The sequence below is a fragment of the Streptomyces sp. NPDC057280 genome (assembly GCF_042668605.1).
In the GTDB taxonomy this organism is placed as follows: domain Bacteria; phylum Actinomycetota; class Actinomycetes; order Streptomycetales; family Streptomycetaceae; genus Streptomyces.
Genome location: NZ_JBHUYR010000002.1, coordinates 57,672 through 513,042 on the forward strand (window position 1 = coordinate 57,672; position 455,371 = coordinate 513,042).

General features: G+C 71.2%; 399 protein-coding genes, 9 tRNA genes and 2 pseudogenes (2 of these 410 only partly in view). 214 read left to right on the forward strand and 196 right to left on the reverse strand.

Going from position 1 to position 455,371, the window contains the following annotated elements; translation table 11 throughout:
• A protein-coding gene (locus ACFUO4_RS10870) for a PHB depolymerase family esterase (protein WP_079309954.1) crosses the window boundary here: on the forward strand, positions 1-556 show its 3' portion. It extends 410 nt beyond the left edge of the window; 556 of the gene's 966 nt are visible here — the last part of the coding sequence; its start codon lies beyond the left edge, outside the window; the stop codon is at positions 554-556.
• Between the two features lie 46 nt (positions 557-602).
• Positions 603-2,159 (forward strand): D-alanyl-D-alanine carboxypeptidase/D-alanyl-D-alanine-endopeptidase, encoded by a 1,557-nt coding sequence (gene dacB, locus ACFUO4_RS10875; RefSeq protein WP_383482524.1) that lies wholly within the window; start codon positions 603-605, stop codon positions 2,157-2,159.
• Positions 2,160-2,183: 24 nt separating this feature from the next.
• On the opposite strand, the gene ACFUO4_RS10880 is transcribed toward dacB, so the two are convergent.
• The 6 genes from ACFUO4_RS10880 to ACFUO4_RS10905 are packed head-to-tail and all read right to left on the reverse strand — an operon-like array spanning position 2,184 to position 11,472.
• Positions 2,184-5,084, reverse strand: a complete 2,901-nt coding sequence (locus ACFUO4_RS10880; RefSeq protein ID WP_383482527.1) for a glycoside hydrolase family 3 C-terminal domain-containing protein — start codon at positions 5,082-5,084, stop codon at positions 2,184-2,186.
• Positions 5,085-5,140: 56 nt separating this feature from the next.
• On the reverse strand, positions 5,141-6,151 hold the full coding sequence (locus tag ACFUO4_RS10885; RefSeq protein ID WP_383482530.1) for a LacI family DNA-binding transcriptional regulator: 1,011 nt from the start codon (positions 6,149-6,151) through the stop codon (positions 5,141-5,143).
• Positions 6,151-8,400 (reverse strand): alpha-xylosidase, encoded by a 2,250-nt coding sequence (gene yicI / locus ACFUO4_RS10890; protein ID WP_383482533.1) that lies wholly within the window; start codon positions 8,398-8,400, stop codon positions 6,151-6,153. Before yicI ends, ACFUO4_RS10885 begins: the two co-directional genes overlap by 1 nt.
• An 11-nt stretch (positions 8,401-8,411) precedes the next feature.
• Entirely contained in the window at positions 8,412-9,236 is an 825-nt protein-coding gene (locus ACFUO4_RS10895; protein WP_079309958.1) for a carbohydrate ABC transporter permease, read from the reverse strand.
• Positions 9,233-10,180: a carbohydrate ABC transporter permease gene (locus ACFUO4_RS10900; protein ID WP_079309959.1), complete on the reverse strand. Its 948-nt coding sequence runs from the start codon at positions 10,178-10,180 to the stop codon at positions 9,233-9,235. Before ACFUO4_RS10900 ends, ACFUO4_RS10895 begins: the two co-directional genes overlap by 4 nt.
• Positions 10,177-11,472, reverse strand: a complete 1,296-nt coding sequence (locus ACFUO4_RS10905) for an extracellular solute-binding protein (RefSeq protein ID WP_383482537.1) — start codon at positions 11,470-11,472, stop codon at positions 10,177-10,179. Before ACFUO4_RS10905 ends, ACFUO4_RS10900 begins: the two co-directional genes overlap by 4 nt.
• A 190-nt stretch (positions 11,473-11,662) precedes the next feature.
• Here ACFUO4_RS10905 and ACFUO4_RS10910 point away from each other — a divergent pair, with 190 nt between their 5' ends.
• Complete coding sequence (locus ACFUO4_RS10910; RefSeq protein WP_383482540.1) at positions 11,663-13,033, forward strand: cytochrome P450; 1,371 nt, start codon at positions 11,663-11,665, stop codon at positions 13,031-13,033.
• An 82-nt stretch (positions 13,034-13,115) separates the two neighbouring features.
• Here ACFUO4_RS10910 and ACFUO4_RS10915 read toward each other — a convergent pair whose 3' ends face one another.
• Entirely contained in the window at positions 13,116-14,372 is a 1,257-nt protein-coding gene (locus ACFUO4_RS10915) for an MFS transporter (protein ID WP_383482543.1), read from the reverse strand.
• 102 nt (positions 14,373-14,474) lie between these two features.
• Between ACFUO4_RS10915 and ACFUO4_RS10920 the strand changes: the two genes are divergently transcribed.
• From ACFUO4_RS10920 to ACFUO4_RS10940, 5 genes are all read left to right on the forward strand, one after another.
• The gene (locus ACFUO4_RS10920; RefSeq protein WP_383482546.1) at positions 14,475-15,446 is read left to right on the forward strand and encodes a LysR family transcriptional regulator; all 972 of its coding nucleotides are present in this window, start codon (positions 14,475-14,477) and stop codon (positions 15,444-15,446) included.
• A gap of 151 nt (positions 15,447-15,597) precedes the next feature.
• Positions 15,598-16,716: a hypothetical protein gene (locus ACFUO4_RS10925; RefSeq protein WP_383482549.1), complete on the forward strand. Its 1,119-nt coding sequence runs from the start codon at positions 15,598-15,600 to the stop codon at positions 16,714-16,716.
• On the forward strand, positions 16,716-18,908 hold the full coding sequence (locus ACFUO4_RS10930; RefSeq protein ID WP_383482552.1) for a bifunctional polysaccharide deacetylase/glycosyltransferase family 2 protein: 2,193 nt from the start codon (positions 16,716-16,718) through the stop codon (positions 18,906-18,908). The genes ACFUO4_RS10925 and ACFUO4_RS10930 overlap by 1 nt, the downstream gene beginning before the upstream one ends.
• Positions 18,905-20,152, forward strand: a complete 1,248-nt coding sequence (locus ACFUO4_RS10935; protein WP_383482555.1) for an acyltransferase — start codon at positions 18,905-18,907, stop codon at positions 20,150-20,152. Before ACFUO4_RS10930 ends, ACFUO4_RS10935 begins: the two co-directional genes overlap by 4 nt.
• A 260-nt stretch (positions 20,153-20,412) precedes the next feature.
• Positions 20,413-22,752 carry a proprotein convertase P-domain-containing protein gene (locus ACFUO4_RS10940; protein ID WP_383482559.1) on the forward strand — a complete coding sequence of 780 codons (2,340 nt, stop codon included), beginning with the start codon at positions 20,413-20,415 and terminating at the stop codon, positions 22,750-22,752.
• Positions 22,753-22,816: 64 nt separating this feature from the next.
• On the opposite strand, the gene ACFUO4_RS10945 is transcribed toward ACFUO4_RS10940, so the two are convergent.
• From ACFUO4_RS10945 to ACFUO4_RS10965, 5 genes are all read right to left on the reverse strand, one after another.
• Positions 22,817-23,359 carry a GNAT family N-acetyltransferase gene (locus ACFUO4_RS10945; RefSeq protein ID WP_383482562.1) on the reverse strand — a complete coding sequence of 181 codons (543 nt, stop codon included), beginning with the start codon at positions 23,357-23,359 and terminating at the stop codon, positions 22,817-22,819.
• A 138-nt stretch (positions 23,360-23,497) separates the two neighbouring features.
• Entirely contained in the window at positions 23,498-24,262 is a 765-nt protein-coding gene (locus ACFUO4_RS10950; protein ID WP_383482565.1) for a hypothetical protein, read from the reverse strand.
• A 351-nt stretch (positions 24,263-24,613) separates the two neighbouring features.
• Positions 24,614-24,847, reverse strand: a complete 234-nt coding sequence (locus tag ACFUO4_RS10955; protein ID WP_059192123.1) for a helix-turn-helix transcriptional regulator — start codon at positions 24,845-24,847, stop codon at positions 24,614-24,616.
• Positions 24,847-25,461: a DUF2975 domain-containing protein gene (locus tag ACFUO4_RS10960; RefSeq protein ID WP_079309968.1), complete on the reverse strand. Its 615-nt coding sequence runs from the start codon at positions 25,459-25,461 to the stop codon at positions 24,847-24,849. Before ACFUO4_RS10960 ends, ACFUO4_RS10955 begins: the two co-directional genes overlap by 1 nt.
• Before the next feature lie 134 nt (positions 25,462-25,595).
• Positions 25,596-27,992: a proprotein convertase P-domain-containing protein gene (locus ACFUO4_RS10965; protein ID WP_383482570.1), complete on the reverse strand. Its 2,397-nt coding sequence runs from the start codon at positions 27,990-27,992 to the stop codon at positions 25,596-25,598.
• 466 nt (positions 27,993-28,458) lie between these two features.
• Between ACFUO4_RS10965 and ACFUO4_RS10970 the strand changes: the two genes are divergently transcribed.
• The 4 genes from ACFUO4_RS10970 to ACFUO4_RS10985 all read left to right on the forward strand — a co-directional run bounded on the left by ACFUO4_RS10970 (position 28,459) and on the right by ACFUO4_RS10985 (position 31,455).
• A complete protein-coding gene (locus tag ACFUO4_RS10970) occupies positions 28,459-29,112 on the forward strand; it encodes a hypothetical protein (RefSeq protein WP_383482573.1) in 654 nt (217 codons plus the stop codon).
• A complete protein-coding gene (locus ACFUO4_RS10975) occupies positions 29,097-29,399 on the forward strand; it encodes a hypothetical protein (RefSeq protein WP_079309971.1) in 303 nt (100 codons plus the stop codon). The genes ACFUO4_RS10970 and ACFUO4_RS10975 overlap by 16 nt, the downstream gene beginning before the upstream one ends.
• A 65-nt stretch (positions 29,400-29,464) precedes the next feature.
• Positions 29,465-30,856, forward strand: coding sequence for a hypothetical protein (locus ACFUO4_RS10980; RefSeq protein WP_383482576.1), 1,392 nt, complete (start codon positions 29,465-29,467; stop codon positions 30,854-30,856).
• Positions 30,857-30,861: 5 nt separating this feature from the next.
• Positions 30,862-31,455, forward strand: a complete 594-nt coding sequence (locus tag ACFUO4_RS10985) for a hypothetical protein (RefSeq protein WP_383482579.1) — start codon at positions 30,862-30,864, stop codon at positions 31,453-31,455.
• Here ACFUO4_RS10985 and ACFUO4_RS10990 read toward each other — a convergent pair.
• Together ACFUO4_RS10990 and ACFUO4_RS10995 are read right to left on the reverse strand one after the other, a co-directional pair.
• Positions 31,438-31,968, reverse strand: a complete 531-nt coding sequence (locus ACFUO4_RS10990; protein WP_079309974.1) for a hypothetical protein — start codon at positions 31,966-31,968, stop codon at positions 31,438-31,440. The two genes, ACFUO4_RS10985 and ACFUO4_RS10990, sit on opposite strands and share 18 nt — an antisense overlap.
• 49 nt (positions 31,969-32,017) lie before the next feature.
• Entirely contained in the window at positions 32,018-32,677 is a 660-nt protein-coding gene (locus ACFUO4_RS10995) for a hypothetical protein (protein WP_383482582.1), read from the reverse strand.
• Between the two features lie 187 nt (positions 32,678-32,864).
• Here ACFUO4_RS10995 and ACFUO4_RS11000 point away from each other — a divergent pair, with 187 nt between their 5' ends.
• The 3 genes from ACFUO4_RS11000 (at position 32,865) to ACFUO4_RS11010 (ending at position 36,653) form a co-directional block, all read left to right on the forward strand.
• Positions 32,865-33,800 (forward strand): hypothetical protein, encoded by a 936-nt coding sequence (locus ACFUO4_RS11000; protein ID WP_383482585.1) that lies wholly within the window; start codon positions 32,865-32,867, stop codon positions 33,798-33,800.
• A 194-nt stretch (positions 33,801-33,994) separates the two neighbouring features.
• Positions 33,995-35,377 carry a nitrate/nitrite transporter gene (locus tag ACFUO4_RS11005; protein WP_383482588.1) on the forward strand — a complete coding sequence of 461 codons (1,383 nt, stop codon included), beginning with the start codon at positions 33,995-33,997 and terminating at the stop codon, positions 35,375-35,377.
• A 121-nt stretch (positions 35,378-35,498) separates the two neighbouring features.
• Positions 35,499-36,653, forward strand: a complete 1,155-nt coding sequence (locus tag ACFUO4_RS11010) for a uroporphyrinogen-III synthase (RefSeq protein ID WP_383482590.1) — start codon at positions 35,499-35,501, stop codon at positions 36,651-36,653.
• 74 nt (positions 36,654-36,727) lie between these two features.
• Here ACFUO4_RS11010 and ACFUO4_RS11015 read toward each other — a convergent pair whose 3' ends face one another.
• The gene (locus ACFUO4_RS11015; RefSeq protein ID WP_383482593.1) at positions 36,728-37,216 is read right to left on the reverse strand and encodes a DUF1772 domain-containing protein; all 489 of its coding nucleotides are present in this window, start codon (positions 37,214-37,216) and stop codon (positions 36,728-36,730) included.
• Between the two features lie 185 nt (positions 37,217-37,401).
• Here ACFUO4_RS11015 and ACFUO4_RS11020 point away from each other — a divergent pair, with 185 nt between their 5' ends.
• The 6 genes from ACFUO4_RS11020 to ACFUO4_RS11045 all read left to right on the forward strand — a co-directional run bounded on the left by ACFUO4_RS11020 (position 37,402) and on the right by ACFUO4_RS11045 (position 44,706).
• On the forward strand, positions 37,402-37,983 hold the full coding sequence (locus ACFUO4_RS11020) for a CGNR zinc finger domain-containing protein (protein ID WP_383482596.1): 582 nt from the start codon (positions 37,402-37,404) through the stop codon (positions 37,981-37,983).
• Positions 37,984-38,323: 340 nt separating this feature from the next.
• Positions 38,324-38,845 (forward strand): sigma-70 family RNA polymerase sigma factor, encoded by a 522-nt coding sequence (locus ACFUO4_RS11025; RefSeq protein ID WP_010039908.1) that lies wholly within the window; start codon positions 38,324-38,326, stop codon positions 38,843-38,845.
• Entirely contained in the window at positions 38,845-39,669 is an 825-nt protein-coding gene (locus tag ACFUO4_RS11030; RefSeq protein ID WP_079309821.1) for a zf-HC2 domain-containing protein, read from the forward strand. The genes ACFUO4_RS11025 and ACFUO4_RS11030 overlap by 1 nt, the downstream gene beginning before the upstream one ends.
• Before the next feature lie 83 nt (positions 39,670-39,752).
• The gene (locus tag ACFUO4_RS11035; RefSeq protein ID WP_383482599.1) at positions 39,753-42,110 is read left to right on the forward strand and encodes a HelD family protein; all 2,358 of its coding nucleotides are present in this window, start codon (positions 39,753-39,755) and stop codon (positions 42,108-42,110) included.
• 516 nt (positions 42,111-42,626) lie between these two features.
• A complete protein-coding gene (locus ACFUO4_RS11040; protein ID WP_079309823.1) occupies positions 42,627-44,042 on the forward strand; it encodes an NAD-dependent malic enzyme in 1,416 nt (471 codons plus the stop codon).
• Positions 44,043-44,424: 382 nt separating this feature from the next.
• Positions 44,425-44,706 carry an HU family DNA-binding protein gene (locus tag ACFUO4_RS11045; RefSeq protein WP_007382399.1) on the forward strand — a complete coding sequence of 94 codons (282 nt, stop codon included), beginning with the start codon at positions 44,425-44,427 and terminating at the stop codon, positions 44,704-44,706.
• Positions 44,707-44,832: 126 nt separating this feature from the next.
• Here the strand turns inward: ACFUO4_RS11045 and murA are convergent, their stop codons facing one another.
• Positions 44,833-46,179, reverse strand: coding sequence for a UDP-N-acetylglucosamine 1-carboxyvinyltransferase (murA, locus tag ACFUO4_RS11050; RefSeq protein WP_059192109.1), 1,347 nt, complete (start codon positions 46,177-46,179; stop codon positions 44,833-44,835).
• Between the two features lie 252 nt (positions 46,180-46,431).
• Between murA and ACFUO4_RS11055 the strand changes: the two genes are divergently transcribed.
• The 9 genes from ACFUO4_RS11055 to ACFUO4_RS11095 all read left to right on the forward strand — a co-directional run bounded on the left by ACFUO4_RS11055 (position 46,432) and on the right by ACFUO4_RS11095 (position 55,993).
• Positions 46,432-47,004 carry a YqgE/AlgH family protein gene (locus ACFUO4_RS11055; RefSeq protein ID WP_059192108.1) on the forward strand — a complete coding sequence of 191 codons (573 nt, stop codon included), beginning with the start codon at positions 46,432-46,434 and terminating at the stop codon, positions 47,002-47,004.
• A 29-nt stretch (positions 47,005-47,033) separates the two neighbouring features.
• Positions 47,034-47,321: a DUF3039 domain-containing protein gene (locus ACFUO4_RS11060; protein WP_079309856.1), complete on the forward strand. Its 288-nt coding sequence runs from the start codon at positions 47,034-47,036 to the stop codon at positions 47,319-47,321.
• Positions 47,322-47,504: 183 nt separating this feature from the next.
• Positions 47,505-47,726, forward strand: coding sequence for a hypothetical protein (locus tag ACFUO4_RS11065; RefSeq protein ID WP_128112204.1), 222 nt, complete (start codon positions 47,505-47,507; stop codon positions 47,724-47,726).
• Positions 47,727-47,741: 15 nt separating this feature from the next.
• A complete protein-coding gene (locus tag ACFUO4_RS11070) occupies positions 47,742-49,352 on the forward strand; it encodes a beta-N-acetylhexosaminidase (protein WP_383482604.1) in 1,611 nt (536 codons plus the stop codon).
• A 235-nt stretch (positions 49,353-49,587) separates the two neighbouring features.
• Positions 49,588-50,481 carry a xanthine dehydrogenase family protein subunit M gene (locus ACFUO4_RS11075; protein WP_079309825.1) on the forward strand — a complete coding sequence of 298 codons (894 nt, stop codon included), beginning with the start codon at positions 49,588-49,590 and terminating at the stop codon, positions 50,479-50,481.
• On the forward strand, positions 50,478-52,115 hold the full coding sequence (locus ACFUO4_RS11080; protein ID WP_383482609.1) for a 2Fe-2S iron-sulfur cluster-binding protein: 1,638 nt from the start codon (positions 50,478-50,480) through the stop codon (positions 52,113-52,115). The genes ACFUO4_RS11075 and ACFUO4_RS11080 overlap by 4 nt, the downstream gene beginning before the upstream one ends.
• Positions 52,112-54,421: a xanthine dehydrogenase family protein molybdopterin-binding subunit gene (locus tag ACFUO4_RS11085; protein WP_383482613.1), complete on the forward strand. Its 2,310-nt coding sequence runs from the start codon at positions 52,112-52,114 to the stop codon at positions 54,419-54,421. Before ACFUO4_RS11080 ends, ACFUO4_RS11085 begins: the two co-directional genes overlap by 4 nt.
• A complete protein-coding gene (locus tag ACFUO4_RS11090; RefSeq protein WP_383482616.1) occupies positions 54,418-54,540 on the forward strand; it encodes a hypothetical protein in 123 nt (40 codons plus the stop codon). The genes ACFUO4_RS11085 and ACFUO4_RS11090 overlap by 4 nt, the downstream gene beginning before the upstream one ends.
• Positions 54,541-54,814: 274 nt before the next feature.
• Positions 54,815-55,993, forward strand: a complete 1,179-nt coding sequence (locus ACFUO4_RS11095) for an SUKH-4 family immunity protein (protein ID WP_383482619.1) — start codon at positions 54,815-54,817, stop codon at positions 55,991-55,993.
• A 25-nt stretch (positions 55,994-56,018) separates the two neighbouring features.
• On the opposite strand, the gene ACFUO4_RS11100 is transcribed toward ACFUO4_RS11095, so the two are convergent.
• Together ACFUO4_RS11100 and ACFUO4_RS11105 are read right to left on the reverse strand one after the other, a co-directional pair.
• Complete coding sequence (locus ACFUO4_RS11100; RefSeq protein ID WP_383482622.1) at positions 56,019-56,672, reverse strand: hypothetical protein; 654 nt, start codon at positions 56,670-56,672, stop codon at positions 56,019-56,021.
• 3 nt (positions 56,673-56,675) lie between these two features.
• Complete coding sequence (locus tag ACFUO4_RS11105; RefSeq protein WP_079309828.1) at positions 56,676-58,172, reverse strand: sialidase family protein; 1,497 nt, start codon at positions 58,170-58,172, stop codon at positions 56,676-56,678.
• Positions 58,173-58,463: 291 nt separating this feature from the next.
• Here ACFUO4_RS11105 and ACFUO4_RS11110 point away from each other — a divergent pair, with 291 nt between their 5' ends.
• A complete protein-coding gene (locus ACFUO4_RS11110) occupies positions 58,464-58,847 on the forward strand; it encodes a hypothetical protein (protein WP_079309829.1) in 384 nt (127 codons plus the stop codon).
• A 65-nt stretch (positions 58,848-58,912) separates the two neighbouring features.
• Here ACFUO4_RS11110 and ACFUO4_RS11115 read toward each other — a convergent pair.
• Positions 58,913-58,984 (reverse strand) — tRNA-Cys (locus tag ACFUO4_RS11115).
• Positions 58,985-59,203: 219 nt separating this feature from the next.
• On the opposite strand from ACFUO4_RS11115, the gene ACFUO4_RS11120 reads away from it, so the two are divergent.
• The 6 genes from ACFUO4_RS11120 (at position 59,204) to ACFUO4_RS11145 (ending at position 65,191) form a co-directional block, all read left to right on the forward strand.
• Entirely contained in the window at positions 59,204-60,661 is a 1,458-nt protein-coding gene (locus ACFUO4_RS11120; RefSeq protein WP_383482624.1) for an MFS transporter, read from the forward strand.
• 33 nt (positions 60,662-60,694) lie between these two features.
• Entirely contained in the window at positions 60,695-60,892 is a 198-nt protein-coding gene (locus ACFUO4_RS11125; protein ID WP_079309830.1) for a hypothetical protein, read from the forward strand.
• Positions 60,892-61,260, forward strand: coding sequence for a type II toxin-antitoxin system death-on-curing family toxin (locus ACFUO4_RS11130; protein ID WP_383482628.1), 369 nt, complete (start codon positions 60,892-60,894; stop codon positions 61,258-61,260). Before ACFUO4_RS11125 ends, ACFUO4_RS11130 begins: the two co-directional genes overlap by 1 nt.
• Positions 61,261-61,466: 206 nt before the next feature.
• Entirely contained in the window at positions 61,467-63,254 is a 1,788-nt protein-coding gene (locus ACFUO4_RS11135; RefSeq protein WP_383482631.1) for a DEAD/DEAH box helicase, read from the forward strand.
• Positions 63,255-63,586: 332 nt separating this feature from the next.
• Positions 63,587-64,228: an IclR family transcriptional regulator gene (locus ACFUO4_RS11140; RefSeq protein WP_126272349.1), complete on the forward strand. Its 642-nt coding sequence runs from the start codon at positions 63,587-63,589 to the stop codon at positions 64,226-64,228.
• 171 nt (positions 64,229-64,399) lie between these two features.
• Positions 64,400-65,191 carry a PDZ domain-containing protein gene (locus ACFUO4_RS11145; protein WP_383482636.1) on the forward strand — a complete coding sequence of 264 codons (792 nt, stop codon included), beginning with the start codon at positions 64,400-64,402 and terminating at the stop codon, positions 65,189-65,191.
• Here the strand turns inward: ACFUO4_RS11145 and ACFUO4_RS11150 are convergent.
• The 7 genes from ACFUO4_RS11150 to ACFUO4_RS11180 all read right to left on the reverse strand — a co-directional run bounded on the left by ACFUO4_RS11150 (position 65,188) and on the right by ACFUO4_RS11180 (position 70,205).
• Positions 65,188-65,370 carry a hypothetical protein gene (locus tag ACFUO4_RS11150; protein ID WP_383482638.1) on the reverse strand — a complete coding sequence of 61 codons (183 nt, stop codon included), beginning with the start codon at positions 65,368-65,370 and terminating at the stop codon, positions 65,188-65,190. The genes ACFUO4_RS11145 and ACFUO4_RS11150 overlap by 4 nt on opposite strands.
• An 11-nt stretch (positions 65,371-65,381) precedes the next feature.
• The gene (locus ACFUO4_RS11155; RefSeq protein WP_383482641.1) at positions 65,382-65,963 is read right to left on the reverse strand and encodes an ArsR/SmtB family transcription factor; all 582 of its coding nucleotides are present in this window, start codon (positions 65,961-65,963) and stop codon (positions 65,382-65,384) included.
• Positions 65,964-66,043: 80 nt separating this feature from the next.
• The gene (locus ACFUO4_RS11160) at positions 66,044-67,006 is read right to left on the reverse strand and encodes a glycine betaine ABC transporter substrate-binding protein (protein ID WP_383482644.1); all 963 of its coding nucleotides are present in this window, start codon (positions 67,004-67,006) and stop codon (positions 66,044-66,046) included.
• The gene (locus ACFUO4_RS11165) at positions 67,003-67,824 is read right to left on the reverse strand and encodes an ABC transporter permease (protein ID WP_079309837.1); all 822 of its coding nucleotides are present in this window, start codon (positions 67,822-67,824) and stop codon (positions 67,003-67,005) included. The genes ACFUO4_RS11160 and ACFUO4_RS11165 overlap by 4 nt, the downstream gene beginning before the upstream one ends.
• Positions 67,821-69,065: a betaine/proline/choline family ABC transporter ATP-binding protein gene (locus ACFUO4_RS11170; RefSeq protein WP_383482647.1), complete on the reverse strand. Its 1,245-nt coding sequence runs from the start codon at positions 69,063-69,065 to the stop codon at positions 67,821-67,823. The genes ACFUO4_RS11165 and ACFUO4_RS11170 overlap by 4 nt, the downstream gene beginning before the upstream one ends.
• Positions 69,058-69,705, reverse strand: coding sequence for an ABC transporter permease (locus tag ACFUO4_RS11175; protein WP_079309839.1), 648 nt, complete (start codon positions 69,703-69,705; stop codon positions 69,058-69,060). Before ACFUO4_RS11175 ends, ACFUO4_RS11170 begins: the two co-directional genes overlap by 8 nt.
• Positions 69,706-69,725: 20 nt before the next feature.
• A complete protein-coding gene (locus ACFUO4_RS11180) occupies positions 69,726-70,205 on the reverse strand; it encodes an Lrp/AsnC family transcriptional regulator (protein WP_079309840.1) in 480 nt (159 codons plus the stop codon).
• Positions 70,206-70,332: 127 nt separating this feature from the next.
• Between ACFUO4_RS11180 and hppD the strand changes: the two genes are divergently transcribed.
• The 5 genes from hppD (at position 70,333) to nthA (ending at position 73,759) form a co-directional block, all read left to right on the forward strand.
• Entirely contained in the window at positions 70,333-71,478 is a 1,146-nt protein-coding gene (gene hppD, locus ACFUO4_RS11185) for a 4-hydroxyphenylpyruvate dioxygenase (RefSeq protein WP_383482651.1), read from the forward strand.
• Between the two features lie 188 nt (positions 71,479-71,666).
• Complete coding sequence (locus tag ACFUO4_RS11190; protein ID WP_383482654.1) at positions 71,667-72,521, forward strand: Teichoic acid biosynthesis protein C (Precursor); 855 nt, start codon at positions 71,667-71,669, stop codon at positions 72,519-72,521.
• Positions 72,522-72,620: 99 nt separating this feature from the next.
• Positions 72,621-72,902 (forward strand): SH3-like domain-containing protein, encoded by a 282-nt coding sequence (locus ACFUO4_RS11195; RefSeq protein ID WP_079309842.1) that lies wholly within the window; start codon positions 72,621-72,623, stop codon positions 72,900-72,902.
• Positions 72,895-73,188, forward strand: coding sequence for an SH3-like domain-containing protein (locus tag ACFUO4_RS11200; RefSeq protein ID WP_126272338.1), 294 nt, complete (start codon positions 72,895-72,897; stop codon positions 73,186-73,188). Before ACFUO4_RS11195 ends, ACFUO4_RS11200 begins: the two co-directional genes overlap by 8 nt.
• Positions 73,178-73,759 (forward strand): nitrile hydratase subunit alpha, encoded by a 582-nt coding sequence (gene nthA / locus ACFUO4_RS11205; protein WP_383482658.1) that lies wholly within the window; start codon positions 73,178-73,180, stop codon positions 73,757-73,759. Before ACFUO4_RS11200 ends, nthA begins: the two co-directional genes overlap by 11 nt.
• On the opposite strand, the gene ACFUO4_RS11210 is transcribed toward nthA, so the two are convergent.
• Entirely contained in the window at positions 73,722-75,155 is a 1,434-nt protein-coding gene (locus ACFUO4_RS11210) for a tetratricopeptide repeat protein (RefSeq protein WP_383482661.1), read from the reverse strand. The two genes, nthA and ACFUO4_RS11210, sit on opposite strands and share 38 nt — an antisense overlap.
• 92 nt (positions 75,156-75,247) lie before the next feature.
• Between ACFUO4_RS11210 and ACFUO4_RS11215 the strand changes: the two genes are divergently transcribed.
• A complete protein-coding gene (locus ACFUO4_RS11215) occupies positions 75,248-76,654 on the forward strand; it encodes an FAD-binding oxidoreductase (protein WP_383482664.1) in 1,407 nt (468 codons plus the stop codon).
• A gap of 17 nt (positions 76,655-76,671) precedes the next feature.
• On the opposite strand, the gene ACFUO4_RS11220 is transcribed toward ACFUO4_RS11215, so the two are convergent.
• Positions 76,672-77,085: an SsgA family sporulation/cell division regulator gene (locus tag ACFUO4_RS11220; protein WP_079309846.1), complete on the reverse strand. Its 414-nt coding sequence runs from the start codon at positions 77,083-77,085 to the stop codon at positions 76,672-76,674.
• Between the two features lie 225 nt (positions 77,086-77,310).
• On the opposite strand from ACFUO4_RS11220, the gene ACFUO4_RS11225 reads away from it, so the two are divergent.
• Together ACFUO4_RS11225 and ACFUO4_RS11230 are read left to right on the forward strand one after the other, a co-directional pair.
• Positions 77,311-79,299, forward strand: coding sequence for an RDD family protein (locus ACFUO4_RS11225; RefSeq protein ID WP_383482667.1), 1,989 nt, complete (start codon positions 77,311-77,313; stop codon positions 79,297-79,299).
• 89 nt (positions 79,300-79,388) lie between these two features.
• A complete protein-coding gene (locus ACFUO4_RS11230; protein WP_383482670.1) occupies positions 79,389-80,024 on the forward strand; it encodes an RDD family protein in 636 nt (211 codons plus the stop codon).
• A 29-nt stretch (positions 80,025-80,053) separates the two neighbouring features.
• On the opposite strand, the gene ACFUO4_RS11235 is transcribed toward ACFUO4_RS11230, so the two are convergent.
• The gene (locus ACFUO4_RS11235) at positions 80,054-80,332 is read right to left on the reverse strand and encodes a hypothetical protein (RefSeq protein WP_079309849.1); all 279 of its coding nucleotides are present in this window, start codon (positions 80,330-80,332) and stop codon (positions 80,054-80,056) included.
• A 404-nt stretch (positions 80,333-80,736) separates the two neighbouring features.
• On the opposite strand from ACFUO4_RS11235, the gene ACFUO4_RS11240 reads away from it, so the two are divergent.
• Positions 80,737-83,079 carry an immune inhibitor A domain-containing protein gene (locus ACFUO4_RS11240; RefSeq protein WP_383482673.1) on the forward strand — a complete coding sequence of 781 codons (2,343 nt, stop codon included), beginning with the start codon at positions 80,737-80,739 and terminating at the stop codon, positions 83,077-83,079.
• A gap of 122 nt (positions 83,080-83,201) precedes the next feature.
• Positions 83,202-83,549 carry a hypothetical protein gene (locus ACFUO4_RS11245; RefSeq protein WP_383482676.1) on the forward strand — a complete coding sequence of 116 codons (348 nt, stop codon included), beginning with the start codon at positions 83,202-83,204 and terminating at the stop codon, positions 83,547-83,549.
• 8 nt (positions 83,550-83,557) lie between these two features.
• Here ACFUO4_RS11245 and ACFUO4_RS11250 read toward each other — a convergent pair whose 3' ends face one another.
• The gene (locus ACFUO4_RS11250; RefSeq protein WP_079309851.1) at positions 83,558-84,148 is read right to left on the reverse strand and encodes an isochorismatase family protein; all 591 of its coding nucleotides are present in this window, start codon (positions 84,146-84,148) and stop codon (positions 83,558-83,560) included.
• 122 nt (positions 84,149-84,270) lie between these two features.
• Entirely contained in the window at positions 84,271-85,620 is a 1,350-nt protein-coding gene (locus ACFUO4_RS11255; protein WP_079309852.1) for a nicotinate phosphoribosyltransferase, read from the reverse strand.
• 58 nt (positions 85,621-85,678) lie between these two features.
• Here ACFUO4_RS11255 and clpS point away from each other — a divergent pair, with 58 nt between their 5' ends.
• The 8 genes from clpS to ACFUO4_RS11295 all read left to right on the forward strand — a co-directional run bounded on the left by clpS (position 85,679) and on the right by ACFUO4_RS11295 (position 91,523).
• Positions 85,679-85,996, forward strand: a complete 318-nt coding sequence (gene clpS, locus ACFUO4_RS11260) for an ATP-dependent Clp protease adapter ClpS (RefSeq protein WP_059192073.1) — start codon at positions 85,679-85,681, stop codon at positions 85,994-85,996.
• Between the two features lie 11 nt (positions 85,997-86,007).
• Entirely contained in the window at positions 86,008-86,610 is a 603-nt protein-coding gene (locus ACFUO4_RS11265) for a DUF2017 domain-containing protein (RefSeq protein WP_383482681.1), read from the forward strand.
• 324 nt (positions 86,611-86,934) lie between these two features.
• The gene (locus ACFUO4_RS11270) at positions 86,935-88,374 is read left to right on the forward strand and encodes an amino acid permease (RefSeq protein WP_079309853.1); all 1,440 of its coding nucleotides are present in this window, start codon (positions 86,935-86,937) and stop codon (positions 88,372-88,374) included.
• A gap of 133 nt (positions 88,375-88,507) precedes the next feature.
• Complete coding sequence (locus ACFUO4_RS11275; RefSeq protein WP_079309854.1) at positions 88,508-88,930, forward strand: Mov34/MPN/PAD-1 family protein; 423 nt, start codon at positions 88,508-88,510, stop codon at positions 88,928-88,930.
• A gap of 40 nt (positions 88,931-88,970) precedes the next feature.
• The gene (locus tag ACFUO4_RS11280; protein WP_383482686.1) at positions 88,971-89,993 is read left to right on the forward strand and encodes a LacI family DNA-binding transcriptional regulator; all 1,023 of its coding nucleotides are present in this window, start codon (positions 88,971-88,973) and stop codon (positions 89,991-89,993) included.
• Between the two features lie 88 nt (positions 89,994-90,081).
• Positions 90,082-90,177, forward strand: coding sequence for a putative leader peptide (locus tag ACFUO4_RS11285; RefSeq protein ID WP_324612360.1), 96 nt, complete (start codon positions 90,082-90,084; stop codon positions 90,175-90,177).
• A gap of 110 nt (positions 90,178-90,287) precedes the next feature.
• A complete protein-coding gene (locus ACFUO4_RS11290; RefSeq protein ID WP_059192069.1) occupies positions 90,288-90,566 on the forward strand; it encodes a MoaD/ThiS family protein in 279 nt (92 codons plus the stop codon).
• Positions 90,567-90,572: 6 nt separating this feature from the next.
• Positions 90,573-91,523, forward strand: coding sequence for a PLP-dependent cysteine synthase family protein (locus ACFUO4_RS11295; protein ID WP_383482690.1), 951 nt, complete (start codon positions 90,573-90,575; stop codon positions 91,521-91,523).
• A 4-nt stretch (positions 91,524-91,527) separates the two neighbouring features.
• On the opposite strand, the gene ACFUO4_RS11300 is transcribed toward ACFUO4_RS11295, so the two are convergent.
• Positions 91,528-91,983, reverse strand: coding sequence for a type II toxin-antitoxin system PemK/MazF family toxin (locus ACFUO4_RS11300; RefSeq protein ID WP_383482694.1), 456 nt, complete (start codon positions 91,981-91,983; stop codon positions 91,528-91,530).
• 259 nt (positions 91,984-92,242) lie between these two features.
• Between ACFUO4_RS11300 and ACFUO4_RS11305 the strand changes: the two genes are divergently transcribed.
• Positions 92,243-92,995, forward strand: coding sequence for an MBL fold metallo-hydrolase (locus tag ACFUO4_RS11305; protein WP_079310462.1), 753 nt, complete (start codon positions 92,243-92,245; stop codon positions 92,993-92,995).
• Positions 92,996-93,061: 66 nt separating this feature from the next.
• On the opposite strand, the gene ACFUO4_RS11310 is transcribed toward ACFUO4_RS11305, so the two are convergent.
• Both ACFUO4_RS11310 and ACFUO4_RS11315 read right to left on the reverse strand, forming a co-directional pair.
• The gene (locus ACFUO4_RS11310; protein WP_383482698.1) at positions 93,062-94,309 is read right to left on the reverse strand and encodes a PTS transporter subunit EIIC; all 1,248 of its coding nucleotides are present in this window, start codon (positions 94,307-94,309) and stop codon (positions 93,062-93,064) included.
• Between the two features lie 138 nt (positions 94,310-94,447).
• Complete coding sequence (locus ACFUO4_RS11315; protein WP_383482701.1) at positions 94,448-95,743, reverse strand: PTS transporter subunit EIIC; 1,296 nt, start codon at positions 95,741-95,743, stop codon at positions 94,448-94,450.
• Positions 95,744-95,870: 127 nt separating this feature from the next.
• On the opposite strand from ACFUO4_RS11315, the gene ACFUO4_RS11320 reads away from it, so the two are divergent.
• From ACFUO4_RS11320 to rdgB, 4 genes are all read left to right on the forward strand, one after another.
• Complete coding sequence (locus tag ACFUO4_RS11320; protein WP_055553187.1) at positions 95,871-96,104, forward strand: glucose PTS transporter subunit EIIB; 234 nt, start codon at positions 95,871-95,873, stop codon at positions 96,102-96,104.
• 82 nt (positions 96,105-96,186) lie between these two features.
• Complete coding sequence (gene rph / locus ACFUO4_RS11325) at positions 96,187-96,924, forward strand: ribonuclease PH (RefSeq protein ID WP_383482704.1); 738 nt, start codon at positions 96,187-96,189, stop codon at positions 96,922-96,924.
• Positions 96,925-97,068: 144 nt separating this feature from the next.
• Positions 97,069-97,479: a hypothetical protein gene (locus tag ACFUO4_RS11330; protein ID WP_079310466.1), complete on the forward strand. Its 411-nt coding sequence runs from the start codon at positions 97,069-97,071 to the stop codon at positions 97,477-97,479.
• A gap of 51 nt (positions 97,480-97,530) precedes the next feature.
• Positions 97,531-98,133, forward strand: a complete 603-nt coding sequence (rdgB, locus tag ACFUO4_RS11335) for an RdgB/HAM1 family non-canonical purine NTP pyrophosphatase (protein WP_383482708.1) — start codon at positions 97,531-97,533, stop codon at positions 98,131-98,133.
• 50 nt (positions 98,134-98,183) lie between these two features.
• On the opposite strand, the gene ACFUO4_RS11340 is transcribed toward rdgB, so the two are convergent.
• Both ACFUO4_RS11340 and ACFUO4_RS11345 read right to left on the reverse strand, forming a co-directional pair.
• Positions 98,184-98,267 (reverse strand) — tRNA-Leu (locus tag ACFUO4_RS11340).
• 45 nt (positions 98,268-98,312) lie between these two features.
• Positions 98,313-98,657, reverse strand: a pseudogene (locus ACFUO4_RS11345) (HNH endonuclease); the annotation flags it as partial.
• A 141-nt stretch (positions 98,658-98,798) separates the two neighbouring features.
• On the opposite strand from ACFUO4_RS11345, the gene ACFUO4_RS11350 reads away from it, so the two are divergent.
• On the forward strand, positions 98,799-99,311 hold the full coding sequence (locus tag ACFUO4_RS11350) for a GNAT family N-acetyltransferase (protein WP_383482711.1): 513 nt from the start codon (positions 98,799-98,801) through the stop codon (positions 99,309-99,311).
• On the opposite strand, the gene bcp is transcribed toward ACFUO4_RS11350, so the two are convergent.
• Positions 99,286-99,759, reverse strand: coding sequence for a thioredoxin-dependent thiol peroxidase (gene bcp / locus ACFUO4_RS11355; protein ID WP_079310469.1), 474 nt, complete (start codon positions 99,757-99,759; stop codon positions 99,286-99,288). The two genes, ACFUO4_RS11350 and bcp, sit on opposite strands and share 26 nt — an antisense overlap.
• A 103-nt stretch (positions 99,760-99,862) precedes the next feature.
• Here bcp and ACFUO4_RS11360 point away from each other — a divergent pair, with 103 nt between their 5' ends.
• The 3 genes from ACFUO4_RS11360 to sugE all read left to right on the forward strand — a co-directional run bounded on the left by ACFUO4_RS11360 (position 99,863) and on the right by sugE (position 101,084).
• Positions 99,863-100,195 carry a DUF3618 domain-containing protein gene (locus ACFUO4_RS11360; RefSeq protein ID WP_079310470.1) on the forward strand — a complete coding sequence of 111 codons (333 nt, stop codon included), beginning with the start codon at positions 99,863-99,865 and terminating at the stop codon, positions 100,193-100,195.
• A 98-nt stretch (positions 100,196-100,293) separates the two neighbouring features.
• Positions 100,294-100,596 (forward strand): co-chaperone GroES, encoded by a 303-nt coding sequence (locus ACFUO4_RS11365; protein WP_228046803.1) that lies wholly within the window; start codon positions 100,294-100,296, stop codon positions 100,594-100,596.
• Between the two features lie 167 nt (positions 100,597-100,763).
• On the forward strand, positions 100,764-101,084 hold the full coding sequence (gene sugE / locus ACFUO4_RS11370) for a quaternary ammonium compound efflux SMR transporter SugE (RefSeq protein ID WP_059192051.1): 321 nt from the start codon (positions 100,764-100,766) through the stop codon (positions 101,082-101,084).
• Positions 101,085-101,127: 43 nt separating this feature from the next.
• Here sugE and ACFUO4_RS11375 read toward each other — a convergent pair whose 3' ends face one another.
• Positions 101,128-103,506 carry a transglycosylase domain-containing protein gene (locus ACFUO4_RS11375; RefSeq protein WP_383485610.1) on the reverse strand — a complete coding sequence of 793 codons (2,379 nt, stop codon included), beginning with the start codon at positions 103,504-103,506 and terminating at the stop codon, positions 101,128-101,130.
• Between the two features lie 225 nt (positions 103,507-103,731).
• Here ACFUO4_RS11375 and ACFUO4_RS11380 point away from each other — a divergent pair, with 225 nt between their 5' ends.
• Genes ACFUO4_RS11380 through ACFUO4_RS11395 form a run of 4 tightly spaced genes read left to right on the forward strand, consistent with a single transcriptional unit; the run spans position 103,732 to position 107,310 of the window.
• Entirely contained in the window at positions 103,732-104,532 is an 801-nt protein-coding gene (locus ACFUO4_RS11380) for an ABC-2 family transporter protein (protein ID WP_079310471.1), read from the forward strand.
• Between the two features lie 58 nt (positions 104,533-104,590).
• A complete protein-coding gene (locus tag ACFUO4_RS11385) occupies positions 104,591-105,394 on the forward strand; it encodes an ABC transporter permease (RefSeq protein ID WP_383485614.1) in 804 nt (267 codons plus the stop codon).
• Between the two features lie 6 nt (positions 105,395-105,400).
• The gene (locus ACFUO4_RS11390) at positions 105,401-106,408 is read left to right on the forward strand and encodes an ATP-binding cassette domain-containing protein (protein ID WP_383482714.1); all 1,008 of its coding nucleotides are present in this window, start codon (positions 105,401-105,403) and stop codon (positions 106,406-106,408) included.
• A gap of 32 nt (positions 106,409-106,440) precedes the next feature.
• Positions 106,441-107,310: a DUF1707 domain-containing protein gene (locus tag ACFUO4_RS11395; protein WP_383482717.1), complete on the forward strand. Its 870-nt coding sequence runs from the start codon at positions 106,441-106,443 to the stop codon at positions 107,308-107,310.
• A 9-nt stretch (positions 107,311-107,319) separates the two neighbouring features.
• Here ACFUO4_RS11395 and ACFUO4_RS11400 read toward each other — a convergent pair whose 3' ends face one another.
• Positions 107,320-108,657 carry an SGNH/GDSL hydrolase family protein gene (locus tag ACFUO4_RS11400; RefSeq protein ID WP_079310473.1) on the reverse strand — a complete coding sequence of 446 codons (1,338 nt, stop codon included), beginning with the start codon at positions 108,655-108,657 and terminating at the stop codon, positions 107,320-107,322.
• Between the two features lie 229 nt (positions 108,658-108,886).
• Between ACFUO4_RS11400 and ACFUO4_RS11405 the strand changes: the two genes are divergently transcribed.
• The gene (locus ACFUO4_RS11405) at positions 108,887-110,257 is read left to right on the forward strand and encodes a DUF445 domain-containing protein (protein ID WP_383482721.1); all 1,371 of its coding nucleotides are present in this window, start codon (positions 108,887-108,889) and stop codon (positions 110,255-110,257) included.
• Between the two features lie 54 nt (positions 110,258-110,311).
• Positions 110,312-111,805 carry an MFS transporter gene (locus ACFUO4_RS11410; protein WP_383482724.1) on the forward strand — a complete coding sequence of 498 codons (1,494 nt, stop codon included), beginning with the start codon at positions 110,312-110,314 and terminating at the stop codon, positions 111,803-111,805.
• Here ACFUO4_RS11410 and ACFUO4_RS11415 read toward each other — a convergent pair.
• Both ACFUO4_RS11415 and ACFUO4_RS11420 read right to left on the reverse strand, forming a co-directional pair.
• Positions 111,802-112,470 (reverse strand): hypothetical protein, encoded by a 669-nt coding sequence (locus ACFUO4_RS11415; protein ID WP_383482727.1) that lies wholly within the window; start codon positions 112,468-112,470, stop codon positions 111,802-111,804. The two genes, ACFUO4_RS11410 and ACFUO4_RS11415, sit on opposite strands and share 4 nt — an antisense overlap.
• Before the next feature lie 20 nt (positions 112,471-112,490).
• On the reverse strand, positions 112,491-112,793 hold the full coding sequence (locus ACFUO4_RS11420; RefSeq protein ID WP_079310476.1) for a hypothetical protein: 303 nt from the start codon (positions 112,791-112,793) through the stop codon (positions 112,491-112,493).
• Between the two features lie 165 nt (positions 112,794-112,958).
• On the opposite strand from ACFUO4_RS11420, the gene ACFUO4_RS11425 reads away from it, so the two are divergent.
• The gene (locus ACFUO4_RS11425) at positions 112,959-113,381 is read left to right on the forward strand and encodes an Hsp20 family protein (RefSeq protein ID WP_179143457.1); all 423 of its coding nucleotides are present in this window, start codon (positions 112,959-112,961) and stop codon (positions 113,379-113,381) included.
• A gap of 64 nt (positions 113,382-113,445) precedes the next feature.
• Positions 113,446-113,889 carry a DUF2267 domain-containing protein gene (locus tag ACFUO4_RS11430; protein WP_383485617.1) on the forward strand — a complete coding sequence of 148 codons (444 nt, stop codon included), beginning with the start codon at positions 113,446-113,448 and terminating at the stop codon, positions 113,887-113,889.
• Positions 113,890-113,905: 16 nt separating this feature from the next.
• On the opposite strand, the gene ACFUO4_RS11435 is transcribed toward ACFUO4_RS11430, so the two are convergent.
• Positions 113,906-114,397: a hypothetical protein gene (locus tag ACFUO4_RS11435; protein ID WP_383482732.1), complete on the reverse strand. Its 492-nt coding sequence runs from the start codon at positions 114,395-114,397 to the stop codon at positions 113,906-113,908.
• Between the two features lie 1,013 nt (positions 114,398-115,410).
• Between ACFUO4_RS11435 and ACFUO4_RS11440 the strand changes: the two genes are divergently transcribed.
• Entirely contained in the window at positions 115,411-116,262 is an 852-nt protein-coding gene (locus ACFUO4_RS11440) for a helix-turn-helix domain-containing protein (protein WP_383482735.1), read from the forward strand.
• A 20-nt stretch (positions 116,263-116,282) separates the two neighbouring features.
• Positions 116,283-116,849, forward strand: coding sequence for a class IV adenylate cyclase (cyaB, locus tag ACFUO4_RS11445; RefSeq protein ID WP_383482738.1), 567 nt, complete (start codon positions 116,283-116,285; stop codon positions 116,847-116,849).
• 75 nt (positions 116,850-116,924) lie between these two features.
• On the opposite strand, the gene ACFUO4_RS11450 is transcribed toward cyaB, so the two are convergent.
• Positions 116,925-117,422, reverse strand: a complete 498-nt coding sequence (locus tag ACFUO4_RS11450; RefSeq protein ID WP_383482741.1) for a peptidylprolyl isomerase — start codon at positions 117,420-117,422, stop codon at positions 116,925-116,927.
• Positions 117,423-117,561: 139 nt separating this feature from the next.
• A complete protein-coding gene (locus tag ACFUO4_RS11455) occupies positions 117,562-118,569 on the reverse strand; it encodes a hypothetical protein (RefSeq protein WP_383482743.1) in 1,008 nt (335 codons plus the stop codon).
• A gap of 321 nt (positions 118,570-118,890) precedes the next feature.
• Between ACFUO4_RS11455 and ACFUO4_RS11460 the strand changes: the two genes are divergently transcribed.
• Genes ACFUO4_RS11460 through ACFUO4_RS11475 form a run of 4 tightly spaced genes read left to right on the forward strand, consistent with a single transcriptional unit; the run spans position 118,891 to position 123,348 of the window.
• Positions 118,891-119,580: a hypothetical protein gene (locus tag ACFUO4_RS11460; RefSeq protein ID WP_383482746.1), complete on the forward strand. Its 690-nt coding sequence runs from the start codon at positions 118,891-118,893 to the stop codon at positions 119,578-119,580.
• A gap of 19 nt (positions 119,581-119,599) precedes the next feature.
• Entirely contained in the window at positions 119,600-121,030 is a 1,431-nt protein-coding gene (locus tag ACFUO4_RS11465) for a hypothetical protein (RefSeq protein WP_383482749.1), read from the forward strand.
• Positions 121,027-122,844 (forward strand): DEAD/DEAH box helicase, encoded by a 1,818-nt coding sequence (locus ACFUO4_RS11470; protein ID WP_383482752.1) that lies wholly within the window; start codon positions 121,027-121,029, stop codon positions 122,842-122,844. The genes ACFUO4_RS11465 and ACFUO4_RS11470 overlap by 4 nt, the downstream gene beginning before the upstream one ends.
• A 54-nt stretch (positions 122,845-122,898) precedes the next feature.
• On the forward strand, positions 122,899-123,348 hold the full coding sequence (locus tag ACFUO4_RS11475) for a very short patch repair endonuclease (protein WP_383482754.1): 450 nt from the start codon (positions 122,899-122,901) through the stop codon (positions 123,346-123,348).
• On the opposite strand, the gene ACFUO4_RS11480 is transcribed toward ACFUO4_RS11475, so the two are convergent.
• The gene (locus ACFUO4_RS11480; protein WP_383482756.1) at positions 123,328-124,629 is read right to left on the reverse strand and encodes a DNA cytosine methyltransferase; all 1,302 of its coding nucleotides are present in this window, start codon (positions 124,627-124,629) and stop codon (positions 123,328-123,330) included. The genes ACFUO4_RS11475 and ACFUO4_RS11480 overlap by 21 nt on opposite strands.
• Positions 124,630-125,261: 632 nt before the next feature.
• Here ACFUO4_RS11480 and ACFUO4_RS11485 point away from each other — a divergent pair.
• Positions 125,262-125,882, forward strand: coding sequence for a TOPRIM nucleotidyl transferase/hydrolase domain-containing protein (locus tag ACFUO4_RS11485; RefSeq protein ID WP_383482759.1), 621 nt, complete (start codon positions 125,262-125,264; stop codon positions 125,880-125,882).
• Positions 125,883-125,964: 82 nt separating this feature from the next.
• On the opposite strand, the gene ACFUO4_RS11490 is transcribed toward ACFUO4_RS11485, so the two are convergent.
• The 3 genes from ACFUO4_RS11490 to ACFUO4_RS11500 form a co-directional block, all read right to left on the reverse strand.
• Positions 125,965-126,984 (reverse strand): SEC-C domain-containing protein, encoded by a 1,020-nt coding sequence (locus ACFUO4_RS11490; protein ID WP_383482762.1) that lies wholly within the window; start codon positions 126,982-126,984, stop codon positions 125,965-125,967.
• A gap of 86 nt (positions 126,985-127,070) precedes the next feature.
• On the reverse strand, positions 127,071-128,543 hold the full coding sequence (locus tag ACFUO4_RS11495; RefSeq protein WP_383482765.1) for a beta-1,6-galactanase: 1,473 nt from the start codon (positions 128,541-128,543) through the stop codon (positions 127,071-127,073).
• A 212-nt stretch (positions 128,544-128,755) separates the two neighbouring features.
• Positions 128,756-129,190 carry a DUF3592 domain-containing protein gene (locus tag ACFUO4_RS11500; protein ID WP_383482768.1) on the reverse strand — a complete coding sequence of 145 codons (435 nt, stop codon included), beginning with the start codon at positions 129,188-129,190 and terminating at the stop codon, positions 128,756-128,758.
• Positions 129,191-129,337: 147 nt separating this feature from the next.
• Between ACFUO4_RS11500 and ACFUO4_RS11505 the strand changes: the two genes are divergently transcribed.
• Complete coding sequence (locus ACFUO4_RS11505) at positions 129,338-130,123, forward strand: class E sortase (RefSeq protein ID WP_383482771.1); 786 nt, start codon at positions 129,338-129,340, stop codon at positions 130,121-130,123.
• Between the two features lie 15 nt (positions 130,124-130,138).
• Here the strand turns inward: ACFUO4_RS11505 and ACFUO4_RS11510 are convergent, their stop codons facing one another.
• Positions 130,139-131,539 (reverse strand): MFS transporter, encoded by a 1,401-nt coding sequence (locus tag ACFUO4_RS11510; protein WP_383482774.1) that lies wholly within the window; start codon positions 131,537-131,539, stop codon positions 130,139-130,141.
• Between the two features lie 69 nt (positions 131,540-131,608).
• Between ACFUO4_RS11510 and ACFUO4_RS11515 the strand changes: the two genes are divergently transcribed.
• From ACFUO4_RS11515 to ACFUO4_RS11530, 4 genes are all read left to right on the forward strand, one after another.
• Complete coding sequence (locus tag ACFUO4_RS11515; protein WP_079310495.1) at positions 131,609-132,136, forward strand: helix-turn-helix domain-containing protein; 528 nt, start codon at positions 131,609-131,611, stop codon at positions 132,134-132,136.
• A gap of 46 nt (positions 132,137-132,182) precedes the next feature.
• Positions 132,183-132,491 carry a DUF6412 domain-containing protein gene (locus ACFUO4_RS11520; RefSeq protein ID WP_383482777.1) on the forward strand — a complete coding sequence of 103 codons (309 nt, stop codon included), beginning with the start codon at positions 132,183-132,185 and terminating at the stop codon, positions 132,489-132,491.
• A 102-nt stretch (positions 132,492-132,593) separates the two neighbouring features.
• Positions 132,594-133,280: a YidC/Oxa1 family membrane protein insertase gene (locus tag ACFUO4_RS11525; RefSeq protein ID WP_383482780.1), complete on the forward strand. Its 687-nt coding sequence runs from the start codon at positions 132,594-132,596 to the stop codon at positions 133,278-133,280.
• A gap of 131 nt (positions 133,281-133,411) precedes the next feature.
• Positions 133,412-134,269 (forward strand): fumarylacetoacetate hydrolase family protein, encoded by an 858-nt coding sequence (locus ACFUO4_RS11530; RefSeq protein WP_079313107.1) that lies wholly within the window; start codon positions 133,412-133,414, stop codon positions 134,267-134,269.
• 78 nt (positions 134,270-134,347) lie between these two features.
• On the opposite strand, the gene ACFUO4_RS11535 is transcribed toward ACFUO4_RS11530, so the two are convergent.
• Together ACFUO4_RS11535 and ACFUO4_RS11540 are read right to left on the reverse strand one after the other, a co-directional pair.
• Complete coding sequence (locus ACFUO4_RS11535; RefSeq protein WP_079313103.1) at positions 134,348-134,857, reverse strand: heme-degrading domain-containing protein; 510 nt, start codon at positions 134,855-134,857, stop codon at positions 134,348-134,350.
• On the reverse strand, positions 134,854-135,975 hold the full coding sequence (locus ACFUO4_RS11540) for a Gfo/Idh/MocA family oxidoreductase (RefSeq protein ID WP_383482784.1): 1,122 nt from the start codon (positions 135,973-135,975) through the stop codon (positions 134,854-134,856). The genes ACFUO4_RS11535 and ACFUO4_RS11540 overlap by 4 nt, the downstream gene beginning before the upstream one ends.
• Positions 135,976-136,023: 48 nt before the next feature.
• On the opposite strand from ACFUO4_RS11540, the gene ACFUO4_RS11545 reads away from it, so the two are divergent.
• From ACFUO4_RS11545 to ACFUO4_RS11565, 5 genes are all read left to right on the forward strand, one after another.
• Entirely contained in the window at positions 136,024-137,109 is a 1,086-nt protein-coding gene (locus tag ACFUO4_RS11545; protein ID WP_383482787.1) for an ROK family protein, read from the forward strand.
• A 145-nt stretch (positions 137,110-137,254) separates the two neighbouring features.
• Positions 137,255-138,007: a hypothetical protein gene (locus ACFUO4_RS11550; protein ID WP_383482790.1), complete on the forward strand. Its 753-nt coding sequence runs from the start codon at positions 137,255-137,257 to the stop codon at positions 138,005-138,007.
• A gap of 127 nt (positions 138,008-138,134) precedes the next feature.
• On the forward strand, positions 138,135-138,914 hold the full coding sequence (locus ACFUO4_RS11555; RefSeq protein WP_059192018.1) for an HAD-IIA family hydrolase: 780 nt from the start codon (positions 138,135-138,137) through the stop codon (positions 138,912-138,914).
• Positions 138,915-139,018: 104 nt separating this feature from the next.
• Entirely contained in the window at positions 139,019-139,561 is a 543-nt protein-coding gene (locus ACFUO4_RS11560; protein ID WP_383482794.1) for a hypothetical protein, read from the forward strand.
• Positions 139,562-139,567: 6 nt separating this feature from the next.
• Entirely contained in the window at positions 139,568-140,248 is a 681-nt protein-coding gene (locus ACFUO4_RS11565) for a class F sortase (protein ID WP_079312931.1), read from the forward strand.
• Positions 140,249-140,512: 264 nt separating this feature from the next.
• Here ACFUO4_RS11565 and ACFUO4_RS11570 read toward each other — a convergent pair whose 3' ends face one another.
• Entirely contained in the window at positions 140,513-141,319 is an 807-nt protein-coding gene (locus ACFUO4_RS11570; protein WP_383482798.1) for a GAF and ANTAR domain-containing protein, read from the reverse strand.
• A gap of 164 nt (positions 141,320-141,483) precedes the next feature.
• Between ACFUO4_RS11570 and ACFUO4_RS11575 the strand changes: the two genes are divergently transcribed.
• Positions 141,484-142,503, forward strand: a complete 1,020-nt coding sequence (locus ACFUO4_RS11575; protein WP_079312935.1) for a glycoside hydrolase family 6 protein — start codon at positions 141,484-141,486, stop codon at positions 142,501-142,503.
• A 60-nt stretch (positions 142,504-142,563) separates the two neighbouring features.
• Here ACFUO4_RS11575 and ACFUO4_RS11580 read toward each other — a convergent pair whose 3' ends face one another.
• From ACFUO4_RS11580 to ACFUO4_RS11590, 3 genes are all read right to left on the reverse strand, one after another.
• Entirely contained in the window at positions 142,564-144,501 is a 1,938-nt protein-coding gene (locus ACFUO4_RS11580; RefSeq protein WP_383482802.1) for a galactose oxidase-like domain-containing protein, read from the reverse strand.
• Positions 144,498-146,510 (reverse strand): glycosyltransferase family 2 protein, encoded by a 2,013-nt coding sequence (locus ACFUO4_RS11585; RefSeq protein WP_383482806.1) that lies wholly within the window; start codon positions 146,508-146,510, stop codon positions 144,498-144,500. The genes ACFUO4_RS11580 and ACFUO4_RS11585 overlap by 4 nt, the downstream gene beginning before the upstream one ends.
• Before the next feature lie 528 nt (positions 146,511-147,038).
• Positions 147,039-147,112: transfer RNA gene (locus ACFUO4_RS11590), tRNA-Lys, on the reverse strand.
• Between the two features lie 187 nt (positions 147,113-147,299).
• On the opposite strand from ACFUO4_RS11590, the gene ACFUO4_RS11595 reads away from it, so the two are divergent.
• From ACFUO4_RS11595 to ACFUO4_RS11615, 5 genes are all read left to right on the forward strand, one after another.
• Positions 147,300-148,607, forward strand: coding sequence for a peptidoglycan-binding protein (locus ACFUO4_RS11595; protein ID WP_383482809.1), 1,308 nt, complete (start codon positions 147,300-147,302; stop codon positions 148,605-148,607).
• Between the two features lie 190 nt (positions 148,608-148,797).
• On the forward strand, positions 148,798-149,934 hold the full coding sequence (locus ACFUO4_RS11600) for an SPFH domain-containing protein (RefSeq protein WP_383482812.1): 1,137 nt from the start codon (positions 148,798-148,800) through the stop codon (positions 149,932-149,934).
• Between the two features lie 147 nt (positions 149,935-150,081).
• Positions 150,082-150,687, forward strand: a complete 606-nt coding sequence (locus ACFUO4_RS11605) for a lytic polysaccharide monooxygenase (RefSeq protein WP_079313087.1) — start codon at positions 150,082-150,084, stop codon at positions 150,685-150,687.
• A gap of 111 nt (positions 150,688-150,798) precedes the next feature.
• Positions 150,799-151,320, forward strand: a complete 522-nt coding sequence (locus ACFUO4_RS11610) for a hypothetical protein (protein WP_383482815.1) — start codon at positions 150,799-150,801, stop codon at positions 151,318-151,320.
• A 43-nt stretch (positions 151,321-151,363) separates the two neighbouring features.
• Positions 151,364-153,031 carry an AMP-binding protein gene (locus ACFUO4_RS11615; protein ID WP_383482818.1) on the forward strand — a complete coding sequence of 556 codons (1,668 nt, stop codon included), beginning with the start codon at positions 151,364-151,366 and terminating at the stop codon, positions 153,029-153,031.
• Between the two features lie 125 nt (positions 153,032-153,156).
• Here the strand turns inward: ACFUO4_RS11615 and ACFUO4_RS11620 are convergent.
• The 6 genes from ACFUO4_RS11620 to ehuB all read right to left on the reverse strand — a co-directional run bounded on the left by ACFUO4_RS11620 (position 153,157) and on the right by ehuB (position 157,369).
• Positions 153,157-153,230 (reverse strand) — tRNA-Lys (locus ACFUO4_RS11620).
• 99 nt (positions 153,231-153,329) lie between these two features.
• Positions 153,330-154,088 (reverse strand): IclR family transcriptional regulator, encoded by a 759-nt coding sequence (locus tag ACFUO4_RS11625; protein ID WP_383482821.1) that lies wholly within the window; start codon positions 154,086-154,088, stop codon positions 153,330-153,332.
• A gap of 219 nt (positions 154,089-154,307) precedes the next feature.
• Positions 154,308-155,093, reverse strand: a complete 786-nt coding sequence (gene ehuA / locus ACFUO4_RS11630) for an ectoine/hydroxyectoine ABC transporter ATP-binding protein EhuA (RefSeq protein ID WP_079306220.1) — start codon at positions 155,091-155,093, stop codon at positions 154,308-154,310.
• A complete protein-coding gene (ehuD, locus tag ACFUO4_RS11635; RefSeq protein WP_383482826.1) occupies positions 155,083-155,733 on the reverse strand; it encodes an ectoine/hydroxyectoine ABC transporter permease subunit EhuD in 651 nt (216 codons plus the stop codon). Before ehuD ends, ehuA begins: the two co-directional genes overlap by 11 nt.
• Entirely contained in the window at positions 155,730-156,467 is a 738-nt protein-coding gene (ehuC, locus tag ACFUO4_RS11640) for an ectoine/hydroxyectoine ABC transporter permease subunit EhuC (protein ID WP_079306224.1), read from the reverse strand. The genes ehuD and ehuC overlap by 4 nt, the downstream gene beginning before the upstream one ends.
• Complete coding sequence (gene ehuB, locus ACFUO4_RS11645) at positions 156,464-157,369, reverse strand: ectoine/hydroxyectoine ABC transporter substrate-binding protein EhuB (RefSeq protein WP_383482830.1); 906 nt, start codon at positions 157,367-157,369, stop codon at positions 156,464-156,466. Before ehuB ends, ehuC begins: the two co-directional genes overlap by 4 nt.
• 47 nt (positions 157,370-157,416) lie before the next feature.
• Here ehuB and ACFUO4_RS11650 point away from each other — a divergent pair, with 47 nt between their 5' ends.
• Positions 157,417-157,911 (forward strand): DUF3830 family protein, encoded by a 495-nt coding sequence (locus ACFUO4_RS11650; protein ID WP_079306228.1) that lies wholly within the window; start codon positions 157,417-157,419, stop codon positions 157,909-157,911.
• Here ACFUO4_RS11650 and ACFUO4_RS11655 read toward each other — a convergent pair.
• Together ACFUO4_RS11655 and ACFUO4_RS11660 are read right to left on the reverse strand one after the other, a co-directional pair.
• Positions 157,892-159,277 carry an amidase gene (locus ACFUO4_RS11655; protein WP_383482833.1) on the reverse strand — a complete coding sequence of 462 codons (1,386 nt, stop codon included), beginning with the start codon at positions 159,275-159,277 and terminating at the stop codon, positions 157,892-157,894. The genes ACFUO4_RS11650 and ACFUO4_RS11655 overlap by 20 nt on opposite strands.
• Positions 159,278-159,290: 13 nt before the next feature.
• Positions 159,291-160,238 carry a D-2-hydroxyacid dehydrogenase gene (locus ACFUO4_RS11660; RefSeq protein ID WP_383482836.1) on the reverse strand — a complete coding sequence of 316 codons (948 nt, stop codon included), beginning with the start codon at positions 160,236-160,238 and terminating at the stop codon, positions 159,291-159,293.
• 132 nt (positions 160,239-160,370) lie between these two features.
• Here ACFUO4_RS11660 and ACFUO4_RS11665 point away from each other — a divergent pair, with 132 nt between their 5' ends.
• The 3 genes from ACFUO4_RS11665 to ACFUO4_RS11675 all read left to right on the forward strand — a co-directional run bounded on the left by ACFUO4_RS11665 (position 160,371) and on the right by ACFUO4_RS11675 (position 163,085).
• On the forward strand, positions 160,371-161,168 hold the full coding sequence (locus ACFUO4_RS11665; protein ID WP_383485620.1) for a decarboxylase: 798 nt from the start codon (positions 160,371-160,373) through the stop codon (positions 161,166-161,168).
• Positions 161,165-161,896, forward strand: a complete 732-nt coding sequence (locus ACFUO4_RS11670; RefSeq protein ID WP_079306234.1) for a decarboxylase — start codon at positions 161,165-161,167, stop codon at positions 161,894-161,896. Before ACFUO4_RS11665 ends, ACFUO4_RS11670 begins: the two co-directional genes overlap by 4 nt.
• A 100-nt stretch (positions 161,897-161,996) precedes the next feature.
• Positions 161,997-163,085, forward strand: a complete 1,089-nt coding sequence (locus ACFUO4_RS11675) for an LLM class flavin-dependent oxidoreductase (protein ID WP_383482839.1) — start codon at positions 161,997-161,999, stop codon at positions 163,083-163,085.
• Here ACFUO4_RS11675 and ACFUO4_RS11680 read toward each other — a convergent pair.
• Positions 163,064-164,881 (reverse strand): putative bifunctional diguanylate cyclase/phosphodiesterase, encoded by a 1,818-nt coding sequence (locus ACFUO4_RS11680; protein ID WP_383482842.1) that lies wholly within the window; start codon positions 164,879-164,881, stop codon positions 163,064-163,066. The two genes, ACFUO4_RS11675 and ACFUO4_RS11680, sit on opposite strands and share 22 nt — an antisense overlap.
• Positions 164,882-165,193: 312 nt before the next feature.
• Between ACFUO4_RS11680 and ACFUO4_RS11685 the strand changes: the two genes are divergently transcribed.
• Positions 165,194-166,438: a M6 family metalloprotease domain-containing protein gene (locus tag ACFUO4_RS11685; protein ID WP_079306240.1), complete on the forward strand. Its 1,245-nt coding sequence runs from the start codon at positions 165,194-165,196 to the stop codon at positions 166,436-166,438.
• 59 nt (positions 166,439-166,497) lie between these two features.
• Here ACFUO4_RS11685 and ACFUO4_RS11690 read toward each other — a convergent pair.
• From ACFUO4_RS11690 to ACFUO4_RS11720, 7 genes are all read right to left on the reverse strand, one after another.
• Positions 166,498-166,571: transfer RNA gene (locus ACFUO4_RS11690), tRNA-Lys, on the reverse strand.
• The gene (locus tag ACFUO4_RS11695) at positions 166,562-167,158 is read right to left on the reverse strand and encodes a bifunctional DNA primase/polymerase (protein WP_079306242.1); all 597 of its coding nucleotides are present in this window, start codon (positions 167,156-167,158) and stop codon (positions 166,562-166,564) included. Before ACFUO4_RS11695 ends, ACFUO4_RS11690 begins: the two co-directional genes overlap by 10 nt.
• 117 nt (positions 167,159-167,275) lie before the next feature.
• Positions 167,276-167,653: a hypothetical protein gene (locus ACFUO4_RS11700; RefSeq protein ID WP_079306244.1), complete on the reverse strand. Its 378-nt coding sequence runs from the start codon at positions 167,651-167,653 to the stop codon at positions 167,276-167,278.
• A gap of 92 nt (positions 167,654-167,745) precedes the next feature.
• Complete coding sequence (locus ACFUO4_RS11705) at positions 167,746-169,089, reverse strand: AAA domain-containing protein (protein ID WP_079306246.1); 1,344 nt, start codon at positions 169,087-169,089, stop codon at positions 167,746-167,748.
• Positions 169,086-170,672 carry a hypothetical protein gene (locus ACFUO4_RS11710; protein WP_383482847.1) on the reverse strand — a complete coding sequence of 529 codons (1,587 nt, stop codon included), beginning with the start codon at positions 170,670-170,672 and terminating at the stop codon, positions 169,086-169,088. The genes ACFUO4_RS11705 and ACFUO4_RS11710 overlap by 4 nt, the downstream gene beginning before the upstream one ends.
• Entirely contained in the window at positions 170,663-171,799 is a 1,137-nt protein-coding gene (locus ACFUO4_RS11715) for a hypothetical protein (protein WP_128111973.1), read from the reverse strand. The genes ACFUO4_RS11710 and ACFUO4_RS11715 overlap by 10 nt, the downstream gene beginning before the upstream one ends.
• Positions 171,750-172,892 carry a phosphatase PAP2 family protein gene (locus tag ACFUO4_RS11720; RefSeq protein ID WP_383482850.1) on the reverse strand — a complete coding sequence of 381 codons (1,143 nt, stop codon included), beginning with the start codon at positions 172,890-172,892 and terminating at the stop codon, positions 171,750-171,752. Before ACFUO4_RS11720 ends, ACFUO4_RS11715 begins: the two co-directional genes overlap by 50 nt.
• Positions 172,893-172,895: 3 nt before the next feature.
• Here ACFUO4_RS11720 and ACFUO4_RS11725 point away from each other — a divergent pair, with 3 nt between their 5' ends.
• Positions 172,896-173,492, forward strand: coding sequence for a histidine phosphatase family protein (locus tag ACFUO4_RS11725; RefSeq protein ID WP_383482853.1), 597 nt, complete (start codon positions 172,896-172,898; stop codon positions 173,490-173,492).
• A gap of 8 nt (positions 173,493-173,500) precedes the next feature.
• Here the strand turns inward: ACFUO4_RS11725 and ACFUO4_RS11730 are convergent, their stop codons facing one another.
• Positions 173,501-174,955, reverse strand: coding sequence for a hypothetical protein (locus ACFUO4_RS11730; protein ID WP_383482856.1), 1,455 nt, complete (start codon positions 174,953-174,955; stop codon positions 173,501-173,503).
• 296 nt (positions 174,956-175,251) lie between these two features.
• Here ACFUO4_RS11730 and ACFUO4_RS11735 point away from each other — a divergent pair, with 296 nt between their 5' ends.
• Both ACFUO4_RS11735 and ACFUO4_RS11740 read left to right on the forward strand, forming a co-directional pair.
• Positions 175,252-175,665 carry a hypothetical protein gene (locus ACFUO4_RS11735; protein WP_179143260.1) on the forward strand — a complete coding sequence of 138 codons (414 nt, stop codon included), beginning with the start codon at positions 175,252-175,254 and terminating at the stop codon, positions 175,663-175,665.
• A 56-nt stretch (positions 175,666-175,721) separates the two neighbouring features.
• Positions 175,722-176,591 (forward strand): spermidine synthase, encoded by an 870-nt coding sequence (locus tag ACFUO4_RS11740; RefSeq protein WP_383482859.1) that lies wholly within the window; start codon positions 175,722-175,724, stop codon positions 176,589-176,591.
• A 10-nt stretch (positions 176,592-176,601) separates the two neighbouring features.
• On the opposite strand, the gene ACFUO4_RS11745 is transcribed toward ACFUO4_RS11740, so the two are convergent.
• On the reverse strand, positions 176,602-177,114 hold the full coding sequence (locus tag ACFUO4_RS11745; RefSeq protein ID WP_079306260.1) for a hypothetical protein: 513 nt from the start codon (positions 177,112-177,114) through the stop codon (positions 176,602-176,604).
• 98 nt (positions 177,115-177,212) lie between these two features.
• Here ACFUO4_RS11745 and ACFUO4_RS11750 point away from each other — a divergent pair, with 98 nt between their 5' ends.
• The 3 genes from ACFUO4_RS11750 to ACFUO4_RS11760 all read left to right on the forward strand — a co-directional run bounded on the left by ACFUO4_RS11750 (position 177,213) and on the right by ACFUO4_RS11760 (position 180,858).
• Positions 177,213-177,902: a response regulator transcription factor gene (locus tag ACFUO4_RS11750; RefSeq protein WP_059191983.1), complete on the forward strand. Its 690-nt coding sequence runs from the start codon at positions 177,213-177,215 to the stop codon at positions 177,900-177,902.
• Complete coding sequence (locus ACFUO4_RS11755; protein WP_383482863.1) at positions 177,899-179,296, forward strand: ATP-binding protein; 1,398 nt, start codon at positions 177,899-177,901, stop codon at positions 179,294-179,296. The genes ACFUO4_RS11750 and ACFUO4_RS11755 overlap by 4 nt, the downstream gene beginning before the upstream one ends.
• Before the next feature lie 107 nt (positions 179,297-179,403).
• Positions 179,404-180,858 (forward strand): cellulose binding domain-containing protein, encoded by a 1,455-nt coding sequence (locus ACFUO4_RS11760; RefSeq protein ID WP_383482866.1) that lies wholly within the window; start codon positions 179,404-179,406, stop codon positions 180,856-180,858.
• An 82-nt stretch (positions 180,859-180,940) separates the two neighbouring features.
• Here the strand turns inward: ACFUO4_RS11760 and ACFUO4_RS11765 are convergent, their stop codons facing one another.
• From ACFUO4_RS11765 to ACFUO4_RS11780, 4 genes are all read right to left on the reverse strand, one after another.
• Positions 180,941-182,377: a GH1 family beta-glucosidase gene (locus tag ACFUO4_RS11765; protein ID WP_383482869.1), complete on the reverse strand. Its 1,437-nt coding sequence runs from the start codon at positions 182,375-182,377 to the stop codon at positions 180,941-180,943.
• A gap of 100 nt (positions 182,378-182,477) precedes the next feature.
• Positions 182,478-183,374 (reverse strand): carbohydrate ABC transporter permease, encoded by an 897-nt coding sequence (locus ACFUO4_RS11770; protein WP_059191979.1) that lies wholly within the window; start codon positions 183,372-183,374, stop codon positions 182,478-182,480.
• Between the two features lie 11 nt (positions 183,375-183,385).
• Positions 183,386-184,396, reverse strand: coding sequence for a carbohydrate ABC transporter permease (locus ACFUO4_RS11775; protein WP_059191978.1), 1,011 nt, complete (start codon positions 184,394-184,396; stop codon positions 183,386-183,388).
• A 5-nt stretch (positions 184,397-184,401) separates the two neighbouring features.
• Positions 184,402-185,718: an ABC transporter substrate-binding protein gene (locus ACFUO4_RS11780; RefSeq protein ID WP_079306266.1), complete on the reverse strand. Its 1,317-nt coding sequence runs from the start codon at positions 185,716-185,718 to the stop codon at positions 184,402-184,404.
• A gap of 533 nt (positions 185,719-186,251) precedes the next feature.
• Between ACFUO4_RS11780 and ACFUO4_RS11785 the strand changes: the two genes are divergently transcribed.
• Positions 186,252-187,307, forward strand: a complete 1,056-nt coding sequence (locus tag ACFUO4_RS11785; protein WP_383482874.1) for a LacI family DNA-binding transcriptional regulator — start codon at positions 186,252-186,254, stop codon at positions 187,305-187,307.
• Between the two features lie 190 nt (positions 187,308-187,497).
• On the opposite strand, the gene ACFUO4_RS11790 is transcribed toward ACFUO4_RS11785, so the two are convergent.
• Both ACFUO4_RS11790 and ACFUO4_RS11795 read right to left on the reverse strand, forming a co-directional pair.
• Complete coding sequence (locus ACFUO4_RS11790; RefSeq protein WP_079306272.1) at positions 187,498-188,016, reverse strand: GNAT family N-acetyltransferase; 519 nt, start codon at positions 188,014-188,016, stop codon at positions 187,498-187,500.
• A 58-nt stretch (positions 188,017-188,074) separates the two neighbouring features.
• The gene (locus ACFUO4_RS11795) at positions 188,075-188,659 is read right to left on the reverse strand and encodes a TetR family transcriptional regulator (protein ID WP_383482878.1); all 585 of its coding nucleotides are present in this window, start codon (positions 188,657-188,659) and stop codon (positions 188,075-188,077) included.
• Between the two features lie 87 nt (positions 188,660-188,746).
• Between ACFUO4_RS11795 and ACFUO4_RS11800 the strand changes: the two genes are divergently transcribed.
• On the forward strand, positions 188,747-189,160 hold the full coding sequence (locus ACFUO4_RS11800) for a nuclear transport factor 2 family protein (RefSeq protein WP_383482881.1): 414 nt from the start codon (positions 188,747-188,749) through the stop codon (positions 189,158-189,160).
• Between the two features lie 31 nt (positions 189,161-189,191).
• On the opposite strand, the gene ACFUO4_RS11805 is transcribed toward ACFUO4_RS11800, so the two are convergent.
• The 4 genes from ACFUO4_RS11805 to ACFUO4_RS11820 all read right to left on the reverse strand — a co-directional run bounded on the left by ACFUO4_RS11805 (position 189,192) and on the right by ACFUO4_RS11820 (position 192,008).
• Positions 189,192-189,264, reverse strand: a tRNA-His gene (locus ACFUO4_RS11805).
• Between the two features lie 126 nt (positions 189,265-189,390).
• Entirely contained in the window at positions 189,391-189,993 is a 603-nt protein-coding gene (gene orn / locus ACFUO4_RS11810) for an oligoribonuclease (protein ID WP_079306276.1), read from the reverse strand.
• A 132-nt stretch (positions 189,994-190,125) separates the two neighbouring features.
• Positions 190,126-191,319: a helix-turn-helix domain-containing protein gene (locus ACFUO4_RS11815; protein WP_079306278.1), complete on the reverse strand. Its 1,194-nt coding sequence runs from the start codon at positions 191,317-191,319 to the stop codon at positions 190,126-190,128.
• A gap of 377 nt (positions 191,320-191,696) precedes the next feature.
• Positions 191,697-192,008 carry a hypothetical protein gene (locus ACFUO4_RS11820; RefSeq protein ID WP_383482885.1) on the reverse strand — a complete coding sequence of 104 codons (312 nt, stop codon included), beginning with the start codon at positions 192,006-192,008 and terminating at the stop codon, positions 191,697-191,699.
• A 323-nt stretch (positions 192,009-192,331) separates the two neighbouring features.
• Between ACFUO4_RS11820 and ACFUO4_RS11825 the strand changes: the two genes are divergently transcribed.
• On the forward strand, positions 192,332-192,859 hold the full coding sequence (locus tag ACFUO4_RS11825; protein ID WP_079306280.1) for a universal stress protein: 528 nt from the start codon (positions 192,332-192,334) through the stop codon (positions 192,857-192,859).
• A 149-nt stretch (positions 192,860-193,008) separates the two neighbouring features.
• Positions 193,009-193,566, forward strand: coding sequence for a GPR1/FUN34/YaaH family transporter (locus ACFUO4_RS11830; protein ID WP_079306282.1), 558 nt, complete (start codon positions 193,009-193,011; stop codon positions 193,564-193,566).
• Between the two features lie 155 nt (positions 193,567-193,721).
• Here the strand turns inward: ACFUO4_RS11830 and glmS are convergent, their stop codons facing one another.
• The gene (gene glmS / locus ACFUO4_RS11835) at positions 193,722-195,539 is read right to left on the reverse strand and encodes a glutamine--fructose-6-phosphate transaminase (isomerizing) (protein ID WP_079306284.1); all 1,818 of its coding nucleotides are present in this window, start codon (positions 195,537-195,539) and stop codon (positions 193,722-193,724) included.
• 14 nt (positions 195,540-195,553) lie between these two features.
• Positions 195,554-195,811, reverse strand: coding sequence for a hypothetical protein (locus ACFUO4_RS11840; RefSeq protein ID WP_079306286.1), 258 nt, complete (start codon positions 195,809-195,811; stop codon positions 195,554-195,556).
• 186 nt (positions 195,812-195,997) lie between these two features.
• On the opposite strand from ACFUO4_RS11840, the gene ACFUO4_RS11845 reads away from it, so the two are divergent.
• The gene (locus ACFUO4_RS11845) at positions 195,998-197,554 is read left to right on the forward strand and encodes a metallophosphoesterase family protein (RefSeq protein WP_079306288.1); all 1,557 of its coding nucleotides are present in this window, start codon (positions 195,998-196,000) and stop codon (positions 197,552-197,554) included.
• A 17-nt stretch (positions 197,555-197,571) separates the two neighbouring features.
• Here the strand turns inward: ACFUO4_RS11845 and ACFUO4_RS11850 are convergent, their stop codons facing one another.
• Entirely contained in the window at positions 197,572-198,468 is an 897-nt protein-coding gene (locus ACFUO4_RS11850) for a DUF4429 domain-containing protein (protein WP_079306290.1), read from the reverse strand.
• Between the two features lie 134 nt (positions 198,469-198,602).
• Here ACFUO4_RS11850 and ACFUO4_RS11855 point away from each other — a divergent pair, with 134 nt between their 5' ends.
• Positions 198,603-200,204 carry a beta-N-acetylhexosaminidase gene (locus ACFUO4_RS11855; RefSeq protein ID WP_383482892.1) on the forward strand — a complete coding sequence of 534 codons (1,602 nt, stop codon included), beginning with the start codon at positions 198,603-198,605 and terminating at the stop codon, positions 200,202-200,204.
• A 114-nt stretch (positions 200,205-200,318) separates the two neighbouring features.
• On the opposite strand, the gene ACFUO4_RS11860 is transcribed toward ACFUO4_RS11855, so the two are convergent.
• The 10 genes from ACFUO4_RS11860 to ACFUO4_RS11905 all read right to left on the reverse strand — a co-directional run bounded on the left by ACFUO4_RS11860 (position 200,319) and on the right by ACFUO4_RS11905 (position 213,258).
• Entirely contained in the window at positions 200,319-202,091 is a 1,773-nt protein-coding gene (locus tag ACFUO4_RS11860) for an IucA/IucC family protein (protein WP_383482895.1), read from the reverse strand.
• Entirely contained in the window at positions 202,088-202,627 is a 540-nt protein-coding gene (locus ACFUO4_RS11865; RefSeq protein WP_383482898.1) for a GNAT family N-acetyltransferase, read from the reverse strand. Before ACFUO4_RS11865 ends, ACFUO4_RS11860 begins: the two co-directional genes overlap by 4 nt.
• Complete coding sequence (locus ACFUO4_RS11870; protein ID WP_383482901.1) at positions 202,624-203,913, reverse strand: lysine N(6)-hydroxylase/L-ornithine N(5)-oxygenase family protein; 1,290 nt, start codon at positions 203,911-203,913, stop codon at positions 202,624-202,626. The genes ACFUO4_RS11865 and ACFUO4_RS11870 overlap by 4 nt, the downstream gene beginning before the upstream one ends.
• Positions 203,897-205,339 (reverse strand): lysine decarboxylase DesA, encoded by a 1,443-nt coding sequence (desA, locus tag ACFUO4_RS11875; protein WP_383482904.1) that lies wholly within the window; start codon positions 205,337-205,339, stop codon positions 203,897-203,899. Before desA ends, ACFUO4_RS11870 begins: the two co-directional genes overlap by 17 nt.
• A 122-nt stretch (positions 205,340-205,461) precedes the next feature.
• Positions 205,462-206,316, reverse strand: coding sequence for a siderophore-interacting protein (locus ACFUO4_RS11880; protein WP_383482907.1), 855 nt, complete (start codon positions 206,314-206,316; stop codon positions 205,462-205,464).
• Between the two features lie 138 nt (positions 206,317-206,454).
• Positions 206,455-207,474 carry an ABC transporter substrate-binding protein gene (locus ACFUO4_RS11885; protein WP_383482910.1) on the reverse strand — a complete coding sequence of 340 codons (1,020 nt, stop codon included), beginning with the start codon at positions 207,472-207,474 and terminating at the stop codon, positions 206,455-206,457.
• A 134-nt stretch (positions 207,475-207,608) separates the two neighbouring features.
• Complete coding sequence (locus tag ACFUO4_RS11890) at positions 207,609-208,769, reverse strand: acyl-CoA dehydrogenase family protein (RefSeq protein ID WP_383482913.1); 1,161 nt, start codon at positions 208,767-208,769, stop codon at positions 207,609-207,611.
• A gap of 6 nt (positions 208,770-208,775) precedes the next feature.
• Positions 208,776-209,708: a hydroxymethylglutaryl-CoA lyase gene (locus ACFUO4_RS11895; protein ID WP_079306303.1), complete on the reverse strand. Its 933-nt coding sequence runs from the start codon at positions 209,706-209,708 to the stop codon at positions 208,776-208,778.
• On the reverse strand, positions 209,705-211,624 hold the full coding sequence (locus ACFUO4_RS11900; RefSeq protein ID WP_383482916.1) for an acetyl/propionyl/methylcrotonyl-CoA carboxylase subunit alpha: 1,920 nt from the start codon (positions 211,622-211,624) through the stop codon (positions 209,705-209,707). Before ACFUO4_RS11900 ends, ACFUO4_RS11895 begins: the two co-directional genes overlap by 4 nt.
• A gap of 17 nt (positions 211,625-211,641) precedes the next feature.
• Positions 211,642-213,258 carry a carboxyl transferase domain-containing protein gene (locus ACFUO4_RS11905; RefSeq protein WP_383482919.1) on the reverse strand — a complete coding sequence of 539 codons (1,617 nt, stop codon included), beginning with the start codon at positions 213,256-213,258 and terminating at the stop codon, positions 211,642-211,644.
• Positions 213,259-213,353: 95 nt separating this feature from the next.
• On the opposite strand from ACFUO4_RS11905, the gene ACFUO4_RS11910 reads away from it, so the two are divergent.
• The 4 genes from ACFUO4_RS11910 to ACFUO4_RS11925 all read left to right on the forward strand — a co-directional run bounded on the left by ACFUO4_RS11910 (position 213,354) and on the right by ACFUO4_RS11925 (position 217,111).
• Complete coding sequence (locus tag ACFUO4_RS11910) at positions 213,354-213,947, forward strand: TetR/AcrR family transcriptional regulator (RefSeq protein WP_383482922.1); 594 nt, start codon at positions 213,354-213,356, stop codon at positions 213,945-213,947.
• Between the two features lie 118 nt (positions 213,948-214,065).
• Positions 214,066-215,223, forward strand: a complete 1,158-nt coding sequence (locus ACFUO4_RS11915; RefSeq protein WP_383482925.1) for an acyl-CoA dehydrogenase family protein — start codon at positions 214,066-214,068, stop codon at positions 215,221-215,223.
• A 35-nt stretch (positions 215,224-215,258) separates the two neighbouring features.
• Positions 215,259-216,131, forward strand: a complete 873-nt coding sequence (locus tag ACFUO4_RS11920; RefSeq protein ID WP_383482928.1) for an acyl-CoA thioesterase — start codon at positions 215,259-215,261, stop codon at positions 216,129-216,131.
• Between the two features lie 5 nt (positions 216,132-216,136).
• Entirely contained in the window at positions 216,137-217,111 is a 975-nt protein-coding gene (locus ACFUO4_RS11925) for a cation diffusion facilitator family transporter (RefSeq protein ID WP_383482930.1), read from the forward strand.
• A gap of 12 nt (positions 217,112-217,123) precedes the next feature.
• Here ACFUO4_RS11925 and ACFUO4_RS11930 read toward each other — a convergent pair whose 3' ends face one another.
• A complete protein-coding gene (locus tag ACFUO4_RS11930; RefSeq protein ID WP_079306314.1) occupies positions 217,124-217,912 on the reverse strand; it encodes a phosphatase in 789 nt (262 codons plus the stop codon).
• Positions 217,913-217,974: 62 nt separating this feature from the next.
• Positions 217,975-219,765, reverse strand: coding sequence for a helix-turn-helix domain-containing protein (locus ACFUO4_RS11935; protein ID WP_383482934.1), 1,791 nt, complete (start codon positions 219,763-219,765; stop codon positions 217,975-217,977).
• A gap of 191 nt (positions 219,766-219,956) precedes the next feature.
• On the opposite strand from ACFUO4_RS11935, the gene ACFUO4_RS11940 reads away from it, so the two are divergent.
• The 3 genes from ACFUO4_RS11940 to ACFUO4_RS11950 all read left to right on the forward strand — a co-directional run bounded on the left by ACFUO4_RS11940 (position 219,957) and on the right by ACFUO4_RS11950 (position 224,131).
• Positions 219,957-221,414 (forward strand): sodium:solute symporter, encoded by a 1,458-nt coding sequence (locus ACFUO4_RS11940; RefSeq protein ID WP_383482937.1) that lies wholly within the window; start codon positions 219,957-219,959, stop codon positions 221,412-221,414.
• Between the two features lie 66 nt (positions 221,415-221,480).
• Complete coding sequence (speB, locus tag ACFUO4_RS11945) at positions 221,481-222,452, forward strand: agmatinase (protein WP_059191949.1); 972 nt, start codon at positions 221,481-221,483, stop codon at positions 222,450-222,452.
• Complete coding sequence (locus ACFUO4_RS11950; RefSeq protein WP_079306320.1) at positions 222,449-224,131, forward strand: thiamine pyrophosphate-binding protein; 1,683 nt, start codon at positions 222,449-222,451, stop codon at positions 224,129-224,131. The genes speB and ACFUO4_RS11950 overlap by 4 nt, the downstream gene beginning before the upstream one ends.
• Positions 224,132-224,144: 13 nt before the next feature.
• On the opposite strand, the gene ACFUO4_RS11955 is transcribed toward ACFUO4_RS11950, so the two are convergent.
• On the reverse strand, positions 224,145-224,951 hold the full coding sequence (locus tag ACFUO4_RS11955; RefSeq protein WP_383482940.1) for an endonuclease I family protein: 807 nt from the start codon (positions 224,949-224,951) through the stop codon (positions 224,145-224,147).
• A 219-nt stretch (positions 224,952-225,170) separates the two neighbouring features.
• Complete coding sequence (locus tag ACFUO4_RS11960; RefSeq protein ID WP_383482943.1) at positions 225,171-227,336, reverse strand: glycosyltransferase family 39 protein; 2,166 nt, start codon at positions 227,334-227,336, stop codon at positions 225,171-225,173.
• Between the two features lie 132 nt (positions 227,337-227,468).
• Between ACFUO4_RS11960 and ACFUO4_RS11965 the strand changes: the two genes are divergently transcribed.
• From ACFUO4_RS11965 to ACFUO4_RS11985, 5 genes are all read left to right on the forward strand, one after another.
• Positions 227,469-228,311, forward strand: coding sequence for a serine hydrolase (locus ACFUO4_RS11965; protein WP_383482946.1), 843 nt, complete (start codon positions 227,469-227,471; stop codon positions 228,309-228,311).
• Positions 228,312-228,469: 158 nt separating this feature from the next.
• Positions 228,470-229,990, forward strand: coding sequence for a serine hydrolase (locus ACFUO4_RS11970; protein WP_383482949.1), 1,521 nt, complete (start codon positions 228,470-228,472; stop codon positions 229,988-229,990).
• Positions 229,991-230,068: 78 nt separating this feature from the next.
• Positions 230,069-231,118 (forward strand): esterase-like activity of phytase family protein, encoded by a 1,050-nt coding sequence (locus ACFUO4_RS11975; protein WP_383482952.1) that lies wholly within the window; start codon positions 230,069-230,071, stop codon positions 231,116-231,118.
• Between the two features lie 123 nt (positions 231,119-231,241).
• Positions 231,242-234,946, forward strand: a complete 3,705-nt coding sequence (locus tag ACFUO4_RS11980) for an ABC transporter ATP-binding protein (RefSeq protein WP_383482955.1) — start codon at positions 231,242-231,244, stop codon at positions 234,944-234,946.
• A 93-nt stretch (positions 234,947-235,039) separates the two neighbouring features.
• Positions 235,040-235,444, forward strand: a complete 405-nt coding sequence (locus ACFUO4_RS11985) for a hypothetical protein (protein WP_383482957.1) — start codon at positions 235,040-235,042, stop codon at positions 235,442-235,444.
• A 46-nt stretch (positions 235,445-235,490) separates the two neighbouring features.
• On the opposite strand, the gene ACFUO4_RS11990 is transcribed toward ACFUO4_RS11985, so the two are convergent.
• From ACFUO4_RS11990 to ACFUO4_RS12005, 4 genes are all read right to left on the reverse strand, one after another.
• Positions 235,491-236,924, reverse strand: a complete 1,434-nt coding sequence (locus ACFUO4_RS11990; RefSeq protein WP_383482961.1) for a S28 family serine protease — start codon at positions 236,922-236,924, stop codon at positions 235,491-235,493.
• A gap of 95 nt (positions 236,925-237,019) precedes the next feature.
• A complete protein-coding gene (locus tag ACFUO4_RS11995) occupies positions 237,020-237,655 on the reverse strand; it encodes a hypothetical protein (protein WP_383482964.1) in 636 nt (211 codons plus the stop codon).
• Between the two features lie 115 nt (positions 237,656-237,770).
• Complete coding sequence (locus ACFUO4_RS12000; RefSeq protein ID WP_383482967.1) at positions 237,771-239,558, reverse strand: glycoside hydrolase family 3 protein; 1,788 nt, start codon at positions 239,556-239,558, stop codon at positions 237,771-237,773.
• A 384-nt stretch (positions 239,559-239,942) separates the two neighbouring features.
• Positions 239,943-240,860: a LysR family transcriptional regulator gene (locus tag ACFUO4_RS12005; RefSeq protein WP_383482970.1), complete on the reverse strand. Its 918-nt coding sequence runs from the start codon at positions 240,858-240,860 to the stop codon at positions 239,943-239,945.
• A gap of 89 nt (positions 240,861-240,949) precedes the next feature.
• Between ACFUO4_RS12005 and ACFUO4_RS12010 the strand changes: the two genes are divergently transcribed.
• The 3 genes from ACFUO4_RS12010 to ACFUO4_RS12020 all read left to right on the forward strand — a co-directional run bounded on the left by ACFUO4_RS12010 (position 240,950) and on the right by ACFUO4_RS12020 (position 244,485).
• Entirely contained in the window at positions 240,950-242,068 is a 1,119-nt protein-coding gene (locus ACFUO4_RS12010) for an EamA family transporter (RefSeq protein ID WP_383482973.1), read from the forward strand.
• A 543-nt stretch (positions 242,069-242,611) separates the two neighbouring features.
• Entirely contained in the window at positions 242,612-243,853 is a 1,242-nt protein-coding gene (gene aroA, locus ACFUO4_RS12015; RefSeq protein ID WP_383482976.1) for a 3-phosphoshikimate 1-carboxyvinyltransferase, read from the forward strand.
• Positions 243,850-244,485, forward strand: coding sequence for a GNAT family N-acetyltransferase (locus ACFUO4_RS12020; protein WP_383482979.1), 636 nt, complete (start codon positions 243,850-243,852; stop codon positions 244,483-244,485). The genes aroA and ACFUO4_RS12020 overlap by 4 nt, the downstream gene beginning before the upstream one ends.
• A gap of 154 nt (positions 244,486-244,639) precedes the next feature.
• Here the strand turns inward: ACFUO4_RS12020 and ACFUO4_RS12025 are convergent, their stop codons facing one another.
• A complete protein-coding gene (locus ACFUO4_RS12025; protein ID WP_383482982.1) occupies positions 244,640-245,581 on the reverse strand; it encodes a LysR family transcriptional regulator in 942 nt (313 codons plus the stop codon).
• Positions 245,582-245,632: 51 nt separating this feature from the next.
• On the opposite strand from ACFUO4_RS12025, the gene ACFUO4_RS12030 reads away from it, so the two are divergent.
• The gene (locus ACFUO4_RS12030) at positions 245,633-246,196 is read left to right on the forward strand and encodes an RBBP9/YdeN family alpha/beta hydrolase (RefSeq protein ID WP_383482985.1); all 564 of its coding nucleotides are present in this window, start codon (positions 245,633-245,635) and stop codon (positions 246,194-246,196) included.
• Between the two features lie 94 nt (positions 246,197-246,290).
• Here ACFUO4_RS12030 and ACFUO4_RS12035 read toward each other — a convergent pair whose 3' ends face one another.
• The 4 genes from ACFUO4_RS12035 to ACFUO4_RS12050 all read right to left on the reverse strand — a co-directional run bounded on the left by ACFUO4_RS12035 (position 246,291) and on the right by ACFUO4_RS12050 (position 249,738).
• On the reverse strand, positions 246,291-247,556 hold the full coding sequence (locus ACFUO4_RS12035) for an MFS transporter (RefSeq protein WP_079309859.1): 1,266 nt from the start codon (positions 247,554-247,556) through the stop codon (positions 246,291-246,293).
• A gap of 79 nt (positions 247,557-247,635) precedes the next feature.
• Entirely contained in the window at positions 247,636-248,436 is an 801-nt protein-coding gene (locus ACFUO4_RS12040; protein ID WP_383482989.1) for a sugar phosphate isomerase/epimerase family protein, read from the reverse strand.
• Positions 248,437-248,454: 18 nt separating this feature from the next.
• Entirely contained in the window at positions 248,455-249,387 is a 933-nt protein-coding gene (locus ACFUO4_RS12045; protein WP_079309861.1) for a GNAT family N-acetyltransferase, read from the reverse strand.
• Positions 249,388-249,546: 159 nt separating this feature from the next.
• Entirely contained in the window at positions 249,547-249,738 is a 192-nt protein-coding gene (locus ACFUO4_RS12050; RefSeq protein WP_383482992.1) for a DUF4253 domain-containing protein, read from the reverse strand.
• Between the two features lie 217 nt (positions 249,739-249,955).
• On the opposite strand from ACFUO4_RS12050, the gene ACFUO4_RS12055 reads away from it, so the two are divergent.
• Positions 249,956-250,957, forward strand: a complete 1,002-nt coding sequence (locus ACFUO4_RS12055) for a hypothetical protein (protein WP_383482995.1) — start codon at positions 249,956-249,958, stop codon at positions 250,955-250,957.
• A gap of 16 nt (positions 250,958-250,973) precedes the next feature.
• A complete protein-coding gene (locus tag ACFUO4_RS12060; protein ID WP_383482997.1) occupies positions 250,974-251,606 on the forward strand; it encodes a hypothetical protein in 633 nt (210 codons plus the stop codon).
• Here ACFUO4_RS12060 and ACFUO4_RS12065 read toward each other — a convergent pair.
• Both ACFUO4_RS12065 and ACFUO4_RS12070 read right to left on the reverse strand, forming a co-directional pair.
• Entirely contained in the window at positions 251,579-251,773 is a 195-nt protein-coding gene (locus ACFUO4_RS12065; protein ID WP_383483000.1) for a hypothetical protein, read from the reverse strand. The two genes, ACFUO4_RS12060 and ACFUO4_RS12065, sit on opposite strands and share 28 nt — an antisense overlap.
• A 136-nt stretch (positions 251,774-251,909) precedes the next feature.
• On the reverse strand, positions 251,910-252,956 hold the full coding sequence (locus tag ACFUO4_RS12070; protein WP_383483003.1) for a LacI family DNA-binding transcriptional regulator: 1,047 nt from the start codon (positions 252,954-252,956) through the stop codon (positions 251,910-251,912).
• A gap of 366 nt (positions 252,957-253,322) precedes the next feature.
• On the opposite strand from ACFUO4_RS12070, the gene ACFUO4_RS12075 reads away from it, so the two are divergent.
• The 3 genes from ACFUO4_RS12075 to ACFUO4_RS12085 are packed head-to-tail and all read left to right on the forward strand — an operon-like array spanning position 253,323 to position 256,455.
• On the forward strand, positions 253,323-254,474 hold the full coding sequence (locus ACFUO4_RS12075; protein ID WP_383483006.1) for a Gfo/Idh/MocA family protein: 1,152 nt from the start codon (positions 253,323-253,325) through the stop codon (positions 254,472-254,474).
• Positions 254,471-255,625: a dihydrodipicolinate synthase family protein gene (locus ACFUO4_RS12080; RefSeq protein ID WP_383483009.1), complete on the forward strand. Its 1,155-nt coding sequence runs from the start codon at positions 254,471-254,473 to the stop codon at positions 255,623-255,625. The genes ACFUO4_RS12075 and ACFUO4_RS12080 overlap by 4 nt, the downstream gene beginning before the upstream one ends.
• Before the next feature lie 32 nt (positions 255,626-255,657).
• On the forward strand, positions 255,658-256,455 hold the full coding sequence (locus ACFUO4_RS12085; RefSeq protein ID WP_079311902.1) for a sugar phosphate isomerase/epimerase: 798 nt from the start codon (positions 255,658-255,660) through the stop codon (positions 256,453-256,455).
• Between the two features lie 68 nt (positions 256,456-256,523).
• Here the strand turns inward: ACFUO4_RS12085 and ACFUO4_RS12090 are convergent, their stop codons facing one another.
• The 5 genes from ACFUO4_RS12090 to ACFUO4_RS12110 all read right to left on the reverse strand — a co-directional run bounded on the left by ACFUO4_RS12090 (position 256,524) and on the right by ACFUO4_RS12110 (position 265,632).
• Positions 256,524-257,747: a hypothetical protein gene (locus ACFUO4_RS12090; protein ID WP_383483012.1), complete on the reverse strand. Its 1,224-nt coding sequence runs from the start codon at positions 257,745-257,747 to the stop codon at positions 256,524-256,526.
• A complete protein-coding gene (locus ACFUO4_RS12095; protein WP_383483015.1) occupies positions 257,740-258,651 on the reverse strand; it encodes a hypothetical protein in 912 nt (303 codons plus the stop codon). The genes ACFUO4_RS12090 and ACFUO4_RS12095 overlap by 8 nt, the downstream gene beginning before the upstream one ends.
• Positions 258,652-258,715: 64 nt before the next feature.
• Complete coding sequence (gene fxsT / locus ACFUO4_RS12100; protein WP_383483018.1) at positions 258,716-262,681, reverse strand: FxSxx-COOH system tetratricopeptide repeat protein; 3,966 nt, start codon at positions 262,679-262,681, stop codon at positions 258,716-258,718.
• Between the two features lie 16 nt (positions 262,682-262,697).
• Complete coding sequence (fsxC, locus tag ACFUO4_RS12105) at positions 262,698-263,975, reverse strand: FxsC protein (RefSeq protein WP_383483021.1); 1,278 nt, start codon at positions 263,973-263,975, stop codon at positions 262,698-262,700.
• A 265-nt stretch (positions 263,976-264,240) separates the two neighbouring features.
• Entirely contained in the window at positions 264,241-265,632 is a 1,392-nt protein-coding gene (locus tag ACFUO4_RS12110; RefSeq protein WP_383483024.1) for an FxsB family cyclophane-forming radical SAM/SPASM peptide maturase, read from the reverse strand.
• A gap of 112 nt (positions 265,633-265,744) precedes the next feature.
• Between ACFUO4_RS12110 and ACFUO4_RS12115 the strand changes: the two genes are divergently transcribed.
• Positions 265,745-266,839 carry a hypothetical protein gene (locus tag ACFUO4_RS12115; RefSeq protein ID WP_383483027.1) on the forward strand — a complete coding sequence of 365 codons (1,095 nt, stop codon included), beginning with the start codon at positions 265,745-265,747 and terminating at the stop codon, positions 266,837-266,839.
• 169 nt (positions 266,840-267,008) lie between these two features.
• On the opposite strand, the gene rbsD is transcribed toward ACFUO4_RS12115, so the two are convergent.
• The 6 genes from rbsD to ACFUO4_RS12145 form a co-directional block, all read right to left on the reverse strand.
• Positions 267,009-267,398: a D-ribose pyranase gene (rbsD, locus tag ACFUO4_RS12120; protein ID WP_383483030.1), complete on the reverse strand. Its 390-nt coding sequence runs from the start codon at positions 267,396-267,398 to the stop codon at positions 267,009-267,011.
• On the reverse strand, positions 267,395-268,297 hold the full coding sequence (locus ACFUO4_RS12125; RefSeq protein WP_383483033.1) for a ribokinase: 903 nt from the start codon (positions 268,295-268,297) through the stop codon (positions 267,395-267,397). The genes rbsD and ACFUO4_RS12125 overlap by 4 nt, the downstream gene beginning before the upstream one ends.
• 68 nt (positions 268,298-268,365) lie before the next feature.
• Positions 268,366-270,303 (reverse strand): substrate-binding domain-containing protein, encoded by a 1,938-nt coding sequence (locus tag ACFUO4_RS12130; protein WP_383483036.1) that lies wholly within the window; start codon positions 270,301-270,303, stop codon positions 268,366-268,368.
• Positions 270,293-271,816, reverse strand: coding sequence for a sugar ABC transporter ATP-binding protein (locus ACFUO4_RS12135; protein ID WP_383483039.1), 1,524 nt, complete (start codon positions 271,814-271,816; stop codon positions 270,293-270,295). Before ACFUO4_RS12135 ends, ACFUO4_RS12130 begins: the two co-directional genes overlap by 11 nt.
• Positions 271,813-272,850, reverse strand: a complete 1,038-nt coding sequence (locus ACFUO4_RS12140) for a LacI family DNA-binding transcriptional regulator (protein ID WP_383483042.1) — start codon at positions 272,848-272,850, stop codon at positions 271,813-271,815. The genes ACFUO4_RS12135 and ACFUO4_RS12140 overlap by 4 nt, the downstream gene beginning before the upstream one ends.
• A 155-nt stretch (positions 272,851-273,005) precedes the next feature.
• Positions 273,006-273,527 carry a GNAT family N-acetyltransferase gene (locus ACFUO4_RS12145; protein ID WP_383483045.1) on the reverse strand — a complete coding sequence of 174 codons (522 nt, stop codon included), beginning with the start codon at positions 273,525-273,527 and terminating at the stop codon, positions 273,006-273,008.
• Between ACFUO4_RS12145 and ACFUO4_RS12150 the strand changes: the two genes are divergently transcribed.
• A complete protein-coding gene (locus ACFUO4_RS12150; protein ID WP_383483048.1) occupies positions 273,526-274,113 on the forward strand; it encodes a helix-turn-helix domain-containing protein in 588 nt (195 codons plus the stop codon). The genes ACFUO4_RS12145 and ACFUO4_RS12150 overlap by 2 nt on opposite strands.
• Positions 274,110-275,372 (forward strand): MFS transporter, encoded by a 1,263-nt coding sequence (locus tag ACFUO4_RS12155; RefSeq protein ID WP_383483051.1) that lies wholly within the window; start codon positions 274,110-274,112, stop codon positions 275,370-275,372. Before ACFUO4_RS12150 ends, ACFUO4_RS12155 begins: the two co-directional genes overlap by 4 nt.
• Before the next feature lie 264 nt (positions 275,373-275,636).
• Here the strand turns inward: ACFUO4_RS12155 and ACFUO4_RS12160 are convergent, their stop codons facing one another.
• Complete coding sequence (locus tag ACFUO4_RS12160; protein WP_383483054.1) at positions 275,637-279,422, reverse strand: BTAD domain-containing putative transcriptional regulator; 3,786 nt, start codon at positions 279,420-279,422, stop codon at positions 275,637-275,639.
• A 171-nt stretch (positions 279,423-279,593) separates the two neighbouring features.
• Here ACFUO4_RS12160 and ACFUO4_RS12165 point away from each other — a divergent pair, with 171 nt between their 5' ends.
• The 4 genes from ACFUO4_RS12165 to ACFUO4_RS12180 all read left to right on the forward strand — a co-directional run bounded on the left by ACFUO4_RS12165 (position 279,594) and on the right by ACFUO4_RS12180 (position 285,062).
• On the forward strand, positions 279,594-280,295 hold the full coding sequence (locus tag ACFUO4_RS12165) for a hemerythrin domain-containing protein (RefSeq protein ID WP_383483057.1): 702 nt from the start codon (positions 279,594-279,596) through the stop codon (positions 280,293-280,295).
• Positions 280,292-281,266: a pyridoxamine 5'-phosphate oxidase family protein gene (locus ACFUO4_RS12170; RefSeq protein ID WP_383483059.1), complete on the forward strand. Its 975-nt coding sequence runs from the start codon at positions 280,292-280,294 to the stop codon at positions 281,264-281,266. Before ACFUO4_RS12165 ends, ACFUO4_RS12170 begins: the two co-directional genes overlap by 4 nt.
• 55 nt (positions 281,267-281,321) lie before the next feature.
• Complete coding sequence (locus ACFUO4_RS12175) at positions 281,322-283,622, forward strand: ATP-dependent RecD-like DNA helicase (RefSeq protein ID WP_383483062.1); 2,301 nt, start codon at positions 281,322-281,324, stop codon at positions 283,620-283,622.
• A gap of 150 nt (positions 283,623-283,772) precedes the next feature.
• On the forward strand, positions 283,773-285,062 hold the full coding sequence (locus ACFUO4_RS12180) for a citrate synthase (RefSeq protein WP_079311354.1): 1,290 nt from the start codon (positions 283,773-283,775) through the stop codon (positions 285,060-285,062).
• A 591-nt stretch (positions 285,063-285,653) separates the two neighbouring features.
• Here the strand turns inward: ACFUO4_RS12180 and ACFUO4_RS12185 are convergent.
• Both ACFUO4_RS12185 and ACFUO4_RS12190 read right to left on the reverse strand, forming a co-directional pair.
• Complete coding sequence (locus tag ACFUO4_RS12185) at positions 285,654-287,873, reverse strand: heavy metal translocating P-type ATPase (protein WP_383483067.1); 2,220 nt, start codon at positions 287,871-287,873, stop codon at positions 285,654-285,656.
• Between the two features lie 24 nt (positions 287,874-287,897).
• Positions 287,898-288,131, reverse strand: coding sequence for a heavy-metal-associated domain-containing protein (locus ACFUO4_RS12190; protein WP_079311357.1), 234 nt, complete (start codon positions 288,129-288,131; stop codon positions 287,898-287,900).
• Between the two features lie 170 nt (positions 288,132-288,301).
• On the opposite strand from ACFUO4_RS12190, the gene ACFUO4_RS12195 reads away from it, so the two are divergent.
• Together ACFUO4_RS12195 and ACFUO4_RS12200 are read left to right on the forward strand one after the other, a co-directional pair.
• Positions 288,302-289,501, forward strand: a complete 1,200-nt coding sequence (locus ACFUO4_RS12195; RefSeq protein WP_383483070.1) for a cation:proton antiporter — start codon at positions 288,302-288,304, stop codon at positions 289,499-289,501.
• A gap of 46 nt (positions 289,502-289,547) precedes the next feature.
• Positions 289,548-290,591, forward strand: coding sequence for a zinc-dependent alcohol dehydrogenase family protein (locus tag ACFUO4_RS12200; RefSeq protein WP_383483073.1), 1,044 nt, complete (start codon positions 289,548-289,550; stop codon positions 290,589-290,591).
• A gap of 22 nt (positions 290,592-290,613) precedes the next feature.
• Here ACFUO4_RS12200 and ACFUO4_RS12205 read toward each other — a convergent pair.
• The 4 genes and pseudogenes from ACFUO4_RS12205 to ACFUO4_RS12220 form a co-directional block, all read right to left on the reverse strand.
• A pseudogene (locus ACFUO4_RS12205) lies at positions 290,614-291,015 on the reverse strand (GNAT family N-acetyltransferase); the annotation flags it as partial.
• A gap of 27 nt (positions 291,016-291,042) precedes the next feature.
• Positions 291,043-291,243 carry an AlpA family transcriptional regulator gene (locus ACFUO4_RS12210; protein ID WP_059191908.1) on the reverse strand — a complete coding sequence of 67 codons (201 nt, stop codon included), beginning with the start codon at positions 291,241-291,243 and terminating at the stop codon, positions 291,043-291,045.
• Between the two features lie 374 nt (positions 291,244-291,617).
• Entirely contained in the window at positions 291,618-292,451 is an 834-nt protein-coding gene (locus tag ACFUO4_RS12215) for a helix-turn-helix domain-containing protein (protein ID WP_383485625.1), read from the reverse strand.
• Positions 292,452-292,612: 161 nt separating this feature from the next.
• A complete protein-coding gene (locus ACFUO4_RS12220) occupies positions 292,613-293,530 on the reverse strand; it encodes a sugar phosphate isomerase/epimerase (RefSeq protein ID WP_079311376.1) in 918 nt (305 codons plus the stop codon).
• Between the two features lie 161 nt (positions 293,531-293,691).
• Here ACFUO4_RS12220 and iolC point away from each other — a divergent pair, with 161 nt between their 5' ends.
• Genes iolC through mmsA form a run of 5 tightly spaced genes read left to right on the forward strand, consistent with a single transcriptional unit; the run spans position 293,692 to position 299,848 of the window.
• Complete coding sequence (iolC, locus tag ACFUO4_RS12225) at positions 293,692-294,747, forward strand: 5-dehydro-2-deoxygluconokinase (RefSeq protein WP_383483078.1); 1,056 nt, start codon at positions 293,692-293,694, stop codon at positions 294,745-294,747.
• Positions 294,744-295,628 (forward strand): deoxyribose-phosphate aldolase, encoded by an 885-nt coding sequence (locus ACFUO4_RS12230; RefSeq protein ID WP_383483081.1) that lies wholly within the window; start codon positions 294,744-294,746, stop codon positions 295,626-295,628. The genes iolC and ACFUO4_RS12230 overlap by 4 nt, the downstream gene beginning before the upstream one ends.
• 7 nt (positions 295,629-295,635) lie before the next feature.
• Positions 295,636-296,448, forward strand: a complete 813-nt coding sequence (gene iolB, locus ACFUO4_RS12235; protein ID WP_383483084.1) for a 5-deoxy-glucuronate isomerase — start codon at positions 295,636-295,638, stop codon at positions 296,446-296,448.
• Positions 296,445-298,331 carry a 3D-(3,5/4)-trihydroxycyclohexane-1,2-dione acylhydrolase (decyclizing) gene (gene iolD / locus ACFUO4_RS12240; RefSeq protein WP_383483087.1) on the forward strand — a complete coding sequence of 629 codons (1,887 nt, stop codon included), beginning with the start codon at positions 296,445-296,447 and terminating at the stop codon, positions 298,329-298,331. The genes iolB and iolD overlap by 4 nt, the downstream gene beginning before the upstream one ends.
• 14 nt (positions 298,332-298,345) lie before the next feature.
• Positions 298,346-299,848 carry a CoA-acylating methylmalonate-semialdehyde dehydrogenase gene (gene mmsA / locus ACFUO4_RS12245; protein WP_079311364.1) on the forward strand — a complete coding sequence of 501 codons (1,503 nt, stop codon included), beginning with the start codon at positions 298,346-298,348 and terminating at the stop codon, positions 299,846-299,848.
• Positions 299,849-299,897: 49 nt separating this feature from the next.
• On the opposite strand, the gene ACFUO4_RS12250 is transcribed toward mmsA, so the two are convergent.
• Positions 299,898-300,728, reverse strand: a complete 831-nt coding sequence (locus ACFUO4_RS12250; protein WP_383483091.1) for a hypothetical protein — start codon at positions 300,726-300,728, stop codon at positions 299,898-299,900.
• Positions 300,729-301,016: 288 nt separating this feature from the next.
• Here ACFUO4_RS12250 and ACFUO4_RS12255 point away from each other — a divergent pair, with 288 nt between their 5' ends.
• Positions 301,017-302,420 carry an APC family permease gene (locus tag ACFUO4_RS12255; protein WP_079311366.1) on the forward strand — a complete coding sequence of 468 codons (1,404 nt, stop codon included), beginning with the start codon at positions 301,017-301,019 and terminating at the stop codon, positions 302,418-302,420.
• Here the strand turns inward: ACFUO4_RS12255 and ACFUO4_RS12260 are convergent.
• Positions 302,417-303,796, reverse strand: coding sequence for a condensation domain-containing protein (locus ACFUO4_RS12260; protein ID WP_383483095.1), 1,380 nt, complete (start codon positions 303,794-303,796; stop codon positions 302,417-302,419). The two genes, ACFUO4_RS12255 and ACFUO4_RS12260, sit on opposite strands and share 4 nt — an antisense overlap.
• Before the next feature lie 224 nt (positions 303,797-304,020).
• On the opposite strand from ACFUO4_RS12260, the gene ACFUO4_RS12265 reads away from it, so the two are divergent.
• The 4 genes from ACFUO4_RS12265 (at position 304,021) to ACFUO4_RS12280 (ending at position 311,279) form a co-directional block, all read left to right on the forward strand.
• Complete coding sequence (locus ACFUO4_RS12265) at positions 304,021-306,741, forward strand: CocE/NonD family hydrolase (RefSeq protein ID WP_383483098.1); 2,721 nt, start codon at positions 304,021-304,023, stop codon at positions 306,739-306,741.
• Positions 306,738-307,592: an ABC transporter permease gene (locus ACFUO4_RS12270; protein WP_383483101.1), complete on the forward strand. Its 855-nt coding sequence runs from the start codon at positions 306,738-306,740 to the stop codon at positions 307,590-307,592. Before ACFUO4_RS12265 ends, ACFUO4_RS12270 begins: the two co-directional genes overlap by 4 nt.
• Before the next feature lie 147 nt (positions 307,593-307,739).
• Complete coding sequence (locus ACFUO4_RS12275) at positions 307,740-309,260, forward strand: von Willebrand factor type A domain-containing protein (protein WP_383483104.1); 1,521 nt, start codon at positions 307,740-307,742, stop codon at positions 309,258-309,260.
• A 93-nt stretch (positions 309,261-309,353) separates the two neighbouring features.
• Positions 309,354-311,279, forward strand: coding sequence for an AMP-dependent synthetase/ligase (locus ACFUO4_RS12280; protein ID WP_383483107.1), 1,926 nt, complete (start codon positions 309,354-309,356; stop codon positions 311,277-311,279).
• Between the two features lie 67 nt (positions 311,280-311,346).
• Here ACFUO4_RS12280 and ACFUO4_RS12285 read toward each other — a convergent pair whose 3' ends face one another.
• The 3 genes from ACFUO4_RS12285 to ACFUO4_RS12295 form a co-directional block, all read right to left on the reverse strand.
• Entirely contained in the window at positions 311,347-311,742 is a 396-nt protein-coding gene (locus ACFUO4_RS12285; RefSeq protein ID WP_079311377.1) for a rodlin, read from the reverse strand.
• Between the two features lie 135 nt (positions 311,743-311,877).
• On the reverse strand, positions 311,878-312,903 hold the full coding sequence (locus tag ACFUO4_RS12290; RefSeq protein ID WP_383483112.1) for an LCP family protein: 1,026 nt from the start codon (positions 312,901-312,903) through the stop codon (positions 311,878-311,880).
• Between the two features lie 103 nt (positions 312,904-313,006).
• Positions 313,007-313,405 carry a rodlin gene (locus ACFUO4_RS12295; protein WP_079311371.1) on the reverse strand — a complete coding sequence of 133 codons (399 nt, stop codon included), beginning with the start codon at positions 313,403-313,405 and terminating at the stop codon, positions 313,007-313,009.
• Between the two features lie 261 nt (positions 313,406-313,666).
• On the opposite strand from ACFUO4_RS12295, the gene ACFUO4_RS12300 reads away from it, so the two are divergent.
• The 3 genes from ACFUO4_RS12300 (at position 313,667) to ACFUO4_RS12310 (ending at position 315,517) form a co-directional block, all read left to right on the forward strand.
• A complete protein-coding gene (locus tag ACFUO4_RS12300; protein WP_079311372.1) occupies positions 313,667-314,068 on the forward strand; it encodes a rodlin in 402 nt (133 codons plus the stop codon).
• A 247-nt stretch (positions 314,069-314,315) separates the two neighbouring features.
• Positions 314,316-314,543 carry a chaplin ChpD gene (chpD, locus tag ACFUO4_RS12305; RefSeq protein ID WP_079311373.1) on the forward strand — a complete coding sequence of 76 codons (228 nt, stop codon included), beginning with the start codon at positions 314,316-314,318 and terminating at the stop codon, positions 314,541-314,543.
• 107 nt (positions 314,544-314,650) lie between these two features.
• Positions 314,651-315,517: a chaplin gene (locus tag ACFUO4_RS12310; protein WP_383483117.1), complete on the forward strand. Its 867-nt coding sequence runs from the start codon at positions 314,651-314,653 to the stop codon at positions 315,515-315,517.
• A gap of 56 nt (positions 315,518-315,573) precedes the next feature.
• On the opposite strand, the gene ACFUO4_RS12315 is transcribed toward ACFUO4_RS12310, so the two are convergent.
• Positions 315,574-316,827 carry an NAD(P)-binding domain-containing protein gene (locus ACFUO4_RS12315; protein ID WP_383483120.1) on the reverse strand — a complete coding sequence of 418 codons (1,254 nt, stop codon included), beginning with the start codon at positions 316,825-316,827 and terminating at the stop codon, positions 315,574-315,576.
• Positions 316,827-318,101, reverse strand: a complete 1,275-nt coding sequence (locus ACFUO4_RS12320; protein ID WP_383483123.1) for an ATP-grasp domain-containing protein — start codon at positions 318,099-318,101, stop codon at positions 316,827-316,829. Before ACFUO4_RS12320 ends, ACFUO4_RS12315 begins: the two co-directional genes overlap by 1 nt.
• Positions 318,102-318,251: 150 nt before the next feature.
• On the opposite strand from ACFUO4_RS12320, the gene ACFUO4_RS12325 reads away from it, so the two are divergent.
• Complete coding sequence (locus ACFUO4_RS12325; RefSeq protein WP_383483126.1) at positions 318,252-319,517, forward strand: glycoside hydrolase family 26 protein; 1,266 nt, start codon at positions 318,252-318,254, stop codon at positions 319,515-319,517.
• A 30-nt stretch (positions 319,518-319,547) separates the two neighbouring features.
• Here the strand turns inward: ACFUO4_RS12325 and ACFUO4_RS12330 are convergent, their stop codons facing one another.
• The 9 genes from ACFUO4_RS12330 to ACFUO4_RS12370 are packed head-to-tail and all read right to left on the reverse strand — an operon-like array spanning position 319,548 to position 329,971.
• Positions 319,548-320,639 carry a GNAT family N-acetyltransferase gene (locus ACFUO4_RS12330; RefSeq protein ID WP_383483129.1) on the reverse strand — a complete coding sequence of 364 codons (1,092 nt, stop codon included), beginning with the start codon at positions 320,637-320,639 and terminating at the stop codon, positions 319,548-319,550.
• Positions 320,636-321,289, reverse strand: coding sequence for a lipopolysaccharide biosynthesis protein (locus tag ACFUO4_RS12335; protein ID WP_383483132.1), 654 nt, complete (start codon positions 321,287-321,289; stop codon positions 320,636-320,638). Before ACFUO4_RS12335 ends, ACFUO4_RS12330 begins: the two co-directional genes overlap by 4 nt.
• On the reverse strand, positions 321,286-322,431 hold the full coding sequence (locus ACFUO4_RS12340; protein ID WP_383483135.1) for a glycosyltransferase: 1,146 nt from the start codon (positions 322,429-322,431) through the stop codon (positions 321,286-321,288). The genes ACFUO4_RS12335 and ACFUO4_RS12340 overlap by 4 nt, the downstream gene beginning before the upstream one ends.
• Position 322,432: 1 nt before the next feature.
• Positions 322,433-323,173: a polysaccharide deacetylase family protein gene (locus tag ACFUO4_RS12345; protein WP_383483137.1), complete on the reverse strand. Its 741-nt coding sequence runs from the start codon at positions 323,171-323,173 to the stop codon at positions 322,433-322,435.
• Positions 323,157-324,914 (reverse strand): murein biosynthesis integral membrane protein MurJ, encoded by a 1,758-nt coding sequence (gene murJ, locus ACFUO4_RS12350; protein ID WP_383483140.1) that lies wholly within the window; start codon positions 324,912-324,914, stop codon positions 323,157-323,159. The genes ACFUO4_RS12345 and murJ overlap by 17 nt, the downstream gene beginning before the upstream one ends.
• Positions 324,911-326,245 (reverse strand): O-antigen ligase family protein, encoded by a 1,335-nt coding sequence (locus tag ACFUO4_RS12355; RefSeq protein WP_383483143.1) that lies wholly within the window; start codon positions 326,243-326,245, stop codon positions 324,911-324,913. The genes murJ and ACFUO4_RS12355 overlap by 4 nt, the downstream gene beginning before the upstream one ends.
• A gap of 1 nt (position 326,246) precedes the next feature.
• On the reverse strand, positions 326,247-327,671 hold the full coding sequence (locus ACFUO4_RS12360; RefSeq protein WP_383483146.1) for a sugar transferase: 1,425 nt from the start codon (positions 327,669-327,671) through the stop codon (positions 326,247-326,249).
• A complete protein-coding gene (locus tag ACFUO4_RS12365; protein ID WP_383483149.1) occupies positions 327,668-328,837 on the reverse strand; it encodes a glycosyltransferase in 1,170 nt (389 codons plus the stop codon). The genes ACFUO4_RS12360 and ACFUO4_RS12365 overlap by 4 nt, the downstream gene beginning before the upstream one ends.
• Positions 328,838-328,888: 51 nt before the next feature.
• Positions 328,889-329,971 (reverse strand): DUF3344 domain-containing protein, encoded by a 1,083-nt coding sequence (locus ACFUO4_RS12370; protein WP_383483153.1) that lies wholly within the window; start codon positions 329,969-329,971, stop codon positions 328,889-328,891.
• Positions 329,972-330,261: 290 nt separating this feature from the next.
• On the opposite strand from ACFUO4_RS12370, the gene ACFUO4_RS12375 reads away from it, so the two are divergent.
• The 7 genes from ACFUO4_RS12375 (at position 330,262) to ACFUO4_RS12405 (ending at position 335,232) form a co-directional block, all read left to right on the forward strand.
• A complete protein-coding gene (locus ACFUO4_RS12375) occupies positions 330,262-330,501 on the forward strand; it encodes a chaplin (protein WP_194076112.1) in 240 nt (79 codons plus the stop codon).
• 240 nt (positions 330,502-330,741) lie between these two features.
• Complete coding sequence (locus tag ACFUO4_RS12380; protein ID WP_383483157.1) at positions 330,742-331,521, forward strand: hypothetical protein; 780 nt, start codon at positions 330,742-330,744, stop codon at positions 331,519-331,521.
• Between the two features lie 200 nt (positions 331,522-331,721).
• On the forward strand, positions 331,722-332,009 hold the full coding sequence (locus ACFUO4_RS12385; RefSeq protein ID WP_383483160.1) for a hypothetical protein: 288 nt from the start codon (positions 331,722-331,724) through the stop codon (positions 332,007-332,009).
• Between the two features lie 198 nt (positions 332,010-332,207).
• Positions 332,208-332,705 (forward strand): DUF5949 family protein, encoded by a 498-nt coding sequence (locus ACFUO4_RS12390; protein ID WP_383483163.1) that lies wholly within the window; start codon positions 332,208-332,210, stop codon positions 332,703-332,705.
• 382 nt (positions 332,706-333,087) lie between these two features.
• Entirely contained in the window at positions 333,088-333,603 is a 516-nt protein-coding gene (locus ACFUO4_RS12395; protein ID WP_383483166.1) for a hypothetical protein, read from the forward strand.
• 185 nt (positions 333,604-333,788) lie between these two features.
• Positions 333,789-334,382 carry a tyrosinase family oxidase copper chaperone gene (locus ACFUO4_RS12400; RefSeq protein ID WP_383483169.1) on the forward strand — a complete coding sequence of 198 codons (594 nt, stop codon included), beginning with the start codon at positions 333,789-333,791 and terminating at the stop codon, positions 334,380-334,382.
• Positions 334,366-335,232, forward strand: a complete 867-nt coding sequence (locus ACFUO4_RS12405; protein WP_079308430.1) for a tyrosinase family protein — start codon at positions 334,366-334,368, stop codon at positions 335,230-335,232. Before ACFUO4_RS12400 ends, ACFUO4_RS12405 begins: the two co-directional genes overlap by 17 nt.
• Before the next feature lie 115 nt (positions 335,233-335,347).
• On the opposite strand, the gene ACFUO4_RS12410 is transcribed toward ACFUO4_RS12405, so the two are convergent.
• Positions 335,348-335,632, reverse strand: coding sequence for a chaplin (locus tag ACFUO4_RS12410; protein ID WP_079308431.1), 285 nt, complete (start codon positions 335,630-335,632; stop codon positions 335,348-335,350).
• A gap of 181 nt (positions 335,633-335,813) precedes the next feature.
• Here ACFUO4_RS12410 and ACFUO4_RS12415 point away from each other — a divergent pair, with 181 nt between their 5' ends.
• Positions 335,814-336,383, forward strand: a complete 570-nt coding sequence (locus tag ACFUO4_RS12415) for a DUF2087 domain-containing protein (protein ID WP_079308432.1) — start codon at positions 335,814-335,816, stop codon at positions 336,381-336,383.
• A 335-nt stretch (positions 336,384-336,718) separates the two neighbouring features.
• On the opposite strand, the gene ACFUO4_RS12420 is transcribed toward ACFUO4_RS12415, so the two are convergent.
• A tRNA-Arg gene (locus tag ACFUO4_RS12420) sits at positions 336,719-336,791 on the reverse strand.
• Between the two features lie 320 nt (positions 336,792-337,111).
• Between ACFUO4_RS12420 and ACFUO4_RS12425 the strand changes: the two genes are divergently transcribed.
• The 7 genes from ACFUO4_RS12425 to ACFUO4_RS12455 all read left to right on the forward strand — a co-directional run bounded on the left by ACFUO4_RS12425 (position 337,112) and on the right by ACFUO4_RS12455 (position 346,071).
• Positions 337,112-338,719, forward strand: coding sequence for a dynamin family protein (locus tag ACFUO4_RS12425; protein WP_383483173.1), 1,608 nt, complete (start codon positions 337,112-337,114; stop codon positions 338,717-338,719).
• Between the two features lie 3 nt (positions 338,720-338,722).
• Positions 338,723-340,708, forward strand: a complete 1,986-nt coding sequence (locus tag ACFUO4_RS12430) for a GTP-binding protein (RefSeq protein WP_383483176.1) — start codon at positions 338,723-338,725, stop codon at positions 340,706-340,708.
• Between the two features lie 250 nt (positions 340,709-340,958).
• Positions 340,959-341,438: a single-stranded DNA-binding protein gene (locus ACFUO4_RS12435; protein ID WP_079308486.1), complete on the forward strand. Its 480-nt coding sequence runs from the start codon at positions 340,959-340,961 to the stop codon at positions 341,436-341,438.
• A gap of 331 nt (positions 341,439-341,769) precedes the next feature.
• On the forward strand, positions 341,770-343,188 hold the full coding sequence (locus ACFUO4_RS12440) for a Cys-Gln thioester bond-forming surface protein (protein ID WP_383483180.1): 1,419 nt from the start codon (positions 341,770-341,772) through the stop codon (positions 343,186-343,188).
• Positions 343,189-343,321: 133 nt separating this feature from the next.
• Complete coding sequence (gene ettA / locus ACFUO4_RS12445; RefSeq protein WP_079308446.1) at positions 343,322-344,986, forward strand: energy-dependent translational throttle protein EttA; 1,665 nt, start codon at positions 343,322-343,324, stop codon at positions 344,984-344,986.
• A gap of 6 nt (positions 344,987-344,992) precedes the next feature.
• The gene (locus tag ACFUO4_RS12450; RefSeq protein ID WP_383483183.1) at positions 344,993-345,406 is read left to right on the forward strand and encodes an acyl-CoA thioesterase; all 414 of its coding nucleotides are present in this window, start codon (positions 344,993-344,995) and stop codon (positions 345,404-345,406) included.
• On the forward strand, positions 345,403-346,071 hold the full coding sequence (locus ACFUO4_RS12455; RefSeq protein WP_383483185.1) for a hypothetical protein: 669 nt from the start codon (positions 345,403-345,405) through the stop codon (positions 346,069-346,071). Before ACFUO4_RS12450 ends, ACFUO4_RS12455 begins: the two co-directional genes overlap by 4 nt.
• A 55-nt stretch (positions 346,072-346,126) precedes the next feature.
• Here ACFUO4_RS12455 and ACFUO4_RS12460 read toward each other — a convergent pair whose 3' ends face one another.
• The 4 genes from ACFUO4_RS12460 to ACFUO4_RS12475 form a co-directional block, all read right to left on the reverse strand.
• Positions 346,127-347,092: an ABC transporter ATP-binding protein gene (locus tag ACFUO4_RS12460; protein WP_383483188.1), complete on the reverse strand. Its 966-nt coding sequence runs from the start codon at positions 347,090-347,092 to the stop codon at positions 346,127-346,129.
• A gap of 238 nt (positions 347,093-347,330) precedes the next feature.
• Positions 347,331-350,039 carry an FtsX-like permease family protein gene (locus tag ACFUO4_RS12465; protein ID WP_383483191.1) on the reverse strand — a complete coding sequence of 903 codons (2,709 nt, stop codon included), beginning with the start codon at positions 350,037-350,039 and terminating at the stop codon, positions 347,331-347,333.
• A 207-nt stretch (positions 350,040-350,246) separates the two neighbouring features.
• A complete protein-coding gene (locus tag ACFUO4_RS12470) occupies positions 350,247-353,468 on the reverse strand; it encodes an FtsX-like permease family protein (RefSeq protein WP_383483194.1) in 3,222 nt (1,073 codons plus the stop codon).
• Positions 353,469-353,665: 197 nt separating this feature from the next.
• On the reverse strand, positions 353,666-354,070 hold the full coding sequence (locus ACFUO4_RS12475) for a globin (protein ID WP_079308447.1): 405 nt from the start codon (positions 354,068-354,070) through the stop codon (positions 353,666-353,668).
• Between the two features lie 68 nt (positions 354,071-354,138).
• Here ACFUO4_RS12475 and ACFUO4_RS12480 point away from each other — a divergent pair, with 68 nt between their 5' ends.
• Complete coding sequence (locus ACFUO4_RS12480; protein WP_383483198.1) at positions 354,139-355,128, forward strand: methyltransferase domain-containing protein; 990 nt, start codon at positions 354,139-354,141, stop codon at positions 355,126-355,128.
• Positions 355,129-355,137: 9 nt separating this feature from the next.
• Here ACFUO4_RS12480 and ACFUO4_RS12485 read toward each other — a convergent pair whose 3' ends face one another.
• From ACFUO4_RS12485 to ACFUO4_RS12545, 13 genes are all read right to left on the reverse strand, one after another.
• Positions 355,138-356,739 (reverse strand): FHA domain-containing protein, encoded by a 1,602-nt coding sequence (locus tag ACFUO4_RS12485; RefSeq protein ID WP_383483201.1) that lies wholly within the window; start codon positions 356,737-356,739, stop codon positions 355,138-355,140.
• Between the two features lie 59 nt (positions 356,740-356,798).
• Positions 356,799-358,145: a VWA domain-containing protein gene (locus ACFUO4_RS12490; protein WP_383483204.1), complete on the reverse strand. Its 1,347-nt coding sequence runs from the start codon at positions 358,143-358,145 to the stop codon at positions 356,799-356,801.
• Between the two features lie 102 nt (positions 358,146-358,247).
• The gene (locus ACFUO4_RS12495; RefSeq protein ID WP_383483207.1) at positions 358,248-359,579 is read right to left on the reverse strand and encodes a PP2C family serine/threonine-protein phosphatase; all 1,332 of its coding nucleotides are present in this window, start codon (positions 359,577-359,579) and stop codon (positions 358,248-358,250) included.
• A complete protein-coding gene (locus tag ACFUO4_RS12500; RefSeq protein WP_383483210.1) occupies positions 359,580-362,147 on the reverse strand; it encodes a tetratricopeptide repeat protein in 2,568 nt (855 codons plus the stop codon).
• On the reverse strand, positions 362,144-363,484 hold the full coding sequence (locus tag ACFUO4_RS12505; RefSeq protein ID WP_383483213.1) for a hypothetical protein: 1,341 nt from the start codon (positions 363,482-363,484) through the stop codon (positions 362,144-362,146). The genes ACFUO4_RS12500 and ACFUO4_RS12505 overlap by 4 nt, the downstream gene beginning before the upstream one ends.
• 73 nt (positions 363,485-363,557) lie before the next feature.
• Positions 363,558-364,625: a glutamate ABC transporter substrate-binding protein gene (locus ACFUO4_RS12510; RefSeq protein ID WP_079308488.1), complete on the reverse strand. Its 1,068-nt coding sequence runs from the start codon at positions 364,623-364,625 to the stop codon at positions 363,558-363,560.
• A gap of 14 nt (positions 364,626-364,639) precedes the next feature.
• Entirely contained in the window at positions 364,640-366,055 is a 1,416-nt protein-coding gene (locus ACFUO4_RS12515) for a hypothetical protein (RefSeq protein ID WP_383485628.1), read from the reverse strand.
• A gap of 439 nt (positions 366,056-366,494) precedes the next feature.
• Positions 366,495-367,466 (reverse strand): N-acetylglucosamine kinase, encoded by a 972-nt coding sequence (locus ACFUO4_RS12520; RefSeq protein WP_383483217.1) that lies wholly within the window; start codon positions 367,464-367,466, stop codon positions 366,495-366,497.
• Positions 367,457-368,722, reverse strand: a complete 1,266-nt coding sequence (locus tag ACFUO4_RS12525) for a 6-phospho-beta-glucosidase (RefSeq protein WP_383483220.1) — start codon at positions 368,720-368,722, stop codon at positions 367,457-367,459. The genes ACFUO4_RS12520 and ACFUO4_RS12525 overlap by 10 nt, the downstream gene beginning before the upstream one ends.
• A 7-nt stretch (positions 368,723-368,729) precedes the next feature.
• Positions 368,730-369,623: a carbohydrate ABC transporter permease gene (locus ACFUO4_RS12530; protein WP_383483223.1), complete on the reverse strand. Its 894-nt coding sequence runs from the start codon at positions 369,621-369,623 to the stop codon at positions 368,730-368,732.
• A gap of 3 nt (positions 369,624-369,626) precedes the next feature.
• The gene (locus tag ACFUO4_RS12535) at positions 369,627-370,568 is read right to left on the reverse strand and encodes a carbohydrate ABC transporter permease (RefSeq protein WP_383483226.1); all 942 of its coding nucleotides are present in this window, start codon (positions 370,566-370,568) and stop codon (positions 369,627-369,629) included.
• Positions 370,568-371,899, reverse strand: a complete 1,332-nt coding sequence (locus tag ACFUO4_RS12540) for an ABC transporter substrate-binding protein (protein ID WP_079308455.1) — start codon at positions 371,897-371,899, stop codon at positions 370,568-370,570. The genes ACFUO4_RS12535 and ACFUO4_RS12540 overlap by 1 nt, the downstream gene beginning before the upstream one ends.
• Before the next feature lie 43 nt (positions 371,900-371,942).
• Positions 371,943-373,136 (reverse strand): ROK family transcriptional regulator, encoded by a 1,194-nt coding sequence (locus tag ACFUO4_RS12545; protein ID WP_079308456.1) that lies wholly within the window; start codon positions 373,134-373,136, stop codon positions 371,943-371,945.
• Between the two features lie 301 nt (positions 373,137-373,437).
• On the opposite strand from ACFUO4_RS12545, the gene ACFUO4_RS12550 reads away from it, so the two are divergent.
• Both ACFUO4_RS12550 and ACFUO4_RS12555 read left to right on the forward strand, forming a co-directional pair.
• Positions 373,438-374,055, forward strand: a complete 618-nt coding sequence (locus ACFUO4_RS12550) for a hypothetical protein (RefSeq protein WP_383483231.1) — start codon at positions 373,438-373,440, stop codon at positions 374,053-374,055.
• 127 nt (positions 374,056-374,182) lie between these two features.
• A complete protein-coding gene (locus ACFUO4_RS12555) occupies positions 374,183-374,617 on the forward strand; it encodes a hypothetical protein (RefSeq protein ID WP_383483234.1) in 435 nt (144 codons plus the stop codon).
• Between the two features lie 52 nt (positions 374,618-374,669).
• Here ACFUO4_RS12555 and ACFUO4_RS12560 read toward each other — a convergent pair whose 3' ends face one another.
• Positions 374,670-375,764 carry a mechanosensitive ion channel domain-containing protein gene (locus ACFUO4_RS12560; RefSeq protein WP_383483237.1) on the reverse strand — a complete coding sequence of 365 codons (1,095 nt, stop codon included), beginning with the start codon at positions 375,762-375,764 and terminating at the stop codon, positions 374,670-374,672.
• Positions 375,765-376,056: 292 nt separating this feature from the next.
• On the opposite strand from ACFUO4_RS12560, the gene ACFUO4_RS12565 reads away from it, so the two are divergent.
• A complete protein-coding gene (locus ACFUO4_RS12565; RefSeq protein ID WP_079308460.1) occupies positions 376,057-376,593 on the forward strand; it encodes an HNH endonuclease in 537 nt (178 codons plus the stop codon).
• 107 nt (positions 376,594-376,700) lie between these two features.
• Here the strand turns inward: ACFUO4_RS12565 and ACFUO4_RS12570 are convergent, their stop codons facing one another.
• The 3 genes from ACFUO4_RS12570 to ACFUO4_RS12580 are packed head-to-tail and all read right to left on the reverse strand — an operon-like array spanning position 376,701 to position 379,284.
• Entirely contained in the window at positions 376,701-378,071 is a 1,371-nt protein-coding gene (locus tag ACFUO4_RS12570) for an ABC transporter permease (protein ID WP_383483241.1), read from the reverse strand.
• The gene (locus tag ACFUO4_RS12575) at positions 378,068-378,754 is read right to left on the reverse strand and encodes an ABC transporter ATP-binding protein (protein WP_383483244.1); all 687 of its coding nucleotides are present in this window, start codon (positions 378,752-378,754) and stop codon (positions 378,068-378,070) included. Before ACFUO4_RS12575 ends, ACFUO4_RS12570 begins: the two co-directional genes overlap by 4 nt.
• Positions 378,751-379,284, reverse strand: a complete 534-nt coding sequence (locus ACFUO4_RS12580) for a PadR family transcriptional regulator (protein ID WP_383483247.1) — start codon at positions 379,282-379,284, stop codon at positions 378,751-378,753. Before ACFUO4_RS12580 ends, ACFUO4_RS12575 begins: the two co-directional genes overlap by 4 nt.
• 199 nt (positions 379,285-379,483) lie before the next feature.
• On the opposite strand from ACFUO4_RS12580, the gene ACFUO4_RS12585 reads away from it, so the two are divergent.
• The 3 genes from ACFUO4_RS12585 (at position 379,484) to ACFUO4_RS12595 (ending at position 382,107) form a co-directional block, all read left to right on the forward strand.
• Positions 379,484-379,687, forward strand: a complete 204-nt coding sequence (locus tag ACFUO4_RS12585) for a hypothetical protein (RefSeq protein WP_079308461.1) — start codon at positions 379,484-379,486, stop codon at positions 379,685-379,687.
• Entirely contained in the window at positions 379,688-381,760 is a 2,073-nt protein-coding gene (gene malQ, locus ACFUO4_RS12590) for a 4-alpha-glucanotransferase (protein ID WP_383483250.1), read from the forward strand. It begins immediately after the preceding gene.
• Between the two features lie 71 nt (positions 381,761-381,831).
• On the forward strand, positions 381,832-382,107 hold the full coding sequence (locus ACFUO4_RS12595) for a hypothetical protein (protein ID WP_383483253.1): 276 nt from the start codon (positions 381,832-381,834) through the stop codon (positions 382,105-382,107).
• A 177-nt stretch (positions 382,108-382,284) separates the two neighbouring features.
• On the opposite strand, the gene ACFUO4_RS12600 is transcribed toward ACFUO4_RS12595, so the two are convergent.
• Positions 382,285-382,872 (reverse strand): TetR family transcriptional regulator, encoded by a 588-nt coding sequence (locus ACFUO4_RS12600; RefSeq protein ID WP_079308463.1) that lies wholly within the window; start codon positions 382,870-382,872, stop codon positions 382,285-382,287.
• A 153-nt stretch (positions 382,873-383,025) separates the two neighbouring features.
• On the opposite strand from ACFUO4_RS12600, the gene ACFUO4_RS12605 reads away from it, so the two are divergent.
• Entirely contained in the window at positions 383,026-384,507 is a 1,482-nt protein-coding gene (locus ACFUO4_RS12605; RefSeq protein ID WP_383483256.1) for an FAD-dependent monooxygenase, read from the forward strand.
• A gap of 6 nt (positions 384,508-384,513) precedes the next feature.
• On the opposite strand, the gene ACFUO4_RS12610 is transcribed toward ACFUO4_RS12605, so the two are convergent.
• Entirely contained in the window at positions 384,514-385,023 is a 510-nt protein-coding gene (locus ACFUO4_RS12610; RefSeq protein ID WP_383483259.1) for a MarR family winged helix-turn-helix transcriptional regulator, read from the reverse strand.
• A gap of 109 nt (positions 385,024-385,132) precedes the next feature.
• Between ACFUO4_RS12610 and ACFUO4_RS12615 the strand changes: the two genes are divergently transcribed.
• From ACFUO4_RS12615 to ACFUO4_RS12625, 3 genes are read left to right on the forward strand one after another with little or no spacing between them, the layout of a single operon-like run.
• Complete coding sequence (locus tag ACFUO4_RS12615) at positions 385,133-386,077, forward strand: EamA family transporter (RefSeq protein WP_383483262.1); 945 nt, start codon at positions 385,133-385,135, stop codon at positions 386,075-386,077.
• A gap of 35 nt (positions 386,078-386,112) precedes the next feature.
• Positions 386,113-387,024 (forward strand): DMT family transporter, encoded by a 912-nt coding sequence (locus ACFUO4_RS12620; RefSeq protein WP_383483265.1) that lies wholly within the window; start codon positions 386,113-386,115, stop codon positions 387,022-387,024.
• An 18-nt stretch (positions 387,025-387,042) separates the two neighbouring features.
• Positions 387,043-387,945, forward strand: coding sequence for a LysR family transcriptional regulator (locus ACFUO4_RS12625; protein ID WP_383483268.1), 903 nt, complete (start codon positions 387,043-387,045; stop codon positions 387,943-387,945).
• Positions 387,946-388,210: 265 nt separating this feature from the next.
• On the opposite strand, the gene pepN (ACFUO4_RS12630) is transcribed toward ACFUO4_RS12625, so the two are convergent.
• Positions 388,211-390,787, reverse strand: a complete 2,577-nt coding sequence (gene pepN / locus ACFUO4_RS12630) for an aminopeptidase N (RefSeq protein WP_383483271.1) — start codon at positions 390,785-390,787, stop codon at positions 388,211-388,213.
• Between the two features lie 121 nt (positions 390,788-390,908).
• Between pepN (ACFUO4_RS12630) and ACFUO4_RS12635 the strand changes: the two genes are divergently transcribed.
• Positions 390,909-391,388, forward strand: a complete 480-nt coding sequence (locus ACFUO4_RS12635; RefSeq protein ID WP_079308466.1) for a DUF1203 domain-containing protein — start codon at positions 390,909-390,911, stop codon at positions 391,386-391,388.
• Between the two features lie 3 nt (positions 391,389-391,391).
• Here ACFUO4_RS12635 and ACFUO4_RS12640 read toward each other — a convergent pair whose 3' ends face one another.
• The gene (locus ACFUO4_RS12640) at positions 391,392-392,408 is read right to left on the reverse strand and encodes an aspartate-semialdehyde dehydrogenase (RefSeq protein ID WP_383483275.1); all 1,017 of its coding nucleotides are present in this window, start codon (positions 392,406-392,408) and stop codon (positions 391,392-391,394) included.
• A gap of 107 nt (positions 392,409-392,515) precedes the next feature.
• Positions 392,516-394,564, reverse strand: coding sequence for a TerD family protein (locus ACFUO4_RS12645; RefSeq protein WP_383483278.1), 2,049 nt, complete (start codon positions 394,562-394,564; stop codon positions 392,516-392,518).
• 112 nt (positions 394,565-394,676) lie between these two features.
• Between ACFUO4_RS12645 and ACFUO4_RS12650 the strand changes: the two genes are divergently transcribed.
• On the forward strand, positions 394,677-395,216 hold the full coding sequence (locus tag ACFUO4_RS12650) for a sigma-70 family RNA polymerase sigma factor (protein WP_059191817.1): 540 nt from the start codon (positions 394,677-394,679) through the stop codon (positions 395,214-395,216).
• A gap of 1 nt (position 395,217) precedes the next feature.
• On the forward strand, positions 395,218-395,925 hold the full coding sequence (locus tag ACFUO4_RS12655; protein ID WP_383483282.1) for a hypothetical protein: 708 nt from the start codon (positions 395,218-395,220) through the stop codon (positions 395,923-395,925).
• A gap of 51 nt (positions 395,926-395,976) precedes the next feature.
• Here ACFUO4_RS12655 and ACFUO4_RS12660 read toward each other — a convergent pair whose 3' ends face one another.
• Positions 395,977-399,276, reverse strand: coding sequence for a S8 family serine peptidase (locus ACFUO4_RS12660; RefSeq protein ID WP_383483284.1), 3,300 nt, complete (start codon positions 399,274-399,276; stop codon positions 395,977-395,979).
• Between the two features lie 225 nt (positions 399,277-399,501).
• Positions 399,502-400,029, reverse strand: a complete 528-nt coding sequence (locus ACFUO4_RS12665) for a CGNR zinc finger domain-containing protein (protein WP_079308469.1) — start codon at positions 400,027-400,029, stop codon at positions 399,502-399,504.
• Positions 400,030-400,151: 122 nt separating this feature from the next.
• Between ACFUO4_RS12665 and ACFUO4_RS12670 the strand changes: the two genes are divergently transcribed.
• The 7 genes from ACFUO4_RS12670 (at position 400,152) to ACFUO4_RS12700 (ending at position 407,244) form a co-directional block, all read left to right on the forward strand.
• Positions 400,152-400,595: a VOC family protein gene (locus ACFUO4_RS12670; protein ID WP_383483288.1), complete on the forward strand. Its 444-nt coding sequence runs from the start codon at positions 400,152-400,154 to the stop codon at positions 400,593-400,595.
• A gap of 2 nt (positions 400,596-400,597) precedes the next feature.
• Positions 400,598-401,482 carry a pyridoxamine 5'-phosphate oxidase family protein gene (locus ACFUO4_RS12675; protein WP_383483291.1) on the forward strand — a complete coding sequence of 295 codons (885 nt, stop codon included), beginning with the start codon at positions 400,598-400,600 and terminating at the stop codon, positions 401,480-401,482.
• A gap of 9 nt (positions 401,483-401,491) precedes the next feature.
• Positions 401,492-401,935, forward strand: a complete 444-nt coding sequence (locus ACFUO4_RS12680) for an NUDIX hydrolase (RefSeq protein ID WP_079308471.1) — start codon at positions 401,492-401,494, stop codon at positions 401,933-401,935.
• Positions 401,936-402,213: 278 nt separating this feature from the next.
• Complete coding sequence (locus ACFUO4_RS12685) at positions 402,214-403,989, forward strand: TIGR03767 family metallophosphoesterase (RefSeq protein WP_383483295.1); 1,776 nt, start codon at positions 402,214-402,216, stop codon at positions 403,987-403,989.
• Between the two features lie 92 nt (positions 403,990-404,081).
• Complete coding sequence (locus ACFUO4_RS12690; protein ID WP_383483298.1) at positions 404,082-405,206, forward strand: serine hydrolase domain-containing protein; 1,125 nt, start codon at positions 404,082-404,084, stop codon at positions 405,204-405,206.
• 143 nt (positions 405,207-405,349) lie between these two features.
• Complete coding sequence (locus tag ACFUO4_RS12695; RefSeq protein WP_383485631.1) at positions 405,350-406,507, forward strand: glycosyltransferase; 1,158 nt, start codon at positions 405,350-405,352, stop codon at positions 406,505-406,507.
• 74 nt (positions 406,508-406,581) lie between these two features.
• On the forward strand, positions 406,582-407,244 hold the full coding sequence (locus ACFUO4_RS12700; protein ID WP_383483301.1) for a hypothetical protein: 663 nt from the start codon (positions 406,582-406,584) through the stop codon (positions 407,242-407,244).
• An 83-nt stretch (positions 407,245-407,327) separates the two neighbouring features.
• Here the strand turns inward: ACFUO4_RS12700 and ACFUO4_RS12705 are convergent, their stop codons facing one another.
• Both ACFUO4_RS12705 and pepN (ACFUO4_RS12710) read right to left on the reverse strand, forming a co-directional pair.
• Positions 407,328-408,374 carry a hypothetical protein gene (locus tag ACFUO4_RS12705; RefSeq protein ID WP_383483304.1) on the reverse strand — a complete coding sequence of 349 codons (1,047 nt, stop codon included), beginning with the start codon at positions 408,372-408,374 and terminating at the stop codon, positions 407,328-407,330.
• A gap of 228 nt (positions 408,375-408,602) precedes the next feature.
• Complete coding sequence (gene pepN, locus ACFUO4_RS12710; protein WP_383483307.1) at positions 408,603-411,176, reverse strand: aminopeptidase N; 2,574 nt, start codon at positions 411,174-411,176, stop codon at positions 408,603-408,605.
• A gap of 149 nt (positions 411,177-411,325) precedes the next feature.
• Here pepN (ACFUO4_RS12710) and ACFUO4_RS12715 point away from each other — a divergent pair, with 149 nt between their 5' ends.
• Positions 411,326-411,988, forward strand: a complete 663-nt coding sequence (locus ACFUO4_RS12715) for a DsbA family protein (RefSeq protein WP_079308476.1) — start codon at positions 411,326-411,328, stop codon at positions 411,986-411,988.
• 3 nt (positions 411,989-411,991) lie between these two features.
• On the opposite strand, the gene ACFUO4_RS12720 is transcribed toward ACFUO4_RS12715, so the two are convergent.
• From ACFUO4_RS12720 to ACFUO4_RS12730, 3 genes are all read right to left on the reverse strand, one after another.
• Positions 411,992-412,219: a hypothetical protein gene (locus ACFUO4_RS12720; RefSeq protein ID WP_079308477.1), complete on the reverse strand. Its 228-nt coding sequence runs from the start codon at positions 412,217-412,219 to the stop codon at positions 411,992-411,994.
• Between the two features lie 78 nt (positions 412,220-412,297).
• On the reverse strand, positions 412,298-413,716 hold the full coding sequence (locus ACFUO4_RS12725; protein WP_383483312.1) for an FGGY family carbohydrate kinase: 1,419 nt from the start codon (positions 413,714-413,716) through the stop codon (positions 412,298-412,300).
• An 11-nt stretch (positions 413,717-413,727) separates the two neighbouring features.
• Positions 413,728-414,501, reverse strand: coding sequence for a DeoR/GlpR family DNA-binding transcription regulator (locus tag ACFUO4_RS12730; protein WP_383485634.1), 774 nt, complete (start codon positions 414,499-414,501; stop codon positions 413,728-413,730).
• A 155-nt stretch (positions 414,502-414,656) separates the two neighbouring features.
• Here ACFUO4_RS12730 and ACFUO4_RS12735 point away from each other — a divergent pair, with 155 nt between their 5' ends.
• Genes ACFUO4_RS12735 through ACFUO4_RS12745 form a run of 3 tightly spaced genes read left to right on the forward strand, consistent with a single transcriptional unit; the run spans position 414,657 to position 417,505 of the window.
• The gene (locus ACFUO4_RS12735) at positions 414,657-416,093 is read left to right on the forward strand and encodes an FGGY-family carbohydrate kinase (RefSeq protein WP_383483315.1); all 1,437 of its coding nucleotides are present in this window, start codon (positions 414,657-414,659) and stop codon (positions 416,091-416,093) included.
• Positions 416,090-416,716 (forward strand): histidine phosphatase family protein, encoded by a 627-nt coding sequence (locus tag ACFUO4_RS12740; protein WP_383483318.1) that lies wholly within the window; start codon positions 416,090-416,092, stop codon positions 416,714-416,716. The genes ACFUO4_RS12735 and ACFUO4_RS12740 overlap by 4 nt, the downstream gene beginning before the upstream one ends.
• Positions 416,717-416,728: 12 nt before the next feature.
• The gene (locus ACFUO4_RS12745; RefSeq protein ID WP_079308481.1) at positions 416,729-417,505 is read left to right on the forward strand and encodes an SAM-dependent methyltransferase; all 777 of its coding nucleotides are present in this window, start codon (positions 416,729-416,731) and stop codon (positions 417,503-417,505) included.
• Between the two features lie 118 nt (positions 417,506-417,623).
• On the opposite strand, the gene ACFUO4_RS12750 is transcribed toward ACFUO4_RS12745, so the two are convergent.
• From ACFUO4_RS12750 to ACFUO4_RS12790, 9 genes are all read right to left on the reverse strand, one after another.
• Positions 417,624-418,271 carry a superoxide dismutase gene (locus tag ACFUO4_RS12750; protein ID WP_383483322.1) on the reverse strand — a complete coding sequence of 216 codons (648 nt, stop codon included), beginning with the start codon at positions 418,269-418,271 and terminating at the stop codon, positions 417,624-417,626.
• A 104-nt stretch (positions 418,272-418,375) separates the two neighbouring features.
• Complete coding sequence (locus ACFUO4_RS12755) at positions 418,376-419,755, reverse strand: amino acid permease (RefSeq protein WP_383483325.1); 1,380 nt, start codon at positions 419,753-419,755, stop codon at positions 418,376-418,378.
• Between the two features lie 111 nt (positions 419,756-419,866).
• Entirely contained in the window at positions 419,867-420,757 is an 891-nt protein-coding gene (locus tag ACFUO4_RS12760; RefSeq protein WP_079308484.1) for a TauD/TfdA family dioxygenase, read from the reverse strand.
• Between the two features lie 14 nt (positions 420,758-420,771).
• Positions 420,772-422,106, reverse strand: a complete 1,335-nt coding sequence (locus ACFUO4_RS12765; RefSeq protein ID WP_383483329.1) for an LLM class flavin-dependent oxidoreductase — start codon at positions 422,104-422,106, stop codon at positions 420,772-420,774.
• Positions 422,107-422,178: 72 nt separating this feature from the next.
• Positions 422,179-422,913 carry an ABC transporter ATP-binding protein gene (locus ACFUO4_RS12770; protein ID WP_079308485.1) on the reverse strand — a complete coding sequence of 245 codons (735 nt, stop codon included), beginning with the start codon at positions 422,911-422,913 and terminating at the stop codon, positions 422,179-422,181.
• Positions 422,889-423,728 (reverse strand): ABC transporter permease, encoded by an 840-nt coding sequence (locus ACFUO4_RS12775; protein ID WP_383483332.1) that lies wholly within the window; start codon positions 423,726-423,728, stop codon positions 422,889-422,891. Before ACFUO4_RS12775 ends, ACFUO4_RS12770 begins: the two co-directional genes overlap by 25 nt.
• Positions 423,725-424,792 carry an ABC transporter substrate-binding protein gene (locus ACFUO4_RS12780; RefSeq protein ID WP_383483335.1) on the reverse strand — a complete coding sequence of 356 codons (1,068 nt, stop codon included), beginning with the start codon at positions 424,790-424,792 and terminating at the stop codon, positions 423,725-423,727. The genes ACFUO4_RS12775 and ACFUO4_RS12780 overlap by 4 nt, the downstream gene beginning before the upstream one ends.
• Before the next feature lie 189 nt (positions 424,793-424,981).
• Positions 424,982-426,169 (reverse strand): ROK family protein, encoded by a 1,188-nt coding sequence (locus ACFUO4_RS12785; RefSeq protein ID WP_383483338.1) that lies wholly within the window; start codon positions 426,167-426,169, stop codon positions 424,982-424,984.
• Positions 426,170-426,235: 66 nt separating this feature from the next.
• A complete protein-coding gene (locus ACFUO4_RS12790; protein ID WP_373559756.1) occupies positions 426,236-426,322 on the reverse strand; it encodes a putative leader peptide in 87 nt (28 codons plus the stop codon).
• 273 nt (positions 426,323-426,595) lie between these two features.
• On the opposite strand from ACFUO4_RS12790, the gene ACFUO4_RS12795 reads away from it, so the two are divergent.
• Complete coding sequence (locus tag ACFUO4_RS12795; RefSeq protein WP_383483341.1) at positions 426,596-427,174, forward strand: biotin transporter BioY; 579 nt, start codon at positions 426,596-426,598, stop codon at positions 427,172-427,174.
• On the opposite strand, the gene ACFUO4_RS12800 is transcribed toward ACFUO4_RS12795, so the two are convergent.
• Together ACFUO4_RS12800 and ACFUO4_RS12805 are read right to left on the reverse strand one after the other, a co-directional pair.
• Entirely contained in the window at positions 427,164-427,307 is a 144-nt protein-coding gene (locus ACFUO4_RS12800) for a hypothetical protein (protein WP_383483344.1), read from the reverse strand. The genes ACFUO4_RS12795 and ACFUO4_RS12800 overlap by 11 nt on opposite strands.
• 601 nt (positions 427,308-427,908) lie before the next feature.
• Positions 427,909-428,634: a hypothetical protein gene (locus tag ACFUO4_RS12805; protein ID WP_079312324.1), complete on the reverse strand. Its 726-nt coding sequence runs from the start codon at positions 428,632-428,634 to the stop codon at positions 427,909-427,911.
• Between the two features lie 267 nt (positions 428,635-428,901).
• Between ACFUO4_RS12805 and ACFUO4_RS12810 the strand changes: the two genes are divergently transcribed.
• Positions 428,902-430,809 carry a protein kinase gene (locus tag ACFUO4_RS12810; RefSeq protein WP_383483347.1) on the forward strand — a complete coding sequence of 636 codons (1,908 nt, stop codon included), beginning with the start codon at positions 428,902-428,904 and terminating at the stop codon, positions 430,807-430,809.
• A 44-nt stretch (positions 430,810-430,853) separates the two neighbouring features.
• Here the strand turns inward: ACFUO4_RS12810 and ACFUO4_RS12815 are convergent, their stop codons facing one another.
• Positions 430,854-432,275, reverse strand: coding sequence for an amino acid permease (locus ACFUO4_RS12815; RefSeq protein WP_079312322.1), 1,422 nt, complete (start codon positions 432,273-432,275; stop codon positions 430,854-430,856).
• Between the two features lie 214 nt (positions 432,276-432,489).
• Between ACFUO4_RS12815 and ACFUO4_RS12820 the strand changes: the two genes are divergently transcribed.
• On the forward strand, positions 432,490-432,975 hold the full coding sequence (locus ACFUO4_RS12820) for a ribose-5-phosphate isomerase (RefSeq protein ID WP_059191789.1): 486 nt from the start codon (positions 432,490-432,492) through the stop codon (positions 432,973-432,975).
• Between the two features lie 70 nt (positions 432,976-433,045).
• Complete coding sequence (locus ACFUO4_RS12825; protein WP_383483352.1) at positions 433,046-433,867, forward strand: Fpg/Nei family DNA glycosylase; 822 nt, start codon at positions 433,046-433,048, stop codon at positions 433,865-433,867.
• A gap of 12 nt (positions 433,868-433,879) precedes the next feature.
• Here ACFUO4_RS12825 and ACFUO4_RS12830 read toward each other — a convergent pair whose 3' ends face one another.
• Positions 433,880-435,121 carry a GNAT family N-acetyltransferase gene (locus ACFUO4_RS12830; RefSeq protein ID WP_383483355.1) on the reverse strand — a complete coding sequence of 414 codons (1,242 nt, stop codon included), beginning with the start codon at positions 435,119-435,121 and terminating at the stop codon, positions 433,880-433,882.
• Between the two features lie 162 nt (positions 435,122-435,283).
• On the opposite strand from ACFUO4_RS12830, the gene ACFUO4_RS12835 reads away from it, so the two are divergent.
• From ACFUO4_RS12835 to ACFUO4_RS12850, 4 genes are all read left to right on the forward strand, one after another.
• Positions 435,284-436,471 carry a PP2C family protein-serine/threonine phosphatase gene (locus ACFUO4_RS12835; protein ID WP_079312318.1) on the forward strand — a complete coding sequence of 396 codons (1,188 nt, stop codon included), beginning with the start codon at positions 435,284-435,286 and terminating at the stop codon, positions 436,469-436,471.
• Positions 436,472-436,572: 101 nt separating this feature from the next.
• Entirely contained in the window at positions 436,573-437,364 is a 792-nt protein-coding gene (locus ACFUO4_RS12840; RefSeq protein WP_383483358.1) for an ABC transporter ATP-binding protein, read from the forward strand.
• On the forward strand, positions 437,364-439,802 hold the full coding sequence (locus tag ACFUO4_RS12845) for an FtsX-like permease family protein (RefSeq protein ID WP_383483361.1): 2,439 nt from the start codon (positions 437,364-437,366) through the stop codon (positions 439,800-439,802). The genes ACFUO4_RS12840 and ACFUO4_RS12845 overlap by 1 nt, the downstream gene beginning before the upstream one ends.
• Positions 439,799-440,263, forward strand: a complete 465-nt coding sequence (locus ACFUO4_RS12850) for an HD domain-containing protein (protein ID WP_383483364.1) — start codon at positions 439,799-439,801, stop codon at positions 440,261-440,263. Before ACFUO4_RS12845 ends, ACFUO4_RS12850 begins: the two co-directional genes overlap by 4 nt.
• 58 nt (positions 440,264-440,321) lie before the next feature.
• Here the strand turns inward: ACFUO4_RS12850 and ACFUO4_RS12855 are convergent, their stop codons facing one another.
• A complete protein-coding gene (locus ACFUO4_RS12855) occupies positions 440,322-441,491 on the reverse strand; it encodes an acyltransferase family protein (protein WP_079312312.1) in 1,170 nt (389 codons plus the stop codon).
• Between the two features lie 534 nt (positions 441,492-442,025).
• On the opposite strand from ACFUO4_RS12855, the gene ACFUO4_RS12860 reads away from it, so the two are divergent.
• Both ACFUO4_RS12860 and ACFUO4_RS12865 read left to right on the forward strand, forming a co-directional pair.
• Positions 442,026-442,220 carry a hypothetical protein gene (locus ACFUO4_RS12860; protein WP_079312310.1) on the forward strand — a complete coding sequence of 65 codons (195 nt, stop codon included), beginning with the start codon at positions 442,026-442,028 and terminating at the stop codon, positions 442,218-442,220.
• Positions 442,221-442,293: 73 nt separating this feature from the next.
• On the forward strand, positions 442,294-444,435 hold the full coding sequence (locus ACFUO4_RS12865; protein WP_383483369.1) for a serine/threonine-protein kinase: 2,142 nt from the start codon (positions 442,294-442,296) through the stop codon (positions 444,433-444,435).
• A 69-nt stretch (positions 444,436-444,504) separates the two neighbouring features.
• Here the strand turns inward: ACFUO4_RS12865 and ACFUO4_RS12870 are convergent.
• Positions 444,505-444,575, reverse strand: a tRNA-Gly gene (locus ACFUO4_RS12870).
• 153 nt (positions 444,576-444,728) lie between these two features.
• Here ACFUO4_RS12870 and ACFUO4_RS12875 point away from each other — a divergent pair.
• From ACFUO4_RS12875 to clpX, 5 genes are all read left to right on the forward strand, one after another.
• Positions 444,729-444,805: transfer RNA gene (locus ACFUO4_RS12875), tRNA-Pro, on the forward strand.
• 166 nt (positions 444,806-444,971) lie between these two features.
• Positions 444,972-446,369 carry a trigger factor gene (gene tig, locus ACFUO4_RS12880; RefSeq protein ID WP_383483372.1) on the forward strand — a complete coding sequence of 466 codons (1,398 nt, stop codon included), beginning with the start codon at positions 444,972-444,974 and terminating at the stop codon, positions 446,367-446,369.
• Positions 446,370-446,637: 268 nt separating this feature from the next.
• The gene (locus tag ACFUO4_RS12885; protein WP_079311141.1) at positions 446,638-447,243 is read left to right on the forward strand and encodes an ATP-dependent Clp protease proteolytic subunit; all 606 of its coding nucleotides are present in this window, start codon (positions 446,638-446,640) and stop codon (positions 447,241-447,243) included.
• Between the two features lie 70 nt (positions 447,244-447,313).
• On the forward strand, positions 447,314-447,994 hold the full coding sequence (locus ACFUO4_RS12890) for an ATP-dependent Clp protease proteolytic subunit (protein ID WP_079311142.1): 681 nt from the start codon (positions 447,314-447,316) through the stop codon (positions 447,992-447,994).
• Between the two features lie 189 nt (positions 447,995-448,183).
• Complete coding sequence (gene clpX / locus ACFUO4_RS12895) at positions 448,184-449,473, forward strand: ATP-dependent Clp protease ATP-binding subunit ClpX (protein ID WP_079311143.1); 1,290 nt, start codon at positions 448,184-448,186, stop codon at positions 449,471-449,473.
• Positions 449,474-449,699: 226 nt separating this feature from the next.
• Here clpX and ACFUO4_RS12900 read toward each other — a convergent pair whose 3' ends face one another.
• Positions 449,700-450,641 carry a hypothetical protein gene (locus ACFUO4_RS12900; RefSeq protein ID WP_383483377.1) on the reverse strand — a complete coding sequence of 314 codons (942 nt, stop codon included), beginning with the start codon at positions 450,639-450,641 and terminating at the stop codon, positions 449,700-449,702.
• Between the two features lie 136 nt (positions 450,642-450,777).
• Between ACFUO4_RS12900 and ACFUO4_RS12905 the strand changes: the two genes are divergently transcribed.
• From ACFUO4_RS12905 to ACFUO4_RS12915, 3 genes are all read left to right on the forward strand, one after another.
• Positions 450,778-453,402, forward strand: a complete 2,625-nt coding sequence (locus ACFUO4_RS12905; protein WP_383483380.1) for a valine--tRNA ligase — start codon at positions 450,778-450,780, stop codon at positions 453,400-453,402.
• A 164-nt stretch (positions 453,403-453,566) separates the two neighbouring features.
• A complete protein-coding gene (locus ACFUO4_RS12910; protein ID WP_383483383.1) occupies positions 453,567-455,054 on the forward strand; it encodes a bifunctional folylpolyglutamate synthase/dihydrofolate synthase in 1,488 nt (495 codons plus the stop codon).
• A 6-nt stretch (positions 455,055-455,060) separates the two neighbouring features.
• Positions 455,061-455,371 carry the 5' portion of a DUF4233 domain-containing protein gene (locus ACFUO4_RS12915; RefSeq protein ID WP_079311145.1) on the forward strand. It continues 52 nt past the right edge of the window, so 311 of the gene's 363 nt are visible here — the first part of the coding sequence; its start codon is at positions 455,061-455,063; its stop codon lies beyond the right edge, outside the window.

Below are 455,371 nucleotides of genomic sequence, written 5' to 3' on the forward strand. Positions count from 1 at the left end.
TGGGCCGGTGTACGTCACCGGACTGTCCGCCGGGGGCGGGATGGCGGCCGTGATGATGGCCGCGTACCCGGAGAAGTTCACGGCGGGCGGGATCGTCGCCGGGCTGCCGTACGGGTGCGCGCAGGCTGCCGGGTCACCGTACGTCTGCATGTACGTCGGTGCCACGCAGACCGCCGCGCAGTGGGGCGACCGGGTGCGGGCCGCGCGCCCCGGGTACACCGGGCCCTGGCCGAGGCTGGTCGCCTTCCAGGGCACGGCCGACTACACGGTGAAACCCGTCAACATGACCGACCTGGTCGAGCAGTGGACCGACGTGCACGGCGCCGACCAGACGGCGGACGTCAGCGACACCGTCGCCGGGTATCCGCACCGGACGTACGAGAACGCGGGCGGTACCGCCGTCGTCGAGACGTACAGCATCACCGGCATGGGGCACGGACAGCCCGTCGACCCGGGGAGCGGGAGCGCGCAGTGCGGGACCGCCGGGGCCTACCTCCTCGACGTGAACCTCTGCGCCGCGTATCGGATGGGTGCCGCGTGGGGGCTGGGCGGCTGAGAGGTGTGCTGGTGACGGGCGCCCGTATCCGGAATGCTCGGCCGGTATGAAATCTCATAGAGGCAAGTGGACTTGGGCGGTGACCGGACTGCTCGTCGCCGCCGTCCTCGGCCCCGGCGCGCAGGCCGGCGCGGACTCCGACCGCTCCGGCCTGTCCGAGGCCCTGGACACCGTCCTGAGCGATCCCCGGATGGAGGGCGGGGTCGCGAGTGTCGTCGTGGCCGATGCCGACAGCGGTGAGCTGCTGTACCAGCACCAGCCCACCACCCGGCTGATACCCGCCTCCAACACCAAGCTGGCCACCTCGGCCGCCGCGATGGAGATCCTCGGGCCCGACCACCGGTTCACCACCGACGTACTGGCCCACGGCCGGCGCCACGGCTCCGTGCTGCGCGGGGACCTGTATCTGCGCGGCACCGGCGACCCCACCCTGCTCGCCGACGACTACGACGAGCTCGCGGCCCAGGTCGCCGCCGCCGGGGTCACCCGCGTCGAGGGACGGCTGCTCGCCGACGACACCCGGTTCGACGCCCAGCGGCTCGGGAGCGACTGGGCCAACGACGACGAGCCCTACTACTACGCGGCGCAGATCAGCGCGCTCAGCGTGGCGCCGGACACCGACTACGACACCGGGACCGTCATCGTGACGGTCGCACCGGGCGCGGCGGCGGGGGACAAGCCCCTCGTCACCGTCACGCCCGACACCGATTACGTCGACATCGACGTGCGGGCCACCACCGTCGCCGCCGGCGGCGCGAACGACCTCACCGTCGAACGCGCGCACGGCACCAATGACATCGTCGTCAGCGGTACGACGCCCGTGGGCGGCGCCGGTACCAAGCAGTGGTCGACGGTGTGGGAGCCCACCGGATACGCGGCCGACGTCTTCCGCGCCGCGCTCGCCGACCACGGGGTCAAGGTCACCGGGCCGACCCGGCTGGGGCGCCAGACCCCGGCGGCCGCGCAGCGGTTGGCGGCGCACGACTCCATGCCGCTGAAGGACCTGCTCATCCCGTTCCTGAAGCTCTCCAACAACATGCACGCGGAGATCCTCACCAAGGCCATGGGATACGAGGTCTCCCGGCAGGGGACCTGGAGCGCCGGGCTCGCCGCGATCGCGGGATACCTCAAGGGCGTCGGCGTCGACGTGTCCAAGGTGCGGCAGGTCGACGGGTCGGGGCTTTCGCGCAGGGACAACTTCCCCGCCGGGCAGCTCGTGAAGCTGCTGCTCGCCGTGCGCGCCGAGCCCTGGTACGCGGACTGGAAGCGCTCGTTGCCGGTCGCCTGCGATCCGGACCGGTTCGTGGGCGGCACCCTGCGGTCGCGGATGTGCGGGACGCCCGCCGCGCTCAACGCCCGAGCGAAGACGGGATCGTTGACGGGAGCCTCCGGTCTCTCCGGTTACGTCACGGGCGCCGACGGCCGTGAACTGGTCTTCGGCATCGTCCTCAACAACTACCTGGCGTCCTCCGTGAAGCCGTTGGAGGACGCCATCGTGGTGACGCTCGCGAAGTCGACGGCACAGGCCGCCACCCTGGTCGGGCCGAAGACGGCCCGGGGCGGCGACCTCGAGTGCGCGTGGCGCAAGCCCGTGCTCTGCTGAGCGCCGGGTCTGCGCCGGGCCGTCTCAGCGGAGACTGAACGTCGCCAGGCGCAGACCCTCTCCCTTCAGCACCAGATAGACGTCGGTACGGCCCTTCGCCGCCCGGGACAGGTCGGCGGTCACCGTCTCGTAGGTGTACGGCGAGGCGGTGCCGCCGAGGGCCGCCGTGCCGGCGAGGGTGCCGGTCGGGGAGCCGAGCCGTACCTCGACCGTGCCGGACGAACCGGCCACGCGAGCCGTGAACTTCGAGGGGCCGGAGCCCAGTTGGGCATCCGCGAACTTCAGCCACGCCCCGTCGGACCCCGCCGACACTGCCGTACCGCGCTCCTTGGACTCGTCGACGAGGTGGGTGGCGTGGTAGTCGTCGAAGTTCTCGGCGCGGGTCGTGCGGGCCAGGTCACGGGCCGGGATGGTCTCGCCGGCGACCTTCCAGGTGGTGCGGGCGCGGAGGTCGGTGGAGGAGGCGCCGGCCAGGACGTCGTACGTGCCCTTCTCCGTCACCCACTTGGAGCGGGTGACGTCCCAGTGGGCGAGGTCCTTCGGCGACAGCTTCAAATGGACCGTCTTGGTCTGCCCCGGCTTCAGCGCGACGCGCTGGAAGGCCTTCAGCTGCTTCAGCGGCTGCTTGTCGCGGGAGACGCGCTGGTGGGTGTAGAGCTGGACGACCTCGTCGCCCGCGCGGCTGCCGGTGTTGGTGACCTTCACCTCGAAGCCGTCGGCCGTCCGGCGCAGGTCGCCGTAGCGGAAGGACGTGTAGGACAGGCCGTAGCCGAAGGGGTAGAGGGCCTGGCCCTTGAAGTACTGGTAGGTGCGGTCGGACTTGATGATGTCGTAGTCGAGGATCGGCGGGAGGTCGGACTCGGAGCGGTACCAGGTCTGGGTGAGGCGGCCGGAGGGGTTGGCGTCGCCGTACAGCAGGTCCGCCAGGGCGTTGCCGGTCTCCTGGCCCGCGTGGGACGTCCACAGCAGGGCCGGGACCTCCTGCTGGAGGGCGCCGAGGGTGGTCGGGTAGCTGTTCTCGACGACCACGACCGTCTTCGGGTTGGCCTTGCGGACCGCCTTGACCAGGGCTTCCTGTGCGGGGGCCAGGCCCATGTCGGTGCGGTCGTGGCCCTCGCGGCCGTTGATCGACGGGGTGGAGCCGACCACGACGACCGCCGCGTCCTTGCCCTTGACCGCGGCCACGGCCTCGTCGACGCCGCTGCGGACGACGTCCTTCGTGTAGTGGGCGGCCTGCTCCTTGGACACCAGCCCGAGGGTGCCGTCCGTGCCGGTCGGGCCGACGTAGACCGGGTTGCCCCACCAGGGCTCCTCGGTCTCGTACCCGGCGTAGCGGAGGAGGTAGGTGCCGTCGCTCTGCTCCTCCAGCTTGAACTGCTGCTGGACGTACCAGCCGCCGGGCTGTGCCTGGTCGTCGGCGAATCCGGACCAGTTGTAGCCGACGTACTTGCCGCTGACCGCCGAGCGGAGGGTGACCACGCCCGCGCCCCAGTCGGCGACGTCGAACTGCGTCTGTGCGGCGGGGGTTTGGGCGGTCTCCTTCAGGAGGCCGTCCCCCGTGGTGATGTATTTGCCGGTCGCCGTGTTCTTCAGCGCGATGCGGTCGACGCCCTCGCTGGTCGCCACGTCGGTGCCGAGTTTCGCCGCGATGCCCTCGGCCGGGGTGACCGCGTAGGGGAGGGTGCCGGAGTACCAGTCGGTGTAGAGGGTGTCGGCGAGCGGGCCGACCACGGCCACGTCCTTCTGCGCCTTCTTCAGCGGCAGCGCGCCCGGCTGGTTCTTGAGCAGCACCGCGCCCTCGGTCGCCGCCTTGCGCGCCAGCCGCCGGTGGGCCGGGCTGTTGATGACGGACTTGTCGATCGAGCCGTACCTGCCGCCGCCCGGGTCGAACTCGCCGAGGCGGACGCGGACGGACAGGATGTGCCCGGCGGCCTCGTTCACGTCCGCTTCCTTCAACAGGCCTTTCTCCAGCGCCGCCTTGACGGCACCGGTGGTCACCGAGGAGTTCGCGTCGTTGTCCGTGAAGCTGTCGATGCCGGCCTTGATCGCGGCCGCGTCGCCCTCGACCACGCTCGGGTAGTACTTCTGGTCGCCGTGCAGGTTGCCGGGGGCGAAGGCGTCGGTGACGTTCAGGAGGTCGTAGGAGGACCAGCCGCGGACGAGGTCGTTCAGGTCCGGGTTCACCGTGTTGGGACGGCCGTTGACGAGGTTGTACGACGACATCACGCCGGTGGCCGCGTCCGCCTCGATCGCCGGCTTGAAGGCCGCCTCGTCGTATTCCTTCGCCACGCGCGGGCGCAGTTCGGAGTCGGTGGTGGTGCGGTGCCACTCGTTGTTGTTGGCGAGGTAGTGCTTGATGGTCGGGGCCGTCTTGAGATGGTCGGGGTCGCCGCCGGTCAGTCCCTCGCCGTACGCCGTGGAGAGCGCGCCGGTCAGTGCCGGGTCCTCGCTGTAACCCTCCTCGTTGCGGCCCCAGCGCGGGTCACGGAGGGGGTTGACCACCGGCGCCCACAGGTTGAGGCCCCAGCCGGCGGGGCGTTCCTGCTGGAAGCCGCGGGCCTCGTCGCCGACCGCCGAGCCGACCTCTTCGAGGAGGGCCGGGTCCCAGCTGGAGGCGAGGCCGATGGCCTGCGGGAAGACGGTGGTCTCGCCGAGCCAGGCGACGCCGTGCAGGGCCTCGGTGCCGGTGCGGAAGGACGGGATGCCGAGGCGGGGGATGGCGGGCTGGTACTGGTGGAGGAGGGAGATCTTCTCGTCGAGGGTCAGCCGGCCCAGGAGGTCGTCGACGCGCTGGTCCACGGTCAGGGACGGGTTCCGGAAGGGGTACGCGGGGTCGTCGGCGTGCGCGGGGACGGTGGCGCCGAGCCCCGCCACCAGGGCCAGCGCCACCACGAGCGTGGATCTACGTCTCTTGCTGCCTCGCATCGAGCGGCTCCTTCGAGTAGGTCCTTGCATGGGTCCTGCCGTCAACAGGGTTCGTCTCAGGGCGTGTTGCGCGGTGCCGTGCTCGCGCGTTCCGTCATCCGGGGCGGCAGCAGCGTGGCCTCGGGCGTGGTCTTGGAGTCGAGCTTGCGCATCAGCAGCTCCACGGCCCGCTCGCCCACCTCGGCGGACGGCAGGGCGACGGAGGTGAGGGGGACGCGGAGGTTCTCGGCGAGTTCGTCGGGGCAGATGGCGGTGACGGACAGATCGGTGGGGACCCGCAGACCGAGCTGCTCGAAGGCGTCCACGAGCGGCTCCAGGACCGCCTCGTTGTGCACGACGATCCCGGTCAGCGCGGGCTGCTCGCGCACCAGGTGCTCGGCGACCTCGCGGGCCGCGGCGGGGGTGGCCTCGCAGGGGTGGACGGAGGAGGCGAGACGGCCCCGGGCGGCGGCCGCGGTGAAACCCTGGACCACGCGCTGGGCGAACGCGGTCTGGCGGACGTAGACCTCGGGCGGCGAGCCGACGAGGGCGACCACCCGGTGTCCCAGCCGGGCCAGATGCTCCACGCATGCCTCGCCGGCCGCCTTGAAGTCGAGGTCGATGCAGGTCAGGCCCTCGGCGTCGGAGGGGAAGCCGATCATCACCGACGGCCGCTCCAGCGAGCGCAGCAACGGCAGCCGGGGGTCGTCGAGCTGGACGTCCATGACCACGAACCCGTCCACGAGCGCGGTGTCGGCGACCCGCCGCAGCCCGTCCTCGCCCTCCTCCTGGGTGAGGAGCAGCACGTCGTGGTCGTGCCGCCGGGCCGTGGTCACCACCGACACGGCGAACTGCATGACGACCGGGACGTGGATGCCGGCCCGTAAGGGCACCACGAGGGCCAGCACATTGGATCTGCTGCTGGCCAGGGCGCGGGCGCCCGCGTGCGGGCGGTAGCCGAGCTCGCGGATGGACGCCTCGACGCGCTGCCGGGTCTCCTCGGAGATGGGGCGCTTGCCGCTGAGGACGTAGGAGACGGTGCTGGGGGAGACACCGGCGTGCCGGGCCACGTCGGTGATCTTCACCATCAGTCCAGCTCCAGCGAGAGGAAGCCGGTGCCCGCGGCGGCCCGCGCGGTCCGCTCCCCGGCGGCCAGCCCCCACGACGCCGACGGATCGCTGCACGACGCCCGCAGGGTGTCCCCTTCGCGTACGACGGTGAAGACGGCCTCCCCGACCCGGACGACCACCCGGTCGCCCCGCCGCAGCCGGTAGGCGCGCAGGGTCACCCCGTCGGCGTGGTCGTAGTCGGGCCGGTCGGCCACCGCGCCCACCGGGATCACCGCACCCGGCCGGACCAGCAGCGGCACGCTCATGAAGTCGTGCTTCTCCTTCACCCAGCGCGGCCCGGTCACCGTCTCGCCGGTCAGGTAGTGGGTCCAGGTGCCCTCGGGCACGTAGTACGCCACCTCCCCGTCGTCGGAGAACACCGGCGCCACCAGCAGGTCGGCGCCGAGCATGTACTGCCGCTCCAGATGCGCGCACCCGGGGTCGTCCGGGAACTCGAGGACCATGGCCCGCATGACGGGCGTGCCCTCGGTGTGGGCGGTGCGGGCGGCCTCGTAGAGGTAGGGCATGAGGCTGAGCTTCAGCCGGGTGAAGTGCCGCAGGACGTCCACCGACTCCTCGTCGAAGAGCCACGGGACGCGGTAGGAGGAGCTGCCGTGCAGCCGGCTGTGGGAGGACAGCAGACCGAACGCCAGCCACCTCTTGAACAGCGCGGGGGTCGGTGTGCCCTCGAAGCCGCCGATGTCATGGCTCCAGAAACCGAAGCCGGACAGCCCGAGGGACAGCCCGCCCCTGAGCGACTCGGCCATCGACTCGTAGGTGGCCTCGCAGTCGCCGCCCCAGTGCACCGGGAACTTCTGGCTGCCGGCCGTCGCCGAGCGGGCGAAGACGACCGCCTCCTGCTCGCCGCGGTGCTTGCGCAGCACGTCGAAGACCGTGCGGTTGTAGAGGTACGTGTAGTAGTTGTGCATCCGCTCCGGGTCCGAGCCGTCGGCCCAGGCCACGTCCGTCGGCACCCGCTCGCCGAAGTCCGTCTTGAAGCAGTCCACGCCCTGGTCGAGCAGGGCCTCCAGCTTGGCCGCGTACCAGTCGCGGGCGGCCGGGGAGGTGAAGTCGACCAGCGCCATGCCCGGTTGCCACAGGTCCCACTGCCAGACGCTGCCGTCGGGCCGCTTCAGCAGATGCCCGAGCGCCTTGCCCTCCGCGAAGAGCGGGGAGCGCTGGGCGATGTACGGGTTGATCCAGACGGAGACCCTGAGATCCCTGGAGTGCAGCCGGGACAGCATGCCCGCCGGGTCGGGGAAGACCCGCGGGTCCCACTGGAAGTCGCACCAGTTGAACTCGCGCATCCAGAAGCAGTCGAAGTGGAAGACGGACAGCGGCAGTTCACGCTCCCGCATGCCCTCGATGAACGACGTCACCGTCTCCTCGTCGTACGAGGTCGTGAACGACGTCGACAGCCACAGCCCGAAGGACCAGGCGGGCGGCAGCGCCGGGCGGCCGGTGAGGGCCGTGTACTTGCGCAGGATGTCCTTCGGCTCCGGGCCGTGGATGACGTAGTACGTCAACTGCTGGGTCTCGGCGCTGAACTGCACCCGGGACACCGCCTCCGAGCCGACCTCGAAGGAGACCTTGCCCGGGTGGTCGACGAAGACGCCGTAGCCGGCGTCCGTGAGGTAGAACGGCACGTTCTTGTAGGCCTGTTCGGTGGCCGTGCCGCCGTCGGCGTTCCAGATGTCGACGACCTGGCCGTTCTTGACCAGCGGGCCGAAGCGTTCGCCGAGGCCGTAGACCGAGGTGCCGACGGTGAGGTTCAGCTGCTCGCGCAGATAGTGGGCGCCGTCCGCGTCGCGCATGATGCCCATGCCCTTGGGGCCGCTGGAGGTGAGCGTGCGGCCCTCGGCGAGGAACTCGACGTGCCAGGAGCCGGTCCGGGCCACCCGGACCGACAGCGCGCCGGAGGTGAGGGTCGCGTGCTCCTCGTCGTACTCCGTCTGGACCGAGAACTCTTCCTTACCGACGTCGAACTGGGGCCCGCGCGGCTGCTCGCCCTCGAAGTGGGTGAAGGTGAGGCCGATGACGTCCGGCATCGGGGAGTGGGCGCTGATCGTCACGACCGGTCCCTTCAGCAGGTCGCCGCGGTGGCGGATGGGCTGCGTGGGCGCGTGGATCTCCAGCGCGCCCTCGGCGGCGGTGACGTCGAGGACCTCGACCGGGTGGGCCGCGGTGACACCCTCGCGCAGCAGCCAGTAGCCGTTGGTGAACTTCATGTGGGGGTTCCTTACTTCACCGCTCCCACGGCGATGCCGCGGGTGAGCGTGCGCTGGAAGAGGAGGAAGAACACGATCGCGGGCAGCACGCCGAGCAGGGCGGCCGCGTTGGTCATGGTCGCGTCCATCAGACGCTGGCCCTGGAGGACGCCGAGGGCCACCGACACCGTCTGGTTGTCGTTGGAGATCAGCATGACCAGGGGGAGCAGGAACTCGTTCCAGGTCCAGATGAAGAAGAACACCGCCAGCACACCGAGGGTCGGGCGGCTCACCGGGACGACGATCCGCCACAGGATCTGCCACTTGTTCGCGCCGTCGATCCGGGCCGCCTCGATGATCTCGCGGGGGAACTCGCCGAGCACGGAGGAGAGGAGATACGTGCCGAACGCCGCCTGGATGACCGTGAAGACGATGATCACGCTCAGCCGGGTGTCGTAGAGGCCCGCCTCCTTGCTCAGGTAGTAGATCGGGTAGACCAGCGCCTCCTGCGGCAGCAGGTTCGCCAGGACGAAGAAGGCGAGGACCCAGGTGCGGCCCCGGACGCGGCCGATGCCGATCGCGTACGCGTTGAGGACCGACAGGGCCACGGCCAGGATCGCGACGAAGCCGCTGATCAGCAGGGAGTTGAACAGCTTCTGGCTGTAGTCGACGCGCTCCCAGAAATCCTTCAGGCCGTCGACGTAGAGGCCGTCGGGGAAGCTGAGCGGGCCGTTCTGGCTGTACTCCGCCGGGGACTTGACGGCGTTCAGGGCGACGATCAGGAACGGCACGATCATGAAGAGGGCGGCGACGCACAGGGCGATGAGGACGGGGTAACGCCTAAGCGCGGTGCTCATGCTCGTTCCTCCGCGCGGGTCTGGAGTTTCAGGCCGATCATGGAGAGCGCCAGGATGATCACCGTGAGCACGGTGGAGATCGCGGCGCCGTAGCCGACCTGCGTCTTCTCGAAGAACGTGGTGAAGGAGAAGTAGGAGGGGACGTTCGTCGCCCCGCCCGGGCCGCCCTTGGTCAGGACGTACACCGCGCCGAACACCTTCAGCGCGGCGACCGTGCACCAGGTCAGCACGACGTAGATCTCCGGGCGGATCTGCGGCAGCGTGACGTGCCAGAAGCGCCGCCACCAGCCGGCTCCGTCCAGCTCGGCCGCCTCGTGCAACTGCGGGTCCACGCGCTGGAGTCCGGCCATGAAGACCACCAGCGGGAAGCCGATCTGCACCCACACCATCACGCCCATCACGCTGTAGAGCGCGATGTCGGGGTCGCCGAGCCAGTCCTGCTGCCAGGACCCGAGGCCGACGGCCTTGAGCAGCGCGTTCAGCGATCCGTTGTCGGGGGCGAGGATCCAGCTCCACACGATGCCCGCGACCGCGATCGGCAGCACCTGGGGGAGGTAGAAGCACGCACGCAGCACGGCCACGACCTTCGAGCCGAAGTGCTTGCCGATGTAGTCGAACAGCGCGGCGGCCAGGACCAGTCCGACCGCCGTCGGCACCGCCGCCATGGCGACGACCATGAACAGGCTGTGCCGGAACGACGCCCAGAAATCGGAGTCGTCCATCAGCTCGCGGTAGTTGGCGAGCCCGGTCCAGCTGGGGGAGCCCACGCCCTGCCAGTCGGTGAAGCCGACGTAGGTGTTCATCAGGAACGGGACGATGATCACGGTCAGGAAGGCGAGCACACCGGGGAGCAGGAACAGGGCGTAGGAGTCGCGGCGGCGGCGGGGGTGGCCGGCCTGTGCCGCCTTGCCGGTCACCCCCCGCTTCTCGACGGTCATCGTCATTGCTTCGGCACGCCCTTGTCGTAGGCGTCCTGGAGGGCGTCCAGATAGCCGTCCGGCTTCTCGCTGTCGGTGATCAGCTTCTGGGTCTGGGAGACCAGGACGTCGTAGTAGCCGGGCACCGGCCAGTCCGGGTAGAACGCCAGGCCGTCACGCTGGGAGAGGGTGTTGAAGTTGTCGATGAGCTCCTTCGACTTCGGTTCGGTGATGGCGCTCGCGTCGGCCGCGACCGGGACACCGCCCTTGTTGCCGAGCAGGTTCTGGATCTTCTTCGACATGGTGATGTCGATGAAGTCGTAGGCGAGCTCCTTGTTCTTGGCGCCCTTGGGGACGACCCAGATGTTGCCGCCGGAGCCGGGGCTGAGGTTCGAGCCGGGCCACAGGAAGGTGTCCCAGTCGAACTTCACCTCGTCGACGAACCGGCCGTACCACCAGCTGCCGGAGAAGAAGATCGGCGACTTGCCCTGGATGAAGGAGACGCCCGCGTCCTCGGCCTTGGTGCTGCTGGAGGTCTTGGCGATGTAGCCCTTCTTCACCCAGTCGGCGAAGGTGTCGGCGGCGTAGGTCCAGGCGGGGTCGTGGAAGTCGGTCTTGCCCTTGTAGAGCTGGTAGGAGTCGACCCAGGCGCGGTCGGCCTTCGACAGGGCGAGCTGGTAGAGGTACTGCTGGGCCGGGTACTCGGCGCCGGCGTTGGCCAGCGGGGTGATCTTGTTCTGGACGAACTTGTCCATCGCGGCGGTCAGTTCGTCGAACGTCTTCGGCACGGCGATCCCGTACTTCTCGAAGAGGTCCTTGTTGTAGTAGACCATCGTGTACTCGGCGTAGTTGGGCACCCCGTACCACTTGCCGGAGCCCATGATCCCGTTGGTGTCGTACACGCTGGTGGTGCGGACGCTCGCGCTGAGCTTCTTGTCCCAGCCGCGGCTCGTGGCCTCCTGGGTGAGGTCGGTGAGCAGCCCCTGCTTGGACAGCAGGCCGGCGGACGCGTTGCCCTTGAGGTACTCCATGACGTCGGGCGCGTCGGAGGAGTTGAGGACCATCGGGGCGGTCTTCTGGATCTGCTCGAAGCCCTTCTCCTCGAACTCCACCTTCACGCCCGGGTGGGTGGCCTTGAACTCCTTGATCGCCTCGTTCCAGGCCTGCCCCATCGCACTGTTCGGGCCCTCGTAGTGCCAGAGCTTGAGTGTCTTGCCGTCTCCTGAGGACCCGCTGTCGGAGTCCCCGCAGGAGGTCAGGAGCAGTGCCCCGGCGGCCAGTACCGCCGTCGCCACCGCACGCCTTCGTGCCGTCAACATCCCGTGCCTCCAGGGGAGTCGGAGCCGCATGGCTCTCCGGGTCGTTCTTGGGGCGTTCCCATCGAACCGTTTCGACGGTTTATGTCGAAGCGCTTCGACGATGGAAGGTAGGCGCGGGCTGTGGACGAGTCAATGGATCGCGCGAGAATTGCCGGGACCGCGATCGCCGGGAGCGGGGGAAGGCTGGACGATGACGACTGAGGTGCGCGAAGCGCCGATCGTGACCGCGAACCCCGTGCTGGGTTCGATGAACGACCTGCTCACCGACCCGCTCGGCACCTACGAACGGGCCCGCCGCGACCACGGCGACGTGGTGCGCTTCCGGGCCGGACCGCCCGGGCTGCGGGCGGACATCTACGCCGTCTTCTCGGCGGAGGGCGCACAGCAGGTGCTGGCCGGGCAGGCCGCGAACTTCCGCAAGGACAACGTTTTCTACGAGGAGTTGCGCAGGTCCATCGGCAACGGGCTGCTCACCAGCCAGGACGAGACGTATCTGCGGCAACGCAGGCTGGTGCAGCCGTTGTTCACGCGGAGACGGGTGGACGGGTATGCGGGGCAGGTCGCGACCGAGGGAGCGGCGCTGGCCCGGGAGTGGCGCGAGCGGGACGGGGGCGCCGTCGAACTCGTCGAGGAGATGCACCGGTTCGCGTTGCGGATGGTCGGGCGGATCCTGTTCGGGACGGACATGGAGAAGGCGTTCGACGTCGTCGAGCGCACGCTGCCGCCGCTCCAGGCGTACTCGCTCAAGCGGGGCCTCTCGCCGGTCAAGGTGCCGCGTACCTGGCCCACTCCGGCGAATCGTGGTGCGGCCCGGCTTCAAGGGGAGTTGTTCGCGCTGTGCGACGAGATCGTCGCCAGTCGGCGGGGTGGTGGTGCGGATGGCTCCGAGGATCTCGCCAGTCTGCTCGTGCACGCCCGGAACGCCGAGGACGGCAGTCTCGACGCCGGCGAACTCCGGGAGCAGGTGCTGATCTTTCTGGTGGCCGGGCATGAGACGACCGCCACGGCACTGGCGTTCGCCCTGCACCTCCTCGCCCGGCATCCGGAGGAGCAGCGGCGGGTTCAGGAGGAGGTCGACGGGGTGCTGGGCGGCGGCGACCGGGTGCCGACGGCCGCGGACATGGAGGCGCTGCCCCGGCTCACCAGGGTGGTCAAGGAGGCGATGCGGCTGTATCCGTCGGCGCCGGTGATCGGGCGGCGGGCGGTCGGGGACGCGTCGATCGACGGCGTGCGGATTCCTGCCGGGGCCGATGTGATCGTCGTTCCGTGGGTGACTCATCGGCATCCTGCGTACTGGGCCGAGCCGGGGCGGTTCGATCCGGACCGGTTCCTGCCGGAGGCGGAGGCTGCGCGGCCGCGGTATGCGTGGTTTCCCTTCGGGGGCGGGCCGCGGGCCTGTATCGGGCAGCACCTGTCGATGCTGGAGTCGGTGTTGGGGCTGGCGGTGTTGCTGCGTGACTTCTCGTTCGAGGTGGTGGGGGAGGGGGAGGTGCCGGTGGGGGCGGAGGTGACCTTGAGGGCCAGAGGGGCGGCGAGGGTGCGGATCAGTTCGCGGGGGTGAAGGGCGGTGTGCGTCTGCGGGTGCGTCGTGGCTGGTCGCGCCCACGCGGCGGAGCCGCATGTTGATCCAGCCCCGCGCCCCTTTACGGCGTTGCTGTGAGCGCGATCATCAAGGCGAGGGCCGCTGCTGTTGTCGGCACGCCGTAGCCCGCTGTCGGTGACAGGTGCTCGGTCGTCCAGCCGCCTACCGCGCTGCCCGCCGCTATGCCGCCCAGCAGGCCCGTCACCGCGAGCGTCATGCCTTCGTTGAGGCGGCCTTCGGGGGTGCGTTCCTGGACCAGCGTCATCGTGGTGACCATCGTCGGAGCCGTCGCCATGCCGGCGATCAGCAGGGCGCCCGCGAGGAGGAGCAGGGAGCCCGTCGTGGCCGCCGCCAGCAGGGGCAGCGTCAGGAGGGCCGTCATCGCGGCCAGGCACCACGGGTATCGGGTCCCGGGTCGGCCGCGCAGTTTCAGCGCGCCGTACACCAGGCCCGCCGCGCACGAACCCGCCGCCTGAAGGCCGAGGACGAGCCCCGCCGCCGACGCATGGCCCCGTGCGTCCGCGAACGCGATCGTGACGACCTCCATGGAGCCGAACACCGCGCCCAGGGACAGACAGGCGAGCAGCAGCGGGGGCATGCCCGGGGCCCGCAGCGGTGCCTTCGCGTGGCGTTGCCTCTGGACCGGGGGTTCCGTCGAGCGCTGGGCCGTGAACAGGAGCATCCCCGTCACCAGCAGTACGGCCGCGACCATCGTGCCCGCCTCCGGGAAGAGCGTTCCGCACAGCAGGGCCGCGAGCACCGGGCCCAGCATGAAGCAGAGTTCGTCGGCGGCCTGCTCGAAGGAGTTCGCGGTGTGCAGGGACGTGTCGTCGCCCTTGAGGAGGTGGGCCCAGCGGGCCCGGGACATGCCGCCGATGTTGGGGGTCGTGGCGGTGGCGGCGTACGCGGCGAACAGGGTCCAGGCCGGGGCGTCGTGGCGTACGCAGAGCAGGAGGGCGAGTGAGCCGAGGGCGGCGAGCAGGGTGGCGGGCAGGGCGATGCGGGCCTGGCCGTGGCGGTCGATGAGGCGGGCGGTGAAAGGGGCCAGTACGGCCGTCGCCGCGAGGCCCGTCGCGGTGACGGCGCCGGCGAGGGCGTACGACCCCCGCGTTCCGGCGATCATCACGACCGCGCTCACGCTGAACATGCCCATGGGGAGCCGGGCCAGCAGGTTGCCGGCGGTGAAGGCGCGGGTGCCGGGGCGGGTGAAGAGGCGGCCGTAGGGGCCGGGTGCGCGGGGCGGGCGGGGGGTGAAGTCGGCGATGACCAGGGTGTCGCCGGTGGTGGTGAACAGGGGGCGATGGGTCGGCTGCGGCATGGGTCCACCGTCGCCGGTGGGTGATCTCGCGGTCCAACACCTTCCGCGCGGTGATTGACGCATCCCTGTTGTCAATCGCCGTGGGCGTTGTAGGTTCGCCGGATGCCTGGACCCACCCATCTCGACCCGCGCCTGCTGCGCGCCTTCCTCGCCGTCGCCGAGGAACTGCACTTCACCCGCGCCGCGGCCCGGCTGTACGTCGCCCAGCAGGCGCTCAGCCGTGATGTACGGCGGCTGGAGCGGGAGTTGGGCGCCGAGCTCTTCGTGCGGACCACCCGGCAGGTCACGCTGACCGGCGACGGGGAGCGGCTGGTGCCGCACGCGCGCCGGGTGCTCACGGCGCAGGACGAGCTGATCGCCGCCTTCGGGCAGGCCCGGCCGCTGCTCGTGGACGTCAACTCGCCGGGGCTCGGCACCGGGGCCCGGGTGTTGCAGCGGGCCCGGGAACTCGCGCCCGAGCAGGAGCTGATGGCCCGCTACGAGAGCGGTCTGACAGGCGCGGCCGCCGACATGCTCGCCGGTCGCCTCGACGCTTCGTTCGGGCGGTTCGCCGGCCTGGACCCGGCGCTGCGCTCAGGTCTCGGCCATCAGCTCGTCCGCCTGGAACCCATGGCCGTCGTACTGCCCGAGGACCACCGGCTGGCGGCGCTGGACGCGGTGCCGCTGGCCGAGCTGGCCGGCGAGGAGGTGTACGCCGGGGCCGGGAATCCCCGCACGCCCGAGTGGACCGACCTCGCCCGGCGCCTGTTCGAGGGGCGCGGGATCGAGGTGGCGTCACCCGCGCCGATGGCGGTCGGTCACGAGGAGTTCCAGAGGATCATGGCCAAGACGCGGAACCCGATTCTCGCCGTGGTGGACTTTCCGGCCATGCCGTCGACCGTGTTGCGCCCGTTGATCGATCCCGTGCCGCTGTCGCCGGTGTCCCTGGTGTGGCGAAAGGGGCTGGTGCACCCCGGTTTCGACGCTCTTCGGCGGGCGGCGGCCGAGCTGGCGGCGGCGGAGGGGTGGCTGAACCGGCCCGCGGAGGGATGGTTTCCGGCCATCGACAAGGCGGTCGAAAGTGTCCACAAGTGACACACGGCAAACACGCTTCCCTCGTGTGCGCTACATTCGTGCCCTGAGCACCATGTGATAAAGGGGGCGCTCGGACCGGGTGGGGGCCTGGTTCGGTCGACGGGTGCCCGGAGTCGTATGCGCACCCAGAACCGTCCCGTGGGGGGATTGCGTGCGCGAAAACAAATGGCGGGAAGACGCCCAACCGGAATGGCCCGATGCGGCATCCGGGGCCCGGGACTTCCCAGCGACGGGGAGCGGTACCCAGGCGTTCCCGGAGACGAGAGGAACCGAAGTCCTCGCGTCCGCGGACCGGACCGAGGCGCTGCCGAAGATCCCGTCCCCGCCCGCAGGCCGGCCGCCCGCCGGTGCGCTCTCCGAACCGCCCGTAGGCCGCTCGCCCGCCGGCGCGCTCTCCGAACCGCTCGCCGGACCGTCCGCCGGCGCGCTCTCCGAACCGCTCGCCGGACCGTCCGCCGGCGCGCTCTCCGAGCCGCTCGCCGGACCGTCCGCCGGGCCGGGAGCGGCCGCCCCCGCCTTCCGTGACCCCTGGGACCCGAGCGGTGGCGTCGGCGAGGCCGGTGGCAACACCCACGACCCGCACGAGGTGACCGTCCAGCTGGACGCCGTCGCCCTGCGGGCCGACCACCGTCTCGTCGGCCAGGCCGGCGGAGCCGCGGGCGGTGACGCCGACGGCTCCGACGGGCCCGTGTTCGTCGACGAGTCGGGCCGGCGCGGCCGCAGATTCCGTCGTATCGGCATCGTCGTCGGCATCGCCTGCGCGATCTACGCCGTGGTCATCGTCGCCACCATGCTCTCCGGCAACTCCAACGCGCCCTGGCTGCCCGTGCCGGGCCAGGAGGGCAAGGAGGCCGGACAGGTGGAGTCCTCGCCGCTGCCCGCCGACTCCGCCGCGCCCACCGACGCCACCGGCGTCACGCCCGGCGCCTCACCGGTCCTCGGTGACGGCACGACCCCGTCGCCGGGCGCCGCCGTCACCGCTCCCGGCGCCTCCGCGACCGCCACCACGCCGGGCGCGTCCGCCGACCCGAAGCCGACGCCGACCAAGACCGCCACCAGCCCGGTCACCAAGCCCTCCGTCTCGGCGAAGCCCACCGGCGAGCCCACCACCAGCTCGCCCGACCCGTCGGTCACCCCGCCGACCACCCCGCCCGGTCCGTCCGACTCCCCGGCCGGCGGCGGCGCCGGCACCGGCACGGACAATCTCGCCGACGGCGCGGACAGCGCGCCCGGCCTCTCCACCGCACCATCCCTGGAGAACACCCTCTGATGGCCTCCCGCTCAAGCCGTCCCGGGCCCGCGACCGGAGCCCGTGACGGCTCCCGTCGCCGTCTGCCCCTGCGCCTGCTGCTGCCGCTGCTCGTCCTCGTCGCGATGACGGCGATGCTGATGCTGCGCGGCTACGTCCACAGCGAGATCCTCGCCGACTACCGGGTGGCGCCCGCCACGGCCAACGACAAGGTGCCGCAGGACATCCTCAAGGGCGGCCCGGTCATCGACACCCGCAGCGGCCGCAGCACCACCATGACCGTGCCGGACGACAGCGTCGTGCTCACCTTCGACGACGGCCCCGACCCGACCTGGACCCCGAAGGTCCTGGACACCCTGAAGAAGAACGACGCGCACGCCGTCTTCTTCATCACCGGCACCATGGCCTCCCGCTACCCGGACCTCGTCCGGCGCATGGTCGACGAGGGCCACGAGATCGGCCTGCACACCTTCAACCACCCCGACCTGTCCTACCAGTCGAAGAAGCGCATCGACTGGGAGCTGTCCCAGAACCAGCTCGCGCTCGCGGGCTCGGTGGGCATCCGCAGCTCGCTGTTCCGGCCGCCGTACTCCTCCAAGGCCGCGAACATGGACAACAACTCCTGGCCGGTCACCCAGTACATCGGCAGCCGCGGCTACATCACGATCGTCAACGACACCGACAGCGAGGACTGGCGCAAGCCGGGCGTGCAGCAGATCGTCCGCAACTCCACGCCCAGGCCCGGCCACGGCGCGGTCGTCCTGATGCACGACTCCGGCGGCGACCGCCACCAGACCGTCCAGGCACTGGACCAGCTCCTTCCCCAGCTCAAGGAGAAGGGCTACAAGTTCCAGAACCTCACCGAGGCCCTCGACGCGCCGAGCGCGCACACCCCGGTCACCGGTCTGGAACTGTGGAAGGGCAAGGCCTGGGTCCTCCTGGTCGACGCCTCCGACCACATCACGTCCGTCCTCGTCGTCTGCCTCGCGGTCATCGGCTTCCTCGTCTTCGCCCGCTTCGGGCTGATGCTGCTGCTCTCCGGCATCCACGCCCGCCGCACCCGCCGCCGGGACTTCCGCTGGGGCCCGCTGCCGGTCACCGAACCGGTGTCGGTGCTGGTGCCCGCGTACAACGAGGCCAAGTGCATCGAGAACACCGTGCGTTCCCTGATGCGCAGCGAGCATCCCATCGAGGTCATCGTCATCGACGACGGCTCCAGCGACGGCACCGCCCGCCTGGTGGAAGGCCTCGAGCTGCCGGGCGTACGGGTGATCAGACAGCTCAACGCGGGCAAGCCCGCCGCCCTCAACCGCGGCCTGGCCAACGCCCGTTTCGACCTGATCGTGATGATGGACGGCGACACCGTCTTCGAACCGGCCACCGTCCGCGAACTCGTCCAGCCGTTCGCCGACCCGCGCGTCGGCGCCGTCGCCGGCAACGCCAAGGTCGGCAACAAGGACACCCTCATCGGCGCCTGGCAGCACATCGAGTACGTGATGGGCTTCAACCTCGACCGCCGGATGTACGACGTCCTGCAGTGCATGCCGACCATCCCCGGCGCCGTCGGCGCGTTCCGCCGCTCCGCCCTGGAGCGGGTCGGCGGGATGAGCGACGACACCCTCGCCGAGGACACCGACATCACCATGGCGATGCACCGGGACGGCTGGCGGGTCGTCTACGCCGAGAAGGCCCGCGCCTGGACCGAGGCGCCGGAGTCCGTCCAGCAGCTGTGGTCCCAGCGCTACCGGTGGTCGTACGGCACCATGCAGGCGATCTGGAAGCACCGCAGGGCGCTGGTGGAACGCGGTCCCTCGGGTCGCTTCGGCCGCGTCGGGCTGCCGCTCGTCTCCCTCTTCATGGTCGTCGCGCCGCTGCTGGCGCCGCTGATCGACGTGTTCCTCGTCTACGGCCTGGTCTTCGGGCCCACCGACAAGACGATCCTCGCCTGGTTCGGCGTCCTCGCCATCCAACTGGTGTGCGCCGGCTACGCGTTCATCCTGGACCGGGAACGCCTCACCCCGCTGATCTCGCTGCCGCTCCAGCAGATCCTCTACCGCCAGCTCATGTACGTCGTGCTGCTCCAGTCCTGGATCACGGCGCTCACCGGCGGCCGGCTGCGCTGGCAGAAGCTGCGCCGCAAGGGCGGTGTCTCCGCCCCGCCGAGCGCGCCCGCCGGACGCCGGCCCGTGGCAGGCGGGAGGCCCGTCCGATGAGCACGCCGTACTACCCCTCTTCATCCCAGAAAGCCGTGGACGTGACCGTTCCCCTCGTGCCGACCGTCCCCGAGCAGCCGCAGCAGCAGCCGCAACAGGCCGCCCGGCCCAAGGGCCCGGTCCGCGACCGCTACTTCGATCTGCTGCGGGCCCTCGCCCTGTTCCGCGTGGTCCTCTACCACCTGACCGGCTGGGCCTGGCTGCCGCTGGTGTTCCCGTCCATGGGCGTGATGTTCGCCCTCGCCGGCAACCTCATGGCCCGCTCGCTCAAGCGCCCGGCCGTGCAGGTCATCAAGAGCCGCATCCGCCGGCTGCTGCCGCCGCTGTGGGTGCTGGGCGTCGTGGGCGTCACCGGCATGGTCGTCCAGGGCTGGGGCCCGTCGGACGACGGGCACCCGGGCTGGTGGTGGCTCCATCTCACCTTCTGGGTGCTGCCGTTGAGCGACCCGCCGTACGCCGAGGGCCTGCCCGGTGTGCACGGCTACCTCGCCGAGAACTGGGCCGTGGACCTCGCCGGACCGCTCTGGTACATCCGCGCCTACCTCTGGTACGTCCTGCTGTCGCCGTTCCTCCTCAAGGCGCTGCGCGCCCTGCCGGTCGCCACGGTCTTCGCACCCATCGTGCTGTCCGCCGCCTTCGAGTTCGGCTACCTCACCCTGCCCGGTGAGCGGATTCCGTCCGCCCTCACCGACTTCAGCACCTTCGGCGCCTGCTGGATCCTCGGCATGGCCCACCAGGAGGGCATCCTCAAGCAACTGCCGCGCTACGTCGTCCCGTCCGTCGCGCCCGCCATCGCGCTGCTCGGCCTCTGGTACGCGACCAAGCACGACTTCTCCCAGGGCAACGACCTCGACAGCATGCCCTTCGCGCAGGCCCTGTGGTCGCTGGGCACGGTCATGATCCTGCTGCACGTCAGCCCGTCCTGGTCGGAGTGGCCGGGGCGGCTCAAGCGCTTCGACCGGCCGATCACCCTCCTCAACTCCCGTGCCGTGACGATCTATCTGTGGCACAACACCTGCATCGTCGTCGCGATGACGATCTGGGACCGGCTGTGGGGCATCGACCTGATGTGGCAGCACTTCTCCTGGCTCCTGGAGAGCCCGTGGCCGGTGCTGGTCTTCGCCTGGATCCTCATCGGCAGCTGCATCGTCTGGTTCGGCTGGGCCGAGGACCTCGCCGCCAAGCGCAGGCCGCAGCTGTGGCCGGACGGATCGCGCGCCAAGTCCGGTTCGCACCGCGCCTGATGAGTCATTCTCAATTGAGGCTCAAACAGAGTCTCAATTGAAGCTCAAAAACGCGGGACCAGGCTCAATTGAAGCTCAGAAGACTCAAGTAGCCCTCGCTCTCGGCTGGTAGCCGGTGGAAGGATCATGCCTGCGCGGCTACGTCGAAGGGGAAAGACGAAACCGTGTCCTGGAGCAACCCCAGGGTAATTCACGGTAATTCACCTTCCTATTTCGAGAGTCCAATGAAGAGACAGATATGGGTAACGGTCGCCACTTTGATGGCGACCGTGAGCCTCGGAGTGATTCCCGCCTACGCCACCGAGATATCGGGCCCGGCGGTCACGGAATCCGATCCGATCGATCCGCCGCTCTACGACGAGACCGCCGACGGCGGGACCGTACGCGTCAATGTCGTCACCGAGAACCGCGGGGATCTCGCCGACGCGGCGAGCGCCGGTGAGACGCGGTTGTCCTTCCAGACGCTGCCCGTCGTCACGCTCGAGGTGGACAAGGGCGGTCTGGACGAACTGGCGGCCCAGCCGGGCGTCGTCAGCGTCACCGAGGACGAGCTGGTCGCGCCGTCGCTCGACGAGAGCGTGCCGGTCATCGGCGGCGACAAGGCCATCGCGGCCGGGAAGACCGGCAAGGGCAGCGCGATCGCCGTCCTGGACACCGGGGTCGCCGCCAACCACCCGTTCCTGAAGGGCCGGGTCACCGCCGAGGCCTGCTTCTCGCCGGTCGACGCCACCTACGGCGCCACCAGCCTGTGCGGGAACGGCGCGGCCACCCAGGAGGGCACCGGCGCCGCCAACGCCGCCACCTGCGCGGCCATCGCCGAGTGCGACCACGGCACCCACGTGGCCGGCATCGCCGCCGGTGACGGCACCGGACTGAGCGGCGCCCCCACCACCGGGGTCGCCCCCGGCGCCGACATCGTCGCCATCCAGGTCTTCTCCAAGCTCGACTCCACGAAGTACTGCGGCACCACCACCCCGTGCATCCGCAGCTTCACCAGCGCCCAGATCGCGGCGCTGGAGAAGGTCCTGGCGCTCAAGCAGGCCGGCACCCCGATCGTCGCCGCCAACCTGAGCCTGGGCTCGGCGAGTTACTCCACCGCCTGCACCAAGGACGCCCGCAAGACCGTCATCGACAGCCTCTACGAGGCCGGAGTCGCCACCGTCGTCGCGGCGGGCAACAACGGCAGCGCGACCGCGGTGACCGCGCCCGCCTGCGTGCCCAACGCGGTCTCGGTCGGCGCCACCACCGACGACGACGAGATCGCCTCCTTCTCCAACCACGGCCCGCTGCTCGACGTCCTCGCCCCCGGCAACGGCATCATCTCCTCGGTCCCGGGCGGCGGTTACGACTCCAAGAGCGGCACCTCGATGGCCACCCCGCACGTCGCCGGAGCCTTCGCCGTGCTGCGCCAGGCCTACCCGGACAAGACCCTCGCCGAGCTGGAGGCGCTGCTGAAGTCGACCGGCGCGCCGGTCACCGACGAGGCGGGCGTGACCGTACCCCGTATCGACGTCGGCAAGGCGGTCGGCGCCGCGACGCCCCAGCCGGACCCGCAGCCCGCCGACACCACCCGCCGGACGAAGATCCTCAACGACGGCTCCTACGCCATCCCGGACCTGGGCACCGTCCAGTCGCCCATCACCGTCTCCGGCGTCACCGGCAACGCGCCCAAGACCCTCCAGGTCTCCGTGGCCGTCACCCACGAGTGGCTCGGTGAGGTGAAGATCGACCTGGTCGCCCCCGACGGTCAGACGTACGCCCTGAAGGCCACCAACGGCACCGACCCGGGCGGCACGCTGACCAAGACGTACACCGTCGACGCGAGCGTCTCCCCGGCGAGCGGCACCTGGAAGCTCCAGGTCGCCGACAAGTCCGCGGGCGGCACCGGCACCATCGACGACTGGGCGCTGACGTTCCCGACCCCGTTCGCGAAGACCGCCCCCGCCGCCGTCCCGGACGCGGCCACCCTCACCTCCGACATCACGGTGGCCGGCGTCACCGGCAACGCCTCCGGCGCGCTCCAGGCGTCCGTGAACCTCACCCACGAGTGGCTCGGTGAGGTGAAGATCGACCTGGTCGCCCCCGACGGCCGGACGTACGCCCTGAAGGCCACCAACGGCACCGACCCGGGCGGGACGCTCAGCAAGACGTACACCGTCGACGCGAGCGCCTCCGCGGCCAACGGCACCTGGAAGCTCCTCGTCGCCGACAAGTCGGCGGGCGGCACCGGCACCCTCAACAACTGGTCGCTGACCTTCCCGTCGATCGAGAGCCAGTCCACGTACGCCATCCCGGACGCCGGCACGCTCCAGGCGCCGATCAAGCTGACCGGCATCTCCGGCAACGCGCCCAAGACCCTGAAGGTCTCCCTCGCCCTCACCCACGACTGGCTCGGCGAAGTCAAGATCGACCTGGTCGCCCCGAACGGCCTGGTCTACGCCGTGAAGGCCACCAACGCCACGGACCCGGGCGGCACGCTCGACAAGGTCTACACGGTCGACGCGAGCGCCTCCCCGATCGCGGGCACCTGGAAGCTCCAGGTCGCCGACAAGTCGGCGGGCGGCACGGGCACGCTGGACGACTGGGCGCTGACCTTCTGACAGCCGTACGACCGAAAAGCCCGGCCGGGATCACCCGGCCGGGCTTTCGCGCGTTCGCCGCCGCCTACTCCTTCGTGCCCTGCTTCCACTCGTCGGCGAGCAGGCCCAGGATCACCTCGTCCACGAACTCGCCCATCACCCAGGCCGCGGAGCGCAGGACACCTTCCCGGACGAAACCGTTGCGCTCGGCGGAGCGGAGCATCGCGGCGTTGTCCGTCAGCGTCTCGATCTGCAGCCGCTGCAGGCCGCGGACGACGAAGCCGTAGTGGCACAGCACCGCGACCACATCGGTGCCGTAGCCCTTGCCGCGGGCGGACGGCAGCAGGCCGAGGCCGATGTGGGCGTACCGGTTGTGGGTGTCGAGGCCCCACAGCGTCGCCGCGCCGACCAGCTCGCCGCTCTCCAGGTCCACCACGGAGAACGGGAAGTTCTCCTGGTCCGTGGGGTCCACCACGAACTTCCCGTCGGTGGTGCTGGGCGGGAGCGGCCGCCAGGGCCTGCCGTCGGCGCGCGCGGTGTTGACCACGTCGTCGTAGAGCTCGGCCTGGAGAACCGGGATGTCGTCCTCGTGCCGGGCCCGGAGCCCGACCTTGCTGCCTTTAAGCATGCAGGCTTCCTATCGGGCCGGACGGGCGCGCGGCAAACGCTTTTGCACGCGAGAGCGCACGCGGAAAACCGGCAGAGCCGGCCGCGCCGAGCGAGATGCTCGACACGACCGGCTCTGCCGGTGCGGGACGGGACGGGCCTACTTCAGGTAGCCGCCCTTGAAGCCGCTCTGGTCGGCCCAGATGCGCTCACGGGCGTCCCAGGAGAAGCCGGACCACTTGCCCTGCCAGATGGTCTGCGCGGTGGCGTTGTTCGCCGGGTCTGCGGAGATCCACGTCTGCACCGGGCTGTTGGAGAACTCCGCGAACGGCACGAAGTTGCGGTGCGAGGCCCAGCCGCCGTAGACCTTCACGACACGGGACGAGGTCGTGCGGTAGTTGACGCCGATCTTCACGGTCGTCACCTTCACGCCGAAGATGGTGTCGGAGACGGAGTACCAGGCGCTCCGGTCGTAGTACCGGGCGCTCGGGTCGGCGAGCTCCTCGTCGGTGGTCGGGGGAGTCTCGGTCTCCTCGACGGCGAGGGTGGCCTCCAGGACGACATTGCCGTCCGCGGCCTCCTTTCTCGTCTCGGTGGTGTAGTTCTCCTCGTCGATGGACTCGATGTCGGAGACGTCCGAGATGAAGTCGCCCAGCTCCTGGCCGCGCTGCGGATCGTTCAGCAGATCGACGAACTGTTCCTTGTCGCCGTCGGAGAGCGCCGAGTACTGGTCCAGGGTCTCCTGGGCGTCCGAGTCACCGAGCTCCACCTGCTCCACCAGGTAGGCCTCGTAGGCCTCGGGGGTGGTGCCGGTGGTGTCGTCGGCGAACGCGGAACCCGGCAGGGCCGCCATCGTGATCGCCGCCGCGGTGGCGACGGCGATCCCGGCGAGCCGCTGACGGTTCATCTTCGACGTGGTACGCATATCTACTGCCTCCGTTACGTGAATGAGTACACGAACTGAAATAAGCAGTAGGGAAAGCGCGATGATTCGCCCCCCTACAAGCGATTCCGCCTTTCCCCTTCGGCGTTCTCGCTTGCCTTGATCCTTCCGCATGGAATGGAGGCGGGGGAAGCTCAAAAGGCCTTTCCTGAGCATCAATTGAGCTTGCGGGGAACTCAAGTCGTTTTACTTGAGGCCCAATTGAGCTTTCCGCGGGTCACTTCTTCGCGAGCCAGCGGCCGAGCAGGATCACGCCTGTGATGAAGGCGGCCGCGACGACGGTGATGACTATCTTCATGCTGGTGTCCATGACGCCGAACATGTCCTGTCTCCTTATGACTTGGGGCGGTAGCTGAGCAGATCACCCGGCTGGCAGTCCAGGACCTCGCAGATCCGGGTGAGGGTGGTGAAGCGGATCGCCTTGGCGCGCCCGTTCTTGAGGACGGACAGGTTGACGTTGGTGACGCCGACGCGGTGGGCGAGTTCGGTGACGGTCATCCCGCGCTCGCTGAGGAGCCTGTCGAGATGGACCTCGATGTCGTGGCCCTCGTGCTCGTCCTCGGCCATCAGACGACCCCTTCGAGGTCCTCGCGCATGGCGGCGCCGGCGCTGGTGATGCGGGCGAAGGTGAGGAGGCCGAGGCCGGTGAACACGGCCATGTAGGGGGCGGACCACATGCCCAGCCAGGCTCCCGCGGAGAAGGACGAGGACGTGGTGAGCTCGGCGAGCAGGGCGGCCTTGAGGTTGGACTCGATCAGCTCGGCGACCACACTGCCGGCCAGCAGCCACCAGCCGAGCACCCGCAGCCGGGAGGCCGTGCGCGCGGTGTAGATGCCGTCCCGGGCGGCGCCCTTGAGGAGCTGGTGCAGCAGGAACAGGCCGCCGATCAGCAGCAGGGACGAGGGCAGGGTGCTGAGCTCGTCCAGGAGGTGCAGGGACGTGCTGGGGGAGTCCGCGCAGTAGTGGGGGATCGCGTCGACCGACACCCCTCTCTCGGGAGAGAAGCGATCGGCGCCCACCGACCCGGAGGTCGAGTCGTCGGTCATGCAGACGAGGCCGCTGCCCCAGCCACCGTGCACGGTTCTGAAGACGACCCCCAGCGTCACCAGCGCCAACAGCACCCGCAGCGCTATCGACACCACCGTCGCCATCGGCTCCAGCATCTTCCGGTCCTCGGACATGATCCCCCGCTTCGCTTATCGTTTTTCGATGTATCGAGTTTCGATGTTATCGAGAAACGATAAGCCGTGCAAGCGACTGCGCCCCCGCACCGGAACAGGTGCGGGGGCGCAGTCGCAGGGCGGTTGACCGGGCGTCAGAACCTCACGACGAAGTTCCTCACCGTGCCGGTGTCACCCGTGGCCACGTCGTCGACGCGGAGCTTCCACCAGCCGTTGACCGGCAGGTCGGTCGCGTCGACCGTGTAGACCTTCTGCAGGGTCCCGCCGGGTTCCTCGCCGTTGTCCTTGAGCAGGTGCATCGAGCCGTCCGGCGCGATCAGGTCGATCTTGAGGTCGCCCAGGTACCTGTGCTCGACGTCCACGTACACCTTGAGCTTGCCGGAGCCGACGCCCGACAGACCGTCCGCCTTGGTCCAGATCTCCGTGTAGTTCTTGTCCGGGATCGCCTTCACGGTCTGGTTCTCGTACGACGGGAAGCCGAGCGACCAGCCGGTGAGGGTGCCCGTCGAACCGGTGGCCGAGTCGGTGACCTTCAGCGTCCAGGTGCCGTTGGCGACCGCGTCCGTGGCGTCGACGCCGTACGTCGTCTGAAGGGTGCCGCCGGCCTCGGAGCCGTACGCCTTGAGGGGGTACGACTTGCCGTCCGGGCTGGTCAGGGCGAGCCTCAGGTCACCGATCCTGGTGTGGGTGAGGTTCGCGTAGACCTGGAGCGGCCCGGCGGCGTTGCCGTCGATCTGGGAGACCGCGATGGTGGAGCTGAGGGTGCCGGAGTCCGGAATGGCCTGGGCGGTGGTGTTCTCGAACGGCGTCGGGAAGATCAGCGACCAGGTGGTCAGCGTGCCCGCGTCCCCGTCGTCGGTGTCGGTCATCCGCAGCTTCCACTCGCCGTTCGCGACCGAGGCGGAGGCGTCCACGGTGTACGTGGCGATGATGTCGTCGGCGCCGTCGGAGGCGCTCGCCGCCTTCAGCAGGTGGGTCGTGCCGTTCGGCGCGACGAGCTCCAGCTTCACGTCACCGCGGAAGGCGTGGGTGATGCTGACGTACGCCTTGAGGTTCTTCGGAGCGTTGCCCGGGTATTCGGCGACGGTGATCGGCGAGGTCACCGCGGTGCCGGTGCCGCCGGTCGGCGCGTCCGGGATGGCGACGTCCTTGTCGTTGTCGACCTGGAAGGCGCGCGGCTTCTTGTCCGCCTCCGGCTTCGGCTCGACCGCGGCGACGGCCTTGGCCACGTCGATACGGGGTACGGTCACGCCCGCCTCGTCGGTGACCGGCTTGCCGGTGGTGGCGAGCAGCGAGATCAGGCTGGCCAGCCCCTCGGTCGGGTAGGCCTGACGGAGGACGGCGAGGGCACCGGCGACGTGCGGGGTCGCCATGGACGTGCCGCTCATGGAGTCGTAACCGCCGCCCGGGACCGAGGAGACGATGGCGTTGCCGGGGGCGAGGACGTCGAGCAGCGGGCCGTGGTTGGAGAAGGAGGCGATCTGGTCGTCGTCGGTGGTGGCGCCGACCGAGACCGCGTTGGGCACGCAGGCCGGGGCGGTGACGGCGGTCGCGCTGCCGTTGTTGCCGGCCGCGACGACGGTGGCGACCCCGGCGGCGTAGAGCTTGTCGATGGCCGCGGCGCGGGCGTCCTTGGTGCAGGCGGTGCTGTAACTCGCCGAGCCCAGGCTCAGGTTGGCGGCGATGATCGGGGTGCCTGCCTGCTTGAGCGCCAGGACCTTCTCCAGCGCGGCGATCTGGGCGCTGGTGAAGCTGCGGATGCACGGGGTGGTGGTGCCGCAGTACTTCGTGGAGTCGAACTTGGAGAAGACCTGCATGGCGACGATGCCCGCGTCCGGTGCGACCCCGGTGGCCGGCGCGCCGGTCAGCCCGGTGCCGTCACCGGCGGCGATGCCGGCGACATGGGTGCCGTGGTCGCAGCCGTCGAGGCCGGCGCAGGCGCCGGCCGCGGAGTTGGCGGCGCCGGTGCCCTCCTGGGTGGCCGCGCCGTTCCCGCACAGGCTGGTGGCGCCGTAGGTGGCGTCGATCGGCGAGAAGCAGGCCTCGGCGACGATCCGGTCCTTGAAGAACGGGTGGTTGGTGGCGACACCGGTGTCGATGATCGCGATGGCGCTGCCCGCACCGGTCTTGCCGGCCTTGTGCGCGGTGTCGGCGCCGATGACCGGGATGCTCTGGTCCAGCGAGGGCGCGGAGAGCCCGTCCTCGGTGACGCTCACCACGCCGTCCTGGGCGGCGAGTTCGGCCAGCCCGGCCTTGTCGACGCGCAGGGTGACCAGGGGCAGCGTGTCGAAGGACTGGAGGGTGTCGCCGACGCTCGCCGCGCCGGACAGGTCGGCGCGGGTCTCGGTGACGACGTTCACGCGGACGGTGTCGCCGCCGGCGGTCCGGTCGTAGAGGGGCGGGTCGATCGGGTCGTCGGTGGTGGTGGCCGTCGAGGTGGTGGACGTCGAGTCGGTGGCGTGGGCGGGTATCGCGCTGAGGGTGGCGGCCATCACGGACGTGATGACGGCAGCCCAGATCCGTCTGGTCATGTCGCTCTCGGGGTGAGGGAATGCCGGCGCGCGGAAAACGGCACCGGAGAAGGAAAGAGAGGAGAAGAAAGAAAAAGAGAACTGCCTGCGGACGTCACGCACTTGGCGTGTTCCGTCGGGAGGCCGTAGGGGAAAGCGGCGGCAGAGCCGACCGCAGCGGCGGAGAAAGACGGATCCGCTTGATCACCGCAGACCCTAGGGGAGCCGTGATCACCGCCGCAAGACCCGGATATCCGGAGCGGGGAACTCCGTACGGTTGCTCCGGCAAAAGGCAGGGCTACCCGGTCATTGCTTTCATATGGGCGCCCTGCCTGGCAAGTTGCTCACGTCCGCAAAACGGAGGAACCCACTGTCACTTCCTCACCCGCCACGCAGCCCCCCACCCACCCCACCCGTCGCACTGGTGCCCGCTCCGAGCCCCCGCTACCGTGGCGCTGCCCGCACCACCAGCGAGAGACCGACGACATTGAGCCAGGAACCCGCCACCGCCCCGCCCGCCGGACCCGCTCCGGCGTCCGGACCCGCACCGGTGTTCGGGCTGATCACGCCCGTGGACTGGTACCGCATGCCGCTCCAGCCGCGGGACCGCCGCGAGGCGTCCATCGCCGCGCTGATCAGACGGCAGTTCGCCGGCGTCGACGACCAGCCCGTACTGCGCCGCAAGGCGGAGGAACAACTGCGTGACACCGCAGAGGCGGGCGTCGAGCAGGGCGGTGTCGTGCTGTACCTCTCCTTCCTGGAGGTCGGCGGCATCCCGCTGTCCGCCTCGTTGCTCGTCTCCCGCCTGCACCAGACATTCGACGCGCTCGACGCGGTGGCCGCGCTCGCCGGCTCCGGCGAGGTCGGTCTGACGAAGCTTCCCGCGGTGGGGCGGGCCGCCCGGCTGGTGCGGCGGGAGCAGTCGAAGCAGTCGCGGAAGCTGGGGTCGGAGTTCCAGGACACGGTCGTCGAGTACTTCGTACCGGTCCCGGGCCGCGACGAGGTGCTGATGCTCACCTTCAGCACACCGCTGGAACCGATCGCCGACGCCATGGTGGAACTGTTCGACGCGATCGCCGGAACGCTGCGCTGGCAGCGGCAGGACGACACGGGGGATGACGAGACATGGGCGAACGACTGAGGGTCTCCACGGACGACCTGGAGACGGCCGGCACCGGACTGCGGACGGTGGCCACCGAACTCGAAGGACTCGACAAGCTGATGGACCGGTACGACCGCCGCACGGTGGGCCACCAGCAACTGCACGAGCGGCTCCAGGACTTCTCCGACGGCTGGGACGACAACCGCAAGAAGATGATCGAGGAGATCCAGGGCCTCGGACAGGTCGCCCACGAGGCCGGCAAGGCCTACAAGGAACTCGACACCGCGCTCTACAACGCGCTCATCGGCAAGGGGAAGAAGAAGTGACAGGCGAGGTGGAGAAGTAGTGACAGGCGAGGGGAAGAAGAAGTGACAGGCGAGGGGAAGAAGAGATGACACGCCCCGCCGACCACCGCTGGGAGGTGCTGGGGGAGAGCGGCGACCCGGTGCCCGGCGACGTCACCGACCTCAAGGCCCTCTCCCGCCGCTTCGAGGCCACCGCCAAGACCATCACCGAGACCGCGGCCGCCCTGCGCCGCCTCGGCAACCAGGAGAGCTGGGACTCCGACGCGGGCCGCGCCTTCGCCGACAAGGCGAACGACACCGCGAAGACGGTCAGCAAGGCGCACGACCGCTACGCCGACGCCGCGTCCGCGCTGAAGACGTACTACACCGACCTGGAGACCATCCAGGAGGACGCCGACAAGCTGCTGCGCGACGCGGAGACCAAGGCCGGCGACCTGAGCAAGGCGAAGTCGAGCGCCGAGAACCCTCCGAAGGGCACCGAGGACGCCGACCAGAAGAAGCTCGACAAGAAGGTCACCGACCTCCAGGAAGGCCTGGACGGCCTGCGCGGTCAGCTCGCGGACGTCAAGCGACGCCACAAGGAGGCCGGAGACGCGGCCGCCAAGAAGATCCACGACACCACCGAGGGCGACGGCCTCAACGACTCGTGGCTGGACGACCTGCGGGACGCCCTGAAGATCATCAGTGACATCACGGGGGCGATCGCCGCGGTCTGCGGCATCCTCGCGCTGCTCGTCGGCTGGATCCCGATCATCGGCCAGGCACTGGCGGGTGTGCTCGGCACGATCGCGCTGGTGATGACGGCGATCTCCCTGGTCTGCCACATCCTGCTGGCCATCAACGGCGACGGCTCCTGGGGCGACGTCGCCATGGACGCCCTGGGCCTGGCCACCTTCGGTGTCGGCCGCGTCTTCTCCGCCGGGTCCAAGCTCGCCGCCACCCTCGGTCGCAGCCGCGTCTGGCAGGCCGCCGACGACTACGTCCGCGCCTGGAACCGGGGCATGAACTCCGCCGCCCGCCGCCGCCTCGTCGAGGCGATGGTCGGCCCGCGCGCCGGAGCGACCGGCGCGGGCGCCCTGCCCGACGTCTCCCTCGCCGCCGCCTTCAAGGGCCTGCCCCGCTCCTTCGCCGACGACCTCGGCACCATCCGCGGCAACTGGCGCGACCTCTTCAAGGTCGGCGACAACCTCACCGCCGCCCGCAACGCCTACAACACCGCCGGTGCCCGCGGCCTGGCCAGCATGTACGTCGGCCCCGGCATGGTCGACGAACTCGGCCGGATGAAGAACATCGACCCGACCGACCTGAACTTCATCGGCACCCCGGACGCCTTCAAGCAGGCCCTCTCCTACAACTCCTGGGCCCTCGGCGCCACCGGCACCGGCGCGGGCTCCGACACCAACAGCTTCATCGGCCTGTTCGGCGGCGACGACGAGATCGACGTGACGGGCCCGGACGCCTCGCTGGCGGGGCGGTGACCCGCATGACGACCGACACGGCCGACTGGCGCGAATGCCGAGTGGACCTTCCCGCCCCGCACAACTGGCTGGTCCTGGACCTGCGCACCGAGGACCCCGAGACCTGGGCACGGCAGGTGGCTGAGGAACACCTGGTCGAGGATTCGCCGCGCGAGCTGTACGACGCCTTCGCCACGGACGTCCTCTGGTACTGGGGAGCGGCCCACCGCCGGCACGCCCTGTGCGCGTCCCTGCTCGCCCCGCCGGACACCCCGGTGCTGGCGAGCTACACGGTCCGGGAGATCCGCGTTCCGCCCGAGGCGGCGACGATCGCGTCCCTGCGTGCGGAGGTGGGGGAGGCAGAGGGCCCGTTCTTCGGCACCCAACTGCTGGAGGAGGTGGACCTCCCCCTGGGCCCGGCGCTCCGCGTCCAGCGCATGGAGCCCACGGCCCCGGAGTCTGCGTCCGGCGAAATCGTGGAGGGCGTCGCCCACTACGTCCTGCCCACCCGTTTCTCGGGGTCAGCCTTGGAGTGCCGCCTCTTGTGGAGCTCCCCGGGCCTCGGCGAGGCGCTGGCCAAGATGGCCGACGAACTGGCGGTGTCACTCCGCCTGACGTGACCGCCGCCCGATCGGAGGCTCCCCGAGCCCGAGCTTCTCCCACGGCAGCATCGCGAGCGGCATCCAGCTGAAGCCGACGGCGAAGACGCCGAGGACGTTGACGAGCTGCTTGGGCAGCACCCACCCCAGCTGGGCCACGACCAGGGCGACGACCAGCAGATACACATCGAAGACGAGCACGGCGAGGATCTTCCGCAGGACGGCCCCGAGACCGACCCGCGCCTCGCCCCCCTTGAACATCCCGAAGACGATCACCGGCACCATCAGTCCGGTGACGCCCCCGACGGCGATCCCGCCGATGACGAGGGCGATCCGTCCGTCCTCCGGCACGAGATCGGACAGCGGCGCACGATCGACGGCGTCCCCGAGCAACGCCACGGCCGCGTACACACCGAGCGCCATCGCCGCGAGCACGACGACGACCCCGACCCCGAAGGCGACATTTCCGGCAACAGAGCGCCGCGCACCGGACTGCGTCGCGTCCGGCCCCTCGGCCCTCGACTCGGCGGACATGGACTCTCCCATTCCTCTGCGGGTCCGCTAGAGGATAGCCAGGCCGCGCTCAGTGGCTCCAGGCACTGGTGTCCAGCACCTTCGCCGGCGGCTGCACGTCCAGGGGCTCGTCGAAGGCGCTGTAGGTGGTGGTCGTGTGGAAGTCCGACCCCTTGTAGACGACCTTCAGGAGGTACGGCTTGCCCTCGGCGGCCACGTAGAAGGTGTACTTGCCGGTCCGCACCGACTTGTCGGTCACGATCACCGAGACGGCCGGTGCGCCGTCGACCTTCGTCGGCTCGCCCCGCTTCGCCGTGCCGAAGGAGGAGAAGTCACGGGGGCAGGCTGCCAGTCCGTCGCCCGGTTCGGCCTTGCTCGCCGGGGTCTTGATCCAGCGGTCCTGGTCCCCGTCCATCGACTTGTCCGACCACCACTTGATGTACGCGCGGTTCGGGCGGACGTAGTCCGTCTCGCCGATGCGGATCTGTTCGAGGGCGGCGCCGTTCCAGTTCCAGGTGGTCTTCGTCGTGCACTTGTTATGGAGGTCGGTTGTGATCCGGGCCGTGAATCCCTTGCCCTCGGGATTGGTGGTCGTCCCCTCGACGGTCACGGACGTCAGCCCGGCCATCGTCTTGTTCGCCTCGTCGAGGATCTCCTGCCCGGAGCGTTCGTCCCCGCCGCCACCCCCCCCCGAGCATGCCGTCAGCAGGAGGCACCCCAGCACCGCCATCGCTCTTCTTCGCACAGTCCCCCCACCGATCACACGTGACCCGGAGATTACCGGCGTGGGTGCGCGCGCCAAGATCCTGTAAACCGCAAGGGACCGAGGTGTCCCCGTGGCATACGGCATGCGAGACTGCCCCGGTTGCGGAAGTGAACGGGGTGGCCCGAAGGGGCCGGTGGGGAGTGGGGCGGCGATGAGCAAGCGGCAAGTGCAGAAGATGCTGCGGCTGATGGCGAGCGGGGAGGCCGTCGAGCTCACCAGCCCCATGGCCTCCGTGAAGAAGCTCGCCCGACTCGCCTTCATCGCCCAGCAGTTCGGCTACGAGTACGCCGACGTCCGGCAGGGCGGCGGCCGGAACAACGCCCTCGTCATGCTGCTCGTCCCCGACCCCAGCCCGCAGGCCCGCAGCCGCGCCGCGCAGAACTGGGCGCAGTATCTGAACGCCGGTGACGGGGTCTCCGTGCCGCCTCTCGTCCCCGACGCCTTCGAACTCCTCAAGGCCCGGATCAACTTCGACCTCACCGGGCAGGCCAAGAAGCGCCTGGGCTACGCCGTCGCCGGTGCCAGCGTCGCGTGCCTGGTTCTCGGGTACCGCTTCGGCGGCCGCTCCGAGGACTTCGTCGCCGCGGCCGTCATCTGGGTCGTGCTCCTGGCGGTGATCGGCATCGGCTTCGTCGTGAACGGCAAGCGCAACGTCAAGTTCGCCGGCCGGCTCCAGGCCGCCGGGTTCATGCCGGTGACCGACGAGAGCGGCCGGGTGCGATACCTGCCGCCGGGCACCCAGATGCCGGGGCAGCCGAACCCCTTCGCCGCCGGTCCCTACGGCAACCAGCCGCAGCCGGGGTACGGGCAGCAGCCCCAGCCCGGGTATGGCGGGCAACCGCAGCAGCCGTACCCGCCCCAGCAGCCGTACCCGCCCCAGCCCGGTTACGGCCAGCCGCAGCCCCAGGCCCAGCCCTACGGCTACCCCCAGCAGCCTCCGGCCGCCCCCGGCCCGTACGCCCCGCAGCAGCCCTACCCGCAGCAGCAGCCCTACCCGCAGCAGCAGCCGTACCCGCCGCAGCAGCCGTACCCGCCGCAGCAGCCCTACCCCCAGCAGAACCCCAACTGGCAGGCGCCGCAGGGGTGATCTCAGGGGCGGCCCGCGCCGCTGGGAGCTGTTCGTAACAAACGGCCGCAAGTACCTCTCATCCCGCCCGCCCGCCGGGTGAGAGCAAAGTTCCCTTCCGGTCACCCTGTGCCACAGCGAGGAAACGCGCCCTCCCTACCTTCGGGAACCAGCCGCTCAGAGAGCCCCGAGCCCCGAAGCACCGTGGAGGCGTCATGACAGCCCCTAGCACAGCCCCCGCACCCCCGAGCAGGGGCGGCCGCTGGATCCAGCAGTGGGATCCGGAGGACGAGACCTTCTGGAACGAGACGGGAGAGAAGGTCGCCCGCCGCAATCTCCTCTTCTCCGTGCTCTCCGAGCACATCGGATTCTCGATCTGGACCATGTGGTCCGTGCTGGTGCTCTTCATGGGCCCGGAGTACGGCCTGACCCCGGCCGACAAGTTCCTGCTGACCTCGATGGTGACGCTCGTCGGCGCCGTCGTCCGGGTTCCCTACACCTTCGCCGTCGCGATCTTCGGCGGCCGGAACTGGACCATCATCTCGGCCAGCCTCCTCCTCGTCCCGACCGTCGCGGCCTTCGTGGTGATGGAGCCGGGCACCTCCTTCAGCACCTTCCTGCTCGTCGGCCTGCTGGCCGGTATCGGCGGTGGCAACTTCGCCTCCTCCATGACCAACATCAACGCCTTCTTCCCCCTTCGTAAGAAGGGGTGGGCGCTCGGGCTCAACGCGGGCGGCGGCAACATCGGCGTGCCGGTCATCCAGCTCATCGCCCTCGCGGTCATCGGGGCCTCCGGCGGGCCGCGCGTGCTGCTCGGGATCTACATCCCGCTGATCGTCGTCGCCGCCGCGCTGTCCGCGCTGAAGATGGACAACCTCGCGAGCGTCAAGAACGACACCGGTGCCGCCGTCGACTCGGCGAAGGACGGCCACACCTGGATCATGTCCTTCCTCTACATCGGCACCTTCGGCTCCTTCATCGGCTTCTCCTTCGCCTTCGGCCAGGTGCTCCAGGTCCAGTTCGGCCGTACGCCGCTCCAGGCCGCGTACGTCACCTTCATCGGCCCGCTGCTCGGCTCGCTCATCCGTCCGCTCGGCGGCTGGCTCGCCGACAAGTACGGCGGCGCGAAGATCACCCTCTACAACTACGTCGGCATGGGCGCCGCCACCGCCGTCCTGGTCTTCGCCAGCATGCAGAAGTCGCTGCCGCTGTTCACCACCGCCTTCGTGGTGCTGTTCGTCCTCAGCGGGGTCGGCAACGGCTCGACGTTCAAGATGATCCCCGGCATCTTCCACACCAAGGCCCTCGCCAAGGGGCTCCAGGGCGACGAGGCCGTCGCCTACGGCCGCCGGCTCTCCGGCGCCTCCATGGGGCTCATCGGCGCGGTCGGCGCGCTCGGCGGCGTGGGCATCAACCTCGCCTTCCGCCAGTCGTTCCTGTCGAACGGCTCCGGCACCGGCGCCTTCGTGACCTTCCTGGTCTACTACGCCCTCTGCTTCACGGTGACGTGGGCCGTATACCTTCGCCGCACCGCCGCCAGGACGGAGGCGACGGCTGCCGCTGAGACGAAGCCCCAGCTCAGCTACGCCGAGGTGTGACGTAACACCAGCGCAATGAAGCCGAACCGAGCCTGTCACGCGCCGTTGACAGGCTCGGTCGGCATGCAGGTGCCGTCACACCCGGTGTAGGTGCTAACGACTCGACTGCGGGACGAGAGTTATGTACGACGAAGAGCAGCGACCAGAACAACACGGCCCCCTGGCCGGCTTCACCGTCGGGGTGACAGCCGCGCGCCGGGCCGACGAGCTGGGCGCACTGCTGCAGCGACGGGGAGCCGCCGTCCTGCACGCACCGGCCCTGCGGATCGTGCAGCTCGCCGATGACAGCGAGCTGCTGGCCGCGACCAAGCAGGTCATCGACGACGTACCGGATGTCGTCGTCGCCACGACCGCGATCGGGTTCCGGGGCTGGATCGAGGCCGCCGACGGCTGGGGGATGGGCGAGGACCTGCTCCAGCGGCTGCGTGGCGTCGAGGTGCTGGCGCGCGGCCCCAAGGTGAAGGGCGCGATCCGGGCCGCCGGGCTGACCGAGGACTGGTCGCCGTCGTCCGAGTCCATGGCCGAGGTGCTGGACCGGCTGCTGGAGGAGGGCGTCGAAGACCGCCGTATCGCCGTCCAGCTGCACGGTGAACCACTGCCCGGTTTCGTGGAGGCGCTCCGGGCCGGGGGAGCGGACGTGCTCGGTGTGCCGGTCTACCGGTGGATGCCGCCGGAGGACATCGGCCCGGTGGACCGCCTCCTGGACGCCACCGTCTCCCGGGGCCTGGACGCCCTGACCTTCACCAGCGCTCCCGCCGCCGCGTCCCTCCTGAGCCGCGCCGAGGAGCGAGGCCTGCTCCCGGAGTTGCTCGCCGCCCTCAACCACGACGTCCTCCCGGCCTGCGTCGGCCCGGTCACGGCCCTCCCGCTCCAGGCCCGCGGGGTCGACACCGTCCAGCCCGAGCGCTTCCGCCTCGGCCCGCTCGTCCAGCTCCTCTGCCAGGAACTCCCGGCCCGGGCCCGCACCCTGCCCATCGCCGGCCACCGCGTCGAGATCCGCGGCCACGCGGTCCTCGTCGACGGCGCCCTGCGTCCCGTACCGCCGGCCGGGATGTCCCTGCTGCGCGCACTGTCGCGCAGGCCGGGCTGGGTGGTCGCCCGAGCGGAGCTCCTCCGCGCCCTGCCGGGCGCCGGCCGCGACGAACACGCGGTGGAAACAGCCATGGCCCGCCTCCGCACAGCCCTCGGCGCCCCGAAGCTCATCCAGACGGTGGTGAAACGCGGCTACCGCCTCGCCCTGGACCCAGCGGCCGACGCGAAGTACGCGGACGCGTAGGGCGAGGCGGGCCCACCGGCCAACGCCGGCCGGCGGGGTGACTGGCCGGCCCCGGACCCCGCCGCCGATGCCGACTACGCCGCCGCGTCCGACCGCCCCCGCAGCAGCAGCGCCCTCGCCAGACACGCCACCGCGGCCGTCGACAGCACCGCCCGTGCCACGTTCCACGCCACCCACGCGTTCTCGAAGTCGGCGCGGGCGGTGGCCGGGTCGGTGGTGGTGGCCAGGGCGTTGTTGAGGGGGATGTTGAAGGCGACGGTCACCAGGAAGGCGAGGGCGTACGCGGTGAGGGCCGTCCAGACCCATCGGCGGTGCCGTTCCCCGCGGCTCTGCCACGCCGCGACCCCGGTCAGCAGCAGTGCCCCGAGGAAGCTCAGCATGAACACCGGGTTCTGGATGACGTCGTTGATGTTCCGCATCACCTCGACGTAGATCCGGTCGTCGCTGCGGGCCAGGCCCGGCATCACCGCGCACGCGAACACGTAGAACGTCCCCGCGATCAGCCCCATGGCGACCGTGGCCGCCCCCAGCACCCCGCCCGTCGTACCGCTCCGCTTCGTCATGTCCTCCAGTCAACGGGCCCGCAACCGCCGCCGACATGGCCGAGGCGCCCAGCCCCATACGCCTGCGTCCACGCCCGCCGGTACGAGGACTTCCGGCGGCGCGGGCGGGAGGGCACTGTGAGAGGGAACCGTTTCTCCCGGAACCGTTCTCCCACGGCACGGCACCCCTAGGCGGTGACTGGCACATGGCACTTGATACGGCCGCGGCCCCGTACGAGCTGCGGTTCGACGCCGGACGGATCTGCCTCGATCTCCTCGCGACCACCCACCCCGTCGAACGGCTCGACTCGGTCGAGGTGCTCTGCGCCTGGATCGTCGCCTCCGGACTGGTCCCGGCAGGCACCCCGCTGACACACGCCGGCGTCTCCTGGCTGGTGGGCTTCCGTGAACTGAGGGGCCGACTCGGACAGTTGGTGCGTACCGGATCCACCGGCGCGGACATCGCGCTCGCCCGCGTCAACGAACTCGCCCGGGCCGCGCCCCCGGCCCCCCGTGCCGTACCGGCCGAAGACGGCACTCTCGTACGGCAATTGGACGGCCCGCCCGAACTGGCCGCGCTGCTCGGGGCGATCGCCCGGGACGCCGTGGAACTGCTCACCGATCCGCTCGCGCGAGCGGGTCTGAGGCAGTGCGCCGGTGACAACTGCCCGATCGTCTACCTCGACACGTCACGGGGACGCAGGAGGCGCTGGTGCTCCAGTGAGGTCTGCGGGAACCGCGAAAGGGTGGCCCGGCACCGCCGTCGAGCGGCCCTCGCCCGCGCTTGAGGGGACCGCGGCGGAAGCCGGGCGTCCGTTATGCGGCTTCTGCGGAGCGGACGTCGAAGTGATTTCGATTACACGTCGTTTACTCCCGCCGCGTCACGGGCAGCCGAGCCGATCTTGCCGATGTGGTGGAAATGTAAAGATCGCACGGTGGGAATGTGCGTGCATGTCCCCCCTCGTCACGTCACCCGGAAGAAAACTGTCACGTCACTTTGAACACACAACAGCCCGCGTCCGTACCCCGTGTTGAGCGACCGGCTGGGGGAACCCCCGGACATCGGAGGTGGGCGTGCGCAAGGATTCCGTCGTGGCCAATGAACGTGGATCGAGGGCCCGACATCGCATGTCCCAGCCCTCGGAACCTGATGAGGAGCTCATGCGTGCTCTGTACAGAGAGCACGCGGGACCCCTGCTCGCGTATGTGCTCAGGCTGGTCGCCGGAGACCGGCAAAGAGCCGAGGACGTCGTGCAGGAGACGCTGATCCGTGCCTGGAAGAACGCCGGTCAGCTCAATCGAGCGACCGGATCTGTACGCCCCTGGCTGGTGACGGTTGCCCGGCGCATCGTCATCGACGGCCACCGAAGCCGGCAGGCCCGGCCGCAGGAGGTCGATCCGTCGCCGCTGGAGGTCATCCCCGCGGAGGACGAGATCGACAAGGCGCTGTGGTTGATGACGCTGTCGGACGCGCTCGACGACCTGACCCCCGCCCACCGGGAGGTGCTCGTCGAGACGTACTTCAAGGGGCGTACCGTCAATGAGGCGGCCGAGACGCTCGGAATCCCCAGCGGCACCGTCCGCTCGCGGGTCTTCTATGCCCTGCGGTCGATGAAGCTGGCACTGGAGGAGCGGGGGGTGACGGCGTGATGAGTGTTTACGGGGGAAACCAGGGATTCGGCACAGGTGGTTCGGGTATGTCTGGTGCTATGCAGGGATCTCCGGTGCCGAGTGAGCATGAGACCGTCGGCGCCTACGCCCTCGGGATCCTCGACGACGCCGAGGCAACCGCTTTCGAGATGCACCTCGCCGGATGCGAGTGGTGCGCCCAGCAGCTCGACGAGCTCGCCGGGATGGAACCGATGCTGGCCGCGCTCGCGGACCTGCCCGGGACCGGGTCGCCCGCGATCGGTGAGTCGCTGTCCGCCAAGCCCAGCCCGCGGCTGGTGAACAAGCTGGTCGACGAGGTCGCCGAACGCCGCGCCCAGAAGCGCCGCCGAAGCTTCTACATGGTCGCCGCCGCTGCCGCGCTGATCATCGGCGGTCCGCTGGTCGCCGTGGGGGCGACGGGCGACGACTCGGGTGGGAACGTTTCGGCACACACCACGGTCAGCCCCGCCAAGGAAGCCTTCGACGTCATCAAGGACAAGGTCACCGCGACCGACCCCAGCACCGACGTCACCGCGACCGTCGCGGTGGAGAAGAAGGACTGGGGCACCCACGCCGTCCTCCAGCTGAAGAACGTGACGGGTCCCGAGAAGTGCTCCCTGATCGCCGTCGGCAAGAACGGCGAACGCGAGACGGTCACCTCCTGGTCCGTCCCGAACTGGGGCTACGGCATCCCGAACGCCAAGACGGAAGCGGCCAAGCAGCCCCTCTACGTCCACGGCGGCGCGGCCTTCGACCCGAACCAGATCGACCACTTCGAGGTCATGACCTTCGACGGCAAGAAGCTCGTCCAGGTCGACGCGTAGAACGCGTGACGGCCGACGCGTAGCTTCCACCGGCCCCCTTCACTTAGGGTTGACGGCTGCCCAGCACGTCAGAAGGGGGCCCGGTGGCCGCTCAGGCTCAGCAGGAAACCGCGGTCGGTCCGGATCACGACTCCGTTCGTGACCGGGAGATCAGCGTCGAACAGGACCATCTCGACCGGGTCTACCGGCGTCTCGAGGAGAAGATCCACGAGGCCGAGTTCCTCATGAACGACGCGGCCAAGCGAGGCCAGGTCGGCACGCCCGGCGCGCTCGCCGAGCGGGACGCCCAGGTCTTCCGGGCCGGCGTCCACCTCAACCGCCTCAACAACGAGTTCGAGGACTTCCTCTTCGGCCGTATCGACCTCCTCCTCGGCAAGGACGGCAAGAAGGGACCCGACGGCGCCTACACCGCCGTGGAGCCCGCCGAAGGCGCCGTGCGCGAGGACAACACCGCCGACATCGCCGAGACCCTGCACATCGGGCGCATCGGGGTCCTCGACTCCGAGTACGCCCCGCTCGTCATCGACTGGCGGGCCCCGGCCGCCGCCCCGTTCTACCGGTCCACCCCGGTGGACCCGGGCCGGGTCGTGCGCCGCCGGGTCATCCGCTCCAAGGGCCGCCGCGTCCTCGGCGTCGAGGACGACCTGATGCGCCCCGAGCTCAGGGCCTTCCTCGACGGCCACGAACTGCCCGTCATCGGCGACGGCGCCCTGATGGCCGCGCTCGGCCAGGCCCGCAGCCACACCATGCGGGACATCGTCGCCTCCATCCAGGCCGAGCAGGACCTGGTCATCCGCGCCCCCGCCGCCTCCGTGACCTACGTCGAGGGCGGCCCCGGCACCGGCAAGACGGCCGTCGCCCTGCACCGCGCCGCCTACCTCCTCTACCAGGACCGGCGCCGCTACTCGGGCGGCATCCTGATCGTCTCGCCGACCCCGCTGCTGGTCGCCTACACCGAGGGCGTCCTGCCCTCCCTCGGCGAGGAGGGCCAGGTCGCGATCCGCGCCATCGGCTCGCTCGTCGACGGTGCCGAGGCCACGCTGTACGACAGCCCGTCCACCGCCCGCGCCAAGGGCTCGTACCGCATGCTCAAGGTCCTGCGGAAGGCGGCCCGCGGCGCCCTGGAGACCAGGCCCGCCGGCGGACAGCTCGCCCTCGGCGAGGACGACGAGGACACCACCGCCCGCCCCGCGGGCACCCCCACCCGCCTCCGCGTCGTCGCCTTCGGACGCCGACTGGAGCTGGAGTCGGCCGAGCTGGACCGCATCCGGCAGAGCGCCCTCGGCGGCACCGCGCCGGTGAACCTGCTGCGCCCCCGCGCCCGCAAGCTCCTCCTCGACGCCCTGTGGGCGCAGTCCGGCGCGGCGGGCCGGCACACCGACCCCGAGCTCGCCGCCGAACTGCGCTCCTCCTTCGACGAGGACGTCAGCTCCGAGGACGCCTTCCTCGACTTCCTGAACGCCTGGTGGCCCGAGCTCACCCCGAAGGACGTCATGGCCGCCATGGCCGACGAGCGCCGGCTCGGCCGCTGGGCCCGCCGCATCCTCAACCCCGGCGAGGTCCGCCGGGTCGCCCGCTCGCTGAAGCGGGACGGGTGGTCCGTGCACGACATCGCCATGCTCGACGAGCTCCAGGCCATCCTCGGCACCCCGGCGCGCCCGAAGAAGAAGCGCGAACTGGACCCCCTCGACCAGCTCACCGGCCTGGAGGAGCTGATGCCGGTGCGCGAGGAGTCGCAGCGCGAGCGCGCCGAGCGCCTCGCCCAGGAGCGCACCGAGTACGCCCATGTCATCGTCGACGAGGCCCAGGACCTCACGCCGATGCAGTGGCGCATGGTCGGCCGCCGCGGCCGGCACGCCACCTGGACGGTCGTCGGCGACCCGGCCCAGTCCTCCTGGTCCGACCCCGACGAGGCCGCCGAGGCCCGCGACGAGGCCCTCGGCACCCGTCCCCGCCGCCGTTTCCAGCTCACGGTGAACTACCGCAACCCGGCCGAGATCGCCGAGCTGGCCGCGAAGGTGCTGGCCCTGGCCATGCCGGGGTCCACGTCCCCCTCGGCGGTCCGCTCCACCGGCGTCGAGCCGCGCTTCACCGTCGTACGGGACTCGCTCGCGGCCACCGTCCGCGCCGAGGCCGCCCGTCTCCTCGACCTCGTCGACGGCACCGTCGGCGTCGTCGTCGCCATGCAGCGCCGCGAGGAGGCCGCCCGCTGGCTCGCCGGGCTCGGCGACCGGGTGGTGGCCCTCGGCAGCCTGGAGGCCAAGGGCCTGGAGTACGACGCCACGGTCGTCGTCTCCCCGGCCGAGATCGCGGACGAGTCGCCGGCCGGCCTGCGGGTGCTGTACGTCGCCCTCACCCGGGCGACCCAGCAGCTGACGATCGTGTCGGGCGACCGGGACCAGCCGGACGGGACCGGGGTGCCTGACCTGCTGCGGGATTAGGGCCTGTCCGGCGGATCAGGCCGCAGGAAATCGGCGGCACCTGCTTGAGGCTGGTGAGCGGGGTCTGGTGCGTCGGAATGCAAGGCGGAGGAGGGCGGCGACGCGGAGCGTCGGCAACCGACGACAACGCCGCAGGCCGGCGTGCCAGACCCCGCGTCTGCGGCATGATCCGCCGGACAGGCCCTAGGCAACGGCCGGGTTCTCGAAGAACACTCGAGACGGGAATGGCCTTACGGGATCCGTTTGTTAGCCTGGGTGTGGCACCGGCCCGATCCAAGCCCCCGGGCCCAACCTTCGTCCCTTAGAGGGACCACTTGCCGCGAGGCGAGCATGGCGGGTCGGTGTCACTGAGCGGAAGAAGAGGTCCACGTCGCGGAAAACGTGACGTGGGCCTCTTTTGCTGTGAACAAAACGTTCGCAATCCAGCGCGGCTAACGCCTACTCATCAGTAGGTGCGACGATCGGACGGCATACCGCGTCATACAGCATCACAGGTGAAAGCAGAGGAAGTCGGCCATGGCAACGGCGCCCAGCGTCTCCTACTCGATGACGGTCCGGCTGGAGGTGCCCGCGAGCGGAACCGCGGTCTCCCAGCTCACCGGGGCCGTCGAGTCCCACGGAGGCTCGGTGACCGGCCTCGACGTGACCGCCTCCGGCCACGAGAAGCTCCGGATCGACGTCACCATCGCGGCCACCTCCACGGCACACGCCGACGAGATCGTCGAGCAGCTGCGCGGCATCGAGGGCGTCACGCTCGGCAAGGTCTCCGACCGTACGTTCCTGATGCACCTCGGCGGCAAGATCGAGATGGCGTCCAAGCACCCCATCCGCAACCGTGACGACCTCTCGATGATCTACACCCCCGGGGTGGCCCGCGTCTGCATGGCGATCGCCGAGAACCCCGAGGACGCCCGCCGCCTCACCATCAAGCGCAACTCCGTTGCGGTCGTGACGGACGGCTCGGCCGTGCTGGGCCTGGGCAACATCGGCCCCAAGGCCGCGCTGCCGGTCATGGAGGGCAAGGCGGCCCTCTTCAAGCGGTTCGCCGGCATCGACGCCTGGCCGATCTGCCTCGACACCCAGGACACCGACGCGATCGTGGAGATCGTCAAGGCGATCGCCCCCGGGTTCGCCGGCATCAACCTGGAGGACATCTCCGCCCCCCGTTGCTTCGAGATCGAGGCGCGGCTGCGCGAGGCCCTCGACATCCCCGTCTTCCACGACGACCAGCACGGCACCGCGATCGTCGTCCTGGCCGCCCTGAAGAACGCACTTCGCGTCACCGGCAAGGCAATTGAGAACATCCGCGTCGTCATGTCCGGTGCCGGCGCGGCCGGTACGGCCATTCTCAAGCTGCTGCTCGCCGCGGGCGTGAAGAACGCCGTCGTCGCCGACATCCACGGCGTCGTGCACTCCGGCCGCGAGGACCTCGTCGACGCCGCCGCGGACTCGCCGCTGCGCTGGATCGCCGACAACACCAACCCCGAGGGCCTGACCGGCACGCTGAAGGAAGCGGTGCGCGGCGCCGACGTCTTCATCGGCGTCTCCGCGCCCAACGTCCTGGACGGCGACGACGTGGCCGCGATGGCCGAGGGCGCGATCGTGTTCGCGCTCGCGAACCCCGACCCCGAGGTCGACCCGGCAATCGCCCGCCAGACGGCGGCGGTTGTCGCCACCGGCCGCTCCGACTTCCCGAACCAGATCAACAACGTGCTGGTCTTCCCGGGTGTGTTCCGCGGTCTGCTGGACGCCCAGTCCCGCACGGTCAACACGGACATGATGCTGGCCGCCGCGACGGCCCTGTCGGACGTGGTGAGCGCGGACGAGCTGAACCCGAACTACATCATCCCGTCCGTCTTCAACGACAAGGTCGCGGGCGCGGTCGCCGGTGCGGTGCGCGAGGCGGCGAAGGCGGCGGGCGCCACCGCGTGACGCCGGGCGCCGCGGTGTCGTGACGTCGGCGCCGCGGTCTCGTGGCGCCGGGCGCCGGGGGCCGTTGTCGTAGCCGTGTCGTACTGTGCAAGGGCTGTGGGTGGTTGTGCGGGCTTGTGAGCATCACCACCACGGCCCCTGCATCGGCGCGTCGCGGAACCCCTGGCCGACGGCCGCCCGTTAGGTTGGCGGGCACGCTCAGGCCTTTCGTGTGACTCCCTAGGGTGTTCTCACGACTCCTACGGGTGCCGGATTGGCTTTCCCGCCGCAGGTAGGGGCAGGATGCGTCTCTGGGCGCGGCGCATCGGCAAACGACAGCGCCCAACATGCGGCTCCGCCGCGTGGCACGCCTCAACGGCAAGAAGAACACGGGAGTAAGAACATGAACCGCAGTGAGCTGGTGGCCGCGCTGGCCGACCGCGCCGAGGTGACCCGCAAGGACGCCGACGCCGTTCTGGCCGCTTTCGCCGAGACCGTCGGCGAGATCGTCGCCAAGGGCGACGAGAAGGTCACCATCCCCGGCTTCCTGACCTTCGAGCGCACCCACCGTGCCGCTCGCACCGCGCGCAACCCGCAGACCGGCGACCCGATCCAGATCCCGGCCGGCTACAGCGTGAAGGTTTCGGCGGGCTCCAAGCTCAAGGAAGCCGCCAAGGGCAAGTGAGCCTGACCGTACGTCCGGGACGACGTACGAGGCGCGAGTAACGCCAATGGGGCGGCCACCCGGTGAGGGTCGGCCGCCCCATTGGCGTGCGGACGACGAGCGCTGCCCGCGTGCGTGTGCCGGGTGCTACCCGAGCGCCTTGCCCGGCAGTTCCACCTTCGCGCCGAGCTCCACGAGCTTCTCCATGAAGTTCTCGTAGCCGCGGTTGATGAGGTCGATGCCGTGCACCCGCGAGGTCCCCTGGGCCGCGAGGGCCGCGATGAGGTACGAGAAGCCGCCGCGGAGGTCGGGGATGACCAGGTCGGCGCCCTGGAGCTTGGTGGGGCCGGAGACGACCGCCGAGTGGAGGAAGTTGCGCTGGCCGAAGCGGCAGTCGGAGCCGCCCAGGCACTCGCGGTAGAGCTGGATGTGAGCACCCATCTGGTTCAGCGCGGAGGTGAACCCGAGCCGGGACTCGTACACCGTCTCGTGGATGATCGACAGGCCCGTGGCCTGCGTCAGCGCGACCACCAGCGGCTGCTGCCAGTCCGTCTGGAAGCCCGGGTGCACGTCGGTCTCGAGCGCGATGGACTTCAACTGGCCGCCGGGGTGCCAGAAACGGATGCCCTCGTCGTCGATCTCGAAGGCACCGCCCACCTTCCGGTAGGTGTTGAGGAACGTCATCATCGACCGCTGCTGGGCGCCGCGGACGTAGATGTTGCCCTCGGTCGCGAGCGCGGCCGAAGCCCAGGAGGCGGCCTCCAGACGGTCCGGCAGCGCCTTGTGGTTGTAGCCGCCGAGCGAGTCCACACCGGTGATGCGGATCGTGCGGTCGGTGTCCATCGCGATGATGGCGCCCATCTTCTGCAGAACGCAGATGAGGTCCTCGATCTCGGGCTCCACCGCGGCGTTGGACAGTTCGGTGACGCCCTCCGCCAGCACCGCCGTCAGCAGCACCTGCTCGGTCGCGCCCACCGACGGGTACGGCAGCCGGATCTTCGTACCGCGCAGCCGCCGCGGCGCCTCCAGGAACTGCCCGTCCGCACGCTTCTCGATGGTCGCGCCGAACTGCCGCAGCACCTCGAAGTGGAAGTCGATGGGCCGGCCGCCGATGTCACAGCCGCCGAGGCCGGGGATGAAGGCGTGCCCGAGGCGGTGCAGCAGCGGACCGCAGAGCAGGATCGGGATACGGCTGGAACCCGCGTGGGCATCGATGTCAGCGACGTTGGCGCTCTCGACGTGGGTCGGGTCCATCACCAGCTCGCCGGGCTCCTCGCCCGGACGGACCGTCACACCGTGCAGTTGCAGCAGACCGCGTACGACGCGCACGTCACGGATGTCCGGAACGTTGCGCAGTCGACTCGGCCCGCTGCCCAGCAGGGCGGCGACCATGGCCTTCGGTACGAGGTTCTTCGCACCGCGGACACGGATCTCGCCCTCCAGCGGGGTTCCGCCGTGGACAAGCAGTACGTCGTCATTGCCGTTGACGGTCATGTATCTCGCGTTCCGATTGGTGGGGCAGGGGCCAGAAGGGAAAGGGTAATCGCCGTCCACCCCCCTTCCGTAAGCCCAAGTACGGCCCAGCTACGTCATAGCTGTGTCACAACACCCACCGTTCGCTCACGGGTACATGGGGTCACCGGCGCGGAGGCGCGCGGGCCGTGCCCCTTTCAGCTCTGAGCTGCATTCCCTCCCGTCCCCGCATTGCCTCCCCCTTCGGGGGGAAGATGCGGGATCATGTCTGGCATGACCGAGGTGTCCTCGCTCACAGGGCGGTTGCTCGTGGCAACGCCCGCCCTGGCGGACCCGAACTTCGACCGTGCGGTGGTGCTCCTTCTCGACCACGACGAGGAGGGCTCCCTCGGTGTCGTCCTCAACCGGCCCACCCCGGTGGACGTCGGCGACATCCTGGAGGGCTGGGCGGACCTCGCCGGCGAACCCGGGGTCGTCTTCCAGGGCGGCCCGGTCTCCCTCGACTCCGCGCTCGGCGTCGCCGTCATCCCCGGCGGTGCGTCCGGTGAGAGAGCCCCGCTGGGCTGGCGCCGGGTGCACGGCGCGATCGGCCTGGTCGACCTGGAGGCCCCGCCGGAGCTGCTCGCCTCGGCCCTGGGCTCGCTGCGGATCTTCGCGGGATACGCCGGCTGGGGCCCCGGCCAGCTGGAGGACGAGCTGGTGGAGGGCGCCTGGTACGTCGTGGAGTCCGAGCCCGGTGACGTGTCCTCGCCGTCCCCGGAGAGACTCTGGCGCGAGGTCCTGCGCCGCCAGCGCAACGAGCTGGCGATGGTGGCCACGTACCCGGACGACCCTTCGCTCAACTGAAGCATGTGACCTTCAGTACCCTGGCTTTCATGAGCACTCTTGAGCCCGAGCGCGGGACTGGTACGGGGACCCTCGTAGAGCCGACGCCACAGGTGTCCCACGGCGACGGCGACCACGAGCGCTTCGCCCACTACGTCCAGAAGGACAAGATCATGGCGAGCGCCCTCGACGGCACCCCCGTCGTGGCGCTGTGCGGCAAGGTGTGGGTACCGGGCCGCGACCCGAAGAAGTATCCGGTGTGTCCCATGTGCAAGGAGATCTACGAGTCCATGGGCGCCGGCGGGGACGGCGACGGCAAGGGCGGCGGCGACAAGTAGGTCCGCCCGGTCCGGCTGGGTCCCACTGAGGCCTCCAGGTGCGTTTCGGCGCGCCTCGGGGGCCTTTGTGCTGTCCGCCGCTGCACGGAATGCGCCCGCCGGTCACGAAGTGGTTGAGACCTCTTGTGGACATGTTCAGGGAGTCCCTAGCCTCCGTTGTGCAGAGCGCTATTTTCATTGCATATGTCGCAACGCACCGGATTCCTTCCGGCGAGTGTTCGGCCAACAGGATTTTGGTCGGTATTTCGTCAGCAGCCTGCTGACACGATTTCCGGTTCCGCTTCCGATCCTTTTCCCGCTGGTGTTCCCGGGGTTGGCGGCGACGAGCGTCTTCCGGTGCTGGTGTTCTTCGTACTCGTGCAGCGACGTCTGGTCTCGGGGCTGGGCGGAGCGGTCAAGGACTGAAAGGTCTGATCACTCATGGATCTCATTCCGGCGCCCGACCGGGTGGAGCGGACCGAGGGCTTCCTGGAACTCGGCGACGGCTTCGGGATCGAGGCCGGGCCCGGCGCCGAGGGCACCGCGCGCTGGCTGCGCGCGACGCTCGGCGCGGCGACCGGACTCGCCCTGCCGCCCAGGCCCGGGGGCGAGCGCGACGTCCTCCACCTGTCCGTGCGGCCCGGGCTGGGGGAGGAGGCGTACCGCCTCGTCGTCGCTCCCCGCAGCGTCCACCTCCAGGGTGGCTCGCCCGCCGGGGTCTTCCGGGGCGCCCAGACGCTGCGTCAGCTCCTCGGCCCCGACGCCTTCCGGCGCGCACCCCTTCCCGGCCGTACCTGGCGGCTGCCGCTGACGGAGATCCAGGACGCGCCCCGATTCCGCTGGCGCGGCCTCATGCTCGATGTCGCCCGGCACTTCATGCCCAAGGACGGAGTGCTGCGCTACCTCGACCTGATGGCCGCCCACAAACTCAACGTCTTCCACTTCCACTTGACGGACGACCAGGGCTGGCGCATCGAGATCAAGAGATACCCCCGGCTCACCGGGGTCGGCTCATGGCGGGCGCGAACGAAATTCGGCCACCGGGCCTCGCCGCTGTGGGAGGAGAAGCCGCACGGTGGCTACTACACCCAGGACGACATCCGGGAGATCGTCGCCTACGCCGCCGAGCGGCATATCGCCGTCGTCCCGGAAATCGACGTACCCGGCCACTCGCAGGCCGCCATCGCCGCGTACCCGGAACTCGGCAACACCGATGTGATCGACACGACTTCCCTCTCCGTCTGGGACAACTGGGGGATCTCTCCGAACGTACTCGCCCCCACTGACAACACCCTGCGTTTCTACGAAGGGGTCTTCGAGGAAGTCCTGGAACTGTTCCCCGGGGAGTTCGTCCACATCGGCGGCGACGAATGCCTCAAGGACCAGTGGCGGCAGTCGGCCACGGCACAGGCCCGCGTCAAGGAACTCGGCGTCGGTGACGAGGACGGACTTCAGGCCTGGTTCGTACGGCACTTCGACACGTGGCTCTCCGCGCGCGGGCGCAGGCTCATCGGCTGGGACGAGATTCTCGAGGGCGGCCTCGCGGAGGGCGCGGCGGTGTCCTCCTGGCGTGGCTACGAGGGCGGCGTGACGGCCGCACGCGCGGGACACGACGTCGTCATGTGCCCCGAACAGCAGGTCTACTTGGACCACCGGCAGGCCGACGGCCCCGACGAGCCCGTCCCCATCGGCTACGTCCGCACCCTGGAGGACGTGTACCGGTTCGAGCCCGTTCCCGCGGAGCTGACGCCGGACGAGGCGGCGCACGTGCTCGGCACGCAGGCCAACCTGTGGACCGAGGTGATGGAGGACCCCGCGCGCGTGGACTACCAGGCGTTCCCCCGGCTCGCGGCCTTCGCCGAGGTCGCCTGGAGCGGCCTGCCGGCCCCCGCCGAGCGGGACTTCGCCGGGTTCGAGCGGCGGATGGCCACCCATTACCGGCGACTTGACGCCCTCGGCGTCGGCTACCGGCCGCCCACGGGTCCCCTGCCCTGGCAGCGGCGCCCCGGTGTGCTCGGTCGCCCGATCGAGGGGACGCCGCCGGACAAGTAGCGGAGAAACCCCGGCAGGATCACTGAAGAGAGGCAATTCGCTCACACCGGTGATGCCGTACGAAAACGGACCATCTCCCTGATGAGGTGGGCGAATGCCTCCTACCGGACCCCGTTCTTCGGGCCCTGCGAAGATGTGCCAGAGTTGCCACGTCCGCCCTGTCAGCACGTACCGTACGGCAGCAACAGGCGGGACCAGCTGGGACCAGGTGGGGCAGCGGGAAGGGGCAGCCGGTTTGACCACGCACGCACCGCAGGCGGCGCAGGCCGTCACGCTGCCCACGACGCTCGACGAGGCCGTGGCGGCGCTGGCCGCCACGCCCGCCGCCGTGCCCGTCGCGGGCGGCACCGATCTCATGGCCGCGGTGAACTCCGGCCAGCTCAGGCCCGCCGCGCTGGTGGGCCTCGGCCGGATCAGCGAGATCCGCGGCTGGCAGTACCAGGACGGGCACGCCCTGCTCGGCGCCGGGCTCACGCACGCGCGCATGGGCCGCCCCGACTTCGCCGCCCTCATCCCCGCGCTCGCCGCCTCCGCGCGCGCCGCGGGCCCGCCGCAGATCCGCAACGCGGGCACCCTGGGCGGCAACATCGCCACCGCGTCCCCCACCGGCGACGCGCTCCCGGTGCTGGCCGCCCTGGAGGCGACGCTGATCATCGCGGGCCAGGGCGGAGCCCGCCGGGAGATCCCGGTGTCGCACCTGCTGGCCGGGGTGGACATGCTGCGCGGCGGCGAGCTCATCGGCTTCGTGCGCGTGCCGCTGCTGCACGCGCCGCAGGTCTTCCTCAAGGCCACCGGCCGCACCGGCCCCGGCCGGGCCATCGCCTCCGTCGCGCTGGTCCTCGACCCCGCCCGGCGCGGAGTCAGGTGCGCCGTCGGAGCCATAGCGCCGATGCCGCTGCGGCCCCTGGACGCCGAGCAGTGGGTCGGCCGGCTGATCGACTGGGACAACAACCGCGCGCTCGTCCCGGAGGCGCTGCACGCCTTCGGCGAGTACGTCGCCGCGGCCTGCATCCCGGACCCGGTCCCGGAGCCCGACGGCTCCGTGCAGCCGCTTCCGCCCGCCGTACTGCACCTGCGGCGCACCGTCGCCGCGCTGGCCCGACGAGCACTGGGGAGGGCGCTGTCGTGACCGACGACCAGCACGGAGAAGGCGCCGCGCCCCACGGCGGCGGCCGCTGGGACCCGCTGCCCCAGGGCGACTACGACGACGGCGCCACCGCCTTCGTGAAGCTCCCCGAGGGCGGCATCGACGCCCTGCTGGCCTCCGACAGCCCGCTCGCGGCGCCGGGCCACGGCTATGTGCCGCCGCAGATAACGGTGGCGCCCGGCGGTTCGGCGGACACCGACCCGGCGGCCACCGGCACCTGGGCCGCGGCCCCGGCCGGCGGCGCGCAGTGGCCCGACCCCAACGCCGTGCCGCAGGACGGGCACCAGGCCGGGAGCGACCAGTTCACGTACAACCCGGGGGCGACCGGGCAGTGGACCTTCCAGGACGCGTCGGACTCCGCTCCGGCGCCCGGCCACGACGTCACCGGACAGTGGTCCATCCCCGTCGCCGGGGGTGACCTTCCGGACGAATCGGGCGAGTTCACCACGTCGTCGCTCGTCGAGCAGTGGGGCGGCGGCACCCCGCCGGCCACGCTGCCCGGCGGCGCGTCGGCCCCCTGGGCGACACAGACGGGACAGCCGTGGGACACGGGGGCGGTGGATGCCGGGCAGCCGGCGGCTCCCGGAGCCGGGCACGGACACGCGCACGCCCCCGCCGACGGCGGTCACGGCCTGCCGGGCGGCGACGAGCACGGACACGTGCCGCCGGACGCCGTGGGCGACGCGACCGCCGCGGACGGCCACGCGCGCGTGGCGGCGGGCCGGGACGGGTCCGCCCCGGACGCGGCGCGCGCTTCCGCCGAACCACAGGACCACCCCTCCGACGCCGCCCCCGCCGCAGCCGCCTCACAGCCCTCTCCGGGCGACGGTGAGGACGCCGCCGCGGCCGAGGCCCCCGAGGGCTCCCAAGGGGCCGTGGAGGCCGCTGAAGAGGCATCCGGGCCGCGCGCCGAGCACACCGCGGACGGCGGCTCCGCTCCGGCGGCCGAGGACGCGGAGGACGACAGCGCCGAACAGCCTCCCGCCTTCCCCGGCGAGGAACACCCCCTCGCCGCCTACGTCCTGCGCGTCAACGGCGTCGACCGGCCCGTGGCCGACGCCTGGATCGGCGAGTCGCTGCTCTACGTGCTGCGTGAGCGGCTCGGCCTCGCCGGCGCCAAGGACGGCTGCTCGCAGGGCGAGTGCGGGGCCTGCAACGTCCAGGTGGACGGGCGGCTCGTCGCCTCCTGCCTGGTCCCCGCCGTCACCGCCGCCGGCAGCGAGGTCCGAACCGTCGAGGGCCTCGCCGAGGACGGTCGCCCCTCCGACGTGCAGCGGGCCCTCGCCCGGTGCGGCGCCGTGCAGTGCGGCTTCTGCGTGCCGGGCATGGCGATGACCGTGCACGACCTGCTGGAGGGCAACCCGGCGCCGACCGAGCTGGAGACCCGCCAGGCGCTGTGCGGCAACCTGTGCCGCTGCTCCGGCTACCGGGGCGTCGTCGACGCCGTCAAGGAGGTCGTCGCCGAGCGCGAGGCACACGCCGCCGCGACCTCCGAGTCGGACGGCGACGAAGCACGTATTCCCCACCAGGCGGGCCCGGGAGCCGGCGGTGTGAACCCGTCGGCCTTCGAGCCGCGGCACGACCAGGCGTACGGACCGGACGGAGGCCAGGCGTGAGCAACGAAGCCGCCACCGCGACCACTCCCGCGGAGGCAGCCCCTGCCCCCGAGCCGATCCCGCACGGCCTCGGCGCCTCCCTCCCGGCCGCCGACGCGCGCGCCAAGACCGAGGGCACGTTCCCGTACGCGGCCGACCTGTGGGCCGAGGGCCTGCTGTGGGCGGCCGTGCTGCGCTCCCCGCACCCGCACGCGCGCATCGTGTCCATCGACACGACCCACGCGCGGGAGATGCCCGGCGTCCGCGCGGTCATCACCCACGAGGACGTCCCCGGCCACCCGCTGTACGGCCGCGGCAAGGCCGACCGCCCGGTCTTCGCCTCCGAGGTCGTACGCCACCACGGCGAGCCCATCGCGGCCGTCGCCGCCGACCACCCCGACACCGCGCGGATGGCCGCCGCGGCCGTCATCGTCGAGTACGAGGTGCTCGACCCGGTCACCGACCCGGAGCTGGCCTTCGAGGCCGAGCCGCTGCACGCCGACGGCAATCTGATCCGGCACATCCCGCTGCACCACGGCGACCCGGCCGCGACCGGCGAGATCGTCGTCGAGGGCCAGTACCGCATCGGCCGCCAGGACCCGGCCCCCATCGGCGCCGAGGCCGGACTCGCCGTGCCCCGCCCCGACGGCGGCGTCGAGCTCTACCTCGCCTCCACCGACCCGCACACCGACCGGGACACCGCCGCCGCCTGCTACGGCCTGGAACCCGAACGCGTCAAGATCGTCGTCACCGGCGTCCCCGGCGCCACCGCCGACCGCGAGGACCAGGGCATCCAGCTTCCGCTCGGCCTCCTGGCGCTGAAGACGGGCTGCCCGGTCAAACTCACCGCTACGCGCGAGGAGTCCTTCCTCGGCCACGCGCACCGCCACCCGACCCTCCTGCGCTACCGCCACCACGCCGACGCCGACGGCAAGCTGGTGAAGGTCGAGGCGCAGATCCTGCTCGACGCCGGCGCCTACGCCGACACCTCCTCCGAGGCCCTGGCCGCCGCCGTCGGCTTCGCCTGCGGCCCCTATGTCGTCCCGAACGCCTTCATCGAAGGCTGGGCCGTGCGCACCAACAACCCGCCCTCCGGTCATGTCCGCGGCGAGGGCGCCATGCAGGTGTGCGCCGCCTACGAGGCCCAGATGGACAAGCTGGCGAAGAAGCTGGGCATCGACCCCGCCGAACTCCGCCTGCGCAACGCCATGGCCACCGGCGACGTCCTGCCGACCGGCCAGACCGTGACGTGCCCGGCCCCGGTCGCCGAACTCCTCCAGGCCGTACGCGACTTCCCGCTGCCCGCGCTGCCCAAGGACACCCCCGAGGACGAGTGGCTGCTGCCCGGCGGCCCCGAGGGCGCGGGGGAGCCCGGCGCGATCCGCCGGGGTGTGGGCTACGGCCTGGGCATGGTGCACATGCTCGGCGCCGAGGGCGCCGACGAGGTCTCCACGGCCACCGTCAAGGTCCACGACGGCATCGCGACCGTGCTCTGCGCGGCCGTCGAGACCGGCCAGGGCTTCACCACGCTGGCCCGCCAGATCGTCCAGGAGACGCTCGGCATCGACGAGGTCCACGTGGCCCCCGTCGACACCGACCAGCCCCCGGCCGGCGCGGGCTGTCGAGGCCGCCACACCTGGGTCTCCGGCGGCGCGGTGGAACGCGCGGCGAAGATGGTCCGCACCCAGCTCCTCCAGCCGCTGGCGCACAAGTTCGGGATGTCCACCGAGCTGCTCCAGATCACCGACGGCAAGATCACCTCGTACGACGGCGTCCTGTCGACCACCGTCACCGAGGCCATGGAAGGCAAGGAGCTGTGGGCCACCGCCCAGTGCCGCCCGCACCCGACGGAACCGCTCGACGAGCAGGGCCAGGGCGACGCGTTCGTCGGCATGGCCTTCTGCGCGATCCGCGCGGTGGTCGACGTCGACATCGAACTCGGCTCGGTCCGAGTCGTGGAACTCGCCGTCGCGCAGGACGTCGGGCGGGTGCTGAACCCGGCCCAGCTGGCGGCCCGTATCGAGGCCGGTGTCACTCAGGGCGTGGGCATCGCGCTGACCGAGAACCTGCGCACCGCGCGCGGGCTGATCCGGCACCCCGACCTCACCGGGTACGCGCTGCCGACGGCCCTGGACGCCCCGGACATCCGGATCGTGAAGCTGGTCGAGGAACGGGACGTGGTCGCGCCCTTCGGCGCGAAGGCGGTGAGCGCGGTGCCGGTGGTGACGTCACCGGCGGCCGTCGCCTCCGCCGTGCGGGCCGCGACCGGCCGCCCGGTGAACCGGCTGCCGATCCGCCCGCAGGCCGCGGTGGTGACGGGACAGTGAGCCAGGACGATCCGCAGCGCTACGAACCGCCGCCCAGCGTCGGCAAGTTGCTGATCTGGATCCTGGTGTTCGCGCTCGCCGCGCTGGTGGTCGTGCTGGGCGGCGTCTACCTGACGTGACGCCCCGGATCGGGCTGCGGCCGGACACCTCGGAGCTTTCGGCGGGGGAGACGGTGGAGGCGATTCCGGCGGGGAGGCAACGCGCCAGGGTGGTTTGAGCGTCTGTGTGTCGTGGGGCGTGGCCGTGTGGCCGTGGAGTCCCGGCTGTCGGGGGCCGTTGTCAGTGGCGCGGCGTAGTGTTCCGGTCAGTGGGGAACGACGGCGAGATCTTCACGACGAACCCGCCCTGCCCTGCCCTGCTCGGGGACACAGAGCCAGCACGCACGGGGGAACGATGAGCACGACCGGCACCGCACCCGCGGTGATCACCTTGACCGACGACGACCTGGAGCGCCTCGTCACGCACGCGTCCACGCGCAGCTGGCTGACGGGCCCCGGACTGCCCGTGGAGATCGGCCTGTTGAGCTTCGCGGAGCTCGGCCGCGAGGGCCTGCGCACCCTGACGGACGCGACCGGCGACCCCAGCGGGCGGCTGGCCGTGGACATGCGGGACCAGCTGGTCATAGGCGGACTGCTCGACGACGAGGGCCGGGAGACGGAGTCGGTCCTGCTCGACGGCGTGACGGGCGAGGTGTCGACGACCGACTTCTGGTGGGACCGCCCGGACCTGATGGAGCGCCGCCCGCTGGCCCCGTCGCTGGAGAAGCTGGTGCGCTTCGCGACGGCGACGGAGGAACTGACGGAGCTGCGCGGCCAGTTCGCGGCCTACGCCGACCGTTACGGCCCGCAGGTGGCGGCGGAGGCCTCGCGTCAGCTGCTCGCGATCTTCGAGGAGGGCACGGGCGGCGAGGTGCCGGCGTTGTGGCGGGCGGCGGCCCTGATCCGTCCGCTGTCGCTGACGGCAGGCCCGGGCCGGGCCTCGGGGCTGGCGCTGGACCTGCCGTCCCGGCTGCTGGACCAGGAGTTCGGGCAGGGCGAGATCTGGCGCTTCGAGGAGGTCGACTTCCCCGCGACCCTCACCCATGAACCCACCCGCCGCTTCCTGCGCGACACGGGCCTGCCCGAGGACACGGCGCTCTTCCGCCTGGACACGGACGTCCCGCTGCCGACCCTCACCGAGCACCACGCCGACGACCCGGCCGCCGGACTCCCGGGCGACGCCGACCACTTGATACGCCTCGGCCACCTCGTCGAGGACAACAGCCTGGTGGTCGACGGCCGGACCGGCGCGGTCCTGCACTGGAGCGAGCCCGAGGCGGTGCTCCACCCGCTGAACACGGACGTCTCCACGCTCGCCTTCACACTCTGGCTGCTGAGCCGCGAGGCGACGCTCGACGAGGAGCTGTCGCAGGGCCGGAACCGCGTGCTGGACGAGCCGCTGGGACCGCACGCCCAGCTGGCGGCCACGATGATCCAGGTCCTGTCGACGGTCGACCGCACCGGCGGCGCACCGGACGCCGACTGGCACTACTGGACACAGGCGCTGCGGGACGAGGCGGGCGGGCTGCTCTGACCCCACCCGCCCCGGCCCTTCGCGCTCACTCCTCCGGCGACTCCGGCGACTCCGGCGACTCCGGCGACTCCGGTGTCTCCGGTGCCGCCGAGGCCCCGCCGGGATCAGCGGCGTCCGGTGCGGCGGAGGTCGCCCCCGGTGCCGGTGCCTCGGGGGACTCCAGCACCGGATGGGGCCGGGTGCGGGCCGCGACCTCGGGCTCGGCCTCCCACAGCCTGGTCTGCTGCTCCCGCGCCTCCTCGGCGGCCCGGGTGATGAGCGCCCGCAACTCCGCGAGGTCCAGGGCGCCTTCCGCGTCGGCCCGGTCGTCCTCGACCTCCTCCGAGAGCAGTACGGTCTCGCCGTCGAGCGGGAAGACGCTGGAGAAGTACGGCACCCACGAGCTGCGGCTCTCCCGGACCAGGAAGGCGACCTGCGGCCGGTCGTCCTCCGGCGCGAGCCGCCAGGCCACCTGCTCGGCGGACCCGGTGCCGCCGGGCATCCGGATGGTCAGCGCGCCCTCGTCGTCACCCTTGAGCACCTCGGCGGGCGTGGCCCGGAAGGTGCCCAACTGCCGTTCCTCGCGGGCCTCGTGGTCGGCGGTGACGGACTCCAGGGTGCGCCCGCGCAGCACGACGACGGCCTGGCAGTCGCGGATGCGCTGGAGCAGGGTCGGCGTGGTGGTGAGATACGTCGCCATGGCTCACTCGCCTCCGTACCACAGGAGAAGGTTGTTGCCGACGCGGCTGTGGGCCAGGGCCGGCGCTGTGCTGGACGTGGAGTTGGGCAGCTGCTGGGCCGCGGACCAGGAGGTCTTGAGCCACTCCTTCTGTGCGACGCGCAGCGAGGTGAGGAAGTTCTGTTCCCGGAAGGAGAGATGGAAGAGATTGCGGCCGGGATCGTAGGTGACGGCGGGCTGGGTGCGGGTGCGGTCGTTGGAGTAGCCGGTGCCGCGCTGGACGAGCCGGTCGCCGGAGACCTCGCAGTCGAGGCTGCGGACCAGGTTCATGGAGTAGATGTCGGGCCCCGCCCAGGAGAAGCCCAGGACCAGCCGGTTGTCGGGAGCGGCGCCCAGCGAGATGCCGGCGAGCGACTTGTAGTCGTAGCTGGTCGGCACGACGGCGGGCGTCGACCAGGTCCAGCCGTCGTCGTAGGAGACGCTGGCGCGGATGCGGCCGGTGCCGGTGTGGTCGGCGCGGTCGAAGTGCGCCCAGGCCAGCACCCAGGCGCGGCGGCCGTTGACCACGGTCGAGGCGAGGCCCGGGGTGCCGAAGGTGGTGGCGCCGGCCGGGGTGCCGGCCCAGGCCCAGCTCTGTCCCTGGTTGGTGGAGCGGACGACGCGGATGCCGCCGTTGTTGTCGTTGTGCACCCAGGCCATGAGCATCAGCCCGCCGGGTTCGTCGGCGAGCGCGGGGCCGTGCACGGAGCGCTCACCGCCGTAGTAGACCCAGCCGTTGAAGAGGAAGTTGACGCCGTCGGTGCGCAGCCAGGTCGGGATGCGGTTCGGGTGGCTCCAGCCGAGCGCGTAGAGTCCGCTGGTCCCGATGGAGGTGACGCCCGGCGTCAGGCAGGTCCGTGCCTGATAGTTGTTGTAGTCGGTGATCTGCGTCCCTTGCGCGAACCACGACCCGCCGCCGTCGACGGACCGGAACTCCCGCAGCCGGTTGCGGTCGAAGTCCCGGTAGATCGCCTTGGCACGCGCGACGTCACCCTCCCACGGCCCGAACCGGTACCGGTGATAGCCGTAGTCGCCCCACATGGTCTCCTGGTCGCCGGCGCTGTGGTCGAGCCAGAAGCAGTGCCCCAGCTCGTGCAGGAAGACGCCCTGCAGATCGATCTGCCCCGGCGCGGCGTTGAACGGCACGATCGGCCACGGTGTGAGATCGGCCCCGTTCTTGCGATGGATGACCAGACTCGCCTTGCGCCAGCTGGTGAACGTCGAGGCGACGCGTGTGGTGTCGAAGTGCCGTTCGTTCATCGACACGAGGATCTCGCCGTCCTGCGGCTCGGTCCGGTCGGTGTAGTTCCAGAACTGGAAGCGGCAGTCGACCCCCGCGTGCTGCCACCGCGTGTACGCGTTGAGCACCGCGTCCGTGACCGGGCCCTGCCAGTCGTTGCTGATGCCCTGCGCGGTGAAGGACTGCCAGTTGATGAAGATCCGGGGCCGGTCCCCGGCGTTCCAATATGCCTGATCGCCCATCGCATCCCCCTGATGCCGGCGCGGAGCCCCTCAGCGGCTCCGGTGCGGGCAGCATGGCAGCGGATCAGGCATCCGAGGAGACAAACAGCCTATGTGGGTACGCACCTTTCGCTTTGCTGACTCATCGGAGGATTCACAGCAAAACGGAACGAACGGCACAAGGTGACCCGCATCGCGCCTGCCCCCCACCCCGCATTAATCATCAGCCAACTCCCTTTCCCCTCAGGTAAGTTCGGGCGCGACCAGTTGTTCGAAGAGAGGACCGCCGCTGTGCGCAAGCTCCACCGTCGAATGACGACCGCCCTCGGGGTGGCCGCGGCCTCCGCGTCGGCGCTCGCCCTGGGCATCGCCCCGGCCCAGGCGGCCGGCGAGGTCTACGAGGCCTCCAACTCCATCGTCTCGGCGGACATCACCGCGAAGACGTACTTCGCCGCCGACGGTGAGATCCTCACCGCCCTCGACATGCTGAAGGACGGCCACGGCACGGCCGCCCAGTGGCGCTACAACTCCAGCTCCTCGACCCACTCGTACTACAACGGCAACGGCTACGCCGTCGCCAAGGACTGGGACCTGTCCTTCCCCGAGGGCACCACCCTCCAGATCCGCGCCTGCCTCCAGGACGGCTCGGACGGCACGCCGTACAGGTGCGGCGGCTGGGAGTACGCCAGGGCCTGACCCCGGCCGACGGAAAGGGCGGCACCCCCACCGGGGGCGCCGCCCTTTCGTCACGCTCGGCACAGAGGCCGTGGCGGGAATTGAACCCACGTACCTCGCTTTGCAGGCGAGTCCCTAAGCCACTCGGGCACACGGCCCTTCGCCGGATCAGAGCCTGGACTCCGTTCCGGCTTCGGTGAGATGACCGTACGGGCGGGACGAGAAGGGGCTCAAGGGAATCGGCCGCCCTGCAACGGGACTGCCACACGCCGTTCATGAAAGGCGGGGGCGCGGCTCTGGTCGTACGACCAAGGTCTCAGCCCAAGGCCACCTCCCGACAGGGGTCAAACCCCGCCACGACCCTTACGCTGGCGACCATGACCACCCTCGAACCGCGCGACACCGACGTCACGCACGCCACCCCTGACCTGGCCCCCGACAGCGAGGAAGGGGTGCTGAGCCGGGCCTACCGGGCGCTCAGTGTCGGGATCGTGTCGGTCGTGCTGCTCATCGCCTTCGAGGCCACCGCGGTCGGGACGGCGATGCCGGTGGCGGCGCGGGAGCTGAACGGGGTGTCGCTGTACGCGTTCGCGTTCTCGGGGTACTTCACCACCTCGCTGTTCGGGATGGTGCTGTCCGGGCAGTGGTCGGACCGGCGCGGCCCGCTCGGCCCGCTCACCACCGGCATCGCCTCCTTCGCCGCCGGGCTGATGCTGTCCGGCACCGCGGGGGCGATGTGGCTGTTCATCCTCGGGCGGGCCGTGCAGGGGTTCGGCGGCGGGCTGGTCATCGTCGCGCTGTACGTCGTCGTGGGGCGGGCCTACCCGGAGCGGCTGCGGCCCGCGATCATGGCCGCCTTCGCCGCGGGGTGGGTCGTGCCGTCGATCGTCGGACCGCTCGCGGCGGGTGCGGTGACCGAGCATCTGGGCTGGCGGTGGGTGTTCGTCGGCATCCCCGTACTCGTCGTCTTTCCGCTGGCCCTCGCGCTGCCGCAGATACGCCGGCGAGCCGGCGGACCGGTCGACGGCTGCGCCCGTACCGCCTCCTTCGACCGGCGCCGCATCCGTCTCGCCCTCGGCATCTCGCTGGGCGCGGGGCTGTTGCAGTACGCCGCCCAGGATCTGCGGTGGCTGTCGGCGGTCCCGGCGGTCGCGGGCGCCGCGCTCCTCGTGCCGGCCGTACGCGGACTGCTGCCCCGCGGCACCTACCGGGCCGCCCGCGGCCTGCCCTCCGTCGTCCTGCTGCGCGGGGTCGCCGCGGGCTCCTTCATCGCCGCCGAGTCCTTCGTGCCGCTGATGCTGGTCACCCAGCGGGGGCTCACGCCGACGCTCGCCGGGTTCTCGCTGGCGGCGGGCGGGCTGACGTGGGCGCTGGGCTCGTGGGTGCAGTCGCGGGCGCGGGTGGAGCCGTACCGGGAGCGGCTGATGACGTCCGGGATGGTGCTGGTGGCGGCGTCGATCGCCGCGGCGCCGAGTGTGCTGATCGACTCGGTGCCGGCCTGGACGGTGGCGGTGGCGTGGGCCTTCGGCTGCTTCGGGATGGGGCTGGTGATCTCCTCCACCAGCGTGCTGCTGCTCCAGCTCTCCGCCCCGGAGGAGGCCGGCACCAACTCCGCGTCCCTCCAGATCTCCGACGCCCTCGCGAACGTCGTCCTGCTGGCCGCGGGCGGCGCCGCCTTCGCTGCCCTGGGCGGTGGCGCGGTGAGCCATGCGGCGACGGAGGCGTCCGGCGCGGGCTCGCATCCGGCGGCCTTCGCGGCGGTGTTCCTGCCGATGGCGGGGGTGGCGTTGGTGGGGGCCTGGGTGACGAGGCGGTTGCGGAGCGAATCCCGGTGACACCGCGTGGTACCACGTAGTACCGTCCTAGGTATGGCTGGACTGAACCTGCGTTTCACGGACGAAGAGCTCGACGCCCTGCGTGAGCGTGCGGCGGCGGAAGGGCGCAGTATGCAGGCCTTCGCGCACGACGCGGTGATCGCGGCCATAAACGAGCACTCACGTCTGTTCAACGAGGCGGCCGATCATGTGCTGAAGGCCAGTGTTGAGCTGAACCGGAGGCTCGCCTGATGCACTACCTCACGTTGCCCGAGCTGCTGAACCTGGCGAAGCGGCTCGGGGCCGACGAGGTGCGCGATTACGGGCTGCTCGACTCGGCCCTGACCCGTCCGCAGTCGAGTGTGTTCGGGCAGGACGCCTATCCGGATGTATGGCAGAAGGCTGCCGCGCTGATGGAGTCGCTGGCGCGGAATCGCGCGCTCGTCGACGGGAACAAGCGCATCGCCTGGTACGCGACCTGGGTCTTCCTGCACATGAACGGACACCCCCTCGACCCGGCCTTCGATGTGGACGACGCCGAGCGGTTCGTCCTGGATGTCTGCCAGGGTGCCTTGGACGTGCCCAAGATCGCGGCCCATCTGCCGCGCTTCGCGCGCTGACTGTGACCTCGGTCCCACCCACGGGCGACCCGGCCCCGTCCGCACGTTGACGGCACCGGGCCGCCGGTAGGGTGGCCCGGTTGTCATACGTAGCCCGACCTTACGGACCACCAGCCGAGCCGCCCGACCCTCGTACGGAGACCGTGACTACCGCCCGCCCGTCACCCGCCACCACCCTCAACGGAGGGCCCTCCGGACCCGCGCCTATGTCTGCCTCCACCACGTCCCACCACCTCTCGCCCGCCTTCCCCGGCCGCGCCCCCTGGGGCACCGCCAGCAAGCTGCGTGCCTGGCAGCAGGGGGCGATGGAGAAGTACATCCAGGAGCAGCCGCGTGACTTCCTCGCGGTGGCGACCCCGGGCGCCGGCAAGACGACCTTCGCCCTCACCCTCGCCTCCTGGCTGCTGCACCACCACGTCGTGCAGCAGGTGACCGTGGTCGCGCCGACCGAGCATCTGAAGAAGCAGTGGGCGGAGGCGGCCGCGCGGATAGGGATCAAGCTGGACCCGGAGTACAGTGCGGGCCCGCTCGGCAAGGACTACCACGGCGTCGCCGTGACGTACGCCGGTGTCGGCGTCCGCCCCATGCTGCACCGCAACCGCGTCGAGCAGCGCAAGACCCTCGTCATCCTCGACGAGATCCACCACGCCGGTGACTCCAAGTCCTGGGGCGAGGCCTGCCTCGAAGCCTTCGAGCCGGCCACCCGCCGGCTCGCGCTCACCGGTACGCCGTTCCGGTCCGACACCAACCCCATCCCCTTCGTGACGTACGAGGAGGACAACGCGGGCATCCGGCGGTCGGCCGCCGACTACACCTACGGGTACGGCAACGCGCTCGCCGACCACGTCGTCCGGCCCGTCATCTTCCTCTCCTACAGCGGCAACATGCGCTGGCGGACGAAGGCCGGTGACGAGATCGCCGCCCGGCTCGGCGAGCCCATGACCAAGGACGCCGTCTCGCAGGCCTGGCGTACCGCGCTCGATCCGCGCGGTGAGTGGATGCCGAGCGTGCTGCGCGCCGCCGACCAGCGGCTCACCGAGGTCCGCAAGGCCATCCCGGACGCGGGCGCGCTCGTCATCGCCTCCGACCAGGACTCCGCCCGCGCCTACGCCAAGCTGATCCGCGAGATCACGGGCACGAAGGCCACGCTCGTCCTCTCCGACGACGCCGGCGCCTCCAAGCGCATCGACGACTTCAGCCAGAGCAACGACCGCTGGATGGTCGCCGTACGCATGGTGTCGGAGGGCGTCGACGTCCCGCGCCTCGCCGTCGGCGTGTACGCCACCACCATCTCCACGCCCCTCTTCTTCGCCCAGGCCGTCGGCCGCTTCGTACGGTCCCGGCGCCGCGGCGAGACCGCCTCCGTGTTCCTCCCGACCGTCCCCGACCTCCTCACCTTCGCCAACGAGATGGAGGTGGAACGGGACCACGCCCTCGACAAGCCGAAGAAGGAGGGCGAGGAGGACCCGTACGCCGAGTCCGAGAAGGAGATGGAGGAGGCGAACAAGGAGCAGGACGAGGACACCGGCGAGCAGGAGCAGTTCGCCTTCGAGGCACTGGAGTCCGAGGCCGTCTTCGACCGGGTGCTCTACGACGGCGCCGAGTTCGGCATGCAGGCCCACCCGGGCAGCGAGGAGGAGCAGGACTACCTCGGGATCCCGGGCCTCCTGGAACCCGACCAGGTCCAGCTTCTCCTCCAGAAGCGGCAGGCCCGGCAGATCGCGCACAGCCGCAAGAAGCCGGACTCTGAGGCGGACCTGCTGGAACTGCCCGCCGAGCGGCGGCCCGTCGTCTCCCACAAGGAGATGATGGAGCTGCGCAAGCAGCTCAACACGATGGTGAGCGCTTACGTCCATCAGAGCGGCAAGCCGCACGGCGTCATCCACACCGAGCTGCGGCGCGTGTGCGGCGGACCGCCGAGCGCCGAGGCCACCGCCGGGCAGCTGCGGCAGCGCATCGCCAAGGTCCAGGAGTGGGCCACCCGGATGCGCTGAGCCCCTGGCCGAGAGGGTGCGGGGCATGTCAGATGCTGTGCTCGCAGGATGCTGGGCGTCGTACGTATCAGGACAAACAGAAGTACTCCGTACCGGCCACTGACCGGATTCTGGACGGAGCCTTCCGCTCAGCGAACCGGCTTCGCTAATGTCCCGCTACGCACACGCCCCGTGGCAGCGCCGCCGCGGAGCGCAGCCGTGAAGCGACGCGGCCCGGTACGCATGCCGGGCCGCCGGCCGATCGGCGGCCTCTGACGCGCGTCGCCGACGGGACTCGATGACGCACCGCCGCGACAAGGCCGCCGACCTCACCACTTGGAGGAGTGGGCGTCGTGACCGCGGAGACCTCTCAGACGCTCGACCGAGGACTGCGTGTCCTCAAGCTGCTGGCCGATACGGACCACGGGCTGACCGTCACCGAGCTATCCAACAAACTGGGCGTGAACCGGACCGTCGTGTACCGGTTGCTCGCCACCCTCGAACAGCATGCTCTCGTACGACGTGACCTGGGCGGACGTGCCCGGGTCGGCCTCGGCGTGCTCCGCCTGGGCCGCCAGGTGCATCCGCTGGTGCGCGAGGCCGCCTTGCCGGCCCTGCGTTCCCTCGCCGAGGACATCGGGGCCACGGCCCATCTCACGCTGGTGGACGGGGCGGAGGCGCTGGCCGTCGCCGTGGTCGAGCCGACGTGGACGGACTACCACGTGGCCTACCGCGCCGGGTTCCGCCACCCCCTGGACCGGGGTGCCGCGGGCCGGGCGATCCTGTCCGCCCGCACCCAGCCGCCCGGCGAGCCGGGCTACACCCTCACCCACGGCGAACTGGAGGCGGGAGCCAGCGGCGCCGCCGCCCCGCTGCTCGGCGTCACGGGCGTCGAGGGCAGTGTCGGCGTGGTGATGCTGGCGGACGCGGTGCCCGAACGGGTGGGCCCGCGGGTGATGGACGCGGCACGGGAGGTGGCGGAGGCGTTGCGCTGAGCCCTTCGGCAAGGGTGACCGGGGTGGCCGTGGGTCACCCCGGGACACCACCGGCGAAGTGTCCGCCGGTCACCTCCCCCGTGGCACCACCGGCGAAGTGTCCGCCGGTCACCTCCCCCCGTGACACCACCGGCTCCTGGCCGGAACTGGTCGTCGCGTTAGATTGATCCCGTGCTCTCTCGCCTCACGCGCCCCCGGGCCGTCGCCGTCTGCGCCCTGCCCGTCGTGGCCCTCCTCGCCACCGCGGCGTTCGCGCCCCTGCCGTTCTCGCTGGCGCAGCCCGGCATGACGGCGAACGTCCTCGGCGAGAACCAGGACACCCCGGTGATCACGATCACGGGTGCCGAGACGCGTACGACGACCGGGCAGCTGCGGATGACGACCATCGAGGCGACCAATCCGGACACCCGGGTCTCGCTCGGGGACGTGCTCGACGCGTGGTTCGCCACGGACCAGGCGGTCATGCCGCGCGACTCGGTCTACCCGAGCGGGCAGTCCACGCAGCAGATCGAGCGGCACAACACCGAGCAGATGAAGGAGTCCCAGGACGCGGCGACCGAGGCCGCGCTGAACTACCTGGACCTCTCCGACAAGAACATCAAGGTCACCCTGAAACTGGCGGACGTGGGCGGCCCCAGCGCCGGGCTCCTCTTCTCCCTCGGCATCGTCGACAAGCTGGACGGCGACGGCAACGGCGGTGACCTCACGGGCGGCCGGGTGATCGCCGGTACGGGCACGATCGACGCCGACGGGACGGTGGGCGCGGTGGGCGGCGTCTCCCTGAAGACGCAGGCCGCGAAGCGGGACGGCGCCACGGTGTTCCTCGTCCCCGAGGACGAGTGCGGCGACGCGAAGGCGGAACTCCCGAAGGGGCTGCGGCTGATTCCGGTGACGACGCTGAAGGGGGCCGTGAGCTCCCTGACGGCGCTGGAGTCGGGGAAGGGGTCGGTTCCGAGCTGTTAGGCCATCGCCGGGCGGGGGCTGGCGGCGAGGCGGAGACCGAGTTCGATCAGGGTCCAGCCGAGGCGGGTGCGCAGCTCCCTGGGGGGCTTGGCCTCGGTGGCGAGGCGGTGCGCCTCGGCTTGGGCGCGGAGGTCGGCGGCGCGGGCCTGGTGCAGGGCGAGGTGGGTCTCGGGGTGCATGGCGGGGCCTCTCAGTCCGTGTGGATGGGGAAGAGGTGCGTGTGGATGCGCACGCGCTCGGCCTCGGGGTTGTCCTTGTCGGCCTCGAACGTGTCGTAGCTCTTGAGCAAGTCGTGCAGCTTGGTGAGGAGTTCGCGAGACCGCTCGGGTGTCAGCCGTAGCGTGAAGTCGCTCAGGTCCATGGCGTGGTTCGACCACTTCGGGAGCCAGTCGTCGCGGGTCGCCACGAAGGTCGACACTTCGCGGGCGTGGTCGGTCGCGACCTCGTGGAGGAAGGTGTCGGCCGCCCCGCGCACCGCCGGATCCGGGCTCTGCAACAGGTCGTCGGTCATGCTGATGCCCTGCTCGACCGCTTGCCACCAGCGCTCCCGGCCCTTGCCGCGGTCCGGTGCGTCCTCGACGAAGCCGTGGGTGGCCAGCTGCCGCAGGTGATAGCTCGTGGCACCGCTGGACTCGCCCAGCCGCTCGGCGAGCATCGAGGCGGTGGCGGGGCCATGTCGGCGCAGGGCGTTGAGCAGTTCCATGCGCAGCGGATGCGCCAGTCCCCGCAGTGAACGCGCGTCAAGTTTCCGAAGGTTGGGCTCTTCCGGCATGCGTACAAAGATAGCTATGCAAAGGTTCCTTTGCAACGACTTCTTTGTAAGTCATCGGAGGCCGACCCCGGAGGCCCAGGTCAGCCCTCCTTCACGAACCCCTCCGCCTTCATCCAGTCCAGCGCCACCTGGTGCGGATCCTCCCCGTCCACGTCCACCTTGGCGTTCAGCTCCTGCGCCACCGTGTTGTTCAGCTTCTTCGTGACCGGGTCCAGGACCTTCTCGATCGCCGGCCACTTCTTCAGGGCCTTGGAGTTGATCTCGGGGGCGGCGTTGTAGTTGGGGAAGAACTTCCTGTCGTCCCGCATGACCGCGAGGTTCATGGACCTGATGCGGCCGTCGGTGGTGAAGACCTCGCCGTAGGTGCAACCGCCCTTCTTCACCTGGGTGTAGATGATCCCGGTGTCCATCTGCGTGATGTTCTTCGCCGGCACGCTCATCCCGTACGCCTTCTCCATGCCCGGCAGCCCGTCCGCGCGGTTGGCGAACTCGCTCTCCACGCACAGCGTCACCGCGCCGGGGTCCGACTTCGAGAGGGCGGCGACATCCGACAGCGTCTTCGTGCCGTACTTCTCGGCGTTGGCCGCGTTCATGGCCAACGCGTACGTGTTGTTCAGGGCCGCGGGAGGCAGCCACGTCAGGCCGTTCTTCAGGTCGGCCGCACGGACCGCCTCCCACTGCGCCTTCGGGTCGGCGATCGGCTCGCTGTTGCCCAGGTACGTGATCCACGCGGTGCCCGTGTACTCGTACATCCCGTCCGCGTCACCGGACTTGACCGCCTCCCGCGCCCCGATGGACCCCTGGATGCCGGTGCGGTCCAGCACGTCCGCGCCCGCCGCCTCGAACGCGATGCCCATGATCGCGCCCAGGATCAGCTGTTCCGTGAACTCCTTCGACGTGACCGTCAGGCTCGCGCCCTTCAGTGGCTCCCCGCCGCCGATCGACCCCGGCCGCACGTCGTCGACCATGGGGGAGCCGCTCGTCAGACCGCAGGCCGAGGCCAGCAACACCACCGCGCCGGTGAGAGCAACCGCGCGCTTCATCGCCCCACCTCCAGCCCCCGCGGCCGCAACACCAGTTCCGCGAGCGAGGCCAGCCAGTCCACCAGCAGGGCCAGTGCCACCGTGAGGATCGAGCCCAGCATCAGCACCGGCATGCGCTGGGTGGTGATGCCGGTCGTGATCAGGACGCCCAGGCCGCCGCCCCCGCCGAACGTCGCCAGCGTCGCCGTACCGACATTGAGGACCAGGGCCGTTCGGACGCCCGCGAGGATCAGGGGGACCGCGAGCGGGAGTTCCACCCGCGTCAGCACTCCCACCGGCGACATCCCGATGCCCCGCGCCGCCTCCAGCAGCGTCGGGTCGTTCGCCTTCAGGCCCGCGATCGTGTTCGACAGCACCGGGAGCACCGCGTAGATGACGATGCCGATCAGGGCCGCCTTCGTGCCCGTGCCGAGCCAGATCACCAGCAGGGCCAGCAGGCCGATCGCCGGGGTCGCCTGGCCCATGTTGGCCACGGCCATGGCGACCGGGGTGGCCTTCCGGAACATCTTCCGGGTCAGCAGGATGCCCAGCGGGATCGCGATGATCAGCACGAAGAAGGTGGAGATCACCGTCAGCTTCACATGCTGCCAAAGGGCCTTCGAGACCTGCCCGTTGGACAGCGCGTTCTCGGAGATCGAGTCCAGGTCCGCCTGCTGGAACCACAGCCAGGTCGCCAGCAGCACCGCCACCAGGACGGCGGGCAGGAAGGTCAGCTTCTGCCAGGTGATCCTGCGCCGCAGGTCCACCCGCGGTGCCGGCGCCTCCCGTTCCTCCAGGGATTCCGACTCCTCCGCCTGCTCCAGCTCAGGCACGCTCACGCCTTCTTCTCCCCTCCGTCGCCCTCCTGTTCGGCGTGGGTCTGGGCGGCCCTGGCCTCCTCCAGCTCGTGCTGGTGCTCCATGGCCTCCAGCCGGTCCGCCTCCAGCAGTTCGTGCACGGAGTTCATCAGCGTCTCCATGTCGACGACGCCCGTGTACTCCCCGCGCCGCCCGGTCACCGCCACCCGCCCCGCGTTGTCCGTCAGCACGGCCTCCAGCGCGTCCCGCAGGGTCGCGTCCCGCGTCACCGTGTCGCTCACGAGCGTGCCCGCCCGCGCCAGCGAACCCTTCGCCCGCATCAGGTCGCCGCGCCGCAGCCACTTGTAGGGGCGGCCGCGTTTGTCGAGGAGGAGGATCTCGTTCGTGGCGCTGTCCCGGAGCCGGTTGAAGATGTCCTGGAGCGGGTCGTCGACGGTCACCGTGGGGTAGTCGGTGATCTCCACGCTCCCCACCCGGGTGAGGTTGAGCCGCTTGAGGGCCGCCCCGGCCCCGACGAACCCCGACACGAAGTCGTCCGCCGGGTTGGTGAGGATCGCCTCCGGGGTGTCGAACTGCGCGATGTGCGAGCGTTCGCGCAGCACGGCGATACGGTCGCCCAGTTTGATCGCCTCGTCGAAGTCGTGCGTGACGAACACGATCGTCTTGTGCAGCTCGTGCTGGAGCCTGATCAACTCGTCCTGGAGATGGTCCCGGGTGATCGGGTCGACCGCGCCGAACGGCTCGTCCATCAGCAGCACCGGCGGGTCCGCGGCCAACGCCCGGGCCACGCCCACACGTTGCTGCTGGCCGCCGGAGAGCTGACGCGGATACCGGCCGTGGAACTCGCCCGGGTCGAGCCCCACCAGGTCCAGCAGCTCCTCCACCCGGTCCTTGATCCGGCTCTTCCCCCAGCCGACCATCTTCGGCACCAGCGCGATGTTCTGCGCGACCGTCATGTGCGGGAACAGGCCCGCCGACTGGATCGCATAGCCCACCTTGCGGCGCAGCTTGACCGGATCGATGTCGGTCACGTCCTCACCGCCGATCCGGATGCGGCCACCGGACGGCTCGATCAACCGGTTGATCATCTTGAGCGTCGTCGACTTGCCGCAGCCGGACGGACCGACGAAGATCACGATCTCGCCCGCCTTGATCTCCATGGTGACGTTGTCGACGGCGGGGTGGGGGTTGCCCGGGTAGCGCTTGGTGAGGTTCTCCAGCTCGATGGAGGCTCCCGAGGTGACGCCGGCGGTCTCAGACACGGATCCCCCTGGGAATGGTCAGCCGCCCGATCAGGACGTACGCGGCGTCGAACAGCAGGGCCAGCACGATGATCCCGAGCGTGCCCGCGAGCACCTGGTTGAGCGCGTTCTTGCTGCCCAGGGAGGCGATCCCGCGGAAGATCTCGTTGCCGAGGCCGGGCCCGGAGGCGTACGCGGCGATGGCCGCGATGCCCATCAGCATCTGCGTGGAGATACGGATGCCGGTCAGGATCGGCGGCCAGGCCAGGGGCAGCTCGATGCGCACCAGCCGCATCGGCCGGGACATCCCGATGCCCGTCGCCGCGTCCACCAGGGACGGATCGACCCCGCGCAGGCCGACGATCGCGTTGCGCACGATCGGCAGCAGCCCGTACAGGGTCAGCGTGATCACCGTGGGCGGCACGCCGAGGCCGACGAGCGGGATGAGCAGACCGATCATGGCGAGCGACGGGATGGTCAGAATGGTCGAGGTGGTCAGCGTCGCGAGGTTCCCGGCCCATGCGCTGCGATAGGTGACGACCCCGATCAGCACCCCGAGAAGCGTCGCCACGACCATGCACTGGAAGACGGCGCTGGCGTGCTGATAGGCGTCGGCGAGCAGCTGCTGATGGCGACTGCCGAGGTACTCCCAGAAGCTCACACGCGGTCACCCCATGACGGCTAGTCTCTGTCCTCGCTCTCCGCCGCCTGCTCCACCAGCGGGATGATCCGCAGCGGAACCGGGTTCTCCATCACGATCGCCGTGGCGGCCCGGACGATCCCATCGAAACCGACAACCCGGTCGATCACCCGCTGAAGATCCGCGTTGGACCGGGCCACCAGGCGGCACAGCATGTCCCCGGAGCCCGTGGTCGTGTGCAGCTCCAGCACCTCCGGCACGGTCGCCAAGTGCGCCCGTACGTCCGGGCCTTGCCCCTGCCGGATCTGGAGCGTGGCGAACGCGGTCACCGGGTAGCCGAGGGCCGCCGGGTCCACCTCGGGACCGAACCCGCGGATGACGCCATTCGACTGAAGGCGGTCGAGGCGCGCCTGCACCGTCCCGCGGGCCACCCCCAGCCGCCGGGACATCTCCAGCACCCCGATCCGGGGCTCCCGCGCGAGCAGCACGATGATCCGTCCGTCCAGTCCGTCGATCCCCATAGCCATACCCTTCCGCGGTGGTCATCCTGTACAGAGAGCCCGCCGACAAGGGCCCGGCATCGGACATATTGTCCAGCGAATACGCCATCCATTGCTCATCTTGCCGCCGCGGGGCAACGCTGCCCATATGACGCAGACCACACACCAGACCCCCGACACCGCCCGGCAGGCCGACCCCTTCCCGGTCAAGGGAATGGACGCGGTCGTCTTCGCCGTCGGCAACGCCAAGCAGGCGGCGCACTACTACTCCAGCGCCTTCGGCATGCGGCTGGTCGCCTACTCCGGACCGGAGAACGGCAGCCGCGAGACCGCGAGCTACGTCCTGGAGAACGGCTCCGCCCGGTTCGTCCTCACGTCCGTCATCAAGCCCGCCACCACCTGGGGCCACTTCCTCGCCCGGCACGTGGCCGAACACGGCGACGGTGTCGTCGACCTCGCCATCGAGGTCCCGGACGCCCGCCGCGCGTACGCCTACGCGATCGAGCACGGCGCCACGAGCGTCACCGAGCCCCACGAGCTGAAGGACGAGCACGGCACCGTCGTCCTGGCCGCGATCGCCACGTACGGCGAGACCCGCCACACCCTCGTCGAGCGCACGGAGTACGACGGCCCCTACCTCCCCGGCTTCGTCGCCGCGAGCCCTCTCGTCGAGCCGCCCGCCCACCGCACCTTCCAGGCCATCGACCACTGCGTCGGCAACGTCGAGCTCGGCCGGATGAACGCATGGGTCGGCTTCTACAACAAGGTCATGGGCTTCACGAACATGAAGGAGTTCGTGGGCGACGACATCGCCACCGAGTACAGCGCGCTGATGTCCAAGGTCGTCGCCGACGGCACGCTCAAGGTCAAGTTCCCGATCAACGAGCCCGCCCCCGCCAAGAAGAAGTCCCAGATCGACGAGTACCTGGAGTTCTACGGCGGGGCCGGCGTCCAGCACATCGCGCTGAACACCGGTGACATCGTCGAGACCGTACGGACCATGCGGGCGGCCGGGGTCCAGTTCCTCGACACCCCCGACTCGTACTACGACACCCTCGGCGAATGGGTCGGCGACACCCGCGTCCCCGTCGAGACCCTGCGCGAGCTGAAGATCCTCGCCGACCGCGACGAGGACGGCTATCTGCTGCAGATCTTCACCAAGCCGGTCCAGGACCGGCCGACCGTGTTCTTCGAGATCATCGAGCGCCATGGCTCGATGGGCTTCGGCAAGGGCAACTTCAAGGCCCTCTTCGAGGCGATCGAACGCGAGCAGGCCCGCCGCGGGAACCTGTGAAGCCACGGGAACCTGTGAAGCCACGGGAACCCGTGAAGCCACGGGACCCTGCGAAGCCGCGGAAACCTGTGAATGTGCCGTGAATCCACAAGCGCTTTCGCGGAACCTTGAAACCGGTGAACGGGAGTTGACACTCTCTGGTCTCGTGGACGCCGCCAGGGCGTCCATGGGACCCGGGGAGCACCACCGTGACCGACCGCGTCGACCTCGACGTACCGGCCAAGCGCCGGCTGAACGAGAAGGCCCTGCACGAGGGCACGGTCCTGCAGTCCTTCGCCTTCGACGAGGTGCACCGGCACCTGTACGCCCTCCAGGTCCGCCGCGGCGGCATCGGCGCCGGCAACCTCTGCCTCAACCAGCTCGACTACGACGGCGAGTTGCTCGGCCACATGCACCTCCAGGGCTTCGGGCACGGCGTCAGCATGGGCGTGCAGAACGCCGCCGACGGCACGGTGTGGATCTGGACCGAGGCCGAGGCGAAGGGCGGTTACGGCCAGGCCGTCACCCGCTTCCGGTTCGCCCCCGGCGCCACCCGCACCGTCGACGACGTCAACACCCGCAAGCCGATACCGGGTTCGACCAACAACCAGCCCACGGTCTGCATGGCGAGCAAGCGCATAGCCGTCCGCTACCGCCGCAAGGGCAAGCCCCGCTACCGCGTCTGGGACCTCGACGCCTTCGTCCACCGCGACTACGACGATCCCATCGCCGACATAGCCCAGCCCGACCCGCACCCCGACCCCAAGATCCCCTTCCAGGGGTACGCCCTGCACGGCGACCACCTCTACCAACTCGCCGGCACCGCCTACGACCCCGCGACCAACCCGCCCGCCAAGTTCGGCAACGCCCACCTCTCCTGCGTCGACCTCACCACCGGCGAACTGCTCCAGCGCATGCGCACCGAGGCCGGCCGCTCCCTCACCCACCGCGAGCCGGAGGGCCTCGCCGTCCGCCACCGGACCGGGAAGGGCCTCTACATCGGCCTCGCGTCGGGCCCGGCCGGCGCCCGCCGGTTCTCCCTGTACGCCAAGCCACTGCCGTAGCCGCGCCACAGCCACAGCCACAGCCACAGCCACAGCCACAGCGATGCCAGGGCGCCGCCGTGCCGCGCCACAGCCGCCGTACCGCCGTAGGCTGGCCCCATGGCGAGGATCAACGACGTGGGCGGCACCCAGGGCTTCGGCGCGATCGACACCGCCGACGACACCGAACCCTTCCACGCGGACTGGGAGGCCCGGGTCGTCGGCCTCTTCAACACCCTGCGCGCCCAAGGTCTGTTCAACACCAACGAGTTCCGGGACGCCATCGAGTCGATGCCGCCCGCCGAGTACCTGGCGGCCTCGTACTACGAACGCTGGTTCACCGCGATCGTCGCCCTGCTGGAGGCCAAGGGCGTCCTGGAACCGGGTGAGCTGGATGACTGACGGCGACCGCTTCCCGCCCGGCACCCGCGTCCGCACCTTCCCCCACGACCCGCCGCACCACACCCGCCTGCCCCGCTACGCCCGCGGCAAGCGAGGCGTGGTCGTCGAACCCGAGGGCCCCGCGGAACTCGCCGACATCAGCGCGCAGGGCCGCGGGGACGCGCCCGTCGAGCAGATCTACGCGGTCCGCTTCGCGGCCCGTGACCTGTGGGGCGAGGGCGACCACCACGTCGTACTGGACCTGTGGGAAAGCTACTTGGAGGAGGATCCCGACCGTGACCGGTGAGCACCTGGACGCGACGATCGCCCGGCGGGTACGGCGCCTCGAAACCCTGCTGGAGGAGAAGGGCCTGATCACCGGCGAGCGCGTGGACGAGGCCATCGACGCCGTCCTTGAGTCCTCCTCCCCGGCGAACGGCGCCCGGGTGGTGGCCCGCGCCTGGACCGACGGGGCCTTCAAGTCCCGCCTGCTGGCGGACGGTACGGCGGCGGTGCGCGAACTGGGCTACATGGAGGGCTCGTACCAGCGCCTGCGCGTCGTCGAGAACACGGCCGACACCCACAACGTCATCGTCTGCACCCTCTGCTCCTGCTACCCTCTGCGCCTGCTCGGCCCGTCGCCCAGCTGGTACAAGTCCGAGGCCTACCGCTCCCGGGTGGTCCGCGAACCCCGGGCTGTGCTGCGGGAGTTCGGCCTGGAACTGCCCGACACCGTCGACATCACGGTGTGGGACTCCAGTGCCGAGAGCCGCTACATGGTCCTGCCGCGCAGGCCGGAGGGCACCGAAGGGCTCGCGGAGGAGGAGCTGGCGGCGCTGGTCAGTCGCAACGCTCTGATCGGCACGGCTGCCGTGTGACCGACTCCGGTACCTCCGAGGACGGTTCGGCGCCCAGCTCCGCCAACGCCTCCCGAGCCGCGCGCACATGGAGCGGCGAGAAGTACGGGTTGATCCGCAGCGCCTCCTGGAGATGCCGCCGCGCGGGGCCCTGCCGCTCCAACTCCCGCTCGATCATGCCCCGGTGGAAGGCGTACAGCGCACTGCGTACGCCACCCCCGTGGACCGTGTCCGTCGCCCGCACCGCGTACCGCAGCGCCTCCTCGTCCGCCCCGGCCCGGTGCAGCGCCCACCCCAGCGCGTCGGCCACCGCGATCCCCGGCTGGCGCCGCCACTCCGCCCGCAACCGCCGTACGGCGGAGGCGGGATCACCGTGGTCGGCCTCGAACACGCCGAGCACGAGCTCCTCGTCGGCCCCGTCCGCGGCGGCGCTGCGCACCCGCGCCCGCAGCAGGTCGTACTGCGCCCGCGCCGCCTGCCGCAGCCCCAGCGACTCGTACAACTCACCCAGTTCCAGCGCGAACTGCGGGCTCGGCTGATGGGCCAGCGCCAGCCGGTACGCGCTCAGCGCCTCCGACGTCCGCCCCAGCGCCGCCAGCGCCCGCCCCTGCCCGGCCTGCGCGGCCCGCTGGTCGGGATCGATCCGCACCGCCTCCCGGAAGTTCCGCAGCGCGGCCTCCCGTTCCCCGCGCTCCCAGGCCAGCTGCCCCACCCGCTCCAGGTACGCCGCCCGCTCGGCCGGTGTCTTCGCCGCGGCCGCCGCGTCGGAGAGCTGCGCCATCGCGTCCTCACGCCAGCCCCGGTCCCGGTACACCGCCCCGGCCCTCGCCATCACGGCCGGCCCGCCCCGCAGTTCCTGGAGCCGCTCCAGCGCCCGCCCCGCGGCCTTCCAGTCGCCGAGCCCCGTATAGGCGTCGATCAGCGGCGGATACGTCGTCCACCGCTTCGCGTCCAGCTTCCGCGCGGCCTCACCCCACGTCCGCGCCGCCCGGAAGTCCCGCCGCGCGTTCGCCAGCGCCGCCATCCCGTCGTAGGCGGCGGCGCTCTTCTCCACCCGCAGCGAGGTCCGCAGCGCCCGGTCGGCCTTCGGGTAGTACGCCGACTGCGCCGTCCGCCGCCCCTGCTCGACGTACGCCGCCCCGAGCACCGCCCACGACGCGGCGTCCCGCGGGTTCCGCCGCAGATGCCTCTCCCGCTCACCGATCAGCACCGCGAGGTCCGGCAGCGCGGCCGGCACCCCCGCCGACACCGCCGTGAGCGCCTGCGCGCCCGGCGCCGGCGGCACGGCGCGCGGGCCCGTCCGCTGCACCGGCACCACCATCAGCGTCGCGCCGAGCACCAGACACCCGGTGAGGGCGGCGACCAGTCCCCAGCGGCCGAGTCGTCCGCCCCGCCGGGCCTCCTCTTGGTTCTCCATGGCGCTCACTGTGCGTCAGTACGACGACCGCATTCCCGTATGCGGAGGCGGGTGCGGACGGGGTTCACACCGATGGCCCCGGGTGCGAACCTGTGATCATGAGCCGTATCGAAGCGCCCCGCGACGAAGTGACCGGCAACCTCGTCGACCGGCTCCTGGCCGGTCTGCCCGCCGAGGCCGTCCTGACCGACCCCGACGTCACGGCCTCCTACGCCAACGACATGGCCAGCTTCTGCCCGGCGGGCGCCCCCGCCGTCGTCGTCCTGCCGCGCACGGTCGAGCAGGTCCAGCACGTCATGCGCATCGCCACGGAACTGCGCGTCCCGGTCGTCCCGCAGGGCGCCCGCACCGGACTGTCCGGCGGCGCCAACGCCACCGACGACTGCATCGTGCTGTCCCTGACCAAGATGGACCGCATCCTGGAGATCGACCCGGTCGAGCGCATCGCCGTCGTCGAACCGGGCGTCATCAACGCGACCCTCTCCCGCGCGGTCAACGAACACGGCCTCTACTACCCGCCGGACCCCTCCAGCTGGGAGATGTGCACCATCGGAGGCAACATCGGCACCGCCTCCGGCGGCCTGTGCTGCGTGAAGTACGGGGTGACGGCCGAGTACGTCCTCGGCCTCGAGGTGGTCCTCGCCGACGGCCGCCTGATGTCCACCGGCAAGCGCACCGCCAAGGGCGTCGCCGGCTACGACCTCACCCGCCTGTTCGTCGGCTCCGAGGGCTCCCTCGGCATCGTCGTCAAGGCGGTCCTCGCCCTGCGGCCCCAGCCGCCGCAGCAGCTGGTGCTGGCCGCCGAGTTCGCCTCGGCCGCCGCGGCCTGCGACGCCGTGTGCCGGATCATGGCGGGCGGCCACGTCCCGTCCCTCCTCGAACTGATGGACCGTACGACCGTCAAGGCCGTCAACGCCATCGCCAACATGGGACTCCCGGAGACCACCGAGGCCCTGCTCCTCGCCGCCTTCGACACCCCCGACCCGGCCGCCGACCTCGCCGCCGTCGGCGCCCTGTGCGAGGCCGCCGGCGCCACCCAGGTCGTTCCCGCCGACGACGCCGCCGAGTCCGAGCTCCTCCTCCAGGCCCGACGGCTCTCGCTGACCGCGCTGGAAGCGGTCAAGGGCACGACGATGATCGACGACGTGTGCGTGCCCCGCTCCCGGCTCGCCGACATGCTCGAAGGGGTCGAGCGGATCGCCGGGAAGTACGACCTCACCATCGGGGTCTGCGCCCACGCGGGCGACGGCAACACCCACCCCACCGTCTGCTTCGACGCCGCCGACCCCGACGAGTCCCGGCGGGCCCGCGAGTCCTTCGACGAGATCATGGCCCTCGGCCTGGAGCTCGGCGGCACGATCACCGGCGAGCACGGGGTGGGCGTGCTGAAGAAGGAGTGGCTGGCGCGCGAGCTCGGCCCCGTCGGGGTGGAGATGCAGCGGCAGATCAAGCAGGTCTTCGATCCGTTGGGCCTCCTGAACCCGGGCAAGCTGTTCTGAGCGCCGGTGTTCCGCCCTCACTGGGCGAGCAACTGGTCGAGCGCGTCGTCGATCCCCAGCTGCTCGCCCTCAGTCCCCGGGGGCACCACCCGCAGCGTCCGCTCCAGCCAGGCGGACACCTGGGCGGCGGGCGCCTCCAGGAGGGCGTCTCCGTCGGGTGAACTCAGCGCCATCAGGACGACGCTGCGGCCCTCCGACTTCGTCGGCCACACCCGCACGTCGCCGTGCCCGCACGGCCGGAACACCCCCTCCACGAGCAGGTCGCGGGAGAACGTCCAGTTCACCGGGTGGTCGGAGTTGATGTGGAAGGTGACGTGGACGGCGTACGGATCATCGGTGCGGTAGCTCAGCCGGGCTGGCACCGGGATGCTGCGCTCCGGCGACAGGATGAGTTTGAGCTCCAGCTCGCGTTCCACCACGGTGTAGTGCATGTCGGTCGTTCCTCTCCGCTCGTGCGCGGCCCTGTGGTGGGCCCGCACGGGTGGAGAGCGGGGAGGGGGCGGAACCATTACGCGGGTTCGGAGAACTTTTTTCCGGAGGCTTCTGCCGGACGCTCGAACGTATGGGTCCGGTGGGACTGGCGGTGGGGGGTTGCTCCGGTCTGATAGATGTGGAGCCCCCCATATTCACCCCCGAGCAGATACGGGACGACGGACATGAGCGCCCCAACCCCGGCCCCCGGTGACGACAGGCCCCGCGAGGGCTATTACCCGGACCCGTCCATCCCCGGCTACGTCCGCTACTGGAACGGCGCCGCCTGGGTCCCGGGCACCAGCCGCCCGGCCCCGACGGACGGCACACCGCCGACGCCGCCGGGTGCGGGTGCGGGCTCCGGCGGTACGGGGGGTGCGGTGCCGCCGGTCGAGGAGACGGGCCCGCATTTCTTCGACGAGGATCCGCGGCCGCAGGCCTCCCCGTCCGACGCGCAGCACGGCAACCGCCCCGAACCGGCGTCGGCCTGGGGCGCCGACCGGGGACACCAGTCCGGCTTCGGCGGCGACCAGGACCGCCGCGTCTCCTGGGGAGCGCCGGCCGGCGCCGACCCCCGCGTCCCGTCCGAGACGTCCAGCACGGACGGCACGGCAACGATCCCACCCGCCCGGGACGCCTCTGACGTCCCGTCGGGCAACACGTTCGTGTTCCGCAGGCCTACGACGGGACAGCAGGGGGGTGCCGGGCAGGGTGCCGCGGCTTCGGGCGCCGGTGCGGGCGGCGCGGGTGCGTCCGGTGGACCGGCCTTCGGCGCCCCGTCCGCGGGCGGCCCGGCCGGGGCCGGCTCCGCCGCCGGCCGTCCCGCGGGCGCCGCAACTCCCGGTGTCCCCGGGCCCGCTGGCCCCGTGGGTGACGAGGGGACCATGACCTTCCGGGCGGTCCCCCCGCGCACGGCCCAGCAGGGCGGGGCGCAGGAAGGGAGCACGGGCGGCGCACACGCGGCCGGTGCGGCGGCGGCCGGCTTCGCCACACCGGCTCCCAGCACGGGCCCCTCCGCCACCGGCGGCCCCGCCTCCGGTGGTCCCGCTTTCACAGGCCCCGGCACTCCGGCGTCCGGCGCCCCCGCCACCGGCGGTCCCGCGTTCACCGCCCCCGGCGCTGCCACGTCCGCCGCCCCGGCGCCCGGCACCTCCGCTTCCGGCGGCCCCGCTTTCACCGGCCCGGGCACCCCGGCGTCCGGCGCCCCGGCGCCCGGCACCTCCGCTTCCGGTGGTCCCGCTTTCACTGGCCCCGGCACTCCGGCGTCCGGCGCCCCCGCCTCCGGCGGACCCGCGTTCACCACCCCTGGGGCCCCTGGAGCTGCCGCCCCCGCCGCCCCCGGCTTCGGTGCCGGGAAGGCCGCTGCCGAGCGGGCCGCCGGCGCGCAGGCGCAGGGAGGCGTCTCCGCCCAGGCGGCCGCCCCCGCTCCCGCCACCGCCTCTCCCTCCGCCGCTCCGACCGCCCTCTCCGGCCCCCAGCCGGCCAACCCGGTCGCCGGGGCCGCCACCCCCTCCGTCCCGCAGCAGCCCACCCCCGCCTCCGCCCCCATGAGCAGCGGTTCCGGTGGTGGGCAGCCCTCCTGGGCGCAGCAGGTGCACCGGCTGGCCGGGGCGTCGGGGGAGGACCAGCCCGTCCTGCCCTGGAAGCCGCCCGTCGACGACATCTTCCAGGCGGCCGCCCGGCGTCAGGCCTCCGCCCGTCCGGCCGGCCTCGGCAAGCGGCTGGCGGCGCGGCTGCTGGACACGGTCGTGGTGCTCGGCGTCACCGCCGTGGCGGCCGTACCGCTGGGCACCAAGGCCCTCGACCACGTCGACGAGAAGATCGACGCGGCGAAGCTCAGCGGCGAGACCGTCACCGTCTGGCTGCTGGACGGCACGACGTCGACGTACCTCGGCGTCATCCTCGCCGTCCTCCTCCTCTTCGGCGTCCTCTACGAGGCGCTGCCCACCGCCAAGTGGGGCCGCACCTTCGGCAAGAAGCTGCTCGGCCTGGAGGTGCGGGACATCGAGGGCGGCGAACCCCCGTCCTTCGGCGCGGCCCTGCGCCGCTGGCTGGTCTACAGCGTCCCCGGCCTGCTCGCGATCGGTGTCGTGGGCGTCGTATGGGGCCTGTTCGACAAGCCGTGGCGCCAGTGCTGGCACGACAAGGCCGCACATACGTTCGTAGCGGGATAGCCGGATACGGCGGGAGAGGCCGCGGATTCCGTACTCCGGACGGCCGCTCGCCGGATGCGGAGCCCGGGGGTTCGCGGTCGACTCGGGCCATGAGCAGCGAACCGCCCCCCGGCTCCGGTCAGCAGCCGCCGGAAGACGACCCGTTCAGGAAGCAGCCCCCGCCGTCGGGCGACTCCGGTTCGCCGTACGGCAGTCAGCCCCCGCCCTACGGAGGGGATCCGTACGGCGGAGGCAGCCCCTACGGCGGTGGCGGCTACCCCACCGACCCCCTCGCCGGCATGCCCCCGCTCGCCGACAGCGGCCGGCGCACGCTCGCGCGGATCATCGACATGATCCTGGTCGGGATCGTCGTCGCCCTGCTCACCTGGGGTTTCGGGGTCAACGAGTACGACGTGGACGCCGACAAGGTGGAGTACGGCAAGTCCCTCGCGCAGTCGCTGGTCGCCGCCCTGCTCTACATCGGCTACGACACCTTCATGATCACCAAGTCGGGCCAGACGCTCGGCAAGAAGTGGCTGAAGATGCGGGTGGCGAACCTGGAGAACGGCTCCACGCCCTCCGTGCAGACCGCTCTGCTCCGCTCCCTGGTGCTGTGGATCCCGTTCGCGTTCTGCTGTGCCTGCGTCTGGACCGCGATCTCGGGCGGCTGGAGCTTCTTCGACAAGCCCTACAAGCAGGGGCTGCACGACAAGGCGGCGAAGACGGTGGTGGTCAGCACCGGCTGACCACCACCGTCACCGCCGTACGTACGGGTTCAGGCAGCCTTCCGGGAGCTCGTGGCCACCGCGGCCACGGGCTCCTCGGCCGTCGCCGGGGCCGCCGCGGCGACCTCGGCGGGCTTCTGCACCGTGACCACGCGCGACCTGGGGATCGGCACCGTCATGGCGACGAGGAGCCCGAGCGCGAGCGCCGAGACGGCGATGACCGCGATCCCGAGCCCCGAACTCGTCTGTGACAGCAGCAGCATGGCGAGCGTCGAGAAGATCACGGTGAACGAACCGTAGGCGAGCTGTGCGGCAGTCGGACGAGGCATGGCAATCGTGTCCTCGGAAGTGGGGGTCCACGGGGGTGTCGGCCTGGCTTTCCGCCGAATTTCGAACGTTCCGCCAAGCGACTCTATTCGCGTGCATGCCCGAGCGGAACGAACAGTAAGCGTGACCTAACCAACAGTACCGGTGCACGGGGGGCGCACGGAGTCATACCGTCCACCAAGTGGACAGAGCCGAGCGCCGGTCGACCGGGGCGCGAGGTGTTCGTTAAAGCGGACGCCAACTCCGCATAGCGCACTTGTCTTGTCCAGGTCAAGATCTGTCTTTTCTTCTGAACCTCTAGTCAAATGTCGTCACTTGACTACACGCGTTGATCACGCGCGCGCGGACCCTCCATGATCAGGACCCCTCCTGCCCCCGCGCGCCCGAACGCGGGGGAGGACCTCAAGTGACCAGTAGATCCTGGACGTTCAGAGCGGCGGCGACCACCGTCGCACTGGCTGCCGCGACCGCGACGTTCTCCACGTTCGCCGTCGCCCAGGCCAGTACCGCCGCCCCTCAGTCGGCCACCGCGAACCGGACCGACCCTCAGCCGGCGAAGACCACGCAGGAACACGACTTCGACGGCCCGCTCTCCAAGACCCAGGAGGCGCAGCGCGAAGAGGCGCTCAAGCAGGTCATATCCGGCGACGCCAAGGTGCAGCAGCGCCACGGCTCACAGGTCGTCGAGCTCAAGAGCCGCAAGGGCGACAGGAAGTACGTCGAACTCGGCCGCGAGCGCACCGACAAGATCTTCACGATCCTCGTCGAGTTCGGCGACCGGACCGACCCCCGCTACGGCGGCACGGCCGGCCCCGCCCACAACGAGATAGCCCAGCCGGACCGCGCCCAGGACAACTCCACGGCGTGGCAGGCGGACTACAACACCGCCCACTACGAGGACCTCTACTTCGGCGACGGCACCGCGTCGATGAAGACCTACTACGAGAAGCAGTCCTCGGGCCGCTACTCGGTCGAGGGCGAGGTCACCGACTGGGTCAAGGTCCCCTACAACGAGGCCCGTTACGGCTCCAACTCCTGCGACACCTGCGCCTGGAACGCGGTGCAGGACGGCGTCACGGCCTGGGTCGCCCAGCAGAAGGCAGCGGGGCGCACCGCCGCGCAGATCAAGGCGGACCTCGCCGAGTTCGACCAGTGGGACCGCTACGACTTCGACGGCGACGGCGACTTCAACGAGCCCGACGGCTACATCGACCACTTCCAGATCGTGCACGCCGGCGAGGACGAGTCCGCGGGCGGCGGCGCGCAGGGCGAGGACGCCATCTGGGCGCACCGCTGGTACGCCTTCGGCACCGACGCCGGCAACTCCGGCCCGGCGGGCAACCTGCTCGGCGGCACCCAGGTCGGCGACACCGGCATCTGGGTCGGCGACTACACCATCCAGCCGGAGAACGGCGGCCTCGGCGTCTTCGCCCACGAGTTCGGCCACGACCTCGGTCTGCCGGACCACTACGACACCAGCGGCGGCGGTGACAACTCCACCGGCTTCTGGACCCTGATGTCCTCCGGTTCCTGGCTCGGCACCGGCAAGGACGCCATCGGCGACCTGCCCGGCGACATGACCGCCTGGGACAAGCTCCAACTGGGCTGGCTGAACTACGACGTGGCGAAGGCCGCGACCAAGTCCAAGCACCGGCTGGGCGTCGCCGAGTACAACACGAAGAACAAGCAGGGTCTGGTTGTCGAACTGCCCAAGAAGGCGGTCACCACCGAGATCGTGACCCCGGCCCAGGGCGCCACCCAGTGGTGGAGCGGCAGCGGCAACAGCCTCAACAACACGCTGTCCCGTTCCGTGGACCTCACCGGCAAGTCGGCGGCGACGCTGACCCTGGACGGCTGGTGGGACACCGAGGCCGGCTACGACTACGTCTACACCGAGGTCTCCACCGACGGCGGCACCAAGTGGACCCCGGTCGACGGCACCGCGGACGGCGTGGCCCTCCCGCGTGACGCCAGCGACCAGCCCGCGCTGAACGGTTCCTCGGAGACGTACAAGAAGCTGTCGTTCCCGCTGGACGCCTACGCCGGCCAGAAGATCGACGTGCGCTTCCGCTACTCCTCGGACGGCGGTGTGGCCGGCAAGGGCTTCACGGCCGACCGGATCTCCGTGACCGCCGACGGCGCCGCCCTGTTCAGCGACGACGCCGAGACCGCGGACGCGGCCTGGACGGCGAAGGGCTTCTCCCGCGTGGGCGGGTCCTTCACCAAGGATTACGCGCAGTACTACATCGCCGAGAACCGCCAGTACGTGTCGTACGACAAGACGTTGAAGGTCGGCCCGTACAACTTCGGCTTCTCCACGACCCGTCCGAGCTGGGTCGAGCACTACGCCTACCAGAACGGCCTGTTGATCTGGAAGTGGGACACCTCCCAGGCGGACAACAACACCAGCGCCCACCCGGGCACCGGTCTCGTCCTGCCGATCGACTCCCACGCGAAGGCCCTGAAGTGGTCCGACGGCACGGCGATGTCCAGCCGCCTGCAGTCCTACGACTCGCCGTTCAGCCTGTACCGCACGGACGGCATGACGCTGCACAAGGCGGACGTCGCGACCAAGATCCCGTCGTCGAAGGGGGTGCCGGTCTTCAACGACCACACCAGCACCTACTACGACGCGGCGACCCCCTTCGCGGGCGTCAAGGTCACTGACACCAACACCAAGATCAAGATCGTCAAGGAGGCCAAGAACGGCTCCACGATCTCCCTCGAGGTCGGCCCCGCGGTGAAGTAGTCCTTATTTCCGCAGGTCAGAAGGCTATCGGCGGCGACCCCCTGGCGGGTCGCCGCCGATCGTGTTTAGGTGCCACCTGATGACTTTCTTATTGACACCGGTGCACACGGGGGTGTGACTGCATGGCCGCAGGAGGTTTCTGCAAGCTGCCGACCGGCAGCGTGGTGGTGGCGCTGAACCTGCCCAGACCCGCCGCCGACGGCACGGACTGCGTCCGTGTCCTCGTCCACGCCCGCAACCGGGCGCGCGCCCTGACCAGGCTGCGCAACCTCGGGCTGCGCGCCGTCTACCTGCGCGGCAACGCGGCCCCGCCGACGCCGGACGAGATCACCGCCGTACTCCATCACCCGGACGGCCTGATATGGCGGACGGCCCCTGACAACGCTGTCGTGGCGGCGGGCCCGGAGCTCGCCCAGGAGCTGTGGCACCCGATCAGGGCCCTGCTGCGGAGTCCCGCGGCACCCGCCTGAGTCAGGCTCTAGGCCACGACGGGCTTCCCGCTGAGTTCCACGCCGGCCGCGCGCATCTCCTCCAGCGCCCGGTCCGTGGTCTCCGCCGCGACGCCCGCCGTCAGGTCCAGCAGCACCTGGGTACGGAAACCCTCCCGCGCCGCGTCCAGGGCGGTGGCCCGCACGCAGTGGTCGGTGGCGATGCCGACCACGTCGACCTCGGTGACCTCCCGGGCGCGCAGCCAGTCGGCCAGCGGGACGCCGTTCTCGTCGGCGCCCTCGAAGCCGCTGTAGGCGGCCGCGTAGGCGCCCTTGTCGAAGACGGCGTCGATGGCGCCGGAGGCGACGGCGGGGGCGAAGTTCGGGTGGAAGCCCACGCCCTCGGTGCCCGCGACGCAGTGTGCGGGCCAGGAGTGGACGAAGTCGGGGTTGTCGGCGAAGTGGCCACCGGGCGCTATGTGGTGGTCGCGGGTGGCCACGACGTGCTGGTAGCCGGAGCCCGCCGCCTGTCCGATCAGCTCGGTGACGGCGGCGGCCACATCGGCACCCCCGGCCACGGCGAGGCTGCCCCCCTCGCAGAAGTCGTTCTGTACGTCGACGACGATCAAGGCGCGGCGCATGGTGGGTGTCCTTCGATGGGGGTCCCCCCAGCTCTTCCGAGCCTGGGGGAGGATGAACTTACGAGCCTAGAGACTTCGGCGGTCCGGCGATACGGCTTGGGGCACTGCGGGCGGGCGCACCGTTACTGGCTACCCGAGCGCCCGTGCACGTACTCCGTCGGAAGGACGGGTTCCCCGCGCGACAGCTGCGTCGCCGACAGCGGCAGCCCGTCCCGCGCGGCCGTGTGCCGGTCCCGTACGGCGTCCAGCGGCTCCCGCGCCACCACGTCCCCGCCCTTGACCAGTTCCACCAGCAGCTGCCGGTCGGCGAGCTCGGCCGGGACGGCCCCGGTGCCGACGACCTCGGCCGCCGCGATCCCGTCCTCGTCGAGCCGCCGCGCGGCCCACTTGCGCCCGCCGATCGACGTCTTCCCGCCGGACGACTTCTTCGCGACCGGCACCAGCGGCGCCTTCGGGTCGGCGGACTCGGCCCGCGCGACCAGCTTGTAGACCATCGAGCAGGTCGGGTGCCCGGAGCCGGTCACCAGCTGGGTGCCGACGCCGTACGCGTCCACGGGCGCCGCCGCGAGCGAGGCGATGGCGTACTCGTCGAGGTCCGAGGTCACGATGATCTTCGTGTCCCGGGCGCCCAGCTCGTCCAGCTGCTGGCGCACCCGGTGCGCGACGAGCAGCAGGTCACCGGAGTCGATCCGGACGGCGCCCAGCTCGGGCCCGGCCACCTCCACCGCCGTACGCACCGCGCTCGCCACGTCGTACGTGTCCACCAGCAGGGTGGTGTTCCGGCCCAGCGAGTTCACCTGGGCCTGGAAGGCGTCCCGCTCGCTGTCGTGGAGCAGGGTGAAGGCGTGCGCGGAGGTGCCGACGGTGGGGATGTTGTAGCGGAAGCCGGCCGCGAGGTCGGAGGTGGAGGCGAAGCCGCCGACGTAGGCGGCGCGGGAGGCGGCGACGGCGGAGAGCTCGTGGGTGCGGCGGGCGCCCATCTCGATCAGCGGGCGGTCCCCGGCGGCGGAGGACATGCGCGAGGCGGCCGCCGCGATCGCGGAGTCGTGGTTGAGGATCGAGAGGATGACGGTCTCCAGCAGCACGCACTCGGCGAAGGACCCCTCCACCCGCATGACCGGCGAGCCCGGGAAGTAGACCTCGCCCTCGGGGTAGCCCCAGATGTCGCCCGAGAAGCGGTAGGAGGCCAGCCATTCCAGGGTCGGCTCGTCGACGATGCCGCGCTCCCGCAGGAAGCCGAGGACGCCCGCGTCGAAGCGGAAGTTCTCGACGGCGTCCAGGACCCGCCCGGTGCCGGCCACGACCCCGTAGCGCCGCCCGTCCGGCAGCCGCCGGGTGAAGACCTCGAAGACGCTCCGCCGCTCGGCGGTACCGGCCTTCAGCGCGGCCTGCAGCATGGTGAGCTCGTACTGATCCGTGAAGAGCGCCGTCGAGGGAACGTCCACCGGCAGCCCAAGGTCCGCTGTGTTCATGGCAAGGGATGCTACACCCCTTTACGTCAGTGTGACGATTTATGGAGACCGTGGCAGCATGGGCCCTGTGACGTCACCCGCTCCCGTAGAGATCGAACGCACCGAGTCGGCGGAAGAGGTCTTCGCCGTCCCCGAGCCGGACGTCCCCTGGGTCACGATCGTCCACAACGACCCGGTCAACCTCATGAGCTACGTGACCTATGTCTTCCAGACCTACTTCGGGTACACGAAGGACAAGGCCACCAAACTGATGCTCGACGTCCACCACAAGGGCCGGGCGGTCGTCTCCAGCGGAACCCGCGAGGAGATGGAGCGCGACGTGCAGGCGATGCACGGCTACGGACTGTGGGCCACCCTCCAGCAGGACCGGAAGTAGCGATCCCTGACATGCCAGGCACCTTCGAACCGCTCCCCGGCGGCGGCGCGGCCGTCGCCCTCGACGACGTCGAGATCTCCATCATCCGGTCGCTGGCCGTCCAGCTCCTGGAGCTCATCGGCCCCGGACCCGGCGAGGACGCCCCGGACGACCCGCTCGCCGAGCTCTTCGCCGAGGGGCCGAGCGAACCGCCCTCCGACCCGGTGCTCAAGCGGCTCTTCCCGGACGCCTACAGCGACCCCGAGGGCACCCCTGAGGCCAAGGAGGCCGAGGAGCAGCGCGCGTACTCGTCCGAGTTCCGCCGCTACACCGAGAACGACCTCAGGGCCGGCAAGCGCGACAACGCCCTCGCGGTGATCCGCACCCTGGACGCGCTGCGTCCGGTGGACGACGGCGGGGCGGTGCTGAAGCTGTCGGTGGAGGAGTCCCGGCAGTGGCTCAGCTCCCTCAACGACCTGCGCCTCGCGATCGGTTCGCGACTGGAGATCACCGACGAGGAGGACACGGACCTCCTCTACCGGCTGCCGGACGAGGATCCGCGCAAGCCGATGGTGATGGCGTATCTGTGGCTGGGCGGGTTGCAGGAGACGCTGGTCTCGACGCTTCTGCCGTAGTTTGTGACGGTTTTGTGTTCGCTCAGCGGACGCTCAAATCCGGATAACGATCGCGTCACCGCGACGGTCTCGTATGCCCGTCCAGGCGGCCTTTTGTCCGCTTCTCCCTGTGCTCTGGGTCACATCTCGCACAGGTGATCAATATTGCGGCCGTGATAAATCTTCACGACCGCCCGACGAACACCACCCGCATGTTCGCTCGGGTGCGCCACCAGCCGGTAACCACCGGCCAGGCAGAAAAACTCCAGTATCCGGGGGGATCGAGAACCGGTCCGAGGCCGACGAGAGGCCGAGGTTCGGTATGGAGAAAGGCGCACCACACACATGACCTCCGCTCAGGTCGACAAGGGTCCGGAGAACACCTCCGGCACCTCCGAAGAGGGTTACGAGCGCGGCCTCGGCAGTCGCCAGGTCCAGATGATCGCGATCGGCGGCGCCATCGGCGTCGGTCTGTTCCTCAACGCCGGGGCGAACATCGCCAAGGCGGGTCCGAGCCTCATCCTGATGTACGCCCTCGCCGGCGTGATCATCTTCTTCATCATGCGCGCCCTCGGCGAGCTGCTCCTCTACCGCCCGGTCTCCGGCTCCTTCGCCGAGTACTCCCGCGAGTTCCTGGGCCCGTTCTTCGGCTACTTCACCGGCTGGACCTACTGGCTGATGTGGGTCGTCACCGGCATGGCCGAGCTGACCGCCGCCGCGATCTACATCCACTACTGGTTCCCGGACATCCCGCAGTGGGTGACGGCCCTGGTCTTCCTGGTCGTCCTCTTCACGGCCAACCTGATCTCGGTGAAGCTGTTCGGCGAGATCGAGTTCTGGGCGTCCATGATCAAGGTCACCGCCCTCATCGGCATGATCGTGATCGGCCTCGGCGTCCTCACCTTCGGCTTCAGCAACGCCGGTGACACCGCCGCCGTCTCCAACCTGTGGGAGTTCGACGGCTTCTTCCCGCACGGCATCGGCTCGTCCCTGATGACCCTGCAGGGCGTGATGTTCGCCTACCTCGCCGTCGAGCTGGTCGGGGTGACGGCCGGTGAGTCGGAGAACCCCGAGAAGACGCTGCCGAAGGCGATCAACACCCTGCCCTGGCGCATCGCGCTCTTCTACGTCGGTGCCCTCACCGTCATCCTGTGCGTGGTGAAGTGGACCGAGTTCAGCGAGGGCGTCAGCCCGTTCGTCAAGGCGTTCGCGATGATCGGCATCCCCGCCGGCGCCGGCATCGTCAACTTCGTCGTCCTCACCGCGGCCCTGTCCTCCTGCAACTCGGGCATGTACTCCACCGGCCGGATGCTGCGGAACCTGGCCGACAGCGGCGAGGCCCCCGCGGTCTTCAGCAAGCTGTCCTCCACCAAGACCCCGGCCCTCGGCATCACCGTCTCCGTGCTCTTCATGGGCATCGGCGTGGTCCTGAACTACGTCGTCCCCGAGAAGGCGTTCGGCTACGTCACCTCGGTGGCCGTCGGCGCCGGCATCTGGACCTGGCTCATGATCCTCGTCAGCCACGTCCTCTACCGCCGCGCGGTCGAGGCGGGCCGGCTCCCCGCCTCCTCCTTCCCGGCGCCGGGCGGCGCGGTGGGCTCCTGGATCGCCATCGTGTTCCTGCTCTTCGTGACCGGCCTGATCGCGAAGGACTCCGAGTCCCGGATCAGCCTGTACGTGCTCGGCGTGTGGGCCGTCGCCCTCGGCATCGGCTGGGTGGCGCTGAAGAGCCGCAACCCGCAGATCGCCGAACGCCGCGAGCCGGAGTTCGAGAAGGTCGGCTGACCACTCCCCGAGGACGTCCAGCCCAGGGAGTTTTCGTGGAACCCCCTGTCGCTGCCGCTCAAGGCGTCCGGCATATGGGCTGCCCCGTACCACCTGTCGGTACAGGGCGGCCCGTCTGCTTATCCTGACGGACATGCTGACCATCACCCAGGCCCTCGTCGACCAGATCGTCGCGCACGCGCGCAAGGACCACCCCGACGAGGCGTGCGGCGTCGTCGCGGGCCCGGCCGGATCGGACCGCCCCGAGCGGTTCATCCCGATGCTGAACGCGGCCATGTCGCCCACGTTCTACGAGTTCGACTCCGGCGACCTGCTCAAGCTCTACCGCGAGATGGACGACCGCGACGAGGAGCCGGTGGTCATCTACCACTCCCACACCGCGACCGAGGCCTACCCCTCGCGCACCGACATCTCCTACGCCAACGAGCCCGGCGCCCACTACGTCCTCGTCTCGACCGCCGACACCGACGGACTCGGCGACTTCCAGTTCCGCTCCTACCGCATCGTCGACGGCGAGGTCACCGAGGAGGACGTGGAGATCGTCGAGGCATACTGATCACCGTACGCCCGACCAACTCGGCGGATCGGAGACGGTGTTGACGCGACGGCCGCACGGACAGCGCCCCACGATCGAGGACGTCGCCCGCCGGTCGGGGGTGTCCCGGTCCACGGTCTCGCGGGTGATCAACGGCGAGCCGAAGGTGCGTGCCGAGGTCGTCGAAGAGGTCCGGCGGGTCATCGCCGAACTCGGCTACGTCCCCAACCAGGCCGCCCGCCAGCTGGTCACCCACCGCACCGGAGCCGTCGCGGTCGTCGCCGACCAGCCGGACGGCCGCCTCTTCCTCGACCCGTTCTTCGACTGCCTCCTGCGCGGCATCCGCCGTGAACTCGCCCGGCACGGCGCCCAAGCCGTCCTGCTCTTCCTGGACGAGCCCGACGACCTCGCCCGCGTGGCCGACTACCTGGGCGGTGGCCATGTCGACGGTGCGATCCTGTTCTCCCTGCACCCCGGCGGCCGCCTGCACGGCATGACCGACCGCCTCGACATCCCCGCCGTCTTCGGCGGCCGCCCGCTCCTGCCCGACGGCGACACCGTGCGCGCCCACCCCTACGTCGACGGCGACAACCGCGGCGGCGCCCGTCTGGCCGTCCGGCACCTCGTCTCGGCCGGCCGCCGCCGCATCGCCACCGTCACCGGCCCCCACGACCAGGAGCACTCCGCCGCCGAACGCCTCGCCGGCTACCGCGACGTCCTGCCCGACGCCCCGCCCGAACTCGTGGAGCGCGCCGACTACACCCGGCAGGGCGGCGCCCGCGCCATGGCCGCGCTGCTCGACCGGTGCCCCGACCTGGACGCCGTCTTCGCCGCCTCCGACCTCATGGCCGCCGGCGCCCTGGACGTCCTGCGGGAACACGGCCGCCGGGTACCGGACGACGTGGCCGTCGTCGGCTTCGACGACCTCACCGAGATCGCCGAGTCCACCGACCCGCCGCTGACCACCGTCCACCAGGACGTCGCCGAGATGGGCCGGCTGCTGGCCCGGCTGCTGTTCGACCCGGCGACGGAGCCGGCCGCGGTCGTCGTACCCACCCGACTGACGGTGCGAGCGTCCGCCTGAGCTGTGCCGTCTCACCTTCCGGCCGGAATCCGTCCATCATGTGGGATCACACTCCGGGACCCGGACCGGGAATCGATACGATGACCGCATGGTTTCCCACGACGTGAGCGAGAAGACGCCGGGCACGCTGCTCGTGGCGCGGCTGCACGTCGACCTGTGCAGGCTCGCCAGCGCCATCTGTTGACGCTGCTCCCTGCCGCCGTACGGCCGTGAGCCGCGGCGCCACTCACCTCTGCTGTTCTGCGCTGCCGCGCGCCCACCGACCCGAACACCATCCGACAGGAGCCCGCAACCATGGCCATCGAGGTCCGCATCCCGACCATCCTCCGCACGTACACCGACGGCCAGAAGGCCGTGGAGGGCACCGGGGACACCCTCGCCGAGCTCTTCACCGACCTCGAGACCCGGCACGCGGGCATCCAGGCCCGGATCGTGGACGGCGGCGAGCTGCGCCGGTTCGTCAACGTCTACCTCAACGACGAGGACGTCCGCTTCCTCGAGGGCATCAACACCAAGCTCGCCGACGGCGACAACGTCACCATCCTGCCGGCCGTGGCCGGCGGCATGGCCTGATCGTCGATGCGTTACGACTCCCCGCTGGCCGCGGTGGGCAACACCCCTCTGGTGCGCCTGCCGCGGCTCTCGCCGTCCGCCGACGTCCGCATCTGGGCCAAGCTGGAGGACCGCAACCCCACCGGCTCGGTCAAGGACCGCCCGGCCCTGCACATGATCGAGCAGGCGGAGAAGGACGGCCGGCTGACACCGGGCTGCACGATCCTGGAGCCGACGTCCGGCAACACCGGCATCTCCCTCGCCATGGCCGCCAAGCTCAAGGGCTACCGCATCGTCTGCGTCATGCCCGAGAACACCTCGCAGGAACGCCGGGACCTGCTCGGCATGTGGGGCGCCGAGATCATCTCCTCCCCGGCTGCGGGCGGCTCCAACACCGCCGTACGCGTCGCCAAGGAGCTGTCCGCCGAGCACCCCGACTGGGTGATGCTCTACCAGTACGGCAACCCGGACAACGCGGGCGCCCACTACGCCACGACCGGCCCGGAGATCCTCACCGACCTCCCCTCGATCACCCACTTCGTCGCGGGCCTCGGCACCACCGGCACCCTGATGGGCGTCGGCCGCTACCTGCGCGAGCACAAGCCGGACGTGAAGATCGTCGCCGCCGAGCCGCGCTACGACGACCTGGTCTACGGCCTGCGCAACCTCGACGAGGGCTTCGTCCCCGAGCTGTACGACGCCGCCGTCCTCACCACCCGCTTCTCGGTCGGCTCCGCCGACGCGGTCACCCGCACCCGCGAACTCCTCCAGCAGGAGGGCATCTTCGCGGGCGTCTCCACGGGCGCCGCACTGCACGCCGCGATCGGCGTCGGAAGGAAGGCCGTCAAGGCGGGGGAGAGCGCCGACATCGTCTTCGTCGTCGCGGACGGCGGCTGGAAGTACCTGTCGACGGGCGTGTACACGGCGGCAACGACGGAGGAAGCGATCGAGACGCTCCAGGGCCAGCTCTGGGCGTGACCCGCTAAGTGGCGAGGTGACGGACCTGGTCCCACAGGACCGGGTCCACCACCCCCACCCGGCGCCGGAAGTCCCACACCGGCACCTCGCGCAGCTCGTCCGTCTCCAGGAAACTCGCGCGCCCGTGGGCATCACCCACGGAACCCGGCGGCAGCGGAATGACACCCGCCCGCTCGTCGTGGTACTTGCTGGTGATCTTCGCGACGACCGCCCGCCGCCCGTGCACCGCCAGCACCAGACACGGCCGGTCCTTCGCACCCGGCCCGTCCTCGTAGGGCACGACCGCCCACCAGATCTCCGCGGGCCGCGGCCGCGCCGCAGCACCCCGGCCCCCCGGCCGCCCCGGCGGCCGCGTACGCCGCCCCGCCGGCCGGCGCCCCCGCCCCCACCCGTCGACGAGCGTGGCGACCAGCGCCAGCAGCACCACCGCCACGAGCGCCAGCCACCAGGACGTGTCCATACGACGACGTTACCGGCGCACGATCCCCACCGCGCGCCCTTCTCGTACGTGTGTTTCATCCACTGCCGTCCGACTGTGGCGCCGAAGCCTCGAACGGCTGAACGTGAGGTACCTCGGATGGCAGCGCCGCACAGGTGAGTTCGCCCACAACAGCCCTTGGCGGAGGAGCGACAGGGGGTTTTGCGCCTTACGCTCGACGAACCGCACGACCCCCGACGCACCCAGTTCTCTCCATCCCGCCAGCGGAGGTTTCTGCTTCATGAAGCTCACCGTCGTCGGCTGCTCGGGGTCGTTCCCGTCCGCGGAATCGGCCTGCTCGAGCTACCTCGTAGAGGCCGACGGCTTCCGGCTGCTTCTCGACATGGGCAACGGTGCCCTCGGCGAGTTGCAGCGCCACTGCGGTCTCTACGACCTCGACGCGATCTTCCTCAGCCATCTGCACGCCGACCACTGCATCGACATGTGCGCGTACTTCGTCGCGCGCTACTACCGCCACGACGGCGGCCGCTGCGATCCGATTCCCGTCTACGGACCCGAGGGAACGGAACACCGGCTGACCACCGCCTACGCCGACACCCCCACCGCCTCCTCGATGAGCGAGGTCTTCGACTTCCACACCGTCAAGCCGTCGACCTTCGACGTCGGCCCCTTCACGGTCCACACCGAACGCGTGGCCCACCCGGTCGAGGCGTACGGCATCCGCGTGGAGCACGGCGGCAAGTCGCTGACGTACTCGGGCGACACGGGCACCACCCCCGTCCTCGACGAACTCGCCCGCGACACCGACCTGTTCCTCTGCGAAGCCGCCTTCACCCACGGCAAGGAGGACATCCCCGACCTCCACCTCAACGGCCGCGAGGCGGGAGAGACGGCGGCCCGGGCCGGCGCCCGCCGCCTGGTCCTCACCCACATCCCCCCGTGGACCGACCCGCAGGTCAACCTCGCCGACGCCCGCGCGGTGTTCGACGGCCCGGTGGAACTGGCGGCACCGAGGGTGTCGTACGAGATCTAGCAGCCCGTACGTGCACGAAGGCCCCGGTACCTCATCGGTACCGGGGCCTTGGTCATCGTGGGGACGTCACGCCTTCGTGAGGTCCTCGACCTCCTCCTCGGGCTCGCGGCCCGGGGTGGGGAGGTTGAACCTGGTGATGGCGAAGCGGAAGACCACGTAGTAGACCGCCGCGAAGACCAGGCCGATCGGGATGATCAGCCATGGCTTGGTCGCGAGGTTCCAGTTCAGGGCGTAGTCGATGGCACCCGCGGAGAAGGTGAAGCCCGCGTGGACGCCGAGCGCCCAGGTGATCGCCAGGGACAGCGCCGTGAGCACCGCGTGGATCACGTACAGGATCGGGGCGATGAACATGAACGAGAACTCGATCGGCTCGGTCACGCCGGTCACGAAGGAGGTCAGGGCGAGCGAGATCATCATGCCGAGGACGGCCTTGCGGCGCTCGGGGCGGGCGGTGTGCGCGATGGCGAGCGCGGCCGCCGGCAGACCGAACATCATGATCGGGAAGAAGCCGGACATGAACTGACCGGCGGTCGGGTCACCCGCGAAGAAGCGGTTCAGGTCGCCGTGCACGACGTCGCCCGCGGCGTTGGTGAAGTCGCCGATCTGGAACCAGGAGACGGTGTTCACGAACTGGTGCATACCGATCGGGATGAGCGCGCGGTTGATCAGGCCGAACAGCCCGGCTCCCACCGAGCCCAGACCGGTGATCCACTCACCGGCGTCGGAGATGACCTCACCGATCGGCTCCCAGACCAGCCCGAAGAAAACACCCATGGCGGTGCCGACGAAGGCCATGATGATCGGGACGAGTCGGCGGCCGTTGAAGAAGCCGAGCCAGTCCACCAGCTTCTTGCGGTGGTACCGCTGCCACAGCACGGCGGACAGCAGACCCATCAGGATGCCGCCGAGGACACCGGGGTTGTTGTAGGTCGCGGCTATGTCCGCGCCCGCCTGCACCTTGGCCTCCGTCACCGGGAAAGCCTTGAGGACGTTGCTGTAGACCAGGAAGCCGACCAGGGCGGCCAGCGCGGTGGAGCCGTCGGCCTTCTTCGCGAAGCCGATCGCGACACCGATGCAGAAGAGCATCGGCAGGTTGTCGAAGATCGCGCCACCGGCCGTGGCGAAGACCGCCGTGACCTTGTCGGGCAGATTCAGCTTCTCCTGGACGTCGGTCTGACCGAGGCGCAGCAGAATGCCCGCGGCGGGGAGCACGGCGATCGGCAGCTGGAGGCTGCGGCCGACCTTCTGAAGGCCCTGGAACAGGCCGGATCCCCGCCTCTTTGCGGGGGCCGCCGATGCGGTGGTGGTGCTCATACTTCCTCCATCGGGTGGTGGTCTACACCACTCAGTGGTGTAGACCTGTTGTAGCACGATGAAGGTGACGTAAGGAACCCACGATTCCGTGACGGGAACCGTGGGTTCTGTAACCGCGTTGAGTAAGGGCCTTCGGCCTCAGACCTTCGTCACGTCCTCGACCTCGTCCTCGGGTTCCCGTCCCGGGGTCTTCAGGTCGAACTTCGTGATCGCGAACCGGAAGATCGCGTAATAGACGGCCGCGAAACACAGGCCGATCGGGATGATCGCCCACGGCTTGGTCGCCAGGTTCCAGTTGATGATGTAGTCGATCAGACCGGCGGAGAAGCTGAACCCGTCGTGCACCCCGAGCCCCCACGTCACCGCCATCGACACACCCGTGAGCAGCGCGTGGACCGCGTACAGCAGCGGCGCGATGAACAGGAACGAGTACTCGATCGGCTCGGTGATCCCGGTGACGAACGACGTCAGCGCGACGGACAGCATCAGCCCGCCGACCTCCTTGCGGCGGTGCGGCTTCGCGCAGTGCGTGATCGCCAGGGCCGCCGCCGGGAGGGCGAACATCATGATCGGGAAGAACCCGGACGTGAACTGACCCGCGTTCGGATCGCCCGCCAGGAACATGTTGATGTCACCGTGCACCTCGGTGCCGTCCGGCTTGGTGTACGTGCCGAACTGGAACCAGATGGGCACGTTCAGGAACTGGTGCAGCCCGATCACCAGCAACGCCCGGTTCGCCAGACCGAAGAGGCCGGCGCCCCACGCACCCGCGTCGCTCAGCCAGTCGCTGAAGTTCTCCAGCCCGTCACCGATCGGCGGCCAGATCCACAGGCACAGCGCCGCGAACGCGATCGCCACGAACGCCATGATGATCGGCACCAGCCGGCGGCCGTTGAAGAAGCCCAGCCAGTCCACGAGCCTGGTGCGGTGGTACCGCTGCCAGAAGAACGCCGTCAGCAGCCCCATCACGATCCCGCCGAACACCCCGGGATTCTGGTACGTGAACGCCACCACCGTGTGATCGACCGTCGCCTGGCACCCGATGCCCGGCACGCCCTTCGCCCCGCTCGGACAGTCCTCCGGGAACTGCCGCAGCACGTTGTAGTAGACGAGGAACCCGGCCACCGCCGCGAGCGCCGTCGACCCGTCCGCCTTCTTCGCCATACCGATGGCCACACCCACGCAGAACAGCAGCGGCAGCCCCAGCGAACCGTCGAGCAGCGCGCCGCCCGCGCCCGCCATCACCTTGGAGACGTTCGTCCACCCCAGCCCGTCGTCGCCGAACACATCAGGCTGGCCGAGCCGGTTGAGGATGCCCGCGGCCGGCAGGACGGCGATGGGCAGCTGAAGGCTCCGCCCCATCTTCTGCAGCCCCTGGAACGCCGAGTGCCACCGTCGGCGCGTGGGGGAGGGCTCAGTGGTCTCGGAACTCATGAGTTGGCGACCGCCTGTCAAGTGGTGTAGACCAGTTACGGACGATTGGGTAGCTGTGACGTCATCTTTCGGTACGTTCGGCGCAATCGCTCGCGAAGTTGGGCCAACAGTGCGTGAGGAGACCGACATGGCCAGCAAGGCAGAGAAGATCGTCGCCGGGCTCGGTGGCATCGACAACATCGAAGAGGTCGAGGGCTGCATCACCCGCCTGCGCACCGAGGTCAAGGACCCCGCGCTGGTCGACGACGCCGCCCTGAAGGCCGCCGGCGCCCACGGCGTCGTCAAGATGGGCACCGCCGTCCAGGTCGTCATCGGCACGGACGCCGACCCGATCGCCGCGGACATCGAAGACATGATGTAAAGCCCTCTTCGGGCATCACAGGGGCTCTTCCCGGCACACCGCGGGAGGAGCCCCTTCCGTATGTGCGGCTAGGCTCAGCGCCATGTCTCGAATCGACGGCCGCACCCCCGAACAGCTCCGCCCCGTCACCATCGAACGCGGCTGGAGCAAGCACGCCGAGGGCTCCGTCCTCGTCTCCTTCGGCGACACGAAGGTCTTCTGCACCGCCTCCGTGACCGAAGGCGTCCCCCGCTGGCGCAAGGGCAGCGGCGAGGGCTGGGTCACCGCCGAGTACTCCATGCTGCCCCGCGCCACCAACACCCGCGGCGACCGCGAGTCCGTCCGCGGCAAGATCGGCGGCCGCACCCACGAGATCAGCCGCCTCATCGGCCGCTCCCTGCGCGCCGTCATCGACTACAAGGCGCTCGGCGAGAACACGATCGTCCTCGACTGCGACGTCCTCCAGGCCGACGGCGGCACGCGTACGGCGGCCATCACCGGCGCCTACGTGGCCCTCGCCGACGCCGTCAGCTGGGCCCAGGGCAAGAAGCTGATCAAGGCCGGCCGCCAGCCGCTGACCGGCACGGTCTCCGCGGTCTCGGTCGGCATCGTGGGAGGGGTTCCGCTGCTGGACCTCTGCTACGAGGAGGACGTGAAGGCCGACACCGACATGAACGTCGTCTGCACCGGCGACGGCCGCTTCGTCGAGGTCCAGGGCACCGCCGAGGCCGAGCCGTTCGCGCGCGACGAGCTCAACTCGCTCCTCGACCTGGCCGTTTCCGGCTGCACGGAACTCGCCGCCCTCCAGCGCAAAGCCCTTGATACCGTCCTCGAAAGGTAAAAGACGGACCAAGGAAAGGCGGCCGGGACGGGCAACCCGGCCGCCCGAACTCGCGTCACTACGGGTACGGGCGTACGGCACACCGCTGTGCGCCCGGCCAGTACACGGGGGCCCTTGGGGCTGAACAAGGGAGGGAACATCACCATGGCCGAGAGCCGACGCGGCCGTCGCCGATCACGCCGTACCGCCATCGCCGCCGCGGTGGCCGCGGTAGGGCTGACGGTAGGCCTGACCACCGGCTGCGACGCCGTCAACAAGGCACTGGACTGCGTCCAGACCGCCGACGCCATCGCCGACAGCGTCACCGACCTCCAGCAGGCCGTGGAGAACGCGTCCAACGACCCCACCCAGCTCGACGAGTCCCTCGACTCCATCGACCAGAACCTGGACGAGATAGGCGACAAGACCGACAACGCCGATGTCAACCAGGCGGTCGAGGACCTGGGCAAGGCCGTGGACAACGTCCGCAAGTCCGTCGACAGCGGCGACACGACGCCCGACCTCAGCCCGATCACGGACGCGGCGGGCGAGCTGACGAAGGTCTGCACGCCGTAGGGAACCGACCGGCCGCCGGGCCGGGACAGTGCGGCCCGCGATACTGGGGGCATGACCCGCCTGATCCTCGCCACGCGCAACGCCGGCAAAATCACCGAACTCCGCGCCATCCTCGCCGACGCAGGTCTGCGCCATGACCTGGTCGGCGCGGAGGCGTACCCGGAGGTACCGGACGTCAAGGAAACAGGGGTGACGTTCGCCGAGAACGCGCTCCTGAAGGCCCACGCCCTGGCCCAGGCCACAGGCCTGCCCGCCGTCGCCGACGACTCCGGCCTCTGCGTCGACGTCCTGAACGGCGCCCCCGGCATCTTCTCGGCCCGCTGGGCAGGCAAGCACGGCGACGACAAGGCGAACCTGGACCTGCTCCTGGCCCAGCTCGCGGACATCGCCGACGAACACCGAGGCGCCCACTTCGCCTGCGCGGCGGCCCTGGCCCTCCCGGACGGCACGGAACGCGTGGTCGAGGGCCGCCTGCCCGGCATCCTCCGCCACACCCCGTCCGGCACGAACGGCTTCGGCTACGACCCGATCCTCCAGCCGGAGGGCGAGACGCGCACGTGCGCCGAACTGACGCCGGAGGAGAAGAACGCGATCAGCCACCGGGGGAAGGCGTTCCGGGGGTTGGTGCCGGTGGTGCGGGAGCTGTTGGGCTGACAACGGACGAAGGTCCACCCGAACTTGGGTGGACCTTCGAATCAAAGGTGTGCGGCCGGAGGGACTCGAACCCTCAAGGGATTTCTCCCACAGCATCCTAAGTGCTGCGCGTAGGCCAGTTCCGCCACGGCCGCCCGCGGGCTCATGCTACCCGGCTGAACGGCTCCGTAGTCGAGCGCTTATCGGGCTCTGCGACCACCGCGGCACCAGGTACCAGTGATGGCGTGACAGTTGGGACAGAGCAACCGCAGGTTTGTCCGCCGATCATCACTCCAGTCCCCGTTGATGTGATCGACTTCAAGCGTCATGGGCCTGCCGTGCCACTCGGGCCCTGTTCCGCAGCCGCTGCATTCCTCAGGCACACCGACTTCGAGAAGGGCCCTGCGGAGCAGGTGCGTTCTGGTCCGACGTGCGCCGTCATGCTGGACCAGGATGTCTTGTGCCTGCCGCAGCGGCGTGGTGCCGGGCCCGCCGCGTTGATGCGCTTGTCCTAGGAAGTGAGTGGTGTCGAGACCGTCCTCGGCCACTCAACGCTGAAGCTGGGTGCGCAACCTGTTGTTATAGGGCTTCATACCCCCGCTTGAAACGTAAACCTCTGACCCGATAACCTGCCCATACCTGCAAAGCCTCCCCGCGGTCCCTTGTCCGCTCGGGAGGCTTTTTTCATGAGCACACCACCAGATGTCACCGTCCGCCCCGTCACCCCCGCCGACCGTCCCACCGTCGAGCGCCTCTGGCTGCTCTTCCGGCATGATCTGTCGGAGTTCCGGGGCCAACTGCCCAACCCCGACGGTACGTTCCGGAGTGAGCGGCTGGAGGCTGCGTTCAGTGGCGATGACGACTGGGGCGCGTATCTCTTCCGTTGCGGAGCGCACCCCGTCGGGTTCGCCTTCGTACGCGCGCTCACCCAGCCCACCCGCGTGCTCAACAGCTTCTTCGTCGTGCGGGGCGCGCGGCGCAGTGGTGTCGGGATGCGGGCCGTGCGGGAGGTGGTGGCGCGGCATCCCGGGGCGTGGACCGTTGCCTTTCAGGACGACAATCCACGCGCCGTACGGTTCTGGCGGCGGGTCGGGGAGGCCATCGCCCCCGGCGCCTGGGAAGAAGAGCGCAGGCCGGTGCCGGGTAAGCCCGGCCTCGCTCCCGACGTCTGGGTCAGCTTCCGATGCCCAGGTCCTTGATGATCTTCGCCACGTGGCCCGTCGCCCGGACGTTGTACAGCGCCCGCTCGACCTTGCCCTCCTCGTCCACCACGATGGTGGAGCGGATGACGCCCATGTAGGTCTTGCCGTAGTTCTTCTTCTCGCCGTACGCCCCGTAGGCCTCCGTGACCGTCTTCTCGGGGTCCGCGAGGAGGGTGATCCTCAGGTTCTCCTTGTCCCTGAACTTCGCCAGCTTCTCAGGGGCGTCCGGGCTGATGCCGATGACGTCGTAGCCGGCGCCGGCCAGCAGTTCGAGGTTGTCGGTGAAGTCGCAGGCCTGCTTCGTGCAGCCGGGGGTGAGGGCCGCCGGGTAGAAGTAGACGATGACCTTGCGGCCCTTGTGGTCCGCCAGGGACACGTCGGTGCCGTCGGCGTCGGGGAGGGTGAAGGCGGGGGCTACGTCCCCGGGCTGGAGTCGCTCGCTCATCCGGCAAGCCTAACCGGGGGTCCTGACAGTGCGATGGCCCGGCGAACTGACAGACTGTCCAGGACAGGAACTGAACATCACCCCGCATCCCGGAGGGCCCACCGTGGCGGACACGTCGGACACGAGAACCCCGGCGCAGATCGAGGCGGACATCAAGCGCCGCCGCGAGACGCTGGCCGAGACGCTCGACGAGATCGGGGTGCGGGTGCACCCGAAGACGATCGTCGGCGATGCCAAGGCCAAGGTGGTTTCCAACATCGATCACACGCTCGGGCGGGCCTACGTCGGCGTGAACAAGGTCCTCACCGACACCAAGGCCCAGTTCGTCGACGAGGAGGGGGCCCCGAGGCTCGAGCGCATCGTCCCCGTCGCGCTCGTCGCCGTAGGACTCGTGGGGCTGCTGGCCTTCGGCAGCACCCGGCGCCGCAAGGGCTGACCCGGGGGCGTACGGATTCCCGTCAGGCAGGTAGGTTCTGAGCCGTGAGCGCCAACAGAAACGACCACAGCGACCAGCACGACAAGCTGCCCATCCGGATGCTGCACGACCGTGTGCTCGTGCGGCAGGACACCGGGGAGGGCGAGCGGCGTTCCGGGGGCGGCATCCTCATCCCCGCCACCGCGGCCGTCGGGCGGCGGCTGGCGTGGGCCGATGTCGTCGCGGTCGGGCAGAACGTACGGACCGTCGAGCCGGGGGACCGGGTTCTCTACGACCCGGAGGACCGCGCCGAGGTGGAGGTGCGTGGTGTCGCCTATGTGCTGATGCGGGAGCGCGATCTGCACGCGGTGGCCGCGGACCGGTTCGAAGGGTCCGAGGACTCGACCGGGCTGTACCTCTGAATCAACGGCCGAAAGGGGCTGGTGACCATCGTCACCAGCCCCTTTTGCCGTCTCTTTGCTACCTTTGAAGGACCCGCCCGACGAGACGCGCCGTACCGGGACAGGCCCTTCGCGGGCTTACGACAAGACGACGCACCCCCGTTCAGCAACTTCCGGAGGTGCCTGTCATGGCCTGGGTTCTGCTCGTCGTCGCCGGTCTGCTCGAGGTCGGCTGGTCGATCGGCATGAAGTACACCGACGGTTTCACCCGGCTCGTGCCGTCCGTGTTCACCGGCGCCGGGATCGTCGCGAGCATGCTGCTGCTGTCGTACGCCACGCGTTCCCTCCCCATCGGCACCGCTTACGGCGTGTGGGTCGGGATCGGTGCGGCTGGGGCGGCGGTGCTCGGCATGGTGGTGCTGGGGGAGCCGGCCACCGCCGCCCGGATCTTCTTCGTCTGTCTGCTGCTGGTCGCCGTGGTCGGCCTGAAGGCGACCAGCGGCCACTAGGCCTACGACAGACCTACGACAGGCGTACGACAGACCTCCGTCGCTATCCCGTCTTGCCCGGCGGTCCCGCCGTCGTGCCGGTCGTCGTCGTCCCGCCGTCCGCCGTGCCGCCGTCGGCCGTTCCACCGTCCGTCGTGCCACCGGTGGTGCCGCCGTCCGTCGTGCCGCCGCCGGTCGTCGTGCCACCGCCGCCGGTGGTGGTCGTCCCGCCGTCCGTGGCGCCGCCGGTCGTGGTGCCTCCGTCCGTCGTACCGCCACCGGTCGTCGTGTCGCCGCCCGTCGTGCCGCCGTCCGTCTGGCCCCGGGTGTCCTGGCCGCCGTCGGTCGTGCCGCCGTCGTCCTGGCCCGGCGTCTCCTCGGGGGTCTCGGCGGTCGGCTCCTGGGTCGGGGCCTGGACGACGTCGGCGCCCTCCTGGAGCTCCAGGTCGAACTCGGTGGCGGGCTTGCCCTTCAGGGCGCGCTGGGTGAAGTCGGCCCAGATCTCCGCGGGTGCGCCGCCGCCGTTGACCCGCTGGAGGCCCATCGCGCCGTACAGGGATTTGTGCGCGGCGGTCTGCGGGTCCTGGCCCATCACCGCGACGACCGTGGCGAGGTCGGGGGTGTAGCCGGCGAACCAGGCGGCCTGGTCCTCCTCGGCGGTGCCGGTCTTGCCGGCCGCCGGGCGGCCCGCGGCCTGCGCGGCGGTGGCGGTGCCGTTCTCGACGACGCTCTGCAGGACCGAGGTGGTCGTGTCCGCGGCCTCGCGGCTGACGACCTGGGAGGTCTTGCGGTCCGGCAGTTCCACGACGTCCTTGCCGTCCCGCGTGATCGACTTGATCATCGTGTACGTGCCGTGCTTGCCGTGGTTGGCGAGCGTCGCGTACGCCTCCGCCATGTCGAGGACGCTGGCCCGGGCGACACCGAGGGCGATCGACGGGTAGGCGTTCAGCTCGGGGGTGCTGGAAGGCAGGCCGAGGCCGACCGCGGTCTGCTTGACCTTGTCGGGGCCGACGTCGACGGCCATCTGCGCGTACACCGAGTTCACCGACTTGTCGGTGGCGGTGCGCACGGTGATGTTGCCGTACGACACGTCGTCCTCGTTGGCCGGGGCGTAGGCGCCGCCGGTCCAGCCTTCCACGGGGCGCTTGTTGGTGCCGTCGTAGTAGGTGTTGGGCGTGATGGTCCGGCCGTCCTGGGTCGTCGAGTCGTTCTCGACGGCGGAGGTGAAGACGAACGGCTTGAAGGTGGAGCCGACCTGGAAGTCCTGGCGGGTGGCGTTGTTCGTGTACTGCTTGACGTAGTCGATGCCTCCGTACATCGCCACGACCTGCCCGGTCTTGGGGTCGACGGCGGCGCCGCCCGCGCGGACGTACGTGTCGACCTTGCGGTTCTTCTTGTCGAGCTTGTCCATCAACTTCTTGTTGACGGCGGCGACGAAGTCGTCCTGCTTGTTCTTCTGGATGGTGGTGGTGATGCGGTAGCCGCCGGCGTCCAGCTCGTCGGCGGTGAGGATCTTGTTCTCGCTCAGGTAGTCGTTGACGGCGTTGACGAGGTAGCCGCGCTGCCCGGACATGCCGGTGGAGACAGTGGCCTCCTTCGGCATCGGGAACTTCAGGCCGGTCCGCTCGGACTGGGCGAGCCAGCCCTCCTTGACCATGCCGTCCAGCACGTAGTTCCAGCGGGCCAGGGCGGCCGACTTGTTCTCCGGGTGGGCGACGACGTCGTACTCGCTGGGCGCGTTGAGCAGGGCGGCGAGGTAGGCGCCCTGGGCGGCGCTCAGGTCGGTGGCGTCCTTGCCGTAGTAGGCCTGGGCGGCGGCCTGGATGCCGTACGAGTTGCGGCCGAAGAAGCTGGTGTTGAGGTAGCCCTCCAGGATCTGGTCCTTGGACTCGGTGCGGTCCAGCTTGATGGAGATGAAGAACTCCTTCACCTTGCGGGTGACGGTCTGCTCCTGGGCGAGGTAGTAGTTCTTCACGTACTGCTGGGTGATCGTCGAGCCGGACTGCTTGCCCTTGCCGGTCGCGGTGTTCCAGCCGGCGCGCAGCATCGCCTTGGGGTCGATGGCGGACTCGGAGTAGAAGTCGCGGTCCTCGGCGGCCAGGACGGCGTGCTGGGCGGCCTTGGAGACCTGGGCGAGGGTGACGTTCTCCCGGTTGACGTCGCCGTCGCGGGCGAGCTGGCTGCCGTCGGCGTAGAGGTAGACGTTGGACTGCTTGGTGGCGAGGGCGTTGGCGGGCGGGATCTTCACCAGGGAGTAGCCGAGGAAGAACAGGCCGATCAGCAGCAGTATCCCGACGACGAAGGTGCCGAGCACCATGCGCCAGGTCGGGATCAGCCGCCGCCAGCCGGTGCGCTTGGGCCGCTTGGGCTTCTTCGTGCCCCCGTCGGGGTCTCTGGGCGCCCAGCCCTCGGTCGGCTGCTGCGGCTGCGGCTCGTCGCTCATGTCGTGCACGGACTCCTGTTGCGTGTCTCTTTTGCGCTGGTTGTGCGTCATGCGCCGTCGTGCGCCTCGTACGCCTTCTGCGTCCCCAGATGAAGACTGTCGCACCGCGCGTTCCGTTGCGGTTCGCGGCACGCTTCCGGGCCGAAAAAGGCGTGGCGTACGTCACCACCTGCGGACTAGGCTCCTGCGCTTCGGTGCCTGGCGCGGGCGAGGAGGGCTGTGGATGTGGATTCGGGGCGGTTGTACCTCGCCGTAGGGGTGGGCGGATTCAGACGGTACGCGACGTATCGGGCGGCGACAGCGGCCGGGATCTTCACCAACACGGTCTTCGGACTGATCCTCGTCTACACGTACACCGCCCTCTGGGACGAACGGCCGCAACTGGGCGGGTACGACCTCGCGCAGGCCGTCACCTATGTGTGGGTGGGCCAGTCGCTGTTCAAGACGCTCGCCAACGGGGGCGGGGGTGTCGAGGGCGAGCTCATGGAGCGTATCCGCACCGGGGACATCGCCGTCGACCTGTACCGGCCCGCGGACCTCCAACTGTGGTGGCTGGCGGCCGACTTGGGCCGCTCGTTCTTCGAGCTGCTCGCGCGCGGTGTGCCGCCCTTCGTGCTGGGCGCGCTGATTTTCGACCTGGCGCTGCCCACGGACGTGCTGACGTGGCTGGCGTTCCTGATCGCGGTGGTGCTGGCGATGCTGGTCAGCTTCGGCATCCGGTACCTGATCGCGCTGAGCGCGTTCTGGCTGCTGGACGGCACCGGGGTGGCGCAGATGGTGATGTTCGTCGGCTGGTTCTGCTCGGGGATGATCCTGCCGCTCAACGTGTTCCCGGGGCTGCTCGGCGAGGTCGTACGGGCTCTGCCATGGTCGGCGCTGCTGCAGGCGCCCGCGGACGTGCTGCTCGGCGAGGCCGATCCGCTCGGCACGTACGCCTTCCAGGCGGTGTGGGCGGTGCTGCTGCTGGCGGCAGGCAGGGCGGTGCAGGGGATGGCGACGCGGCGGGTGGTGGTGCAGGGTGGCTGACACGGTCCGCGGTCCCGTCGGGACCGACCGGGAGTCCGGTTCCGCCGGGACCAACCGGGTGCTGGACGGAGTCCGCACCTACCGCATGATCGCGGCCATGTGGATCCGCTCCACGATGACCTACCGCGCCTCCTTCGTCATGACCACGCTGGGCAACTTCACGGCGACCGCGTTCGACTTCGTGGCGATCCTGCTGATGTTCTCCCGCGTCGACGCCCTCGGCGGCTACGCGCTCCCCGAGATCGCCTTCCTCTACGGCCTGTCCAGCGTGGCCTTCGGTCTGGCCGACCTCGGCCTCGGCTCGATGGAGCGGCTGGGGCGGCGGGTGCGCGACGGCACGCTGGACACGCTGCTGGTGCGCCCGGCGCCGGTGCTGGCGCAGATGGCCGCGGACCAGTTCGGGCTGCGCCGCCTCGGCCGGGTCACCCAGGGCACGATGGTCCTGGTCTACGCGCTGGCCACGGTCGACATCGACTGGACGCCGCTGAAGCTGCTGCTGATGCCGGTGATGATCCTCAGCGGCGCCGGGATCTTCGCCGCGGTGTTCGTCGCGGGCGCCGCCTTCCAGTTCGTCGCCAAGGACGCCTCCGAGGTGCAGAACGCCTTCACGTACGGCGGGACGACGCTGCTGCAGTACCCGCCGACGGTGTTCGCGACGGAGCTGGTGCGCGGGGTGACGTTCGTGCTGCCGCTGTCCTTCGTCAACTGGCTGCCGGCCACCTATGTGTTGGGGCGGCCGATCCCGCTCGGGCTGCCGCAGTGGGTTGCGTTCCTGTCGCCGCTGGTGGCGGCGGGGTGCTGTGCGCTGGCCGGGCTGGCCTGGCGGGCGGGACTCAGGTCGTATCGGAGCACGGGGAGTTGAGGGCGGATGGCTGAGGACATGGGCGAAGGGTTCATCGAACTCGACCGGGTCGAGAAGGTCTTCGAGGTGCGCAAGAAGACCGGCTTCATGAAACGCGAGCGCAGGGAGGTACGGGCCGTCGACTCGATCTCCTTCCGGGTGGCGCGCGGCGAGATGGTCGGCTACATCGGCCCGAACGGCGCCGGCAAGTCCACCACCATCAAGATGCTCACCGGCATCCTCGCCCCGAGCGGCGGCAGCCTGCGCGTGGCCGGCATCGACCCGTCCCGCCAGCGGCACCGCCTCGCCCATCGCATCGGCGTGGTCTTCGGGCAGCGCACCACCCTGTGGTGGGACCTCCCGCTGATCGACTCGTACAAGCTGATGCACCGCATGTACCGCATCCCCGACGCCCGTTACCGCGAGAACCTCGACCGGCTCGTCGAACTCCTGGACCTGGAAAACCTGTTGGACGTGCCCGTCCGCCAGCTCTCCCTCGGCCAGCGGATGCGCGGCGACATCGCGGCCGCCCTGCTGCACGACCCGGACGTCCTCTACCTCGACGAGCCGACCATCGGGCTCGACGTCATCTCCAAGTCCCGGGTACGGGAGTTCCTGCGCGAGGTGAACGCCGAGCGCGGCACCACGGTCCTGCTCACCACCCATGACCTCCAGGACATCGAGCAGCTCTGCTCCCGGGTGATGGTCATCGACCACGGCCGGCTGATGTACGACGGTCCGCTCGCCGGGCTGCACGAGGCGGGTGAGAGCGAGCGGACGCTGGTGGTGGACCTGGAGCGGGAGTTGCCGCCGATCGAGGTCCCCGAGGCGCGGGTGGTGAAGGTGGAGGGCCCGCGGCAGTGGCTGGCGTTCCCGGCGGGGACCTCGGCGGCGCCGCTGGTGGCGCGGATCGCGGCGGAGTATCCGCTGGTGGACCTGTCGGTGCGGGAGCCGGACATCGAGGCCGTGATCGCCAAGATGCTGCATTCATTGGGGGACACCCCCAAACCCCCGTCAGAGAAGGCCACCGCATAGTGCCCGGCGCCCGGAACTCGTAGGCTGAGGACATGACGGACGCCGTGCCTTCCGAGGGGACGCCCACGCCCCCCAGGCCCTCTGCCCCGGAACTCCGTGCCGCCGACGCCGACCGTGAGCGCGTCGCCGAGATCCTGCGGGACGCCCTCGCCGAAGGGCGCCTGGACATGGAGGAGTTCGAGGAGCGGCTGGAAGCGACGTACAAGGCGCGGACGTACGGCGAGCTGACGCCGATCACCCGCGACCTGCCGGCCGCCCCCGGCGCCGTCCCGTCGGTGAACCTGGCCAAGGACTCGGTGGCGGACGGGAGTTGGGCCTCGCGGGTGACCGGCGGCGAGGGCTCGTCGACCTGGGCGGTGGCGATCCTGTCCGGGTTCCAGCGCAAGGGCCGCTGGACCGTGCCCAAGCGCTTCAACTGCTTCGCCTTCTGGGGCGGCGGCGAGATCGACCTGCGCGAGGCGAACTTCGCGGACCGCGAGGTCGAGATCAACTGCGTGGCCGTCATGGGCGGCGTGAACGTGATCGTGCCGCCCGGTGTCGAGGTCGTCGTCCGCGGGATCGGCATCATGGGCGGCTTCGACCACCGCGAGGAGGGCGTGCCCGGCGACCCGGGCGGCCCGCGTGTGATCGTGACCGGGTTCGCCTTCTGGGGCGGGGTCGGCGTCGAGCGGAAGCTGACCCGGGCGGAGCGGCAGGCGCTGAAGGAGGAGCGGCGCCGGCAGAAGCTGGACCGCAAGGAGTCGAGGCGCGAGCTGCACGCCTCCTGGCGCGAGGACGTCGAGGACGCGCACCGCCGCATGACGGACCGGCACCACGACCTGATGCGGGGCCGCAGCGACCGCCACCGCGACAGGCGCGACCGCCGGGATCGCCGCGACCGGTACGACCGGTACGAGGACTAGCGCCTGTCCCTAGAGCTCCGCCGGAGCCGCCCCCTTCAGGTCCTCCAGGTCGAAGACCTCCGCCATCCGCGCGTACCCCTTGTCGCTCGGGTGGAGATGGTCGCCGGAGTCGTAGTCCGAGCGCAGTCGGCGCGGGTTGTACGGGTCGCGCAGCGCCTCGTCGAAGTCCACGACGGCGTCGTACACCTTGCCGTCCCGGATCGCGGCGTTGATCTGCTGCCGCACGCCCTCCCGGGCGTCCGTGTACCCGCGGTGGCCCTGGAAGGGCATCAGCGTGGCCCCGACGACCTTGATCCCGCGGGCGTGGGCCTGCCGGACCAGGGTGCGCAGGCCGTCCAGGACCTTCTGCGGGTCGGCGAGCTTCGGGTTGCGCAGGATGTCGTTGATGCCGAGGTCGATGACGACGACCTTCACGTTCGTACGGGAGAGCACGTCACGGCCGAAGCGTCCGAGCCCGCTCTGGTTGTCGGCGGGGCGGCCGGGGCCGTTGGCGAGGACCTGGTTGCCGCTGATGCCCTGGTTGACGACGCTGTAGCGGGGCAGGTCGCGGCCGGCCTCGATCGCGGTGCGCAGCCGCTCCGAAAGGACGTCCGTCCAGCGGTGGTCGGCGCCCTCGGTGGAGGTGATGCCGTCGGTGAGGGAGTCGCCGAGCACGACGACGGTGCCGTCGGACTCGTTGCTCAGCACGTCCAGCGCGGTGAGGTAGCGCCAGTACGGCGTCTGCTCCGCGTACCCCGTGCCGGTGGTGTCCTCGGTGAGGTCGCCGTCGGCGACGTACGAGATCTGCCGGGCGTGCGGGTGGTAGGTGACCGGTCCGGACGGGACGGGCGAGTACGTGGTGACCAGGACGTCGCTGCCGTGCGCGACGGTGATGCCGACCGCGTCGCTCATCACCTGGCCGCCCGCCGGGACGACGACGGAGGTGTTGCCGCCGAAGGTGAGGCGCCGCATGGTGCCGACCGCCGCGGCGGCGGAGTCGTCGGCCGCCGCGAGGGCGATCGAGGCGTGGGTGATGGTCAGCGGTGACTGGCCGTAGAGATTGGACAGCGTGATACGGGCACTCGTACCGCCGACGGACGCGTGCACCACGTTGCGCACGGAGCGGCCCGCCATGCCCTCCGTCTCGGTGCCGGGTTCGGCGCCGGCCGGGGAGGCGGACCAGGCGCCCACCCAGCTGCCGGTGGAGGCCGGGGCGGCGTTGCGAGGGGCCGGGGCCCCTGCGGCCCGCTGCCGGGGGCTCGTGGCGCTGCCGTCGTCGGCGGCGACACCGACGTAGATGGCGCCGGACACGGCCACGATCAGGGCGATGATCGCCGAAAGCAGGGCATAACCATGTCTTCTGGTCATGCGGTGCGGGTCTCCTCGGACGGATGGGAGCCCGAGGCTCCGATGTGATCACCTCATGATGCGTCATGAGGTGAGGGGTGACGGTACTGGACCCCCCATTGGGTCACCGGAGTTCGGAACTGAGCTCCCCCCTCCGACAGACGCCGGGAACTCCTGTTCCGTTCCAGGAGTCGGTCAGGAAGGGACAATGTGTGCAGGGGATCACAACGGGCGGAGTGGATGGGACGTGATGGAACGCGCTGATCCGGAGGAAACGGATGCCGCCGACGTGAAGCAGCATGCCCGCCCGGCCACCGCCGGCAACCGTGCGGCGACCGGGCCTGCCACCAACCGCGCGATGAGCACGTTCAGCGCGGCCGACGAGGAGAAGCAGCGCGGCGTACGCCGGATGAAGCTCACCGCGACCGGGCTGCTGCTGTTCGTCGCGCTCGTGTACGTCCTCGCCACGTGGGCGTCCCACGCGGGCGCGGGCGCCTGGGCCGGCTATGTCGCCGCCGCCGCGGAGGCCGGCATGGTCGGCGCGATGGCCGACTGGTTCGCGGTGACGGCCCTGTTCCGGCACCCGCTCGGCCTGCCGATCCCGCACACCGCGATCATCCCCACCAAGAAGGACCAGCTCGGCGTGTCGCTGGGCGAGTTCGTCGGCGAGAACTTCCTCTCCGAGGACGTCGTGCGCGGACGTCTGCGCGCCGTCGGCATCGGCAGCCGGCTCGGCGCCTGGCTCGCCGACCCCGAGCACGCCGACCGGGTCACGGCCGAGCTGTCGGCCGCGCTGCGCGGCGCCCTGACGGTCCTTCGGGACTCCGACGTCCAGGCGGTCGTCGGCGAGGCGATCACCCGTCGGGCCGACGCGCAGGAGATCGCGCCGGGCATCGGCAAGATGCTGGAGAAGGTCGTCGCGGACGGCGGCCACCGCCGGGTCGTGGACCTGGTGGTGGCCAGGGCGCACGACTGGCTGGTCCTCCACGACGAGCAGGTCATGGACGCCGTCCAGGGCGGGGCGCCCGGCTGGACGCCCCGGTTCGTGGACAAGAAGGTCGGCGAGCGGGTCTACAAGGAGCTGCTGCGCTTCGTCACGGAGATGCGGGACATGCCCTCGCACCCGGCGCGAGGCGCCCTGGACCGCTTCCTGACGGACTTCGCCTCCGACCTCCAGTCCGACACCGACACCCGCGCGCGCGTGGAGCGGCTCAAGGGCGAGGTGCTCGGCCGGGGCGAGGTCCAGGACCTCATCGCCTCCGCCTGGACCGCCGTACGCTCCATGATCGTGTCGGCCGCCGAGGACGAGCGCAGCGAACTGCGGCTGCGCGTACGGGCGTCGCTGCTGTCGCTCGGGGCGCGGATGTCGGTCGAGCCGCGGCTCCAGGCGAAGGTCGACGGCTGGGTGGAGGGCGCGGCGGTGTACGTCGTCACCACCTACCGGCACGAGATCACGTCCCTGATCACCGACACGGTCGCCGGCTGGGACGCCGAGCACACCACGCGGAAGATCGAGGCGAACATCGGCCGTGACCTGCAGTTCATCCGGATCAACGGCACGGTCGTGGGCTCGCTGGTGGGACTGCTGATCTACACGGTGTCGCGGCTGCTGGGGGCGTAACCCGTCCTCGCCGGGGAACCCGTCGCAGGGTCTCACTCGACGAGGAGGGAGCCCATGACCACCACAGACCAGGCCGCGACCGGCCGTACCGTCACGACGAACATCCCCGCCCGCCTGGACCGCCTCCCCTGGTCCCGCTGGCACTGGACGATCGTCATCGGACTCGGCACCGTATGGATCCTCGACGGCCTGGAGGTGACGGTCGTCGGCAACATCGCGGGCCGCCTCTCCGAACCGGGCAGTGGCCTGCCGATCACCTCCGGCCAGGTGACGGGCCTGGCGGCGGCGCTGTACGTGCTGGGCGCCTGCTCGGGAGCCCTGTTCTGGGGCCGCCTGACGGACAAATGGGGCCGCAAAAAACTCTTCATGATCACACTCGCGGTCTACCTCGCGGCCACCGCCCTGACCGCCGTCTCCTTCTCCACCTGGTGGTTCTTCGCCTTCCGCTTCCTGACCGGCTTCGGCATCGGCGGCGAGTACGCGGCGATCAACTCGGCGATCGACGAACTGATCCCGGCTCAGTACCGGGGCCGGGTGGACCTGATGATCAACGGCAGCTTCTGGCTGGGCGCGGTGGCAGGTTCCCTGCTGTCGATCGTCGCCCTCGACACGTCCGTGGTGGCGAAGGACGTGGGCTGGCGCCTGACGTTCGCACTCGGCGCGGTCCTGGCCCTGGTGATCCTGCTCGTACGACGCCACGTCCCGGAGAGCCCACGGTGGCTGCTGATCCACGGCAGGGACGAGGAGGCGGAACGGATCGTCACGTCGATCGAGGAGCGGATCGCGGACGAGAAGGGCGAGCGGCTGGCGGACCCGGAGGGCGAGATCACGATCCACCAGCGGCGCAGCGTGAGCTTCATGGAGATCGCCAGGACGGTGTTCTCGGACTACCGCAGGCGAGCGGTGCTCGGTTTTTCCTTGTTCATAGGCCAGGCGTTCCTGTACAACGCGATCACCTTCGGCTTCGGCGCGATCCTGACCAAGTTCTACGACGTCCCGACCGGCAACACCGGCTACTACTTCGCCGTCATCGCCATCGGCAACTTCATGGGCCCGCTGCTGCTGGGCAAGCTGTTCGACACGGTCGGACGCCGGGTGATGATCTCGTCGACGTACCTGTTGTCGGGTCTGCTGCTCTTCGGCACGGCATGGCTCTTCGACCAGGGTTCCCTGAACGCCGGGACGCTGACGGCGTGCTGGTGCGCGGTGCTGTTCTTCGCGTCGGCGGGCGCGTCCAGCGCGTACCTGACGGTCTCGGAGATCTTCCCGATGGAGACCCGGGCGATGTCGATCGCGTTCTTCTACGCGCTGGGCACGGCGGCGGGCGGCATCAGCGGACCGCTGCTGTTCGCCGACCTCACCGGGACGGGCAAGGTCGCCGACACGGTGCTGGCCTTCCAGATCGGCGCCACGCTGATGTGCCTGGCGGGGCTGGTGGCGGCGGTACTGGCGGTACGGGCGGAGCGGAGGTCGCTGGAGGACGTGGCGCGGCCGCTGACGGCGGCACCGGGGGGCGCCACCTCGCAGGCTGCGGGCCAGTACACCTAGCCGTCTTGCGGCACCGGCTCCCACTCCGCGCGGTACTCGACATGCATCAGCGGCATCGAACGCTCCAACAGCCCTGACCCCGGATGCAGTTCGGCACACACATGGCCACCTGGGTGGGGGCCGGGCCCGGGCCCGGTGTCGGCGAGGTCGAGGAAATCCGCGGCGGCGTCGGCGAAGGGCAGGGCGCTGCCGCTCAGTACGAGGGTGTCGGCGGCGGTGCTGAGGCGGAGCCGGTCGCGGAACTCGGCGTGGTGGGCGTCGGGTACGCCCCGGTCATGAGGAAGGGGAAAGTCGGCGCGCCGGAACTCGACGGTGTGCTGACTCCCCGCCTTGCCCGCCCTTGCCCGGACCTCCTTCCAGCGGGAGGCCGGGAACTGGAGGGAGTGGTGCAGCAGAAGCAGATCGCGGGCGCGATGCGGCTCGGGCAGCGCGACACCGACCGGCCGCTCATCACGCCGCCGCAGCGGCAGGTGCACGAGCGACCGCGGGGACCGCGCGGCCAGCAGCCAGGCCGCGGCCAGCTCGGCGGCGGCACCCCGGTCCACCCACAGACTCAGCCAGTGCTCACTGTCGAAGCAGAGTGCCCGCCGGAGCCCGCCGACGCGCAGCACCCGGTACTCCTCCGCCCCGAGCCGCACCCGACGCTCGGTGACGCCCAGCCTCATTCGCCCTCCGTTTCCGGTGGTCAGCCCTGCCGGTCGGCCACGGCCCAGGAGGCGAGCGCGACGGCCCCCGCCACCCCGAACACGGCGGGCCAGGCGCCCACCTTCTTCGCGAGCGGATGCGACCCGGCGAACGCGGCGACATACGCGGCCGTCAGCGCGCCCGCCGCCTTCCCGCCGGCCTGCTGCCGCCACTGCGTCGCGGCCGCGGCCCCGGCGACGGCCAGCACGGCCCCGCCGAGCTGCCGCTTCCTGGTCCAGCGGGCGACGCCGTACCCACCGACGAGTCCGCTCGCCGCGACGACCGCACTGGGAACCTTGGCCATGCCTGCCTCCTGCTGGTTCTTGAGACCGTGAGAGACCTTGAGGCTAACTCCAGCACCGCGAGCGGGGTCGAACATGAGTCGAGGGTTGTCAAGTTTCCTCTCCCGAGCTATATAAGAAGCCGTAAGGGCATCGCACCCAGCACCTGAGGAGAGGAGTGACCTGTGATGCTCATGCGTACCGACCCCTTCCGCGACTTCGACCGACTCGCGCAGCAGGTCTTCGGGCCCACCCGTCCGGCCGCGATGCCGATGGACGCCTACCGTGCCGGGGACGACTTCATCGTCCACTTCGACCTGCCCGGCATCGACCCCGAGACGATCGATCTGGACGTCGAACGCAACGTCCTCAACGTCCGCGCCGAGCGCCGTTCCCCCGCCCCCGAGGGCGCGGAACCCATCGTCGCCGAACGACCCACCGGCACCTTCACCCGCCAGCTCTTCCTCGGCGACACGCTCGACACGGAACGCATCGACGCCTCGTACGAGGCCGGCGTCCTGACCCTGCGCATCCCCGTGGCCGAACAGGCCAAGCCGCGCCGCATCCAGATCAGCGGGGGCGACGGGGGCCGCAAGCAGCTGAGCAACTGATCGCGCGCCCGCGCGGGCGCGCGACCAGGACCAGGAGGAGACATTCGGTGGTGATTCGGTGGTGATCGGCGGTGACGCGGTGGTGATCGGCGGTGATGCGGTCGTGAAGAGAAGCTGGGCCGAACTGGTGGACGCGGTACGGGAGTCGGGCCAGTACCCGACCCGCGCCGAGGCCGAACGCGTCACCCGCGTCGTCCTGTCCGCCCTCGGCGGCCACGTCACCGGCGACGAACGCGTGGCCCTCGCCCGGGCCCTGCCCGAGCAGGCCGCGCGCGTCGTCGCCGGCCAGATCCCGGCCACCCGCCCCCTGTCGGCGGCGGAGTTCGTGGAATCGGTGGCGGCCCGTATCGAGGGCGCGACGACGGCGACGGCCCGCTGGGACGTCAGCTCGGTACTGAGCACACTCCCGCGCTGGGCGGGCGATGCGCTGGTGGACCGCATCCTCGACCAACTCCCGCCGGGGTACGCGCTGTTGTTCGGAAAGGCGGAGCTGATGCCGACAGCGTGAACGCCCCTGCATGTCCCTACTGGGCTTCGCCCGCACGATCCTTGTGCTGCCTCCGGGCGCGCATCTCCGAGACATACCCCGCGGAGATGACGCACCCGGCCCCGGCGAGGGCGAAGCCCAGAAGGGCCGGGTTGAGATACCCCGGCACGTCCCCGTTGTCGTAGCTCCCGCCGCCACTGGTCTCGCAGACGAACCCGAGCGGGAGATACGACACCGAGTAGTCGACGATCTCGACGCCGCGCTGGTGCCGCTCCCACCAGCCCGCCGTACGACAGGACTGCGGCGGCGCGGAATCCGTACCGCCGTCCTGAGCGGTCACCACGGCCCCCACGATGATCAACAGCCCCCAGGCACAGAGCGCGGCGGCGACGGCCCCGGCGAGGGCGCCGAGAGCGCGGAGCAGCGCCGGCGGCTCGCCCCGCTCGGTGAGCTGCCCGAACCCGTATCCGGCGAGCGCGACGGCGACGACGGCGGCGACGAGGACGAACAGCAGATTCAGCAGTGCCATCACGCCCCCTGATGTGATCAACTGTCGGGCTACTGGACTGTCGCCCGAGTCCAGCAGCTGCTCCGGGGGTACGGCAGTGGCGGAGCCCACAGTTCCGGCAACAGGACGGCTACAGAGGACGAGGGAGCCACGTGAGCCGACTGAGCCAGACTTGCTGTAGGCCAGCTGGACTGCCGGAATCCGGTCCCAACTGACCTAAGGTTCATCAGGACGGCGAGAGAGCGTTCAGTCGGCGCTGCGATGCATGGGCTTGCGTGCCGACGACACAGAGGGTTCCTCGGGACATGCGTCGGAGTGGCTGTAGGTCACGTACGGGGGACCAGACGCTCGATCGTGGATGTGGCTGCCATACGGCTCATCGGACCGAATGACACGTTGGCAGCGACAGCAGATCACGACCACCGGACACCCACCCAGGCCTGACGGAGCTGCCGTCCTCGGATGCATGGCTCGATTTCGTATGCGCAGCCAGAGCACTCGTCGTAGTGGGAGACAAGTGACCTGTATGCATCGAGGGGAGGGTGTCGGGTTGTCGCCGCAGCCGCACGGGCCAACGCATCGTGCAGTCGGTCGGGATTCGTCAGGATGTTGCTGGGCGCGGGTGGGATGCGCCATCGGGGCCCAGCGCTGCACTGCGGTCCAGGTACGACGACGTGGGCGCAATCGGTGAGTACCACGATCCCCGCTGCTTCGGGCAACTCCCAGGAGACTGCCTCTCCTGGACGAACCAGCCAATAAAAGACGGCGGTCCACGGATCCTCTAGGACGGCTCCCGTCGCGTTCCGCAGGTAGCTGAGCACGGCGACAGCGATCGCGTGCGGAACTCTGATGGCGTCCCACCATTTGCCCGCCGGGAGCAGCTCCACTGAGCGGCCTTCGGGCAACCAGTCACAAGAGAGGGCGTTCATGTAGCCACCATCGGGTGACGCGGTGTGCCGACTCGATACCCGATCGGTAATCTCACCGTGGGATGGATTCCCATCTCGCCTGCGAATACCGGGGGTTGAGTAAACATGTCTACGTCGCTCGGACCGATCGAGCTTCCGGACTGGGCATGGGAGCGCGCCGAGGTGAGACAGGCTCTGCGTGCACGAGACATGGGCGCCGTGTTCCGGTACACACAGCAGTACGCAGGTGCCAGCCAGTCCCGCATTGCGACGGCGGTGGGGATGACGCAGGCCCGCGTGAACGAGATCATCAACGGTCGCCGCGAAGTGTCCCGTCTTGACGTCTACGAGCGCATCGCGGACGGCCTCCGCATACCCGACGACGCAAGGCACTTGCTCGGCCTGGCCGCCAGTAGGGAGAGACGCTCCGGTGGCGCAGCCTTCGACCTTGCTGCATTTCCCGAAGTCGTCAGGGTCTATGCCGCGCAGCACTCCGCGGCGGAGGAGATCCAGCAACTAGCCCGTGAAGCCCGGGAACTGGACGTCCTCGCGGTACGCGGCCTCGGGTTGATCGGACTTAATGACAGCCTGCTCCGGGCCTGCCTCCCGCGGGAAAAGGGAGGCAATGGGCTCCGGACGCGAATCGCACTCCTGGACCCGGACAGCGATGCCCTGGCACAACGCGCGGCAGAGATCGGGGAGTCGGTCGAGTCCCTCGCCGGAGGAGTGCGCTTGGCTGAGGCGCGACTGCGGGAGCTGGCCGACTCATCCGACATCAGCGTATGGCGGTACCGCATGCTCCCCACGTGGCGGCTCATCCGTATTGACTCGACCATGTTCGTCGGAGCTTTCGACGCGGGGTGGGAGGGGCATGAGTCGGCCACATACAAGGTCATGGAGACGCCGTACGGCCCCTTGTTCCGGGGCTTCCGCAGGATGTTCGAGGCGGTCGTCGTGGGTGGTCAGCGCACGGTGTGACCAGCAGAAGGGAACAGCAGATGATCGAGGCGGAGTTGAAGGCCCGGGTGCGCTCACCCGAAGAGGTCAGGCGGCGACTCGACGAGCGGGCGACAGCCCGCGTGGAGGTGTACCGAGACACGTACTACGACCGCGTCGACGGCTCACTGGAGAAGGCGGACCAAGAGCTGCGCGTCCGGACCGTACGCGGAGCAGACGGCGTCCGGACGGTGCTTACCTTCAAGGACTCCGCGGTGGACGAGGACTCCGGATCCAAGCCCGAGTACGAGACGCTCGTCGACGACACGGAAGCTGCGCACGGCATCTTGCGCGGACTCGGGCACGTCGAGGTCATCACGTTCGAGAAGCACTGCCGGAACTACGACTTCGAGGCGCGAGGCCGCCGCATGCTGGCCACTCTTGTCCGCGTGCCGGAAATCGACGGGACCTTCGTCGAGGTCGAGACCCTTGTCGGCGAGGACGAGGTGAGCACCGCCCTAGACGACATTCGCGGTGTCCTCGTCGAGCTTGGCATTGAGATGGCGGACCTTACCCGGGAGACGTACACAGGCGCGGTGGCGGTGCAGCGCGGCCGCCGTCTCGGCTGATAAGGCCGCCACATCACGGGCATGCGCGACGGCCGGGCGATGGACACCGCACCGGCCGTTCACAACGAGGCGATGTCAGAGCTGACCGGACTCGGCGATGGTGACCTTCGCCGAGGGGGCGCCGCTGCGCGAACCGAGCGCCTCGATCTTCTTGACGAGCTCCATGCTGGTCTCGTCGGCGACCTCGCCGAAGACCACGTGCTTGCCGTCCAGCCAGTCCGTCACGATGGTCGTGATGAAGAACTGCGAGCCGTTGGTGTTCGGGCCGGCGTTGGCCATGGACAGCAGGCCCGGGCGGTCGTGCTTGAGGGTGAAGTTCTCGTCGGCGAACTTCTCACCATAGATGCTCTTGCCGCCGGTGCCGTTGCCCCGGGTGAAGTCGCCGCCCTGGAGCATGAAGGCGGGGATGACGCGGTGGAAGGAGGACCCGGCGTAACCGAAGCCCTTCTCGCCGGTGGCCAGCGCGCGGAAGTTCTCGGCCGTCTTCGGGACGACGTCGTCGAAGAGGTTGAAGTTGATACGGCCAGCGGGCTGGTCGTTGATCGTGATGTCGAAGTAGACCTTGGTTGTCATGGTTCTATCCTGCACTGTCGCGTTCAGGGGGCCAGCGGTGGGCTGCGAAGGGACCCTGGAGAGGGTAGCGGGCAGAGCGCGGCGCGGAGAGTAACCTGCCGAGCAGTTGGTGAGGCTGGATGCCTAGCCCTTGGGGTGGTCATAGAGTGGCCCGGGCTAGCAGCAGTGCGCCGGCGTCGTCGGGCGCACCGCTTTCATGCAGCTCCAGCGCGGCGCGCACCACGTTCTCGTGGCTTTGATCCCGCCCGTAGATGTGGATCAGGTTGTCGGCGAGGTCCTGCTCCTGCTGGCGACGCAACAAGCAAACGAGACTGGCGATCTCTGCGTGACTAAGCGTGCGCACTGTGTGATGCAAGAGAGAGATGGTCGATCCTTGCCGGCCGCCCGCCTGAAGGCTCTGGGCCTGGTGTGCGATGTTCAGGGCGGCGCGTTCTGATTCCGTGATCCGCTGCCGGTCCAGGGTGCGGCGGGGGACCGGCAGCGGATCACGTCTGGTTGCTGCCATCGGAGCCGGACGGAATCGCGAGCCGGCTCGGCTCGCCGTCGCGAGCCTCAAGTGGGCGTTCTCCGCCCTCAGCTGGTCAGTCTCCGCTTCAGCTTTGCCAAGTTGCTTCTGGAGCTGATCCTGCTCAGCCTTCAAGTGCTCTACCTCGCCAACAAGGTCCTCCAGCTCCTGATGGCGCTTGCGTGCAGCCGCAGCCTCCTCCGGGAGGCGGGTGGCCGCGGCCTCGCCCTTCTCGTTCTTTAAAGCATCCAGTTCTGCGCGAAGGGCTACGCAGCTGTCACAGTGGTCGGCCTCCGCTCTTTCGCGGTAGCGCCGCAAGTCGTCGAGCGACACATCATGCGCCAGGTTCCCGCGGGCGTCGGTCTGGGCGGCTCCGTAGATCTGCTCCAGCAGGCGCATTGATGGTACGGAACGTCCACTCAAAAAGCGCGAAAGGGATGTTTCGGATATCTTGAGGCGCTCTGCGGCTTGGGCTTGAGTAGGTTTAATAATGCCCTTCCTTGCGCCCTGCTTTGTGTGACTTTTTCCGGTTAGGTGGGCGCACAAGCGCTGGATCTGTATGGCCAGATCCCGCTTACCTGGCGGAATATCGCCGCTGATGCTCTTCGCCGCCCAGGCGTGACCAGTCGTTTCCGGTGTCATGTCCTCGTCACTTCTTGCTGGCTGGCCAGAATCCTGGCGCCGGTTAGGGGGAAACGTTGCTGCCGTCCCGGATTCTGCCGCAAGGGACAGCGGGGCGTCTTGCTGTTTTTGTAGCAAGAGTTACGCGGTTGACTTACATCTGATCGCCCATGCAAGACTTTCCATACGCAGCAAGCACTCGTTACTCCCGTTGGCGAGCTTGCGCAGTGGGGGGGTGCCGTATTCGAGGGCCGCTTCGTGCGGAACCTGGATGCGGGGTATCGCCGGTGGCTGATATCCGCCGTTGTTCCTCGTCGTTCAAGAGAGCTGGAGGATCAGTAGATGACCTTGCCGTCTTGGCAGGACAAGGGTCTGGGAGGCATGGCGCGTACCGCTCTGTGGCTTCTTCAGGAAGTGGGGGTCGGGGAGAGGTTCACGAAGGTCGCGCTGCGGGAGGCGTTTCCCGAGGCGGCGCAGATCGACCGCAGGCTGCGGGCGCTGCGAGACTACGGCTGGAAGATCGACACGAGTCGTGACGATCCGACGCTTACTCAGCAGGAGCAGAGGTTCGTTGCTGCCGGAGCCGAAGTGTGGATTCCGGGGCAGGCCAAGACGCCCAAGCACAAGGCGAGTATTACGGCGGCGCAGCGGGCCAAGATCCTGGCGGCTGACAACTACCTCTGCCGTGGGTGCGGTATCGGTGTCGGTGAGGTGTATGAAGACGGGGTTACTCCCGCGGTGTTGAACGTGGCCCGGCGCAAGGTGCTGCTGGCCGACGGCTCGATGGAATACCAGCCGGTGACGGAGTGCAAGGCCTGCGGCGCGGGGAGCGGCGAGCGGGTGGCCGACGTGCCGAAGGTGGTCGCGCAGGTGAACGCCCTGGCACCGATGGAGCGGCAGGTCCTCGCTCAGTGGATCGCGGACGACCGCCGCACGCTTGGCCCCTTGGAGAAGGTGTGGGGTGCCTACCGGAACCTGCCCGAAGCCTCCCGTAAGGCCGTGGCTGAGCTCGTAGCCGGCGAAGACGGCTGAAGAGGGAGCAGAGAAGACCATGATGCGTGAGTTTCCCCCGCCGCCGAGGGCGGATGAGTTCAGCGAGCAGATCAAGAAGAAGGTGCGGGAGGCCCGTGACGCGGGTGGCACCCGCGAGACGGTCACGGTCGACTGGAACGAGCAGCAGGCTCATGTTGAAGTGATCGATCTTCCCCTCAGCAGCCTGTACTTGAATCCAGGAACCCATCGGATTCGTGCCCAGCGCAGCCACGATCTCCGCCGGAACGAGGGGTTGGACAAGGACCCCTGGAGCGCGGAGAGCCAGGACTACCTGAGGCACCTGCTCCAGGCCTCGCCGTCTGATCCGAGGCTCCGGGACGTCGAATTCGACAATCTCAAGGAGAGCCTGAAGGAGTTCGGGCAGAACGACCCTGGCCTGGTCACCCACCAGGGCATCCTGGTGAACGGCAACACGCGGGCCTGCGCCCTGCGGGAGCTCGGCGTTCAGTCCATGCGGGTTGGTGTGTTGCCCGAGTCGTTCACCTGGGCCGACATCAACGCTGTTGAACTGTCGTTGCAGCTCCGCAAGGACCACCGCCGGGACTACTCCTACATCAACAGGTTGCTCGCGATGGAGGAGCAGGCGGCTCTGGGACGCACCCCCGAGCAGATTGCGAAGGCTTTCCGGATCCAGGTCAGGACGTATCACCAGGAGCGTTGGATCCTCACCACGATCCGGGAACTGATCGACCGCAGCGCGAGCGGGGGCGGTGTGAAGCTGCGCCTCGTCGACTGGGAAGGCGCTCAGGAGCGCCTGAAGGAGCTCCACCGCCTCTACATGAAGTTGGAGTCGGTCGATCGTGACCAGGCCGAGGTGCTGAAGGAGTGGCGGTTGGCCGCCATTCTCCTTGAGTTCTCCAAGACCGACGTCCGGCACATCGACGAGCACTTCCTCAAGGACGGATTCGGTGACCTGCTTCCTGCCGGGGAGGACACGGGGGTCGCCGCACCCGATGCCGGCGGGGTGGTCATTCCTGGACTGGGACTCAGCGTTCCGGCTTCTTCCTCTGCTGTATCGGAAGCCAGGGCGCTGAACGATCGCATCCTCAGGGCGAAGGCTGTTGTCGCGGCCCCAGGCTCGGATCTTCCCGAGGAGGAGAAGGCCAGCAATCAGGGAGTGATCACCGAGGCGAAGAAGGCCTTCGACAAGGCGATCGACGCGGCTGGGCGCAGTACGCGTCTCCGCAAGCGCAAGCAGCTTGCGCCCGCCCGGCTCGCCGAGGCTTGCGCCAGCATCGATCAGTGCGTGGCCGATCTGGTTCAGGCGCGGTCCTCCCGGAGCCTGGACGAAGAGGCGTTCGATGAGGCCGTCCTGAACCTTCGCAGCAGTATGCACAAGCTGGCGCAGCAGGCCGGCCGGGGTTTGTCCGACCCTGGTGACGGCGTCTCCTGGCTGATCGAAGCGGTAAAGGCGGAGCCCACGCCGTGACGGCCAGCCCTGACGGAACGTCGCTGCGACTCGGGTTCGACGAAACCCGGACCCGAGTCGTCCTGCGAACCACAGATGAGTATCAGCAGGATCTCGTCCAGCTGGCCGCCCGTTTCCGAACGGGCGGCCAGCTGGGCCCGCTGAGCGCGTCGATCGTGCTGGACGAACTCCTCGCCGACCTCGGTGCACTCGGTTCATGGCCGCACCCTCAGGGTGTGGAGTGGGAACCCGAACTCCGCTCACTCGTGGCCGGCGTCGTTCAAGACGCCAACACGGTGAGAGAGAGGCTCGACAGCGCCTCGGAGTCGACGGCTACGACGGCTGACGAGGTCCGCGGTCTCCTCGGAGAGACTTGGCACGGCGACCTGAGCGAATTCCAGCTCCGTGACATCGCGAAACTGCTGTCGCTCCAGCACGGGGCGAACTTCAGTGTCCCCGGCGCGGGCAAGACGCGTGTCGCTCTCGCCGTGTACGCGGCGCAGAAGACACAGGGGCGGGTCAACCGGCTGCTGGTCGTATGTCCCAAGTCGGCGTATGAGTCCTGGCGTTATGAGACAGCTGTCTGCTTCCGGTACCCGTTGCGCACGCATGTTCTTGACGGTTCGATGGACCAGTGGACGGAAGTTCTGATCGTCAACTACGAGCGACTGGACCGTTCGCTGCCGTTGCTCGCTGGTTGGCTCAAGGGCGCGCCCGCAATGATCATCTTGGATGAGGCGCACCGGATGAAGCTCGGTGCCCGAGGCACGTACGGGGCCGCGTGCATGGCGCTAGGGCCGCTGGCTGCACGGCGCCTCATTCTTACCGGAACCCCCGCGCCCAACGGGGCTAAGGACCTGGAGAATCTGCTGGGCTTCGTCTGGCCGGGCCATGGCCAGCGCACAGTGGTCCAGGCGGTGGCCGGAGGCGACCTCGCTCACGCGAGTACGGTTCTGCGTCCGTTGTTCACCAGGACCACCAAGCATGAACTGGGGCTTCCGCCTGTCCAGTTGGGAATCCGCTACGTGGACATGCCCCCGCTGCATGACGAGATCTACGAATCACTGGCCAAGGGCGCGAGCGCGGACCGTGCCCGGGACGATCTCAGCGCTCTTGGCAGAACCGCCCTGCGGCTGTTGATGGCCGCGGTGAGTCCTGCGCTCCTACTGGAAGGCGCAAGCAAGTACGAACCGCTCGCCTACCAGCTTCCGCCGCTGGTGATCCCGGAGGGGAGTTCTCTCTACGCCCTGATGCAGGCACTGCCGGACCATGAGCTGTCGCCCAAGTACCAGGAAGCTGTCGCGATCATTGCGGAGAACGCTGCGCGAGGGCGGAAGACTTTGCTCTGGACGACATTCGTCCGCAGCCTGACGACCCTGGAGCGGATGCTAGAGAAGTTCAGTCCGGCGGTGGTCTATGGCGGTACCGCTGACCGTGACGAACAGCTCAGGCGCTTCCGTGAGGACCCCAGTTGCATGGTTCTGATCTCTAACCCGGCGACCTTGGGTGAAGGCATCAGCCTGCATCACGTCTGCCATGACGCCGTATACGTGGACCGGGACTTCATGGCCGGCCGCTTCCTTCAGAGCCTGGACCGTATCCATCGGCTCGGACTCGCGCCGGACACGGAGACCAGGGTCACCGTCCTCGCGGCGCGTAAGACGATCGACGAGGTGGTGGCCAACCGGCTGGAGAAGAAGCTGGCCTTCATGGGGCAGATCCTTGATGATCCGACTGTGCAGCAGCTGGCCGATCTTGAGGAGGAGCCCTCGGTGGGAGCTGGCTTGGCGCCGAATGATGTTGAGGCCCTGCTGCGTCACGTGGGGAGCCGCTGAGCCAGCCAAGGCCTCTTGCCCGCAGGGGCGGGCGGCCCACTACCCTTTGGAAATGTGACAGAGGAATCCGAGTGGGTAGCGCCGGAAGGGTCGTGGGCATCGTCTGCTGCGAGACGCCGGAACATGCAGGCTATCCGGAGCCGTGACACGAAGCCTGAAAAGCTGATCCGACGTCTGGTGCACGCCAAGGGGCTTCGCTATCGCGTTGCTGCCCGCCCCGTACCAAACCTGCGCCGGACAGCTGACATGGTGTTCCGACCAGCGAAGGTCGCGGTGTTCGTGGACGGATGCTACTGGCACGGATGTCCGGAACATTATGTGCCGCCGAAGACGAACTCCGGCTACTGGTCGGAAAAGGTTCTCCGCAATGTAGCCAGGGACCGCGACACGGATCAGCGCCTCGCGGATGAAGGATGGCTCGTGCTCCGCTTCTGGGAGCACGAGCCATCAGACGTCTGCGCTAGCCGGATCGCTGACGTGGTACTAGAGCGCAGGGCGCGCTGACACGGGGATCTCCATCTGTTCTGCGGTCGCCTCCGCATCGCCCTTGGCATCGGATTCCATGGTGTATTTGGCCAGGAGCTCAGTTCGGTGTTCGGGACGAAGAACCGCAGCGATGGCTCGCCCCACAGCCTCCGCGACCGGCGGCGGAAAAGCATTTCCGACCTGACGGTAGCGCGCGGTCTTACCGCCTTGGAATTTCCAGTCGCGAGGGAATCCTTGAATGATCGCCGCCTGCTCGACGGTGAGCATGGGACCGGCGGGCCGGAAGAGGTCGCGCTCTGGGTCGCAATCGGCGCGGTCGTTCGCCACCCCCATGGCATCCACGTTCATGGCTGCCCACGCGCGCTTGGCGCGAGTCGGTCCCAGGTCGGCTCCGCCATGCTTCTTGGACCCGCCAACCAGCGTGGGGGCTACCCCACGGCCTGCTGCAACGGCCTTCTCCGCTGCTTCACACCAGTCCTCGAAAACATCTTTGCCGGTGCGTTCCTTACCTCTCGCACGGCGGCCGTGCTTGTTCCGGTCCCAGTAGTCCTCGCAGCGCTCCCGCATAGTTTCGCGTAGGCGAGAGAAAACACTTGCCTCATCGCCGGTTAGGAAGGCAGGCCACTCGAATGGGAACGCGCTGTCCTCCAACGCTTTTTCATGAATAGCTACAAGGATTGCGCGTGGACGCAGTTGGGGTACGCCGAAGTCCTTAGCGTCCAGTCTTCTCCATACAGACCGCATGGCGACGCTCTGCATTTTGGGTGACTGGCTAGTGTCGATATCGGGGACTACGTAGCCAAACTTTTGTAGCGAATTCAAGATTCGAGCACGATACTCGATAAAGAATTCTGGGGGCTCGAGGATGCCGCGCACATTCTCGATCATCACGGCTCTTGGCTGCAATCTTTTGATGATCTCCAATGCGGCCGGGAAGAGATCGCGTTCGTCATCCTCGCCGAGGCGCTTCCCTGCCAGTGAGAAGGGAGGGCAGGGGACCCCTCCAGCCAGGAGATCCAGTTCCCCCTCCTTAAGGGAGAGATTCTTTTCCAAATCAGACCCCAGAAATTCACGCACATCCATTGGGGTGATCTTCTTGGCCTTCTCGGGAGTCCAGCCAGGCCAGTTGCCGACATTGGCGCGCAATGTGTTGACGGCGTGCGGATCCCATTCCACCAGAGCCCGATGGTTGAACCCGGCATTGTGCAGCCCAACGGCTTGGCCGCCCGCCCCCGCACAGATCTCGATTGAGGTCAGTGGCTCGGCGAACTGCGGTCGGTCATCGCCGCTGGAGGACATGGCTTTCCTTCCGGGTGGTTGTTCGTGCGAGAGTTGGTGATCTTTCCACAGCGACTCTGCACCATGAGTCTCGCACTTCCCGGCACGCGGGCGTTACCTCGGTCATCTACGTCCCGCATGGTAGGACCTTGAGGCTGAAGATGGGCCGCCCCGCGGTGGACCAGTGCAGTTGCTCTAGCCGTGATGCTCCCGGTAAATCCGTCCCAAGCCGCCACCCACCTCGCGGCGCCAGCAGTGTGGCAGATTGCGCTTGCTGCGCAGTTGCCGTTGGGGCCGCCCGCTTCCTCGCCAGTGTCGTGCTTCCACGCCCCGCCTCAAGGGCGCTTCGCGTCGCCTGCGGCGATGGCCCTGCGGGCCACCCTTGACCCGGGCCGCTCCGGCACGGGGGAGAAGCGAGCGGGCGGCCCGGGAAGGCGGGTGGCCGAGGTCGGTTGGCGACCACGGTCGGTTTCCGGTCGGCCCGCGTTGCCGGGCGCGGACGCGCCTCGCCTGCACGCCGGGTGGGTTTGGCGGCTAGTGCGTTGTGGGTGGGCGCCTTGGTGGGGTGGGGGCGCGTGCCGGGTGGGGCTCGGCGGGTTGGTGTTGGGGAAAATCGGCTCGCTCTGGGGGTGGGGCGGGATGAGACTCGTCTTATGACTGACATGGGGGCGTTTCGGGATGCCGTCGCTGCGTGGGTGGGGGGCGGCGGCGATGAGGGGCCTGCGGCTGAGCTTGCTGGGCTGTTGCCCGTTCGGGTCGTCGTGCTCGTTGAGGGGCTGAGTGACGTCGCCGCCGTCAATGCCCTCGCCGAGCGGCGGGGGCGGGATCTGGAGGGGGAGGGGGTGTGCGTGTTGTCCATGGGTGGGGCCATGAATGTGGGGCGGTATGCCGGACTGCTTGGGCCCTCTGGGCTGGGGGTTCGGCTGGTGGGGCTGTGTGATGAGCGGGAGCGGCCCTACTACGTGCGGGGATTTCAGCGGGGCGGGGCGGGGGAGCAGGGGATCTTCGTCTGTGTGGCGGATCTTGAGGACGAGCTCATTCGTGCGCTGGGGGTGGCGCGCGTGGGGGAGCTGGTGGAGGAGGAGGGGGAGCTGCGGGCCCTGGAGATCTTTCTGCGGCAGCCTGCTCAGCAAGGGCGTGCTCCGGAGCAGCAGTTCCGGCGATTTCTCGGGACGAAGAAGGGGCGCAAGATCCGGTACGGGCGGGTTCTCGTCGAGGCGCTCGATGGGGAGCGGGTGCCGGCTCCGTTGGAGGGTTTGCTCGCCAGTCTCTGACGTGCGTGCGAGTGACGGCCGCCCTGGCGGTGGTGGGCGGCCGTCAGCTGGGGTGTTTCCGGCTGCGCCGGTCAGGCGCCCGCTACGCCGCCCCCGCCCCGTGGCACTCCCCGTACGCCTGCCCCGAGCCGCACCAGCACTCCGCCCCCCGCTGCGGCGGCCATGCCACCGCCCGGCCCCGGGCCGCGAGCGTCGTCGCGTACTGCGGGAGCAGCGCGCTGTCCGCCGGGGAGGATCCCTCCGATGCCGCGAAGGCCTCGTAGGACGGGACCGTGCCGGTGACGATGCCCAGGTTCGGGGTGCCGGAGGCCGCCAGTTCGCGCAGGGAGGCCTCTATCGTCGCGAGGTGCTCCTCGTGGGAGGGGTACTCCTCCGCCAGGGGCGCGTACGCGGTCAGCAGTTCCGTCAGTTCGTCCTTCGGCCAGTGCAGGACCGCCACGGGGAAGGGGCGGGAGAGGGCCTCGCGGTAGGTGCCGAGCTCAGCGCGGAGGCGGGAGATCTCCGCTGCGAGTTCCGCCGGGTTGTCCGAGCCGAGGGACCACACGCGCTTGGGGTCGTGCAGCTCGTCCAAGGGCACGGGGGAGGTGTGGAGGGTGTCCGCCAGCATGTCCCAGTCGTCGTGTGCGGCGCCCAGCATCCTGCGGACCCGGTGGCGGCCGAAGAGGAGGGGGTGTGTGGAGTACGGGGGTTCCGCCACGTCCGTCAGGAGGAGGCGGGCTCCCTCCGTGAACGTCTCCTGGGCCTGCTCCAGCTCGTCGTGGGCTTCCAGGGCCTCCGCCACGATCACCCACGGTGCCGGGTCCCGGGGTGTCTCCGCGCGGACGCCGTCGATGATCGCCCTCGCCTCCGCCTCGTGGCCGTACTCCCAGAGGTTCGACGCCTTGAGGGCGCGTACCAGATGCGGGCTCTCCAGCGGAGCGGACGAGGACAGCAGGCGGTCGTAGAGGGTGGTCGCCGCGGGGCGGTCGCCGGACAGTTCCAGGTGGGCGGCGGCCTGCAGGAGCAGGGGCTCGGCGTCCTCGGGATACAGGCCGGCGGTCCGCTCCAGGCGTGCCGCTTCGGCGGTGTGGTCGACGTTCTCGGCAGGCGTGTCGGGGCGCATGAGGGACACCGTACTGCCGAGCGGTGACAAGGGAGAGATCTCAGGCCAGGGCCCGCCCCGGAACCCCGGCCCACCCCACACGCGGGCTAGATCGTCACCCCGTCGATCTGGATCGTCTGCACCGCCTTCGCCGCGAAGGGCACGGCCACCGTCTTTCCGCTCACGACGGTGTTGGAGTACGACACGTACTTGTCGCCGCCCGTCGTCACCGTGTTCCAGCGGGGCACCAGGCCGCCCGAGCCGCCCGTCACCGTGGTGAAGCGGGAGAGGTCGAAGGTCAGGGTCTGGGCGGAGGTGGAGGTGTTGAGGGCGACGATGACCAGGCGCTTGGCGGTGGCGTCGTAGGCCGCCGTCGCGTAGCTGACGCCCGTGTCGAGGATCCTCATCCCCGGGCGGATGTGGCGGCTGAACTGGGCCAGCACGTAGTACTTCGTCTCGATCGCGCCGGCCGTCAGGGTGCTCGCGTCGTACTTGATCACGCCCCAGCCGGCCGTCGGGTCCATGACCTGCCAGTAGACCCAGGCCGTCGGGTGCAGCCAGCGGAAGTCGTAGAGGAGGTTGAAGGCCATGGTGTAGCCGGTGCCGTCGCTGTCGCCGGTCTCCGAGTTCCAGAGTTTCTTGCCGGCGGTCGTCACCACGTCCGTGTAGAGCAGGTCGCGTCGGCCGCCCGAGCCCTGGTAGCCGTGGACGTTGACCTGGTCGACGTAGCCCTTCGTCGTGGAGCTGAAGGAGTTCCAGGTGGTGCGGGCGAGGTCGTAGCTGGTCTCGTCGGAGGCGGAGATCTTCACGCCCGACAGGCCGCGGCTGTTCAACTCGCTTCTGAGATAAGGCAGTACGGCCGCCTGGACCGTCGCGTCCATGTGGCAGCCCTCCTGCGTGCCGGTCGCCGTCCACCAGGACGACGAGGGCTCGTTGAAGGGGTCCACGGTCGCGAAGTTCACGCCCCAGTTGTTCTTGGCGCGGAGGGCGACCGAGGCGAGGTGGGACGCGTGCTGGCGGTAGTTCCAGGACTGGAGGTTGTTGCCGCCGTCCGAGGCGCCCGAGGGGTTGTGGTTCAGACACATCCACCACATGGGGGAGTTGGCGAAGAGCTCGGTGGTCGCGCCGCGGGCCACCGCCTTCGTCAGCATGGCGCGCTGGGTGGCGTCCGCGGTCCAGTCCCAGGCGGAGGACGTGGGGTCCTCGTTGTTCCAGTCCTGCCAGTAGCCCTCGATCTGCTTGAACGCGGGGATGTTGGGGGAGGCGACCATCGACGACCCGCTGACCGTGTTCCCGCTGCACGCGCCCAGGTTGTAGCGGGCGATGTTCAGGCCGAGGCCGGGGAGTGAAGTGCCGTTGTAGGTCGTGGACTTGGTGGTGAAGAAGAGGTCGGCGAAGTCGTCCCGGGCGCCGAAGACATTGGCCCACCAGGCCAGCGAGGTGCCCCAGCCTTCCCAAGTGCCGTACGAGGTACCAGGGTTGACGGTGATAGTGGCGTCGGCCCGTGCGGTGCCGGTCGCCAGGGCGCTGCCGAGGAGGGTGCCTCCTGCGGCTGTCAGCAGCGTTCTGCGTCGGATCATGGCTGTCTTCTCTCCGCCTCTCCGTGGGGCCGGACTTCCGCCCCTGAGCAGGAGCCCGCCTAAGACGTAGTGGCTCGCACCTCTCGCCCCCCGCGCGCCATCACGAAGCATCAGGGGTGACGCGTGGGGTTGTCGAGAGGTGAGACAGCGCTTTCTCTCACTCCGGCTTTCTATTTTTCCAATGGTTATGAGAAGGGGTGGAGGTAGTAGGGCTAATAGCCGTACCGGTACTCCGGCAGCAGCGTCGCGATCCGTATCAGCACCGCCGTCAGCGCGCCCGCCCACAGCAGCACGCCCAGCCACAGCCCGAACACGGCCGTCTTGTAGCGCTCCGACGTGTCCAGGGCCACGGTGTCGGGGGCGCCGGGGTTGTGGATGACGCCGACGACATTGCCCTCGGCGAAGCGGCGGGAGCCGGCCGCGACGGCGTGCTCGTGCTCCGTGCCCTTCTCGTCCGTCCAGCGGACCGTCGGGTGGCGATACGGGTCCGCCCCCGACCGGGAGGTCAGGTGGCCCGTCACCACACCCTCGGTACGGCGGCCGAGGCGGCGCAGCACGGTTTCGGTGATGGCGACTTCGGCTTGGCGGGCCATGAGGGCGAGGCCGCCGAGGAACGGGATCGCGGCCAGGAACCAGAGATTGCTCATGGCCGAAGAGCTTATGGGGCTGGTGACTTGGCGAAGCAGCGCTTATCGTGCGGGCCCGGTGCAGGTCAGGTGGGCCCCCGGACGGGCGAGCGGGCAGGTGGGCGCATGCGCATTCCCGTCGTACGGCAGTCTCGCGCAGGTGGGCGCATGCGCATTCCCGTCGTAGGGCAGTCGCGCATTGCCGTCGTACGGCACGACACCCGGCGTCGGCGTGCCCGACGGCGGCGGGTGGTGTGGGCGGGGGGTGAACTGCTCGTCACCGTAGGCGTGGTACTGCTGCTCCTCGTCGTGCACCAGCTGTGGTGGACCAACCGGGAGGCCCGGCGCGGCGCCGAGCGGAAGGTGGAGGCGCTGGAGCGGGAGTGGGGGACCGGGGGGCCGGCCGACGCTCCCGGTGCCGTGCCCGAGTCCGCGAGCTCGCACGCGCCGGAGGCCCCGGCCGCCCGTCGGCAGCCCATCACCCGCCCCGCTCGGCCCAGTTGGTCCCAGGCCTATGCCATCCTCACCATCCCCCGTCTCCACCTTCGTGTCCCCGTCGCCGAGGGCGTCGGCAAGCAGGCGGTGCTCGACAAGGGGTACGTCGGCCACTACCCCGGCACCCAACAGCCTGGCCAGGCCGGGAACTTCGCGCTCGCGGGGCACCGGAACACGCACGGGGAGCCGTTCCGCCACCTCAATCGGCTGGCCGCGCAGGACACCGTCCAGGTGGAGACCCGGACCGCGGTCTACACGTATGCCGTGGACCAGACCCTCGACCGGACCTCGGCCCGCGACTCGGGTGTCCTGAACCGCGTCCCGCGCTCCACGGTCCGTACGGCGTACGGCTACTCCGAGCCCGGCTACTACCTCACCCTCACCACCTGCACCCCGGAGTACACCTCCCGGTACCGGCTGGTGGTGTGGGCCAAGCTGACCTCCGTGCGCCCCCGCTGACCTTCGCCCCGCTCCCTACGCCCGCTCCCGCAACACCCCCAGCAACACCGCCGCCACGACCGCCAGCCCCGCCGACACCACCATCGCGATGTCCGCGCCCTGCGCCAGGCCGCCGCCCGTCGACGTCGACACCGCGATCGTCAGCGCGACGCCGGCGCACGAGCCGACGTAGCGGAACGTCTGCTGCGCGCCCGACCCCATGGCGGCCCGGGCCGCCGGCACCGACTCCACCGCGACCAGCGGGAGCGCGGCGTTGAGGAGGCCGCTGCCGATGCCGCCGAGGAGCAGGCCGGGCAGGAGGCGGGTCCAGGAGTGCGCGGAGAGGGCGCCGAGCATGGTCAGGACACCGGCCGCGTGCAGGGTGAAGCCGAGGGCGAGCTGGAGCCGGGGCGGGACGCGGCCGGCGAGGCGGCGGGCCTGGAGGGCCACCGCGAAGGAGAGACCGGACCAGAGCAGGAACAGCCAGGCCGTGTTCATCGCGGACATGCCGAGGGTCTGCTGGAGCAGCGCCGGCAGGAAGCTGAAGAGGCCGATCACCGCGAGGCCGGTGAACAGGCCGCCCGCGGAGGAGGCCAGGAAGGCGGGGCGGCGCAGCAGGCCGAGGTCGATCATCGGGGTTGCCGTACGGCGTTCCACCAGGGCGAAGGCGGCCACCAGCGCGACCGACGCCAGCAGCAACAGACCCACCGGGGCCCGTAGCCAGCCGTCCCGGCCCAGGGTGAGGGCCGCGATCAGGGCGACGAGGGCCAGCCCGAAGGTGAGGGCGCCGAGCACGTCGGGGCGGCCGGGGCGCGGGGCCTTGGACTCGGTGAGACCGCGACTGCCCAGGGCGGCCAGGAGCAGCGCCGCGGCGCCCAGCACGCCGTACGCCACCCGCCAGTCGGGCAGCGCCCCCGCGACCAGGGGGCCGACGGCTATGCCGCCGCTCACGAAGGCGCCCCACACGCCGGTCGCGCGCAGGCGGCCGTGCGGGGTCGGGAAGGCGTGCACGAGCAGGCCCAGGCTGCTGGCGAGCAGTCCCGCGCTGGCCGCGCCCTGGGCGATCCGGGCGAGCGTGAACTGCCAGGTCGTCGACGCGAACGCGCCGAGGAGCGTGGTCAGGCCCAGGGCGAGGGTGCCGGCGGTGAAGATCCGGCGGCGGCCGTGGTCGTCGGCGAGGCTGCCGGCCACCAGGAGGAGGGCGGCGAGGCCGAGCGGGGTGCCGTTGAGGAGCCAGGCCTGGGCGGAGAGCGGGGTGTGCAGGTCGGCGGCGGTCTCGGGGAGCGTGACCATCGGCGCGGTGTACGTCATCAGGGCGACGGCGGTGGCGGCGCTGGTCAGGGCGAGGGTGCGGCCGGGGTGGGGGACGGTCACCGGGGCGGCGGGAGCGGTTGTCACGGGGGAACCGGTTACGGTTCGTTCATTGAACCTAGCCATGTCGAGTACCCTAACAGAGTCGGTTCGGTCATTGAACTGACATGTCGCAAACTGGCTAAGGTGGGTGTCATGGCACTGGGCAAGGACTACGCGACGCAGGAATGCTCGATCGCCCGCGCGCTGGAGATCGTCGGCGAGCGCTGGACACTGCTCATCGTCCGCGACGCGCTCTACGGGGTGCGGCGCTACAACGACTTCCTCGTCCACCTCGGCATCCCGCGCGCCGTCCTGGCCGCCCGCCTCCAGACCCTCACCGAGGAGGGAATCCTGGAGAAGCGCCGCTACCAGGAGTCGCCGCCACGCGACGAGTACGTCATCACCGACCGCGGCATCGGACTGTGGCCCACCATCCGCTCGCTGGGCCGCTGGGGCCGCGAGCACTACGACGAGGCCCGGCTGCGCTGGTTCCGGCACGCGGACTGCGGCACCGAACTCGGGCCGTACGGCGAATGTCCCGCCTGCGGAACCCTCGTACCGGTCGAGGACGTTGTGATGGAGCCGGGACCCGGACTCGATCCGGACCCGGCGGATCCGGTCAGCCGTGCGCTGCTCAAGCCGAGGAGGCTTCTGCAGCCGCTCGAGACCGGTCAGGTATGACCGAGGGCGGCACACGCACAGCGCGCACAGACAGGGAGGGGCATCGGTGAACGGCAGTCCACGGCCCGCACCCGCCGTCGCGCTCCTCCTCCTGCTCCTCCAGCTCGCCGTCCTCGACACCGGCAGCCTCTCCGCCACGGTCGCGCTCGCCGCGACCGCCGCGGCCGGCTCCGCCCTCGCGCTCTGCACCCTCGCCGCCGCGCGCTGCGTTCCCGCCGTGCCGCCCACCCGGGTCCGTACGGCCATCAGGGACCGCGCCCGCCGTACGGCCTTCCTGCCCCAACGCGACCCCGACGCCCGGGGCCGCACCCGGCCCCGAGCCCCCGGACACGCCCTCCCGGCGACCGCCGTGTAGGGCCGCGCACCTCTCTCCGCCTGCCCTCGCGCGGGTCGTCATGCCGTTCCCGGCCATCCCCGGAACGTTCCGGCACCGACGAGACCCCCGGAGGGCTCACCCATGTCCGTCTTCGCCACCCTGGTCGAGCAGCTCGCCGACCTCCTCCACCCGCTGCTCGGCGCATCCGCCGCGGCCGGCGCGATCGTCCTGTTCACCGCGGTCGTACGACTCCTCGTCCACCCCCTGTCCCGGGCGGCGGCCCGCGGCCAGAAGGCCCGCACCGCACTCCAGCCGAAGATCGCCGAACTGCGGAAGAAGCACGCAAAGAACCCCGAGAAACTCCAGAAGGCGGTGCTGGAACTGCACGCCGAGGAAAAGGTGTCCCCGCTGTCCGGCTGCCTGCCGAGCCTGCTCCAGCTGCCCGCCTTCTTCCTCCTCTACCACCTGTTCTCCAACACCACGAACCCGCTGCTGACCCATGAACTCCTCGCCGCGCCCCTCGGCGGCCGCTGGGCCGACGCGCTCGGCGACGGCGGGCTGCTCGGGGGCGCGGGGCTGGTGTACGCGGCCCTCTTCGCACTCGTCGCGGTCGTCGCGGCGTTCAACTACCGGCGCGCCAAGCGCACGATGGTGATGCCGGTGGCCGACGGTCAGACCGTGCCGGGCATGGGCGCGATGACCAAGGTCATGCCGTTCATGTCCTTCTTCACGCTCTTCACCGTGGCGGTGGTGCCGCTGGCCGCCGCGCTCTACGTCGTGACCAGCACGACCTGGAGCGCGGTGGAGCGGGCCTTCCTGTATTGCTGACCGTCGAGGGGCGAGCCGGTCCAGTCCGTGAACCGGGTATTGCGGACTGGACGCCGACCTTGGAGGATCGACCAGTCATCCGATGGCTGCACCCGTCGGAGGGCGCATCGCGATCGAGGGAGACTGTGATCATGAAGCTGCTGCGAGTCGGTACGGCGGGAGCGGAGACGCCCGCGCTGCTCGACGGCGAGGGTGTCCTGCGGGACCTCTCCGGTGTCGTCCCCGACGTCGACGGAGCGCTGCTCGCCGACGCCGACGCGCTGGGCCGGATCCGGGCCGCGGCCGAGGCGGGCACGCTGCCCGCGCTGGACCCGACCGGGCTGCGGATCGGACCGCCGCTCGCCCGCATCGGCAAGATCGTCTGCATCGGCCTGAACTACCACGACCACGCCCGCGAGACCGGCGCCCAGCCGCCCGCCGAGCCGGTGATCTTCTTCAAGGCCGCCGACACCGTCGTCGGCCCGAACGACACGGTGCTCGTCCCTCGCGGGTCGGTGCAGACCGACTGGGAGGTCGAGCTGGCGGTCGTCATCGGGCGTACGGCCCGTTACGTCGAGTCGGCGGAGGCGGCGCTGGGGCATGTCGCCGGGTACGCGATCTCACACGACGTGTCCGAGCGGGAGTTCCAGCTCGAGCGCGGCGGCACGTGGGACAAGGGCAAGAACTGCGAGACGTTCAACCCGCTGGGGCCGTGGCTGGTGACGGCGGACGAGGTGCCCGACCCGCAGAACCTGTCGCTGAAGCTGTGGGTCAACGGGGAGCTGAAGCAGGACGGTACGACGGCCGAGCAGATCTTCCCGGTGGCGGAAGTGGTGCGGTACGTCAGCCAGTTCATGACCTTGTACCCCGGGGACGTCATCAACACGGGCACGCCTGCGGGTGTTGCGTTGGGGGCGCCTGATCCCAAGCCGTTCTTGAGGGCGGGGGATGTGGTGGAGCTGGAGATCGGGGGGCTTGGGCGGCAGCGGCAGGAACTGAAAGACGCCTAAGGGGGGCGGGGCGCGGGTGGACGGCGACTGCAAGCCGGATGTGGCTGGTCGCGCAGTTCCCCGCGCCCCTAGCGGCAGCTACTGGTCCTTGCTCAGGAACTCCTCCAGCGCCTCCACCACGAACTTGTGGTCCTGGAGCTGCGGCAGGCCGCTCACCGTCACCGCGCCGACGACACCCACGCCCTCCACCGTGATCGGGAACGAACCCCCGTGGGCCGCGTACTCGTCCGGGTCCAGGCGGGAGCTCTCCTCGAACGTCGTGCCCTTGGCGCGGAAGCGGGCGCCGACCAGGTAGGACGCGGAGTTGTAGCGTTCGACCACCCGGCGCTTGCGGTGGATCCAGGCGTCGTTGTCCGGGGCGGAGCCCGGCAGGGCGGCGTGGAAGAGCTGCTGGCCGGCGCGGTGGATGTCGATCGCGACCGGGGCCTGGCGCTCGCGGGCCAGCTCCACCAGCAGGGAGCCCAGCGCCCAGGCGTCGTCATGGGTGAACCGGCGGAAGACCAGGCGGCGTTCCTGGGCCTCCAACTCCTCGATCGGCGGGGTCAGTTCCGGATGGAACTTCGGGGTCAGCTCGGTGTTGTGCGTCACAGCTTCACCACCACTCCGTCGTGGGCCGAACGGCGGGCCGCCTCCAGTACGTCGAGGGCGGCGGCCGCCTCGGATGCGGTCACCGGGTTGGGACCGCCCTCCAGCAGGGCTTTCGCCACGGCCGCATAGTAAGCGGGGTAGTCACCGGCGAGGGTCGGTTCGACGCGTCCGCCGCCGGTCACCGGGGATTCCCCGGCGCCGACCCGGCCCCACAGCGACTCGGGTTCGAGCCCCCAGTCCTGGTCGGTGCCCGGCCGCCTGCCGTCCCGCAGGGCCGCCTCCTGGGGGTCGAGGCCGTACTTCACGTACCCCGCCTCGGAGCCCAGTACCCGGAAACGCGGGCCGAGTTGGGCGGTGGTCGCGGAGACGTAGAGGTGGGAGCGGACGCCGTTCGCGTGGGTGAGGGCGAGGAACGTGTCGTCGTCCACGGAGGCGCCGGCCCGCCGGATGTCCGCCTCGGCGTACACGGATGTCACGGGGCCGAAGAGGACGAGCGCCTGGTCGACGACATGGCTGCCGAGGTCGTAGAGCAGACCTCCGATCTCTGTCGGGTCGCCGGACTCCCGCCAGCCGCCCTTCGGCTGCGGCCGCCACCGCTCGAAGCGCGACTCGAAGCGCCATACGTCGCCCAGCGCGCCCTCGGCGAGGAGCTTGCGGAGCGTCAGGAAGTCGTTGTCCCAACGGCGGTTCTGGAAGACGGAGAGGAGCAGGCCCCGCTCCTCGGCCAGGGCCGCCAGTTCGCGCGCCTCGGCCGCCGTGCCGGCGACGGGCTTGTCGACGACGACCGGGAGACCGGCCTTCAGGGCGGTGGTGGCGAGCGCGACGTGCGTCTTGTTGGGGGACGCGATGACGATCAGGTCGAGCTCGTCGGCGCGGTCGAACAACTCGTCGGGGGTCGCGGCGACGCGTACGTCCGGGAACTCGGCGCGGGCCTGCTCCTGGCGCTCGGGGTTCGAGGTGACCACCGTGTCGAGGGCGAGGCCCTCGGTGGCCGCGATCAGCGGGGCGTGGAAGACGGAACCGGCGAGGCCGTATCCGATGAGGCCCACGCGCAGAGGGGTGCCGGGAGTGCCTGCGGCGCCCGGGGCGCCGGAGATGCCAGGAGTCGTACCAGTCATGACCCCCACTTTCGCAACGCTGTTGCCAAAGTGCAAGCACAGGCGACAATGGGGGGCGTGAACAGGACGAACGCCGGCGCCAACCTCCCGGCTCTGCGCAGCCACAACACCGCACTGGTGCTGGACCTGCTGCGCACCGCCGGTGGCGACGGCATCAGCCGGCTGGAGCTCGCCGAGCGCACCGGGCTGACCCCGCAGGCCGTCAGCAAGATCACCGGGCGGCTGCGGGAGGAGGGGCTCGCGGCGGAGGCGGGGCGCCGTGCGTCCACCGGGGGCAAGCCGCGCACGGTCCTGCGGCTGGTGCCCGAGGCCGGGCACGCGATCGGCGTCCATCTGGACCGGGACGAACTGCGGGCGGTCCTGGTCGATCTGGACGGGACCGTGGTGGGGGAGCGTTGCCTGCCGATGGACCTGGGCGCGGGGGCGGAGGCGGTCGTGGCGGGGGTGGCCCGGGCGGCGGAGGGGCTGGCCGGGGCGGTGGCGTCGGTGCTCGGGGTGGGGGTGGCGCTGCCGGGGCCGCTCGACCACGGGCGGGGGGTGCTGCACCGGGTCACGGGGTTTCCCGAGTGGGACGGATTCCCGCTGCGGGACGCGCTCGCGGCGCGGCTCGGGCTGCCGGTCGTCGTGGACAAGGACACCAACGCCGCCGCGCTGGGGCTGGCCGTCGCGGACGAAGGCACCTCCTTCGCCTATCTGCACCTCGGAACCGGGCTCGGCGCCGGGCTGGTGATCGGCGGGGCCGTGCACCGGGGGGCCAGGACCGGCGCGGGTGAGTTCGGCCATCAGGTGGTCCAGCTGGACGGGCCGGTGTGCGGGTGCGGCAACCGGGGCTGCATCGAGGCGCTGTGCCTGGGCGCGGTGCGGCGCGGGGACGTGGCGGAGGCGGCGCGGGTGCTGGGGGTCGGGGCCGCGAACCTCGTCGGGCTGCTGGACATCGATCTGGTCCTGCTGGGCGGACGTACGGTCGCCTCGGCGCCGGAGGAGTTCGCCGGCGGGGTGCGGGCGGTGCTGCGGGAGCGGGCCCGGGGCGAGGCGGCGGTGCCGGTGCGGATCGCTCCCGGCGGGGTGCGCGGGGTGGCGGAGGGCGCCGCTCAGCTGCTGCTGGCGCCGCTGTTCGGGAGGGCGGAGGGGTGACTTCGCGGGGTTCGGTCGCGCGTTGTCCGGGGTGGGCGGGCGGCTTGCTCCGGCCGGTCCGGCGCCCGCCGATCGGGCGGGATTCCTCTCCCGTGCGGTGCGGCACCCCTCGTAGACCACCCCCACCCGTCATGGTCATGTGTTCATGCGACTGTTCTCGTCCCTCGCCCTCCCCCTCGCCGCGACAGCCGCCCTCCTCCTCGCACCCCCCGCCCCCGCTCACGCCGCCCCCGTCTGCGACAGCCCCGACGACACCCGCGCCTTCCCCCTCACCACCCGCATCCACGGCGGCCCCGCCAGCTACGCACCCGGCGGCGGCTACGGCACCTGGAAGCTGGACCTCACCAACACCACCACCCGCACCTGCGCGGACATCCACCCGGTCGTCGTCCTCGTCGACAAGGAACGCGCCCTCAAGGCCTCGCAGCCCCGCCTGGAGTTCTACGAGGGCGACCGCCCCCGCCCCGTCCGCCTCGAGACCACCGACGAGGACGAACTCGTCGGCGCGTTCGGCGGCGCCGGCCTCACCGTGGGCCCCGGCAGGACCGTCACCGTCAAGGTCCGTCTCGCCCTCACCTCGGACGCCGTACCGAACGAGGTGACCGTCAACGCGGCCGTCGTCCAGCGCCATGACGACGACGGTGACTGGGTCGGCCAGTCCAACGACTACCGGTTCGCGATCGCCGACGACGACACGGGCGGCGACACCGGCGGCGACACCGGTACCGGTACCGGTACCGATCCGCAGGACCGGCCGGCGGCCGGCGACGACGGCCTTCCGTCCGTCGAGGAACTCGCCCGCACCGGCTTCGGCCCCGCGGGCCCCGCCCTCGCCGCCGCCACCGCGGCGCTCCTCGTCGTCGGAGCCGCGCTCCTCCTGGCCCGACGCCGCCGCTGACCGCGGAGGTACCGGGTGATCGGCGGGGTCAGGATCACGACTTCCTGATTAGGCTGAGGGGCGTCGGTACGCCGTGGTTCCGGCGCTTCCAGCCCGTCCCCGCACCATCGCCTGGAGTTCGAAGCACATGCCTGACCGCAAGCCCATCGATTCTTGGCTCACCGACATGGACGGCGTGCTCATCCACGAGGGCGTGCCGATCCCCGGCGCCGACGCCTTCCTGAAGAAGCTGCGCGAGTCCGGCAAGCCCTTCCTGGTGCTCACCAACAACTCCATCTACACCCCGCGCGACCTGCACGCGCGCCTGCGCCGCATGGGCCTGGACGTGCCGATCGAGTCCATCTGGACCTCGGCCCTGGCCACCGCCCAGTTCCTGGACGACCAGCGGCCGGGCGGCTCGGCGTACGTCATCGGCGAGGCCGGCCTGACCACCGCGCTGCACGACATCGGGTACATCCTCACCGACCACGAGCCCGACTACGTCGTCCTCGGCGAGACCCGGACGTACTCCTTCGAGGCCATGACCAAGGCGGTACGGCTCATTAACGCCGGCGCCCGCTTCATCTGCACCAACCCCGACGAGACCGGCCCCTCCACCGAGGGCCCGCTCCCGGCGACCGGGGCCGTGGCCGCCCTCATCACCAAGGCCACCGGCAAGCAGCCCTACTTCGCGGGCAAGCCCAACCCCCTGATGATGCGCACCGGTCTCAACGCGATCGGGGCCCACTCCGAGACCAGCGCGATGATCGGCGACCGCATGGACACCGACGTGCTGGCCGGCATGGAGGCCGGGATGCAGACGTTCCTCGTGCTGACCGGCCTGACCCGGCCGGAGCAGGTGGAGGACTTCCCGTACCGGCCGTCGAAGGTCGTGGACTCGATCGCGGACCTCGTCGACCGCGTCTGAAACGCCGGCCGCACCGGATCCACCCCGTACGGAGCAACGGCGGCCCCCTTGAGGATGCGGGGCCGCCGCGACGGGGGGAGTCTCCAGATATCTGGAGGTTCACGATGGGCTCACTACGCCTCACTCTCTGTGCCGGACTGCTCGGCGCCGTCTTCCTCACCCCGGCGGCCCACGCGGCGGACGGGGGCGGTGTCGCGGTCACCCCGTCGTCCCCCGCCCCCGGCACCGACGTCTCCCTGCGGGTGAGCGGCTGCGCGAGCAGCAGAACCGGTACGGCGGTCTCGGCGGCGTTCGTCGCCGAGGTACGGCTCGCCGGCGCCGACGGCACCCTCGTCGGCGAGACCCGGGTCCGCACCGAGCTCAAGGCCGGCAGCTACGACGTGAAGATCAGCTGCGGGGACGTCTCCCGCTCGGGCGCCCTCACCGTCGTGGAGGCACCCGGGCTGTCCTCGGAAGCACCCACGCAGCCCGCGCCGTACGCGTCCCCGGTCGCCCCCGTCCCCGCGGGCGGCGGCGGTACCGCGCAGCATCTCGCCTCCGCCGCCGGACCCGGCACCGCGCACGCCGTGACCGGGCTGGTGCTGGCCGGGGTCGCGGCGGGGGCGGTGGTGCTGCGCAGGTCCCGGCGGAGCCGCGGGAGCGACTGACCGGTCATGTCCGAGCACCACGACTCCGCCGAGCACGGCACCCGCACCGGCGGCCGGCTGCTGACCGGTGTGGCCTGGGCGGTGCTGCTCCTCGGGCTGTGGCTGTGGGGGCGCGAGGTCACCGACGTACGGAACGGGATATCCGCGCCCACCACCGGCGACGTGGCCGCGGTCGGCCGCCCGCCCGGCGTCGAGCTGCCGCCCGCCGTGCCCCCGCTCGGCGCCGCCAGCCCGCAGCGCATCGACATCCCCGGCCTCGGCGTGCAGGCCCCCGTGGTCGCCCGCGGGCTCGACCGGAACGGGGCGGTCGACCCGCCGCCGTACGACCAGGCGGGCGTCGTCGGCTGGTACGCGGCCGGCACCCGGCCCGGGGCGGCCGGGACCGCGCTGATGGTGGGACACGTGGACACCGAGACCCGGCCCGCCGTCTTCTACAAGCTCAGCAGCGTCAAGCCCGGTGAGACGGTCCGGGTGATCCGGGACGACGGCAAGGTCGCGGAGTTCACTGTCGACGACGTACAGGTCGTCGCCCGCGACCACTTCGACGCCCAACAGGCTTACGGGCCACGGCAGTCGGGGCGGGCCGAGCTCCGCCTGGTCACCTGCGGCGGCACCTTCGACCGGGCGAGCCGCAGCTACACGGCGAACGTGATCGTGTCGGCGTACCTCACGGGCACCGGTCTGTAGGAGGCGGGCACCTGGCCCGGTCGACGGCCCGCTCCCCCGAAGCCGCCGACCGGGCTGGTCCTCGACCGCGCGCGCACGGGCTGCGGGAGTAACCCGGCGTCCGACGCGGGAGGCTTGATCAGCCTGGGGTGAGTGGACGACAGGCCGGGGGCTGGGGCCTTGTGGGGAAGACTCTAGAACGGATGAGCGCCCGGGCCTAGAGGGTGACTGACGCCAGGTCATACGACGGCGGCGCTCTGTCATCCGCGCAGGTCGTGCCGGGTGCTACGAAGGTCCGCCGGGCGGCGGGCCGCCCGCCTCGCGCAACGCCGCGTCGTCGACGGCCCGTTCGATGACGGCGCTCGCCACCCGGTCCAGGGGCAGCCGGTGCCGTCGCGCGTACTGGCGCAGCGCCACGAACGCGTCGTCGGCCCGCACCCCCCACCGCTCCGCGAGCATGCCCTTGGCCTGCTCGATCCGGACCCGGCTGGAGAGCGCCTCCTGCAACTGCGCGGACAGGGTGCGGTACTGCGTGTACTCCCGGTGGTTGCGCAGCCCGACGGCGGCGGCGTCGGCGAGGGCCTGGGCGACCAGCACCTCGGCCGCGCAGCCGGGCGTCCCCTCCTCGGCCTCCGGGCCGGGCGAACCGGTCCGGTCGGGCAGCGTCGGCACGAACACGTTGAGCGCGCCGAGGAGCGTCCCGTGCCGGCGTAAGGGGACCGCGAAGGTCGCGACGATGTCGTGGCGCAGCGCCCGCTCGGTGAACTCGGGCCAGCGGGCGGCCGCGTGGGCCACCCGGATGGAGACGGGCGGCACCGGCTCGCCGGACTCGTAGCTGTCCAGGCAGGGCCCGCCGGCGTGCTGCGCCTGGAGCAGGTCCAGCGCCACCTCCTCGCGGCGGCTGCTCGCGGCGAACGACACCGCCTGCCCGGTGCCGACCAGCATGATCCCGGCGGCCCGGGCGGCCAGCAGCTCCACGCAGTGGTCGGAGACGCGGCGCAGATGCTCCCCGGCGTCGAAGCCGTCCGCGAGGGTGTCGGCCGCCTCCACGAGTGCCGCCGCCAGCCGGAGTTCCCGGGGGGTGTGGTGCATGACCGTGCCCTTCCTTCCCTGCCGGCCCGCCCTCGGGTCAGAGCGCGCCCACCTCGACGATGGGCGCTGTAACAGCTCCCCGACAAGGCTCGGGCGATCTCGTGTGCCCCACGCCACCTATGTCAGGATTGAGACTTGGACGAGTGCACCCGAGGGGGAGCTGGATGTACGGCAAGAGGGGGGCCGGTGCGAGGACGTCCGCGATGGCGCTGGGGGCGGCGCTGCTGATCGCGGGATGCTCCTCGTCCGGGGACAAGGACGATCCGGAGGACAGCTCCGGCGCCCGGATCACTCAACAGCCCAAGGGAACCGACCCGTTCTGGGTCAACCCGGACGGCAACGCGGCCCAGCAGGTCGCCGAGTACGAGAAGGCGGGCAAGAAGGCCGACGCCGAACAGATCCGCAAGATCGCCGAGCAGCCGACCGGCGAGTGGATCGGCCCGGAGAACCCCGAGCAGGAGGCCCGCGGCTTCACGGAGGCCGCCGCGAAGGCGGACCGCACGGCCCTGCTGGTCCTCTACAACATCCCGCACCGCGACTGCGGCCAGTACTCGCAAGGCGGCGCCGCCGACGGCAACGCCTACCGCTCCTGGATCGACGGCGTGGCCGCGGGCATCGGCGACCGCCCGGCGACGGTGATCCTGGAGCCGGACGCGGTCCTGCACCTGGTCGACGGCTGCACCCCGGGCGAGTTCCACGAGGAGCGCTACGACCTGCTGGGCGGCGCCATCGACAAGCTCAAGTCCCTGAAGAACACCAAGGTCTACCTGGACGCGGGCAACGCGGGCTGGGGCCACCCGGACCAGATCTTCGAGCCGCTGAAGTGGGCGGGCGTGGAGCGCGCCGACGGTTTCTCGGTCAACGTCTCCAACTTCTACTCCACCCAGGACTCCATCGCGTACGGCAAGCAGCTGTCGCAGAAGGTCGGCGGCAAGCCCTTCGTCATCGACACCAGCCGCAACGGCAACGGCCCGTACACCGAGGGCAAGGCCGACGAACGCTGGTGCAACCCGCCCGGCCGCGCCCTCGGCGAGACCCCGACGACGAAGACGGCGGACCCGCTCGTCGACGCGTACGTGTGGGTCAAGCGGCCGGGGGAGTCGGACGGCGAGTGCAAGGGCGGCCCGAAGGCCGGGCAATGGTGGGCGGAGTACGCGCTGGGCCTGGCGAAGGCGAGCAAGTAGCCCCTACGACGACGAGGGCGCCCACCGGTTAGCCGGCGGGCGCCCTCAACCACGTACGGACTAGGGAACCTTGACCCACTGCGCCTTGCTGGGCGTGCCCTGGTCGTCGTCGACGAACAGCATGTACCACCCCGACTGCACCAGGTTCCTGTTCTTCGGAACCGTCACCGTGATCTTGTCCCCGGACACCTTGTAGTCCAGCGCGATCGACCGCTGGTCCACATCCGTGACGTGCGTGGACGCGCTCGGCCGGATCAGCCGGACCTTCCTCACCGTCGAGGCGTGCTGGGAGGTGAACGTCCCCGAGTCGCCGCGCTCGATGGTCTGCGGACCGCCCGAGAGGGAGGGCCGCGAGTCCCGGTAGAGGTACGGCGGCGTGTAGATCTCGATGCGCTGCTCGAACTTGCCCGGCTTGGTGTTGGCCTTGTCGCTGTAGAGCGAGTCCGAGCCGAAGAACATCACCCGGCCGTCGGGCAGCAGCAGCGACCCGGAGTGGTAGTTCCGGCCCACCAGCGGGTCCGCCACCTGCTCGAAGGTGTTGGTGTCCGGGTGGTAGAGCCGCGCCTGGTGGATGTTGGAGTCGCCGCGCCCGCGGTAGTCCTCCGAGCCGCCCGACACCAGCACGGTGTCGTCGGGCAGGATCGAGGAGCTCGGGTAGCGGGTGCCCTTCTCCAGCGTCGGACCGTCCACGAACTTCGGGTTGTCGGCCTTCAGGTCGATGATCCGGGTCTTGTTGCTGGACTTGGCCGACTCGCCGACCCCGCCGCCGCCGACCACCATGAACTTCTCGTCCTGCGCGGGCGGCAGCAGCACGGTGCCGGAGGTCTCCATCAGCTTGGGGTCGCTGAGCCCGGGCAGCTTGGTGAACTTGTTGGTGTCGACGTCCCAGATGCCCGGGTCCCGGCCGACGTTGTCCGGTCCGTAGCCCGCGTTCGACCCCGAGTAGAAGACCTTGCCGTTCTGCATGAGGAACAGCGCGGGGTACGTCGGGAACTGCCGGACCTTGTCGAGGTAGGTCCACTTCCTGGTCTTCGGGTCGAAGACCTCGTTCTTGCCCGGCACCAGCTGGCCGATGTCGTCGAGGCCGGAGACGCTGAGGATCTTGCCGTCGCTCAGGGTGGTGAGCGTCGGGTACCAGCGGGCCTCGTTCATCGGGTCGACCTTGATGTACCGCTCGGCGACCGGGTCGAACTCGTAGGAGTCCCGGATGCCCTGGAAGTCCTTCTTGTCCAGGGCGAGCTTCTGGGCGATGCCGTAGGTGTTGCGCGCGTCGGTGCCGGCCAGCCCCTGGATGCGGTAGTTGTCCTGGGTGCCAGTCGCGTACTTCTCGCCGGACCTCTGCGCCTCCACGTACACCCGGTAGATGCCGGGGGTGTTGCCGAGGAACTTGCCGGTCGCCTTGTCGAAGTTCTTCTTCGCGCGCGGCACGATGATCGAGTCCTTGGACACGAACGTCTTGCCGTTCTCCTTGCCCGTGAACTTCGTTCCGGCGGGCAGCGTGATCGGCTTGTCCGGGTTCTCGTTGTGGACGATCATCAGGCCGCCGGCCTTGGTGACGTCACCCTTCAGCTTCTCGTACCGCTTGGTGCCGCCCGCGATCAGCAGATTGCCGTTGGCGAGCTGGGTGTGGCCGGTGCAGAACAGGTCGCTGGGGGTGGGCACCTTCTTGATGGTGCCCTTGACCGGGTCCCAGATCCGGGTGTCGAACTTCTTGGCGTCGAAGTTGTCCTGGTTGTTGCCGGAGCCCGCGACGAGCAGCACCTTGCCGGTGCGCAGCAGCGCCGCGTGGATGGTGTTCTGCCGGTACTCCTCGGGGAACTCGACGATGTCCCACTTGCCGTTCTCGGCTTTGTACTCCGGCTTGTTGATCTGGTACTGGTGGTATTTCTCGGTGCCGAAGCGGTACAGCCACGGCCCGTTCATCCCGGCCAGCGCGAGTACCACCACCGTGCCGATCGCGAGGCGACGGGCACGGCGGCGTCCAGCCTGGTCGTTCATTCCTTACGTCCCCCAAGTCCACCGAGGGCGATCTGCATCGTCTGATCGTTGCCCCCGTTGTCGGTGTTGCTCGTGTTGCTGGTGCTGCCCGTGCCGCCCGTGTTCGACGACGCCCAGGTCGGCTTCTGCGCCGGGGTGTGCGGAGACGTCGGCAGCGGCTGCGGCTGGTACTGCGCCTGCGCCGGTACGGCCGCCGGGTCCTGCGGCGGCGCCGCGGGCCGCTTCCTCTCCTGGCGTACGGTGAGCCGCCAGACGAAGATCGGGGTGGCGGTGATCAGCATGGCGAAGATGGCCCAGGTGATCATCGCGGGGTGCGAGTGGCCGTAGACGACGCCGGCGCCGATCGAGCCGCCGAAGATCGCGATGAAGTACCAGTGGTAGCGGAAGGTCGCGAACCAGCGGTCGGGGCTGGCCGACTCGCCCTTGGGGGTGACGACGAACTTGCTCTTGCGGCGCAGCGCGGAGTCGATCAGGGCCTTGGCGTACAGCGGCGCGGAGAGCGCGGACATCACCATGCCGGCCACGCCGCCGGAGCCCTCCGGCTCGTGCGGCGAGACGTTGTGGCGGCGGTTCCAGACGTAGAGGCCGATCTGGAGCGCGGAGGCGTTGCCGTAGAGCATCAGCCACACGGTCGGGTCGATGTTCACACCTGAGGCGCCCAGGCCGAGGAAGAGCGCGCAGCTGATGGCCGCGAGGATCCAGTTGAGGGCGGACATCGGGTAGAAGATGATCATCATCGTGTAGTTGAAGAGCTTGCCCGGGGGCAGCGAGAACCAGCCCTTCCAGTACTGCTTGAGGATCGTCTCGTACGTCCCTCGCGACCAGCGCATCTGCTGGGTGAAGAAGTCCGTCCAGGCGCTGGGCCCCTCACCGACGGCCAGGACGTCCGGCGTGTAGACCGAGCGCCACTTGCGGCCCGTCGCCGGGTTCTTGTGGCGGTGGATCTCGAAGCCGGTCGCCATGTCCTCGGTGATCGAGTCGTACAGGCCGCCGATCTGCTTGAGCGCCTTGATCCGTACCGCGTTTGACGTACCGACGAACATCGGGGCGCCGTAGTAGTTCCCGGCCCGCTGGATGAGGGCGTGGAAGAGGAACTGCTGGGACTCGGCGGCCTTGGTGACGAAGTTGTCGTAGTTGCCGTAGACCTGTGGGCCGATGACGAAGCCGATGTCCGGGTCGCGGAAGAAGCCGAGCATCCGCTCCAGGTAGTTGGGCAGCGGCACGTGGTCGGTGTCGACGGAGGCGAAGTAGTCGTAGTCGTCGCCGTGCGCGTCCAGCCAGGCGTTGTAGTTGCCGTGCTTGGTCTTGGCGCGGTGCGGGCCCTTGGCCTGGTTCCACTGCGGGACGCCCTTGCGGGAGAAGTGGTGCACGCCGAGCCGGGCGCAGACCTCCTTGACCTCGGGGTCGTCGCCCTCGTCGAGGAGCCACACATGCAGAAGGCCCCGGTGGCGCAGCTTGACCGCCGCCTCCAGGGTCTTCGTCACCATCTCCAGCGGCTCCTTGCCGGGCACGAAGGAGGTCAGGAAGGCGACTCTGGTGCCGGTCTCGGGCACCACCGGGACGGGGTCGCGGGCGACCAGGGTGGCGTGCGCGTTCGACAGCACGTTCATGCAGCGGAAGAACTCGATCAGGCCGATCGAGACGAGCATGACGATGTCGAGGGCCGGCAGGAAGTCGAAGGCGGGGTAGTCGCGTTCGGTCCAGTGCTCGGGCTGGAGCAGCCAGAACAGCAGGACCAGGGAGAGCACCGGCGCGGCGGCCAGCATCAGGGCGACTCGTATGCGGTGCGGCTCCTGGGAGATCAGCGAGCGGTACTGCACCTTGTACGGCTTGGTCGGATCCGGCTGGGTGAGGGGACCGGCGAGCCGGCTGTAGTGCTCGTAGTCATACTTCGGCAGCGTCTTCTTGATCCGGCGAAACGCACCCGTCCGGGTTTGTGAAGCCACCCTGAGCTGGGTGGTCTGAGACGGGTCGAAGTTCTGCCGGGCGCCCGTCGGCGTCGACGTCATGAGTCATCCCCCCACACGCGAGTGATCGCGTGCTGTGTCGGTTCCTTACGTCTGCTCGAGTCCCCCTCGACCTTCACAGACGTATCAGTGGTGGGCCGCAGTCACCACACTCTCCATACCGATAGACATGGAACCGCGACCTTCCGGTTGCATGATGCCCCCCTCGGCATCTCGTTATGAAACGGGGCCCCTCACCCCGCCAGCGTCGGCAACCGGCTCCCTACCCCCCAACTGCCGCGAATCCGCAGCATCTTGAAGAACCAGGTTTCTACGGTGCCAGTCATGATCGCAAGATGCGAAACGCGGTGTTTACCGGTCATACGCGTTCATTGTGGCCCGTGTGGGGAGGCTGTGGAGCCGTTGTGGACAGTGATGGGCGAAATGTTTGCCGATCCATACGGCCCCTGAGCCCGCCCGGTTCAAGGGGGCGTGAAGGTGTGTCCACCCGCACACGCCACACCCCGTCCGCCCCTGCTGTCCCGCTCAACACGAAAGCCCCCCGCGTGTGCGAGAGGCTTTCGTCGTCTGTGCGCCGCCAGGGACTCGAACCCCGGACCCGCTGATTAAGAGTCAGCTGCTCTAACCAACTGAGCTAGCGGCGCCTGCTGACCCGGAGAACTCTACCGGACGCCGGAGGGTGCTTCTGACCACCGGCGGGTGCTCCCACCTGGGGTGGAGCGGGGCGCGTACATCATTCGGACCGTCAACATGCGCGCCCGGAAGACAGTTGAGAAACTGACGAACGTGCACAATCGCGGACATTTCCATCTGGAGTGTGAGGGGAATCGCATGGAGACTCCGGGCTTCGACGAACCGGTGTTCGAGGAGTTCGATCCCGCGAGCGACTGCGACTGTCCCGGATGCGTTCACTGGAGGCGCGTACTGCCGCATTCCCGCACCGGCCGCCACCCGGCCGCCCACCGAGCCGTCGTCCTCGCCGCGACGGCCACCGCGGCGATCGCCGTGACCCAGGCGGCCCCCGCCTTCGCCGCCCCCCACGCCCCCGCCCACCCCGACCGCCCCCACGTTCCCGCAGGTGACGAGCCCGACACCCCCCAGGGCGGCAAGGCCCCGCTGCACGGCCCGGGCGGCAAACCCGCCGACGTCCAGGCCCCCGCCACCACCCGCGCCGCGATCATCACGCGGGCCAAGACCTGGGTCGCCGCGCAGGTGCCCTACAGCATGAGCGAGTACTGGTCCGACGGTTACCGGCAGGACTGCTCCGGCTTCGTCTCCATGGCCTGGAGCCTGCCCGGCAACGAGTGGACCGGCAGCCTCGACCAGTACGGCGTCCGGATCGCCAAGGACGACCTCCAGCCCGGCGACATCCTGCTGTTCCACAATCCGGCCGACCCCGAGAAGGGCTCGCACGTCGTCATCTTCGGCGGCTGGACCGACTACACGCACACCTACTACATCGCCTACGAGGAGACCCCGCCGCGCGCCCGCAAGCAGGCGACCCCGTACGCGTACTGGAGCAACTCGGCCCGCTACACCGCCTACCGCTACAAGGGCCTGGTGGCCGGCGCCCCAGGCGGCGACAAGCCGGCCGAGCCGCTCGACGAGCCGTACCCCGGCGCCGCGTACTTCGGTCCCGGCGCCAACAACAAGTACGTCACCCAGCTGGGCCGCATGCTCGTCGAGCGCGGCGCCGCCCGCTTCTACACCTCCGGCCCGGGACCCCGCTGGACGGACACCGACCGGCGGGCCACCCAGGCCTTCCAGCAGGCGCAGGGCTGGACCGGCCGGGACGCCGACGGGCTGCCGGGGCCGCAGACCTGGACGCTGCTGGTGACGGGCAAGGGCAACGACATCCGAACGGGCGCGGCGGGGCCGCCGGCACCCTCCTCGCACGGGGTGGCCGGCTACCCGGGGCGGGCGTCCTTCCGGCCCGGGGCGCACAACAAGTACGTCACCCTGCTCGGCGAGCAGCTGGTGAAGAAGGGGTTCGGCAAGTACTACACGACGGGTCCCGGTCCCCGCTGGGGCGAGGCGGACCGACGGGCCGTGGAGGCCTTCCAGCGCACCCAGGGCTGGCGGGGCGGCGCGGCGGACGGCTACCCGGGCCCGGAGACCTGGCGCCGGCTGTTCAAGTGACCTCAGCACCACCTGGCCCGCACCAGGCAACCCGCACCACCTGGCCCGCACCACGCAACCCGTATCACCTGGTCAGCACGACGTAGCCCGGACGACGTAACCCGCACCGCATCACCCGCTCCACATCACCCGCATCCCGCAACACCCACCCACTGTCATGACGCATCTGGCGCGGAGGCTGGAGGCACGCATGAGCACCACCACACCATCACCGTCCACGGAAGAACCCGAGGGACCGCCGACCGGGACCACCCCGGTCTCCCGGCCGGCCCGGCTCATCCAGAACGAGGCGACCACCGAGATCCCCGTTCATCTGCTGTTCCGCGACGACCCCGAGACCGGGGCCGTCCCGCTCAGTCCCGCGGTCGTCGGACGCCGCCAGGGCACCGGCGAGCAGCCCCGCTTCCGGCGCCCGGGCGGGCCCGCGCCGCGCCCCGCGCCCCAGGTCGACCCCGAGCTGGCCGAGCGCCCGGCGCGGGTGCTGCCGGGCTCGGCGGGGGTGCTCGCCGGTGCCTGCGGGGTGGCCGGCTGCGTGGCCACCTCCTGGTGGGCGGGCGCGCTGCCGACGCTCGCGGTGGAGGCGCTGCGGCTGCCGGAGTACGCGGGCGCCGGCCTCGGTCCGGTGCAGTGGGCGGCGTACGCGGGCGCGGGTGCCCTCGGTCTCTTCGGGTTTGGCGGGCTGGCCCGCGGGCGGACCGGGCGGGCCTGGGTGCTGGGGCTGTTCGGCCGCTACCGGGGCACGGTCCGGCGCACCGGCCTGATGTGGGTCAACCCGCTGCTGCTGCGCCGCCGGGTCGACGTACGGCTGCGGCACTGGCGCGGTGAGCCGTTGCCGGCCGCGGACGGCAACGGGGTCGCGCTGCGGGTGGTCGTGCTCGTGGTGTGGCGGGTGCGGGACACCGCGCGGGCCACGCTGGGCGTCGAGGACCACGAGAGCTATCTGCGCGAGTGCGTGGAGGCGGCGCTGGCACGGGTGCCGGTGGAGCTGCCGGGTTCGGCGCGGGCGTCCGTCGACGCGGCGACCGACGCGCTGACCCGGCTGGTCGCGACGGACGCGGCGCCGGTGGGCCTGGAGGTGTTCTCGGTGCAGCCGGTGCGGGTGGAGTACGCGCCCGAGGTCGCCGCCGCGATGCACCGCCGCCGGATCGCTGCGCTGGACGCCCAGCACCGGGCGACCGTGCTGACGTCGGTCGTGGACTCGGTGGAGGACACGGTGACCCGGCTGACCATGCGCGGTCTGGTGGAGCTGGACGACTACGAACGCAAGGCGCTGGTCAAGGACTTGACGGTGGCGTTCTGCGCGGGGCGGGGGGAGCAGGGGGCGTGACGGGTACCTGAGTCGACCCGTCGAACAGGTCCGCCGATTGGTATGGACATGTTCAAGCGTCAGCAATAATCTGGGACTTGGTCTAGACCTGCACGCCTCACTGAACCGCCTCACTGAACTTCCCCACGTTCTCCAGGGAGCGGCAGCATGCGCAAAAAGACCAAGTGGTACGCCGCCGTGCTGGGCCTCAGCACGGCCGGAGCCCTCGTGCTCTCCTCCGGCGGCGCCAGCGGACACGGCTACACCGACCTCCCCATCAGCAGGCAGAAGCTCTGCCAGAACGGCACCGTGACGAACTGCGGCGACATCCAGTGGGAGCCGCAGAGCGTCGAGGGTCCCAAGGGCTTCCCCGGCTCCGGGCCGGCCGACGGACAGATCTGCAACGGCGGCGTGAGCCGCTTCAGCCAGCTCAGCTCGCCCACCAAGCCGACGGGCGGCGCCTGGCCGACGACCAAGGTGACGGGCGGCCAGAGCTACACGTTCCGCTGGCAGTTCACCGCCATGCACGCCACCACCGACTTCAAGTACTACGTCACCAAGCCGGGCTGGAACCAGAACCACAACCTGGCCCGCTCCGACCTCAACCTCACCCCGTTCCTGACCGTCCCCTACAACGGTCAGCGCCCGCCGTCCACCCTCTCCCACAGCGGCACCCTGCCGTCCGGGCTGAGCGGTCACCACGTGATCCTCGCGGTGTGGACGATCGCCGACACCGGCAACGCGTTCTACGCCTGCTCGGACGTCACGTTCTGATTCTCTGAGCCTTGCTTGAGCTGGGCCGATGCTCCCCCGGGGTAGGTTCCCTCCACGCCGTCATGACCATGTCGGCGCTGAGGAGCAGTATCCGACCTCGGGGGAAGCACCATGGAGCTCTTCTTCTACCTCGCACCCAGCCTCATCCTGGCGCTGGTCTCGTTCCTCGCGTACCGCCTGCTGCGCCGTGCGGTGCAGATCCGCCGGGCCTGGAACAGCGGGCTGACGGCCGAGGCGCGCTGTCTGCGGACGTACACGACGACCCACGGTGGCGGCGGCGACACGTCGGTGAGCACCACGCTGCACCACGTCTACGAGTTCACCGCCCGCGACGGCCGTACCGTCCGCTTCGAGGAGGAGGACGGCCCGGGGACGGTCCTGGAGGGCGACTTCGTCACCGTGTACTACGCCGAGGGCGCCACCGTCATCGCCACGGCCAAAACCCCGCGCCGGACCGCGCTCGCCGCGTCCATGATCGGTGTGCTGGCGTTCCTCGGGTTGGTCGCGGGCTTCTGCATCGCGTTCATGATCACGTTCAACCAGATGTCGGACGAGTTCGGCTTCGGTTTCGGCGACGACGGGGGCGACACGACCAACACGGTCGTCGTGGACGGCGTGACGATGACCCCGTGACGACCCTCCTCATCTGAGGGCCCGTCAGCTACCGTGCGCGGCCATGGAGTCCAAGTCCAAGGCGTGCACGGTCGCGGAGCTCGTCGCGGGGCGGTGGGGTGATCACCGGCCCGGTCTGTGGTGCGAGGAGCGGACGCTCACCCATCACGAAGTGGCGGCGGGTGCGGCGGCCCGTGCGGCGCTGCTGGCGGAGCTGCTCCCGCCGGTGGGCGCGAACATCGGCGTCCTCCTCGACAACACCCCTGAATATCCGCTGTGGTTGAGCGCGGCGGCCCTCGCCCGCACGGCCGTCGCCGGCATCAACCCCACCCGCCGCGGCCCCGAACTGGCCCGGGACATCCTGCACACCGAGTGCCGCCTCCTGATCACGGACCGGACGTACACCCCGCTCCTCCAAGGCCTCGAACTCCCTGGTGTGCGCGTGCTGCTGACCGACTCCGAGGAGTACGAGGCCTTGCTCGCCCCGTACGCGGGCGCCCGCCCCGACCCCTACCGGGCCGACCCGCGCGACCGCCTCCTCCTCTACTTCACCTCGGGCTCCACGGGCGCCCCGAAGGCCGCGATCTGCTCCCAGGGCCGCCTGGCCGCGGCCGGGCGCTCGCTGGCCGGCCAGTTCGGGGTGCGGGCCGATGACGTGCACTACGTCTGCATGCCGATGTTCCACGGCAACGCGGTGATCGCCGACTGGGCGCCCGCGCTCGCGGCCGGGGCGGGGGTCGCGCTGCGGCGGCGGTTCTCGGCGTCGGGGTTCCTGGGGGACGTGCGGCGGTACGGGGCGACGTACTTCACGTATGTGGGCCGGGCCATCCAGTACGTCCTGGCGACCGAGGAGCGGGACGACGACCGGGACAACCCGCTCCGTACGGGCTTCGGCACGGAGGCGGGGGCGGTGGACGCGGCGGCCTTCGAGCGGCGGTTCGGAGTGCGGCTGATGGAGGGATACGGGTCCTCGGAGGGCGGGGCGGCGGTGCAGTGGTCGCCGGGGACGCCGGCGGGGGCGGTGGGGCGGGCGGGACCGGGGCTCGTCGTCCTCGACCCGGAGACGCGGGCCGAGTGCCCGGCGGCGGTGTTCGACGCGGCGGGGCGGCTGCTGAACGGGGACGAGGCGATAGGGGAGCTGGTCAACCGGGCCCCCAACCCCTTCGAGGGCTACTGGCGCAACCCGGAGGCGGAGCAGGAGCGGCGCAGGAACGGCTGGTACTGGACCGGCGACCTCTTCTGCCGGGACGCCGACGGATTCCTGTACTTCGCGGGCCGCGCGGACGACCGCATCCGGGTCGACGGGGAGAACCTGGCCGCCGCCATGATCGAGAACATCCTCGCGCGCTACGAGGGGGCCGGCGCCGTCGCGGTGTACGCGGTGCCGGATCCGGTGACCGGCGACCAGGTGATGGCGACGCTGGCGGGAAGCTTCGACGCGTCGGGCTTCACGGCCTTCCTGTCCGCCCAGCCCGACCTGGGCACGAAGATGGCACCCCGGTTCGTACGGGTCGTGGACCGGATGCCGGTGACGGCCACGAACAAGATCCACCGAGCCCTGCTGAGACGGGAGGGCGTCCACTGCGAGGACCCGGTGTGGTGGCGTCCCCCGGGCGAGACGACCTACCGCCCCCTGACCCAGGCCGACCCGCACAACATGGAAGGGCCTCCCGCTCCCACGAGAGGCCCTTCAGGAGTGCGCCGCCAGGGACTCGACCCCCGGACCCGCTGATGCTGCGTTCCCCGGGGGGCAACCCCCGGACCCCCGGCCGCCCGGCCCCGGCCGCCTCAGAATCCCAGCCGTCCCCGTGGCATACGTCGAAGGGCCCCTCGCTCCCACGAGAGGCCCTTCAGGAGTGCGCCGCCAGGGACTCGAACCCCGGACCCGCTGATTAAGAGTCAGCTGCTCTAACCAACTGAGCTAGCGGCGCATGACCCTCGCCGACCGCGGGTTTTGTTCCCTCGGCTGGCGACAGAGAAAATACTACCTGGTCCCGAGGGGTGCTTCTGACCACCGTTGGGTAGGGGGCTCAGATGGCCAGGCTGAGCAGGACCGGGGCCGCGTTGCGGTTCAGGGCGTCCGCCGCCTGACGGAGCCGGTGGGCGTGCTCGACCGGGAGCGAGAGGGCCAGGCAGCCCACCGACGATCCGGCGGTGATGGGGACGGCCGCGCAGACCGTGCCCACCGCGTACTCCTGGAGGTCGAGGTGGGGGACCGTCGGCGGCTGGGACTCCAGACGGGACAGCAGGAGCTTGTCGCTGGTGATGGTCCGGGAGGTGAGGCGGGCCATCTTGTGCCGGGACAGGTGGTCGCGCCGGCTGTTGTGGTCCAGCTGGCCCAGCAGGCTCTTGCCGATCGCCGTCGCGTGGGCCGAGTAGCGGAAGTCCACCCACTCGTTCACCACCGGCATCGTCGGGCCGTCGGCGTACTGGGCGATCCGCACCTCTCCGTCGACGTACCGGCTCAAGTACACGGCCGCGCCGACCGAGTCGCGCAGCCGGTCCAGCGTGCGCTGGAGCGTCTCGCGCAGCGCCTGGTCACGGTCATGGGCGGAGCCGAGGCGGGTCAGGGCGTCGCCCGTGACGTACGCGCCGTCGGCGACCTGCTCGACGTAGCCCTCGCGGCGCAGCATGCGAAGGAGGGTGGTCAGCCGCTCCGGTTCGATGCTGGTGTGCCGGGCGAGCTGGGCGTCGGTGATTCCGGTGGTGTGCCGCGCCACCGCCTCCAGGACGCGCAGCGCGTCCTGGGCGGAGTGGTACGGCGCGGTCGGCTCGTGCTTCAGCGCCACGGTGGTTCCCCCTGCGCTCGCTAAGTCGCTCTACAGTTGGGCCGTAATCCGGACAGCGATCCCTACCACGATAACGGGCAAGAGGCTTGAAGTGAGGGCCTGTTGACGAGATTCCATCCCTCTCAACAGGGGCGCTGACCCGCTGGCATATGCCAAAGTCAAGACCCAGCACCCCTACCTCGTGCATCGACGCCTTCACAAGGTGTAATTGACCTTTGGTCAGAGCACCGCGCTCAGGAATTCCCGGGTACGGTCCTGCTCCGGCTCGCTGAAGATCTTCTCCGGCGCCCCGGCCTCGATGATCCGCCCCGAGTCGAACATCAGGACCTGGTCCGAGATGTCCCGGGCGAAGTTCATCTCGTGGGTCACGCAGAGCATCGTGATGTCGGTGCTGCGGGCGATGTCCCGCAGCACGTCGAGGACGCCCGCGACCAGCTCCGGGTCCAGCGCCGAGGTCACCTCGTCGAGCAGCAGCACCTGCGGCCGCATCGCCAGCGCCCGCGCGATCGCGACCCGCTGCTGCTGGCCGCCGGACAGCTGCGCCGGATAGGCGTCGCACTTGTCGGCCAGGCCGACCATGTCGAGCAGTTCGCGGGCGCGCTCCTCCGCCTCGTCCTTGGCCAGGCCGAGCACCGTGACCGGGGCCTCGGTGATGTTTCTCAGCACCGGCATGTTCGGGAACAGGTTGAACTGCTGGAACACCATGCCGATCTTCTTGCGGACCTCGCGGACCTCCTTGTCGGAGGCCGGGAAGAGGCGCTGTCCGTCGACGGTGATGGTGCCCTCGTCCGGCTTCGTCAGGGTCATCAGCAGCCGGAGGATCGTGGTCTTGCCCGATCCGGACGGCCCGATGAGGGTGACGTGCTTGCCGGCCTCGACCGAGAAGTCGAGATGGTCGAGGACGGTGTTGTCGCCGAACCGCTTGGTGACCTGGTCGAGCCGGATCAGCTCGCCGGTACCGCGCTGGTCGAGGGGGCTGTTCTCGGGCTGTATGTCAGTGGACAAGACGTCGCTCCAGGGCTCGCATGAGGAGGGAGGCCAGATAGGAGATGAGGATGAAGGCCACGCCGATCACGGTCAGGGGCTCGGTGAACTGGAAGTGCTCCTGGGAGAAGAGCCGCGCCTGCCCGAGCATGTCGAGGACGGTGATCGCCATCAGCAGCGGCGTGTCCTTGAGCATCGCGATCACGTAGTTGCCGAGCGCGGGCACGACCCGGCGGATCGCCTGCGGCAGGATCACCACCCGCCAGGTCCGTGCGACCGGCAGGTTCAGCGCCGTCGCGGCCTCCCACTGGCCGGCGGGCACCGCCTCGATGCCGGCCCGGTAGACCTGCATGGTGTACGTCGAGTAGTGCAGGCCGATCGCGAAGACGCCGGTGGTCAGCGCGGAGAACGTGAAGCCCCACTCGGGCAGCACGTAGAAGAGGAAGAACAGCTGTACCAGCAGCGGCGTGTTCCGCACGAACTCGGTGACCGCGCCCACCGGCCAGGTCACCCACCGGGTCGGCGCCCGCATCAGCAGCGCCCACGCCAGGCCGAGCACGAAGGAGATCACCGAGCCGAGGGCCAGCGCCTGCAGGGTGACCAGCAGACCGTCCCAGAACTGCGGCATGAAGTCGCCGACCGCTGACCAGTCCCACTTCATCCGAGAACACCTCCCGAGGACGAGGCGCCGACGCCGGTCGTCTCGGCACGCTTGAGTTCCTGCTGCGGGGAGATCCCGCCCGTCGGCTTCCTGCCGACGCCCGCCTTCAGCCGCTTCTCCAGACCGCGCATCACCCGGGTGAGGGCGAAGGCGATCACGAAGTAGATGACCAGCAGATACGTGTAGATCTCCGCGCTCTCCTGCAGCGCAAGGCGTACCAGGTTGCCGCTGAACGCGAGATCACCCATGCCCATGATCGACACCAGGGCGGTGCCCTTGAGCAGCTCGATCAGCAGGTTGGAGAACGGCGGGATCATCTCCGGCACCGCCTGCGGCAGCAGGATCAGCTTCAGCCGCTGCCAGGGCGTGAAGCTGAGCGCGATCCCGCCCTCCTGCTGCGCCGGGTCGACCGCGGTGAGGGCCCCGCGCACGATCTCCGAGCCGTAGGCGCCGTACGTCAGCCCGAGCGCCAGCGTGCCCGCCCACAGCGGGACCAGCTGCCAGCCGAACGCGGGCGGCAGTACGAAGAACACCCAGAAGATCATGACGAGGGCCGAGGTCCCGCGGAACACCTCGGTGTAGAAGCCGGCGAGGAAGCGCACGATCCACAGCCGGTGGGTGCGCGCGATGCCGACCACGAAGGAGACGGCTCCCGCCAGCAGCGCGCTCAGGAAGAGCAGCTGGACGGTGACCCACACGCCTTTGAGGACCAGTTCCCAGAGTCCTGAAGTCATCCGCCGCAGAGCTCCTTCGCCGTGAGGTCCGTCATCTCGGCCTTCGTGAATCCGAAGGGCCGCAGGATGCGGAACAGCTCCCCGCTCTTCTTCAGCTTGCGCAGCTCGACGTTGAAGGCGTCCCGCAGCCTGGTCTCGGTGTGCCGGAAGGCGAACGCGCCGCCGTCCACATGCGGTTTGCCGTCCACGAGCGGCGCGAAGGCCTTGGTGGCCTCGGCCTTGGCGGACTTCTTCACCACCTCACGGGTGGTGAGCGCCGTACCGGCGAACACGTCGGCCCGGCCCGCCTCCACGGCGTTCAGCCCGGCGACCTGGTCCGGCACGATCAGGATGTCGCTCTCCTTGTACCCCGCGTCCACGGCGTACTGGATCTCGGCGTACCCGGTCCCGGTGGCGAACTTGGCCTTCTTCTCGACGACGTCCTGGTAGGTGTGCAGCCCCTTCGGGTTGCCCTTCCTGACGATGAAGGAGTCGAGCATCTGGTAGTCCGGGTCGGCGAAGATGACCTGCTCGCAGCGCTCGGGGTTGACGTACATCCCGGCGGCGACGACATCGAACTGCTGGGAGTTGAGCCCCGGAATGAGCGAACCGAACTCGGTCGGCACCGGCTGCACCCGGTCCACGCCCAGCCGTTTGAAGATCACCTTGGCCAGCTCGGGCGCCTCGCCGGTCAGTTCGCCGTTCTTGTCGATGTAGCCGAACGGGATCTCACCGGCGATACCGAGCCGCACCACCCCCGCCGCCCGCATCCGGTCCAGCAGATCACCGCCGTCCGTCGTCGAGGCCGTGGCCACCCGCGTGCAGCCGGCGGCCCCCAGCGCACCGAGCGCCGCCACCCCCGCGAGCAGCGATCGGCGGGTGGTTCCGGGTGTGTGTTTCTCGTTCCCTATTGGTGGAGCCATGGCGGCGCGGCTACCCGACCGCATGCGATGTATGCACCATGGATCGCATGGCTGACCGTTACATAGAAGTCTCGCTGGTCAAGCGGGGAATCAGCGTCACGGCAAAGCTGCTGGACGACCGCGCGCCGCTGACCTGCGCGGCTGTCTGGGAAGCGCTTCCGCTCGCCGGTGACGTCTACCACGCGAAGTACGCCCGCAACGAGATCTACGCCCTCTTCCCACCCTTCGCCTCCACAGAACCTCCCCTGGAGAACCCGACCGTCACCCCCATCCCCGGCGACCTCTGCTACTTCTCCTTCGCCGGCACCGAACTGGGCACCACGTCCTACGGCTACGACCGCGAGGTCCGCGCCGGCACCACCCTCGTCGACCTGGCCCTCTTCTACGAACGCAACAACCTCCTCCTCAACGGTGACGTGGGCTGGGTTCCCGGCATCGTCTGGGGGCAGGTGACGGAGGGGCTGGAGCGGATGGCCGAGGCCTGCAACGACCTCTGGCGGACGGGAGCGGCCGGGGAGACCCTCAGTTTCCGGAGGGCGTGAAGCCGTCCAGGGCGTGCGCCGCCCGCAGCACCAGATCGTCCCGGTGCCGGGCGGCCACGAGTTGGAGTCCCACCGGCAGCCCGTCGCCGTCCACCCCGACCGGGACGGACGCGGCCGGCTGCTGGGTCATGTTGAACGGGTAGGTGAACGGCGTCCACCCCGTCCACCGCCGGTAACCCGAACCCTTCGGCACCTCGGCGCCCGCCTCGAACGCCGTGACCGGCAGGGTGGGCGTCACCAGCAGGTCGTACGACTCGTGGAAGCGGCCCATCCGGCGGCCGAGGTCCATGCGGACATCGACGGCTGCGAGATAGTCCAGCGCGCTGTAGCGCGCGCCGAGCCCGCAGATCTCCCGCAGTCCGGGATCGAGCAACTCCCGCTGGTGCGGCCCGAACTGCTGGGTCACCCGGGCCGCCCCGCTGAACCACAGGGTGTGGAAGGCGTCCACCGGGTCGGCGAAGTCCGGGTCGGCCTCCTCGACATAGGCACCGAGCCGCGCCAGCTCCTCGACACCGCGCCGGACCGCCGCCGCGACGCCCGGCTGCACCCGGACCTGCCCGCCGAAGGAGGGGGAGTAGGCGATCCGCAGACCGCGGACGCCCTCCTGGAGAACCTCCCGGTAGGACACGGCACTCGGCCCCTGCGCCGACCAGTCCCGGGCGTCCGGCGTCCCGATGACGTCCAGCAGCAGCGCCGCGTCCGCCGCGTCCCGGGTCATCGGCCCGACATGGGCGAGGGTCCCGAACGCGCTCGCCGGGTACAGCGGCACCCTGCCGTACGTCGGCTTCAGCGCGAAGATCCCGCAGAACGCGGCCGGGATGCGGACGCTGCCGCCCCCGTCCGTGCCGAGCGCGAGGGGGCCCGCGCCGAGGGCCACGGCCGCCGCGGCGCCACCGCTGGAGCCGCCCGCGGTGCGGGTGGGGTCGTGCGGGTTGCGGGTGACGCCGGACAGCGGCGAGTCCGTGACGCCCTTCCAGCCGAACTCCGGGGTGGTGGTCTTGCCGAGGAACACGGCACCCTGCTCCCGGAGCCGGGCGACGGACGGCGCGTCCTCGTCCCAACCGCCCTTCTCCGACAGCGCCTTCGACCCCTTCAGGGTCGGCGAGCCGCGCATCAGCAGGATGTCCTTCACCGTGACCGGGACCCCGTCCACCAGCCCGGCCGGCTCACCGCGCCGCCACCGGTCCGCCGACTCCGTCGCCTGCGCGAGCGCCTCCTCGGCCGTCAGCCGCACGAACGCGTTCACCTCCGGCTGGATCTCCTCGGCCCGCTCCAGCGCCGCCCGGGTCACCTCCACCGGGCTGAACTCGCCCTTGCGGTACCCCTCGACGAGCTCCACGGCGCCGAGTGCGGTGAGGTCCCTCATGCACACCCCCAGGTCAGTGTCCGGGTACGTATCCACGCTTCTTGTCGACCACGTTCAGCAGTGGCTTGCCCGCCTCCCACCGCTCGTACAACTGAAGGAACTGCGCCCCGAGTTCGTCCCGCCAGCCCACCGTGTCCCCGCTCATGTGCGGGGACACGATCAGGTCGGGCACCTGCCACAACGGGCTGTCGGGGCCCAGGGGCTCGTGCTCGAAGACGTCCAGGGCGGCGCCCGCGATCCACCGGCGCCGGAGCGCCTCGGCCAGCGCGTCCTCGACGACCAGGCCGCCCCGCCCGATGTTGATGAACCGCGCCGACGGCTGCATCACCCCGAACCGCCGGGCGTCGAACATGCCGTACGTCTGCTCGGTCAGCGGAGCCGCCGCGATGATCCAGTCGGCGCGGGCGATCAGCCGGTCGAGATCGTCGGGACCGTGGACGCCGGTGCGCGGAGTGCGGCCGACCAGCGCCGTCGTCACCTCAAGTGCCTTGAGCGTGCGGGCGATCGTCCGACCGATGGGCCCGGAGCCGACGATCACGGCCCGCGTCCCGGCGACCCGGCGGGACTCCCGGTGCCGCCAGACGCCCTCCCGCTGGAGTTCCAGCGTCCTCGGCAGATCCTTCGCCATCGCCAGGACGAGGGCCGCGACGTACTCGGCGATCGGCTGGTCGAAGATCCCGCGCGCGTTGGTCACCACCGTGTCGGACGCGGCGAGTTCGGGGCACATCAGATGGTCCACGCCCGCGCTCGCCGTGTGCACCCAGCGCGGCCGCGGACCCTCGCCGGGCCAGGCGTGCCGTACGGCGTGCGAGGTGAAGTCCCACACCAGCAGCACATCGGCGAACGGCAGCCGCTCGGCCAGCGTCGACGCGTCCGCGTGCTCGACGCGGGCGCGACCGGTGAGGCGGCCGAGGCGGGGGAGGGGGTCGGCGTCCAGGACGAGGAGGGTGGGGGAGGTCATGCGAAGCCGTTCCTCCACGGGCGTCTGACATGCGCGGATTGACCACGCTCGCACCCGAACCTACCTTCGTCAACACGGGCGCGCGCACGGTCCGTTGTCCCCCCGTCTCTCACCGTGAGGCCGGTGTCTGCCATGGACCTCTCCTTTCTCGGCGGACCGCGCCCCCAGCGCGGTGTCGGCGTCGTGGCACCCTTCGACTTCGCCCTGGACCGCGAGCTGTGGCGCTGGGTCCCGGACGACATCTCGCTCCATCTGACCCGGACGCCGTACGTGCCCGTCGAGGTCAGCCTCGACCTGGCCCGTCTCGTCAGCGAGCACGAGACCCTGCACGACGCCGTCCGCACCCTGCACGCCATCGCCCCCGAGGTCGTCGCCTACGCCTGCACCTCCGGCAGCTTCGTCGGCGGCATCGCGGGCGAACGCGCGATGTGCGAGGCGATGACGAGGGCGGGCGCCGTCCCGTCCGTCACCACCTCCGGGGCCCTCCTCGAAGCCCTGACCGAGCTGGGCGTGCGCCGCCTTGCCCTGGTGACGCCGTACACCGTGTCGGTCACCCGCGCACTGGAGGAGTACGTCGCCGAGGCCGGGGTCACCGTCACCGGCTGCGCCTTCATGGGCCTGACCAGGCACATCTGGAAGGTGCCGTACCGCGAGGTGGTCGCCATGGCGCACAAGGCGGTCCGCCGGGACACGGACGCCCTGTTCATCAGCTGCACCAACCTCCCGACGTACGACGTCATCCCGCAACTGGAGGCCGAACTGCGGCTGCCGGTGATCTCGGCCAACCAGGTGACGATGTGGGCGGCGCTGCGCCGACTGGGTACCCGGGCCATGGGGCCTTATCAGGCGCTGATCGATCCGGCGGCGCGTCCGGGCCCCCTGCGACCGGTACTGCCCGACGAAGAACAGCAGCAGGAAGGCTGGACATGACCGCACTCGGACTCCTCTACCCGGGCCACTCCGCCGAGGACGACTACCCACGCATCGAGCAGCTCCTGGGCAGCGACATCCGGGTCGACGTGGTGCACACCGACATCGGCGAGGACGCCCACCGCGAGGACGCCCTGCGGGAGATGGGCTCGCCCGAACGGCTCGCGGCCGGCGTCGAGGAGCTGCGCATGGCGGGCGCCGAGTCCGTGGTGTGGGCCTGCACCAGCGGCAGCTTCGTACGCGGCTGGGAAGGCGCCCACGACCAGGTCCGCGCCCTGGCCATGGCGGCCGGCATGCCGGCCTCCTCGACGTCCTTCGCCTTCGTGCACGCGGCCCAGGAGATCAAGGCCGGCCGGGTCGCGGTCGGGGCGACGTACCCGGACGACGTGGCCGCGATGTTCGCGGACTTCCTGCGGGCCGGCGGCCTGGAGGTGACCGGGGTCAAGGGCGCCGGGATCGTCACGGCGGCCGAGGTCGGCACCTGGGGCGAGGCGGAGGTCTTCGCCCTGGCGAGGCAGGCCGACACCCCGGACGCGGACGCCCTCCTGCTCCCCGACACCGCCCTGCACACGGTCGCCCACCTCCCCGCCCTGGAGAAGGAACTCGGCAAGCCGGTCCTCACCGCCAACCAGGTCACGGTCTGGGAGGGCCTGCGCCTGACCGACCGCCGCGTGAACGCACCGAGCCTGGGGGCACTGTTCACGAAGGAGCCGATCGTGCAGGTGTGAGACCCCGGGGCATCAGGTGTGAGGCCCTCGGGGAATAAAGCGGAGACACCCTCCTGTTGTGCGCCGAAGGACACCGCACGGCACACAGCAGGAGGCACACGTGGCGGCAGACGAGACCCGGGGCACCGCACACGGCACCGCCCCCGTCCCCCTCTCCGTACTGGACCTGGTCACGGTGGGCGCCGGGCACACCGCCACCGAGGCGCTGCGCACCAGCGTCGAGCTGGCCAAGCTGACGGAGTCGCGCGGGTTCCACCGGTACTGGGTCGCCGAGCACCACTCCATGCCCGGCGTGGCCTCCTCGTCCCCCGCCGTGATCCTGGCCCACCTCGCCGCCCACACCGAGCGCATCCGCCTCGGCTCGGGCGGCGTCATGCTGCCCAACCACGCCCCCCTGGTCATCGCGGAGCAGTTCGGCACCCTGGAGGCGCTGGCCCCGAACCGCGTCGACCTCGGCCTCGGCCGCGCCCCCGGCACCGACGGCGCCACCGCGGCCGCCCTGCGCCGCACCGACCGTCTCCACGAGGGCGCCGACGACTTCCCCGAGCAGCTCGCCGAGCTGACCCGCTTCCTCGACGACGACTTCCCCGACGGCCACCCCTACCGCCGTATCCACGCGGTCCCCGGCCCGATCCAGTCGACGTCCCCCGGTGGCGTCCAGTCCCCGCACCGCCCGCCGATCTGGCTGCTCGGCTCCTCCGGCTTCAGTGCCCGCCTCGCCGCCGAGCTCGGCCTGCCCTTCGCCTTCGCCCACCACTTCTCGGCCCAGAACACCATTCCGGCCCTGGACCTGTACCGCGAGACCTTCCGCCCGAGCGAGATCCTCGCCGAGCCCTACGCCCTCATCGGCGTCTCCGCCCTCGCCACCGACGACGAGAAGGAGGCCCGCCGCCAGGTGCTCGCCGCGAGCCTCAACATGATCCGGCTGCGCACCGGCCGCCCCGGTCTCGTCCCCACCCCCGAGGAGGCGGAGGCCTACGAATTCAGCGCCGTGGAACGCGACTTCGCCACGTCCTGGAACGCCAACGTCGTCCACGGCACCGCCGACGAGGTCCGCGCCGGTCTCGACGACCTCCAGAAGCGCACCGGCGCCGACGAGCTGATGATCACGTCCCACGCGCACAGCGGAGCGCTGCGGCTGCGCAGTTACGAACTGATCGCCGACGCCTACGGCCTGCCGGCGGCCTGACCCGCCATCAGCTCGGAGATACGATCCGGCGGCACCGGCCGCGAGTACAGCCACCCCTGCCCGGTGTCGCACCCGATCCGCCGCAGGCGGGAAGCCTGCGCGGACGTCTCCACGCACTCCGCGGTGACCGTCAGCCCCAGCCGGTGGGCCAGCTGGATCATCGCCTCGACGACGACCTCGTCGGCCGGGTTGGGCGGGGCGCCGGTCCCCTCGTACTGGAAGCCCCGGACGAAGGACCCGTCCAGTTTCAGGACCGCGACCGGCAGCCGGCTGAGGTAGGCGAGGTTGGAGTAGCCGGTGCCGAAGTCGTCGATGGCGATGTGGACGCCCATGTCGCTGAGCGCCTGGAGCGCCTGGAGCGGGCGGCCCGCCGAGCCCATCACCGCGGACTCCGTGAGCTCCAGCTGCAGCAGCCCCGGCGCCAGGCCCGTCTCCGCCAGGATCTCCGCCACGTCGGCGACCAGGTCGGAGTCCCACACCTGGCGGACCGCGACGTTGACGCTGACGAAGATCGGCGGCTCGCCCGGGTGGTCGAGCTGCCACTGCCGGGCCTGCCGGCAGGCGGTCGCCAGCACCCAGCGCCCCAGCGGCACGATCGAGCCGTCCTCCTCGGCCAGTGCGATGAACCGATTCGGCGTCAGCATCCCGAACTGCGGGTGGTTCCAGCGCACCAGAGCCTCCACGCCCCGCAGCCGCCCGTCCTCCATGCCGACCAGCGGCTGGTACTCGAGCGTGAACTCGCCGCGCTCGATGGCCGGCCGGAGGGTGGAGGCGAGGGCCTGACGGGTCATGCGGTGGGCGTTGCGCTCCGGGTCGAACAGCGTCCAGCGGGACTTGCCGTCGGCCTTCGCCCAGTACAGCGTCGTGTCGGCGGCCTGCACGAGGGCCGTGGGGGTGGTGCCCGCCGCGTGCCGCTCGACGACGCCGATCGACGCGGAGACCGACAGCCGGTGCCCGGCGATGTCGAAGGGGCTCTGCACCGCCTTGAGCACGGCCTCGGCGAGATCGGCGAGCTGGTCGGTGCCGGTGGAGTCCTCGACGAGCAGCGCGAACTCGTCGCCGCCGAGTCTGGCCACCAGCGGCGTGCTGCCCCGGGTGGCGCCCGCCTCGTCCGCGCACCGCGTCAGCCGCTCCGCGACGGCGGCCAGCAGCCGGTCGCCGACGCGGTGGCCGAGGGTGTCGTTGACGGCCTTGAAGCCGTCGAGGTCCAGATAGCACAGGCCGATCCGGCCGGTGCCGCCCTGCTCGTACGCCTCCGCCTCCAGCGCGGCCGACAGCCGCTCGAAGAACAGCGTGCGGTTGGGCAGCCGGGTCACCGGGTCGTGCATCTGCAAGTGCCGCAGCCGGGCCTGGAGTTCACGCTGGGAGCTGACGTCGGCGACCGACAGCAGCACCCCGGGTTCACCCGTGCCGAGCGGCGCGACGGTGACCTGCGTCCACAGGTACTGGCCGTCGGGGTTCTTCAGCCGCCGGGTGCAGCGCAGCCGGGCCTGCCGGCCGCGCAGCACCTCCTGGTAGGCGTGCCAGGTACGGGCGTCGGAGGCCAGGTCCACCAGATCGGCGGCGAGCCGCCCGGCGAGCGCCTCGGGCGCGCTGCCGAGGAGGTCGCCGAGGCTGCCGTTGGCGCTGACGACGAGCCCCTCGCGGTCGACGACGGCCATGGCGAGCGGTGCGGCCACGAAGGCCGACCGGTACGCCGGGGAATCGGTACGAGAAGACGTGTTGTAGTCACTGTCTGTGACGGCCGCCCGGTCGAGGTCTGTCGCGGGCGCCGGCCCTTCGGAGGTTCCGCTCACCGTTCGCTCCCGCAGTGCACTCGATCTCTGTCCGTGCAGGAAAGTGTGCCGATCATAGAGGCTGGCCCCCACCCCTTCCAGCCACTGCCCAGTGTCCCGGAACAACGGGCCCTTCTGACAGATCGTTTCTGCCCGCACCTGGACGGCTTGTTGACCCGCCCGACCAGGTGTGACGTTCCGTGAGCGATTCGGGGTGTCGATTCTGACGGTTCTTCGGCTGACTCACTCTTCTGGTGCAGACAAACAGGGCGTAGTACGACAATCTCACACAGGCTGGGTGCGGTGTCCCGTGAACCGCATCCGGAGGTCCCCGTGCCGCGCCCCTTTCCGCGCCCCCGACTGCGCAGCACCGCGGCGGTGTTCACCACGATGTCGGCGCTGGCCGCCACCTCCCTCATCACCGGCCCGTCGGCCGCCGAGCCGTTCTCCGCGGCCGCCTGCGCCCTCACCCGCACCGAGGCGCACCACTCCGAGGGCGTCGACACCTGGAACGCCGCCTACCCGCAGCCCACCCGCACGCTGGACGCGGTGATGGTATTCCTGTCCTTCCCGGACGCGACCCCGCGCACCACCCCCGACCAGCTCGCCGCCGACCACTTCCCCGCGACCAGCCGCTTCTTCGAACAGGCCTCCTACGGCAGGTTCACGCTGCGCCCGCATCCGCTGCGGAACTGGATCCGGATGCCGCGGCCGTCGACGTCGTACGTCATAGAGCGTGACTGGAGCGCGTCGCATCGCGCCGACTATCTGCGCGACGCGCTGGCCGCGGCGGACGGGCAGGTGGACTTCTCCCGCTACGACGTCGTCTACTTCGTCGCCGATCCGGACGCGCCCGGCGTGGACTCGGACGCCACGAAGGTCGTCAACCTCGACACCCCGATGCGGGCCGACGGCACGGACATCCGCCGCGTCGTCACCGTCTTCGAACAGCACCCCCCGGACCGCCTGGTCCTGGCCCACGAGACCGGCCACGTCTTCGACTTGCCGGACCTCTACCACCGCCCCGTCGATGGCAAGGGCGACTGGGACACGTACGTCGGCGACTGGGACCTGATGGGCAGCCAGTTCGGGCTGGCCCCGGACCTGTTCGGCTGGCACAAGTGGAAGCTGGGGTGGCTGGATCCGCGGCAGGTGACGTGCGTGGGCAAGCCGACGCGGCTGACGCTGGAACCGCTGGGGGCGGGGCCGGGGACGCCGGTCGCGGGCCGCCCGGCCTTCGGCCTGGGACGCGGCACCAAGCTGGCGGTGGTCCGCACCGGACCCGAGACCGCCCTCGCCTTCGAGGCCCGCAGCCCGGCCGGCAACGACGCGGGGACCTGCAAGGAAGGGGTCCTGGTCTACCGGGTACGCGCCGGCGCCGCGTCCGGCGGCGGCCCGATCCAGGTCATCGACGCCCACCCGCACACCGAGGCCTGCTGGGAGGCCTCGGTCTACCCACCCCTCGCGGACGCCCCGGTCGCCCTCGGGGAGAGCTTCACGGTGCCGGGGGACGACGTACGGGTCGAGGTCGAGGGCCGGACGGTCGCCGGGGCGTGGACGGTGAAGATCACGCCGTAGCGGACAGACGGTGGCACACAAGAAGCCCCTCGCTCCGCGAGGGGCTTCTTGTTCGTCTGTGCGCCGCCAGGGACTCGAACCCCGGACCCGCTGATTAAGAGTCAGCTGCTCTAACCAACTGAGCTAGCGGCGCCTGCTGACGTCGTAGACCTTAGCATCCTGATCGGCTGGGGGAAAAATCGATATCCGCACGGCCGCGCGAGCCGCCCGTACGGCCGCCCAGAGCAGGATCTCGGGGCCCGGCAGCCAGGGGTGACGGGTGTCGGGGGCGACCAGCCAGCGGCTGTCGAACGGGGTCGGCGCGGTGCGGGTCGGCAGGGGTGCGGGCAGCGTCACCGCGTCGCCGTTGCCGTGGCACAGCAGCGGCGGGATCGCGCCCGTGCGGCCGCACTCCTCCCACCGCAGCAGCGACGGCAGCCGGTACGCGCTGCCCGGCGCCGCGAACAGCAGCATCCGGCCCCGGAACATCGCCACCGGCCCCGAGCCCGGCCCGTCGCCCCATAACCGGTCGAGCATCCGGCGCCCGAAGATGGCGGGCGCGCTCACGACGTCGAACGAGGCGCCGCACGGCAGCACCACCGGGGCGTCCGGGCGCTCCCGCCAGAGGGCGAGCGTGCTGCGCGGATACGTTCCTGCCGAGGCGAGCCAGGCCGCACCGTCCGCAGTGACCCCGCAGACGTCGGAACGGTCGGAGAACGGTTCGATGCGTGTGTCGCTCATGCATCCAGATGTACCGGGCGTGAGCGTCCCGTCTCGGACGGTTGCTGGAAATCGGGACAGGAGGGGGTGGGGAGGGGTATCTTGCCCGCCTGGCATATGCCAGAACGCGGGGTGGGTTCACGCCGGGTCGGCGAGCCCCTTCTCCGCCGCACCCTCGGCCGTCCCGCGCATCAGGTCCCGCCCGAACTCGACCATCTTCTTGGCATAGTCCTCGGTCCACTCGGCCCGCTCCGCGATGTCCGCCGGCGTCAGCCGGTCGAAACGCCGGGGGTCGGCCAGCTGCGCCGCGGCCATCGCCTGGAACTCCACGGCACGGTCCGTCGCCGCACGGAAGGCCTGCGTCAGCTCCGTCGCCCGGGCGAGCAGCGCCCTGGGGTCGTCGATGGACTCCAGGTCGAAGAAATGCTCCGGGTCGGCGGCCGCCTGCGCGGGCTCGAAGAGCAGGGGCGCGGGGCGTAGCCGCGGTTCGTTCCGACGCGGCGTGGGCTCCGCCATGTCTTCTCCTCCTCGTACGTCGCTGATGCCCCCTCCGTCGGGAAGCGGGCCACCGTCCATTGTCGCGCGCTCGCGCAAGGGCCCCATAGGGATCAGGGCTCGAACACCACCCGGTGCTCCGCCAGGTGCGCCAGCACCGCGTGGTTCGCCTCCCACCCGTCCGGGAACTTCACCACCGTCCCCAACTGCACCGGCTCCGTCGACGGATAGTCGTCCAGGAGGTCGCCCACGCCCGCCCGGCAGACCACGATGCACGCGTGCCGGTGGCGGGAGGCGAGGACGCAGAGGCGGCCCGTCTCCAGGTGGAACGCCGTGGCGTCGGGGCGGCCGGACAGGGGGTGCAGGACGACCGTGACGTCGTACTCGCGGCCCTGGAGGCGGTTCGCCGTGTCGACGGTGACGTCCTGGACGCCCAGCTCGGTGAGGGCCGCGCGGATCGCCGCCGCCTGGTCGCGGTGGGCCGTGCCGACGGCGATGCGGTCGGCGGTGAGGGGGGCTGGGTCGGGGGAGCGTTCCGAGGTGGCCGCGCCGCCACGGTCCAGCAGGCGTCGTACGACCGTCGCCACCGCCCGTACCGCCTCCGGGTCCGTGCGCGGGGTGTGCCGGGCGGGCAGCTCCAGCAGGCCCCAGCCGGACTCCGCCGCCTCGTCGATGACCCGGTCGGGGCCCGAGCCGTCCGAGGGGATCGCGAAGGACAGGGCGCGGTCGCCGGGGCCGGTGCCGCTGCGGAACGGGGTGTACGGGTAGAAGGCGGCCGAGACCAGGGGCGCGGCCGAGGCCGGGAGCCGCCAGGACACCGGGAGGCGGTGCTGCGGGAGCTCGGGGTTGTGCGCGAGGAGGGTCGTGACCGCGGACGCCGAGGGGTCGTAGGACAGGCCCGCCCACTGCTCGCTGCCCACGATCGCGAACGGGTCCAACTGGCCCGGGTCGCCCACGAACAGCGCCCGCTGGAACAGCCCCGCGACGGCGAGCAGGGAGTCCGAGCGCATCTGGTACGCCTCGTCGACGATCGCGTGCTCCCACGGCTCGTCGACCTTGACGTGCGCCCACTTGGCGGCCGTGGAGATCGTGACCGGCAGTCCGGTCAGCTCGGCCGCCTTCGCCGACTTGCGTACGTGGGGCAGCTCGTCCAGTGCCTTGTCGTACGCGTCCGTGTCGCTGCTGTGCAGGCGGCCGACCGGGAGGTCCGGGTTCTTCTCGGCGAGCCGCAGTACCAGGTCGTCGACCTGGGCGTTGGTCTGTGCGACGACCATCAGCGGGCGTCCCGCGTCGGCCAGTTCGAGGGCCGCGCGGACGACGAGCGTGGACTTGCCGGCGCCGGGCGGGGAGTCGACGACGACCCCGCGCGCCGCGCCGTGCAGCGTGCTGCCGAGGATCGCGTCGGTGGCCGCGGCGGCCACCGCACCGGGGTCGAAGAGCTCGGAGACGGTGCTCACAGGACGTCCTCCGCGGTCAGCGGGTCGGCGGTTTCATGGGTGGCCTCACCGGGCGGTCCGCCGTGCGTCCACGGGGTGTTCTCCGGGTCGGGGAGTTTCGCGCCGCCCCGCTGCTCGTGCTCGAAGAGCGTGAAGCAGAGCCGGTCGCCCTTCTCAGGGACCGACCCCGGCTCGGGCTCCTTGCCGCGGCCCATCTTGTCGAGGACGCGCAGGACGACGCAGTCGCCGTCGTGGCCGACGAACTCGGCCGACTGGGGTTTCCCGCCCAGCGAGCGGTAGACCTTCACACGCTCCCCGAGATGCGGCCGGTCGTCCGTGCGCAGCGTGACGAGCGGGCGCGGGCTGGGGCGCTTGCCCTCGCTGTACGTCATCACGACATCCGTGACCTCGCCCGCGAACGCCTCCCCGGACAGCCGCCGCCCCGCCATCACCAGCGGGTCGTCGAGGGCCTCCTGCGCCTCCAGGCGGGCCTGTTCGCGCTCGCGCGTGGCGAGCTTGTTGGCGGCGGTCACCGCGTCGTCGCGGCGCGGCTGCGGGGGCTCGCCCGCCGTGATCCGGTCGCGGTGGGACGTGAACGACCAGCGGTCGCGGGTCCAGCGCTCCTCCACCCGCGCGCCCTCGGGCAGCTCCCGCAGCAGGTCCAGGCCGCGCCACACCGCGTCCCAGGTGGGACGGGTCCGGCTTTCGACGAGGTCCCTGATCGCGCGCTCGGCGGCGGTGAGTTCACCGAGCCGGTCGTCCGCCTCCAGGCCGTCCTCGGCGGCGGCCAGGGCGGTACGCGCGCGGTCGTAGCGCTCGATGGCGGGGGCGAGCAGCTTGTTGTCGAACGCCGGGTCGGTGGCCGGTCCGGCCGGCGGGTGCAGCAGCTGGCCCTTGGCGTCCCGGGCGAGCTCGGCCGCGCGGGCCGCCTCCGCGCCGGTCATGCCCTCCGGAGGGTCGATCCAGGCGAGCAGCGCGCCCAGGTGCTGGTCCTCCAGGGTGGACTGGCCGGTCGCCCAGTGCCGGGACAGCAGCTCGGTCGCGGCGAGCAGCAGGGCGGAGCCGGGAACGCGGGCCCGCTCGCCGAAATGGGTCAGCCACCGGCCCAGCAACGGCACGCGCGGGGGCGCCGGATGCGGGGCCTCCGGGTCCTGCTCGGCCGTACGGCGGAAGCGCATGGAGCGCCCCAGCAGCCGTACGAAGTCGATGCCCGCCCGGCTCGGCACGATCAGCTGCGGGGCGTCCGCGCACAGCTCGACCTCGACCTTGACCCGCTTGCCGGTCTCCGGATCGGTCTCGTTGCGCTCGGCGGCCTCCACCGCTTCGGCGTAGGAGTCCACGTACGGCAGGACGACGTCCGCCAGCTCCGCCAGGAACTGGAACCTGAGGTCACGGTCGCGCGGCTGCGGGACGACGAGCAGGCGCGGGGCGTCCCGGTCGGTGCCGACGAGCGCGCCGAGCGGGGCACCGGCCTCACCGGCGGTGGTGAGCGGGACGAAGACCAGGGGCTGGTCGGCGAGGTGCCGGTGGCGGACGGTCGCGGCGGGCTGGGCGCGGCCGGTGCTGACGGCCTCCAGGCGGGCGAGGGTGGAGATCAGTGACATGCGGCGGCTCCCAGTGCCTCCGCGCGCAGGGCCGCGGCCCTGCGCAGGGCGGCGACGGTCGGATCGGCCGGGTCGCCGGTCTCCCCGCGGGCCGCCGCCAGGACGTCCGGCACCGTGGTCAGGGCGCCCAGCTCGGCCCGTACGGACCGGCCCAGGGACGTCACCGCGCCCGCCGCGCGGGAGCGGTCGCGGCAGTGGAAGGCCAGCTCGCAGGCGGACAGGCACTCGGGCGCGTATGTCGCCGGGACCGACTCGACGGCGGCCGTCAGCTCCTCGGCGGGCCGCGCGGGGTCGAAGCAAATGCCCTCGGGGAGGGCGTCGGCGATGTCCTGGATGCGGGTGAGACGGGCCAGCTGGCGGTGGGTGACCGCGCGCTGCTTGCGGACGTCGACGGCCGAGGCGGTGGGCAGGTTGGAGAAGTCCTTGGGGCAGACGAGGAGGACCTGGTGGCCCACCTCGGGGGCGGGGGCGTCCGGCACGGTGATGCGGGCGGCGACCTCTTCCAGCGCCAGCACGTAGACCGCTGCCTGGCGGGCTGCCGCGCCCACCTTCGCCGGGTCCGCCGAGCCGTCCAGCATCGGGAAGGACTTGATCTCCACGACCGTCCAGCCGCCGTCCGGGTGCACCACCACCGCGTCCGGCTCCAGGAAGGCGGGGGAGCCCGCCACGTCGAGAGCGAGCATCGGGTGGTCGAGCAGCGTCCACGAGCCGGTCGCCTCGGTCGCCTCGCGCAGGGCCAGCGCGGTGCGGGCGGTACGGCCCTCGGGGCCGATCGCGGTGAGGTCGGGCACGCGCGCGTCGACGGGGGGCTCGGCGTGGCGGTCCAGCTTCTCGTGCACCAGCCGCAGCAGTTCCGCGCCGCCGTCGGCCTTGACCTTCGCCTCGAAGGCGTTGCCCCGGGTGAGCGCGAACTGCGACTGCCCGAACGCCGACGGGGAGCCCAGCGCACTCGCCAGGGTCGCCTTGTTCACGCCCGCGCCGTCGAGGATCGCGCGCCTTCTGCAGCCCGGGTTCGCGGCGAGGGCGGCCAGGGCGCGGGCATCCAGCGCCTTGGCCGGTACGTCGGGGCCGCGCAGCTCAGCGAGCTGCTGCCGGAGCGCCGTCCCCCGCGTCCGTGGGGGCGGCACCCGGCTCGGGTCCCGCTCCGATCCGTGACTCGCGCTGCCGTGGAATTCGCTCACCCGCGGAAGTCTGGCATCCGCCACTGACAATTGAGGCCTGTGCGGCCTCAGTGCCCGCGGTGGCAGGCGTGAGAACCGTCGCCACACGCCCCTTGACGCCGTCCGCGGCCCGCAGCACGAGCGGCGCCAGCAGCAGCCCGACGCCCATCACGGCGGCACCCGCGACGGCGTCGAGGAAGTAGTGGTTGGCGGTGCCCATGACCACGATCGTGGTGATCAGCGGGTAGGCGACACCGGCGGCCTTCGCGATACGCGTCCCGCCGTACCGCCACAGCATGACCCCGCACCACAGCGCCCAGCCCACATGCAGGCTCGGCATGGCCGCGTACTGGTTCGTCATCCCGCCCATGCCACGGGGTGCGCTGGCTTCGCCGCCCCACCAGCCGTACGAGCTGTACTGGGCCATGGTGTCGACGAAGCCGTGGCCCGGGGAGAGGAGGCGGGGCGGGCAGGTGGGCAGCAGGGTGAAGCCGATCAGACCGATGAACGTGGACGTCATCAGCCAGGTGCGGGCGGCGCGGTAACGCACGGCGTGAGACCGGAACAGCCAGACCAGGATCGCCGGGGTGACCAGGTAGTGCAGCGACGCGTACCAGAAGTCGGCCGGTACGCCGAGCCACGCCTCGCGAGTGAAGAGCCGGTTGAGCGGGTGCTCGGCGTTGAGGTGGAGGAACTTCTCCACGCGCAGGATCGCCAGGCCGTGGTCCACGGCGTGCGTGACATCACCTCGGGCCAGGAGCCGGCCTGCCGAATAGCAGGCGTACACCAGGAGGATCAGCGGCAGCTCGGTCCACCAGCGCAGCCGGGTACTCGGGGCCGTCTCACTGCCCGGTGTCTCGGCGTGCGGCATCCGATCGCCTCCCCCTTCTCGTTGCGGCGTCCGGTTGCCCGGTCTTACCACTTTACGGTGTATGTGTTCGACCTCGCGCGCGGGCCCCCGGCTCTCTAGGACGCAGAGATCGACCGCCGGGTTGCCCCCGGACAGGGTGCGCGATGATGGGTGCGGCCCGCCCGGTTTTTTCCTCGAAAGGTCCTTCATCTCATGGCACCGCGCATCCTGCTCGCCCGGCACGGCCAGACCGCATGGTCTCTGGCGGGCAAACATACGGGCAGGACGGATGTGCCGCTGCTGGAGGAGGGCCGGCGTGGCGCCAAACTCCTCGGCGAGCGCCTGCACCGGCCGCCGCTGGACGGCCTCCCGGGCGTCGAGGTGCGCACCAGCCCGCTGTCACGCGCGCGCGAGACGTGCGAACTCGCCGGGTTCGGCGAGCGCGCGAGTGAATGGGAAGCGCTGGTCGAGTGGGACTACGGCGCGTACGAGGGCATGACCCCGGACGAGATCCAGGCCGTGAACCCCGGCTGGCTCATCTGGCGCGACGGCGTCCCCGGCGGCGAGACCCTGGCGGAGGTCACCGCCCGCGCGGACGAGGTGGTGGCCTGGGCCCGCGAGGCGGACCGGGACGTCCTGGTCTTCGCCCACGGCCACATGCTGCGCTCCATAGGGGCTCGGTGGCTGGGTCTGCCGCTCGACTTCGCCGCCCGGATCAGGCTGAACCCGACGTCGCTGTCGGTCCTCGGCTGGGCGTACGGGGAGCCGGCGGTCGAGAGCTGGAACGACACGGGCCACCTGGCGGGCTGACCCGCTCCCTATGCCGTGCGCGGCAGGGAAGCGTGCCGCTCCAGGAACGTACCCACCCCTGAGGCCCGCCGGTGCGGCAGCAGCACGCGCGTGGTCCCCGCCAGCATCGACTGGATCCGTGACGACTGGACCTGTCCCAGCAGATCCAGCACCCGCATCCCGGCGGCGGCCGCCTCGTCGGGACGGCCCCCGCGCGCGAGGTCGTCGGCCAGTTCGGCCGTGTACAGCGCGATGTTCCGGGTGAAGTGCGGGTCCTGGAGCTGCGCCGCCCGATGCGCGTGCCGTGCCGCCCGCGGCCAGTCGCCCAGCGTCGACCAGCACTGCGCCTCCAGGCCCTCCAGTTCTGCCTCCCCGTAGAAGCTCATCCACTCGGGGTCGGCGTCCGAGGGGCCTCGCGCGAAGAGGGCCTGGGCCCGGACCAGCGCCTGTTCGCAGCCGGCGCGGTCGGCGAGCCCCGCCCAGCCGCCCGCCTCCCGCAGCGCGAGCAGCGACATCAGCCGGGCGGACCCGAGCGGCCGCCCGACCCGTTGCGCGGCCTGCGCCGCCCGCACCGCCTCGCGCGGCCGCCCGGCGTCGCGCGCGAGGAACGCCGTGTTGCAGAAGGCGTGCGACTCCAGACCGGCGTCACCCGTCATCCGCGCGGTCGCGAGCGCCTCCGCGTAGTGCGAGCGCGCGTCGTCGAACCGGCCCGAGTCGTGTGCCAGCCAGCCCACCGAGATGGCGAGTTCACCGGCACCCGAGTGCAGCCGGTCGGCGGTGGTCTGCCGGGTCGCACCGGCGTCCAGCAGCGCGTAGGCGGCGCGCAACGGGGTCGCCGCGCGCCGGTACAGGCCGTCCGCGCCGTGCCGGTCGTCCAGCAGCCGGATCCGGCGTACCGCTTCTTCCAGGGCGTCCGCGTCGGGGGCTCCCGCGCGCCGGACGCGCCGGTCCGCCGCCGCGGCGGCGGGGGCGAGCCCGATCGTGCCCAGTGAGGCGACGGCCACGGTGGCGCCCCCGCCGGTCATGAATGCGCGACGCAGCACGTCGCTCTCCTCGTAGTTGTCGTGCGTCTCGTACGGGTCCTGCGGGTCATACGGCTCGTACGCCCCCCATGTCTCACCCGCCGCGCCACCCGCGGCGTACGCGGGGCTCGTGACGTGCGTCGGGGGCGCGCCCTCGGCGGCGCGCGCCCCGCGTCCGCGTACGGACGCCCGGGACGCGAAGCCCAGGTCGGTGAGCGTGCGGCCGGGGAACATGTGCAAGAACACCCGTTCGTACGCGTAGTTGGGGCAGCGGATCTCGCCCGCCTCGACCCGGCCCACATAGCGCGCGTCACAGCTGACCCGCTCGCCGATCTCGCGCGCGGCCCGTCGTACCGCCGCGGCGAACTCGGCCGGGGAGCGCTGTCCGCGCAACTCCCGGAACGCGAGATTCGGCCGCGGTGGCCTGGGGGACTGGGACGAGGTCACCTTTGACGTCGCCATGGCCGGGTCCTCTCGTGCGAACCGTCGAACCATGCCGGAGCCGTGGTGAGTTGAGTGGTATGTCACTGTCGTCACCCTGGTTCCGGCGGGCAAGAACGTACCTGCTGTAGCGGACCCGCCACGCAGTGTTTGGCTACAAACCGGATATCTCATCCACGATCTGCCATGAACTGCCATCCTTTGCGGCTGACTTGCGCCGTAGCCGTTGACGCGCCCGCGCGTTGAACTCCATGGACCGGGAGCCGCCCGACTCCCGAGCCGCCTGTCCGAGGAGGGGTTCCGTGGTGGAGGCCGGGATGGAGACCAGCCAGAGCATCGAGGTGTGCACGCCGCTGACGGAGTGCAGCGCGCCACCGGTCCCGGAGGTCGGCTGCGACCTCGTCACGGTGCCGACCCGGCAGGGGCTGGAGGCGGTCGACATCCTGCGCCGGGGCGCGGGGGACGCGGTGGGGCCCGTACTGCACGACGACGGGGGAGGCACCCTCGGCTTCGTGGTCCCGCCGGGGACCGCGGCCGCGTGGGACGTGCCGGGCAGCACCTGTACGGAGACCGACGGGCGGGGGCTGCGGCTGAACCCCGAGCCGCCGGTGGAGGGCTCGGGATGGCTGCTGCCGCCCGGCGAGGCCGACCTGGCGACGGACCCGGCGGTGCTGCGGGCGGCGCTGGGGGAGGCGGCCCGGCTGATCGAGGCGGCGGACAACTGCCGCTGAGGTGCGCCCGACGAGCTGGGCGAGCCTGACGCCCCCCGGCTTGCGACAATGGGCGCATGGCAAGGTCCCGTAGCTCCCGGCGCGCAGCCGCCACCGTCGAACCCGTGGTGGAACCCGTCGACGGCGGGCTCGCCGAGCTGATCCCCGACCGGGAGCGCCCGCGGGCCTGGACCCTGCTCATCGACGGCGCCCCGCAGTCGCACGTCGACCTCGACGACCCCGCCCGGCTCACCTTCGAGTACCAGCGCCGCCTCGGCCATGTCATCGACCTCGTCGCCCCGTCCGGCAAACCGGTGCACGCCGTGCATCTCGGCGGCGGCGCCCTCACCCTCGCCCGGTACACCGCCGCGACCCGCCCCCGTTCCACCCAGCAGGTCGTCGAGCGCGACGCGGCCCTCGTCCAACTGGTCCGCCGCGAGCTGCCGTTGGACCCGAACGCCCGCATCCGGGTGCGTTCCGCCGACGCCCGTGAGGGGCTCGCCAAGGTGCTCGACGGCTGGGCCGACCTCGTCGTCGCCGACGTGTTCAGCGGCGCGCGCACCCCGGCGCATCTGACCTCGACCGAGTTCCTGGACGAGGTCCGCAGGGCCCTCGGACCCGGCGGTGTCTACGCCGCCAACCTCGCCGACGGGCCCCCGCTCGCCCACCTCCGCGGCCAGATCGCCACCGCCGCCGCCCGCTTCGAACACCTCGCCCTGATCGCCGACCCGACGGTCCTGCGCGGCAAACGCTTCGGCAACGCGGTGCTGGTCGCCTCCGACACCCCGCTGCCGATCGCGGAACTGACCCGCAGGGCCGCCTCCGACCCGCACCCCGGCCGTCTCGAACACGGCCGCGCGCTCCTGGACTTCACCGGCGGCGCGGTCCCCGTCACGGACGTGGCGGCGGTCGCGTCACCCGCACCACCGCCCTCGGTGTTCCGCTGAACGGCCCCGGTCAGTACGTCCCCACGTCCACCCGCGGCGCACTGTCGTGCCACGTGCAGAACACCGTCACCCGGTCCGCGCCGGAGGCGAACTCCACCCGGATCCACGTCTCCGTCTTCCACACCTGCATCGACCAGCCCGCGGCCGGCGTCGCCGACACCAGCGTCGCGGAGGACTTCCCGAGCGAGAACACCGCCCGGCCGCCGTCGGTGTCGTAGCTCTTGACCTCACCGGAGGCCGTGGGGGAGGGGCTCGGGGTCGTGGACGGGCTCGGCGCGGGCGAAGTCCTTCGCGAGGGGTGAGTCTTCGACGGGGACGCGGAAGCGGATGCGGACGGGCGGGCCGTCGACGACGCCAGCGGCTTGGAGTCCTGGGTCGTGGCCTCGGCCACCGTGATGGGCAGGGCGCGCGGCGGGTCGTAGGCGGTGCCCGCCATCACCGTGTGGACACCCCACCACGACAGCGTGACCGCCGCGCCCGTGGCGAGCGACCAAGCCAGTACGTGTACGAGTCCTCTGCGCATCGCCGGTCATACTGCCTCACGAGCACCGGCAGCCGCATGCGTGGGGAGTTATCCACAGGCCCCGATGCGGCTCGCCCGCATGGCGTACGGTGCGGCGCATGGCAAGTGTGCTCGTGGTCGAGGACGACCAGTTCGTACGCTCGGCGCTGATCCGGCAGCTGACCGACGCCGCCCACACGGTGCGGAGTGTCGGCACGGCGCTGGAGGCGCTGCGCGAGGTCGCCCATTTCCGTTTCGACGTCGTCATCCTGGACCTCGGTCTGCCCGACCTGGACGGATCCGAGGCGCTGAAGATGCTGCGCGGGATCACGGACGTACCGGTGATCATCGCCACGGCCCGGGACGACGAGGCGGAGATCGTCCGGCTGCTGAACGCGGGCGCGGACGACTATCTGACCAAGCCCTTCTCGGTGGAGCACCTCTCCGCCCGGATGGCCGCCGTGCTGCGGCGCTCCCGGGCCGTCGTGGGGGAGGCGGCCCCGGAGTCCGTACTGCGCGTCGGCGGGCTCACCGTCGACCCGCTGCGCCGCCAGGCCGAGCTGGACGGCGTCCGCCTGGACCTCACCCGCCGCGAGTTCGACCTGCTGGCCTTCCTCGCCGGCCGCCCCGGCGTCGTCGTCCCCCGCAAGGAGCTCCTCGCCGAGGTGTGGCAGCAGTCCTACGGCGACGACCAGACCATCGACGTCCATCTGTCCTGGCTGCGCCGGAAGTTGGGGGAGACCGCGGCCAGTCCCCGCTATCTGCACACCCTGCGGGGTGTCGGAGTGAAGCTGGAGCCGCCGCTATGAGGTGGGCACTGGTCAAGGTCTGTCTCGCCGTCACCACCATGGTCGTGGTCGCCTTCGCGGTCCCGCTCGGCCTCGTCATCAAGGAGATGGCCCGGGACCGCGCCTTCTCCAACGCCGAGCGGGAGGCCGCCGCCGTCGCCCCGGCGCTGTCCATCACCACCGACCGGGACCAGCTGGAGCGGGTCGTCGCCTCCGCGGGCTCGGAGGACGGGATGGCCGTCCACATACCCGCGAGCGGCGACGGTGCCGCCGTCGACATCGGACGGCAGCGTGCCGCCGACGGTGACGTGGCGACCGTACGGAAGCTCGGCCGGGCCTCCACCACCGAGGTGCCGGGCGGCTCCACGCTGCTCCAGCCCGTCGCGCTGAGCTCCGGCGAGATCGCGGTCGTCGAGGTGTACGTCCCCGAGGCCGAGGTCAGCAACGGCGTGGGCACGGCGTGGGCGGTGCTCGCCGGGGTCGGCGTCGCGCTGATCGTCGGCTCGGTCGCGGTCGCCGACCGGCTGGGCGTACGGATGGTGAAACCGGCGCAGAAGCTGGTCGAGGGCGCGCATGAGCTGGGGGAGGGGAAGCTGGGCGTGCGGGTGCCCGAGGAAGGGCCCGTCGAACTGCGGCTGGCCGCGGTGGCGTTCAACTCCATGGCCGACCAGGTGGTCCAACTGCTGGTCAATGAGCGGGAGCTGGCGGCCGACCTGTCCCACCGTCTGCGGACGCCGCTCACCGTGCTGCGGCTCAACGCGGCCTCGCTCGGCGACGGGCCCGCCGCCGAGCAGACGCGGGCCGCGGTCGCCCAGTTGGAGCGGGAGGTCGACACCATCATCCGCACCGCGCGGGAGGCCAAGCCGCAGACCGCGGCCGCCGGGCCGGGCGCCGGGTGCGACGCCGCCGAGGTGGTGCGGGAGCGGATGGCGTTCTGGTCGGCGCTCGCCGAGGACGAGGGGCGCAAGGTGCGGGTGGCCGGCGTCGAGCGGCCGGTGCGCATACCCGTGGCCCGCGCCGACCTGGCCGCCGCGCTGGACGCCCTGCTGGGCAACGTCTTCCGGCACACCCCCGAGGGCACCGCCTTCGCGGTCGACGTCCACAACGGCGAGGACGCGGTGATCGTGCTGGTCTCCGACGCGGGGCCCGGCATCCGCGACCCCGAGGCCGCGATGGCCCGTGGGCGGGGGTCGGGCAGCGCGGGGTCGACCGGGCTCGGCCTGGACATCGTGCGCCGGCTCGCGGAGGGGACCGGCGGGGACGTGCGGATCGGGTCCTCGGTGCTCGGCGGCACCGAGGTGCGGATCTGGATCCAGCTGGACGGGCGGGTGCCCGAGCGCCGGGGGCACCGGGTGCGCAGGCGCCGGACGGGCAGATTGGTCTCTACCTTTAACCGGCCCCGATCCCATCCTTAAGCGCACCCTAAGATCGCCAACCGCCGTCCGGATCAGGCACTTTGCCCGTTTCCGGCTCGCTAGCGTGCTGCCGCACCCCACCCCCGAACAACGAAGGCAGGCACGCCATGAGCACGCACCGGCGCAAGGTGAGCGGCAGGAACAAGGTGATCGCCGGGGCCGTCGCCGCGGCCGTGGTCGGTGGCGGCGCGATCCTGCTCACCGGCACCGCCCAGGCCGCCGGGATCGGCGCCGCGTACACCAGGACCAGTGACTGGTCGACGGGTTACACCGCCCAGTACGTCGTGACGAACAACGACGGCGCGGCGAAGAAGGACTGGAAGCTGGAGTTCGACCTGCCGGCGGGCTCGAAGCTGAGCTCGCTGTGGAACGCCGAGTCCAGCGTGAGCGGACAGCACGTCACCGTGACGTCGGCCAAGTGGGACACCGACGGCCTGGCCGCCGGCGAGTCCGTCACAGTCGGCTTCGTCGTCAACGGCACCGGCGCGCCGACCGGCTGTCGTATCGACGGTGCCAGCTGTTCCGCCGACACCACCGCGACGCCGGAACCGACCGGCCGGCCCACGGAAACGGCTTCCCCGACGCCGACCAGCAAGCCCACCCCCACCCCCACGACGACCCCGACCGCCACCCCCGCACCCACGAGCAGCCCCGGCACCGGCACCACCACCAGCGCCGGCTTCGCCCCCTACGTCGACACGTCCCTCTACCCGGCCTTCGACCTGGTCGCGAGCGCCGCGGCCACCGGTGTGAAGGACTACAACCTCGCCTTCGTCACCGACGGCGGCGGCTGCACCCCGAAGTGGGGCGGCGTGACCGACCTCGCGAGCGACGCGGTCGCCGCGCAGATCGGCGCCCTGCGCGCCAAGGGCGGCGACGTCCGGGTCTCCTTCGGCGGCGCGGCGGGCAGCGAACTGGCGACGACGTGTTCGTCGGCGGACGCGCTGGCGGCGGCATACGGCAAGGTCGTGGACGCCTACGACCTCACCAAGGTCGACTTCGACGTCGAGGGCGGCGCGCTGCCCAACACCACGGCGAACAGCAACCGCGCCAAGGCGATAGCCAAGCTCCAGGCCCAGCACCCGGACCTGGACGTCTCCTTCACCCTCCCGGTCATGCCCGAGGGCCTCACCCAGGACGGCGTGAACCTGCTGTCGAACGCCAAGAGCAACGGCGTCGCCCTCGACACCGTCAACATCATGGCCATGGACTACGGCCCCGCCTACAGCGGCGACATGGGCACGTACGCCGAGCAGGCCGCGACGGCCACGCAGGCCCAGGTCAAGAGCGTCCTGGGGCTGAGCGACAGCGCCGCCTGGAAGACCGTCGCCGTCACGCCCATGATCGGCGTCAACGACGTCACCAGCGAGATCTTCAAGGTCGAGGACGCCGGCCAGCTGGTGGACTTCGCCAAGTCCAAGGGCCTCGGCTGGCTCTCCATGTGGTCCGCCACCCGCGACAAGCAGTGCTCCGGCGGCGCCAGGAACTACGCCGACGCCACGTGCAGCTCGATCGTCCAGGACGCACACGCCTTCTCGAAGGCGTTCGTGGCCTACAACTGACCGTCCCCCACGGGAAAAGCGGGGCGCGGCATCCCCCTCGGATGCCGCGCCCCGCTCCCGCTCCCCCGACTCGGCGGCGGCCTCAGATCTCGGCGATCGCCGGCAGCGTCCCCGTCCGGGCCGCCTGCCCGTACCACAGGGCGCTCGACTTCGGTGTCCGCGCGAGGGTCGTGTAGTCGACGTACACCGCGCCGAAGCGCTTCTCGTAGCCGTACGCCCACTCGAAGTTGTCCATCAGGGACCACAGGAAGTAGCCGCGCACGTCCGCGCCCTCGGCGATCGCCCGGCGGACCGCGCGCAGGTGGCCGTGGAGGTAGGCGATCCGCTCCGGGTCGTGGACCCGGCCCTCGGGGTCGGGCTTGTCGTCGTAGGCCGCGCCGTTCTCCGTCACGTACAGCGGCAGGCCCGGGGCCTCACGCGTGTAGCGCATGATCAGGTCGTGCAGGCCGGTCGGGTCGATCGTCCAGCCCATCTCCGTGCGCTCGCCCGGCGTCTGGTGGAAGGCGACGTCCTCCGCGGCCGGCCAGGGGGAGTGGTCGCTGGAGCCGTGGCCGTCGGCGCGCGGCGCGGCGGCCTGCGGGTCGGCGGCCGAGACCAGCGTCGGCGTGTAGTAGTTCAGGCCCAGCGCGTCCAACGGCTGGTTGATCAGGGCGAGGTCGCCGTCCTGGACGTAGGACCAGTCGGTGAGCGACTCCGTCGCCGCGAACAGCGACTCCGGGTACGCCCCGTGCAGCATCGGGCCGTGGAAGATCCCGTTGGCCAGGTCGTCGATCTTGCGGACGGCGGCCAGGTCGGCCGGGTCCTGCGAAAGCGGCCTGACCACCGACGAGTTGAGGCTCACCGCGACCGAGTTGCGGGCCGGCATCGCCGCGCGCAGCGCCGAAGCGCCCAGCCCGTGCGCCAGGTTGAGGTGGTGCGCGGCCTTGAGGGAGGCCGCCGGGTCGGTGCGGCCGGGCGCGTGGACGCCGGACGCGTAGCCCAGGAAGGCGCTGCACCAGGGCTCGTTGAGGGTGATCCACTGTTCCACCCGGTCACCGAGCGCCTCGCCGACGATCTGCGCGTACTCCGCGAACCGGTACGCCGTGTCCCGCTCCGGCCAGCCGCCCGCGTCCTCCAGCTCCTGCGGCAGATCCCAGTGGTAGAGCGTGACGGCGGGCTTTATGCCCTTCGACAGCAGCTCGTCGACCAGCTTGCGGTAGAAGTCCAGGCCGCGCTGGACCGCGGGGCCGCGTCCGGTCGGCTGGACACGGGACCAGGAGACGGAGAAGCGGTACGCGTTGAGCCCGATGTCCGCCATCATCGCCACGTCGTCGCGGTAGCGGTGGTAGTGGTCGACAGCGATGTCACCGTGCTCGCCGCCCGCGGTCTTGCCGGGCGTATGGCTGAAGGTGTCCCAGATCGAGGGCGTACGGCCGTCCTCCCGCGCCGCCCCCTCGATCTGGTACGCGGAGGTCGCGGCGCCCCAGAGGAAGGCGGGAGGAAAGGTCACCGGGGTCGCCGGCGTGGCGGGTTCAGGCATGGAAGCGCTCCCAATGGAGGTCGTGGAGACCGACGGGTGAAGGGGGAGGAGGAACAGGGGCCGGGGCGGCGGTGACCCGGCCCCCGAGAAGAACAGCGGGTCAGCCCTTGACGGCGCCCTGCATGATGCCGCCGACGATCTGCTTGCCGAAGATCGCGAAGACCACCAGCAGCGGCAGCGTGCCGAGCAGCGCGCCCGCCATGATCAGGGACTGGTCGGGCGTGTAGCCGCGGCCCAGGCCCGCGACCGCGACCTGCACGGTCGGGTTGCCGTTCTGGGTCAGCACCAGGAAGGGCCACAGGAAGTCGTTCCAGGTCTGCACGAACATCAGCATCCCGAGCACGGCCATCGCGGGCCGCGCGGCCGGGAACACCACGTGCCAGATCACCCGCCAGCTGCTCGCGCCGTCCACCCGGGCGGCCTCGATGATCTCGTCCGGCAGCGCCTGGAGCAGGTACTGCCGCATGAAGAACACGCCGAACGCGCTGACCAGCGAGGGCAGGATCACCGCCTGCAACTGGTCGGACCAGTCGAGCTTGGCCACCATCATGTACAGCGGGATCACGCTCAGCTGCGGCGGCACCATCATCGTGCCGATCACGATCAGCATCAGGGCGTTGCGGCCCTTGAAGCGCAGCTTGGCGAAGGCGAACCCGGCGATCGTCGACAGGATGACGATGGTGAGCGCCGAGACCCCCGCCACGAACGTGGTGTTGATGAAGGCCTCGCCCAGGTTGGCGTCGTTCCAGGCGATCTCCAGCTTGTCGAACAGGCCCCCGCCGAACCACAGCGGCGGCGGGTTCTGCGCGAGGCGCTGGTTGTCACGGGACGCGGCGATCGCCGTCCACACCAGCGGGAACAGCGAGCCGATCGTGAACAGGGCGAGGATGACGTAGGCGATCGGACCGGCGTGCAGCGTGCCGCCCGCGCGGGCCGAGCGGGGGCGCCGGGGGCGCTTGGCCTCGTCGGCCGGCGGTTTGGTGAGTGTCGTCGTCACGGCCGGTTCTCCTAACTACTGGCGCGCAGCCGGCGCGAGATGACGTAGTTGACGATCCCGACCACGATGAGGATCAGGAACATCGTCCAGGCGATCGCGGAGGCGCGGCCCAGGTGCTGGTTGACCCAGCCCTGCTCGTACAGATACAGGCCGAGCGTCTGGAACTGGTGCTGCGAGCCGCCCGAGGCACCCTTGTTCGCGTCGAACAGCAGCGGCTCACCGAAGAGCTGGGAGGCGCCGATGGTCGAGACGACCACGGTGAACAGGATGGTCGGCCGCAGCGACGGCAGCGTCACATGGAAGAACTGCTGCCAGCGGCTGGCCCCGTCCAGGGCCGCGGACTCGTACAGGTCCTGCGGGATCGCCTGCATCGCGGCCAGGTAGATCAGCGCGTTGTACCCGGTCCACCGCCAGATGACGATCGAGGACACCGCGATCTGCGACGGCCACTTGTCGTTCTGCCAGTCGATGTTGTCGATGCCGACGTGGTTCAGCGCCCAGTTGATCATGCCGTAGTCACGGCCGAAGAGCAGGACGAAGACGAGCGAGGCGGCGGCGATCGAGGTCGCGTACGGCGCGAGCATCGCGACCCGGTAGAAGGTCGAACCGCGCAGCTTGTAGTTGAGGATGTGCGCGAGGCCCATCGCCATCAGCAGCTGCGGCACCGTCGAGATGATCCCGATGGTCAGCGTGTTCTTCGCCGCGTTCCAGAAGAAGTCGTCGTCGAAGATCCGCGTGTAGTTCCGGAAACCCACCCAGTGCATGTCGGTGGGCGCGGTCAGCTCCACCTGGTGCAGCGAGGCCCACCCGGTGTAGATGAGCGGGAACAGGCCGAACGCCAGGAACAGCAGGAAGAACGGCGAGACGAAGGCGTACGGGCTCCAGCGCACGTCCCGCTGCCAGCGGCGGGACAGCCGCGCGCGGCGGCGCTCGTCGTCCGGGGGCCCCGCGGACGGGCGGGCCGGGGCCGCGCCCCCCTCCTTGGCGGGGGACGCGGCGGCGGTGTCGTGCCCAGTGGTCATACGGGTCACTGGTCCAGGTTGTTGTCGATGGTCTTCACGGCGTTGTCCCAGGCGTCCTTGGGCGACTTGCCCTGGGTCACCAGGACCACACCGTTGTCGGTCAGGCCCTGCTGGATGATCTGGTCCTTCGGGCCGATCGTCTGCACGGGGATGTTCTTGGCGGCCTCGGCGAAGATCGTGCCGATCGGCGCGTCACCGGTCATGTCGTTCTTCGCGTTCTTCACCGCGGCCGAGTCGTACGCGGCCGGGGTGCTCGGGAAGCTGCCCTGCACGGCGAAGAGCTTGGCCTGCTGCTCCGGGGCGGTCAGCCAGGCGGCGAGCTTGGCGGCCTCCTCGGTGTGCTTGCCGGACTTCGGCACGGTCAGGAAGGAACCGCCCCAGTTGCCGGACTTCGGCGCCTGGGCGATGTCCCACTTGCCCTTGGCGTCGGCCTTCGACTTGCCCTTGATGTAGCCGAGCATCCACGGCGGGCAGGACATCGCCGCGAACTTGCTGTTGGCGATGGTGGTGTCCCAGGCGGGCTGGAACTGCGTCTGGTTGCCGACCAGGCCGGCCTCGGCGGCGTCGGCGGTGAGGTCGAAGGCGGACTTCACGGCCGGGTTGGTCTTGTAGATGACCTTGCCGGAGGAGTCGTAGAACCGCTCGGTCTCACTGCTGAGGATGGCCTGGAGCAGACCGCCGGGGGAGTCCAGGAAGGTCGTGCCCTTGGCCTTCTTCTGGTACTGCTTGCCGACGTCGACGAACTTGTCCCAGCTGCCCGCCCACAGCTTGCCGACCTCTTCGCGGTCGGTGGGCAGGCCCGCGGCCTTGAACAGGTCCTTGCGGTAGCAGATGGCCATCGGGCCGACGTCCGTGCCGACACCGATGGTCTGGCCGTCCTTGGTCGTGGCCTGCTGCCACTTCCAGTCCAGGTAGTCGCTCTTCTTGCCGTACTTCGACAGGTCGAGCAGCTTGGCGGACTGGGTCTGGACGACCTCGGCGATGTTGCCGACCTCGACCATCTGGATGTCCTGGAGACCGCTGTTGGTGGTGAGGTGGTTGATGAGCGCGGGGTAGTAGTTCTCGTTGCGCTCGACGACCGTCTGCTCGATGTGGATGTTGGGGTGGAGCTTCTCGTACTCCTTGTACAGGCCGGACTCCTTGAAGCCGGCGGTCCCGAAGAGGCCGAGGGTGATCGTGGTCTTGCCGCCACCACCGCCCGACGACTCGTTGCTGTCGTCCTTGCCGTCGTCGGCACAGCCGGCCAGCAGCCCGGCGCCCAGCGACGCCACGGCCGCCAGGACCACCACCCTGCGACGGGCGGTTCGGGTACGTGCTCGCATTGAGTCCTCCTGTTGCCCTGACGTGCCGACCCCCCGGCCAACTGCATTGTTGGGCCCGTTAGTTCTCGCGGCGGCTCGGGCGGGGAACGTGCGGGATGTGTATGTGTCAGGTACTGTGGGAGCGCTCCCACCAGTGATGAGTTGAAGAGTCGTCGGTCTCGGCGGGGGTGTCAAGGGTGCGGACAGTGCGATATCGCTTCGAGACTTTTCTTTCGCTGAACGGAGGAGGTCGATCCGGTTGAGCTTACGAGGCTGCTCTGTTCGTATGCGATGCGTCCGGTGAGCGGACGGCTTCCTTGGTGCGACGGCCCTCCACGCGAGCGCGGGGGCGTCCGAGGTTGCCTTAGCGAACTCCCCGTGCACAGTGCTGCGTGCGAGTCTGAACGCACAGTGTTCCGGCAAGCGGAACCGGAGCGGAAGCGGGCGGCACGTCCCGTCGCACCCGGAGCGAGGTGTTCGCCGCGGGATCCGGGTGCGATCACGGCTGTTAGATTCCAGGCCAACACAGGTTCGACGGCGGGAGGCGGGGCCACATGGCAAGCCACGGGGCGCGAGCTCGGAGCGGTGGCCGACCCACGCTCGAAGAGGTGGCCGCACGCGCCGGCGTCGGGCGGGGCACGGTCTCCCGGGTGATCAACGGCTCGCCGCGGGTCAGCGACGCGACCCGGGCGGCGGTGGAGGCCGCGGTCGCGGAGCTCGGGTACGTCCCGAACACGGCGGCCCGCGCGCTCGCGGCCAACCGTACGGACGCGATCGCGCTGGTCGTCCCCGAGCCGGAGACCCGCTTCTTCGCGGAGCCCTACTTCTCGGACATGCTGAAGGGTGTCGCGGCGGAACTGTCCGACACTGAGATGCAGTTGCTGCTGATCTTCGCGGGCAGCGACCGGGAGCGCCGCCGGCTGGCCCAGTATCTGGCCGCACACCGCGTCGACGGCGTCCTGCTGGTCTCCGTGCACGCCGACGACCCGCTGCCCGACCTGCTGTCCCAGCTGGAGATCCCGGCGGTGATCAGCGGCCCGCGCTCGGCGCTGGAGACGCTGCCGTCGGTGGACTCGGACAACTACGGCGGCGCCCGCCAGGCCGTCGAACACCTGCTGTCCCGCGGCCGCCACCGCATCGCCCACATCACCGGCCGCCTCGACGTCTACGGCGCCCAGCGCCGCGTCGACGGCTACCGCGACGCCCTCAGGGACGCGGGGCAGACCGTGGACGAGGCCCTGATCGAGCCGGGCGACTTCACCGAGGAGGGCGGCACCCGGGCGATGGCGGCGCTGCTGTCCCGCTGCCCCGACCTCGACGCGGTCTTCGCCGCCTCCGACGTCACGGCGGCCGGCGCCCGCCAGGCCCTGCGCGAGGCGGGCCGCCGCATCCCCGACGACGTCGCCCTCGTCGGCTACGACGACTCCGCGATAGCCCGCCACATGGAGCCGCCCCTCACCAGCGTCCGCCAGCCCATCGCGGAGATGGGCCGCCACATGATCAACCTCCTCCTGACCGAAATCGCAGACCGCCGCCCCACGGCATCCCGCGAGCTGGACCGCCGGCAGGTGGTCCTGGTGACGGAGTTGGTGGAGCGGGCTTCGTCGTAGGGGGAGCAGGCGGCGTAGGGGCTGTAGGCGGCGTAGAGGGCCTCACCAGCACTGCGGTGGCCGCCGGGTCGGCCCGCCAGCCACACGAGCATCAGCAGGTTGAACCCCAGGACGGCCCGGGTCGGCGGCCACCATCGCGGGAACGACCGTTTCCGGAGGCCGGCTCGGAGGCGGGGCCTCCTCTCACCTCTCACGCCTTCAGCGACAGCCGCCAGACCGTCTCCCCGTCGTGTTGCTCCTCCGTCGGGGACAGGCCCGCCGCTCTCGCCACTGATGCCGATGCGGTGTGGGTGGGGTGGATGTGGGCGGTGATCGTGCGGACGTAGTGGCGGATCAGCCAGGTGACCAGGGCGCGGGCGGCTTCGGCGGCGTAGCCGTGGCCCTGCCAGGGGGTGCCGACGATCCAGGCGATCTCGGCCTCGCGGCTTCCGGTGACCGTGGCCTGGACGGTGCCGATGAGGCGGTCCTCGGCGCGGTGGCGCAGCACCCAGTTGTGCCAGGAGACGGTCGGATGCGGGGAACCGGCCGCGAGGCGTTCGTAGCGCTCCCGCAGTTCCTCGGGCGTGAGGGGCGCGCCGCCGATGAACGTGTGCAGCGCCGGGTCCCCGAGGACGACGGCCATCTCCTCGGCGTGGGCCACGCTGAGGGGCAGGAGGTCCAGGCGGGGGGTGTGGATCGCACCGGTGGGCGCGGGAGCGGGCTCGGTCACCGTCGGGAGTCTAGGCGCCGGTCCGGCCCCTGGCGTACGACGGACGCGCCGGTGCGTCTCAAGTCGCCTCCCGCGTCAGGCACTTGAAGGCGGGTCGGAGCACCGCGGCGATCCGGTCGGCGGGGGTGTCGCGGAGGGCGGGCAGGGCGAGGAGCTGGTGGCCGATGGTGATGCCGACCAGCGCGGTGACGACCAGCGCGGCGCGCAGCTCGGCGTCGTCGGAGTGGGGCAGCGCGGCGGCGAGGGAGTCGATCTGCCCGCCCAGTGCCCGGCGCGCGTGCTCCGCCGCGTCCGGATCGGTGAGCATCGAGCGCAGGGTGGCCAGGGTGCCGTCGGGCAGCCCGCCGAGCTTGATGTCCAGCGAGGTGAGGAGCTGGTCGACGAGCGCGTCGGGGTCGCCGCCCCCGGGCGGTGGTGCGGTGGTCTGGACGGCCTCGGTGAACAGCTGCCGTTTCGTGCCGAAGTGCTGCATGACCAGCGCCGGGTCCACGCCCGCCGCCGCGGCCACGGCCCGGACGGTGGTCCGCTGGAAGCCGCGCTCGGCGAACAGGGCACGGGCGCTGTCCAGGATGCGCGCCCGGGTGGCCCGACGGCGTTCGACCCGGGTCGGGGCGGTCGGGGCGGGGTCCGGATGGTCGGTCATCGGCTCACTCTACAAGCGTTGACCGAAGTGCGAGGGCAGCACTACGCTCACTCACTCAACAAGTGTTGAGCGAGTGGGGTGACCGAGATGCTGAACCCTCGTGAGGTACTGGCGCGCTACCACCGGGCCATGCGGGACAAGTCGGCCGACGAGCTGGCGGAGCTGTACGCGCGGGACGCGGTGCACGAGTTCCCGTTCACCGCTCCCGGCTTCCCGCCGCGCTACACCAGCCGGGAGGAGATCCGCGTGGGGTACCGGGCCGCGTGGGGCGCGAGTCCCGTGCGGGTGGTGGAGATCAGGGACGTGGTCGTCCACGAGACCCGGGACCCGGAGGTGATCGTCGCCGAGCAGACCGTGGTCGCGGCGGTGCCGGGCGGGGCGGACGGCTTCACCGTGCCGGGGCTGCTGGTCCTGCGGGTGCGGGACGGGCTGCTGGTCCATGTCCGCGACTACATGGACGGGTTCGGGGTGAGCAACGCCCGCAACGCGATCAGCCGGTGACCTCTTGCGAGGCCACCGGCTGATCAACCAGGGTGAGTGACGGGACTCGAACCCGCGGCATCCTGGACCACAACCAGGTGCTCTACCAGCTGAGCTACACCCACCATGACCGGCGTGGGACTTTGTGGTGTTCCCTACCGGCCGAGAAAAAGTGTACAGGGTCCGAAGGGGTGCTCGCGCACGGCTTTTACGGCGCCCCTCCAGAGCCCTTCCGGAGGACCCTTGCCCGCCTACTGAGCAGGCAGTACGTGCTTGGCCGCGATCGTCCGCGCGGTGTCCGAGTCGGGTCCGGGCTGCGGTACGAAGATGGCCTCGCGGTAGTAGCGCAGCTCCGCGATGGACTCGCGGATGTCGGCGAGGGCGCGGTGGTTGCCGTTCTTCTCGGGGCTGTTGAAGTACGCCCGCGGGTACCAGCGCCGGGCCAGCTCCTTCACCGACGACACGTCGACGATGCGGTAGTGGAGGTAGCTCTCCAGCTCCGTCATGTCCCGGGCGAGGAAGCCGCGGTCCGTGCCCACCGAGTTGCCGCACAGGGGGGCCTTGCCGGGTTCCTTCACATGCTCCCGGATGTAGGCGAGCACCTGCTCCTCGGCCTCGGGCAGCGTGGTGCCGCCGGCCAGCTCGTCGAGCAGTCCGGACGCGGTGTGCATCTGACGCACCACCTCCGGCATCGTCTCCAGCGCCCGGGCCGGCGGGCGGATGACGATGTCCACTCCTTCGCCGAGGATGTTCAGCTCGGAGTCGGTGACGAGGGCGGCTACCTCGATGAGAGCGTCGTCGGACAGCGAGAGGCCGGTCATCTCGCAGTCGATCCACACCATGCGATCGTTCATGCGAACACCCTAAAGCTGGCGTCGCGGTTTGGGAGGACCGGTGGTGCAGCCAGTCTCCCCACCGGCACCACGGCACGGCTGAACGCCGGACGGGCTGAGATGCCCGACCGGCGTCATCAAGCAGCCGCGCCGCTACGACCCGCTGCGCTGCCCCGGCAGGCTCGCCGACAGCTGCGCCCCGGAACCGACCGCGCTCGCCGCCGCCGTACGGCGGGTCTGGAGCGGGACCGGACCGGCCTCCGGGTGGAGGAGCGGCGGCGGCCCGGAGGGGGCCCCGCTGCCGTCGGCCTCGGCCGGCTTGTCGCTCTGCGGCCGGCGCGCGCGGTACGCGGCCCGGTACGCGGCGGGCGACGAGCCCAGCTGGCGGCGGAAGTGCCCGCGCAGCGCGACCGGCGAACGGAAGCCGCAGCGGCCCGCGACCTCGTCCACCGAGTAGTCCGATGTCTCCAGCAGACGCTGTGCCTGCAGCACCCGCTGCGTGATCAGCCACTGGAGCGGGGCCGACCCGGTCAGCGAGCGGAAGCGGCGGTCGAACGTACGACGGCTCATGTACGCCCTGGCCGCGAGCGTCTCCACGTCGAACTGTTCGTGGAGGTGCTCCAGCGCCCAGGCGACGACCTCGGCGAGCGGGTCGGCGCCGATCTCCTCAGGTAAAGACCTGTCGAGATAGCGCTCCTGCCCGCCCGACCGGCGCGGGGGCACGACCAGACGCCGGGCCAGCGCGCCGGCCGCCTCGTTGCCGTGGTCCGTCCGCACGATGTGGAGACAGAGGTCGATGCCCGCCGCCGTACCGGCGGAGGTCAGCACGTCTCCGTCGTCGACGAAGAGTTCTCTCGGATCCACGTGGACCGACGGATAGCGCTTGGCCAGCGTCGGTGCGTACATCCAGTGTGTGGTCGCGGGGCGGCCGTCCAGCAGGCCCGCCGCGGCGAGGACGAAGGCACCCGTGCACAGCCCGACGATGCGGGCGCCTTCCTCGTGCGCGCGACGCAGGGCGTCGAGCGCTTCCTCGGGCGGTGGCGAGGTGATCGATCGCCAGGCCGGCACGACGACCGTGCCCGCCCGTGAGATCGCCTCCAGGCCATGTGGCGCGGTGAGTTCCAGGCCCCCTGTGGTCCGCAGTGGGCCTTCCTCGCCGCCGCACACCAGCAAGCGGTAGCGCGGCACGCCGGCGTCCTGGCGGTCGATCCCGAACACCGACAGCGGTATGGAACTCTCGAAGATGGGGCCGCCGCTGAACAGCAGCACCGCGACGATCTCCTTGCGGCGTCGCCCGGCAAGCTTCCGGGCCGCGGCTTCCGGCGCGGCAGCGGAGTCGTGGCTCATACTGCTAAGCCCCCCTCGGTGGTCGCGGCTCCTCGGTTGTGTCGCTCCTGCACGTTTCCCCTCGGTCCTGCACGAGTCCCCCGCCGTAAGACGTCAAGATCGAATCTACTGTGTCCCGTGGTGCCGGGGTGACCAGTTCGGCAACCGGCACATTGTCGACATGGCAACTTGGCGTGAAGCATTCGATCACGAAGCGTTGCACTCAGGGGCCGTGCAGGGAAGTGCGCCTCGTCGCAGTGGCCAATCCACGTAGGGTGCGAGGGGGCCCCGGGACCCTTTCCGTGCAGGTCGAACGGGGGGTGGGGGGTGTCACCGGCAACCTATGTGCAGGGCCGAGAAGTTGGCTGAAAAGATACGGGTCCGTGCGCGGAAACCGGTCAAGCGACCGGTGAGTTTCCCCCGGTGTGACGACCGCCTCGATGAGACCCCGTTCCGGTTCTGTGACGACGGCCACGATGGGGTGCGTGTTCCTCCGCGAGCAAGCGCGCCGCGCCGCGCTCGGACTGGCGCAGCAGCACCCGGCAGACGGCCGTGACGGCGGCGAGACCGAGGGCGGTGCCGGCGGCGCCGGCGAGCGAGGAGCCGTACCAGACGAGGACCACCGGGACGAGGACGCAGCTGAAGGCCGCCCAGCGGACCACGTCCGTGGCGGAGTCGGCGGAATCGGAGGGCGGTCGGTGTCCGGACATGGCGTGCTCCCTGGGGGTGACTCGCGGGGTTCAACGCCTGTTCGACGGGTCGGTCACTGCGTGCAGGGCCCTTCGGGGGGCGTACGCGGGGCGGCGGTTCCTTGAATCCTGTGCAAACCGCCTGTACAGCGCAGCAACCATTGCGTTACGGGCGCACCCTCGTGCATGCTCCCTGGAACCCCTTACCGACCGTGAGCGGGATCTGGGCGAAGGAGGCGTGCCGCCGTACCCTTGGGGGTATGGGGTTGGGAAGATGATTCCCGGACACAGCTCCGCCGCACACGGTCGTCCCTCCCACTAAGGATCACAACGCCGAGACAGCCATGGCCGGTCACGAATTCTTCGAACCTGCGGACCGCAAGCGGCCCGTCGCCGATCCCACGGCGGCCGAGCCCCAGGCGGCGGAAGAGCCACGCCGTTCCTGCGACCCGGCTTTCAAGCACGGCGTCGTGGTCGGCTTCGACGGCTCCACGTCCAGCGAGCGCGCCCTCGCGTACGCCATCGGCATGGCCCACCGCTCCGGCTCGGGCCTGATCATCGTCCATGTCGCCAACCGGCTGCCCACGACCGTGTGGGCGGGCTGCGAGCCGCCGGTCTTCGTGGACGTCCCCGACCACCGCACCGAGGTGCTCGGTCTCGAGCTGGCCTGTGCCGACTATCTGGCCGAGGTGCCCTGGATCCTCGTCGAGCGCGGCGGCGACATCTGCCACGAGCTCGAAGAGGTCGGGCGGGAGTACGAGGCGGACGCGATCGTCGTCGGCTCCACCCACGGCATCGTGGGGCGCATCTTCGGCTCCGTCGCGGGGCGGCTCGCCAAGCGTGCCAAGCGTCCCGTCGTTGTGATTCCGTAACTCCGCGTTCTCCCAGGTGAGATGCGAACCGGGAACACCCCGCCCCCTTTGTGCAGCGCCCAAATCTACTGGCGCGTAGAGGTGTTTGTGCCCTTGTGAAGGGCATATATCGCACACCGCACAACTGCACAGCATGAAGGGAGCCCGCCGTGGACAATGACGTCTCCGCGGGAGCAACCACCACCATCGTCGGCCGACTCGCCCTCGGGATCACCCTCCTGGCGTTCGGGCTCGGCCACACCGACGTGATCGACGGTGTGTCAGCCGCTGACGCCGTGTCAATCGCCCACTACGTGGGCGGCATCGCCCTCTTCGTCGCCGGGCTCATGGCCTTCCGTGACCGCGACACCGCCAACGGGACCGCGTTCGCGGCGCTGGGTGCGCTGTGGTTCACGTGGGCCGTCTCGGACGCCGGCTCCGCCAACGCGGCCGGACTGTTCTTCCTGCTCTTCGCCCTCGTGGCGCTGTCTCTCACGCTCGCGGGCGGGGACCAACTGGGGCAGGGGACCTACGGGTTGCTCTTCGTGTCCCTCGTGCTGATGGCCATCGCGGCCTTCGCCGACAACGACGGACTCGCCAAGGTGGGCGGCTGGTTCGCGGTCGCGGCGGGGGCGGTGGCCTGGTATGCGGCCACTGCGGCGTTGGCTCACTGGCCGACGTCGCTTCGTGGGCGTGCTGCCGGACGTGGCGTGACGGCCACCGGGTAGCTGCGCAGGCCGGGGGGTTGGGCGGCTCCCCGGTGTTGAGAACGGACCCCCCGTGAGTGGTGGCATCACGTGGGGGTCCGTTCCTGTTTCGTTGGCCTCTGCGGGTGTGTGGGGGTTGCTCGCGCAGTTCCCCGCGCCCCTGAAGACAAAAGCCTCTACTCGACCGTTACCGACTTCGCCAGGTTCCTCGGCTTGTCGATGTCCCTGCCCAGGCCCAAAGCCGTGTGGTACGCCAGGAGTTGCAGCGGGATGCCCATCAGGATCGGGTCGAGTTCGTCCTCGTTCTTCGGGACGACGATCGTGTGGTCGGCCTTCTCCTGGGGCTGGTGGGCGACCGCGAGGATCTTGCCGCTGCGGGCCTTGATCTCCTCCATCGCGGCGCGGTTCTTCTCCAGCAGGTCGTCGTCGGGGACGATCGCGACCGTGGGGAGGGCGGGCTCGATCAGGGCCAGCGGGCCGTGCTTGAGCTCGGAGGCCGGGTAGGCCTCGGCGTGGATGTAGGAGACCTCCTTGAGCTTCAGGGAGGCCTCGCGGGCCACCGGGTAGCCCCGGACGCGGCCGATGAAGAGCATCGAGCGGGCGTCGGTGTACTGCTCGGCCAGCTTCTTGATCTCCTCCTCACGGTCGAGGATCTCGGCGATCTGGGCGGGCAGCCTGCGCAGGCCCTCGATGATGCGCTTGCCGTCGCGGACCGAGAGGTCGCGGGTGCGGCCCAGGTGCAGGGCGAGCAGCGCGAAGGCCACCGTCGTGTTGGTGAAGCACTTCGTCGAGACGACGCAGACCTCGGGGCCCGCGTGGACGTAGATGCCGCCGTCCGCCTCGCGGGCGATCGCCGAGCCGACCACGTTGACCACGCCGAGGACGCGGGCGCCCTTGCGCTTGAGCTCCTGGACGGCCGCGAGGACGTCGTACGTCTCGCCCGACTGGGAGACCGCGATGTAGAGCGTGTCGGGGTCCACGACGGCGTTGCGGTAGCGGAACTCGGAGGCCGGCTCGGCGTCCGCGGGGATGCGGGCCAGCTCCTCGATCATCTGGGCGCCGATCTGGCCCGCGTGGTACGAGGTGCCGCAGCCGAGGATCTTCACGCGGCGGATCTGCCGGGCCTCGCGGGCGTCGAGGTTGAGGCCGCCGAGGTGGACCGTGGAGAAGCGGTCGTCGATGCGGCCGCGCAGGACGCGGTCGACCGCCTCGGCCTGCTCGAAGATCTCCTTGTGCATGTACGTGTCGTGGCCGCCCATGTCGTAGGAGGCGGCCTCCCACTCGACCGTGGTGGGCTCGGACGTCGTCCGGGTGCCTTCCGTGGTGTACGTGCGGAAGTCGTCGGCCTTGAGGGTGGCCATCTCGCCGTCGTCCAGCGTCACTATCTGCCGCGTGTGGGCGACCAGGGCGGCGATGTCCGAGGCGACGAACATCTCCTTCTCGCCGATGCCGAGGACCACGGGGGAGCCGTTGCGGGCGACGACGATGCGGTCCGGGAAGTCGGCGTGCAGCACGGCGATGCCGTACGTGCCCTCGATCACGCGCAGGGTCTCGCGGACCTTGTCCTCCAGCTTCTCCTGCTGCGAGCGGGCGATGAGGTGGACGAGGACCTCGGTGTCGGTCTCGGAGAGGAACTCGACGCCGTCGGCCTCCAGCTTGCGGCGCAGGTCGGAGGCGTTGTCGATGATGCCGTTGTGGACGACGGCGACCTTGCCCTCGGCGTCGAGATGCGGGTGGGCGTTCACGTCGGAGGGGGCGCCATGGGTGGCCCAGCGGGTGTGGGCGATGCCGGTCGTGCCCTTGAAGCGGGCCGGGACCTTGGCCTCCAGGTCGCGGACGCGGCCCTTGGCCTTGACCGTTCTGAGCCCTGCCGTCTTCGGCGCGGTGATGGCGATGCCCGCCGAGTCGTAGCCCCGGTACTCCAGGCGCTGCAGGCCCTCCAGGAGCAGCGGCGCCACGTCACGTTTGCCGATGTAGCCGACGATTCCGCACATATGTATACGTATTCCTATCCGTAGACGATCCGGCGCAGCTGGCGGAGCGTGAGTTCCGGCGGGGCCACCGCCCGGTATTTCAGGTCCGCCTCGATCCGGTCGAAGATCTCCGCGTTCACCAGGCCCTGGGCCTGGAGCTCGCGGTGGCGGCGACGGACGTACACCTCGGTCGTCTCGTCGAAGTAGGCGAGCACGTCCTGGATCACCCGCAGCGCCTCGCCCCGCTGGAGGGGTGTGGTGCGGGTCAGGTGATCAACAAGGTCGTCGTGCACTCGGTAGATCCTGAGGTATCGAAGGCCGCCTCGCAAGAATCCTGCCCGATATCGGGCAGAGAGTCTGTAGAAACTCTTAGGAGAACATTGAATCTCTTATGAGGCCGTGTTCGTGACTTGGCCACCCGGCGTCTTGCGTCTCGTTGCCTGAGGGGACGAGTTTCGGTCGTCATGGACATTCCTCGCATGGGCGTACCCGAGCAGCTCGCCGACCGCATGAGCATGGCCGAGCAGCACGAGTACCTGCGCGCCAGATTCTCCCGGCGCACGATGATCAGGGGCGGCGCGGTCACGCTGGGCGCCGTCACGGGCGGCGCCTTCGTGCCCGGCGCCACCGCCCAGGCCACGCCGATGGCCGCCCCGCGCACCGAGACCGTCGACGGGGCCCTGGTCGCCCCGTTCGGCCGCCACCTCGCCTACGGCAGCGACCCGCGCACCGAGATGACCGTCTCGTGGCAGGTCCCCGTCGCCGTCAAGAAGCCCTTCATCCGCATCGGCGCCCACCCCTGGGACCTCTCCCGCAAGATCGACGCCGAAGTCCGCACCCTCTACACCCCGGCGGGCGTCGGGACGAGCGCCGATCACACCCAGTACTACGTCCACGCCAAGCTGACCCACCTCAAGCCCGGCAAGACGTACTACTACGGCGTCGGCCACAAGGGCTTCGACCCGGCCGCCCCGCACCTCGTCGGCACCCTCGGCACCTTCACCACCGCCCCCGCCCACAAGGCGCCCTTCACCTTCACCGCCTTCGGCGACCAGGGCGTCAGCTACCACGGCCTCGCCAACGACGCCCTGATCCTCGGCCAGAACCCGTCCTTCCACCTGCATGCCGGCGACATCGCCTACGCCGACCCGGCCGGGCAGGGCAAGTCCGCCGACACCGGTTTCGACTCACGGGTGTGGGACCAGTTCCTCGCGCAGACCGAGTCGGTCGCCAAGTCGGTGCCGTGGATGGTGAGTTACGGCAACCACGACATGGAGGCCTGGTACTCGCCCAACGGATACGGCGGCGAGGAGGCCCGCTTCACGCTCCCCGACAACGGGCCCGACAAGAAGCACCTCCCGGGCGTCTACTCCTTCGTCCACGGCAACACCGCGATCATCTCGCTCGACCCGAACGACGTGTCGTACGAGATCCCCGCCAACCTCGGCATCTCCGGCGGGACGCAGACCAAGTGGTTCGAGGGGCAGCTGAAGAAGTTCCGGGCCCGGCACGACATCGACTTCATCGTCGTCTTCTTCCACCACTGCGCCTACTGCACCTCCACCGCGCACGCATCCGAGGGCGGCGTCCGGCAGGAGTGGGTGCCGCTGTTCGAGAAGTACACGGTGGACCTGGTCATCAACGGCCACAACCACCAGTACGAGCGGACCGACGTCATCAAGGGCAACAAGGTTGCCAAGAAGCTCCCGATCGGCGAGACGGCGTACCCCGAGACCGAGGGTGTGGTGTACGTGACCGCCGGTGCGGCGGGCCGCAGCCTGTACGCGTTCACCGCGCCGGACTCCTACGAGGGGCACCAGAACGAGGTCGAGTCCGTCGCCTCCTTCATCAACACCAAGGACGGCAAGGTCAACGAGACCGTCGCCTGGTCCCGGGTGCGGTACCTCGACTACTCGTTCCTGCGGGTGGACGTGGAACCGGCGCCGCGCGGGCACTGGGCCAAGCTCAAGGTGTCGGGCATCGCCGAGACCGGGGACCGGATCGACCACTTCACGGTGGCGCGGAAGGCCAAGTAGCCCTCTGGCAGGGCCCGTCACATGCGTTTGAGGATCGCCTGCTTGGCCATCGCGAACTCCTCGTCCGTCAGCACACCCGTGCGGCGCAGCTCGCCGAGCTCGCGCAGACGGCGCAGGAGGGCGTCATGGCCGTCCTCGACGGGTGCGGCGACCGGGAGGGAAGGCGTTTCCGGTCGTACGTCCAGGGTCTTGCGTACGTCGACGGCGGCCGTCCGGGCCGGGTGGGGGAGCCTGGCCTGGACGGCCGCCGCGATGAGGGCCATCAGCGGGTCCTTCTTGAAGCCCCACAGCTCCACGGAGTGGGGGTCGTACTTCGCCGGGGCCTTGGTGGGCGCGTGGTGCACCGTGAAGCGGAGGTGGCCGTTGTCCAGGCCGGCCGCGGGGAGCCACTCCACGGCGGCGAGGTCGGTGAGGGGAAGCGTGCGGATGCCGGCGGCGGCCTTGGCGTCCTCCGTCTTCCAGTTCCATTCCAGGCGGACGCGCTCGCCGTCGAAGGTCGCGGTGCCGTCGCCCGCGGAGACCGACAGCGGGACGGCCGGGCCGGGCAGGAGGAACTCCGTGACCGGGGTCGCCGGGACCTGGTCGAGGAGGAGGGCGTCGCGGACCTCGTCCACGAAGTACTCGGCGACGCCGTAGCGGTCCGACTCGACGATGAGCTGATAGGGGTCGTTGGGTTCGGTGAGGCGGCCGCCGGTGGCGTGCAGCAGCGGGTCGGCGCCGTCGCGCAGCCGTAGCCTGAGCCGCCCCGCCCTGCGGCCCTGCTCGAAGGAGATCCCCGCCAACGCGCCCAGGGGGACGACGAGTTCACCCAGGGTCTTGCGGAGCAGGCTGACGTTCTTGTCGCGTCCCGGGGTCAGGCGCAGGGCGTCGCCGTCGAAGGCCCAGGTGCCGTCCTTCTGGATGATTTCCGCCATGGGGCAAGTCTGGCACCGGGGCCGCCGGTGCCGTGGGGGCCCGTCGCGTCGTGCACTTCCGCAACCGGCCGGTCACCCGGCAGAGTGGTCTGCACCAATCCTTGGTTGATGGAGAACGTTGCCGGAGAAGGTTGATGGAGAAGGGGGCGCAGGTGAGACGGCACCACAGAACGACTCCCCGTACGACCCGAGTTCTGGGCGCGCTGCTGCTCGTGGCGGTGGGCTCGCTCACCGTGGGCGCGGCGCCGCCGCCCGCCGGGGCCACACCGCTCGACCAGGTGATTCCGGCGCCCTCGAAGGTGACGCCGGGCGGATCGCCGTACCGGATCACGGCGAAGACCCGGATCGGGGTGGACGACTCGCGGGAGGTGCGCCGGATCGGGGAGTACCTCGCGGGGGTGCTGAGGCCGTCCACCGGTTATCGGCTGCCGGTGGCCGCGGGGCGCCGGGCAGGAATCCAACTCCGCCTGACCAAAGAGGAGTTCGGTGCCGAGGGGTACCGGCTCGTCAGCGGGGCCAAGGGCGTCACCATCACCGCCGCCCGGCCCGCCGGGCTCTTCCACGGTGTGCAGACCCTGCGGCAGCTGCTGCCGGCGAAGGTCGAGAAGAGGTCCGTGCAGTCCGGTCCCTGGCTCGTCGCGGGCGGGTCGATCACCGACAGCCCGCGCTACGGCTGGCGCGGTGCGATGCTCGACGTCTCCCGGCACTTCTTCACCGTGGACCAAGTCAAGCGGTACATCGACCAGTTGGCGCTCTACAAGGTCAACAAGCTGCATCTGCATCTCAGCGACGACCAGGGCTGGCGCATCGCGATCGACTCCTGGCCGCGGCTGTCGGCGTACGGCGGCTCGACGCAGGTCGGCGGCGGCCCCGGTGGCTTCTACAGCAAGGCCGACTACAAGGAGATCGTCCGGTACGCGTCCTCGCGCTATCTGGAGGTCGTCCCCGAGATCGACATGCCCGGCCACACCAACGCCGCGCTCGCCTCGTACGCCGAGCTGAACTGCGACGGGGTCGCGCCGCCGCTCTACACCGGCACCGAGGTCGGCTTCAGTTCGCTGTGCGTCGGCAAGGACCTCACGTACGACTTCGTCGACGACGTGATCCGGGAGCTCGCCGCGCTCACGCCCGGCCGCTCTCTGCACATCGGTGGCGACGAGGCCCACTCGACCAGCCATGAGGACTACGTCAAGTTCATGGACCGGGTGCAGCCCATCGTCGCCAGGTACGGCAAGACGGTGGTGGGTTGGCATCAGCTGACCGGCGCGAACCCCTCGCGGGGGGCGGTGGCGCAGTACTGGGGGCTGGACGACACCAGCGCGGAGGAGAAGGCGCAGGTGGCGAAGGCCGCGCAGAACGGTACGGGTGTTGTTCTGTCGCCGGCCGACCGGGTGTACCTCGACATGAAGTACACGGCGGATACGCCGCTGGGGCAGGACTGGGCGGGGTTGGTGGAGGTGAAGCGGGCCTACGACTGGGATCCGGGGGACTATCTGCCGGGGGTGCCGGGTGCGGCTGTGCGAGGAGTGGAGGCTCCGTTGTGGACGGAGACGATCGTGACGTCCGCCGACATCGAGTACATGGCGTTTCCAAGGCTGGCGGGGGTGGCCGAGTTGGGGTGGTCGCCGGCTGCCACGCATGACTGGGAGCGGTACAGGGTGCGGCTGGCTGCGCAGGGTGCCAGGTGGGAGGCGTTGGGGATCAACTACTACCGGTCGCCGCAGGTTCCTTGGTAGTTCTTCGGCTGCGGGTGCGTGGGGGCTGGTCGCGCAGTTCCCCGCGCCCCTAGGGCGACTGTGCTGACGGGCGCCTACGAGGGACCGTACCCCGGAGGCGCCCGTCTGTCTGGGTCAGAACCCGGCGATCGGGTTCTTCAGGTTGCCCACCAGCTGGAGTGCGCCCGCCGGGTCCGCCAGGTCCACCATCTGCTTGTTGTTGCGCAGTTGGAGGCGGTTGAGGCAGGACAGGGCGAACTCCGGGGCGAACATGTCGTACTGGCGGAACTTGTCGGCGAGTTCGGGCACCGAGGCCTGGTACTCGCGGGTGATCTCCGCGACCGTCCGCCAGAAGTCGTCCTCCTCCAGGATCCCTTCGGAGGCGAGGTTCGCGGCGAGGAAGCGGAAGAAGCAGTCGAAGACGTCCGTGAAGACCGACAGCAGCTTCGTGTCCTCCGGGACGTCCACGCGGAGGCGTTCGACCGCCGGCGGGAGCACCGCGTCGGCGTCCATGACCGCGATCTCCTCGGCGATGTCCTTGTAGATCGCGCGCTCGACGGCGCCGTCCTTCAGGACGAGGATCACGTTCTCGCCGTGCGGCATGTAGACCAGGTCGTAGGCGTAGAAGCTGTGGAGGAGCGGGGTGAAGTACGCGGTCAGGTAGCGGCGCAGCCACTCGGTCGGGGTCAGGCCCGACTGCTCGATGAGGGCCCCGGCGAATGACCTGCCCTCGTGGTCCACGTGGACCAAGGAGGCCATCGTCGCGAGCGACTCCCCGTCCTGGAGGGAGGTCACCGGGCTCTCGCGCCACAGGGCGGCCAGCATCTTGCGGTACGGCGAGTAGCGGTCCGTCGCCGCCTCGTACTCCAGGTGGCGGTAGCCGACGGCCGCGCGCTCGCGGATGATCGACAGGCCCGTGGACTTCAACACGGGGTCGTTGTCGATGAGTTGGGCGAGCCAGTCGTTGATGGCCGGGGTCGCCTCCATGTACGCCGCCGAGAGGCCGCGCATGAAGCCCATGTTGATGACGGACAGGGCCGTCTTCACGTAGTGCTTCTCGGGGCTGGTCGTGTTGAAGAAGGTCCGGATGGACTGCTGGGCGAGGTATTCGTCGTCGCCCTCGCCCAGGCAGACGAGGTGGCGGCGGGCGACCTCGGCGGCGAAGGTGACCGAGAGCTTGTTCCACCACTGCCAGGGGTGCACCGGGATGAGGAGGTAGTCGGCCGGGTCGAGCTGCTGGGCGCGCAGGGTGGCGTGGAAGCGGTCGACCGTTTCGGCGCCCAGCTCCTCGCGGACAAAGGTCTCGTACTCGATCCCGACACCCGCCGTGAAGGCCGCGCGGGAGCGGTGGGCGGCCAGCCACACCAGGCGGACCGGGCTCGCCGTCTCCGGGGCGTACGACAGGTACTCGTGGATGCCGAAGCCGAGCCGCCCGTTGTTGGCGACGAAGCAGGGGTGGCCCTCGGTCATGCCGGTCTCGATGGCCTGGAAACCGCCGCGTGCCAGCTCGGCGACCGGGATGCGGGGCTTGGTGAGCTTGTAGCAGGTGCCGGAGAGGGTGGAGGAGATCTCCTCCAGGTAGACCGGCAGGATCTCGTCGCTCAGGCCCAGGGAGCTCTTCAGTTCGATGAAGAAGTCCAGCGCGGCGAGGGGGAGGTCGACGCCGTCCCGGTGACGGGAGATCGAGTCGGCGTCGACCTGCCAGTGGTCGAGGGCGCGGCGCGTGGCGGTGAACCCGTACCGGGTCAGACCGTCGTCGCTGCGGACCTCGAAGCGGCCGTCGGCGGTGGCCTGCGGCGTGATGAGCCGCTCGTGCGCGAACTCGGCGAGCGCCTTGCGGACGAGGAGGCGGTTGGCCTGCTCCCAGCGCTCGGGGGAGAGGTGGGCGACGGAGTCGGCGAGGCTCATGCGGACACCGCCTTCGTGAACTGCTCGCGCGTGCAGAAGCTGAGCAGCGCCCTCTTCTCCGGCTTCTGGATCTCCCGCTCGGGCACGAACCCGACGGCTTCGTTGAGGGCGTGGACGGCCTTGTTGGAGACGTCCGGCTCGACGACGACCCGCTCGACGGCCGGGTCCTCGAAGAGGTGGGCCATCACGGCGGTGATGACGGCCCGGGTGAAGCCGTGCACGGGCCGGTCGGTAGCAGGGGTGAGGAAGTGCATGCCGACGTCACCCGGCAACGGCTCGTACAGGCCCACCAGTTCACGATGGGCGGGGTCGTACTTCTCCATCAGGAAGACGGGGACGCCGTACGCGTCGAGACCGAGCAGCGCGTGGTGGTGCTCGTCGGCGGCTATCTCCATGTACGCGCGCTCGACGTCCTCCAGTTTCGCGTCCTGCATCATCCAGAACGCGGCCTTGGGGTGGGTGACCCAGCCGTGCAGCAGCTCGGCGTCCTCGATCGGGTCGAGCGGGCGGAAGGTGAAGGTGTGGGGGGTGGTCATACGGCGAACTCCTGGAACGCGATCGTCTTCTCGACCGGGTAGTACTCGGTGCCGAGCAGCTCACGGATGATGTAGCTGTTGCGGTACGCACCCATGCCCAGGTCGGGCGAGGTGATGCTGTGGGTGTGCACGCCGGCGTTCTGGAGGAAGACGCCGCGGCCGGTGGTGTCGATCGAGTAGTTGCGGGCGACGTCGAAGTTGCCCTGGGTGTCGTAGCGCAGCCGGTCCTTGACGGGGGTCAGGAACTCGGGCTCGGTGTACTTGTACCCGGTGGCGAGGACGAGGCCCTGGGTCTGGAGGTCGTAGTCCTTCTCCTGCTCCTCCTGGCGGAAGGAGAGGGTGTACGTGCCGTTCTCGTACGTCGCGCCGTTCAGGGCGGAGTTGGTGAGCAGCCGGGTGGGGACCGGTCCGCCGAGGTTCTTCTGGTAGAGCAGGTCGAAGATCTCGTTGATGAGATCGCCGTCGATGCCCTTGAACAGGCCCTTCTGCTGGGCGGTGAGCCGGTAGCGGGTGGCCTCGGGCAGCGCGCGGTAGTAGTCGATGTACTCCGGGGAGGTCATCTCCAGCGTGAGCTTGGTGTATTCGAGGGGGAAGAAGCGGGGCGACCGCGTCACCCAGTTCAGCCGGTAGCCGTGGACGTCGATCTCGCTGAGGAGGTCGTGGTAGATCTCGGCGGCGGACTGACCGGAGCCGACGATCGTGATCGACTCCTTCTGCTGCAACTCCGCCTTGTTCTGCATGTACTGCGAGTTGTGGAAGAAGTCGCCGCCGAGGCCGCGCACGGCGTCCGGGTAGTGCGGGGAGGTGCCGGTGCCGAGGACGAGATGGCGGGCGCGGAAGACCTCACCCGCGGTCGTCGTGACGACGTACACGCCGTCCTCGTACGTCACTTCGGCGACCGTCGTGCCGAAGCGCACGCTGCTCAGTTTGTTCGCGGCCCAGCGGCAGTAGTCGTCGTACTCGACACGCAGCGGGTAGAAGTTCTCCCGGATGTAGAACGAGTACAGCCGGCCCTTCTCCTTCAGGTAGTTGAGGAAGGAGTACGGCGAGGTCGGGTCGGCCAGCGTGACCAGGTCCGACATGAACGGCGTCTGGAGGTGGGCGCCGTCGAGGAACATGCCCGCGTGCCACTCGAAGTCGGGCTTCGACTCCAGGAACACACCGTCGAGTTCGGCGATGGGCTCGGTCAGGCAGGCCAGGCCGAGGTTGAACGGGCCGAGCCCGATGCCCACGACATCGTGTATCTCGGCGGGGGCCGTGGTCGGGTTTTCAGGACGCGCGGTCAAGGGACTCTCCCAGGTACTGCTCGGCGTGGCCGGCGATCAGATCGAGTACGGCGGTGATGTCTTCGGTCGTCGTCTCGGGGTTGAGCAGGGTGAACTTCAGGTAGTGGCGACCGCCGACCTTGGTGCCCGCGACCACCGCGTCGCCGGAGGCGAACAGGGCCTTGCGGGCGTAGAGGTTGGCGCGGTCGATCTCGGAGGGGTCGGTCACGGCGGCCGGGATGTAGCGGAAGACGAGGGTGGAGAGCGTCGGCTCGACCACGACGTCGTAGCGCGGGTCGGCGGCGAGGATCTTCCAGCCCTGGACGGCCAGGTCGCACACCTCGTCGAAGAGCTGCCCGATGCCGTCGGCGCCCATGGTCCGCAGCGTCACCCAGAGCTTGAGGGCGTCGAACCGGCGGGTGGTCTGCAGGGACTTGTCCACCTGGTTGGGGATGCGCTCCTGCACCATGCGCTTGGGGTTGAGGTACTCGGCGTGGTAGGTCGCGTGCCGCAGGGTGGCGGCGTCACGGACCAGTACGGCGGACGAACTCACGGGCTGGAAGAAGGACTTGTGGTAGTCGACGGTGACCGAGTCGGCGCGCTCGATGCCGTTGATCCGGCCGCGGTACTTCACCGACGCGAGCAGTCCGCAGCCGTAGGCGGCGTCGACGTGCAGCCAAGTCCCGTACTGCGCGCACAGTCCGGCGATCTCGGGCAGCGGGTCGATGGACCCGAAGTCGGTGGTGCCGGCGGTGGCGACGACGGCCATCGGGACGAGCCCGGCGGCCTTGCAGCGCTCCAGCTCATGGGCGAGCGCGACGGTCTGCATCCGCTTGTCGCGGTCGACGGGGATGCTGACCACGGAGTCGGGGGACAGGCCGAGGAGTTTGGCGGACTTCTTGACGCTGAAGTGGCTGACCTCGGAGGCGAAGACGCGCAGTTTGGCCGTGCTGTCCGTCTTGGCTTCTTCCCGGGCGAGGAGGAGGGCCTGGAGGTTGGACTGGGTGCCGCCGGAGGTGAACACGCCGTCGGCGGCCGGGCCGAGGCCGATCCGGGCGGTCGTCCAGTCGATGAGCTTGCGCTCGATGAGGGTGCCGCCGGCCGACTGGTCCCAGGTGTCCAGGGAGGAGTTGACCGCGGAGAGGATCGCCTCGCCGAGCACCGCCGGGATGACCACCGGGCAGTTGAGGTGGGCGAGATAGCGGGGGTGGTGGAAGTAGACCGCGTCGCGGAGGTAGACGTCCTCCAGTTCGTCGAGCACGGCGCCGGTGTCGAGGAGCGGCTTGTCGAGGTCGATCGCGTCGATGGCCGGGGCGAGGTCGTCGACGCTGACGCCGGTGAACGGACGGTCGGTGGCGGCGAGTTTGGCTGCCACCCGCTCGATACCTTCGGTCACGGAGCGGCGGTACTGCTCCGCGGTCGTGTCGTTGAGCAGGTGCGAGCGCATGGTGGGGGTCCTCCGGTGGGGAGCAGTAGTCCGCGTTACTTAGGTTAGCCTAACCTAAGTTGCTCGATCGCGGGGATGGGTGTGCGGCGGCTGGGGGTGGGTCGGGCAGGCTGCTCGGCGGGCTACTCGGCGGCGCGGAGCTGTTCCTCGGTCATCCCCTGCCGCCAGTAGCCGACGAAGGTGACGCTGCGGCGGTCGATGCCGCGTTCACCGACGAAGTGCCGGCGCAACTGCTTCACGCAGCCCGACTCGCCCGCGATCCAGGCGTACGGCCGCTCGGCGGGCGGGAGTTGGGCATCGCGGAGGGCGCCGAGGGCCATGGGGGAGCCCTCGGTTCCCTCGTGATCCCGCACGAACCAGGTGATCTCGGCGTCGGCCTCGGTCACCAGGTCCTGGATGTCGGCGGCGTGCTGCACCTCCAGCCAGACCCGGGCGGGAACGCCGGCCGGCAGGGACTCCAGGATCGCGGAGACGGCGGGTACGGCCGTCTCGTCGCCCCAGATGAGCACGAGGTCGCTGCCGTCGGCCGGCCGGAACCGGATGGCGCGGTTGTCGGCGACGGCGGGACCCAGGAGCAGGACCCGGTCCCCGGCCGCCGCCCGCGCGGCCCAGCGGGAGGCGGGGCCGGCGGGGGTGTCGGCGCCGGGGTCGACACCGTGCAGGACGAAGTCGATGTCGATCTCGTCGGGGTCCCGGCGCAGGGCGCGGAGCGTGTACGACCGCATGACCGCCCGTACGTCGTCCGGGAGTTCACGCCAGGCCTGCCACCAGCCGTCACCGAGCTCGATCGGAACGACCGGCTCGGTCCGCCCCTCGGCGGGGATGAACAGCGACAGCGACTGGTCGCACCCGTGGGAGTGGAACTCCCGCAGTTCCTCGCCGCCGAAGGTGACCCGGACGAGGGAGGGTCCGAGGCGCCGCGTTCTCACGACTCGGAGAGAGAAGAAGCGAAAGGGTGCGGCGACGGCGGTGGTCATGGGGTGCGCTCCTGAGGTGGCAGGGGGCAGGGCTTGTGCTTTGAGGGGCGCGGGGCTGTATCGATGTGCGGCTCCGCCGCGTGGGTGCGACCAGCCACGACGGGGCCCGCGGTTCACCCCCACATCAAGCCCCGTTTTTCAGCTGACCTTCTTCGCCTTCTCAAGAGCCTCGGCGAGGGTCTCGAGCAGCGGCGTGCACTTGTCGTACGACAGGATCGGCTCCGGCGACCGGGCGATGACCTGCCCGGCCTTCACCGCAGGCAGCTTCTTCCAGGTGGCCTCCGTGATGTCGGCCGGCTGGATCGTCGACGACCGGTCGTCCATCATGATGATGTCGGCCTTGTACTTGTCGACGTTCTCCCAGCTCAGCGACTCGTACCAGCCGCCACCCTGCTTCTTGGCGCTCTCCGGCGGCTCGACGAAGTTCACGCCGAGGGCCTTGAAGTACTCGAGGTCGATGGAGAGGTTGGTGCCGGAGACGTAGAAGATGTCCTGGCTCGCGGAACCGGCCAGCACCTTGATGTCGGGCTTCGCCTTCGCGGCGGCGCGCAGCCGGGTCGCGGCGGCTTCGAACTTCTTCTTGGCGTCGGTGACCTTCGCGGCCGTCATGTCGGCGCCGAGGGACTCGGCCAGCTCCCACATGCGCTGCAGCGGCGCGGTGAGCTGGCGGTCGTAGACGGAGATGCCGACGCTCGGGGCGAGCTTGGCGATCTTGTCCTTGGAGGCGGCCGGGACGTACCAGAGGGTGCCGGCGTCGTCGAACATCGTGGTGATGAGGACGTCCGGGGCGAGGGCGGCGTACTTCTCGACGTTGAACTGGTCCCAGACGTTGCCGAGGATCTCCACCTTGGAGATGTCCATGTCGCCGGCCTGGACGTCGGCCTTGCCGTCGGCGGTCTTGGTGGGACCGAAGACGCCCTTGACGGAGATGCCGTAGTCGTAGAGGGCGGCGGCGACGCCGGTGAAGGCGACGATGTTCGCGGGGATCTTGTCGAGCTTCACCTCGGTGCCGCGGTCGTCCTTGAAGGTCTCCTTGCCAGAGCCACCGCTTTTCGCGTCGTCGTCACCGCAGGCCGCGAGCACGGCACCGAGACCGAGGGCGCCGCCCGCGGCGAGGATGCCGCGGCGGGTGAGGTGGGTGGCTCTGGCGTTGGACATGTGTGTGGCTGCTTTCGAACGGGGCGAAGCGCCCGCCGGACAAGTTCAAAGGAAGGTTAGCCTAACCTCAGATCTTGTCCAGAGGGCGGGGGGCTTCGGTTCGAAGCTGTGCGCCACCTATGAGGTGCTCGGGCTCAGCTGATGAGCCCCAATTCCCTGGCAATCAGCATCCGTTGGACTTCGCTCGTCCCCTCCCCGATCTCCAGGATCTTGGAGTCGCGCCACATGCGGGCCACCGGGTACTCGTTCATGAAGCCGTAGCCGCCGTGGATCTGGGTGGCGTCGCGGGCGTTGTCCACCGCGATCGTCGACGAGTAGAGCTTGGCGAGGGCCGCTTCCTTCTTGAAGGGTTCGCCGGCCACCAGCCTCGACGCCGCGTCCCGCCACGCCAGCCTCGCGGTGTGCGCCTTCATCTCCATGTCCGCGATCTTGAACTGGATGGCCTGGTTCGCGCCGATCGGCTTGCCGAAGGCGTGGCGTTCCTTGGCGTACTTCACCGACTCGTCCACGCAGCCTTGCGCCAGGCCCGTGGACAGCGCCGCGATCGCGATGCGGCCCTCGTCCAGGATGCGCAGGAACTGGGCGTAGCCGCGGCCCTCCTCGCCCAGCAGGTTCGCCGCCGGGACACGGACGTCGGCGAACGACAACTCCCGCGTGTCCGACGCGTTCCAGCCCACCTTCGAGTACGGGGCCGCGACCGTGAAGCCCGGGGTGCCGGAGGGGACGATGATCGACGAGATCAGCGGCCTGCCGTCCGGTTTGCGGCCGGTCACCGCCGTCACCGTCACCAGGCCCGTGATGTCCGTGCCGGAGTTGGTGATGAAGCACTTCGTGCCGTTGATCACCCATTCGTTCGTCGACTCGTCCAGGCGGGCCGTCGTGCGCGTCGCGCCCGCGTCGCTGCCGCCGTCCGGTTCGGTCAGGCCGAACGCGCCCAGGATCTCGCCCGAGCACAGACGCGGGAGCCACTCCTGCTTCTGGGCCTCCGTGCCGTACAGGTGCAGCGGCATCGCCCCCAGGGAGACCCCCGCCTCCAGGGTGATCGCCACCGACGAGTCGACGCGCGCCAGTTCCTCCAGCGCCACGCCCAGCGCCATGTAGTCGCCGCCCATACCGCCGTACTCCTCGGGGAACGGCAGGCCGAACAGGCCCATGCGGCCCATCTCACGGACGATCTCGTAGGGGAACTCGTGGTGTTCGTAGTAGTCGGCGATCTTGGGGGCTACTACCTCGTGCGCGAACTCCTCCACCGTGCGGCGGAGTTCTTCGAGTTCGGGGGAGAGTCGGTGGTCCATCGCGGGTCACTGCTCCTTGTGGGACAGGGCACGTACGGTGCGGGACGGGCTGGGTCGGCCCAGTCGGGCGGCCATCCACTCGCTCGTGGCGACGAGACGGCCGAGGTCGACCCCGGTGTCGATGCCGAGGCCCTGCAGCATCCACACGAGGTCTTCGGTGGCGAGGTTGCCGGTGGCCGACTTGGCGAACGGGCAGCCGCCGAGGCCGCCCGCGGAGGCGTCGACCGTGGTGACGCCGTGCAGCAGCGCCACGTAGGTGTTGGCGAGGGCCTGGCCGTACGTGTCGTGGAAGTGCACGCCCAGCTTTTCCGTGGGGACCCCGGCCTCGTTCAGGGCGGTCAGCAGCGCCCGTACGTGGCCCGCCGTCGCCACGCCGATCGTGTCGCCCAGGCTCAGTTCGTCGCAGCCCATGTCGAGCAGCGCCTGGCAGACCTGCACGACCTGCGGCACCGGGACCGGGCCCTCCCACGGGTCGCCGAAGCACATGGAGAGGTAGCCGCGGACGTGCACGCCCGCGTCCTTCGCGCGGGCCACCGTCGGCTCGAACATGGCCAGCGCCTCGTCCAGCGTGCGGTTGAGGTTGGCCTTCGCGAACGACTCGCTGGCGCTGGCGAAGACCGCCACCCGGGTCGCTCCCAGCGCCAGGGCGCGCTCCAGGCCGCGTTCGTTCGGCACCAGGACCGGGAGGTCCGCCTTCACGTCGGCCAGCCGCGGGAACAGCTGCTCCGCGTCCGCCAGTTGGGGCACCCACTTGGGGTGGACGAAGCTCGTCGCCTCGATCGTCGTCAGGCCCGCGTCGGCCAGGCGGTGGATGAACTCCGCCTTGACGTCGGTCGGGACGGTCGCCTTCTCGTTCTGCAGGCCGTCGCGCGCGCCGACCTCATGGATGCGGACCCGCGACGGCAGGCCTTCCTGCGGTACGACCATGGGGAGTGTCATGTCGCGTCCTCCACGGGGGTGATGACGGCCAGCACCTGGTCCATCGCGACCGTCGTGCCCGGCTTGACGTCCAGTTCGGCGACCGTGCCCGCGTGCGGGGCGGAGACGACGTGCTCCATCTTCATCGCCTCCACCACCAACAGGCTCTGCCCGGCCGCCACTTCGTCCCCCACGGCGACCTTCACTACCGTCACCGTCCCCGGCATCGGCGCGGTGAGCGAGTCGGCGCCCGCGTGGGCCGCGCCGGACAGGGACGCCGCCACCGGGTCGTGGTCCCGGACGTGCCACGCGTCGCCGTCGCGGCCCAGCCAGTCGGCCGCGCGGTGGAAGGTGTGCCGGACGCCGTCCAGCAGGACGCTCACCCGGTCGTCCGTGACGGTCGCCGCGCCGCGCGGGACGTACTCCACCGGGTCCTGCACCCGGAGGTGGAAGGCGACCGGCTTCGGCGTGCCGCCCAGCCGCCAGCCGCTCGGCACGGAGAAGGGGTCGGTCCAGCCGCCGTCCGCGGCACGCGGCTTCAGGGCCTCCAGGCGGACGGCGGCAGCGGCCTCGTAGACCTCCTCCGGTACGTCGGTGGCGACCAGGCCGTCCACCTCGCGCTCCACCAGGCCCGTGTCCAGCTCGCCCGCCACCACGGCGGGATGGGCCAGGAGGCGGCGCAGGAAGCCCGCGTTGGTCTGCACGCCCAGCGTGACCGTGTCCGCGAGAGCGGCGCGGAGCTTGCGCAGGGCCGTCGCGCGGTCGGGGCCGTACGCGATCACCTTGGACAGCATCGGGTCGTACAGGCTGCCGACCTCGGAGCCCTCCAGGAGGCCGGAGTCGGTGCGGACGCCGTCGCCCTGCGGCTCGTGCAGCCGCAGCACCGTGCCGCCGGAGGGGAGGAAGCCGCGGGCCGGGTCCTCGGCGCACAGGCGCGCCTCGACAGCGTGTCCCGTCAGCCGTACGTCGTCCTGGCCGAAGGCGAGCCGCTCGCCCGCCGCGACCCGCAGCTGCCACTCCACCAGGTCCAGGCCGGTGATGAGCTCGGTGACCGGGTGCTCCACCTGGAGGCGGGTGTTCATCTCCATGAAGTAGTACGAGGACGGGTCGCCGCCCGGGACGATGAACTCGACCGTGCCCGCGCCCCGGTAGCCGCAGGAGCGGGCCGCCTGGACCGCCGCCTCGCCCATCGCCGCGCGCGTGGCCTCGTCCAGGAGGACCGACGGGGCCTCCTCGATGATCTTCTGGTGGCGGCGCTGGAGGGAGCACTCGCGCTCGCCCAGGTGGACGACGTTGCCGTGACCGTCCGCCAGCACCTGGATCTCGATGTGCCGGGGGCGGTCGATCCACCGCTCCACCAGGAGCGTGTCGTCGCCGAAGGAGGCGCGGGCCTCGCGGCGGGCGGCGGCGATCTCGTCGTCCAGCAGGTCCAGATCCCGGACCAGGCGCATGCCCTTGCCGCCGCCGCCGGCGCTCGGCTTCAGCAGCACCGGTGCGCCCAAGGCGCGGGCGGCGTCGGCCAGTTCCGGGTCCCGGCCGCCCGGCACCACCGGCACCCCCGCCGCGGCCACCGTCTCCTTGGCGCGGATCTTGTCGCCCATCAGGGCGATGGCGTCCGCGGGCGGCCCAATGAAGACCAGCCCGGCGTCGGCGCACGCGCGCGCGAACCCGGCGTTCTCGGCGAGGAAGCCGTAGCCGGGGTGGACGGCCTGGGCGCCGGCCGACGCGGCGGCCGCCAGCAGCCGCTCCACCGACAGATAGCTCTCGGCGGCCGGTGCCGGGCCCAGTCGTACCGCCGTGTCGGCCTCCCGGACGTGCCGGGCGTCCGCGTCGGCGTCGGAGAAGACGGCCACCGAGCGCACGCCCAGGGAGCGCAGGGTCCGGATGACGCGGACGGCGATCTCGCCCCGGTTGGCCACAAGTACCGTGTCGAACATCCTCGTAAAACCCCTCATCACATCCGGAAGACGCCGAACTGGGGGTCACCCAGCGGGGCGTTCGCACAGGCGGTCAGGGCCAGGCCCAGCACCTGGCGGGTCTCCAGGGGGTCGATGACCCCGTCGTCCCACAGGCGGGCCGTCGCGTAGTAGGCGTTCCCCTGGCGGTCGTACTGCGCCCGGATCGGGTCCTTGAAGGCCTCCTCGGCCTCCGCGGGCCAGTCCTCGCCCCGGGCCTCCAGCTGGTCCCGCTTGACGGTCGCGAGGACCGAGGCGGCCTGCTCGCCACCCATGACGGAGATCTTGGCGTTGGGCCACATCCACAGGAAGCGGGGGGAGTAGGCCCGGCCGCACATGGAGTAGTTGCCCGCGCCGTACGAGCCGCCGACCACGACCGTCAGCTTCGGCACGCGCGTGCAGGCGACGGCGGTGACCATCTTGGCGCCGTGCTTGGCGATGCCGCCGGCCTCGTACGAACGCCCCACCATGAACCCGGAGATGTTCTGCAGGAACACCAGCGGGATGCCGCGCTGGTCGCACAGCTCGATGAAGTGGGCGCCCTTCTGGGCGGACTCGGAGAACAGGATGCCGTTGTTGGCGACGATGCCGACCGGGTGGCCGTGGATGCGGGCGAAGCCGGTGACCAGGGTCTGCCCGAACCCGGACTTGAACTCCGCGAAGCGGGAGCCGTCGACCACGCGCGCGATGACCTCGCGGACGTCGTAGGGGGTGCGGGAGTCGACCGGGACGGCGCCGTAGAGGCCGTACGGGTCGACCTTCGGCTCGACGGCCGGCTCGACGGACCACGGGAGCGACCCGCGCGCGGGGAGCGTGGCGACGATGTCGCGCACGATCCTCAGGGCGTGGGCGTCGTCCTCGGCGAGGTGGTCGGTGACACCGGAGACGCGGGAGTGGACCTCGCCGCCGCCCAGCTCCTCGGCGGTGACGACCTCGCCGGTCGCCGCCTTCACCAGGGGCGGGCCGCCCAGGAAGATCGTGCCCTGGTTGCGGACGATCACGGCCTCGTCGCTCATCGCGGGGACATAGGCGCCACCGGCCGTGCAGGAGCCGAGGACGGCGGCGATCTGCGGGATGCCGGCGCCGGACATCCGGGCCTGGTTGTAGAAGATCCGCCCGAAGTGCTCGCGGTCCGGGAAGACCTCGTCCTGCATGGGCAGGAAGGCCCCGCCGGAGTCCACGAGGTAGAGACAGGGGAGGCGGTTCTCCAGGGCGACTTCCTGGGCGCGCAGGTGCTTCTTCACCGTCATCGGGTAGTACGTGCCGCCCTTGACGGTCGCGTCATTGGCGACGATCACGCACTCGCGCCCGCTGACCCGGCCGATCCCGGCGATCACACCGGCGGCCGGGGCCTGGCCGTCGTAGAGCCCGTCGGCGGCGAGGGGGGCCAGCTCCAGGAACGGCGAACCCGGGTCGAGCAGCGTGTCCACCCGGTCGCGCGGCAGCAGCTTGCCGCGCGCGGTGTGCCGGGCGCGCGCCTTCTCGCCCCCGCCCAGCCGGGCGGCGGCCAGCTTGCCGCGCAGCTCCCCGACGAGTGCGAGGTGCGCTTCCTCGTTGGCCCGCCAGGCCTCCGACGCGGGGTCTGCCGCGCTGTGAAGCTCCGGTGCCTCGTGCATCCTGCGGTCCCCTCACCCAGTGGTCGACTGTTAATGAGCGTTAACCATTTCCTTCAGGTTAACGACCGCTAACCTCCCTGTCTAGAATTGCTCGCATGGCCACCAGAACCGACGCCCCCACCCGCCGTGAGCAGATCCTCAAGGAGGCCGCTCGACTCTTCGCCGAGCGCGGCTTCCACGGCGTCGGCGTGGACGAGATAGGCGCCGCCGTCGGCATCAGCGGCCCCGGCCTCTACCGGCACTTCGCGGGCAAGGACGCGATGCTCGCGGAGCTGCTGGTGGGGATCAGCGAGCAGCTGCTGCGGGGCGCGAAGCGGCGGCTGGCCGAAGCGGACGGCTCCTCGGCGGCGGACGTCCTCGACTCCCTCATCGAGGGCCACATCGACTTCGCCCTGGACGACCGGCCCCTGATCACCTTGCACGACCGAGAGCTGGACCGCCTCCGCGACAGCGACCGCAAGCTGGTGCGGCAGCTCCAGCGGCAGTACGTCGAGCTGTGGGTGGGGGTCGTCCGCGAGCTGTACCCGGGGCTGACGGAACCCGCCGCCCGGTCCGCCGTGCACTCGGTCTTCGGCCTCCTGAACTCGACCCCGCACCTGGGCCGCCCCGGCTCCCTGCCGGGCCGCGCGGTCACGGCGGAGTTGCTGCACCGCATGGCCCGGGGGGCGTTCGGGGCGGCGGGGGAGTGACGAGCGTTACGGAGGGGTTCCCCCGTACGCCCTGGACGGTCCTCCCTACCGGCCGGTACCTTTGTCATCTGAGCAAGCGCTTAGACAAGCGACCCTGAGCCAGGTGGAGGTGGCGGACGTGCGCCGTACGGTGTTCAACGAGGATCACGAGGCGTTCCGGGAGACCCTCCGGGCCTTCATCGAGGCCGAGGTCGTCCCCGTCTACGACGAGTGGTTCGCGGCCGGTCAGGCGCCGCGCGACTTCTACTACAAGCTCGCCGAGCTGGGCCTGTTCGGCATCAACGTGCCGGAGGAGTTCGGCGGCGCCGGCATCGACTCGTACAAGTTCGAGGCCGTGATGTACGAGGAGACCGCCCGCGCGGGCGTCCACTTCGGCGGCTCCGGGGTGCACGTCCTGCTCGCCCTGCCGTACATCAAGATGCTCGCCACCGACGAGCAGAAGAAGCGCTTCCTGCCCAAGTTCGTCTCCGCCGAGGAGATGTGGGCGCTGGCGATGACCGAGCCGGGCACCGGTTCCGACCTCGCGGGCATGAAGACCACCGCCAAGCTGAGCGAGGACGGCACGCACTACGTCCTCAACGGCTCGAAGACCTTCATCACCGGTGGCGTCCACGCCGACCGTGTGATCGTCTGCGCCCGCACCGCCGCGCCCACCGCCGAGGACCGCCGCCACGGCATCTCCCTCTTCGCCGTGGACACCAAGTCCGAGGGCTACTCCATCGGCCGCAAGCTGGACAAGCTCGGCCTGCGCACCTCCGACACCGCCGAACTCGCGTTCGTCGACGTGAAGGTGCCGGTCGAGGACCTGCTCGGCGAGGAGAACAAGGGCTTCTACTACCTCGGCCACAACCTGGCGTCCGAGCGCTGGGGCATCGCCTTCGGCGCCTACGCCCAGGCCAAGGCCGCCGTCCGGTTCGCCCAGCAGTACGTCACGGACCGCACGGTCTTCGGCAAGCCCGTCGCCTCCTTCCAGAACACCAAGTTCGAGCTGGCCGCCTGCAAGGCCGAGGTGGACGCCGCCGAGGCGGTCGCCGACCGCGCGCTCGAGGCCCTCGACGCCGGCGAGCTGACCCCGGCCGAGGCCGCCTCCGCGAAGCTGTTCTGCACCGAGGTCGCGCACCGCGTCATCGACCGCTGCCTCCAGCTGCACGGCGGCTACGGCTTCATGAACGAGTACCCGATCGCCCGCCTGTACGCGGACAACCGCGTCAACCGCATCTACGGCGGCACCAGCGAGATCATGAAGACGATCATCGCGAAGGACATGGGTCTGTAAGGTCCCCGCAATCGCTGACCAGTAGAAATGACTGCATGAGTCAGGCACTACAGGGTCTCCTCGATCTGCTCGACCTCGAGCAGATCGAGGAGAACATCTTCCGCGGCCAGTCCCGGCCCGCCATCGTCCCGCGCGTCTTCGGCGGTCAGGTCGCGGCCCAGGCGCTCGTCGCCGCCGGGCGCACGGTCCCCGAGGACCGTCTCGCCCACTCCCTGCACGCGTACTTCCTGCGGGCGGGGGACCCGGGCGCGCCGATCGTCTACACGGTCGAGCGGATGAACGACGGCCGCTCCTTCACCGCCCGCCGGGTCGTCGCCGTCCAGCACGGCCAGCCGATCTTCGCCCTGTCGGCGTCCTTCCAGAAGCACGAGGAAGGCTTCGACCACCAGGCCCCGATGCCGCCCGCCCCCGACCCCGCCACGCTCCCCACCTCGCAGGAGCGGCTGCGCGGCTACGACCACATCGCGCCGGACGTCATCGAGAAGTTCCTGGAGGCCCGCGAGGCGATCGACCTGCGGTACGTCGACGAGCCGCCGTACGGGAAGTTCGGCGAGCCGCGCGAGCCGCACTCGCAGGTCTGGTTCCGCACCAACGGCAAGCTCGCCGACGACCCGCTCCTGCACGTAGTCCTCGCCACCTACGTCTCCGACATGACCCTCCTCGACTCCATCCTGCTCGCGCACGGCCGCGGCGGCTGGGCGACCGGGGACGTCGTCGGCGCCTCCCTCGACCACGCGATGTGGTTCCACCGGCCCTTCCGCGCCGACGAATGGCTCCTGTACGACCAGGAGTCGCCGTCCGCGCACGGCGGCCGCGGGCTCGGCCAGGCGCGCATCTACACGCAGGACGGGCAGCTCGCCATCTCGGTCATCCAGGAAGGCGTGGTCCGGGCTCCTCGGCAACACTGAGGGGCATGACGGAAGCGGAAGCAGCGGAACAGGGCGGCGGCGAGAGTACCTTCACGGTGATCGTGGCCGCCGTCGCCAACCTCGGCATCGCCCTCGCCAAGGCGGTCGCCGGTGTCATCAGCGGCTCCAGCGCGATGCTCTCCGAGGCCGCGCACTCGGTCGCCGACACCGTCACCGAGGTGCTGCTGCTCACCGCCCTGAAGCGCAGCGAGAAGCCCGCCGACGAGGACCATCCGCTCGGCTACGGCCCCGAGCGGTACATCTGGGCCCTGCTCGCCGCCGTCGCCACCTTCGTCGGCGGCGCGGTGTTCTCCCTCTACGACGGCATCCACACCCTCGTCGAGGGCGAGGAACTCGGCGACCCGCTGATCTCGTACGTCGTCCTCGGCGTCGCCTTCCTCCTGGAGGGCTACTCGCTGCGGACGGGACTGAAGCAGGCGCGCCGGGAGGCGGCCCGCTTCCAGGCGCCGTTCAGGCTCTACCTCCGGCACACCCCCGACACCGCCGTGAAGGCCGTCGTCCTGGAGGACTCGGCCGCGCTGATCGGCCTCGTGCTCGCCGCGGGCGGGCTGCTCGGCGGCCAGCTCACCGGTTCGGGCGTGTGGGACGGGGTCGCCTCGCTGCTCATCGGGCTGTTGCTGCTGGGCGTGGCCTGGGTGCTGGGGCGGTCCAACGCCGAGCTGCTGATCGGCCGCCCGCTGCCGAAGCCCATGCGGCAGCGGATCCGGGCCGAGCTGCTGGCGGTGGAGCACATCGAGGCCGTACTGGAGCTGACGACCCTGGTCCAGGGGCCGCGGGAGGCGCTGGTCGCCGCCAAGGTCGACTTCCGGGACGTGTCGACGGCGGCGCAGATCGAGTGGGCCTGCGAACAGGCCGAGCTGCGGCTGCGGGCCGCGTTCCCCGGCGTGACCAGGGTGTACCTGGACCCGACGCCGGGGCACGCGCAGCAGCGGACGGAGGGGCTGAACCCCTGGCCGTGAGCCGCGCAGGGCTTATCTGAGCCCCGCCTCCGCCAGCAGATACGCCGTCATCGGGTCGTAGTGGCGCGGGCTGACGACGTGGTCGTCGAGGGGAACGGTCACCTGGACGGTGCCTTCGGCCTCGCCGAGGAAGAGGGCCGGGTCGTTGCAGTCGGCGTACCCGACGGAGTCCACGCCGTGCTGGCCCGCGTAGCCCGCCCAGCCGTGGTCGGCGACGACGAGGTCGGGCAGCGGACGCCCCTCGCGCTCCAGGCCGGTCAGGATGGCCTTCATCGGCTCGCCGGAGTGGGTGTGCCACAGCGTGGCGCCGTGCTCCAGCATCGCCACGTCCGCGAACTGCATGACGTACCCCTCCTCCGTCTGGAGTCCCTCCGGGATGACGACGATCTCGCAGCCGGCGGCCCGCAGCGCGGCGGCCGTGGAGTGGTGGACCTCCAGGAGCCCGCCCGGGTGACCGGTCGCGAACAGCACCCGCTGCTGCCCTTCGGCGGCCTTCCGCAGCCGCGCCGCCATGCGCTCGAGGCCGTCGACCGTCAGCTCGGGGTCGATGGTGTCCTGGCCGTACCGGTACTCCGGGTCGTCGTTCACACCGACCCGCTCCGCCATCACCGCGAGCACGTCCTGCTCGTCGCTCCAGCGGTCACCGAGCTCCAGGCCGAGCCAGTAGTGGCGGTTGCCGTTCGCGAGCTGGCGGTAGTGCGAGAGGTTGTTCTCTCGGGGCGTCGCGACGTCGCCCGCGATGCGGGTCCGTACGAGGTGGTCGACGAGCTCGGCGCGGCTGGGAGTCCCGGGTATCGGCATGGGGTCCATTGTGAGGCAGGCGACCGTACGCGTGCGGGGTGTCCCGGCCGCTGGGACACGGGTCACTCACGCAGGGCGAACCACAACTCCATGCGTACGTCGGGGTCGTCGAGGTCGGCGTCGAGCAGCGCCGCGCACTTGGCGACCCGCTGCCGCACGGTGTTGCGGTGCACGGCGAGCGCCACCGCCGTCCGGTCCCAACTGCCGTGCAGGGACAGCCAGGTGCGCAGGGTGTCCACGAGGGCGGGGGAGTCCGCGAGCGGCGCGAGGAGCGTACGCGCATGGGCCTCGGCCTCGTCGGCCGGCACGAGAGCGGCGAGCCCGGGCCGCCCGCCGTGCCGGACGAGGGCGCTACGGGTGGCGCGGGCCCGGGCGAGGGCACGGGCGGCCTGGGTGTCGGCGAGCGGCCAGTCGCAGGGCTCCACGGCGGCGCTGACACCGAGGGTCCAGCCGGGGTACGGGGCCGCCGGCTCCCGCTCGGCGGGCAGCAGGACACGTACGACGTCCGCGGCGAGGTCGACGAGGGGCGAACCCAGGGCAGCGCCGAGCGCGGAGGCCGCTACGGCGTCGGGGGCGGAGGAGGGGGCGTGGGCCGGGGTGGCGGAGGAGGGGGCGTGGGCTGCTGTGCCGGTGGCCGTGGCTCGCGCCCGTGTGTCCGGGGCGGTGTCGGCCGCGGCTCCTGCCCGTGCGGTCGGGGTGGTGGCCCTGGTTTCTGCGCGTGCGGCCGAGGCGGCGTCGGCCGTGCCTCGCGCCCGTGTGTCCGGGGCGGTGTCGGCCGCGGCTCCTGCCCGTGCGGTCGGGGTGGTGGCCCTGGATCCTGCTCGTGCGGCCGGGGGCGCGTCGGCCGCGGTTCCCGCCTGTGCGTCCGGGATCGCGTGCACCACCACCCACCGCCCCGTCCCCAGCAGCCCCGCCACCTCCTCCGGCCGCCCGCCCAGCAGCAGCCGTACCAGCGCCGAGGAGCGGGCCGCCCCCGAGCCGCTCTGGTGTTCGCCGGTGAGCAGCGAGAGCAGGACGGCGGCGACGGAGGCGATGGTGTGGTCACCGGGGTCACGGGCCGGAGCGGCCACCCCGAGCACGAAGCCCTGCCCGGCACCGAGGGCGTAGGCGGCGAGATGAACGCCGGCGGCGGTGTGGGTGGCGGAGGTGGGGGTGCCGGGGCCGGAGGGACGGACGACCCGGGCGAGGTCGGCGAGCTCGGCGAGCGGGTCCCCGGTGGTGTCCCGGACGGCACGCCCCGCCGCCGCGATCTCCGTCCCCTCCGGTCCGAACAGCACCGCCCGGCCCCCCACCCGCTGGGCCAGCTGCCGCAGGACCGACGGCACCGGGTCCGGGCGGGACGCGGCCGCGGCGAGGCTCTGCTGGGCCTCCGTCACGCGGCGGAGTTCGGCGAGGCGGGCCTGGGCCATCAGCTGCCAGACCGCGCGGGCCACACCCGAGAAGGTGGTCTGCGGCGGGACCTCGATCAGGGGGAGTTCGTATGCCTCACAGGCCGCCACCAGCGCGCGCGGGACCGTGTCGTGCACCGGCGCCACGCCGAAGCCCAGCGCCGCGCCGCCCGCCGCCACGATCCGCGCGACGTAGTCGTCGAAGTACTCCCCCAGTCTCGACTTCGCTCGACCGGGGGGACCCCCATCCGACCCCGCCGCCTCCGGCACGTGCACGCCCGCCGTCAGCAGCAGCTCGCCGCCCAGCAGATACGGGTACGGGTCGGCCATCTCCGAGGTGTGCGCCCAGTGGATGACGGTGCCGGGGTCCTCGGGGCCCGCGATCTGCCGCAGCGCGAGGTCCTCGCGGGCCAGCAGTGCGGCCAGCGGGACCGGTGGGGTGGGTGGGACGGCCGGGTCCGGCATGGTGTGCGTTTCCTTCACTCCGAACGGCCTCAATGGATGAAACGTACACTTCGCAGCCGCTTTCCGGCCACCTAATGTCAGTCCCGACCGGCAGCCGCGGGTACGGGCGGATGTCCCCGCGAGCCCCTGCCGTCGTCCCCACCCCCCTCTGCACGACACGCCACCGGGATGCTCGCGAAGGAGGCCCCACCATGGCCATCGACTACACAGTCATCGTCGTCTATCTGCTCGGCATGCTGGCCATGGGCTGGTGGGGCATGCGCCGCGCCAAGTCCAAGAGCGAGTTCCTCGTCGCCGGACGCCGGCTCGGACCCGCGATGTACTCCGGCACCATGGCCGCGATCGTCCTCGGCGGTGCCTCCACCATCGGCGGCGTCGGCCTCGGCTACCAGTACGGCCTCTCCGGCGCCTGGATGGTGTTCACCATCGGCCTCGGCCTGCTGGCCCTCTCCGTCTTCTTCTCGGCCCGCATCGCGCGCCTGAAGGTCTACACCGTCTCCGAGATGCTGGACCTCCGCTACGGCGGCCGGGCCGGAGTCATCTCCGGCGTGGTGATGTGGGCGTACACCCTCATGCTCGCGGTCACCTCGACCATCGCCTACGCCACGATCTTCGACGTCCTCTTCGACATGAACCGGACCGTCGCGATCGTCCTCGGCGGCTCGATCGTCGTCGCGTACTCGACGCTCGGCGGCATGTGGTCGATCACCCTCACCGACATGGTCCAGTTCGTGGTGAAGACGGTCGGCGTGCTGCTCCTGCTGCTCCCGATCGCCGTCGTCAAGGCGGGCGGCTTCAGCGAGATGAAGGACCAGCTGCCCACCTCGTACTTCGACCCGCTGGGCATCGGCGGCGAGACGATCTTCACGTACGTCCTGATCTATACGTTCGGCATGCTCATCGGCCAGGACATCTGGCAGCGCGTCTTCACCGCCCGCAGCGACCGGACGGCCAAGTGGGGCGGCACGGTCGCGGGCACCTACTGTCTCGCGTACGCCCTCGCCGGCGCCGTCATCGGCACGGCGGCCAAGGTCCTCTACCCCCAGCTCGGCAGCGCCGACGACGCCTTCGCCACCATCGTCAAGGACGAACTCCCGGTCGGCGTCAGAGGCTTGGTGCTGGCCGCCGCGCTCGCCGCCGTGATGTCGACGTCCTCCGGCGCGCTGATCGCCTGCGCGACCGTGGCCAACAACGACATCTGGTCGCGCCTGCGGGGCAAGGTCACCGGCGGCGAGCGCGACGAGGTGGCGGGCAACCGCGCCTTCATCCTCATCATGGGCGTCGGTGTCATCGGCACGGCCATCGCGCTCAACAACGTCGTCGAGGCGCTGACGGTGGCGTACAACCTGCTCGTCGGCGGTCTCCTCGTCCCGATCCTCGGCGGCCTGCTGTGGAAGCGCGGCACCGTCCACGGCGCGCTCGCCTCCGTGATCGTCGGCGGCCTCGCGGTCATCGGCCTGATGGCGGGCTACGGCATCCTCGCCAACGAGCCCGTCTACTACGGCCTGCTGCTCTCCCTCGCCGCCTACGTGGCGGTGTCCCTGGCGACCCCCGCCACCGACGAAGCCGTCCTCACCGCCTGGCGCGAGCGGCTGGCCGGCCGGGGCGCCCCCGAACCTGTGTCCGAACCGGTCCCGGCTCCCCAGTAGAGTCGAGAACGCATTCCGTATATTCCGCACATACGCGATGAAGCGTAGGGAAGAAGGCAATACCCCATGAGCAGCAACGAGACGCCCCGCGGCCCCGTCGACTCCTCCCGCATCCCGCGGTACGCCGGCCCCGCGACCTTCGCCCGGCTGCCCCGACTCGACGAGGTCGGCCGCGCCGACGTCGCCGTCGTGGGCGTGCCGTTCGACTCGGGCGTCTCGTACCGGCCGGGCGCCCGCTTCGGCGGCAACGCGATCCGCGAGGCGTCCCGGCTGCTGCGCCCCTACAACCCGGCGCAGGACGCGTCCCCGTTCGCCCTCGCGCAGGTCGCGGACGGCGGGGACATCGCCGTGAACCCGTTCAACATCAACGAGGCCGTCGAGACGATCGAGGCGGCGGCGGACGAGTTGTTGGGGACGGGCGCCCGGCTGATGACCCTCGGCGGCGACCACACCATCGCCCTCCCCCTCCTCCGCTCGGTCGCCAAGAAGCACGGCCCGGTCGCCCTGCTCCACTTCGACGCCCACCTCGACACCTGGGACACCTACTTCGGCGCCGAGTACACGCACGGCACGCCGTTCCGGCGGGCGGTGGAGGAGGGCATCCTCGACACGTCGGCGTTGTCCCACGTGGGTACGCGCGGCCCCCTGTACGGCAAGCAGGACCTCACCGACGACGAGAAGCTGGGCTTCGGCATCGTCACGTCGGCGGACGTCTACCGCCGTGGCGCCGACGAGGTCGCCGACCAGCTGCGCCAGCGCATCGGCGACCGCCCCCTCTACATCTCCATCGACATCGACTGCCTGGACCCGGCCCACGCCCCCGGCACCGGCACGCCCGAGGCGGGCGGCATGACGTCCAGGGAGCTCCTGGAGATCCTGCGCGGCCTGGCCTCCTGCAACCTGGTCTCGGCCGACGTCGTCGAGGTGGCCCCCGCGTACGATCACGCGGAGATCACGTCGGTGGCCGCGTCCCACACGGCGTACGAACTCACCACGATCATGTCCCGTCAGATCGCCCAGGAGAAGGCAGCGAAGTGACCCACGACCACGACCTGGTGCTCCGCCCCACGGAGGCCCAGACCGCCGCCGCCCTGAACCCGCCCGCCGGCCGGAACGGCGGGGACCTGGTCGTGGAGACGCTGGCCGCGCTCGGCACGACGACGGTCTTCGGCCTGCCGGGCCAGCACGCGCTCGGCATGTTCGACGCGCTGCGGCGCAGCGATCTGCGCTACGTGGGCCTGCGGGTGGAGAACAACGCGGGGTTCGCGGCGGACGCGTACGGCCGGATCACCGGCGAGGCGGCCCCGCTGCTGCTGTCGACGGGCCCCGGCGCGCTGACGTCGCTCGCGGCGCTCCAGGAGGCGGCGGCGGCCTCGGCCCCGGTCCTCGCGATCAGCAGCCAGATCCCTTCCGCGGGGCTGGGCGGCGGCCGCCACGGCTACCTCCACGAACTCCCGGACCAGTCCGCCTCCTTCCGGGGCGTGGTGAAGTCGGTCCACACCGTGCGCACCCAGTCCCAGATCCCGTCCGCGATCGAGGCGGCCTGGAAGTCGGCCCTGACGGCCCCGCACGGCCCGGTGTGGGTGGAGATCCCGCAGGACGTGCTGCTGGCCGAGACGTCGATCCCCGTGGTGACGGGCGGCGACGCGTTCCCCGAGGAACTGCCGCCGCGCGTCGAACTGACGGCGGTGGCGGCGGACCTGCTGTCCCGCGCCGAGCGCCCGGCGATCATCGCGGGCGGGGGAGTCGTGCGAGCGGACGCGTCCGGGAAACTGCGGCAGCTGGCCGAGGTGTTGCAGGCGCCCGTCGTCACGACCCCCGGCGGCAAGGGGGCGTTCCCCTGGAAGCACCCCCTGTCCTTGCAGTCCTGGATCGAGGACCGCCACACCACGGACTTCCTGGAGGACGCGGATGTCCTCCTGGTGGTGGGCTCGGGGCTGGGTGAACTCTCCTCGAACTACCACACGTTCAAGCCGCGCGGCCGGGTGATCCAGATCGAGGCGGACCTCGGCAAACTGGAGTCCAACCACCCGGCGCTGGGCATCCACGCGGACGCGCGCCTCGCGTTGCAGGCGCTGCTGGAGACGGTGTCGCCGAGGGAGGACGCGCAGGCGCCGGAGCGGGTCCGGGAGGTGCTGGCGCGCGTCGCGGAGCGCATCGACGCGCAGGAACTCAACCTGGAACAGGAGCTGTTGGCGTCCGTCCGCCGGGCCCTGCCCGCCACCTCCCCGTCCTTCTGGGACATGACGATCCTCGCGTACTGGGCCTGGTCGGCGTTCGACGCGAAGGGCCCCAACCTCCTGCACTCGGCCCAGGGCGCCGGCGGCCTGGGCTACGGCTTCCCGGCGGCGCTGGGAGCGGCTGTGGCCGACCCCTCGCACCCGGTCCTGGCCGTCTCGGGAGACGGCGGCGCCCTGTACTCCATCGCCGAACTGGCGACGGCCCGCCAGTACGACCTGAACGTCACCTGGCTGATCGTCGACGACGGCGGCTACGGCATCCTGCGCGAGTACATGACCGACGCCTTCGGCCAGGCCACGGCGACGGAGCTGTCCCGCCCCGACTACGTGGCACTGGCCGAGTCCTTCGGCGTCCCAGGGGTGCGTACGACCCCTGAGACGCTGTCGGACGACCTGTCGAAGGCACTCGGCACACCGGGTCCCTCGGTGGTCGTCCTCCCGGCGGTGCTGCGGATGTTCGCACCCACGCACCTGTAGCCGGGCGGCGCTCCTACCAGATCGCCTCGACCCACTCCGGGTGGTCGATGAACGGGTTGCGGTTGTGCTGGTAGGTGTCGTAGATGACCTGGTTGCGGCGCTCCTCGAAGGCGCTCGGCGGGTCCGCCTCGTTCCAGGCCTTCAGGACGGAGAGCTTGCCCATGTAGGGGTTGGAGCCGTTGCCGACCTTCTCGTTGGGCTCCAGGTTCGCGAAGCCGTCGTCACCCTCGTAGCGCACGGCCATGTAGAGGATCATGCGGGCCACGTCGCCCCGGTCCGCGGCGCGCGGCGCGAAGGAGTCGGAGTCGACGGTGGAGCCGCCGCCGTTGGTGACGGCGCTGCCGCCGTTGTCGAAGTCCAGGTTGCCGCGGGTGCTGTTGACCGTGACGTCACAGGCGCGCAGGTGGTGCAGGTCGGTGCCGGGGCCGACCACCTCGCCGAAGTCGCCGTGGGACTTGGCCCAGGTGTGCTCACGGTTCCAGTCGCCGACGTCACCGCCGTTGAGGGACTTGCTGCGCGAGACGCCGCTGTACAGGAGCAGGACGTTGCTGGTGTTGTTCGGGTCCTGGTCGGTGGTCTTGAGCGCGTCCCAGACCGCGGAGTACGAGATCTTCGAGACGTTGGCGCTGATGATCGTGTGCAGGGACGACTTCAGGCTCGTGCCCGTCTTGCCGATCGCGTTCTTGTAGTACGTCGAGTCGTACGCGGTGGTCGTGGCGGCGGCCGGGGTCGCGGTGAGCGCCGGGGCGCAGAGGCCGGCCATGACGGCGGCCGTTGCCAGTGCCACCGACTTCCAGCGTCGTATGCGTGTCGCCAGCATGAGGAGGGTCCCATCTACGCGGGTTGAATGGAGGCGGCAAGCGAGAGAGTGACATGGACATGCGGCTCTGTAAATGGAATCCGCGTGTCCATTGGGTGACCGAGAACGGCAAATCGGGCCTTGTCTACGCGAGTTGACGTGACGAAACGGCCCCCGGCCGGGTGGCCGGGGGTCGTTGAGGCCGTACGTCGGTCGTGCGTCAGGCCGTGCGTCAGATCTTCAGCCGACGTCCGAGGGGTCCAGGCGGTAGATCGAGGACGACGAGCTGTCCTCGGTCGCCTTCACCGCCGTGCCGTTCTTCTGCACCCAGCTGGTGATCTCCTGGTTGAGGCCGCTGTTGCCGCCCATGCCGCCACCGCCGAGCTGGATGTAGTGCAACTCGCCCTTCTTCACCAGCTCCTTGAGCTTGGCCAGGGTCATCGCCTGGTCGGAGCCGGTGAAGCCCCACATGGAGATGACGGGCTTGTGGGTGCTCAGGATCAGCTGTCCGGCGCTCTGCGAGGTGGAGACCGCGAGCAGCCACTTGGCGCCGTCCTGGTGCTTCTCCAGGTACGCGATCAGCTCGCTGTCGACGCTGCCGCCGCCCATGGGGCCGCCACCGCTGCCACCGCCACTGCCGCCACCGAAGCCGCCGCCGGGAGCGCCGCCCGTGTCCCCGCCCGTGTCCCCGCCCGGCGACTCCCCGTTCGCGCCGCCCGGTGCGCCACCGCCCTGCGGAAGCTCACCGCCGCCGCCACCGGGCTGCATCTGGCCACCGCCGGGCTGACCGCTGCCCTCCAGGGCGCCCTGCCGCATGCCACCGGGGCCGCCTCCGTTGCCGCCCCGGCCGCCACCGGGGCCGCCCATGCCGTTCCCGGTCGACGGGCCCGCCGTGGGATTGGTGCCTCCCATGCCGCCCGTCGTGGAGTCGAGGGCCGGCGAGGCGGCGTACGCCGTCGGGCCGGCGAGGCCCGCCACGACCGCCGCGGCCACGGACACGGCCAGCAGCCGGGCCCGGGTCCCGGAACCCGCCGTACGGAAGACGGACAGACCCACGATCGCGAGCACCATGACCACGCCGACGACCGGCCACAGCCAGGTGTTCCAGCCGGTGGCCCGGCGCAGCAGCACGATCGCCCAGACGCCGGTGACCGCGAGACCCGCGGGCAGCACCCACGACCAGCGGGCGTCGCCGTCGCGGAAGGCGCGCCACAGCATCACACCGCCGCCACCGGTGAGCGCCGCGATGCCCGGGGCGAGCGCGGTCGTGTAGTACGGGTGCATGGTGCCCTCGGCCAGCGCGAAGGTCAGGTAGTGCAGCACCAGCCAGCCGCCCCACAGCATGAGCGCGGCCCGCGTCGGGTCGGTGCGCGGGGCCCGGCCGCGCAGCACCAGACCGGCGACGAGCGCGAGGAAGGCGAAGGGGATCAGCCAGGAGATCTGGCCGCCGAGGACGTCGTTGAACATCCGCCCGATGCCCGCGGTCCCGGCGAAGGTGCCACCCCCGCCGCCTCCTCCGCCCCCGCCGTTGCCCTCGCCGCCGAGGACCCGGCCCAGGCCGTTGTAGCCCATGATCAGGTCCCAGGCGGAGCCGTCGGTCGAACCGCCGATGTACGGCCGCTCGTCGGCCGGGACCAGCGAGACGGCCGTGGCCCACCAGAAGCTGGCGACGGCCAGCGCGACGGCGGCCAGGGCCAGGCTGACGGCCTTCTTCCGCCAGCCGAGCTGCGAGGCGTACACGTACACGGCGAAGACGGCGGGCAGGGCGATGTAGCCCTGGAGCATCTTGGTGTTGAAGGCGAGCCCGAACAGGACCGCGGAGCCGATGAGCGGCAGCAGCCGGTCGGTGCGCACGGCGCGCAGGGCGAGGGCCGCGCCGCCGACCATCAGCAGCACCAGGACGGTGTCGGGGTTGTTGTCGCGGTTGATCGCGACCGTGATCGGGGTGAGCGCGAGGACCAGCGCGGCGATCGCGGCGGCCGCGTGCCCGAAGGCCCGCTTCACGGAGCTGTGCAGGATCCAGATCGTGCCGAGCGCGGCGGCGATCTCGGGCGCCATCATCTGCCAGGTGCCGAAGCCGAGGACGCGGCACGACAGGCCCATGATCATCAGGGCGAACGGCGGCTTGTCGACGGTGATGAAGTTGCCCGCGTCGAGCGAGCCGAAGAACCACGCCTTCCAGCTCTGCGTACCGCTGTAGACCGCCGCGCTGTAGAAGCTGTTCAGGCTGCTGCCGGACAGGTTCCAGGCGTACAGGAAGCCCGCGAGGACCAGGATCGCGAGCAGCGCGGGCAGTGACCAGCGGGGTGCCTTGTCCGGGGGTGCCGCCGGTGGGGCGGGCGGCGGCCAGTCGGGAGACACGGCCGGGGGCTCGGGGTGGGGGTGTGGATCGGTGGCAGATGTCACCCGGGCATGGTGCGGAGCCGGGGTGAGCGCGGGCTGTGCCGTGGCTGGCCCCTGCCTGTGAATTTCCTAGTGTGCTGCGTCACTTTCGAACACGCATGCAACCTTTCACTCCCGTCCGTGAGTCAAGAGGGCATGACTCACGGCATATCCAGACGCGCCAGATGGGTGGCGGGGGGCGCGCTCGTCGCGTGTGTGGCAGCCACCGCCCCCGCCACCGCCGCCACGGCCCCCACCGTCAGCTGTACGTCGTCCAAGGCGGGCCTCGCCGACAAGCTGAAGCGGGACATCACCTCGGCCCTCGCCAACCGCAAGGGCACCATCGCCGTCGGCCTCTACGACCGCAGCACCAAGACGACCTGCACGCTGCGCGCGTCGTCGGCCTACGACTCCGCGAGCGTCGTCAAGGTCACCGTCCTCGCCACGCTGCTGTGGGACGCGAAGCTGCACAACCGCTACCTCACCGACCGCGAGACCACCCTCGCCAAGGCCATGATCACCAAGTCGGACAACAGCGCCACCAGCACCCTGTGGAAGCAGCTGGGCCTGACGAAGATCAAGGGCTTCCTGAGCGCGGCCGGCATGACCCAGACCAAGCCCGGCGCCGACGGCTACTGGGGTCTGACCCAGATCACGGTCACCGACGAGCAGAAGCTGCTCAAGCTGATCACCGCGTCGAACACCGTCCTGAGCGACAACTCCCGCACGTACATCCGCAAGTTGATGAGCCAGGTCATCTCCTCGCAGCGCTGGGGCACCCCGTACGGCGCCCCCTCCGACGTCACCGTGCACGTCAAGAACGGCTGGCTGCAGCGCTCCACGCACGGCTGGCGCGTCCACAGCGTCGGCACCTTCAAGGGCGGCGGCCACGACTACATGATCACGGTGCTCACGCACGACAACAGCACCATGAACTACGGCATCACGACCATCCAGGGCGTCGCCAAGGTCATCCACAAGGACCTCGCCGCGAGCTGACCGCACGCGGAGGCCCGCGGGTTACCCTGAGCGTGGTGGTTCCGGCCGCCTCCGGGTCCGCGGGCAGGGCTGCAAGCCCATCGGTGCACGGCCAGGCGATCGACCACCGGTCTTTCCTGCCCGACGTCGCGGACCCGCGGGCGTGAGGAAGGACTCCGGTGTCCGATCACTCCCGTTCCCTGCCCGACCGCCCGAACCTGCGGTATCTGAAGACCGAGGCCAAACGCCGGTTGCGCTCCGGGGAGTTCACCACCCTGCACGAGGCGCAGCTGACCGTCGCCCGGGAGCACGGCGCACCGAGCTGGGCGGCGCTCAAGCGGCTCGTCGAGGACCGCGCCGTCCCACCGCGGCGGCACGCGAGCCGGCAACTGCGCTGGATCGCCGCCCGGTTCGCGGACGCCGACGCGCCCGCCGAGGAGGAGCTGCGCGAGCACGTCCACGAGCGGCTCCTCGAAGCGATGCCGCCCGAGGAACTGCTGCCGAGGCTCATGAAGCTCGCGCCGCGGCTGCACGGCCCCGGCACCAGCGCCCTCTCTCTCGTCGAGGACACCCCCACCCACGCCCTGGCCCGGCTCGACTCCGCCGGCCTGGCGGCGGTCGCGCAGCTGCAGGTGGTCGTCGAACCCACTCCGCCGCACCGGCTGGTGGGGTTCCGCGTCCACCCCGCCGCCGCGATCGACGACCCGCGGCTGACCGCACCGGGCACCCGTACCGAGGGGCACATCCCCCCGGTGGCCGTGGAGGTGGCGGAGGAGGTCTTCGCCGAGTTCGGCCTGCCGGGACTGGCGCTGGCGTCCGCCGGTCCGCGGGACACCGCCTGGGCCCTCGCGCGCGGCTGGGCCGCCCTCGAGGATCCGAGCGAACCGCTGACGACCCGGCACCGCTTCCCCGCCGGGTGCGTCACCACGCTGGTGACGGCCACCGCGGTCCTGCGCCTGGTCGCCGACGGCCGCGTCGGCCTGGACGACCCCGCCGACCGGCACCTGCACACCGTCCGCCTCGCCGACCCCGCCGTCACCGTCCGGGAACTGCTCAGCCACACCGGCGGCGTGGACACCCCGCCCGCATGGCTCGCCGACCGGGTGCCGGACCCGACGGCCCTGTTCGGCCGCGTCATCCCCTGCGGCGGGCCGCGCGGCCGGTACGCGGACAGCGACGCGGGTTACTTCGCGCTCGGCCTGCTCGTCGAGAACCTCACCGGATCACCCTTCCCGCAGGCCGCCACGGACCTCGTGCTGCGCCCCCTGGGCATGGCCGACTCCTGCTTCCCGGACCACTGGCCCGCCCGGGCCGACGCGGACACGGTCACCGGGTACGCCGCCTTCGAGGACGGCACGCTCATCCCACGGCACCGGGTCAGCACCATGCCCGCCGCGGGCGGCCTGTGGACGACGGCGCCCGACCTGGTGCGCTTCGGCCTGAGCTGGTCCACCCTCCTGCCCGGCGAGCTCGCGCGCCAGGCCCTCACCCCGCAGGCCGCCCTCCCCGGCACCGGTCACACGGGCCTGGGCTGGGAGCTGGACCGGACCGCGGACACCGCGGGCCACACGGGCCACCTCCCCGGCGCCTCCGCCGCCCTCGCCGTCCGCCTCCGCGACGGACGCGTCCACGCCACCCTGACCAACCGCAGCACCCCCCTCGAACCGATCAACGGCCGCCTCCTGCGCGCGCTGCCCTGACGCCCGCTCACGCCGTCCAGCGGATCTGCACACCTGCCGGACTCCCGCCCGTCACCCACCCGTCCTACGGTGGCGCCCATGCGCCTGAGAACCGTACTCGCGACCACCACCGCGGCCCTGGCGGCGGCCACCTGTCTGAGCGCCGCCGGGCCCGCCGCGGCCGGGGCCGACGCCCCGCAGAGCCGCGCCTGTTCGCCGTCCGTGTCCCTCGACAGCTTCTCCGACGTGCTGGACAAGACGACGTTCGACGGCACCTTCGTCGGCAACTTCTCCGCGCTCGCCGTGGACGAGGACGGCTCGCTCGCCGCCCTGGAGGACCGCTCCTCCCTCTTCCGGCTGGACGCGAAGACGCTCCAGCCCGAGTCCGTCGTCCCGCTCGCCGACGAGAAGGGTGCCGCGCTCGACAGCGAGGGCCTGGTCGTCGACCGGGACGGCACCCGTCTCATCTCCTCCGAGACCGAGCCGTCCGTACGCCGCTACAGCACCGACGGGCACATCCTCGACCGCCTCCCCGTCCCGCCGTCCCTGCTCGTCGCCCCCGCCGGACGCGCCACCGCCAACCAGACCTTCGAAGGCCTGACCCTCCTGCCCGGCGGCCGCACCCTGCTGGCCTCCATGGAGTACGCGATCGCCGGCGACTCGGCCGGCATCGTCCGCTTCCAGACCTGGCGGCGGACGAAGGGCGGACACTTCGGGCTCGCCGCCCAGTACGCCTACCGCACCGACGCCGGCCTCGGCGTCCCCGAGGTCCAGGCCCTCCCCGACGGCCGCCTCCTCGTCCTGGAGCGCGGTTTCACCTCCGGCGTCGGCAACACCGTCCGCCTCTACCTGGCCGACCCGCGCCACGCCACGGACACCAGCGGGGTGGAGCACCTCACCGACCTCACCGGCACCACCGGCCAGGACGGCGTACGGCTGATCAAGAAGACCCTCCTCGCCGACCTCGTGAACTGCCCGTCGCTGGGAGCGACCGCGAAGCAGCCGCAGCCCAACCCGCTCCTGGACAACATCGAGGGAATGGCGGTCACGGGGTACTCGAAGGGCCGGCTGAAGGTGCTGCTGGTCAGCGACGACAACCAGAACGCCGTCCAGACGACCCGGTTCTACCGCCTGCGGGTACGGATCTGAGCCCTCCCCTCCAGGACCCGTCCCGGCTTTGTTGCGGAGGGATGAAATCCGGTTCCTCCGGTGTTGGTGCCTTCCGGAAGATCAGGTCGCAGACCGACGACGGAACCTACGGAGGGCACCCGCGTGACAGCGCAACGGGGATGGGCACGGCGGCTGGCCGGATACGCTTGGCGGTATCCGAAGGACGTCGTCCTGGCCCTCGGGTCCAGTCTCGCCGGCATGGCGGTCATGGCGCTCGTCCCGCTGATCACGAAGGTGATCATCGACGACGTCATCGGCGACCACAGCCGGGACATGGCCCCCTGGGCCGGGCTGCTCATCGCCTCCGCCGTCCTCGTGTACGTCCTCACCTACATCCGCCGCTACTACGGCGGCCGTCTCGCCCTCGACGTCCAGCACGACCTGCGGACCGAGATGTACGGCACGATCACGCGGCTCGACGGGCGGCGGCAGGACGAGCTGTCCACCGGCCAGGTCGTGGGGCGGGCCACCAGCGACCTCCAGCTGATCCAGGGCCTGCTCTTCATGCTGCCGATGACCATCGGCAACTTCGCCCTGTTCCTGATCTCCCTGGTCGTCATGGCCTGGCTGTCCGTCCCGCTCACCCTGGTCGCCCTCGCGGTCGCGCCCGCCCTCGCGTGGATCGCCAAGCGCTCCCGCAGCAAGCTGCACCCCGCCACCTGGTACGCGCAGGCCCAGGCCGCCGCCGTCGCCGGGGTGGTCGACGGCGCCGTGGGCGGCGTGCGCGTGGTGAAGGGGTTCGGGCAGGAGGACCAGGAGACCGGGAAGCTCCGGGAGGTCGGGCGGCGGCTCTTCGCGGGGCGGCTGCGGACCATCCGGTTCAACTCCAAGTACACCCCCGCGCTCCAGGCCGTCCCGGCCCTCGGCCAGGTCGCCATGCTGGCCCTCGGCGGCTGGCTGGCCGTGCGCGGGCACATCACCCTCGGCACCTTCGTCGCCTTCTCGACCTACCTCGCCCAGCTCGTCGGCCCGGTCCGCATGCTCGCCATGGTGCTCACCGTCGCCCAGCAGGCCCGCGCAGGCACCGAGCGGGTCCTGGAGCTGATCGACACCGAGCCGGGCATGAAGGACGGCTCCAAGGAGCTGCCCGCCGACGCTCCGGCCACTGTCGAGTTCGACGACGTCTCCTTCGGCTACGAGGACGGGCGCAACGTCCTCGACGGGCTCTCCTTCGAGATCCGGCCCGGTGAGACCCTCGCCGTCGTCGGCTCCTCCGGCTCCGGCAAGTCCACCGTCTCCCTCCTCCTGCCGCGCTTCTACGACGTCACGCACGGCGCCGTCCTCGTCGGCGGCCACGACGTCCGCGAGCTGACCCTCGACTCGCTGCGGGCCGCCATCGGGCTCGTCCCCGAGGACTCCTTCCTCTTCTCGGACACCGTCCGCAACAACATCGCGTACGGCCGCCCCGACGCCACCGACGAGCAGATCGAGACCGCCGCCCGCGCCGCCCAGGCCGACCGGTTCATCGGCGAGCTGCCCGAGGGCTACGACACCAAGGTCGGCGAGCACGGCCTCACCCTCTCCGGCGGCCAGCGCCAGCGCATCGCGCTCGCCCGCGCGATCCTCACCGACCCCCGCCTCCTCGTCCTCGACGACGCCACCTCCGCCGTGGACGCCCGCGTCGAGCACGAGATCCACGAGGCGCTCAAGCAGGTCATGGAGGGCCGGACGACGCTGCTCATCGCGCACCGGCGCTCCACCCTCAACCTCGCCGACCGCATCGCCGTCCTCGACGAGGGCCGGCTCGCCGACATCGGCACCCACGCCGAACTGGAGGAACGCTCCGCCCTCTACCGGCGCCTGCTCACCGACCCCGACGAACTCGGCGGCGTCTCGCCCGGCCACGCCCAGCGTCTCGCCCCGGCCGAGGACACCTCCGTACGCGACGAACTGGACGCCGAGTTCGACGCCGAGCGCGGCGTGACCCCGCGGCTGTGGACCGGCGACCGCGAACGGAAGGACCTCGCGCTCGCCGGCACCCCGGCCACCCCCGAGCTGCTCGCCCAGGTGGAGGCGCTGCCGCCGGCGACCGACACCCCGGACATCGACGAGGCGCGGGCGGTCATGCCGGAGGAGTCGTACGGCCTGCGCAGGCTGCTGCGCGGGTTCGGCGCCCCGCTCCTCGTCAGCCTCGGGCTCGTCGCCGTCGACGCCGGCATGGGACTGCTGCTGCCGATCCTGATCCGGCACGGCATCGACAGCGGCGTCAGCGAGATGGCCCTCGGCGCGGTGTGGGCGGCCTCGCTGCTCGGGCTGCTCACCGTCGGCGTGCAGTGGGCGGCGCAGGTCGGTGAGACGCGGATGACCGGGCGGACCGGCGAGCGGGTGCTGTACGCGCTGCGGCTGAAGATCTTCGCGCAGCTCCAGCGGCTCGGACTCGACTACTACGAGCGTGAGTTGACCGGCCGGATCATGACCAGGATGACGACCGACGTCGACGCCCTGTCCACCTTCCTCCAGACCGGCCTGGTCACCGCGTTCGTCTCCGTCGTCACCTTCTTCGGCATCATGGTCGCCCTGCTCGTCCTCGACGTGCAGCTGGCCCTGGTCGTCTTCGTGACGCTGCCGCCGCTGATCGTCGCCACGTACTTCTTCCGCAAGGCGAGCGTGAAGGCGTACGAACTCGCCCGTGAGCGCGTGTCGGTGGTCAACGCCGACCTCCAGGAGTCCGTCGCCGGGCTCAGGATCGTGCAGGCCTTCCGGCGCGAGCGGGACGGCGGGGCGCGGTTCACCGAGCGCAGCGACAGCTACCGTCAGGCGCGCATCCGGGGGCAGTGGCTGATCTCGGTCTACTTCCCGTTCGTGCAGCTGCTGTCCTCGGTCGCCGCCGCGGCCGTCCTCGTCGCGGGCGCCGGACGGATCGACGACGCGACCCTCACCACCGGCGCACTGGTCGCCTATCTCCTCTACATCGACCTGTTCTTCGCGCCCGTGCAGCAGCTCTCCCAGGTCTTCGACGGCTACCAGCAGGCCACCGTCTCCCTCGGCCGCATCCAGGAACTGCTCCAGGAGCCGACCTCGACGAGGACGGCCGACGAGCCGCTGGAAGTCCTCTCCCTGCGCGGCGACATCGCCTTCGAGGACGTCCACTTCGCCTACGGGGACGACGACGAGGCGCTCAGCGGCATCGACCTGCGCATCCCCGCCGGGCAGACCGTCGCGTTCGTCGGCGAGACCGGCGCGGGCAAGTCGACCGTGGTGAAGCTGGTGGCGCGGTTCTACGACCCGACCGGCGGCCGGGTCACCGTCGACGGCACGGATCTGCGGGACCTCGACCTCACCTCGTACCGGCACCGGCTCGGTGTCGTCCCGCAGGAGGCGTACCTCTTCCCGGGCACGATCCGCGACGCCATCGCCTACGGCCGCCCCGACGCCACCGACGCCGAAGTGGAGGCGGCGGCCCGCGCGGTCGGCGCGCACGAGATGATCGCCACCCTCGACGGCGGCTACCTCCACGAGGTCGCCGAGCGCGGCCGCAACCTCTCGGCCGGCCAGCGCCAGCTGATCGCGCTGGCCCGCGCGGAACTCGTCGACCCCGACATCCTGCTCCTCGACGAGGCGACGGCCGCCCTGGACCTGGCCACCGAGGCCCAGGTCAACCAGGCCACCGACCGCCTCGCGGGTCGGCGCACGACCCTGGTCGTCGCCCACCGCCTGACGACCGCGGCGCGCGCGGACCGGGTGATCGTGATGGACGACGGACGGGTCGCCGAGGACGGGACGCACGCGGAGTTGCTGGCGTCGGGCGGGCGGTACGCCGAGTTGTGGCGGACCTTCGTGGGGGAGGACGCCCCGGTGGTCGCGTGATGGCCTGATCCCGTGACGGCCGTGCAACCATCCGACATACGTCGTGCGTCCGTACACCAGTACGCTCATCGCCGGGGTACGGGAGGGACCACTGTGGACCGAGGGACTGGTGCGATACGGCGGCGTGCCGCGGTCGTGCTCGCCGCGCTGACCGCTTCCGGGCTGCTCGCGATCGCGGTGCCGGGTCAGGCGCAGGCCGCCTCGTCGGACTCCTGCGAGGGCCGGAAGATCCGCACGTTCACCTTCTCCACCGGCTACGTCCGCCTCTACAAGGACGGTGGCTGGCTCTGCGCCATGACGTTCCCGAAGCACACCGGCGGCGGCAAGCGCGTCATGATGGTCAGCCTTCAGGCGCGCGGCTTCAGGGCCGTCGTCGACAAGGACGAGTACACCCACCACGCCGGGCCGGTGAAGACGTACGCCGGCACCCGCAAGGTGTGGATCAAGGGCCAGGTGGGCCGGGGGACGTACGAGTCCGGCAGCTGGCAGCGGTACTGAGGGACCCGGCTCCGGCGCGCGGGACGCACCGGAGCCGGAGGCGCCGCTACGGACGCAGCGTGGGCTCGCGCTCCACGTCCCGCACGTCCAGCTTCCTGTCGTACGACGCGAGCGGCTTCGCCTCGGCGACCGTCGCGGCCGGCAGGCCCGCCCAGTCGAGGATGCGGGCCGTCGCGAAGGCCTTCTGGTCGGCGACCAGACCGGCGACGTTCGCGCCGTGGTTCATGCCGGGGGCCGTGAAGACGTAGGAGTCCTTCGCGCCCTTGTCGACCCGGAACCGCTCGCCGCCCCACGGGTCGTTCTGGCCGTAGACGTAGAGCATGTGCCGGGCGTGGTGCCGGATCCAGGTGTCGACGTCCCGCATCGCGTACGGCTGGAACTTCGTCGGGATGGCGCGCGGGACGAAGTTGCGCGGCGGCTGGTAGCCGTAGCGGATGTACTTCTTCTCGATGTACGGGAAGTGGATCGTGGGGGCGCCGAGCTGGGTGGCCGCCTGGTAGTAGTACGGCGTGTAGGGCTCCAGGCCCTGGTCGGTGTAGAACGAGAACCCGGAGATCGTGTCGATCGAGTTCCAGATCTGGTCGTCGGTCGCGGTCTTCGCGTCCGGCGGGATCAGCTCGTCGTCAGCGCAGTCGGCCAGCAGGCTGTACTGCCAGAAGCCCCACACGTAGTCGAGGACGACCGCCTCGTACGCCTTGTCGAGGCTGCCGATGGTGGTGAAGGTGAAGCCCTCCGCCTCCGCGTAGGCCGAGTACTTCTTCTCCAGGGACTCCCGGCGCACCAGCGCCTCCCGCTGCACCGCGTTCAGCCGGTCGCGGCACTCCTTGGTGCCGACGGAGGCGAAGAAGCGGTCGTAGGCCGAGTCCTCGTCGTTGACGACGTCGTTGGGGGCGACGTACGCCACCACGCCGTCCATGTCCTTGGGGTAGAAGCGCTCGTAGTAGGTGGCGGTCATGCCGCCCTTCGAGCCGCCGGTGGCGATCCAGTTCTTCGTGTAGATCGGCTTCAGGGCCTTGAAGATGCGGTGCTGGTCGCTGGCCGCCTGCCAGATGTCCAGCTTGCTCCAGTCGGCCGGGTCGGGCCGGGACGGCGTGAAGAAGCGGTACTCCATGGAGACCTGGTTGCCGTCCACGATCTGGGTCGGCTCGCGGCGGCTCGGGTTCGTGGAGACGTTGTAGCCGCCGGTGTAGAAGACCGTCGGGCGGGAGACGTCCTTGTGCAGCACGGTGATCCGCTGCTGGAACGTGCCCTTGGACGGGTGCCGGTGGTCCACCGGCTGCGTGTAGTTCAGGACGAAGTAGCGGTAGCCGGTGTAGGGCTTCTCCTCGATCAGGCTCATGCCCGGTATGGACAGCAGCTGTTCCTTGATGTCGGTGCCGGCGGCCGGGGTCTCCGGCACGGCGGCGGTGGCCGCCCCTGCCGTGCTCAACGTGCCTATCAGCACCGTGAGCGCCAGCAGCCATCTGAGCGCCTTGCGCATACATGCTCCCCTGTGAGACAGATGTGCGAGCGGAAGCTATCGGAGCAACTCACGTGCGCACCAGGGGAGATCGGGAAAAGTTGGCGTCCGGCCGCTCAGACCGGGCGGGCGCAGCCGACCGGTTCCTCGCCGCCGAGCTGGACGTACAGCGCCGTCGACAGCGGGCACCGGCTCCGTTTCGCGACCGCCTTCGTGACCTTGAACTCCGGCTTCTTCTCGCCCTTTCCGTCGCACGCGGTCTCGCGGACCTGTCCGTCGCCGGAGCTGTAGACGCAGTCGCCGACGATGGTGCGCGGTCCGCCCCCGCCGCCCGGGTCGCCGGGGTGCGGGGCGGAGAGGTTGCGCATGCAGGCGTAGCCCTGCGGGACCGCCCCGTCGCCGTCCTCGTCGGAGGACGAGGCCTGTTCGCTGATGTGCAGCACGAAGTCGGTGGTGCCGGGGCACAGCGGGCCGTCGGCGGCGGTGCCGTCGAAGCGCGCCACGACCCGCGCCGCCGCCCGCTCACTGGTGCAGGGCACCTCGGTGAAGCTGGTGGTGCCGAAGGAACTGCACTCGTCGACGTCGAGGAACACCGTGCCGTACCCCGAGGGCCGGGTCGGTGTCACCTCGTTGCTGATCCGCCCGTCGCTCTCGGTGCCGCTGTCCGGCGTGCCCTGGCAGGCGGTCAGCAGGGCCGCGAGCAGCACGGCGAGCAGGGCGCACACCGCCCCCGACGACCATCTCTCGCGCATCGCATCCCCCCGGACACCCCCGACCAGCGTGACCCGCCGTGGCGGGAACACGCCAGCCGTGCGGGGTGCTTTGCGCCCTTTGGCGGGCGTGCGCCCGGTGCGTGGCGTACGCCCGCTACGCCGGATACGAGAGCCCGTGGCCGATCGGATAGAGCACCTCTGCCGGATCGTCGGCCTTCTGCACCGGCACCGGCAGCTTCCCGCGCGGCGCCACCGCACCCGCGATCACCCGCGCGGCGGCCCGCAGTTCGACGTCGGTCCAGGAGTACGCCGCCACCCAGGCCGCCACGCCGGGCAGCTGGGCCACGTCGTACGGATTGCGGATCGCGATCGCGACGACCGGTTTCCCCGTCGCCAGCAACTGCTCGACCAGCGTCTTCTGCGCGGCGTTCAGGTTGTACGTCCCCACGACGACCGTGTCCGCGTCCTGCGCCGCCGCGACCGCCTTGGCGACGGTGGCGGCGGAGGGTGATGTGCCCGTCGACAGGGCCGTGGCCGTGAAGCCGAGTTCGGTGAACGCGGTCGCGAGGACCCCGGTCGGCGGGCCGGTGGTGCCGGACGGGGAGGCCGGATCGGCGCCGCACACCAGGAGCTTGCGTGGGGACAGGGGCAGCAGGCCGCCCTGGTTGACCAGCAGGGTCGTCGTCCGCTCGGCGATCCGGTCGGCCGCCGCGAGGTGGGCGGGGGCGCCGACCGTACGGCTGACGCCGGCCTGGCTGACGTACGGCTTCTGGAACAGCCCCAGCTTCGCCTTCAGCCGCAGCACCCGCAGGATCGACTCGTCGAGCCGCGCCTCGGTCAGCTCACCGCCCCGCACGGCCTCCAGCACCGCGTTCCAGGCGACGTCCAGGTTCGGCGGGTTGAGGAGCTGGTCCACCCCGGCCTTCAGGGCGAGCACGGGGACGCGGTCGTCGCCGTACTTCGTGCGGACGCCCTCCATGCCGAGGGAGTCGGTGACGATCACCCCCTCGTAGCCGAGTTCCTCGCGCAGGATGCCGTGCAGGATCGGGCGGGACAGGGTCGCCGGGTCGCCGGAGTCGTCGAGGGCCGGGACCATGAGGTGCGCGGTCATGATCGAGTCGATGCCGGCGGCGATCGCGGCCCGGAACGGCGGGGCGTCCAGCCTGTCCCACTGCTCGCGGGTGTGGGTGATGACCGGGAAGCCGTAGTGGCTGTCGACGGCCGTGTCGCCGTGCCCGGGGAAGTGCTTGGCGGTGGCGGCGACCTGACGGCCGTGCTGGTACCCGGCGACCTCGGCGGCGACGAGGTCGGCCACCGCGTGCGGGTCGGCGCCGAAGGAGCGGACGCCGATGACCGGGTTGGCGGGGTTGACGTTGACGTCGGCGACGGGGGAGTAGTTCTGCCGGATGCCGAGGGCCCGCAGTTCCCGCCCCGCGATCCGGCCGAGGGTGCGGGCGTCCTTGCGTGAGCCGCCCGCGCCGATCGCCATCGCGCCCGGGAAGAGCGTGGCGGGCTCGCCGACCCGGCAGACGATGCCGTGCTCCTGGTCGGTGGAGATCAGGACGGGCAGACCGCGCGGCCGGCTGAGGGACGCCTGCTGGATGCCGTTGGAGAGGTCGGCGATCTGGTGCGGGTCATGGGTGTTGTGCGCCCAGGTGAAGTAGATGATGCCGCCCACGCGGTACTTCGCGATCAGCTCGGCGGCACTGCGGACGCCGATCTCCTTGAGGTTGGCGTCGATGTCGGCCTGGTCGGGGGCGGTGGCGGAGTGGCCGTAGACCCGCATCACGAAGAGCTGGCCGACCTTCTCCTCGAGGGTCATACGGGAGATGAGGGAACGGAGCTTCTTGTCGTCGAGGCCGGCGGCCCGGGCTTCGGTGCCGAACGCCAGGGCCGCGGTGACGCCCGCGCCGGCGGCGAGGACGGTACGTCTGGAGGGCAACGTGCGCTCCTTCCGGAGGTGATCCGCTGAAGGAAACTTCCGTGGAGACAGAGGTATCCGGGAAGTTTCTGCCAGTCAAGGGAGTGCGCGCACCGTACGTCATGGAGGGGCCGCCATCGGCGCTGTTGGAGGGGGGCGCGCCGATGGCGGCGTGCTGCCGGCCGCAGTACGGAGGAGAGGGTTGGTCAGCGTTCGCAGCCAGCAGCGAGGCCGACACCGCACCGCGGTGACTCTCCGACAGCTCGCGGGTTGGACGAGCGGAGAGGGGGCCGGGTTCCCGGGTGGGGCGCGAATTCCGGAAGTCGGGGGGTGAGGGACGGACGGGACGGATGGGCTGGGCGGGCGGTGGTCCGTTCACTGGGGTGGCCGGGTGGCCGGGTTGGTTCAGCGGGGTGGGGTGGCTGAAGGCTTGGGCCAGTGGTTCTGCAGGGTGCGTACGGTCTCCGTGATCGACGGGCGGCCCGCCGCGCCCGCGCGCCAGAGCGCGTACAGCCGGCGTACGGGGGTGGGGTCGAGGTCGACCTCGACGACGCCGGCCGGCAGCGGGCCGCGGCCCAGACGGGGGATGAGGCAGATGCCGAGTCCGGCGGCGACGAGCGCGACGAGAGTGGGGTTCTCGTCCGCCTGGTGGATGATCTCCGGCTCGTGCCCGGCGCCCCGCAGGGTGCGCACCAGCCAGTCGTGGCAGACCCGGCCCGGCGGCTGGCACACCCACCGCTCCCCGCCGAGGTCCTCGCGCCGCACCTTCCCCCGCCCGGCGAAAGCGTGTCCCTCGGGCACCAGCAGCGTGCACCGGTCCTCGCCGATCACCGCCTGCTCCACCCCGGGCGGCACCGGCAGCGGCGAGATGTCCCAGTCGTGCACGACGGCCACGTCCAGCGCACCTCGCGCCACCAGCCCCACCGACAGATGGGGGTCGATCTCGGAGAGCCGGACGTCAAGGGCGGGGTGCCGCTGCGCGAGGTCGGCGAGCACACCCGGCAGCAGCCCGCGCGCCGCCGACGCGAACGCGGCCACCGTCAGCCGCCCCGCAGGCGTGTGGCGCCGCTGCTCGATCCCGGTCTCGGCACGCTCGACGATGGCGAGCAACTCCTCGGCGGTGTCGACGAGTTGCAGCGCCTCAGCGGTGAGCCGCACCCCGCGTCCCTCCCGCTCCAGAAGCACGGTCCTGGTCTCCCGCTCCAGCTTGGCGATCTGCTGGGACACGGCGGAGGGGGTGTAGCCGAGCGCGGCGGCGGCCGCGCCGACGGTGCCGTGGACGGAGACGGCGTGCAGGGCGCGGAGGCGTTGCAGATCGAGCATCGCGGGCTCCCATTCCTTAGCGTCGCTTCATCCAACCATGCAGCAATCATCGCTGGTGCTACACGGTTGCCGCGGGTGATCCTCGACGCATGCGTCCCGCCCACATCGCCCTCGCCGTCCTCGTCGCCGCCGTCTGGGGCGTGAACTTCACCGTCATCGAGATCGGCCTCGACCACTTCCCGCCGCTGCTCTTCTCCGCCCTGCGCTTCCTGGCGGCGGCCCTGCCCGCGGTGTTCTTCGTGGGCCGGCCGAAGGTGGCGTGGAAGTGGATCGTGGCCGTGGGCCTGGTCCTGGGGGTCGCCAAATTCGGCCTGTTGTTCATAGCGATGGACGCGGGCATGCCGGCCGGCCTGTCTTCGCTGGTGCTCCAGATCCAGGCGGTGTTCACGGCGGTGATCGCGTTCGCGGCTCTGGGTGAACGCCCTTCCGGAGTGAGGGTGTTGGGCATGGCGGTGGCTCTGGCGGGCATCGGCGTCGCGGCCGTCGACGAGGGCACGTCCGGCCCCCTCGGCGCCTTCGCCCTGTGCGTGGCGGCGGCGGCCTGCTGGGGCGCCTCCAACGTCCTCACCCGCAAGGCGGCACCCCCGGACGCGCTCAACTTCATGGTCTGGGTGAGCACGGTCCCGGTCCTCCCCCTCCTCGCCCTGTCCCTCCTGACCGAGGGCCCCACCCGGGACTACGACGCGCTGCGCGCCCTCGACTGGCAGGGCGCCGGCACGGTCGTCTACGTCGCCTGGGTCACGACGGTCTTCGGCTTCGGCGCCTGGGGCTGGCTCCTCCACCGCCACCCGGCCTCCACGGTCGCCCCCTTCTCCCTCCTGGTCCCGGTCTTCGGCATGTCGTCGGCCGCGCTGTTCCTGGGGGAGAGCGTGACCGCTCTGCGCTGGTGCGCGGCGGCGCTGCTGGTGGGCGGGGTGGGTCTGGCATCGGTGACGGCGCGACGGGGCGCGGCTGGCGCGGCACCGGGGGTTGGGACTGATGCGGCGCCGGAGGCCGGGGCTCGCGGAAGGGCTGGGTCGGGGGTGGGGTCTCGCGGAGGGGCTGGGTCGGGGGCGGGGCCTCGCGGAGGGGCTGGGGCGGGGACGGGGCCTGCGGCGAGTCCGGTGCCCTGCCCTGGGGCTGATGCGGTCGCGGGTCCTGCGGCTGATCCGGCGTCGTGTCCTGCGGCCGACGTGGTGGCCGGTCCTCGGGGTCGGTCCAGCGGCTGATCCTGCGGGTGATCCGGTTGCTCACCCGTGTGCCATCCGGGGGCGCGACCCGCGGTCGATCTCGCGGCCCTGCCACCGGGGGCGGTCCGTGGTCGGTGTCTGAGCCCTGCCTGCGGTGCTCCCCGCGGCCGGTGTCCGAGCTCTGCCTGCGATGCTCCCCGGGGTCGATGTCCCAGCCCTGCTCGCGGTGCTCCCCGCGGTCGATCTCGCGGTCCTGCCACCGGGGGCGGTTCGCGGGCGGTGTCCCAGTCTTACCTGCGGTGCTCCCCGGGGCCGGTGTCCGAGCCCTGCCTGCGGTGTTCCCCGCGGTCGATCTCGCGGTCCTGCCGCCCGGGGCGCCCAGGGGTCGATGCCCAGCCTTACCTGCGGCGCCCCCCCGGTCGATGTCGCGGCCCTGCCTGCGGCGCTCCCCGCGGTCGCTCTCCAGCCCCTTACCTGCGGCGCTTCCCGCGGTCGATGTCGCGGCCCTGCCCGCGGCGCGCCCCGCGGTCCACCCCCTGGACGTCCCGGCGGGGCAGGTGGTTCGCGTCCGATCATGGAGGTATGCCCGCAGTCGCCATCCCCGGTTCCAAGTCCATCACCGCCCGCGCGCTGTTCCTGGCGGCCGCGGCCGACGGTGTCACGACGCTCGTACGGCCCCTCCGTTCCGACGACACGGAGGGGTTCGCCGAGGGGCTGAGCCGGCTGGGGTACCGCGTCGGGCGGGCGCCGGACAGCTGGCGGGTCGACGGCCGGCCCGAGGGGCCCGCCGTGGCGGAGGCCGACGTCTACTGCCGGGACGGTGCGACGACCGCGCGGTTCCTGCCGACGCTGGTCGCCGCCGGCCACGGCACCTACCGCTTCGACGCCTCCGCCCAGATGCGCCGCCGCCCCCTGCTGCCGCTCTCGCGGGCCCTGCGTGACCTGGGTGTGGACCTGCGCCACGAGGAGGCCGAGGGCCACCACCCGCTGACCGTCCGGGCGTCCGGCGTCGAGGGCGGCGAGGTGGTGCTGGACGCCGGTCAGTCGTCCCAGTACCTGACGGCACTGCTGCTGCTGGGCCCGCTGACCCGGCGCGGGCTGCGGATCCGCGTGACCGACCTGGTCTCCGTGCCGTACGTGGAGATCACGATCGCGATGATGCGGGCGTTCGGCGTCGAGGTCGCCCGGGAGGGCAACGTCTTCGTCGTTCCGCCGGGCGGCTACCGCGCCACCACCTACGCCATCGAACCTGACGCCTCCACCTCCAGCTACTTCTTCGCCGCGGCGGCCGTCACGCCCGGCGCCGAGGTCACCGTCCCCGGCCTCGGGACGGGCGCCCTCCAGGGGGACCTGGGTTTCGTGGACGTCCTGCGCCGGATGGGCGCCGGCGTGTCGGTGACGCCGGAGGGCACGACCGTCCGCGGCACCGGCGAACTGCGCGGCCTCACCGTCAACATGCGGGACATCTCCGACACCATGCCGACCCTCGCGGCCATCGCCCCCTTCGCCGACGGCCCGGTCCGGATCGAGGACGTGGCGAACACCCGGGTCAAGGAGTGCGACCGCCTGGAAGCCTGCGCGGAGAACCTGCGGCGACTGGGCGCGGACGTGGCGGTCGGCCCGGACTGGATCGAGATCCGGCCGGGCACCGCCGGCGCGGGCGCCCAGATCAAGTCGTACGGCGACCACCGCATCGTGATGTCCTTCGCGGTCACCGGCCTGCGGGTGCCCGGTATTTCGTTCGACGACCCCGGATGCGTGCGGAAGACTTTCCCCGGCTTCCACGAGGCGTTCGCCGCACTGCGAAGGGACATCGGGCAGTGAGCTTCAAGCTGGAGGGGCCGCCCCTGGAGGGCGAGCTGGTGCGCCTGGAACCGCTGGAGCACCGGCACGCGCCCGGTCTCGCCGCGGCGGCCGAGGAGGACCGCGACACCTTCGAGTTCACCTGGGTGCCGCGCGCCCACGAGGTCGCCGGGTACATCGACGCCCAGCTCGGCCGGGCCGCGGACGGCAAGCTCGCCCCGTACGCCCAGATCTCGACGGCGACCGGGCGGGTCGTCGGCACCACCTCCTACTGGGAGCCCCGCAGTTGGCGGTCGCCGGACCGCCTCGACGCCATCGAGATCGGCTTCAGCTGGCTGGCGAGGTCCGCGCAGGGCACCGGCGTCAACGCCGAGTCCAAGTACCTCCTGTTCCGGCACGCCTTCGAGGAGTGGGGCGTCTCCCGCGTCGACCTCAAGACCGACGCCCGCAACGCCCGCTCCCACGCCGCGATCGCGAGCGTCGGCGCCCGCTTCGAGGGCGTCCTGCGCAACTGGTCGCGCTCCTGGGCGCCGGGCGAGGACGGTCGGTTGCGCGACTCCGCGATCTTCTCCGTCACGGCGGAGGAATGGCCGCGGATCCGGCCGACGCTGGAAGCGCGGGTGGCACGCTTCGTGGCCCGCCGGGTGAGCTGAGCCGGGCCGGTCATACACCGGTCAACTCCTCCGCCGCCCGCCGCCCGCCGCCCGCCGCCCGTCGCCCGTCGCCCGTCGCCCGTCGCCCGTCGCCCGCCGTCCGCCCCCCACTACGCCCGGCCCGCCACGCGCCGGGCAAGCCGAGCCGGACCGGTCACCGGCCGGTCAACTCCTGCGCTGCCCGCCGCAGTTCCTCCCGTACCGCAGCCAGTACCGGGTCGTCCTCCGACCCCGTCCGCACCGCCGCGAACACGTTCCGGGACGGCGGCTCGCCCTCGGTCCGCAGCACCGCGAGGCGCCGGCCGGCGTACAACGGCCGTACCAGGCGCGGGATCAGCGCCACACCCGCCCCCGCCTCGACGAGCGCCGCCACCGCCGCCCAGTCGTTCACGGCGTGCCGGATGTCCGGCGTGAAGCCGGCCGTCGCGCACACCGAACGCGCCACCGCCCCCACACAGCTGCGCGGATGCCCCACGATCCAGGCGTCGGCGGCCAGTTCGCGCAAGGGGACGTCCCCGTCCCGCCCCGCCAGCCGGTGGCCTTCCGGCACCACCAGGTCCATGACGTCGGTGAGCAGGTCGATGCGGCTGTAACGGCGGTCGGTGTGCGGCGGCCCCGCGGCGAAGTCCACCGCCACCGCGAGGTCCACCTGCCCGCCGTCCAGCGCGGTGAACAGATCCGGCGGCTCGGACTCGACGACGTCGACCCGGACGTGCGGCAGCCGCGCGCCCAGCGCCCGCAGGGCCCCCGGCAGCAGCCCCAGGATGCCGCTGGAGAAGCAGCCGACCGTCACCGAGCCGCGCCCGCCCTCCCCGTACGCCGCCAAGTCGGCGCGGGCCCGCTCCAGTTGGGCGGCGATCAGATCGGCGTGCGCCAGCAGGACCCGGGCCTGGCCGGTGAGCCGTACGCCCCGGCCGTCCCGTTCGGTGAGGGGCGCGCCGACCTCCCGGGCCAGCGCGGCGATCTGCTGGGAGACCGCGGACGGGGTGAGGTGGAGGGCCTCGGCGGTACGGGCGAGACTGCCCCGGCGCTGGAGTTCCCGCAGGACGGTCAGGCGGCGCAGATCGACGGTGAAGGTCTCGCTTACCTGTTCCATCGAGAAAGATTAACTGGACCGGGGGAGTGGGGATCGGAAACGATCAGGGTCATGACCGCCTACCTCATCCTCCACGGCTGGCAGAACCACCGTCCGGCCGACCACTGGCAGCACTGGCTCGCCGACCGCCTCACCGAGCTCGGCCACCAGGTCACCTACCCGCAGCTGCCCGACCCGGACGACCCGTCGCTGGAGGTGTGGCTGGGCGAGCTGGCCCGGTACCTGGCGGAGCGGCCGGATGTCGTGGTGGCCCACAGCGCGTCGGCCGTGCTGTGGCTGCACGCGGTGGCGCGGGGGATGCCCGGGGTCGGGGACGTGGAGCGGGTGCTGCTGGTGGGGCCGCCGGCCGCCTCGGTGCTGGCCCGGTATCCCGAGGTCGCCGAATTCACCGCGCCGCCCCTGGACTTCACCCTTCCGGGGCCGACGCTGCTGGTGGCGGGCGACGACGACCCGTACTGCCCGGGCGGCGCCCAGTCCGCCTACGGCGATCCGCTGGGCATCCCCACCCGACTCCTCCCCGGCGCCGCCCACCTGGACCTGGACGCGGGGTACGGTTCCTGGCCGTCGGTGCTGGAGTGGTGCCTGGACCCGGAGGCCGAGTTCAGGGTCCGGTAGGCGCGGTGGCCGGGAGCCGAGTTCAGGGTCCGGTAGGCGCGGTGGCCGGGAGCTGAGTTCAGGGTCCGGTAGGCGCGCTGTCCGGGAGCCGAGTTCAGGGTCCGGTAGGCGCGGTCGCCGGGGGCTCCCCGGGGGCGGTGGCACCGGCCGTGCGCAGTTCCGGTGTGGTGACACCGACCGCCGTCACCGCCGCCAGGCACATCAGCCCGCCGGCGATCAGCGCGGTCGCCCCGGAGCTCCAGCCCGCGACCAGGCCGCCGCGCAGGTTGCCGAGGTGCGGGCCCGCCTGGCCGACGATCGTCTCGGCCGCCGTGACCCGGCCCAGCAGGGCGTCGGGGGTGCGGGTCTGGACGATGGTCGTACGGGAGAGGACGGCGAGGGCGTCCGCCGCACCCGCCAGCGTGAGCAGGGCGAGGCCCCACCAGGCGCTGGTCGTCAGTCCGAAGAGGAAGAGGCCGGCGCCCCAGCCGGCGGACGCGCACAGCATCACCGGGCCGGGGCGGGCCAGCCGGGTCACCGGGCCGGAGAAGGCGGTCGCGGCGACTCCGCCGACGGCCAGCGCGGACAGGAACAGGCCGAGGGTGCGCGGGTCGCCGCCGAAGCGTTCCTCGTTGACCAGCGGGAAGAGGCTGGTCGGCATGGACAGGACGGTGGCTGCCAGGTCGGTGATCAGGGCGCCGCGCACCACCCGGTGGCCGACCAGGAAGCGCAGGCCGTCCAGCACCCCGTGGATGCCGGGGCGGGACTTGGTGCCCTCGGGCGGCAGCGCGGGCAGGCCGTAGGCGCCGTAGAAGGACAGGGCGAAGCTCAGGGCGTCCAGGAGGTAGCAGACGCCGATGCCCCACCAGCCGAGGACGACACCGGCGACGGCCGGGCCGACCAGCATCATCGCCTGGCCGGTGACCTGCTGGAGGGCGAGACCGGCGGCCACCTGGTCCTTGGGCAGCAGCCGCGGCACGAACACCCCGGCCGCGGGGGCGCCGAGCGCGGCGAACGACGTCTGGACCGCGACCAGGACGAGGACGACGGCCACCGGCGCGTGCCCGGCGAAGCCCTGCACGGCCAGCAGCACCGAGCACACCGCCGAGCCGACGGTGCCGGTGAGATACAGCCGGCGGCGGTCGACGCGGTCCGCCCAGGCGCCCGCGAAGAGGCTGACGCCGACCATCGGCACCGCCTGCGCGACACCGACCGCGCCGCTCCAGAAGGCGCTGTGGGTCATGTCCCAGACCTGGTACAGGACGGTGACCATGGTCATGAAGCTGCCGAGCGTGGACACCGTGCGTCCGAACAGCAGCCGCCGGAAGACGGGGGAGGTGCGCAGGGGCCGTACGTCGAGCAGCGCGTCGGACAGGCTCATGAGAGCGGGAGCGAGGGCGGGGTGGGCTGATGCACCCCGGGACGCTAACCGGTGACGGCCGCCCGGGCCACCGAATTAGTCACGCGCTGTCGTTCAGGAGGCGGCTCAGATGCTCACGCCCCCGGCCGAGCAGTCCCGGAAGCGGCGCGGCCCCCTCGTACCAGCGCTTCTCGTACTCCCAGCACAGCCAGCCGTCCCAGCCGTGCCGGGAGAGGATCTCGACGGACTCGGCGATCGGCAGGACGCCGGCGCCGAGCCGCAGCGGGGTGGTGTCCTCGGCCGAGGCGATGTCCTTGACCTGGACGTATCCGAGATACGGGGAAAGCGCCGCGTAGGTCTCGCTCGGCTGCTCGCCGCCGAGCCAGGTGTGCATGACGTCCCACAGCGAGCCGACGTTGCGGTGGCCGACCAGGCCCAGGACGCGGATCGCGTCGGCGCCGGTGCGGTGCGAGTCGTGCGTCTCCAGCAGAATCCGTACGCCGAGGTCGGCGGCGTACTCCGCGGCCGTGCCGAGCCGCCGGGCGGCCGTGGCGTCGGCCTCCGTGGGGGACTGCCCCTGGGCCGCGCCGGGGAAGACGCGGATGTACGGGGCACCCAGGTCGCGGGCGAGGTCGAGGAGCGCGCGGATCTCCCCGATCACGGGCGCGTCGTCCCCGGGCGCGGCCACCCGCGTGTACCCGGCCACGCTCAGGATCTCCACCCCGGCGGCCTTGAACTCGCTCACGACATCGGCCCGTTGCTCCGCCCCGATCCCGGGATGCACCGGCTCCTCGGGATGCGCGCGCAGCTCGACGCCGTGATACCCGTGCGCGGTGGCCAGCCGCAGCACCTCGGGGACGGGGAGACCGGGGACACCGAGAGTGGAGAACGCGAGTTTCATGGTTTTGGACTTTACGCGTCACTCCCGTGTGCCGTGCAGGTCCAGGCGCCAGTCCTGGCCGACCAGATCCTTGCCGAAGGACCGGTGCGGCTTCTCGGCGAGCAGTACGAAGCCGTGCCGCTGGTAGATGTGGCGGGCGGAGCTGAGGATGTCGTTGGTCCACAGCACCAGGTCCCGGTAGCCGACCTCGCGGGCGAAGTCGATGACGGCCGTGACCAGCCGGTCCCCGATGCCGAGGCCGCGGGCGTCGGGCTCGACCAGCAGCAGCCGCAGGCGGGCCGTGGCGGGCGCTTCGTCGCGCACGCACATCACGCACCCCACCGGCCGCCCGTCCAGCTCGGCGATCCACACCCGCTCCAGATGCGGATCGTGATCCTCCGCGAAGTCGGCGACGATCCTCGCCACCAGCCCCTCGTAGTCGGCGTTCCAGCCGTACTCCGCCGTGTAGAGCGCTGCGTTGCGCTGCACGATCCAGCCCAGGTCACCGGGTCCGGGCTCGCGCAGCAGCACGTCCTCACGGCGGGGCGGCCGCCCCTCGGAGAGCAGCTCGCGGACGGTCCGCATGGCCTCCGCGAGCCGCGGCCGCTCGGCGGCGGGCACGGTGGCGAGGAGCGCGCCCACCGATTCGTCCGCCCGCTCGGCGAGCAGCGCGGCGGTCTCCCGCCCCCGGACGGTGAGCGTGACGCGCCGCCGCCGCGGATCCCGCCGCGAGGCCGTCCGCTCGATCAGCCCGTCCTCCTCGAACTTGTTGAGAATTCGGCTCAAATAGCCCGCGTCCAGCGAGAGTTCGGTCCGCAGGTCGGCCGCGTCGGTACGCGGGGAGTGCGCGAGTTCGTACAGGACCCGGGACTCGGTGAGGGTGAACGGGGCGTAGAGCTGGCGGCTGTAGTCGAGGGCACCGATGACGTTGGTGTAGAAGCGGTTGAAGGCGCGGATGTCCTGGACGGTCATGACGGGCGACCCCCGGGTGGCGAGGCGGACAGGGTGGCGCGGATAGTTGACTCAGTCAGAGATAACCGTACGACCGCCCCGCCCGACCGTCCATATCCCACCCGCGCCGACTCAGCCCGACGTCCCTTCAGTCCTGCCTCGGCTCAGTCCCGCCTCGGCTCAGTCCCACCAGAACCGCCACTGCGTCAGGCCGATCAGCGCGCCCGCGTACTCGGGGAAGGGGGTCGGCGGGTCGTCCACGATGTTGTCGGCGGTGGACAGCACATGCTCCAGCGCGAGCCGCTCCGCGCTCGCCCGGTCGAGGGGCGGCCGGGCGACGGAGACATGGACGTCACCGCCATAGGCACCCACGACACGCGCCGGGGGGAGGGGGTGCCGGAGCTGTTCGGTTTCGCGGCGGCCGCCATCACCCCCGGCACCCCGACCTTCACCATCCCGGAATCCCGCCCTTCGCCCCACTGAAAGAAACGCTTGCGTTTCGCTAAGAGTCTCCGTAGCCTATCTGTACGAAACAGTTTCGTATTGATGCGGTCGGGCGTGGGCTCGGCCCGGCAAGTAGGTGGGCCCGATGACAGCGTCCCCGGTGCTGCTGGCCGTGGCCCTCTCCCTCATCTCGGCGGTCTGCTACGCCACGGCCGCCGTCGTCCAGGAACGGACGGCGGCGGCCACGCCGGGCATGCGCGGCGCACTGGCCCGCGGCGCCTGGTGGGGGTCCGTGGCCCTCAACGCGGGCGGCGCGCTGCTCCACGTGGTCGCCCTGCGCTACGGCCCGCTGACCCTGGTCCAGCCGCTCGGCGCGCTGAGCCTGGTGCTCGCGGTGCCGCTGGGCTCGCTGGCCACGGGCCGCCGCACCTCCGGCACCCAGTGGCGGGGCGTCGCCTTCACCCTCGTAGGCCTGAGCACGCTGCTCCTGGTCACGGCGACGGGCGGGGCGCCGCACGACACGCTGGGCATCACCGAAGTCATGGCCGTCGCGCTCTTCGCGGCGGGCGCGGTGGCGGTACTGGTGAGCGTGGGCACGGGAGGCCTGGCGTTCGCCGCGGCGTCGGGCATCGCCTCCGGCGTCGGCTCCACGCTGTCGCAGAAGCTGGCGGTGGGCCCGTCGGTGTCCTGGGACACGGCTCTGGTGGGGCTCCTGACGGTGGGCTTCGCGGTCGGCGGCCTGCTGCTCTCCCAGCAGGCGTACCGCAGCGGCCTCGGCGGCCCGCTCGCCCTCCTCACCCTGGTCAACCCGGTCACCGCGTCCGCCATCGGCATCGCCCTCCTCGGGGAGGGCTTCCAGTACGGCGGCACGGGCACGCTCCTCGCGCTGGCAGGGGCAGTGGCGGCGGTGTACGGCGTGACGCTGCTGAGCCGCGCCCAGGAGACGTCGAGCACTTCGAGCACTTCGAGCACTTCGAGCACGTCGACTACTTCGACTCCTTCGAGCACTCCCAGTGCTTCGGGCGCCCCGCGCACCTCCCACACCCCCCACACCCCGAACCGGACGGTTCCGGTCGTGGTGGTGGCCCCCCGCCCGTCCCTCACCCCCGCAACCGTAGAACTGACCGGCCCCGCCCGGTCGTTGTGAAAGGCAGACCCCGAACATGACGATCCTGCAGCTGCGCCCCCGTACCGCCGTCATCCGCCCCGCCGGCCTGGTCGACGTACCGGCGGTGGTACGGCTGATCACCCCGCCGTCGCCCGCGCTCCGCTCGGGGGAGTGCCTGGCCGGCGACTGGGACCAGGCACAGCGCGCCATGCGCCTGCTGCTGGCTCACCACGCGCTGGAGGAGGGCCAGGTGTGGGTGGCCGAGCGCGCGGACGGTGACCTGCTCGCGGCCGCCGTCTGGATGCCGCCGGACGCCGGTGCCGAGCCTCCGCACGCCCGTCTGGGCACTCTGTTCGCCCGCGAACTCGCCGTACGCCCGCCCGAGAGCCCGCTCCTCCCGGCGGCCCTGAAGAAGGCCGGCCCCGCCGAACCGCACTGGACGGTCGTCACCGTCTGCGCCCAGGACGACACGGAGGCCTGGGAACCGGCCCTGGTCGCCGATCTCCTCGCCCCCGGCCTCGCCGAGGTGGACGCGCAGGACGCCACGGCGGTGGCCCTCACCCTCGCGGCCCGCCACACCGACCAGCTGCGCTCCCTGGGCTTCCGCCACCCCCGGCACGTCCCGCTGACGCCGGGCCTCGGCGTCTGGCTGACGACGCGCTACCCGGAGCAGCGCCTGGCGGCCTGACCCGACACGACGACCTCGACGCCGGCGGCCCCATGCATCGCGAGCAGCAACTGCCGTACCTCGTCCGACAGTTCCCCACGGCACTCGGCCACGACGAACCCGAGGGAGCCACGGGCCACCTCCACGGTGCCGGTGACGCCCTCAGCCCGTCCGGCGTTCGAGGCCAAGGCCCGTTCAGGGCCGAAGCGGGGTCCGGGGGCGGCAGCTCCCCGGAGTTACGGCGTGCGGAGTTACGGCGCGCGGAGTTACGGCGCGCGGAGTGACGGCCCGTTGACGCCGGTCACCCCGCTACCCACGGCGCACTCAAGCCCGCGGCCCCCCAGTGGACCCCCGCACCATCAACTCCCCCCGCACCACGGCGATCCCCCCGGGCGGCGGCTCCTCCCGCCCCATCGCGATCCGCCCCGCCCGGGCCCCCGCCTCCGCGAGCGGCAACCGCACCGTCGTCAACGCCGGCACCGCGTCGATGCTGAACGGCAGATCGTCGAACCCGGCGACCGACACGTCGTCCGGAATCCGCAGCCCCGAGTCCCGTAGCGCCGCGCACGCCCCCAGCGCGACGGAGTCGTTCGCCGCCACCACGGCGGTGAGGGACGGGTCCCGCCGCAGCAGTTCCAGCGTCGCCTCGTACCCGGCACGCCGGTCGTACGGCCCGTGCACGGTCCACCGCGGGTCCTCCTCGATCCCCGCGTCGGCGAGCGCGGCCCGGTGCCCCTCCAGCCGGTGCCGGGTGGTCGTCCGCTCCTCCGGGCCGGCGATGTAGCCGAGCCGCCGGTGACCGAGCCCGATCAGATGCTCGGTGAGCTCCCGCCCGCCCCCACGGTTGTCGAAGGTCAGCGCGATGGCCGAGGTGTCCGGCACCGCGGGCCGCCCGCACAGCACCACCCGCGTCCCCGCCTCGCCCAGCTTCCGCAGCTTCGCGGCCACGGCCGCCGCGTGCGGCGCGTCCTCGACGGCGCCGCCGGTCAGCACGACGGCCGCCGCGCGCTGCCGCTGCAGCAGCGTCAGATAGGTCAGCTCGCGCTCCGGGGAGCCGCCGGTGTTGCAGGTGACGGCCAGCCGCTCACCGCCGGCGCGGCCGCCCGGGCCGCCGATCTCCGACTGGATCGCGCTCGCCATGATCCCGAAGAAGGGGTCGGCGATGTCGTTGACGAGAATCCCGACCAGGTCGGACGTGGCCGCGGCCAGCGCGCTCGCCGGTCCGTTCAGCACGTAGTCCAGCTCGTCCACGGCCCGCAGCACCCGCTCGCGGGTGGAAGCGGCCACGGGATAGTTCCCGTTCAGCACGCGCGACACCGTCGCGGGCGAGACCTGTGCGCGCGCCGCCACGTCCGCCAGGGTCACCGTCATCTCGTCGTCCTCCGGTCGCGCATCTCAGTCGTACCTCGTTGTACACGCACAGGCGCAAGGCATTGGTTTCGTACGGGCCCCGCCGGCCCGCAGGCCACGCAGCCCCGCAGGCCACGCAGCCTCGCCGGCCGCACGGCCCCGCAGGCCACGCAGCCCCCCAGACCTTAAGGCCCCCGACCCCCGTTGTTCGCCCCCTCGAACAACTCAACCCCGTCACGGTCTTGTCCAGACCGCTGGTCAGAGGCTAGCTTCTTCCTAGATAGAAAGCGCTTGCTGTATCGCTCACCAGTCGAGGCGTACGCGGCGCGCACAACCGCGTACGGAATGCGCAGGGACGCTGCGTACGACGCCTACGAAGGGATCGACGTGACACGCAAGACGGTGCGTATCGCCATGAACGGCGTCACCGGACGCATGGGCTACCGCCAGCACCTGGTCCGCTCCATCCTGGCCCTCCGCGAGCAGGGCGGCCTCGACCTCGGCGACGGCACCGTGCTGTGGCCCGAGCCGATCCTGGTCGGCCGCCGCGAGCACGCGCTGAAGGCGCTCGCCGAGAAGCACGGTCTGGAGCACTGGGCGACGGACGTGGACGCGGTCCTCGCCGACCCGACCGTCGACATCTACTTCGACGCCCAGGTCACCTCCGCGCGCGAGGAGTCGATCAAGAAGGCGATCGCCGCCGGCAAGCACATCTACACCGAGAAGCCCACCGCCACCGGCCTGGAGGGTGCCCTGGAGCTGGCCCGCCTCGCGAACGCGGCCGGCATCAAGCACGGCGTCGTCCAGGACAAGCTCTTCCTCCCCGGCCTGCTCAAGCTGAAGCGCCTCATCGACGGCGGCTTCTTCGGCCGGATCCTCTCCATCCGCGGCGAGTTCGGCTACTGGGTCTTCGAGGGTGACTGGCAGCAGGCCCAGCGCCCGAGCTGGAACTACCGCGCCGAGGACGGCGGCGGCATCGTCGTCGACATGTTCCCGCACTGGGAGTACGTCCTCCACGAGCTGTTCGGCCGCGTGAAGTCCGTCCAGGCCCTCACCGCCACCCACATCCCGCAGCGCTGGGACGAGAACGACAAGCCCTACGACGCCACCGCCGACGACGCCGCGTACGGCATCTTCGAGCTCGACGGCGGCGCCATCGCCCAGATCAACTCCTCCTGGGCCGTCCGCGTCAACCGCGACGAGCTCGTCGAGTTCCAGGTCGACGGCACCGAGGGCTCCGCGGTCGCGGGCCTGCGCAACTGCCGCGCCCAGCACCGCAGCGCCACCCCCAAGCCGGTCTGGAACCCGGACATCCCCGCCACCGAGGTCTTCCGTGACCAGTGGCAGGAGGTCCCGGACAACGCCGAGTTCGACAACGGCTTCAAGGCGCAGTGGGAGCTGTTCCTCAAGCACGTCTACGCCGATGCCCCCTACCACTGGGACCTCCTCGCCGGCGCCCGCGGCGTCCAGCTCGCCGAGCTGGGCCTGAAGTCCTCGGCGGAGGGCCGCCGTCTCGACGTACCGGAGATTTCGCTGTGACGATCCAACTCCCCGACGGCCAGGGCGGTGTGCGGGCGTACGAGCCCCGCAGCGAACCCCTCGCCGTCACCACGGGTTCCCCCTTCACCTCCCGTACGGTCTTCTCGGCGGCGCACGTGGTGGCCGACCCGTTCGCGGACGTGTCGCCCGACTCCCCGGCCGCCGTCGACTGGGACGCCACCCTCGCCTTCCGCCGCCACCTGTGGTCCCACGGCCTCGGTGTGGCGGAGGCGATGGACACCGCCCAGCGCGGCATGGGCCTGGACTGGGCGGGCGCGGCGGAGCTGATCCGCCGCAGCGCCGCCGAGGCCAAGGCGGTCGGCGGCCTGATCGCCTGCGGCGTCGGCACCGACCAGCTCACCGGCCCGGCGACCCTGGCCGAGGTCCGGGCGGCCTACGAGGAGCAGCTCGCCCTCGTCGAGGAGTCCGGCGCGCAGGCCATCCTGATGGCCTCGCGCGCGCTGGCCGCGGCGGCCTCCGGCCCCGAGGACTACCTTGAGGTCTACGGCCACCTGCTCCGCCAGGCGTCCGAGCCGGTGATCCTGCACTGGCTGGGCCCGATGTTCGACCCGGCCCTCGAGGGCTACTGGGGTTCGTCCGACCTGGACGCGGCCACGGACACCTTCCTGGAGGTCATCGCCGCGCACCCCGACAAGGTCGACGGCATCAAGGTCTCCCTCCTGGAGGCCCGGCGCGAGATCGACATCCGCCGCCGCCTCCCGCAGGGCGTGCGCTGCTACACCGGCGACGACTTCAACTACCCCGAGCTGATCGCGGGCGACGAGAAGGGCTTCAGCCACGCCCTGCTCGGCATCTTCGACCCGCTGGGCCCGCTGGCGGCGGAGGCGGTACGGGTCCTCGACACAGGTGACGCGGAGGGCTTCAGGGCGCTGCTGGACCCCACGGTCGCACTGTCCCGCCACCTCTTCCAGACCCCCACCCGCTTCTACAAGACGGGCGTGGTGTTCCTGGCGTGGCTGGCCGGCCACCAGAGCCACTTCACGATGGTCGGCGGCCTCCAGTCGGCCCGCTCCCTCCCGCACTTCGCCCGCGCCTACGAACTGGCGGACGGCCTGGGCCTGTTCCCGGACCCGAAGCTGGCGGAGGAGCGCATGAAGACCCTGCTGAGCCTGTACGGGGTGAACCAGTGACCGGTGACCTCTCCCGCTTCTCCATCAACCAGATGACGGTCAAGCAGCTGTCGCTGCCGGAACTGGCGGACGCCTGCGCCGAGTTGGGCATCACCCAGGTGGGCCTGTGGCGGGAGCCGGTCCAGTCGTACGGTGTCGAGGCGACCGCCAAACTGGTCCGCGACGCGGGTCTGACGGTCACGACGCTGTGCCGGGGCGGCTTCTTCACGGCGCTCGACGCGGACGAGCGCGCCGCGGCCCTGGCGGACAACCGCCGCGCGATCGACGAGGCGGCGACGCTCGGCACCGACACGCTGGTGCTGGTCTCGGGCGGCCTGCCCGCAGGCTCGAAGGACCTGCACGGCGCCCGCGAACGGATCGCCGACGCCCTCGCCGAGCTGGGCCCCTACGCCGAGCGGCACGGCGTGCGCCTGGCCATCGAGCCGCTGCACCCGATGTACGCGTCGGACCGCTGCGTGGTGTCGACCCTGACCCAGGCCCTGGACCTCGCCGAACGCTTCCCGGCCCACCAGGTCGGCGTCACGGTCGACACCTACCACCTCTGGTGGGACGACAACGCCCCCGCCCAGATCGCCCGCGCGGGCGCCACGGGCCGCATCCACACCTTCCAGCTCGCCGACTGGACGACCCCGTTGCCCGAGGGCGTCCTCACCGGCCGCGGCCAGATCGGCGACGGCGCGATCGACATGCGCGAGTGGCAGGGCTATGTCGAGGCGGCCGGCTACACCGGCGCCATCGAGGTGGAGCTGTTCAACGACACGCTGTGGGCGCGGGACGGGCGGGAGGTACTGGCGGAGACGGCCCGACGGTTCGTGGAGAACACCGACTGAGGGCCTGCCGAGCAGGGGCGGGCGGGGAGGATCCGCCTCCTTCGCCGCCCGCCCCGAGGCCGCCGGCCTCAGCGATGCACGCTGGGGGCGGGTGGTTCCCGGCCGGTGCCACCGGAGGCACGGTCCTGGTCCGAGTCCCTGACCGTGATCAGGACGTCGGTGAGCTGCGCGAGCCGCTCCCGCCCCGGACGGACCCGGGCCAGCACGGCGTTCGACGTCAGATGCAGCAGGTTCACGACGAGGATCGCCGGTGCGATGACGGCGACGGCCTCCGGCAGGGCGGGCTCCAGGAGCAGGGCGAGAATGATCGCCGTGATGCCGTTCTGCTGGCTCAGACACAGCGAGGTGCGGTCGCGGGCCGGGAAGCCCAGAGTGACCACGGCACCGACCACACCCTGCGCCACGAACGTGGCGACTCCCAGCACCACGCCGGCCGAGAAGTCGGCGCCCTCGGCCAGCAGCATCCCCAGCAGGAACGTGGCCACCCACAGCGCCGCGTTGGTCGCCCGGCTCAGCCACCGCCCCAGCGGAGGCCGGAAGAACAACGCCGACACCGCCAGCCCCAGCATCAGGAACTGCCAGGTCGCCACCGCCAGCAGCGCCACCAGCGCGGTGATCTGCACCGCCGCCCGCCGTGACCCGACCGGCTCGTCCCGCCGTGCCCGCGGCTGCCGTACGACGAGCCACACCCCGGCCGCCAGCACCAGCAGCACCGCGTTCCCGGCCAGCGTCTGCGCGTACGACGTGGCACCGGAAGACAGGCTCCCGGCGTCGGGCAGCACCATCGAGCCCAGGATCACCACGAGCACCGTCGTCACCGGATCGTCGAACGACGCCCACGCCGCCAGCAGCGACTTCGCGCGCGGCGACATGTCACGCGACTCCAGCATCGCCGACACCGAGAGGGGATCGATCTGAGCCATCGCCACCGCGAGCACCAGATACTCCGGCTTCCCCCGGAACGCCAGCCACAACACCCCTGCGATGAAGGCCGCTTTGACGACCACACCGAAGGTGATGGCGACGACGATCCGGTACACGTCCCCCCGGCTCCCGGGCCGCCCGACGCCGCCGGCGCTGCCGTAGAGGCCGATGGCGAGCAGTCCGGCGGTGAGGTGGCCGTAGAGGCCGACCTCGGCCTGCGTCTCCATGGTCCAGAAGTGGCCGGTCAGCAGGCCCGCGCCCGCGATGAGGAGCGGGAGGACGAGGGTGAGCAGCAGGGCGTGACGGCCACCGGCCCGGTGCCCCGCGGCCTTCCCGTCGGGTGCCGAGGGAGCCTTCTCCTCAGCCATCCGCCAGCTCTCGCCCGAGCCGCCCGACCCGCTGGTCCGCTTCGGCCACCCGGGACTGGTCGAGGGTGACGCCCACGAGGTACCGCTGGCCCGGCAGGGCGTGGTAGTACACGGCGCCCTGTTCGACGTCGAGGACGATCTGGAGGACCTCGCCCTCCAGGACGGCGTTCAGCGACGCGTTCATCCGGCGGGCCACGCCGGGCAGCAGCAGGCCCATGCGGCCGTACTTGTCGCGGCGCCGCTGCGGGGTCGTCGCGACGAAGTACCGCCGAAGCGCCGGGTGGCGGAACATGTCCGCGCTGTACACGTCCCCGGCGTAGTAGGCGATGTAGTGGAGCCCGTCCAGATCCAGTGCCGTCCGCAGCGGATCGATCACCGGCCCGGGAGTGGGGTGGCTGGCGTTCACGACAGCGCCGTCCTCCGGGGCGGGATCGTCGGAACGGGACCAGGACGTGGGCCGCGCGGTCGTTTCCGACTTCAGGCTCAGATAGGAACCGAAATCCAGCGGACTGTAATTGACCACGGTCCGGAGGTCGTTGACGCAGTCGGCGACGAGTTCGTCGAGTTCGCCGATCCGGTCTGCCGCGGTAGTGGCGCCGTAAAGGTGGAGTCCGGGTTCCACGAGGTAATAGAAAATGGCGCCCGACGGGACGCGGAGCACGGTTCGGATGAGGGCGCCCGTGCGTAATTCGGCGAAATCCGGCTCCAGTTCCTCAAGAAGGTAGTAAAGGCGCCGCCCCGCCTGTTCGTGGAAGCGGGAGAGCAGCGGGACGCCCTCGTCGTCCGTGTCGCCGGACACGTCGGCGTCCAGGACCACCTTGGCCAGGTCGCCGTCGTAGAGGACCAGGTGGGCCAGGCCGTCGGTGCTGAGCAACTGTCCGAGACGCACGGCGAGTTCGGCCATCTGGGGGTTCTCACCGTCGGGGTATCGGTATCGCCCGTGAGCCTCGGCCGTCACGCCCGAGGGATCAGACACTCTGCACCTCCAGATCGGCTCCGGTCCTGCGGTACGGCTTGGCCAGCAGGGTCATGGCGAGGGGGTGGCCCTCCGGGAAGTATTCGTCGACGCGGCGGCTGAGGATCGGTGCGAGTTCCTGGTGGGCCTCCGGCCGGGACGACAGGAGGTTGGCCATCGCCGTCAGGGTGACCGGGTGCCGGGCTCCCCACGCGGAGGGCTGCAGGCACCCCTGGTAGATGTCCTCGTCCTCGGTGGCCCGCTCGACGCTGGTCCCTTCCCCCAACACGGTCAGACAGTTGTTCTGGTTCATCCGCGCGACCAGTGTGAAGCGATGGGCGCGGCCGAAGCTCTCCTTGAGCTGGTGCACCGCCTTGCGCGCGTGCTCGGCGGCCTCCTCGGCGGTCTCCTCGCGGCCGAGGAGATACAGGGCCAGATTGTTGTGGCAGATGCCGGTGAAGGGGTGACTGTCGCCGAACGCCCGGACGTACCGGTCGAGTTCCTCCCGGATGTACTCCGCGGCCTCGGTGGTCCGGCCCTTCGTGGTCAGCCCCTCCGCGTGCAGTCCGATGGCGACCGCCATGTGGCAGGACATCGTGCTCGGGTGGTCGTCGCCCCACAGCTCACGGAATCCGACGTGCGCGTTCTGGAGCAGTGGCTGGCCGTGCTGCACCCGGCCCTGCCGGATCATCGTCAGCCCCAGGCTCGCGACCACGTTCAGGGTGTGGGGGGAGTGTTCCCCCGCGATGACGTGCAGCTGGTTGCGCGCCTCCACCAGGTACTGCTCCGACGCGTCCAGCTGACCCGCCTCCCGGTAGAAGGTGCCGAGGTCGCCGTAGGCGACCCAGGTCCAGGGATCGTCCGGGGGCATCACCTGGCAGCGCTGGTCGTACGTCGACTGCTGCTGGCGCACGGCCGCCTCGGCGCCCTCCATGAAGTACTTGGACCAGGCGAGGTTGTGCGAGGCGGACAGGGTCGCGTTGTGCGGGCTGCCGATGAGCCGGTTCAGCCCCGAGAACGTCCGGCTGTCCTCCTCGAAGGCGTCCCGGAACTCGCCCTCGGCCCGCAGGTCCGCCGCGTACCCCCGGCTCGCCAGCAGGGTGTACAGGTCGGGGCCCTGGCCGCGGACCTGCTGGCGGCGCTGGGTGTGGACCGCGTGCCGGCTCAGCCGGAGCGAGTCGCGGTACCGGCCGAGCATCCGGTAGGCCGCGGCCACCTGCGACTCCATGCGCAGCACCATGGTGTCGTCGGGGCCCCGGGCGGTCCGCCACTGGTCGAGGACCAGTTCGCCCAGTTCCCGGGCCGCGGTCCAGCGGCCGGACATCCAGCGGTGGTAGACCTGGCTGACCAGCCAGCCGTGCACCTTCGGGTTGTCGCTCTCCGGTGCCTTGGAGGGCAGGACGTGCCGGTCGAGCTCGGCGAAGATCTCGCGGAACTCCGGTTTGTGCCGGTCCATGTCCTCGGGGACCATGTCGGCCAGTACCGTCAGGGCCTGGTTGCGTGCCTGCTCGTGCTCCTCGTCGGACATCCAGCCGCGCACCAGGTCCTGCACGATCCGGTGCACCTTCAGCGTGCGCGAGCGGTAGTCGAGCACGCCGAGCACGTGGTCGTCGATGCGCTTGACGCGGCTCTGCAGCTCGAGGGTGTCGGTCAGCCCCGGTTCCAGGCCCCGCACCACCGAGAGCATCCACTTCGACAGGATGACGTTCAGGCCCACGCCGTCGGGTGAGAGGAACGAACACAGCTGCAGGATGCGACCCGCCGCCGGTGAGCTCGCCAGCAGGGCGTCGTAGGCCTGGCGGTGGATGCGCGCGAAGGCGTGGTACTCGGAGTCGGGTTCCTCGTCGGGGCGCGGCAGGCCGCCGTCGTCGAGCCGCGCGATGTAGGCGTCGACGGACTGCGGGAAGCGCCGCAGATCGGCCGCCGCGGTCTGCTCGACCAGGGCCAGATGCCCGGTCCGTTCGGCCAGCCGGGCCAGCTCCTCGTCGCTCGCGCCGGGCAGCTTCCGGCTGAGCAGGGCCAGGCTCTCCTCGGGGGTGAAGACGTCCACCAGGTGCGAGGTGAAGCGGTCCGACCAGCGGGAGTTGGTGGAGGTGAGCAGCACATGCCCGGTGCCACCGCCCGGGATGAAGGGTTCGACGGTCGCCTCGCTCGCGGCGCCGTCGAAGACGAGCAGCCACCGGGACGCGTGGCGGCGCTGCCGCAGGTCGTCCAGTACGGCCTCCGGGTCCTCGCCCGTCCGCGCGCCGCCGGAGCGGCGGTTCAGGGCCCGGGCCAGCGCGGTGAAGGACTCCCGGATCAGATCGGGGCCGGCGGCGGGAATCCACCAGACCAGGTCGTACTGGGAGGCGAAGCGGTGCGCGTACTCCAGGGCGATCTGCCGTTTGCCGACGCCCTTCATGCCGTACAGCACCTGGGGTGCCGAATAGGCGGCGGCCCCGGACTCGAACTGCGCGCGCAGCGCGGTGAGTTGATCGCCGCGTCCGACGAATCCGGCGTTGGGCATGGGCAGGTTCCACACCGCCGGGCTGAGCCCGGGGAAGCGCGGCCCCGCCACCGGAGCCGGCTGGGGTTCCTCCCCGGGGCGCAGACCGAACTGGGTCAGCAGGGTGCGCCGGGCCGACTCCTCGCTGGGCACGGCCAGGTCGGGCGTGCCCGGCCAGTCGAGGTACGTCGCCAGCCGGGCGGTCCCCAGACGCAGCCGGACGACCTGCTGCTCGCGGGGCCGACTGCCCAGCAGGGCTTCGCTGTTGAGGCGTCTGACCGTCTCCTCGGCCGGGGTTCCGGTCAGGTGCGGGGAGAGCAGGGCCAGGACGTAGTCCGGGTCGGGCAGCGCCTCCGCGGGGTCGCCGTGGTTCGGATGCGCCACCACCTCGAAGCCGGCCGGGCGCAGCTGCTCGGTGATCCAGTCGGCCCACAGCCGGTCGTTCGGTGCGTGGACGATGCTGAGGGTCTGCGGCTCGGTGACCTGCGCGGTCTTGTGCCGCAGGGAGTCGAGCAGCCGGTGGTAGCGGAGCAGGTCGGCGGGTGCGACCCGGCTGAACTCGGTGACGTCGCCGTCGGTGATCCGGGCGACGGCCTTCACGTACTCGGCGAGCAGGGAGTGGGACTGCCGGGGGTCCTCCTCCATCACGGCGAGCTCTTCGCCGTAGGCGTAGAACGCCCGGTACGGCACCTGCACCTGGCCCCAGTAGACGGCGAGCGCGGACTCGTCGGCGAGGTCGAGGTAGGGGTCGAGCGCCTGGCGGGCCTCCGCCAGGCAGCTCTCCAGCCTGATCTTCTCCGAGGTGTCGATGCGCATCGGCAGGACGTGGAGCCGGATGGGCCGGGGCGAGCGCTTGAGGCGCTGGGCGATCTGATGGGCGCCCTGGATGGCCTGCCGGTTCATGGCCAGGGTGATGACGACGGTGTCCGGCAGCATGAGGGTGCAGATGCCCGCGCCGTCGGAGAAGCCGGTACGGCTGTCGATGAGGATGTAGTCGTAGGGACTCTCGTGCAGCATCCGGGCCCGCAGCGCCTCCAGGAACTCCCTGCCGTCGTCGCTGGCCTGGAACTTGCCCCAGTCGAACTCGTGCAGCCGGTTGGCGTAGTCGTCGTCCATGCGGCCGGGGCCGATGTAGTGCAGCTCACCGCCCTTGGGGAAACGGTGGTCGAGTCTGACCCGGTAGCGGTCGAAGTTGGTGTGCTCGGCGTGCAGGGCCCGCAGGTCCTCCGGGATGTCGGTGCCGGTGGTGGCGGCGTCGGCGAACGCGGAGAACATGTCGAGCACTCCGGAGCCGTGACTCAGATCGGACACCGGGAGGTAGGCGCCGTAATAGAGATGGAGTCCGGGCGCCTCCAGGTCCCAGTCCACGACGAGGACCGACTTTCCCTGACTCGCCATGATCCAGGCGGTGTTCGCCAGGGCCATGGTGCGCCCCGCCCCGCCTTTGAACGAATAGAACGAAATGATCTTTGCCGGTCGGCCGGTCGTCCCCATCCCCCGCCCCACGTGCTCATCCCCCGCCCAGCGACTCGCCAGGTGTTCTGCCCAGTAAGGGGGGCCACGGCCCCGCTCCTCGTTTCAACCAGCCGACCCGTTCACGCTGCCTGCGGATACGGCGCTCGGCGGAACTCTCCACGGACACGGCACCGGCGGGCACCGGTGGCGGTCCCGTGTCTCCCGCACCGGCTCCCCAGTCGGCCATCACGGCCGCCACGGCGAGCGTGAGCGACTCGGGCGACCCCACCTCGTGGTGGGAGGCGCCGAGCAGCCTGGCCGGGGTCAGCGCGAGCGACTCCCGCAGAGAGCCGGCGCTCTGCCGGCTCTCCTCGTCCAGCCGGGGCAGCACCACGACGACCGCGGCGATGTTCGCCTGGGCCCGGGCCAGCCGGACCCACAGCGTGGAGAACGCCGGGTCCCGCGACAGCCAGGGATCGACCAGCAGCATGACGACCGCGGACTCGTCGACACCGGCCAGCACGTCCGGCTCGCCCAGCTCCGGGGTGCGGACGGTCAGTTGCTCGGTCCCGCAGGCCCGCACCGCGCGTCCGGCCACGGACAGGGCGGGTTCGTCGCTGTGCGGGCGAAAGGGACGCCACTCCTCGGGCGTGTCGCCGTACGCCCCGACGGAGTCCCGCAGGCCCTGCATCCGGTCCCGGGTGCCGGTCAACAGGACCAGCACCGCCCGGCGTTCCCGCTCGGGAGGGCGGGGCGCGGGGGTGTCCTCGCGCTGCTGAGGGCCGGTCCGGCTCGGTCCGAAGCGGGACGGCACCTGGCGGCTCTCCGCCTCGGTCATGGCCGGCAGCGGTGCCCGGGCGGCCCGCAGCAGGCGTTCGGCGACCCTGCGGACGAGGTGGCGGTAGCGGCCGCGCCGGTCCGGGGCCTGGAGCAGGCCCATGACACCGGGGCCTTCGTACTCCTCGTCGACGATGTGGCCCGTGTTCGCCACCAGTCGGGGCAGGACAAGGCCCTCGGTGCGCCAGACCACGCCGACGAGACAGTCCGGCTGCTCACCGGTCTGCCGGGTTCGGCGGTCCAGGCGCTCGCGGAAGACCGACCACTCCCGGGCGCACTGGGCATCGGTGAGGTAGTCGGCCGAGTAGAGCACCAGCATCGAACGACAGGACAGGACCGCGGGATCGGGGCCCGGAGCGGGCTCGGCGTGCTTCAGCCGGCCCTCGTGCGCGGGGCTGCGGCCCAACACGCTGTAGATCTCGTTCTGGACATCGATGTGAAACCGTTCGACCGGTCCTCTGTCACCGGCCGAACTGGCATAGCTGGTGTAGAACAAAGGCCCCACTGCAACCCCCCAAGGGCCTGCCTCCCGAACAACCCCGGCTTGGTCCTTGCCCCATAGCCCCACATCGACATCGGCGTGCGCAGCGACTTCGGCATGCTTGTGCGGCAACGTCAATTGAGCTCTAGCATAGGAGTTTTTGCCCTCGCCGAGCCCCGGAAAACTCGACATCAGGTCTCCTCTCGCTCAACAGAGAGTGAAGCGTTCGTCATTCGCGCTGGTCGGCGCCCCTGCGCGCGCCCCTTTTCCGGAAAACCTGTCAATATCCTTTCACTCTTGTCTGGATGTGGCGGATGAGCAGGGAGAGGTCCCTGCAATACACCGAGGGGTTGGCGAAGCCCCGCCCGCGACCGTGGCGGTGAGCACGGAGTCCGGCGCCGCAGACGGTCACCAGGGGACACTCGCGGCACGTGCGGCACAGTGCTGCCACGCCGTGCTCCGGCGCCCCGGGAAGGGACAGCACGGCATCGAAGGAGTGGCTGAATATTGTTCCTCCGGTCTGTGCGGCACCGTCCGCGACGGCGTTCAGCGACCCCGCCCAGGTGATCGACCCGTCCGACTCGACGACCACAGCGGCGGCGGGCAGGGTTCCGATCACCTCGCTGCTGCTGCCGGCACCGTACTGGCACTGGGCCATGATCGATTCGAAGAGCCGGACCCGTGTCGGACGCCCGGTGGCCCACCAGTGGTCGAAGGCGGCGCACAGCCACCGTCCGTGCGCGCCGCTGCCGGCGCCCGGCGCCGGATGGTCCCAAGTCCCGTAGGGCAGAAGGAAATCGATGGCCGGCGGGGCATGGCCGGCGAGGGCGTCGAAGACGTCGGCCGCGTCTCCCGCTGCCGGGTCCACCACGCACAGCAGCCCGGCGAACAGGTGCCGGTAGCGCGGAGCGGTCAGCCGGGCGAGTCCGGCGGTCACCCGTGCATGGCTGCCCCGGTGCCGACCGCCCGCCGGGCCGCGCCGGTGCCGGTCATGGCTGCGTTCGTCGCCGTCCAGGCTGACGCCGACCCTGATGCCGTGGTGCAGCAATGTCTCCAGGGCCGGGTCGTCGAGCAGGACTCCGTTGGTCTGCAGGACGATCTCGGCCTCGGCTCCCGCCGCGGCGACGACCCGCCGGGCGGCAGCGCTGAACCGGGCGATCACGTCCCGGCCGGCAAGCAGCGGCTCACCGCCGTGCAACGCCACCTGAACGTGGGAGGGCCGATGTTGACGCACATGCTCCGCGATCCGCTCCAGAAGGCGTTCGCGTACCGCCTCGGGCATGGTCCGCGGGCGATCCCGCCATCCGGTGTCCTGTAATTCGTAGACGTAGCAGTAATCACACGCCAGATTGCAGCGGCTGTGCAGTTTGACGACGAATTGGTCGAACGCCTTCAGTCGTGTCCGCCCTTCGGGCGTCACCGAAACAATAGGCTTTGGCCAAGGAATTGCGGGTGGAGAAGTGTCGTTCCACGTAGGTCCCTGATACCTGCCACCCGGCTCGCCGAATGCCGTACTGTCACCCCATGGCCGAACGGGTGGGCATACGACGCCCCCGACAGATTCCCCGTACCGCGACAGCTCTTCCACCCTGACCCCCCGATCAACTCCAGGGGGCCGGTGCGTCTTCGGGCCGCGACCATCGGCGGCATGGCTCTCGCAGACGTCCCCCACCCAACGTACGCAGAACCGCTGACCACGGGCGAGGTCTCAACTGGCCAACATCAGGGGGCCTTTGGGGTGGCCTGGGATGTCACGGGGCACAGGGGAGTGGAGGGGGCAGCCCATGTCGAACTTCTTCATCACCAGTTTCGCGCAGGCCGAGAACGAAAACTATGTGTGGCGATTCCACGGCGATCTGACGCGCGCGGTCCGGGACCGCAGCGGGCACGAGGTCGTCACGGAGATATGCCGTGGCGGACGTGGGTCGGCGAACAGCGACCTCGTCGCCCGGACCGGCGTCCTGGTCGCGCTCTGCTCACCGTCGTACTACGCCGATCCCGGCTGCCGCCAGGACCTGGCGCTCTTCCAGCACCGGCTGGGATTCGTGCCGGCGCAGCGGGGCCCGGCCCCGGCCGCGACCCCGGTGCTCGTGCGCTGGCTCCCGGCCGAGCCCCCGGCCGGTCTGCCCCGGGCGCCGGTGCTCACCGACCCCCACGACGTCTACGCCCGCAAAGGGCTCTTCAGCGTCATCGACGACCTGGGCTGGAACTCCGCCGAATACGCCACGGCTCTCCAGGAACTCGCGGAACGGGTGTGCACCGGATACAAGAACCGGCCACCGGACCTGCCCGCGGCCGACCGCACGGCACCGTCGACGGCGTTCGCCGCGGCCCACACCGTCCCCGGCCCCCGGAGCCCGAGCCCCTCGGCACCGCCGCCCGCACCCGGTCCCCGCGTCTTCATCTCCTACGCCCACGCCGACGACCAACCCGGCCACGCGGAGGACATCCTCACCCTGGCCGGCCTGCTGAAGCGGCGGGGCATCGACGCCCGCACGGACCACGCGGCCGCCGAGGAACCGCAGATCTGGCGGCTGTGGATGCAGGAGGAACTCGACGCGGCCGACTACATCCTCACCGTGGCCTCCCCCGAGTACCGGGTCCGGGCCGAACAACGGCGGAGGGGAGGGGTCGGCCTCGGCGTGACCTGGGAGGGCAGTTACGTCCTGGACGAGGTGTACGAGCATCCGCAGACGTGGGTCAAGCGCGTCATCCGGGTCATCCTGCCCCCCTACGGCAGAGACGACCTGCCCGTCTTCCCGGGCTCCGCCTCCGCCACGTACTACCGCATCGACCCCGCCCCGGCGGCGGCTCCGGCCCACGGTCAACTGGACGACCTGGTCCGCTACCTGAAACGCGGCCCCCGGCCGGCGCCCTGAAAAAAATTCTGCCGGCCGTACAACCCTCCCCCCACCTGCCGAGTCGTACGTGGCATCAGGACTTCTGGGGAGGGGATCTGGGGGGATCGCGGGGGTTCTGATCTGGAGGGGGAAAGGCCGAGGGGGCCTGGTCGACGGACCAGGCTCCCTCGAAGCTTCCGGCACGAGTTCAGAAGAACACCCCGCACCGCAGCAGCACATTCGCGTACGGCCGTGCCTCCCCCGTCCGCACCACCAGCCGCGCCCTCGCCGACAGCTCCTTGAGCCGTTCGTGGGAGACGAACTCCAGCTCGGTGAGGGACCCGCCCAGCAGCTCCGCCGCCGCCGGATTCGCGTCACGCACCTCCGCAGCAGCCGTGGCCCCCTCCACCACCAGCTCCGCCAGCAGCCCCTCCAGCACCTCGGCGAAGGACGGCACCCCCGCCCGGAAGGCGAGGTCCACCACCCGGGGCCCGTCGGGTATCGGCATGCCGGCGTCGCACACCAGCACCCCGTCGCCGTGCCCCAACTCGGCCAGCGCGCCGGACAGATGACGGTTGAGGATGCCCGCCTTCTTCACAGGGCGTCGACCTCCTCGGCGGTGGGGAAGGACACCTGCGCGCCCTCCTTCGTCACCGCCGCCGCCCCGACCCGGGCCGCGTACGCCGCCGCCTCCTCCAGGGACGCCCCCGTGCTCAGCCGGTAGGCCAGCGCCGCCGTGAACGCGTCGCCCGCGCCGGTCGTGTCCACCGCGTCGACCTTGACCGACGCCACCCGCGAGATCCCGTCCCTGGACGCCACCAGCGCGCCCTCCGCGCCCAGGGTCACCACCACCGACCTCGGGCCCTTCGCCAGCAGGACGCGCGCCCAGTCCTCCGGGTCGTCCCCGATCGCCGAGTCGCCCAGGATGACCTTCGCCTCGTGCTCGTTGACGATCAGCGGGTCGCAGGCCGCCAGCAGCACGGCGGGCAGCGGGCGCGGCGGGGACGGGTTCAGCACGAAACGGCTGTCCGGCGCGAGGCTCGCCGCCACCGCCACGACCGTCTCCAACGGGATCTCCAGCTGCGCCGACACCACCCGGGCGGCGTGGAAGAGGCTCCCCGCGGCCCGTACGTCCTCCGGCGTGAGCCGGCCGTTCGCACCCGGTGACACCACGATGCTGTTGTCGCCCGACGGGTCGACCGTGATCAGCGCGACCCCCGTCGGCGCCCCGCCGACCAGCACGCCCACGCTGTCGACGCCGGCCGAGCGCAGCGAGTCCAGCAGCAGCCGGCCGTGCCCGTCGTCGCCGACCCGGGCCAGCAGGGCCGTGCGCGCGCCCAGCCGGGCGGCCGCGACGGCCTGGTTCGCGCCCTTGCCGCCCGGGTGGACGGCCAGGTCGGAGCCGAGCACGGTCTCCCCGGCCGCGGGCCGGCGCTCGACACCGATCACCAGGTCGGCGTTGGCCGACCCTACGACCAACAGGTCGTAGTCGTACATGGAGTTGCTCCCCTATGAGATGACGTGAGCCGGCGGGTGCTCGTGAGAGCACCCGCCGGCCGTTGGTCTCAGCCCGCGAAGTCGGCCACGTTCTCCTTCGTGACCACCTTCACCGGCACCATCACCGACTTCTCGACCTTGTCGCCCTCGGCCGCCTTCACGGCGTTCTGCACGGCGATCCTGCCCAGTTCCGCAGGCTGTTGTGCCACCGACGCGTACAGCGTGCCTGCCTTGACGGCGTTCAGGCCGTCCTCGGTTCCGTCGAAGCCGATGACCTGGACGGATTTTCCGGCCTTGGAGCCGAGCGCCTTGATCGCGCCGAGCGCCATCTCGTCGTTCTCGGCGAAGACACCGTCGATGTCCGGGTTGGCCTGGAGCAGGTTGGTCATGACGTCCAGGCCCTTGGTGCGGTCCCAGTCGGCGGGCTGCTTGGCGACCACCTCGATGCCCGGGTAGGCCTTCAGCCCTTCGGTGAAGCCGGCGCCGCGCTCCCGGCTGGCGGAGGTGCCGGCCTGGCCCTGAAGGACGACGATCCTGCCCTTGCCGCCCAGCTTCTCGGCGAGGTCCTTGGCGGCGAGCTTGCCGCCCGCCACGTTGTCGGAGGCGACGAGGGCGGCGGTGTCCGCGTTGTTGACGGCCCGGTCGACGGCGACCAGCGGGATGCCCGCCTTGTTGACGCCCTTCGCCGCCGGGGTCACCGCGTCGGAGTCGACGGCGTTGACGATGATCGTGCCGAGGCCCTCGCTGGTGAAGTTCTGCAGCTGGTTGGCCTGCTGCGAGGCGTCGTTCTGCGCGTCGGTGACGGTCAGGTCCACGCCCAGCTTCTTCGCCTCGGCCTGGGCTCCGGCGCGGATCTGCACGAAGAACGGGTTGTTGAGGGTCGACAGCGACAGGCCGATCTTCTGGCTCTTCGCCTCCGAGGTGCCGCTGTGGAGGAGGGAGGTGGCGCCGACGATCGCCGCCGCGACCACGGCCGCGAGCACATAAGTCGCCGCCTGCTTGCCCTTGTTGCCGCCCGTTCCGGCGGCGACCGGGGTCGCGCCCGCCTTGCGGCGGACCGTGTCGAGCAGCACCGCAAGTGCGATGACGACACCGATGACGACCTGCTGCCAGAACGCCGACACGGACAGCAGGTTCAGGCCGTTGCGCAGCACCGCGAGGATCAGTGCGCCGATGAGCGTGCCCGACGCCTTGCCCGTGCCGCCCGCCAGCGAGGCGCCGCCGATGACGACCGCCGCGATCGCGTCGAGCTCGTAGCCCTGCGCGGCCTGCGGCTGCGCGGAGGAGAGCCGGGCGGCCAGCACGATGCCGGCCGCGGCGGCGAACAGCCCCGAGAACGCGTAGATCGCGAGCTTCTGCCTCTTCACCCGCAGACCGGAGAGGCGGGCCGCCTCCTCGTTGCCGCCGATCGCGTACATCGAACGCCCGATGTACGTCCGCCCGAGCACGAACGCCGTGATCAGGCCCATGCCGACCATCACCAGCACGGGCACCGGCAGCCAGCCGCCGAGCGTGTCACCGAGGTGCGAGACCGAGGACGGGAAGGCGATCGGGGAGCCCTGCGAGATCACCAGCGACAGACCGCGCGCCACCGACAGCAGGGCGAGCGTCGCGATGAACGGCGGCAGTTTGCCGTAGGAGATCAGGAAGCCGTTGACCAGACCGCACGCTATGCCGGTCGCGATCGCGAGCAGCACGGCCAGGACGACCGGCATGCCCTGCGACGTGGCGCTCCAGGCGAGGACGGTGGCGGAGAGGGCGGCGACCGAGCCGACCGACAGGTCGATGCCCGCCGAGACGATCACGAAGGTCACGCCGAAGGCGAGGATGGCGGTCACGGCCGCCTGGACGCCGACGTTCAGGAGGTTGTCGGTGGTCAGGAAGTCGCCGGACAGCGCCGACATCGCGATGACGAGGACGATCAGCGCGGTCAGCGCGCCGTTGTCGAGGAGCAGCCGGCGCAGCCCTGAGGCGCCCGTCGTGCTCTTGAGCGTGTCAGTGGCCACGGGGGGCCCCCTTCTCAAGCGTGGTGGGGTTGCTGACGGCGAGCGCCATCACGGCGTCCTGGGTGGCTTCCGCGGCCGGGAGTTCACCGGCGATCCGGCCCTGGGCCATGACCAGGACCCGGTCGCTCATACCGAGGACCTCGGGCAGATCGCTGGAGATCATCAGCACGGCCGCGCCCTGGGCGGTCAGCTCGTTGATCAGCTGGTAGATCTCGACCTTCGCGCCGACGTCGATGCCGCGGGTCGGCTCGTCGAGGATCAGCACCTTGGTGTCGGCGAGCAGCCACTTGCCGATGACGACCTTCTGCTGGTTGCCGCCGGACAACGTCCGTACGTGCTGGCCGAGTCCGGCCATCCGCACGCCCAGCTGCCCGGCGATCCGGGCGGCGGCCTCCCGCTGCCCCTTGAGGTCGACGAGTCCCGCGCGGGTGGCCGAACGCAGCGTCACCAGACCGAGGTTCTCCTCGACGGACGCGTCCAGGACGAGGCCCTGGCCCTTGCGGTCCTCGGGGATCAGCCCGATGCCCGCCGCCATGGCCGCGTTGACGTCGTGCCGCCGCAGGGCGGCTCCGGCGACCTTCACCGCGCCCTTGTCGTAGGGGTCGGCGCCGAACACCGCGCGCACGACCTCCGTACGCCCGGCGCCGACCAGCCCCGCGATGCCGACGACCTCGCCGGCGTGCACCTCGAAGGACACGTCGTGGAAGACACCGTCCCGGGTGAGCCCCTCGACGGTCAGCAACACGGCGCCCTTCTCGGGCTGTTCGCGCGGGTACTGCTGCTCGATGGACCGCCCGACCATGAGCCGTACGAGCTCGTCCTCGGGCGTGGAGGCGGGGACCTGGCCGACGGACCTGCCGTCCCGGATGACGGTGACCCGGTCGCCCAGGGCCGCGATCTCCTCCAGGTGATGCGTGATGAAGACGATCCCGACGCCGTCCTCGCGCAGCTTGCGCACGATCGCGAAGAGCTTCTCGACCTCCTCGGAGGTGAGCACGGCGGTCGGCTCGTCCATGATCAGCACGCGCGCGTCGAGACTGAGCGCCTTGGCGATCTCGACCATCTGCAGGCGGGCGATGCCGAGTTCACGCACCCGCGCGCGGGGCGAGACGTCGACACCCACGCGCGCGAGCAGGACCTCGGCGTCGGCCTCCATGCGCTTCCGGTCGATCATGCCGAGGCGGCGCGGCTGGCGGCCCAGGAAGATGTTCTCGGCGACCGTCAGGTCGGGGACGAGGTTGAACTCCTGGTAGATCGTGGCGATCCCGAGGCGCTCGGAGTCCTGGGCGCCATGGATGCGCACCTCCTCGCCGCCGGCCAGGATGCGGCCCTCGTCGGGCGTGTAGGCGCCGGAGAGCATCTTGATGAGGGTGCTCTTGCCCGCGCCGTTCTCACCGAGGAGGACGTGCACCTCGCCGCGGCGCAGGTCGAAGTCGACGCCGTCCAGCGCGACCACGCCCGGGAAGGTCTTCCGAATGCCTTCGATGCGCAGCAACTCGTCCGGGTTGCTCACGACTGGCTCCTGTTCTGTACGGGGGCCGGCTCGGGGGAGGCCGGCTGCTCGCCGCACGAGCGGCGTACGACGAGACGGGCGGGGAGGGTGACGGACTGCGGGGGCCGTCCCTCGATGCGGTCGACCAGGGCCCGCACGGCGGCCCGGCCCAGCTCGCCCGTCGGCTGGGCGACCGCGGTGATCGGCGGATCGGTGTGCACGAACCACGGGATGTCGTCGAACGCGGCGAGCGCGATGTCCCGCGGCACCCGCAGCCCGCTCGCGCGGATGGCGTCCAGCGCGCCGAGAGCCATCAGGTTGTCCGCGGCGAACACGACCTCGGGCGGCTCGGGCAGGTCGAGGAAGCCCTCGGTGACCCGCCGCCCGCTCTCGGCCTGGAAGTCGCCCTGCCCGATGTAGGCGTCAGGGAGTTCGAGGCCGTACGCGGCCAGGGCCTCCCTGAAGGCCTCCACGCGCTCGCGGCCGGTGGTGGTCGCCGCGGGGCCCGCGATGATCGCGAGCCGCCGGTGGCCGAGGGCGTGCAGATGCGCGACGAGGTCACGCACCGCACCCCGGCCGTCGGACCGCACCACCGGTACGTCCACGCCCGGGATCCACCGGTCCACGAAGACCATCGGCGTCCCCGCGCGCGCGGCGTCCAGCATCAGCGGGGAGCCGCCGTCGGTGGGGGAGACCAGGAGGCCGTCGATGCGGCGGTCCAGCAGGGTGCGTACGTGGTGGTCCTGGAGGTCGGGCCGCTCGTCGGCGTTGCCGATGATGACGCTGTAGCCGAGCGCGCGGGCCTCCTCCTCGACGGAGCGGGCCAGTTCGGTGAAGTACGGGTTGAGCACGTCGCTGATGACCAGGCCGAGGGTGCGGGTCTGGTCGGTGCGCAGCGAACGGGCGACGGCGTTCGGGCGGTAGCCCAGTGCCGCCACGGCGGCCAGCACGCGGGTGCGTGCGTCGGCGCTGACCGACGGGTGGTCGTTCAGGACGCGCGACACCGTGGCGACGGACACTCCCGCCTCGGCGGCCACGTCCTTGATGCTCGCCATCGCCGCTCCACCTCCTCGTGGATCGATCGTGTGCAGCCGTGCAACCGGTTCATGGAATCGATTACATCGGCGTGTACGGAGGATTGGAATCGATTACACGGGGGTTAATCAAGCCCTCGGCCGACCTCTGAGACCGGATCGTGATGAAGGGCCGCTCAGGAGAGCGGCAGCCGCATGAGCGCCAGGTCCAGCCACCGCCCGAACTTGATGCCGACCTCGCGGACCGTCCCCGCGTGCTCGAAGCCGTACCGCTCGTGCAGCCGGATCGACGCGGTGTTCCCGGCCTCGATCCCGGCGATCATCACGTGGTGCCCCGCGGCGCGGGCCGCCTCGATGACGGTGGCCAGCAGGGCGGAACCGATGCCCAGACCGTGGCGCCCCTCGCGGACGTAGACCGAGTTCTCCACGGTGTGGCGGTAGCCCTCCTTCTCGCGCCAGGGCCCGTAGGTCGCGAACCCCACCACCTCCCCGCCGGCCTCGGCGACGAACGCGGAGCCGCGCTCCAGATGGGCGGCCAGCCAGTCCGCCCCCTCCGCGGCCGTCAGCGTCCGGTCCGTCCACAGGGCGGTGGAGTGCGCGATCGCGTGATTGCGGATGTCCCGGACGGCCTCGGCGTCCCCGGGGAGCGCCGGACGGACGCTCACCCCCGTGGCGGCCTTCTCGTATATTGGATTCATGTCCAACATAGTAGATCCGCTGGTCCGCCAGATCGCCGCACGCGTGCGTGCCGAGCGCGAACGCCGCCGCTGGACCCTGGCCCAGCTCGCCGAGGCCTCCGGCGTCTCCCAGGCGATGATCAGCCGGATCGAACGGGAGGAGAGCAGCCCCACCGCGGTCGTCCTCGGCAAGCTGTCGGCCGCGTTCCGGCTCAGCGTGTCCTCGCTGCTGGCGGCGGAGGGCGAGACCGCGACCGAGCCCGGTGCGGAGCGGGTGCGGCGGCAGACCGACGCGGCGGAGTGGCGCGACCCGGAGACCGGCTACCGGCGCCGCCAGATCACCACCCCCCGCTTCCCCGCCGAGATCGCCGAGATCCGCCTGCCCGCCGGGGCCCGAGTCCCGTACCCCGCGGCGGCGTTCGCGTTCATCCGGCAGCTGGTGTGGGTCCTCGACGGCCAACTGACCTTCCACGAGGGCGACCTGGTGCACGAACTGCACGCGGGCGACACCATCGAACTCGGCGAACCGGCTCCGCGCACCTTCGTCAACACCACTGACACGGACTGCCGTTACGTCGTCGTCCTGACCCGGAACCAGCAGCCGTGACACGGCCGACACGACCCGCGCGGCGCCGCGCAACGAGGCCGGCCGGCGACATCGCCGGCCCGGGGCGGCCGGAGCCCGGCCGTCGGGGCCGTACCGTCCTCCTCGCCGTCGTCGCCGGCACCGCGATCGCCAACAACTACGCGATCCAGCCCGCGCTCACCGACGTCGCCGCCGAACTCCACGTCCCGCTGCCGGTGATCGGCCTCGTCCCCACCGCCGCCCTCCTCGGCTGCATGACCGGCTTCGTGCTGCTGCTCCCGCTGGCCGACCGCGTGGCGCCGAACCGCCTGCTGTCCGCCCAGCTCACCGCCCTCGCCGCCGCCCTCACCCTGGCCGCCACCGCCCCCGGCGCGGGCGTCGTCCTCGCCGCCTACCTCCTCGTCGGCGCCACGGCCGGCGTCGCCGCGCAGGCCGGCACCGTCGCGGGCCGCCTCGCCCCGCACGGGCGTCGCGCGCGGGCCGTGGCCGGCGTCGCCGCCGGGATGTCGGCCGGCATCCTGCTCAGCCGCCTCGTGGGCGGAGCCCTCGCGGACGCCCTCGGCTGGCGGACGATGCTGCTGGTCTGCGCCGCCGCCGTACTGCTGTGCGCGACCGCCGCCGGGAAGCTGCTGCCCGGGGAACGGCCGCCCGCGCGCGGCACGTACCCGGCCGCCGTCCGCGCACTGCCCCGTCTGCTGCGCCGGCACCCCGGCCTGCGCCGGGCGGTGGCCGCGGGCGGCCTGTGGTACCTGGCCTTCAACCTGATCTGGGTCGCCCTCGCCCTGGCCCTCGGCCGGCCGCCGTACTCCCTCGCCCCCACCGCCATCGGCCTTTACAGCCTGGCGGGCCTCCTCGGCTTCGCCGCCCTGCCCGTCACCGGCCGCCTGACCGACCGCCACAGCTCCCGTACGGTGATCACGGCCTCGCTGGCCACCGCTGCGACCGGCGCCACCCTGCTCGCCACCGGCCTCGGAACCCCCCTGGTGACCGCCGTGGGCCTGGCCCTCTTCGACGCGGGCGCGTTCGCCGCCCAGGCGGCCAACCAGAGCCGGGTCATGGCCCTCGACCCCGAGCGCGGCGGCAGCCTGAGCAGCGTGTACCTGGTGCTGTACTTCGCGGTGGGAGCGGTCGGTACGACGATCGCGGCGCCGTTGCTCGAAGCCGTCGGCTGGACCGGCACCGCGCTCACGGCGCTCGCCGCGCTGACGGCCGCCACCGGCGTCGTACGCACCGGCGACGGACGGGGGCGGGGCGCCGTCAGGGAGAGCCCGCTCCGCTGAACGGCCGACGGGGCGCCGTCAAGAAGGGCCCGCTCCGCTGAACTGCGTGCGGGACGCCGTCGGGAAGGGCCCGCTCCGCTGAACTGCGTGCGGGACGCCGTCGGGAAGAGCCCGCCCCGCTGACCGGCGGGCGGGACGCCGTCGGGAAGGGCCCGCCCCGCTGAACGGCGGGCGGGACGCCATCAAGAAGGGCCCGCCCCGCTGACCGGCGGGCGGGGCGCTGTCAGGAAGAGCCCGCTCCGCTGAACGGCCGACGGGGCGCCGTCAAGAAGGGCCCGCTGCGCTGACCGGCGCTCCCCAGGCGCGGGCGACGCGCTCCGCCACGGTGTACGCCTCGACCGCGTGCCGCTCCTCGCCGAGGAACCGGTACAGGTCCCCGAGGGCCCGCGCGAGCGGACGCGTGGCGTAGGCCCCGCCGGCCGTCCCGGCGAACTGCTCCCGCAGAGGCAGCAGATGGCCGATCAGCATGCGGGCGGTGTCCCGGTCGCCCAGCAGGACCGCGAGTTGGCTGCGGTAGTCGAGCTCCACGCCGTAGAGATGGTCCGTCACCGGCCGCGCCGGGAACGCGACGGCCCGCGCCTCCGCGAGCCGCCCCAGCCGGGCCAGGACGAGCGCGAGGGCCACGGCGACGGGCGCGCCCACCGCCGCGTGCACCGCACGGACATCGGCCTCGATGTCCGCCTCCCGGCCCTGCGTGAGCCGGATCGTCCACAGGCCCAGCGTGCGCGGACCCGTGGCGTGCTGCGTGCCGACCCGCTGGAAGAGCCCCTCGGCCTCGGCGTACCGGGCCTCCGCCTCCTCGTACCGGCCGGTGACCGTGGCCAGCATGGCGGAGGTGGCGACGTTGATGCCCTGCGCCCAGCGCATCCGGTAGCGGTGGGCGAGTTCCAGTCCGGCGGCGGTGTGCCGGCGTACCGCGTCCGGGTCGTTGCGGGTCGCGGCCGTCAGACCGTCGAGGTGTTCGCAGACCCAGCGGTGGGCGGGCAGGTCGTGGACCCGGGCCAGCTCGCGCAGTTCGGCGACGAGCGGGGTGCGGGCCGTGCCCTGTGTCTCGTGCGGCAGCACCCGCGCGGACGCCATCAACGCCGAGGCCAGCAGCCGGGGTTCGCCGTCGGCGCGGGCCAGCGCCAGCTGGCTGCGCGCCGCGTCGAGGGCCCGTGCCGCGTCCTCGCCCGCCACCGCGTCGGCCAGGACCTGGAGCACACGCGCGCGGGTCGGGCCGTCCAGCGCGGGGTCACGGGCCAGCCGCTCCAGATGGGCCAGGTCGGTCCGGTCCAGGAAGCCCTCCAGGCGGCTGCGCCAGGGCGAGGGCTCGGTCCAGCCGCCGTAGACCGCCGCGGCGAGGTCGTCCCGGCCCGCCCGTACGGCCAGGTCGACCGCCCGCCCCCGGGTGCGCCGGGCGGCGTCGGTGGCACCGGCCCGCACCTGCGCGCCCAGCAGCCGCACCAGCAGCGTCACGGTGCCGTCCGGATCGTCCTCGGGATCGGCGGTCGCCCCGGTGTGCGCCTCCAGCGCCTGCTCGATCAGTCCTACGGCCACGTCGTGGGCGTACCGCCGCTCGGCCCGCTCGGCGGCCCGCAGCGCGTAGTCGACGGCCAGGTGAGCGTTGGCCGTACGGCCGGAACGGGCGTAGTGGTGGGCCAGCGCGGCGAGGTCGTCGGGGCGGTGGCGGCGCAGTTCGACGGCGATCCGGTCGTGCAGGCGGGCCCGCCGGGTGCCGGACAGGTCCGTGTAGACGGTGTCGCGGACCAGCGCGTGCACGAACCGCACCCGCCCCGGCCCCGGCTCGGTCAGCAGGTCCGCGGCGACGGCCGCGTCGAGCCCCGCCAGCACGGTCTCCTCGTCCGCCTCGGCCGCGTCCGCGAGCAGCGCGACGCCGGACTCCAGCCCCGCCACCGCCGCCAGCCGCACGGCCGCGTGCGCTTCGGCGGGCAGCAGGGCGAGCCGCCTGCGCAGCACGTCCCGCACTCCTTGCGGCACTTCCGATACGGCGACCAGGGCGCCCTCGCCGGCCAGCAGACGCGCGCTCTCCCACACGTAGAACGGGTTGCCGCCGGTGCGCTCGGCGAGCGCTGTCACCGTGGCCGTGTCCACGGGCCCGCCGCGCACGGCGGTGACCACGGTGGCGATGTCCTCGTGGGACAGGCCGCCGAGGGTGATCCGGTGCGGGAACCGGAGCGCGAGGTGGGCCAGGCTCTTGGCCAGGTGCCCGTTCACCTCGGCCGGCCGGTAGCAGGCGACGGTGAGCAGCGGCACTCCGGTGACCGCGGCGGCCGCCTCGAGCAGGGCGAGGGTCGGTCCGTCGGCGCGGTGCAGGTCCTCCAGGACGACGGCGATCGGCCGCCCGGCCGCCGCGTCCCGCAGCCACCCGGCGAAGGCCCGGTACAGCCGAAAGCGCCCCGCGGTGGCCTCGTCACGGGTGGTGGGGGCGCGGCCGGCGGGGGAGGGGAAGTCGGCGGGGGGTGGGATCGGGGTGCCGGGGGCGGTGGTGGTGGTGTTCGGGGCCGTGCGCGCTATGGCGTTGGGTGCGGTGGTGGTGTTCGGGGCCGTGTGTGCCGTGGCGTTCGGTGCGGTGGTCGAGGCGTTCGGGTCCGTGCGCGTCATGGCGTCGGGCGGGCTGGTGGTGGCGCGCGGGGCCATGCGGGCCATGGCGTCGGGCGCGGTGGTGGTGGCGTCCGCGTTGGTGCGGCCCATGGCGTCCGGCGCGGTGGTGGTGGCGTTCGGGGACGTGTGTGCCGTCGTGTCGGGCGCGGCAGGCGTGCCGTCGGACTCGCGGAGCAGGGCCGCCAGTTCCCCCGGCCGCGTCGGAGGTGCCGTCCGGGCGAGTGCGCCGAGCGCCTCGGTCCAGGCCCAGGCCGGCGGGGCGCCCTCGTCCTCCGGGCAGCGGCCGACGACCACCGTCCAGCCTCTGCCGCGCAGGCGGTCGGTCAGCCGGGCGAGCAGGGCGGACTTGCCCGCCCCCGCCTCGCCGGTGACCAGCACCATGCCGCCCGCGTGCCGGGCCGCCTGCGCGGCGTCGTCCAGGGCCCGCAGTTCCTCGTCCCGGCCGACGAAGAGGTCGTGACCGCCGCGCGGCGGGGCGGGGTGAGCGGTCGCGGGGGGCGGTGGTGCGGCGGGTTCGGGCGGGGTGGTCGGGCTGGGCAAGGTGGCCGAGGTGGGCGTTGGTGGGGTCAGGCCGGGCAGGGCCGTACCCGGCGGGGACAGGGCCGGTACGGAGGGGAGGCCGGGCAGGGCCGCCCCCGCCGGTGACGGGCCTGGTACGCGCGCTGTCTGCCGCGGTGCCGGTACCGCCGCCCGCAGGACGTCCAGCCTCTGGGCGAGGACGGCGTGTTCCAGTTCGGCCAGGGCCGGTGAGGGGTCGCAGCCGAGTTCGTCGCGCAGCACCGCGCGGGCCCGGCGCAGCGCGGCGAGCGCGTCGGCGCGCCGGCCGCCCGCCCAGTGGGCGAGCGCCAGCAGCCGCCAGCCCTCCTCGCGCAGCGGCCGGTCGCGGACCATGGCCTCGGCGGCGAGGGTGGCCTCGGCGGTGTGCCCGGTGCGCAGACCGGCGGTGACGGCGAGTTCATGGGCCTCCGCGCACAGCGCGTTCAGGCGGGCCGCCTCGGGCACCGCCCAGGTCTCGTCCGCGTGCTCCAGGAACGGGGGCCCCTGCCACCAGCGCAGGGCCTCGGCCAGCAACTCCCGGGCCTGCGCCGCGGGTGCGCGCCGGGCCCGGCTCACCCAGGACTCGAAGCGCCAGGCGTCCACGGTGTCCTCGGGCAGCCGCACGGCGTATCCGGGAGCGGCGGAGACCAGCACGGAGGCGGGCGTACGGGGCGGCCGCCCGGGTTCGAGCACGCGGCGCAGGTTCGACACGTACGACTGGAGGGACACGGTCGCCTTGGCCGGGGGCGTCCCGCGCCACAGCTCGTCCACCATGCGGTCGACGGACGTCACCCGGCCGTGGGCGGCGACGAGGAGAGCGAGGACGGCCCGCTGCCGCGGGGGCCCCAACTCCACCGGCGCACCCGCGACATCGGCACCCAGGGGACCCAGGACTCTGATGGACAGCACGCCGCCGAAGGTAGCCGAGCCCCGCGCCCGCACCGTCAACAGGTGCTAAACGCGCTGGTCGGGCGGGAGATCGGCGGCGGCGTCGAGGTCTCCAAGCGGACTCCATGTCACCGCCAAGGAGGCGCCGCGAGCGTGGTCACCGTCTGTATCCGAACGTCGAAGGACACTTGCGTGACCGCCAAATCCACACCGACCGGTCTGCCCGCCGGCGACCGCCCCCACACCCACGAGATGGTCGTGGTGCACCGCGTGTTCCGCCGGGAGTCGGCGCTGCTGCCGCGCCTGGTGCGTGCCGTGCCGGACGGGGCGTCGGCGCGGGCCGGTGAGGTCGCGGCGTATCTGGACGACTACGTGATGGGGCTGCACCATCACCACTCGCTGGAGGACGAGCTGATCTGGCCCCTGCTGCGGGCGCGGGCCGCCGGGCAGGAGGACCTGGTGGCCCGGATGGAGGACCAGCACGGCCACATAGACCGCACCTTGGCAGCGGTCGCCGAGTGGGCGCCGCAGTGGCGGGGCTCGGCCGACAGCGTCGCCGGGCAGGAGCTCGCCCTGGCGCTGGAAGGGCACCGTCTCGCCCTCCTCGACCATCTGGACGACGAGGAGAAGCTGGTCCTTCCGCTGGTCGCGGAGCATCTGACCGTCGCCGAGTGGGACGAGGTGGGCCGCCGCGGCCTGGAGACACTGCCGAAGAACAAGGTCATGTTGGCCCTCGGCGCGATCCTGGAGGACGCCACGGAGGACGAGCGGGCCTACTTCCTGGGCCGGGCACCGCTGCTGGGACGGCTGCTGTGGCGGTGGGTGGGGCGGCGCCAGTACGCCGCGTTCTGCCAGGCCATGCGGGGCCCGCTGGCCGGGGGGACGGGCCGGTGACCCTCCTCGACTCCGCCCCCGTGCACGCCCTGGACGCCTACCGCACCTGCGAGTTCGTCACCCTGGGCCGGGACGGGACCCCGCTCGCCTGGCCGACGGCGGTGTGGCGCCGTGAGGACGGGACGCTGGTGCTGACCACGTCGCTCGCCTTCGCGCAGAAGGCGCTGAACATCCGCCGGGACGGCCGCGTCGCGCTGCTGTTCTCCGATCCCACCGGCAGCGGTCTCACCGAAGCCCCGGAGATCTTCGTCGGCGGCACCGCCGAGTGCCCCGACGACATCAGGACGGGCCCGCAGGGCCTCGACGACTACTGGCGGATGCTCTTCGAGCGGCAGCCGCACAGCCGGTCGTATCTCTCGCGCCCGATGCGGCGGCTGATGGACTGGTACTACCTGCGGCTCGTCATCACCGTCACCCCGGAGCAGCTGATCGTGCGCTCAGCCGGGGCGCCCCCCTTCCTGAAGGTGTCCGCCGGGCCGGACGGCTCGCCGCTGCCCGGCGCGGAGCAGCTTGCCCGCCATGCCACGGCGGTTCTCGCCGCCCGCGACGCCTCCGGGGCGCCCGCGCTGGCCCGCACCAGGACCGCGCCCACGGTGGGCGGCTTCGCGGTGAGTCCGCCGGCCGACCACGCGATGGAGCCCGGCCCCGCCTCGCTGCTGGTGCACCGGCACGACGAGAAGCTCAACCGGATGCGGAACGCGCTGGTCCGTGGCGAGTTGAGGCAGACCGACGACGGCTGGCTGCTCGTACCCGGGAAGGTGCTGGAGCCCATGGGTTCGGGACGGCCGAGCGACGCGCTGCGGGTCCTGCGCCGCACCCAGCGGGCGACCGACCGCTATCTGCACCGCCGTGGTCTGCCCCGGCCCCCGGTGGCGTGGGACCGGTTCCGCGCGCTCGCCGAGTCCGCCCGCCGGCACGGCACCCTCGACGAGGAAAGACTGCGCACCACACTGCGCTCCCCGCACCACTGACCCCCGCCTGTGGACAACCCCTGCCGCTGTCACACCCCACCGGTACCGTCGGATCATGGCTCAACAGGCGGGGAACGCGACGGGCGAGCGGCGACTCGCCGTCCTCGAAGGCGTGCTGGAGCGCATCACGTACGCCAACGAGGAGAACGGCTACACCGTCGCGCGCGTGGACACCGGCCGGGGCGGCGGCGACCTCCTCACGGTCGTCGGCGCGCTGCTCGGCGCCCAGGTCGGCGAGTCCCTGCGCATGGAGGGCCGTTGGGGGTCCCACCCGCAGTACGGCAAGCAGTTCACCGTGGAGAACTACACGACCGTCCTGCCCGCCACCGTGCAGGGCATCCGCCGCTATCTCGGCTCCGGGCTGGTGAAGGGCATCGGCCCGGTCTTCGCCGACCGCATCACCCAGCACTTCGGCCTGGACACCCTGCGGATCATCGAGGAGGAGCCCAAGCGGCTCATCGAGGTCCCCGGCCTCGGCCCGAAGCGGACCAGGAAGATCGCCGACGCCTGGGAGGAGCAGAAGGCGATCAAGGAGGTCATGCTCTTCCTCCAGACCGTCGAGGTGTCCACGTCGATCGCGGTCCGGATCTACAAGAAGTACGGCGACGCCTCCATCTCCGTCGTCAAGAACCAGCCCTACCGGCTCGCCGCCGACGTCTGGGGCATCGGCTTCCTCACCGCCGACAAGATCGCCCAGTCCGTCGGCATCCCGCACGACAGCCCGGAGCGCGTGAAGGCAGGCCTTCAGTACGCGTTGTCGCAGGCCACCGACCAGGGCAACTGCTACCTCCCCGAGGAGCGGCTGATCGCCGACGCGGTGAAGCTGCTCCAGGTCGACACCGGCCTGGTCATCGAGTGCCTCGCCGAACTCGCCGTGCCCGCGGAAGAAGGCGAGGACCCGGGAGTGGTGAGGGAGAAGGTCCCCGGGGAGCACGGCGAACCCGTCACCGCCGTCTATCTGGTCCCCTTCCACCGCGCCGAACTCTCCCTCGCCGCCCAGCTGCTGCGCCTCCTGCGCACCGACGAGGACCGGATGCCGGGCTTCCGGGACGTGACCTGGGACAAGGCGCTGACCTGGCTGAAGGGCCGTACGGGAGCCGAGCTGGCGCCCGAGCAGGAGGCCGCCGTGAAGCTGGCGCTGACCGAGAAGGTCGCCGTCCTGACCGGCGGACCCGGCTGCGGCAAGTCCTTCACGGTCCGCTCGATCGTGGAGCTGGCCCGCGCCAAGAAGGCCAGGGTGGTGCTTGCGGCCCCGACCGGCCGCGCCGCCAAGCGCCTCGCCGAGCTCACCGGCGCCGAGGCCTCCACCGTCCACCGCCTGCTGGAGCTGAAGCCGGGCGGTGACGCGGCCTACGACAAGGACCGCCCGCTCCAGGCCGACCTGGTGGTGGTCGACGAGGCCTCCATGCTGGACCTGCTGCTCGCCAACAAGCTGGTGAAGGCGGTGCCGCCGGGGGCGCATCTGCTGTTCGTGGGGGACGTGGACCAGCTGCCGTCCGTCGGCGCCGGCGAGGTGCTCCGGGACCTGCTCGCCGACGGCAGCCCCATCCCGGCGGTCCGCCTCACGCGCGTGTTCCGGCAGGCGCAGCAGTCCGGCGTGGTGACCAACGCGCACCGGATCAACGCCGGGCAGCATCCCGTCACCGACGGCATGAAGGACTTCTTCCTCTTCGTCGAGGACGACACCGAGGAGGCCGGGCGGCTCACGGTGGACGTGGCGGCCCGTCGGATTCCGGCCAAGTTCGGGCTCGACCCGCGCCGGGACGTCCAGGTGCTCGCGCCCATGCACCGCGGGCCCGCCGGCGCGGGCAACCTCAACGGCCTGTTGCAGCAGGCCATCACGCCCGGCCGGCCCGACGTGCCGGAGAAGCGGTTCGGCGGCCGGGTCTTCCGGGTCGGCGACAAGGTCACCCAGATTCGCAACAATTACGAGAAGGGCAAGAACGGTGTCTTCAACGGCACCGTGGGCGTTGTCACCTCGCTCGACCCGGTCGACCAGCGCCTGACGGTGCTGACCGACGAGGACGAGGAGGTGCCGTACGAGTTCGACGAACTGGACGAGCTGGCCCACGCGTACGCGGTGACCATTCACCGCTCGCAGGGCAGTGAATATCCGGCCGTGGTGATCCCGGTCACCACCGGCGCCTGGATGATGCTCCAGCGGAACCTGCTGTACACGGCGGTCACCCGGGCCAAGAAGCTGGTCGTCCTGGTCGGTTCGCGCAAGGCGATAGGCCAGGCGGTGCGCACGGTCTCGGCGGGTCGGCGGTGCACGGCTCTGGACTTCAGGCTCTCCCCGAAAAATGATCGATCAAATGAGTCACCTAGGTCACAGAGCCCTTCCGGAACCGGGTAGGGGAGGGCAGGATGGGCAAGTTGGCGGCACTGAGTGCCGCCAATAGGCCCAATGGTCGACCCCCAGTGCACTCTCCTGCGCCGAATGGGGGATGGTAGAGACAGTCAGGGCAACCTCGAAGATGAGGCACAACGTCGGGTGAGGGAAGACGTGAGCGACAACTCTGTAGTACTGCGGTACGGCGATGGCGAGTACACCTACCCGGTGATCGACAGCACCGTCGGCGACAAGGGCTTCGACATCGGCAAGCTCCGCGCCCAGACCGGTCTGGTGACGCTGGACAGCGGCTACGGCAACACGGCCGCGTACAAATCGGCGATCACCTACCTCGACGGCGAGGCGGGCATCCTCCGCTACCGCGGCTACCCGATCGAGCAGCTGGCCGAGCGCTCCACCTTCCTGGAGGTGGCCTACCTGTTGATCAACGGCGAGCTGCCGACCGTCGACGAGCTCTCCGCGTTCAAGAACGAGATCACGCAGCACACCCTGCTGCACGAGGACGTCAAGAACTTCTACCGCGGCTTCCCGCGCGACGCCCACCCGATGGCCATGCTGTCGTCGGTCGTCTCCGCGCTGTCGACGTTCTACCAGGACAGCCACAACCCGTTCGACGAGAAGCAGCGCAACCTCTCGACGATCCGGCTGCTCGCCAAGCTTCCGACGATCGCGGCGTACGCGTACAAGAAGTCGATCGGTCACCCGTTCGTCTACCCGCGCAACGACCTGGGCTACGTCGAGAACTTCCTGCGGATGACCTTCTCGGTGCCGGCCCAGGAGTACGACCTCGACCCGGTCGTCGTCGCCGCGCTCGACAAGCTGCTGATCCTGCACGCCGACCACGAGCAGAACTGTTCGACCTCCACGGTCCGCCTCGTCGGCTCCTCCCAGGCGAACATGTTCGCGTCCATCTCGGCCGGCATCAACGCGCTGTGGGGCCCGCTGCACGGCGGCGCCAACCAGTCCGTGCTGGAGATGCTGGAGGGCATCCAGGCCTCCGGCGGTGACGTCGACTCCTTCATCCGCAAGGTGAAGAACAAGGAGGACGGCGTCCGGCTGATGGGCTTCGGCCACCGGGTCTACAAGAACTTCGACCCGCGCGCGAAGATCATCAAGGCAGCGGCGCACGACGTCCTCTCGGCTCTCGGCAAGTCCGACGAGCTGCTGGACATCGCGCTGAAGCTGGAGGAGCACGCGCTCTCCGACGACTACTTCGTCTCGCGCAGCCTCTACCCGAACGTCGACTTCTACACGGGCCTCATCTACCGCGCGATGGGCTTCCCGACCGAGATGTTCACGGTCCTCTTCGCCCTCGGCCGCCTCCCGGGCTGGATCGCCCAGTGGCACGAGATGATCAAGGAGCCCGGCTCCCGCATCGGCCGCCCGCGCCAGATCTACACGGGCGTGGTCGAGCGCGACTTCGTACCGGTCGAGGAGCGCTGACCGTTGCGCTGAGCCGCAGCACTACTGGGCCCCGCATGCCGATGCCGGCTGCGGGGCCTCGTCGTATGCAGGGAAAGTGAACGGTGCAAAGAAGAAGGCGCCCTGGCGGCGGTCCCCCCACGGGCCGACGTCCAGGGCGCCTTCCCATGTCCCGGTGCGGATTCCCCCCACGGGATCCGGCCGGGCGTCTGTGAGAAAACAGCGCCTGAATCGCTGTGTTGAGCAGAACGAGCAGAACTCGTCGTACTCCTACTGTGTACCGCTGTGTGCGATCTGCCGGGACAGCGCACGGTCGGGAGGGCCGCTCAAAGCTTCCCGTCGTGCCTGTCCCGGCAACGCATCTCTGAGGAAGTCCCCCAAGACATCCCCAGATGCCAGGAAGCGCCCCCCAAGACGCGGCCTGACATCGCCAACTTAGACCTTCGAACCCCTTCGATGGTTACGTTCACATCACTGTGATCTGCGTCTCTTGCATTTGTCCGTTTGGTGCGCAAGGGGTCGAATCGTCGATCGGGTCCCAAGCGTAAGGATGATGCGCGAGCCTTGTGAAGAGCTTATGTGAGCCTCGCGCCGGACTCCAGAGGGTCCCGCCTAACGGAATGACCGCAATCGCAGGCTGTTCGTCACGACGAACACCGAGGAGAACGCCATCGCGGCGCCCGCGATCATCGGGTTCAGCAGTCCCGCGGCGGCCAGCGGCAGCGCCGCCACGTTGTAGCCGAACGCCCACACCAGGTTCCCCTTGATCGTGGCCAGCGTCCGCCGCGACAGCCGGATGGCGTCCGCGGCCACCCGCAGATCCCCGCGCACCAGCGTCAGATCCCCCGCCTCGATCGCCGCGTCCGTGCCGGTCCCCATCGCGAGCCCCAGGTCGGCCGCGGCGAGCGCGGCGGCGTCGTTGACCCCGTCGCCGACCATGGCGACGACCCGTCCCTCGCCCTGCAACCGCCGTACGGCGTCGACCTTGTCCTCGGGCAGCACCTCGGCCACGACCCGCGTGATCCCGACCCGCTCGGCCACGGCCTGGGCGACCGTCCGGTTGTCCCCGGTCAGCAGCACCGGCGTGAGCCCGAGCGCCCGCAGCTCCCGTACCGCCTCGGCGCTGGTCTCCTTCACCGCGTCCGCGACGGCCACGACACCGCGCGCCACCCCGTCCCAGCCGACCACGACGGCCGTACGACCGCCCCTCTCGGCCTCGTCCTTGGCGCGGGCCACCTCCTCCGGCAACGTCTCGAAGAGGCGCCCCACGGCCACGTCATGGCCCTCCACGCGCCCGCGCACACCCCGCCCGGGGACGTTCACGAACCCCTCGACCGCCGGTAGCGGCCCCACCCGCTCCTCGGCCCCGGCGGCGACCGCCCGGGCGACGGGATGCTCGGAGGCGTGCTCCACGGCGCCCGCGAGCCGCAGCACCCGCTTCTCGTCGGTGCCCCGGACGGCGTACACCTCCTGGAGGGTCATCCGGCCGGTGGTGACCGTTCCCGTCTTGTCGAGGACGACGGTGTCGACGCGGCGCGTGTGCTCCAGCACCTCGGGGCCCTTGATGAGGATGCCGAGCTGGGCGCCGCGGCCCGTGCCGACCATCAGGGCGGTCGGGGTGGCCAGGCCCAGCGCGCACGGGCAGGCGATGATCAGGACGGCGACGGCCGCGGTGAACGCGGCGGCCAGGTCACCGGTCGCGCCGAGCCATCCGCCGAAGGTGGCGACGGCGATCGCGATGACCGCCGGCACGAAGACGGCCGAGATCCGGTCGGCGAGCCGCTGCACCTCGGCCTTGCCGTTCTGCGCCTCCTCGACCAGCTTCGCCATCCGCGCGAGCTGCGTGTCCGCGCCCACGCGCGTGGCCTCGACGACGAGACGCCCGCCGGCGTTCACGGTCGCGCCCGCGACCGCGTCCCCGACCGTCACGTCCACCGGCACCGACTCGCCGGTCAGCATGGCCGCGTCCACGGCGGAGGCGCCCTCGACGACGGTGCCGTCGGTGGCGATCTTCTCGCCGGGGCGGACGACGAAACGGTCCCCGACCTCGAGGCGGTCGACCGGGACGCGGATCTCGCGGCCGTCCCGCAGGACCGTCACGTCCTTCGCGCCCAGCTCCATCAGGGCCCGCAGGGCCGCGCCCGCCCGGCGCTTGGAGCGGGCCTCCAGGTAACGGCCGAGCAGAAGGAACGTCGTGACGCCCGCGGCCACTTCGAGGTAGATCGTGGCGGCGCTGTCCGTCCGGGAGACGGTGAACGTGAACGCGTCCTTCATGCCCGCCATGCCCGCGTCCCCGAAGAACAGCGCCCACAGCGACCAGCCGTACGCGGCCAGCGTGCCCAGCGAGACGAGGGTGTCCATGGTGGCCGCGCCGTGCCGCAGGTTGGTCCAGGCGGCCCGGTGGAAGGGCAGCCCGCCCCAGACGACGACGGGGGAGGCGAGGGTGAGGGCCAGCCACTGCCAGTCGTCGAACTGGAGGGCCGGGATCATCGACAGCAGGACGACGGGCACGGCGAGGAACGCGGAGACGACGAGCCGCTGCCGCAGCGACGCCGGCTCCGGGTCCTCGTGCGGAGCGGGCTCGGCCGCCGGGGGCGCGGGCTCCTCGGCCGTGTACCCCGTCTTCACCACCGTCGCGATGAGATCCGCGACCTCGACCCCCTCGGCGTAGGTGACCTTCGCCTTCTCCGTCGCGTAGTTGACGGTGGCGGTCACGCCGTCCATCCGATTGAGCTTCTTCTCCACGCGGGCGGCGCAGGAGGCGCAGGTCATGCCGCCGATGAGGAGTTCGACCTCGCCGGGCGGAGCTATCGGGGCGGTGGTGCCGGACATGGCGGGTACTCCGGGAGGTGGCGGTCAGGCCTTGCCGACGAGCTCGAAGCCGGCCTCGTCGACCGCCGCGCGCACGGCTTCGTCGTCGAGTTCGGCGGCGGAGACGACGGTGACCTCGCCGGTGGAGGCGACGGCCTTCACGGAGCTGACGCCGGGGAGCTCGGAGATCTCGCCGGAGACCGAGCCCTCGCAGTGGCCGCAGCTCATGCCGCTCACCTTGTAGACGGTGGTGACCTGGGTGTCGCTCTGGGCGGTCATCTCGTTCTCCTCTTCGAGGCGTGTGGGTGCTACGGGACCCGCGGTGGCGTCCACGTACCCCACACTATACCCCTAGGGGGTATTTCTCCAAGAAGGTCTCGCCCCGGCCGGTGCCCGCACCCAGGGCGGCCCGAACGGTGATTTACCGGACTTCATGGTAGATACCGATCATGTCGCAGGCCGGGACGCTCATCCTGATCATGTCCATCGCGGTGCTGGCACCCCTGCTGGCCTACGGGATCAGCCGCCGGCTGCCAGTGCCGCTCGTCATCTTCGAGATCCTGCTGGGCATCCTGGCCGGCCCGGACGTCCTGGGCTGGGCGGGCGACGGGCCGGTCATCGACACCCTGTCCGACCTCGGACTGGCGATGCTGATCTTCCTCGCCGGGTACGAGATCGAGTTCGACAAGGTCCGCGGCGCCACCCTGAAACGCTCGCTGTGGGCCTGGCTGACCGCGCTCGTCGTGGGCCTGGTGCTCGCCTCCACCCTCACCGGACTGTCCAAGGGCGTCTACATCGGTACCGCCCTGACCAGCACCGCCCTCGGCACGGTCCTGCCGGTGCTGCGGGACGCGGGTGACCTGCACACCCGGTTCGGCTCGGTGATGGCGACGTTCGGCGCGGTCGGCGAGTTCGGGCCGATCATCGCCATCGCGCTGCTGCTGAGCGGCCGTTCGCCGGGCCGGTCGACGGCCGTGCTGGCAGCGTTCGCGCTGCTGACGGCCGCCGCGGTGTGGTGGGCGATGCGCCCGCGCCCGCACTGGTTCCCCCGGGTCATCGCCAGAACCCTGCACAGCAGCGGCCAGTTCGCCGTACGCCTCGTCGTACTGCTCCTCGCGGTGATGCTCGGCATCTCCGAGGCGCTCGGCCTCGACACCCTGCTCGGCGCGTTCGCCGCCGGGATGCTCACCCGGCTGCTGCTGCACGGGGCGGCACCCGAGAGCGCGGGGCCGGTCCTGGAGAAGGTCGAGGCGATGGGGTTCGGCTTCCTGGTGCCGGTGTTCTACGTCGTCACCGGCATGGAGTTCGACCTGGACGCGCTGCTGTCCGGCGGCCGGGCGCTGCTGCTCCTGCCGGTCTTCCTGCTGCTGTTCCTGCTGGTCCGCGGCATGCCGGTGTACGCGCTGGCCCCGCCGGATCTCGTACGACGGGACCGGCGCGCCCTGACCCTGTTCGCGTCCACCGCGCTGCCGCTGGTCGTCGCCATCACCACGATCGGGGTCGACGACGGGGTCCTGGAGACGGAGGAGGCGGCGGCGCTGGTCGGTGCCGCGATGCTGTCGGTGCTGCTGTTCCCGCTGGCGGGACTGCGGCTGCGCGGCGAGAAGCGGGTGATCGAGGAGCCGCTCGGGGGTTCGGAGTCGTGGTGAGACCGGTCAGGATGGGGGCCGGATCTTCACGGCGATGGGAGCGCACATGCGGGCAGTGGTGTTCGAGCGGTACGGCGAGCCGGCCGAGGTGCGGGAGGTGCCCGACCCGGAACCGGCCCCCCACGGCGTCGTCGTCCGCGTGGCGGCCACCGGTCTGTGCCGCAGCGACTGGCACGGCTGGCAGGGCCACGACCCCGACATCACGCTCCCGCACGTGCCCGGCCATGAACTCGCCGGCGTCGTCGAGACGGTCGGCGACCGGGTCACCGGCTGGCGCCCCGGCGACCGCGTCACCGTCCCCTTCGTGTGCGCCTGCGGAAGCTGCGCCGCCTGCGCGGCCGGCGACCACCAGATCTGCGAGCGGCAGACCCAGCCCGGCTTCACCCACTGGGGTTCCTTCGCGCAGTACGTGGCGCTGGACCACGCCGACGTGAACCTGGTGGCCGTCCCGGAGGACCTCTCCTTCGCCACCGCCGCCTCCCTCGGCTGCCGGTTCGCCACCGCGTTCCGGGCGGTGGTGCAGCAGGGGCGGGTCGCGGCGGGGGAGTGGGTCGCGGTGCACGGCTGCGGCGGGGTGGGCCTGTCGGCGGTGATGATCGCGGCGGCTTCCGGCGCGCGGGTGGTCGCGGTGGACGTGTCGCCCCAAGCGCTGGAGCTGGCGGGGAAGTTCGGGGCGGTGGAGGGCGTGAACGCCGCGGTGACCGCGGACACCGCGGCGGCGGTACGCGAACTGACCGGCGGCGGCGCCCACCTGTCGCTGGACGCGCTGGGCTCGCCGGTCACCTGCGCGGCCTCCGTCAACTCCCTGCGCCGCCGCGGCCGGCATCTCCAGGTCGGCCTGCTGCCCTCGGCGGACGGCACCACCCCGGTCCCGATGGCCCGCGCGATCGCCCTGGAACTGGAGATCCTGGGCAGCCACGGCATGGCCGCGCACACCTATCCGGGGATGCTGGAGCTGGTGCGGGCGGGGGTGCTGCGGCCGGATCTCCTGGTGACGTCCACGATCGACCTGGCCGCGGCACCGGCCGCGCTGGCGTCGATGGGCACGGCACCCGGCGCCGGGGTGACGGTCATCGAGCCGTGGAGTTGAGAACGAGTGAGGGACCGGTCGTTCAAGGTGCCGCGGTGTCGAGGGACGCCCACTCCTTCTCCAACACGCCCATGATCACCCAGTCCACCCACCGCCCGTCCCGCAGATCGGCTTCCCGCCGGACGCCCTCCCGCACGAACCCGGCCTTCTCGTAGGCGCGCAGGGCCCGGGCGTTGTGGCCGTAGACCTCCAACTGGACGCGATGCAGACCGAGTTCCGTGAAGCCGTACCCGACGATCAGCCGGGTCGCCTCGGTGCCGAGGCCGCGGTCACGGCCCCGGGGCCCGAGCAGCGTGCGGAACGTACAGCCGCGCGCCGGCTCGTCCCACTCGTACAGCACCACCTCGCCGACGAGTTCGCCGTTGGCGCGGTCGGTGACGGCGAGATCGAGACGGTCGGGCTGGGCGGAGCGTGAGCCGTACCAGGGCAACCGTGTTTCCGCGCAGGCCGCTCAGTCCTCTCGTCTGCCGCGGTTACCGGGCCGGGCGGCGACCCACGCCCGCACGGTGTCCGCGTACCAGAAGGGCTTGCCGCCCTCCACATGGTCGGGTGGCGGCAGCAGCCCGTGCTTGCGGTACGACCGCACGGTGTCCGGCTGCACCTTGATGTGCGCCGCGATCTCCTTGTACGACCAGAGCCTTCGGTCGGTCATGAGGTGCACCTCCCTGCGCGCGCCGCGGCGGCGGCCGGGAACGGCCGTCGGGGGTACCGGGCGCTGCGCTGGCGTCACAAAGCCTGTGCCCCGTGAACGACAGAGAGTGAGGGCGGGTCAGGCCCTGTGCACGGCGTGTGACGCAAGACCCGCGTAGACGCGACATGTGTGACACACAAGGAGCGTTCGTGACACGAGTGCAGCAAAGGCGCACGCGGGCGCGTGGGCGCGGCGCGTTGACAGGCCGCGCGGGAGGGCCCCACAGGTGGAGCCGGACCCGCTGCGCCGGGCCCGGCTCCACCAGCTCCCCCGGGAGCCACAGACTGCATTCAGCCAACTCCGGGGGTCTTGGAAAAATCCGCACTCGGCGTCGATCAGCGGGCGTCGAGCACCAGACTCGTCGCCTCGCCGCTGATCCGGTCACCACCGGGCACACCGCCCGCCCCGCCTCGCGCGAGCGTGAACTCCCGCGGCGTGCACCCGGTCATCGCCTTGAACTCGCCGCTGAGATGGGCCTGGTCGTAGAACCCGCACAGCGCGGCGGTCTCCGCCTGCGCCCGCCCCGCGGCCAGCAGCCGCCGCGCCCGCTGCAACCGCAGCACCCGCGCCGCGGCCTTGGGCCCCAGCCCGATCTGCTCCCGGAACCGGCTCTCCAGCTGCCGCACGCTCCAGCCGACGTCCTCGGCGAGCCGCGGCACGGGGATCGCCCCGCCCGTCCGTACCAGCTCCGTCCACGCCCGCACCACCCGAGCAGACGCAGCCGTACCGCTCTCCGCCCACCGCGCCAACACATCGTCCAGCAGCCCGAACCGGGCCTCCCAGGAGGGCAAGGCGCCGAGTGCGGCGGCGAGTTCACCGACCCTGCCCGGCAGCACATGCGGCAACTCATCAGGATCGACAGTCCGGTTGACGAGCTCGTACTGCGGCGTCCCGAACAGCGAGAAGGCGGCCCAGGGAACGAGCAGCACCTCGATCCCGGAAAGCCGCCCGTCGTGCTCGCCGATGGCGGGAGTGGTCGTGGGCCCGCAGTACACGGACACCAACGTGTCCGGCGCCCGTCCCTCCCGCGTGATCGTCACCGCCTCCCCGAACCCCAACAGCAGGGTGGCCGCCCCGATAGGCGCCTCCAGTCGCCGCCGAGGCCGATCAAGCGCCAGCCGGACCCCGCGATACGAGATGACCCCGGGTCGGAGTCGGGCATGAGGCAGCGAGAGGGCGACTTCCCAGGCCCCCCAGGGTCCGTGTCCCGACCGAACACTTGTCACAGAGCCATCGTGCAACGCCCCCAGGGGCGCGGGGAACTGCGCGACAAGCCACGACGAACCCGCACCCGCCGTCTCACAGCTCCCGGCACCCCATCGGGCGCCCGTCAAGCCCCGCAGCTCCTCAAAAACGCCCGAGTCCGCTGAGCAATGGCCAACGGCTTGTCCGGGTCGCACGGATACATGTCCTGCTCCACGATCGCGAACAGATCCACGTCCAAGGCCTGCGCAGCCTCCAGCACCGGCCCCAACGCCGGCACCCCGGAAGGCGGTTCACACATCACACCCTGCGCGACGGCCGGCCCGAACGGCGTCCCCTTGGCCCGCACATCGGCGAGGATCTCGGGGTCGACCTGCTTCAGATGCAGGTACCCGATCCGGGACCCGTACGTCTCGATGAGCTTCACGCTGTCGCCACCGCAGTACGCATAGTGCCCCGTGTCGAGGCACAGCGACACCAGCGACGAGTCCGTCCCGTCGAGGAAGCGGACGACGTTCTCCTCGCTGTCGATGTGCGTGTCGGCGTGCGGGTGGACGACGATCTGCAGCCCGTACTCCTCCCGCACCCGCTGGCCGAGCCGCTCGGTCAGGGAGGTCAGGTTCCGCCACTGCTCGGGCGTCAGCGTGTCCGGCTCCAGCACCTCACCGGTCTTGTCGTCCCGCCAGAAGGACGGGATGACGACGAGGTGCCTGGCGCCCATGGCCTGCGCCAGCACCGCGTTGTCGGCGACGTGCGCCCAGGTCTTCTCCCAGACGGACTCGCCGTGGTGCAGCCCGGTGAAGACCGTGCCGGCCGACACCTTCAGCCCGCGCCGGCCCACCTCCTCGGTGAGCACCGCGGGATCGGTCGGCAGATACCCGTAAGGGCCAAGCTCGATCCACTCGTAGCCGGAGTCGGCGACCTCGTCGAGGAAGCGCTGCCAGGGGACCTGCTGAGGGTCGTCGGGGAACCACACACCCCAGGAGTCGGGAGCCGACCCGATCCGGATGCGGGACAGTGAGGAAGAGGGTGACAACGACGTCATGCCGGTCAGCTTCCGCGTGAGCAGCAAGCGCTGTCAAGGGCTGGTCCGAATGTCTGGACAAAACATTGACAGGGCTCCTCGTCGGGGGCTACAAAGCCGTGGAGAGCCGATACGAAGTCCGGGGCGAGACGTGAGGGTCCGACCGGCATGAAGGGAACTCGATGGCGTACGACCTGATCACCATGGGGCGGATCGGAGTGGACCTCTATCCGCTGCAGACGGGCGTCCCGCTGCCGCAGGTGTCGTCCTTCGGCAAGTTCCTCGGCGGCTCGGCGACGAACGTCGCGGTCGCCGCGGCCCGTCTGGGACGGCGGACCGCGGTGATCACCCGGACCGGCGACGACCCCTTCGGCACCTACCTCCACGAGGCCCTGAGGGGCTTCCGCGTGGACGACCGCTGGGTCACCCCGGTCCCGGGCCTGCCGACCCCGGTCACGTTCTGCGAGATCTTCCCGCCGGACGACTTCCCGCTGTACTTCTACCGGCAGCCCAAGGCACCCGACCTGGAGATCGACGCCCACGAGCTCGACCTCGACGCCATCCGCGAGGCCCGCGTCTTCTGGGTCACCGGCACCGGTCTGAGCGAGGAGCCCAGCCGTACGGCGACGCTCGCGGCCCTCGCCCACCGGGCCAAGGCGGGGACGACGGTCTTCGACCTGGACTGGCGGCCGATGTTCTGGAAGGACCCGGACGCGGCCCGCCCCTTCTACGCCGAGGCCCTCAAGCACACCACCGTCGCCGTCGGGAACCTCGACGAGGTCGAGGTCGCCACGGGCGTGCGCGAGCCCCGCGCCGCCGCCGAGGCGCTCCTCGACGCCGGCGTCGAGCTCGCCGTCGTCAAGCAGGGCCCCAAGGGCGTGCTCGCGGTCGACCGGAACGGCACCTCCGCCGAGGTCCCGCCGCTCCCGGTGGACGTCCTCAACGGGCTCGGCGCCGGTGACGCCTTCGGCGGCTCCCTGTGCCACGGCCTCCTCGAAGGCTGGGACCTGGAGAAGATCATGCGGCACGCCAACGCGGCCGGCGCGATCGTCGCCTCCCGCCTGGAGTGCAGCTCCGCCATGCCGACACCGGCCGAGATCGAGGCGGCGATCACCGCGGGAGCCGTACGGCCGAGCAGCGCGGCGGCGGCCACCCCGACCACCACGACCACCGCGGAGGCCGCCACCTCGACCACCGCGGAGGCCGCCGCCCCGACCACCGCGGAGGCCGCCCGGTGAGCACCGTCGACATCGCCGAACTCGTCCGTCTGCGCACCCGCCACCCCGAGGCGATCGCCGAGGCCGCCGCCCGGCGCGCGAGGCGTCCGCTGCTCGGCGACACCGACCGGCTCATGATCGTCGCCGCCGATCACCCCGCCCGGGGCGCACTGGGCGTCGGCGGCAATCCGAAGGCCATGGCCAACCGCGCCGACCTGCTGGAACGCCTCTGCCTCGCGCTCTCCCGCCCCGGCGTCGACGGCGTCCTCGCGACCGCCGACATCCTCGACGACCTGCTGCTGCTCGGCGCCCTCGACGGCAAGGTCGTCATGGGCTCGATGAACCGCGGCGGCCTCCAGGGCGCCCGCTTCGAACTCGACGACCGCTTCACCGGCCACCGCGCCGAGGACATCGAGCGGCTCGGCTTCGACGCGGGCAAACTGCTCCTGCGCATCGACTACGACGACCCCGGCTCCCTCACCACCATGGAGTCCACCGCGCGGGCCATCGACGACATGGCGGCACGCCGACTGCCCGTCTTCGTCGAGCCGTTCATCAGCTTCCGCACGGCCGAGGGCAAGGTGCGGAACGACCTCTCCGCCGAGGCCGTCACCAGGTCCATCGCCATCGCCTCGGGCCTGGGCGGCAGTTCGGCCTACACCTGGCTGAAGGTGCCGGTCACCGAGAACCCCGATGACATGGCCGAGGTCATGGCCACCTCCACGCTGCCCGCCGTGCTCCTTGGCGGCGAGGTCGGCGAGGACCAGGACGGGGCGTACGAGAAGTGGCGGGGTGCCCTTCAACTCCCCACCGTGCGCGGCCTCGTGGTCGGACGCTCACTGCTCTACCCGGCGGACGGGGACGTCGCCGCCGCCGTCGACACCGCCGTAGGACTCCTGTGAGGGCCGCATGAGTAACGATCTTCACATCCCCAAGGGTTCCTCCACCAGCGCCCTGTACACAGTGGACATCGATCCGAAGCGGGCCGGCTGGACGTACTGCAGTCTGCGGATCGTCGCGCTGGAGCCGGGTGGCACGCACACCTTCACCACCGGTGACAGCGAGTGGATCGTGCTTCCGCTGGAAGGCGGATGTACCGTGCAAACGGAAGAAAAAGAGTTCCAACTCCTGGGCAGGGAAAGCGTGTTCGCGTCGGTCTCCGACTTCGCGTACGTGCCCCGTGACGCCCGGGCAACGATCGCCTCCGGCGCGGGAGGCCGCTTCGCCCTGGCAGGAGCGAAGTGCGAGCGACGACTCCCCGCCCGCTACGGCCCCGCGCCGGAGGTCCCCACCGAGGAACGCGGCAGCGGCAACCGGCTGCGCCACGTCCGCAACTTCGCCTCCGCCGACGCCTTCGACTGCGACAAGCTGATCGCCGTCGAGGTCATCACCCCCGGCGGCAACTGGTCCTCGTACCCGCCGCACAAGCACGACGAGCACCGGCCGGGTGAGGAAGCGGAGTTGGAGGAGATCTACTACTTCGAGATCGACGGCCCGAACGGTTTCGGCTATCAGCGCGTATCCCCTTCCCGTGAGGGCGGATCGGACGTCCTCGCGGAGGTCCGCTCCGGTGACGCCGTCCTCGTCCCCGACGGATGGCACGGCCCGTCGATCGCCCAGCCCGAGCACGCCATGTACTACCTGAACGTCATGGCGGGCCCGGGTGAGACGCGGGAGTGGCGGATCTGCTTCCACCCGGACCACACGGAGGGTTACCGATGACTCCGACCACGACCCGGCTGACCGTCGCCCAGGCGCTCGTCCGCTTCCTCGCCGCCCAGTACACCGAACGCGACGGCATCCGGCAGCGGCTGATCTCCGCGACCTGGGGCATCTTCGGCCACGGCAACGTGGCCGGGCTCGGCCAGGCGCTCGTCGAGTACGGCGACGAGATGCCCTTCCACCAAGGCCGCAACGAGCAGTCCATGGTGCACGCGGCCGTCGGCTACGCCCGCCAGTCCAACCGCCTGTCCACGCACGCCGTCACGACCTCCATCGGCCCCGGCGCCACCAACCTGGTCACCGGCGCCGCCCTCGCCACGATCAACCACCTGCCGGTCCTGCTGCTGCCCGGCGACATCTTCGCCACCCGCCCCGCCGACCCGGTCCTCCAGCAGCTGGAGGTCCCCTACGCGGGCGACCTCAGCGTCAACGACTGCCTGCGCCCGGTGTCGAGGTACTTCGACCGCGTCACCCGCCCCGAGGCCCTGATCCTGGCCGCCCTCCAGGCGATGCGGGTCCTCACCGACCCGGTGGAGACGGGCGCGGTCACCCTCGCCCTCCCGCAGGACGTCCAGGCCGAGGCGTACGACTGGCCCGAGGAGTTCTTCGCCGAGCGCACCTGGGTCGTACGACGTCCGGGCGCCGACCCGACCGAACTCGCCGAGGCCATCACGGCGATCAGGTCGGCCCGCAGGCCGCTGGTCATCGCCGGCGGCGGCGTCCACCACAGCCGCGCCGAGGAGGCCCTCGCCGAGTTCGCCGAGGCCACCGGCGTCCCCGTCGCCTCCACCCAGGCCGGCAAGGGCTCGCTGCGCTGGGACCACCCCCAGGACGTCGGCGCGGTCGGCCACACCGGCACCGCCACCGCCAACGAACTCGCCCGCCAGGCCGACCTGGTGATCGGCGTCGGCACCCGCTACACCGACTTCACCACCGCCTCCGGGACGCTCTTCGAGACGCCCGGCGTCCGCTTCCTCAACCTCAACATCGCGCCCTTCGACGGCCACAAGCTCTCCGGCCGGCCGCTGGTCGCGGACGCCCGCAGCGGCCTCGCGGAGCTCACCGAGGCCCTCGGGATGCACGGCCACCGGGTCGCCGACGCGTACGTCACCGAGTACACCGAGGACAAGCAGCGCTGGGAGCACCGCGTCGACGCCTGCTACGAGGCCGACGAGATAGACGTGCGCCCCACCCAGCCCCAGGTCCTCGGCGCCCTGGACGCCCTCGTCGACGAGAGCGACATCATCATCAACGCGGCCGGCTCGCTCCCCGGCGACCTGCACAAACTGTGGCGGGCCCGGTCCCGGGACCAGTACCACCTGGAGTACGGCTACTCCTGCATGGGGTACGAGATCCCGGCCGCGATCGGCGTGAAGATGGCCGCCCCCGACCGCAACGTCTGGGCGCTCGTCGGCGACGGCACCTACCTGATGATGCCGACCGAGATCGTCACCGCCGTCCAGGAGGGCGTCGCGATCAAGATGCTGCTCGTGCAGAACCACGGGTACGCCTCGATCGGCGGCCTGTCCGAGTCGGTGGGCGGCGAGCGGTTCGGCACCGCGTACCGGTACCAGTCGGACGACGGAACCTACACCGGGGCGCCGCTCCCGGTGGACCTGGCCGCCAACGCGGCCAGCCTGGGGATGCGCGTGCTGCGCGCGAAGACCGTGGGTGACCTGCGCGAGGCTCTCGCCCAGGCACGCGCGGCGGACACTCCCACTTGTGTCTACGTCGAGACCGAAACGGCAGACACAGTGTCGGGCGCGCCTCCGGCGCAAGCCTGGTGGGATGTACCTGTGGCCGAGACCGCGACCCGACCGTCCGCGGTGAAGGCACGAGAGCTGTACGACCGGCACGTCTCTACCCGACGCCGCCATCTGTGAAGGAGCAACTGGGCATGACGAAGATCGTCAACCACTGGATCGGCGGCAAGACCGTCGAAGGCGCGTCGGGCAACTACGGGCCGGTCACCGACCCGGCGACCGGCGCGGTCACCACGAAGGTCGCGTTCGCGTCGGTCGACGAGGTCGACGCCGCGGTCCAGGCCGCCAAGGACGCGTATCTGTCCTGGGGCCAGTCCTCGCTGGCCAAGCGCACGGAGATCCTCTTCAAGTTCCGTGCGCTGCTGGACGCCAACCGCGACGCGATCGCCGAGCTGATCACCGCCGAGCACGGCAAGGTGCACTCCGACGCGCTCGGTGAGGTGGCCCGCGGCCTGGAGATCGTGGACCTGGCCTGCGGCATCAACGTGCAGCTGAAGGGCGAGCTGTCGACGCAGGTCGCCAGCCGCGTCGACGTGGCCGCGATCCGCCAGCCGCTCGGCGTCGTCGCCGGCATCACGCCGTTCAACTTCCCGGCGATGGTCCCGATGTGGATGTTCCCGATCGCCATCGCGACCGGCAACACCTTCGTGCTGAAGCCGTCGGAGAAGGACCCGTCGGCGTCGATCAAGATCGCCGAGCTGCTGGCCGAGGCCGGTCTGCCCGACGGCGTCTTCAACGTCGTCCACGGCGACAAGGTGGCCGTCGACCGCCTCCTGGAGCACCCGGACGTCAAGGCCGTCTCCTTCGTCGGCTCGACCCCGATCGCCCGCTACATCCACACCACGGCCTCGGCGAACGGCAAGCGCGTCCAGGCCCTGGGCGGCGCTAAGAACCACATGCTGGTCCTCCCGGACGCCGACCTCGACGCGGCGGCGGACGCGGCCGTGAGCGCCGCCTACGGCTCCGCGGGCGAGCGCTGCATGGCGATCTCCGCGGTCGTGGCGGTCGGCTCGATCGGTGACGCGCTGGTCGACAAGATCCGCGAGCGCGCCGAGAAGATCAAGATCGGCCCCGGCAACGACCCGACCTCCGAGATGGGCCCGCTCATCACCAAGGTCCACCGCGACAAGGTGGCCTCCTACGTCACCGGCGCCGCGGCCGAGGGCTGCGAGGTCGTCCTCGACGGCACCGGCTACACGGTCGAGGGCTACGAGGACGGCCACTGGATCGGCATCTCGCTCCTCGACAAGGTGCCGACCACGGCGAAGGCCTACCAGGACGAGATCTTCGGCCCGGTCCTGACCGTGCTGCGCGTCGACACGTACGACGAGGGCATCGCCCTCATCAACGCCTCGCCGTTCGGCAACGGCACCGCGATCTTCACCCGGGACGGCGGCGCCGCCCGCCGCTTCCAGCTGGAGGTCGAGGCCGGCATGGTCGGCGTGAACGTCCCGATCCCGGTCCCCGTGGGCTACCACAGCTTCGGCGGCTGGAAGGACTCGCTCTTCGGCGACCACCACATCTACGGCAACGACGGCACCCACTTCTACACCCGCGGCAAGGTCATCACGACCCGCTGGCCGGACCCGGCCGACGGCCCCTCGGGCGTGGACCTGGGCTTCCCGCGCAACCACTGAGTGACGTCGGAGCCCGGGCACCTCATCGGGTGCCCGGGCTCGGTCATGCCTACGACTGCTGACTGTCCTTGAGCATCTGGGTCATGTCGGCGGTCTGCGCGGCCGGCGGGGCCTTGATCGCGGCCGTGGTACCGAACCCCTTGAAGTCCATGGTGACCTTGATCCTGCCCATGACCTGCTTCAGCCGGACCGGCAGATCCTTCTCGCCCAGCCAGACGTCCATGGTGACGGAGCTGACGCTGCCGGTCATGTCGTTCAGCAGCGTGCCCTCTTTGTTGGCGTTCTGGAGCACGCCCATGCGCGAGGCGTCGATCACGGCCCGGTAATGGGTCGCCTTCTGGCCGTTCACGCTCTCCGTGCCCAGGTCCTCGACGTCCTTCGCGTACTTGAGGCTCTTCAGGGACTGCGTCGGGTTGGAGCCTCCGCCGTTGCTCAACGACGCCATCCCGCTCTCGCCGACCAGGGCGGAGGCGTCGACGGACATCCACTCCTTGCCCTTGAGCGGCCCGGAGACCTGCGGGTCGACGTCGTAGTAGTAGACGCCGTCGACGAACAGGGCGCGGATCGTCGGGTCGTCCTGCACCGTCTGCATCTGCGAGGCGGCGGTGTCCATCTCGACGTCGTACGCCAGCCCGTCGCCCCACGAGTAGGTGCCGTCCATGGCGATCGGCGTGCCGGTGCCCAGGTCGGTCGTCATCTTCACCTCGGCCGAACCGAGCTTCTCGGTCCGGTCGGTGGCGCGGCTGAGCGCCGCCATGATCGCGTCGGTCTTGTCGACGGCGTCGGCCGCCTGTCTGACGGAGTCCGCGCCGCATGCCGACGTGGCCACCAGCGCCGCCGCCGTGAACCCCACCCAGGCAGCCGTGTGCTTCACCTTCATCTGTCCCCACCCCGCTGTGAAATCTGTGCGTCCACTGTGACGGGTGATGCTAGCGGGAGCCACTGACTTGTTCGGATTCCGGACACCCTGACGTTTTTTTGACGCCCGAGCTGCGAATGTCGTACGGCTGCAAGATGCGGAATTACCTGACTCGAATTGACGTAAAGACGAGTCACGGTGGCTTCGATCTACGGATTCCGTAGGCAAACACCTATTGACGTGCTGGTTTCGTCGGGGTTCGATGCAGCGCAATCCACTGCACCCGCCGACGTCGATGGGAACCGCCGTATGACCGACACGCTCCGCCCTGTCGACACCGCCGCCCTCCCCGAGGCGCCGGAGGCCGGCACCCGGAAGCTCAAGCGTTCCATCGGGGTCGTCGGCGGCACCCTCCTCACGCTCTCCTGCGTGACACCCGCCTCCACGCTCTTCGTGGTCGTCCCCGACCTCTTCGGCTCCCTCGGCACCGCGACCGCCCTCACGATCGCGATCGGCTCCCTCCTCTGTATCGCCGTGGCGTTCTGCTACTCCGAGCTCGGCACCCTCATCCCGAGCGCGGGCGGCGAGTACGCGATGGTCTCGACGATGGCGGGCCGCCTCGCGGGCTGGCTCGTCTTCGTGCTGTCCCTCCTGGTCGTGATGATCGTCCCGCCGGTGATCGCGATGGGCACCGCGGACTACCTGGCCCCTGTGATCCACCTGGACCCGTCCCTCGCGGGCGCCGGCGTGATGCTCCTGGCCACCCTCGCCGGCCTCCTCGACCTGCGCGCCAACGCCTGGATCACCGGCGTCTTCCTGGTCCTGGAGGTCATCGCGGCGGCGGTCGTCGCGGTGCTGGGCTTCGCCCACGCCGAGCGCGGCGCCGGCAGCCTGGTGTCGATGCAGGTGGCCGGGTCGCACGGCGGCACGGACACGGTGACGGCCATGCTGGTCGTCTCCGGCCTGGCGATCGCCCTGTTCGTCACCCAGGGCTTCTCGACGGCCGTCTACCTCTCCGAGGAACTGGAGAACCCGCGCCGCAACGTCGCCCGTACGGTGCTGGCCACCCTCGCCATCTCCTCGGTGATCATCCTGGTGCCGGTGGTCGCGATCACCCTGGGCGCGAGCGACCTGTCGGAGCTGACCGGCGGCGACATCAGCGCCATGGTCACGGCCTGGTCCAACTCGGCGGTCGGCACCTTCGTCAGCCTCTGCGTGGCCCTCGCGATCATCAACGCGGGCATCGTCATGGTCATCCAGAACTCCCGCGTCCTGTTCGCCTCGGCCCGCGACAAGGCCTGGCCGCAGCCGGTCAATGACGTCTTCTCCAGGCTCGGCCGCTTCGGCTCCCCCTGGGTCGCCACCCTCGCCGTCGGCATCCCCGGCGCCGCCCTGTGCTTCGTCAACCTGGACACCCTGTACGGCGTGACCGGCGTCTCGGTGACCGGCATGTACCTCCTGGTCGCGGTGGCCGCCCTCCTGGCCCGCAGGGGCGCCCACCGGCACACCCCGGCCTGGCGGATGCCCCTGTGGCCCGCGATGCCGGTCCTGCTGATCGGAGTGCTGGCCTACATCCTCAGCGAGCAGGAGACGCAGTACCTGCTGTGGACGGGCGGCATCACGGCGGCGGCCACGCTCTACTGGGCCCTGTACCTCCGCCCGCGTCGGGACACCCGCTGGCTGGTGGAGATCCCCGAGGACGAACGCGCCTAGGACGGGCCCGGGCCGTCCGTCGCCGCCATCAGCGCCCGCAGCCTCTCCACGTACAGCCGCATGTTCTTGTGGGCGACGTCCGTGTCCGGGTACCGGCAGGCGAACCACACCCCGTCGGGCAGCCGGTTCAGCCACACGCACACCTGGTCCCCGTACGACACCCGGATCAGTCCGTACGCCGACAGCGCGTCCCACCGCTCGGCCCCCGGCAGGGCTCGCGCGTCGGTGAACGACACGATGGAGTACAGGTCCGGCGAGGTGGGCCGGAAGTCGGTGCCCAGCAGGCGCAGCACCCGGGCGAGCGGCATCCGGGACAGCGGCCGGGCGGCCTGCAACTGCGCGCGGACGGCGGGCAGCGCGCTGCGGAAGTCCGCGGGCACCGGCACCTCGATCGGTGCCCCGCCGACGTACCAGCCCACCGAGTCGGACCACTGGGACTTCACCCGGGTGTGGAAGGGCACCACCGTCCGGTAGACGGAGGCACCCCCGAGCTCCCCGGCGATCAGCGCGGTGGCCGCCAGCACCCCGACCAGGCTGCCGCCGTACGGCCGGCAGTACGCCTCGAAGGCGGCCGCCTCCCCGGGGCCCACGAGCATCTCGCACATCATCTTCTGCTCGGGCAGCGGACCACCCGGCTCCACCCCCAGGTCCAGGGGGAACGTCGGCAGCGTCCCGTCGCACCGCCGGATGAACTCCCGCCAGCGCCCCACGGTCTCGTGGTCCTCGTCGATCCGGTCGGCGTCGGCCCGCTCGATCCGGCAGAAGTCGATGTAGCTGCTGACCGGCGCCTCGTCGGTCATGCCACGGCCCGCGTACAGCTCGTGGATCTCCGAGGGGATCCGATAGATCGAGTACGCGTCGACGTTGCTGTGGTCGAACGCCATGTACACGCTTGTCGAGTCGTCCCGGACGACCGCCGCGTACATCAGGTTCGGCCAGCGCAGCGCGTCCGCGGTGACGTCGAAGCGGTCCTGGAGGTGCCGGACCAGAGCGGTCGCGTCCGTGAACTCCCCGGCGTCCTCCCGGTGCAGGGACACGTCCCGGGCGTCCAGCGTGAACCGCCGCAGCGCATCCCCGTCCGGCCGGAACCCGCTGCGCAGCGTCTCGTGCCGCAGCGTCCACGCGCGCAGGGCCGCCTCCAGGGCGCCGAGGTCGACCGGCCCGGGGATGTCGAAGGCGGCACCGAGCCAGGTCGGGACGAAGAGGCCGTCCTCGCGGACCGTGCGGGCGGTCCTGATGTGCGACTCCTGGATGTACGCCGGTGGCCGGGTGTCCTCCGGCAGCCCCCGCGCCGCGGCCACGGTCGCCGGACTGAGCGTCCACTCGACGAGCCGTCCGGGCCGGATGTCGCAGCGCTGGATGTCGGTGATACGCACGAGGGCGTCTCCATTCGCAAAGGGGCGGACCCTCAAGCGAAGACCGCGTCCGCCGCGGACACGCTCGGTTTCCCGGCTTTTCAATGCATCGGGTGGCACCTCGAACACTGTTCCTCGTACTTCGAGCGCGGTATGCGCGAGGACACGTGTACACCCCTGGGAGGTCGGAGGGTTCGGTCTGTGGTCGACAACTCCCCGACAGGTTCAGCCCGTACCGTTGAAGCATGGATCTTCGACTGCGAGGGCTGCTGCGGCGGCCCCGGCGACTGCTGGCCGCCGGGGCCGCCGTCGTCGTGCTCGCGGGGGCCGGTACCTGGACGGCGGTCGCCGACGACGACCCGTCCCCGGTGCGCGCCACCGACCAGGTCATGGCGGTGAACGGCGTCCGCATAGACACCTCGTACTTCGTCTCGAGGGGCTCCGGGCGCCGCCCGGCCGTCCTGCTGGGCCACGGCTTCGGCGGCTCCAAGGCCGACGTGCGCCAACAGGCCGAGGACCTCGCCCGGGACGGCTACGCGGTCCTCACCTGGTCGGCGAGAGGCTTCGGCCGGTCGACCGGCAAGATCGGGCTGAACGACCCCGAGGGCGAGGTCGCCGACGTCTCGAAGCTCATCGACTGGCTGGCGCGGCAGCCCCAGGTCCAGCTCGACAAGAAGGGCGACCCGCGCGTGGGCATGGCGGGCGCCTCCTACGGCGGAGCCATCGCCCTGCTGACCGCGGGCCACGACGCCCGCGTCGACGCCATCGCCCCCGCGATCACCTACTGGAACCTCTCGGACGCCCTGTTCCCGAACGGCGTGTTCAAGAAGCTCTGGGCCGGCGTCTTCGTGAACACGGGCGGCGGCTGCGCCCGGTTCGAACCGCAGATCTGCGCGATGTACGACCGGGTCGCGGAGTCCGGCACCCCGGACGCCGCCGCCGAGAAGATGCTCACCGAACGCTCCCCCTCCGCGGTCGGCGACAGGATCAAGGTCCCCACCCTGCTCCTCCAGGGCCAGACCGACTCCCTCTTCACCCTCGACCAGGCCGACGCCGCCGCGAAGGCGATCAAGGCCAACGGCGCCCCCGTCGACGTCGACTGGATCGCGGGCGGCCACGACGGCGGCGACATGGAGGGCAGCCGCGTCCAGGCCCGCACGGAGTCGTGGTTCGACCGCTACCTCAAGAAGGACTCCGGCGTCGACACCGGCCCCGCCTTCCGCGTGACCCGCACCGGAGGCGTCGACTCCACCGACGGCGCCGCCCAGCTCAGGGGCGCGAGCTCCGACACCTACCCCGGCCTGCACAGCGGCGACCGCACGTTCGCCCTCACCGGCCGCGAGGAACAGCGGGTCACCAACCCGGCCGGCGCCAACCCGCCCGGCGTCTCCGCCCTCCCCGGCCTCGGCAGCGCGGGCGGCCTCGCCCAGCTCTCCTCCCTCGGCGTCGGCGTCTCCCTGGACTTCCCGGGCCAGTACGCCCGGTTCGACTCCGCGCCGGTCACCGACGACCTCCGCATCACCGGCGCCCCGACGGCCACCGTCCACGTGACCTCCACGTCCGACGACGCGGTGCTCTTCGCCAAGCTGTACGACGTCGGCCCCGACGGCACCCGGCAAGTACTGCCCTCCCAGCTGGTGACGCCCCTGCGCGTCGAGGGCGCCAAGTCCGGCAAGGACGTCACCGTCACCCTCCCGGCGATCGACCACAAGATCGAGAACGGCCACCGGCTCCGCCTGGTCCTCGCCTCCACGGACCTCGGCTACGCCTCCCCGGCGGCCCCGGCGACGTACACGGTCTCCCTGAAGGGCGACCTGACGGTCCCGACCGCCCCCGGGGTGCGGACCGCCGCGGCCCCGCTGCCCTCGTGGGTCTGGTGGCTCCCGCTCGCGGGCGCGCTCCTCGCCCTCACCCTCCTCCTCACGGCCCGCCGCCGCACCGCGATGCCCGCCCCGGACCCGGAGCTGGCCGAAGTCCCGCTCCAGATCACGGACTTGAGCAAGAAGTACCCGGGCAGCGACCGCTACAGCGTCCGCGACCTCTCCTTCCGCGTGGAGAAGGGCCAGGTCCTGGGCCTCCTCGGCCCGAACGGCGCCGGCAAGACCACGTCCCTGCGCATGCTGATGGGCCTGATCAAGCCGGACGGCGGCGAGATCCGCGTCTTCGGCCACGCCATCCGCCCGGGGGCCCCGGTCCTCTCCCGGGTCGGCGCCTTCGTCGAGGGCGCGGGCTTCCTGCCGCACCTGTCCGGCCGGGAGAACCTGGAGCTGTACTGGGCGGCGACCGGCCGCCCACCCGGGGACGCCCACCTGGACGAGGCGCTGGAGATCGCCGGCCTCGGCGACGCGCTGGCCCGCGCGGTCCGCACCTACTCCCAGGGCATGCGCCAGCGCCTGGCCATCGCCCAGGCCATGCTCGGCCTCCCGGACCTCCTGATCCTCGACGAACCGACCAACGGCCTCGACCCGCCACAGATCCGCGAGATGCGCGAGGTGATGATCCGCTACGCGGCCGCCGGCCGCACGGTCATAGTCTCCAGCCACCTCCTGGCAGAGGTCGAACAGACCTGCACCCACCTGGTGGTGATGGACCGAGGACAGCTGGTCCAGGCGGGCCCGGTGGCGGAGATCATCGGCGCTGGCGACACGTTGCTGGTGGGCCTGGCGGCAGACATCACGGACCCCCTGCTGGAAAAGGTGGAGGCGCTACCCCAGATCGCTTCGGCAACGAGAACAGAGGGTGGCCTCTTGGTACGCCTCGGATCGACGCCGCCAAGGGGCGCGGGACTGTATCGATCTGCGGCTCCGCCGCGGGGTGCGACCAGCCCCGACGAACCCGCAGCCGAACAACAACCCGCCGCCGCCCTCCTCGTGGACCTGGTCCGCCTAGAGGTACCGGTCGTCTCACTGGGCCCCCATCGCCGCCTGGAGGACGCCTTCCTCACCCTGATCGGAGGCTCAGCATGACCACGCTCACCGAAACCGCCTCCGGCTACCAGCCCCGCCGCACCCTCCCCCTCCGCGTAGAGCTGGTCCGCCAGCTCAAACGCCGCCGCACGATGGTGATGTTCGGCATCCTCGCCGCCCTCCCCTTCGTGCTGCTGATCGCGTTCGCGATCGGGGGCGAGCCCGGCGGCCGCAACAACACCGTCTCCCTGATGGACACGGCGACCGCGTCCGGCGCCAACTTCGCCGCCGTCAACCTGTTCGTGTCCGCGGGCTTCCTGCTGGTCATCCCGGTCGCCCTGTTCTGCGGCGACACGGTCGCGTCGGAGGCCGGCTGGTCCTCCCTGCGCTATCTGCTGGCCGCCCCTGTGCCGAGGGCCCGCCTCCTGTGGTCCAAGCTGGTGGTCGGCCTCGGCCTGAGCCTGGCCGCGATGATCCTGCTGCCGGTCGTGGCGCTGGCCGTGGGCACGGCCGCGTACGGCTGGGGTTCGCTGGAGATCCCGACGGGCGGTGCCCTGTCACCGGGCACCGCGGCCGGACGGCTCGTGATCGTCGTCGCGTTCATCTTCGTGTCCCAACTCGTCACCGCCGGGCTCGCGTTCTGGCTCTCCACCCGCACCGACGCCCCGCTCGGCGCGGTCGGCGGCGCGGTGGGCCTGACGATCGTCGGCAACGTCCTGGACGCGGTGACCGCCCTCGGCGACTGGCGCGACTTCCTGCCCGCGCACTGGCAATTCGCGTGGGCGGACGCCGTCCAGCCCAGCATGGAGTGGTCCGGCATGATCCAGGGCGCCGCGGTCTCGGTAACGTACGCCCTCGTGCTGTTCGCGCTGGCCTTCCGCGGTTTCGCCCGCAAGGACGTGGTCTCCTAGGTCAACGGAAGATCGCATACCGGTCTCAACGGCCCTGCACCGTGCCCTCTTCGAGACCCTTCCGCAACGCTCCGTGACGCACGTTCCGGCCCCCTGGCCCGTCACAGTCACAGAAGTCGACGTCAACGGACCAAGGGGGCACGGAAGATGGAGCGGTATCGAATACGGCGCCTGCGCACGGCGTTGCTCGCGGTGACCGCGGCGGGCGGCCTGCTGCTGACCGGCTGCAGCGGGACGGACGACGGTGGCGGCGACAAAGCGTCGGACAGCTCGGGCAGGGGATACGCCCCCGCACCCGAGGGCGAGCAACAGAGCAGCCCGGACGACTCCCGCGAGGTCGCTCCGTCACCCGACTACCTCTCCACCTTCGCCCTCGACGTCGACACCGCCTCCTACGGCTACGCCCGCCGCACCCTCGCCGACGGCCGGCTGCCCGACCCGTCGACGGTCCGGCCGGAGGAGTTCGTCAACAGCTTCCGCCAGGACTACGACCGCCCCGACGGCAACGGCTTCACGGTCACCGTGGACGGCGCCCGCACCACCGAGGACGACTGGTCCCTGGTCCGCGTGGGCCTTGCCACCCGCGGCGCCGAGGACGCCGGCGACCGCCCGCCCGCCGCGCTCACCTTCGTCATCGACATCTCGGGCTCGATGGGCGAACCGGGCCGCCTGGACCTGGCCAAGGACTCCCTCGACACGATGACGGACCAGCTCCGCGACGACGACTCCGTCGCGATCGTCACCTTCAGCGACGAGGCCGAGCGGGTCCTGCCGATGACCCGTCTCGACGGCCGCCGCGGCGAGGTCCACGACGCGATCGACAGCCTGGAGCCCACCGACTCCACCAACCTCGGCGCGGGCGTCGAGACCGGCTACGAGACCGCCGAGGACGGCCTGCGCGAGGACGCCACCAACCGGGTCGTCCTCATCTCCGACGCCCTCGCCAACACCGGCGACACCGACTCCGAGAGCATCCTCGAACGCATCGCGAGCGAGCGCCGCGAGCACGGCATCACCCTCTTCGGCGTCGGCGTCGGCAGCGACTACGGCGACGAGCTGATGGAGGAGCTCGCCGACAAGGGCGACGGCCACACCGCCTACGTCTCCGACGACGAGGACGCCCGCAAGGTCTTCGTCGAGCAACTCCCGCAGAACATCGACCTGACCGCCCGCGACGCCAAGGCCCAGGTCGCCTTCGACCCCGAGACGGTCCGGGAGTTCCGCCTGGTCGGCTACGACGACCGCAAGGTCGCCGACGACGACTTCCGCGACGACCGCGTCGACGGCGGCGAGGTCGGCCCCGGCCACACCGTCACCGCCCTGTACGCCGTCCGCACCAAGGAGGGCGCCGACGGCCACCTCGCCACGGCGAGCGTCCGCTGGCTCGACCCCGAGACCCGCGATCCCCACGAGGAGTCCGGCCAGTTGGAGACCGATGCGCTGGACACCTCGGTCCACCGCGCGAGCTCCCGCTTCCAAGTCACCACCCTGGCCGCCTACTTCGCCGACACCCTCCGCTCCACCGACGGCAACCGCACCTCCCTGCCGGGCTGCCCCTCCCTGTCCGAACTGAGCGACGAGGCGCGGGACTTGGCACGGACCACGGAGGACGAGGACGTGTCACAACTGGCCGACGCGATCGGCGAGGCCCAGCGCCTCCACGACTGACTCGCACATCAGTCCAGGTGCTGCCGGCCCCATTGACCTTTCCTTACGCGTGAGTAAGTTGACGTCCCAGTCAGCGCCGACCGGGGAGCCGTCATGGGCGTACGCAAGGATCTGAAGCGGGCGAAACAGCGCACCGACCTGGCGAACCGCACCGAGGTCGAGATCGTCAGGGACGACCGGGGGGTGGTCCGCGAGGCCCGCGCCGCCCCCCTCGCGCCGCCCGCCCCGGCCGGCAGCACCGCCGACATCCCCTTCGCCAACGCGGCCGAGGCACCCGGCGCCGTGGTCCTGCGCCGCAAGCGGGGCGACACCTGGCAGCCCGTCACGGCCGCCGCGTTCGCCCACGAAGTCACCGCGGTGGCGAAGGGGTTGATCGCGGCGGGCCTCGAACCGGGCGGCCGGGTCGCGGTGATGTCCCGCACCCGCTACGAGTGGACGGTCCTGGACTTCGCGATCTGGGCCGCGGGCGGCCAGAGCGTCCCGATCTACGCCACCTCCTCGGCGGAACAGGTGGAGTGGATCGTCCGCGACTCGGGCGCCCGCCATGTCATCACCGAGACCGCGGAGAACGCCGACACGGTGGCGACGGGCACCGCCCGCCACCAAGAACCGCCGCACATCTGGCAGTTGGAGCCCCACGGTCTGGCCCCCATCGCGGAACTCGGCCGCGACCTCCCCGACGAGGAGGTCACCAAGCGCCGCACGAGCCTGACCCCCGACACCGTGGCGACCATCTGCTACACCTCCGGCACCACCGGAAAACCCAAGGGCTGCGTCCTCACCCACGCCAACCTGTACGCCGAGGCCGCCAACACCGTCGAGCTGCTGCACCCCATCTTCAAGGAGGTCACCCGCCAGGTCGCCTCGACGCTCCTCTTCCTCCCGCTGGCCCACATCCTCGGCCGCACCCTCCAGATCGCCTGCCTGATGGCCCGTATCGAGATCGGCCACTGCCCGAGCATCAAGCCCGACGAACTCCGGCCCGCCCTCAAGGAGTTCCGCCCCACCTTCCTGGTCGGCGTCCCGTACCTCTTCGAGAAGATCCACGACACCGGCCGCGCCACCGCCGAGAAGATGGGCCGTGCCGCCTCCTTCGACCGCGCCGACCGCATCGCCGTCCGCTTCGGCGAGCGCTACCTGGAGAAGTTCCTCGGCCGCGGCAAGGGCCCGGGCCCCGGCCTCTACGCCGCCTGGGCCCTGTACGACCTGCTGGTCTACCGCCGGGTCCGCAAGGAACTCGGCGGCCGCATGCGCTACGCCATCAGCGGCGGCTCGCCACTCGACCGCGATCTCAACCTGTTCTTCTACGCCGCCGGGATCATCGTCTACGAGGGCTACGGCCTGACCGAGACGAGCGCGGCCGCCACGATCGTCCCGCCCCTGCGCCCCCGCCCGGGCACGGTCGGCGTCCCGGTCCCCGGCACCGCGGTACGCATCGCCGACGACGGCGAGGTGCTGATCAAGGGCGGCATCGTCTTCGGCGCGTACTGGAACAACCCGGCCGCGACCGACGCCGTGCTCCAGGACGACTGGTTCGCCACCGGCGACCTCGGCTCACTCGACGCGGACGGCTACCTCACCATCACCGGCCGCAAGAAGGACATCCTCGTCACCTCCGGCGGCAAGAACGTCTCCCCGGCCGTCCTGGAGGACCGGCTGCGCAGCCGCTCACCAGTCGGCCAGTGCCTCGTCGTCGGCGACAACCGCCCCTTCGTCGCCGCACTGGTCACCCTCGACCCCGAGGCGGTCGCCCACTGGCTGGCCGTCCGCAGACGCCCCGCCGACACCCCGCTGTCCGAACTCGTCCGCGACCCCGCGCTGCGCGCGGCCGTCCAGAAGGCCGTGGACCACGCCAACGAGGCCGTCTCGCGCGCCGAGTCGATCCGAGCCTTCACCCTGGTCGAGGGCGAGTTCACCGAGGACAACGGCCTGCTCACGCCGTCCCTGAAGGTCAAGCGGCACGCGGTCCTCGCGGCGTACGCCGAGGAGATCGAGGCGCTCTACCGCAAGCAGCGGTAGCCCCCGCACAGCCGAACGGCGGGCCACCGGAGGAACCGGTGACCCGCCGTGGCGGGAGATCCGAGGATCAGCCGTTGTGCTGGCCGTTGCCGGAGAGGGCCGAGATGTCGTCCAGGATGTGCGACAGCGGCTCGTCGCCCTTGGCCTGGGTGGAGTTCTCGACACACTGCTGGTTCTGCGGCGCCGACAGGATCGGCACGTCCTGCAGGACACCGACGGCGACAACGCCGAGGAGACCCTGGGCGTTCAGCTTCGCCGGCAGGCCGACACAAGGCTTGTTCAGCGAACCCTGAACCAGCGAGAGCTGCGGGCTCATGTCGCCGAAGGTCGCCGAGTTGCCGAACTCCTGCGAGGCGCCGTTGCCGCTGGCGGACGTGGTGCCGTCGTCACCGATGGCCATGGCGGGGGAGCCGGCGCCGACAACGGTGGCGGCGATAGCCGCGGTTGCCCACAGCTTCTTCATGTTCATTCCCTTCGAGAAGCGGACTCCGGTGAGGAGCTGCGTGATCGTCAACGGCCGCACCCCGGCCGGGGTTGCGCTCTTTGCCCCGATTGGCCCAGCGCGTGTCCGGGTCGCCCGGGCGCCCCCGTCGCGCACTCATGTGCAGGCGAACCGGCTGCCCCGCACCGGGGCGTAACCCATCAGGCTGGGCGGGTCCTTGGGCTTGGGATCGGCGTCGGCCTTCAGCAGCGGCCGGTCGGCGCGCAGCTTGGCGAACATCGCGTCCGCCCGCTTGCGGTCCCAGGCCAGCGTCGAGCCGATGCCCGGCTTGGTCGGGTTGAACCCGGCGATCGGCACGGTCGTGAACTCCAGGGCCCGCGCGGGCACCTTGTCCAGGGCTGCCGCCAGCTCCACCAGCTCGCCCGCGGCGAATCCCTGCTCGACCTTCCCGGACCCGAGCAGCGTGTCCACCACCCGCGCCATGCCCACCGGGTCGGTCAGCGCCTTCTTGGCCTTCAGCCCGCGCAGGGCGTTCACCAGGAACCGCTGCTGGCGCTGGATGCGCCCGAGGTCGGCACTGCGGTCGACGTGCCGGGAGCGCACGTACTGCAACGCGGGCCCGCCCTTCAGACGGTGTTTACCGGGCTTGAGGTGCAGCTTCGTCGCCGAGTCCTTCAGCGTCCGCGCGGTGCACACCTCCACCCCGCCGACCTTGTTCACGGAGTCGATGAAACGCCGGAAGTCCACCTGGACGAACCGGTCGATCCGCACCCCGGTCATCGACTCGACCGTGTTCACGGTGAGCGCGGGACCGCCCTCGGCGTACGCGCCGTTGATCTTCGAGGGGTGCGAGGCGTGCTCCTTTCCGCTGTCGGAGTCGCGGTACGGCGGGATGTCCGCGTAGGAGTCACGCGGCATGCTCACCACGCTGACCCGGTCCCGGCGCGCGGAGACGTGCACCAGCATCAGGACGTCGGTGCAGTTGCAGGCGATGCCGCCGGCGTGGAACTTGCGCTTCTCGGCGGCGGTGATGGTGTCCCGGCTGTCCGTGCCCATCAGCACGATGTTGAGGGGGCGGGGGGCCTGCCGCTCGGGGAAGGCGGTACTGCCGAGCAGGGTCGAGCCGGCAGCGAGGACGAGTACGGGGATGGCCAGGGAAGAAAGGGTTCTCTTCGTCGTCACGCGACGCACGCTAAAACAGCGGGCCGCCGGGAAACCGGCGGCCCGCTGACGGGGGCTCAGATTGCAGCCCCAAGGCTCAGAGAACGGAGCCCCTGAGGACGGCTCAGTGGTTGTCCTTGCCGTTGCCCGCCAGGACGGAGATGTCGTCCAGGATGTGCGACAGCGGCTCGTCGCCCTTGGCCTGCGTGGAGTTCTCGACACACTGCTGGTTCTGCGGGGCCGACAGGATCGGCACGTCCTGCAGAACGCCGACGGCGCCGAGGCCGATGAGACCCTGGAGGTTCGCCTTGGCCGGCAGGCCGATGCAGGGCTTGTTGAACGAGCCCTGGATGAGGGCCATCTGCGGGCTCATGTTGCCGTACGTGGCCGAGTTGCCGAACGACTGGTGCGCACCGTTGCCACTGGCGGAGGTGGTGCCGTCGTTCCCGATGGCCATGGCGGGGGAGGCGACACCGACGACGGAAGCGGCGACCGCGGCGGAAGCCAGAACCTTCTTGATCACTTGCTAGTCCCTTCTGAAGAAACCCCGTCCACCGGAGCGCACTGGTCAACTGGCCGGGACCCGCTTGGTTCCTGGCATTCACTCCGATGGCCCACAAAGGAAGCGGGCGAACCCGATATCGGGGCGGGCGGACCTTTCCGTGAATTCGCTGTGCGTACGCGGCCCGATCGGGTGAAGCGTCGAAACCATTCCCCGTCCAGGGGGTTGATGCGGAGGCAGGAGCATGCGTCGTGGTGATGCACGCCAGGAAAGGAAACCCAAATGCTGAAGAAGGCAATGGCCGCTGCGGCGGTCGCCGCCTCCGTCGTCGGTGCGGCCTCCCCGGCCATGGCCATCGGGAACGACGGCACCACCTCGGCCAGCGGCAACGAGGCCCACTCGAAGTTCGGCAACTCGATCACCAAGGGCAACATGAGCCCGCAGGCCACGCTGGTGCAGGGCACCGCCAACAAGCTCTGCCTCGGGGTGCCGGTGAAGGCCAACGCCCAGGCCATCCTCGGTATCATCGCCGCCGTCGGTGTGGCCCAGGACGTGCCGATCCTGTCGGCCCCGCAGAACCAGCAGTGCGCCGACAACTCCACCCAGGCCAAGGGTGACGAGCCGGTGTCGCACATCCTGGACGACATCTCCGTCCTGGCGGGCAACGGCACGGGCAACCACTGATCCCTCCGCTCGACAGAGCACGGATCTGAAGGCTCGGGCCGCCCGAATTCCCCGCGGGCTGCCCGGGCCTTTTTCCGCCACTCAGGCGAACCGTTTCTCCTCATATGGGGGGCCGGTGTCAATTCTGTGAAGGCGTTCGAGTGAATTACTAGGCGCCACACGTTCCGTAGTTTCCCTGGATGTCTATCCCTCGTTTACAGCCTGCAGGTCACGTCATTGGGGCATGACCGCAGAGAAGGGATAGCTCATGAAGAAGACCGCTGCTGTCGTCGCGGGCGCGATCATGGCTCTGGGTATGGCCGCTCCCGCATTCGCCGACGCGGGCGCCGAGGGTGCCGCCATCGGTTCGCCGGGCGTTCTGTCGGGCAACGTGGTCCAGGTCCCGATCCACGTGCCGATCAACGTGTGCGGCAACTCGATCGACATCATCGGCCTGCTGAACCCGGCGTTCGGCAACGTCTGCATCAACAAGTGACGTCGTAACGCATCGGCCGCTCCGGCTATGTGACAGCCGGCCTTGGACTGCTTCCTTGCCTTCCAAGGCCGGCTTTTCCCACTTCTTCAAGCAGGAAGACAACGAGATTGCGACAGACCCTGAGTAGGGGAATGGTCGCGGCGGCCGCCGCGACAAGCATTCTGTCCCTGTGCGGCAGCAGCCCCGCCCACGCCGACTCGGACGCGAGCGGGGCGACCAAGGGTTCACCCGGAGTCCTGTCCGGCAACAACGTCCAGGTCCCGGTCGACGCACCGGTGAACGCCTGCGGCAACTCGGTCGACGCCGTCGCCCTGTTGAACCCCGCGTTCGGCAACTCCTGTGCCAACGGCTCGGGTTCGCCCAGAGGCGGGTCGTACGGGGAGCCGTACGGCGACGACTCCGGCTACGGTTCCGGGCACCACAGGACCGGCTCCGGTTCCTCGACGCACGGCCGCGCCGAGGGCTCGCCCGGCGTGGGCTCCGGCAACCACGCCGGTGCGCCGGTCGACGTGCCGGTGAACGCGTGCGGGAACACCGCGGACGTCATCAGCGGGCTCAACCCCGCGTTCGGCGACGACTGCGGCAGCGGTGGCTACGGCGACGAGCACACGGCCCCGCCGTACGGCGGGGAGGACACGCCCACGCCGACGCCGACCCTGCCCGGCTACGGTGACACGCCCACGCCCACGCCTACGCCGACACCGACTGGCCCCCCCGGCCCCCCTGGCCACCCGACGCCGACTCCGACGCCGACCCAGCCCGGCCACGGTGACCATCCGTCGCCCACGCCGACGCCGACGTCCCCCGGCACCGGTGGCCAGCCCTCGTCCCCCGGGCACCAGGGACCGCCACCCCAGCTCCCCGACACCGGCAGCAGCAGCGAGGCCCTGCTCGCCGCGTCCGGTGCCAGCGCCGCCCTGATCGCGGCCGGGGCCGTCCTGTACCGCCGGGGCAGGAACGCGTCCCACCGCTGACGCGCCGGGTGCCGGACCCCGCGTCCGGCACCCGCGCCCCCCTCACCGCTGCCCCGTCACCGCCGCGCAGTCGCCGGTGCCCCGCGTCGGCCCGGTGCCGGGATCCGGGGCGGGCCCGTCCGCAGCCGGCGCCGTACCCCTCGTACGAGTGCGGCGGCCGTGTAGGTCGCGCCGTACACGAAGCGCATGGCCGGGCCGAAGGCGGAGGCCGTGGTCAGGCCGGCCAGGAACAGGCCCGGGTGGGAAGGGGACTCGAAGTCCCGGGTGACCTCCGGCGAGCCGTCGGCGGCCGTGGCCAGAGCGGTGCGCAGGTCGGCGGGGAGAAGGGTGAGGCGGTCCGTGGTCGCCTTGAAACCCGTGGCGGCGATGACGTGCTCGGTCTCCAGGGTGTGCGAGGAGCCCGTGCCGTCCGTCAGGTCCAGGCGCAGTCCGCCCGGCACCGCCCGCGCCGCCGCCACCTCGTGGCCCAGCCGCACCTCCACCGCCGGTTCGAACCGGTCCCGTACCCACCACGCGCCCGCAGGGCCCAGCGCCGTCGCCGCCACCCGCGCCCGGGTCGGCTCCGGGAGGCTGCGGAAGAGGCCGGGGCGCTCGGCGTAGAACCAGTTCCGCCAGCCGCAGCCCAGGCCGCTGAGCGGGGAGCGGGCCGACCGCCACCACGGGCGCTCCCACGGCGGGGGCACGTCGTTCCAGCGCAGCTCACCGGCGCGGGCCAGCACCCGTACCCGCGTGCCCTGTTCGGCGAGGAGTGCCGCCGTCTCCAGTGCCGCCTGACCGCCGCCGACCACGGTGACGTCCCGTCCGCGGAAGCGGCCGAGGTCGCTGTGGTGGCTGCTGTGCGTCACGAGGGAGGCGTCCAGGCCGGTGAGGGAGGCGGGGATCTCGACGAACGGCATGACGCCGACCGCGAGGGCGACCGTACGGGCGGCCACCACCTCCCCGTCGTCCGTCACCGCCTCGAAGCCGCCCGCGCAGCGGACCACCCGGGTCACCGTCCGCTCGTCCACCTCGGGGACGGCGGTGCGGGCGAACCACAGGCCGTACCCGGCGAACACCTCCACCGGGATCGGCTCGCCGTGCCGGACCGCCAGGCCCTGCTCGGCGCAGTAGACGTCGAGGCGCCTGCGGCGCTCGGGGTCGGAGAGATGGGACGCCCACGGCTCCGACTTCAGGAACATCCCGCGGGGCATGTGGTCGCGCCAGGACGCCATGGGCCGCCCGAAGACACCCACCCGCAGTCCGGCGGCCGCGGCGTGGGACGCGATCGACAGGCCGTACGGCCCCGCGCCCACCACCAGCAGGTCGTACATCAGCGGCTGCTCGCTTTCTCGTCGTCCGTCAGGTCGGTCAGGTCCGGCGCGGAGCCCTGACGCACCACCCGCGCGCCCGCCCGTTCGCCGGGCGGCGCACACAGCCCGCGCAACCGCTGGAGGACCCGCCGGGACACGTGCCGGGCCCACCATCCCCACATCGCCAGCCCCGGCCCCCGGTCGTCCGCGGCGTACCAGGCCGGCTCCCGGCCGTCGGGCGCCCGGCGCAGGGCGGTCAGCGGGGCGTAGTTCTCCACGACGAACTCCCGCCCGGCCCGCGGCACCCCGTCCGGCAGCGGACGGTGTGTCAGGTCCAGGTGCAGGGCGCGTACGACGTCCAGCTCGGCGGTGTCGCAGAACAGCCGGAACTGGGCGCCCGGGCGGGGGTTGAAGTCGAGGAGGTGCGGGTGGCCGTCGGGGCCGCGGCGGAAGTCGAGGTCGAAGATGCCGCGGTAGCCCAGTTCGGCGGTGAGGCGTTGGGCGAGCTCCTGCACGACCGGGTCCGGCGTCCAGCGGCCCACCGCCGTCAACCCGGCGCCGCGCGGCCAGGACTGCAGCTTGACGCCGGCCCCGCCGCCGCGGACGGTGCCCGAGCGGTCGGCGTACCCGTGGCAGAAGCGGTCGCCGTCGGGCTCCGGCGGCAGGAACGCCTGGAGCAGCAGCCGGCTGCCCGCCTCCGCGGAGCGCCGGTACAGCTCGCCCGCCTCGTGCGCGGAACGCAGCAGGACCGTGCTGCGCAGGCTGCTGCCGGCCGGCAGCAGCCAGGGGCGGCTCCACTTCGCCACCACCGGCAGCCCGAGGTGCCAGGCGGCGGCAGCGGCGTCGGCGGGGCTGTCCGGGATCAGCGTGAGCGGGTGCGGCACGTCCACGGACGCGCACAGCGCGGCCAGTTCCGCCTTGTCGGCGACCCGTTCGGCCAGCGGACCCGGCGTCGCGGGCAGCAGATAGGAGGGCGCCAGCTCCGCCCGCAGCCGGCTGACCGCGACCGCGCTCGCGTCGTCCATCGGGATCAGCACCGCGGGGCGCGCGATCCGGGCGGCGATCCGGCGCAGGGCGACGGCGATGTCGGCGGCGGACGCGCCCGGTGGCGGCGGGGGATGCATCTGCCGTGCAAAACGGGATCGGGACACCGGACTTCCGGTGGAATCCGCGATCACATGCACCTCCACTCCGGCCCGGCCGAGCGAGCGCACGGCTCCCAGCGTTCCGTGGTGAAAGGGATTCCGGTCGATCCGCAGCAGAACGGCGGGGACGCGGGTGTCGAACAGCGACACGGATTCAATTCCTTCGGTCGTTTCACCCGTGCGGGCGAGCGGGCCACCCGAAAGCCGTAAGCACGGTGGCGTCGTTCATATTCATATGACTGAGTGTCAGGTAACGCGTTTCACCTGTCCCCAGAGCGCGAGAGTGAGAAAGGAGCAGGCATGGACTCACAGCAGCGAAGGGCCCGGACCGGTCGGCTGGCGTTCATCGCGGTGGCGACCGCCGCGTCCGCCGCCCTGGCCGTGGGGCCCGGATTCGCCGCGGGGGTGGAGGCCGCCGATCCGCCCGCTCCCACGCCCGCCGTGCCCGCGGTCCCGGCGGAACCGTCCCCGGCCGCCGACCCCGTGAGCGAACCCGCCGCCAAGCCGGCCACCGAGGTGCCCGCCTTCGGCGCCTACCTCGACTACGGCCCGCGCGGAGTGGCCCGGATGGCCGAGCTCAGCCGCTGGCTGGGCGGCACCGAGCTGCGCGTCGGCCACACCTATCTGCCCGGCGACCGCTGGAGCAACATCGAGGGCGCCCCCGGCTTCCTCGACGTGTGGGCGGACTGGCGCAACGAGAAGAACGACCGCATGTTCGTCCTCAACGTCCCCATGCTGGAGCGCAACGAGGGCCACGTCTCCGACACCGAGGTGCGGCTGCTGCTGCGCCGGGGCGCGGCGGGGCAGTTCGACCATCACTTCCGCCGCCTCGCCGAGCGGCTGGTCGAGCTGAACGTGCCGGACACGGTGATCGTGCTCGGCTGGGAGATGAACGGCATCACGTACACCCATCGCTGCGGGCCGGACCCGGAGGCCTGGAAGAAGTACTGGAACAGGATCGTCACCACCATGCGTTCGGTGCCGGGCCAGAAATTCCGCTTCGATTTCACGCCCAGCCGGGGCCGGGACGCGATTGCCTGGACGCAGTGTTATCCGGGCGACGACACGGTCGACATCATCGGCATGGACTCGTACGACCAGCCGGAAGGACTCTCGTTCGACCAGCAGGTGAAAGAGCCCTACGGACTTCAGGAGCACGTGGAATTCGCCAAATCCCACGGCAAGGCAATTTCCTATCCTGAATGGGGACTCTTCCGCAACGGTGACAACGCCGAATACATGCGGCGCATGCTCGCGTGGATGGACGAGCACAAGCCGCTGTACAACACGCTGACCGACTACTGCCCGCACGGCGTCTGGCAGTGCGAGGACAACCCGAAGGCGTCCGACGTCTACCGCTCGATCCTCTTCGGCCGCACTCCCGAGGACCCGACGACGGAACCCACGCCGGTCGACCCGACGCCCGAGCCGACCCCGGACCCGACTCCCGACCCCACCCCGACCACCCCGCCCAACTGTTCGCCGATGGACTTGGGCGAATGGGTGGAGTACTGGATCGGCGGGAAGCTGTGCATGCGCTTCGACTGGTGGTCGCGCAGCCGGTGACGGAAGGCACTCCAGGTGGCGGCGGGTCGTTCACGATCCGCCGCCACCGCCGCGTTCCCGCCACCGGCGCAGCACCTCCTTGCCGTGCCGGCGGGCCGCGGCGTCGCCCAGCGCGGCCGCCAGCAGCGGGGCGGTGTGCCGGCGGGCCAGCAGCAGCCGCTGGTTGGCGACCGGTTCGGGCTTCCAGTGGTGTTTGTACGGCTCGTTGCCGCGCAGCAGGCTCAGCGTGCCGTGGGCATGCCCGGTGCACGCGTCCAGCAGCATCACCGCCACGTCCGCCTTGCGCTCCCTGAGGCACGGATGGGCGCCGTACAGATAGCCGCCCGTCAGTCGCCGCGACAGCAGGGTCAGGTCGACGGCCACCACGTCGTCGTCCAGCCGGAACTCGGTGACGACCGCGTCCCCTTGCGCCACCATCGGCCCGACCGAGCGCACCAGATGGTCACGGAACCGGGGCCGCAGGTGCTCGCTCGTCACCTTCCGCCCCTGCCACTGGAGCTGGTGCAGTTCCAGCAGCCGGCGCAGCGCCTTGTCGACCTCGTCCGGCTCGACGACGTGCCGTTCGACGCCGAGCGAGGTCAGCTTGCGCAGCTTGGCGCGCACCCGCTGCTGGGCCTTCGCGGACGGCAGCCGGGCGACGAGTTCGTCCATGGGGACGGCGGGCAGCTCCAGGCACAGCGAGTCGCCGACCCGGCGCCGGGGACCCGGCCAGTGGTCGTAGAGCCGCTCGGCCGCGCCGCCCGGGCGCACCTCGCGCAGGTCGACCAGCGCGGTGCGGGCCGCCGCCGCGAGCCCGCCGGCCAGCGCGGCCACCGCCTCCTCGCCCCGCTCGTCGTCCAGCAGGACGTCCCCGTAGTCGGAGATCGCCCCGCCCAGCGGCACGAGCGACGGCACCGGGCGGTGGACGCGCATCAGGGGCGCGGCGGCCACCAGGTCGTCGTGGTCGCGTACGACGAGGACGCGCAGCCGGCCGCGACGGCCGTAGGAGAGCCACCAGGAGTGCAGCCAGGCGTGGCTCTGGAACGGGGTCGCGGCGGAGCAGCGGCGGTACAGGCGGGTCCAGTCGGGGGCGAGGGCGGCGAAGACGGTGTCGTCGGTGACGAGGTCCGTCGTGTACGTCACAGCTGGCCGTGGGCGTCGGCGGCGACGGCCGGGCCGGGCACCGAGGCCGGGCGGCCCGGCTCCTCGGTGGTGCGGCGCGGCCGGACCAGCAGTACCAGGCCGCCCAGCAGCCCGCCGGCGCTTGCCCCGACCAGTCCGGTCAGTGCGGGGGAGGCCGAGGAGGGCTCGGTGGGCTTGGTGGCGCGGGCGAACTGCTGGAGCTCGACGTTGGTGGCCGACTCGGTGTTGTCGGCGTGCCGGGTCAGGGCGCGGGCCACCGCGTTGGCCATGTCGGCGGCGAGGTCCGGGCGGGCGGAGGTCGCCGTGATCGCCACCATCGGCGCGTCCGGCGAGGTCGCCGTCTGCACACTGGACTTCAGCGTCTTCACGGGCACGCCCGCCCACACCTGCGCGTCCCCGAGCACCGCCAGCTGGGTGGCGACCCGGCCGTAGGCCTGCGCGAAGCCGAGCGCGGAGGCCGAGTCGGACTTCTCGGTGGGGACGGCGATGACATAGCTGGTCGCCGTGTAGGCGGGCGTCTTGGCGAGGCCGTACACGCCGCCGAGCAGGCCGCCCGCGACGGCGCCGGCCGCGAGCAGGGACCAGGCGGGGAGCGTCTTGGCGCGGGTGAGGACCGCCGGGCGGCGCGGTCCGGTGGGGTTCTCGGTCATGAGGAACTGACTCCCTGGGGTGACGGGGACGAGGAGGATGCGGCCGCGTAGACGTCCATCAGCTGGGCGGCGCTGCGGGTGATGCAGTAGTGGTGGGCGGCTTCGGGGGCGGTGCGCGGGCGCGGGCCCTCGGCGCGGGCCGTGACGAGAGCGCGGGCGAACTCCTCGGTGCCGCCCCGGACCTGGCGGGCGAGGGCGGCCGCCTCGGCGGGCAGGTCCTCGATCGCCGGGCAGGAGCTGTAGAGCACCGGCAGCCCGGACGCCAGCGCCTCGACGACCGCGAGGCCGAACGCCTCCTCCGGCGACGGCGAGGCGAGGACGTCCATCGCCCAGGTGAGGGACGGCAGGTCGGGGCCGGGGGTGCCGTCGGGGACGTAGGGCCGTTCGCCGGTGAACAGGACCCGGTCGGCGACGCCGGCCTCGTGGGCGGTGCGCCGCAGGACGCTCTCCTCCGGGCCGCCGCCGACCAGCAGCAGCCAGCAGTTGTCCGGCAGTCGGGCGAGGGCGTGGATGAGGGTGCCGAACCGCTTGCCCGCGGTCAGGCGTCCGATGCCGCCGATGACGTACGCCTCCTCGGGCAGGCCCAGGCGGCGGCGGGTGTGGAGGCGCTGGAGGGGGTCGAAGCGGAAGCGGGTCAGGTCGATGCCGTTGGGGACGACCTCGATGCGGGGGGCGGGCACGCCCCAGTTCCGCAGGCGCTGGGCGACCGTGGGGGAGACGGCGACGGTGGCGCGGCCGAGGCGCTCGCTGGCCAGGTAGAGACCGCGGACGCCGGCGGTGAGGCGGCGGCCCTCCATCTGGGAGTCGCCCAGGGAGTGTTCGGTGGCGACGACCGCGCGGACCCCGGCGAGCCGGGCGGCGAGCCGGCCGTAGACGCAGGCCCGGTACAGGTGGGTGTGGACGAGGTCGTAGCCGCCGGAACGGATCAGCCGCACCAGCCGGGGCAGCGCGGCCAGGTCACGGTTGCCGGCCATGCCGAGGTGCGTCACCCGCACCCCGTCGGCGACCAGGCCGTCGGCGACCGCGCCCGGGTTGGTGAGCGTCACGACGTCGCAGTCGACCGGCAGGTGCCGCAGCAGCAGCCGCAGTTGCTGCTCGGCGCCGCCGATGCCGAGGCCGGTGATGACGTGGAGTGCCTTCACCTCAGATCCCCTCGACGGGGCGGCGCCGCAGTCGGTGCAGCCGGTGCTTGAGGAAGAGGCGTACGGCGGTGTCGTTCTGCCCGATGTGGACGCGGGGGAGGGCCAGGCGGCTGTCGACGGGGCCGGGGTCGATGGCGCAGGCGTACGCGTATCCGGCCTCGGAGACGGCGTCGACGGCCCGCTGGTCGATCGTGCCGTACGGGTAGCAGAAGCCGTCGACGGGGGCGCCGGTCAGTTCCTCCAGGGCGGCCCGGCTCTCCACCACCTCCGCCTTGAGACGCAGGTCGTCGACCGCGGTCAGGTCGACGTGGGTGAGGCCGTGCGAGCCGATCTCGATGCCGGCCCGCGCCACCTCGCGGATGCCGTCGGCGGTGAGCAGCGGCTTGCGCGGGCCCAGCGGGTCCCAGGCGTTGTCGCCGCCGAGCCGGCCGGGCAGCACGAAGACGGTGGCGCCGAAGCCGTGCCGCTTCAGGGCGGGCAGGGCGGCGGTGACGAAGTCGGCGTACCCGTCGTCGAAGGTGAGCGCGACCAGGCCGGTGCGGTCGGGCGCCGCCAGCAGGTCGGCCACGGAGACGCCCCGCAGGCCGCGCCGGGCGAGCCAGGTCAGCTGAAGGTCGAGACGGTCCGGGGTGACCGTGATGCGGTACGGGTCGTCGGAGCAGTCGCCGACCGAGTGGTACATCGCGATCCAGGGAGCGGTGCGGGCTCCGGCGGGAGCGGCGGGATCAACGGGTGCGGCCATGTGCGAGCCTCCGCGTGAGGGTGCGTACGGATCGGAGTGCGGGTACGACGCCCTGGGCGTCCAGCGCCCAGGCGAGGAGAAGGAACACGGCGACCGCGGTCGTGCCGGCCACGGCGAGCCCGGGCACGGCCGCCGGCACCTGTTCGGCGACGAACGTCCCGGCCACGGTCGCGATCACCGCGGCCCGTACCGGCTTGCTCAGCTCGCCCAGCACCCGCCGGACCGGGATCGGCACACTGCGCGGCCCCATCCCGGCGAGCAGCACCACAGCCGTCACGGTGATGCCGGAGGCGTTGGCCGCGGCGATGCCCAGCACGCCCCACGGCCCCACCGTCCAGGCGCCGATCCAGGAGGTGGCGACGATGCCGGTGGCCATCGCGGCGACCGGGTACCAGCTGGGGCGGGCCGCGGAGAAGTACGAGCGCACGAGCACGCCGGTCAGGGTCTGACCGAGCAGCCCGAGGGCGTACACCCGCATGACGTCCGCGGTCGCGGCGGTGTCCCGGGCGGTGAACGCCCCGCGCTGGAAGAGGAGTTCGACGATCTGCGGGGCGCAGGCGATGACCACGGACGCGCCGAGCAGCAGCATGCAGGTGGCCAGCGCCAGATCCCGCTCCACCCGGTTGCGGGCCCGCTCGACGTCACCGTCGGCCAGCGCCCGCGCGACCACCGGGAAGGTGACCGTGCACAGCATCATCGACAGCGTCATCGGGATCTGGGCGACCTTCTGCGCGTAGTTCAGGTGCGAGATGGCCCCGGCGTCGAGCGTGGAGGCGAGGAACCGTTCGATGAGGGTCTGCGACTGCCGGCACAGCGCGAAGAGCAGGACGGTGGCGACGAGCGCCCCGGTGACGGCAGGCTCGGCGGACTCGGCCGACGGCTCCTCGACGGCGGGCGCCTTGCGCCGCAACTCCCGGATGAACGACGGCAGTTGTACGACGACCATCAGTGCGCCGCCGACGGCCACCCCAACCGCCGCCGACCGCACGCCCCACTGCCCGCCCAGGACGAACATCGCCGTGATGATGCCGGTGTTGTACGCCACGTAGATCGCGGCCGGCGCGAGGAACCTGCGGTGCGCGCGCAGGGCCGCGCTGCAGTACCCGGCGAGACCGAAGCCGAGCACGCAGACCGCGGTGAGGCGGGTGCAGTCGACGGCGAGCGCCGGGTCGGGCAGGCCGGGCGCGAGGGCCTCGACCACATAGGGGGCGGCGCCGGCGATGAGCGCGGACACGGCGACGAAGGCGAGGCAGAGCCGGGGCAGCGTACTGCCGACCAGGGCCCGCACGGGGTCGCCGACAGCGCCCTGGGCCCGCCGGGCCAGCGCCAGGCTGAACGCCGGGACCAGCGCGAAGGCCAGGCCGTCCTCGATGAGCAGGGTGGACGCGAACTCCGGGATGGTCCACGCGACGAGGAAGGCGTCCGTCTCGCTCCCGGCCCCGAACAGCCGCGCCAACGCCTGATCGCGGGCGAGGCCGAGCACGGCACCGGCGGCGGTGAGGACGGCGGTGATGAGGGTGGCCTTGGCGAGGAAGCGACGGGAGGCGGGGGCGACGTCGGTGACGTCGGCGGCCGGTACGGCGGCGCGGGCGGCCGGGAGGGCCGGGGTGCTGTCGGGACCGGGAACGGCCTGGGCGCGGGCTCGGGCACCGGCCTTCGCGCCGCCCTCGCCGCCCGTGTCGTCCTTCGCGTCCTGGGTGTCCTCGTCGCCCCTGGGCAGCCGGGAAGGCGTCACGGTCATCGCGCGGCGGCCTCCTCGGCGCGGGCGGGCACCGTCGGCGGCACCGGCAGGGGCTCCCGCGGGCCGGCCCCGGCCAGCCCCCACCACGCGGCCAGCCCGAAGCACACGGCCGTCAGCACGGTCGAGGGCCCGCCGATGTCGGCGTACACGAAGTCGGTCAACTGCCAGACCAGCAGCCCGCAGGCGACGAGCCCGCAGTCGAGCCCGGCGCCGACCCCGGCGCGACGCGCCCGCGCCAGCCCCCGCAGCCCGCACACCAGCAGCGCCAGCCAGCCACCCGCCAGCGCGAGCAGCCCGATCAGGCCCTGTTCGGCGAGGATCAGGAGGTACATGTTGTGCGGGGACAGCAGCGGCTGCCTGCGGAAGGCCGCCCCCGCGCCCTCCGTGTCGCTGCCCGCGGACAGCGCGAGCGAGGCGTGGGCGTCCCGGTGTTCGGGGAAGCCCTTCAACCCGACGCCGGTCAGCGGCCGTTCGCGCCACATGTCGACGGCCGCCGCCCACATCGTGTACCGGTCGGTGACGGACTGGTCGGGTGCGTCGGTGACCTGCGTGATGCTGTTGACGCGTTCCTGGAGCATCGCCGAGCCGACGCCGAAGCCGCCCACGAGGATCACCCCGAGCGCGGCGACCACGGCCCCCGCCTTCAGCGCCCGCCGCATCCCGGCCAGCACCAGCTGCGCCGAGCAGGTGACCACGGTCGCGATCCACGCCCCGCGGCTGAACGACAGGGCCAGCGGCACCAGCAGCACCAGCGCACAGCACGCGGCGACCGCCCGCTGCCGTACGGCGGTCGTGCCCAGCGCCAGCCCCACCGCGCAGATCAGCCCGAAGCAGACGACGGTCGCCATCCCCATCACGTCCTGCGCCCCGAAGGTGCCGACGGCGCGGATCTCCTGGCCCTGGTACGAGGCACCGGTCCCGGTCAGGAACTGGTGCACGCCGATCGCCCCCTGCCACAGCGCCAGCCCGACGAAGGACCAGGCGAGGACGCGGAAGTCACCGCGGTGCCGGACGAGGAGCAGGACGGCGGCGGGGACGAGGACGAAGATCTGGAGGTAGCGGCCCATGCCGGTGATCCCGGCACCCGGACTCGCGGCGCCGGTCGCGGCGATCGCCAGCCCGAGCACCGGCAGGCCCAGGATCACGGCGGCGGTACGGGACAGGGGGCGCCGCCGGTCCCGTACCAGCCGGATCCCGCAGTACAGCACCATCAGCGCGGAGACCGCGTCGGCCGGGCCCGCGCCGCCCTCGCCGCCCGGCCCGATCGGCAGTCCCAGCAGGGCGATCACGGCGATGGCCGGAAGCACCGGCAGCATCCGAGGCGGCCTCATCTCAGCTCCCCGTCGGGCGGACGAGTGCGGCGGCGGTGCGGGCGAGGATGCAGATGTCCTGCCACAGCGACCAGTTGTCGATGTACGCGTTGTCGAAGCGGGCCCGGTCCTCGATGGAGGTGTCGCCGCGCAGTCCGTGGATCTGGGCGAGCCCGGTGATGCCGGTGCGCATCCGGTGGCGGGCCGCGTAGCCGGGATACATCTGGCTGAACTTGCCGACGAAGTAAGGGCGTTCGGGGCGCGGTCCGACCAGGCTCATGTCGCCCCACAAGACGTTCCACAGCTGGAGCAGCTCGTCGAGGGAGGTGCGTCGCAGGAAGCGGCAGAACCACGACATCCGGCGTTCGTCGGCCACGCTCCAGCGGGTCGCCGACTCGTGCTCGTCGACGGGGCGGTGGGTGCGGAACTTCAGCAGTGTGAAGGGGCGCCCGTCCTTGCCGATGCGCTCCTGCCGGAAGACCACGCCGGGCCCGTCGGTGAGCCGCAGCACCACCGCGCACACCAGCAGCAACGGGCTGACCAGGAGCAACAGGGTCCCGGCGACCACCACGTCGAGGAGCCGCTTGCCGACGCTGCCGGGCCGCCGTCCGCCCATGTCGAGACGCCGGCAGGCGTATCCGGCGAGCTGGTCGCGGGAGGCGTACGAGGGGGAGTCCGCGTCGACCTCCCACACCGCGCAGCCCGACTCGGCGAGCGCCCGCAGCAGGGGCCCATGCTGGGTCCGTACCGAGGGGTGCACGACCAGGACGTCCCGGACGCCGTTCTGGATGAGCGCCCGCTCGACCTCCTCGCCGGTGGTCAGCACGGGCAGGCCGTCGCTGCCGTCGGGCTGCTCGGCCACCACACCCACCGGCCGCACTCCGCAGCGCGGGTGGCGCAGCAGCCCGGCGGCCACGCGCTGCGCGGTCGCGGCGGGGCCGACGACGAGGGCCGCGCGCGGCCGGTCGCGCAGGGCCGTGCGGCGCCGCCAGTGCACGGTGCCGCGGGTCGCGCAGGCCGCTGCCGTCTGGAGCAGGAAACCGGCGGCGAGGGTGGTGAAGGACAGGGCGTACTGCGGGGTGTGGGCGGCGATCAGGGCGCCGAGCGCCAGCCAGGCGACCGCGACCCGGCCGCACACGGCGGGCAGTTCGTCGAGGACGCCCGGCACCGCGTACGGCGTCTGCGGGCGCAGCAGCATCGACGCGGCGACGAGCAGGGCCGCGAGCAGCGGCTGGTGCGCGGTGCCGGTGAGGGCGAGGGTGCCCAGCAGGGCGGCGGCCAGGTCCGCGGCGAGCAGCGGCACGGGAGAGGCGGGCCGGGGCTGCGGGCGGCGGTGCGGGAACCGGAAACCGCCGGTGACGCCGCGCGACGCGAGGACCGCGACGGGCGAGAACCCGGGGTCGTGCGGCTGCCCGCCGGGCGAGGGGAGCGTGCTTTCCGCGGTCACGAGTGGATCGACTCCCTGTACTCGGAGGGCATGACGCGACCTGTCGTACCGAGCAGTTCGCGGTACAGGTCCGCCACCGCCCCGGTGGTGTGCCGCACGTCGTGCGTGGACAGGACGTGCCGGCGGCCCTGATGGCCGAGCGACTCGCACAGCAGCGGGTCGAGCAGCAGCTCGGCGACGGCCCCGGCCAGCGGCGCGGGCTGCTCGGGCGGGACGAGACAGTGCGGTACGAGACCCGGCGGCAGGCTCTCCCGGGCGCCGTCCACCTCGGTCAGCACCACCGGCCGCCCGCACGCCATCGCCTCCAGCGGGGCGAGCGCCATGCCCTCCCAGCGCGAGGGCAGGACGACCAGATCGGCGGCCTGGTACCAGGGGGCGGCGTCGGCGACGGCGCCGGCGAAGAGCACCGACTCCGGTGCCATGGCCCGCAGTCGGTCCCGGTCGGGCCCGTCGCCGACGAGCGCGAGCCGGGCCCGCGGCACCCGGTCCAGCACCGCCTCCCACGCCCGCAGCAGCACGTCCTGCCCCTTCTGCCGGCACAGCCGCCCCACACACACGACGAGCGGGGCGGCGGGATCGACATCGGGCAGGAGGGCGGCGCGTACGGTGCCCACGGCGGCCGGGTGGAAGCGGGCGGGGTCGATCCCGTTGGGGACGACGCTCCAGGGGGCGGCGATCCCGGCGCGTACGCCGGTCGCGCGCTCCGCCTCGCTCACACACAACACCCGGGAGGCCCAACGCGCCCCCCAACGCTCCCACTTCAGGGCGAGCGCCGCGGTGGTCCCGCCGACCGCCTCGAACGACCATGCGTGCGGCTGGAACACGGTCGGGATCCGCCCGCGCACCGCGAGCCGGCCGGCGAGACCGGCCTTCGCGCTGTGCGCGTGCACCAGTTCGGGCCGTACCTCTTCGACCACCCGTGCGAGGCGCCGTACCTCACCCGGCAGCGACGGCCCCGGGGACCGTGTCGCGGCCCAGTGCCGTACGTCGGCGCCCAGCGCCCGCAGCCCCTGCGCGAAGTCCCCGTCCGGACAGGCCACCGAGACCTGGAGACCGGCCGTGAGCTGGGCCCTCACCAGGTCCGTCACGACCCGGGCGACCCCGCCGTCCACGGGCTGCGTAAGGTGCAGGACCCGTGGCCGAGGGTCGGTTGCTGACTGGTGCATTGCGCGGTTTCCTCGCTCACGGATGGCACTCGGGACGGGCGGGAACGCGCCTCAACTGCGGGCGTCGACGGCGACGAAGAGCGCGCCGGCCCACGCCGCGTCCCGCTGGGAAACGAGCCGGAAGGCCAGCTGGTCACCACCGGGCCGCAGAGCCGTCCCGAGATCGAACACATCGGAGTCGTAACCGAGGGTGTTCGCGTACGACGGGACGCGCGTCGCCGGCCGCTCGCCGGGCTCGCTGATCGTCGAATTCAGCACGTCGGCAACGGGGTTGGCGGAGTCGGCCAGCACGACGGGGGCCCGGCGGTCGGCCGAGAGGGTGAGGCTGTCGCCCGTTCGGCCGCGGTCACCGTCGTAGGCGACGAGTCCCACCCGGCCGGACGCACCCTCGGGGAAGCGCAGACCGCTCGGCGCGAGGTCCTGACCGGACGTCAGCGTGTCGAAGCCGTCCCAGAGGGCCAGATGCCGCAGCGGCTCCGCCGCTTTCTCGTACGCCACCACCAGCGTCCAGCCGCCCCACGCGCCGGCCCTCGACTTCCCCATGGCCACGTTGAGCTGCGCCACCGTGTAGAGCCCCGAACCGCTCTCCCGCACCAGCTTCGTGACGTCCGCCGAGGCCTGGTAGGCGTCCGCGCCCTGGGCCACCCGGTGGCCGACCAGGGTGTCGGCGAGGACCTCCTTGTACTGGCCGCCGGGCTCGGCGATCAGCACCCGCCCGTTGTCCGCGGGCGGCTTCTGCTCGCCGACGCGCAGGTTGCCGCCCCAGTACAGGCGCGCGTACGTGGCCCGGGCGCCCTCGGGCAGACGGACCTCGGCGCGGGAGGAGTTGTAGGTGTTCGGGTCGGTGTCGACGTCGACGTAGAACATGTCGAGGTCGCCGTTGACCGCCGTGCCGCCCTCCCGGACCGCCGGGCACGAGGGCTGGGCCGCGGTCGCCCGGCAGCTGATGGCGGCGTTGGCCGCGCGGACGATCCCGCCGTGCTGGAGCGCCCGGTACCGCTCGGTGAACGGCAGGCGTGCGGCCTCCGGGGAGGGCGGGGCCGCCGCGAGGGCGCCGCCCGGTGCCCAGACGGAGACGAGGACGAGGGCTCCCACCGTCGCTCGGCGCAGCAGCGGACGCAGGGATTGGCGCATGACCGGGGTGGCCCTTCCGGGAGGTTGCGGGGCACGGGTGGCACGCCCGGGTCGTGGTGCCAGGGCGTCAGATGAGTGCGATTTGCTGGCTATAAGGGTGCGTCGGGAGGTCCGCAACTCTAGCCGCTATGCGTATTAATCCGGAGAAACCAGACAAGTGTGTCGGAATGGTGAAGTCGGGCCGATCTGGAGATCACCCCATTGGCGGCACAACCCCCGCGCGCGCCACGCGTTGACACAGCGCCGGGCATCCGCCCGGGTGTTTGTGTCAACCCAAGGAGCACCTCTCCATGTCGCGTATCGCGAAGGGCCTGGTCCTTACCTCCGCTGCTGTCGCGGCCGTCGCCGGCGGTGCCGGCATCGCCGCCGCCGACGCCGGCGCGCAGGGCGCGGCCGCCCACTCCCCGGGCGTCCTGTCGGGCAACGTCGTCCAGGTTCCGGTCCACGTTCCGGTCAACGTCTGCGGTAACACCGTGAACATCATCGGTCTGCTGAACCCCGCCTTCGGCAACGAGTGCGTCAACGACTGACGTCCGCTCGGACCCCTTCGCCGGCCGTCCTCCTGTGGTTCCCCCTCAGGAGGGCGGCCGGTTTTTCGTTGCCCCAAATGGGGGGTCGGCGGACCGACATGGCGAGCGGGGCTTGACAGGGCGTCTCACCAGGGACGACACGCGACCCGGACGGTCACCCCCCGCGTTCCCTCGGTTGCAGGGTGTGGCGAGCGCTTTCACGGTGGGCTCAAGATCCGCCCCCACCGAAAGGGAATCTCCATGCGTGCTCTGCCCGCACTGCGTCTCGCCTCCACCGCCGTCACCGCCGCCCTGCTGTTCGCGATCACCGCGCCCGCCGCGGTGGCGGCCGACCACGAGTCGAAGCGCGAGCGCGTCGAATCGGCGGCCAAGGCACCCCTCCCCGGCGCGGACGCGCTCCTCGCCCAGGTCCAGACCCTCGGCAACCTCGGGTCCCTGCTCGCCCCGGTCACCGATCTGCTCAACACCGTGCTCAAGGCCGACGACGGCCAGGTCTCGCCCGAGCAGGCCACCCAGCTCCTGGACGCGGTGAAGGCGGCCATCGCCAAGATCACCGCGGCGGCACCGGTCCCGGTCCCGGAGACCCCGGTGACGCCGACGACCCCGACGGCCACCACGGCCCCCACCACCCCGCCGGCCACCGCCACGCCGACCACCCCGGCCGTGACCGCCCCGGTCACCGGGCTGCTCCCGCTGCCCGTGACCAAGAGCGGCGACGACTCCAAGGCGCCGTCCGCAGACGCCGTCGGCGACGCGCTCGCCGCCCTGCAGCAGGCGGTCAGCGACCTGCTCGCGGCGGCCACCGGCGGCGACCCCACCAAGGTGATCCCGGCCGCGACCGCGGTCGTGAGCAAGCTGCTCAACGCCGTCCTCGCGCTCCTGCTGGCCGGCGGCCTCCCGCTGCCGTTGCCAGTACCGCTCCCGGTGGACACCGGTGCCGCGACCGGCGCGGTCGGCGGCGCGACCGACACGGTGGGCGGAGTGACCGGCGGGCTGCCGGTGCCGCTGCCCGTCTCCTGAGCCATCCCGGCATTGTTCTCGCAGCCGTGGTGCCGGCCGAACGGCCGGCACCACGGCTGTTTTGTCTTCCTATTGTTTTCTCTTGATTCTGTCGGCTTGCAGAAAATTTCTGCGTACGGGGTTTCCGGGCCGGTGAGGAATCGTTAGGCACGGCGTCAGAATTCTCGCGGGCGGCTTCGGTCGCCGAAGAAAGGAACACGATGAAGTCCCTGAAGGCTGCCGCTGTAGTTGCCGGTTCCGTGGCCCTCGCCGGCGCCGGTGCGCCCGCGTTCGCCTACAGCGCCGCCGACGTCACGCCCACCAGCCTCACCGGTGCCGTGAACCAGCTCACCAGCGGTCGGCTCGCCCCCGCCGACGTGATGCCGCTCCAGCACCAGTCGAACGCGCTCGACACCGAGAACAAGGACTCCGTGCTCAACACCGTCAAGGGCGCGACCGGCACGCTGAACTCCAGCGGGCTCCTCGGCGGTCTGCCGCTGGGCGGCTGAAGCATTCCGCGCCTGCCGCACAGGGCCGATTCCGTACGACGCGGAATCGGCCCTTTGTTTTCGAAATGTGTTCCGCGGTGTGTTTTTCACCGCCTGTTCGAGAAGGCGTCCCTCGATCGTGTGGACCGTGTGCGGGATGTCGCCCGGTCGAGTGAGAACGGACGGGAACCCATTCGGACCCGTCGATATGGTCGCGCGGTGACCTCAACCTCAAGCGAAACCCGCCCCTTCAACGCCGCCGACCTCGGCACGCTCGTCGTCATGGCCTGGAGCGGCGAGGCCCCCGACGGCGACATGCCCTACCTCCTCGCCTACACCCTCGGGGACGCCGCGGCCGGACCGGAGGCCGCCACGGCCGCCGTCGAAGCGCTGCTGGAGAACAACGACCTGCCCGTCGGCGGCGACCTCGTCGACGGCAACGCCCGGCCGACCCTGCCGGTCAGCCTGCTCGTCGAGTCCGGCACGGCGGTCGTCAACATGCCCGGCTTCAACGCGCAGTGCACCCCGCCGCCGGAGTGGCTGGAGGCCGTCGCCGAACGCGGCTTCGCCTACTTCGTGTTCACCACCCGCCCCTGGCCCGAGGCCGAGCCGGGCAAGCCCGTCGAGCCGGAGGCGCTGGCCGCGTTCGCCGGCGCGGACGAGACGCTGAACGCCGCGGCGCACATCGTGCTGCCGGCGCGGAGCCTGCGGGGCTGAGAAGGGCTAGGCGGCGCGGGGGCCGGGGCCGGTGCCGGTGCCGGGGGGCGGGGGCCGAGGGGATACGGGGCCCGGGGCCGAGGCGGTGCGGAGGCCGAGGGCCGAGGGGCCCGGGCGGTGCGGAGGCCGGGGGCCGAGGGGCCCAGGCGGTGCGGAGGCCGAGGGGCCGGGGCGGTGCGACCTGCCTCGGCCCCTTGGGGTGTCGCCCCCGTCCACCGGTGGGCTTTGCGGACGAGCCGACATTCCGCCCTGTCGATATTCAGCCTATGGAGCCGTCGTACTACTGCGGCAGGCGGGGGAATCTTGCGCTGGTGACCGGTCCAGGATCGTTACGCGGTACGGACGTTGAGACCACTGAACCCTGAAAGGGACCGTGCCTGAGATGAAGCCGACCACCCGCCGAACCCTTGCCGCCGTCATCACGGGCGTCGCTGCCGCGGTGGGCGCCGCCGCGACCCCCGCCGCAGCGGTGGACACGGTCCCCGTCCCGGTGCCGCTGGACGGCGTCGAGAGGTCCCTCAACGTGGAGCTGCCCAAGCTCGGCGGCGAGATCCCGCTGCCGATGCCCGGCGCCCCCGAGGGCCCGCAGTACGTCGAGGGACGGCTCCTGCCCGAGCGGGTCCTCCCGCAGCTGCCGGTCTCCGGCGGGCTGCCCGGCCTCGGTGTGCACGCGCCCCTGCCGCACATCCTCGGCGACGACTTCGACCACGTCGCCGTCGGCGCCCCCGCCTCCGACCTGCGCACGCTGGCCCCCGGCCTGTCCGTCGACGCCCCGCTGACCGCGCCGAACGCCGACAACTTCGGCCTCCCCGAGCCGAAGCTGCCCGAGGTGGGCGTGCTCACCCCGGTCCTGCAGACCGTGCCGGCCGCGAACCTGGTCGCGGGACCGGGCCTCTAGCCGCGACCTGCGGCTGCGTTGGGGGGGCGTGAGCCTCCGGGCGCGCCCGCCCCGAGAGCCCCTAGGGCTCAGGGGCTGTGCCCGCCTCGGGAGCCCGTACGGCTCCGTCCGGACCACCGGACGGTGACCGTGCGGGCTCCTTCTCGGTTACCGCTACGGATCGACCGAACCGGGAGGAGCACAGGATGGTCGTCAGTGTCGGTGGAGTGACGGGCCGGGTAGCGGGCGGAGTGGCGGGTGCCGTGGCCGGTGCCGTGGCGGTGGGGGCGGAGCCCGTGGGGGACGGCCAGGCCAGATCCGGCCGGGTGCCGGATGTCGTACGGGGTGGTCGACGGGACGTCCTGCGCGGGCTGTTCACGGCGGCCGGGGCGCTGGCGCTCGCGCCGCTCGTCGCCGCCTCCCGGCCGCCGCGCGGCGCCGACGACCCCGGTGAGGTCGCCTTCGACGAGACCTACCGCGGCCGCCACATCCGCGGCATCAAGACCACCGCGGGCCGCGCCTCCGAGGCCGATCAGTGGCATGTCACCGTCGACGGCCGCCAACTGGAGCTGATGCGCCGTGCCGACGGCACCTGGCTGAGCATGGTCGACCACTACCGGTCGTACGAGACCCCTCTCGAAGCGGCCCGCGCCGCCGTCGACGAGCTGGGGCCGGGCCAGCAACTGCGCGAGACCCCCATGGGCCATCCGGGAACCATGAGCGAGACGGATGACATGGACGGTGTGGGCGATATGGGTGGCATGGGTTTCATGGGGGGACGCCATGGCGTACGTCCGTAAGGACGCGAGCACGCTCACGAGCGCGGAGAAGCGGCGCTTCGTGAAGGCGATGCTGGAGATCAAACGGCGCGGCGAGTACGACGAGTTCGTACGGATGCACATCGACTTCTACGTCACCGACGGCGAGGGCGGCCTGCGTACGGCCCACATGGCGCCGTCGTTCCTGCCCTGGCACCGCCGGTTCCTGCTGGACCTGGAGCGGGCGCTGCGCCGGGTCGACGCGTCGGTGACGGTGCCGTACTGGGACTGGACCAAGGACCGGAAGGCCGGTGCCGGGCCCTGGACCACGGACCTGCTCGGCGGCACCGGGCGGCGTTCGGACCGGCAGGTGACGACCGGGCCGTTCGCCTACGCGACGGGCAACTGGACCATCAAGGAGGGCGTCACGGACGGGGAGTTCCTCACCCGGGACCTCGGCCGTGCCCGCGACCCGATCGAGCTGCCGACCAAGGCCGAGCTGGAGTCGGCGCTGGCCGACCCGGTCTACGACGTCTCGCCGTGGGACTCGACGGCGGCGAAGGGGTTCCGCAACCGGCTGGAGGGGTGGGGGAGCGGACGGGGTTCCGCCGCCTGGCGCAATCACAACCGGGTGCACCGGTGGGTCGGCGGTGTCATGGTCGGCGGCGCGTCCGTCAACGACCCGGTGTTCTGGATGCACCACGCCTTCGTCGACCTGCAGTGGTCCCGCTGGCAGCGGCGGCACCCCGGTGCCCGCTATCTGCCCGCGAAGCCGGCGGAGCCGGGCAGTGCGCAGTACCGGCGGATCGTGGCGCGGCACGAGAAGCTGCCGCCGTGGGACGTGACGCCGGACTCGCTGGAGGACGTCGGCAGGATCTACCGGTACGCGTGACGTCTTCTCGGCGCGGAGATCTGTAGAGGATTCATAGGGGTTCAGCAGGGCTTCGCAGGACATGGGAAGAGCCCCGGCGCTCGGAGTGCCGGGGCTCTTCGGTACGGACGGGACGTCAGTCGCCGTAGCCGTAGCCGCCGCTCTTGTCGTCGTGACCGTCGCTGATGTTGGCGCAGGTGTTGCCGAACGCCGGGTTCAGCAGGCCGATCAGGTTGGCGGTGTTGCCGCACACGTTGACCGGCACGTGGATCGGGACCTGGACGAGGTTGCCCGACAGGACGCCCGGCGAGCCGACGGCCTCACCGTGGGCGCCCGCGTCCGCCATGGCCAGACCGGCGCCGCCGAGCGCCATGGCACCGGCGCCGAGGGCGACTCCGGCAGCCTTCGCGATGCGAGACATCACGTTCTCCTTTTGGATCGATGACCGCGCGGCAGCAGGACGCGCCACCGCACTGCCGGTTCAACGCCGCCGCTCACCACTGGTAACGGCGATCATGTGCGGATCACCCTTTTTGAACAGGGCGGCCGGGGGGGCGGAAAATCGCTTAGCCGGGGTACGGGCCCTCCACTAGCCTCCGGGCATGGCTACCGACCGACTCATCCGACTGTTCACCGACGAGAACCGGGTGCGGGTCTTCGCCGCGGTCGCACTGGGGGCCGGCACTCCGGACGAGGCCGCCCAGGCGTCCGGGGTGCCCGTGAAGGAAACGGCCCTGGCGTTGCTGAAGCTGCGTGAGCAGGGGGTGGTGACGGCGGTGGACGGCGACGGGGCAGGAGGCGGAGCCGGGTCCCGGCTGGTGGTCGCCTACGACCTGTTCCGCCAGTACGCGCGCGCGGACCGGGAACAGGCGACGCAGGCCGCCGAGAACCCGGGGTCGGGAGACGAGAACACCGACCAGCTCCTGCGGACCTTCGTACGCGACGGCCGCCTCGTGCGGCTGCCCGCGCAATGGACCCGCAAGAAGCTGGTCCTGAAGTACATCGCCGAGCAGACCTTCGAACCGGACGTTGAATACCCGGAACGAACCGTCAACGAGAAGCTGCGCGGCTGGTGCGAGGACGGCGACACCGACCATGTGACGCTCCGGCGCTACCTGGTGGACTTGCAGCATCTGCGACGGAGCGCGGGGGTTTACCGGCGGGTGGCCTGAACATCGCGCAGCGGGAAAAGGGTGTATCCGGCAGTGGCCTGGGCCACGCGGGTCGGCTGAAGCCGCACGCGCGGGGTACGCGCCTGAACATGCTTGCTCTGATCGCCTACCGTTCGTACCACGGCGCAACGACGGTGTGGGCCTTCGTGGTTGCCATCCTCATTGTGCTGGTGGCCGGCTGGTACGTCCGACGCCGTCGGTAGGCCGGACACCGGCATTCGACAGGGCGCCCCGCAGAAACCCGTGACAGCCACATGGCCCCGGAGTCCTGCCTTGATCGCCAGGGGAGGGTCTGAACAGCAAAATCGCCCTCCCGAGGGAGGGCGGAGCATGGGCGCCCCCGGCAGGACTCGAACCTGCGGCCAAGCGCTTAGAAGGCGCCTGCTCTATCCACTGAGCTACGGGGGCCGGTGTGGTGGCCTCGTGTCTGGTGCCCGGGTGTGGGCTGATCCGTGACGTTGCCGGGGACAAGGATAGGGCTCCCGGATCCTTGTCCCTGTTGCTTCGCCTCCGTGGCTCAATGTGGAGGTTCGGTGAAGCGGTCCTGATAATCGCAGGCAGGTACGAATCGTGCATCGCTTTTGGCGTCTCGCGCCACGGGTGTTGTGTACTCGTTATGCCTGGACTATGCCGTTGTCCCGGTCACCCCTTCCGTCCCTTGTGTCCTGTCGGCGCGCAGACATGCTCATATGCTTCAGAAATCCCCTAAAATTGGGCATTCTTCGCATGTGGTGACCTTGGACGTACGGCCTCAGCTGCTCGACGCACTCTCCGCCCTGCGCGACCGTGTCGCCGCCGCACGCTTCCCGCTGCCCCTCCCAGGGGCTCCACGCGCGCGTGCCAACCGCGACGAACTGCTCGCCCAGCTCGACGACTACTTGGTGCCCCGGTTGAGGCAACCCGAAGCTCCTCTGCTGGCCGTGGTGGGAGGTTCGACCGGCGCCGGGAAGTCGACCCTCGTCAACTCCCTTGTGGGGCGGCGGGTCAGCGAGGCCGGTGTGCTGCGCCCCACGACCCGCACCCCGGTACTCGTGTGCCATCCGGAGGACCATCACTGGTTCAGCGGCATGCGGGTCCTGCCCGACCTCACGCGCGTGTGGGTGCCCCAGCAGGACAGCGGCGACGACCTCTTGCTGCCCGGCGAGGACCCCACGCGCGTGCTGCGCGTCGAGACCGCCGACACCCTCCCGCCCGGCCTCGCCCTCCTCGACGCCCCCGACGTCGACTCCCTCGTCGCCGACAACCGCACCCTGGCCGCCGAACTCATCTGCGCGGCCGACATCTGGGTCATGGTGACCACCGCCGCACGGTACGCCGACGCCGTCCCCTGGCATCTGCTGCGCACCGCCAAGGAGTACAACGCCAGCCTGGTGACCGTCCTCGACCGGGTGCCCCACCAGGTCGTCTCCGAGGTGTCGCGCCAGTACGCCGCGCTGCTCACCAAGGCGGGACTCGGCGACGTACCCCGGTTCACCGTGCCCGAGCTGCCCGAGTCGGCCTGGGGCGGCGGACTGCTCCCCGCCACCGCCGTCGCGCCGCTCAGGACCTGGCTCGTGCACCAGGCCCAGGACCCCGCCTCCCGGCAGCGCGCCCTCGCGCGCACCGCGCACGGCGTCCTCGACTCCCTCAAATCCCGCATGCCCGAACTGGCCGGCGCCGCCGCCGCCCAGTACGCCGCCGCGCTGCGGCTCACCGCCGCCGTCGACGGGGCGTACGACAGCGAGCACGCGCGCGTGCGGGGGCGGTTGCAGGCGGGGGCCGTGCTGGCCGGGGACGCGTTGAAGCGGTGGCGGGCCTTTCCGCTCGACTGCACCGCCGCGGAACTTCTCGACGCGCTCGTGGAGAGCCTCGCCGCGCTGCTGCTGTGCGCCGTCACCGCCGCCGACGAACGCGTCGACGAGGCCTGGCGGCGCGAACCCGCGGCGGGCGCCCCGGAACTCACCGGCCGTGACCCGGCACTGGAGACCCCCGAGCACCGGATCGGGCTCGCCGTACGGCGCTGGCGCCGCGAGCTCGAGGAGTACGCGGAGGAAGAGGTGCGTGACCTGGAGCGGAGTGTCGCGCCCGACCCCGAGGTGATCGCCGCTCTCGTCGCCACCGCGCTGCTCGGCGGCCGTCGCGCGCGGACCGCCGGTGAGGGCCTCGCCGAGCGCCTCGGCGCCCACGGCGCGCTGCGGTTGCGCGACCGGGGCGGACGGCTGCTCAGCGAGCACCTGGACCGGGTCGTGCACGCCGAGCGCGAGCGCCGTCTCGCGCCGCTCGACGCGCTCGAGGTCCACCCCGAACCCCAGGCCGAACTCATCGCCGCCCTGTCCGTACTGCAGAAGGAGAGGTGACCGGTGACCGCCGTCACTGACCAGGACCACGCCGATCACACCGAGCACACCGGTAACGCCGATCGCGTCGATCGTGCGGACCATGCCGCTCACCCTGCTGATCACGTGGAGGGGGCCGTTTCCGGGGATGGGAGTCAGGGCGGGGGCGAAGCGCCGGTGGAGGGCGGTGCCCTGGACGCCGTGGACGCCGTGGATGTCGTAGAGCTCGTGGAGGCGGAAGACGTCGTGGACGCTGTGCAGCCCGAGGAAGCCGCCAAGGACGACTCGTGCGGTCGTACGGACTCCTCCGGGGCCTGGGACGACGGGCTGATCGCGCGGCGGGTGAACGAGAGCGCCGGGGGTGCGCCGGCCGCCGTCGTGGAGGCGCGGGGGGCCGGGGCGCCGGTGGCCGCTCCCTTGGCGTACGACGGGGCGCTGCGGTCGCGGCTGGACGCCCTGCGGGAGCTCGTGGGGCTCTCCCGTACCCGGCTCGACAGCCGGACGCTCTCCGAGGCGGGCCGGGTGCTCGACGAGGCGGCCGCGCGGCGCAGGCTGTCCGGGCAGCACACCGTCGTCGCCATCGCGGGCGCGACCGGCAGCGGCAAGTCGCAGCTGTTCAACGCGCTGGCCGGGGTCACGATCTCGGAGACGGGCGTACGGCGGCCGACCACCGCCGCGCCCATCGCGTGCAGCTGGAGCGACGGGTCGGCCTCGCTCATCGAGCGGCTCGGCATCCCGCCGCGGCTTCGGCGGCGGCCTCTGCAGAGCGCCGAGACGGAGGCGCAGTTGCGCGGGCTGGTCCTGGTCGACCTGCCCGATCACGACTCGGCGGCCGTGCAGCACCGTGAGCAGGTCGACCGGGTGCTGGCGCTGGTCGATGCCGTCATCTGGGTCGTCGATCCCGAGAAGTACGCGGACGCGGTGCTGCACGAGCGCTATCTGCGGCCCATGGCGGGTCACGCGGAGGTGATGTTCGTCGTCCTCAACCAGATCGACCGGCTGCCCGGCGAGGCCACCGAGCAGGTCCTCGACGACCTGCGGCGGCTCCTCGACGAGGACGGGATCGCGCTGGGGGAGTACGGCGAGCCGGGCGCGACCGTGCTCGCGCTGTCCGCGCTCACCGGCGACGGCGTGGGGGAACTGCGGGAGGCGCTCGGGCAGTTCGTGGCCGAACGGGGCGCTCCCGCACGGCGGATCTCCGCCGACGTGGACGCCGCCGCGTGGCGGCTGCGGCCCGTGTACGCGACCGGGCGGCGGACCGGGCTGAGCGAGGAGGCGCGGGACGAGTTCGCCGTACGGCTCGCCGACGCCGTCGGCGCGACGGCGGCGGGCGAGGCGGCCGAGCGGGCCTGGCTGCGCAACGCCAACCGCGCGTGCGGGACGCCGTGGCTGCGGCTGTGGCGGTGGTACCAGGACCGGCTCGAACCGGTCACCGGGCGGCTTCCGTTGCGCGCGCATCCCGAGGAGGAGGCGACCGCGCGGCAGCGCGTCGAGCAGGCGGTGCGGACCGTCGCCGACCGGGCCTCCGCAGGGCTGCCCGCGCCGTGGGCGCAAGCGGTGCGGGAGGCGGCCGTACGGGGCTCGCAGGGGCTGCCCGAGGCGCTGGACGAGCTGGCGGCGCGGGCCGGACTGCCGCCGGGGCGGCCGCCGCGGCCGGGGTGGTGGCCGGCGGCCGTGCTCGCGCAGGCGTCCATGACGCTGCTTCAGATCGTGGGCGGGCTGTGGCTGGTCGGGCAGATCGTCGGGTTCATGGCGCCGAACCTCGGAGTGCCGGTGCTGCTGATGGTGGCCGGGATCATCGGCGGTCCGCTGGTGGAGTGGAGCTGCCGGATCGCGGCGCGGGGGCCGGCGCGGCGGTACGGCATGGAGGCGGAGCGGCGGCTCCGGGAGGCGGCGGCCGGGTGCGGGCGGGCGCGGGTGCTGGATCCGGTGGCGGCGGAGCTGTTGCGGTACCGGGAGGTTCGGGAGCAGTACGGGAGGGTTTTGGGGGTGGAGGCCGGGGTGCGGTGAGCCGGGTGGGCCCGGTTCCCGCGGGTGGGGCACTCGTTCGGGTGGTGGGGTTTTCCACAGGTGGGTGGTGGTCCACAGCGGTCAGCGGGCTCGGACCGGCGGAGGCAGTCTGGCTCCACGGCGATCGCGGCGGACGCGGTCGACGGGACGGGGGACGGACACGGCAGCCGTACGGGACGGGCCCGTAGGCGTGTCCGCCACCGCGATCCGCCCGGTACGGAGGGCCGGCCGGGCGAGGGAGGGGTTCGGGATGAACGAGACGATCGTGTGCGTGGTCGGCAACGTGGCGACGCAGCCGGTGTACCGGGAGCTGGCGGCCGGGCCGTCGGCGAGGTTCCGGCTGGCGGTGACCCAGCGCTACTGGGACCGTGAGAAGAGCGCGTGGACGGACGGGCACACCAACTTCTTCACCGTGTGGGCCAATCGGCAGCTCGCCACGAACGCGGCGGCCTCGCTGAACGTGGGCGATCCGGTGGTGGTCCAGGGCCGGCTGAAGGTCCGGTCGGACGTGCGCGAGGGGCAGAACTGGACCTCGGCCGACATCGACGCGGTGGCCATCGGGCACGATCTGGCGCGCGGGACGGCCATGTTCCGGCGCGGGCAGAAACCGGAGGCGGGTGCGGCGGACACGAGCGCCGGCCAGCCGGAGCCGAACTGGGAGACACCCGGCCGTGACGGTGACAGTGACAGCGCCGGTCAACGGGAGCCGGAACCGGTCGCGGTGACGTGACCTCAGCCCACCGCGGTCGGTGGCGACTTGTGAGCCGGAACCCGTGCCGGTGACGTGACCTCAGTCGACGGCGGTGGGCGGAGACGTGGCGTACCGAAGTGCGGCTTATCGGCGAATGCTCCCTGAAGCAGCCCGGTGGATTTGTCGATAAGCCCCGCTCGCAGGTGATCTTGGCGATAACGATTCCGAGTCGGATCGGCCGTGCGACCGCATCACCGGGAACCGTGGTGCGGCACTTCCTTAGGATGCCGAACGTGGCTCTCGGGGCTTCTGATTCTGCTGGTGGGACCCTTCCCCCCACGTCAACGGGTCCTGCCTGAAGGGGAATTCTGTGTTTTCTTCGCTCTCTGCGCCCAGCACGCGGCGGTCGGCACGCGGACGAGGGGTGGCCCGGTTCGTCGCCGGGACGCTGATGTCCGGGCTTGTCGCGGCCGGTGTGCTGGCCGGTGCCGGGACGGCCGCCGCCGATGCCGGCACGGCGCAGATCCAGGGCGGGGCGACCGCGACCATAGGCGGCCTGAAGACGTACGGCACGGCCGTCATACACGACGACTCCGGGGACATGGAGGTCTCGGCGGGCCTGTTCGAGATGTCCGTCGAAGGCGGCGGCATGCTCCAGACGTACTGCGTCGACCTCTACAACCCGACCCAGCGGGACGCCAAGTACCACGAGACGCCCTGGAGCGGCACGTCGCTGGGCACCAACCAGGACGCCGGCAAGATCCGTTGGATCCTGCAGAACTCCTATCCGCAGGTGAACGACCTCGCGGCGCTCGCCGCGAAGGCGGGCATCGGCAGCGGCCTCACTGAGCAGGACGCGGCGGCCGGCACGCAGGTGGCCATCTGGCGCTACTCGGACGGCGCCGACGTCGACGCCGCCGATCCGCAGGCCGAGAAGCTCGCCGACTACCTCCATGACAACGCCCGCGCGCTGGCGGAGCCCTCGGCCTCGCTGACGCTCTCGCCGGCCGCGGTCTCCGGCCGCTCTGGCGGGCTCCTCGGGCCGGTCACGGTGCACACCGACGCGGACAGCGTGACGGTGACGCCTCCGGCGGACGCGGTCACCAGCGGGGTGCGGATCGTCGGCAAGAACGGCATGGACCTCACGTCCGCGAAGAACGGCAGCCAGATCTTCTTCCAGATCCCCGAGGACGCGGCGGCCGGGTCGGCCGAGGTGGCCGTGCAGGCCTCCACGACCGTGCCGGTGGGCCGTGCCTTCACCTCCGAGAGCAGGAGCCAGACGCAGATCCTGGCAGGCTCCAGCGAGTCGACGGTGTCCGCGACGGCGAGTGCGACCTGGGCCGACAAGGGCGCGATACCGGCCCTCTCCGCGGCGGAGCACTGCGCCGGGGGCGGCGTCGACATCACCGCGGCCAACGAGGGCGACCAGCCGTTCACCTTCGAGCTGCTCGGCCTGGAGCACACCGTCCCGGCGGGCGCGTCACAGACGGTGACCATCCCGCTCCAGGAGGACCAGGCGTACGACTTCACGATCACCGGCCCCGCTGGCCTGGACAAGCGCTTCACCGGCGTCCTCGACTGCCAGACCCAGGGCAACGAGACGGGTGACACCACCCAGACCCTCAGCGAGCCGAGCCCGCTCACGGTGGGCGGCACCTCGGCCGGCACCAACCTCGCCGAGACCGGCGCGTCCAGCGTGACGCCGGTGATCACGGGCGTGGCGGTGGCGCTGGTGGTGATCGGCGGGGCGGCGCTGGTGCTGGTGCAGCGGCGGCGGACGCAGGACTGAGCGGGGTCGGGGGGCCAGGAGAAACCCCAGGTCACAGCCCCCCGACCAAACGGGTTACCACCCGAGGGTGGACCTCAGGCAAGATGGGGTGTATCTGCCCACTGCCAGATTTCAAGCTGCCGGACGGTTTCTCTTGGCTGAGTACATCTACACCATGCGCAAGACGCGCAAGGCAATCGGCGACAAGGTCATCCTTGACGACGTATCGCTGAACTTCCTGCCCGGCGCGAAGATCGGTGTGGTCGGCCCGAACGGTGCCGGTAAGTCGACCATTCTGAAGATCATGGCGGGGCTGGAGCAGCCCTCGAACGGTGACGCGTTCCTGTCGCCGGGGTACACCGTCGGCATCCTGCTGCAGGAGCCGCCGCTCAGCGAGGACAAGACCGTCCTGGAGAACGTCCAGGAGGGTGTCGCCGAGGTCAAGGGCAAGCTCGACCGGTTCAACGAGATCGCCGAGCTCATGGCCACCGACTACAGCGACGCGCTGCTGGACGAGATGGGCAAGCTGCAGGAGGAGCTCGACCACGCCAACGCGTGGGACCTCGACGCGCAGCTGGAGCAGGCCATGGACGCGCTGGGCTGCCCGCCCGGCGACTGGCCCGTCACCAACCTCTCCGGTGGTGAGCGGAGGCGTGTGGCGCTGTGCAAGCTGCTGCTGGAGGCCCCCGACCTGCTGCTCCTCGACGAGCCCACCAACCACCTCGACGCCGAGTCGGTGAACTGGCTGGAGCAGCACCTCGCCAAGTACGAGGGCACCATCGTCGCCGTCACCCACGACCGGTACTTCCTGGACAACGTCGCGGGCTGGATCTGCGAGGTCGACCGCGGCCGGCTGCACGGCTACGAGGGCAACTACTCCAAGTACCTCGAGACCAAGCAGACCCGTCTCAAGGTCGAGGGCCAGAAGGACGCCAAGCGGGCGAAGAGGCTCAAGGAAGAGCTCGAGTGGGTGCGGTCGAACGCCAAGGGGCGTCAGGCCAAGTCCAAGGCGCGTCTCGCGCGGTACGAGGAGATGGCCGCCGAGGCCGACAAGATGCGGAAGCTGGACTTCGAGGAGATCCAGATCCCGCCGGGTCCGCGTCTGGGCAGCATCGTCGTCGAGGTCAACAACCTCAGCAAGGGCTTCGGCGACAAGCTCCTCATCGACGACCTGAGCTTCAGCCTGCCGAGGAACGGCATCGTCGGTGTCATCGGCCCCAACGGCGCCGGCAAGACCACCCTCTTCAAGATGATCCAGGGCATCGAGACCCCGGACTCCGGTTCGATCAAGGTCGGCGAGACGGTCAAGATCTCGTACGTCGACCAGAGCCGCGAGAACATCGACCCGAAGAAGACCCTGTGGGCCGTCGTCAGCGACGAGCTGGACTACATCAACGTGGGCCAGGTCGAGATGCCGTCGCGGGCGTACGTGTCCGCCTTCGGCTTCAAGGGGCCGGACCAGCAGAAGCCCGCCGGCGTGCTCTCCGGTGGTGAGCGCAACCGCCTCAACCTCGCGCTCACCCTCAAGCAGGGCGGCAACCTGCTGCTCCTCGACGAGCCGACCAACGACCTCGACGTCGAGACCCTCGGCTCGCTGGAGAACGCGCTGCTGGAGTTCCCGGGCGCGGCCGTGGTCGTCTCCCACGACCGGTGGTTCCTGGACCGGGTGGCCACGCACATCCTCGCCTACGAGGGTGACTCCAAGTGGTTCTGGTTCGAGGGCAACTTCGAGTCGTACGAGAAGAACAAGATCGAGCGGCTCGGCCCGGACGCCGCGCGTCCGCACCGTGCCACCTACAAGAAGCTGACCCGGGGCTGATCGATCTTGCGGCACCTCTACCACTGCCCGCTGCGCTGGGCGGACATGGACGCGTACGGCCACGTCAACAACGTGGTCTTCCTCCGCTACCTGGAGGAAGCCCGTATCGACTTCCTGTTCCGCCCGGAGAAGGACTTCAAGCAGGGGTCCGTGGTGGCGCGCCACGAGATCGACTACAAGCGGCAGCTCGTCCACCGGCACACGCCCGTGGACATCGAGCTGTGGGTCACGGAGATAAGGGCGGCGTCCTTCACCATCGCCTACGAGGTGAAGGACGACGACCTGGTGTACGTGCGGGCCTCGACGGTCATCGTGCCGTTCGACTTCGAGGCCCAGCGGCCGCGCCGTATCACCTCCGAGGAGCGGGAGTTCCTGGAGGGGTACCGGGACGACGACGAGGAGGAGGCCGTCGCCGCATGACGGTGCTCCACCTGGCCGACGAGGGGGAGGCGGCGGATCTCGCGGCCTTCCTCTCCAGGCTGCTGCATTACGACCGCGGCGCCGCCGTGCGGCTCCAGGCCGCGGGGACCGCGCTCGCCGTCTTCGGGCGGCCGCCGTCCTTCGAGGTGCTGGCGATCCGCGCGGTGCGGCTGGCGAAGCCGTACGAGGACGGGCTCGACGTCACGCTCGATGTGACCGTGTCGGCGGGGGAGTTGCTGGAGTCCGTCGACGAGCACGCTGCCACGGCCGGGGTGCCGGCGGCGGTGACCGGGCCGCCGTGGGCGGGGGTGCTGCCGCCGCGCGGGGGGTGGCAGGTGGTCGCCGGGCTGCCCGCGCCGGCCGCCCTGCGGGGCATGGTGAGCGCCGGGGTCGCCGAATTCCGTTCCCGTACGCAGGAGTTGGCGCCCGAGAGCCGTACCCGTGCCGAACTCGACCGGATCGGGCGGGAGATCTGGTCCCGGACCGTCGGGGAGACGGAGTTGCCGGTGCGGGCCGTGCATGCCGCGCAGTCGCTCGGATTCCTGCGCGGTGACAGGGAGTTGGCGCTGCTGTCCTGCGGGGCGTGGCTGCGGCTGCGTACGCCGTACGGGTCGATCGCCGTGCGACGGGCGGGACTTGGGGCGTTGGGCGTCAGCGTGCGCTGAGGGTCACTGGCGGCCGGGGCGGCCGGTGGGGGCCGCTGAGGGCCGTTGTGTGCGGTCAGTCGTGGTCGCTGTCGTCCGGCCAGATGCCGATGTGGTCCGGCTCCAGTTCCAGGGCCACGCGGTCGCGCATGCCCAGGGCCTCGGTGTACTCGGCGGGGAGTTGGAGGCGGCCGGCCCGGTCGAGCATCGCGTACTCGCGGGCCACGACCGTCTCGTGGCCGGTCGTCGCGTCGACCTCGCTGCGGCGCAGGACCTCCGTGGAGGTGCGGCCGTCCCTGATGGCGACCGTGCGGCGGACCTCGTCGGCCACCGTCTGGTCATGGGTGACGATCACGATGGTCGTGCCGAGCTGTTCGTTCGCGGTGCGGAACGCGGCGAAGATCTGTTCCGCGGTCTGGGAGTCGAGTTCGCCGGTGGGTTCGTCGGCGAGGAGGACCGCGGGGGCGTTGGCGAGGGCGACGGCTATCGCGACGCGTTGCTGCTGGCCGCCGGACATCTGGTGCGGGTGGCGGTCGCGGCAGTCCGCGATGTCCAGCAACTCCAGGAGTTCCAGGGCCCGTTCGGATTTCGCCTTGCGGGTGGTGCGGGTGCGGGTGGCGCCGGAGAGCTGCATCGGGAGGGTGATGTTCTGGGCCGCGGTGAGGTAGGGGAGCAGGTTGCGGGAGGTCTGCTGCCAGACGAAGCCGACGGTTTTGCGGCGGTAGGCGAGGCGGTCCTTCGCGGTCATGGTGAGGAGGTCGTGGCCGGCGACGCGGGCCGCGCCCGCGGTGGGGGTGTCCAGGCCGGCGAGGATGTTCATGAGAGTGGACTTGCCGCTGCCGGACGCGCCTACCAGGGCCATGAGTTCGCCCTCGCGGACCAGGAGGTCGAGGCCTTGCAGGGCTTGGACCTCTATGCCGTCCGTGGTGAAGATGCGGACGAGGCGGTCGCAGGTGATGAGGGCGTCGTGGCCGTAGGTGGGGGTGTTGCGGGCCGCGGTGGCCTTGGTGGTCAGGTCGGCGAGGGTGGGGTTGGTGGTCACTGGGGTCTCCTCGGGGCGCCGGCCGGGGTGGGGGCTGGGCGGGGGTGGGTTTCGCTGGTCCGCGTCGGCGGGGTGCCGCTCTCTTTGGGCCGGGTGCCGCCCCAGCGGCACGACTGCCCGCAGCTACGCGCTCCGCGGGAGGAGCCGGGTGGTGTCGTTGTCCGGCTGCGGCGCCGTCGGGGCTGGTCGCGCAGTTCCCCGCGCCCCTTGAGGGCGTTGCCGGACCGTACGTCAGCAGTCATCGGGCGTCACCCGCTCGCAACTCCGTCACCGACCCCCGTCTCCCCGACCACCACGCCTGTACCCCCGCCACTCCCACCGTCACCAGCACCACCAGGGCCGCCGGGAGGGCCAGGGACGTGGGGGACGTGCGGAGTTCCGCTGCTCCCGGGGTGGCCGGGGAGGTCGACAGGGCGATGGTGGTGAGGTCGATGCCCGGGGACAGGAGGTGGATCGTTGCCCAGCCTGTCAGGATGCCGCCCGCTGCTGCCAGGAGTGCCTGGGGCAGGGACTCCAGGATCAGGAGGCGGCGGGCCTGGGAGCGGGTGAGGCCCATCGTGCGGAGGCGGGCGAGGAGGGCCGTGCGTTCCGGGGCCGCGCGGAGGAGGGAGAGGAGGAGTGCCAGGACGGCGTAACCGGCGCCGGCTGCCACCGCTGCCGTGTAGATGTCCTCGGCGCCCGACTGGAGGGGGGAGTTGACGTACCGCGCCCGTTCCTCGGAGCGGGTCTGGACGTGGCCCGCGGTGCCCGTCGTCCTGCGCAGGTCCGCGCCGGACAGCCCCGCTCCCGTCAGCAGCACCGTGGTCGGGCGCGCCGAAACGCCGCTCAGGGCCGACCTGTCCACCACCAGGAACTCCGAGCCGTTCACCGCCGGCGTCCGCTCCCGTACGAGCGCGATGCGGACGGTGATCGTCGTCGTGCCGTCCTCCAGGAGAACGGGGAAGGGGCGGGTGCCGTAGGCCTTCGCGACGGAGGGGGAGGCCAGGGCGGGGAGGAGTCCGTTGCCTCGGGTGCTGGTCAACTCGCCCTCCGGGTACGGGCCCAGGCCCGTCCTCGCCGCCAACTCCGCGTATCCGTCCGGGTCCACGCCGACCAGCGGTACCGACACGCTGCCGTCCGTCGGCTTCGCCTGGTACGCGATGCTCGCCTCGGTCAGGGCGGTCACGCCGGGCGCGTGGCGGAGCCGGTCCGCGAGGCCCGGCGGCAGCGGTCCGTCCGCGTCGACGCGGGCGTCCGCGCCCACCGCCAGCAGCGCCGCCTGGTCGCGGGCCTCGGACACGCCCGTCAGGACCGAGCCGCCGAAGGCCGCCGTGGTCAGGGCGGTCAGCAGGGCCAGCAGGGGCAGGACCGCGGAGGCGGAGGTACGGCCCGCGCGGGCCAGGGAGAGGTGGGCGACCGCCCCGCGCAGGCGGCCGGCGGGGCGGGCCAGGCCGCGCAGCGGGAACGGGTAGAGGCGGACCAGGGCCAGGGCCGCGATCACGCCCGTCAACGCCGGTGCCACGTAGGCCAGTTCATCGCCGGACGAGCCGCGTCGGCGCAGGGTCTCCACCGCCGCCACGGCCAGCACCAGCAGCGTCAGCTCCGCCACCGTACGGCGCCGGGACGGCCGTAGCGTCGCCACGTCCTCGCGGCCGGTGTGCACCCGGACGACCCGGTGCGCCACCGCCGCGCGCAGCGGGAGCGCGGCGCAGGCCACGGCCGTGACGGCGGCGGCCGCGGCGACGGCGTACGTCGCTCTGCCCTCGGGGATCGCCAGTACGGCCGCCGTCAGACCGAGGGCGCCGGCCGGGACGGCGACCGTGGCCGTCTCGGCGAGGAGGCGTCCGGCGAGGCTGCGCAGGGACGCGCCGCGGGCCCGCAGCAGCGCGAGTTCGCTGCGGCGGCGGTCGGCGGCGAGGCCCCCCGACATGAGCAGGACGACCGCGGCGACCGTACCGGCGCCGACCGCGGCCACCGCGACCAGCGGGGAGACGCCCTCGCGGAGCCGGGAGTAGGCGGTCAGGACCTCGCTCAGATCGGTGTCCGTGTCCATGAGGCCGCCGGTGACCGAGCGGGCCTGCTGGAGGGCCGGGCCGGACTCCAGGGAGGCGACGGCGGTCTTGAGGCGCTCCACGTCGTAGGCGTGCAGGGAGCCCATCGCGGGCGCCAACTGCCAGTAGCGCCACGGGTTTCCGGGGGTGCCCAGCATCGCGGGCGCCGACTCGGGGGCGAGCAGCAGGGCGCCGAGCCAGAACTTGTCGGCGTCCGAGCTCGGACCCGGCATCCGGATCAGGGCGGGCTTGCGGAGGAGCGGTTGACCGGACCAGAAGGCGCCGGACGGGGCGCGCGGGGTGACGATGCCGGTGACCCGGACGGCCAGCGGCCCGCGCGACTCGCCGGGTACGTGGATGACCGAACCGACCTTGATGTGCAGGGACTTGGCGGTGGCGGCGCTGACCGCGGCCTCCACCTCCGGTGTCGTCGCGTCGGCCGCGGCGGCGGGTCCGCGCGGCAGCCGGCCCTCGACCGAGCGGACGTGGTCGGCGAGGCCCTGCTGGGCGACCAGGGCGACCTGCGCGGGTGTTCCGGTCGGCCGCGGGATCCAGGGGTCGGGCACCTCCATGTTGGTGGAGGTGCGCACGCCGTACGTCGACTGGTGGCGGTCGGCGACGAGCGGCTTCTCGACCGTGGCCAGGATCTTCTCGTACTCCTCGGCCAGGGTGGCGGGGCGCAGGTCCTGGGCGGACAGGAGGCCGTACTCGGGCTGGGCGTACAGCTGGATCGAGGTGCGGTCGGCGCCGGCCCGCTCGACGGCCCGGTGCAGGCCTTCGTCGGCGTACCGGTCCAGGGCTCGGGGCAGGGCGGCGGCGAGGCAGGCGGTCAGCGCCACCAGCAGGGCCAGGGCGAGGGCCGTGCCGGGGGCGGTGCGCAGCCGGGTGCGGACCCAAGGGGCCACGGTCGACGTCACCGCACCGCCCCCCGTCGCCCGACCGCCCCAGCGCACATCACCGCACCAGGCCCCTGTCGCCCAGCCACCCCAGCTGACGTCATCGCACCAGCTCTCCTTCGCGCGCCCGTCCCAGCAGACGTCACCGCACCAGGCCCCCGTCGCCCAAGCACCCCAGCCGATGTCACCGCACCCAGCCCCCCTCGCACGACCGTCACGGACGCCATGTCACTCGCCCCCCTGTTCCCGCAGGGACACCAGTGGGTTCGCCCGGCGCAGTGCGAGGACGGCGGTGACGGTCAGTGGTGTCACCGCGACCGCCGTCAGCAGCAGGGCCACCTGTCCCACCGGCAGTTCCACCAGCACCTCCGGTACGGGGCGGGTCGCGTCGGAGGTCAGGAGGGTCAGCGGGATCACCGCCCGGGCCAGGACCGTCCCCAGCGCGGCGCCCACCAGCAGCGCCAGCGTCACCAGGACGCCCTGCTCGACGGCGATGGTGCGGGCCAGCCGGCGGCGTGGGGCGCCCAGGGCGCGCAGCACCGCGAACTCGGAGTCCCGCTCCCGCAGCGAGCCCGCCGCGCTGACCGCGAAGCCGAGCGCGGCCAGCGCCGCCGCCACCCCGGCCGCCGCGGTGAACGCCGCCTCCGGTCCCGCTCCGAACGGGTCGTCGCGCAGCTCCTCGGCGATCTCGTCGCGGACGACGACCTGCGCGGGGTCCAGGTCCGGGCGGGCCCGCAGCGCCGCGGCGACCGAGGGCGGCCGGTCCGTCTCCAGCCACCACTCCGTCGGCGTGACACTCTCGCCGTACTTGGCCTCCAGCACCCGGTTCACGGACCGCAGATCGACCAGCAGCGCCCCGCCGGTCTCGCTTCCCGTCGTGGGCAGCGCCCGGACGGCGGCGACGATCCGCACCGGCAGCGACCGGCCGCCGAACGTCACGTCCATGCGCTGCCCGGTGCGGGCGCCCGCCGAGTCGAGGAAGCGGTCGGTGGCGACGGCGGTGATCTGCGGTGCCGCGGGCTGCTCGGCCTGGAGGCGGACGGTCAGCGAGGCCAGGGTCCAGGTGTCCTCGCGCGGGACGTAACCGGTGCCGTACGCCACGGCCGATCCGCTCACGCGGGGCGGGTCGGGTGTGTTGCTGCGGTCCGGGGTCTCCGAGGTGTTGTCGGTGAGGGTGCGGGCCGTCCAGGCGGTGGGCAACCCGACCCGCTTTTCAGCACCTTGGGCCGTCACAGCGGTCAACGCGTCCAGTGAGAAACGCTGTTGCTCCGCCCGCCCGCGCGGCACCGGCAGCACCAGCTGGACGTCGGTCAGCAGCAACTTCCCCGGCGGTACCGCCAGTTCCAGCGGGTGGGGGCGGCCGTCGGCCGCGAGGGACCCGGCCGGCAGCCGGTACGGGGTGCCGTAGCGGTCCTCCAGGGTGACCGTCACGTCGGCGCTCGTGTCCGGTGCCGAGCCGCGCAGGGTCGCCGTCAGGCGGAGGCGGGCGCTGCCCGCGGGGACGGCCGCCCCCGCCGACGCCCCCTTCGGGCCGAGCCCGGTCAGCAGGGGCCGTACCGGCTCGGAGGACAGATCCCGGCGCAGCAGCATGGAGTCCGCGGCGTGCGCGGTGTCCAGGGCCAGCACGGTCGCCGAACGGCCGCCGGACAGGGGCAGTTCGCCACGGACCGCCGGCGCGGCCTCGCGTACGTGGGGGACGGCGGCGTAGGCGTCGGTGCGGCCGAGGTCGTCCTCGCCGTTGGCCAGCACCCGCACCGGCACGCCCGCGCGGAAGTCGGCCTGGTCGTCCTGCGAGCGGCCGAAGGAGGCGCCCTGCCCGATCGCCAGCACGCCCAGCGCCACGGCGAGCACCAGCAGCAGCACCGGACCCGCGCCGCGCATCGGACGCCGCCCGATCTGCCAGCCCGCGAGAGCCGCGGCGAGGCCCCGACCGGCGGCGGCCCGGCGTTCGGCGAGCCGGGCCAGCGGGGGCAGCAGCCGCAGGGTGAGGACCGTACCGGCGAGCAGCGCGAGGGCGGGGGCGGCGACCAGCAGCGGGTCGACGCCCAGGGTGCCGGAGCTGTCGTCGGTCACCGCGCCCGTGGTCTGGCGGCCCAGCTGCCAGTACGCCACCCCGGCCACCACCAGCAGCCCCACGTCCGCGCCCGAGCGCAGCGCGCCGGGCAGCGCGCGGGCCCGGCCGGTCGCGAAGGACGACGTCAGCGCGGGCAGCGTCACCGCCAGCGCACAGCCCAGCGCCACACCCGCCGCCACCAGCCACACCCCGAACGACCCGGCCGCCGGCACGTCCAGCTCGAGGCCGATCCGGGACAGCGCGCCCTGCCCGGCCAGCAGCCGGGTCAGCGGCCCCGCCAGCAGCGGCGCGCACGCCACCGCGGGCACCGCGAGCAGCAGCGCCTCCAGCGCGGCGAGCCCCGCGACCCGTGGCCGGGAGGCGCCGCGCGCCCTGAGCAGCCGGGTCTCGCCCGTGCGTTCGGCGCTCAGCAGCCGGGCCACCAGCAGCAGCGCACAGCCCGCGAGGAGCGCGAGCTGGAGCGCGACGATCAGCAGGGTGGAGCGGGAGACCAGCAGCGAGCGGTCGACGCCGTCGAGGACGGCCGGCAGATCGGTGTGCGCGGCCGTGGTGCCGCTGAGCGCGGCCGCGCCGCGCAGCGCAGCGCTGCCGTCGCGGGCCGCGTCGCGCAGGGCGCCGATCCGGCCGGTCGTCAGGGTCGAGAAGTCGGCGGTCGCGAGCCACGCCGAGGGCCCGGCGCTGACCTTGCCGCCGGTCAGGGTCTCGGGGGCGGCGAGCAGCGGGCCGTACGTGGTGAAGTCGAGCTTGTTGACGCCGCGGCCGTGGAGATCGTCCAGGAGCTGCCAGTACGGGGCGTCCGCGCGGGCGGGGCGGTAGAGGCCGACGACGTCGACCGTCACCTTCGGGCCGCCGAGGCGGTCGACGAGGGTGAGGCGGGCGCCCGGCCTCAGCTTCAGCAGCCGGGCGGCGCTCCGCGGCAGCGCCACCTCACCGGCGGCGGCCGGCGCGTGGCCGTCCGTGATCCGCACCTGGGAGGTGTCCAGGGCCGCGAAGTGGGTGAGATCCGGGTCCCCGGACCGCTCGGCGGGCGGCTGGAGCGAGCGGGGCAGCGCGTACGGGCCCGACTTCAGCAGCGTCCGCACGGTGACCGGCAGCCCCTCGAAGGTCTTCCGGGCGCCTTCGCGTACGGCGGTGTCGGCGGCGGCACGGGACGCGGCCGGGACGTCCGCCTTGACGACCAGGGCGGTGTCCGCGGCGTTGCGGGAGTCCGCGAGCGAGTGGCGCAGGGCGGCGTCGCCGATCGCGCCCGAGTACGCGGTGAGCGTCGCCAGGACCGCCGTCGTCAGCAGGACGGTCAGCAGCGCGGCGGCGAGCAGCGGACGATGCGCCCGCGCCCGCTGAAGGACGAACCTCGCGAACCCCCCGTACCACGCCACCCCGTCACCCGACCCCCGTCGTGACCGTCAACCCCCGCCACGGTCCGTCGCGTTGTCCAGACCTCCGGGCGATGCTGGCGATGCTGTCAGAGGGAAGCGGGGGCGGGTAAGCGGTTGTGCCCCGGACTTGACCGGATCGTGATCGGAATTCGGCGTCGTACGACCGGAATCCGGGACTCAGTGCACGGGCGCCGGGATCAGCCCTCGGTGTTCACCATCGAGGCCGCCGCGTACGTCAGGTAGTTCCACAGCGTGTGCTCGTGCTCCTCGGACAGGCCGAGCTCGTCCACCGCCACCCGCATGTGCTTCAGCCACGCGTCGTGCGCCGCCCGGTCCACCTGGAACGGGGCGTGCCGCATCCGCAGCCGGGGGTGGCCGCGGTTCTCGCTGTACGTCGTCGGACCGCCCCAGTACTGGATGAGGAACAGCGCCAGCCGCTCCTCGGCCGGGCCCAGGTCCTCCTCGGGATACATGGGCTTCAGGAGCGGGTCGTCGGCCACACCCTCGTAGAAACGTCGGACGAGGCGGCGGAAGGTCTCCTCCCCGCCGACCTGCTCGTAGAAGGTCTCCGTCTGAAGCGTGCCGCGCCGAATCTCGTTCACCCGTCCATCGTCTCAGACGGAGGGAACCAGGACTTGGGGCTTAGGACCTTCCGCAGGACAGTGGAGGTATGGGTGCGCACGCTCTCCACAAAGACCTGGAAGACCTGGCCGCCGAGGCGCGGGCCGAGCTCGTGGACCGGATCGACGCGAGCGGGGCCTGGGCGGACGACCCGGTGTGGCGGGAGACCTTCGCGGCCGTACCGCGGCATCTGTTCGTGCCGTACTACTACGTGGGCGTCGTGGGCGGCTACGAGCGCCGCTGGGGCGAGAGCCCCGACGCCCGCGCCCGGGAACGCTGGGTGCGCGGCGCCTACGCCGACGCCCCGCTGGCCACCCGGCTGCGCGACGGCGAGCTGGTCTCCTCCAGCAGCCAGCCGTCCCTCATGGCGATGATGCTGGCGGCCCTGGAGGTCGAGGACGGCGACCAGGTCCTGGAGATCGGCGCCGGTACGGGATACAACGCGGCGCTGCTCGCCCACCGGCTCGGCGACGACGACCTCGTCACCACCGTCGACCTGGAGCCGGAGATCACCGAGGCGGCCCGGCAGCATCTGGCCGCCGCAGGACATCACCCGGTCGTCGTCACCGGCGACGGCGCCCGCGGGGTGCCCGAGCGCGCCCCCTTCGACCGGATCATCGCGACCTGCGCCCTGACCTCGATCCCGCCGGCCTGGCTCGCCCAGTGCAACCCCGGCGCCCGCGTCCTGGCCCCGCTGGCCACCGGCCTGATCGTGCTGACCGTCCGGGACGCGGGGTACGCCGAGGGCCGCTTCCTGCACACGCCGGCCTACTTCGTGCCGCTGCGCGGCGAGGGGCGGCCGGAGCCGGAGCCCGCCTCGCTGGGCGGGGTGCCGCGCCGGGCACGGGAGGACGAGCTGTTCCGCTTCCTGCTGGACCTCACCCGGGGCAGCCTCACGCCGCAGGAGGCGTATCAGCTCTGGGAGCGGGAGGGGCGGCCGCCGCGTCGGCGGTACGGCCTGACGGTGAGCGGCGGGAACGAGTGGGCGTGGCTGGACGAACCGGAGGGGCCGTACGCGTGGCCCCTCCGCCTGCCCTGAGGTGTCGTCCTATCCGCGGCGGACCGTGATCGTCGTCCAGGCGCCCACGTGCACCCGGTCGCCGTCCTGGAGCGGCACCGGGACGAAGGGCTGGATGGGCTCCTCCGCGCCGTTGACCGTCGTACCGTTCGTCGAGTTCTGGTCGACGACCGCCCAGGAGCCGTCGGGCTGCTGCACCAGCACCGCGTGCTGGTGCGAGACGCCCGGGTCCTCCGGCGGCACCGACAGGTCGATGTCCGGGGTGTCGCCGGTGGAGTGCCGGCGGCGGCCGATGGTGACCTGGTTGCCGGTGAGCGTGCGCTGCTGCTCGGGCGAGTACGCGGGCAGGTTGAGCCCCGCCGCCTCGGGCCCCGAACGCTGCATCATCGCCATGAAGTACTCGCGGTCCGGGCCGATGGTCGCCGTCCAGGTCGCCGGTCCCGCGGGCCGCTGCTGGAAGCCGGGGCCGGGCGGGGCCTGCGTGGAGCCGGGCTGCGGGTAGCCGTAGCCGCCGGGACCGCCCTGGCCACCGGGCCCGCCGGGGGCGGAGGAGGACGGCGGGGAAATCACCCAGTCGTCCTCGCCGCCGCCGAAGGACGGGCCGCCGGGCTGCTGCCGGTTGGTCTCCTGCGGAAAGGCGGGCGGGGCGGGCGGGCCGGACGGCGAGAACGCCGACGGGGCGCCGGGACCACCCGGTCCCGCGGGCGGCGTGGGACCGGGTGGGGGCGGGACCGGACGGGAAGGGTCGTTGCCGAAGGGGGAGGGACCGCCGCCGGGGCCGGGCGGGGCCTGCGTGGAGCCGGGCTGCGGGTAGCCGTAGCCACCGGGACCGCCCTGGCCACCGGGACCGCCGAAGCCGCCGGGTCCGTTCGGCCCGCCGGGGCCACCGGGACCGCCCTGGGTTCCGAAGCCACCGGGTCCGTTCGGCCCGCCGGGGCCACCCGGGCCGCCCTGCGTGCCGTAACCGCCGGGACGGTTGGGTCCACCGGGACCACCGGGTCCACCGGGTCCATTGGGGCTGCCGAAGCCACCAGGGCCGTCCGGACCGCCGGGACCGCCGAACGCGCCGGGGCCACCCGGACCGCCACCGCCGGGGCCGCCAGGTCCGCCCTGCGCACCGAAGCCGCCGGGACCGTTCGGTCCGCCCGGTCCGCCCGGTCCGTCCTGGCCCTGGCGCTCGCTGCCGAACGGCGGGATCGGCTCGGCGGGGCGGTTCATCTGCGACGGGCGGGAGCCCTGGTACTCGTAGGAGTCACCGCCGCCGTACGACGCACCCGGCGGCGGGCCCTGGAAGCGGACGCCCGGGCCGGGGGCCGGCGGGCGCGGGGCGGCCGGGGTGTACGAGGTCGCCGTGTTCGTCAGGAAGTTCCACCGGCACTCCTCGCAGAACGGCGCGCCGCCCTCACGGGGCGTGCGGCACTGCGGGCAGAGCTCCGGCTCGGGGTCCGGTACGGCGGACAGATGGGAGCGTCCGGGCTGGCCGCCGGCGCCCGGCGGGGGCGGCGGGAAGCCGTAGCCGCCGCCGGGGGGCGGCGGGGGAGGGGGCGGAGGCACGGCACCGGCCATGCGGTGACCGCAGACCTCGCACCAGTCGTCGGAACCCGACTGGTGTCCGTTCGGGCAGGTCGGCATGTCGGCGCTTCCCCCTCTCACGTAAGGAGACTTCTCGGTCGCTTCTGTCTGCTTGTTCTTTACTTCTTTACACGAACAGTCTTTGTGGACCGGGTCTCGAGAGTCATCTCGTCGGCCTCCTCGACCTTCGCCTTCAACCGCACAGTACCTGTCGCGGCATCGACCACGTCCACCACCTTCGCAAGCAGTTTCGCAGTATCGGCGTTGCCGGAAGCGCTTGCGAGCTGAACGGCCCGGCCCAGTTTGGCCGTTGCTCCATCCATATCTCCCGCTTTGCGAAGATCGAGACCTTGTTGGATGGCTTGCGCCAGTTCGGCCTGGCCGGTGTAGTGCGCGACCTGGGGGTTGATCGACGTCGAGGCGACCATGTCGTCGGTCCACACCGCCCGTACCAGCCCCTGGGCGCCCAAGTTCTGCGCGGTGCCGTCGGGTTGGGGGATCACGAGGGAGACGCGGGCGGCCAGCATCTCCTGGCCGATGTTCGCGACCGGGACCTCCACGCAGACGTGGTAGTCACGGGACTCGTCCCCCCAGGAGCCGGTGGGGTAGTCCCCGGCACGCGGGCCGGCCTCGGTGCGCCGGTCGGTCAACTCCTCGACGGTGGGCGCGACCTGCTTGACGAACTTGATGGTGGTGCCGACCGGCGTCCACACCCGCAGCGAGACGTCCGCGACCTCCTTGCCCATCGCCGTCTCCATCATCTGCGTGAAGTCGGCGGCCAGTCCGGCCGGGTCGGCGACGATGTCGGCGGTGCCGAGCAGCGCCGAGGCGATACCTGTGACTTCACTCACTTCCCAGTCGGTGCCCACGCCCCGTGCGTCACAGGTGAAGCGCCCGGCACAGGAGTCGAGGGCCGCCTTGAGGTCCTCGGGTGACTCGTGTTCGTTGCGGCCGTCGGTGAGCAGGATGCCGTGCCGGATGGTGACGTCCGCCGAGGACAGCAGCCGGTCGGCGAGTCGCAGCCAGGTGCCGATGGCGGTGCCGCCGCCCGCGCTGAGCTTGCGCAGCGCCTGCTTGGCCTGGTCGCGGGTGGTGGCGTCGGCGACCGCGAGCCGCCCGCCGCCCGGATACACCTCCTTGGCCACGTGCGTGCCGCCGATCACCGCGAAGTGCACCCCGTCGCGCAGGGTGTCGACGGCCGCGGCCGTGGCGTCACGCGCGTTGCGCATCTTGGTCGGCGGGTAGTCCATCGACCCCGAGCAGTCGACCATGATCGCCACAGCCGCGTCCGGACCCTGGCCCTGCGGATAGAGATGGGGCGCCGTGACCGCGCTGCCGATGGTGCCGCCGCCGGTCGCGGAGACCGTGACGATCGCGTTGACCTCGCGGCCGCCCTCCGGCAGGTACTCGTTCTGGTACACGTCCACCGAGAACTGCGGCACGTTGGACTTCGAGAAATTGGCCATGCCTGATCGAATCCCCCTTGAGAACCCCACGGTTGCAGGGCATACGACTGTGTGCGGACCGGTCCCCTCCGGTCCGGCGAGGCATCCCCGTACGAATCGGCCTCAGGCCGATCCTGCCCCCTGAGACGGGGCGGGGAACGGCACGAGGGCCACTGTTACGTTGTCGTGGCCGCCGCCGTCCAGCGCGTGACCGACCAGGACCTGGGCGCCGTGCAGGGGGCGGACGGCGGCATCCAGCGGCACGGCCTCGGCCATCTCCTGAGCGGCCTCCGCGTAGTTCCACAGTCCGTCGGTGCACACCACCACTACACCCGGCCGGTCCGGCTTGAAGGAAGCGGTGTGCGGCTCCAGTTCGTAGGCGTCCGCGCCGAGCCAGCCGGTGATCGCGTGGGCGCGCTCGTCGGCGTACGCCTCCGCCTCGTTCATCAGGCCCGCCGCGACCATCTGCGCGGCCCACGAGTCGTCCTCGGTGAGGCGGGCCGGCAGCGCGCTGCGGTCCACCGGCACCCAGTAGGCGCGGCTGTCGCCGACCCAGCCGACGACCAGCAGCCCGGACGTCACCACGGCGCCGACGATGGTGCACGCCGGGGCGTTCTGGTGCGGGGCGTGCTCGCGGGCCGTCTGCGGCTCGGCGGCCAGGGCGTTGACCGCGCGGGAGGCGGCGACGATCGCTTCATGCATCGCCTGCTGCGGGTGGGTGCCGCGCGGCAGGGCGGCCAGCAGCGACTCGCTCGCCGCCCGGGACGCGGCGAGGGAGGCGTCGTCGGGGCGGGTCGCCGAGGAGACGCCGTCGCAGACGATCGCCACGGAGGCGGGCGAGCCGTCGGGCAGGGCGGCGGTGCCGACCGCGAACGCGTCCTCGTTGCGGTGGTGGCGCAGACCGCGGTCGCTGACGGCCGCCATCGGGCCGCACTCCTGCTCCATGTGGTCGCGCTCGCGCGGCTGGGCGTGCCCGCAGTTCTCGCAGTAGCCGTCATGGTCGACGCGGCCCGCGCGGCAGGCCACGCACACCTTGACGCCCTCCGCCGGGGTCGGCGTCTCGGCGGCCACCCGCGGGTCCGGCGCCTGGAGCGGGTACTCGTCGGGCTCCGGGGGCCGGTCGAAGCGCACCCCGGAGGCCGGCGAGACGGGCGAGCCGCTCGGCGGCGGGGGCGGCGGGGTCAGGCCGTGGTCGCCGGGGGCGGTGGCCGCGGGGTCGTGGGCGATCCCTGGGGTGGTGGCCGCGGGGTCGTGGGTGACCGGCCAGGGGTCGCCCTCGGGCGGCGACACCGGCGCCGAGCCGTTCACGGCGAGCGTCGGGTGGTCGCCGGGAGGTGCCGGTACGGCGGACAGGTCGTATCCGCACGCACCGCAGAAGCGGTCACCCGACTCGAGCGGCTCCGCGCAGCTCGGGCAGTTCGTCAGGGCGGCCTGCTGGGGCATCTGCGACATCAACTACACCCACGTCCGGGGGCGGTAACGGTTGGCACGTTCCACCAGGTCGATCCTCTCCTCGCCGCCCCGCGCGAGCCGGGCCAGCGTGCGGTACGAACGCTCCAGTCCGAAGCGGAGTCCCCGCTCGTCCAGCTCGCTGCCGAGCAGCACCCGGCGGGCGGCCGGGTCGGCGCCCTGGCCACCGGAGAGTACCCAGTCCAGCGCGCAGCCGAGGACTTCGGCCGACAACTGCTCCCGGCGCGCCGGATCCAGTCCGTACGCGTCCAGCGCCTCGACCTGCCCGGCGGCGGCGGTCAGGTCGTCGAGGAACGGTACGTCACCGGCGGCGGCCGTGCGTTGACGCAGCCGCGCCCGTACGGCGGCCACCCGGGCCGCGGTGTAGTGGATGGACGACTCCGGAACCGACTCCAGGGTCCGTACGGCACTGGCGCGGTCGCCGGCGGCGAGCTGGACCCGCGCGAGCCCGAAGGCGGCGCTGACGTAGCTGGGGTCGGTCGCCCAGACCAGGCGGTAGTACTCGGCGGCGTTGTCGAGCTGGCCCAGCACCTCCGCGCACAGGCCGAGCGCCAGCTTCGGCGCGGGCTCGCCCGGGAAGGCGTCGTAGATGGCGTCGAAGGCGAGCGCGGCGGCTTCGTGATCGCCGGTGACGAGGGCGGCGATCCCGCGGTACCAGACCACCCGCCAGTCGTCGGGCCGCTCGTCCTCCACGCGCGTCAACGCCTCCAGCGCGGTGTGCGCGTCGCCGTTCTCCAGCCACGCCCGGATCTGCCGCAGCCGCGTCTCGACGGACGGCGCGGGCGCGGCGGCGAGCGCGCCCAGCAGCTCCGCGGCGGCGGTCGCCATGAGCCCGGCGAGGAAGCCGGCGTTGGGGTCGGCGGGGTCGACCCGCGGCACGGGGAGGGCCAGCGCGGCGGCGGGCGTCGCGACGGGCTTGACCAGCGCCGCGGCACCCCCGGGCACCGGGACGGCCATGGCGCCCGCGGGCAGCGGGACGGCCGCGCCGACCGCGGTCACGGGGGCCGCGGGCAGAGCGACCCGGGCGGACCGGCGCGGAACGGCCACCCGAGCCCCCAGCCGCGAGACCTCCCCGTCCAGCTTCGGGAACAACTCCGTGTCCGGCACCCGCAGTTCGGGCCCGAACAGCGTCGACAGCGCGGGCCGCGCCCGGCCCGTCTGGAGCGACACGACCTCCCGCAGCACGCCCGTCAGCTGCTCCGCCATCTCCTGCGCGGAGGCGAAGCGGCGGGCCGGGTCGGGGTCGGTGGCGCGGACCAGGAGGCGGTAGAAGGACTCGTACTGGCGGAAGACCTCGATGTTGTCCGGGTCGGGCAGGGAGTCCACGAAGACGTTTGTGTAGCCCTGGAAGTCGAAGGTGAGGACGGCGAGCGTGCGGGCGACCGTGTAGAGGTCGGACGCCACCGACGGGCCGACCTCGGCGACCTCCGGCGCCTGGTAGCCGACCGTGCCGTAGATGGCCGACTCGTCGTCGTCCATCCTGCGGACCGCGCCCATGTCGATGAGCTTGAGCTGGTCCTCGGTCTGGATGGCGTTGTCGACCTTGAAGTCGCAGTACAGCAGGTTGCGGCTGTGGAGGTGGCCGAGCGCCTCCAGGGCCTCGATGCCGTACGCGCAGGCCTGTTCCACCGGGAGCGGGTCGCGCTTGCCGGCCGGGGTGCGGCGGTCGTTGGCGATCTCCTTGAGGGACTTGCCGCCGACGTACTCCATGACGATGTAGCCGTCCAGCGAGCCGGTGCGCTGGTCGAGGTGCTCGACGAAGTTGTAGATCCGCACGATGTTGGCGTGCTCGATCTCCGCGAGGAAGCGCCGCTCGGAGATCGCCGCCGCCATCGCGTCCTGGTCGCCGGTGTCGAGGAGGCCCTTGAGGACCACCCAGCGGTCGGAGACCGCGCGGTCGACGGCGAGGTAGACCCAGCCGAGGCCGCCGTGCGCGAGGCAGCCCACGACCTCGTACTGGCCGTGCACGATGTCGCCCGACGTCAGCTTCGGAACGAACGAGTAGGGGTTGCCGCACTTGGTGCAGAAGCCCTCCGTCCGCCCCGGGCGGTCGCCGCGCGAACGGCCCACCGGTGCCCCGCAGTCCGAGCGGGAGCAGAACCGCTTGCGCTCGGGGACCTCGGGGTTCTCCAGCACCATCGCGCGCGGGTCGGGACGCGGCACGTCCGGCACCTGCACCAGGCCGGCGCCGAGCCGGCCGCGGGTGCTCGACCCGGTGCTGGAACCCGAACTGCGCACCGACACCGAGCGGCCCGTCGTACGGCCCGACAGGGAGCGGGAGAGGCGGCCCGACACCGAGCGCCGGGACTTCGACGACTGGGACGTGCTGCGCGAGGTGCTGCGGCTGCTGCCGGAGCGCGCACTGCCGCTGCCGGAACCGCGCGAGCCCTTGCCGCCGCCGGTGATCCCGGTCGGCGGGGAACCCACCATCCCGCTCGCCGACACCACGGGAGCGAGTCCGCAGGTGTCGCAGTACAGCTCACCGCCGCCGACATCCTCGTACGTCCCGTCGCAGTCCGGCCGCTGACAGGTCTGCTGTGCCGCCTGGCTCATGCCCGGTCCTCCCCCCTACGGTCCTCTGGCCCGCTCTGCTCCGGCACCCGCGGGGCGCGCAGCAGTTCGGCGGCCGCGTGCTGGTAGCGCAGCACGGCCTGTTCGGCGACGCGCAGATCGCAGGGCGCGCTCCACAGCATGCGGCGCGCCGCGTCGTAGCGCTCGATCAGGAACGGGTCCTCGGCGAGGCCGTGCCGGGCGACCTTCGCCTTGTACGCGTCGAGGCGGCCGCGCAGCTCCGCGCGGACCGCCAGTGGCTGGGTGACCGCGGTCAACGACTCGCGGGCGCGCAGCAGTTCGTCCTCCGCCTTCTGCTCCAGCGACTCCAGGAGCGGGGACAGGCGGTGCCACTGGGCGTGTCTGCGGTACTCGGCGGCCGTCGCCAGCTGCTCCTGCAGCACGGTCGGCGGACCGCTGACGACCGGCACCTCCGTGGCCGCGATCTTCGCCAGCACCTCGCCGCGCGCGGTACGGGCCTCGGCGAGCGTGCGGTCCGCGCGGGAGAGCACGTCACGGAGCCTGATCAGCCGCTGCTCCGCGTCCTGGCGCACCGTCAGCACCGCGTCGATCTCGCGGCGCACGTCCTCCAGGGCGCGTGCCTCACGGTCGTACACCGTCGTGTCCGGACGGCCGCCGCCCGGGGCCGAACTGCCCGGGGTGGGGTTCCAGTAGGCGAGCGGGTCGGAGACCACCTGCTCGCGCAGGTGCGTCAGCGTGCGCGTGATGCGCTCCAGGTCGTCGCCCGCCGGGTGCTCGCCCGGACGCACGCCCACCGAGTGCGCGAGCTTGCGGGTGCGCTGGAGTTCGGCGGCCAGTAAATCTATCCGCGCGGGCAGCGCCGACCACACCGCGTCGGCGGCGACGACCATGTCGAGCGAGGCCGCGTACAGCTCGTTCATCCGGTCGACCAGCGCGGCGAGGCTGAACCGCTCGCTGAGCTTGCCCGAACCGCCGTGCAGGGTCGGTGCGTTGGCCGTCGCCGTGGCCGTGGCGCTGCCCGCGACCGTCACCGACTCGCCGCGCAGCAGCTCCGTCAGCTCCACCAGGTCCTCACGGCTGGACCAGCGGCGCCGCGACCTGATCTCCCGGGCGCTGCGCAACGCGTCCGTGTACGCGTCGAAGTACGCCCACAGCAGCGTGATCGACGCCTCCGCGGACGCCCAGCACTCCTTGGTGACACCCGTGAGCTCGGCGCCCTCCAGGAGCCTGCGGCCGGAGTGGTCCTGCAGGGCGAGGAGCGAGGTCTCGATCGCCTCGTACTCCGCGCCGAGCCGCGCCAGCGCACGGTCCACCTCGTCCCGGTCCATCACCGGCCCGGGGGGTCCCGTGACGCCCATCGATCACCTCTCGCTGCTGGTCTGGTTGTCGGGGGTGCAGTGCTTGCTGTTCGGGGTGCCTGTGCGGGTCCGTTCAGCTCGTGCGGAGGTACTCCGCCGGTGTCGGCGGCTTCGACTTCGCGGAGTCCTTGTCCAGTGTCGCCGACAGCCACTTGTCGTACGACGCCTGCCAGCCGTTCGCGGTGTCCTTGCGGTAGTCCGCCAGGATCTGGTTGACCCGGCGTACCAGATCGTCGGCCTTCAGGTTCATCGCCACGCCGTAGTACTCGGTCGTGAACGGCTCGCCCTTCAGCTGGACCGTCGGGTCCTGGGCCGCCTGGCTCGCGGCGAGGGCGCCGTCCGTCACCACGGCGTCCACCTCGCCGAGTTGGAGGCGGACGAGGCAGTCGAGCTGGTTGGGGACCGGCTCGACGATCTTCGCCGTCGCCGGGAGCCTGCCCGCCTTCTGGTCGTCCGTGAGCGTGGTGTTCGCCGTCGAACCCTCCGCCGTGCAGATCCTCTTGCCGGCGAGCGTGCCGTCGTACCCCTTGACCGTCGAGGACTTGGGGGCGAGGACCTGCTGGCCGGTCTTGAAGTACGGGGCGGAGAACGCGACCTGGCCCAGGCGCTTGCAGTTGATGGTCATCGTGCGCACCACCATGTCGACCCGGCCCTCCTGGAGCGCCGGGATGCGCTGGTTGGTGGGGATCGCCTTGAACAGCACCGCGTTCGGGTCGCCGAGGATCTCCGCGGCGATCCGGTGCACCAGGTCGATGTCGAAGCCCTCCAGCTCACCGCTGGTGCCGGCGTTCGGGTTGCGGTAGCCCCAGCGGTAGCTGTTCTGGTCCACGCCGACGATCAGCTTGCGCTTGTCGCCCACCCGGGCCTTGATCTTCTTGATGGTGTCGCCGTCCGCGCCCGACGGGGACAGCGTCTGCTTCTCCGGCGCCTTCGCGATCTGCGGATCCTGGCAGGGGTCGTCCTCGGCCCGCGCCTGGCTGCCGTGGGCCACACCGGTGCCGCCGGTGCCGGTGCCGTCGGCGCCCTTCGACTGCGTCAGCGGCAGCAGCAGCACGAACGCGAGCGCGAGGGCGCAGACCACCGCCATCGCGGCCACACCGCCCCAGCCCTTCAGACCGGCCCGCAGACGTCGTACGTTCATCGTCACGCCCCCTTTCACCGGTACTCCGACAGCCTGCGGCCGATGCCGAGGACCGCGCCGGCCGCGCCCAGGACGGCGAGCACCGCCGCGCCCACGGTCAGGCCCGTCATCGCGTCCAGGCCGTCGCCGGCCGCCTGCTTGAACTCGGTCTCCTCGTGCGCGATCGCCGTGGCGAGATTGTCGTCGACGCTGTCGAAGCACTCGCCCGTCGCGTTCTCGGGACCGATGACCCGGTTCAGCGCCGCCTCGTAGTTGCCGTTGTCGTCCTCGTCGCGGGCCGCTCTGTGGCGGTTCTGCCACTCCGTCATGTTGCCCTGGGCCGCGGTGACCGGCTTCTCGCCGGTGCTGTCGTCGGCGAGCTTCGCCGCTTCGGCCAGGCCCGCGCCGAGGGTCTTCATGTCCTTCTGGAAGTCGCTGTCGTACGCGTCCAGCGTCTGCTCCACGCCGTTCGCGTCCTTCACCGTGACCGTCTCGGCGCCGCGGGCGACCAGGGTGAGGTTCTCGTTGCCGCGCGCCTTCAGGGAGGCGATGCGGGCGTCGTGCAGAACGTTGAGGGAGCGGACGCCGTGGTCGTAGGAGTCGTTCAGGCCGGCGCGGGCGACGGTGTGGCCGACGACCAGCCACAGCAGGACGACGGTGGCGGTGGCGGTCGCCGCCACCAGGCCGTGGTTCAGGACCCGGTTGGTGCGCCGGTAGTTGCGGTGCTGGGCCCAGGCGAGCGCGGCGAGGACCAGGACGCCGAGGGCTATCGCCGCCCACGGGTAGGGCGTCGCGTCGTCGTAGTCGGCGCGCAGGCGTTCGTTCTCGCTCGTGTACAGGTCCTCCGCCGCCGGGAGCATGTCGTTCTGCATCTTCTCGTTGGCGTAGCGCAGGTACGCGCCGCCGACCGGGAAGCCCTGGCGGTTGTAGGTGCGGGCGCGCTCCACGAGGCCCTTGTACTCCGGCAGGAGGCGGTTGAGCTTCGTGACCGTGGCCGCGGCCGGGGAGTCGGGGTCCGAGTTCGCGGCGGCCTTGACGAGGCCGGCGGCCGCCTTGTCGATGTCCTTCTCGTAGCGGTCGCGGGAGGTCGCCGTCTCCTGGCCGCCGGCGAGGAAGCCGCTGGAGGCGGCCGTGTTGGCGTCGGCGAGGCTGCGGTAGATGTCGGCGGCGGCGCTGCTGAGCGGCTGGCTCTTGTTGAGGACGTCGTCGGCGGCGGCCGCGCGGTCGGCCGTCTGCCAGGCGGTGACGGCGCCGAACGCGAGGACCAGGGCGGCGAGGAAGGCGCCGATGATGCGGAGCCGGCCGGGTTCGGTGGTGGCCGCGTGGCGCAGGCGGTCGACGCCCTCGGCGAACGCGGTGCGGCGGGGTTCCTGGGCGGTGGGGGCGGTGGCCGGGGTGGGGGTGCCGTTGCCCTGCGCCTGGGGTCCTGGTTGCGGTGGTACGGCCGGCATCGTGGGCATGCCGAGGCTCGGTGGTGGTGCCGCGCTGCTTTTCGGCGGGTGTGTCACTGTTGACCTCCCCCATGGTCATCTGTCGCCGCAAGTATCGCTGCCGGGACCGACAATGCGCACCGGCCTTCACTGGATCTTGATCGGATCGCAGCGTGTGTGCCGGAATCCCGGCACCGCACAGCGCCCCGCACCACCCCCTGCCCAATCACACGTCGGGGGAATCTGTTCGGTTCCCGGTTCGGGCGTTCGGTGGGGGTTCGCGTGGTGCGGTTCGGTTGGGGGTGGGGCGGGGCCGCGCCGGGGGGTGTCCGTCCTCGGAACGGCGCGGAATCGGGCGTTCAGATAAGGCGCCCGTGTTGACGCGCCAACCGCTGCGGGCGGACACCCCCCGACACGTCCCCTTCCCGCCGTCGCGCACCAACGGTCCGTGGTGCGTCCGTCAGGACTCGTAGTGCTCCCTCGTTCGCGTCTGGGCCGTCACCGGTGCCCCTACGTCGTCCAAGCCCAGGAGTGCCGCTCCCAGGACCGGGCTTGCCGTGACCACTTGGGGTACGGCCTTGGGGGCGTGTGTGGTGAGCAAGTTGCGTATTGCCGTGTCCAGTTGGGGGTGGCGTGCAGCCAGAACGCCGCCGCCCAGGAGGACCGGGGTCTCCTCCGTCAGGAGGTCCAGGCGGGTCAGGGCCACCGTGGCCATCGCCACCACCTCTTCGGCCAGGCGGTCCACCAGGGCGCGGGCCGTGGGGTCTCCGTCGGCTGCTGTGGTGAAGAGGACCGGGGTGAGTTCGTGGCGTCGGGCGGGGTGGATGTCCTCTCGGTGCAGGGCTTCTATCAGGGCGTACATGGACGGGAGGCCGAAGTGGGCGGGCAGGGTGCGGGCCAGGGCGGTGGCGTCGCCGCGGCCGTCCTCCGCCCTTGCCGCGTGCCACATGGCCTCCTCCGCGAGGCCCCAACCGCCGCCCCAGTCGCCGGAGATGCGGCCCAGTGCCGGGAAGCGGGCGGTGCGGCCGTCGGGGCGCATGCCGACGCAGTTGATGCCGGCGCCGCAGACCACGGCCACGCCGCGGGGTTCGGCGGCGCCGGCGCGGAGGATGGCGAAGGTGTCGTTGCGGACCGTGACGGTGGTGCCCCAGGCGCGGGCCCGTAGGGCTTCGGCCAGTTGCTCTTCCTCGAAAGGGAAGTCCGCGTTCGCCAGGCACGCCGAGATGTGGTGCGCGGTGGTGACTCCGGCCGTGGTGAAGGCTTCGGCCACCGCTTCGGCCACGGTGTCCAGTGCCGCCTCGACGCCCGTCGTGTGGGGGCGGAAGCCGCCTCCTCGCGCCGTGGCCAGGACCGTTCCGTCGGCGGCCAGGACAGCGACGTCCGTCTTGCTGTTGCCCGCGTCTATGGCGAGGACACGTGCGGTCATGCCCACGCGAGATGCTCCCGGTTGTGTGCGATCAGGCGGTCGGTGAGGTGGTCGGCGTACTCGTACTGGCCGATCAGGGGGTGCGAGAGCAGCGCCTTGAAGACGCGGTTCCGGCCGCCGTGCAGGGCCGCTTCCAGGGCGAGGTCCTCGTAGGCCGTGACGTTGGCGATCAGGCCCGCGTAGAGGGGGTCCAGGGGTGCGACGGGGAGGGGGGTGGGGCCCTTCTGGCCCACCGCCGCCTGCACTTCGATCACCGCGTCGTCGGGGAGGAAGGGGAGCGTGCCGTTGTTGCGGGTGTTCACCACCTGGTACGGGCTTCCCGCGCCGGTGAGCAGGGCCGCGGCCAGGTCCACCGCCGCCTCCGAGTAGTACGCGCCGCCGCGCTTGGACAGGAGCTCCGGCTTCTCGTCCAGGGCGGGGTCGGCGTAGAGCGACAGCAACTGGGCCTCCATCGCGGCGACTTCGGCCGCCCGGGAGGGCTTGGTGCGTAGTTCTCGTACGACCTCGTCATGGGCGTAGAAGTAGCGGAGGTAGTAGGAGGGGATCGCGCCGAGGCGGGTGAGGAGGGGGCGGGGGAGGTGGAGGTCCGCCGCTATCGCCTCGCCGTGGTGTGTCAGGAGGCCGGGGAGGACGTTCCGGCCCTCGGGGCCGCCCAGGCGTACGGCTGTCTCCCAGGTGAGGTGGTTGAGGCCCACGTGGTCCAGGTGGACCTCGGAGGGGGCCACGTCGAGCAGGGCCGCGAACTTGCGCTGGAAGCCGATCGCCACGTTGCACAGGCCCACCGCCTTGTGGCCCGCCTGGAGGAGGGCCCGGGTGACGATGCCGACCGGGTTGGTGAAGTCGATCAGCCAGGCGTCGGGGTTGGCGCGGCGGACCCGCTCCGCGATGTCCAGGACGACGGGGACCGTGCGCAGGGCTTTGGCCAGACCGCCGGCTCCTGTTGTCTCCTGGCCCACGCAGCCGCATTCCAGGGGCCAGGTCTCGTCCTGTTCGCGGGCCGCCTGGCCACCCACGCGGAGCTGGAGCAGGACCGCGTCGGCGCCGTCCACGGCCGCGTCCAGGTCGGAGGTGGTGGTGATACGGCCGTCGTGGTGCTGCTTCGCGAAGATGCGGCGGGCCAGGCCGCCCACCAGGTCGAGGCGTTCGGCCGACGGGTCGACCAGGACCAGGTCCTCGATGGGCAGGGTGTCCCGCAAGCGGGCGAAGCCGTCGATGAGTTCGGGGGTGTAGGTCGAACCGCCGCCTACCACGGTGAGTTTCATTGCGGGATCAACCCTTCACTCCGGTGAGTGTCACGCCCTCGACGAACGCCTTCTGCGCGAAGAAGAACACGAGGATCACGGGGGCCATGACCAGCACGGTCGCGGCCATGGTCAGGTTCCAGTCGGTGTGGTGCATGCCCTTGAAGGACTCCAGGCCGTAGCTGAGGGTCCAGGCGTTCTGGTTCTCCGAGGCGTAGATCTGGGGGCCGAAGTAGTCGTTCCAGGCGTAGAAGAACTGGAACAGGGCCACCGCGGCGATGCCCGGCTTGGCCATCGGGATGACGACGCGGAGGAGGGTGCGCAGGTCGCCGCAGCCGTCGACCTTCGCCGCGTCCACGTACTCGTTCGGGATCGTCATCAGGAACTGGCGGAGCAGGAAGATCGAGAACGCGTCGCCGAACGCCATCGGGATGATCAGCGGCCACAGCGTGCCGGAGAGGTCCAGCTGCTTCGCCCAGAACAGGTACATCGGGATGATGACGACCTGCGGCGGCAGCATCATCATCGAGATCACCAGCATCAGGGACAGATTGCGGCCCCGGAAGCGGAACTTGGCGAGCGCGTACGCCACGGGCAGCGAGGAGACGACGGTGAGTGCCGTGCCCGCGCCCGCGTACAGGAGCGTGTTGCGCCACCAGGTCAGGAAGCCCGGGGTGTCGAAGACCCTGCGGTAGTTGCCCCACGCCCAGGTGTGCGGGATCAGGTCCCGGCTGAGGGCCTGGGTGTCGCTCATGAGGGAGGTCAGGAACACGAACACGAAGGGCAGGGTGAAGAAGAGGGCGGCGGCGAGGCCGAGGGAGTGGACGGCGATCCATTCCAGGAGTGCCTTGCGGCGGGCCGCTCGTTCGGCGGGGGAGGCGGGCGCCTTCACCTGCGTGGGCCTGTCCAGTACTTGGGTCATCGGTCAGTCACCTGCCTGGATCAGGCCGCCCCGGCGCCGCATCAGGAACGCGGTGAACACCATCGACAGGGCGAAGAGGACGAGGGCGACGACACACGCGGAGCCGTAGTCGAAGCGCTGGAAGCCGAGGTTGTAGACGAGTTGGGGGAGGGTGAGCGTGGACTTGTCCGGGTAGCCGGGCTCGAACTGGGTGCCGGCGCCCTGGATCACGCCCGAGGCGACCTTCCCGGCGATCAGGGGCTGGGTGTAGTACTGCATCGTCTGGATCACGCCGGTGACGACCGCGAACATCACGATCGGCGAGATGTTCGGCAGCGTGACGTAGCGGAACCGCTGCCAGGCCGACGCGCCGTCCAACTCGGCCGCCTCGTACTGCTCCTGGGGTACGTCGAGCAGCGCGGCCATGAAGATGACCATCAGGTCGCCGATGCCCCACAGGGCGAGCAGGGTGAGGGCCGGCTTGGACCAGGTGGGGTCGTTGAACCAGCCGGGTGCCGGGATGCCGACCTTCTCCAGGACCGAGTTGACCGGGCCCGTACCGGGGTTGAGCAGGAAGGCGAAGGCCATGGTCGCCGCCACCGGCGGGGCGAGGTAGGGCAGGTAGAAGAGGGTGCGGAAGACCCCCGTGCCCGTCTTGATCTTCGTGATCAGCAGGCCGATCCCGAGGCCGAACACGACCCGGAGACTGACCATCACCACGACCAGCCACAGGGTGTTGCGCAGGGCCGGCCAGAAGAACGGGTAGTGCTCGAAGACGTAGGTCCAGTTCTGGGTGCCGCTCCACGTCGGCGGCCTGAAGCCGTCGTAGTGCATGAACGAGAAGTAGACCGTCGAGATCAGCGGGTACGCGAAGAAGACCGCGAAGCCGATCAGCCAGGGGGACATGAAGGCGAGGGTGCGCAGCGCCGACCTGCGGCGCTTCGACGCCAGGATGAGCGTGGCCATCACTTCGCCTGCGCGATGTCCGTGTCGATCTGCTTCGCCGCGTCCGCGAGGCCCTTGTGGAGGTCGGTGACCTTGCCGCTCTCGTAGGCGTAGCCGAGTTCCTGGATCGTGGTGAGGTAGACGCCGCCGTTGACCGAGGACGGGGCGGTCGTCGACTGCGGGTTCGCCGCGATGTCGAGGAAGGTCTTGAAGCGCGGGTCGTACTTCAGCTTCGGGGACTTCAGGGCGGCGAGCGTGGAGGGCACGTTGTGGATCGCGTTGGAGAAGTTCACCACCGCGTCGGTGTCCGTGGTGATGTACTTGACCAGCTCCCAGGCCGCGTTCTGCTTCTTGCTGGTGGCGGCGATGCCGGCGATCGTGCCGGTGATGTAGCCCTTGCCGTACTGGTCGGCCTGGTCGTCGGGGACGGGCAGCGGGGCGACGCCGATGTCGAAGCCGGGCTTGGCGTCCAGGGCCATGCCGAGCCGCCATTCGCCGTCGAGCTGCATGGCGACCTGACCGGTGTGGAAGGGGTGCTTGGGACCCCATTCGTCGCCGAGCTTGGCGCGGTACGTCTCCAGCTTGCGGTAGCCGCCGAGGGCGTCGACCAGCTTCTTCTGGACGGTGAAGGCGGCGGCGACGGCCGGGTCCTTCGCGATCGTCGACTTGCCGTCCTTGTCGAAGTACGTGGGGGAGAACTGGCCCAGGTAGTGCTCGGTCGTGGTCTCCCAGCCGTGGTAGTTCGGCATGAAGCCGAGCTGCTTGAAGCTGTCGCCCTGCGGGACGGTCAGCTTCTTGGCGTCGGCCTCGAATTCGGACCAGGTCTTCGGCGGGGCGCTGATGCCCGCCTTCTCGAAGGCCGTCTTGTTGTAGTAGAGGCCGTAGGCGTCGCCGAGGAGCGGGACCGAGCAGCGGTCGCCGTCGAACTGGGTGTACTCGTTCATCGCCGCCGGGAACGTCGTGGCCGGGTCGATCTTCGCCTTCTCGAAGAAGGGGTTGAGGTCGACCAGGGCGCCGGAGGAGCAGAACTTGCCGACGGCGTTGGTGGTGAAGGACGAGATCACGTCGGGCGCCTTGGAACCGCCCGCGCGCAGCGCCTGGTTGATCTTGTCGTCGGTCATGTTGCCGACGACGTTGACGTGGATGTTGGGGTGCGCCTTCTCGAATCCGGCGACCAGGGTCTTCACGGCCGTCACCTCGGAGTCCGCGCTCCAGGCGTGCCAGAAGTTGATGGTCGTCTCCTTGGAGGCGTCGTCGTCGGCGCCTGAGTTCGACTGGCCGGTACAGGCCGTGGTCAGGAGAGCGACAGAGGAAAGCAGGGCAAAAGCCGTTGTTCGGGCACGGTTGGGCATGGCGAAGTCTCCCTGGGGCGAGCAAAGGGGATGAGGGAAAGGCTCAGCGCGAGGTGTCGAAGACCTCGTCGCGGGTGGCTGCCAGCGCGCTCTCCAGCGCGCCGCGCAGCACGGGCTGTTCGAGTACGTCGCCGACGACGAGGTGGGGGCGGGCCGCGGCCAGCTCCGCCAGTTCGGACTGGACGAGCGCGCGCAGCGGCTCGCCGCCGGCGGTGAGGCAGGCGCCGCTCAGGACGACGAGTTCCGGGTCGAGGACGGAGACGAGCGAGGCCAGGCCGGTGGCGAGGCGGGTCGCGTACGTCTCCAGCAGCTGCTGGTGGGCGGGGTCTTCGGAATGTGCGGCGCGGGCGACGAGGGCGGCGGCGACCTCGGCGTATGGGCCGCTCGGGATGTCGTCGATGCCGAGTTCGCGGGCGAGCCGGGGGACGGCCTGGGAGCCGGCCAGCTCCTGGTAGCCGCCGCTGTTGGCCTTGGTGACCTGCCGTACCAGCGGGGTGCCCGGCACCGGCAGGAAGCCGACCTCGCCCGCGCCGCCGGTCCAGCCGCGGTGCAGCCGGCCGCCGAGGACGAGGGCCGCGCCGAGGCCGCCCTCGTTCCACAGCAGGACGAAGTCGTCGTGGCCGCGGGCCGCGCCGAGCCGCTGTTCGGCGACGGCGACGAGGTTGACGTCGTTCTCGTACTCCACCGGCATCGGCAGCGCGGCGGCGAGTTCACCGAGGAGGGCCGGGGTGTGCCAGCCCGGGAGGTGGGAGGCGTAGCGCAGTCGGCCGGTGCCCGGGTCGAAGGCGCCGGGGGTGCCGATGACGAGCCGGTGGACGTCGGCGCGGACCAGTGCGGCCGCCTTCAGGGCGCCGTCGAGGGCGTCGGTGACCTGCTGGACGACCGGGGTGCCGGTCCTTCTGCCCGGGGTGGGCAGTTCGTACGAGCCGATCGTGCGGCCGGTGATGTCGGCGACGGCGGCGAGGATGCGTTCGGGGGTGACGTCGAGGCCGGCGGCGTACCCGGCGGCCGGATTCACCTCGTACAACTGGGCGTTGGGGCCGGGACGTCCCTCGGTGGTGCCGCCGGCGAGCACCAGGCCCGCCGCTTCGAGGCGGGCCAGGAGCTGGGAGGCGGTCGGCTTGGACAGGCCGGTGAGCTTGCCGATGCGGGTGCGGGACAGCTGCCCGTGCTCCAGAAGGAGGTCGAGGGCGGCACGGTCGTTCATGGCGCGGAGTGTGCGCGGGGTGCCGGCCATGTGTGCCCCTCTCCCGGGAGTGTTCCGCAGCAGACTCTACGGACCGTGACTGTTAGGAAAGTTTCCTGTTGGATGCAGGGAACATAGGTCTGGACCGTGAGGGAGTCAAGGGGGTGAAGGAAACCGTCCTCGCGGGAAACGGAGTCGTTACCTGCGAATCCGGTACCGGGGGCGCAACGAGTTCATCACGATCACGCCTTTTCGCAGGTAGGGACGTGCTTCTTCACAGCTTTCCGGCTTTTCATCGATCGGCTGCGAACGTGGGTTCGGGGCGCGGTGGGGGTGGGGCGTGAGGAATGCGGTGCGACGTGCCGTGCCGGTGGTGGTGCTGGCGTGCGCGGTGGCGGGCGGTGTGTCCGGGTGCCGGGTCGGCGGGGACGACACGAAGGCGGCGACGCGGGTGACCCGGCCGACGCCGGCGCCGGCTTGCACGGGGGCGATCCGGTGGGGGCGGGTGAGTGAGGAACGGACCCTCATCGCGGTGTCCCGGGTCGTCACGGTCCGCAAGGACGCCGGGGAGGTGCGGCTGTCGCCGATCCGGGTGCGGGAACTGGTGCCGCGGGTCGAGACGAGCGGGGCCGGACCGTCGGTCGAGCGGATCTTCGCGTCCCTCGACAAGCGCCTCGGAGACGCCTTCGAGGTGGCCCGGCCCGGCCGGTCGTCCGCGACCGTGGAACGCCCCGACGTCGCCGATTTCCTGGGAAACTCGGGCCGTTTCGTGTCCGCCTGGGGCGTGCGGGCCGTCGAGGCGACCTTCACGGCGGACTGCGGCACCGCGACGCCGGTGTACGGCAGCGTCAGCACCTGGTACGGCAGCAGCGGCGCCTCGCTGCAGTGCGGCGTGGACCCCGCCGAGCACGGCAACGAGGAGCGGTGGGTGACCGAGGCGTACGCCCTGGCCTGCGGAAACATCTCATGAAGCTGCTCCTGGCGTGCTGGCGGGCGACCGTGGCCGTCCAGTCGCCGCTGATGGCCGTCCAGTTGACGACCGGGCTCGTCGACGCCGGGTTCCCTGGAGCAACCTGGGGCGACAACTGGCGACCGCGGTGCTCACCTGGGGCACGCTCAGTCTGCTCTGGGCGGCGCTGGTGTGGGCGTGGCTCCGGCACCGGTCGCGGACGGCCGGACTCGCGTTCTCCGCGCACGTCCTGGACGACCGGCAGACGCACCTGCTGCGCCCGGCGGACGTCTCCGACGGCTGGCAGCAGCGCATACGCGACCGGCTGGCCTCCTCCGACCGGGCCTTCCTCATCGCCGGCGAGGGTCAGGAGGAGGTGCGCTTCCTGTGGCGCCCGGGCCGCCGCGCGGACCACTCGGTGCACGGCTCCCTGTCCTTCGGCGCGGCCGCCGCAACGGTCCGCGTCGACCTCCGCGAGGGCGAGCACCACCTCGGCGCGGCCGGCCTGCGCAAGGGCACGTCGTACGTCGCGATGTGCCAGGTGGCGCGGGCGCTGGAGCTGAGGGGGACGGCCGCGGGATGACGGAAGGGCGGCGCCCGGGATCACGCCGGGTGCCGCCCTCCTCGTACGGCTGCTACTTCGGCACGCTCGGCGGGGCCAGCGGGGTGGCCGCCTCGGCCTGGGGGGACGAGGTGTTGGAGTAGACCGAGGGGGCCGCCACGGCCGCCGTCGGGTCGGGGGCCGGCTCGGGGTCCGCCGCCACGGCCGGGCCGCCGACGATGTCGATGTCCGCCGCGTCGAAGGCGTGCTTGAGGCGCCAGCGCAGTTCGCGTTCCACCGTCAGGGCCTTGCCCGGCATCGTCTTCGCGGAGACCCGCACGACCATCGAGTCGAGCAGGACGCTGTCCAGGCCCAGGACCTCGATCGGGCCCCACAGGAGCTCGTTCCAGGGCTCCTCCTTGCTCATCCGCTCGGCGACCCCGTCGATCGTCGCCTTCACCTTGTCCAGGTCCTCGGACGCGCGGAGGGTGACGTCGACGCCGGCCGTGGCCCAGCCCTGGGAGAGGTTGCCGATGCGCTTGACCTCGCCGTTGCGGACGTACCAGATCTCGCCGTTGTCGCCGCGCAGCTTCGTCACGCGCAGGCCGACCTCGATGACCTCTCCGGCGGCCACGCCCGCGTCGATGGTGTCGCCGACGCCGTACTGGTCCTCCAGGATCATGAAGACGCCGGAGAGGAAGTCCGTGACCAGGTTGCGGGCGCCGAAACCGATGGCGACGCCCGCGACACCGGCGGAGGCCAGCAGCGGGGCGAGATTGATCGCGAAGGTGGAGAGGATCATCAGCGCGGCCGTGCCCATGATCAGGAAGCTGGCCACCGAACGCAGCACCGAGCCGATCGCCTGCGAGCGCTGACGGCGGCGCTCGACGTTCACCAGCAGACCGCCGAGGCTCGTGCCGTCGACCGCCTGGACCGTGCGGTTCATGCGGTCTATCAGCTTGGTGATCGCCCGCCGCACCACCACTCTCAGCACCGCCGCTATCACCAGGATCAGCAGCACGCGCAGACCGATCGCCAGCCAGGTCGACCAGTTCTGCTCGACCCAGCTCGCTGCGTTCGTCGCGCTCTCCTGGGCGTCCTGGAGCGAGGGGACGGTCGCGGCCCCGCTCTCCGACGGAGAGGGCGACGGGGTCGCGGTCGCGGCCAGTAGGACGGCGGGCAAGGACACGGCAGGTACCTCCAGGTGCAGCGTCCGACGCCCGGCGGATGGTCAAGGTCACGGAAAGGTCACCGGGCGGCAGACCCACCACACTAACGGTGCATCGTGTGGGGATCGTTGCAATGTTCGAGGGAGAGACCGTGCTCACCTGGGGATGAAGAAAGCAGTGGTCGCAGGTGTGGTCGAAAACACTCCCAGCCCGTTACCGGGAGATGGTGGCGCTTCCACCAGGCATGAGGGGAGACTGACTACAGATCGTCCCGGCGCGAGCCACGCGCCGCCGACGCCCAAGGAGGCATCCGTGCCGCATGTCCTGGTCCTCAACGCGTCGTACGAGCCACTGGGCGTCGTACCGCTCCGCCGCGCGCTCATCCTCGTGCTCGAAAACAAGGCCGTGTGCCTCGAGGAGTCCGGCGCCTTCATGCACAGCGCAACCGTCACAGTCCCCGCACCAAGCGTGGTCCGGCTCAAGCGATTCGTCCGGGTTCCCTATCGGGGGCCCGTTCCTCTTACCCGTCGTGCGCTCTTCGCGCGGGACGGAGGCCGGTGCATGTACTGCGGTGGCGTCGCAACCAGCGTCGACCACGTCATCCCGCGCAGCCGCGGGGGCAAGCACGTCTGGGACAACGTGGTGGCCTCGTGCCGCCGCTGCAACCACGTGAAGGCCGACCGACACCTGTTCGAGATCGGCTGGCGGCTGCGCCACAAACCCGCTCCGCCCACCGGCCTGGCCTGGCGCATCATCGGCACCGGGCACAGGGACCCGCGCTGGCTGCCGTACCTGCAGCCGTACGGCGCGGACGACGCCCTGGCCCGGATCGACGGCATCTCCGCCTGACGACGATCCGGGCCTTCGTGTTGTCCCGTGGGTGTGCTGTCCCGGGGGTCCCCCGTGCCCCCGGGACAACAGTCGTGTGCGCCTACGAGGCGGTGATCACGCCCGTCTCACGTGTACCGCAGCTCCGCCGGACGCAGTGAGCGGCGCAGCAGCGGCAGCGAGGTCGCGGCGGCCAGCAGGCTCGCCGCGTACACGGCCACCGGGACGAACAGCGCCATGTACGGCACCTCCGGCGCCCCGTGCTCGGAGGCGGACGAGGCGTACCAGATCCCGATCGTCATCCCGCCGAGCCCGGCCACCACGGTGGCGGGGGCCAGCGGGATCGCGGTCTCCAGCAGGGTGGCCTTCGCCAGCACCGAGTACGGCACTCCGCTCGCGGTCTGCGCGGCCAGGCCCCGGCGCCGGCTGGCGACGGACTCGGCGGTGCCGACGGCGAGCGCGGTGAGCACCAGGGCGAGGGCGACGAGAACGGCGAGGCCCGTGAGGTTCAGACCGTTCTCGTAGAAGCCGATCCCCTCCGCGTAGTGGCTCCCCCGCTCGTGCAGGACCGACAGCATCACCTGCCGTACCCCCAGGAACCCCGAGCCGACGACCGTCACCAGCAGCACCGCGGCATGGGTACGGGCCGCCGCCCACGGGTCGTCGCGCAGCCGTTCCGCCGCGATCAGCACCGCCGGGCTCTTGGCGCGGGCGGCCAGGCCCTCGCCGAGTTGCCGGGCCGAGGCGCCGGTCAGCCACACGGCCACCGCCCCGACCAGCAGACACATCGCGAAGATCGTGACCGGGCCCAGCGTGAACGGGAGCGGGTTGCCGAAGACAGGCGCGGCCGCCACATACACCGCGAGGAGCACGAGCAGCGCGGTCGCCGCCCGGAACAGCCGTCCCGGACCCCGGGCCGGCCGCACCCGCCGTACCCAGCCCAGTGGCGAGGCGATCAGCCGGCGCAGCGCCAGCGCGCTCACCGCCGCGCCCAGCACCGGCACCCCGAGCGCCACCACCGCGATGCCCGCCCAGGCCGCCGGGTCGGGGTGCCGCCAGATCCGGAGCAGGGCCGGCACGCAGAACACCGTGGTCACCGCCGCCGCCAGCAGACAGGCCAGCCCCGACTCCAGCGCGGCGATCCGCCGCGTCTGCGCGGGGGTGGCCCCCGCGAGCCGCAGCGCGGCCAGCCGCCGGTCGCGGTGCACGGCGCCGATGCGGGCGCACTGGCCCACGAACCCGAGCACCGGTATGAACAGCAGCAGCAGTGCGGCGATCACGCCGACCCGGGTACCGGGCTGGTCGAGCAGCCCGCCGCCGACCGGCACGGTGAGCTGCCCCTCCAGCGGCACGAGGGCGGCGATCACCAGCCCCAGGCCGGTCGCCAGTGCCGCCCCGACGGCGATGAGCAGGACCCGCCACCCCTCCCGGCGGTCCGAGCCCCGGGTGAGCAGCCAGGCGAGGCGCAGATCGGCGCTCAGTCGCGTCCATGTGGTCACGCCGACACCTCCTGCGCAACCACCGTGCCGTCGCTCAGCCGTACCTCGCGGTCCGCGTACGCCGCCACCTGGGCGTCATGGGTGATCAGCAGGACCGCGGTGCCCGCCTCGCGGGCCGTGTGCACCAGGGCCGTCATCACCTGCTCGCCCGCCAGCGAGTCCAGCGCCCCTGTCGGCTCGTCCGCGAAGACCACCTTCGGGCCGGTGACCAGGGCCCGGGCCAGCGCGGTCCGCTGGGCCTGGCCACCGCTCATCTCGCCCGGCCGCAACGCCTCCTGCCCCAGCACGCCGAACCGCTCCAGCCACTCCCGGGCCCGGGCCTGGGCGTCCTTGCGGGCCGCGCCCGCCAGCATCAGCGGCAGGGCCACGTTGTCGAGCGCCGTCAGCTCGGGGATGAGCTGCCCGAACTGGAACACCACCCCGAACTCCGTGCGCCGCAGCTCGCTCAGCCGCTTCTCCGGCAGGGTGTGGAGCCGCTCCCCGGCGTAGCTCACCGTGCCCTCGTCCGGGCGGACGATGCCCGCGAGACAGTGCAGCAGCGTCGACTTCCCGCTGCCGCTGGCGCCGGTGACGGCCAGGATCTCGCCGGCCCGCAGGTCGAGCGAGGCGCCGCGCAGGGCCTCGGTCGGGCCGTGCGCCTTCACGAGGTCACGCGCCGCCAGGAGCGGCACTGTGGTGCTCATGCTGTGTCGACCTCCGCGGTCAGAGTGGTCAGCCGGGCCGCCGTCGTGGTCATCCAACGGAGGTCGGCGTCAAGGTGGTTGAGGGCGTAGTCCGCCGAGAGGACGGTCGCGAGATCGGCGTCCTTGGCGGTCTTGACCTGGGTGAGCTCCCGCATCCGGCCCATGTGGGCGGCGCGTTGGGCGCGCAGATAGGCGTCCGGGTCGCCGTCGGAGAGGATCGAGACGACGACCTTGGCGAAGATCTCGTTGGTGACGAAGGGCGCCGGCGGGGCGATCTCCGCGGCCCACCGGGCGAGTTCCCGCTCCCCGTCGGCCGTCGCACGGTACGTCGTACGCTCCGGGCCGCCGTCGGACTCGGTGGCGTCGACCTCGGCGAGACCGTCGCGGACCAGGCGCTGCAGGGTCGTGTAGACCTGCCCGTAGGCCAGTGGACGGGCCTGCGGGAAACGTTCGTCGTGGCGCCGCTTCAGGTCGTAGCCATGGCTCGACCCCGAGGCGAGCAGCCCCAGCAGGATGTGGCGGGTGCTCATGGCGATCATTATGCACTCGATACATGTACTGAGTGAATAGTGAAGACGGGCGAGGTGAAGTGATCTTGCGGGGCTCCTCGGAACGGACAGAATGTGACGAGAGCCGCGTTGTTCGCCTCCGCACGTCTGTCGTCGCTTCCGCTGGGTAGGGCTGCGGTATCCGCACGTCGTACAGGACACTCCCCACAAGGAGGCCCCCGTGGCCGCACCGGCACACCCCCTCTCCAAACCCGAGGCGTTCCTCGGCGCGCACGACTGCGTCTTCAGCGCCGAGGGCGCCTGCGCCGAGACCCCGCTGACCAGCGAACCGCCCCTGCCCGACGCCGAGCCCCTGACCAGCGAGCCGCCGCTGGCCGACGCCGCCCCGTTGACCAGCGAGTCCTATGCCGATGCGGAGCTGTAGATGACCGCTGCCGAGCCCCCGTCCGAGGACCTCTCCCGGCTTGCCGGGCTGCACGGCGTCGCCACCTCCTACAGTCCCGCCCCCGACCGCACCGTCGCCGCCTCGGCCGCCGCCGTCACCCGCACCCTCACCGCCCTCGGCGTCGACACCGCCGACCCCGCGGCGGCGCTGGCCGCCCGCGAACGCGAGCTGCGCGCCCGGCTGCTGCCGCCGACGGTCGTGTGCTGGAGCGGCACCCCGTCCGCCGCCCTCGACGCCCTCCCCGACGGCACCCGGCTGCGCATCACCACCGAGCAGGGCGAGACCCGCTCCGCCGTCGACCAACTCCCGCCCGGAGTCCACCGGTTGACCGCCACCGCGCCGGACGGCCGGGTCGCCGAGGCCCATCTGGTCGTCGCCCCCGCCCGGCTCCCCACCCCCACCGGACGCTCCTACGGACTGCTCGTCCAGCTCTACTCCCTGCTCTCCCGCCGCTCCTGGGGCATGGGCGACCTCGGCGACCTCGGCGAACTCACCGCCTGGGCCGGACGCGCGCTCGGCGCCGGATTCGTGCAGGTCAACCCGTTGCACGCGGCCGTTCCCGGCGCCCCCACCGACCCCTCGCCCTACCGTCCCTCCTCCCGCCGCTTCCCCGACCCGGTGCATCTGCGCGTCGAGGACATCGACGAGTACCCGTACGTCCCCGACCGCGACCGCGTCCGCGCGCTGACGGAACGGGCCGCGCACCTGCGGGAAGCGGTGCTGGAGAAAGGGGCGTTGATCGACCGGGACGCGGTGTGGGAGCTCAAGCGCGAGGCGCTCGAACTCGTCCACGAAGTCCCCCTCGGCCCCGGCCGGCGCGCCGCCTACGCCGACTTCCTCGCCCAGGAGGGCGAGGCCCTCGAGGATCACGCCACCTGGTGCGCGCTCGCGGAGGTGCACGGCTCGGACTGGAGCCGCTGGCCGGCCGCGCTGCGCGACCCCCGGTCCCGGGAAACCGCCCGCGCCCGCGCCGAGTTGATGGACCGCGTCGACTTCTGGTCCTGGCTCGCCTGGCTCACCGACGCCCAGCTCGCCGCCGCCCAGCGTGCCGCCCGCGACGCCGGGATGGGCGTCGGTGTCGTCCACGACCTCGCCGTCGGCGTGCACCCGCAGGGCGCCGACACCTGGGCGCAGCAGGAGTACTTCGCCGCCGGGATGTCGGTCGGCGCGCCGCCGGACGCCTTCAACGCGCGCGGCCAGGACTGGGGGCTGCCGCCCTGGCGCCCCGACCGCCTCGCCGAGTCCGGCTACGCGCCCTACCGCCGTCTGCTGCGCGCCCTGTTCCGCTATGCCGGCGCGTTGCGCATCGACCACGTGATGGGCCTGTTCCGGCTGTGGTGGGTCCCGCAGGGACTGCCGCCGACCGAGGGCACCTACGTCCGCTACGACGCCGAGGCCATGCTCGCGATCCTGGTGCTGGAGGCCTCACGGGCCGGGGCGATGGTCATCGGCGAGGACCTGGGGACCGTGGAGCCCGGGGTGCGCGAGACGCTGCGTGAGCGAGGGGTGCTCGGCACGTCGGTGCTCTGGTTCGAGCGGGACTGGGAGGGCGACGGCCGGCCCCTGCCACCGGAACGCTGGCGCGCGGACTGCCTGGCCACCGCCACCACCCACGACCTGCCGTCCACCGCCGCCCGGCTCACCGGTGAACACGTCGAACTCCGGCACCGGCTGGGGCTGCTGACGCGCGGGCTGGCCGAGGAACGGGCCGAGGCCGCCGCCGACACCGGGGAGTGGCTGGAGGTGCTGGCACGGCTGGGGCTGCTGCACGCTGCGGGAGGCGGGCGCGGGACCTCCACCGAGGAGGCCGAGGTGCAGGCCGTGCACCGGTTCCTGCTGCGCACGCCCGCTCGGCTGGTCGGCGTCTGGCTGCCGGACGCGGTCGGGGACCGGCGGCCGCAGAACCTGCCGGGCACCTGGGACCAGTACCCGAACTGGCGGCTGCCGATCGCGGACGCGGAAGGGAGGGCGGTGACGCTGGAGGAGCTGGCGGGGGAGCCCCGGCTGTACGCGTTGGTGGAGGTGCTGCGGGAGAAGGGGAGCGGGGGCTGAGACCGGGGCGTGGCCGCCTCATACGCACCCCCGGGCGCGCGGGCTCAACCGGCGTTAGATACTTTGGCACCGTGGACAAGAAGAACGCCCTGCGCGCCGGTGCCCTGGCTGCCGGTACGACGCTGATGATGCTGCTCATGACGTCTCCCGCGCTCGCGCTCACCCGGGACGACGGTGACGACCCCGGGTCCGGCCTGAGCGTCATCGAGACGCTGGGGCTCTTCGTCGCGGCCCCGCTCGTGATCTTCGGGGTCATCGCGGGCCTGGTGCTGGTCCTGGACAAGTCGCACGCGGACCACCGGGTGAGCTCGCCCAAGAGCAAGGCGAAGGCCAAGGCCAACGCCTGACCCGGTGAGGGACTGAGGGGCCGAGGGTACGGCTCCACAGGTCACCGCAGGTTTCACGAGGGCGCCGGCCCTGTCCCGCGTACGCGCATCCGCCGTACGGGGTCAGGCCGGCGCCCTCGGTGTGTTCCCGGGGCCGTGTTCCCGGGCCCGTCTCCCCGGGCTTCCCGGCCCGTCTTCTCAGGGGCTCGGCGCCGTGAGGTACCGCTGCACCGTCGGCCCCAGCCACGCCACGATCTCCTCGGGGTGCAGCGCCACCGCCGGCGGGATCCGCAGCACGTACCGGGTGAGCGCCAGCCCGAGCAGCTGCGACGCCGTGAGCGCGGCCCGCACCGGGATCTGCTCCGGATCGGGGCACACCTGCCGGGCCACCGGCAGCAACTGGTCCCGGAAGATGCCCTGCATGCGCTCGGCCCCGGCCTGATTCGTGGCGCCGACCCGGAGCAGGGCGGTGAGCACCTCGTCGCCCTCCCACATGTCGAGGAAGTGCCGCACCAGGACCGCGCCGACGTCCTGCGGGGACAGTCCGCCGATGTCCGGCAGCTGCAGGTCCACGGCGACGGCCGCCGCGAACAGGCCCTCCTTGTTGCCGTAGTAGCGCATCACCATCGACGGATCGATGTTCGCGTCCTTGGCGATGGCGCGGATGGTGGCCCGCTCGTACCCGTCGGTGGCGAACCGCTCCCGGGCCGCGACGAGGATCGCGTCACGGGTCGCGTCGGAGCGGCGGGGGCGGGAGCGGGAGGTGGAGGTCGTGGTGCCGGTCATGCCCACGAGCGTAGGCCAACATTCGTTTGCCAACAACCGTTGGTCGATTTTGCCAACAGCTGTTGACTTCGCGCCGCGCCCGGTCCTACTCTCGTCAACAAGCGTTGGCAAACAAACGTTGGCCTACGAGTGTTGGCATATAGGAGGCCCCTCATGAACGGCACCGGCACCGGAACAGGCACCGACATCGGCACCGACAGCACCACGCACCCCGTGATCGTCGTCGGCTCCGGCCCCACCGGCCTGCTCCTCGCCGGTGACCTCGCCGCCGCCGGCGTCCCGGTCACCCTCGTCGAGAAGCGCCCGCACCGGATCAGCAACCTCTCCCGGGCCTTCGGCGTCCACGCCCGCACCCTGGAGCAGCTCGACGCCCGCGGCCTCGCCGACGACCTGCTGGCCACCGGCGACACCATCACCGGCCTGCGTCTCTTCCGCCGGCTGTCGCTCGACCTCGGGACCCTGGAGTCCCGCTTCCCGTTCCTGCTCATCACCCCGCAGTACGAGGTCGAGCGGCTGCTGGAGCGGCGGGCGCGGGAGGCCGGGGTGGAGTTCCGGTACGAGAGCGAGGTCGTCGGGCTGCGGCAGGACGACGCCGGGGTCGACCTCGACGTACGCGGCCCCGACGGGGTGACCGTCACGCTCCGCGCGGAGTACGTCGTCGGCACCGACGGCCACCACAGCGCCGTGCGCCGCGCGATCGGCGTGGACTTCCCCGGCGTCGCCGTCATCAAGTCCCTCTTCCTCGCCGACGTCCGGCTCGCCGAGAAGCCCGAGGATGTCCTCACGGTCAACGGTGCGGACGACGCCTTCGCGATGATCGCCTCCTTCGGTGACGGCTGGTACCGGGTGATGGGCTGGAACCGCCGCCACGAGGTCCCCGACGACGCCCCGCTCGACCTGGACGAGATCAAGGAGGTCACGCGCCGTGCGCTGGGCACCGACTACGGCATGCACGACGCCCGCTGGCTCTCCCGGTTCCACAGCGACGAGCGCCAGGCGCCGCGGTACCGGGTCGGCCGGGTCTTCCTCGCCGGGGACGCCGCGCACGTCCACTCCCCGGCCGGCGGCCAGGGCATGAACACCGGTCTCCAGGACGCGGCCAACCTCGGCTGGAAGCTGGCCGCGGCCGTCCAGGGCCGGGCCCCCGAGGGGCTCCTCGACACCTACGAGGCCGAGCGGCACCCGGTGGGCAAGGCGGTGCTGCGCAGTAGCGGCGGCCTGGTCCGGCTGGCCCGCGCGCAGAACCCGGCGGTGCGTGTGCTGCGGGGTCTGGTGTCGGCGTTCGTCAACGTGGCCCGGCCGGTGCAGCGCAAGGCCCTGGGCCAGGTCTCCGGCATCGGCTACCGCTACCCCGCCCCCCGGGGCGCCCACCGCCTCACCGGCACCCGCGTCCCCGACGTCGCCCTGACCGGCGGCCGCCTCTACGAGGCCCTGCGCGGCGGCCGGTTCGTACTGATCACCCCGGAGGCGTACGACGACCAAGGCGCCCGCAAGGACCGGCTGACGGTGGCCCACTGGACGAGCGACCGCCGCATGACCGTGCTGGTACGCCCCGACGGATACGTGGCCTGGGCGGCGGACTCGGCGAACCCGGCGCAGATCGAGGCGGCCCTCATCGCCCACCTCGGTGACTGACCGGCCCTAACGGCCTGTCTCCTCCGTACCAGCCAGCAACTCACGCAACAGGTCGGCCAGTTGGTCGGCCTGTTCGGCGTTCAGGGCGGACAGGGCCGTCGTCTCGGCGGCCAGGCCGGCGCCGACCGCCTCGTCGACGGTGGTCAACCCCTTCTCCGTCAGGGTCACTTGGAGGCCGCGGCGGTCGTGGGGGTCGGGGGAGCGGCGGATCAGGCCCGCGCGTTCCAGCTTGTCGAGGCGGCCGGTCATGCCGCCGGTGGTGAGCATCAGCGTGCCGGAGAGCTGGCGCGGGGAGAGGGTGTAGGGCTCGCCGGACCGGCGCAGGGTGGCCAGGACGTCGAACTCGCCGCGAGCGATCCCATAGGGGGCGTACGCCCGTTCCATGCGGTCGCCCATGGCGCGGGAGAGGCGGAAGATCCGTCCGAAGACCTCCATCGCCTTGGTGTCCAGGTCGGGCCGTACGGCCGCCCACTGGTCGACGATCGCGTCGACGGGGTCCTTGCGCGATGCACTCATGCGGAGAGTATCCGCCCCGTTCCGGTCGCCCGCAAGAAAGTGGGTTGACAGTAAGTAGCTTAGCGCTAAGCTAATTACTACCAAGTGATCCTTCGGAAGGGGTGTCGTCGTGAACCGCGCCGCGACCGTCCTGCTCACCGCCCTCGCCCCCGTCTCCTGGGGCACCACCTACGCCGTCACCACGGAGTTCCTCCCGGCCGACCGCCCCCTGTTCACCGGCCTCATGCGGGCCCTGCCCGCCGGTCTGGTCCTGCTCGCCCTCGCCCGGGTGCTGCCGCGCGGCATCTGGTGGGGGAAGGTCGCGGTGCTCGGCGCGCTGAACATCGGCGCCTTCTTCCCGCTGCTGTTCCTGTCGGCGTACCGGCTGCCCGGCGGGATGGCGGCGGTCGTCGGGTCGGTCGGGCCGCTGTTCGTGGTGGGGCTCTCGGCGGTGCTGCTGGGGCAGCGGCCCACGGCCCGGAGCGTGCTGACCGGGGTCGTGGCGGCGTTCGGCGTCAGTCTCGTCGTCCTGAAGGCGGCCGGGGCCCTCGACGCCGTCGGCGTTCTGGCGGCGCTCGCCTCCGCCGCCTCCATGTCCACCGGCACCGTGCTGACCAAGCGCTGGGGCCGCCCCGACGGCGTCGGCCCGCTCGCCCTCACCGCCTGGCAGCTGACCGCGGGCGGGCTGCTCATCGCGCCGCTCGCCTTCCTGGCCGAGGGCGCCCCGCCGGCGCTGGACGGGCCGGCGATCGGCGGCTACCTCTACCTCGCGCTCGCCAACACGGCCGTCGCCTACTGGCTGTGGTTCCGCGGCATCGGCCGCCTCACCGCCACCCAGGTCACCTTCCTCGGCCCGCTCTCCCCGCTGACCGCGGCGGTCGTCGGCTGGGCGGCGCTCGGACAGGCGCTGACGCCGGTCCAGCTGGCGGGCATGGCGCTGGCGTTCGGGGCGACGGTGGCCGGCCAGCTCCGGCAGCGGACCCCGGCGGACGCCCCGATCCGATCGTTCAGTTTCCCTGAAAAGAACGCTCGGAAAGATTCGATGGACGTGACAGGTCCGGCGCTGCGACGGTAGATCAACCGAGATCACCGAGCAGGGGAAGGACCCACGTGACCGACGTCCTCGAAAGGACCCCCACCCGTACCACCCCGACCCCGAGGGCCGCGCGGACCGCCGCCCTCGGGGTCGCTTGCGCCGCCCTCGCGACCGTCGTCTGGTCGGGCAGCTTCGTCACCTCCCGTGCGCTGCACGACAGCGTGCCGCCCGTTCAGCAGGCCTTCTGGCGCTGGGTCGTCGCGCTCGTGGCGGTCGCCCCGTTCGGGGCGCGGCAGGCCTGGCGGCAGCGGGCGGCGATCCGTCGGCACCTCGGCTTCGTCGTCCTCGCCTCGTTCCTCGGCGTCACCGTCTACAACACCTTGGTGAACCAGGCCGGGGTGACCACCCCCGCCGCCACCATGGGCATGATCATGGCCGCGTCGCCGGTGCTGATGGCGGTGTTCGAGCGGGCGTCGGGCGTACGGCTGGGGCGACGCAGGGGCGCCGGGCTGCTCGTGGCCTGCGCGGGGGTGCTGCTGCTGATGGGCGGAGGCGCGGGGTTCGCGGCCGGGGACCTGTGGATGATCGGCGCGGCTTGCTGCTTCGCCGGGTACAGCGCGCTGCTGCGGCGCCGCCCCGCCGAACTCGGGGGTGCGGCCTTCCTCTTCACCACGTTCCTCGTCGGCGCCGGGCTGCTGCTGCCCGCGCAGGGCGTGAGTCTGGCGGTCCAGGGAGGCTTCACCCCGACGACCGCGACGGTGCTGCCGCTGTTGTACGTCGGGGTGGCCTCCTCGGCCGTCGCCTTCTTCGCCTGGAACAAGGCGATCGCCCTGGTCGGCGCGGCCCGTGCCGGGATCGTCTACTACCTTCAGCCGGTGTGCGTGGCCCTGCTGTCCTGGGCGGTGCTCGAGGAGACGGTCGGGCCGGTGCAGGTGCTGTGCATGGCGCTGATCCTCGGCGGGGTGATGTGGGGGGCCGTCTCGTAGCTTGCGTAGGTTGCCCCCATGGTCGAGTGGGACATCCGGAAACTGCGCATCCTGCGGACCCTGCGGGAGCAGGGCACCGTGACCGCGACGGCCGAGGCGCTGCGGATGACGCCGTCGGCGGTGTCGCAGCAGCTGACCAATCTGGCGAAGCAGGTGGGAGTGCCGCTCCTGGAGGCGCAGGGGCGGCGGGTGCGGCTCACGGACGCGGCGCTGCTCGTGCTGCGGCATGCCGAGGCGGTGTTCGAGCAACTGGAGCGCGCGGACGCGGAGTTGGCGGCGCATCTGCGGGGCGAGGTGGGGGAGGTGCGGGTCGGCGCCTTCTCGACCGCGGTGCCCGCGCTGGTCGTACCAGCCGTGCGGGCGCTGCGGGATTCGGCTCCCGGGGTGAGCGTGCGGGTGCGGGAGGCGGAGGCGGGGGAGGCGTACGAGCTGCTGGCCGCCGGGGAGGTCGACCTCGCGCTGTCGCTGGCCGCGCAGGCGCCGGTGGTGGGGGACGGGCGGTTCACGCGGGTGGAGCTGCTGGCGGACCCGCTGGATGTGGCACTGCCGCGGGGGCACGAGCTGGCGGGTGTGGCGGGGCTGCGGTTGGCCGACCTGGCCGGGGAGCCGTGGATCTTCGGGGGGAGCGGGCCGTGGTCGGACATCACCCGCGGGGCGTGCGAGGCGGCCGGGTTCACGCCTCGGCAGGGGCACTCGGCGGCGGGGTGGACGGCGATCCTGGCGATGGTGGAGGCGGGCATGGGGGTGGCGCTGGTGCCGCGGATGGCCGCGGTGGGGAGGGGTGGGGTGGTGATGCGGGAGCTGGGGGCGGACCGGCCGGTGCGGCATGTGGTGGCGGCGGTGCGGAGGGGTAGTGAGGCGGGGGTCGTGGTGGGGCGGGTGCTGGCGGCGTTGGAGGGGGTTGCTGCGGGAGTGGGGTGAGGGTGCGGCGGGGTGGGGGCTGAGGGCGGGGCGTTTTCGCTTGCCCGCGCCGGCGGGGTGCCGCTGCGCCCACCCGTGCCGCCCCAGCGGCACGACTGCCCGCAGCTGAGTAGGTCCACATGAGCGACCAAGGGGCGCGGGGAACTGCGCGACCAGCCCCCACCGGCCCGCACCCGCAATACGACCCGGCGCCCCGCCCCTGGCGCCCTACGACAAGGGGGGCGCCCGGAACCACTCCGAGCGCCCCCCGTCCACGTACCGCCTACTACTCCGCGGCCGCCGCGTCCGCCGCCTGGGCCTTGAGAGCCCGCTCCACGCCCGAGCGGGATTCCGAGACCAGGCGGCGCAGGGCCGCGTTCGGTTCGGCCGAGGTCAGCCAGGCGTCCGTCTTGGCCAGGGTCTCCTCGGAGACCTGGATCGACGGGTAGAGGCCGACCGCGATCTGCTGGGCGATCTCGTGGGAGCGGGTGTCCCAGATGCCCTTGACCACCTCGAAGTACTTGTCGGTGTACGGGGCGAGCAGCTCGCGCTGGCCGGTCTGGACGAAGCCGCCGATCACCGCTTCCTGGACCGCGTTCGGGAGCTTGTCGGACTCCACGACCTGCGCCCAGGCCTCCGCCTTCGCCTCCGCCGTCGGACGGGCCGCGCGGGCGGTCGCCGCGTGGCGCTCGCCGGCCGCGGTCTTGTCCCGCTCGTACTCGCCGGCGATCTCGGCCTCGTCGAAGCGGCCGACCGCCGCGAGGCGCTCCACGAACGCCCAGCGCAGCTCGGTGTCGACGGCCAGGCCCTCGATCGTCTGCGAACCGTCCAGCAGGGCCTCCAGGAGGTCCAGCTGCTCCGGCGTACGGGCCGTCGCCGCGAACGCGCGCGCCCACGCCAGCTGGTGGTCGCTGCCCGCGGTCGCCGACCGCAGGTGCGCCAGCGTGGCGTCGGTCCAGCGGGTCAGCAGCGCCTCGCGGGCCGCCGGGTCGGCGTACAGCTCGATCGCGAGCTTCACCTGGCGGTGCAGGGACTGCACGACACCGATGTCCGACTCCTTGCCGATGCCGGACAGGACCAGGGAGAGGTAGTCGCGGGTCGCGAGTTCCGCGTCGCGCGTCATGTCCCAGGCCGACGCCCAGCACAGGGCGCGGGGGAGGGAGGACTCGAAGTCGCCCAGGTGCTCCGTCACGAACGCCAGGCTCTGCTCGTCCAGGCGGACCTTGGCGTACGACAGGTCGTCGTCGTTCAGCAGCACGACCGCCGGGCGGCGCTTGCCGACCAGCTCCGGCACGGCCGTCAGCTCGCCGTCGACGTCCAGTTCGACGCGCTCGTCGCGGACCAGCTTGCCGCTGTCCTCGTCCAGCTCGTACAGGCCGACCGCGATCCGGTGCGGGCGCAGCGTCGGCTCGCCCTTCGCGCCCGCCGGGAGGGCCGGGGCCTCCTGGCGGATGGCGAAGGACGTGATGACGCCGTGCTCGTCCGTCTCGATCTCGGGGCGCAGGATGTTGATGCCGGCCGTCTGGAGCCACTTCTGCGACCAGGTGCCCAGGTCGCGGCCGGAGGTCTCCTCCAGCGCGCCCAGCAGGTCCGACAGCCGCGTGTTGCCGAACGCGTGCCGCTTGAAGTACGCCTGCACGCCCGCGAAGAACTCGTCCATGCCGACGTACGCCACGAGCTGCTTCAGCACGCTCGCGCCCTTGGCGTAGGTGATGCCGTCGAAGTTGACCAGGACGTCGTCCAGGTCACGGATCTCCGCCATGATCGGGTGCGTGGAGGGCAGCTGGTCCTGCCGGTACGCCCACGTCTTCATCGAGTTCGCGAACGTCGTCCAGGAGTGCGGCCAGCGGCTGTCCGGCGCGTACGCCTGACAGGCGATCGACGTGTACGTGGCGAACGACTCGTTCAGCCACAGGTCGTTCCACCACTCCATGGTGACCAGGTCGCCGAACCACATGTGGGCCAGCTCATGGAGGATCGTCTCGGCACGGACCTCGTACGCGGCGTCCGTGACCTTCGAGCGGAACACGTACTGGTCGCGGATGGTGACCGCGCCCGCGTTCTCCATCGCGCCCGCGTTGAACTCCGGCACGAACAGCTGGTCGTACTTCTTGAAGGGGTACGCGTAGTCGAACTTCTCCTGGAACCAGTCGAAGCCCTGCCGCGTCACCTCGAAGATCGCGTCCGAGTCGAGGAACTCGGCGAGCGAGGGACGGCAGTAGATGCCGAGCGGGACGGACTGGCCGTCCTTCTCGTAGACGCTGTGGACCGAGTGGTACGGGCCGACGATCAGCGCCGTGATGTACGACGAGATGCGCGGGGTCGGCTCGAAGACCCAGACGTCGTCCTTCGGCTCCGGCGTCGGGGAGTTGGAGATGACCGTCCAGCCGGTCGGCGCCTTCACGGTGAACTGGAAGGTGGCCTTCAGGTCCGGCTGCTCGAAGGAGGCGAAGACGCGGCGGGCGTCCGGCACCTCGAACTGGGTGTACAGGTACGCCTGCTGGTCGACCGGGTCGACGAAACGGTGCAGGCCCTCACCCGTGTTGGTGTAGGCGCAGTCCGCCGCCACGCGCAGGACGTTGCGGCCCTGGAGCAGGCCGGGGAGCGCGATGCGGGAGTCCTTGAAGACCTCCGCCGGGTCGAGCGCGTCGCCGTTCAGGGTGACCTCGTGGACCTCCGGGGCCACCAGGTCGATGAAGGACTCGGCCCCGCTCTCGGCCACGTCGAAGCGCACCGTGGTCACGGACCTGTAGGTACCGCCCTCTTGCGCGCCGGAGAGGTCGAGATCGATCTCGTAGGACTCGACGGTGAGCAGCTGGGCTCGCTGCTGAGCCTCTTCGCGAGTCAGGTTTGTGCCAGGCACGCGGTCATCTCCTCGTTATGGGTAGGTTCGGCGGTTCCGCCATCCTTCCATGGGAGCCGGACGAAACGCGATGTCCGGAACCCGCCGGTGACCGGGGAGGACACCCGGGAGGCTGGAGCACATGGCACACACGACCACCTACACCGCACGCCCCGTTCCCCCGACCGCTCTGAAAGAGCTCCGCTCCACCGACGACTCGGGGCGCGAGATGGTTCCCGTGACCGACGACGAGGGCGGCGCGCCCCTGAGGTGCTGTCTGCGGCGCAGTGCGCCGGGGGAGCGGATCGCCCTGGTGTCGTACGCCCCGCTGCGGCGCTGGGCCGCACAGACGGGCGCCGAGCCGGGGGCCTACGACGAGCAGGGGCCCGTCTTCATCCACGCCGAGGAATGTCAGGGGCCCGAGGGCGACGGATACCCGTTCGACAACGCCCACCGGACCGTCCGCCGCTACTCCGCCGACGGGCACATCCTCGGCGGCGAGCTGGTCGCCACCCTCGACGACGACGCCTTCCGGAACGCGTTCGACGACCCGGCCGTGGCGCTCGTCCACGTCCGGGCCGTCGAGTACGGCTGCTTCCTCTACGAGGTCAGAAGGGGGTAGGCGTCAGCCCTTCAGCTCCGCCGCCACCAGCTCCGCGATCTGCACCGCGTTCAGGGCCGCGCCCTTGCGGAGGTTGTCGCCCGAGACGAACAGGGCGAGGCCGTTGTCGACGGTCTCGTCGCTGCGGATGCGGCCGACGTAGGAGACGTCCTTGCCGGCGGCCTGGAGCGGTGTGGGGATGTCGGAGAGCGCGACACCGGGGGCGCCGGCGAGCAGCTCGGTCGCGCGCTCCGGGCTGATCGGACGGGCGAAGCGGGCGTTGAGCTGGAGCGAGTGGCCGGAGAAGACCGGGACGCGCACGCAGGTGCCGGACACCTTCAGCTCGGGGAGCTCCAGGATCTTGCGGGACTCGTTGCGGAGCTTCTGCTCCTCGTCCGTCTCGTTGAGGCCGTCGTCGACGAGGTTGCCGGCGAAGGGCAGCACGTTGAAGGCGATCGGACGCTTGTAGACCTGCGGGTCGGGGAAGTCGATCGCCTCGCCGTCGTGGGTCAGCTTGTCGGCGTCGGTGACGACCTTCTGGACCTGGCCGTGCAGCTCCGCCACGCCCGCGAGGCCGGAACCGGAGACCGCCTGGTACGTGGTGGCGACCAGCGCCGTCAGGCCCGCCTCGGCGTCCAGCACCTTCAGGACCGGCATCGCGGCCATGGTGGTGCAGTTCGGGTTGGCGATGATGCCCTTGGGACGGTCCGCGATGGCGTGCGGGTTCACCTCGGAGACGACGAGGGGCACCTCGGGGTCCTTGCGCCAGGCCGAGGAGTTGTCGATCACGACCGCGCCCTGCGCGGCGACCTTCTCGGCCAGCGCCTTCGAGGTCGCGCCGCCCGCCGAGAACAGCACGATGTCCAGGCCCGTGTAGTCCGCCGTCGCCGCGTCCTCCACCGTCACGCCGTCCAGGACCGTCCCCGCCGAGCGGGCCGAGGCGAACAGACGCAGCTCGGTGACCGGGAACTCCCGCTCCACGAGGATCCTGCGCATGACCGTGCCGACCTGGCCGGTGGCTCCGACGATTCCTACCTTCACGACGACTCCTTCTACGTGGCGGGTGCGTGGCCTGGACGTTTCCATCATGCGTCTCTTACCGGCCGGTGTGTCCAATCCTTTGCCCGAGGGATGGGACGGCATGCCGGTCAGGGCCGCAGTTCCAGCGTCCACTCGCCGAGGCACCGGACGTGGAGGATCGCGTTCGATATGCGGTACGGACCGGAAGAAGCGGTGAGTTTCCGGTGCGGGAAGAGGTTTTCGTCCAGTTCGAAGACATGGATCATGGCCGTTCCGACGACCACCAGCTCGGCCTCGGGCCCGGTGTGACGTACGACTCCATACCAGCCGCCCGGCGTCCGCGCGCCGAGCACGGGCGCGGCACTGAGCGGGGCCGGCTCCAGCCGCCACTTCGTGTCCTCGGCCGCCCGGACCGTGATGAAGCAGGTGCCGCCGGGGTCGACCCACACCGGCCCGAGGGTGGGGCGCCGGCGGCCGAGCGTGTCGGCGATGGTCGTGGACTTGCCGTAGGGGTGGTTCAGGGACCAGGCGCTGAGGTGCTCGTCGTTGCCGCGGGAGGTCCGCTGCACCGTCATCAGGGTGGGTGGCCCCTGATAGCGCAGGACGGTGCTGCCCCGGCCCTCGGTCGGGCCGGTGAGCAGCGGCGCCTGGTCCTCGGGCAGCAGCCGCAGCGTCCAGTCGCCCCCGCACTTGACCCGCACGGCCTGCTCGGCCCGGCCGTCGGCGAACAGCACGGCCGTGCCCCGGGTGCCGTGCTGGCGGCCGGTGAGCCACTCGGTCTCGTCGCCGTACTCGTCGACGCGCTGCACTTCGAGGCTGTAGTCGGCCTTCGCGCCGGGGAAGTCGTACCGGACCAGGGCGGGACGGCCGGGGCGCGGGTTGACGAGGGTGACCGTCCGGTCGCCGCGGCCCTCGTACGCGCCGGTCTTCTGCCCGGCCGAGGGATCGCGGACGGGCAGCGGCTCGGCGGTGAGCTCCCAGCTGCCGTCGCCGTGCTCGATGACGAGCAGCAGCGGGCCGTCGGGGACCGGGACGGTCTGCTTGAGCTTCCCCGTCTCGTTGCACAGCATCTCGTGCTCGTCGAGGTCGTCGAAGTGCTCGGCCTCGTGGCAGTTCAGCACGAACCACTCACCGCGGTCGGCGCCGCCGTCGAAGCGGACCTTCACATCGGCCATGGTGCCGGTGTAGGCGACGACGTCGGGGCCGCGTCCGGCGAGTGTCCGGGTGCCGAGCGGCCGGGCCGCCGACAGCGGCAGCACGCTGATCGTCCAGTCGCCGTCGTAGTTGACCTTCATCCGCAGCGGGCGGTCGCGCGGGGGCTGCACCAGGGCGCGGCCGTGGAAGTCGCGCAGGGTGGTGTTGAAGACGGTGTCCTCGTCCTTGTTGCGCCGGTTCAGCGTCTCGACGAGCAGCCACTCGTCGCCCCGGACCCGCGCCTCCACGATCACCGGCCCGGGCGGCAGCGGGACGTCGACGGAGACGACGCCGTTGCCGCGGCCGCTCTGGGTGTGCGGCCGGAAGTCGGCGCCGAGGGGGGTGGGAGCGGCTACGGGGGTGTACGGGGACGGCGGTACGGCATCGGCGATCGGCGCTGCGGCCGTCTTGGCGACCGCGGCCTGCATCACAGGCACCGGAGCGGTCGCCACCGGTTCCTCCGCCACCACGATCCCGAAGTCCGTCGCCAGCCCCGCCAGCCCCGACTCCCACCCCTGCCCGACCGCCCGGAACTTCCACTCCCCGTTGCGCCGGTAGAACTCCCCGAGCACGAACGCCCTCTCACCGGCGGCGTCCGTCACGTCGTAGTGCGCGACGATCGTGCCGTCCCCCGCGACGGTCTGGAGCGCGAGGCCCGGCACCGCCCCGAACGTGCCGCCGTCGCAGGACGCGGCGACCAGCACCCGCTGCACCGCCGGCTCCACCCGGGGCAGGTCCAGCTCCAGCCACTCGGCGAGCTGGTCCACGCCGTCCCCGGTGCCGAGGTGCCGTACCGCGCCCGACGGATGCGCGGGCTGGTTGTGGAAGACGAGGTCGGCGTCCCCGCGGACCTTGCCCGTCGCGTCCAGCAGCAGCGCCGAGACGTCCACGACGGGCGTCCCCGGCACCTTGCGGCGGCAGACGGCAACCCTCAGAGGACCGGTGGGGACAGGGGTGTTGGCCCCCTTCACGATGTGGGTCATGGGGCACATGGTGGCAGTGAAGATCATGTGAAGAAAGAATTCCGGGAATCGGGCCGAACGTTTCCGCCCGCACCGGCGTCATAGAGGAAACGCGGCGAGGAGAGGGGGAGCCGTGCTGCGCAGAAAGGCCCGCCGCGGCCAGGGGGAGGGTGTCCATGACGGGCCGGACGACCCCCTCGACGCGGCCCAGGAACGTCGGGTGCGAGCCGTGCTCGCGCTCGGCGGCGTACCGCAGGCGGACCTGCCGGACGGGGTGCAGCAGGTCCGCCTGCGGTTGCTGGAGCGCGCGGCCAAGGGGTACGAGGCGCCGCGTGACGTCTCCGCGTGGGCGGCCGTCGTCGCCTCCAACCTCGCCATGGACTGGCACCGCGCCAAACGCCGGCAGGAGCGCATCGGCGAACGCCTCGCCTCCCTGCGCCAGTTGGAGCATCCCTCCGGCGAGGACACCAGCGTGCTCTCGCTCGCCGTCGCCCAGGGGCTGGACGAACTCCCCGACGCCCAGCGCCAGGTCCTCGTCCTGCGGTTCTACGCCGACCTGCCGGTCCGGGACATCGCCCAGGAACTCGGCGTCCCCGAGGGCACGGTCAAAAGCAGGCTGCACACGGCGGTCCGCGCGCTGCGCGCCCGTCTGCACGAGGACGAGGTGGTGTGACATGACCGCCGAACACCGGGATGCCGACGCGCTGATGGCCGCGCTCACCGGCGCACCCCTGCCCGACGACGCGGACGCAGACTTCCGCGCCGAACACCGGGCGGCCACCGATGACATCGCCCTGCTGCGCGAGCAACTCGGCCTCATCGGGGACACGTTGGCGAAGGAACCGGCCCCGGCTCCGCGACCGGCCCCCGTACGCCGTCCCTCACGCGTCCGCCACTGGGCTCCCCGCCTCGCCTTCGGCACCCTCGTGGTCGCCGCCGCGGCCTCCGTGGTCACCGGGCTCGGCTGGCTGATCGCGACGGGCGGCGGCGACAGCGCGGACGCCGGCAGCGCCACCTCCCAGAAGTCCCAGCTGGACACCGATGCCGCCCGCTTCGGCAGCCCGCACTACCTGGCCTGCACCCGGCTGGTCGTCGAGGGGAAGGTCGCCTCGGTCGAACGCCTCACGGACCAGGTGCAGTTGCGGATCACGGTGGACGTGGTCCGCTACTACAAGCAGGACATGAAGGGCCCCGAGCAGCTGACGTACGTCGTCGACGACACCTTCACCGACGGCCTGCACAAGGGCGACCCGGTGCTGTTCGGGGTGCTCCAGGGCGACGCCGTGCCCGACCACTGGGTGGTCGGCGCGAAGGAGGTCGCCCGCGAACGGGCCTGGGTCCAGGCGTCGTTGCCGGAGTCGCGCGGCCTGCCCTGTGCATGAGAAAGGGCGGGCGCCCCAACGGGACGCCCGCCCTGATCACCGTAGGAACGACTACGGCGTGACCTTCTCGATCTTCACGCTGCCGATGCCCGCGACCGTGCCGCGCGCGTTCACCAGCTGGACCTGGCCGAAGAACTCACGGCCCTCCGGAGCGGCCGCGGCGGCGGTGACGCTCGCGGCGACGTTCGTCGAGGCACCCGTGCCCAGCTTCACCGCGGCCGAGTCGTCGACCGTGACGGCGCCGAGCGCGGCGGAGAAGAACACGTCCTGGTAGTCGTACGCCGTGGTCCCGGCCGGGACCGAGTAGCCGACGACCTCGATGGTGTACGTCCCGGCGGCCGGGGAGGCGATCGAGACGGCCTCCTCCGAGTCGCCGTCGGCGGACTGGCCGACCTGCGTGCCCGCCGCGTCGTAGACCGTCAGGTCCAGGTCCGCGGAGGCGTCGGAGACGTTGCCGATGGCCACGTCGAGCGACTTGGCGCCCTCGGGCACCTCGACCGTGGTGGTCTGGGTGGCACCCTCGGCGATGGACGGACGGGCCGACTTGGCCGAGCCGAGCGGGCCGCCGACCAGCTTGCCGTCGAGGGCGGCGAAGTTGTTCGTCACCTTCCACGAGGCGGCGACCGGCGTGCCGACCTTGGCCTCGGGGACGGTCACGGTCTCCGGGTCGAAGGCCGCGCCGAGGACGGCGACGTCCAGCTTGTACGGGTTGTCGAGCAGCGGCGACGTACGGCGCGACTCGACCTCGATCTCCCAGACGCCGGCCTGCGGGTCCGCGTACGCCCGCGCGTCGGGCTTGCAGCCGTTGCCGTCGAGGTAGTTGTTGTAGCAGTACGGGGTGCCGGTGTTGTCGACCGGAGTGCCGTACGGGTGGATCGCGATGAACCGGGTCTGGCTCTTGCCCTTCAGCCCGCCGATCGCGACCTCGAGGGACTTGGCGCCCTCGGGGACGGTCACGAAGTAGGACTGTGAGCTGTTGCGCTGGACGGTGCTGGACGCCGAGTAGGTGTACTTCACCGGCGTCGAGACCACGACCGTGTTCAGGATCTGCTTGTCGACGCCCTCGGTGAACGGGTCGTCGACGTTCAGGATCACGCTCTTGATGCCGGCGGACGGCGCCTTGGCGACGATCTTCACGGTGACCGGCTTGTTCAGCTCCAGCTTGACCACCGAGGGGCCGGCGATGGAGAAGGTGCCGGAGGCGTTGTTCTCCAGGCTCAGCCGGTGCCAGATCGGCTTGGCGTCGCCGGTCGTACGGGTGATCGTGACGTCGTACGACTTCTTGACGCCGGCCTTCAGGCCGCCCTCACGGTCGTAGATGCCGGTGCCGAAGCCCGGCGTCTTCAGGAACTGGTCGATCGCGGTGTCGACCGGCGCCTTGACGGTGTACTCGTCGGCACTCGCGCCGTCCCGGATCGCGTCCCAGGCGTCGACGATGTCGATGCGGCCCGCGCCCTCCTCGTACGCCTGCACACCCTTGATGTGGTGGGCGGTCGAGGTCAGTGCCGTGCGCAGGGTCGCCGGGGTGAGGGCGATGTGCTTCTGCTTGGCGGCGGACAGCAGCAGCGCCGAGGCGCCCGCGGCCTGCGGGGAGGCCATCGAGGTGCCCTGGAGCATCGAGTAGCCGGCCGGCAGCGTGTAGCCCGACTCGGCGACCGGGGAGCCCGGCAGCCAGGTCTGGGTGGTGTTGATCGAGGCACCCGGGGCGACGAGCGTCGGGGTGAAGCCGCCGTCCTCACGCGGGCCGCGCGAGGAGAAGGGCAGCAGCGCGTACGGCTTCGTCACGGCGGAGCCGTAGTTGGACGCCCAGGTCTCCTTGGAGATGGCGGCGCCGACCGAGATCACCTTGTCGGCGAGGCCCGGGTCACCGATGGTGTTGGCACCGGGGCCGGAGTTGCCCGCGGAGATCACGAGCTGCACACCGTAGGTGTCGATGAGGCGCGTGTAGAGCTCGGCGCGCGCGTTGTTGCCGTCGTTCAGCGCCGGCAGGCCGCCGATCGACATGTTGACGATGTCGACACCGCGCTTGGTGACGAGGTCGATCATGCCCTCGGTGAGCGCGATGTTGGTGCAGCCGCCGGTCCAGGTGCAGGCACGGGAGGAGACGATCTTCGCGCCCGGGGCCGCGCCGTTCATCTTGCCGCCGAACAGGCCGTTGGCGGAGGTGATGCCGGCGACGTGGGTGCCGTGCTCGGACTCGATGACGCCGATGTTGACGTAGTCGGACTTGTCACCGGCGGCGTTGAAGACGACGTCCTTGCGGATCTCGACGACGAACGGCTGGCGCTCGACGACGTCCGTGGACGGGTCGTCGGTACCGAAGTAGCCGATCTGGAAGCCGTCCTTGTACGGCTTCATCGCCGTGTCGTCGGAGAAGTCGTGGTTGTTGTTCAGGTCGACCCGGACCGTGCCGGCGGCGGCGTCGTAGAGCACGCCCCAGACGTCGGTGGTGTCGCCGTCGCGGTTGGCGTCGCCCTTGGCGTCACCGCCGGTGGTGGCCGCCTCGCGGAACAGGTTGAACTGGTAGGAGCCCGCCGGGGCCTGCCAGGTGGCGCCCGCGATGGTGAAGGTCGGGCCGCTGACCGGGTTGTTCATCCGCCGCCAGGTGGCGTCCTGGTCGTTGACCGGGTCGGTCGCCGTCACCCAGTCGACGATCTTGCGCTCGCCCGTGGTGGTCTTCTGGAGCGCCGGGTGACCGAGGTCGACACCGGAGTCCAGGATGCCGATGGTGACGCCGCGGCCGTCCGCCTTCGGGTGGTCCTGCACGAACTCGACGGCGCCCGTCTCGAAGGACGGGTTGTACGGGTTCACGGCCGGGGTCTTCTTGTCCGGCGCCGGGTACGTCTTGGTCGTCGCGGCTGAGGCGGCGCCCTTGGCGGTGTCGGCGGCCGGCGTCGGGTCGTCGAGCGCGATCTCCTGGCGCAGGTCGATGCCGTGCACGGAGGAGAGCTTGGCGGCGGCCGCGATGGCGGAGTCCGCCTTGGCGGTCGGCACGGTGGCGCGGACGTAACCGAGCTTGTCGTAGGTCTTGCCCACGAGGCCGCCCTTGACCGCGTCCAGCTCCGCGGCGACCTGCTCGGTCTTGCCGGGGGCGGTGGCGACCATCAGCGTGACGTTCTTGTCGCCGGCGGCCTTGGCCTCGGCGAGGAGCTCCGCGTCGTCCGAACCGAGCTTCTCGGCGGCGGACTTGACGCCCGGGTCGGCCGCGGCGGAGGTGTCGGAGTCGGCCGAGAAGGCCATGGGTATGGGCCCGGCCGCGGAGAGCGCGGCCACCAGACCGGCGGCCACGGCTATGCGCACCACGCGTCTCGCGCTGCCCGACATCGGATCGCGCTGGGGGGTGTGGGTCATCGGCATCCCTTGTAGGTAAAGGAACGTGCGGATGCGGCCGGGCCGATCGGTCCTGACCGCGAAGGTCCGGAAATGCGACCCGGACGATCGCACAGCTTTACGCATGGGAAGGATGTTTAGGGAGAGTTGACCGAATCGATATGGGCGGATGGGGAAAACCCGCGATCCCCTTTAGGGAGATGGGTGAGAAAAGGGGCGAACCGCCCGCCGTTGTCCAGCGTTTTCTCAGGCTTCTCTGGTACGCGCGTAATGCCGCGACGCCTTCGCCCGGTTCCCGCACGCCGCCATCGAGCACCAGCGGCGCGTCCCGTTCCGTGAGGTGTCGAAGAAGTGCAGGATGCACGCCTCGTGGGCGCAGCCTCGGATGCGGTCGGGGGCGGTGGCGAGGAGCTGAAGGTAGTTGCGGGCGGCGAGCCAGGCGGGCCCCCACGCGGGGTCGCGGAATTCCGGGGCCTCGCCGGGTCCTTCGGCGGTGAGGGTGGCCCGGATGCGGCCGTGATCGAGTACGGCGTCCAGGGGTGCCGTCTCGCCCCCGTCGACGGCCTTCCGCAGCGCGTCCCGCGCCTGGAGGGTGTGCCGCAGGGTCGGCGCGTCGGCCGCGAACCGTCCGTCGAGCGCGTTGGCCGCCAGCCATACGGCGAGCCCGTCGCCGTCCCGGAGCAGGTCCTGGACGGCGCCTTCCCGCATCCACCGCGTGTTGAGCAGGTCGAGGGCGAGGGGCTCGCCGGTGAGGGGGCGCGGGTCGGCTGACATGTGGGGGCTCCTTCGCTGCTAACCGCTCAAGAGTACGTGAGGGGTTGCGGCGACCGCATCTAACCTTTAACTTACTTTATAGAGGTTAGCCATGAGGGCGGCCGTCTTCCCTGGGGAGAGTCATGACCTTGCGCACCGGCCACGTCGGCCTGAACGTCACCGACCTCGACCGCTCGCTCGCCTTCTACCGGGACGTCCTGGGCTTCACGCTGATCGGCGAGGGCAAGGAGGAGGGCCGCCGGTACGCGTTCCTGGGCGACGGCTCGGCCCTCGTCCTCACGCTCTGGCAGCAGGCGGCCGACGGCTTCGCGGGCGACCGCGCCGGCCTGCACCACCTCGCCTTCGAGGCGGACTCGATCGAGCGGGTGCGGGAGTACGAGGCGGCCCTGCGGTCGTATGACGTGGACTTCGCCTACGAGGGGGTCGTCGCCCACCGCGAGGGCGCGGCGTCCGGCGGCATCTTCTTCCATGACCCGGACGGGACCCGGCTGGAGATCTCGGTGCCGAGCGGCGCCGAGGGCGCGCCGGCGCCGGTGGAGTCGGCTCCGACCTGCGGGTTCTTCTAGACATGGGCACGTATCACGCGGGTTCGCGGGCCGTGCAGGACCGGGTGGGGGTGCGGGAGCGGGCGGACCATGTGGGCGCCTCGATCGGCGGGGGCATCAAGCCGGTCGCCGCCGCGTTCCTCGGCTTGCAGCCGTTGCTGGTCGTGGGTGCCGCGGACCCGTCGACGGGCGAGGTCTGGGCGTCCGCGCTGCACGGACCGCCGGGATTCGTACGGGCGACCGGCCCCCACCGGATGTCGGTGACAGGAGGGGTGGCAGCCGCGGACCCGCTCGCCCCGGCCCTCACCACCGACGGCACCCTGGTGGGCACGATCGCCCTCGACCCCCGCACCCGCCGCCGGATGCGCCTCAACGGCCGGCTGCGGCCCACGGAGCGGGGTTTCGTGGTGACGGCGGAACAGGTCTTCGCCAACTGCCCGAAGTATCTGCAGAAGAGGGAGTCGTACGAGGTGGTGCCCGACCGGACGGGGGACGAAGCCCGGCACGGTTCCGAACTCACTCCTTCCCAGGCGGAGTTCATCATCGCGTCCGACACCTTCTTCCTGGCGACCGTCCACCCGGGCGGCGCCGACGCCAGCCACCGAGGCGGCAACCCCGGCTTCGTGCACGTCGCCTCACCGCGCGAGCTCGGCTGGCGGGACTACCCGGGCAACTCGATGTTCCTCTCCCTGGGGAACCTCGACGCCGACCCCAGGGCGGGCCTGCTGTTCCTGGACTGGACGAGCGGCACGACCCTCCAGCTCACCGGCGAGGCCCGGACGGAGTTCACGGGCACCGAACGCCGGGTCCGCTTCACCGTCACGCAGGCCGTCGAACGGCCCTCGGCGATCCCGCTGCGCTGGTCGGCCCCCGAATACTCACCGGCCAATCCGGACCCGGCGGGCTAACTTCCCTGTATGCGCAAGAAGTTGAGGGTGGCGGCCTACGCCATATGCGTCCGTGACGACCAGATCCTCCTCGCCCGCTGGATCGACGACGACGGCAAGCCGGAGTGGACCCTGCCGGGCGGCGGGACGGAGCACGGGGAGGATCCGTACGACACGGTGCTGCGGGAGGTGGAGGAGGAGACCGGGTATCTGGTCGAGATCACCGGCCTGCTCGGTGTGAACTCCTTCCGCCACCCCATCCCCCGCGGCCTCGGCCAGGACATCGACCAGCACCAGGTACGGCTCGTCTACGAGGCCCGCGTCACCGGCGGCGAGCTCCGCCACGAGATCGGCGGCTCCACGGACATGGCGGCCTGGCACCCCCTGACGGAGGTACCCGCCCTGAACCGGGTCGGCCTGGTGGACGCGGGGCTCGCGCTGTGGCGGGAGCGGCCGGTGACGGGACGGCTGTAGACCCCTCCAGTACCCCGCGAGATGAACACGGGACGGCTGTAGACCCCTCCAGTACCCCGCGAGATGAACAGGGCGTGACCATCACCCCGTCCACAGGCGAGCCCTCGTAGACGGCCAGGGTCCCCCAAGATCCACGTACGGTGATCGGTGTCGGTCGTTGCCGTCTCGTTCACGTACAGGTCATTCCCGGTGCCAACGATCCAGAGCGAGCGGGGAATTCGCGGCAGCGAGCGACCCGCGACCACTGCCGACGCGTTCGCACTCGGGGAGATCGCGCCATGTCGCGCATACGCTCTGTCGCCACCTCCGCCCTGGCGGTCAACCGCCGTACCGTCCTCGCCGCCACCGGCGCCGCAGCCGTCTCCGCCGGCGTCGGTTACGCCCTGCGGCCCACCGACAGCCAGGCCGCCACCACCACGCCCGATGCCGGCACCCCGGCGGAGGCGCCGGTCGCCCAGTCCCGGCGGGCCCCGGCGGCCGCCCCCCTCGCGCCCTACACCCGCGGCACCACGCTCGCCACCGTCGCCGCCCCGCGCACCTCCTCCGGCTTCCGCCGCCTCGGTGACGGCCCCGGCTGGGCGCGGGTCGTGCGCGGCGACCTCGCCGCCGCGAAGTCCGGCCGGGCCGGCCGCCGTACCGCGCTGGCCGCGTTCGTGCAGCTCACCGACATGCACATCATCGACGCCCAGCACCCGATGCGCCTGGAGTACCTGCGCTCGACCGACGTGCACGCCTGGCGCCCCCAGGAGGCGCTGACCGTGCACGGCGCGATCGCCCTCGTGGAGCGGATCAACGCCCTGCGGGGCGCCCCCGTCACCGGCGCCCCGCTGCACTTCGCGATGACCACCGGCGACAACACCGACAACAACGCCAAGACCGAGCTGGAGTGGTTCCTGACGGTGATGAGCGGCGGCCGGATCAGCCCCAACTCCGGTGACCCGCGGCACTACGAGGGCGTCATGAACAGCGGCATCGCGCAGTACTGGCAGCCCGACGCCACCGTCCGCGACGCCGACAAGCAGCGCGGCTTCCCGCACCTCGCCGGCTTCCTCGCCGCCGCGATCCGCGAGCTCAACAGCCCGGGTCTGAACCTGCCCTGGTACTCCACGGTCGGCAACCACGACGCCATGCCGCTCGGCTGCTACGGCTCCCACGCCGACCCCTGGCTCACCGAGTACGCGATGGGCGGCAAGAAGCTCATGAGCCTGCCGGCCGCCGAGGCGAAGAAGCTCCAGGACGCCATCAAGACGGCCAAGGACCCCAAGGGCGCCGGCTTCCGCGAGCTGCTCAAGGCGCACGCCCGTGACATGCGCTCGGTCACGCCGGACGAGGCGCGGGCGCCGTACACGCCGACCGAGTACCTCAAGGCCCACCTCGACCCGGCCCACCGCGGCCTCGGCCCCGTGGGCCACGGCTACTCCACCGCCAACCTCGACGCGGGCACCCAGTACTACTCCTTCCGCATCGCCGACGACGTCATCGGCATCAGCCTCGACACCACCGACGCCGGCGGCCACTACGAAGGGTCCGTGGGGACCGCCCAGCTGAAGTGGCTGGAGAAGACCCTGAAGGACAACAAGGACTCGTACGCGATCGTCTTCAGCCACCACACCAGCAAGTCGATGGACAACACCCGCCCCGACCCGGCCCGCCCCGGCGAGCGCCGCCACAGCGGTGCCGAGGTCGTGTCCCTGCTGTCCCGGCAGCGCAATGTGCTGGCGTGGGTGAACGGCCACATCCACCGCAACGACATCACCGCGCACAGCGGCTCCGGCGGCGGCCACGGCTTCTGGGAGATCTCCACCGCCTCCCACGTCGACTATCCCCAACTCGCCCGCGTCATCGAGCTGGTGGACAACAAGGACGGCACGCTCTCCCTGTTCACCACCTGCGTCGAGTCCTCCGCGCCGCACCGCACCGACTTCGCCGACCTCTCCCAGACCGGCCTCGCGGCGCTGTACCGCGAGCTGTCCTTCAACGCCCCGGGCGCCGGCACCACGCTGGGCGGCGCGGCGCGGGACCGCAACACGGAGCTGGTGCTGAAGAAGGGCTGAAACCCGCTCAACCGCAGCACCCCTCTCAACCACGGATGATTCACCCGTGTCTCCTTCCCCGACCAGCAGCAGAAGGCCGGAAGGGGAAGAGCATGAGGACCGTACGGACGACTCTCGTGGCGGTGACGGCGGTGGTGCTGTCGGCGGCACTGGCGGCACCCGCGTTCGCCGCCCCGAGAGGCCGCGGCGACCACGCGGCGACCCGCGAGGCGATCGAGGCCGCGGTGAAGGACGGTGTGCCCGGCGTGACGGTCACGGCGGGCAACTGGTCGGCGACCGCCGGCGTCGGCAACCTGCGCACCGGCGCGCCCCGTTCGGTCGACGACCGCTACCGCATCGGCAGCATCACCAAGACCTTCGTGTCGACGGTGCTGCTCCAGCTGGAGGCCGAGGGTCGGCTGTCGCTGGACGACACGGTGGACACGTGGCTGCCGGGCGTGGTGCGGGGGAACGGCCACGACGGCAGCAAGATCACCCTCCGGCAACTCCTCAACCACACCAGCGGCATCTACAACTACACCGAGGACAAGGCGTTCGTCCGGACGTACTTCACGGCGGACGGCTTCTTCGAGCACCGCTACGACACCAGGTCGCCGCGGGACCTGGTGGCGATCGCCATGACCCACGAGCCGGAGTTCACACCGGGCGCGAAGTGGCAGTACTCCAACACCAACTACATTCTCGCGGGCATGGTGATCGAGAAGGTGACGGGAGCGCCGTACGGCGAAGAGATCCGGCGGCGGATCATCGCGCCCCTCGGTCTGCACGCCACCTCCGTCCCCGGCACCCGCGCCACCGTCCCGCAGCCCAGCAGCCGCGCCTACTCCAAGCTCGCGGAGACGACGACGGGACCGACGTACGACGTCACGAAGCTCAACCCGTCCCTCGCGGGCTCCGCGGGCGAGATGATCTCCGACTCCAAGGACCTCAACCGCTTCTACGCGGCCTTGCTGAAGGGGCGGCTGCTGCCGCCGGAGCAGCTGAAGGAGATGAAGACGACCGTGCCGACCGGCGGACCCGGCCAGTACGGTCTGGGCATCGCGGGTGTCCCCCTCAGCTGCGGCCTGCGCGTCTGGGGTCACGACGGCGGCATCCACGGGTCCCAGACAGTGGCGCTGACCAGCGGCGACGGCCGGCATTCCGTCGCCTTCAACTTCAACGGCGACTGGTCGGGGGACGCGGTCGCGGTGGCCGAGGCGGAGTTCTGCGGAGAGTAGCTGCGCCGACCCGGATACGAAGCACTGCGTTCATCCGGGCGTAACGTCCGTACCGCCTCATATCGGCTAACCCGCAGTTCACGGGGATGGCTCGATCTGAGTGCAAGGCGGGTGGTCGTGTGCGTACGGGACACGGACTGCGAGTGTTGTCGGTCTACGAGGGGTTCTTCTCCGGCGGTGCCCGGATCGTGCACACCGATGTGGTGCTGGGCCTGGTGGAGGGCGGCCAGCAGCACCAGGTGCTCAGTGTGCACGCGGAGGTGTACCGGGAGGCCACCCGCCAGCGGATGCAGGACGACGCGTGCCATCGCGCGCTGACCTCCGCGGGCGTGGGGGTCAGCGCACTCGACCGCAGGCAGGGCGATCCGGCCGCCTTCACCGGGCCGGACCTGGCCGAAACGGCGAGGGCGATGGCGGCGGCCGACGTCATCCTGTCCCTCAAGGAACAGCCGCTGGCCCTGCTGAACCAGTCCGGCCTGCCGCGCCGCCCGGTCGTGGTCTGCCTGCACCGCTCGGACCCGCAGAACCAGGGCGAGGCGCTGGACGCGCTGAAGGCGGCCATCGCCGACGGCACGGTCGCGGCCGCCGTCTGCTGCGCGGAGTCGACCAGAGCGGCGTACCAGGCGGCGGGCATCCCCGCCGAGCTCCTGCACGTCATCCCCAATGGCGTCGACCTGCTCCGCTTCCGCCCGGACGCGGCCCGCCGCCGGGCGCTCCGCGAGGACCTGCGCATCCCGGCGTCGGCCCCCGTGGTCGTGTTCGCCGCCCGCTACGACGCGATGAAGAACGTCCCGCTGTTCCTGCGGGCGGCGAAGGAGTGGCTGGACCGGGAGCCGGCCGGGCACGTCCTGATGTGCGGGGCGGGCATGACACCGGCCAACGCGGACCTGGTGGCGGAGCTGGACTCGCTGGACCGTGCCCGTCTGCATCTGCTGGGCGTGCGCCGGGACATGGAGACGGTGTACGCGGCCTCGGACGTGGTCGCCCTGACCTCCGCGTGGGGCGAGGCGGCCCCGCTCTGCCTCATCGAGGGCATGATGTGCGGCGCGGTACCGGTGACGACGGACGTCGGCGACAGCGCGGCGATCGTGGCGAGCCACGGCTTCGTGACCCCGCCGGACCCGACGGCGATCGCCGCGGCCTGGACGGAGGCGGTGGCCGCACGCCCGGATCTGGCGGGCGCCCTCGCGGCGAGCCGCGAACGCTTCAGCCGTACGAGGATGATCGCGTCGTACGCGGCCCTGCTGGACGGCATCCACACGGCCGCGACCCCCCGCCGGAGCCTCCCGGAGCCGCTGTGAGCGGGGCCGGCGAAGCCGGACGCGGCGGCGTTCCGGTCGTGACGCTTGTCAGTGGGCTCCGCTTGGATGGGGGCATGTCCGTTCACGCCCTGATCAGCCGCCTGCCCGCGATACCGGTCCTCCGCGACCGCTCCCGGGCCCTGGCCGTGCTCGACGCCGTCCTGTCTCCCGACTGGGAGGACCGGTACTTCTCCTACGCCGCCCGCTGGTCGCCCACCGAGGAGATGGCGTCGATGCGGGACGGCAGCGGCAACGAGTACGCGATCGTGTTCTCGCCGGCCGGCGCCTACGCCCGCGGCTTCGACCACGAGTCGCCGATGAGCCCCTACGCGAGGGAGGACCACGAGCCCTGGCCCGGCCTCTTCGACGGGCTCCCCGAGGTGTTCCGGCCGTATGTCACCGAGCCGTCCTTCACCGACGAGAACGGGACCCCGCTGGCCACGGTGTGCTTCTGGCGGGAGGCGGCCGACACCGCCTGGCGCGCGGGCGCGGTCGAGGCGGCCGAGGAGGACGACGGCAGCGCCGAGTGGCTCTTCGAAGTGCTGCTCGACGGACGGCCCGAGGGATACCGGGAGTTCGCCGAGGAGTACTACGAGACCGAGGTGGACCTCGACGCCGTACGCCATGTCTGGGAGCTGCGTCCGCTGACCCAGGCCGTGGTCTCCCGGCTGAACCCGGCCCTGTCCCTGGGCGACCTGGAAAAGGAGCTGTCCCTGATCGGTTACCCGGCGTCCTGATCCGCGCGCACGAGGAGGGGCCGCCCGGTCCCCTCCGCCCGGCGGCCCCTCCTCTCCCCTCCTGGTCCTGCCCCGGTCCGTCACTACCGGGGCAGCACCACGACATACGCGGCCGGATCGCGGTCGCCGGACGCCATCAGGGCCGTACGGACCACGGCCGCCTGCTGTTCCATCGACTCGCGGAGCTTCTTCGGGGTGATGTGGACGACCGTGATGCCGAGGCGCTCCAGGTGCTCGCGCTTGCGGGCGTACTCCGACCACAGCGCATCTTCGTCCTGGCGCGGGGCACGGGTGTCCAGTTCGACGGCGACCGCCTGCTCGGGCCAGTACGCGTCCAGGCCGCCGAGGTGCGGGCCGCCGGGCAGGCGCAGGTCGACGTTCCACACCGGGTCCGGCAGGCCGTGTTCGCGGACCATGCGGTAGAGGCGGTCCTCCGCGATCGCCCGGCCCTCGGCGAGCAGGGAGTCCACCGCGTCCACCACGTGCGGGCGGGACAGCAGCTTCGCCGCGTTCAACTCCCGTACCACCGCCGCCGGTTCGCAGTGACCGCCGCGGACGGCCTCGGTGAGCAGCCGGCGTACCGCGCCCGCGTCCGTCAGTTCCGACACCGCGTCCGCCAGCGCCCGCGGCACCGGCGCCACCGGGACGCCCGTCACCTGCTGCGGGGTGGGCAGGGACGCCGTACGGACGATCCGCGCGCTGCCCGTCGAGCGCAGCCGGCGCAGCCTCGGCACCAGCACGTCGATCTTGTCGACGGACATCAGCGGCGGCGAGGACGTGAACCCGTGCAGGGTCAGGGCCGCGAGGCCGGTCAGCATGGCCTCCGTGTACGTCGGGGCGTGCGCCTCCTCCGCGCCGGGCTGCGCCGGGACCCCCGCCGGGCGCTCCTTCGCCGCGTACATCAGGACCGCGTGCAGCCGCTCCTCGCTGGTCGGCGGGCCGGGGTGGAGCAGGATCACGCCCGGGAGGATCTGCTGCCAGGGGCCGCCGGGGCGGCACTGCTCGTTCACGTCGGCCGGCGAGACGCCGTGCGTGCGCAGCTGCGCCGTCGTCATCACCCGGCGGTGCACCTCCGAGAGGTGGCGGACCGGGCGGGGGGAGAGCGGGGGGACCGGGGTGTTGTGGTTCATGCAGCGGGGATTCCCGCCGCCGGACCGGCCTCTAACCGCTGTTACGTGCCTGTCGATAAATGCGGACAACACGGTACTAAAGGACGGGTGTTCGGATGCCGAGTAGGCGGCGAAAACCCCTGGTCCGAACGGGGTGGACCAGGGGTTACGGCCGTTATTGACTGAACTTCGTAACGGCTACCTACCGCCCAAGCTCAGGGCAGAGCTCGGGCGTCGAAGAGCGGATGGTCAGCCCGCCTTCGCGTCGCACGCCTGCCCCCGCAGCGCCCGCGCCAGGTCGTCCCGCGCCTCCAGGACCAGCCGGCGCAGCGCCGGCGGCGCGTCCTCGTGGGCCGCCAGCCACGCGTCCGTCGCGTCGAGCGTGCCGGGGGAGTCCTGGAGCGAGGGGAACAGGCCCCGCACCACGTCCATCCCGATCTGGATCGACCGGTCCGCCCACACCCGCTCGATCGCCGCGAAGTACTTCTCCGCGTACGGCGCCAGCAACTCCCGCTGCGAGGCCTGGTTCCAGCCCCCGATCGTCGCCTCCACCAGCGCGTTCGACAGCGCGTCCGACTCCACCACCTGCGCCCACGCCTGCGCCTTCACCGCCGCCGACGGCCGCGAGGCCAGGCAGCGGACCTGGTGGCGCTTGCCGGACGCGGTGTCGTCGCGGGCCAGCTCGGCCGCCAGCACCTCCTCGTCCGCGATCCCGTGCGCGGCCAGCGGACCGAGGAACGCCCAGCGCAGCTCCTGGTCCACCGTCAGGCCGTCGATCTTCGCCGACCCCTCCAGCAGGCCCTGGAGCAACTGCAGATCGGCCTCGCCGGACGCCGCGGACGCGAAGAACCGCGCCCACGCCAGCTGGTGCTCGCTGCCCGGCTCGGCCAGCCGCAGCTCCTTCAGCGCCCCCTCGGCGAGCAGCCGCTCGCCCGTCGCACGCCACTCCGGCGCCACGTAGTGGACCAGCGACGAGTGCGCCCACGCGTGGAGCATCTGGAGCACGCCGATGTCCGACTCGCGGCCCGCGAAGCGCAGCACCAGGTCCACGAAGTCGCGGGCCGGCAGCAGCGCGTCCCGCGTCATGTTCCACAGCGCGGACCAGCACAGGGCGCGGGCGAGCGGGTCCGTCAGATCGCCCAGGTGCGCCTTCAGCGTCTCCAGCGAGCCCGTGTCGAACCGCGTCTTGCAGTACGTCAGGTCGTCGTCGTTGACCAGCACCAGCTCCGGCGCCTCGGCGCCCACCAGCTCCGGCACGACCGTACGCGGCCCGTCGACGTCCACCTCCACGCGCGCGTACCGCTCGACGGCGCCGTCGGCGCCCTTGCGGTACAGGCCCACCGCGATCCGGTGCGGGCGCAGTTCGGGGTGCGACTCGGCGGCCTCCTGCAACACCGCCAGCTCGGTGATCCGGCCCTCGGAGCTCAACAGCACCTGCGGGGTGAGGGAGTTGACGCCGGCCGTCTGGAGCCAGGACCGCGACCAGGCCGCCATGTCCCGGCCGCTGGTCTCCTCGAGCACCGACAGCAGGTCGCCGAGGCGCGTGTTGCCGTACGCGTGCCGCTTGAAGTAGCGCCGCGCGCCTTCGAGGAACGCGTCCTGCCCGACGTACGCCACCAGCTGCTTGAGCACCGAGGCGCCCTTGGCGTAGGTGATGCCGTCGAAGTTGAGCTTGGCGTCCTGGAGGTCGCGGATGTCGGCGGTGATGGGGTGCGTGGAGGGCAGCTGGTCCGCGCGGTACGCCCACGCCTTGCGGCGGTTGGCGAAGGTGATCCAGGCGTCCTTGAAGCGGGTCGCGCCGACGTTGGCGAAGGTGCCCATGAAGTCCGCGAAGGACTCCTTCAGCCACAGGTCGTCCCACCACACCATGGTGACCAGGTCGCCGAACCACATGTGCGCCATCTCGTGCAGGACGACGTTGGCCCGGCCCTCGTAGGACGCCTGGGTCACCTTGCCGCGGAAGATGAACTCCTCGCGGAAGGTGACCAGTCCCGGGTTCTCCATCGCGCCGAGGTTGTACTCGGGCACGAACGCCTGGTCGTACTTCCCGAACGGGTACGGGTAGTCGAAGTGGTCGTGGAAGAAGTCCAGACCCTGCTTGGTGACGAGGAAGACGTCGTCGGAGTCGAAGTGCGGGGCGAGGCCCTTGCGGCACATCGCGCCGAGCGGGATCTGAAGCGTGCTGCCGTCGGCGAGGGTGCGGGAGTAGGAGTCGGTCACGTAGTGGTACGGACCGGCCACCACACAGGTGATGTACGTCGAGATGGGCTTCGTCTCCGCGAACCGCCACACGCCGTCCGCGCGCTCCCCGACGCCGTTGCTCCACACCGTCCACTCCTCGGGCGCCCGCACCTCGAAGCGGAACGGGGCCTTGAGGTCGGGCTGCTCGAAGTTCGCGAAGACGCGGCGGGAGTCGGCCGGCTCGTACTGCGTGTAGAGGTAGACCTCGCCGTCCTCGGGGTCGACGAAGCGGTGCAGGCCCTCGCCGGTGCGGGAGTAGGCGCACTGGGCGTCCACCACCAGCTCGTTCTCGGCGGCGAGGTCCTCCAGCGTGATACGGGAGCCATCGAAGACCTCGCCCGGGTCGAGATCACGGCCGTTGAGGGAGACGGAGGTCACACTCGGCGCGATCAGATCGGCGAAGCTGCCGGCACCCGGCTCGGCGCAGCGGAAGCGGATCGTGGTGACGGACCGGAAGGTGCGCGGGGACTCGTCGCCGTCCTCCACGGCCGAGCGCACGTCGAGGGACACGTCGTACCCGTCGACGGACAGCAGGGCGGCCCGCTCCCGGGCCTCGTCGCGGGACAGATTCTCACCGGGCACGGGCGGTACTCCCTGAAGTCGACAGCGGACGGTGTTCGGTATGTGGACAGCACCGATCCTGCCATGTGCCCCTGACGGGCGGGAGCAGGGAATGGCATGAGGACGGACGACGTTCTCGTCTTGAATCGAACACTTTCCTGAGGAGACGCATGTCCGAGACCGCGAGCACGTCCGCGAAGACCCCTGTCGACTTCTGGTTCGACCCGCTGTGCCCCTGGGCGTGGATGACCTCGCGGTGGGTGCTGGAGGTGGAGAAGGTCCGGGACATCGAGGTGCGCTGGCACATCATGAGCCTGGCCGTGCTCAACGAGGACAAGATCGACCAGCTGCCCGAGGAGTACCGGGAGATGCTGGCGACCAAGGCGTGGAAGCCGGTGCGCGTGGTGACCGCGGCCTGGCAGAAGCACGGCGCGGACGTCCTCGGCCCGCTCTACACCGCGCTCGGCACCCGCTTCCACAACAACGGCGAAGGCCCCACGGTGGAGGCCATAGCCGGTGCCCTGGCCGACGCCGGTCTGCCCGCCGACCTCATCGACTACGCCGACCAGGAGGACTTCGAGTTCGACGCCGAGCTGCGCGCCTCCCACAAGGAGGGCATCGAGAAGGTCGGCCAGGAGGTCGGCACCCCCGTCATCGCCGTCCCCGGCCCCGACGGCGAACAGATCGCCTTCTTCGGCCCGGTCGTCACCCCGGCCCCCAAGGGCGACGACGCGGCCCGCCTCTGGGACGGCACCCTGGCCGTCGCCTCGGTCCCCGGCTTCTACGAGATCAAGCGCACCCGGACCAAGGGCCCGGACTTCAGCAACCTGTAGAGGTCACTCCGCGGGCTCGGCGGCCGGGTTCCGGAACTCCTCCGGGAGCCGGCCGCCGTCGCGCTGGTGGTGCGCGGGCTGGTAGAAGCGGCAGCCCGCGGAGGTGCAGCGCCACAGGTCGGTCCTGCCGCGATGCCGCTCCTCGACCACCGTCCACTCCCGGCCCTCGAGCCTGCGGAACTTCCGGTCGTACTTCCTGCAGGTCGGGCAGTACTTCTTCTCGAAGAACATCGGGCCCTCCTCGGTTTCCCCGGACCCGTAGTACAGCGCGTACGCGTCGGACGCGTCCCCGAAATCGCCTGCTCCGCTTCAGCTCCGCGCCCGCGCCCGGGCCGCGTCCACCCGCGTCAGATGGTCGTCGTAGCCCTGCGCGTAGTACGCCGCCCGCCCGGGGTCCGGCTCCACGACCATCGTCGGCCGGGTCCACGCGCCGGTGTCCAGCGTGACCCCGTACCGCTCCGCCGCCGCCAACACCGCGCCCCGCGCGCCCACTTCGCCCTCCACCACCCGCAACGGGCGCCCCAGCACGTCCGCCAGCAGCCGCATCCACGCGGGGCTGCGGGTGCCGCCCCCGCACACGGCGAGCGCACCCGTCAGGCCCGCCGCCTCCAGACAGTGCCGGGCCGCGTAGCCGATGCCCTCACAGGTGGCCCGGACCATGTCGGCCGGGGTCGACTCCAGGGAGACGCCGCTGAGTTCGGCGCGCAGGCGGGGCTCCACGAAGGGGGCGCGTTCGCCGGAGGGCGCGAAGTAGGGGAGGACGTGGACGCCGTGCGCGCCGGGCGGGGTGTCGGCGAGGAGGGTGTCGACCTCGGCATGGGCGATGCGGGTCGTCGCCAGCACCCAGTCCAGGGCGGCCGTGCCGACCATCGCGGGCATCGCGCGCAGCCAGTGGCCGGGGCGGTCGGTGGAGATGTGCAGGCCGGCCGGTTCGCCGGTCAGGTCGAGGGCGGTCGTGGCGACGAGGGCGGCCAGACAGGTGCCGACGATCAGCAGGCCGTCGCCGGGTTCCGTGACACCGGCGCCGAGCGCGCAGGCCGCGAGGTCGTAGGGGCCGTTGGAGAGGCGGGTGCCGGCAGGCAGGCCCTCGCCCCGCGTCCGGCCCGTCGCCACCGGGTCGCTGACCGGGGCGAGCAGGTCCCGGCGGTGGGCCAGGCCGAGGAGTTCCACGACACGGTCGTCGTAGGCGCGGGTCCTCGGGTCCAGGAACGGCATCGACGCGTCCGACACGTCGGTCCTCGCGCGGGGCGCGCCGGTCAGCCGCTGGAACACCATGTCCTTGCAGTAGACGGCGGCCGCCGCCGCGTCCAGGGACTTCGGGTCGTGACGGTCCAGCCAGGCGAGCAGGGGGCCCGGACAGCCGGAGAACATGGCGCTGCCGGTGCGGCGGAAGACGGTCTCGAAGGTGCCGTCCGCGAGCCAGCCGTCGACGAGTTCGGCGGCCCGGCCGTCCATCCAGGAGACGGCGGGCCGGACGGGCCGCCCGTCCCGGTCCAGCAGCCACACCCCGTCCCCCTGGCCGGTGAGCCCGGCCAGCTCCACCGCCTCGCCGCTCACCTCCTCCAGGACGGCGACGACGGCCCCGTACACCTCGTCCATGTCCTGCTCGACCGCCCCGCCCCGCATACCGAGCCGCACCGACCGAGCGGCGACCTTGAGTTCACGCCCCTCCGCGTCGAAGGCGGCGGCTTTCACGGCGGACGTACCGACGTCGATCCCGACGTACATCGCAGCCCCTCTCAGGCGGTTCCCGCCGGGTCGTCGCCGCCCCTCGTCACGCAGACCTCGTAGCGGACCTTGTGTTCGTCCAGGTCGCGCAGCGCGTCCGGCGGTGCCCCGTCGTCGACCAGCAGCAGGTCGAAGCGGGAGAGGGGGGCGACGCGGTGCAGGGCGGCCCGGGTGAGTTTGGTGTGGTCGATCAGCAGGACGTTGCGGGCGGCCGAGTCGAGCATCGCCCGTTTCACCGACACGATGTGCTGCTCCTGGTGGTAGGCGTACCCCCCGTGCACGGCCGACGTGGACGCGAAGCAGACGTCCACCCGCAGCGACTGGATCGCCTCGACGCAGGAGACGCCGAGGAAGGAGGAGTGCAGGGGATCGTAGTCGCCGCCGAGGGCCATGAGGTGGATGCCGCGCTGGTCGGCGAGGAGGTTGAGGGCCTCCAGGAAGTTGGTGACGACCGTGAGCGGGGTGACCTCGCCGAGGCGGAGGCGGCGGGCCATCTCCAGGGTGGTGGTGGAGTCGTCCAGCATGATCGCCATGCCCGGCTCGACCAGGCCGAGCGCGTGCTCGGCTATGGCCGCCTTCTGCGCGCGCATGGCCTTCAGCCGGTACTGCACGTTCGACTCGAAGACCCCGGACGGCTGGGCCGTCACCCCGCCCCTGAACTTCCGTACGATGCCCTGCCGTTCGAGCTCGTCCAGGTCGCGGTGGATGGTCATCAGGCTGACCCCGAAGCGCGCGGCGAGCTCGGCCGCGGTCGCGGAACCGTCCGCGAGGACCTGCTCGGCCATGGCGGCCTGCCGGGCCGCGGGGCCCTGGGGCGCGTTGCGCGTGGAGCTCACGGAGTGATCCTTCGCCCGCCGAAGATGGCCGTCAATCCCTCGCGCAGGTCCACATCACAGGGCACAGTGAGAAGTTCACGGTTCTTGATGTGCGGGAGGCCGGGATGGAGCGGGAGACGTGGCTCGGGATCGACCTCGGGACGCAGAGCGTCCGCGCCCTGCTCGTCACGGCCGACGGCACGGTCCTGGGCAGCGGCTCGGCCCCGCTGCGCGGGAGGCGTGACGGCGTACGCCACGAGCAGGACCCGGGGGAGTGGTGGACGGCGGTGTGCAGGGCGTCCCGGGCGGCGCTGCGCGAGCGGCCCGCCCGGGTCGGCGGGCTCGCGGTGTGCGGGACGTCCGGGACCGTGCTGCTCACGGACGCGGCGGGACGGCCGGTGAGCCCGGCGCTGATGTACGACGACGGGCGGGCGTGGGCGGAGGGGGAGCGGCTGCGCGGGGCGGGCCTCGCCGTGCAGAGCACCTGGGGGCTGCCGAAGGCCCTGTGGCTCCGCCGCGTTCACGGCCCGGGCCGGATCACCCACCAGGCCGACGTGATCACCGCCCACCTCGTCGGCCGGCCCGTCCCCACCGACTCCAGTCACGCCCTGAAGACGGGGTACGACGTGGCGGACGGCCTCTGGCCGCACATCCCGGGCGTACCGGTCCCGCTGCCCGACGTCGTCCGCCCCGGCACCCGGCTCGGCGAGGTCTGCGCGAGTGCCGCCGAGGCCACCGGCATCCCCGCCGGCACGCCCGTCGTCGCCGGCATGACCGACGGCTGCGCCGCCCAGATCGCGTCCGGTGCCCTGCGCGCGGGCTCCTGGAACTCGGTGCTCGGCACCACCCTGGTCCTCAAGGGCGCCTCCCCGACGCCGGTCCACGACCCGACCGGCGTGGTCTACAACCACCGTGCCCCGGACGGGAGCTGGCTGCCCGGTGGCGCCTCCGGCGTGGGCGCGGGCGTCCTGACGGCGGCGTTCGCGGGGGCGGACCCGGCGGCGATGGACGCCCGGGCGGCACGCCACGAACCGGCCGGGGCGATCGCCTACCCCCTGGTCTCCCCGGGCGAACGCTTCCCCTTCCTGGCCCCCGGCGCGACCTCCCTGCTCCTCGGCGAACCCGCGGGCGAGTCCGATCTGTGGGCCGCGCTCCTCCAGGGCGTCGCCTTCACCGAACGGCTCTGCCTGGACTACCTCGACCACCTCGGCGCCCCGCTCGACGGCCCCCTCACCTTCACGGGCGGCGCGGCCCGCAGCCCGTACTGGAACCAGCTCCGCGCCGATGTCCTCGGCCGCGAGGTACGGGTACCGGAACAGACCGAACCGGCCCTGGGGATGGCCGCGTTGGCGGCCCACGGGGTGACCGGCGACCCGCTGCCGGACCTCGCGGAGCGCATGGTGCGCGTGCGCACCGTCGTGGCCCCGCGCCCGGACCGCCGGGGCCGCTTCACCGAGCCGTACGCCCGCCTGGTCGACGAACTCGCGGCCCGGGGCTGGTTGCCGCCCCCGGTCGCGGCGCACGCGCACGTCCGCCTCGGCCTGGATACTGACGACTCATGAGCAGCACGACCCTCCTCCTCGCCCGCCACGGCCAGACCGTCTGGCACGCCGAGAACCGCTACGCCGGCGTCAGCGACATCGCCCTCACCGACGAGGGCCGCGCCCAGGCCGAGGCGCTCGGACGCTGGGCCGCCGCCCACCCCGTGGACGCGATCTGGACGTCCACGGTGTCCCGGGCCATCGCCACCGCCGCCCCCGCCTGCCGCGCCCTCGGCCTCACCTCCCGCCCCGAACCCGCCCTGCGCGAATGCGACTTCGGGGTGGTGGAGGGCCGTACGCTCGCCGAGTTCGCGGCGGAGAACCCGCGGGCGGCGGAGGCGTTCCGCAGCGACCCCGTGGCGCACCCGTTCCCCGGCGCCGAGGACCCGAAGGAGGCGACGGAGCGCGGTGTCGCCGCCCTGCGCCGCATCGCGCGGGCCCATTCCGGCGGGCGCGTCCTCGTCGTGGCCCACAACACCCTGCTCCGGCTGGCCCTGTGCGAGCTGCTGTCCATCCCGCTCGGCGAGTACCGCCGGGTCCTTCCGCGGTTGCGGAACGCGGCGGTCACCGAACTCCGTGTGACCGCCACGGGATCCGCCGCACTTCTCTCCCTCAATGTGCCGTGCGACCTGCACCTTCCGTAGCACCATGGGGACATGACGGAGATCGACACCTCGGTACCCCATTCGGCCCGGATCTGGAACTACTGGCTCGGCGGCAAGGACAACTACCCGGTGGACGAGGAGGCCGGCGACGCCTACACCGCCGTCTTCCCGGGCATCGTCACCATCGCCCGCAGCAGTCGCGCCTTTCTCGGCCGCAGCATCCGGTACCTGGTGCAGGAGGCGGGCGTACGGCAGTTCCTGGACGTCGGCACCGGCCTGCCGACCGTCGACAACACCCATGAGGTGGCCCAGCGGATCGCCCCCGAGGCGAGGATCGTCTACGTCGACAACGACCCGCTCGTCCTGACCCACGCCCGCGCCCTGCTCACCTCCACCCCTCAGGGCGTGACGGCGTACGAGGACCTGAGCCTGTACGAGCCCGAGCGCATCCTGGAGCAGGCGGGCAAGACCCTCGACCTCTCCCGGCCCACCGCCCTGATCCTCAGCGGCATCCTCGGCCATGTCGCCGACTACGACCTGGCCCGGGACCTCGTCGCCCGGCTCCTCGCGGGCCTGCCCTCCGGCAGCCATCTGTGCGTCAACGACGGCTCCCGCGGCACCGACCCGGACTACGAACAGGCCCAGGACGCCTACAACGAGACCGGCGCCGTCCCCTACTTCCTGCGCCCGGTCGAGCAGATCACCGCGTTCTTCGACGGCCTGGAACTGGTGGAGCCGGGCGTCGTCTCCGTCCCCCTGTGGCGCCCGGACGCCGGCACCACGCCGGAGCCGATCGGCCAGCACGGCGGCGTGGGCCGCAAGCCGTAAGCTCCCCCGCACACGGGAAGGCCCCCGCGAGTCACGTCCTCGCGGGGGCCTTCCGTCCTGCCGCCTGCCACGTGAAGGGTGAGAAGACGATCACGAGCAGGACGCATTCATACACCCGTCAGGGCGCGAGCAGCAGCACATCCGCGCGAGACCTGGCGGCCTCGTAACGCCGGGCCACGTCCTGCCAGTTGACGACGGCCCACATGGCGTCGATGAAGTCGACCTTCTGGTTCCTGTACTGGAGGTAGAAGGCGTGCTCCCAGGCGTCGAAGACGAGGATCGGCACCGCGCCCTGGCCGACGTTGCCCTGGTGGTCGTAGACCTGCTCGACGACCAGCCGCCCGCTCACCGGTTCGTACGCGAGCACACCCCAGCCGGACCCCTGCGTGGTCGCCGCGGCCTTGGTGAGCTGCGCCTTGAAACCGGCGTACGACCCGAAGGACTCGGCGATCGCGTCGGCGAGGTCCCCGACCCCGTCGGCGGCGAGGGGCTCGCCGCCGCCCTCCTTCGGGCCGGTCATGTTCTGCCAGTAGACCGAGTGCAGGATGTGCCCGGACAGATGGAAGGCCAGGTTCTTCTCCAGCCCGTTCAGCGCCGCCCACTGCTCCTTGTCCCGTGCCTCCGCGAGCTGCTCCAACGTGTCGTTGGCGCCCTTCACGTACGCCGCGTGGTGCTTGTCGTGGTGCAGCTCGATGATCTCGGGGCTGATCACGGGGGCGAGCGCGGAGTAGTCGTACGGCAGGTCGGGCAGCGTGTAGACGGGCATGACGGGTCCCCTCAGGAGCTTGTTGCAAGTAACTTGCAACAACAAGCTAACAGCAAAAAGCCCCCGTGTGGATCACATGGGGGCTTTCCGGCGCTCGGGTCGGGTCAGTTCGCGGCCCGCCTGCGCTGCCAGGCGTAGCCCGCCGCCGCCAGCGCCGCCGTCATGACGCCGGTCGAGTACAGCTGCACCCGGGTGTCCGCCTCCCGCGCCATCAGCACGAAGATCCCGGCCATCCCGGCCAGCGCCACCCACGTCAGCACCGGGAACGCCCACATCCGCACGGTCAGCCTCTCGGGCGTCTCCCGCTCCAGCCGCCGGCGCAGCCGCAGCTGCGAGACGGCGATGAAGACCCAGACGACCAGGACGACCGCGCCGATCATGTTGAGCAGCCAGGAGAAGACGTCGTCCGGGCGCCAGTAGCTCAGCACCACACACCCGAACCCGAACACCGACGAGGCCAGTACGGCGACCCGCGGCACCCCGCCCGACACCCGGCCCAGCGCCTTCGGGCCTTGTCCGCGCTCCACCAGGGAGTAGGCGATGCGCGAGGAGCCGTAGATGTTGGCGTTCATCGCGGACAGCAGGGCGACCAGGACGACCACGTTCATGAGCTGTCCGGCGCCCGGGATGCCGAGGGAGTCGAGGGCGGCGACGTACGGACCCTTCTCCGTCACGGCCGCGGAGTCCCACGGGACCAGCGTCACGATGACCGCCATCGAGCCGATGTAGAACAGCGCGATGCGCCACATGGCCGTGCGGACCGCGCTCGCCACGCCCTTGACCGGGTTCTCCGACTCCGCCGCCGCGATGGTGACCGTCTCCAGGCCGCCGTACGCGAAGATCGAGGCGAGGACGCCGATGATCAGCCCCTCGCCGCCGTTCGGCAGGAACTTTGTCAGATGACTCGTCCCCGGCGCGTCCGTGCCCGGGAGCACGCCCGCGATCGCCAGCACCCCCAGCACCAGGAACAGGCTGATCGCCCCGACCTTCAGCGCCGCGAACCAGAACTCGAACTCGCCGAAGTTCTTCACGGCGGCCAGGTTCGTCGCGCAGAACACCAACATGAACAGGGCGACCCACGCCCACTCCGGCGTCCCGGGCAGCCAGCCCGTCACGATCTTCGCCGCACCGATGCCCTCCAGGCCCACGGCCGTGCAGAGCAGCACCCAGAACGACCAGCCGGCGGTGAAGCCCGCCCAGGGGCCGATCGCGCGCTCGGCGTGCGCGGAGAAGGAGCCGGACGACGGATACGCGGCCGACATCTCGCCCAGCATCCGCATCACCAGCATCACGAGGAGCCCGGACAGCGTGTAGGCGAGGACGATCGACGGGCCGGCGGCGGCGATGCCCGCCCCGGAGCCCACGAACAGACCCGCGCCGATGACCCCGCCGAGGGCGATCATCGACAGATGGCGCTGCTTGAGGCCGTGGGAGAGGGCGGCGTCGGGCTCGGGCGGGGCCCCGACGGGGGTGGTGCTGGGCATGAGCGCGGTTGGTCCAGTACGTGAGACGGCAAAACGCCCACAGTCTGGGCGGCCTCTCCGCTCAGAAGGAGAGGCCGCCCACTATGCGGACGTCGGCCGTACAGACTGTGACTAGGCGGCCACGCTCGTGTAGTGCGAGGCGTCGCCCTCCACCGAGTAGCTCTCCTTGCCCTCGATGCCGACCGGGATGTCACCGGCGACGGTCACCCGGTGCAGCCGGCGGGCCTGGCGGTCGTAGTTGTCGACGGCGTAGTGCTGGGTGATGCGGTTGTCGAAGAGGACCAGCTGGTTCGGCGACCAGCGGTGGCGCAGGATGTGCTCCGGCTTGACCACGTACGACTGGAGCAGGTCCAGCAGCGTGCGCGACTCCGTCACCGACAGGCCCACGATGCGCTGCGCGAACCCGCCGATGAACAGGCCGCGTTCACCGGTCAGCGGGTGGACGCGGACCACGGGGTGCGCCGTGCGGTACTTGATCGACGTGAACTGGGCGCGCTGGGCGGCCTTCTTCTCGTCGATGTCCTCCGCCGGCACGGCGTAGTCGTAGTCGTTGGTGTGCTCGGCCCACAGTGTGTCCGCCAGCCGGCGCAGCGGCTCCGGCAGACTCCGGTACGCCGCCGCGGAGTTGGTGATCAGGGTCTCGCCGCCGTACGGCGGGAGCGTGATGCTGCGCAGGGTGCTGGCCTGCGGCGGGTTGAGGACGAAGGTGACGTCCGTGTGCCAGTGGCTGGCGCTGCCCTGCTCGCTGTCGACGGGCAGCACGTTCGCCGCGCCCGCGACGGCGGGCACCGTCGGGTGGGCGGTGGTGAGGTCGCCGAAGTGGCGGGCGAAGGCCTGCTGGCCCTCGTCGTCGAGGTGCACGTCGTCGAAGACGAGCGCCTTGTGGACGTTGAGCGCCTCGCGCAGGGCGGCGACGGTCTCGCCGTCCAGCGGCTTGGCGATGTCCACGCCGGAGACCTGGGCGCCGATGTGGGCGGTGACCTTGCGGATGTCGAGCGTCATGACGGTCAGTCCTTTCAGACCAGGGTGGCGGTGTACTGGTTGGCGGGGCGAGGGAGGCCGTAGCGCTCCCGCAGGGTGCGGCGCGGCCCGTACTCCTCGCGGAGCAGGCCACGGGCGCGCAGGATCGGGACGACGTGGTCGACGAAGAGGTCGAGGCCGGAGGGCAGTACGGCCGGCATGATGTTGAAGCCGTCGGCGGCGCCGAGCGTGAACCACCGCTCGATCGCGTCGGCGACCTGCTCGGGCGTCCCGGCGAAGGTGAGATGCCCGCGCCCGCCGCCGAGCCGCCCGATCAGCCGCCGTACGGTGAGCCGCTCGCGCCGGGCCAGTTCGACGACCAGCGTGTACCGGCTCTTGGCGCCCTCGATGGCGTCCTCGGAAGGCAGGTCGGCGGGGAGCTCGGCATCCAACTCCAGGGTTCCGGCAGGCAGCTGGAAGAGACGTTCCAGATTGGCCACCCCGTGCTCGTGCACGATGTGGTCCTCCAGCTCCTGCTCCGCCGCCCGTGCCTCGGCCTCCGTCGAGCCGATGACCGGGACGATGCCGGGCAGCACCTTCAGGTGCTCGGGGTCCCGGCCCGCCCGCACCACACGGGACTTGAGATCGGCGTAGAAGTCCTGCGCGTCCTTCAGGGTCTGCTGGGCGGTGAACACCGCCTCCGCGTACCGGGCCGCGAACGCCTTGCCGTCCTCGCTGGAGCCCGCCTGCACAAGGAGCGGGTAACCCTGCGGCGAACGCGGCACGTTGAGGGCGCCCTCGACACTGAAGTACGTGCCCTGGTGCCGGGGCGGATGGATCTTCGTGTCGTCGCCCCAGACGCCGGACGCCTTGTCGGCCACGATCGCGTCGTCCTCCCAGCTGTCCCAGAGCTTCAGCGCCACGTCCAGGAACTCGGCGGCGCGTGCGTACCGTTCGGCGTGCGCCGGTTCCGCGGCGAGGCCGAAGTTGCGGGCCGCCTCGGCACCGGCGGTCGTGACGATGTTCCAGCCCGCCCGGCCGCCGCTGATGATGTCCAGCGAGGCGAACTTGCGGGCCAGGTTGTAAGGAGAGTTGTAGGACGTCGACGCGGTGGCGATCAGGCCGATGTGCTCGGTCGCCGTCGCCAGCGCCGTGAGCAGCGTCAGCGGCTCCAGGGCGCCCGCGGGCCGCTGCGAGACCGAGCCCCACAACTGCGGGCCGTCGGCGAGGAAGAGCGAGTCGAAGGTGCCGCGCTCGGCGATCCGGGCCAGCCGGACGTAGTGCTCCAGCTCGACATGCGCGTACGGGTCGCTCTCCGGGAGCCGCCAGGAGGCCTCGTGGTGGCCGGTGTTCATGAGGAAGGCGTTGAGATGCAGCTGTCTGGTGGTCATCGGTGGTGCTCCTCCGGGGGGAAACCCAGGTCGGTGGTCATGCGTGGTCCTCCGTCACGACGAGGCCGGGGGTCATGCGTGGGCCTCCGTCACTCCGAGCGCCTTCAGCAGCCGCTCGCGGTACTCGCCCAGCAGCGGATCGCGGTACGACCGCGGATGCGGGCGCTCGATCGCCAGGTCGAGGCCGATCCGCCCCTCCTCCAGCACCAGCACCCGGTCGGCCAGCACGATCGCCTCGTCCACGTCGTGCGTGACCAGCAGCACCGACGGCCGGTGCCGCTCCCACAGCTCCCGCAGCAGGGCGTGCATCTTGATCCGGGTCAGCGCGTCCAGCGCCCCGAACGGCTCGTCGGCGAGCAGCAGTTCGGGCTCCCGGACCAGCGACCGGGCCAGCGCCGCCCGCTGCGCCTCCCCGCCGGACAGCTCGTTCGGCCAGGCCCGTTCCCGCCCCTTGAGCCCCACCTCTTCGAGGGCGGCCCGTCCCTTGTCCGTGCCGTCCGCGCCCTTCGTGCCCAGCAGGACGTTGTCCAGGACCCGGCGCCAGGGCAGCAGCCGCGAGTCCTGGAAGACCACCGATATCCGCTCGGGGGCGGTGAGCTGCCCGCTCCCGGCGACCTCGTGGTCCAGGCCCGCGATCGCCCGCAGCAACGTGCTCTTGCCGGAGCCGCTGTGCCCGAGGAGGGCCACGAACTGCCCGGCCGGGATGTCCAGGTCGACGCCGTCGAGGACCGTACGGCCGTCGAACGAGCGCGTGAGGCCGCGGAGTCGGACTGCGGACCGGGTCAGCTGCTCAGTGTGCGTCGCCACGACAGCACCCTCCGTTCGATGAGGCGGACCGCGCTGTCGGAGACCAGGCCGAAGACGCCGTAGACGACCAGGCCGACGAGGATGACGTCCGACTGGCCGTAGTTCTGGGCCTGGAACATCATGTAGCCGAGTCCGCTGGTGGCGTTGATCTGCTCCAGCACGACCAGGCCGAGCCAGGAACCGGTGACGCCGAGCCGGAGTCCCACGAAGAATCCGGGCAGCGCGCCGGGGATGACGATCTGCCGGATGAACTGGAACCGGTTCAGCCCCTGCACCTCGGCGAGTTCGACGAACCGGCTGTCGATACCGGCCAGCGCGGCATGGGTGTTGAGGTAGATCGGGATGTAGACGACGATCGCGATGATGGCGATCTTGAAGGTCTCGCCGATGCCCAGCCAGAGGATGAACAGCGGGATCAGACCGAGGGTGGGGATCGCCCGGTTGAGGTTCACCGTCCCGTCGATCAGCGCCTCACCGATCCGGCTCAGCCCGGCCGCCAGCGCCAGCGCGATCCCGGCGACCAGGCCGATCGCGAAGCCGGAGGCGGCCCGCTGGAGCGAGGTCAGGATGTCGTCCGGCAGGGTGCCCGCGGTCCACAGCCGGGCGCCCGTCTTCAGCACGGTCCAGGGCGCCGGGATCGCCCCCGGGTCCAGCCGGCCGGCCGCGGAGGCGGCGGCCCACAGGGCGAGCAGCAGCACCGGGCCGATGAGCCGGGTGGCGGGCAGCCGCCGGCCGGGGGAGAGGCCGCGGCGCTTGCGGCGCACCGCAGGCGGGGCCTCGGTGACGGCCGGGGCCGTCGTCGTCAGGGTGGTCATTTCTGATACTCCTCGGATACGGCCTTGGCGGCGATGCCCTCGAAGCGGTGGTCGAAGAGCGAGGACACGTCGAACTTCTTCACGAAGCCGCCCTCCGCCAGCAGATCGGCGGTCTCCTGCTCCCACCGGATCGCCTCGTCCCAACTCGGCGGGAACAGGGGCTTGTTGGCGAGGTCGGAGATCGACTTGGCCTGGGCGGCGGTCAGGTTCTGCGTCTTGACGTAGAACTCCTCGTTCCAGACGTCCGGGTGCTCGTACGCCCACACCGTGCCCTTCGCCCAGTACGGGATGTACGCGGCGACCGCGGCGGCCTTCGCCTCGTCGTTCAGCACCGAGGTCGGCGCCCACAGCAGGTTCAGCAGGTCGACGACGTCGGTGGTGATGACGCGGGCGCCCTTCGCCTCGTACTGCGCGAGGTAGGCCGGGGACTGGGTGTTGCCGAGCGGGGCGATGTCGACCTGGCCGGACTGCAGGGCGGTGAGGAACTGGTTGCTGGTCAGCGGGACCAGTTTCACCTCGTCGTAGGCCAGCCCGGCCTTCTTCAACGCCCGCAGCAGCACGACCCCTTGGGCCTGGCCCTGCGAGAACGCGAGCTTCTTCCCCTTGAAGTCCTCGACCGAGCGGATGTCGCTGCCGGGCTTGGTGGCGAAGACGTAGTTGGGCTTGCGGGTGATGTTGATCGCGACGATCTTCGTGTCCAGGCCCTGGTAATGCGCCTGGATCGGCGGAATACCCGCGTTGTTGGCGAGGTCCAGGGACTTGGCGCGGAAGGCGTTGATGACATCGGGACCGGCGGCGACATTCACCCAGCTCGACACCTTGAAAGGCAGTTCTCCCAACTTGGCGAGCCTGAACTGGAGTTGCTGGGTGCCCTGGAACGAGGAGACCTTGAGGGCGGTGTCGGCGGGGACCTTGTCGGCGAGCGGGGCGGTCGAGGCGCCCTTGTCGCCGGTGGCGGCACTGGACTCGGCGCAGCCGCTCAGCCCGGCGACACCGGCCGCGGCACCGAGGACGGAGGTGAGGAAGAGGCGTCGGTCTATGCCGGACGTACGGGAAAAGGGCATGGGAGGACTCCCTGAATTGGTGCACGAAGAATGCGGAAAACCCGAGAGGGGGAAATTTCATGCGGCAGAAACGAGCGCGTCACACGGGGCAGCGTGTCAGCAACAGAAGGCGAGACAGTGCAGGTGAGGGCTCATGAACACGATGCTCGCGGCCCCGCGGAAGCCCTGTCAACATTCGGAGTTTCTGAATTAATTCCGCTCAGGTGAGAGGGTCAGCGGGTCCCGGTACAGCACGTCCAACGCCACCGTTCCGCCCGCCACCGCGAGCACCGCGTCCGGGAAACTCGTCGGAATCACAGCCCCGGCCCGCGCGGCCCCGACCTCCTCCCGCAGCGCCGTGAGGCAGTCCTCCCGATGGATCGCGCCGACCTCGGTGACGACGACCACGTCCGGATTGAGGACGTCGAGCAGCAGCCCCGCCGCCCGCCCCGTCATCCGCGACCGCTCCACCAGCAGCCGTACCGCCACCGGATCGCCGTCCGCCGCCGCCCGCACGAGATGCATCGGGTTCACCCCGGCGATCACGCCGGCGGCCCGCGCCTTCCGGCACAACGTCCGTTCGCTCAGCTCCGCCTGGAGGCAGCCGGTCCGCCCGCAGTCGCACGGCTCCGCTCCGCCCGGCACCGGCAGATGGGCGATGGCGCCCGCCTGCGAACGCGGCCCGTGATGCACCTCGTCATGGGTGGCGAACGCCGCGTCCACCACATTGCCGACGAACAGATGCAGCACGCTCCGGTTGCCGCGCGCCCGCCCGAAGAGGCGCTCCGCGTTCACCAACGCCCGCGCGTGCCCGTCCACATGGACCGGCAGCCCGGTGTGCGCGCCGAGCAGCTCCCGCACCGGTACGTCACGCCAGCCGAGCAGCGGATGCTCGACGACCGTCCCGGTCTCCCGGTCCACCCAGCCCCCGGCCGCGAAGCCCACGCCGAGCGGCCGGCATCCGGGGTGCGCCGCCAGCAGCGCGCCCAGCCCCTCGGCGGCCCGCGCCAGCACCGGCCCCGGATCGGTGCCGTCCGTGTGCTTGAGCTCCCGCGAGGCCACCACCCGGCCCCGCAGATCCAGCAGCGCGACCGTCGTGTGGGGCACCGCCACATGGACCCCGCCCACGACGAACCGCGAGGAGTCCAGGTCGACCGGCACATGGGGGCGCCCCACACCGCTCGTCCGCCGGGGCGCGGCGGCCTCCTGGATGAGCCCGAGCCGGGTGAACCGGGCACAGTAGTCCGTCACGGACGCCGGGGACAGCCCGGTCAGCCGGGCGATGGTGGAGCGCGCCACCGGTCCGTGCTCCAGCACGGACCGCAGGACGACACTCGCGCTGGTCCGCCGCCGGTCACTGTCGGCGGCGCGGGCCAGGGGAGACGTAAGGGTGGACATGGTGATCACCTCGGGGGGCCGGTCCGACACTGCGCCGTACGCGAGGGGCGAGACCGGAACGGGGCCTCACCCGGGACGGCGACAGGCGGCCGCGCCCACGCGCCGCAGGTCGACATGGCGACGCGACGTGAGGAAGAGGGCCTGGGCAACCATGGCTGGAAGGGTAGGGCGCGCCGACCGGATCCGGCCAGAGTGCGTCGCCCCATTTGGTGGGACCCTACAGACCCCGTTCACACTTGACACGTGAGTGAAACGTCCCGGCCTCAGTGACCGGCATCACGCCGAACCGGGTGTAACCGACACCCTTTGTATGGAGACCACCAACCCGTGACTCCAGCCTTTGTCGAGCGCTGACGGTGATCGACGGGAGGCGCCCGGGATAGCGTCGCGATGTCCTGTCCCCGTCACCCATTTCGCGGAGTCCCCATGAGCACCGCCGTCGCCCCCGTCCGCCCCGGTCAGGTCCTTGCCGACCTGCTCCCGGCCTCCCGCGTCCGCGACATCGCGCTCGTCGTCGGCGGCGCCGCGCTCACCGGTCTCGCCGCCCAGATCTCCGTGCCCGTGCCCGGTTCCCCGGTGCCGGTGACCGGCCAGACCTTCGCCGCCCTCCTCGTCGGCACCACGCTCGGCGCGGGCCGCGGCTTCCTCTCCCTGGCGCTGTACGCGATCGCGGGCGTCGCGGGCATGCCCTGGTTCGCGGGGGCAACCTCCGGGTCGGCCGCCCCGTCCTTCGGCTACATCCTCGGCATGGTCCTCGCCTCCACCGTCGTCGGCGCCCTGGCCCGCCGCGGCGCCGACCGCTCCGTGCTGCGCACGGCCGGCGCGATGCTGCTCGGCGAGGCGGTCATCTACGCCGTCGGCGTCCCCTACCTCGCCGTCGCCACCGGCATGTCCGCCTCCGCGGCCGTCGCGGCCGGCCTCACCCCGTTCCTGCTCGGCGACGCCCTCAAGGCGGCCCTGGCGATGGGCCTGCTGCCGAGCACGTGGAAGCTCATCAAGCGCTGACGTCGACGCCGTAGCCGCCACAGAAGAGGTTCGCCGGGTCGTACGTCGACTTCACCCCGGCGGGCCTCTTCCGCGTCTCCGGGCCGTACAGCCCCGCGCCCCGGTTCCCGGCCCCGAACGCGAAGTTGACCACCCGCTCGAGGGTGCGCGGCGGCGTGCGGGAAGTCCGGATCGCTGTGGATGGTGTGGCTCTCGGCGTACGGCATCTCCCGCAGCGAGTCGGTGGGCACCGGCCCGATCGCCGTCCTGGCCTGTGTACGCCACCCGCACGGAGAGGACGTCGCCGGGTCGACCTGCCGCCCGTCGAACGTGAGCGATCCGCCGTACAGCGTCGACACCGGGACGAGGCCGATCTCCAACTCGGTGACCACGCCCAGGCGGTGGCCGCCACCGAGAAGCGCCCAGTACAACTCGGAGCCGGGGGCACGGTGCACCCGCCCGTCAGCGGTCACCACGTCCAGCAACCGGACATGGTCGGCGGCGTACCCGAACTCCCGCGCCAGGATGCCGAGTCCACCGCCCAGGGTGCAGGAGACGGCGCCGACGCCCGGCGCCGATCCTCCCCCGGACGCGGACGGTACGGGCGACGGGGTCGAACGCGGTCTGGAACCCGATGAGTTCACCGATGAGCGCACTGTGGTCGGTCGTGTGGGTCATGGACCACACGATGGAGGCATGACCTGACACCTGCCGTCAGGTCATGCCTCCGGGTCCGTCCGTGCGGTGCCGTCCGGTCAGACCTCCTGCCGAGCCCGCGGTCGCCGCGTCGACCACCACAGCCCGGCCACACCGGCCGCCATCAGCGCCGTGCCAGCCGCTCCCGCCGGGAGCAGATCCCGTGCGACGCCGGTCTTCGGCAGCTCGTCACCGCCGGGTGCCACCGGCTTGTTGTCGGTACCGAGGAGCAGCGGGGTGGCCGGGGCGTTCGGCGACGGATTCGTCGTACCGAACGGAACCGGGCCCTGCTGCCAGTACGTCTTCTTCCCGTCGCCGGTCTGCACCGGCAGACAGATCTTTCCGGGCTTGTCGAGATCGAACGACGCGTCGACGGCGTACGACTTCGACTTACCGGCCGCGAGATTGTCGATCGGGCAGACGAAACCGCTGTTCGAGCCCTCCGGCAGATCGCTCTTGGCAATCGAGGAGCAGCCTTGAACGCTATTGACCGTGAGGCCGTCGAAACCGACGACCAAAAGCTGGATCTTTCCGCTGTCCTTGGTCCCTTCGTTCTTCACCGTGGCGGTGATGTCGGTCTTCTCGGACTTGTTGTCGACCGAGATCTGTTCGGGCAGCAGCGTGGTCAGCTTCACGCCGTCCGGCGCCTCGTCGACAACCTTTCCCCCCTTGCTGCTTCCGGGCCCCTGGTCATCCGCGCCGGCGGTGCCGGAAAGGATCAGCACGGCCGAGAAAGATGCCGTGACCAGCGATCCCGCGATGGTCGTCATGCGACGAGAACTCATGTTCGTCCCCCTTGGCTGCGCCTGAATTCGCAGTACTTGAAGAGCTACCACAAGATTTCTCCGCACTATGCTGGTACGGCGCGAAGTGTGACCATTGTGTTGAAGTAAGCGTTGACCGGTGCACGGTGGAGGGGGTGCGACGGATTGCCGGGGAATATGGGAAACGCGGGAAGCGCGGGGAACCCGGGGAACACCCGGAGCGGCGGGGCGCCGGGGATCCTCGTGGCGAGCCGATATCGCCTGGTCGAGAGTATCGGTCAGGGGGGAATGGGGCGGGTGTGGCGGGCCGCCGACGAAATGCTCGACCGGCAGGTCGCGGTCAAGGAAATGCGCATCGACGGCCTCGACGCGGAGGACGCCCGCACCCGCCGTGAACGCACCCTGCGCGAGGCCCGCGCGACGGCACGCATCGACCATCCCAACGTCGTGCGGATCTACGACGTCGTGGACGAGGGCGAACGCCTGTGGATCGTCATGGAGTTGGTGGCCGGCCGCTCCCTGGAACGGATGACGGCGGAGGACGGCCCGCTCGGCCCCCGGGAGGCGGCCCGGATCGGCATCGGCCTGGTGACGGCGCTGCGGCAGGTGCACGCACGCGGCGTCCTGCACCGGGACATCAAGCCGGGCAACGTGTTGGTGGAGGCCGGTGGCCACCGCGTGGTCCTCACGGACTTCGGCATCGCGGCCATCCAGGACGCCAAGGCGCTCACCATGGTCGGCATGCTGGTCGGTTCCCCCGACTACATGGCTCCCGAACGCATCGCGGGCCGCCCGCAGGGCCCGCCGTCCGACATCTGGTCGCTGGGCGCGACGCTCTGCGCGGCCTTGGGCGGCCGCTCCCCCTTCTCCCGGGACACGACGCTGGCAACGCTCCACGCGGTGCTGTACGAGGAGCCCGAACTCCCGGCGGAGGCAGGCCCGTTGCGCCCCGTCCTGGCCGCCCTCCTGGACAAGGACCCGGACCTGCGCCCGGGCCTGGACGAGGCAGAACAGGCCCTCACCCCAACGGCGTTCCCCCCACCGACACCGACGGTCCAGGTAGGAGGGGAGCCAGCCGCCCCAGCGCACCCTGAGGCCCCCGAGCCCCTCGCGGCCGAGGACCCCGAGGAACCCGAGGACGAGCCCCCCTCCACCGCAACCCCCCTCCCGGACACACCGACCCCGGTCTTCCCCTGGCCAAGGCCAGAACTCCCCACACCCCCTTTCCTGAACGCCTCCCAACTCCCGGCCCACCAGCCCTCAAGCCCCACCCCACCCACCTCGACCGACGAGCCGGCACCCGCCACAGGCACCCAGCCCCCACAGGACCGACCCACCTCCACCCACGCCGCCGCACCCGCCACCGGCGCCCAGCCCCCGCAGGGGCCACCCGCACCCGACTACGAAAGCCGCACGGGTGGTGCGGGTGGGAACACGATCCGGGCCGAAGGCCCGGCCCCCGCACCCACCCACAACGCCTCCTCAGAGGCCCACGGCGGCATCTCCCTCATCCGCTCAGAAGCCGTCACCGAACAACGCCCCCGCCCCCTCCCACCACCCCCACCCACGAACCCGCAGCGGCGAACCCGCACCCGCCTCCTCACCCTCGCGGCCCTCACCACAGCCGCCGCAGTGATCACCACCCTGATCCTGCTGAACACCGACTCACCCGGCACCAAGGACGAGGCACAAGGCACCCCCACCCCGACGCCTACCCCAACCGCCTCCCCTTCCCCGTCGCCCACAGTCGAAGGCACCTCACGCCCCCGGTCCCTCCCACCCGGCGCCCACCGAGAAGCCGGCGGCTTCGCCTGGGCAACTCCCGAGGGCTGGCGCAGAGATGTGAAGACGGGCGCGGAGGTGCACTACACGTCCCCCGACGGCACCCAGGAACTCGCCGCGCTGTCCTCCCTGGCCCGCGGTGACCTGATGGACACCTGGAAGACCTCGGAGCAGAACGCCCACGAAGGCCAGGACTACCGGAAGATCCGCTTGGAGGACACGGAGTTCCAGGGCCACCCGGCAGTGGTCTGGGAGTACACCTTCACGCTCAAGGGCACCCCCTGGCACGCCCGCCTGCTCGGCTTCAACGCGGACGGCAAGTCGTACCAGGTGAACACGTGGTACCAGCCGCAGACGGAGACGCAGGCGCTCAAGACGTACGAGAAGGTCAAAAACAGCTTCACGGTGCTGTAGCAGCCTCAGCAGCCACAGCACCGTGAAGGACCCAGGACGACGCGTCAACCGACCTTGATCTTGTCCTGCACATCCGGTCCGCCGACGACGTCAGAGGAACGCCCGCCCCGCAGCCGCTCCTTGAGCACGGCGACCCCGAGCACGAACGCCGCGACGAGCAACGACAGCAGCACGGTCGTACGCCCGCTGCTCGACCCCTCCGTGTCGGTCAGCATGTAACCGAGCACGAAGACGATCAGCCCGGCCGTCGCCCAGGTGAGATACGGGTACAGCCACATCTTCACGACCAGCTTCTCCGGCGCCTCGGCCTGGATGATCTTCCGCATCCGCAGCTGCGAGAAGCAGATGACGAGCCAGACGAACAGCGCGACCGCACCGGAGGAGTTGACGAGGAAGAGGAAGATCGTGTCGGGCGAGAGGTAGTTGAAGAAGACGGCCACGAAGCCGAAGATCACGGACGCGAGGATGGCCGTCATCGGCACACCGCGCGAGGTCGTCCGCGCGAACGACTTCGGCGCGTCCCCCCGCTCACCGAGCGAGAACGCCATCCGGGAGGCCGTGTAGAGCCCGGAGTTGAGACAGGACAGCACCGAGGTCAGCACGATGAAGTTCATGATCTGACCGGCGTGCGCGATCCCGAGGGAGTCGAGGGCGGCGACGTAGGAGCCGGACTCCTTGATGGACGGGTCGTCCCACGGCAGCAGCGTCACGACGACGAAGATCGAGCCGAGGTAGAAGACGCCGATCCGCCAGATGATGCTGTTGGTCGACTTGGTGACGGCCCGCTGCGGGTTCTCGGACTCGCCGGCGGCCAGCGTGGCGATCTCGCTGCCCATGAAAGAGAAGACGACGAGCAGGACACCGGTGAGGATGGCGCCGGGTCCGTTGGGCAGGAAGCCGCCGTGGTCGGTGAGGTTGGACAGGCCGGCCTTGTCGGCGTCGACGCCCGGCAGCACACCGAAGACCGCGAGCCCGCCGATGACGATGAACGCCCCGATGGCGACGACCTTGATCCCGGCGAACCAGAACTCGAACTCGCCGTAGGAGCCCACGGAGACGAGGTTCGTGGCGGTCAGCACCACCATCACGATCAGCGCCCACCCCCACTGCGGGACGGCCGGGATCCACCCTTCGAGGATCTTGGCGCCGGCGGTGGCCTCCACCGCGAGCACCACGACCCAGAAGAACCAGTAGAGCCAGCCGATGGAGAAGCCGGCCCAGCGCCCGAGCGCGCGGTCGGCGTGGGCGGAGAACGAACCCGAGGTCGGGTTGGCGGCGGACATCTCGCCGAGCATCCGCATCACCAGCACCACGAGCGTGCCGACGAGGGCGTACGACAGGAGGATGCCGGGTCCTGCGGTGGCGATGCCGGAACTGGAGCCGACGAACAGTCCGGCCCCGATCACACCGCCGATGGCGATCATCGACAGATGTCGGTTCTTGAGTCCGGCCTGGAGACCAGTCATGGGGGAATTCCTTTGCGCCGGGTGAGCGGTCCCCGTACGGGTTGCGTACGGATCGGTCCAGTGAATCGGAGGCAAAGGAATTCTTGAACCTGTGATTCCAGATTGTTACTTGAGGTTTTCTTGAGCTTCTATGGTCAGGCTCACATCCCGCTCATGTTTTTCCTCTCCGACACCCAGGGCGGCTGCCCCGAAACAGCCATGTCACACTCATCCCATGCGCGTGTATCTCGGCTCCGACCATGCGGGCTTCGAACTCAAGAACCACCTCGTCGAGTGGCTCAAGGCCGCCGGCCACGAGGCCGTCGACTGCGGCCCCCACATCTACGACGCCCAGGACGACTACCCGCCGTTCTGCCTCCGCGCCGCGGAGCGCACGGCTGCGGACCCCGACGCCCTCGGCATCGTGATCGGCGGCTCGGGCAACGGCGAGCAGATCGCCGCGAACAAGGTCAAGGGCGTCCGCGCGGCTCTCGCCTGGAGCGAGGAGACGGCGTCCCTCGGCCGCCAGCACAACAACGCCAACGTCGTCGCGGTGGGCGCCCGGATGCACACCCAGGACGAGGCGACGAAGTTCGTCGAGACGTTCCTCGCCACCCCGTTCTCCGGTGACGAGCGCCACATCCGCCGCATCGACATGCTGGCCGACTACGAGACCACCGGCGACCTCCCGCCGATCCCGGCCCACCACCCGCAGCAGTAGAGGTTCGTTTGCCGAGTCCCGCCCGTCGAACCACCGAGACGGGCGGGTCGGTGGGAAGGGATGACGGGACGTGCCGGAAGGGCACACCATTCACCGGCTCGCGCTGGACTACGCCGAGCGGTTCTCCGGCGCGGCCGTACGCGTCAGCAGCCCCCAGGGCAAGTTCTCCGACGCCGCAGCCCTCCTGGACGGCGCCCCGCTCACCCGTACCGAAGCCCATGGCAAGCATCTCTTCCTGGGCTTCCGCGGCACCGGCCCGGACACCGACTGGGTCCACATCCACCTCGGCCTCTTCGGCAAGGTGACCTTCGGCGATGCCCCCGCGCCGCCGCCCACGGACACCGTCCGCCTGCGGCTCGCGAACGCCACGTCCTACGTCGACCTGCGCGGGCCCACGACCTGCGCGCTCATCACGGACGCCGAGAAGGACGCGATACACGCCCGCCTGGGCCCCGACCCGCTCCGCGAGGACGCCGACCCGCAGGCGGCGTACCGGCGCATCTCCCGCAGCCGTACGACCATCGCCGCCCTCCTGATGGACCAGAAGGTCATCGCCGGCGTCGGCAACGTCTACCGCGCCGAGGTCCTCTTCCGGCACGGCGTCGACCCGTACCGGGCGGGGAAGGAGGTCACCGCGCGCGAGTGGGACGCGATCTGGCGGGATCTCGTCGGCCTCATGCGCGAGGGCGTGCGCCACAACCGCATCGACACCGTCCGCCCCGAGCACACCCCGGAGGCGATGGGCCGCCCGCCCCGCGTCGACGACCACGGCGGCGAGGTGTACGTCTACCGCCGGGCGACCCTGCCCTGCCACATCTGCGGCGGCGAGATCCGCACCGCCGACCTCGCCGCCCGCAACCTCTTCTGGTGCCCGGGCTGCCAACGGGCCTGAATCAGGCCTGACTCAGAAACCGTGCGGCAGCCAGGGCGCCACCGGTGACCCGAACCCGACCGCCGCCTCCGTCAGCGCCCCCTGCCGCAGCTCCCGCACCCGCCCCGCCGCCCCCAACGCGGCCAGGCTCACCCCGCCGAGATACGCGGCCCCCAACTCCCGTACGGACAGCGCCAGATCGGCGGCGTCCTCGGTCCGCTCGCAGGACGCGCCCTTCGCGTCCCCGCTGAGCCGCCAACGCCCCGTGTTCCAGGGGCAGAAGTCGTCCTCGACGTCGAACACCACGTCCACCGGCGCCTGATAGGTCCGCGCCTCCAGCGCGGCCCCCACGTCCACCAGCCGCACGTGCAGCGAGTCCCGCAGCCGCGGCTCGCAGCGCCGGATGTCGGAGACCAGCTGCTGCCACACCTCGTCGACCGGCCGCCCCCGCACCTGCACCTTCGACGTCAGGTCGATCCCGAACAGGAACCGCCACAGCGCCGCGTGCCCGGCCGGATCCAGCGCCTGTACGTCCCGCACCACCACGGCCCCCTTGGGCCCGGCGGCGTCCCACTCCGGCTTCACGTGGAAGCGCGCGTACCCGACGGCCTCGCCGTCCCGCTCCGCGACCACGCCCTGCAGCGGCGAGGCACCCTCCCGCTCGCCGGGGGGATCGAGCACCCCGAGCCGCTCCCAGCCGGGAGTGCGCGCCAGCATGCCCGGCCGCTGCGGCACCAGGCGCGCGTACACCGCCTCACAGACGTCCAGGACGTCGGCCGGCTTCGCGTACCGCACGCGTACGTCATCGGTACCGGGCGGCACGGACAGCCGTACCCGGGTCGTGTCGATCTCGGCGTTGACGTGGAACGTCGCCGGCGCGTACCCGAACCGGCCGTAGATCGCCGGTTCGCTCGCGGTCAGGACGGCCAGCGGCCAGCCCCATTCCCGTACGTCGTCCAGCTGACGCCGCATCATCGACGTGAGCACCCCACGCCGACGATGGGTCGCGGCCACACTGACCATGGTCACGCCCGCGGCCGGCACCGAGGCACCGCCCGGCACGGTCAGCCGGAAGCTGAACGCCCCCGCCGTACCGACGCACTCGTCCCCGTCCCAGGCGCCGATGGAGCGGTCGAGTTCGGTGAGCGCGTTCCACAACTCCCGTTCCTCGGCCGCCTCCGGGACCCCGCCGAAGGCCCGGATCAGGTTGTCGTACCACTCGTCCCACTCGTCCTGCCGCAGCACCCGGAGGTCGATCGCCCAGTCAGAAGCCATGGACCATGCCTACCAGGGCATTGCGGGACGAGCCAGGGAATTTCTCCTTGGTGGCCGCAGGGTGGCTTTCCGTGAAGTTCACTGTGAAGTTGAACCTCGGACGGGGGACAAGTGGGACCTCCCGTGCCAAGCAGCTGGTCCGATGGATAGGGTCCCGAACTAATGGCAGCAGGACGAGAGCGGCGCGCGGCAGCCGACACGTTCACGGCCCGGTTGAAGATGCAGTGGCACCGGGCCCGCGTCGGCCTGCGCAGAAGCGCCGTGGACTACTTCCGCGGGGACGGCTCGGACTGGGTCGCACTGGCCGGTCTGCTCCTCACCATCCCGCTGATCGCGGCCACCACCCTGATGAACTCGGTGTGGTGTTCACCGGCCGCGCTGGTCCTCCCGATCGTCGCGGGCGGACTGCTGCTGCGCCCGGCGAGCCTGCTCGGCCTGTACGCGGCGGCGGCGACGGCACTGATCGTGGAGTCGGTGCAGCTCGGCCCGTACACGGAGGGACCGTCGAGAGTCACCCCCGGCATTGTCCTCGTGGTGGCCGCCTGCGGGTTCTTCGGCCTGCTCATCGCCCAGTTCCGCAGCCGGGTCGGCGTGCCCTGGCGGCGCGGCGGCACCATGCTCTTCGACCTGCGCGAACGCATCCGCGTCCAGAGCAAGCTCCCCAAACTCCCGCCCGGCTGGCACCGCGAGATGGCCCTGCGCCCGGCGGGCGGCCAGTCCTTCTCCGGCGACTTCGTGGTCGCGGCCCGCACCAACGGCGGCCGCACGATGGAGGTCGTCCTCACGGACGTGTCCGGCAAGGGCATGGACGCGGGCAGCCGCGCCCTGCTCCTGTCCGGCGCCTTCGGCGGCCTCCTGGGCAGCCTGCCCCCGCACGCGTTCCTGCCCGCCGCCAACGGCTACCTCCTCCGCCAGGACTGGGACGAGGGCTTCGCCACCTCCATCCACCTGGTCCTGGACCTGGACTCCGGCGACTACGAGCTGTACTCCGCGGGCCATCCGCCGGGCCTCCAGCTCAGCGCGGGCAGCGGCCGCTGGGAGGAGAAGGCGGCGGAAGGCCCCCTCCTCGGGGTCTACGACGGCGCCCAGTTCGACCCCGTGAAGGGCACCCTGCGCCCCGGCGACGTCCTGATGCTCTTCACGGACGGTCTGGTGGAGACGTCGGACCGGGACATCGTCGAGGGCATAGACCGCCTGACCGGTGAAGCCGACCGCTATGTGGCCGGCGGCTTCCACGGCGCCGCCTGGCACCTGATCGAGGCAGTGGCGAAGGACGTCAACGACGACCGGGCCCTGCTCCTGATCTGCCGCGAGGGCCCGACGGCGGCGGCCCAGCCGACCCTGCCGTAGCCGCGCCGGGGCGGAGACCCCCCGAGGTGGGGTTTTCCCCCGCCCCGATCCGCCAGCCGCCCTCATCGCCCCGCCGCCCGCCGCTCCGTAGCGTCGAGTGCATGACCTCGGACCGGAAGAAATCCCCCATGTCCACCCCCGGCGACTGGGCCGTGGAACTCCACGGCGTCACCCGTCGCTACGGGCGTGGCCGCACCGCCGTGCACGCCCTCCGCGGTATCGACCTCACCCTCCCGCCGGGCAGTTTCACCGCGGTCATGGGCCCTTCCGGCTCCGGCAAGTCCACGTTCCTGCAGTGCGCGGCCGGCCTCGACCGCCCCACCGCCGGCACGGTCCGCCTCGGCGGCACGGAGATCACCGGCATGAAGGAGAACAAGCTCACCGCCCTGCGCCGCACCCGCCTCGGCTTCGTCTTCCAGGCCTTCAACCTGCTCCCGTCCCTCACGGTCGAGCAGAACGTCGCCCTCCCGACGCGCCTCGCGGGCCACCGCCCCGACCGCCGCCGCACCGCCGAGGTCCTCGCCCAGGTCGGCCTCGCCGACAAGGCCCGCCGCCGCCCCGGCCAGCTCTCCGGCGGCCAGCAGCAGCGCGTCGCCATCGCGCGCGCCCTCGTCACCCGCCCCGACGTGGTCTTCGCCGACGAACCGACCGGCGCCCTGGACACCACCACCGCCGCCGAGATCCTCGCCCTGCTCCGCCAGGCCGTCGACACCGAGCGCGCCACGGTCGTCATGGTCACCCACGACCCCACGGCGGCCTCCTGGGCCGACCGCGTCCTGTTCCTGGAGGACGGCGAACTCACCACTCACCTGGACCGCCCGACCCCGGACCAGATCGCCGCCCGCATGCAGACCCTCGCGGCCCGCCGCGACGACGTGAAGGCAGCGGCCTGATGCGTCCCAACGGCCTGGCCCGCGCGGCCCTCCGCTTCCGCCCCGCCGCGTTCGTGGGCACCTTCGTGGCCCTCGTCATGGCCGCCGCGATCGTGTCGGCCTGCGGCATCCTCCTGGAGACCGGCGTCCGCGCCGAGGTCCCGCCCGGCCGCTACGCGGGCGCCCCCGTCGTGGCCGCCGCCGACCAGCGGGCCCACTACGGCACGGGCGACAGCGCCGACAGCGAGCCGGTCCCCGACCGCGCCCGCCTCGACGCCGGCCTCGTCGCCGAGGCGGCCACCGCCCCCGGCGCCCGCACCGCCGTACCCGACGTCTCCTTCCCGGTCACCGGCCCGCATGGCCCCCTCACCGCCCACAACTGGTCCGCCACCGCCTTCACCGGCGAACGCCTCACCGCGGGCCGTGCCCCGGGTTCCGGCGAGGTGGTCCTGAACAAGGACCACGCGAAGGTCGGCGACCGCGTCACCCTCACCACCCCGGACGGCACCCACCCCTACCGCGTCTCCGGCACGACCACGGGAGTGGCCGGCGTCTGGTTCACCGACACGGAAGCCGTACGCGTGTCGGGGCACCCGGGCCGCATCGACGCCATCGCCGTCCTCCCGAAGCCCGGCGTCGCCACCGGCACTCTGGCGGCCCAGGTGGCCCACGCCCTGGGCGGTCGGGCCGAGATCCACACCGGGGACGACCGCGGCACCGTCGCGGACCCCGCCCTCGGCGAGGCCAAAGAGGTCCTCATCGGCATCGGCGGCTCCTTCGGCGGCATCGCCACGCTCGTCGCCATGTTCACGGCGGCCGGCACCATCGCCCTCGCGGTCGGCCAGCGCGCCCGGGAGTTCGCCCTGCTGCGCGCCATCGGCACCACCCCGCGCCAGATCCGCCGCACCATCGCCACCGAGACCCTCCTCGCCGCCCCGCTCGCGGCCGCCCTCGGCTGTCTGCCGGGCACGGCCCTCGCGGCCTGGTGGCTGGACCAGCTCCGCGACCGGGGCGCGGTCCCGGAGCAGGTCGACCTGGCCGTCTCCTGGATCCCCCTGGTCTCCGCCACCGGCGCCGTCCTCCTCACCGCCCTCCTCTCCGGCTACGTCGCCGCCCACCGCAGCTCCCGCATCAAGCCGGGCCAGGCGCTGAGCGAGGCGAGCGTGGAGCGGCTGCGCGTCGGCTGGATCCGCACCCCGCTCGGCCTCGCCGCGGTCGCCGGCGGGTTCGTCTGCGCGGCCCTGTCCGCCTCCCTCACCGGGGAGGACGCGGCCAACGCGGCGCTCGGCGTCGTCGTGCTCTTCATGCTCGCCGTGGGCCTGCTCGGCCCGCTGGTGGCCCGCGCCTGCGCGGCCCTGTTCGGCCTCCCGCTGCGCGGCGCAAGCGCCTCCGCGGCCCTGGCCGCCGCCAACTCCCGTACCAACGCCCGCCGTCTGGCCTCCGCGATCACCCCGATCGTGCTGGCGATGGCGTTCTCGTCCGTCCTGGTCTTCCTGCACACCAGCGAGGACCACGTCACCGCCCAGCAGCAGCGCGACGGCATCACCGCCGACCACATCGTCACCGCCCCGGACGGCGGCCCGGGCCTCGCTCCCGATGCCGTACGACGGGCCGCGGGCACCCCCGAAGTGACCGCCGCCGTGGGCCTGTTGAAGACCTCCGTGCTGGTCCCCGGCGCGGGCGGCACCCTGGAGGCGGCCACCGCGCAGGGCGTCACCGGCTCCGCCCGCGACCTGGCCGCCGTACAGGATCTGGACGTCAAGGCGGGCCGTCTGTCCCTCGGGCAGGGCGAGATCGCGGTCGACGCGTCCCTCGCCGACACCGCGGACGTCCGGGTCGGCGACCGCCTCCACCTCCGCCTCCCCGACGGCACGAAGGCCGCGCCGCGGGTCGTGGCGACGTACGGCCGCGGCCTGGGCCTCGCCCAAGTCACCCTGAGCCGTGCCGACCTGGCCCGCCACGTCACCTCCGCCTACGACACGGAACTGTGGACCAAGGGCGGCACGGCCGCCGCCCTGAAGGCGCTCGGCACGGTCCAGGACCGCGCCGGCTACACCACCGCCCAGTCCGTGGACCGCGAGCTCAACGCCTGGGCGAACAACCTCATGGCGGCCGTCCTCGGCGGCTTCGCGGCCGTCGCCGCCGTCAACACCCTGGTGATGACGGTCCTCGACCGCCGCCGCGAACTCGGCACGCTCCGCCTCATCGGCTCCACCCGCCGCCAGGTGCTGCGGATGATCCGCTGGGAGGCCCTGCTGGTCGCCCTCGCGGGCATCGCCCTCGGCACCGCGATCGCCCTCGCCACCCTGGTGCCGATGATGAACGGCCTGACGGGACAGGGCCCTTACATCCCGCCCCTGACCTACGGAGCCTTCGCGGGAGGAATCCTCGCACTGGGTCTGACCGCGGTCACCCTCCCGGCCAGGGCGGCGCTGCGCGGGGAGACACTGGACGAGTGACCGAACCACTGACGCTCGCCGAGATCGAGGCCCTCGCCCGCACCGCCCACGAGGGCCAGACCGACAAGGCCGGACGCCCCTACGCCGAACACCTCCAGGCCGTCGCCGAGGGCGTCCGTGCCCGGGGCGGCGACGCCGACCAGATCGCGGCGGCCTGGCTGCACGACGCCGTCGAGGACGACGCCCTCTCCGAACTGTGGCTGACCGAGGCCGCCCTGAGCCAACGCACGAAGGACATCGTGCGCGCGCTCACCAAGCGAGCGGGGGAGCCACCCGAGACATACGCGGCCCGAATCCTGGCCACCCCGGGTGCCGTACTGGTGAAGGAGGCGGACCTGGCCCACAACGCGGACCCGGCCCGCCTGGCGATGCTGGACGCCCCAACCCGCAACCGCCTGACCGAGAAGTACGCAAACATGCGCGAACTTCTAGCTCTCAACTCCGGTCCTGCAACGCCCTAAGGGGCGCGGGGAACTGCGCGACCAGCCACAGCGGAGCCGCAGCCGAACGAGAAAGCAACTACGCCGGCACCTTCTCGCGAAGCTCCCGCTTCTGCCGCTCCCGCGCCACCTCCGCGGCGTCCCTCTTGAACGCCCACTCCATCTTCGGCTCCATCGCGAACCGGAACACCCGCCGCACCGGCGCGGTGCACAGCACCGTGACGACCGCGGCGGCGACCAGGCTCACGAAGATCTCACCAGCCGGCCGGTGCAGCCACGTGTGGTCGAACCAGCCCTGGTAGTCACCGGCCTTCACCAGGAAGCCGTGCAGCAGATAGCCGTAGAGCGTGCCCGCCCCGAGCGCCGTGAACCACATCTTCCGGCGCGGCACCCAGGCGAAGAAGCAGGCGGTCAGCAGCAGCGAGCAGCCGAACATCGCGAGCACCATCACCGGACCGACCCACCACGGGGCGCCCAGGTCCTGGGCGGCGTCCCGGTGGTAGAACCACGCGGTGTTCATGCGGGGCACCGCCCACCAGCCGACGGCCAGCGCGGCCGCGAACACCGGCACGGCCAGGATGCGCATCCGCCAGGTGCGCACCCGGTGGAAGTGCTGGGCCTTCATGCACAGCCCGAGGACGAAGTACGGCAGGAACTGCAGCACCCGCTGGAGGTCCAGGTCGTTGCCGATCGACGGCGCCACGGACGCCAGCATGGCGATGCCGAGGGCGAAGGGGAGCGGCCAGCGGATCATCTTCAGGATCGGGGTGCACATCCGCCAGACGAACAACGCGCACAGGAACCAGGTCAGATACCAGGGGTCGAGCAGGCTGATGTCCTTGCCGGGGTCGTCGCCCGCCGTGCGCTCGAAGAGGACGTACGCCGTCTCGAACAGGATGTACGGCACGGCCACGCCCGTGATCAGCCGCTTGAGCCGGTCGGGGCGCATGTCGAAACTGCGCGAGAAGAAGCCGGAGATGATGATGAACGCCGGCATGTGGAAGGAGTACACGACCGTGTACGCGCCCTCCAGGATGCGGCTGTCGCCCTTGAGCGGCTCCCAGGCGTGGCCGACCGCGACGAGCACGATCGCCAGGTACTTGGCGTTGTCGAAGAACGCGTCACGCTGCTTGCCCTGTGGCTTGGGCCGAGGCTGCTGCTGAGCGAGCGGTGAGCGGGGGCTCGGCACTCCGGGTGCCGACGACTGTGCCGGCGGGAGCGGCACGCGGGGCGAGGCGGCGTGGAACATCTGAGGCACCCTAGCGTTGTCTGTGCGATTTCGTAAAACCGGCCACGTCATTCCTGGTTATCGGCTTCGGGTACCCGATATTTCGGCAAGCCGACGCCATTTTCCACGTGACGGTGAACACAGCGAATGGATAGGCCCAGTCGTCACCGCAAGGGTCGTATTGGTGTGATTCATCCCGACTAAATAGGGCATATGACCAGCAGGCGACTACGGCGGAATGTCCGCTTCCTGCACGGTGGTTGGGGCTGCCGCTCATTTTCGAATTAGCTGCGAACGGGATGTGTGGAGACCGAAACGATACGGTCGAATTCCCTGTGCGATCCGCACGTGAGCGCGCGCTCGAATTGCTGTGCGGAACTTGGGGTGTTGGCCACGGACCCGGACGGCACCGCACAGTTCGGGCACAGGAGTGGTCAACGATGTCTCACCTGCCGCATACAGCGGCTTGGTTGGTGGCACGATGGTTCTGGCGGGGGTGCGCGGGGCTGGCACCCCCGGGCCGGGAGAGCGGACCGACCTAGGGTGTGATCAGTTGTGGCCATTTCGCTGTCAGTGGTGCTGCTGTTGGCGATCATCATGGTGGTGTTGATCCGTGGCGGGTCCCTCAAGGCAGGACCGGCGATCGTGGCCGTGCTGTTCGGCTTCTTCCTCGCCTCGACAGGCATGGCCGACGACATCCAGCGCTTCCTCAACTCGATAGCGGAGACGATCAACTCGATCCAGTTCTGACCCCGTTGGACCACCGGGCTAGGCTGACCAGCCCGGTCACGGGGGCCGGTGACGGACGGGGGGACGTACGGGGATGGCGCTGCGCGACTCGGACCCGGTGGAGGTGGGCGGTTACCGCATCGAGGACCGGCTGGGCAGCGGGGGCATGGGCGTGGTCTATCTCGCCCGCTCCGCCTCCGGCCGCCGCCTCGCGGTCAAGGTGGTGCACGGCCAGTACGCGGACGACGACGAGTTCCGCGCCCGGTTCCGCCGCGAGGTGGACGCCGCCCGCCAGGTCAGCGGCGCCTTCACCGCACCCGTGGTGGACGCGGACGCCGACGCGCCGCGCCCCTGGATGGCCACGCTCTACATACCGGGCGCCGACCTCGGCACCCACATCCGCGTCAACGGCCCGCTGCCGCCCTCCCGCGCACGGGAGTTGGCCGCCGGACTCGCCGAAGCCCTGCGTGACATCCACCGCGCCGGCGTCGTCCACCGGGACCTGAAGCCGGCCAACGTGATGCTCGCCGAGGACGGCCCCCGCGTCATCGACTTCGGCATCTCCCGCGCCACCGGGCTCGGCGCCTCCGACGCGCTCACACAGACCGGCCGCGTGATGGGCACGCCGCCCTTCATGTCCCCGGAGCAGTTCTCCGCCCCGCACGAGGTGGGCCCCGCGGCGGACATCTTCTCCCTCGGCGCGGTGGTCGCCTTCGCCGCCTCCGGCAAGGGTCCCTTCGACAGCCCGAGCCCGTACGAGACGGCGATCCGCGTGGTGGAAGGCACCCCGGAACTCACCGACGTACCGGAGGAGTTGCTCCCCTTCATCCACCTCTGCCTGGAGAAGGAACCCAAGTCCCGCCCCAGCGCGGACGAATTGCTGCGCCTCCTGCGCGACGGCACCCTGCCCGCCTCCGGCCCCCCGACCCTCGTCGACGCCCCGCGCCCCCGCCGGCGCCGCGGCCGTCTCTGGCTGCTCACCGCCCTCGGCACGGCCCTCGTCGCGGCCGTGGCCACCACCACCCTCGCTCTCACCGGTGACGAGGCCGCCGACCCGGGACGGCTCCCCGCCGGCTGGGAGGCCTGGCACCGGCAGGCGAAGGACCCCAGTGTCGACAAGGACCCGATGGGCCCCACCGCCCTCTTCAACCGCTGCGTCGCCTCCGGCACCTCCCTGGTCTGCGCGGGCGACGAGATCATGGCCACCCGCTTCGCCCTCGCCGACGGCGCCAACACCTGGGGCCGGCCCATGGACCCGACCGCCGAGGACTCCGACTTCGGCAGCAGCAGCTCCGGCGCGGGCACGATCATCGGCGCCCACGACGGCCGCGTGTACGTCTACGGCACCGACGACCGGCCCGGCAAAGGCGAGGCGGCGTACGCGACCCGCTACTCGATCCAGGCCCTGGACGCCGAGACCGGCGAGGTCGCCTGGAAGACCGTCACCGCTGACGGCACGGACGGCACCGAGCCGAGCAGCGACCAGGGCGCCTCCGCCGCCGTCCCCGCAGGCGTCGTCACCGTCTACGGCAGGACGGGCAACCAGTACGCCCTCCTCGACGCCGGGACCGGCGAGGTCCGCTGGAAGCGCCCCCTGCCGAACCCCAACCGGTACATGACCCTGCTCCGCGCTGTCGGCGGACAGGCGTACCTGCTCACCGCGAAGTACACGTCCGACGTCATCGAGAACACCAGCGTCAGCCAGCTCGACCCGGCCACCGGAAAGCCCCGCTGGACCGTGAAGCTCAAGGGCGACGCCGACATCGTCGGCCACCGCGACGGGCGCCTGCTCCTCCTCAACACCACCGGCGTCCGCCGCACCCTGACCCTGATCAAGACGTCCACGCACATCGTCACCACGGTGAAGCTCGCCAAGCCCCAGCCCGAGGCCGCGACCCCCACCCTCACGGGCGGCACCCTCTACTTCACGCTCTCCAACGGCGGCGTCCGCGCGGTCGACCCGGACACCGGCCGCCAGCTGTGGGAGGGCAACTCCGGCGTGGAGCTCGCCGGCCCGCCCACGGCCTCCCGCACCCACCTGTACCTGGCGTCCCCCAGCGGCCGCCTCGCCGCCGTCAACCGGACGACCGGCAAGGTCGACGGCACCCTCGATGGCCGAGACGAGGCCGCCGTGGACGGCTCCCCGACCGGCGCCCCCCTCACCTTGGTGGGCGACGCCCTCTACGTCCCGTACGGCCTGCGCTCGGTCTACACGGTCGACGTACGGACCCTCTGACCAGGTACGACGGCCCTGTACGACGAAAGGGCCCGGTTCCCCAGGAACCGGGCCCTCAACATCGAACAGAGCGGGCGACGGGAATCGAACCCGCGTAGCTAGTTTGGAAGACTAGGGCTCTACCATTGAGCTACGCCCGCACGCGACGCGCCGCAGGTCAGGTGACCGCGGCACAGAAGGCATCGTAGCGGGTCGGCCCCCCTCGCCGCACACCCCGGTCCACCTTGCCGCGCGGCCCCGTAAATGCGGCGATCCCATGGCCTGCGGGCATGTACCCTACGTGTCGCACCAGACGGGGTGTGGCGCAGCTTGGTAGCGCGTCCGCTTTGGGAGCGGAAGGCCGTGGGTTCAAATCCCGCCACCCCGACCACCTTTCTTGATCGCCTTTTGGGGCGTGTCGTGGCTGCGGTTACTATGCAAGCTGCATGCCCGTGTGTCTCTCGTCCGACCCCGACGACATCCTCCGGGCGGCGAATCCGCCGGAGCCGTTCTGGCCCCGGCAGAATCCAAGAAGTCAGCCACAAGGAGACCGAACCGTGAAGAGCGCCGTTGAGAACCTGAACCCGACGCGGGTTCGGCTCACTGTCGAGGTGCCCTTCGAGGAGCTCAAGGACAGCCTCGACGCGGCGTACAAGAAGATCAACCAGCAGGTCACGGTGAAGGGCTTCCGCAAGGGCAAGATCCCGGCCCGCGTCATCGACCAGCGGTTCGGCCGCGGTGCGGTCCTGGAGGAGGCGGTCAACGACGCGCTTCCGAAGTTCTACACCGAGGCGGTCAACGAGGCCGACCTGGACGTCCTCGGCCAGCCCGAGGTCGACATCACGGAGCTGAAGGACGGCGACACGCTGAACTTCACCGCCGAGGTCGACATCCGCCCCGCCCTGGAGATCCCGGACTTCTCCGGCATCGAGGTCGAGGTCGACGCCGTCGAGGTCACCGACGAGGACGTCGACAAGTCCGTCGAGCAGCTCCGTGAGCGCTTCGCCTCCACCTCCCCGGTCGAGCGCGCCGCCGAGGACGGCGACGTCGTCACGATCGACCTGGAGGCCAAGGTCGACGGAGAGGTCCTCGAGGACGGCATCGCCAACGGTGTCTCCTACACCATCGGCTCCGGCGAGCTCCTCGACGGCATCGACGACGCCGTGAAGGGCCTGGAGGCCGGGGCCGAGGCCACCTTCACCTCCGAGCTCAAGGGCGGCTCCGCGGCCGGCAAGGAGGCCGAGGTCACCGTCAAGGTCACCCAGGTCGCCGCCCGCGAACTGCCCGAGCTGGACGACGAGTTCGCGCAGCTCGCCTCCGAGTTCGACACCCTGGAGGAGCTGAAGGCCGACAGCCGCAAGCGCCTCGAGAACATGAAGCAGTACGACCAGGCCACCCAGGCCCAGGAGCGCGTCCTGGAGAAGCTCCTGGAGCTCGTCGAGGTGCCCGTCCCCGAGAAGCTCCTCGAGGACGAGATCAACACCCGCAAGCACAACCTGGAGCACCACCAGCTCGGCCAGATGGGCCTCGACCTCGAGAAGTACCTCGAGATCCAGGGCAAGACGGCCGAGGAGTTCGACGCCGAGACCAAGGAAGCCGCGGTCAAGGGCATCAAGACCCAGTTCGTCCTGGACGCCCTGGTCAAGCGCGAGAAGCTGAACGTGAACCAGGAGGAGCTCACCGAGCACCTCATGCGCCGCGCCGCCTCCTCCGGCATGTCCCCCGACCAGTTCGCGCAGGCGGTCGTCGAGGGCGGCCAGGTTCCGCTCCTCGTCGGCGAGGTCGCCCGCGGCAAGGCCCTGGCCGTCGTGGTCGAGGCCGCCACGGTGAAGGACACCAACGGCGAGGTCATCGACCTCGACGACGAGGACGAGGTCGAGGAGGCCGCCGAGGTCGCCGCCGAGGCCACCGAGGCCGACGCCACCGAGGCCGACACCGAGAAGACCGAGGGCTGAGCCCACGGCACCTCGTAGGTCGTAGGACGGGCCCCGGGTCACTCATGACCCGGGGCCCGTTCGCCTTCCCGCCGGGACACCCGCGCGCTACGCCCCCGGCGAACAGCCCGGTATCCGGGATTCCCCGAAGGGACCAGCGCGTTAGGGTCCATGAATACGAGGGGAGTGGAGTCCCCGAGCGGCTCCAAGCCCCGCAGGGAACACGCAGGGAAACGTGAGACGGCCCGGCGCCGTCGTAAGACGAGCAGGTGGATACGTGACGAATCTGATGCCCTCCGCCGCCGGCGAGCCTTCCATCGGTGGTGGCCTCGGCGACCAGGTCTACAACCGGCTGCTCAACGAGCGGATCATCTTCCTCGGCCAGCCGGTCGACGACGACATCGCGAACAAGATCACCGCACAGCTGCTGCTCCTTGCCGCGGACCCGGACAAGGACATCTACCTCTACATCAACAGCCCGGGCGGTTCGATCACGGCCGGCATGGCGATCTACGACACCATGCAGTACATCAAGAACGACGTGGTGACCATCGCCATGGGTCTCGCCGCCTCCATGGGGCAGTTCCTGCTCAGCGCGGGCACCCCCGGCAAGCGCTTCGCGCTGCCGAACGCCGAGATCCTGATCCACCAGCCGTCCGCCGGCCTCGCCGGCTCGGCCTCGGACATCAAGATCCACGCCGAGCGGCTGCTGCACACCAAGAAGCGCATGGCCGAGCTCACCTCGCAGCACACCGGCCAGTCGTTCGAGCAGATCACCCGCGACTCCGACCGCGACCGCTGGTTCGACGCGGAGGAGGCCAAGGAGTACGGCCTCATCGACGAGGTCATCACCACGGCCGCCAACATGCCGGGCGGCGGCGGCACCGGGGCCTGAGCCCCACCGCAGGGCCCGCAGCGGCCCGCAGAGCCCCCAGCCGACCGCCTCAGCTCCTAGGAGACAGACAGTGAACGACTTCCCCGGCAGCGGCCTCTACGCCCGCACCGAGGCCGAGTACACCGGCCCGCGGGCCGAGTCCCGGTACGTGATCCCGCGCTTCGTCGAGCGCACCTCGCAGGGCATTCGTGAGTACGACCCGTACGCGAAGCTCTTCGAGGAGCGCGTGATCTTCCTCGGCGTCCAGATCGACGACGCCTCCGCCAACGACGTCATGGCGCAGCTGCTGTGCCTGGAGTCGATGGACCCCGACCGGGACATCTCGGTCTACATCAACAGCCCGGGCGGCTCCTTCACCGCCCTCACGGCGATCTACGACACGATGCAGTTCGTGAAGCCCGACATCCAGACGGTCTGCATGGGCCAGGCGGCCTCCGCCGCCGCGATCCTGCTGGCCGCGGGTACGCCGGGCAAGCGCATGGCGCTGCCGAACGCCCGCGTCCTGATCCACCAGCCGTACAGCGAGACGGGCCGCGGCCAGGTCTCCGACCTGGAGATCGCCGCCAACGAGATCCTGCGGATGCGCGCGCAGCTGGAGGAGATGCTGGCCAAGCACTCCACCACGCCAATCGAGAAGATCCGCGAGGACATCGAGCGCGACAAGATCCTCACGGCCGAGGAGGCGCTCGCCTACGGTCTGGTCGACCAGATCATCTCCACCCGGAAGATGAACAACTCCGCAGTCCGCTGACGCGGCTGCTGTATCGTCTGCCGCCCCTTGGCATGGTTCGTGTGCTTTGACACGCTGCACGTCAAAGTGAACCCGGCCAAGGGGGGCCCGAACGGGGGGCCAGGCAAGGTACCGTCGGATTAAGGCAGCACCAGGAGCCGCTGGATTCGAAAGCGTCCAGTCGTCTCCCAGGCGAAGGGGAAGCACACCGTGGCACGCATCGGTGACGGCGGCGATCTGCTCAAGTGCTCGTTCTGCGGCAAGAGCCAGAAGCAGGTCAAGAAGCTCATCGCAGGGCCCGGTGTCTACATCTGCGACGAGTGCATCGATCTCTGCAACGAGATCATCGAGGAAGAACTCGCGGAGACCAGCGAGGTGCGCTGGGAAGAACTCCCCAAGCCCCGCGAGATCTACGAGTTCCTCGAGGGCTACGTGGTGGGCCAGGAGGCGGCGAAGAAGGCCCTCTCCGTCGCGGTCTACAACCACTACAAGCGCGTCCAGGCCGGCGAGAACGGCGGCGGCAACGGCCGTGACGACGCGATCGAGTTGGCGAAGTCCAACATCCTGCTGCTCGGCCCCACGGGCTCGGGCAAGACGCTGCTGGCCCAGACACTGGCCCGCATGCTGAACGTCCCCTTCGCGATCGCGGACGCGACGGCGCTCACGGAGGCGGGTTACGTCGGCGAGGACGTCGAGAACATCCTCCTGAAGCTCATCCAGGCGGCGGACTACGACGTCAAGAAGGCCGAGACGGGCATCATCTACATCGATGAGATCGACAAGGTCGCGAGGAAGAGTGAAAACCCCTCCATCACCCGCGACGTGAGCGGCGAGGGCGTCCAGCAGGCCCTCCTGAAGATCCTGGAAGGCACCACGGCCTCGGTTCCCCCGCAGGGCGGCCGCAAGCACCCCCACCAGGAGTTCATCCAGATCGACACGACGAACGTCCTGTTCATCGTGGGCGGTGCCTTCGCGGGCCTGGAGAAGATCATCGAGTCGCGGGCCGGCGCCAAGGGCATCGGCTTCGGCGCGACGATCCGCTCCAAGCGCGAGCTGGAGGCCAAGGACCAGTTCGAGGACGTCATGCCGGAGGACCTGGTGAAGTTCGGGATGATCCCCGAGTTCATCGGCCGCCTCCCGGTCATCACCTCGGTCCACAACCTCGACCGCGAGGCCCTGCTCCAGATCCTGGTGGAGCCCCGCAACGCGCTCGTGAAGCAGTACCAGCGCCTCTTCGAACTCGACGGCGTGGAGCTGGACTTCGAGCGCGAGGCCCTGGAAGCCATCGCCGACCAGGCCATCCTCCGCCAGACCGGCGCGCGCGGCCTGCGCGCCATCATGGAGGAAGTCCTCCAGGGCGTGATGTACGAAATCCCGTCCCGCAAGGACGTGGCCCGCGTCGTCATCACGGCGGACGTGGTCCACTCCAACGTCAACCCGACCCTGATCCCGCGGGATGCGCGGGGCGGACGGGGGTCTGGGGAGGCGAAGACGGCGTAGCCCGTCCCGTACACACACGAAGGCACCCGGCGAGGTTTCGCCGGGTGCCTTCGTCGTACCGGGTGCCGCTTCACGTCTCGGACGTTGACCGGCCCCGATCACGATCGATGTCGCCCTGAACCACGCGAGCGCCGCCTGTCGACCGGCCTGAGGATGCATCCGCTGAAACGACGGCGGGGCGCCCCCGGTCCTTCCAGGGCGCCCCGCGGTGCGGACAAGGCTGCGGTCAGGCCTTGACGCGGACTTCCTTGCGGAGCTTCGCGGTGAGCTCGGCGTCGGCCGCCGGGTCGCTGCTCTTGCCTGCCGCGAGGCTGGCGAACTCCATCGGCATGACGAAGCCGAGCGTGCTGTGGTCGCCCCAGATGCAGATCGTCATCGACATCTCCTTCGGCTCGCCCGCGGCGGCCTCGGAGTTGTCGACCTTCGCCTGCTGGCACTTGAGGACGGCGCCGTCGAGCGAGGCCGGTTCGTACGCCTTCGGCTCGCCGACCAGGGAGACGTCCTCGCCGTCTTCCTTCTTGCTCTCCTGCTTCATGTGGGCGAACATCGCGTCCACGGTCTTCTCGGGGTCGTCGATCGTGCCGTAGACGCCGCCGAAGTTGATCATCTTCTGGCTCAGCGGGTTCGACTCGTCACCGGCGGTGTACCCGGCGCTGACGTCCTTGGGGTCCTGCACGCCCCACTTCTCGGCGTCCTTCATGTCGCTCTCGGTGAAGGTGTCGCTGTCGCTCTCCGACTTCTTGTACTCCGTGAGCACGGTCGCCGGCGTCGTCAGCTTGTGGGGACCGTCATCGGCGATGTCCGACCCGCTGCCGCTGCTGCTTCCCTTGAGCAGCAGCGCCGCCGCCACCGCAATAGCCGCCACCACAGCCACCGCGCCGATGATGATGCCCAGCTTCTTCTTGCCGCCACCCGGCGCCGGGGGCTGCGGGACTCCGTAGGGGGCCTGGCCGTAAGGGGGCTGGCCGTACGGCGGGGTCTGGGGCGGCACGCCCTGCGGGGGCTGCTGCGGGTAGCCGTAGCCCGGCTGGGGTGCGGTCGGCTGCTGAGGGTAGCCATAGCCGGGCTGGGGGGCCTGCGGCGGCTGCTGGCCGTAGGGGCCCGGCTGGCCGTACGGGCCGGGCTGCTGGGGCTGCCCGCCGTACGGGCCCGGCTGGTTGTAGCTCATTACTGGGTTCCCCTCCAGATACTTATGTGTTCCTGACATCCTGGCGCAGGCCCGGCGCGCGCAACGCATCGGGGGGCGCACCGTTACAGAACAAACGCGTTTCGGGACACGCCCGGGACACCCCTAAACTGACCCCGTGACCGAGAACGCTCAGCAGCAGCCAACAGCGCCCCACACCGAACTGCCGACCCAGTACGCGCCGGCCGAGGTAGAGGGAGCGCTGTACGAGCGCTGGGTAGACAAGGGTTACTTCGCCGCCGACGCGAAGAGCGAGAAGCCGCCCTACACCATCGTCATCCCGCCGCCGAACGTCACCGGCAGCCTGCACCTCGGGCACGCCTTCCAGCACACGCTCATGGACGCCCTCACCCGCCGCAAGCGCATGCAGGGCTTCGAGGCGCTGTGGCTGCCCGGCATGGACCACGCCGGCATCGCCACCCAGAACAAGGTCGAGCAGCAGCTTGCCGAGGAGGGCAAGTCCCGCCACGACCTGGGCCGCGAGGAGTTCGTCGAGCGCGTCTGGCAGTGGAAGGAGGAGTACGGCGGCAAGATCCTCGGCCAGATGCGGCGCCTGGGCGACGGCGTGGACTGGGACCGTGAGCGGTTCACCATGGACGAGGGCCTGTCCAAGGCCGTCCTCACCATCTTCAAGAAGCTCTACGACGACGAGCTGATCTACCGCGCCGAGCGCATCATCAACTGGTGTCCCCGGTGTCTGACGGCCATCTCGGACATCGAGGTGGAGTACCAGGAGGACGACGGCGAGCTCGTCTCCATCAAGTACGGGGAGGGCGAGGAGACCCTCGTCGTCGCCACCACGCGCGCGGAGACCATGCTCGGTGACACCGCCGTCGCCGTTCACCCCGACGACGAGCGCTACCAGCACCTCATCGGCAAGCGGATCAAGCTCCCGCTCACCGACCGCTCCATCCCCGTCGTCGCCGACACCCACGTCGACCCCGAGTTCGGCACGGGTGCCGTCAAGGTCACCCCGGCCCACGACCCCAACGACTTCGCGATCGGCCAGCGTCACGGCCTGGAGTCGATCACGGTCATGGACGAGCGCGCCGTCATCACCGCCCACGGCCCCTTCCAGGGCCTCGACCGCTTCGAGGCGCGCTCCGCCATCGTCGCGGCGCTGCGCTCGCAGGGGCGGATCGTCGCCGAGAAGCGGCCGTACGTCCACTCCGTCGGCCACTGCTCGCGCTGCAAGACCACCATCGAGCCGCGCCTGTCCATGCAGTGGTGGGTCAAGGTCGGCCCGCTGGCCAAGGCCGCCGGCGACGCGGTCCGTGACGGACGGGTCAGGATCCACCCGGAGGACATGTCGAAGCGGTACTTCGACTGGGTCGACAACATGCACGACTGGTGCATCTCGCGGCAGTTGTGGTGGGGACACCGGATTCCGGTCTGGTACGGCCCGGACGGCGAGGTCGTCTGCGTCGGTCCGGACGAGGAGCCGCCCACCGGTGAGGGCTGGCGTCAGGACACCGACGTCCTCGACACCTGGTTCTCCTCCGGCCTGTGGCCGTTCTCCACGCTCGGCTGGCCCGAACAGACCGAGGACCTGCGGAAGTTCTACCCGACCGACGTCCTGCTCACCGGCCACGACATCATCTTCTTCTGGGTCGCCCGGATGATGATGTTCGGCCTGTACGCCATGGACGGCGAGGTCCCCTTCAAGACCATCGCGCTGACCGGCCTCGTGCGCGACGAGCGCGGCAAGAAGATGTCGAAGTCCTTCGGCAACGTCGTCGACCCGCTGGACTGGATGGACAAGTACGGCTCCGACGCCGTCCGGTTCACCCTGGCCCGCGGCGCCAACCCCGGCACCGACGTCCCGATCGGCGAGGACTGGGTCCAGGCGTCCCGGAACTTCGCCAACAAGATCTGGAACGCCACGCGCTTCGCGCTGATGAACGGCGCGACGGTCGAGGGCCCGCTTCCCTCGCCCGAGCAGATGTCGGCGACGGACCGCTGGATCCTCTCCCGTCTCAACAAGACGGTCGCCCAAGTGGACGCGTACTACGAGGACTTCCAGTTCGCGAAGCTCTCCGACGCCCTCTTCCACTTCGCCTGGGACGAGGTCTTCGACTGGTACGTGGAGCTGTCCAAGACGACGTTCCAGGCGGGCGGCGAGAGCGCCAAGGTCTCCCAGCGCGTCCTCGGCGAGGTCCTCGACGTCACGCTGAAGCTGCTGCACCCGATCGTCCCGTTCGTCACCGACACCCTCTGGACCACCCTCACGGGCGGCGAGTCGGTCGTCATCGCGGACTGGCCGAAGGACAGCGGCTTCCGCGACGCGGCGGCCGAGCAGGAGATCGAGTCCCTCCAGTCCGTCATCACCGAGGTCCGCCGCTTCCGCGCCGACCAGGGCCTCCAGCCCGGCCAGCGCGTCCCGGCCCGCCTCACGCTCGACGGGACGGCGCTGGCGCCCCACGAGGCCGCCATCCGCCAGCTGCTGCGCCTCCAGCCGGAGGGCGAGAGCTTCTCCGCGACGGCGACCCTCCCGGTCGCGGGCGCCACGGTCGCCCTCGACCTCTCCGGCACGATCGACGTCGCGGCGGAGCGCAAGCGCCTCGCCAAGGACCTCGCCGCGGCGGAGAAGGAGAAGGCCCAGGCCACGGCCAAGCTCGGCAACGAGGCGTTCCTGGCCAAGGCCCCGGACAACGTCGTGGACAAGATCCGCGGCCGCCTCGCGAAGGCGGACGAGGACATCGCAAGGATTCAGTCCCAGCTGGACAAGCTGCCGCCGGCGTAAATGTCAGTACTGAAGGCTTCCGGAACTGTTCGGTTCCGGAGGCCTTCGTGTCCCCAGGGGCGCGGGGAACTGCGCGACCGGCCCACACACACCCGCACCCGCCGAACAAGCCCAGCCCCCCACTCCATAGGCGAGCCGTCACCCCCCGTCCGTAGACTGACCCCGTGAGCGACAGCGACGACCCCTTCGACGAGATCATCTCGGCAGAGACCGACCGCGACCCCGACCTCGCGGTCATCGAGGCCGGCAGCCGCACCCTGCGCACCCAGGGCACCCCGCCCGAGGCACAGGTACCGACCCGCCCCGAGGACCCCGAGCTCGACAAGGCCCTCAGGGACGTCGAGGCGGAGCTCGCCACGCGCTGGGGCGAGACCAAGCTGGAGCCCTCCGTCAGCCGCATCGCCGCGCTGATGGACGTCCTGGGCGAGCCGCAGCGGTCGTACCCCTCGATCCACATCACGGGGACGAACGGCAAGACCTCCACGGCCCGCATGATCGAGGCCCTGCTCGGCGCCTTCGAGCTGCGTACGGGGCGGTACACCAGCCCTCACGTGCAGTCCGTCACCGAGCGCATCAGCCTCGACGGGGCGCCGATCTCCGCCGAGCGCTTCATCGAGACGTACGAGGACATCAAGCCGTACGTCGAGATGGTGGACGCGCAGCAGGAGTACCGGCTGTCGTTCTTCGAGGTGCTGACCGGCATGGCGTACGCCGCCTTCGCGGACGCGCCCGTCGATGTCGCCGTGGTCGAGGTGGGCATGGGCGGCACCTGGGACGCCACCAATGTCATCGACGGTGACGTCGCCGTCGTCACGCCCATCGATCTCGACCACACCGACCGGCTCGGCGAGACGCCTGGCGAGATCGCCAAGGAGAAGGCCGGCATCGTCAAGCAGGACGCGACGGTCATCCTGGCCCAGCAGCCGGTCGACGCCGCTCAGGTGCTGCTCAAGAAGGCGGTCGAGGTCGACGCCACGGTGGCTCGGGAAGGGCTCGAGTTCGGGGTCGTCTCGCGGCAGGTCGCCGTGGGCGGGCAGTTGCTGACGCTGCGCGGGCTCGGCGGCGAGTACGAGGAGGTCTACCTCCCGCTGCACGGCCCCTACCAGGCGCACAACGCCGCCGTCGCGCTCGCCGCCGTCGAGGCGTTCTTCGGCGTCGGCTCACAGCGGCCCGAGGCGCTCGACATCGACACCGTCCGCAAGGCCTTCGCGGCCGTGTCCTCGCCTGGCAGGCTGGAGGTCGTACGGCGGTCTCCGACCGTCGTGCTGGACGCCGCCCACAACCCGGCGGGCGCCCGCGCCACCGCCGAGGCGGTCGGTGAGGCCTTCGACTTCAGCCGGCTGATCGGCGTGGTCGGGGCGAGCGGCGACAAGAACGTACGAGGGCTTCTCGAGGCCTTCGAGCCGATTTTCGCGGAGGTCGTGATCACGCAGAACTCCAGCCACCGCGCCATGGACGCAGACGAGCTGGCCGCGATCGCCGTCGAGGTCTTCGGCGAGGAGCGCGTCCAGGTCGAGCCGCGGCTGCCCGACGCCCTGGAGGCGGCGATCACGCTGGCCGAGGAGGAGGGCGAGTTCGCGGGCGGCGGTGTGCTCGTCACCGGTTCCGTCATCACTGTCGGCGAGGCCCGACTGCTTCTGGGGAGGGGCTGACCACCCGTGCGTACGCTCTGTTCTTCGACCCTGATCGGCGAGTTCCTCGTCATCGGCTTCGCCGCCCTGGTCGCGATGAAGGACGACGACCTGTCCACGTCCACGGTGTGGACGGTCAGCGGGATCGCCATGTTCCTGTGTCTGGTGCTGTGCGGCATGGTGACCCGGCCGGGCGGCATCGCGCTGGGCTGGGTGCTGCAGGTCGCCCTCATCGCCTCCGGGTTCGCCGTGCCGACGATGTTCTTCCTGGGCGCGGTCTTCGCCGCCCTGTGGTGGGCCTCGGTGCACTACGGCCGGAAGATCGACGAGGCGAAGGC

Bases quoted from the DNA above. Each gene is read 5' to 3' on its own strand.
- ACFUO4_RS11670 (WP_079306234.1), top strand. From the start codon at position 161,165: ATGACCGCACTCGGACTCCTCTACCCGGGCCACTCCGCCGAGGACGAC.
- ACFUO4_RS12190 (WP_079311357.1), bottom strand. From the start codon at position 288,131: ATGACCGCCCAGAGCGACACCCAGGTCACCACCGTCTACAAGGTGAGC.
- ACFUO4_RS12400 (WP_383483169.1), top strand. From the start codon at position 333,789: ATGGTCGTCAGTGTCGGTGGAGTGACGGGCCGGGTAGCGGGCGGAGTG.
- ACFUO4_RS12775 (WP_383483332.1), bottom strand. From the start codon at position 423,728: ATGACCACCCTGACGACGACGGCCCCGGCCGTCACCGAGGCCCCGCCT.
- ACFUO4_RS11055 (WP_059192108.1), top strand. From the start codon at position 46,432: ATGACCGAGGTGTCCTCGCTCACAGGGCGGTTGCTCGTGGCAACGCCC.
- ACFUO4_RS12415 (WP_079308432.1), top strand. From the start codon at position 335,814: ATGGCTACCGACCGACTCATCCGACTGTTCACCGACGAGAACCGGGTG.
- ACFUO4_RS11495 (WP_383482765.1), bottom strand. From the start codon at position 128,543: ATGATCCGACGCAGAACGCTGCTGACAGCCGCAGGAGGCACCCTCCTC.
- ACFUO4_RS11545 (WP_383482787.1), top strand. From the start codon at position 136,024: ATGGGGGGCGTGAACAGGACGAACGCCGGCGCCAACCTCCCGGCTCTG.
- ACFUO4_RS11515 (WP_079310495.1), top strand. From the start codon at position 131,609: ATGGCACTGGGCAAGGACTACGCGACGCAGGAATGCTCGATCGCCCGC.
- ACFUO4_RS11765 (WP_383482869.1), bottom strand. From the start codon at position 182,377: ATGCCTGAACCCGCCACGCCGGCGACCCCGGTGACCTTTCCTCCCGCC.
- sugE (WP_059192051.1), top strand. From the start codon at position 100,764: ATGGCCTGGGTTCTGCTCGTCGTCGCCGGTCTGCTCGAGGTCGGCTGG.
- ACFUO4_RS11585 (WP_383482806.1), bottom strand. From the start codon at position 146,510: ATGACGTCGACGCCGACGGGCGCCCGGCAGAACTTCGACCCGTCTCAG.
- ACFUO4_RS11255 (WP_079309852.1), bottom strand. From the start codon at position 85,620: ATGAACACAGCGGACCTTGGGCTGCCGGTGGACGTTCCCTCGACGGCG.
- ACFUO4_RS11880 (WP_383482907.1), bottom strand. From the start codon at position 206,316: ATGACCACCGCCGTCGCCGCACCCTTTCGCTTCTTCTCTCTCCGAGTC.
- ACFUO4_RS12790 (WP_373559756.1), bottom strand. From the start codon at position 426,322: ATGGTTGCCCAGGCCCTCTTCCTCACGTCGCGTCGCCATGTCGACCTG.
- iolD (WP_383483087.1), top strand. From the start codon at position 296,445: ATGACTCCGACCACGACCCGGCTGACCGTCGCCCAGGCGCTCGTCCGC.
- ACFUO4_RS12655 (WP_383483282.1), top strand. From the start codon at position 395,218: ATGACCGCCGAACACCGGGATGCCGACGCGCTGATGGCCGCGCTCACC.
- ACFUO4_RS12055 (WP_383482995.1), top strand. From the start codon at position 249,956: ATGACAGCGTCCCCGGTGCTGCTGGCCGTGGCCCTCTCCCTCATCTCG.
- ACFUO4_RS11295 (WP_383482690.1), top strand. From the start codon at position 90,573: ATGCGTTACGACTCCCCGCTGGCCGCGGTGGGCAACACCCCTCTGGTG.
- ACFUO4_RS11290 (WP_059192069.1), top strand. From the start codon at position 90,288: ATGGCCATCGAGGTCCGCATCCCGACCATCCTCCGCACGTACACCGAC.
- ACFUO4_RS12795 (WP_383483341.1), top strand. From the start codon at position 426,596: ATGAGCACCGCCGTCGCCCCCGTCCGCCCCGGTCAGGTCCTTGCCGAC.
- ACFUO4_RS12375 (WP_194076112.1), top strand. From the start codon at position 330,262: ATGTCGCGTATCGCGAAGGGCCTGGTCCTTACCTCCGCTGCTGTCGCG.
- ACFUO4_RS10910 (WP_383482540.1), top strand. From the start codon at position 11,663: ATGACGACTGAGGTGCGCGAAGCGCCGATCGTGACCGCGAACCCCGTG.
- ACFUO4_RS11420 (WP_079310476.1), bottom strand. From the start codon at position 112,793: ATGGCCAAGGTTCCCAGTGCGGTCGTCGCGGCGAGCGGACTCGTCGGT.
- ACFUO4_RS12785 (WP_383483338.1), bottom strand. From the start codon at position 426,169: ATGTCCACCCTTACGTCTCCCCTGGCCCGCGCCGCCGACAGTGACCGG.
- ACFUO4_RS12805 (WP_079312324.1), bottom strand. From the start codon at position 428,634: ATGAGTTCTCGTCGCATGACGACCATCGCGGGATCGCTGGTCACGGCA.
- ACFUO4_RS10895 (WP_079309958.1), bottom strand. From the start codon at position 9,236: ATGAGCACCGCGCTTAGGCGTTACCCCGTCCTCATCGCCCTGTGCGTC.
- ACFUO4_RS11610 (WP_383482815.1), top strand. From the start codon at position 150,799: ATGGAGCTCTTCTTCTACCTCGCACCCAGCCTCATCCTGGCGCTGGTC.
- ACFUO4_RS12525 (WP_383483220.1), bottom strand. From the start codon at position 368,722: ATGAAACTCACCGTGGTAGGCGGCGGTTCGACCTACACCCCCGAACTC.
- ACFUO4_RS11940 (WP_383482937.1), top strand. From the start codon at position 219,957: ATGGCCATCGACTACACAGTCATCGTCGTCTATCTGCTCGGCATGCTG.
- ACFUO4_RS11135 (WP_383482631.1), top strand. From the start codon at position 61,467: ATGTCTGCCTCCACCACGTCCCACCACCTCTCGCCCGCCTTCCCCGGC.
- ACFUO4_RS12250 (WP_383483091.1), bottom strand. From the start codon at position 300,728: ATGAAGGTGAAGCACACGGCTGCCTGGGTGGGGTTCACGGCGGCGGCG.
- ACFUO4_RS12530 (WP_383483223.1), bottom strand. From the start codon at position 369,623: ATGACCCAAGTACTGGACAGGCCCACGCAGGTGAAGGCGCCCGCCTCC.
- ACFUO4_RS11555 (WP_059192018.1), top strand. From the start codon at position 138,135: ATGCCTGACCGCAAGCCCATCGATTCTTGGCTCACCGACATGGACGGC.
- ACFUO4_RS10880 (WP_383482527.1), bottom strand. From the start codon at position 5,084: ATGCGAGGCAGCAAGAGACGTAGATCCACGCTCGTGGTGGCGCTGGCC.
- ACFUO4_RS11045 (WP_007382399.1), top strand. From the start codon at position 44,425: ATGAACCGCAGTGAGCTGGTGGCCGCGCTGGCCGACCGCGCCGAGGTG.
- ACFUO4_RS11900 (WP_383482916.1), bottom strand. From the start codon at position 211,624: ATGTTCGACACGGTACTTGTGGCCAACCGGGGCGAGATCGCCGTCCGC.
- ACFUO4_RS12480 (WP_383483198.1), top strand. From the start codon at position 354,139: ATGGGTGCGCACGCTCTCCACAAAGACCTGGAAGACCTGGCCGCCGAG.
- ACFUO4_RS11920 (WP_383482928.1), top strand. From the start codon at position 215,259: ATGAGTCAGGCACTACAGGGTCTCCTCGATCTGCTCGACCTCGAGCAG.
- ACFUO4_RS11020 (WP_383482596.1), top strand. From the start codon at position 37,402: ATGGCACTTGATACGGCCGCGGCCCCGTACGAGCTGCGGTTCGACGCC.
- ACFUO4_RS12300 (WP_079311372.1), top strand. From the start codon at position 313,667: ATGCTGAAGAAGGCAATGGCCGCTGCGGCGGTCGCCGCCTCCGTCGTC.
- ACFUO4_RS10905 (WP_383482537.1), bottom strand. From the start codon at position 11,472: ATGTTGACGGCACGAAGGCGTGCGGTGGCGACGGCGGTACTGGCCGCC.
- ACFUO4_RS12010 (WP_383482973.1), top strand. From the start codon at position 240,950: ATGCGTCCCGCCCACATCGCCCTCGCCGTCCTCGTCGCCGCCGTCTGG.
- ACFUO4_RS11405 (WP_383482721.1), top strand. From the start codon at position 108,887: ATGGAACGCGCTGATCCGGAGGAAACGGATGCCGCCGACGTGAAGCAG.
- ACFUO4_RS11375 (WP_383485610.1), bottom strand. From the start codon at position 103,506: ATGAGCGACGAGCCGCAGCCGCAGCAGCCGACCGAGGGCTGGGCGCCC.
- malQ (WP_383483250.1), top strand. From the start codon at position 379,688: ATGACCGCTGCCGAGCCCCCGTCCGAGGACCTCTCCCGGCTTGCCGGG.
- ACFUO4_RS11735 (WP_179143260.1), top strand. From the start codon at position 175,252: ATGGAGACCAGCCAGAGCATCGAGGTGTGCACGCCGCTGACGGAGTGC.
- ACFUO4_RS12275 (WP_383483104.1), top strand. From the start codon at position 307,740: ATGGAGCGGTATCGAATACGGCGCCTGCGCACGGCGTTGCTCGCGGTG.
- ACFUO4_RS12740 (WP_383483318.1), top strand. From the start codon at position 416,090: ATGAGCAGCACGACCCTCCTCCTCGCCCGCCACGGCCAGACCGTCTGG.
- ACFUO4_RS12025 (WP_383482982.1), bottom strand. From the start codon at position 245,581: ATGGAACAGGTAAGCGAGACCTTCACCGTCGATCTGCGCCGCCTGACC.
- ACFUO4_RS12185 (WP_383483067.1), bottom strand. From the start codon at position 287,873: ATGTCCGGCACCACCGCCCCGATAGCTCCGCCCGGCGAGGTCGAACTC.
- ACFUO4_RS12335 (WP_383483132.1), bottom strand. From the start codon at position 321,289: ATGACCGAGAACCCCACCGGACCGCGCCGCCCGGCGGTCCTCACCCGC.
- ACFUO4_RS12855 (WP_079312312.1), bottom strand. From the start codon at position 441,491: ATGTTCCACGCCGCCTCGCCCCGCGTGCCGCTCCCGCCGGCACAGTCG.
- ehuD (WP_383482826.1), bottom strand. From the start codon at position 155,733: ATGAAGTGGGACTGGTCAGCGGTCGGCGACTTCATGCCGCAGTTCTGG.
- ACFUO4_RS11860 (WP_383482895.1), bottom strand. From the start codon at position 202,091: ATGAGCCTCGCCGACTCCGTCGCCCACCTCTCCCCCGAGCGCTGGGAG.
- ACFUO4_RS11560 (WP_383482794.1), top strand. From the start codon at position 139,019: ATGGGCTCACTACGCCTCACTCTCTGTGCCGGACTGCTCGGCGCCGTC.
- ACFUO4_RS12270 (WP_383483101.1), top strand. From the start codon at position 306,738: ATGACCACGCTCACCGAAACCGCCTCCGGCTACCAGCCCCGCCGCACC.
- murA (WP_059192109.1), bottom strand. From the start codon at position 46,179: ATGACCGTCAACGGCAATGACGACGTACTGCTTGTCCACGGCGGAACC.
- ACFUO4_RS12885 (WP_079311141.1), top strand. From the start codon at position 446,638: ATGCCCTCCGCCGCCGGCGAGCCTTCCATCGGTGGTGGCCTCGGCGAC.
- ACFUO4_RS12665 (WP_079308469.1), bottom strand. From the start codon at position 400,029: ATGTCAGCCGACCCGCGCCCCCTCACCGGCGAGCCCCTCGCCCTCGAC.
- ACFUO4_RS12580 (WP_383483247.1), bottom strand. From the start codon at position 379,284: ATGAGCACCCGCCACATCCTGCTGGGGCTGCTCGCCTCGGGGTCGAGC.
- ACFUO4_RS11615 (WP_383482818.1), top strand. From the start codon at position 151,364: ATGGAGTCCAAGTCCAAGGCGTGCACGGTCGCGGAGCTCGTCGCGGGG.
- ACFUO4_RS11275 (WP_079309854.1), top strand. From the start codon at position 88,508: ATGCTGACCATCACCCAGGCCCTCGTCGACCAGATCGTCGCGCACGCG.
- ACFUO4_RS12315 (WP_383483120.1), bottom strand. From the start codon at position 316,827: ATGTACGACCTGCTGGTGGTGGGCGCGGGGCCGTACGGCCTGTCGATC.
- ACFUO4_RS12115 (WP_383483027.1), top strand. From the start codon at position 265,745: ATGTCGAACTTCTTCATCACCAGTTTCGCGCAGGCCGAGAACGAAAAC.
- mmsA (WP_079311364.1), top strand. From the start codon at position 298,346: ATGACGAAGATCGTCAACCACTGGATCGGCGGCAAGACCGTCGAAGGC.
- ACFUO4_RS11390 (WP_383482714.1), top strand. From the start codon at position 105,401: ATGGCTGAGGACATGGGCGAAGGGTTCATCGAACTCGACCGGGTCGAG.
- ACFUO4_RS12780 (WP_383483335.1), bottom strand. From the start codon at position 424,792: ATGCCCTTTTCCCGTACGTCCGGCATAGACCGACGCCTCTTCCTCACC.
- ACFUO4_RS12345 (WP_383483137.1), bottom strand. From the start codon at position 323,173: ATGGCCGCACCCGTTGATCCCGCCGCTCCCGCCGGAGCCCGCACCGCT.
- iolC (WP_383483078.1), top strand. From the start codon at position 293,692: ATGGCGTACGACCTGATCACCATGGGGCGGATCGGAGTGGACCTCTAT.
- ACFUO4_RS10920 (WP_383482546.1), top strand. From the start codon at position 14,475: ATGCCTGGACCCACCCATCTCGACCCGCGCCTGCTGCGCGCCTTCCTC.
- ACFUO4_RS11740 (WP_383482859.1), top strand. From the start codon at position 175,722: ATGGCAAGGTCCCGTAGCTCCCGGCGCGCAGCCGCCACCGTCGAACCC.
- ACFUO4_RS11780 (WP_079306266.1), bottom strand. From the start codon at position 185,718: ATGCGAGCACGTACCCGAACCGCCCGTCGCAGGGTGGTGGTCCTGGCG.
- ACFUO4_RS12285 (WP_079311377.1), bottom strand. From the start codon at position 311,742: ATGAAGAAGCTGTGGGCAACCGCGGCTATCGCCGCCACCGTTGTCGGC.
- ACFUO4_RS11575 (WP_079312935.1), top strand. From the start codon at position 141,484: ATGTACGGCAAGAGGGGGGCCGGTGCGAGGACGTCCGCGATGGCGCTG.
- ACFUO4_RS11930 (WP_079306314.1), bottom strand. From the start codon at position 217,912: ATGCCGATACCCGGGACTCCCAGCCGCGCCGAGCTCGTCGACCACCTC.
- ACFUO4_RS12835 (WP_079312318.1), top strand. From the start codon at position 435,284: ATGGCAGCAGGACGAGAGCGGCGCGCGGCAGCCGACACGTTCACGGCC.
- ACFUO4_RS11415 (WP_383482727.1), bottom strand. From the start codon at position 112,470: ATGAGGCTGGGCGTCACCGAGCGTCGGGTGCGGCTCGGGGCGGAGGAG.
- ACFUO4_RS11230 (WP_383482670.1), top strand. From the start codon at position 79,389: ATGAGCAGCGAACCGCCCCCCGGCTCCGGTCAGCAGCCGCCGGAAGAC.
- ACFUO4_RS12200 (WP_383483073.1), top strand. From the start codon at position 289,548: ATGCGGGCAGTGGTGTTCGAGCGGTACGGCGAGCCGGCCGAGGTGCGG.
- ACFUO4_RS11570 (WP_383482798.1), bottom strand. From the start codon at position 141,319: ATGCACCACACCCCCCGGGAACTCCGGCTGGCGGCGGCACTCGTGGAG.
- ACFUO4_RS11180 (WP_079309840.1), bottom strand. From the start codon at position 70,205: ATGGGGATCGACGGACTGGACGGACGGATCATCGTGCTGCTCGCGCGG.
- ACFUO4_RS11965 (WP_383482946.1), top strand. From the start codon at position 227,469: ATGACTCACGGCATATCCAGACGCGCCAGATGGGTGGCGGGGGGCGCG.
- ACFUO4_RS10930 (WP_383482552.1), top strand. From the start codon at position 16,716: ATGGCCTCCCGCTCAAGCCGTCCCGGGCCCGCGACCGGAGCCCGTGAC.
- ACFUO4_RS11890 (WP_383482913.1), bottom strand. From the start codon at position 208,769: ATGGACCACCGACTCTCCCCCGAACTCGAAGAACTCCGCCGCACGGTG.
- ACFUO4_RS11440 (WP_383482735.1), top strand. From the start codon at position 115,411: ATGTCTACGTCGCTCGGACCGATCGAGCTTCCGGACTGGGCATGGGAG.
- ACFUO4_RS12810 (WP_383483347.1), top strand. From the start codon at position 428,902: ATGGGGCGGGTGTGGCGGGCCGCCGACGAAATGCTCGACCGGCAGGTC.
- ACFUO4_RS11100 (WP_383482622.1), bottom strand. From the start codon at position 56,672: ATGGCGACGTATCTCACCACCACGCCGACCCTGCTCCAGCGCATCCGC.
- ACFUO4_RS12670 (WP_383483288.1), top strand. From the start codon at position 400,152: ATGACCTTGCGCACCGGCCACGTCGGCCTGAACGTCACCGACCTCGAC.
- ACFUO4_RS12845 (WP_383483361.1), top strand. From the start codon at position 437,364: ATGCGTCCCAACGGCCTGGCCCGCGCGGCCCTCCGCTTCCGCCCCGCC.
- ACFUO4_RS12815 (WP_079312322.1), bottom strand. From the start codon at position 432,275: ATGACTGGTCTCCAGGCCGGACTCAAGAACCGACATCTGTCGATGATC.
- ACFUO4_RS12635 (WP_079308466.1), top strand. From the start codon at position 390,909: ATGGCACACACGACCACCTACACCGCACGCCCCGTTCCCCCGACCGCT.
- ACFUO4_RS11065 (WP_128112204.1), top strand. From the start codon at position 47,505: ATGTCGCAACGCACCGGATTCCTTCCGGCGAGTGTTCGGCCAACAGGA.
- ACFUO4_RS11695 (WP_079306242.1), bottom strand. From the start codon at position 167,158: ATGAGCGACACACGCATCGAACCGTTCTCCGACCGTTCCGACGTCTGC.
- ACFUO4_RS11450 (WP_383482741.1), bottom strand. From the start codon at position 117,422: ATGACAACCAAGGTCTACTTCGACATCACGATCAACGACCAGCCCGCT.
- ACFUO4_RS12255 (WP_079311366.1), top strand. From the start codon at position 301,017: ATGACCGACACGCTCCGCCCTGTCGACACCGCCGCCCTCCCCGAGGCG.
- ACFUO4_RS11530 (WP_079313107.1), top strand. From the start codon at position 133,412: ATGAAGCTGCTGCGAGTCGGTACGGCGGGAGCGGAGACGCCCGCGCTG.
- ACFUO4_RS10945 (WP_383482562.1), bottom strand. From the start codon at position 23,359: ATGCTTAAAGGCAGCAAGGTCGGGCTCCGGGCCCGGCACGAGGACGAC.
- ACFUO4_RS12380 (WP_383483157.1), top strand. From the start codon at position 330,742: ATGCGTGCTCTGCCCGCACTGCGTCTCGCCTCCACCGCCGTCACCGCC.
- ACFUO4_RS11025 (WP_010039908.1), top strand. From the start codon at position 38,324: ATGTCCCAGCCCTCGGAACCTGATGAGGAGCTCATGCGTGCTCTGTAC.
- ACFUO4_RS10965 (WP_383482570.1), bottom strand. From the start codon at position 27,992: ATGACCAGACGGATCTGGGCTGCCGTCATCACGTCCGTGATGGCCGCC.
- ACFUO4_RS11320 (WP_055553187.1), top strand. From the start codon at position 95,871: ATGGCCAGCAAGGCAGAGAAGATCGTCGCCGGGCTCGGTGGCATCGAC.
- ACFUO4_RS12750 (WP_383483322.1), bottom strand. From the start codon at position 418,271: ATGCCCGTCTACACGCTGCCCGACCTGCCGTACGACTACTCCGCGCTC.
- ACFUO4_RS11485 (WP_383482759.1), top strand. From the start codon at position 125,262: ATGACTGACATGGGGGCGTTTCGGGATGCCGTCGCTGCGTGGGTGGGG.
- ACFUO4_RS12865 (WP_383483369.1), top strand. From the start codon at position 442,294: ATGGCGCTGCGCGACTCGGACCCGGTGGAGGTGGGCGGTTACCGCATC.
- ACFUO4_RS11650 (WP_079306228.1), top strand. From the start codon at position 157,417: ATGGCTGACCGTTACATAGAAGTCTCGCTGGTCAAGCGGGGAATCAGC.
- ACFUO4_RS11210 (WP_383482661.1), bottom strand. From the start codon at position 75,155: ATGGAGAACCAAGAGGAGGCCCGGCGGGGCGGACGACTCGGCCGCTGG.
- ACFUO4_RS11265 (WP_383482681.1), top strand. From the start codon at position 86,008: ATGCCAGGCACCTTCGAACCGCTCCCCGGCGGCGGCGCGGCCGTCGCC.
- ACFUO4_RS12500 (WP_383483210.1), bottom strand. From the start codon at position 362,147: ATGAGCCAGGCGGCACAGCAGACCTGTCAGCGGCCGGACTGCGACGGG.
- ACFUO4_RS12125 (WP_383483033.1), bottom strand. From the start codon at position 268,297: ATGTACGACTACGACCTGTTGGTCGTAGGGTCGGCCAACGCCGACCTG.
- ACFUO4_RS12755 (WP_383483325.1), bottom strand. From the start codon at position 419,755: ATGCCCAGCACCACCCCCGTCGGGGCCCCGCCCGAGCCCGACGCCGCC.
- ACFUO4_RS12705 (WP_383483304.1), bottom strand. From the start codon at position 408,374: ATGAACCACAACACCCCGGTCCCCCCGCTCTCCCCCCGCCCGGTCCGC.
- ACFUO4_RS11010 (WP_383482590.1), top strand. From the start codon at position 35,499: ATGTACGACGAAGAGCAGCGACCAGAACAACACGGCCCCCTGGCCGGC.
- ACFUO4_RS11850 (WP_079306290.1), bottom strand. From the start codon at position 198,468: ATGGCGGAAATCATCCAGAAGGACGGCACCTGGGCCTTCGACGGCGAC.
- ACFUO4_RS11095 (WP_383482619.1), top strand. From the start codon at position 54,815: ATGAGCACGACCGGCACCGCACCCGCGGTGATCACCTTGACCGACGAC.
- bcp (WP_079310469.1), bottom strand. From the start codon at position 99,759: ATGAGCGAGCGACTCCAGCCCGGGGACGTAGCCCCCGCCTTCACCCTC.
- ACFUO4_RS11795 (WP_383482878.1), bottom strand. From the start codon at position 188,659: ATGACCGACCATCCGGACCCCGCCCCGACCGCCCCGACCCGGGTCGAA.
- rph (WP_383482704.1), top strand. From the start codon at position 96,187: ATGTCTCGAATCGACGGCCGCACCCCCGAACAGCTCCGCCCCGTCACC.
- ACFUO4_RS11125 (WP_079309830.1), top strand. From the start codon at position 60,695: ATGGCTGGACTGAACCTGCGTTTCACGGACGAAGAGCTCGACGCCCTG.
- ACFUO4_RS12435 (WP_079308486.1), top strand. From the start codon at position 340,959: ATGAACGAGACGATCGTGTGCGTGGTCGGCAACGTGGCGACGCAGCCG.
- ACFUO4_RS11580 (WP_383482802.1), bottom strand. From the start codon at position 144,501: ATGAACGACCAGGCTGGACGCCGCCGTGCCCGTCGCCTCGCGATCGGC.
- glmS (WP_079306284.1), bottom strand. From the start codon at position 195,539: ATGTGCGGAATCGTCGGCTACATCGGCAAACGTGACGTGGCGCCGCTG.
- ACFUO4_RS11885 (WP_383482910.1), bottom strand. From the start codon at position 207,474: ATGTCCAACGCCAGAGCCACCCACCTCACCCGCCGCGGCATCCTCGCC.
- ACFUO4_RS11245 (WP_383482676.1), top strand. From the start codon at position 83,202: ATGGCCGCAGGAGGTTTCTGCAAGCTGCCGACCGGCAGCGTGGTGGTG.
- ACFUO4_RS12210 (WP_059191908.1), bottom strand. From the start codon at position 291,243: ATGACCGACCGAAGGCTCTGGTCGTACAAGGAGATCGCGGCGCACATC.
- ACFUO4_RS11755 (WP_383482863.1), top strand. From the start codon at position 177,899: ATGAGGTGGGCACTGGTCAAGGTCTGTCTCGCCGTCACCACCATGGTC.
- ACFUO4_RS12540 (WP_079308455.1), bottom strand. From the start codon at position 371,899: ATGCCCAACCGTGCCCGAACAACGGCTTTTGCCCTGCTTTCCTCTGTC.
- ACFUO4_RS11160 (WP_383482644.1), bottom strand. From the start codon at position 67,006: ATGAAGCGCGCGGTTGCTCTCACCGGCGCGGTGGTGTTGCTGGCCTCG.
- ACFUO4_RS11070 (WP_383482604.1), top strand. From the start codon at position 47,742: ATGGATCTCATTCCGGCGCCCGACCGGGTGGAGCGGACCGAGGGCTTC.
- aroA (WP_383482976.1), top strand. From the start codon at position 242,612: ATGCCCGCAGTCGCCATCCCCGGTTCCAAGTCCATCACCGCCCGCGCG.
- ACFUO4_RS11745 (WP_079306260.1), bottom strand. From the start codon at position 177,114: ATGCGCAGAGGACTCGTACACGTACTGGCTTGGTCGCTCGCCACGGGC.
- ACFUO4_RS12700 (WP_383483301.1), top strand. From the start codon at position 406,582: ATGTCCGTTCACGCCCTGATCAGCCGCCTGCCCGCGATACCGGTCCTC.
- ACFUO4_RS11225 (WP_383482667.1), top strand. From the start codon at position 77,311: ATGAGCGCCCCAACCCCGGCCCCCGGTGACGACAGGCCCCGCGAGGGC.
- ACFUO4_RS12745 (WP_079308481.1), top strand. From the start codon at position 416,729: ATGACGGAGATCGACACCTCGGTACCCCATTCGGCCCGGATCTGGAAC.
- ACFUO4_RS12675 (WP_383483291.1), top strand. From the start codon at position 400,598: ATGGGCACGTATCACGCGGGTTCGCGGGCCGTGCAGGACCGGGTGGGG.
- ACFUO4_RS11905 (WP_383482919.1), bottom strand. From the start codon at position 213,258: ATGCACGAGGCACCGGAGCTTCACAGCGCGGCAGACCCCGCGTCGGAG.
- ACFUO4_RS11510 (WP_383482774.1), bottom strand. From the start codon at position 131,539: ATGGCTAGGTTCAATGAACGAACCGTAACCGGTTCCCCCGTGACAACC.
- ACFUO4_RS11855 (WP_383482892.1), top strand. From the start codon at position 198,603: ATGGAGAAGGGGGCGCAGGTGAGACGGCACCACAGAACGACTCCCCGT.
- ACFUO4_RS11220 (WP_079309846.1), bottom strand. From the start codon at position 77,085: ATGCACTACACCGTGGTGGAACGCGAGCTGGAGCTCAAACTCATCCTG.
- ACFUO4_RS12385 (WP_383483160.1), top strand. From the start codon at position 331,722: ATGAAGTCCCTGAAGGCTGCCGCTGTAGTTGCCGGTTCCGTGGCCCTC.
- ACFUO4_RS12085 (WP_079311902.1), top strand. From the start codon at position 255,658: ATGACGGTCAAGCAGCTGTCGCTGCCGGAACTGGCGGACGCCTGCGCC.
- ACFUO4_RS11725 (WP_383482853.1), top strand. From the start codon at position 172,896: ATGGCACCGCGCATCCTGCTCGCCCGGCACGGCCAGACCGCATGGTCT.
- ACFUO4_RS12045 (WP_079309861.1), bottom strand. From the start codon at position 249,387: ATGACCGTCCAGGACATCCGCGCCTTCAACCGCTTCTACACCAACGTC.
- ACFUO4_RS12395 (WP_383483166.1), top strand. From the start codon at position 333,088: ATGAAGCCGACCACCCGCCGAACCCTTGCCGCCGTCATCACGGGCGTC.
- ACFUO4_RS10950 (WP_383482565.1), bottom strand. From the start codon at position 24,262: ATGCGTACCACGTCGAAGATGAACCGTCAGCGGCTCGCCGGGATCGCC.
- ACFUO4_RS11315 (WP_383482701.1), bottom strand. From the start codon at position 95,743: ATGAGTTCCGAGACCACTGAGCCCTCCCCCACGCGCCGACGGTGGCAC.
- ACFUO4_RS12280 (WP_383483107.1), top strand. From the start codon at position 309,354: ATGGGCGTACGCAAGGATCTGAAGCGGGCGAAACAGCGCACCGACCTG.
- ACFUO4_RS12095 (WP_383483015.1), bottom strand. From the start codon at position 258,651: ATGGCCGAACTCGCCGTGCGTCTCGGACAGTTGCTCAGCACCGACGGC.
- ACFUO4_RS12690 (WP_383483298.1), top strand. From the start codon at position 404,082: ATGAGGACCGTACGGACGACTCTCGTGGCGGTGACGGCGGTGGTGCTG.
- ACFUO4_RS12060 (WP_383482997.1), top strand. From the start codon at position 250,974: ATGACGATCCTGCAGCTGCGCCCCCGTACCGCCGTCATCCGCCCCGCC.
- ACFUO4_RS11760 (WP_383482866.1), top strand. From the start codon at position 179,404: ATGAGCACGCACCGGCGCAAGGTGAGCGGCAGGAACAAGGTGATCGCC.
- ACFUO4_RS11460 (WP_383482746.1), top strand. From the start codon at position 118,891: ATGACCTTGCCGTCTTGGCAGGACAAGGGTCTGGGAGGCATGGCGCGT.
- ACFUO4_RS12685 (WP_383483295.1), top strand. From the start codon at position 402,214: ATGTCGCGCATACGCTCTGTCGCCACCTCCGCCCTGGCGGTCAACCGC.
- ACFUO4_RS11785 (WP_383482874.1), top strand. From the start codon at position 186,252: ATGGCAAGCCACGGGGCGCGAGCTCGGAGCGGTGGCCGACCCACGCTC.
- ACFUO4_RS11605 (WP_079313087.1), top strand. From the start codon at position 150,082: ATGCGCAAAAAGACCAAGTGGTACGCCGCCGTGCTGGGCCTCAGCACG.
- ACFUO4_RS10990 (WP_079309974.1), bottom strand. From the start codon at position 31,968: ATGTCCGCCGAGTCGAGGGCCGAGGGGCCGGACGCGACGCAGTCCGGT.
- ACFUO4_RS10935 (WP_383482555.1), top strand. From the start codon at position 18,905: ATGAGCACGCCGTACTACCCCTCTTCATCCCAGAAAGCCGTGGACGTG.
- ACFUO4_RS10885 (WP_383482530.1), bottom strand. From the start codon at position 6,151: ATGGTGAAGATCACCGACGTGGCCCGGCACGCCGGTGTCTCCCCCAGC.
- ACFUO4_RS11935 (WP_383482934.1), bottom strand. From the start codon at position 219,765: ATGCCGGACCCGGCCGTCCCACCCACCCCACCGGTCCCGCTGGCCGCA.
- ACFUO4_RS11285 (WP_324612360.1), top strand. From the start codon at position 90,082: ATGGTTTCCCACGACGTGAGCGAGAAGACGCCGGGCACGCTGCTCGTG.
- ACFUO4_RS11550 (WP_383482790.1), top strand. From the start codon at position 137,255: ATGCGACTGTTCTCGTCCCTCGCCCTCCCCCTCGCCGCGACAGCCGCC.
- ACFUO4_RS11270 (WP_079309853.1), top strand. From the start codon at position 86,935: ATGACCTCCGCTCAGGTCGACAAGGGTCCGGAGAACACCTCCGGCACC.
- ACFUO4_RS11600 (WP_383482812.1), top strand. From the start codon at position 148,798: ATGAGCACCACCACACCATCACCGTCCACGGAAGAACCCGAGGGACCG.
- ACFUO4_RS11925 (WP_383482930.1), top strand. From the start codon at position 216,137: ATGACGGAAGCGGAAGCAGCGGAACAGGGCGGCGGCGAGAGTACCTTC.
- ACFUO4_RS12150 (WP_383483048.1), top strand. From the start codon at position 273,526: ATGTCCAACATAGTAGATCCGCTGGTCCGCCAGATCGCCGCACGCGTG.
- ACFUO4_RS10915 (WP_383482543.1), bottom strand. From the start codon at position 14,372: ATGCCGCAGCCGACCCATCGCCCCCTGTTCACCACCACCGGCGACACC.
- ACFUO4_RS11155 (WP_383482641.1), bottom strand. From the start codon at position 65,963: ATGCCGGAAGAGCCCAACCTTCGGAAACTTGACGCGCGTTCACTGCGG.
- ACFUO4_RS11490 (WP_383482762.1), bottom strand. From the start codon at position 126,984: ATGCGCCCCGACACGCCTGCCGAGAACGTCGACCACACCGCCGAAGCG.
- ACFUO4_RS12175 (WP_383483062.1), top strand. From the start codon at position 281,322: ATGGCTCAACAGGCGGGGAACGCGACGGGCGAGCGGCGACTCGCCGTC.
- orn (WP_079306276.1), bottom strand. From the start codon at position 189,993: ATGAACGATCGCATGGTGTGGATCGACTGCGAGATGACCGGCCTCTCG.
- ACFUO4_RS10985 (WP_383482579.1), top strand. From the start codon at position 30,862: ATGACGACCGACACGGCCGACTGGCGCGAATGCCGAGTGGACCTTCCC.
- ACFUO4_RS11015 (WP_383482593.1), bottom strand. From the start codon at position 37,216: ATGACGAAGCGGAGCGGTACGACGGGCGGGGTGCTGGGGGCGGCCACG.
- ACFUO4_RS12660 (WP_383483284.1), bottom strand. From the start codon at position 399,276: ATGACCCACACCCCCCAGCGCGATCCGATGTCGGGCAGCGCGAGACGC.
- ACFUO4_RS11410 (WP_383482724.1), top strand. From the start codon at position 110,312: ATGACCACCACAGACCAGGCCGCGACCGGCCGTACCGTCACGACGAAC.
- ACFUO4_RS11990 (WP_383482961.1), bottom strand. From the start codon at position 236,924: ATGCGCAAGGCGCTCAGATGGCTGCTGGCGCTCACGGTGCTGATAGGC.
- ACFUO4_RS11700 (WP_079306244.1), bottom strand. From the start codon at position 167,653: ATGGCGGAGCCCACGCCGCGTCGGAACGAACCGCGGCTACGCCCCGCG.
- ACFUO4_RS12610 (WP_383483259.1), bottom strand. From the start codon at position 385,023: ATGAGTGCATCGCGCAAGGACCCCGTCGACGCGATCGTCGACCAGTGG.
- ACFUO4_RS11060 (WP_079309856.1), top strand. From the start codon at position 47,034: ATGAGCACTCTTGAGCCCGAGCGCGGGACTGGTACGGGGACCCTCGTA.
- cyaB (WP_383482738.1), top strand. From the start codon at position 116,283: ATGATCGAGGCGGAGTTGAAGGCCCGGGTGCGCTCACCCGAAGAGGTC.
- hppD (WP_383482651.1), top strand. From the start codon at position 70,333: ATGACGCAGACCACACACCAGACCCCCGACACCGCCCGGCAGGCCGAC.
- ACFUO4_RS11005 (WP_383482588.1), top strand. From the start codon at position 33,995: ATGACAGCCCCTAGCACAGCCCCCGCACCCCCGAGCAGGGGCGGCCGC.
- ACFUO4_RS12485 (WP_383483201.1), bottom strand. From the start codon at position 356,739: ATGCCGACCTGCCCGAACGGACACCAGTCGGGTTCCGACGACTGGTGC.
- ACFUO4_RS12365 (WP_383483149.1), bottom strand. From the start codon at position 328,837: ATGCACCAGTCAGCAACCGACCCTCGGCCACGGGTCCTGCACCTTACG.
- ACFUO4_RS11710 (WP_383482847.1), bottom strand. From the start codon at position 170,672: ATGTCACTGATCTCCACCCTCGCCCGCCTGGAGGCCGTCAGCACCGGC.
- murJ (WP_383483140.1), bottom strand. From the start codon at position 324,914: ATGACCGTGACGCCTTCCCGGCTGCCCAGGGGCGACGAGGACACCCAG.
- ACFUO4_RS11995 (WP_383482964.1), bottom strand. From the start codon at position 237,655: ATGCGCGAGAGATGGTCGTCGGGGGCGGTGTGCGCCCTGCTCGCCGTG.
- ACFUO4_RS11540 (WP_383482784.1), bottom strand. From the start codon at position 135,975: ATGACTGGTACGACTCCTGGCATCTCCGGCGCCCCGGGCGCCGCAGGC.
- ACFUO4_RS12220 (WP_079311376.1), bottom strand. From the start codon at position 293,530: ATGACGTCGTTGTCACCCTCTTCCTCACTGTCCCGCATCCGGATCGGG.
- ACFUO4_RS12725 (WP_383483312.1), bottom strand. From the start codon at position 413,716: ATGTACGTCGGGATCGACGTCGGTACGTCCGCCGTGAAAGCCGCCGCC.
- ACFUO4_RS11565 (WP_079312931.1), top strand. From the start codon at position 139,568: ATGTCCGAGCACCACGACTCCGCCGAGCACGGCACCCGCACCGGCGGC.
- ACFUO4_RS12625 (WP_383483268.1), top strand. From the start codon at position 387,043: ATGGTCGAGTGGGACATCCGGAAACTGCGCATCCTGCGGACCCTGCGG.
- ACFUO4_RS11660 (WP_383482836.1), bottom strand. From the start codon at position 160,238: ATGACCTCCCCCACCCTCCTCGTCCTGGACGCCGACCCCCTCCCCCGC.
- ACFUO4_RS10900 (WP_079309959.1), bottom strand. From the start codon at position 10,180: ATGACGATGACCGTCGAGAAGCGGGGGGTGACCGGCAAGGCGGCACAG.
- ACFUO4_RS11425 (WP_179143457.1), top strand. From the start codon at position 112,959: ATGCTCATGCGTACCGACCCCTTCCGCGACTTCGACCGACTCGCGCAG.
- ACFUO4_RS11040 (WP_079309823.1), top strand. From the start codon at position 42,627: ATGGCAACGGCGCCCAGCGTCTCCTACTCGATGACGGTCCGGCTGGAG.
- rdgB (WP_383482708.1), top strand. From the start codon at position 97,531: ATGACCCGCCTGATCCTCGCCACGCGCAACGCCGGCAAAATCACCGAA.
- ACFUO4_RS11720 (WP_383482850.1), bottom strand. From the start codon at position 172,892: ATGAAGGACCTTTCGAGGAAAAAACCGGGCGGGCCGCACCCATCATCG.
- ACFUO4_RS11455 (WP_383482743.1), bottom strand. From the start codon at position 118,569: ATGACACCGGAAACGACTGGTCACGCCTGGGCGGCGAAGAGCATCAGC.
- ehuB (WP_383482830.1), bottom strand. From the start codon at position 157,369: ATGGCTCCACCAATAGGGAACGAGAAACACACACCCGGAACCACCCGC.
- ACFUO4_RS11400 (WP_079310473.1), bottom strand. From the start codon at position 108,657: ATGACCAGAAGACATGGTTATGCCCTGCTTTCGGCGATCATCGCCCTG.
- ehuC (WP_079306224.1), bottom strand. From the start codon at position 156,467: ATGACTTCAGGACTCTGGGAACTGGTCCTCAAAGGCGTGTGGGTCACC.
- ACFUO4_RS11195 (WP_079309842.1), top strand. From the start codon at position 72,621: ATGGCGAGGATCAACGACGTGGGCGGCACCCAGGGCTTCGGCGCGATC.
- ACFUO4_RS10960 (WP_079309968.1), bottom strand. From the start codon at position 25,461: ATGTCCGAGGACCGGAAGATGCTGGAGCCGATGGCGACGGTGGTGTCG.
- ACFUO4_RS11200 (WP_126272338.1), top strand. From the start codon at position 72,895: ATGACTGACGGCGACCGCTTCCCGCCCGGCACCCGCGTCCGCACCTTC.
- ACFUO4_RS12575 (WP_383483244.1), bottom strand. From the start codon at position 378,754: ATGAGCACCACAGTGCCGCTCCTGGCGGCGCGTGACCTCGTGAAGGCG.
- ACFUO4_RS11365 (WP_228046803.1), top strand. From the start codon at position 100,294: ATGCTGCACGACCGTGTGCTCGTGCGGCAGGACACCGGGGAGGGCGAG.
- ACFUO4_RS11750 (WP_059191983.1), top strand. From the start codon at position 177,213: ATGGCAAGTGTGCTCGTGGTCGAGGACGACCAGTTCGTACGCTCGGCG.
- dacB (WP_383482524.1), top strand. From the start codon at position 603: ATGAAATCTCATAGAGGCAAGTGGACTTGGGCGGTGACCGGACTGCTC.
- ACFUO4_RS11110 (WP_079309829.1), top strand. From the start codon at position 58,464: ATGACGACCGCCCTCGGGGTGGCCGCGGCCTCCGCGTCGGCGCTCGCC.
- ACFUO4_RS11730 (WP_383482856.1), bottom strand. From the start codon at position 174,955: ATGGCGACGTCAAAGGTGACCTCGTCCCAGTCCCCCAGGCCACCGCGG.
- iolB (WP_383483084.1), top strand. From the start codon at position 295,636: ATGAGTAACGATCTTCACATCCCCAAGGGTTCCTCCACCAGCGCCCTG.
- ACFUO4_RS12510 (WP_079308488.1), bottom strand. From the start codon at position 364,625: ATGAACGTACGACGTCTGCGGGCCGGTCTGAAGGGCTGGGGCGGTGTG.
- ACFUO4_RS12515 (WP_383485628.1), bottom strand. From the start codon at position 366,055: ATGCCGGCCGTACCACCGCAACCAGGACCCCAGGCGCAGGGCAACGGC.
- chpD (WP_079311373.1), top strand. From the start codon at position 314,316: ATGAAGAAGACCGCTGCTGTCGTCGCGGGCGCGATCATGGCTCTGGGT.
- ACFUO4_RS11825 (WP_079306280.1), top strand. From the start codon at position 192,332: ATGGCCGGTCACGAATTCTTCGAACCTGCGGACCGCAAGCGGCCCGTC.
- ACFUO4_RS10975 (WP_079309971.1), top strand. From the start codon at position 29,097: ATGGGCGAACGACTGAGGGTCTCCACGGACGACCTGGAGACGGCCGGC.
- ACFUO4_RS12760 (WP_079308484.1), bottom strand. From the start codon at position 420,757: ATGACGCTCGACATCCGCAAGGTCACCGCCCACATCGGCGCCCAGGTC.
- ACFUO4_RS11955 (WP_383482940.1), bottom strand. From the start codon at position 224,951: ATGCTGGCGACACGCATACGACGCTGGAAGTCGGTGGCACTGGCAACG.
- ACFUO4_RS12765 (WP_383483329.1), bottom strand. From the start codon at position 422,106: ATGACCACCAGACAGCTGCATCTCAACGCCTTCCTCATGAACACCGGC.
- ACFUO4_RS12265 (WP_383483098.1), top strand. From the start codon at position 304,021: ATGGATCTTCGACTGCGAGGGCTGCTGCGGCGGCCCCGGCGACTGCTG.
- desA (WP_383482904.1), bottom strand. From the start codon at position 205,339: ATGCGCTCGCACCTGCTCAACGACACGACCGCGGAGCAGTACCGCCGC.
- ACFUO4_RS11350 (WP_383482711.1), top strand. From the start codon at position 98,799: ATGAGCACACCACCAGATGTCACCGTCCGCCCCGTCACCCCCGCCGAC.
- ACFUO4_RS11330 (WP_079310466.1), top strand. From the start codon at position 97,069: ATGGCCGAGAGCCGACGCGGCCGTCGCCGATCACGCCGTACCGCCATC.
- ACFUO4_RS12715 (WP_079308476.1), top strand. From the start codon at position 411,326: ATGTCCGAGACCGCGAGCACGTCCGCGAAGACCCCTGTCGACTTCTGG.
- ACFUO4_RS12195 (WP_383483070.1), top strand. From the start codon at position 288,302: ATGTCGCAGGCCGGGACGCTCATCCTGATCATGTCCATCGCGGTGCTG.
- fxsT (WP_383483018.1), bottom strand. From the start codon at position 262,681: ATGGGGACGACCGGCCGACCGGCAAAGATCATTTCGTTCTATTCGTTC.
- ACFUO4_RS12410 (WP_079308431.1), bottom strand. From the start codon at position 335,632: ATGTCTCGCATCGCGAAGGCTGCCGGAGTCGCCCTCGGCGCCGGTGCC.
- ACFUO4_RS11525 (WP_383482780.1), top strand. From the start codon at position 132,594: ATGTCCGTCTTCGCCACCCTGGTCGAGCAGCTCGCCGACCTCCTCCAC.
- ACFUO4_RS12840 (WP_383483358.1), top strand. From the start codon at position 436,573: ATGACCTCGGACCGGAAGAAATCCCCCATGTCCACCCCCGGCGACTGG.
- ACFUO4_RS12030 (WP_383482985.1), top strand. From the start codon at position 245,633: ATGACCGCCTACCTCATCCTCCACGGCTGGCAGAACCACCGTCCGGCC.
- ACFUO4_RS11105 (WP_079309828.1), bottom strand. From the start codon at position 58,172: ATGGGCGATCAGGCATATTGGAACGCCGGGGACCGGCCCCGGATCTTC.
- ACFUO4_RS12145 (WP_383483045.1), bottom strand. From the start codon at position 273,527: ATGAATCCAATATACGAGAAGGCCGCCACGGGGGTGAGCGTCCGTCCG.
- ACFUO4_RS11655 (WP_383482833.1), bottom strand. From the start codon at position 159,277: ATGAGGGACCTCACCGCACTCGGCGCCGTGGAGCTCGTCGAGGGGTAC.
- ACFUO4_RS11395 (WP_383482717.1), top strand. From the start codon at position 106,441: ATGACGGACGCCGTGCCTTCCGAGGGGACGCCCACGCCCCCCAGGCCC.
- clpS (WP_059192073.1), top strand. From the start codon at position 85,679: ATGGGCCCTGTGACGTCACCCGCTCCCGTAGAGATCGAACGCACCGAG.
- ACFUO4_RS11665 (WP_383485620.1), top strand. From the start codon at position 160,371: ATGGACCTCTCCTTTCTCGGCGGACCGCGCCCCCAGCGCGGTGTCGGC.
- ACFUO4_RS12355 (WP_383483143.1), bottom strand. From the start codon at position 326,245: ATGAGGCCGCCTCGGATGCTGCCGGTGCTTCCGGCCATCGCCGTGATC.
- ACFUO4_RS12490 (WP_383483204.1), bottom strand. From the start codon at position 358,145: ATGGCCAATTTCTCGAAGTCCAACGTGCCGCAGTTCTCGGTGGACGTG.
- ACFUO4_RS11150 (WP_383482638.1), bottom strand. From the start codon at position 65,370: ATGCACCCCGAGACCCACCTCGCCCTGCACCAGGCCCGCGCCGCCGAC.
- ACFUO4_RS12730 (WP_383485634.1), bottom strand. From the start codon at position 414,501: ATGGCCGAGCAGGTCCTCGCGGACGGTTCCGCGACCGCGGCCGAGCTC.
- speB (WP_059191949.1), top strand. From the start codon at position 221,481: ATGAGCAGCAACGAGACGCCCCGCGGCCCCGTCGACTCCTCCCGCATC.
- ACFUO4_RS11000 (WP_383482585.1), top strand. From the start codon at position 32,865: ATGAGCAAGCGGCAAGTGCAGAAGATGCTGCGGCTGATGGCGAGCGGG.
- ACFUO4_RS10955 (WP_059192123.1), bottom strand. From the start codon at position 24,847: ATGGCCGAGGACGAGCACGAGGGCCACGACATCGAGGTCCATCTCGAC.
- ACFUO4_RS12535 (WP_383483226.1), bottom strand. From the start codon at position 370,568: ATGGCCACGCTCATCCTGGCGTCGAAGCGCCGCAGGTCGGCGCTGCGC.
- ACFUO4_RS11310 (WP_383482698.1), bottom strand. From the start codon at position 94,309: ATGAGCACCACCACCGCATCGGCGGCCCCCGCAAAGAGGCGGGGATCC.
- ACFUO4_RS12645 (WP_383483278.1), bottom strand. From the start codon at position 394,564: ATGACCCACATCGTGAAGGGGGCCAACACCCCTGTCCCCACCGGTCCT.
- ACFUO4_RS10995 (WP_383482582.1), bottom strand. From the start codon at position 32,677: ATGGCGGTGCTGGGGTGCCTCCTGCTGACGGCATGCTCGGGGGGGGGT.
- ACFUO4_RS11845 (WP_079306288.1), top strand. From the start codon at position 195,998: ATGGGCGTACCCGAGCAGCTCGCCGACCGCATGAGCATGGCCGAGCAG.
- ACFUO4_RS12455 (WP_383483185.1), top strand. From the start codon at position 345,403: ATGACGGTGCTCCACCTGGCCGACGAGGGGGAGGCGGCGGATCTCGCG.
- ACFUO4_RS11910 (WP_383482922.1), top strand. From the start codon at position 213,354: ATGGCCACCAGAACCGACGCCCCCACCCGCCGTGAGCAGATCCTCAAG.
- ACFUO4_RS12325 (WP_383483126.1), top strand. From the start codon at position 318,252: ATGGACTCACAGCAGCGAAGGGCCCGGACCGGTCGGCTGGCGTTCATC.
- ACFUO4_RS11120 (WP_383482624.1), top strand. From the start codon at position 59,204: ATGACCACCCTCGAACCGCGCGACACCGACGTCACGCACGCCACCCCT.
- ACFUO4_RS12035 (WP_079309859.1), bottom strand. From the start codon at position 247,556: ATGAGCCTGTCCGACGCGCTGCTCGACGTACGGCCCCTGCGCACCTCC.
- ACFUO4_RS12830 (WP_383483355.1), bottom strand. From the start codon at position 435,121: ATGGCTTCTGACTGGGCGATCGACCTCCGGGTGCTGCGGCAGGACGAG.
- ACFUO4_RS11300 (WP_383482694.1), bottom strand. From the start codon at position 91,983: ATGGACACGTCCTGGTGGCTGGCGCTCGTGGCGGTGGTGCTGCTGGCG.
- ACFUO4_RS11895 (WP_079306303.1), bottom strand. From the start codon at position 209,708: ATGACACTCCCCATGGTCGTACCGCAGGAAGGCCTGCCGTCGCGGGTC.
- ACFUO4_RS12140 (WP_383483042.1), bottom strand. From the start codon at position 272,850: ATGGCGAGCATCAAGGACGTGGCCGCCGAGGCGGGAGTGTCCGTCGCC.
- ACFUO4_RS12090 (WP_383483012.1), bottom strand. From the start codon at position 257,747: ATGGCTGAGGAGAAGGCTCCCTCGGCACCCGACGGGAAGGCCGCGGGG.
- ACFUO4_RS12505 (WP_383483213.1), bottom strand. From the start codon at position 363,484: ATGGGCGTCACGGGACCCCCCGGGCCGGTGATGGACCGGGACGAGGTG.
- yicI (WP_383482533.1), bottom strand. From the start codon at position 8,400: ATGAAGTTCACCAACGGCTACTGGCTGCTGCGCGAGGGTGTCACCGCG.
- ACFUO4_RS11250 (WP_079309851.1), bottom strand. From the start codon at position 84,148: ATGCGCCGCGCCTTGATCGTCGTCGACGTACAGAACGACTTCTGCGAG.
- ACFUO4_RS10940 (WP_383482559.1), top strand. From the start codon at position 20,413: ATGGCGACCGTGAGCCTCGGAGTGATTCCCGCCTACGCCACCGAGATA.
- ACFUO4_RS11865 (WP_383482898.1), bottom strand. From the start codon at position 202,627: ATGACCACCCCCCACACCTTCACCTTCCGCCCGCTCGACCCGATCGAG.
- ACFUO4_RS11480 (WP_383482756.1), bottom strand. From the start codon at position 124,629: ATGTCCTCCAGCGGCGATGACCGACCGCAGTTCGCCGAGCCACTGACC.
- ACFUO4_RS12370 (WP_383483153.1), bottom strand. From the start codon at position 329,971: ATGCGCCAATCCCTGCGTCCGCTGCTGCGCCGAGCGACGGTGGGAGCC.
- ACFUO4_RS12070 (WP_383483003.1), bottom strand. From the start codon at position 252,956: ATGACGGTGACCCTGGCGGACGTGGCGGCGCGCGCACAGGTCTCGCCC.
- ACFUO4_RS11130 (WP_383482628.1), top strand. From the start codon at position 60,892: ATGCACTACCTCACGTTGCCCGAGCTGCTGAACCTGGCGAAGCGGCTC.
- ACFUO4_RS11775 (WP_059191978.1), bottom strand. From the start codon at position 184,396: ATGACCACTGGGCACGACACCGCCGCCGCGTCCCCCGCCAAGGAGGGG.
- ACFUO4_RS10980 (WP_383482576.1), top strand. From the start codon at position 29,465: ATGACACGCCCCGCCGACCACCGCTGGGAGGTGCTGGGGGAGAGCGGC.
- ACFUO4_RS12405 (WP_079308430.1), top strand. From the start codon at position 334,366: ATGGCGTACGTCCGTAAGGACGCGAGCACGCTCACGAGCGCGGAGAAG.
- ACFUO4_RS12040 (WP_383482989.1), bottom strand. From the start codon at position 248,436: ATGAAACTCGCGTTCTCCACTCTCGGTGTCCCCGGTCTCCCCGTCCCC.
- ACFUO4_RS11435 (WP_383482732.1), bottom strand. From the start codon at position 114,397: ATGGCACTGCTGAATCTGCTGTTCGTCCTCGTCGCCGCCGTCGTCGCC.
- ACFUO4_RS12735 (WP_383483315.1), top strand. From the start codon at position 414,657: ATGGAGCGGGAGACGTGGCTCGGGATCGACCTCGGGACGCAGAGCGTC.
- ACFUO4_RS11305 (WP_079310462.1), top strand. From the start codon at position 92,243: ATGAAGCTCACCGTCGTCGGCTGCTCGGGGTCGTTCCCGTCCGCGGAA.
- ACFUO4_RS12005 (WP_383482970.1), bottom strand. From the start codon at position 240,860: ATGCTCGATCTGCAACGCCTCCGCGCCCTGCACGCCGTCTCCGTCCAC.
- ACFUO4_RS12680 (WP_079308471.1), top strand. From the start codon at position 401,492: ATGCGCAAGAAGTTGAGGGTGGCGGCCTACGCCATATGCGTCCGTGAC.
- ACFUO4_RS11595 (WP_383482809.1), top strand. From the start codon at position 147,300: ATGGAGACTCCGGGCTTCGACGAACCGGTGTTCGAGGAGTTCGATCCC.
- ACFUO4_RS11975 (WP_383482952.1), top strand. From the start codon at position 230,069: ATGCGCCTGAGAACCGTACTCGCGACCACCACCGCGGCCCTGGCGGCG.
- ACFUO4_RS11820 (WP_383482885.1), bottom strand. From the start codon at position 192,008: ATGTCCGGACACCGACCGCCCTCCGATTCCGCCGACTCCGCCACGGAC.
- ACFUO4_RS11235 (WP_079309849.1), bottom strand. From the start codon at position 80,332: ATGCCTCGTCCGACTGCCGCACAGCTCGCCTACGGTTCGTTCACCGTG.
- ACFUO4_RS12820 (WP_059191789.1), top strand. From the start codon at position 432,490: ATGCGCGTGTATCTCGGCTCCGACCATGCGGGCTTCGAACTCAAGAAC.
- ACFUO4_RS12900 (WP_383483377.1), bottom strand. From the start codon at position 450,641: ATGAGCTACAACCAGCCGGGCCCGTACGGCGGGCAGCCCCAGCAGCCC.
- ACFUO4_RS12600 (WP_079308463.1), bottom strand. From the start codon at position 382,872: ATGACCGGCACCACGACCTCCACCTCCCGCTCCCGCCCCCGCCGCTCC.
- ACFUO4_RS12605 (WP_383483256.1), top strand. From the start codon at position 383,026: ATGAACGGCACCGGCACCGGAACAGGCACCGACATCGGCACCGACAGC.
- ACFUO4_RS11030 (WP_079309821.1), top strand. From the start codon at position 38,845: ATGAGTGTTTACGGGGGAAACCAGGGATTCGGCACAGGTGGTTCGGGT.
- ACFUO4_RS11500 (WP_383482768.1), bottom strand. From the start codon at position 129,190: ATGAGCAATCTCTGGTTCCTGGCCGCGATCCCGTTCCTCGGCGGCCTC.
- ACFUO4_RS11815 (WP_079306278.1), bottom strand. From the start codon at position 191,319: ATGAGCCACGACTCCGCTGCCGCGCCGGAAGCCGCGGCCCGGAAGCTT.
- ACFUO4_RS11800 (WP_383482881.1), top strand. From the start codon at position 188,747: ATGCTGAACCCTCGTGAGGTACTGGCGCGCTACCACCGGGCCATGCGG.
- ACFUO4_RS12720 (WP_079308477.1), bottom strand. From the start codon at position 412,219: ATGTTCTTCGAGAAGAAGTACTGCCCGACCTGCAGGAAGTACGACCGG.
- ACFUO4_RS12545 (WP_079308456.1), bottom strand. From the start codon at position 373,136: ATGGCCGGCACCCCGCGCACACTCCGCGCCATGAACGACCGTGCCGCC.
- ACFUO4_RS11465 (WP_383482749.1), top strand. From the start codon at position 119,600: ATGATGCGTGAGTTTCCCCCGCCGCCGAGGGCGGATGAGTTCAGCGAG.
- ACFUO4_RS11505 (WP_383482771.1), top strand. From the start codon at position 129,338: ATGCGCATTCCCGTCGTAGGGCAGTCGCGCATTGCCGTCGTACGGCAC.